Source organism: Cohnella nanjingensis (assembly GCF_014212125.1).
In the GTDB taxonomy this organism is placed as follows: Bacteria; Bacillota; Bacilli; order Paenibacillales; family Paenibacillaceae; genus Cohnella; species Cohnella nanjingensis.
This window is the reverse complement of sequence record NZ_JACJVP010000011.1, coordinates 1-349,301: the sequence shown is the minus strand read 5'-3', so window position 1 is coordinate 349,301 and position 349,301 is coordinate 1. Positions and strand designations below refer to the sequence as shown.

Annotated in this window: 254 protein-coding genes, 3 tRNA genes, 7 pseudogenes and 2 riboswitches; of the genes and pseudogenes, 53 read left to right on the top strand and 211 right to left on the bottom strand. The window is 55.8% G+C overall.

Going from position 1 to position 349,301, the window contains the following annotated elements:
* The 6 genes and pseudogenes from H7C19_RS09325 to H7C19_RS09300 all read right to left on the bottom strand — a co-directional run.
* Positions 1 to 402: pseudogene (locus H7C19_RS09325) on the bottom strand (alpha-mannosidase); the annotation flags it as partial.
* A 42-nt stretch (positions 403 to 444) separates the two neighbouring features.
* Positions 445 to 3,246, bottom strand: coding sequence for a glycoside hydrolase family 38 N-terminal domain-containing protein (locus tag H7C19_RS09320; RefSeq protein WP_185142360.1), 2,802 nt, complete (start codon positions 3,244 to 3,246; stop codon positions 445 to 447).
* 27 nt (positions 3,247 to 3,273) lie between these two features.
* Entirely contained in the window at positions 3,274 to 4,104 is an 831-nt protein-coding gene (locus H7C19_RS09315) for a carbohydrate ABC transporter permease (protein WP_185142359.1), read from the bottom strand.
* Between the two features lie 15 nt (positions 4,105 to 4,119).
* Positions 4,120 to 5,049, bottom strand: coding sequence for a carbohydrate ABC transporter permease (locus H7C19_RS09310; protein WP_185142358.1), 930 nt, complete (start codon positions 5,047 to 5,049; stop codon positions 4,120 to 4,122).
* A gap of 2 nt (positions 5,050 to 5,051) precedes the next feature.
* Entirely contained in the window at positions 5,052 to 6,317 is a 1,266-nt protein-coding gene (locus H7C19_RS09305) for an ABC transporter substrate-binding protein (RefSeq protein WP_221469131.1), read from the bottom strand.
* 370 nt (positions 6,318 to 6,687) lie between these two features.
* Positions 6,688 to 9,360 (bottom strand): alpha-mannosidase, encoded by a 2,673-nt coding sequence (locus H7C19_RS09300; RefSeq protein ID WP_185142356.1) that lies wholly within the window; start codon positions 9,358 to 9,360, stop codon positions 6,688 to 6,690.
* 186 nt (positions 9,361 to 9,546) lie between these two features.
* Between H7C19_RS09300 and H7C19_RS09295 the strand changes: the two genes are divergently transcribed.
* Entirely contained in the window at positions 9,547 to 10,719 is a 1,173-nt protein-coding gene (locus H7C19_RS09295) for a GntR family transcriptional regulator (protein ID WP_185142355.1), read from the top strand.
* 49 nt (positions 10,720 to 10,768) lie between these two features.
* Here the strand turns inward: H7C19_RS09295 and H7C19_RS09290 are convergent, their stop codons facing one another.
* From H7C19_RS09290 to H7C19_RS35445, 11 genes are all read right to left on the bottom strand, one after another.
* Positions 10,769 to 12,154, bottom strand: a complete 1,386-nt coding sequence (locus H7C19_RS09290) for an ABC transporter substrate-binding protein (RefSeq protein ID WP_185142354.1) — start codon at positions 12,152 to 12,154, stop codon at positions 10,769 to 10,771.
* A 147-nt stretch (positions 12,155 to 12,301) separates the two neighbouring features.
* Positions 12,302 to 13,288, bottom strand: coding sequence for a carbohydrate ABC transporter permease (locus H7C19_RS09285; RefSeq protein ID WP_185142353.1), 987 nt, complete (start codon positions 13,286 to 13,288; stop codon positions 12,302 to 12,304).
* Positions 13,285 to 14,181 (bottom strand): carbohydrate ABC transporter permease, encoded by an 897-nt coding sequence (locus H7C19_RS09280; RefSeq protein WP_185142352.1) that lies wholly within the window; start codon positions 14,179 to 14,181, stop codon positions 13,285 to 13,287. The genes H7C19_RS09285 and H7C19_RS09280 overlap by 4 nt, the downstream gene beginning before the upstream one ends.
* The gene (locus H7C19_RS09275) at positions 14,178 to 16,385 is read right to left on the bottom strand and encodes a DUF5696 domain-containing protein (RefSeq protein ID WP_185142351.1); all 2,208 of its coding nucleotides are present in this window, start codon (positions 16,383 to 16,385) and stop codon (positions 14,178 to 14,180) included. The genes H7C19_RS09280 and H7C19_RS09275 overlap by 4 nt, the downstream gene beginning before the upstream one ends.
* The gene (locus H7C19_RS09270; RefSeq protein ID WP_221469130.1) at positions 16,378 to 18,420 is read right to left on the bottom strand and encodes a YIP1 family protein; all 2,043 of its coding nucleotides are present in this window, start codon (positions 18,418 to 18,420) and stop codon (positions 16,378 to 16,380) included. Before H7C19_RS09270 ends, H7C19_RS09275 begins: the two co-directional genes overlap by 8 nt.
* Before the next feature lie 3 nt (positions 18,421 to 18,423).
* On the bottom strand, positions 18,424 to 19,287 hold the full coding sequence (locus H7C19_RS09265) for a carbohydrate ABC transporter permease (RefSeq protein ID WP_185142349.1): 864 nt from the start codon (positions 19,285 to 19,287) through the stop codon (positions 18,424 to 18,426).
* Entirely contained in the window at positions 19,287 to 20,264 is a 978-nt protein-coding gene (locus tag H7C19_RS09260; protein WP_246469384.1) for a carbohydrate ABC transporter permease, read from the bottom strand. Before H7C19_RS09260 ends, H7C19_RS09265 begins: the two co-directional genes overlap by 1 nt.
* A complete protein-coding gene (locus H7C19_RS09255; protein WP_185142348.1) occupies positions 20,261 to 23,212 on the bottom strand; it encodes an extracellular solute-binding protein in 2,952 nt (983 codons plus the stop codon). Before H7C19_RS09255 ends, H7C19_RS09260 begins: the two co-directional genes overlap by 4 nt.
* Complete coding sequence (locus H7C19_RS09250; RefSeq protein WP_185142347.1) at positions 23,209 to 24,342, bottom strand: ABC transporter ATP-binding protein; 1,134 nt, start codon at positions 24,340 to 24,342, stop codon at positions 23,209 to 23,211. Before H7C19_RS09250 ends, H7C19_RS09255 begins: the two co-directional genes overlap by 4 nt.
* A 140-nt stretch (positions 24,343 to 24,482) precedes the next feature.
* Positions 24,483 to 28,757: a glycosyl hydrolase family 28-related protein gene (locus tag H7C19_RS35450; protein ID WP_185142346.1), complete on the bottom strand. Its 4,275-nt coding sequence runs from the start codon at positions 28,755 to 28,757 to the stop codon at positions 24,483 to 24,485.
* Positions 28,758 to 29,146: 389 nt separating this feature from the next.
* The gene (locus H7C19_RS35445) at positions 29,147 to 30,991 is read right to left on the bottom strand and encodes a tail fiber domain-containing protein (RefSeq protein ID WP_185142345.1); all 1,845 of its coding nucleotides are present in this window, start codon (positions 30,989 to 30,991) and stop codon (positions 29,147 to 29,149) included.
* A 174-nt stretch (positions 30,992 to 31,165) separates the two neighbouring features.
* Between H7C19_RS35445 and H7C19_RS09235 the strand changes: the two genes are divergently transcribed.
* Entirely contained in the window at positions 31,166 to 32,350 is a 1,185-nt protein-coding gene (locus H7C19_RS09235; protein ID WP_185142344.1) for an ROK family transcriptional regulator, read from the top strand.
* Between the two features lie 87 nt (positions 32,351 to 32,437).
* On the opposite strand, the gene H7C19_RS09230 is transcribed toward H7C19_RS09235, so the two are convergent.
* The 7 genes from H7C19_RS09230 to H7C19_RS09200 form a co-directional block, all read right to left on the bottom strand.
* Complete coding sequence (locus H7C19_RS09230; RefSeq protein WP_313731504.1) at positions 32,438 to 33,466, bottom strand: HoxN/HupN/NixA family nickel/cobalt transporter; 1,029 nt, start codon at positions 33,464 to 33,466, stop codon at positions 32,438 to 32,440.
* Positions 33,463 to 33,957, bottom strand: a complete 495-nt coding sequence (gene larC2, locus H7C19_RS09225) for a nickel pincer cofactor biosynthesis protein LarC2 (protein ID WP_185142343.1) — start codon at positions 33,955 to 33,957, stop codon at positions 33,463 to 33,465. Before larC2 ends, H7C19_RS09230 begins: the two co-directional genes overlap by 4 nt.
* Positions 33,941 to 34,609 (bottom strand): D-sedoheptulose-7-phosphate isomerase, encoded by a 669-nt coding sequence (locus tag H7C19_RS09220; RefSeq protein ID WP_246469383.1) that lies wholly within the window; start codon positions 34,607 to 34,609, stop codon positions 33,941 to 33,943. The genes larC2 and H7C19_RS09220 overlap by 17 nt, the downstream gene beginning before the upstream one ends.
* 66 nt (positions 34,610 to 34,675) lie before the next feature.
* Positions 34,676 to 35,731, bottom strand: coding sequence for a bifunctional heptose 7-phosphate kinase/heptose 1-phosphate adenyltransferase (locus H7C19_RS09215; RefSeq protein ID WP_185142341.1), 1,056 nt, complete (start codon positions 35,729 to 35,731; stop codon positions 34,676 to 34,678).
* The gene (locus H7C19_RS09210; RefSeq protein ID WP_185142340.1) at positions 35,731 to 37,719 is read right to left on the bottom strand and encodes a GSU2086 family protein; all 1,989 of its coding nucleotides are present in this window, start codon (positions 37,717 to 37,719) and stop codon (positions 35,731 to 35,733) included. Before H7C19_RS09210 ends, H7C19_RS09215 begins: the two co-directional genes overlap by 1 nt.
* Positions 37,709 to 38,710, bottom strand: coding sequence for a DUF4432 family protein (locus tag H7C19_RS09205; RefSeq protein WP_221469129.1), 1,002 nt, complete (start codon positions 38,708 to 38,710; stop codon positions 37,709 to 37,711). The genes H7C19_RS09210 and H7C19_RS09205 overlap by 11 nt, the downstream gene beginning before the upstream one ends.
* Before the next feature lie 4 nt (positions 38,711 to 38,714).
* Positions 38,715 to 39,497: an HAD family hydrolase gene (locus tag H7C19_RS09200; protein WP_185142338.1), complete on the bottom strand. Its 783-nt coding sequence runs from the start codon at positions 39,495 to 39,497 to the stop codon at positions 38,715 to 38,717.
* A gap of 236 nt (positions 39,498 to 39,733) precedes the next feature.
* On the opposite strand from H7C19_RS09200, the gene larE reads away from it, so the two are divergent.
* Genes larE through larC form a run of 3 tightly spaced genes read left to right on the top strand, consistent with a single transcriptional unit; the run spans position 39,734 to position 42,202 of the window.
* Entirely contained in the window at positions 39,734 to 40,564 is an 831-nt protein-coding gene (larE, locus tag H7C19_RS09195) for an ATP-dependent sacrificial sulfur transferase LarE (protein WP_246469382.1), read from the top strand.
* On the top strand, positions 40,564 to 41,259 hold the full coding sequence (larB, locus tag H7C19_RS09190) for a nickel pincer cofactor biosynthesis protein LarB (protein WP_185142337.1): 696 nt from the start codon (positions 40,564 to 40,566) through the stop codon (positions 41,257 to 41,259). The genes larE and larB overlap by 1 nt, the downstream gene beginning before the upstream one ends.
* Positions 41,260 to 41,263: 4 nt before the next feature.
* Complete coding sequence (gene larC / locus H7C19_RS09185) at positions 41,264 to 42,202, top strand: nickel pincer cofactor biosynthesis protein LarC (protein WP_185142336.1); 939 nt, start codon at positions 41,264 to 41,266, stop codon at positions 42,200 to 42,202.
* A 132-nt stretch (positions 42,203 to 42,334) separates the two neighbouring features.
* Here larC and H7C19_RS09180 read toward each other — a convergent pair whose 3' ends face one another.
* From H7C19_RS09180 to H7C19_RS09140, 9 genes are all read right to left on the bottom strand, one after another.
* On the bottom strand, positions 42,335 to 45,031 hold the full coding sequence (locus H7C19_RS09180) for an alpha-mannosidase (RefSeq protein ID WP_185142335.1): 2,697 nt from the start codon (positions 45,029 to 45,031) through the stop codon (positions 42,335 to 42,337).
* A 28-nt stretch (positions 45,032 to 45,059) separates the two neighbouring features.
* Positions 45,060 to 46,001: a sugar phosphate isomerase/epimerase family protein gene (locus tag H7C19_RS09175; RefSeq protein WP_185142334.1), complete on the bottom strand. Its 942-nt coding sequence runs from the start codon at positions 45,999 to 46,001 to the stop codon at positions 45,060 to 45,062.
* The gene (locus H7C19_RS09170) at positions 45,988 to 47,592 is read right to left on the bottom strand and encodes a hypothetical protein (protein WP_221469127.1); all 1,605 of its coding nucleotides are present in this window, start codon (positions 47,590 to 47,592) and stop codon (positions 45,988 to 45,990) included. Before H7C19_RS09170 ends, H7C19_RS09175 begins: the two co-directional genes overlap by 14 nt.
* Positions 47,593 to 47,643: 51 nt before the next feature.
* Positions 47,644 to 49,530, bottom strand: coding sequence for a hypothetical protein (locus H7C19_RS09165; RefSeq protein ID WP_221469126.1), 1,887 nt, complete (start codon positions 49,528 to 49,530; stop codon positions 47,644 to 47,646).
* 103 nt (positions 49,531 to 49,633) lie between these two features.
* On the bottom strand, positions 49,634 to 52,216 hold the full coding sequence (locus H7C19_RS09160) for a glycosyl hydrolase 2 galactose-binding domain-containing protein (protein WP_185142331.1): 2,583 nt from the start codon (positions 52,214 to 52,216) through the stop codon (positions 49,634 to 49,636).
* A 13-nt stretch (positions 52,217 to 52,229) separates the two neighbouring features.
* Positions 52,230 to 54,989, bottom strand: a complete 2,760-nt coding sequence (locus H7C19_RS09155; RefSeq protein WP_185142330.1) for an alpha-mannosidase — start codon at positions 54,987 to 54,989, stop codon at positions 52,230 to 52,232.
* A gap of 79 nt (positions 54,990 to 55,068) precedes the next feature.
* On the bottom strand, positions 55,069 to 56,688 hold the full coding sequence (locus H7C19_RS09150; RefSeq protein ID WP_185142329.1) for a type 2 periplasmic-binding domain-containing protein: 1,620 nt from the start codon (positions 56,686 to 56,688) through the stop codon (positions 55,069 to 55,071).
* 62 nt (positions 56,689 to 56,750) lie between these two features.
* Positions 56,751 to 57,695 carry a carbohydrate ABC transporter permease gene (locus H7C19_RS09145; protein WP_246469381.1) on the bottom strand — a complete coding sequence of 315 codons (945 nt, stop codon included), beginning with the start codon at positions 57,693 to 57,695 and terminating at the stop codon, positions 56,751 to 56,753.
* A complete protein-coding gene (locus H7C19_RS09140; protein ID WP_313731500.1) occupies positions 57,689 to 58,633 on the bottom strand; it encodes an ABC transporter permease in 945 nt (314 codons plus the stop codon). The genes H7C19_RS09145 and H7C19_RS09140 overlap by 7 nt, the downstream gene beginning before the upstream one ends.
* Before the next feature lie 160 nt (positions 58,634 to 58,793).
* Between H7C19_RS09140 and H7C19_RS09135 the strand changes: the two genes are divergently transcribed.
* Positions 58,794 to 59,894, top strand: a complete 1,101-nt coding sequence (locus H7C19_RS09135) for a GntR family transcriptional regulator (RefSeq protein WP_185142327.1) — start codon at positions 58,794 to 58,796, stop codon at positions 59,892 to 59,894.
* 81 nt (positions 59,895 to 59,975) lie between these two features.
* On the opposite strand, the gene H7C19_RS09130 is transcribed toward H7C19_RS09135, so the two are convergent.
* Complete coding sequence (locus H7C19_RS09130; protein ID WP_185142326.1) at positions 59,976 to 65,246, bottom strand: S-layer homology domain-containing protein; 5,271 nt, start codon at positions 65,244 to 65,246, stop codon at positions 59,976 to 59,978.
* 189 nt (positions 65,247 to 65,435) lie between these two features.
* Positions 65,436 to 65,678: a hypothetical protein gene (locus tag H7C19_RS34230; RefSeq protein ID WP_221469139.1), complete on the bottom strand. Its 243-nt coding sequence runs from the start codon at positions 65,676 to 65,678 to the stop codon at positions 65,436 to 65,438.
* Between the two features lie 90 nt (positions 65,679 to 65,768).
* On the opposite strand from H7C19_RS34230, the gene H7C19_RS09120 reads away from it, so the two are divergent.
* A complete protein-coding gene (locus H7C19_RS09120; RefSeq protein ID WP_185142325.1) occupies positions 65,769 to 66,932 on the top strand; it encodes an alpha-hydroxy-acid oxidizing protein in 1,164 nt (387 codons plus the stop codon).
* A 24-nt stretch (positions 66,933 to 66,956) separates the two neighbouring features.
* Complete coding sequence (locus tag H7C19_RS09115) at positions 66,957 to 67,547, top strand: DUF421 domain-containing protein (RefSeq protein WP_185142324.1); 591 nt, start codon at positions 66,957 to 66,959, stop codon at positions 67,545 to 67,547.
* A gap of 115 nt (positions 67,548 to 67,662) precedes the next feature.
* On the opposite strand, the gene H7C19_RS09110 is transcribed toward H7C19_RS09115, so the two are convergent.
* From H7C19_RS09110 to H7C19_RS09085, 6 genes are all read right to left on the bottom strand, one after another.
* The gene (locus H7C19_RS09110) at positions 67,663 to 68,547 is read right to left on the bottom strand and encodes a class I SAM-dependent methyltransferase (RefSeq protein WP_185142375.1); all 885 of its coding nucleotides are present in this window, start codon (positions 68,545 to 68,547) and stop codon (positions 67,663 to 67,665) included.
* Between the two features lie 57 nt (positions 68,548 to 68,604).
* On the bottom strand, positions 68,605 to 70,047 hold the full coding sequence (locus H7C19_RS09105) for an MDR family MFS transporter (protein ID WP_185142323.1): 1,443 nt from the start codon (positions 70,045 to 70,047) through the stop codon (positions 68,605 to 68,607).
* Positions 70,044 to 70,961 carry an NAD(P)/FAD-dependent oxidoreductase gene (locus H7C19_RS09100; protein WP_185142322.1) on the bottom strand — a complete coding sequence of 306 codons (918 nt, stop codon included), beginning with the start codon at positions 70,959 to 70,961 and terminating at the stop codon, positions 70,044 to 70,046. The genes H7C19_RS09105 and H7C19_RS09100 overlap by 4 nt, the downstream gene beginning before the upstream one ends.
* Positions 70,962 to 71,017: 56 nt before the next feature.
* Positions 71,018 to 71,488, bottom strand: coding sequence for an RrF2 family transcriptional regulator (locus H7C19_RS09095; protein ID WP_185142321.1), 471 nt, complete (start codon positions 71,486 to 71,488; stop codon positions 71,018 to 71,020).
* 194 nt (positions 71,489 to 71,682) lie between these two features.
* On the bottom strand, positions 71,683 to 72,942 hold the full coding sequence (locus H7C19_RS09090) for a TraB/GumN family protein (RefSeq protein ID WP_185142320.1): 1,260 nt from the start codon (positions 72,940 to 72,942) through the stop codon (positions 71,683 to 71,685).
* A gap of 76 nt (positions 72,943 to 73,018) precedes the next feature.
* Positions 73,019 to 76,024, bottom strand: a complete 3,006-nt coding sequence (locus H7C19_RS09085; RefSeq protein ID WP_185142319.1) for an efflux RND transporter permease subunit — start codon at positions 76,022 to 76,024, stop codon at positions 73,019 to 73,021.
* Positions 76,025 to 76,180: 156 nt separating this feature from the next.
* Between H7C19_RS09085 and H7C19_RS09080 the strand changes: the two genes are divergently transcribed.
* Positions 76,181 to 76,915 carry a response regulator transcription factor gene (locus H7C19_RS09080; protein ID WP_185142318.1) on the top strand — a complete coding sequence of 245 codons (735 nt, stop codon included), beginning with the start codon at positions 76,181 to 76,183 and terminating at the stop codon, positions 76,913 to 76,915.
* On the top strand, positions 76,912 to 78,651 hold the full coding sequence (locus H7C19_RS09075; RefSeq protein WP_185142317.1) for a HAMP domain-containing sensor histidine kinase: 1,740 nt from the start codon (positions 76,912 to 76,914) through the stop codon (positions 78,649 to 78,651). Before H7C19_RS09080 ends, H7C19_RS09075 begins: the two co-directional genes overlap by 4 nt.
* A 90-nt stretch (positions 78,652 to 78,741) precedes the next feature.
* On the opposite strand, the gene H7C19_RS09070 is transcribed toward H7C19_RS09075, so the two are convergent.
* The 10 genes from H7C19_RS09070 to H7C19_RS09025 form a co-directional block, all read right to left on the bottom strand.
* Positions 78,742 to 79,053, bottom strand: coding sequence for a YbjQ family protein (locus H7C19_RS09070; protein ID WP_185142316.1), 312 nt, complete (start codon positions 79,051 to 79,053; stop codon positions 78,742 to 78,744).
* A 132-nt stretch (positions 79,054 to 79,185) separates the two neighbouring features.
* Positions 79,186 to 80,988, bottom strand: coding sequence for a sensor histidine kinase (locus H7C19_RS35440; protein WP_185142315.1), 1,803 nt, complete (start codon positions 80,986 to 80,988; stop codon positions 79,186 to 79,188).
* 17 nt (positions 80,989 to 81,005) lie between these two features.
* On the bottom strand, positions 81,006 to 82,436 hold the full coding sequence (locus H7C19_RS09060; protein ID WP_185142314.1) for a response regulator: 1,431 nt from the start codon (positions 82,434 to 82,436) through the stop codon (positions 81,006 to 81,008).
* A gap of 75 nt (positions 82,437 to 82,511) precedes the next feature.
* Positions 82,512 to 84,119 carry an extracellular solute-binding protein gene (locus H7C19_RS09055; RefSeq protein ID WP_185142313.1) on the bottom strand — a complete coding sequence of 536 codons (1,608 nt, stop codon included), beginning with the start codon at positions 84,117 to 84,119 and terminating at the stop codon, positions 82,512 to 82,514.
* 144 nt (positions 84,120 to 84,263) lie between these two features.
* Positions 84,264 to 85,136, bottom strand: coding sequence for a carbohydrate ABC transporter permease (locus tag H7C19_RS09050; RefSeq protein ID WP_376775340.1), 873 nt, complete (start codon positions 85,134 to 85,136; stop codon positions 84,264 to 84,266).
* Between the two features lie 14 nt (positions 85,137 to 85,150).
* On the bottom strand, positions 85,151 to 86,071 hold the full coding sequence (locus H7C19_RS09045) for an ABC transporter permease (RefSeq protein WP_185142373.1): 921 nt from the start codon (positions 86,069 to 86,071) through the stop codon (positions 85,151 to 85,153).
* 320 nt (positions 86,072 to 86,391) lie between these two features.
* Entirely contained in the window at positions 86,392 to 87,783 is a 1,392-nt protein-coding gene (locus H7C19_RS09040) for an ABC transporter substrate-binding protein (protein WP_185142312.1), read from the bottom strand.
* Positions 87,784 to 87,796: 13 nt separating this feature from the next.
* On the bottom strand, positions 87,797 to 88,942 hold the full coding sequence (locus tag H7C19_RS09035; RefSeq protein WP_185142311.1) for an efflux RND transporter periplasmic adaptor subunit: 1,146 nt from the start codon (positions 88,940 to 88,942) through the stop codon (positions 87,797 to 87,799).
* A gap of 19 nt (positions 88,943 to 88,961) precedes the next feature.
* Positions 88,962 to 89,774, bottom strand: coding sequence for a carbohydrate ABC transporter permease (locus H7C19_RS09030; RefSeq protein ID WP_246469403.1), 813 nt, complete (start codon positions 89,772 to 89,774; stop codon positions 88,962 to 88,964).
* 67 nt (positions 89,775 to 89,841) lie between these two features.
* Positions 89,842 to 90,708, bottom strand: coding sequence for a carbohydrate ABC transporter permease (locus H7C19_RS09025; protein WP_185142309.1), 867 nt, complete (start codon positions 90,706 to 90,708; stop codon positions 89,842 to 89,844).
* 180 nt (positions 90,709 to 90,888) lie between these two features.
* Between H7C19_RS09025 and H7C19_RS09020 the strand changes: the two genes are divergently transcribed.
* Complete coding sequence (locus H7C19_RS09020; RefSeq protein WP_185142308.1) at positions 90,889 to 91,602, top strand: response regulator transcription factor; 714 nt, start codon at positions 90,889 to 90,891, stop codon at positions 91,600 to 91,602.
* Position 91,603: 1 nt separating this feature from the next.
* The gene (locus tag H7C19_RS09015) at positions 91,604 to 92,992 is read left to right on the top strand and encodes a sensor histidine kinase (protein WP_185142307.1); all 1,389 of its coding nucleotides are present in this window, start codon (positions 91,604 to 91,606) and stop codon (positions 92,990 to 92,992) included.
* Between the two features lie 220 nt (positions 92,993 to 93,212).
* Here the strand turns inward: H7C19_RS09015 and H7C19_RS09010 are convergent, their stop codons facing one another.
* The 8 genes and pseudogenes from H7C19_RS09010 to H7C19_RS34680 form a co-directional block, all read right to left on the bottom strand.
* A complete protein-coding gene (locus H7C19_RS09010) occupies positions 93,213 to 94,184 on the bottom strand; it encodes an alpha/beta hydrolase (RefSeq protein WP_185142306.1) in 972 nt (323 codons plus the stop codon).
* 575 nt (positions 94,185 to 94,759) lie between these two features.
* Positions 94,760 to 95,431, bottom strand: coding sequence for a response regulator (locus H7C19_RS09005; RefSeq protein ID WP_185142305.1), 672 nt, complete (start codon positions 95,429 to 95,431; stop codon positions 94,760 to 94,762).
* Positions 95,432 to 95,549: 118 nt separating this feature from the next.
* On the bottom strand, positions 95,550 to 97,274 hold the full coding sequence (gene cydC / locus H7C19_RS09000) for a thiol reductant ABC exporter subunit CydC (protein ID WP_185142304.1): 1,725 nt from the start codon (positions 97,272 to 97,274) through the stop codon (positions 95,550 to 95,552).
* Positions 97,271 to 99,037: a thiol reductant ABC exporter subunit CydD gene (gene cydD, locus H7C19_RS08995; protein ID WP_185142303.1), complete on the bottom strand. Its 1,767-nt coding sequence runs from the start codon at positions 99,035 to 99,037 to the stop codon at positions 97,271 to 97,273. Before cydD ends, cydC begins: the two co-directional genes overlap by 4 nt.
* A 42-nt stretch (positions 99,038 to 99,079) precedes the next feature.
* Positions 99,080 to 100,093: a cytochrome d ubiquinol oxidase subunit II gene (locus tag H7C19_RS08990; RefSeq protein WP_185142302.1), complete on the bottom strand. Its 1,014-nt coding sequence runs from the start codon at positions 100,091 to 100,093 to the stop codon at positions 99,080 to 99,082.
* Positions 100,093 to 101,457: a cytochrome ubiquinol oxidase subunit I gene (locus H7C19_RS08985; protein WP_185142301.1), complete on the bottom strand. Its 1,365-nt coding sequence runs from the start codon at positions 101,455 to 101,457 to the stop codon at positions 100,093 to 100,095. The genes H7C19_RS08990 and H7C19_RS08985 overlap by 1 nt, the downstream gene beginning before the upstream one ends.
* Positions 101,458 to 102,155: 698 nt before the next feature.
* Positions 102,156 to 102,626, bottom strand: coding sequence for a DinB family protein (locus H7C19_RS08980; protein WP_185142300.1), 471 nt, complete (start codon positions 102,624 to 102,626; stop codon positions 102,156 to 102,158).
* Between the two features lie 72 nt (positions 102,627 to 102,698).
* Positions 102,699 to 102,803, bottom strand: a pseudogene (locus tag H7C19_RS34680) (transcriptional regulator); the annotation flags it as partial.
* A gap of 1,000 nt (positions 102,804 to 103,803) precedes the next feature.
* Between H7C19_RS34680 and H7C19_RS08970 the strand changes: the two are divergent.
* The 8 genes from H7C19_RS08970 to H7C19_RS08935 all read left to right on the top strand — a co-directional run bounded on the left by H7C19_RS08970 (position 103,804) and on the right by H7C19_RS08935 (position 117,958).
* Positions 103,804 to 105,627: a cache domain-containing sensor histidine kinase gene (locus H7C19_RS08970; protein WP_185142299.1), complete on the top strand. Its 1,824-nt coding sequence runs from the start codon at positions 103,804 to 103,806 to the stop codon at positions 105,625 to 105,627.
* Positions 105,602 to 107,212, top strand: coding sequence for a response regulator transcription factor (locus H7C19_RS08965; RefSeq protein WP_185142298.1), 1,611 nt, complete (start codon positions 105,602 to 105,604; stop codon positions 107,210 to 107,212). Before H7C19_RS08970 ends, H7C19_RS08965 begins: the two co-directional genes overlap by 26 nt.
* Positions 107,213 to 107,337: 125 nt before the next feature.
* Positions 107,338 to 108,852, top strand: coding sequence for an ABC transporter substrate-binding protein (locus H7C19_RS08960; protein ID WP_185142297.1), 1,515 nt, complete (start codon positions 107,338 to 107,340; stop codon positions 108,850 to 108,852).
* Between the two features lie 90 nt (positions 108,853 to 108,942).
* A complete protein-coding gene (locus tag H7C19_RS08955; RefSeq protein WP_221469124.1) occupies positions 108,943 to 109,824 on the top strand; it encodes a carbohydrate ABC transporter permease in 882 nt (293 codons plus the stop codon).
* Positions 109,825 to 109,842: 18 nt separating this feature from the next.
* On the top strand, positions 109,843 to 110,673 hold the full coding sequence (locus tag H7C19_RS08950) for a carbohydrate ABC transporter permease (protein WP_185142296.1): 831 nt from the start codon (positions 109,843 to 109,845) through the stop codon (positions 110,671 to 110,673).
* Positions 110,674 to 111,275: 602 nt separating this feature from the next.
* The gene (locus H7C19_RS08945) at positions 111,276 to 112,205 is read left to right on the top strand and encodes a dihydrodipicolinate synthase family protein (protein ID WP_185142295.1); all 930 of its coding nucleotides are present in this window, start codon (positions 111,276 to 111,278) and stop codon (positions 112,203 to 112,205) included.
* Between the two features lie 82 nt (positions 112,206 to 112,287).
* Positions 112,288 to 115,323 carry a GH36 C-terminal domain-containing protein gene (locus tag H7C19_RS35435; protein WP_185142294.1) on the top strand — a complete coding sequence of 1,012 codons (3,036 nt, stop codon included), beginning with the start codon at positions 112,288 to 112,290 and terminating at the stop codon, positions 115,321 to 115,323.
* Positions 115,324 to 115,372: 49 nt separating this feature from the next.
* Positions 115,373 to 117,958: a GH36 C-terminal domain-containing protein gene (locus H7C19_RS08935; RefSeq protein ID WP_185142293.1), complete on the top strand. Its 2,586-nt coding sequence runs from the start codon at positions 115,373 to 115,375 to the stop codon at positions 117,956 to 117,958.
* Positions 117,959 to 118,284: 326 nt separating this feature from the next.
* Here H7C19_RS08935 and H7C19_RS08930 read toward each other — a convergent pair whose 3' ends face one another.
* Together H7C19_RS08930 and H7C19_RS08925 are read right to left on the bottom strand one after the other, a co-directional pair.
* On the bottom strand, positions 118,285 to 119,130 hold the full coding sequence (locus H7C19_RS08930) for a carbohydrate ABC transporter permease (protein WP_185142292.1): 846 nt from the start codon (positions 119,128 to 119,130) through the stop codon (positions 118,285 to 118,287).
* Between the two features lie 18 nt (positions 119,131 to 119,148).
* Positions 119,149 to 120,024: a carbohydrate ABC transporter permease gene (locus H7C19_RS08925; RefSeq protein WP_185142291.1), complete on the bottom strand. Its 876-nt coding sequence runs from the start codon at positions 120,022 to 120,024 to the stop codon at positions 119,149 to 119,151.
* Positions 120,025 to 120,144: 120 nt separating this feature from the next.
* Between H7C19_RS08925 and H7C19_RS34225 the strand changes: the two genes are divergently transcribed.
* Entirely contained in the window at positions 120,145 to 120,321 is a 177-nt protein-coding gene (locus H7C19_RS34225) for a hypothetical protein (protein ID WP_221469123.1), read from the top strand.
* Between the two features lie 33 nt (positions 120,322 to 120,354).
* Here the strand turns inward: H7C19_RS34225 and H7C19_RS08920 are convergent, their stop codons facing one another.
* Both H7C19_RS08920 and H7C19_RS08915 read right to left on the bottom strand, forming a co-directional pair.
* Positions 120,355 to 121,770 carry an ABC transporter substrate-binding protein gene (locus H7C19_RS08920; protein WP_185142290.1) on the bottom strand — a complete coding sequence of 472 codons (1,416 nt, stop codon included), beginning with the start codon at positions 121,768 to 121,770 and terminating at the stop codon, positions 120,355 to 120,357.
* A gap of 352 nt (positions 121,771 to 122,122) precedes the next feature.
* On the bottom strand, positions 122,123 to 123,124 hold the full coding sequence (locus H7C19_RS08915) for an Ldh family oxidoreductase (protein WP_221469122.1): 1,002 nt from the start codon (positions 123,122 to 123,124) through the stop codon (positions 122,123 to 122,125).
* A gap of 388 nt (positions 123,125 to 123,512) precedes the next feature.
* Between H7C19_RS08915 and H7C19_RS08910 the strand changes: the two genes are divergently transcribed.
* Positions 123,513 to 124,217 carry a GntR family transcriptional regulator gene (locus H7C19_RS08910; RefSeq protein ID WP_313731497.1) on the top strand — a complete coding sequence of 235 codons (705 nt, stop codon included), beginning with the start codon at positions 123,513 to 123,515 and terminating at the stop codon, positions 124,215 to 124,217.
* A 66-nt stretch (positions 124,218 to 124,283) separates the two neighbouring features.
* On the opposite strand, the gene H7C19_RS08905 is transcribed toward H7C19_RS08910, so the two are convergent.
* The 6 genes from H7C19_RS08905 to H7C19_RS08885 form a co-directional block, all read right to left on the bottom strand.
* Positions 124,284 to 127,697: a glycoside hydrolase family 2 TIM barrel-domain containing protein gene (locus tag H7C19_RS08905; protein WP_185142287.1), complete on the bottom strand. Its 3,414-nt coding sequence runs from the start codon at positions 127,695 to 127,697 to the stop codon at positions 124,284 to 124,286.
* Between the two features lie 42 nt (positions 127,698 to 127,739).
* On the bottom strand, positions 127,740 to 130,664 hold the full coding sequence (locus H7C19_RS08900) for a glycoside hydrolase family 2 protein (RefSeq protein WP_185142286.1): 2,925 nt from the start codon (positions 130,662 to 130,664) through the stop codon (positions 127,740 to 127,742).
* A 196-nt stretch (positions 130,665 to 130,860) separates the two neighbouring features.
* A complete protein-coding gene (locus H7C19_RS34220) occupies positions 130,861 to 131,193 on the bottom strand; it encodes a hypothetical protein (protein ID WP_221469121.1) in 333 nt (110 codons plus the stop codon).
* Positions 131,190 to 131,723, bottom strand: a complete 534-nt coding sequence (locus tag H7C19_RS08895; RefSeq protein WP_185142285.1) for a D-lyxose/D-mannose family sugar isomerase — start codon at positions 131,721 to 131,723, stop codon at positions 131,190 to 131,192. Before H7C19_RS08895 ends, H7C19_RS34220 begins: the two co-directional genes overlap by 4 nt.
* A gap of 37 nt (positions 131,724 to 131,760) precedes the next feature.
* Positions 131,761 to 132,702 carry a carbohydrate kinase family protein gene (locus H7C19_RS08890; protein ID WP_185142284.1) on the bottom strand — a complete coding sequence of 314 codons (942 nt, stop codon included), beginning with the start codon at positions 132,700 to 132,702 and terminating at the stop codon, positions 131,761 to 131,763.
* A 70-nt stretch (positions 132,703 to 132,772) separates the two neighbouring features.
* Positions 132,773 to 133,846, bottom strand: a complete 1,074-nt coding sequence (locus H7C19_RS08885) for a Gfo/Idh/MocA family protein (RefSeq protein WP_185142283.1) — start codon at positions 133,844 to 133,846, stop codon at positions 132,773 to 132,775.
* Between the two features lie 189 nt (positions 133,847 to 134,035).
* Here H7C19_RS08885 and H7C19_RS08880 point away from each other — a divergent pair, with 189 nt between their 5' ends.
* Positions 134,036 to 135,001 carry a type I phosphomannose isomerase catalytic subunit gene (locus tag H7C19_RS08880; RefSeq protein WP_185142282.1) on the top strand — a complete coding sequence of 322 codons (966 nt, stop codon included), beginning with the start codon at positions 134,036 to 134,038 and terminating at the stop codon, positions 134,999 to 135,001.
* Between the two features lie 62 nt (positions 135,002 to 135,063).
* On the opposite strand, the gene H7C19_RS08875 is transcribed toward H7C19_RS08880, so the two are convergent.
* Positions 135,064 to 135,765 (bottom strand): ribulose-phosphate 3-epimerase, encoded by a 702-nt coding sequence (locus tag H7C19_RS08875; protein WP_185142281.1) that lies wholly within the window; start codon positions 135,763 to 135,765, stop codon positions 135,064 to 135,066.
* 149 nt (positions 135,766 to 135,914) lie between these two features.
* Here H7C19_RS08875 and H7C19_RS08870 point away from each other — a divergent pair, with 149 nt between their 5' ends.
* Positions 135,915 to 136,670 carry a DeoR/GlpR family DNA-binding transcription regulator gene (locus H7C19_RS08870; RefSeq protein WP_185142280.1) on the top strand — a complete coding sequence of 252 codons (756 nt, stop codon included), beginning with the start codon at positions 135,915 to 135,917 and terminating at the stop codon, positions 136,668 to 136,670.
* Here H7C19_RS08870 and H7C19_RS08865 read toward each other — a convergent pair.
* The 6 genes from H7C19_RS08865 to H7C19_RS08840 all read right to left on the bottom strand — a co-directional run bounded on the left by H7C19_RS08865 (position 136,651) and on the right by H7C19_RS08840 (position 142,514).
* A complete protein-coding gene (locus tag H7C19_RS08865) occupies positions 136,651 to 137,817 on the bottom strand; it encodes a mannitol-1-phosphate 5-dehydrogenase (RefSeq protein ID WP_185142279.1) in 1,167 nt (388 codons plus the stop codon). The genes H7C19_RS08870 and H7C19_RS08865 overlap by 20 nt on opposite strands.
* Positions 137,818 to 137,830: 13 nt before the next feature.
* Positions 137,831 to 138,868, bottom strand: coding sequence for a zinc-binding dehydrogenase (locus H7C19_RS08860; protein ID WP_185142278.1), 1,038 nt, complete (start codon positions 138,866 to 138,868; stop codon positions 137,831 to 137,833).
* Between the two features lie 4 nt (positions 138,869 to 138,872).
* Positions 138,873 to 139,751 carry an alpha/beta fold hydrolase gene (locus H7C19_RS08855; protein WP_246469398.1) on the bottom strand — a complete coding sequence of 293 codons (879 nt, stop codon included), beginning with the start codon at positions 139,749 to 139,751 and terminating at the stop codon, positions 138,873 to 138,875.
* Positions 139,717 to 140,586, bottom strand: a complete 870-nt coding sequence (locus tag H7C19_RS08850; RefSeq protein WP_185142276.1) for a sugar phosphate isomerase/epimerase family protein — start codon at positions 140,584 to 140,586, stop codon at positions 139,717 to 139,719. The genes H7C19_RS08855 and H7C19_RS08850 overlap by 35 nt, the downstream gene beginning before the upstream one ends.
* A gap of 268 nt (positions 140,587 to 140,854) precedes the next feature.
* Positions 140,855 to 141,667 (bottom strand): pyruvate, water dikinase regulatory protein, encoded by an 813-nt coding sequence (locus H7C19_RS08845; RefSeq protein ID WP_221469120.1) that lies wholly within the window; start codon positions 141,665 to 141,667, stop codon positions 140,855 to 140,857.
* A gap of 574 nt (positions 141,668 to 142,241) precedes the next feature.
* Complete coding sequence (locus H7C19_RS08840) at positions 142,242 to 142,514, bottom strand: transposase (protein ID WP_185142275.1); 273 nt, start codon at positions 142,512 to 142,514, stop codon at positions 142,242 to 142,244.
* A 607-nt stretch (positions 142,515 to 143,121) separates the two neighbouring features.
* On the opposite strand from H7C19_RS08840, the gene H7C19_RS08835 reads away from it, so the two are divergent.
* A complete protein-coding gene (locus H7C19_RS08835) occupies positions 143,122 to 146,148 on the top strand; it encodes a hypothetical protein (RefSeq protein ID WP_185142274.1) in 3,027 nt (1,008 codons plus the stop codon).
* A gap of 335 nt (positions 146,149 to 146,483) precedes the next feature.
* On the opposite strand, the gene H7C19_RS08830 is transcribed toward H7C19_RS08835, so the two are convergent.
* Positions 146,484 to 146,786, bottom strand: coding sequence for a hypothetical protein (locus H7C19_RS08830; RefSeq protein WP_185142273.1), 303 nt, complete (start codon positions 146,784 to 146,786; stop codon positions 146,484 to 146,486).
* A 57-nt stretch (positions 146,787 to 146,843) separates the two neighbouring features.
* Entirely contained in the window at positions 146,844 to 149,249 is a 2,406-nt protein-coding gene (locus H7C19_RS08825) for a GH36 C-terminal domain-containing protein (protein ID WP_185142272.1), read from the bottom strand.
* Between the two features lie 189 nt (positions 149,250 to 149,438).
* Between H7C19_RS08825 and H7C19_RS08820 the strand changes: the two genes are divergently transcribed.
* A complete protein-coding gene (locus H7C19_RS08820; RefSeq protein WP_185142271.1) occupies positions 149,439 to 150,128 on the top strand; it encodes a GntR family transcriptional regulator in 690 nt (229 codons plus the stop codon).
* A gap of 63 nt (positions 150,129 to 150,191) precedes the next feature.
* On the opposite strand, the gene H7C19_RS08815 is transcribed toward H7C19_RS08820, so the two are convergent.
* From H7C19_RS08815 to H7C19_RS08800, 4 genes are read right to left on the bottom strand one after another with little or no spacing between them, the layout of a single operon-like run.
* On the bottom strand, positions 150,192 to 150,986 hold the full coding sequence (locus H7C19_RS08815; protein WP_185142270.1) for an SDR family NAD(P)-dependent oxidoreductase: 795 nt from the start codon (positions 150,984 to 150,986) through the stop codon (positions 150,192 to 150,194).
* A gap of 27 nt (positions 150,987 to 151,013) precedes the next feature.
* Entirely contained in the window at positions 151,014 to 151,961 is a 948-nt protein-coding gene (locus H7C19_RS08810) for a hypothetical protein (RefSeq protein WP_185142269.1), read from the bottom strand.
* Positions 151,962 to 151,990: 29 nt separating this feature from the next.
* Positions 151,991 to 152,950, bottom strand: a complete 960-nt coding sequence (locus tag H7C19_RS08805) for an alpha/beta fold hydrolase (protein WP_185142268.1) — start codon at positions 152,948 to 152,950, stop codon at positions 151,991 to 151,993.
* Between the two features lie 40 nt (positions 152,951 to 152,990).
* Positions 152,991 to 153,842: a dihydrodipicolinate synthase family protein gene (locus tag H7C19_RS08800; RefSeq protein WP_185142267.1), complete on the bottom strand. Its 852-nt coding sequence runs from the start codon at positions 153,840 to 153,842 to the stop codon at positions 152,991 to 152,993.
* A 219-nt stretch (positions 153,843 to 154,061) separates the two neighbouring features.
* Between H7C19_RS08800 and H7C19_RS08795 the strand changes: the two genes are divergently transcribed.
* The gene (locus H7C19_RS08795; RefSeq protein WP_185142266.1) at positions 154,062 to 154,850 is read left to right on the top strand and encodes an MBL fold metallo-hydrolase; all 789 of its coding nucleotides are present in this window, start codon (positions 154,062 to 154,064) and stop codon (positions 154,848 to 154,850) included.
* Between the two features lie 69 nt (positions 154,851 to 154,919).
* Positions 154,920 to 155,681 (top strand): SDR family NAD(P)-dependent oxidoreductase, encoded by a 762-nt coding sequence (locus tag H7C19_RS08790; RefSeq protein ID WP_185142265.1) that lies wholly within the window; start codon positions 154,920 to 154,922, stop codon positions 155,679 to 155,681.
* Between the two features lie 201 nt (positions 155,682 to 155,882).
* Here the strand turns inward: H7C19_RS08790 and H7C19_RS08785 are convergent, their stop codons facing one another.
* The 8 genes and pseudogenes from H7C19_RS08785 to H7C19_RS08750 form a co-directional block, all read right to left on the bottom strand.
* On the bottom strand, positions 155,883 to 156,761 hold the full coding sequence (locus H7C19_RS08785; protein ID WP_185142264.1) for a fumarylacetoacetate hydrolase family protein: 879 nt from the start codon (positions 156,759 to 156,761) through the stop codon (positions 155,883 to 155,885).
* 40 nt (positions 156,762 to 156,801) lie between these two features.
* Positions 156,802 to 157,420 (bottom strand): annotated as a pseudogene (locus tag H7C19_RS08780) (Ldh family oxidoreductase).
* Between the two features lie 23 nt (positions 157,421 to 157,443).
* Complete coding sequence (gene lpdA, locus H7C19_RS08775; protein WP_185142263.1) at positions 157,444 to 158,865, bottom strand: dihydrolipoyl dehydrogenase; 1,422 nt, start codon at positions 158,863 to 158,865, stop codon at positions 157,444 to 157,446.
* Between the two features lie 3 nt (positions 158,866 to 158,868).
* Positions 158,869 to 159,840, bottom strand: coding sequence for a C-terminal binding protein (locus tag H7C19_RS08770; RefSeq protein ID WP_185142262.1), 972 nt, complete (start codon positions 159,838 to 159,840; stop codon positions 158,869 to 158,871).
* The gene (locus H7C19_RS08765) at positions 159,837 to 160,826 is read right to left on the bottom strand and encodes an alpha-ketoacid dehydrogenase subunit beta (RefSeq protein ID WP_185142261.1); all 990 of its coding nucleotides are present in this window, start codon (positions 160,824 to 160,826) and stop codon (positions 159,837 to 159,839) included. Before H7C19_RS08765 ends, H7C19_RS08770 begins: the two co-directional genes overlap by 4 nt.
* 1 nt (position 160,827) lies before the next feature.
* Positions 160,828 to 161,847 carry a thiamine pyrophosphate-dependent dehydrogenase E1 component subunit alpha gene (locus H7C19_RS08760; RefSeq protein WP_246469378.1) on the bottom strand — a complete coding sequence of 340 codons (1,020 nt, stop codon included), beginning with the start codon at positions 161,845 to 161,847 and terminating at the stop codon, positions 160,828 to 160,830.
* Between the two features lie 15 nt (positions 161,848 to 161,862).
* Complete coding sequence (locus H7C19_RS08755; protein WP_185142260.1) at positions 161,863 to 163,143, bottom strand: dihydrolipoamide acetyltransferase family protein; 1,281 nt, start codon at positions 163,141 to 163,143, stop codon at positions 161,863 to 161,865.
* Between the two features lie 20 nt (positions 163,144 to 163,163).
* A complete protein-coding gene (locus H7C19_RS08750; protein WP_185142259.1) occupies positions 163,164 to 163,958 on the bottom strand; it encodes an SDR family NAD(P)-dependent oxidoreductase in 795 nt (264 codons plus the stop codon).
* Between the two features lie 409 nt (positions 163,959 to 164,367).
* On the opposite strand from H7C19_RS08750, the gene H7C19_RS08745 reads away from it, so the two are divergent.
* From H7C19_RS08745 to H7C19_RS08730, 4 genes are all read left to right on the top strand, one after another.
* Positions 164,368 to 165,165, top strand: a complete 798-nt coding sequence (locus H7C19_RS08745; RefSeq protein ID WP_185142258.1) for a phytanoyl-CoA dioxygenase family protein — start codon at positions 164,368 to 164,370, stop codon at positions 165,163 to 165,165.
* Between the two features lie 84 nt (positions 165,166 to 165,249).
* On the top strand, positions 165,250 to 166,290 hold the full coding sequence (locus H7C19_RS08740) for a GntR family transcriptional regulator (RefSeq protein WP_185142257.1): 1,041 nt from the start codon (positions 165,250 to 165,252) through the stop codon (positions 166,288 to 166,290).
* 17 nt (positions 166,291 to 166,307) lie between these two features.
* On the top strand, positions 166,308 to 166,946 hold the full coding sequence (locus H7C19_RS08735) for a D-sedoheptulose-7-phosphate isomerase (protein WP_185142256.1): 639 nt from the start codon (positions 166,308 to 166,310) through the stop codon (positions 166,944 to 166,946).
* Complete coding sequence (locus H7C19_RS08730) at positions 166,937 to 167,923, top strand: ROK family protein (RefSeq protein WP_185142255.1); 987 nt, start codon at positions 166,937 to 166,939, stop codon at positions 167,921 to 167,923. The genes H7C19_RS08735 and H7C19_RS08730 overlap by 10 nt, the downstream gene beginning before the upstream one ends.
* Before the next feature lie 167 nt (positions 167,924 to 168,090).
* On the opposite strand, the gene H7C19_RS08725 is transcribed toward H7C19_RS08730, so the two are convergent.
* From H7C19_RS08725 to H7C19_RS08710, 4 genes and pseudogenes are all read right to left on the bottom strand, one after another.
* Positions 168,091 to 168,181 (bottom strand) — tRNA-Leu (locus H7C19_RS08725).
* Positions 168,182 to 169,285: a histidinol-phosphate transaminase gene (hisC, locus tag H7C19_RS08720; RefSeq protein ID WP_185142254.1), complete on the bottom strand. Its 1,104-nt coding sequence runs from the start codon at positions 169,283 to 169,285 to the stop codon at positions 168,182 to 168,184.
* 14 nt (positions 169,286 to 169,299) lie between these two features.
* Entirely contained in the window at positions 169,300 to 169,779 is a 480-nt protein-coding gene (locus H7C19_RS08715) for a GNAT family N-acetyltransferase (protein WP_185142253.1), read from the bottom strand.
* 33 nt (positions 169,780 to 169,812) lie between these two features.
* Positions 169,813 to 170,343, bottom strand: a pseudogene (locus tag H7C19_RS08710) (ATP-binding cassette domain-containing protein); the annotation flags it as partial.
* 34 nt (positions 170,344 to 170,377) lie between these two features.
* Between H7C19_RS08710 and H7C19_RS08705 the strand changes: the two are divergent.
* Positions 170,378 to 170,806, top strand: a complete 429-nt coding sequence (locus tag H7C19_RS08705) for a hypothetical protein (protein WP_221469118.1) — start codon at positions 170,378 to 170,380, stop codon at positions 170,804 to 170,806.
* A gap of 510 nt (positions 170,807 to 171,316) precedes the next feature.
* Here the strand turns inward: H7C19_RS08705 and H7C19_RS08700 are convergent.
* Both H7C19_RS08700 and H7C19_RS08695 read right to left on the bottom strand, forming a co-directional pair.
* Positions 171,317 to 172,549, bottom strand: a complete 1,233-nt coding sequence (locus H7C19_RS08700) for an ATP-binding protein (RefSeq protein WP_185142250.1) — start codon at positions 172,547 to 172,549, stop codon at positions 171,317 to 171,319.
* Between the two features lie 470 nt (positions 172,550 to 173,019).
* Entirely contained in the window at positions 173,020 to 173,619 is a 600-nt protein-coding gene (locus H7C19_RS08695; protein WP_185142249.1) for a TetR/AcrR family transcriptional regulator, read from the bottom strand.
* Between the two features lie 284 nt (positions 173,620 to 173,903).
* Between H7C19_RS08695 and gap the strand changes: the two genes are divergently transcribed.
* Positions 173,904 to 174,914: a type I glyceraldehyde-3-phosphate dehydrogenase gene (gene gap / locus H7C19_RS08690; RefSeq protein ID WP_185142248.1), complete on the top strand. Its 1,011-nt coding sequence runs from the start codon at positions 173,904 to 173,906 to the stop codon at positions 174,912 to 174,914.
* Between the two features lie 42 nt (positions 174,915 to 174,956).
* Complete coding sequence (locus H7C19_RS08685) at positions 174,957 to 176,330, top strand: MFS transporter (protein WP_185142247.1); 1,374 nt, start codon at positions 174,957 to 174,959, stop codon at positions 176,328 to 176,330.
* 126 nt (positions 176,331 to 176,456) lie between these two features.
* Here the strand turns inward: H7C19_RS08685 and H7C19_RS08680 are convergent.
* From H7C19_RS08680 to H7C19_RS08620, 13 genes are all read right to left on the bottom strand, one after another.
* Positions 176,457 to 176,543: transfer RNA gene (locus H7C19_RS08680), tRNA-Leu, on the bottom strand.
* Positions 176,544 to 176,753: 210 nt separating this feature from the next.
* On the bottom strand, positions 176,754 to 179,126 hold the full coding sequence (locus H7C19_RS08675) for an RICIN domain-containing protein (protein WP_185142246.1): 2,373 nt from the start codon (positions 179,124 to 179,126) through the stop codon (positions 176,754 to 176,756).
* Positions 179,127 to 179,215: 89 nt separating this feature from the next.
* Positions 179,216 to 180,763 (bottom strand): extracellular solute-binding protein, encoded by a 1,548-nt coding sequence (locus H7C19_RS08670; RefSeq protein WP_185142245.1) that lies wholly within the window; start codon positions 180,761 to 180,763, stop codon positions 179,216 to 179,218.
* A 62-nt stretch (positions 180,764 to 180,825) separates the two neighbouring features.
* On the bottom strand, positions 180,826 to 181,695 hold the full coding sequence (locus H7C19_RS08665) for a carbohydrate ABC transporter permease (protein ID WP_185142244.1): 870 nt from the start codon (positions 181,693 to 181,695) through the stop codon (positions 180,826 to 180,828).
* Between the two features lie 12 nt (positions 181,696 to 181,707).
* Positions 181,708 to 182,637 (bottom strand): ABC transporter permease, encoded by a 930-nt coding sequence (locus tag H7C19_RS08660; RefSeq protein WP_246469377.1) that lies wholly within the window; start codon positions 182,635 to 182,637, stop codon positions 181,708 to 181,710.
* A 240-nt stretch (positions 182,638 to 182,877) separates the two neighbouring features.
* Positions 182,878 to 185,199, bottom strand: a complete 2,322-nt coding sequence (locus H7C19_RS08655) for an AraC family transcriptional regulator (protein WP_185142242.1) — start codon at positions 185,197 to 185,199, stop codon at positions 182,878 to 182,880.
* 161 nt (positions 185,200 to 185,360) lie between these two features.
* A complete protein-coding gene (locus tag H7C19_RS08650) occupies positions 185,361 to 187,847 on the bottom strand; it encodes a glycoside hydrolase family 38 N-terminal domain-containing protein (protein ID WP_221469117.1) in 2,487 nt (828 codons plus the stop codon).
* Between the two features lie 43 nt (positions 187,848 to 187,890).
* Positions 187,891 to 190,419 (bottom strand): beta-mannosidase, encoded by a 2,529-nt coding sequence (locus H7C19_RS08645; protein ID WP_185142240.1) that lies wholly within the window; start codon positions 190,417 to 190,419, stop codon positions 187,891 to 187,893.
* Between the two features lie 70 nt (positions 190,420 to 190,489).
* Positions 190,490 to 191,755, bottom strand: coding sequence for an SGNH/GDSL hydrolase family protein (locus tag H7C19_RS08640; protein ID WP_185142239.1), 1,266 nt, complete (start codon positions 191,753 to 191,755; stop codon positions 190,490 to 190,492).
* Complete coding sequence (locus H7C19_RS08635; protein ID WP_221469116.1) at positions 191,752 to 192,606, bottom strand: carbohydrate ABC transporter permease; 855 nt, start codon at positions 192,604 to 192,606, stop codon at positions 191,752 to 191,754. The genes H7C19_RS08640 and H7C19_RS08635 overlap by 4 nt, the downstream gene beginning before the upstream one ends.
* 22 nt (positions 192,607 to 192,628) lie before the next feature.
* Positions 192,629 to 193,561: a carbohydrate ABC transporter permease gene (locus H7C19_RS08630; protein WP_185142237.1), complete on the bottom strand. Its 933-nt coding sequence runs from the start codon at positions 193,559 to 193,561 to the stop codon at positions 192,629 to 192,631.
* Between the two features lie 18 nt (positions 193,562 to 193,579).
* Positions 193,580 to 194,044 (bottom strand): hypothetical protein, encoded by a 465-nt coding sequence (locus H7C19_RS08625; protein ID WP_185142236.1) that lies wholly within the window; start codon positions 194,042 to 194,044, stop codon positions 193,580 to 193,582.
* Between the two features lie 18 nt (positions 194,045 to 194,062).
* Positions 194,063 to 195,457 (bottom strand): beta-galactosidase, encoded by a 1,395-nt coding sequence (locus tag H7C19_RS08620; RefSeq protein ID WP_185142235.1) that lies wholly within the window; start codon positions 195,455 to 195,457, stop codon positions 194,063 to 194,065.
* Between H7C19_RS08620 and H7C19_RS34215 the strand changes: the two genes are divergently transcribed.
* A complete protein-coding gene (locus tag H7C19_RS34215; RefSeq protein ID WP_221469115.1) occupies positions 195,456 to 195,638 on the top strand; it encodes a hypothetical protein in 183 nt (60 codons plus the stop codon). The genes H7C19_RS08620 and H7C19_RS34215 overlap by 2 nt on opposite strands.
* 94 nt (positions 195,639 to 195,732) lie before the next feature.
* Here the strand turns inward: H7C19_RS34215 and H7C19_RS08615 are convergent, their stop codons facing one another.
* From H7C19_RS08615 to H7C19_RS08530, 19 genes are all read right to left on the bottom strand, one after another.
* Positions 195,733 to 197,307 carry an ABC transporter substrate-binding protein gene (locus tag H7C19_RS08615; RefSeq protein ID WP_185142234.1) on the bottom strand — a complete coding sequence of 525 codons (1,575 nt, stop codon included), beginning with the start codon at positions 197,305 to 197,307 and terminating at the stop codon, positions 195,733 to 195,735.
* A gap of 261 nt (positions 197,308 to 197,568) precedes the next feature.
* The gene (locus tag H7C19_RS08610) at positions 197,569 to 198,786 is read right to left on the bottom strand and encodes a GntR family transcriptional regulator (RefSeq protein ID WP_185142233.1); all 1,218 of its coding nucleotides are present in this window, start codon (positions 198,784 to 198,786) and stop codon (positions 197,569 to 197,571) included.
* 383 nt (positions 198,787 to 199,169) lie between these two features.
* Complete coding sequence (locus H7C19_RS08605) at positions 199,170 to 199,904, bottom strand: ZIP family metal transporter (RefSeq protein WP_185142232.1); 735 nt, start codon at positions 199,902 to 199,904, stop codon at positions 199,170 to 199,172.
* Between the two features lie 102 nt (positions 199,905 to 200,006).
* Positions 200,007 to 201,089: a glycoside hydrolase family 88 protein gene (locus tag H7C19_RS08600; RefSeq protein ID WP_185142231.1), complete on the bottom strand. Its 1,083-nt coding sequence runs from the start codon at positions 201,087 to 201,089 to the stop codon at positions 200,007 to 200,009.
* A 33-nt stretch (positions 201,090 to 201,122) separates the two neighbouring features.
* Positions 201,123 to 201,929 (bottom strand): response regulator transcription factor, encoded by an 807-nt coding sequence (locus H7C19_RS08595; RefSeq protein WP_185142230.1) that lies wholly within the window; start codon positions 201,927 to 201,929, stop codon positions 201,123 to 201,125.
* On the bottom strand, positions 201,929 to 203,815 hold the full coding sequence (locus H7C19_RS08590) for a cache domain-containing sensor histidine kinase (protein ID WP_185142229.1): 1,887 nt from the start codon (positions 203,813 to 203,815) through the stop codon (positions 201,929 to 201,931). The genes H7C19_RS08595 and H7C19_RS08590 overlap by 1 nt, the downstream gene beginning before the upstream one ends.
* Before the next feature lie 74 nt (positions 203,816 to 203,889).
* Positions 203,890 to 209,739 (bottom strand): sugar-binding protein, encoded by a 5,850-nt coding sequence (locus H7C19_RS08585; protein ID WP_185142228.1) that lies wholly within the window; start codon positions 209,737 to 209,739, stop codon positions 203,890 to 203,892.
* Between the two features lie 86 nt (positions 209,740 to 209,825).
* Positions 209,826 to 211,490, bottom strand: a complete 1,665-nt coding sequence (locus H7C19_RS08580; protein WP_185142227.1) for an extracellular solute-binding protein — start codon at positions 211,488 to 211,490, stop codon at positions 209,826 to 209,828.
* A 28-nt stretch (positions 211,491 to 211,518) separates the two neighbouring features.
* Entirely contained in the window at positions 211,519 to 212,394 is an 876-nt protein-coding gene (locus tag H7C19_RS08575) for a carbohydrate ABC transporter permease (protein ID WP_185142226.1), read from the bottom strand.
* A gap of 18 nt (positions 212,395 to 212,412) precedes the next feature.
* Positions 212,413 to 213,363 carry an ABC transporter permease gene (locus H7C19_RS08570; RefSeq protein WP_185142225.1) on the bottom strand — a complete coding sequence of 317 codons (951 nt, stop codon included), beginning with the start codon at positions 213,361 to 213,363 and terminating at the stop codon, positions 212,413 to 212,415.
* Positions 213,364 to 213,414: 51 nt separating this feature from the next.
* Complete coding sequence (locus H7C19_RS34210) at positions 213,415 to 213,618, bottom strand: hypothetical protein (RefSeq protein WP_221469114.1); 204 nt, start codon at positions 213,616 to 213,618, stop codon at positions 213,415 to 213,417.
* Between the two features lie 258 nt (positions 213,619 to 213,876).
* Positions 213,877 to 217,782 carry a fibronectin type III domain-containing protein gene (locus tag H7C19_RS08565; protein WP_246469376.1) on the bottom strand — a complete coding sequence of 1,302 codons (3,906 nt, stop codon included), beginning with the start codon at positions 217,780 to 217,782 and terminating at the stop codon, positions 213,877 to 213,879.
* A gap of 196 nt (positions 217,783 to 217,978) precedes the next feature.
* Positions 217,979 to 219,127 carry an aldose epimerase family protein gene (locus tag H7C19_RS08560; RefSeq protein ID WP_185142224.1) on the bottom strand — a complete coding sequence of 383 codons (1,149 nt, stop codon included), beginning with the start codon at positions 219,125 to 219,127 and terminating at the stop codon, positions 217,979 to 217,981.
* Positions 219,124 to 221,202, bottom strand: coding sequence for a beta-galactosidase (locus H7C19_RS08555; RefSeq protein WP_185142223.1), 2,079 nt, complete (start codon positions 221,200 to 221,202; stop codon positions 219,124 to 219,126). The genes H7C19_RS08560 and H7C19_RS08555 overlap by 4 nt, the downstream gene beginning before the upstream one ends.
* A gap of 193 nt (positions 221,203 to 221,395) precedes the next feature.
* A complete protein-coding gene (locus tag H7C19_RS08550; RefSeq protein WP_185142222.1) occupies positions 221,396 to 222,976 on the bottom strand; it encodes an extracellular solute-binding protein in 1,581 nt (526 codons plus the stop codon).
* Positions 222,977 to 223,033: 57 nt separating this feature from the next.
* On the bottom strand, positions 223,034 to 223,969 hold the full coding sequence (locus H7C19_RS08545) for a carbohydrate ABC transporter permease (RefSeq protein WP_185142221.1): 936 nt from the start codon (positions 223,967 to 223,969) through the stop codon (positions 223,034 to 223,036).
* Between the two features lie 22 nt (positions 223,970 to 223,991).
* A complete protein-coding gene (locus H7C19_RS08540; RefSeq protein WP_185142368.1) occupies positions 223,992 to 224,897 on the bottom strand; it encodes an ABC transporter permease in 906 nt (301 codons plus the stop codon).
* 304 nt (positions 224,898 to 225,201) lie between these two features.
* Positions 225,202 to 225,564, bottom strand: coding sequence for a helix-turn-helix domain-containing protein (locus tag H7C19_RS08535; RefSeq protein WP_185142220.1), 363 nt, complete (start codon positions 225,562 to 225,564; stop codon positions 225,202 to 225,204).
* An 11-nt stretch (positions 225,565 to 225,575) separates the two neighbouring features.
* Entirely contained in the window at positions 225,576 to 225,941 is a 366-nt protein-coding gene (locus H7C19_RS08530; protein WP_313731492.1) for a DUF6597 domain-containing transcriptional factor, read from the bottom strand.
* Positions 225,942 to 226,129: 188 nt separating this feature from the next.
* On the opposite strand from H7C19_RS08530, the gene H7C19_RS08525 reads away from it, so the two are divergent.
* The gene (locus H7C19_RS08525) at positions 226,130 to 226,738 is read left to right on the top strand and encodes a PadR family transcriptional regulator (RefSeq protein ID WP_185142218.1); all 609 of its coding nucleotides are present in this window, start codon (positions 226,130 to 226,132) and stop codon (positions 226,736 to 226,738) included.
* A 2-nt stretch (positions 226,739 to 226,740) separates the two neighbouring features.
* Positions 226,741 to 227,448 carry a DUF998 domain-containing protein gene (locus tag H7C19_RS08520; protein ID WP_185142217.1) on the top strand — a complete coding sequence of 236 codons (708 nt, stop codon included), beginning with the start codon at positions 226,741 to 226,743 and terminating at the stop codon, positions 227,446 to 227,448.
* A gap of 116 nt (positions 227,449 to 227,564) precedes the next feature.
* Here the strand turns inward: H7C19_RS08520 and H7C19_RS35910 are convergent, their stop codons facing one another.
* Both H7C19_RS35910 and xynA read right to left on the bottom strand, forming a co-directional pair.
* Positions 227,565 to 227,756, bottom strand: a complete 192-nt coding sequence (locus tag H7C19_RS35910; RefSeq protein ID WP_512698973.1) for an SUMF1/EgtB/PvdO family nonheme iron enzyme — start codon at positions 227,754 to 227,756, stop codon at positions 227,565 to 227,567.
* Positions 227,757 to 227,853: 97 nt separating this feature from the next.
* Positions 227,854 to 228,630 (bottom strand): annotated as a pseudogene (gene xynA / locus H7C19_RS08510) (endo-1,4-beta-xylanase XynA); the annotation flags it as partial.
* A 284-nt stretch (positions 228,631 to 228,914) separates the two neighbouring features.
* On the opposite strand from xynA, the gene H7C19_RS08505 reads away from it, so the two are divergent.
* Positions 228,915 to 229,286 carry an iron chaperone gene (locus H7C19_RS08505; protein ID WP_185142216.1) on the top strand — a complete coding sequence of 124 codons (372 nt, stop codon included), beginning with the start codon at positions 228,915 to 228,917 and terminating at the stop codon, positions 229,284 to 229,286.
* 217 nt (positions 229,287 to 229,503) lie between these two features.
* Positions 229,504 to 230,157, top strand: a complete 654-nt coding sequence (locus H7C19_RS08500; RefSeq protein ID WP_185142367.1) for an FAD-dependent oxidoreductase — start codon at positions 229,504 to 229,506, stop codon at positions 230,155 to 230,157.
* Between the two features lie 88 nt (positions 230,158 to 230,245).
* Here the strand turns inward: H7C19_RS08500 and H7C19_RS08495 are convergent, their stop codons facing one another.
* The 11 genes from H7C19_RS08495 to H7C19_RS08445 all read right to left on the bottom strand — a co-directional run bounded on the left by H7C19_RS08495 (position 230,246) and on the right by H7C19_RS08445 (position 242,490).
* Positions 230,246 to 231,199: an EamA family transporter gene (locus H7C19_RS08495; RefSeq protein WP_185142215.1), complete on the bottom strand. Its 954-nt coding sequence runs from the start codon at positions 231,197 to 231,199 to the stop codon at positions 230,246 to 230,248.
* Positions 231,200 to 231,275: 76 nt separating this feature from the next.
* A riboswitch (purine riboswitch) is annotated at positions 231,276 to 231,373 on the bottom strand.
* A 130-nt stretch (positions 231,374 to 231,503) separates the two neighbouring features.
* Positions 231,504 to 233,795 carry a helix-turn-helix domain-containing protein gene (locus H7C19_RS08490; protein WP_185142214.1) on the bottom strand — a complete coding sequence of 764 codons (2,292 nt, stop codon included), beginning with the start codon at positions 233,793 to 233,795 and terminating at the stop codon, positions 231,504 to 231,506.
* An 18-nt stretch (positions 233,796 to 233,813) separates the two neighbouring features.
* Positions 233,814 to 234,389 (bottom strand): D-lyxose/D-mannose family sugar isomerase, encoded by a 576-nt coding sequence (locus H7C19_RS08485; protein ID WP_185142213.1) that lies wholly within the window; start codon positions 234,387 to 234,389, stop codon positions 233,814 to 233,816.
* Between the two features lie 272 nt (positions 234,390 to 234,661).
* The gene (locus tag H7C19_RS08480) at positions 234,662 to 235,483 is read right to left on the bottom strand and encodes an undecaprenyl-diphosphate phosphatase (RefSeq protein ID WP_185142212.1); all 822 of its coding nucleotides are present in this window, start codon (positions 235,481 to 235,483) and stop codon (positions 234,662 to 234,664) included.
* Positions 235,484 to 235,524: 41 nt separating this feature from the next.
* Positions 235,525 to 236,514 (bottom strand): LCP family protein, encoded by a 990-nt coding sequence (locus tag H7C19_RS08475; RefSeq protein ID WP_185142211.1) that lies wholly within the window; start codon positions 236,512 to 236,514, stop codon positions 235,525 to 235,527.
* Between the two features lie 83 nt (positions 236,515 to 236,597).
* Positions 236,598 to 237,719 carry an FtsW/RodA/SpoVE family cell cycle protein gene (locus tag H7C19_RS08470; protein WP_185142210.1) on the bottom strand — a complete coding sequence of 374 codons (1,122 nt, stop codon included), beginning with the start codon at positions 237,717 to 237,719 and terminating at the stop codon, positions 236,598 to 236,600.
* A 22-nt stretch (positions 237,720 to 237,741) separates the two neighbouring features.
* Positions 237,742 to 238,866, bottom strand: coding sequence for a putative lipid II flippase FtsW (gene ftsW / locus H7C19_RS08465; protein WP_185142209.1), 1,125 nt, complete (start codon positions 238,864 to 238,866; stop codon positions 237,742 to 237,744).
* 154 nt (positions 238,867 to 239,020) lie between these two features.
* On the bottom strand, positions 239,021 to 239,527 hold the full coding sequence (locus H7C19_RS08460) for a hypothetical protein (RefSeq protein ID WP_185142208.1): 507 nt from the start codon (positions 239,525 to 239,527) through the stop codon (positions 239,021 to 239,023).
* Positions 239,528 to 239,613: 86 nt separating this feature from the next.
* Positions 239,614 to 240,999, bottom strand: coding sequence for a sensor histidine kinase (locus H7C19_RS08455; RefSeq protein ID WP_185142207.1), 1,386 nt, complete (start codon positions 240,997 to 240,999; stop codon positions 239,614 to 239,616).
* A 3-nt stretch (positions 241,000 to 241,002) separates the two neighbouring features.
* Positions 241,003 to 241,707, bottom strand: coding sequence for a response regulator transcription factor (locus tag H7C19_RS08450; RefSeq protein ID WP_185142206.1), 705 nt, complete (start codon positions 241,705 to 241,707; stop codon positions 241,003 to 241,005).
* Between the two features lie 123 nt (positions 241,708 to 241,830).
* Positions 241,831 to 242,490 (bottom strand): helix-turn-helix domain-containing protein, encoded by a 660-nt coding sequence (locus H7C19_RS08445; RefSeq protein WP_221469112.1) that lies wholly within the window; start codon positions 242,488 to 242,490, stop codon positions 241,831 to 241,833.
* Positions 242,491 to 242,664: 174 nt separating this feature from the next.
* Between H7C19_RS08445 and ytaF the strand changes: the two genes are divergently transcribed.
* The 3 genes from ytaF (at position 242,665) to H7C19_RS08430 (ending at position 246,876) form a co-directional block, all read left to right on the top strand.
* On the top strand, positions 242,665 to 243,294 hold the full coding sequence (gene ytaF, locus H7C19_RS08440; protein ID WP_185142205.1) for a sporulation membrane protein YtaF: 630 nt from the start codon (positions 242,665 to 242,667) through the stop codon (positions 243,292 to 243,294).
* 85 nt (positions 243,295 to 243,379) lie between these two features.
* Positions 243,380 to 243,547: riboswitch (M-box (ykoK) riboswitch) on the top strand.
* Positions 243,548 to 243,862: 315 nt separating this feature from the next.
* Positions 243,863 to 245,587 carry an ABC transporter permease gene (locus tag H7C19_RS08435; RefSeq protein ID WP_185142204.1) on the top strand — a complete coding sequence of 575 codons (1,725 nt, stop codon included), beginning with the start codon at positions 243,863 to 243,865 and terminating at the stop codon, positions 245,585 to 245,587.
* Between the two features lie 26 nt (positions 245,588 to 245,613).
* A complete protein-coding gene (locus tag H7C19_RS08430; protein ID WP_246469375.1) occupies positions 245,614 to 246,876 on the top strand; it encodes an ABC transporter ATP-binding protein in 1,263 nt (420 codons plus the stop codon).
* Between the two features lie 6 nt (positions 246,877 to 246,882).
* On the opposite strand, the gene H7C19_RS08425 is transcribed toward H7C19_RS08430, so the two are convergent.
* From H7C19_RS08425 to H7C19_RS08380, 10 genes are all read right to left on the bottom strand, one after another.
* On the bottom strand, positions 246,883 to 247,443 hold the full coding sequence (locus H7C19_RS08425; protein WP_185142202.1) for a GNAT family N-acetyltransferase: 561 nt from the start codon (positions 247,441 to 247,443) through the stop codon (positions 246,883 to 246,885).
* Positions 247,440 to 248,648, bottom strand: coding sequence for a Gfo/Idh/MocA family oxidoreductase (locus H7C19_RS08420; RefSeq protein ID WP_185142201.1), 1,209 nt, complete (start codon positions 248,646 to 248,648; stop codon positions 247,440 to 247,442). Before H7C19_RS08420 ends, H7C19_RS08425 begins: the two co-directional genes overlap by 4 nt.
* Complete coding sequence (locus H7C19_RS08415) at positions 248,645 to 249,532, bottom strand: metallophosphoesterase family protein (protein WP_185142200.1); 888 nt, start codon at positions 249,530 to 249,532, stop codon at positions 248,645 to 248,647. The genes H7C19_RS08420 and H7C19_RS08415 overlap by 4 nt, the downstream gene beginning before the upstream one ends.
* 20 nt (positions 249,533 to 249,552) lie before the next feature.
* On the bottom strand, positions 249,553 to 250,341 hold the full coding sequence (locus H7C19_RS08410; protein ID WP_185142365.1) for a carbohydrate ABC transporter permease: 789 nt from the start codon (positions 250,339 to 250,341) through the stop codon (positions 249,553 to 249,555).
* Between the two features lie 140 nt (positions 250,342 to 250,481).
* Positions 250,482 to 251,372 (bottom strand): carbohydrate ABC transporter permease, encoded by an 891-nt coding sequence (locus H7C19_RS08405; protein ID WP_185142199.1) that lies wholly within the window; start codon positions 251,370 to 251,372, stop codon positions 250,482 to 250,484.
* Between the two features lie 91 nt (positions 251,373 to 251,463).
* Complete coding sequence (locus H7C19_RS08400; protein WP_185142198.1) at positions 251,464 to 252,846, bottom strand: ABC transporter substrate-binding protein; 1,383 nt, start codon at positions 252,844 to 252,846, stop codon at positions 251,464 to 251,466.
* Positions 252,847 to 252,878: 32 nt separating this feature from the next.
* Positions 252,879 to 253,724 carry a DUF6923 family protein gene (locus H7C19_RS08395; RefSeq protein WP_185142197.1) on the bottom strand — a complete coding sequence of 282 codons (846 nt, stop codon included), beginning with the start codon at positions 253,722 to 253,724 and terminating at the stop codon, positions 252,879 to 252,881.
* Positions 253,725 to 253,984: 260 nt separating this feature from the next.
* The gene (locus H7C19_RS08390) at positions 253,985 to 254,836 is read right to left on the bottom strand and encodes a helix-turn-helix domain-containing protein (protein ID WP_185142196.1); all 852 of its coding nucleotides are present in this window, start codon (positions 254,834 to 254,836) and stop codon (positions 253,985 to 253,987) included.
* Between the two features lie 180 nt (positions 254,837 to 255,016).
* Positions 255,017 to 255,472: a putative iron-sulfur cluster-binding metallochaperone gene (locus H7C19_RS08385; protein WP_185142195.1), complete on the bottom strand. Its 456-nt coding sequence runs from the start codon at positions 255,470 to 255,472 to the stop codon at positions 255,017 to 255,019.
* A gap of 326 nt (positions 255,473 to 255,798) precedes the next feature.
* Complete coding sequence (locus H7C19_RS08380; protein WP_185142194.1) at positions 255,799 to 256,542, bottom strand: phytanoyl-CoA dioxygenase family protein; 744 nt, start codon at positions 256,540 to 256,542, stop codon at positions 255,799 to 255,801.
* 150 nt (positions 256,543 to 256,692) lie between these two features.
* Between H7C19_RS08380 and H7C19_RS08375 the strand changes: the two genes are divergently transcribed.
* On the top strand, positions 256,693 to 257,508 hold the full coding sequence (locus H7C19_RS08375; protein WP_185142193.1) for an AraC family transcriptional regulator: 816 nt from the start codon (positions 256,693 to 256,695) through the stop codon (positions 257,506 to 257,508).
* A 113-nt stretch (positions 257,509 to 257,621) separates the two neighbouring features.
* On the opposite strand, the gene H7C19_RS08370 is transcribed toward H7C19_RS08375, so the two are convergent.
* The 6 genes and pseudogenes from H7C19_RS08370 to H7C19_RS35860 all read right to left on the bottom strand — a co-directional run.
* A complete protein-coding gene (locus H7C19_RS08370) occupies positions 257,622 to 258,536 on the bottom strand; it encodes a carbohydrate ABC transporter permease (RefSeq protein ID WP_185142192.1) in 915 nt (304 codons plus the stop codon).
* Positions 258,537 to 258,547: 11 nt separating this feature from the next.
* On the bottom strand, positions 258,548 to 259,537 hold the full coding sequence (locus H7C19_RS08365; protein WP_185142191.1) for an ABC transporter permease: 990 nt from the start codon (positions 259,535 to 259,537) through the stop codon (positions 258,548 to 258,550).
* An 8-nt stretch (positions 259,538 to 259,545) separates the two neighbouring features.
* On the bottom strand, positions 259,546 to 261,216 hold the full coding sequence (locus H7C19_RS08360) for an ABC transporter substrate-binding protein (protein WP_246469374.1): 1,671 nt from the start codon (positions 261,214 to 261,216) through the stop codon (positions 259,546 to 259,548).
* Positions 261,217 to 261,312: 96 nt separating this feature from the next.
* Complete coding sequence (locus tag H7C19_RS08355) at positions 261,313 to 263,064, bottom strand: sensor histidine kinase (RefSeq protein ID WP_185142190.1); 1,752 nt, start codon at positions 263,062 to 263,064, stop codon at positions 261,313 to 261,315.
* Positions 263,042 to 263,434: pseudogene (locus H7C19_RS35865) on the bottom strand (helix-turn-helix transcriptional regulator); the annotation flags it as partial. The pseudogene H7C19_RS35865 and the gene H7C19_RS08355, both read right to left, overlap by 23 nt.
* A 366-nt stretch (positions 263,435 to 263,800) precedes the next feature.
* Positions 263,801 to 264,121: pseudogene (locus tag H7C19_RS35860) on the bottom strand (response regulator); the annotation flags it as partial.
* Positions 264,122 to 264,511: 390 nt separating this feature from the next.
* On the opposite strand from H7C19_RS35860, the gene H7C19_RS08345 reads away from it, so the two are divergent.
* From H7C19_RS08345 to H7C19_RS08335, 3 genes are read left to right on the top strand one after another with little or no spacing between them, the layout of a single operon-like run.
* Positions 264,512 to 265,627 carry a fatty acid desaturase family protein gene (locus tag H7C19_RS08345; protein WP_313731488.1) on the top strand — a complete coding sequence of 372 codons (1,116 nt, stop codon included), beginning with the start codon at positions 264,512 to 264,514 and terminating at the stop codon, positions 265,625 to 265,627.
* Positions 265,628 to 265,638: 11 nt separating this feature from the next.
* Positions 265,639 to 265,959 (top strand): MocE family 2Fe-2S type ferredoxin, encoded by a 321-nt coding sequence (locus tag H7C19_RS08340; RefSeq protein ID WP_185142187.1) that lies wholly within the window; start codon positions 265,639 to 265,641, stop codon positions 265,957 to 265,959.
* A 13-nt stretch (positions 265,960 to 265,972) separates the two neighbouring features.
* Positions 265,973 to 267,238 (top strand): NAD(P)/FAD-dependent oxidoreductase, encoded by a 1,266-nt coding sequence (locus H7C19_RS08335; protein WP_221469111.1) that lies wholly within the window; start codon positions 265,973 to 265,975, stop codon positions 267,236 to 267,238.
* A 229-nt stretch (positions 267,239 to 267,467) separates the two neighbouring features.
* Here H7C19_RS08335 and H7C19_RS08330 read toward each other — a convergent pair whose 3' ends face one another.
* The 15 genes from H7C19_RS08330 to H7C19_RS08260 all read right to left on the bottom strand — a co-directional run bounded on the left by H7C19_RS08330 (position 267,468) and on the right by H7C19_RS08260 (position 284,400).
* Positions 267,468 to 268,364: an IolE/MocC family protein gene (locus tag H7C19_RS08330; RefSeq protein WP_185142186.1), complete on the bottom strand. Its 897-nt coding sequence runs from the start codon at positions 268,362 to 268,364 to the stop codon at positions 267,468 to 267,470.
* Positions 268,365 to 268,410: 46 nt separating this feature from the next.
* Positions 268,411 to 269,262 (bottom strand): sugar phosphate isomerase/epimerase family protein, encoded by an 852-nt coding sequence (locus tag H7C19_RS08325; protein WP_185142185.1) that lies wholly within the window; start codon positions 269,260 to 269,262, stop codon positions 268,411 to 268,413.
* The gene (locus tag H7C19_RS08320; RefSeq protein ID WP_185142184.1) at positions 269,259 to 270,362 is read right to left on the bottom strand and encodes a Gfo/Idh/MocA family protein; all 1,104 of its coding nucleotides are present in this window, start codon (positions 270,360 to 270,362) and stop codon (positions 269,259 to 269,261) included. Before H7C19_RS08320 ends, H7C19_RS08325 begins: the two co-directional genes overlap by 4 nt.
* 133 nt (positions 270,363 to 270,495) lie before the next feature.
* On the bottom strand, positions 270,496 to 271,371 hold the full coding sequence (locus H7C19_RS08315; protein ID WP_185142183.1) for an AraC family transcriptional regulator: 876 nt from the start codon (positions 271,369 to 271,371) through the stop codon (positions 270,496 to 270,498).
* A 136-nt stretch (positions 271,372 to 271,507) separates the two neighbouring features.
* On the bottom strand, positions 271,508 to 272,326 hold the full coding sequence (locus H7C19_RS08310; protein WP_185142182.1) for a sugar phosphate isomerase/epimerase family protein: 819 nt from the start codon (positions 272,324 to 272,326) through the stop codon (positions 271,508 to 271,510).
* A gap of 4 nt (positions 272,327 to 272,330) precedes the next feature.
* Entirely contained in the window at positions 272,331 to 273,227 is an 897-nt protein-coding gene (locus tag H7C19_RS08305) for a sugar phosphate isomerase/epimerase family protein (protein ID WP_185142181.1), read from the bottom strand.
* The gene (locus H7C19_RS08300) at positions 273,224 to 274,039 is read right to left on the bottom strand and encodes an alpha/beta fold hydrolase (protein WP_185142180.1); all 816 of its coding nucleotides are present in this window, start codon (positions 274,037 to 274,039) and stop codon (positions 273,224 to 273,226) included. The genes H7C19_RS08305 and H7C19_RS08300 overlap by 4 nt, the downstream gene beginning before the upstream one ends.
* Positions 274,040 to 274,056: 17 nt before the next feature.
* Entirely contained in the window at positions 274,057 to 274,908 is an 852-nt protein-coding gene (locus H7C19_RS08295) for a sugar phosphate isomerase/epimerase family protein (protein WP_185142179.1), read from the bottom strand.
* A 7-nt stretch (positions 274,909 to 274,915) separates the two neighbouring features.
* Positions 274,916 to 275,908, bottom strand: a complete 993-nt coding sequence (locus tag H7C19_RS08290; RefSeq protein ID WP_185142178.1) for a zinc-dependent alcohol dehydrogenase — start codon at positions 275,906 to 275,908, stop codon at positions 274,916 to 274,918.
* Positions 275,905 to 276,693 (bottom strand): ThuA domain-containing protein, encoded by a 789-nt coding sequence (locus H7C19_RS08285; RefSeq protein ID WP_185142177.1) that lies wholly within the window; start codon positions 276,691 to 276,693, stop codon positions 275,905 to 275,907. The genes H7C19_RS08290 and H7C19_RS08285 overlap by 4 nt, the downstream gene beginning before the upstream one ends.
* A 3-nt stretch (positions 276,694 to 276,696) precedes the next feature.
* Positions 276,697 to 278,313 (bottom strand): glycoside hydrolase family 43 protein, encoded by a 1,617-nt coding sequence (locus tag H7C19_RS08280; protein WP_185142362.1) that lies wholly within the window; start codon positions 278,311 to 278,313, stop codon positions 276,697 to 276,699.
* Between the two features lie 93 nt (positions 278,314 to 278,406).
* Positions 278,407 to 280,071, bottom strand: a complete 1,665-nt coding sequence (locus H7C19_RS08275; protein WP_185142176.1) for an ABC transporter substrate-binding protein — start codon at positions 280,069 to 280,071, stop codon at positions 278,407 to 278,409.
* A 67-nt stretch (positions 280,072 to 280,138) separates the two neighbouring features.
* On the bottom strand, positions 280,139 to 281,038 hold the full coding sequence (locus H7C19_RS08270; RefSeq protein WP_185142175.1) for a carbohydrate ABC transporter permease: 900 nt from the start codon (positions 281,036 to 281,038) through the stop codon (positions 280,139 to 280,141).
* Between the two features lie 3 nt (positions 281,039 to 281,041).
* A complete protein-coding gene (locus H7C19_RS08265) occupies positions 281,042 to 282,013 on the bottom strand; it encodes an ABC transporter permease (RefSeq protein WP_185142174.1) in 972 nt (323 codons plus the stop codon).
* Positions 282,014 to 282,168: 155 nt separating this feature from the next.
* A complete protein-coding gene (locus H7C19_RS08260; RefSeq protein ID WP_185142173.1) occupies positions 282,169 to 284,400 on the bottom strand; it encodes a helix-turn-helix transcriptional regulator in 2,232 nt (743 codons plus the stop codon).
* Between the two features lie 348 nt (positions 284,401 to 284,748).
* Between H7C19_RS08260 and H7C19_RS08255 the strand changes: the two genes are divergently transcribed.
* Complete coding sequence (locus H7C19_RS08255; RefSeq protein ID WP_313731487.1) at positions 284,749 to 285,567, top strand: helix-turn-helix domain-containing protein; 819 nt, start codon at positions 284,749 to 284,751, stop codon at positions 285,565 to 285,567.
* 98 nt (positions 285,568 to 285,665) lie between these two features.
* Here H7C19_RS08255 and H7C19_RS08250 read toward each other — a convergent pair whose 3' ends face one another.
* From H7C19_RS08250 to H7C19_RS35430, 3 genes are all read right to left on the bottom strand, one after another.
* The gene (locus tag H7C19_RS08250) at positions 285,666 to 286,823 is read right to left on the bottom strand and encodes a HupE/UreJ family protein (RefSeq protein WP_185142171.1); all 1,158 of its coding nucleotides are present in this window, start codon (positions 286,821 to 286,823) and stop codon (positions 285,666 to 285,668) included.
* Between the two features lie 85 nt (positions 286,824 to 286,908).
* Positions 286,909 to 289,599: an S-layer homology domain-containing protein gene (locus H7C19_RS08245; RefSeq protein WP_185142170.1), complete on the bottom strand. Its 2,691-nt coding sequence runs from the start codon at positions 289,597 to 289,599 to the stop codon at positions 286,909 to 286,911.
* A gap of 141 nt (positions 289,600 to 289,740) precedes the next feature.
* Entirely contained in the window at positions 289,741 to 290,826 is a 1,086-nt protein-coding gene (locus tag H7C19_RS35430; RefSeq protein WP_185142169.1) for a HupE/UreJ family protein, read from the bottom strand.
* Between the two features lie 169 nt (positions 290,827 to 290,995).
* Here H7C19_RS35430 and H7C19_RS08235 point away from each other — a divergent pair, with 169 nt between their 5' ends.
* On the top strand, positions 290,996 to 292,183 hold the full coding sequence (locus H7C19_RS08235; RefSeq protein WP_185142168.1) for a YibE/F family protein: 1,188 nt from the start codon (positions 290,996 to 290,998) through the stop codon (positions 292,181 to 292,183).
* Positions 292,184 to 292,398: 215 nt separating this feature from the next.
* Here H7C19_RS08235 and H7C19_RS08230 read toward each other — a convergent pair whose 3' ends face one another.
* The gene (locus H7C19_RS08230; RefSeq protein WP_246469388.1) at positions 292,399 to 292,554 is read right to left on the bottom strand and encodes a YHYH domain-containing protein; all 156 of its coding nucleotides are present in this window, start codon (positions 292,552 to 292,554) and stop codon (positions 292,399 to 292,401) included.
* A 220-nt stretch (positions 292,555 to 292,774) separates the two neighbouring features.
* Here H7C19_RS08230 and H7C19_RS08225 point away from each other — a divergent pair, with 220 nt between their 5' ends.
* Positions 292,775 to 293,203 carry a DoxX family protein gene (locus H7C19_RS08225; protein ID WP_185142166.1) on the top strand — a complete coding sequence of 143 codons (429 nt, stop codon included), beginning with the start codon at positions 292,775 to 292,777 and terminating at the stop codon, positions 293,201 to 293,203.
* A gap of 103 nt (positions 293,204 to 293,306) precedes the next feature.
* Here the strand turns inward: H7C19_RS08225 and H7C19_RS08220 are convergent, their stop codons facing one another.
* From H7C19_RS08220 to H7C19_RS08105, 24 genes are all read right to left on the bottom strand, one after another.
* Positions 293,307 to 293,780, bottom strand: coding sequence for a nuclear transport factor 2 family protein (locus tag H7C19_RS08220; protein WP_313731486.1), 474 nt, complete (start codon positions 293,778 to 293,780; stop codon positions 293,307 to 293,309).
* A 395-nt stretch (positions 293,781 to 294,175) separates the two neighbouring features.
* Positions 294,176 to 295,063: an aldose epimerase family protein gene (locus H7C19_RS08215; RefSeq protein ID WP_185142164.1), complete on the bottom strand. Its 888-nt coding sequence runs from the start codon at positions 295,061 to 295,063 to the stop codon at positions 294,176 to 294,178.
* On the bottom strand, positions 295,005 to 297,278 hold the full coding sequence (locus tag H7C19_RS08210) for a hypothetical protein (RefSeq protein WP_185142163.1): 2,274 nt from the start codon (positions 297,276 to 297,278) through the stop codon (positions 295,005 to 295,007). The genes H7C19_RS08215 and H7C19_RS08210 overlap by 59 nt, the downstream gene beginning before the upstream one ends.
* A 50-nt stretch (positions 297,279 to 297,328) precedes the next feature.
* On the bottom strand, positions 297,329 to 299,896 hold the full coding sequence (locus H7C19_RS08205) for a glycoside hydrolase family 2 protein (RefSeq protein WP_185142162.1): 2,568 nt from the start codon (positions 299,894 to 299,896) through the stop codon (positions 297,329 to 297,331).
* On the bottom strand, positions 299,893 to 304,605 hold the full coding sequence (locus tag H7C19_RS08200) for an S-layer homology domain-containing protein (RefSeq protein ID WP_185142161.1): 4,713 nt from the start codon (positions 304,603 to 304,605) through the stop codon (positions 299,893 to 299,895). Before H7C19_RS08200 ends, H7C19_RS08205 begins: the two co-directional genes overlap by 4 nt.
* A 97-nt stretch (positions 304,606 to 304,702) precedes the next feature.
* Positions 304,703 to 305,560 carry a carbohydrate ABC transporter permease gene (locus H7C19_RS08195; protein ID WP_185142160.1) on the bottom strand — a complete coding sequence of 286 codons (858 nt, stop codon included), beginning with the start codon at positions 305,558 to 305,560 and terminating at the stop codon, positions 304,703 to 304,705.
* Between the two features lie 16 nt (positions 305,561 to 305,576).
* Positions 305,577 to 306,467 (bottom strand): carbohydrate ABC transporter permease, encoded by an 891-nt coding sequence (locus tag H7C19_RS08190; RefSeq protein WP_185142159.1) that lies wholly within the window; start codon positions 306,465 to 306,467, stop codon positions 305,577 to 305,579.
* Between the two features lie 103 nt (positions 306,468 to 306,570).
* Positions 306,571 to 307,890: an ABC transporter substrate-binding protein gene (locus H7C19_RS08185; RefSeq protein ID WP_185142158.1), complete on the bottom strand. Its 1,320-nt coding sequence runs from the start codon at positions 307,888 to 307,890 to the stop codon at positions 306,571 to 306,573.
* Positions 307,891 to 308,001: 111 nt separating this feature from the next.
* Positions 308,002 to 309,000, bottom strand: coding sequence for a LacI family DNA-binding transcriptional regulator (locus tag H7C19_RS08180; protein WP_185142157.1), 999 nt, complete (start codon positions 308,998 to 309,000; stop codon positions 308,002 to 308,004).
* Positions 309,001 to 309,074: 74 nt separating this feature from the next.
* A complete protein-coding gene (locus tag H7C19_RS08175) occupies positions 309,075 to 309,407 on the bottom strand; it encodes a DUF3024 domain-containing protein (RefSeq protein ID WP_246469373.1) in 333 nt (110 codons plus the stop codon).
* 190 nt (positions 309,408 to 309,597) lie between these two features.
* Positions 309,598 to 314,514, bottom strand: coding sequence for a carbohydrate binding domain-containing protein (locus H7C19_RS08170; protein ID WP_185142155.1), 4,917 nt, complete (start codon positions 314,512 to 314,514; stop codon positions 309,598 to 309,600).
* A 181-nt stretch (positions 314,515 to 314,695) separates the two neighbouring features.
* Positions 314,696 to 316,051 (bottom strand): glycoside hydrolase family 64 protein, encoded by a 1,356-nt coding sequence (locus tag H7C19_RS08165; RefSeq protein WP_185142361.1) that lies wholly within the window; start codon positions 316,049 to 316,051, stop codon positions 314,696 to 314,698.
* A gap of 272 nt (positions 316,052 to 316,323) precedes the next feature.
* Complete coding sequence (locus tag H7C19_RS08160; RefSeq protein ID WP_185142154.1) at positions 316,324 to 317,376, bottom strand: LacI family DNA-binding transcriptional regulator; 1,053 nt, start codon at positions 317,374 to 317,376, stop codon at positions 316,324 to 316,326.
* A gap of 252 nt (positions 317,377 to 317,628) precedes the next feature.
* Entirely contained in the window at positions 317,629 to 319,878 is a 2,250-nt protein-coding gene (locus tag H7C19_RS08155; RefSeq protein ID WP_185142153.1) for a LamG-like jellyroll fold domain-containing protein, read from the bottom strand.
* Between the two features lie 137 nt (positions 319,879 to 320,015).
* Entirely contained in the window at positions 320,016 to 321,236 is a 1,221-nt protein-coding gene (locus H7C19_RS08150) for a sialidase family protein (RefSeq protein WP_185142152.1), read from the bottom strand.
* Positions 321,237 to 321,249: 13 nt separating this feature from the next.
* Positions 321,250 to 322,152 (bottom strand): carbohydrate ABC transporter permease, encoded by a 903-nt coding sequence (locus H7C19_RS08145; protein ID WP_185142151.1) that lies wholly within the window; start codon positions 322,150 to 322,152, stop codon positions 321,250 to 321,252.
* A 42-nt stretch (positions 322,153 to 322,194) separates the two neighbouring features.
* Positions 322,195 to 323,097: an ABC transporter permease gene (locus H7C19_RS08140; RefSeq protein WP_185142150.1), complete on the bottom strand. Its 903-nt coding sequence runs from the start codon at positions 323,095 to 323,097 to the stop codon at positions 322,195 to 322,197.
* A gap of 47 nt (positions 323,098 to 323,144) precedes the next feature.
* Positions 323,145 to 324,782, bottom strand: coding sequence for an extracellular solute-binding protein (locus H7C19_RS08135; protein ID WP_185142149.1), 1,638 nt, complete (start codon positions 324,780 to 324,782; stop codon positions 323,145 to 323,147).
* Positions 324,772 to 325,722 carry a dihydrodipicolinate synthase family protein gene (locus tag H7C19_RS08130; protein WP_185142148.1) on the bottom strand — a complete coding sequence of 317 codons (951 nt, stop codon included), beginning with the start codon at positions 325,720 to 325,722 and terminating at the stop codon, positions 324,772 to 324,774. Before H7C19_RS08130 ends, H7C19_RS08135 begins: the two co-directional genes overlap by 11 nt.
* A gap of 15 nt (positions 325,723 to 325,737) precedes the next feature.
* A complete protein-coding gene (locus H7C19_RS08125; RefSeq protein WP_246469372.1) occupies positions 325,738 to 327,240 on the bottom strand; it encodes an ABC transporter substrate-binding protein in 1,503 nt (500 codons plus the stop codon).
* A gap of 97 nt (positions 327,241 to 327,337) precedes the next feature.
* Positions 327,338 to 328,267 carry a carbohydrate ABC transporter permease gene (locus H7C19_RS08120; RefSeq protein WP_376775337.1) on the bottom strand — a complete coding sequence of 310 codons (930 nt, stop codon included), beginning with the start codon at positions 328,265 to 328,267 and terminating at the stop codon, positions 327,338 to 327,340.
* Positions 328,268 to 328,284: 17 nt separating this feature from the next.
* Positions 328,285 to 329,205 (bottom strand): ABC transporter permease, encoded by a 921-nt coding sequence (locus H7C19_RS08115; RefSeq protein WP_185142145.1) that lies wholly within the window; start codon positions 329,203 to 329,205, stop codon positions 328,285 to 328,287.
* A gap of 177 nt (positions 329,206 to 329,382) precedes the next feature.
* Entirely contained in the window at positions 329,383 to 330,942 is a 1,560-nt protein-coding gene (locus tag H7C19_RS08110; protein ID WP_246469385.1) for a response regulator, read from the bottom strand.
* A gap of 11 nt (positions 330,943 to 330,953) precedes the next feature.
* Positions 330,954 to 332,681 carry a sensor histidine kinase gene (locus H7C19_RS08105; RefSeq protein ID WP_185142143.1) on the bottom strand — a complete coding sequence of 576 codons (1,728 nt, stop codon included), beginning with the start codon at positions 332,679 to 332,681 and terminating at the stop codon, positions 330,954 to 330,956.
* A 123-nt stretch (positions 332,682 to 332,804) separates the two neighbouring features.
* On the opposite strand from H7C19_RS08105, the gene H7C19_RS35190 reads away from it, so the two are divergent.
* Positions 332,805 to 332,927, top strand: a complete 123-nt coding sequence (locus tag H7C19_RS35190; protein ID WP_281384837.1) for a hypothetical protein — start codon at positions 332,805 to 332,807, stop codon at positions 332,925 to 332,927.
* Positions 332,928 to 333,541: 614 nt separating this feature from the next.
* Here H7C19_RS35190 and H7C19_RS08095 read toward each other — a convergent pair.
* The 3 genes from H7C19_RS08095 to H7C19_RS08085 form a co-directional block, all read right to left on the bottom strand.
* Positions 333,542 to 334,240, bottom strand: a complete 699-nt coding sequence (locus H7C19_RS08095; protein WP_185142139.1) for a carbohydrate ABC transporter permease — start codon at positions 334,238 to 334,240, stop codon at positions 333,542 to 333,544.
* A 127-nt stretch (positions 334,241 to 334,367) separates the two neighbouring features.
* Positions 334,368 to 335,213: a carbohydrate ABC transporter permease gene (locus H7C19_RS08090; protein WP_185142137.1), complete on the bottom strand. Its 846-nt coding sequence runs from the start codon at positions 335,211 to 335,213 to the stop codon at positions 334,368 to 334,370.
* A 122-nt stretch (positions 335,214 to 335,335) separates the two neighbouring features.
* Positions 335,336 to 336,706, bottom strand: a complete 1,371-nt coding sequence (locus tag H7C19_RS08085) for an ABC transporter substrate-binding protein (RefSeq protein WP_185142135.1) — start codon at positions 336,704 to 336,706, stop codon at positions 335,336 to 335,338.
* A gap of 212 nt (positions 336,707 to 336,918) precedes the next feature.
* Here H7C19_RS08085 and H7C19_RS08080 point away from each other — a divergent pair, with 212 nt between their 5' ends.
* A complete protein-coding gene (locus tag H7C19_RS08080) occupies positions 336,919 to 338,727 on the top strand; it encodes a cache domain-containing sensor histidine kinase (protein WP_185142133.1) in 1,809 nt (602 codons plus the stop codon).
* On the top strand, positions 338,724 to 340,286 hold the full coding sequence (locus H7C19_RS08075; RefSeq protein WP_185142131.1) for a response regulator: 1,563 nt from the start codon (positions 338,724 to 338,726) through the stop codon (positions 340,284 to 340,286). The genes H7C19_RS08080 and H7C19_RS08075 overlap by 4 nt, the downstream gene beginning before the upstream one ends.
* Positions 340,287 to 340,446: 160 nt before the next feature.
* On the opposite strand, the gene H7C19_RS08070 is transcribed toward H7C19_RS08075, so the two are convergent.
* The 8 genes from H7C19_RS08070 to H7C19_RS08035 all read right to left on the bottom strand — a co-directional run.
* A tRNA-Leu gene (locus H7C19_RS08070) sits at positions 340,447 to 340,533 on the bottom strand.
* Between the two features lie 156 nt (positions 340,534 to 340,689).
* Positions 340,690 to 342,456 (bottom strand): glycoside hydrolase family 35 protein, encoded by a 1,767-nt coding sequence (locus tag H7C19_RS08065; protein ID WP_185142130.1) that lies wholly within the window; start codon positions 342,454 to 342,456, stop codon positions 340,690 to 340,692.
* 15 nt (positions 342,457 to 342,471) lie between these two features.
* The gene (locus H7C19_RS08060) at positions 342,472 to 343,254 is read right to left on the bottom strand and encodes a response regulator transcription factor (protein ID WP_185142128.1); all 783 of its coding nucleotides are present in this window, start codon (positions 343,252 to 343,254) and stop codon (positions 342,472 to 342,474) included.
* Positions 343,248 to 345,077 carry a sensor histidine kinase gene (locus H7C19_RS08055; RefSeq protein WP_185142127.1) on the bottom strand — a complete coding sequence of 610 codons (1,830 nt, stop codon included), beginning with the start codon at positions 345,075 to 345,077 and terminating at the stop codon, positions 343,248 to 343,250. Before H7C19_RS08055 ends, H7C19_RS08060 begins: the two co-directional genes overlap by 7 nt.
* A gap of 36 nt (positions 345,078 to 345,113) precedes the next feature.
* Complete coding sequence (locus H7C19_RS08050) at positions 345,114 to 345,944, bottom strand: carbohydrate ABC transporter permease (protein ID WP_185142126.1); 831 nt, start codon at positions 345,942 to 345,944, stop codon at positions 345,114 to 345,116.
* A complete protein-coding gene (locus tag H7C19_RS08045; protein ID WP_185142124.1) occupies positions 345,941 to 346,828 on the bottom strand; it encodes a carbohydrate ABC transporter permease in 888 nt (295 codons plus the stop codon). Before H7C19_RS08045 ends, H7C19_RS08050 begins: the two co-directional genes overlap by 4 nt.
* Before the next feature lie 143 nt (positions 346,829 to 346,971).
* The gene (locus H7C19_RS08040; protein WP_185142122.1) at positions 346,972 to 348,288 is read right to left on the bottom strand and encodes an ABC transporter substrate-binding protein; all 1,317 of its coding nucleotides are present in this window, start codon (positions 348,286 to 348,288) and stop codon (positions 346,972 to 346,974) included.
* Positions 348,289 to 348,605: 317 nt separating this feature from the next.
* Positions 348,606 to 349,301 (bottom strand): IS3 family transposase (locus H7C19_RS08035; protein WP_185142120.1); only part of this gene is annotated, 696 nt, incomplete at its 5' end.

Genomic DNA, 349,301 nt, shown 5'->3' with positions numbered 1-349,301 from the left:
TTGCCCGGCGGTTTCCGGCGGCAGCAACACCTCGTTATGGTTGCCGCCGACCCCCTGGTACGGTTTCCCGTTCAGAAACAAGAGCGATTCGAAGCCCGACGTGTGGCCGTACCCCGTTCTGCCGAAGTCGAACAGGCCGAGCATCCGCCTTCCCGCCCATTCGGCCGGAACGGTCACCTCCGCCTTCAGCCAGGCGGTCAGGTCCCAGCCGCGCCATCGGCCGCCCAGCCCGATCTCGGTCCACTGGGCGTCCTCGGGAGGCATCGCCCCGACTACCGCCTCTTGATCGACCCAAAACCGGAAGGGACCGGTTTGACGGTGGTCGGTATAGCGGTAACGCTCCAGTTCCCGGATGCGTGCCTCCAATTTGCGTGCCGTCAACAGCATGTTATCATGAAGCACTTGATTCCCTCCTACTCCTATAGGTTGCTGCTCCCAGCCAAGTCAGAACGTGACCCTGATGTTTGCAATCGTGTTGGCGGCCACCGGAACGGCGATCCGATCGTCGTCGATGCGGACGGCAGGTACATCCGGAAGCGATAACTCGTGCATATCGACGAGCCTCGCTTGCCGCGGAGCGCTTGGAAGCCGCACCCCCGCTTCCGTCTCCGCCCCTTCCGTCTCGTAAAGCCGCACGATCCAGTCCCCGCTCCCGTCTTCCGCCAGCTTGATCGCGGAGACGGCAACGTTGCCCGTTACCTGTCCGACCATGCCGTACGTCGCGGGCAGCCGTCCCTCGCGGGCGATGTCCGACAGCACGTGCAGCGGATGATGGTACAAACGGCCGAATTCGATGAGGTCGCGGTTCGACGTGCCCAAGGCCAGCGCGATGGCGAACCGGAAGCGGTGCACGCCCAGCTCCGGGTGCGGATCCGGATCGTACGAGCTGCGCAGCAGCGTGACGGAAAGCGAGTTGTCCGCACCGCGGAAGCCATGCTTGGCGCCGGCCAGCAGCATGAACGACCGGCCCCTTCCTTCCTTGCGGCGGCCGAACGCCCAACCGTTCGCGGGAACGTCCTGCTCCCTCGCCCCCCGGACAACGGTGCCGAACGGAATATCATACACATATTCGTCGCAATCGTAGGCGAACGGCAGATGGAAATGCATCTGCGGGATGCCTAGCCCTGCCTTGCCGATCTCCTGCCAGTCGCATTCGACTTCGAAGCCCAGCAGGCTGCTGCCCGCGTCGAGCGACACTTCGACCGCAAGCTTCGAGTCGCCGAACGACATTTCGTAGCGAATCGCTTGACGCACGCCGGCGCCGTCGTAACGCTTCGACAGCCTGACTTGCCCGTGAGCGCTTTGAATTTCCATATAACGGCCGACAATCCAGGCGGACATCCCTTTGTTGAAGTCTTCCTGCACGAACCGGAAAATGCCGGAGGGCCGTCCCGGGTCGATCAGCTCCTCTCCGCTCTCCTTGTCGACGAATGAGACAATCGAAGCGTCGACCGGATGGAACACCACCCGGATCCGTTCGTTTTCCAGAACGAACTCGTCTACCTTCTCTAGTCGGGGCTCGACCTGGAAGGGCAGCGGATCTTCCCGCGCTTCCGTTCTCATCACGTAGGTGCTGTAGCCCAACGCGGGAACGCTCACCTTGACGAGCGCACGCAAGAAATAATGGGACCAATAATGGTTGAACCCATGGTCGATGATCTGGTGCTCCGTCGCGCGGCCCTCGTCGTCTTCGAAGACGACGTGCGAAATGTTGCCGTTCCAATCCCATAGCACGAATTCGGCAACCTCTTCCCGGTCGACAGGCGTGGTGTTATAGATGTGGAAAATGCGCGTGCCGCCCCGTCCGCGTCCGACCTGCGAGACTTTGAAATCTTTGCTCCCGTAGCCCACGCCGGCCCCTTCCGAAATCGAATCGGCGATCGGCTCGTCGCTGATGAACTTCGACGTGTCGATCTCGTCGGATAGGGCCCGCAGCGCCCGGTGCCGAGCCGAATTGGTCGTCGCCATCGTGTTCTGGAACATGCCCAGCGCATGCTCCCGCGTCTCGGTGACGCCGGACCCCGGCAAAATATCGTGAAATTGAGCGAACAGCACGTTCCTCCAAGCTTCCTCGAACCGGTCTGCCCGGTAAGCCGCACCGGTGCGGAGATGGGCGATCGCGCCCAGCGCTTCGGCTTCGTATAGAGCTGCTTCGGCCGTGCGGTTGGCCAGCTTGATACGGCTCTGCGAAGTATAGCAGCCGCTGAACACGAAGTTCAGCTCGTTTTGCACAACCGGAAGCTGATCTGCGACCTGCTCGACCAAGGCGAAAAATTGCGCGTACGTGCCGAATTCGACTGTCGGATAAACCGGCCACGTCGCCATATCGAGCAGGCGTTCGATATCGCGCCGCGTCGGACCGCCGCCGTGATCGCCGATTCCATACACCTTCAGCATCGTCGTCATGTTGTGGTTCGCGCAGAACTCGGGCACATATAGCCCCGCTCCATATTCAATGTAGGCGTTGTACCAGATCGGCTCGCGATACGCGATCACGGACTTGCCGGACGGCGCGACCCAGCGGTAGATATGATGGCCTTCATAGCCGCGGCAATGATAATAATAGCGGACTCCGCCGTCGGCCAATATTTCCGGAACGTTCGCGCTATGTCCAAACGTATCCGGCTCGAAATCGATATTCAGCGACTCCGGCGGGATATCCAGCAGCTTGGACAAATAACGGCGCGTGTAGAGCAGGTGGCGCGACAAGCTTTCGCCGTTGGGCATGTTCTTGTCTGCTTCCACCCAATGCGACGCCGTCACCTCCCAGCGCCCTTCCTTGACTCTTTGTTTGATTTCCGGCAGCATCTCGGGAGCATATTCCTCGACGATGCGGTAAATCGCCGCCTGCGACTGGGAGAACGTGAAGGACGGATATTCCTCCATGAGATCCAGCACCGTCCGGAACGTATCGAGCGTAATTTGCACGGTCTCGTCCCAGCCCCACTGCCAGTTCATATCGATGTGGGCATGCGCCGTACACAGCAGCCTGAGCTTCTTGGCCTCCGCCGAGAGTCCGGCAATCATGCCCTCCGCCTGAACGGCGGCGCTTCGCGTGATGACGCCTTCTTCGGAAGCCCGGTCGGTCAAGTAATCGACAGCCTCTTCCAGTAGCGAATCAAATCGTCCGCCGTTCACTTTGGACAACCGGTACGCGTATTCGAGCTGCGTCAGGATTCTCTCCGGCCAATAGCCGGAAGCTTTGTGCCGATTCAGGCGCTGCAATTTGGGCACAAAGGCATGCATGGCGATCTCCCCTTTCCTTTTGCCCTTCTATGATTTAATCGCTCCTGCGGACAAGCCTTGGATGTAATACTTTTGAAAGAATAGAAACGCCAGCACGACCGGCACGATGGAGATAAGCGCCCCCGCCATCAATACGTTCCATTGCCGGAACACGCCGGAGTCCAGCAGCAGCACCGCCAGAGGCAAAGTGAACAATTTGGCGTCGTTCAGCATGACCATCGGCAGGACAAGCGAGTTCCACGATCCGAGGAAGTTCGTAATGGTAATGGTCGCCATAGCCGGCAGCGCAAGCGGAATGTAAATCCGGAACAGCGTCCGGAAAATGCCGGCTCCGTCCAGTCTGACGGACTCGTAAATCTCGTGGGGAATGGACCGGAAGTAATTGCGGAACAAAAACACGGCCAGAGGCGCGCTTCCGTTCACCAACGGCAGGATCAGTCCCAAGTGGGTATTGAGCAAATGCAATTCGTTCTCCGTCAAATACAGCGGAATCATGATCGTGATGCCCGGAACGAACATCATGGCAAGAAAGATATAGAACCAGAAGGCGCTGCCGGGAAATCTCAACTTGGCGAAGGCGAACCCTGCCATCGTATAGAAAAGGTTGATGCCGACAAGCGTCCAGAACGTCACATTGACGCTGTTCACGAAATAGCGAAAGAAATGCATGCGATCCCAAACATCGACATACGTGTGCCAATTCCACGCTCCCGTCGGAAATAGCGCATAACCCGCGAACACCTCGAAAGGCTCTTTGAAGGAAGCGCCGATCATCCACAGCAGGGGATAGACGCAGATAGCCGACCAGAGAAGCAGAATCGCATAGCTGATCATTTTCGCCGAATAACCGCGTTTCATCTCGCCTCTCCCCCCCTAGGTTTTCTCTTTGAGCGTTCTCATGCTGATCAAGGAGATGACGAACGTCAGCGCGAACATCGTCCATCCCATCGCGTTCGCCCTGCCCAAATCGCCTTTCATGTTGACGAATGCCTCTTGATAGATCACAACGCTAACCACCTCGGTGGAGCCGGCTGGTCCGCCCTTCGTCATGATCCAGATCGGATCGAAGATTTGAATCGCCCCGTTCAGACTCATAATGACGGCGATGACCGTAATCGGCTTTAACATCGGCCATGTGATGTGCAGCAGCTTCTGCCCGAAGCTGGCGCCGTCGATGTCCGCGGACTCGTACAAATGCGAGTCGATCGTCTGCAGACCGGCGAAGTAAAGAATCATCGTGCCGGGAATCATCCCCCACACGATTACCGCGATAATGGCAGGCAGCGACGTGTGCAGTTCTCCGAGCCAGCCGTTGGCGGCCACCGCGCTCTTCCATCCGATCGCTTGCAGCAGCCGGTTCAGCAAACCGGAAGGCTCGTAAATGCCGGTCCAAACGTAATAGATGGCAACCGAGGATGAAACCATCGGCAGAAGGAGAAGCGTCCGGAACAGACGGACGCCTCGCGCGATGTTCTGCAGCAGGACGGAAATGAGCAGCGACACCGGTATGACGAGCGCAACGACCGAAACGCAAATGACCAAGTTGTTGCGCAGTGCCCGCCAGAAGCTTTCCGACAAAAGCTGGTCGTCTCCGAGCAAAAAATCTTTAAAGTTGTCGAGCCCGGCGAACTTCGCGTTCGCGATCAGCGAACCGTGGCCCATATGGAAAAAAGACAGCCCGATCGAGAACAGCACCGTGAATAGACCGATGACGAGAAACAATAGGATGGCCGGAGCCATTAGCAAGTACGCCGACGCGGCTTCTCTCCGAGCCGCCTTGCTGTAGAAGCTGCCGCTTTTCATCCTTATTGTTCCTTCGCTTTCTCTGCTTCGGCCGCCTTGTCGAATTCGCGGGCCGCTTCCTCGGCCGTCGCAGAGCCCAGAATGATCTTCTGCTTCATCTCATGGAACTTGTTCCATTCGGCCCCGAACACTTTGTTGTAAGTATCCGCATTGTCCGCATACCAGTTCGCCTCCGAGCCGATGGAGCCGATCATGCTCTGCAAGATGGGGCTGAGCGAATCGCGGTTCTTCAATTGGACGGACGGAACGTCTAACGCGCCGGCCGCATACAGCGTCATGCCTTCCTCAGAAGTCAAATATTTGACGAAATCGATGGCTTCCTGCTTGTGCGGTCCATTATCCGTCACGATTGCCTGCACGAGCGGGAAAGAAGGCAATTTCGCGTCAGGCTCCTTCGAGCCTTCGTAGGCCGGTACCCGAAAGCTGACGATGTCTTCCGGTTTCATGCCGAGGGCGGTCAGACTAGACAACGTAAAGGTGCCGCCGAGCGTATAGGCCGCTTTGCCTTGCGCGAACGCCTGGTCCGACGGGTCGATGTCGAGCGATACCGCGCCCTTCAGCAGATTGCCCGACCGGGAGATGTCTTCGATGAATTTGGCGACCTGCAGATGAGCCGGATCCGACATTTTCGATTCCCGGTTCATGAACTTCGTAAATTCCTCAGGCCCGTTCTTCATGTAATCCTGGAAGTTCGCCATCCAGTTCTCGTACACCGAGAACGTCTTGGCGCTGAATACGAAGCCGGGAACGCCCGTCTTCGCTTTCACCGTATCCATGTCTTTCAGCCATTGCTCCACCGTCGGCGGCGCTTCGAGCGGTACGCCCGCTTCTTGGAGCAGCTTGGCATTTCCGTAGATCGTATAGAAGGAGCCGACATCGATCGGAATGCCGTAATATTGGCCGATTTGACGGCTCTTGAGCCAATCGCTCGCTTTCTTGTCTTTCGCGTAGGAATCTAGTTGGCTCTGCTTGATCACGGTGCCGGACAATGCGGAAGGGTAGAAGCTGTTCTTCCATGCCGGGTCCTTGTCCAGCTCGGCCGACCATTCCATCGCTCTTCCGTCGAAAGCCCCGTTCGTCGGACCGGACCAGTACAAGTAAATGTCAGGCAAATTATTGGCCGTAGCCGCGGCGGTCACTTTCTGCGTATAGGCGTCGTCCGGCGTCGTCACTTGCGTCTCGACCGTGATGCCAGTCTTTTTCTTATAGGCGTCGGCAACCGCTTTCAATCCGGGATCGAACCCCACCTTCCAGTGCCATAGCGTCAAGGTGACATCGCTTTTCGGCGCAGCGCTCCCTCCCGGTGACGCACCCGTTCCTGTATTCCCCGGTTCATTGCCCCCTCCGCACGCGGTTAGCGCGAGCATGAGAACAGCCGTAACGAAAACGATCATGTTCCGCTTTGCCCATACGTTCTTTTTCATGGTTACACCTCGTTAAATGATGATTGACATGCTGTGGCCTTCTGTTTTGATAGCGCTTTCCAGAATCGGCTTTGAACGATCATGATGACGCTTCCCGATTGCGCGATTACGGCCGCCCCCCTTTTATTTATTATATCTATATACAACTAAATTCAGTTGTATATAGATATAATTTAACGTATGGCATTTGATCTGTAAAGAACTATTTTCTTAATCATTGAATTAAACCTTTCGTCATCACCGTGGCGATTTTTTTAACGGGCAGCGTGAGACAAACAGCGTTATTTTCCCTATTCGCAGGTCCGATGATTTGCTCGCTTAGATTCGCCTCGGACGTGACGCGGCTTCGCTCAAACAGCTCGCCGGTCATTCGGACGTGCTGCTCCTCCGTGCTCAAGTTCACGAGCCGAAGCGTGAGCCCGTCGCCGAAATCGGCCTTTTTCAGCGCGGTCAGTTGAACGGAGGGATCGCCTTCGACGGTCGCCCACGACAGCTCGGGCGACAAGCTTCCGCCGTGAATGGATGTCGACACCGCGCGCATAGGAACGTTGAACGCTTGAGCTTCACGCAGCGCGAAACGATAGTCTCCACGGTGAGGCACAATGGCGAATCGAGCGGTGAAAGGCCCGATGCATTGCGCGCCTGGCGTCGGGAAGTAGTTCCAGTCGCCCAGCTCGCCGACACAGCGCAGCAGCGTCAGCGCCATCGTGTTCCGGCCGTCCCGCAGCACCTCGTATTCCGGCAAACCTTCCGCAGCAATCGCAAGCCCAACCGATCCGTCGGTTAATTCGAAGAACGATTGCATTCGTTCGCTCCGCGCCGGGTTCGTCCATCCGCTCCACGGTTCGATGATTCTCTCGACCACGTCGAACGGCGCGTCCGCGTAGACACTGTCCGCACGGAGATCGCTCGGGAACAGCACCCGCAGCCTATGGTCCTTGATTTGATTGTCGAGACGTACCTCAACGTCGAGCCTGCGAGCTTCCGCCTCCAGATGCAGTTCGATCTCGATCTTCTGCAGCTTCGTTTGTCCCGAGCGCTTCATCCCTTCGCGCTCTGCCGGGAGTTCGAGGGTATGGACCAGGCGGACGGATGCGGTGAAGCCGGTCGATATGTTTTCCAGCTGCGCCGGGCGGCCGGCCGTCGTGACAGTCTCCGCTTCCTGTGCTGCGACGTACATATATTCGTTGCCGATGTCTCCCGTGTCTTCCAAGATGAGCAAATCCTCGAACACCCGGCCCGTCTCTTTGTCCGTGAGGCGAACGCGGCCGTCTCCTCCCACTTCGATACGTAGAAAGGCATTTTCCAACAACGCCGAGCTGCCGGAAACCGTACAGGTTGGCCGCTTTTGTTGCGGCCATGCGGGAACCGGCGTCGTAGGCTTCTCCAACCAAATCAAAGATCGATGGCCTACAGCGGGGACGTTCCCGGTGGGAAAACGCAAGATGTACCGTCGTTTTTTCCACGGAATCCGGAACTTGTCATCGGGCAGCGTGAAACCATGCACCCATCCGCGATCCTCGGAGTCATACGGAACGGGATCCCCGGTGCTGTCGAGCAGCACCCATTGGTCAGTTTGTATTTCTTCCTCCACATCCACTTCCGCCGTCACCCATTCGCTTCGTTCCCAGCCGAGCGGATTGAACACGACGATCGGAAACGCGGCGCCTTTCGCACGCTCGGCTCCGGCTGAAGCAAGCATCGACGCGGTGTCTACGGCGGTCGCGAGCGACGCAAGCGCCTTGCCGCTGAGCGACTCGGCGATTTGCCAAGCCTTGCGGTAACGAGTCAACATTTCTTCATGCACTTCGTCCACGCTGCACCCGCAGATGGAGTCGTGCGGATGATTTTGCAGGAGCAGCTTCCAGGCATGACGGACGAAAGCTTCCGGATAGGTCCCGCCGAGCAAGCCGGCGATGGCCGTGAACGGTTCGACCCACCGTTCCATTTCCGTCTGAAGCCGGACGTTCCATTGCTTGAGGTGCATCCTCGCGGACGCCGTATTGACAAGCGTCCCCCACCCCGTCGTATATTCGCCGATCAGCTCGCCCGTTACCGTCGGCCATTCCGCAGGGGTGCTCCGAAGCGCTTCGAAATAATGCGGAAAATGACTGTGCACGAACGAATAGCCTGACCGGACCCGATTAAGCTCGTCGATCGCCTGGCCGACATTCGCTTGCACCGGCTGGTGGTCGCAGCCGTTCATCAGTAGCAAATGCCGCGTCGTCGCCACCCGCTCGACATTGGCAAGCATCACTTCCGCCCGTTCCCGCGCCTCTTCGGGATCCGTCGGCAGTTCCATTCCGTTATGGTACCAGTTTGCCAGAAAGACGGATAACACTTTGGAGCCGTCTGGGGCTTCCCACCATAATTCGGACGGATAGCGGTCGATCGCATCGGCGACGACCGTGTTGTTTTCCGCGATCGCATTAATCCCCCGCCCGAACACCGCCGCGTCGATCCCAAACCCGCGCAGCAGCTGCGCGGTCTGCGAGATATTGCCGAACGTGTCGGGGTAATAACCGATCTTTGCCACGCCTCCCAACTGCTCCGCCCGCCGCATCCCGATTTGCAGATTGCGAATTTGCGCCTCTCCGCTCGTCAGAAAGGCGTCTTGCAGCACATACCACGGGCCGACGAACAATTTGCCGGCTTCGACCAGCTTGCGAATCCGGGATTCCTGCTCGGGACGAATCTCCAAATAATCGTCAATGGGGAGCACGTGTCCGTCCATATGGAAATATTCGAACCCGTTGCCCCCGGTTTCCAGCAGTTCCATCACCCGGTCGATCAGCTGAACCAGTCGAATGCGAAACTTCTCGAATGGCATATACCACTCGCGATCCCAATGTGAATGCGAAATAATGTGAACTGTCTTGTTGTCCAACCGCTACCCTCTCCCATCATTCCCTTTAATAAATATTCAAGTTTATATCTTGTTGTCTCTTGGTTATATTAAATATTATAACTTTCATAAAATCAAGCAAATTAAGCTCACTAGCTATATACACTTGAACCGGAATGTTGTACATTTGATATAAACATTGATTTCGTTGCAGGAGTGAATTCCGACATGGCAAAATCTTCCCCCCGAATCCCGCTGTACACCCAGATTCGCCAATATATCCGAGATCAAATCGAGCGAAAAGCCTGGCTTCCCGGCGACCGCATTCCTTCCGAGAACGAACTGGCGGGACGCTTTAACGTAAGCCGGATAACGGTGAAGAACGCGCTCTCCAAGCTAAACGAAGAGGGCCTCATCTTCCGGGTACAGGGCAAAGGCTCATTCATCTCGCCCGATCCCTTCGGCGAACCGCTCATTTATGCTCCGGACGCGGCGCTCGGCGGCAAGAACAAAGGCTTGGTCGCCTATTTGATGCCTCGCCTGGTCAATTCATTCACCGCCCGGATGCTCGACGGCGTCGAAGCCGAACTGGCCAAGCACGGGTACCGGCTCATTTTTTGCAAGACGAAGGACTCCCAGGAAATCGAAAAAGAAGTGCTGCAGGAAGTCATCCAACTCGGGGTGAAGGGCATTATCATTTTCCCGGTGGATGGCGAAACGTACAGCGAAGACATCCTGCGACTGACGCTGATCGATTTCCCCCTTGTCGTCATTGACCGTTATTTGCGGGGAATCGAGACGAACTGCGTATACGCTGACAACGTGGAAGGCGCCCGAATGGCTACCGAGCATCTGATCTCCTTGAACCATACAAAGATCGGCTTCTTGTCCACCGTCTACCCCGGAACGACCAGCCTGGAGGACAGGCTGGTCGGCTACGAAAAGGCGTTGGCCGAGCATCATATTCCCGTCGAGCACAGGCTGCGCCTTACCCATTTCGCTCCGGAGCCGATGAACACCGTGTTGGACGAAGGAATCGCGGACGAAACGGCGAAGAAGGAAATGCAGCTGTATCTGAAAGAGAACCCGGACATGAGCGCGGTTTTCGCCGTCAACTCGGCGGTCGGCCTTACCCTGATCGAGGCCGCGGTCGATATGGGCATTCGGGTGCCCGAAGATTTGTCCGTCGTGTTCTTCGACAATTACGAGCTTGCCGCCCTGTCCGCCATCCCGCCGACGTGCGTCAGCCAGGACGAACTCGAGATCGGCAAGGAAGCGGTCAGGCTGCTCGTGTCCGTGATCGACAATCCGAAGAAGGAGCGGAGCAGAGTCGTGCTTCCGAACAAATTAATCGTCCGCAAGTCGACCGCTCCGTGCACGGTCAAACCGGGCACGAACTGAACTGCAATTAATAGGAGAGGCCTCCCCGGCCTCTCCTTTTTCCATTCACCTATTTCGCGGCTTCGCTGCGCAGCTGCAGCGTCTTCTTGTTCCACGCCTCGACCAGCGGGATGACGCTGTTCGGATCCTTGCCGTCCAAGATGACCTCCGACACCCAAGGCTGCCACCACATGTATTCGGAGAATGCCGGAATCGTCGGTCCGGGCGCGATGCTGCCCATGTCCTTGGTCAGTATCACCGCGCTCTTGTTCTTGCCTTTCCAGAGCGGCGATTGATCGATATAGGCGTTGAGTTCGTCGCTGATGACGGATGCGTTCGCGCCGTGGTCGATTTTCCACTTCTGCGCTTCCATCTCGAACTGGAAGCTGATCCATTTGTACGCCGCGTCCTTGTGCTTCGATCCCGCCAGCATCGCGATCGGTCCGTAGATGTGATAAGTCGACTGCTTCACTTTGCCCTTCGGGAACGGCAGCACGTCCCATTCAAATTTGGCCTCTTTGCTGAGCGATTCGAGCACCGCGTCGTAGCCGATACCGAACAACGTCTTCCCGGTGATAAATTTGCTCACGGAATCGCCCAGTTCAGCCGCTTTTTTGTTACCCGGAAGCGAGCCGTCCTTCGTCATCAGCTCCTGCATCCATTTCACGTCGGCCAGCACGGCGGGCGAATTCAGGACGCTCTGGGTCAAATCCGCGTTCATGTAAGCCAAATTCGGCGCGCTTCCGTTGGCAACCGCCATCGCGGTCGCGAAATGGCCGGCGAAGATCGGGTCGTTCGTCAGGCCGTATTCTCCGGCCGCCGGATCGGTCGCGGCTTTCGCCATGCTGCGGAAGTCGTCGTAGGTCCAATCGTTCGAAGGCATCTCCAGTCCATATTTGTCCAGAAGATCCTTGTTCACGAGAATCCACATCGGAACGTCGACGAATGGAATGGCGAACCGTTTGCCCCCGATTTCCATCGATTCGAAAAAGCCTTCGGGCAGCTTCACGTTTTTCATGTTCTCATCTTGATCCATGTACGGCTTCAAATCTTCCAGAAGCCCCCCTTTGAGGTACGGGGTGAAATCCATCAACCAGGTCAAATCGGCGGGCGTCCCCGCCGCTTCCAGGGCGGCGGTTTTTTCTACGATCCCGTTGTCGTCCGCTCCGCCGATCAGATCCGCTTCCACCGTGATCCACGGGTATTTGGCATGGAACTTGTCATAAAGCTCCTGGTACGTGTTATTCCACGTAATCAGCCTGAGCGTCACGGGGTCGTGCTTCTCTTCGGATGGCGGCGCCGAAGCCGAAGCCCCCGGCGTTCCCGCGCTCTCCGACCCCGGCGCGGGCGTGCCGCCGCTCTCGTTGTTTTTGCCGCTGCATGCCGACATGACGACGGAAAAGAGCAGCACGATACCGAGCAGTAAGGCCGTTTTCCAGTGTCCTCTTCTTTTCATCCGTTTTACCCTCCCGATTTTGGTTGATAACTGGTTTTCCTTCCGTACGATTACACCTGATGCTGCCGATCGCCCTTCATTCGGACATTCGAATGGACCCTGCTTCGGACCTTCGTCCGGCTTCACCTCCTCTCGAAATTTTCCCGGTTACTCGACCAGCCCCGTGCGTTCGATGCCTTCGACGAACCAGCGCTGCATGAACATGTAGAGGACGAGAGGCGGGAAAATGATGAGAAAAGCGGCCGCCATCTTAGGCGATTCCGAGATGGGATCGATTTTGCGCAACGCCTCTCCGCCGCCTCCGGCCGGCACGCCGGTCAGCACCTCCTGAAGCCTGTCGAGGCTGATGGACAGCGGCAAATAATGGTCCCGCAGAAACATCGACGGCTCGTAATACAGGTTCCAATACCAGATGAAAGAGAACAGGAACACGACCAAACAAGCGGAACGGGCCAGCGGGAGCATGATGCGGGAGAAGAGCCGGAATGCCGAAGCTCCGTCCAGTTTGGCCGCCTCCTCCAGCGTCGCCGGCAGCGTCCGGAAAAACTGCCGGAAAATGATGATGAAAAGCGCGCTGCGCACACCCTGGCCGAACAACGCCGGGACGATAAAAACGAACGGCGTATCGAGAAGCCCCAGCTTGCTGTAAATGACATAAAGCGGAATGATGGTGATTTGCGGCGGCACCAGGAACGTCAGGATCACAAGGAAGGTCACCAGTCCCCGTCCCGGAAACGTTAATCTGGCCAGCGCATAGCCGGTCATCGCGCATACCGCAACCTGGATCGCCGAGCAGACGAACGCGATCGTCAGCGTGTGGACGAACGCCTGGGGATAGTGCAGCCCCCGCCAAGCCGTTCTCAGATTGCTGAAATCGAGCTCGCGCGGAATCCATTTGACCGTCGGATCGAGCAAGTCGTTTAAGTTTTTGAACATCGTACTGATGATGTAGAAGAGCGGCTGGAGATACAAATAGGCGATGATCGAGAGCAGAAAGTAGATGATCAGCCGCGCGCCCCACCCTTCGTTCGCCTGCTGACCAAGCGCGAGCATCTTGACCCGCTGCACGGAGCTGCTCCACAGGAACCGGGATACGCCGGCCGATGCCGCACGGTAAGTCTCCGCGAGTTTCAAGCCCTTCCCCCCCTTCTTTTGGCGCTGCTGCTGAACAAACGCAATACGATCGCCAGCAGCACGAAAATAAACGCGAAGTAAATCCAGGCCAGCGCGCTCGAATATCCGTAACCGGTATCGGGCTTGAACATGTTTTTCCGGACATGCTCAAGCACCGGGTTCATCGGAAACGTGAACAAATCAACAATGGTGTACAGCGTGTTCAGGCTGATGAAGGGCAGCGTCGCGGGCAGCGTGATTTTCCAGAAACTGTCCCACGGCGTCGCTCCGTCGATGCGTACCGCCTCGTACACGGATTTCGGAATCGTCTGGTAGCCCGCGATATAAATCAAAATTTGCACGCCTGAATACCACAGAATGATGACGGTTTTGCCCAACACGCTCAGGACGGGCTGCGCCAGCCCCTCCCCGACGTACTTCTGCACGATCGGCTCGAGATTGTATTGGTCCATGAACGGAATTTCTCCCGCGTTCTGGGCGAACAGCTCGGTCAGCACTTGTCCCGTCGCGAAGATGACCGGCAGGAAGAACACCGCGCGGAACAGAAACCGGCCGGGAAAACGCTGATTGAGCAGCAGAGAAACAAGAAGCGAGAAAATGACGATAATCGGGATCATCAAAAGCATTTCCTGCACGTATTCGATCAACTGGATCGGGAACACGTTGTCCTTCACGAATGCATCCTTGAAGTTCTGCAGTCCGACGAAATCGTACGAGAAACCTCCCGTCGTCGCGACGACTTTGTGGAAGCTCATGAAGAACGACCAGCCGAGCGGAAAAGCGATCAGGGCGCCGAAGCCGATCGCCCATGGGAGAATGAACAGGTAGCCGACGCCGTACTGCTTCAGCCGGGAGCGGAGGAAGCCTTTATGCCGCTGCTTCGTCTCTTTCATCTGGATCCTCCATCCTGCACCGCAAAAGTGTTGCGGCCATAATCGACGGTCACCGTCGCACCATTCTCGTAGACCGTGACGAACACGTCATCCGCGATTTTCCGATGATCGACGATCGCTTGATCGTACAGCTTCGAGAGCCGGTCGAAATCCCGGTATTCCGTCCGGATGCGTTCTTTCCACTCATCGAACCGGCTGCTGTAAATGTAGGAGGACGGCGTGTTCTTCAGCTTCCGGGCCGGGTCGTGCGTCAGCACGAATGACGGGAGCGCGCCGTACTCGATCGCCTTGAGAAATTCCCTCTCGTAATCGTTGCGAACGTTGCCGGGCGCTCCGTAGTAAGGCACATAGCCGTGAAGCGCAATCGGATAGAAAGGCACCGATTCATCGACAATCAGGTTGTAGTTCGAGTAGAGCGGAAAGTCCGCGATGTAGTCGACCGCTCCGATCGTAAAGTCGTTACCCTGGTAGACACCCGCCTGCCCGAGCTCCTTTCGCGCATAATCCAGCAGCCCGCGGTAGAGACGCTCCGTCTCGGCGCGTTCGGTCGGCGCCCGTTCGTAGTCGCGGAACGTCGTCTCGCCTAGCCAATTGAAGTGAATGCCGTCGACTCCGATCTCTTTGAGCTTGCCGGCCGTCTCCAAGCCGTAACCGACCGTAAGCGAGGGTTTCAGGAGAAAATCGTTCCATGAGGTGAAGAACACGGTGCCGTCGATGCCGCGCGCTCCGTTGGATTTGGCGGATACGGCAGATCTGACATCGACATAGACGAAGTTGTCCTCGAACAGCACCGGGAAGCCGAGGCGGTGCATCTCGTCCACGAACGCTTGCGCGGCTTTCTTCCCGCCCAGCTTGCTTTCGATCGGAAACCGTTTCGTCGCATTGAAGTCGCCGCCGTCCTGCCAGCCCGAATAGATGATCCGGATGCGGTCCACGCCGCCGTTTTTAAGCTCCTTCACCATGTCCGCCGCCTGCGCGAACGTGGTCGCGGCCACGTAACGGTCGCGGCTGTAAGCTTCCTCCGAGTTGCCGCCGATGATGCCCAGATTGAGCGGAACGTGGTCAACCGGCGCCAGCTTGCTTCCCAGCCGTCCGTCCTCCTGAAGCCGGCTCCGGTAGCTTTCGGCCATGCCGACGTAGTCCGCCTTGCTCCCCGAAAGCAACCGGTATTCGACCGAGCGGTCGAGCTTCATCCGGTCGGTCTCCACCGCTTTCACCGGATTCTGCAGCCGGCCGGTTCTGCGCAAATATTCCTCCCGGTATTTGAAGCTGGCCCCGACGTTGTAGTAGCTCGATTTCAAACCGGCCGGCATCGCCTTGATGTCCGTTTCCTCTTTGCCGTTCTCCACGACGGCGACATAGGCGTGGTCCCCCCGCTTCACGCCGAACGCCGGAAAAGCGATGGGCTGCTGACCGCGCTCCTTCCTGGAGATCTCGGGGCCGTAGATTTGTTGCACGTAGCCTTGCGATAAGCTGGATCGACTCGCGTTGAAGTTGATCAGCCCGCCGGGGCCGTCCGGGACGAACAGGTAGCCGTCTTCGCCGGCCTTCGCCGCGCCGAAATACGGCAGCACGTCGAACGAGTACAAAGCGTATTCCCCGTCTTCCCGGATCCCTTGATCCGGCACGCGAACGAGAAGGCCGAGCTCCGTGAGCTCGTATTGGACGACGACGCGAATCCGTTTTTTCTCAAACGCGTACGTGACCTGGATGCCCCGATCGTAGCGGGTAAGCGTCGTCCGCAGCTCTTTGCTCGAGGCGTTCAGCTGATCCCGCCTCGACCTGTCGTCTCCTTGCGTTCCGACATATTCCAACACGATCGGTGACTTCAAGTTGGACAGCAGCAGCCCTTTCACCGTCTCGTCTTTCAGCGATGCCTCCGGCGGATTGCTGCGCCAATCGTAGCCGCCGGCCTTGTCGGCGACGATGATTTGTGTCGTCTGCGGGTGAATGCGGAGCGCGAATTTGCCGTTCTCGAGCGCCGGCACGAATCCTTCGGCGTCTGCCTCGGCAGCGCCCGGCTGCCAAGGTTGCCCCTCGTAGTCGGGCATCGCCGCCGTCCGTAACGGCGGCAGGTTCAGCTCCTTCGGTGTCGGCAGAGCTTCGCCGCCGGACAGGATAGAGACGAACCCCAGGACAACGAGAAGAGCGGCGAACAGAATCCCGATCGTTCTCGGGCGAATGGGAAGGGATCGTTCAGCCAAAGTAGATCGCCTCCCGGTACAATTGAATGAAGAAGTCATATAGATTAAAAGTCAACCCGGATACGATAAAGGCGAAAAACCAAATGATGCCGATCGCGAACGCCGTAATGAGCGAATTGCGGATCGTCTCGACGAACTCGAAGTTGTGAATGACCTGCATGCTGACAAAAAACAGGCAAAGCAGCCAGATGAGCATGGCCTGATGCAGGGCGTCGACGAGAACCCTCTCTTCCAGCACGACGATGTTGGAGAGCAGCAAGAGGGGCAGGGAGAAAACCAGGTAAGGCGCAAGCGCGTACGTGCTTGACTGTACGACTTCCCGAAACCGCCCTTCGCCGCCTCTGACGCTGCACACCAAATAATTGGCGATAATCCAAGTCAGCCATGGCACCGCAAAGAAGATCAGCTTGTTCGGCAAATTGATTTGCGACGTATCGACGGGATTGAACACGAACCCGGTAAAATAGATCGCCAGCACCTTGTAGCCGACGGCCGCTAGCAGAATCGCGACGATCACAGGCCATGAGACGGTCCGCTCCTTCAGCTTGTAAAACGCGTGGTATGGATGGATCAGCACGTATCCGATATCCTTCAGCTCCAGGAAGTACCGGACGAGCCGCGGTGGCCAGGCACGTGCCCGAACGCGGCGCCGCGCGGCCTTGTAACCGTATTTGATCCCGAGGCAAGCGGCGGCGACCACGGCAAACAGCGCGGCCAAATGGCGTTGAAGCCACGCGTAGCGGACTTCCCAGAACGCCTGCGAGTATCCGTCGACGTCATACGCGGTCTTGAAATTTTCGATCGCTTCCGCGTACTCCTTCTCTTCCAGGTCGACTTTGCCAAGCCCCTGGAACGTCATGTTGAACATTTCGTTCTGCGCGCTCACGCTTTCCCAATACGGCTTGCTTTTCTCGTAATCGCCTTTCGCAAACAGCATGATGGCGGTGAGCACGTTTTCGCCGAACGGGGTACGCTTGAACGTCTGGATGTTCTTCAGCTTGCTGTCCGCCACCCAGATCTCGAATGCGGAGTTCACCGCCAGTGAAGTCGGGAAACCGAACACGCCTTTGCGCACGGACTCGGAATCGATATCTCCAAAGGCGAACAGAGCATTTCCCAGCGGATCGTAGAGCGTCAAGGCCGCGTTATGCGAATCGATGCCATATAGGAAACCTTCCCGGTCGACGGCCACGTCGACGATCCCTTCCGTATTCTGCAAGGCTTTGTTCCGAAACGTATCGAAACCGCCGGGATTCAGCTTCCGGATGTTGCCGCTGCCCCTTCCGGCCGACGCGGTGTAAATAAATCCGTCCGAGCCGATGGTCGCGTTCGTGATCGCGCGGGGCCGGTTGGCGACCTCCTTCTCCAGCTGTTCCTTGTTCAAAATCAGATGCTTCAGCCAGTTGGAGTAAGACTGCTCCGCCTTGTTCGAACCGAATGCGCCCGTGAAGCGGCCGTCCGGGTCTACCCGGAGCAAGCCCAGTTCGGAGCCGCTGATGCCGATATACATCACGCCGCGCTTGTCGACGACGATTTTCGAGGGAACGAAATAGGTATCCGCGGGTAAGTAAGACGAATCGGGCTTTTTGTATTCGCGTATCCATCGGCCTTCCCGACTGTAGACGGCAATTCGTTCGTTGCCCGTGTCCGCGACGTATACCGTCCCATCGAAAGCGGCGAATACACCCTCCGGAGCCTTGAGCGCGCCGGGGCCTTCGGCATCGCCGATCGTCCGGCGAAGGGTGCCGTCGCGGCGGATGACGACGATCCGGTTGGCCGCACGGTCGACGACGTAAGCGTCGTCGTCGTCTCCGATGAATAAATCGACCGGCTCCTCCAAAGAGAGCGAAATCGTGCGATCCGGCACATAGACGGCTTGAATCCGGCTCCAATCGCCGGAATTGGCATCGTTAAAGTACGTGCGGTAGGGCAGCTCGGCCGACGCCGGCAACGGCGCCGATACGAAGAGGAACGCGGTGGCCAGCACGAGAACCGCCATTCTTTTCCACATGGTCATCTCTTCCTTTGCTTCCATGGGCTATTTCACGCCCGAATGAACCATCGTTGCCATGACCATTCTCTGGAACAGCAGAAACATGATCAGGTTCGGCAGAAAAACGAGCAAGCCGGCGGCGGCCGCCATGTTCTGTCCGGCGACGCTGTTCTGCAGCCCGCTCACCAGACTGTTGACGTAGAAGGCAAGCGTCCGCATCGTTTCGTCCTGCATGAACAGCGATGAAGTCTCCACGTCCGTCCATACGCCCTGGAACGTAAAGATCGAGATCGTCGCCAAAGCCGGCGCGGACAGCGGAAGGATGAGGCGGGTGAATATGCGCCCTTCCGACGCTCCGTCCAGCTTGATCGCTTCGATGAGCTCATTCGGGATTTGCGCGATGAATCCGATCAGCAGAAAGACGGCGACCGGCGAAGCGAGATACGGCAGCACATGCCCGAAATACGTATTGTTCGCGTGCAGTCCGCTTATGATCAGATACCGCGGAATTTGCACCGTTTCCGGGGCGAACATGAGCGAGATCATAATGAGCGACATCGCGAGCGACTTGAACGGAAAGCTCTTCTTCGCCAGCACATAAGCGGCCATTGCGCTGAAGAGGATGACCAGCGCCAACGTAATTCCGGCCACGAACACGCTGTTGAACAGGTAACGCGTGAAAGGCACGACATCGCTGCCCGCGTGCAGAAACAGCAGCTCGAAGCTGCGCAAGGTCGGGTGCTTGACGAAAAACGTAGGAGGAAACAAAAACAGCTCATTCTGCGGCTTAAACGCGTGATTGATGATGAACACGATCGGCAGCAGCATGAACAACGCAAGCGCGGTTAATCCGGCAACAAGGAAGACGTCGAACGCCTTGATTTTGCGGATCCGCTTGAAGAGGGCCATCAATCTCCCTCCTTCGGGGCGAACAGCCGGTAGGCGAACCGCATCACCAGGTAGGAAATAACGAGCAACACGACCGATACGGCCGACGCATACCCGAGCTGGAAGCGGATGAAGGCGTAATCGTCCACATGGTTGACGATCAGATGGCCGGCATATTGCGGCGTAATCGGCATGCCGGTCAGTTGGACGGAAATACCGCCCGCCTTCAGCGTCGTCACGATGGACATCACGGCGCTGAACAGCATTTGGGGCTTCATCGACGGAATGGTAATGTAGAAAATTTCCTGCAGCCGGTTCCGGATCCCGTCGATGCGGCCCGCCTCGTACAGCTCCGCGTTGACGTTCTGGAACCCGGCCAGCATGGCGAGGAAACCGACGCTGAAGCTGATCCAGAGGGAAACGAGAATCATGATGTCCATCAAGTAACGCGGATCCTGCAGCCATACCCGCGGCAGATCGATCCAGCCCATCTGGAGCAGGAAATGGTTCAGGTAGCCGACCCGGTCGCCGCTGAATGCGGCGATCCACACGACGGACAGCGCCACGCCTCCGGCCATGGAAGGCGCATAGAAAGCGAGCGTATAATAGTCCCGCCACTTCTTCGGCAGCTGATGGATGAGCCAGGCAAACAGAAACGCGAGCGCGTACCCGCCCGGACCGACGATAAGCGCGAATTTGAACGTGTGGGGCAGCGCGTAGCGCAAGAAGACGATATCTTGCGTGAGCAGCGCGATATAATTCTGAAACCCGACGAACTTCGGGAACGCGAAGCCGTCGAATGACGTGAAGCTTAAGAATGCCGCCATGAAAACCGGGATGACGATAAACAGCAGGAACACCGTCATGAACGGCGCGAGGAACAGGTAAGTCACCCGCGCGCTCCAGAATTCCCGGGCGAAACGCCGGAGTCGTCCCGCGACGACCGAGGGCCTGACGTTACGAACGGCATGGGCGGGGGTTGGCATCGGTCCGGTCATCGTTCAACGTTCCCCCAATCCAATGGTTGATCGACTTGCGGCACGCGAAGGTCGTCGCGTCCGGAGATGTCGAAATCCGCTTGCCTGCGCTGCATTTCGCGCTGCAAGGCGACGCTTGCCTTCTCCAGCGATTCTTTGGGCGGCTTGCCTTCCACGACCACGGCGTTCCATGCGAAATCCATTTCCCTTCCGAGCAAATAGTATCCCGGCACGTAGGGCATGTTTTTCACCCATCGCGTTTGTTCCTTGATCGTCCGGAAATCGCCCGCGGGCCACGAAAGCGAGGACATGGCCTTCAGATTGGCCGTATTCCACCTGTACTCCAGGCCGTAGAACGATTCCATGTCGTTGCCGTACCGGGTTTGCACGTCGTCCGACGTCCACCATTTCAGAAACTCCCATGCATCTTGCTGCTTGTCGCTCTTCTTCATGATCATGGCGCCGGATACGCCCTGCGCCGTCCAACGCGCGACTTGGCCATCCGTCTGCCGGATGCCCGGTACCGGCGCGATCTTCCAATGCCCGGTGATTTCCGGTGCCGCTACCTGCAGTTGAAGATACGTATTGAAATCGGCGATGCCGATCGGAATGTCGCCGTTCCGGAAATGATTGAAAAAAGCCGGCGCATCCAGCGGCAAGTAGTATTTGGTGTACAGCTCCGTCCACTGCCGGAACGCCGCCAGCGCGCCGTCGCTGCCGAGATTGTCGGATTTTCCGTCCGGAGCGTAGAATTCGACGCCGTTTTGGTAGAAGAACGGGACGAAGTCTTTCGGCGGCACGAACATCGTCATCCCGTTTTCCTGCAGCGTGGGCAGCATTTTGTAGACGTCGTCCCAGGTGTCCGGCACCTTTAGCTTGAGCCGCTCGAAAATATCGGTGCGGTAATAGAGCACAAGGAAGTTCTGCACCTCGGGCAGCGCGTAGGTCCCCCCGTCGTAAGCGAACGATCGCATCGCGCCGGGATGGAACCGGCGGGCGACATCCGGGAATCCCGGGAACGTCGACAGATCGGCAATGGCTCCCCGCATCGCATAATCGACGGGCATTTCCGTCCCGGCGCCGAGCACGACGTCCGGCCGGTCGCCGGCGGCGTTGCCCAGAATGAGCTGATTCGGGTTCGGCATCAGATTCACGTTGACCCGGATCCCGGTTCGCGGCGTAAAATCGGACTCGATCAGCTGGCGAAGCTCTTCCGCGTAATCCCTTCCGCGCTGTACCCACACCGTAAGCGCGCCCTTTCGGTTGAGCTTTCTCGTATCGTAGTCCATGTAGAACGTGCGGGCGAAATTGACCAGCGAGTACGGAATGCGGCTCAGCGACGTCGGCGCTTTCAGTCCGGTTGCCGTTTCCGGCGTTCGCGCGACGATGTAGTCGAGCAGCAGCGGCTGGTTGTCGAGCTGCGACAGCCAAGTGCCGATATTGTTCTGCATGGTGGAGAAATCGGTGAGCCGATTCGGGATTCCGTTCACGTTATCGGCCATCTGCCGCAGCATATCGATCGCCACGTCGATCGCGTCGGTAATGTCGGTTTTGCTTTGATTGATGCCGTCCAGATAAGCCGCAATCTGCCGCAGCCGTTCGATCATCTCCTCGATCTTCCCGCTTAATCCGGGATCGTACTTGGTCAAATTCCATGTTCGCAGCGTGTCGAGATTTTGCGCGGTGGCGCCCGAGCCGCTTCCGTAGTTGCCCATCATCATCCGGACCGATTGATCCAGGGCGCCGAGCTCGGCCAGCACGTCTTGGAGCGCCAGCAGCGCGGGGTGCAGCGGGGAAGCGTCGGCGATCATTCGCAGCGTGTGCTTGCCCTTGGTCAAATAAAAGCGATACGGCGTTCCGCTGCCATCCTTGACGGAATCGATCTCGAAGCCGCCATTCGGAGGAAAAGCGTAGTGCAGCATCTCGCGGAAAGGCACTTCGCCGTCGATCATGAACGTGCGGAAGGCTTTGAAGTCGCCGCGGTAGCCTTGGTAATATTTCAGGTCGAGGACGTACCACCCGTCTGCCGGCACCTCGGCCGTCCATTCCACCCAGTCGCCCGGGTTGCGCCAACGGTCCCCGCCGAGCGTGTTGTATACGATCCTGCCTTTTGGGTCCGGAGAAATATTCGGCTCCGACACAGGCATCGTCTGGATGGCCGCATTCGATTTCTGTTCGTACCGTTCAGCCTCGATGACCTGATACCACGATTTCCCCGCGCCTGCGGTGTCCGGATGCTTGCGCTTGTATTCGACATAATCGGGAATGTCCGGCTGCGGCATCCACCGCAGCTTGCGGATCGCAACGGGCTCCTTTTCGGCGACGAGCTTGATCGTATGGACACCTGGAGCCAGCGTGAACCGGAATGGCAAGGACGACACGGCATAATTGGCGGCGGCCGTCGTTTTCCAACCCTCGATTTCTTGCTGAACCGGACGGATCTCCTGGCCGATTTCGTTCCGGTCGTACGGAAATTTCGCATCCTTCCAATACCGCTCGAGCACGAGGCTCTCCGCCTCGGCGAACGGCGTTTCCCCGTCGATTTGCAAGCCGCGGACGATATTGGCATAGCTTCCCGGCAGCGGTGAATAGTCGAATTCCAGCTGATATACGCCCGCCTTGGGCACGTTCACCCGCCACTCCACCCAGCCCTCGTCGTTGTTCCAATACAGCGCCTCTTGTCCGTCCGCATCCGTCTTGACCGCAACTTGGGCATCGCGCGAGGCGGATGTATACCGGACCGCGTCGATCTCAATCGTCGGCAAAGCACCATTCTTCTCCTCCTGCGTGCCCGGCAGCATGGCATACGGGATCGAACCGGTCGATGGCTTGAAATCGAGCAGCTCGCCAGCCTCCACATCGGTAGCGAACACCTGCCGGTCATTCTGGCCGAATAGCTTGAACGACAATAGGATCAGGACGATGAGCAGCGCCGCGAACAGCAGCCGTTTCCGGTATCTTCCGCTCATTCGCTCACGTCCCCCGAAGTTCGGAGCGACAACCCGGATTCTTGATCGAAGAAATGGGCCTTGCCCATGTCGATCCGGATCCTGACAGGGTCGCCGACTTGCAGCGGCGTGTGGGCTTCCGTCCGTACGATCAGCGACTGCTCGCCCGACTTCACGTACGCATAGGCGTCGGCTCCGAGCATCTCGATCATCTCGACGACACCGGTAACCGTCCGCTCATCGTCATCCGCGGTCCCGGGCGGCAGAATCGCCGCATGCTCGGGCCTTATGCCCATCACGATTTGCCTCAGGTTCCGACCGCCGGCCCGCAGATCGGCCGCATGCCCGGGCGCGACCGGCAGCCGGAATCGCCGATTCGCGAAGTAATCCGTGCCGTCCCGCTGCTGAATGGTGCCTTCTAGGAAGTTCATTTGCGGCGAGCCGATGAATCCGGCCACGAACAAATTGGCCGGCGCGCCGTACAGCTCTCTCGGAGGAGCGACCTGCTGGATGACGCCGCCTTTCATAACGACGATGCGCGTCCCCATCGTCATCGCTTCCACTTGGTCGTGCGTGACGTAGACGGTCGTCGTTCGGATCGTGCCGTGCAGCTTGATGATTTCCGCCCGCATCTGGGCGCGCAGCTTGGCGTCCAGATTGGAGAGCGGTTCGTCCATGAGAAAGACTTTCGGCTCCCGGACGATCGCCCGGCCGAGCGCCACGCGCTGTTTCTGGCCGCCGGACAGCTGATTCGGCTTCTTCTCGAGCAGATGGGAGATTTCCAGAATGCGGGCGGCCCGATTGACGCGCTGTTCGATGTCGTGCCGGGGCGTCTTCCGCAGCTTGAGACCGAGCGCCATATTTTCATAAGCCGACAGATTCGGATACAAGGCGTAGTTTTGAAAGACCATGGCGATATCCCTGTTTTTCGGGGAGGTGTAGTTGACGAATTTGCCGTCGATGTACAACTCGCCCCTCGTAATATCCTCCAGACCTGCCAGCATGCGAAGCGTCGTCGATTTGCCGCAGCCGGACGGGCCGACCAGCACAAGGAACTCTCCGTCCTCGACTTGCAGATGAAAATCGCGGACGGCCGGCTGGTCCTCTCCTTTGTATTGCTTGAATATGTGCTTGAACACGATGTTCCCCACGGTACCACCTCGTAAGCCGTCGAATTTCTTAGAAATTACTTATTGATTAAATTAATTGACCGGAAGGCCGCCCTCCCCCAAGCGATACCGTAACCTCGCAGGGAAAGGGCCTGCCTCCGTCCGTTATTCAGCCGCTAGACTCATCTTCTGATGTTGTGAGCCGACGTTCCGCTTGCGCCGGGGGCGTAAGCGGCCGTAAACCCGCCGCCGCCGATGTTGCCCCAGAAATTCCCCGTTCCACCCGAGCCGACCGTTGCCTGCGTTCCGCCGTCCCGGAAATACGCGCCGTTTACGGTTAGACTGCCTCCGGTGACGTTCGCCGTATTATGGGCGAACGAAGTCCCCTGCACGACCGTCGTGCCTCCGGCCATGTTGAGCACGTAGTTGAAATCGTCCTTCGTATTCCAGTTGAATACCTTCACCGTTCCGCCGCCATTGTACAGGCCGTCCGACCCTCCGCTGCCGTCAATGAAGCTGCTGCTCAGGAAATTGACGATCTTGACGCCGCCGGCGCCCGTGCCCGTCACCCGGATCGCATTGCCGCGGTAGTCGGAGGCGCTGTTGAGCACGACCGCATTCGCCGTCGATTCGAAGGTGAAGGCGTTGCGGGAGTTGAACACGAACGTATTCAGCAAATGCTCGTTCTGCGCCCCTCCGCTTACCGTATACGCGCTTAGATTCGTGCTGACGTAGGCGCCCGCGACCGGGAACATCATCGAGCCTTCCTCCAAAGCCCCGGGTAATCCGTACGCTCTTCCCCAATACGTGATGTTGAACAAACAGTGCTCGACCCAGCCCTCCGTGCTGTTGCCGACGCGGATGCCATCCTTCAGCACAGTACCGCCGACATGGTTGATGTAGTGGCCGTTCGTGGCGTTGGTGGCGAAATCGATGCCTTTGTAAGCGTTGACGAAGCTGACATCCATCACGTATACGCTGCTGCCATCGCCGCGAATCGTCCATGGATAGGCGGCGATGTTGGACGCGCTGTCCGTCGCCTGCTCCGGATAATGAACGGACAGGCCCCTGACTCCGGCATTCGCGCCGTTTAGCAGAATGAAAGGAGTTGCCGTGTCGGGATTCGCCGTCCCTCTGCCCTCGTAAGCATAAAGGATGGTCCCCGTCGACGGGCCGTATACCGCCGCCCGATGCGGAACGTCGTCGCTCCCTCTCAGTTCCACACCGGCCGGTACGGTGAGATGACCGGAAACTTTGTAGATGCCTGCGGGCAAATAAACCGTGCCTCCGCCGGACGAACCCGCCGCGTCGAGAGCAGCTTGGATGGCGTTCGTATCGTCGGCCGTCGGATTGACGTTGGAGGGAATCCCGGCCGCGCCGTAATCCTTGACATTGTAGAACGCGCTGCTGGCCGGCTTCGGCCTCGCCGTCTTGTACGGATACGATCCGACATCGGATTTTTCCAGCGCGTAGCCGGTGTCCTGCCTATTGACGTCGCCGCTGCTGCTATTATCGAGCAGATAGCCGGCCGTTCCGGTGAACGTATTGCCGAGCAATACGGCCGACGATACGCTAGCCTGCAATTGCACGCCCTTCTTGGCCGACGACAGCGCGGGCGTGAAGGTTGAACCTTCGACCGCCAGCGTTCCCTTGCTTGCGACGAGCGCGTACGTGCCGGACCAATCGTCGAACGTGCAATTCTGGAAATTGACCATCGCATTCCCGGCGAGTTGAACCGCATTCGCCGCTCCGCCGCCGATCACGGTGTTGTTGAACTGGATCGCGGTCGCATTGTCGCTGTTGATGCGAACCGCGACGGGATTCGTTCCCTGATTCGCTTTGAAGGAAGAATTGGCGATCACCATGCCTAGCTGCTCCGGAATGTTGTCGATGCGAAGCCCGATATTGCTGCCCTCGACGGAGACGTCGAACAAATGTCCGTTAAACGACCGCCAGGAAGGGATCACGTCGACGCCGATTTTGAAGTCGGTCAGGCGGATGCGGTTGAAGCTGTCCCATTCCAGCCCGGACAGTTCCATGCCCGTCGCGTTCGCCCGCGTCCATGCGGCGATTTGCGCGCTTGTCGGTTTGCTCGAGGAGAGGGAAACGTCAAGGTTTGCCCAGTAAGACGTGTTGAACGCGACGTTCTCGACCTCGCTCACATCGGCGGAATCGTACAGGGCGAGCGCTTTCATGAGCGCGGTTCCTTTGACGTTGCGGATCGTATGCATCTCGTGCACTTTGGCGGTAATGCCCCGGTAGCTGTTGAGCAGCGTGGCATTCTGCACGGCGGCGGTCAAATATCCATCTTCTCCGACCGACCTGCCGACGATATCGAACGTATAAGGATAAGGCACGGGCGATGTTGCCGACTGCTCCGGGTAATACACGGTAAGACCGTTCGCGCCGGCGCTTCCCCAGATGCGGATCAGCCCCGGATCGGACTGCGTTCCGTTCTTGCCCGCATAGGCCAGGATAACGGTGCCGTAGCTTCCCGAACCGACGTCGGGATCCCTCCAGTCCCCGCGCAGCGTGACATGGTTCCGGACGTTGAGGGTATAGCTCACCTTGTATTTGCCGGCAGGCATCCATACGACGCCTCCGCCTGCCTGGTACACGTCGTCGATTGCGCTTTGAATCGCGGCGGACGCGTCGACCGCGCCGGTATTGTCGGCATTGTACGGCGCGCTCGTCACGGAAACGCCGGCGATGACGATATCTTCCGCCGCATGGACCGGCGCGACGACCGAAGGCGTCACCGCGCCCGCGACGTAGATACCGGCCGTGATCGAGCTGGACGCGATGCCGGCGCTGTTCATGTCGCCGGTTGCGTTCTGGTCCGCCGCATCTTTGTAGACCTTGAACTTCTCCATCCCGTAACCGTTCGTCACCACGATGTTGTCGTATTGCGCCCTGTAAACGACCAAGTCGGCATCGTGCTCCCCGGTTACGAACCATTGCGCCGCCGTCTTGCCGACCATGGCCGCGGGAACCGCCAACTTGCGATGCGTCCATTTGGCGAATGCGGTGTCCGAAAGATTTTCCGTCGGATGGCCTCGCTGCCCGTTCTGATCCTGCCATCCCGTCGTATCGCGGAAGTACGTGTTGTCGGAATTGTAAATCTCGATGCCGCCCGAACCGTCTATCGCGTTGTAAAGCTTCACGTCATATTCGATATAATCGCCGGATGCGAACGTATACGATGCCGCGGAAAACTTCTTGTACGCATATTTGTTCGCGGTGCCCGTTCCGTTCGTCACCGAAAAATCGAGCACATCGCCCGAAGGGCTTGCGGGCAGTACGCTGCCGAGATCGGCAAGCGCGACGGAAGCGGATGCGACGCCCGCGACAAGCACGTTGCCGGAAGCGTTGTAATCCGCAGCATCGCGGAAAATGACGGCTCTCGCGTTTCCGTTGCCGTCCGTAACCACGATGTTGTCGTATTGCGCTTTGTAGCTGATGGAAGCTGTATTGTTCTCTCCGACAATGTCCCAATGCGCCGACGTCTGCCCGATCATAGCAGCGGGCACGGCCAATTTGCGATGAAACCATTGTCTGAAAGCGTAGGAAGAAAGATCCCGCTCCGGATGGCCGACGATGCCGTTCTGGTCTCTCCAACCGGCTGCGTCGCGGAATGGCGTGCCCGCCGTCGTATAAATTTCGATGCCGCCCGCATCGCCGACGTTGCTGACCAGCTTCACGTCGTATTCGATGTAGTCTCCCGGCTGAAAGGTGTAGGCTTTGTTGGAAACTTTGCTGTACGCGTATTTATTGCCCGAGGAACCGTCATTCGTAACCGTCAGCTCGAGCACCGAGCCCGAAGCCCCGATCCGGTCGTTTCGCACCGTTGCGGAACTGCCGGTGACTCCAGCTTTCAGAACGTCGCCGCTTGCGATATAATCCGATCGGTTCTGAAAAATGACTTTTCTCGCGGTGCCGTTGCCATTCGTGACCGTAATATTGTCGTATTGCGCTTTGTACGACAGGGAAGCCGCATCGTTCTCGGCAGCCAGATCCCAATGGGCGGCGGTTTTGCCGATCATGGAAGACGGCACGGGCAGCTTCCGGTGAAACCAATGATTATAAGCGTAGGAAGACAAGTCGCTGTTCGGGTGGCCGCCGACCGCGTTCTGATCCGTCCAGCCGCTTTCCGCCCGGAATGAAGTCCCGAGTGTCGTGTAAATTTCGATGCCGCCCGAACCGGTCACGTTGTTCAGCAATTTGACGTCGTATTCGATATAATCGCCCGCCTGAAACGTATAGGCGGCATCCGAGAACTTTATATAAGCGTATCGGTTTGCGGTTGCCGAAGCGTCATTGACCACCGCGAATTCCAGATAATCGCCCGAAGCCCCCGTTGCCGCCGCAGCCTTGCCGGGCAGAACGCCGATACCGGCAAACAGGGTGATGACAAGGGATAAACATAAGAACTGAGCCATGCGCCGATGCTTGATCACAATACCCCTCCTCGTCCATTGCGCCCTTGCTCGACCCCAAAAAAGAGAACCGACCTTCCCCGCTTGAATACGCTTACAACTCATCCTCAAAAAATGGTCCCTCCCCTGCCGATCCCTCCTTTCATTTGCTTATCGCCATGCACCTATATCTTAATCATTAAGATATAAGACCTAAAAAAAACGACTTTGATGAACGCCAACTCGAATTCAGAAGGTTGTATAAACTCAATAAACAAGTATTAATGTTGTCTTTATTAATATAACCAATGTCTACTTGTTTGTAAAGTTCCTATTTTCAATGGTCGTCCCAAACAGAAAGGCACCCGCGATCCATGAAGAAAATGGACCGGGGTGCCTGAGGCAACCTTCCTTGTACTCGATTAACCCGCTCAGCCGCCTGAAGCGCGGTAATGCCGCTCCAATGCATCACGCAGCACGGCGATTTGCTCATAGCGCAAGCTTTGCCGGTAGACACCGGTCCCCACGCCGGTTTCGTCAACCACCTCATCCTTGCACCAAAGCCCGTATTTCGCCGGATCGGCGCCATGGCTGCGGATCGCCGCTTCGAGGTCCTGCGCCAAGTATCCGACGTGCCAGCGCGCGGCACTCCCTTTCGCGTCTTTCGCATCCTTCATCCTGAACTGCTTGGGCCGGATCGAAGCGAAAGCGTACAACAACACCTCATCAATCTCTTGCACATCGGCAACCTGGGCGGCGTCCGATGCCTGAATGGCGCCGTTCACCGTGTACACGGACGCCCAACGGTGATTCGCGCCTCCCAAAGTGGCAGATTGATCGATAACGGGATAAAAATGTCCTTCGTGATGAAATTTCCATCGCTCGACCAGTTCGCCCCCGTTCGACGCGGCGATCACGAGGTCGGCGGCTTCACGGCCCGGGTTCATGCTTGCGAGACTGGCGCGCAACCTCGCATACATCCCCGTCGACGATGCATAATTGCCCTTCAAGTCGAAACAAGGTCCCGTACCGACAACCGACGGCTGATCGTAGCTCCGCACTGACAGGTTTCCGTTGATTTGGTTGGCGTACGCATTGCTCACGTTATGCCCGCTCTTCGGCAGCAGCAGCTCGACGTTTTTCTCGGCTTCGGGATGGACGGTGACGGCCTGAGGGACGTTGTTCCAGTATGGACTCATGATCTTCGCGAAATGAGCGCCCGCCCCGATCACGTAACCGTAAGTACCGCTGTAAAACTTATCGTTCACAGACATCAGAAAACCGCCAACCAAGTCGACGCCGGTCACGCCGGGCGCGAACGAGCAATCCACCGTGCTCACTTCCGGCCACTTCGACATCGCGTTTAAATCGATGTAGAGCGCCGTTTCGAGCGAGTTGACCGTACATCCGATCAGCTTGGTCTTGTTTGCCTCGCCCGTAATGGAAAACCCGCGGGAGCCCGGCACCGTATCGGGTCCGTCTACATCGCATTCCAACAGCCGGATATTGGAGGTGCCGTCGCACGAGAAACCGATCGTATACCCGTATGCGAAGCATCGGGAAAGCTGCGACCAATCGTCGACGCGAGCCAGCGAAAATGCCGTGCCCGGCCTGCGGAGACTGGCGGGCGTGACGCCGGCGGCATGCACGGTGAGAAACGGCCAGCAGTGGACGTCGTGCAGCCGGGCAATGTCGTATTCGTTGCGGATGGCCACGCCGTTGTGGGCATCGATTTTCACGTTGTTCATCCGGGTCCGTCCGCCGCCTTGCGGACAATCGGAGGAGTACGCCAGCTCGTGGCCGAGAATCAGCGCGTCCTGGATCGCCGCCCCCGTATCGGCGGCAATGAACGCCGTGCCGGAGAACTGGCCGATGGCGATCGCCGCCTGCTCGTCGGTCGCCGCCGGCAGGGAGAGTCCTTCCCGGATTGCGACCGCCCGTTCGAACACGGACCCGCTGTTTAACGTAATCGTCGTTCCGATCCGCTGAATGAAGCTGGACGGCAGCGTGTAATAGCTCACGGTGGCCCCGTGCACTTGCTCGGGGTTCGCCAACTCGCCGCGAATCGTGACAGTTGCCGGTACGTTCAGGTTGCCTACCGCGTAACGCGCGCTCCCGATATCGAGCGTGCCGCCGCCGGACGATCCGAGCGCGTTCAAGGCGGCCTGGATCGCCTCCGTATCGTCGGTCGCCCCGTCACCGGCGGCGCCGAAGCGTTGTGGCGTCGTGCGGCCATGGGGCATGACTTGCCGCGATTGCTCCTGAATCTCTTCCACGTTGGTCCAACCTCCATTTTTGTCGATTTACCCGCATGGCGGCTTTGGATAATAGCTTAATGAGTAAGTTTATTTTGCGAACGACACTCTGAAAGCTATCTCCCATCCTTTTGCGCAGTGAATTCAAGTTCAGTATAATAATTTTAATAAATAAAGCAAATGGAGAACTGATCAATGACCACCCTGAAACCGGTTTATTTGCAGAAAGTCAAGCAGCACAACATGGCCGACATTTTGCAGAAGATATGGGAGCATGAATCGATCTCGCGCGTCGAATTGGTCGAGTTAACCGGACTGACTTCGGGAACGATCACCAACCTCACCCAGGAGTTGCTCCAGACGGGGCTCATCCGCGAATCGGAAACGTCCTCCGGTTCCGTCGGCCGCAAAAGGGTCATGCTGAAGCTGCGCACGGACCGCTATATGATTATCGGTCTCGATATCGGACGGACCTCGTTCGAAGTGGTGCTGGCCGATCTTGCGGGGCGCATGATCAAGTCGGTGGAAGGCAACACTGTCGGCATCCGCAATCCGGAGCAGGTGCTGGACTTGGTTGCGCCTCACCTGGAATCGCTCAAGACCGATGCCACCGACAAAAAGAGCCCCGTCATCGGGCTGGGCGTCAGCATTCCGGGCCCGATGGACAAAAAAACGGGCAAGCTGCTCAGCCCTCCGAATTTCCCCGGGTGGGAGGGATACCCGATCCAATCCGCGCTGGAACGCCGATTCGGGCTGAACGTCTTCATCGAGGATGACGCTCGCACGTCGGCGCTGGCGGAACGATGGTACGGACTCGGGCGCAAAGCGCAGGACCTGTTATTCGTCACGATGGGCATGGGCATCGGCGGCGGAGTGGTCGCCAAAGGCGAGCTCGTCGTCGGATCCAACGGCTTGTACGGGCAGGTCGGCCATATCACGCTTTTGCCCGGAGGCGAAATATGCGCGTGCGGCAACGAAGGCTGCTGGGAGACGGTCGGCTCGATCCCCGGCATCCTGCGCAGATGGTCGGGAGGCAACACCATCGACGGTTTCTTTCAGGCCGTGCGCGAGGGAGATCCGGCTGCGGTGCAATGCATGCAGGAGACGCTCTATTATCTCGAATGCGCCCTCACGACGTTGTTCAACACGTACGATCCGGATGTCATCGTACTAGGAGGCAAGCTTTATCCGTATTTGACGATGCACCTTTCCGAAATCCGCAGCCGCGTAAAGGCAAGGATGTACGCTTTCGTCAGGGATCGGCTGCATATCGAATCCGCCACTTTCGGCGCGTCCCAGAACGCGGTCGGTGCGGTAGCGCTCGTGTTCGGCGCCCTTCTGAACGAGCCGCTGCAGACGCTGGCCGGCACGAAGACGTAGGACGATGCGCAAATCAAATGAACCCCCTGGAACGACATTCATGTCCAGGGGGAGCTCGTCATGGATATCCGTCCCTTCGCTTTCGCGCTAAAGACGGAAAAACCGACCGGGGAATAATCGTCCTCCCCTTCTCCACCCAGCGTAACCTACGATCCATGCAACGGCAAAGAGGAGAACAAGACCGTAACCCCACCATCCTAGCTCGATATTCTCGATCCATTGCTGGATATTCCCGCTGCCGTCCCACTTGGCCAAGTACGTCTCCGTCAACTCGATCGCTCCGATCGAGAGAGCGGCGGCGACCGCGATGAACGTGACGGCGAGATTGTAATGGAGCTTCCGCAGCGGTTCCTGGAGCGCCCAGCGGTAGGCTTTGACCATCATGACGCCGTTCGCCGTGTCCATCAAGGTCATGCCCGCGGCAAACAGGAGCGGCAGCGCGAGAATGCCCGCGATCGGCAATGCTTGGTTCGCGGCCGTGCCGGACATCGCGAGCAGCGCGATTTCGCTGGCGGTATCGAAGCCGAGACCGAACAGGAAGCCAAGCGGATAGACATGCCAGCTGCGGCCGATCAGCTTGATGAGCGGCTTCGTCAGCCTGGCTAGGAATCCGTGACCGTGCAGCGATTTCTCGAGTTCGGATGCGGCAAGCGCACCTGCCCGGTATTTGCGGCGAACCCCGAGCAAGTTCATGAGAATGAACAGATTGACGACCCCTACGACGATGAGGAACATGCCGGAAACGGTCGCGCCCGCCACGCCTCCGATTTCCTGCAGCAACGGAAGCTTCCGCTGCGCCCAGCGCATGGAGACCGTTGTGGCGATTACCATGAGCAGGACGACGGAAGCGTGTCCGCACGCAAAGAAGAAGCCCACGCCCAGCGGATTCCGGTTTTGCTGCGTCAGCTTTCGGACCGTATTGTCGATCGCGGCGATATGATCCGCATCAAAGGCGTGCCGTAGTCCCAGCGTATACGCAATCAAGCCCATCCCCCATAATGCGGGATATGGGCCGGCCGTAACCCCGAGCATGGCGGCGCCGGCACCATGAAGAAGCAGTAGCGGAATGATGTATTTCCATAAGTCCCGAAACCCCGCGGAAAAATCGGCTTTCACTTCGCATCGCCCTCCTTATCCTGAACGAAGATCCGATACGCGTTCCTTGCAGCCTCGTATACCGTCTTCAAGGGAATGCCATGAGCTTTGGCCGCTGCCTCGCAATGGGCATATTCGGGGGCGAATTGCACGGTTTTCCCGCCCATGACGCCCACCTTGACGCCGATCGTCCCCCAAAGGGTTTCGACATCGACCGAATGGCGCTCAAGCCGTTTGCATTCCGTCCATATATACCTCATGCCCAGCGTCGTCGTCTCTTCGAAGACGATGGCCTCCATGAGATTCAGACGGTCGGCATTCGTCAAGACATTCAGCAAGAAACCCGGCCGTCCCTTCTTCATCAGGATCGGAATCCAGAAGACGTCGTGGGCACCCGCCGACAGCAGCCGTTCGCTCACGTACGGACAGAACTCCGGGTTCATGTCGTCCATGTTCGTCTGCAGCATGACCATTCCGTCTTCCCGATGCTCCCGCTTATGCTCCTCGAACATTTCGATCCTCCTCGATTGCGCCCTCGTGCCGGTCCCCGAAAAAGTCCTGTTCGACCATCATGCACAAGGTGTGGTAGATCGGAAGATGGCGTTCTTGGATGTCGGGCGTCGACGTCCAAGGCACCCGGATCGTCACGTCGCACAAATCGGCAAGCTTTCCTCCCCCGCTTCCGGCGAGTGCGATCGTCGCCACCCCCAGCGCATGCGCAACCTGAACCGCCCGAACGACATTGCCGGAGTTTCCGGACGTGCTGATCGCAATCAAGACGTCCTCCGGTTTCGCGAGGCCGTACACCTGCTGGGCGAACACCATGTCCGCCGCGACGTCGTTGGCATACGCCGTCATGAGGGCGGAATGGCTGACGAGCGAGATCGCCGGCAACGCCCCCTGCAGATGGTTGGCAAGATACGCGCCGTCCTCCCGAAATGCGGATTCCAGCAAGCCGCGCCGGTCCGAGGACAACGGCCGTTTGGACATGAACCCTTTCATCAGTTCGCCTACGATATGCTCGCTGTCGGCGGCGCTTCCGCCGTTTCCGCATACGAGCAGCTTGCCCCCTGCTTCGTACGCCCGCGATAAGCATCGGTAACCCGCCTCGATATCCTCCCGGCATGCCGACAAATCCGGGTATTTGGCCGTCAAGCTTGACAACCAGCGATCAATGATCGGATTGGAAAGCATTCTCGTTGCCCCTTTCGAATGACATTGGCGTGTGGTCTATCCGGCATGTACCGAGCGAATCTCGTCCGGCGAAGCGGTTCCGGTCGTGCCGATCTTCCGGATCACGACCGAAGATGCGCAATGGGCGAGCGCAGCCGCCTCCGGCCCCGTCCCTCCGGCGCCAAGCGCGCATAACGAAGCTGCGGCGAATGCGTCTCCTGCCCCGACGATATCGATGGGAGGCGGCACCGGCCGGGTCGGCACGAATACGCAGTTGTCCCCTTCCACCCAAATCGCGCCCTCGGAGCCAAGCGTCATGCAGCAGACGCCCTGTACTTCTCCCGACAAGCGGCGGGCCAAATCCGCCCATTCCTCCGGCGTCCTTGCCGTCGCCTCTTCGCGAAGCCAACCGCTGGCCTCCACCTCGTTCGGCTTCACGATCACGCCCCGGTACAATCCGATACGCTCGCGGCTGTCTACCATGACGATCTTCCCTTTCGCCGCCCATTCCGCCAGCTTGACGCGAATCCCGTCCCCGATGACGCCGAACGGCAGTTGGTCGGTCACGGCGATGATATCGCACTGCATAGCCATGGCATCCAGCATTTCGCCAAGCTTCTCGGCAAGCGCTTTGGGCAGCGGCCCGAAGTTTTGGAAGTCGAGCCTCGCATCCTCCTGCTGAACGTTCTGCAAGCCGGTGCGGATCGGTTTGCAATAGGCGGGCGTCATCCAATCGCGGTCGGTGATCAAATAAGACGTCTCGATGCCGCGGGCCGCCAGTAAGCCCTTTAACAGTTCGCCCCGCCAATCGTCGCCTACGACCGAGCAAACCATCACTTTGCCGCAGCCCAAATCTGCCAGATTGGCGGCAACGTTGCCTGCCGCGCCGGGCGAATACCGCTCGTCTACAATAGGCAGCGTATAGTGCGGCGTTTCGCGCGACAGCGTGCTGCGCGTAAGGTCCGCTACCCAGTAGGCGTCTAGGCACACGTCTCCGATCACCCCCGCGCGCAGCGAGCCGAAACCGTCCAGCAGTTGGCCCATACGCGCTTCGGTGATGCCGTCGGCGCGCCGAACCATCGGCTGCATCCGGCTTTTCTCCATGAGTTCCATTACTCTGCTCTCCCTCTGTCTCCGCGATTCGCCAAAGCTTGCCGTATGGCCGGAATGGTCTCCTGATGCAAGCCTTCAAAATGAAATCCGTCCCCGCCCAGGCTTGTCGGGCGGTGAATGATGTTCTTGCGCGGACGGTAGTAATAGTCCCAGTCCTCGTAACCGACCTTGCAATGATAATCCCCTAGCTTGACGATATCGAAGTTCGCCGTCGTGATCCGGCTGACGTTGTAGCCCAGATTGCGCGCGATCGACAGTGCTTTGAGCAGCACCTCCGGTCCCGTAACCGTCGAGCCGAAGTTCATATAGACGCCCCCGTCCAAACGGGTCACCGTGCCGGCGAAAATCCGGAAATCTCGGCCGCTCGCGCCTCCTTGCACGGAGAAATCGACGTCCGGATGTTGTTGAATGCTGTCCGTGCCTAGCGTGACGTGGACGGTGCAGGGGATGCCCGCACGGCTGCAAGCATGAAGCAAGCTGAATCGGGCATACGGATACAGCTCGGGATGACGGTTCATATGATCGATCAAGCTCTCTCCGTAACCGAGCCCTTTGCCGTACCCTTCCCGGAGCGCGCGATGAACGAGCGCGCCCGGTTCTTCCCACATGCCGAGCTTGCCGCTGCTCAGCGCTCCGGCATCCAGCTCCTCCGTCTGGCCGAATGCGGCGAGCTCCACGTCCTGAAAGGCTCCGGCGCCGTTCAGCGCCAGATGGGTGATCACCCCTTGCTCGATCAGCTCGATAAGGTCGGGCGATACGCCGTTGCCGATCACGTTGCCTCCAAGCGAGACGATCACCTCGCCTCCTTGATCGCGGGCTTCCCATATGCGCTGGGTTAAGATGCGGAAGGTCTCGTCCCGTTGGCCGGACCAGTCGGACTCCTTGCACGGCGACGGCCTCTCCAACACTTCGATGCGGAGAGACGCAAGCCGCTCCGCGATCGGATACAGCTTCCGGCGTTCGCGCGACAGACGTTCCACGCGCTCATAGCGGGGGAACGAAACGCCGAGCTCCCGCTTGCGCCGGAGCACACCGTGGAACAGATTCGGAATCGTCGCTTGATGAAGGCCGTGGAACAAATACCCCTGCCCGCCGATTTGCCCGAGACGGTCGATGAAATTGCGGCGCGGGCGATAGTAGAATTCGGAGGCGATTGCCGGCGGCACGTCATCCGCGTACACGGGCACGATATCGAAATTCGCCGCGACGACCGACGACATCGGAAGATCTTCATTCCGGCAAATGCTGACCGCCTTCAGGAAGATTTCCGGACCCGATATCGCGGAACCGAAGTTGAGGAAAACGCCGCCGTCCGCCATCTCCGCCACGGATTGGCACATCGTCTCGAAATCTTTCCCGCTCGTTCGACCCAGCGCCTCGAAGTCGGCGATCGGATGCTGATGGATGATATCCGTGCCGATCGAGATGTGGCACGTATAAGGCACGCCCGAACGTTGGCATTGGACAAAGACGCAATCGTCGTAATGAGGAAAACGTTCGGGGTGACGGTTCAAGTAGCGGTAAAGGCTCTCTCCGTATCCGAGGTTTTCCGAAGAGCCGAGCTGTATAGCTTCGTTCATGTAACGGCCGGTCTCTTCCCACATCCCGAAAGAGCCGTCCTCGATCGCGGTGGCGACGTCTTCGGACGTCTCTCCGAGGAACGCCAGCTCGAAGTCGTGAATGCTGGTCGCCCCGTTTCCCGATACATGGGTGACGATGCCTTGCCGCACCATTTCGATGACGTAGCGGGACATGCCGTTCTTGATGACGTGGGCGCCCATGGACCAAATGACCGGTTTTCCCGACGTTCTGGCGGCGACGACGGCTTCGATCAACCGCGCGAAAGCTTCCTGCTCTTTCCGCGCTTGCGGCCACGCTTCGGGCACGTCCGAATAAGGCTGAGCCATATTGCGGATCGTGACGAGATTGCGCCGGTCGAACACGGAATTCGTCTTGACCGCATCGAACGACAACCGCTCATGTCTCATCTTTTTCTCCCTCCTTGCTCAATTCAATCTCAAGCCAGGCGGACAAGCTGCCGTTCGGATCGAGCTTCAGGGCAGCCCCCCGCTCCGCCGCTTCGGCTAACGTCCACTTGGGCGGTACATTAAACGGCTCCAGTCCGATGTTGTACTCGTTTCCGAAGAAAGGAGCGTCCGAGTCGGCGGCGAAGTTCTGCCAGTACCAAACGTACGGCCATATGTCCGCGTCCCAACGAACGGTTAACGAAAGTCCGACACGATCGCCGGCGTCAAGTCGGTATTCCCCCGACCGGGATTCGACGGCTAGGAGCGGCCTTGGCGTCCCGGGCGACGCCATGACGGAGAGATCGACCTGTGAATTCGCCCCGGGCATCGCCGGCCAAACGCTTCTTTCCCCGGTTTCCATATTCACCACAACGGAACCGGGATGGAACCCGATGCGCGAATGTTCTTTCAGGAAAGGCGCCCCATAAGCCAGATGATGTCCCCAATTGAATTCGATCGGCACCGGCGACTCGTTGTACACCCTCTCTTCCATGCGCACCGCCGTGTCCCCATGCCTCAAAATGAACGTTTTTTCCACTTTCAGCGGCAACGAACGAAGGCGGTTGGTCAACTGCACGCGAAGCTCTTCCTCATCTTCGCGTATCAGCTCGTAATCCCAAGGCGTGATGGACGTTTCCCCCCGGTGCACCGTCGCGCCCCGGTACTCATGCGTCCGGCTCACCTCCGGCATCATCTCTTGCCAGCCGCCCAAGTAAGTCATCTGATAGTCGGGATACAGACCGTGTGCCGGAAGCAGCCCCGTGCGCGTATGCCAAATCAAGTCGGTATCCGTCGGCTTGTGCAGCCAGCGGACCGGTTCCCCTCCCCGATCCAGGAGTAAAATTACCTGTATAAGGTCGTTCTCCAGCATCAGGGTGCGGTATCCCTTATATTGCAAATCTTCCGTAAGCCGGCAGCCATGATTGCGATAACGTTTATAGTAGGATGGCATTCGGCTATAGCCCCAATCGAGACAGCCAGTCTTCGGGACGGCTGAAATCTCCCGCGATCCAGTCCGCCCCGGCCGCCTCGAGCCGCCGTTGCTTCACCGGATTCAGCCCTTCTCTTCGTTCCTCATCGCTCGCCAGCCCGAGCGCAATGCCGCCCGCCTCTTTGCCAAGCCGGATCTCAACCTTGCCGTCCCCGATCACCGCCAGTTCCGGTCCGCTGAACCCTTTGTCCCGGATCAAATCCTGCAGCACCTTCTCCTTGGAGCATTCCGCCTTGCCGACCGGAGCGCCGGCAATCCCGGTCAAGTACGAAGCGATGCCAAGCACTTCGGCTTCCCTCACGACATCGGGGTGATCCGTTCCGCTCGCCACATACATCTCGATTCCTCGGCCATGCAGTTCCCGGATGAAAGCGGCCGCTCCTTTGATCAGATAGTCTTCCGTCTGCAAATTGCCTTCGCCCAATTGCTTGACGCGTTCATTCACCCGCGCCAGCAGTCTTTCGTTATAGATGGCCTTGTATGCCCACGGGTCCAGAACGCGCTCGTTCCAGCCCTTCTCCTTCACCTGATCCGCCAGCCATTGCATCTGATAAATCGTCTGGATGCCGGTCGACTGATCGATATAATCGTCGATTTCGCGCTCCAGCTCCTTTTCCTGCGCTTCGGTCCATTCTTTGCCGCCTGCAATGGATTCTTTCATGAAAGGTCTCATGATTTCTTCCCAACCCGCGCGGAGGGTGGAGATCGTCCCGTCGAAATCGAACAATACTGCTCTCACGGATGCCATGCGAATACCGCCTTTCGCTTAATGATTAAGTTTTAAGGTGAATACAGGATCTTCTGGCACCTAGTTTATCAAGTCCCCGGTCAAATGAAAAGTATTTTCTTATTAAATAAATTATTTACTTGATTCCCTCTGTCTTTTATAATCAATATCGAACGCGGAAACCTGTTGAGTCCAGTTCGCAAGGTATTTTCTTAATGATTGACATAATACACTTTATGAACGGGAGGATCGCCATAATGAAAGACGTCGCAGCCTTATCCTTGGAAGTCAAAGACGCCCTGCTCGGATCGTTGCTTCGTTCGCTCGGCAGCGCGCTGGTTGCCTTCTCCGGCGGCGTAGACAGTACGTTTCTGCTTAAGCGGGCGCAGCAGGAGCTGGGCGACCGCGTCACCGCCGTTACGGCGGCTTCCGAAACGTTCCCGAGCCGCGAATTCGACGCCGCGGTGAAACTGGCATCCGATATGAAAGTCACTCATCTGTTGACGGAAATTTCCGAGCTGGACAATCGCGCGTTCGTCGCCAATGCGCCCGACCGCTGCTACCACTGCAAGAAAGGCCTGTACGCGCATCTGAAACGGCTGGCGGCGGAGCATGGCCTGCCGTATATGCTGGACGGCACCAACTTGGACGACCTCGGCGACTATCGTCCGGGCCTCATGGCCAAGACCGAAGAAGGCGTCCGCAGCCTGCTCCTGGAAGCAGGGATGACCAAAGACGACATTCGCGCGTTGTCCAAAGAGCTGAAATTGCCGACCTGGAACAAGCCATCCTTCGCCTGTCTCTCGTCCCGAATCCCGTATGGCACACCGATCGACCGCGAGAAGATCGATAGGCTGGACAAGTCAGAGCAATATTTGCTCGATCTCGGGTTTTACCAGGTCCGGGTCCGACATCACGGCGAAATTGCCCGCTTGGAATTGATGCCCCGGGACATGGCCAAGGCGATCGAGCATCATCATTCCATTGCCTCGGCCTTGCAAAGCTTCGGGTTCAAATACGTCACGCTCGACCTGCAAGGGTACCGAACCGGAAGCATGAACGAGATGCTCCCGAAAGGAGGTGCGTGATGAACGACCAACGGAACGGTGTGGACCCCGTAAACGATTATGCCCTTCTGGACATTGACCGAGAGAAGCGTCTCGGCTTTCCGGAAGTCGTCTTCGGCGAGAACAAAACCTCCGCGCAGTTGATCGGGATTGCCGAGCGCATGAGCGCGCACACCTCCAGGTTGCTCATGACTCGCGTGGACGCCGCGAAAGCGGTGCGGGTAACCGACTGCGTCTCCGGGCTCCAGTATCATGAGGACGCCCAGATGCTGACCGGCTTTAGGGCGATTCCGCAGCCGGAACGCGGCGGGTACATCGCGGTCGTCTGCGCGGGCACCTCCGATCTGCGCGTCGCCCAAGAAGCGGCGGTTACGCTGGAAATGATGGGCAGCCGGGTCGAGCGGATTACCGACGTCGGCGTGGCCGGGATTCACCGTCTGTTCGCTCGGCTCGAACTGATCCGCGGCGCGGACGTCGTCATCGCCATCGCCGGCATGGAAGGGGCGCTGCCGAGCGTGCTCGGAGGTTTGGTGGCGAAGCCGCTCATCGCCGTGCCCACTAGCGTCGGCTACGGTACCGGCCTGAACGGCTTGATCGCGCTGGGCGCGATGCTCAACGGCTGCGCCCCCGGGGTAACCGTCGTCAATATCGACAACGGCTTCGGCGCGGCATATGCGGCCGCCTCGATTCACAAGCAAATCCGAAGGGAGAACTAGCATCGTGAAAATCCTTTACTTGGACTGCATAGCCGGCATCAGCGGCGACATGACGTTGGGGGCGCTCGTCGACGCCGGCGCGGACCCCCGCTACATCGAGACGGAACTGTCCAAGATTGCCCTGCCCGCCTATTCCCTGCGGTGGAACCGCGTGGACAAACGGGGCATTTCCGCCCTCAAGGCGGACGTCGTTCTGGATCCAAACGTTCAACCCGCGCATCATGCGCATTACAGCGACATCGTCAAGATGATTCGCGCCGCCGGACTTCCCGAGCGGGCAACGGCCAGAAGTCTGGCCATTTTCGAAGCGATCGGCAAGGCGGAAGGGAAGATTCATGGCATTCCCTTGGAGAAAGTCCATTTCCATGAAGTGGGCGCGGTCGATTCAATCGTCGATACGGTCGGCGTCGCGCTCGCGCTCGAATCGCTGGAAATCGATGCAATCTGCTGCTCTCCCGTTCCGCTCGGCTATGGCACCGTCGTCTGCGCGCACGGCGTTTATCCAGTACCCGCGCCCGCGACGCTGGAGCTGATGAAGGGCAAGCCGCTGGCACCGTTGCCGATACCAAAAGAGTTGACCACGCCGACAGGAGCCGGAATCGTTTGCGCGCTCGCCGACGATTTCCACGTCACGCTGCCCGCCATGACCGTCCTGTCCGTCGGCTACGGCGCGGGAACTCGAGACTTGGACGAGCGTCCGAACGTGCTTCGCGCAGTCATCGGGAACCGGGTGATTGCACAGGCGGACCTGTATCCTTCCCATCTGGCGAATTCGCATCATACTCATCATGGCCACGACCACGATCATCATGAACATAAGCGCGAGCATCACGATCATCATCGTGATCATGAGCACCATCTTCATGAACATCACGACCATCACGACCATCACGATCATCATGACCAAGATGATAACGGCCATTTTCATCCTTCGTCCGAATAAACGGGCATCACTGTTCCGATGAAAAAAGCTCGTAAATTGCCATAAGAGCAAATTTACGAGCTTGTTCGTTGTTAAGTTGGTGCGGTCGAGAGACTCGAATCTCCACGGGGAGTTAGCCCACTGGAGGTAATATTAGTTCAGCTTGAACGTCGCGATTTTCTTCGCGCCGAGCCGCGTCGCGAACGCACTGCCTTCCGCGGCTACCGGTTGCTTCGGTTCCTCCAGCAGGTTCGTCTGCAGCACCGAACCGAGCGCTCCGCCGGCGGCATACGTCACGCGCACGTCTGACGCCTCCGTCTCTACGTTGTAGAGACGGATGATCGGACCGCTGCCATCCTGCGCCCACTTGAGCGCCGACAGCATCGCGTCGCCGGCCACTTTCAGCAGTACGCCGGTGCGCGGCAGCGCGGGCTTGCCGGCGTTCGGATCCGGCCTGCGGAACGTCGTCGTGATGCCGGTATCCTGCACCCAGGCGCGCCCGCGATCCCAGCGGTCATCGTCAACCGGCCATTGCTTCGTCAGCAAGCCGGAGGTGAAGCGCTCCGCTTCCTGGTACAGCGTTGTCGCATTCACGCCGGCGAACGGGCGGATCGCCAGCTCGAACCGGTACGAGCCGAGGCATTGGCCTTTTGGCTGAATGTCGTTCTCCATTCGGACAATTTCGCGTACGTTAATCGTTTCCGTCCCGCGCAACAGCGTCAGGGCAAGCGTCTCCCCGTTGCCCAGCGCTTCGTATTCGACCGTTCCTTTGGCATATACGGACAAGCCGGAAGAATCGCCCTCTAACGACGCGACCCATTTCCAGTAAGGATACGCGAATGCGCTGCGCTGATAGTCCCTGCCGATGTCCCACGGACGCCTGACAACGTCGTATTGCGCGCCGGCCCAGACATGCGACGCCGGGTTTACCGTTGGGAACAGCAGACGGATGCGGTGGTATTTGGCCTTGTTGTCGATGTCGACGGTCAGCTTCACTTGCGTCGAGTTGCGGTCAAGCCGCAGCGTCGCCTTAAAGCCGCATGTCGCCATTTCGTCGGTGCGGCCGCTGAGGTCGTCTTTCAATCCCGCCGGCACATCCCAGACAAACCGATACGTGACCGCTTCATACAACTCGTTCTTCGCCACGTCGACGACTTCGATCGGGCCGTCGAATCGCTGCGGCTCGCCTTGTTGCGTGAACACGTACAAATCGCCGCGATCGCCGCATTCCTCGAACGCGCCGAGTCCGGCACGAACGACGCCGGTCGCTTTATCCGTGATGTCGAAGGAACCGTTCGACCTCAGTTCGATGCGCAAATGCGTGTTCTCCAGCATGACCGGGCCTGCCGCAGCGTCGTCCGCATCGGCTGCCGGCTCAAAAGCCTCGCCCGCTATGATACGGTATGTCGTATAGCCAAGCGGCCCTGCCTGCGGCGCCCACTCGATATCGAACCGGTTTACGTCGATGACGCCCGGAAGGTTGATCGGGCTCAGCACGTAATATTTGCTCGGCGCTCGGCGAATGATCCGGTAAGGCACGGACTCTCCGTCCTCGTCCTCGATACGGAATGATTCGACGCCGTCCTCCAGCAAGAAGTACACCGAAGTGGCGATGACTTCCCGGTTCGCCGTCTGCGACGGGTTAAGCACCAGCAGCTTCTGATCGCCCCTTCGGAAGTCGGATTCGCTCACCTGCTTCGCGATGATATCCAATTTGCGCTGCAGCAGCTCACCGCCGATTTGCTTCAGGTTGGCGTACCGCTCCATCATTTGATCGTGAACCGCGTCTTGGCTGCAGCCGCAAATGCTGTCGTGCGGATGGTTCTGCATGTACAGCTTCCACATGTAGCGCATGTAATCCGTATCATACTTGTCCAGATCGAGAGACGCTGCGAACACGCTGACCGGCTCCAGCAGCTTCTCCAGCAGCTCGTGCCCTTCCTGATTCGCCTGCTTCAGATAGACGCGCGCCGACAGCGTTCCGCTTAGTATCGAATAATCGAATTGCTCGCGCAGCTCCCCTTCAACGACCGGGAACGGCTGGTCGGCGTTATTCTTCAAATTCTCGATCGCGGCACGGGCGTAGCTATCCAGACGGCCGTGTACGAACTCGTACTCGTCTCCGTACAGACGGCGAAGCTTGTCGAGTACCGCGGTCAGATCTTCCTGCGCTTCCAAATGGTCGACGCCGTTCATCATCAGGTAGTGCGGCACGTTGTGGATCCGTTCCTCGCGCCCTTGAATATTCGGGAACACGATTTTCAGCTCGTCTTCGTCGTTCGGCAGCCGCTGCGCATTGTTGTACCAGTGAGCCATCAGAATGCCGGTCACCTCCGAGCCGTCTGGCGCCGTCCAGCGAATGAACGAGCTGCCGTGCTTGGCGGCGTCATAGCCGCGGCCGAACACGCTGACGTCGAGCCCGACTTCGCGGAAGATTTGCGGCATCTGGCCGGCCAATCCGAAATGGTCCGGCAAATAGCCGACCTTCATTTCGCCGCCCAGCTCGCGGGCTGTCCCAATGCCTTCGATCAGGTTGCGCGTCGTCGATTCGGCGCTGGTCAAGAACAGATCGTTCTGTTCGTACCAGGGGCCGACAAGAATGCGGCCTTCGCGTATCCAGTGGAACAGGCGCTCCTTGCGTTCCGGCCTGATTTGCAAATAATCGTCGAGCACGATCGTTTGGCCGTCGAGGTGGAAGTAACGAAACGACGCGTCCTGCTCGACCAGATCGAGCACGTTGTCGATTAGGTTGACCAGCCGATAGCGAAATTGTTCGAACGTCAAATACCATTCTCGGTCCCAATGGGTATGGGAGATGAAATGAACTGTTTTTTTGCCCGACGTGGTCATGTTGGGAGAACTCCTCTCAAAATAGAATTTACGAATTCAAAAGAATATCTTCTCTTTCCCGGAAGTAAGAGGCGGTCTGGAACACAAGCCGATCAAGCGTTTCCTTGTCGGATTTGCCGTACATGGCAGGGTAGGGATCCCCGCCGGGTCCCAGCGGTTCGGCCGTAACATACCTGCCTTCACGGTTGTAGCCGAGCAAATAGAGCGCCATGATAACGATATCCAAATCCATGGAACCGCTGCCGAGCGCTCCGCGGCTGCTGTCCGCGATATGCAGATTGAGCAGTTGTTCCCCCGCCGCCAGCAAAGCTTCTCCAATATGCGATTCTTCGGATTGCATGTGGTAGACATCCGCGTTAATATGCTGAACCCCTGCATGAGATATTGCTTGGATGTAGGCTCGGGCGTCGGCAATCGTGTGGACGAAGCTGACCTCGGCCGAGCGGATGGGTTCGATTGCCGCTTTCACATTTGCTTTGACGAACCGATCGGCCACAATGCTTAAAGTTTCGACGCTGCGGTCGAACTCCATGTCGTCGTAAGGAATCGGTCTGCCTACCGCTCCGGGAACAACCAGGACATACGTCCCTCCTATTTCAGCTGTAAACTCGATTTCCCGTTTCAAGTAATCGATTGCGGCTTGCCGGTGAATGGCGCGGTTACTCGATAAGTCGTTATCCTTGGAAAACATGCCGCACACGCCGGCGACTTGGATGTCAAATGCATTCAGCACCTCTAAGGTTTCGTGTGGCTTATACCCGAGGTCTCGTCCGTAATGATTTCCATGCAATTCGATATACCGGATCCCCGCCTGATGCAATCGCTTTGCCGAATCTTGCAGAGGCTCGATCCCAAACCCCCAATTGCTCCAGGAAAGATTCAGACGCCTTTTCAACTTGTCCGGATGATTTTGTTTCAATGCCTCAAAGCCATTTCGAATTTGCTCATTTTTTTTCTCATAGTTTTGCATGCCCGTCGATCCCTTCATACATCGGATAGATTCCTTCAACCGGGCTGATGCCGATGACTTGCTCGCCATGCCACCGCACTTGGTACGATTTATGATAGATAAACTCGTCTTCCTCGCACGTCTCGGGAATGAACTTAACCTCATAAGACAGCCCCGCTTGCAAATTGCGAATGACGGCATAACGGTCCATCATCAGAAACGCTACAGGTTCGTTATCGACACAAATCTGCAAAGAGGATGGCTTTGTTCGCTCTGGTATGCGAACCAGAATATTCTTCGCCGCCTTGGGCGTGATGACGATTCGGCCTTCTTTGGGCAGATCGCTTCTCACTTCGGCCAGGTCGTTCTCCCAGGAGAACAATAAATTAACCATAATCCCCCATTCCGATTCGGTAATGATATGCTTGGTGAATTCGCAGATCGCCTGAACGGCCCCCTGGGTGATGTCTATCGTATTAATGGCAGAGTCTTCTTTCTGCAAATGGCTGCTGGGCGTCGGAAATCCGAATCCTCCGATCATCCTTTCCTTCATATCGCATTCATGGTCTCCTGCCGGATTGGGGACTTCCTCAACAAAGTCATTTTTCAACACCTGACTGGGCAATAAGGAGGAGCGCATGAAAGTCTCGGCATGCGAATAGTATTTCCGATCCGAATGAGCAGCCAACAGCAGCTGGATCTGGATCAAGTCGCCCACTTGATTGACTTCGCCTTGATCGGTTTCCAGCCAAGCTTGTTCCTTGCACCATCCATATGAGCTGTAAAATTCCCGAAGACCGATTTCATACACGTTTCGAATCTGTTCCGTCAGGATGGGATCCTTCGCGAGAATGGCATATTCCAATATGCCGCTTAGGCTCGAAGTTATGGAATGGATATGATTGGCGGCTTGATCTTGGATAAGGCCTTCCGGAGAAAAGCAATGCCGCATGGTGCTTCTGCTGTGCGCCGCGCAAAGCTTCAGGGCTTTCAGATTGCCGGTCTCCCGATAATACTTCAACATCGCGCCGACCAGCCTTCCCTGAACTAACGGATAAGCATACTGGATCGTGGCGAACTCTTTTTCCCTATCCATATTTTTCGCCAAATGATAGGAAAGGGCGCCGGTTGAAAAATCGGTGAGCCGGTATACGATATCCACGAATCCGTCAGCAATATTAGCGGCAGCTTCATGATTCCTCAATTTGATTAACCAGGTGAGGCCCTCCAAACCTTCCCGAAGGTTATGGAATTCCACGAATCTTTTGTTCTCCCGATCGGGATCATAGTAAGAAGGCAGGCAATCCTCATTGCTGCAGCAATCTATCAAATACCTCGTGTAGACATGCTCCCCATGCTCGGGAATCCGCTCTCCCGTAATTTCTTCCGTATAAAAAAGCGCGTCCAACGCTCTTCCCGTCACATGCGGAACACCGATCTGAACGGCATGGTTGGCGAAGGCCGTTCCTTCTTTGGTCCTGATGATGCCGAAGAAAGGTTCTTCATCCTTATCTTTGTCCAACATCCGGCATATGTAGGCTGTTGCCAATTGCAGCCTCTCCGTTAAGTCGGCATCATACCATTGAATTTGTTTCCAATCCCTTTGCATCATAAGATCTCCCTCGCTCAACATTTTTTTGACGAACCCAGGCAAGCGTAAAGCTTACCTGAGTTCGAATATTTTATATTGCCGCCCACCCGCCGTACCTGCACCGCCGTCATTCCCGGGCGCCGTCCAGGACAAGACCGCAGAACTCGAAGCGACCGAAGATACTTTCAAATCCGTTACCGCGCTCGGCGCAATCGTATCGATAGTCGATGTTTGCAAATACGTATCGTCGGCACGGTACGTCAGATTGTTGGTCCACATGTAATACTCGTATCGAATCGTTCGCGCCGCCGCTTGCAGTGCTACGGTTTGCCCGAACGACGCCCAACTGGTCGTCGTGCCGATCGGGAGATTATCCGTTTGGATGATCGTCCCGGTGCTGTCAAATTGGCGGATGACTAAAGACAACGAACCGTTGGCGCCTTCGGACATAAACTTCCCGCCGAAGCGCAATATGCCGCTCGTACCGCCAGCAATGGACACATCTTGATAGATGCTGTTCGTTCCAACGCAAGTTCCGCCGCAGTTGCTGGCCAGATACGGCGTTCCATCCGGCGAGTTGTTCGGCAAGCGGTAGACTGACCGATTCGTGCCCGGTCCCAAGCGGTACCAGTAATCCATGGTCGACATCCCAAAATCGCTGTTTTTCAGCAAATTGGCGGATTTCTCCAGACGATACCAATAAAGCCCGTCATCGTTCGCATCGTTCGAACGGCGGCCATAGGCCAGATAGATGAAGCCGTCGGTCGGATCCTTGTACATCCCCGCATACTGCACATTGCATGGAAGAATTCCGTTCGCGTCTTCCGAAGCCCTACTGGAGTAGATGACCGGATTACCGCGCGGAAACTGATCCCAGGTCGTGTTCGTAAGCGAGCTGCTGCGAAACAGCCCGTAATCCCAGTTTTGATTGGACGTACACGCCAGGTTGACATCGGCCGCTTCCACCAGGTGGTAATAGTAGCTCCCCTCCTGAATCATGCTTCCGGCTCCGCCGCCGACGGAGCCGCCGGTCGCCCAGCTCTCGCGCCATGTTGCCGAATCGTTGAGCGTCATCACCGCGTCCGCCGGAACGCCTTGCGCCGAATCCCCGGCGATCCAGTTCTGGAAATCGGCCGTCTTGGCAATGCCGCGATAGCCGTGGACGCCGTCGTAGCCGTGGAAACCGACCCAGTAGTACGTGCCGTCATACTTGAAAATATTAAACGTACCTTCGTCGTGCACTTTGCCCGGTCCGCCGGCAATCACGGAACATTTTTTCGTCGCCGTATTGCAAATCTGATTCCACAACTGCCCCCCGGTAAGAACAGGATTGCCTTTGGCCGGCGCTATGGTGAAAAGACCCATCGGATCAGCGCCGGAACGGGAGAGCATACAGCCTTTCCAGCTCGAATCGTCGGAACACTGAAACAGGAAGTGCCACTGATTCTCGGTTGCATTGTAAATCACGTCGCCGTCGGTAGCGTCGCAAGCGTACGGAGTACCGGCAACGTGAGGAAGGACTAGGACAGTCAAAGACCAGGTGACGCCTTTATTGGTCGACTTGCGCACCTGCATTTCCAGCGCGGTTCCTCCCAAACAAGTCGAGTCTGGCACATACTTGCGATTGAACAAGTACCAGGTGCCGTCACTCATCATCTTGACCTGAGCGCCGTCGAAATAGCTTTTGAACCCGGTGCTTGCCTGCGTATCTTTGCGCAGAAACACCCAATCGGCGTTGCCGTTCCAATAATCGGCCATCGTGCCGGGCGTGCTAGTGCCGATGGCCGCATGCGCCGTTGACGACAACGGCGAGGTGCGAGGTACGAAAGCAATAAACGACTGCATGATGAAAGCGACTCCAATAGCAATAAGCCAAACGTTCTTCACTCTGATCTTGGCAAGCATACGATCATCTCCCTGATCAAAAGAGATATCAAATGAGGCGACTTGATAAAGCATGCCTGTTACTTGCGTCGTTATTGGTATAAACATAGTTGTCGAGCTTATTTCGCGGTACACGAAAATTTCTTTCATTTGGAGTCTTGACATTTTACCGCTGCTCTCATTCGTAAGAAGTGTTCATGGCTTTTACGAGCCAGAGCCGGTCCTGAGGCAAAATGTCCTCGAAGTGCCGCTCAACGGTCTCGCCGGGAAAAATCAGAAATCCGTCTTCCAGCGGCCGGACAACCGGGCGACTACCGCTGTCTTCAGGCGCTGTGCCGCTTATCCTTACCCATAGCGCAACTGTGTCTCCCGTATTTCTAACCGAGACATTTGTTCCGCCGGCTTCTTCCTTCGTCTCCCATTCAATCGAAGTCATGGGCAGAGAAAGAAAGGCTTGCAGCGGCGGTTCCTCGTCCCGTTCCTTGACGGCGAAAACGTATTCGTTGTCCGCTAACACTTGCCGCTCCACAGAATCGACTACTTTGAGCGTGACGAAAAAAGCCGTAAGTCGGGGAACCTGAAATTCAACTGTGCCGGCACAAATTGTTGGTTTCCTTGTATCGCGCAGCGTATACAAGCCTTCCGAAATTTTGCAACCCGTTTCATTCCTTGCCGCCCATTCCACTGTCAGATCGTTTGCATTAATGCCATCATTCGTTAGGTAGATCGTTGCCCGAAAAGCATCGCCAGACCCAAAGGAAATTCCGTCATACTGCAACGAGACGTGCAAATTACGATTCGCTTTCGCCACCCAGCTATAGGCCAGCTTCGGGTTGCCGAAATAATCGATAGCGCTCGTACAGGATACGTTCGGATACGGTTCGTTGAGCTGCCATAGCAGACTTCCGCTGCAGCGAGGCGCTCTCCTGCGGTTCGCTTCGACGGCGTAGCGGATGCCTTCCGCTTGCAGCCACTGCGACGCCATAACCATCCGTTCGAACGTGCCGAATGAAGAGCCGAACAAGCTTTGCAATTGGTCGTCCATATTCCAATACTCATAGCCATGCAAAAGCCATTCAACCGATTCGGAATGCCCGGCTTCCATTCTATGCGCCGGAAGGAACCGTTCTATACTTTCTATAGAAGCAAAGCCGTCTCCGCCATATTCACTGTGCAGCAACGCATCGCTATTGTTATACAGCCGGTAATGCTCGGTCGCTCCCGCATATTTCCAAGGTCCGTGCACATCGTACATCATTCCTTTGCCGACGTTCTCCCCTTCGAGGAAAAAAGACGGGCCTGAGGGCGAAGTGGGCAGGAACAGCCTCGATTCGTCGAGATCGGATACCAGATCCCGAAGCAGGCGCAGGTTAGTCTGTCTGCCGGTAAGCGGCACCATTTGGCTATCCAGATGTCCTCCCTCAGTCAACTCGTTGCCGCCGCACCATATGGCCAAAGACGGGTGATTGCGTTTCTCCCGGATCACCTGCCGCATCGTATGCGAGACGGTATGGAGAAAGGCAGGGCTTACGGACGGTTCGTTATTGAAGCCCGAGCTGGATTGCATCATCTCTTGCCAGACGAGAATGCCCGCTTCGTCGCATAGCCTATAAAACAAAGCCTTCTCGATCAGTCCGCCTCCCCACACGCGGAGCATGTTGACATTGGCCCGTTTGGAAAGAGCAATCAGATGTTTAAGCTGGTCCTCGCGGTGCCTGCCGTACAGTTGATCGGCAGGCACCCAGTTCCAACCCTTGATATAAATCGGTTCTCCGTTCACTTCCACCGTGAAGGCCAGCGCATCGGAGGGGGCGCCGGGATTGGCGCGGAACGACAGCGTACGGAAGCCAATACGAGCTTCATGATCGTCGGAGCGGCAGTAACCGCGTTCCGAATCGGCTACCTCAAGCCGCAGCTTCAATCGATATAGCGGCTGCTCTCCGTAACCGTTAGGCCACCACAGCCGCACGTTCGGAACGGAAATCCGCTGCCTGATCGTTTGCAATCCGGGAACCGCATCGCCTTCATTACTTGCCGCTCCGGCGAGCTGACCGCCTGGTTCGTACAGTTCGGCCGTTAGTCGGTATCGACCCGACTGTCCGCTCTCGACCGCGGCGCTCACCACCGCTTCTCCGCTCCCGTCCGCTCCGGGAACCGCTTCGATCCTGACGTTGTCGAACCGGCTCCATTCCGATATTTTCAGGCTTACTCCCTTCCATAATCCGATATGCACAAGCTTCGGACAGAAATCCCATTTATAGCCGAACCTGCTTTTGAGATGATTCACCTGGTCGGTGTAACCAAGCTGCGCCACCCCGTCCGGCGATCGTTCCAGCACCACGAGAAGCGCATTATTCTCGCCATATCGCAGCGATTCCGACAGATCGAATTCACCCGGAATAAACATCCCCGTGTGGCGCCCTATCTCCTTGCCGTTTAGCAGCACTTTCGCCGAATAATCGACGCCCTCAAGCAATAGCGTAACTTTTTTGCCTCTCCACGACTCTTCGGCGGCAAAGGAGGTTCTATACAGCCAGTCTCGTTGGTTCACCCATTCGCAAGCTAGCGCGTTCGCGCCATAGTAGGGGTCGGGCAAATAGCCCGAACGGTGCAGATCCCAATGTACGCTTCCAGGTACTTCAGCCGGAATCCACGGGACTATCCCCTTTAGTTGCACGCCCACTTCCATGCTCCGTCCGAATGCCCAGAAGCCGGGATACGATCCCGTCAACTCCCAATTTTCCGTCAAATCGATGCGCATCGGTTAACTCCCCTTATGAAAACCATAGCTTCAAGGTTACGATTTCTTTGGGCTTAGCCGTAACGCTCAAGATGTTCCCTTGCTCTACTTGAGCCGTACCGATGGTCTGCTCATCCAAATTCGTCCACTCCGCCTTGATTACCGGATCAACCGGTTGAATGCTCCCGCTCGTCTCGATATTCGAGCAGTTCCACAATCGGATGATCCAAGCGTTGGCATCGTCTTCGGCCTGTTTGCAGGCACTGACAATCAGATCGGAACCCGTTAGGTTCAGATAAGAGTGCCGGGAGGGTAAATTGCTTTCTCGCCTGTGCAGCGTCTCGAAGGCTACCGGTCCCGGTTTCCGATTCACGGTCCGAATGCCAAGCGCGAATTGTTGCTGATCTGTAACCAAGTCGCCCCATGATATGCCGGCGGGATCGAAAGGCCGGAACGCATACTCGAATTCCAGTCGTCCCAGTAATTGTCCGCCGTCGCCTCCGTCGCTTAGCACCTCATCCCTTGTGCTCCGGTATAACGTAATCGCTGCCGTCCGCGTCCGGTCATCGCGTAGTTGCGCTTCATAAAGCCCCTTGCTGTATATGGCGAATCCATGCTGTTCGCTCCGGATGGCCAGCAACCCGTTCGAAGGTACGATGCCGCTGTCTTTCTCCATGTGACGGCTATAATCCGGTTGTTGGACGCTTCGCTCCACGACATCGAACGGGGTTCCCGTATAATAACGATTGCTGGCGACCCGCGTCGGGAACAGCAGCTTCAAACGGTGGTCGCGTACGCCGTTATCCACAATCGTGCGGCAGCGGATGATCGGGTCATCCTTGCGAAGCGTGATAAAGGTCGTGACCGGCAGACTTATCCGCTTGTCCGAGCGATTCGTTCTTTCCGGGGCAATCTCTTCCGGCACTTCCATCTGCAACGCAATGCGCAGACAGGTTTCCAGGGGCCCGTCATGCATGACGGACACAGACGCGCGGCCGACCGCAGTGCTTACCGTTTCGTTCCCAACCGGAGCAATATACTGCCAGCCGTCCCCAATATCGGCCTGATCCTCGAAAGTCAACAAGCCTTCCGTTTCATAGCCGGTCTCCAAATCGCGAAGCAGAAGCGTACCGTTCGCCGCAAACTCCAAGCGGATCTTGCCATTTTCCCACACATTCGGAGATACCTGCTGACTGCCGATATAACGTACGGGCTCCGTATTCCGGCGAAATCCATATTCTCCGTTGCCCGGCGGCTCGGATGCATTCATATCGACTGTATACGTCGTATAACCGAAAGCGGGAATGTCGCATTTAAACGCGACAGTGAACCTGTCTACCTGCTCCCCATGAGGAATATCGCGGTAGGGACGCCATCTTCTTACGCTCTTTTTCTTCACGCTTATGACCTGAAAAGGCACCTCGCGGCCTTCCGAATCCAGCAATCTGAAGTTCGAGCCGCCGATCTGCGGAGATACGGCCGGCACGGCCGAATTCGGCGGCAGCTCCAATTCAACTTGAACCACTCCATGAACAGGGCGCTGAGACGAATTGAACAACACAACGGCATGACGCCCTTCCAATGCCTTATCCGCGATATGCCCCGACACATAAGCGAACGCTTCGGTCAGCATTCCTTCCCCGAGGGAACGGCTCTGGGCAAAGCGATACAGCATATCTTCGTGAACCAGAGTGATCGAGCATCCGCATATCGAGTCGTGCGGATGATTCTCAAGCAAATGCTTCCAGGCTTGATCGAGAAATGCTTTCGGGTAAGGGCGGCCTTCTCGTGACGCAAACGAGTTCCACGGCTCCGCCCATCCGGTCAGCAAGTTCTCGCAGTTTTGGTTCTGCTGCTTGAGATGAACGCGAGACGAAAGAACGTTAGCCAGTACCATGTTATTGACGCCGTTATAGCCAGGTACGCGCTGTTCGCCTTTGAACACTTCAAGCTCGCCGATACGGGTTCGCAGCGCTGAAAGATAAGCTTCAATCGTACTATGCTCCCACTCCACGCCCGAGGTCCTGTCGTTTAACCGCTCAAGCATCCCGCCCAGATTCGGTTCGATCTCGATATGGTCGCATCCGTCGAGGCTGAGCGCGATGTTTGTTGTAGCGCGTTTATTTTTGTAGTCGAGCATAGCTTCGGCGCGTCGGATCAACTCTTCCTCCTCGTATTGAAACGCCCGATCCGCAAACGGCCAACGCAAGAAGAAGTAAAAGTCGCTGTACGATCTGTCTTCGTCCAGCTTCAGACCAAGCACCCTGCTTCCGTCGGCTCCTTCCCACCATATTTCCGCAGGATCCCCGTTGCCGTAAAAGCCGCGGAACAATACCGCATTATCGATCCCGAACCCTTGAAATATTTGCGGCATCTGACTGTTGTGTCCGAAAATATCGGTCACATATCCCGATTTCATCGGTTCGAACCCCATCTTTCTCGATTGCCGGAAGCCGGTCAGCAAATTACGGACAAGCGACTCTCCGCTCACCAGAAATTCGTCAGGCATCACATACCATGGGCCCGCAGCCAACCTGCCTTCCTGCAAATACTTCAACAGCTCATTTTCCCGTTCCGGGCGTATTTTCAGGTAATCCTCGATCACGATCGTCTGACCGTCCAGCATGAAATGACGGTAAGAAGAATCCTCGCGAAGACGATCCAGCAATTCATCCATCATATAGACGAGCCGCGTCCGAAAACTCTGAAAGTCCTGATACCACTCCCTGTCCCAGTGCGTATGAGAGACTACGAATATTTTGTTTAGTTGTTTGTTCTGTTGCTGTAGGGTCATTTCTCCGGATTCTCCTATCCTCTGTCGAAATAAGGGGCAGAAGCGGCTCTTCAGTTCCTCTTCTGCCCGATCGGGTTAATCAATACTTTGGTTTCGATTTATTTTTTTGAAGCTCGTTTACTTCATCGACGATTTTCTGTCCGCCAGCCTTCAGATATTTGTCGATGGCCGCATCCCATTCCTTCTCCGTCACTTTGTCGTTGATAATCGCGCCGTCGATCACCGATTGCAGGTAATCGGTGTACAGTTGCGCTCCTTGCTCCACTTCGAGTGGGGAAAAGATTGTGTAATTGCGGTAATCCGGATATTGAACGGCATTGTACTCCTTGAATTTGGCTTTTGCATCCGCGAAAGCTTCGCCAACCCCGGAACCTTCATATGTCGCTTCGATTGTGTCCCAATCAAGAGCTTCGGACATTGGCTGCAAGAATTTCAGCGGTTCGATTTGACCGATTTTATAATCCGCTTCCGTTCGATCATCTGCCAGAGGCATCTTCTTACCGTCTACCACTTCGTAGGTCTTTCCTTCGATACCATATCTCCTAAAATCGCTACCTTCCGTAAGCGTCCAGTTGAGGAAACGGAAGAATCCATCCGGATCGTCCATTTTAGCGTTAATATACATCCCTCTATCCCAAGCGCCGAACGGGCGCATGCCGCCCATCGCACCGTCGGGACCTTCCAGAGGAGGAAGAATGCCGATTTTGGCTTCCGGATGCGTTTTCTTCAGAGTCGAGTAAATTTCCGGACCGTAGCCCCAGTTGATGCCCAATACTGCCGCTTGACCGGAAGTAAACTTTTGCTTGGCATGATCCCAGTTTTTAGCCATTAGAAATTCCTTGTCCAATAATCCATTGGATCTTAGCTTTTTCAGATAAAAATAGTATTCCTTCATCCCTTTAGCTAAATAAAAAGGCACGATTGTGTTCGGATTATCTTTGTCCTCTCCAGTCGCCGGTCCCCAGCCGAATTGAGTGAATCCAAACGAGGTCGAAAGTGCGCCGAGTCCCCAAATCGTATCCTGGCCGGTCAACGGAATCATCTTGGAATCGCTTTGCTTGATTTTGACCAACGCATCCTCTAGCTCTTTAACGGTCTTCGGTTCGGGAATCCCGAGGTTTTCGAAGATGTCCTGACGATAATACATGAATATAGGAATGAGAGGATTGGATACATTGGGAATAAAATAAATATTGCCCTTGTCGTCCGTAAGCGTATCCCAGACCGATTGAGGTACGGCTTCTTTGATTGCCGGGTATTTATCCAAGTATTCATTAATTTTCAAAAAAGCGCCTTGGTCTTGCATGTCTTTGAACTTCTTGTCCGTCGGTCCGGCCGCCCAGAACACATCGGGAATATCGCCGGATGCGATGATGGTCATAATTTTCTGGTCATATTCGGTTACAGGTATGATCTGTACATCGATTTCCGCATTGGCTTGCTTGAACATCTCTTTCTCGTAAGCTCCCCCTTTCGTATAGGTAGCAGCTCCCCACACTGGGCGGACATAACTGAACTTGACCGTTTTCTCTTTACTATCCGTCTGCTGTTTTGCCGTCGCAGTCTCTCCGCCTTGAACCGTACTTGATTCACTTGCTTTCCCGTTTTCTTTGTTACTAGAGCAAGCCGCTAGCATTGTCGCAATCATCGCCAAGACGAGCAGAATAACCCCGCTCTTTTGAACCCTTTTCTTACGCATTTTGGACGACACCCCTTCGCTTTTGTTTTATATGAAAAATCCTTGCGGATCTCTCATCGCTCTCAACCTTTCACAGAACCTAGCATGATGCCTTTTACAAAATACTTTTGAAGAAACGGATAGACAAGCAAAATAGGTACGACCGAAAAAATGATTGTCGCCGCCTTGATATTTTCCGGCGTTAGCATAATCTTGGTCGCATCTTGACCGATCACGGCCGTTACACCCCGAGTATTGAGGGCATTCATATCGATGACGATGGAACGAAGCAGCACCTGAAGCGGCCATTTCGTATTATCGTTCAGAAAAAATAAACCGGTAAAAAAATCGTTCCAGTGGCCCACCGCGTAGAAAAGTCCAATCGTCGCGATTGCCGGCTTCGAGAGAGGAATGATCATCCGCCACAAAATTCCCATATCGGACGCCCCGTCAATCCGCATTGCTTCCTCCAGCTCCTCCGGAATGCTCCAGAAGAAATTGCGCATCAGAATCAAGTTAAAAGGAACGACCATGCCCGAGACAACCAGGACCCAGATGTTGTTGAGCAGGTGCAGTTCTTTCAGCAACATATAGGTCGGGATCAATCCAGCTCCAAACAACATGGGGAATATGCAAACCCATAGCAGAATTTTGTTTCCCGGCAGTGCGGTTTTTGAAAGCGAGTAAGCGCCGGTTATCGTTAAGGCTAAATTGAATAGCGTTCCTACGACCGTGGCGAAGACGGTTACGAAAAACGACTTCAGCAAGATAGAGGTTGAAAAAATATACTCGTAAGCCGCAATTGTAAAGTTGTAAGGAACCAACATCAGCGGATGCTTGAAAATGGCGTCCGCCTCACTGAACGACATGGCAAACACATTCAGGATCGGCAGCAAGGTTACAAGTGCCATCGCAATCAATACTAGATAGATTAAAGTCTGCACCCACGCCGGATTGCGGTCCAAACTCTTGGGGCGGTTTATCAGCGTTAATTCATTCGTTTCAGCTTGAGCCGGTGGATTTACCAAAGCGATTTCTCTCCTGTCCGTCGAATGATATGATTGGCCGACACAATTAATATCGCAGCAATAACCCCTTTAAAGAGACCTACTGCCGTGGCTAATCCATAATTCGCTTCAAGCAGTCCGACACGGTACACGTAGGTATCGATAATATCCCCAACACTGTAGACAACCGGGTTGGAAAGGATCAGAATTTGCTCGAATCCGGCATCCAGAACGCTTCCCAATTGCAGGATCAGAAGCATCGCAATCATCGGCCTAATCCCCGTCAGTGTAATATGCCAAATCTGCCTAAGCTTACTCGCTCCATCTATCTTTGCCGCTTCATACAGATGAGGATCGATGCCGGTCAGCGCAGCCAAGTAAATGATCGCCGCCCATCCGAATTCCTTCAAGATTCCGGTTGCGACGACTAGCGGGCGAAAGAGATCCGGATTGGCCGACAGATTGATCGTATCTATTCCGAATTTTTCCAACACCAGATTAATAATGCCGGACGGGCCGACGACATTATAGATAATGCCTCCAAAGATGACCCATGACAGAAAGTGCGGAAAATAGGCGATCGTTTGAATGCTTCGTTTGAACCACATGACTCGTACTTCATTCAGCAATAGCGCGAAGAGGATCGGAACGGGAAAACCGAATATGATCCGGTAAATACTGATCAATACCGTATTGCGGATCAATTCGGGGAATTTTACGGATGAAAACATCGTCTCGAAATTTTTCCAACCCACCCAAGGGCTATCCCATATTCCCAAAAACGGTTGAAAGTTCTTGAAGGCTATGACAACACCGTAAAAGGGAATATAGCTGAACACGATAAAATACAGCAAAGTCGGTGTTAGCAGCAAATAAAAGTATCGCCATCTCCAAATATTCCGCAAATTTCTTTTCCCCCAAACTAAAAATATGTATACGCTTTCTTTCAGTAACATCATAGATCACATATTGTCTTATGTCAATATTTTCTTTGTTATATTTATATTATGACTTTATTATCGAGTTGTTGGATGGAGTGAAATTAAGTGAACCTCGTTGCTTCGCTAATATTATAATGTTATAATACTTTATAATACCTTTTTGATGAGAGGAATTCCTATGTCCCTGACCTCTGATAATCAGCCGTTATACCTCCAAATAAGAGATATGCTTAAAGAAAAAATCGATCTGGGAGTATTGAAGCCCGGAGATCAAATTCCAACCGAGTCGGAACTCGTCCAACAACATGGCGTCAGCCGCATTACAATCAAAAGCGCACTGAAGATGCTTGTCGAAGACGGCCTGATCTATCGGATCGCCGGTAAAGGCACTTTTGTATCCGACCCCAATTCTTCCGAGCATCTCCATATAGATACAAACGCCGCATTCAAAAAAGTGGGCTTTCTCAGTCCGCTTGCCAACGACGAATTTTCGATGAAGCTCCTGATGGGCGTGCAAGAAGCATGCAAAGATCAAAACTTGATCCTTATCGTCCGATCTGCCACGACTCAACTCGAGGAACAAGAAGGAATTCAATTTTTGCGCACCGCAGGCGTGGATGGACTGCTCATTTTTCCGGTAGACGGAGAAGCATATAGTGAAGCCGTATTAAATTTAAAGACGGAGGGTTTTCCTTTTGTCCTCATAGACCGTTATCTGCCGGGCATCAAAACGAATGCCGTCTATTCTGACAATTTTCTCGGCGGAAGTATGGGAACCGAATTTTTGATTCATAAAGGGCATAAACAAATCGGGATTATATCGGGTACCAAATCGAAAACATCCAGCTCCGAAGACCGCTTCTCCGGTTATTTGGACATGGCCACCAAAGCCGGGCTAAAGATCGAACCGGCGCACTGGCTGACCCGGATTGACGAAATCACCTATTTGGACACAAAGATGAGTCGTGAAATGATTCGAAAGTGGCTCGAGTCCCAACCCGAGATTACAGCTGTTTTTGCTTTTTCCAACGCATTCGCTCTTTATGTAGCAGATGAAGCGATGAAAATCGGTAAAAAGGTACCCGAGGAGCTTGCCATTCTTTCATTCGACGCTCCCCCGATCCGTGACTTTCAAGGGTGCTTGTTCAGCTATATCGAGCAACAAGAAGAGAAAATGGGCGAGGAAGCTATTGGCTTGCTTCTAGCGGCAATAGAAGATCCTTCGCTTAACCGGCAAATTGTAATTCCCGTTAAATTGAATGAAGGAAGAACGACATAGATTGTTGAACTCGTAAGTAGCAATATAACAAACCACCCTGCTGCGAGAGTACATCAGGGTGGTTTGTACTTTGTTACCTATTTAATCCGTTAACAGTTTTGATAGGACTTGTGCGCCTTCTGCTCTGGTCAACATTTCTTTTGGAGCGAATCGATTCTTTCCGCGTCCGTCAATAAAGCCCAGTTCTTGCGCTCTATTCACTGCATCTTGCGCCCAATCGCTAATTAGAGCTTGGTCACTAAATGAATCCATCTTTGTGGTTGCACCCTTATTACCCTTCCGGTATTCATAAGCGCGAATCGATATAACCGCCATTTCTTCGCGTGTGATTGAATCGTTTGGCGCAAATAAATCCGTGCTGCGTCCAAGTACAATTCCAGCCTCCTCTACTGCGGCGACACTCTCCGCAAACCACTTCGTTGAGCCAACATCTTTGAATTTCGAGTTATTTACAGCCTTTAATTCCAATGCTCGTGCAATCATTGCCGCGAATTCTGCTCTCGTGATCATTCCTTGCGGTGCAAAACGAGTATCGGAAACGCCTTCTATAATATGCTTTGCAACCATATGCTTAATAACTTCACTAGTCCAGAAGCTCGAACTCACATCCAAAAACGTTTTGTCATATTCAAGCACTGCATATTGGGATAAATAATTCACTTTAACTGCCATAACTCCATCGCTTATTTTCCCGCCCACATACTTAATGGTTCCGTCTACTGCAATATCGTACACACCTAACAAGTTAGGATTAGCATCCGGATTTACCTTGAATGTAAGCGTCAACGGCTCCGTAAAGGTTGTTACCGGTACGACTGAACCGTCTCTGGTAACTACATTCAGTTTGAAATCCATCACGTCGCTGGCAGCCGTTAAATGAACCGACCCATTAATCGATCTTTTCATAAAATTCGTAACAGCCTCTTTTGGTGCAATAGCTGCAGAGAACGTGATTTGCGCGCCAACTGCTTGCGCTCCGGTTACGACTCCTTGGATCTGTTGCAGCTGTTCCTTGGAGAATTCGATTGTCATATTGTTCTGCGCAATTTGTAAACGATTAGATCCAATAAGGTCAGCTACATTGGATGGAAGTATGACCGACTCCTTATTTTTCAGAACTTCAATAGTTATAATACCTGCTTTTGCATTTTTTAGTTGTTCTTCTGTAACTACCTGTTGTTTCCCAGTGTCGACAGGTGTTGTTGGCGAGCCAGACGTTACATTCGGAGGCTTCGGAGCAGGCTTGCCAACCAACTTCATATCGGCCCAATTGGCTTGGTCATCGCCATTGCCCGCCCACATGAGCTGCCCCCATACATTGCCGCTTAACTTACGAGTCGAGAGCATACTCATCCCCATGATCCGATCATTACTCGGGCTAAAAGGCGTGATCTGCAAGTCACTCCATGGGATAGCCATCTCGAGTACATACTTGTTCGCCGCCGTATCTATATTAGATCGAATGACCGCATCGGTTAAAGTATATTCTTGAACCCCTCCGTCATCCCCCTGCCTCAAAAATACATGCGGCTGCGAATCCGGTCCACCCGCCGTAAACATCACTGCATAATCGCCTGACCGGTAGGCCGCTCCTTTCTTATTATGGTCGATATCAAGGAAGAGCATTGACGCCGTAGAGCTGAACATATTTGCACCCGCTTCTGTAAACAGGAACTCGCTATCTTCCCGCTGCTCAAGCACATACAAATTTTTGTCGTCCCATTTTAGCCGATATTTTGCATGAATATCCCCTGTATTCCCCCACAGCGTTCCATAGCGCAGCAGATTCGGATCGCTCTGACTAATGACGATGTCCGTCGCGTCATTCCATTCGCTTTCATTAGCGACACCGTCTATCGTGATCGGCGAAGAAGCCCATTTAGCTTGATAGACCGGTTTAACGAAGTTGATCTTAATCGGCAGCAAATATTCGATTCCGATAGTTCCTGTCGATAACCGAATAGGCTGTTGCGGTGATGATGACGTAATGTCCGTATTCGGCGTGACCTGGACATGAATCGTTCGCGTCTGATGCGGCAAAATCTCAATATGATTGTCAGGGAAAGCAATAGCCAGCTCCGGTTCGCTATCGCCAGATAGCGTTAACCTGTGGAGCATGCCGCCCCAGCCCTGCCTGTAACGATCGCCAATTTTGACATAGACCGATCCAGATTGATTTTGATAGTTGCTAATCGGATAGCTGCGCTCCCGATTGTTGGTTCCACCCGCTACAGAACTGTCTGCTTCATAATCCACAACGGTCCAATTCGTTCCGTCGGAAGACAATGAAACTTCAAAGCGATTGGACAGGGTCAATTTCAATACAGGGTTGCCCATATCCTGCGGCACGGGAAGCTTATACACGAAATAATTGGCCCCATCCGCATAACGACCGCCCCCGGACATAGCCGATCCTACATTCTCGACCAAGTAGTCCCCTTCTGCAGCGGATTCCGGAATGAAAGACAACGCATCCTTTACGTTAGGAAGAATAGACATCGCGACTTGGTGCGCTACCGTATCGCGATTCGTCACAGCCAGCTCTAAGGTTTTAGTCTCCCCCGGCTGAATATTCAAGATGTCATTCGTACGCACAGTAAATGGCGCAATGCGCTCTTCATAACTAAGGGTAAAGCTGTACATCACGGGGCCATTGCCTCTTGTAGGATCCGCATTTGTCATTTTCACATAAACTTCACCATCGGCATTCGCATATTGAGCCAAATTACCGATGCTTCGTATACCTTTATTAGCTCCTCCAACTACCGGATCTCCGTTTGCATCCAGGTCTGCTCGGAAAAGCTCTGTCCAGACTGCATCATCGCCGGAGACACTAATGAGGTAGTTGTTGGCTATCTCCAGCGCTAGACTTGCTTTAGGGTATTGATTGATATCAAATTTGTAAACAAGCTCCGCACTTTGGTCAGTAAATCTAAAATCTGGGTGTCGTCCGCCTGTATATCGGACTTTAAAGTCGGCGTCCCCCTCATTTTGATTCGTCTCCACACGCTTCTCTACAAAGTCGACTGGCGCCGTATCCGGAACTGGCGTACTCGACCACTGCACATGGACCGTCACGCCTTGTTTCCGGTGATCATGCCGGATCAACAACGTCCTCGAACTATTCTCCCATTCCGCTGATACGGTTACTGGTTCGTTCGCAGCATCCGTTGCTGTCACGGTTTCCGGATAGAGCCCCTCAGGCGCGCCCAGTCTGGCACTTGCACGGGAAATCGGCGTACCCGCCAGCTTATAGCTGGTTTCATCTGCGCCTTCCATAACATCTGTCAGCTCGCCGCTTGCGAACAGCACTTCAGGCTTATTCGCATCTCTGTGATTAATATCATACAGCATCGCATTGGTGCGAGGCTGCATCTCTGCCATCCCTGTAACAACCGGTAGCCGGTCATCGAACAGATCGATATATGAGCCTTGTAATTGCAATTGTTCCGGTTGGTCCATAACTTGAATCGTCGTATACGGTCCACGAACGGACTTCAACAGATTCGCTTCGGTGTACGTTTCCCCCGCTTGCTCCACCGCATATTTCGCAATATCACGGATCAACTGAGAAGCATCCGGACTGGAAGCAAAATAATCGGCAGATACGCCCATTACGATTACCTTGCCTTGCTCAACCGCTTGCTCGTATGCAATGGATTGACCATTCGCTTCATACAGCGAAGTCGCCCCGGCACCAAGCTCAGCGGAAGTCACAGTAAACCGCTTGGGTATGTTGATCGAAGAACGTCCGCCAAACACGCCGGCCCCGCTCGAAGATTGCAACACGATATCGTTCGTTCCCGTGGAAGTTCGCTCACTCGATACGTTTAATCCAAGCTTATTCCATAGGTCTTGCTTCGGCGAAGACAGGTTCGTTTCCGTCCACCACTCTTCCAATTGGTCCGTACTGCCGGAGCCCCCGGTATATACCAGCACGCCGCCGCCCTTCACCCAGTCGCGCAAGGCGTCATTAACCTTGGAGCCCGTGCCATTTCCGACACCGACATTGCCTTCTATGGCTTTCCACTCATCATAGCTAACGAGCAACACCTTCGTATTTGTCAACGCATTCGGTTTGGTTAATGTTTCTGCTGGAATAACCTGTAGCGGAATGCCTTTAGCCACTAAGGGAACCATCGGACCGTAGAATGATGTGACTGCACCCGCGGTTGACATTTGTGAAATCGTATCCGAGTACAAAATGCCGATCCCTTGCGTGCCTGCCTCGATCGTTGCCGATTTCTCATACATATCCTGCAGCGCCCGATACACATTGGTTTGAATCGTCTTATAAGAACCTGGCGCTTGCGCAAATCCGCGCTCTGACCACGGAACGACCTCGAACTGCTTGAATTGCGGCTGCATCAGCTGCGCGGCAATGGTTGTTTTATAAAACTGTTCGTACTCCGTCCAACTATACCCGGGTGTATCGGCTTTCGGGTCGGCTAGCGCATACAACTGCTTGCCATCATCACCCAGCTTCAAGTGAGCAAAACTAGAGTAATCAATGTATGCGGATTCAAAAACACGCCGTTCGCTGTTCCCGCTCGTTGGCACCGGCACTAACGCGGTATCGCTCCACACTTGTGCAATATAACCATCGATCGTCGGAATGTTGTAGTAATCATAGTTAGAAGTCGTAATTCCATACATTAAGTAGCTGATCGCAGTATGCGAGGCAACCAATACCTCGACGTTCGAATCGTACGCTTTAATACGTTCGGATATGTCTTTAAGTGCACGATAGCACAAATACACTTTAAGCTTTTGCGATTTGAATTCCGCTTCTTTCGATGAAGCAGGATCTACCCAATCTTCCCCATAGTAAGCCAACCACTCTCGTTTGAACGCGTCGGAATATCCGGATTTGATAAACACGTCCGGTTCCTCGAAAACAATGCGTCTAGCTCCGGCATCGATACTGGCCTTAGCCATTGAATAGATGTAATTATTCCAATTTTCAGTAGGCACCATATAAGGTACATCAACGCTGGTCGAATGGGTAAATAAATTCCCGTTCTTATCCTTCTGAATTTCATCAACGTGTTCTACGCCGTCATATAGTCCTCGCTTGTAATAATTCATATCCCGATTTAAAGCCATCATCACATCAACTTGGTATCCCTGATTGGTCCACGCAGAAATCTTTGATTCGATCGATGCAGGGTCGTTAACATAGACCATGACCGAATCTGCCAACACGTGAGTACTCTCATCGTCCCCACTCGCTCCCGTCTGGAACGTCGTACGAATGACCGAATCGCCATTCACATTGTCCACCTCCGCATAAACAGGTACAGATCCCGCCATTGTTAGCGCTACCAACAAACTCAAAACTTTCTTCCTCATCATCACACGCCTCCATAAGGATGAAATCACTACTAAGAATAACATATTATCTTATAACAAAATATATCTTTAGAATTTGTATTATGTCAATACGAAAAAGGTATTGAATTTGATTTGAGACATTTCTGCGAGCATGGTGCGGGCCGTGCGGCTTTGCAGCAGGTCGTCCACATATTGCGTAATCCCTGTTCAAAAAACGCCATACTTTCGGATTCGCTTCCAGAGCGTGAACAGAAAGTTGGCGCTGTATTTATGCTGGAACAGCGGATAATGTCGTCGTCGCTCACCAGGTTCGAGCATCTGGACGCCCGGACGCACATCGTTAAACCGGCGGCGCTTGCGCCCGTTCTCGCCAAGTATTTCACGGATTGAGACCAACCCCCTCTCTGCCGTGCCGATCGACACCCCGTCGAGCATGACATCTTTCGTCATCATTCCGTTTTTTCGAAAAACGTTTAAAAGGAATGCAGGAGGGGGAGAACTGTTTAGTGTTAGACATCTTCTTATGTATCTGGAGGTATTATGACGTTTCATAGTGAACAGATTCAGATGGATATGTATAAGTCCGGAGACGATGCGGCCAAACTGTTGCCGGTATCGTTTCAGGAATGGGAACAACGAGCCAAAGAACTTCTTGCCGCGGCGCCTTTCGGTTACGTTCATGGAGCGGCAGGAGCCGGAGACACGAATCGGGGCAACGTGGAAGCATTTCAATCTTACCGTCTTCGGCCAAGAGTCTGCTGCAATATTTCCAATTGTGACCTGTCGTCGAGCCTATTCGGCATCACAATTCCGGTTCCGCTCTTATTGGCGCCCATCGGCGTAAATACGATACTCCATCCCGAAGGCGAACGGGCTCCCGCCAAAGCGGCTGCGAAGCTCGGCGTGCCTTATATTCTTAGCAATGTATCCAGCATTCCATTGGAACAAGTGGCTGATGCAATGGGGGGCGGCATTCGGTGGTTTCAACTTTATCCCCCGAAAAATCATGATTTGACCGTTAGTTTGATTCGCCGCGCGGAAGCTGCGGGATTCTCGGCTATTGTTGTAACCGTGGATTCGACCTTGCTCGGTTGGCGCGAAACCGATTTGCACAACGCTTATTTACCCTTCCTTACGGGGCAAGGAATGGGAAATTACTTTACGGATCCTGTATTTCGCTCCATCCTCAAGGAGCCGCCGGATCAAAACATCAAAGCGGCTGTTTTAAAGGCCTTACAAGAAGGAAACAACACTTGTTTCACTTGGAAGGAACTCGACTTTATACGCCAGCAAACCAAGCTTCCTCTCCTAATAAAAGGAATTACGCATCCCGACGATGCCATTATGGCTTTATCGCATGGCGTAGACGGAATCGTCGTTTCGAATCATGGGGGCCGCCAACTCGATGGAGCCATCGCGACTTTAGACGCCTTGCCGTCGATCAGCGAAGCGGTGCACGGCAAAGTTCCCTTATTGCTGGACAGCGGTATTCGCAGGGGCGCCGATATTCTCAAAGCCATCGCCCTCGGAGCGTCGGCCGTTCTTGTCGGACGCCCTTATGCCTATGCTTTGGCCGTTGCAGGCGAAACCGGCGTAAAGGAAGTCCTGCAAAACTTGATCGCCGAGACAGAGTTGCAGTTGGCCATTTCCGGTCGAAGCTCCATTCAGGATGTCGACCCGACTCTTGTCGTCAAGGTAAAGTAGATACTGTAACTTAAAGGAGACATCATGGACTTCAAATTTATATGGGAAGCGGTAATCATCCTGTTCTTCGGATTCTGTCTGCTGCGGATTACCGGCAAAAAAACCATCGGGGAAATGACGGGGCTCGAAATTATTACCCTCCTGGCCATGGCCTCCGTGATCGGCCACGCCGTGGCGGAAGACGGGCTATGGGAGACGGCGATTACGTTAAGCGTTTTCGTAGCCCTTCTGCTCGCGGTTCAGTATCTGTCGATCAAGTTCGATTGGGTTGAACGATGGTTTATGGGGAAAGCGACAGTCGTGATTCAAAACGGGAAAATTGTCGAAGCGAACCTAAAGAAGCTGCGTTTGTCCGTCGATCAATTAGAAGCGAAATTAAGAGAAAACGGCATATCTTCCTTCCGCGATCTCAAGACCGCCACCATCGAAATAAGCGGCCAATTGGGCTATGAATGGGCGAAACACGCACAACCCGTAACGCTTGGAGATCTTGAAAAGTTATTCGCTTCCTTGCATTCGGTTCAGCCGCCAAAGCAACAAAAACAAGAGGAAAACCTCTTTAACGAAGTGATGCAGCATAAGCATCAACATCGTATCCCCCCGGAATTAGAGTGATTGGAAACAGCAAAATAGGACATTGAATCGAGGCAATCGTGGGCTTGGGATGGCACGCCATCCCTTGTCCACAATCGATAAGTTTACGCCCAATCGAACCGAGTCGGCCGGATCATCATCTCGTTAACGCCTGTAAGTCCTGCAATCGAATCAGGACTTTGCCAAAACGTCCGCCCTCTTGGATGACGACTTTGCCGGACGGATAGGCTTGCTCCAAATAGTCGGCGATGATATTCCGATTCCGCTCGTCAACAGGCAGTCGGTGATGGCCAAGCCAAGTCATCGCTTCCTGCAACGCCGCTTCTCTGGAGACTTCCGTCGTTTTCGCTTCCCGCGTGATCAGCGATTCGTATGCATAACCTTTCAGATACAGCAGATGCAGCAAATATCCCATTTCCGTAAGTTTCGAACGATAGGGTTGACCGGTGACGAGCGGCCAAATCTCGCTCACTAGGCTGTGCTCCGTAGGAACTACCGGCATGCTGATATAACAATACTTCCGAGCGCACTGGAGCACCTTCTCCACGCTCTCCCAATTGTGAATGACCGGGCTCATCGAGACAAAGACGAGATCGAAGGCCCGGTTCCAGCCCTTGGCCTCTACGTCAATTTCTTCAAACGGCACGGGTACAATCTTCACCTGGTCTTCGGCAAAGTTCGAGATGTTTTCTTCCAGCAATTCGATCAGCGGGGGAGAGGTTTCTACGGCCGTTACTCGGGACCCTCGCTCCGCAAACGGCACCGAGAACACGCCCGAGGCGGCGCCAATATCCAAAACGGAGGCGTTTTCGAATTCAATCCCTTGGCCTTCCAGCCAGTTCATGATTCGTTTGGTTCGTTTTCTTCCCTCTTCGCTGAACGATTGTTCGTTGAACGTCTTGGCCTTATGATCAAAAGATCGGGTAGGATCGATTCCATTCTTTTTCATCCTGTCGATTTTCAAATCGGACTCGTCTTTCCACGCTTTTTCCCATAGGGCTGCATTAAAAAAATCGTTCATGAGCATTCCCCACGCTTTCCTTATGGTTTTTGGATTCCCCTAAACGAACGGCCTGATTCATCCTGTCGCCTGTTCCACCTGTTCATGTTCCGGCGATTTCCCCTTACGGAGAAAGAGACCGAGTACGAGCGCAACGAGCGCGACGATGACGCCGAACCAGAACGCGTTGTTGATACCGGATGCGAGTCCTTTGACGATTTCCGCCGGAGCCTGCGGATCGCTCGCTCCGCTCAAGTACCGCTTCTGTCCGCCTGACATAATACTAATATACAGGGCAGTACCGATTGCGCCGGACACCTGCTGCAGCGTATTCAAGATCGCCGTCCCGTGCGGATGCAGATGGCTTGGCAGCTGGTTGAGCCCGGCTGTCTGTGCAGGCATCATGACTAGCGCGATGCCGATCATCAGCGCGATGTGAACGGCGACGAGGAAGCCGGTGCTCGTCGCTTCGTCGAATCGGGTGAATTGCCACAACGAGACGACGGCAACGGCCAGTCCCGGGATGACCAGAACGCGAGGCCCAAACTTGTCAAACAGCTTGCCTGAGACCGGGGCCATGAACCCGTTCACAATCCCGCCGGGAAGGAGGACCAAACCCGACTTGAAAGCCGTTATCATAAGCACGCCCTGCATAAACATCGGAAGCATGATCGCCGATGAGAAAAATGTCATCATAAGCACAAACAGCAACACCGCGACAAGCGCAAATGTCGGATACCGAAACGCCCGTAAATCCATGACAGGCTGCTTCAACAATAGCTGCCTCCAAACGAACAGCAACAAGGAAACCCCGCCCGCGGCAATCGTCCAGACGACTGCCGGTTCCGACCAACCGTGTTCGCCGGCACTGCTGAACCCATAGACGATTCCGCCGAAACCGATCGTCGACAACACGATAGATAAGAGGTCCACTCGCGGTTTGGTGACTTCCGACACGTTTTTCAAGACAACGGCGCCTATCATAATAGAGATCAGCGCAAACGGTGTTACAAGGTAAAACAGCCAGCGCCATGAAAGCCCGTCAACGATTAAACCCGATATCGTCGGACCAATCGCCGGCGCGAACATGACGACGAGCCCTAACATCCCCATTGCGCCTCCGCGCTTTTCCGGCGGATAAATGGTCATGATTACGTTCATGACAAGCGGCAGCAGCATGCCGGTTCCTATCGCCTGAATAATCCGCCCGACCAGCAGCACGCTGAATTCCGGCGACACCGCTGAAGTGACCGTACCGACGAAAAACAGACTCATCGCCGACAGAAAAATTTGCCGGGTCGTGAACCATTGCTGCAGAATGGCCGTCACCGGAACGAGCACGCCAACGACGAGCATGTAGGCGGTGGAAAGCCACTGGGCCGTCGCCGCAGACACGCCGAACGATTTCATCAATTCGGGAAGGGCATTGCCCATTAGCGTTTCGTTCAAAGCGGCGACGAACATGCCGATAATCAGAGCAAACATGATCGGACCGCGCTTGATATTGTTCAAATCGATCATCCGTTTCTCCCCCAAGCCTCTGTATTTAGCTCATTGTTGATGGCCGCGGCGGCCAACGCGCCCATAGAGGCGGCTGCAATAGCCTGATGCATTCGCGATGCCGCATCCCCGGCGCTATAGACGCCCGGAACGTTCGTTTTCCCCAAGTTATCGACGACGACCGCCCCCCATTCCGTGATCTCGCATCCGATCATTCGCAGCAATTCCGATCCCGTAACCAGCTCCGGTTTGAAAAAAATCCCCCTGCATGGAACGGTCGTCCCGTCTTCAAGAACGACTTGCCGCACGATCCCGTCGCTAGAGTCAATGTGCCGGATCGGCGAGTCGAACAGAGGCACTTGATGCTGCCGGAGCTCCTCGCGCTCGGCATCCGTGAGCTCATCGGGTCCGTTCGTGCAGACGGTAAAACGGTTCGTCCATCCGGATATGAGCGGAGCGAAATGCATAAGCTCAGCCCCCTTATTAATGATGACAAGCGGCTGATCCCTTAACTCCCAGCCGTCGCAATACGGACAGACAAAGGCGCTTTTCCCGTATACCTCCGCCAGTCCCGGAATGTCGAGCGGCCGATCCTTCATGCCGACGGCAAACAATACTTTTTTGCTTGCAAAAGTTTGTCCTTGCTCAGTCTCCATTTGAAACCGGCCGTCGGTTCCCACGATCGACACCGCCGTATCCGCCACGAATGATACGGAGGGATAGGCGCCGATCTCTTCCTTCGCCATTCGCCGAAACTCGCTCGGACTGATCCCGTCGCGGGTGAGAAATCCGTGGGTCTCGCGAGTCACCGCGTTGCGAGGACGGCCTTCATCGATGACCGCTACATTTTTCCTCGCCCTCCCCAGCACGAGGGCGGCGTTCAACCCGGCCGGTCCGCCGCCAATAATCACCACATCGAGAAGTTGTTTTGTCATTTTTATATCATCCTCCATAGATCTATAATATCCATAATTAAAGTACAAGAAGCGTATCACTTCTTGTTTGCCTCATGACCGCAACGCTTGAAAGCCTCATCCAGTACCGACTGGATCGTGTGATCCCGCAAGTATTGGTGCAGATGCCGCTCCGCCCCGTCCATCACCTTCTCAACCAAACATTCGCTTTTTCCTGGTCGCGCAGCCCCCTCTTCCGCTAACATCCCGTGCTGCCGTGAGTTCGAATTCGAGCATTCGAACAGCTGCTGTCTTCCTTCAATCACTTGAATCACATCAAGAAAAGTAATCTGTTCGGCCGGCCGCGCCAGCTCGTAGCCGCCGTTCACTCCCGGCACGGCACGTACGATTCCATCCTGCCTCAGCTTGGACATGATTTTGGATAAATAGCTTTCGGAAACGCCAAGTGTCGCAGATAATTCCTTGATTCCGACGTTGTGGCGACGCTCCGAGTGAGCCAGATGAATTAAGGCGTGCATGGCGTAATCTGTACTTTTGGAGAACTGCATGCTTCCCCCTCCCCTCCCAAGATTATTATTAATATAGACCCACAATGTCCATGATAAACGATTCGATGCTAATTTGCAATGACATGCTTGGTCCGAAATCGCAAATTCCGTACCGATCGCTCAGTGGCTAATAAAAAACAGGGCCAACCTAACGGTTAGCCCTGCCGTGTGATGAATGACGATGATCTTAGCGTCTACTGTCTTTCCACCGTAAAGCCTTCCTTCTCCAGCAATGAAACCACACCCTGGTCGCTTAGCATATGCAGCATGCCAACTACGACCATATACGTATCTTTTTTATCGCCGTTCAAATAGCCTTTGATCTTCTCGGCCATTCCGACATTGCGGTCGGACACCAGACCTTTGTAATATTCGGCATCCCAGCCGGTAGGCTTGGTGAATTCAAGCAAATCTTGATCATCGCCTTCGATCCATATTTGATTCAGATAATCGATCCCTACATCCGGGGAAGGAGGGGTCACCGATTTGGGATCCAGATTTTGAAGCATCAGCCTTTCCTGCAGAGCGTCGGAGAAGTTGTTGTTCATCTGCATCTGGGATTCCATGGTTTCCAGCGAAATGATCGGCTTCTTCGCTTTATTGGCCTTTTCGATCAGGTAATTGTCAATACCTGCTTCCGGATGATAGCCTTCTTGCGCCACTTGAAGGTTCATGATCTGTTGCGTGGCGAACCACGGCTTGAAGGGATCGAAGCTGTTTTCCGGCATCCCCTTTGCTTTCAGGAATGCTGTCGCTTTTTTGTACGTTTCTGCGGAGATATGATCCTTCAGCTTTGTTCCATCTTGATAAACGCCCAGCTCCAATACCTGTTTTTGCAATTGTTCGGGAGTGACCGTCGACATGTCGACTTCTACGCCCAGGTATTGTGCCGCTTGGAACGCATTCTCAATTTCCGGACGCAGCGGGTACATTCCTTCGGGTACATGATGGATGGAAGCAAGCAGATACACCGTATTCCCTTTATTCTCTACCTTCCACAGAAAGCCGCGGCTTCCTTCGGATTGCTGCTTGGAGGTTAGATGAACCTGGCGCAGCGACGGATTCCAGTCGACTTGATAGCCTGTCGTTTCAGAGACAAAGCGGAGCGGCACATACGTTACATTCCGGATTTGCTTTGGCGCAGCATCCAGCTTGACGGTTTTGCCGTTCGCAGTGGCCTTCGTGCTACCCATTTGAAGGGACAAAGAGAGACCTTCCTTGGCGCCGCTGACGGTACGAGTCGCTTGATTCCAGCTCACTTTGACGCCCAGCTTCTCCAGAAGCGAACGCATCGGGACGAGCGTCACCCCTTTTTCTACGATCGGCGCGGACTTGCCGAACTGGAGTTGCTCGCCGTTCAGCCATACGGACAAGGCTTTATCTGCTGCATGAACGGAAGAGAAAACCGACGTAAGCAAGAAAAGGGGAAGCAATAAAACGCTCATTTTTTTCATCTGCATATAACCTCCTGCTAGTGAAAGGATAACGGAGTAAGATCGAATATAGGTTCGGTTCTTGGGGCATTCCTGTTCAAGCCGCAGCCGCTTGCCGGGCGGCGGCTGCGCGCTGGCGGCGGGACTTGCGGAAGAACAGCAGCTCGTAGATGCATGGTACGATAACGAGCGTGAGCAGCGTGGCGACGACGAGGCCGCCGATGACGACGATGGCGAGGCTTTGCGAGACGATGCTGCCGCTTTCCGACGTGCCGAACACGAGCGGCAGCATGGCGCACACGGTCGCGATCCCGGTCATCAGAATCGGGCGCATCCGGGTGCCTGCCGCTTCCAGAAGCGCTTCGCGGATCGTCATCTTCTCCTCGTTCTGTATCACGCGGTCGATCAGCACGATCGCGTTCGTGACGACGATGCCGATGAGCATGACGACGCCGAAGATGGCGGTGAAATCCGGCGTCACGCCGGACACGATCAGTCCGAGCACCGCTCCGATCGGCACGAACAAAATCGAGGCAAGAATGGCGATCGGCGCCCGCAGCGTCTTGAACGTGAAGACCATGATCAAGTACACGATGCCGATGGAGACGAGCATCATGACGAACAGGCTGGAAAAGTCGGCGGACTGGTCGGCGGAAGCGCCGCCCACGTCAATGTTGACGCCGCTCGGCGGCTTAACGTCATTCATCGCTTGCGAAATCTTGCCGCCGACGACGGACAGCTGGCTCGGGTCGACCTTCGCCGTTACGCGAATGTAGCTCTTCCCGTCCTTATGGTAGGACTTCGTCGGCTTCTCTTCCTTGACCCACTTCGCGACGCTGGATACCGGCTTCGGACCGGCTTCGGTCAGGACGGTCAAGCCGTCCAGGTCGCGCTCGGACTTCGGAGCGAGCACCGGCTGGACGGAGACGTTCAGCGTGCGGCCTTCGGACCGCACCGTGCCGATCGGCACCGGATTGAGCATGCTCTGCAGCTGGGAGACGATGTCTCCGGCTTTGGCTTCGGACGGGTTCACTTGCAGCGTATACACCGTCTTCTTCTCTTCCTGGTTCGTTTCGACCTTGAGCACGTCCTGGATCGGCTTGATTTTGGCGACGACTTCGTCAGCCGTCTTCGCCAGCAGGGCCGGATCGTCTCCGGATACGTCGACGAACACGTTCGTGCCTCCTCCGCCTCCCAACGAGCCGGCGCTGGCGTTCAGCTCCGCTCCCGGATAGTTCGGGCGCTCCGCTTTAACGGCCTCGACGATCTTGTCGGCGTTCCCGCCTTTTTTCATCTGCAGCAAGTACGTCGCGAGCGTCGGCGATTGGACGCTTCCGTATTTGGCGGCGTCGGCGCTGTTGCCCATGCTCATGCTGACCCATTCCTGGCCTTCCTGCTTCATCAGGAACGCCTCGAGCTTTTTGCCGTTTTCGAACACTTGGTCCGTAGGGGTATCCGGCTTGTATTCGAGCGTCACGTTCAGATTCGTGGCATCGGAAGAGTCGATGGCGCCTTTCGGCAAATTGAAGTAGACGCCCACCGAACCGATCAGAAGCGCAAACGCGAGCAGGATCGGAACCCATTTGTGCCGCAAATTCCAATGCAGGAACGCGGTAAACCGCTTGGACGGCTTGTGCTCCTTGATCGACACGTTGCGAAGCACCCTGGCGCTCATGAACGGAATGACGGCCAGCGCGACGATCAGCGACGACAGCAGCGAGTAGGCGACGGTCAAGGCGAACGGCAACAGGAACGACTGCAGCGAGCCGCGCAAGAGCCCCATCGGCAGGAACACGGCGACCGTCGTCAGCGTCGAAGCGGTGATCGCCCTCGACACTTCCTTGGTGGCATCGATGACGACCGAAGCGGAGAACGATTCCTTCTGCAGCCGGCGGAAAATATTCTCGATGACGACGATGCTGTCGTCCACGAGCCGTCCGACCGCGACGGCGACGCCGCCCAACGTCAAAATGTTGAGGGTGATGTTCGACAGATCGAGCAGGTACAGCGTCAATGCCAGCGACAGCGGGATCGACACGATCGTGACGAGCGTCGCCCGGAAGCTGCGAATGAACAGGAGGATGACGATCGTGGCGAACAAAGCGCCCATCAGCACTTCCCGCATCATGCTGTTGACGGAATGGACGACCTGTTCGGACGTGCTCATCATCAGCTTCAGCTCGACGTCTTGGTTTTCCTCGTTCATCTGTTTGATCGTCTTCTCTACGCCTTTGCCCACGCTAACCGCGTTGGAGGCGGCCGCTTTGGAGACGACGATCATCAGCGAGTCCTTGCCGTCGAGACGGCTGATGCTTTCCTTGTCCTCGAGCAGTCTGACGTCGGCCACGTCGCCCAGGGCGACGCCGCCCGCGACCGGCAGCTTCTTCAGCGTCTCGATGTCGTTCAGGTCGGACGAGACGTTCAAGTTGACGACCGTTCCGTCCAGCGCCGTTTGGCCGACGGAAGATGAGACGCCGCGGCCCTGCAGCACGCCGTAAAGGGCTTGAAGCGGAATTCCTTTGGCCGCCAGCTTCTTCGCGTCCGGGAACACGCCGACGCCGGGCAGCGACTTGCCGGACAGCTGAACCTCGCCGGCTCCGCCGATCGAATGGAAGGCGTCGACCGCCTGCTGTTCCAGCTTCTCCTTCCGCGCTTCGGTCGTCCCGTCGGCGAACGTGAGCGAGACGAACGAGATCGGAATCATCGAAGTGTCGAATTGAACGACGTACGGAGGCGACATGCGCTCCGGCAGTTGCACCGCGTTCACCGCCCGCTCGACGTCCGATTTGGCTTGCTTCATGTTCGTTTTCGAACCGAAGTCTATGTTGATCTGGGAGAAGCCGTCTCCCGAAGTCGAGAACGCATTGGATTTTCCCTTTACGGCCGCCAATGCTTGCTCCAGCGGGTTCGTCACCTGGCTCTCCATCGTGGCGGCGTCGTATCCCGGGCCGATCACGCTGACCGTAATCTGCGGGCTGCCCGACTCCGGCATAAATTCCATAGGAAGCTTGAAATAGCTGAAAATTCCGAGACCAAGCACCATCACCACGAGAATCGAGATGGCCGCTTTGTTGCGGAACGCTCCTTGAATAAACCATTTCATCTGATATCTTTCCCCTTTCGAATAGGATCCTCATTTCCTATCCTAGCAACCTCATTGAAACAGAGCCTAAACGAATCGATGAACATCAGCTTAATTCAGCTCCCGCCGTTTAGGTTCTGTTAAAGTGCGTATGCTACTATGGAAAAGGGTGAAAACATGACAAATCTATCCGATATTAAAATCGCGATCGTCGACGACGAGCCTTCGATTGTCACGATGTTGCAAATGGTGCTTCGCAGGGAAGGATTCCATCAGCTGTACGCGGCGTCCACCTGCGCGGAAGCGCTCGAATTAGCGGCGAGGGTGGTCCCCGATATCGTCCTGCTCGACATTATGCTCCCCGACGGCAGCGGCCTGGAGATCTGCTCCAAGCTCCGCGAATTCGGGAATCCACATATCTTGTTTTTGACTGCCAAGGCTTCCGATCTCGATGTGCTGCGAGGCTTCGCTATGGGAGGGGACGATTATATCACGAAGCCCTTCAATCCCCTGGAGGTGGCCGCAAGAATTCAGGCGCGCATACGCCGTCTGGAGCCGGAAGCTCCCGCAGCCAGCCCGGCCAAGCGGCCCGAGCCGGGGATTTACCGGTTCAGCCGTTTCACCGTTAACGAGGCGGAGGGCGAGCTGATCGTGGAGGGACAACCGGTTCCTTGCCCCGCGCAAGTCTTCCAACTGCTGCTGCACTTCTGTAAGTTTCCCGGAATCGTATTTTCCAAAACGCAACTCTACGACAAGGTTTGGGGGATTAACGGACAGGGCGACGACTCGACCGTGATGGTGCATATCCGGCGCATACGGGAGCGGATCGAGATCGATCCCGGCAATCCGAAGCTGCTGGTTACCGTACGCGGACTCGGCTACAAGCTGGCGAAGGAGTCGCAGGAGCGATGAAGATCCAACAGCGCATGGCCTTCCACTTCACGTATCAATTGATCTTCTATGCCCTGCTGCTTGTGGCCGTTACTCTGGTTGCCTGCATCATGTACTTCCAGAACATGAATAATAATGAGATACGCCGGAACTTTCCGGTCGGCGCCCTGCAACTGATCGCACAAGAAGCTTCTTCCAAGGATGGGGCGGTTCGGATTTCCCCCAAGTGGAGCAAGCTCATCGAGGAGAAAGGAATGTGGCTGCAGGTTGTCAATGCCGAAGGAGAGGTGATCTACGGCGTCAATCCAACGCCGCATTATGTGCTGCCGGCCTCCTACTCGATCGCCCAACTGCTCGAAATTCATGAGACGCGGACACTTGGGACTTATATCGTGAACACGCAGCTGAATTTTGCTTTTAACGAACCGCTATTGTACATGCTAGGCTACCAAAGCCCCGACCTTGACCAGCTTGTGGCCCTGTTCGACGCCTACGGGAAGCAAGGGCTGGTGCGGAGCGCAGCGGTTCCCCTTCTGGACCAGCGGCTGCGCGAAATCGGCAGTTATTTGCAGGTGATCGACCCCGCGGGTTATACCGTACAAGACATGGGCGAAGAAGCCTATGCGCAAAAGGCGTATCGTCCGTTGGATATCCTGGCCATTCAGCAATCTCCAAGCAACTATGACACGACGATCGTCGCCCATCGGGACAAGCCAAGCGGAATGACCTGGGTCCTCTATTCGCCCAATGCGACGGGAGGTCCTCTCAAGCATCCTGCGCTGGATACGGCAACCCGCGGACTCGTCTGGTTTGCAGTTCTCACCCTGCTCTTGGCGGTGCCCCTCTCGATCTGGCATGGCTACCGTTACGGTCAACCGCTGATTCTGTTCGCAGGCTGGTTTGAACGGATGCGCCGGGGACAGTACGACCAGGTACTGACCGCCAAGGACATGCGCAAGGTATTCCGTCGCAACGGCACGATGCGAATCCGCTACAGGCTCTATAAGGAAGTGATCGAAGCCTTCTATCAGATGACGCATCAACTGGCTCGGACGGAGAAGGAACGGGTAAGGCTGGAGAATGCGCAAACGGAGTGGATGTCAGGAATCTCCCACGATCTGCGCACGCCTCTGGCCACGATTCAAGGTTATGGTTATATGCTGGAGAGCTTGCCCGAACAATGGAGCCGCGAGGAGATGCGAGCCATGGGCGCGACGATTCGGGAGAAAGGGGATTATATGCTGGAGCTGATCTCCGACTTTTCATTGATTCATCAGCTCAAACAGGGAAAATCGATCATGCAGCTTCGGGAGACGGATTTGGATGAGATGGTGCGCCGCTCCGTACTGAAGTACGTCAATGACGCCACGATGTCCGAGTATCAGTTTCACTACGTTGGAGATGAGCGTCCCCTCCTGATCCAGGCGGATGAGACCTGGCTGCAGAGGCTGATGGATAACTTGCTGTCCAACGCCGTGAAGCATAACCCGCCGGGCGTGGTCATCACCGTTTTTGTCGGCATGATGAACGACAAGGCCTGCATACGCGTCATTGATAATGGCAAAGGGATGGACGAGGAAACGCTGCATCACTTGTTCAATCGCTACTACCGGGGAACGAATACGGAAGAACCGACGGATGGCTCCGGGCTCGGAATGAGCATCGCCAAATCGATCGTGGAGGCGCACGGCGGCGAAATCAAGGTACTATCCAAAGTGTGGCAAGGCACGAAAATCGAGATCATGCTGCCCTTCTGAGCGCTAGCCTTATGACTACGAAACAAAAGCTGCGAGGTTCATCACCTCGCAGCTTTTGTTTGTATGCATGTCCTATTTTACCAAGGCTGCTTAGATAATGACTGCCGTTCCGCTGACCGCGACCATCAGCAGGCCTTGGCGGACAACTTCGTAATCGATATCGACACCGACAACGGCATTGGCTCCCATCTGCGAAGCTTGCTGCGTCATTTCTTTAAAGGCTAATTCTCTTGCCTCCCGTAGTTTGGTTTCGTAGGCTTTCGAACGCCCGCCTACAAGATCGGTGAATGAAGCAAGTAGGTCTCTCCCGACATGAGCCCCCACGATGACTTCGCCGGTTGCGACGCCGATATACTGCCTGACCGGGGAACCTTCAACGATTGCCGTTGTTGTAACAATCAAGTGCGTTCCTCCTCCAAATAGAGAAATGATTTGCGCGGAATCCACATTCCCTATCCTAACAGCCTCCTTGAAACGGAGCCTAAACGACTCGTTGAACATCAGATGAATTTAGCTCTCGCTGTTTAGGTTCTGTTAAAGGTAGGGGATCTTAACGAACACTGTCGTGCCATCACCCATCCGACTTTCGATCTTTACCCCATAACCTTCTCCAAACAGCAGCTTGATCCGATTATGGATATTGGACAGACCGATACTTTTTCCGGCAAGACTGATTTCCGCTCTCTCCGAATATTCCATGCTCAGTTTCGCTTTAATGGCTTCCAGCTCATCCTTGTCTATGCCTTTTCCGGTATCCGACACCTGGAAACATACGTCTCCATTCGCATCGATATTCCCGCTTACCCTAAGATTCCCTCCTGCGTCCATGCTTTCAAGCCCATGGTAGACTGAATTTTCAACAATGGGCTGCAATATCATTTTAGGCGTTTTCATTTCCAACAGCTTTTCATCAATATTTACTTCCATGGAAAACTTGTCTTCATAGCGAATGGAAATAATATTCATATAGGCCTTAATACATTGAATTTCTTCGCTTATCAAAACCAGATCGTCCTTTTTAATGCTATATCGAAAGATCTTGGACATACAGGAAGCGATCTGCGCGATTTCCTTGCTTCCGTATTCCAGTCCGATGCTGCTTATGCAATTTAATGTATTATAAAGGAAATGCGGATTGATTTGACTTTGCAAGGCGGAAAATTCAGCCTGCTTTTTGCTCAGCTCGGACTCATATAATCTCGCCTGCGTATTGAACATGTTTCGTGTCATCTCTTCCATTTTATCGACCATGCTATTGATCGCATAGGCCAAAACGCCGACTTCATTTGTCGAGCGTACCTTTACTCTAAAGCCCATGGCTCTTTCGCCGATTTTTCTCATATCTGCCACAAGACCCATGACAGGTCGTGTCAGATTATTCAAGAAAAAGTACCCCAAAATAATCAAGCTTAGAATGATACCAATTCCTGCTATAATACTTGTATTTTTAATCGCGTTCATGTCCGTCGTCAATTCTTGCACCGGAATGATGCTGACGATGCTCCACCCTTCCGCCTGCTCCAAGCCGATTTGCTGAACGAGTACGTCTTTCCCGTTTATTTTTGTTTTCAACCCGTTGGTTAAACTAGTTCGATCACCGGAAAGGATATCCTTGAATAAAACGTTGCGGAAATTTGCATTATTGGATGCAACGACCTCACTTCGGCTGTTCAATATATATAAAGTGGAATGAGGCGTCAATTCCGTATTCTCGACAAGTTCTTGCATTTTTTCCATATTCACCATTACCGAAAAGTAGCCTGTTTTTTGGGAAAAATGGACCCCGCCAATCGATTCGATAATGGGTGTAATATAAAAGAAATATTCTTTTCCCGTTTTATTTTCTTTTAATAGATGCGTAAACGTTCCTCTTTTAAAAGGGGCGCTATCATATTTATAGGCATAGATAAATTCATCATATTGATTTAGAAAGAAAACGTCTCCATTTGCGTTAGCTAAACTGCTAACCCGTCTTCCTTGTTTATCGTTAATCACTATTCCGTTCACATAGGAATTAAAGGACCTCATATATTCCATTAGATCAATGACATAGGTGCCTAATTCAAAATCCCTCTTATAATCGTCATCTTCAATGGTGAATTCTTGTATTTTTTTATTATTGACCGCAATGCTTGTACTGACTTTTATATCGTTGAACACGGAATCGATCTTTTGGCGCGTTTGTTCAATGATCGTATTTCCATAATTGGCGGCCCTTTTTTGCGTCAGGTTATAAAAACTGAAATAAAAAAAGAACTCCATGGTTGTAAAAATAATAATCGCAAATAAAAAGATAAGTAAGATCTGATGTTTAAGTTTCACTCTGCTAATCTGCACGTTCTCCACTCCGATGATCAACTTTTTCTGAATCTCGAAGGCGTTATCCCGCATTGTTTCTTAAATACTTTATTGAAATAATAGTAATCCACATATCCTACTTTTGCGGCAATCTCTTCAATGGACAGTTCTGTATTTTTCAATAACCCGCAAGCTTTTTTGATCCTCAAATCCGTTATATATTCCGAAAAGGTTTTGCCCAGATTTTTTTTAAACAGTTGGCAGCAATAGACTTGGTTGATAAAGAATTTTGCGGATAGATCTTTAAGATATAGCTTGCTCTGGTAATTCTGATCGATGTATTTGACCATCTGGATAAAATAAGAATTGATGTCGCCTTCATTGCTAAGCTGGTTGTTCAGCTCCTTTATATAGGTAAAAATATCATGCAAGAAACTGCCTAATGAATCGAAGTTCTCGAATCGCTCTTTCAGCTCGGCGTAATTCAGGAAATCAAGCTCCATGTCCTTCAGTTCTTCGTAAAAGGTGCCAAGCAACACGCTGACCACTTGATTCCATAAATAAACCACTTCTCCCATCCCTAGATTGTGATGCTTGAAGAAATACAGAAGTCCCATCATGACGTCATCCAATTCTTCAAACTTCTTCTCTTGGATCATAGAAGAGATTTCATCGATTAACGGCTTAACCCGATTGATCTTTAACTCATACCTAAATATCCCTTTTTCTTCCTGTAGAAATACTTTCGATGCTGCGAGATCCGATTCTTTGATAAGCTTCGGAATATTTTCGTAATGATTCGAAATGCTGCTGATTCCTACCGTTTTTATGTCTGAACCGGTGAACGCCGCCACATCCAATCGATCTTCCAAATCCGTTCGATTTTCGCTTTTGAGAATATACAGCGTCTTTCTTGATCCAAGTTCAACTTCCACTGTATGTTTCATATCGAAAAGCTTTCGTTCACCTGTTTTCTCGCTATTCGAATAAATAATCAGCACGCGAAAGTAATCGTTGGATGAACCGTCGAAAAGTTGCGTTAATTGCTTTCGTTCATTTTTATCCGTGGAAGTTAAAGCCTCTAAGATGAAGTTATTTCTAATACTTCTCTTTTTAGAAAAATGCGATGCCAGCTTTTCGATTAAGGGATCCGCCATTTCAATATCGATGGGCTTTAGGAAATAATCCAGCGCGCCATATCTTAAGGCCTCCTGCGCATAGGCAAATTCAGAGAAACCGCTTACAATTACAAACTCAACATCTAAACCCCTTTTTTTGGTCATCCCGATCAAGTCGAGACCGGAAATTTCAGGCATTCTGATATCCGTAAAAACCAGATCGGGACTCTCCTCGCATATAAACTCGAATGCCTGATGGGCGCTCGTAAATTGACCCGTTATTTCGAACCCGTACTTCTTCCAGTCAAATACATTCCGTATTCCTTTTATGGCCCAAGGTTCATCGTCTACAATAATAACGCTATACATAAGAACCCCCTTGATCGCTTATAAATTCATATAAGCCGCTGATCGGATCAACGGCCTATATGCCTATATCATTTTTTACTTTTTATTCGCTTGCATCGCTTTGTAAATTTTCACGCTTTCATCCGTAACGGCCTGCCCGCCTGCCGCCATATACTCCGCAACCATCTTATCATACAGATTGTCGAATTCAGAAGGCTTGCAGGAAATCAGCTTATCCGTCATTTGCTTGTTCAAATCGCCAAGCGTTTTACCAAACTTAATGTTGGCCTCGTTTGGCGTATCAAAGTAGAAACCTGTGTAAGTGTCCGTCGTATTGATTTTGTACGATTGTTCCGCAACCTCTTCCAACCCCGGAGCCGTTGCAGCCAAAGCTTTAATATTCTTCTCAGGATCGCCAAGCTCTACGCCATTTACAACCAAGGTATAATCAAGATTCAGATAGCTAGTTTGCATATTGTCCCCGGCTTGGTTGATCACCTCCGGAATCCCATTATCATCCATCTTGTGGTTAACCCCTTCCTCCCCGTATTGCAGGAAGAATAAGACGTCGGGGCTGGACATCCAGTTTAGATATTTAATGGCCAGTTCCGCATTTTTACTGCTCTTGGGGATGATGATATTGATTCCATTTTCGTTGTACGCGATTTTCTTATATTTCCCTTCATCATTCTTAAAAGTGTCGATCGGAACAAAGTTTGCATCAGGCACATTCGCTTTTAAGGGTTCGCTGATATTTTGCCTTAACGGATAATCCCAGTTGGCGCTGAAGAATCCGACTTTGCCGTTCGTAACGTCTGCATCCACTTGCTTGGCCGTTTTATCCAAGGCAAAATCAGGGCTAATTAATTTTTCGTTATAGAGCTTGTTGAGGAACTTCATCGCTTCCTTGTTTCCGGGTCTCAGCCAACCCGGAACTGTAACGAATTCTTCCTCCGACTGCGCCTCCCAGAAAGAGTCAACTAAATTTCCGGTGCCGTAGTTCATACCGGTTGCTGCCAATCCCCAGGGGATCACCCCATCGACGCCTCCGGGATTTTTATCTCTGAATGCAACTAAAGTATTATATAATTCATCTCGGGTTGTCGGGAGCGGCAACCCCAATTTGTCGAGCCAATCCTTTCTGATAAACATGCCACCCCAGGCCAGGGAAGTCCTTTTGGCGGGTATCGCCATCTGTTTCCCGTTATAAACGCCATAAGAAAGAACTTTCTCCCCCAAATAATTCGTTAATTCCTTACCGTGCTCCGCAATCAAATCATTCAATTGCATAATGCCGTTCATTTTTGCGTACCTGTAAACGGTCGTGTTGTCATAAGTAAACGAGATATCCGGTGCCTCGCCTGATGCCATCAATACATTGAGCTTGTCTACTTCCTGCGATCTGGGGACCGGAACGAATTTCACGACCGCATTGTTCGGCTTTCCGAAATGTTCATTGATGTATCTGGTCCAAGTATTGTTGTTCAAGTCCGGCTGCCCCTGTATGCCTCTGTCAAATATTTCTACCGTCAGGGTAGCCGGCGAACCCGAAGGCTTATTCTCTGTCGATGATGTTGACGTTGGCGTAGACGTTGAAGCGGGCCCGCTTTCTTTTGCATCGTGGTTTGAGTTCGAGCATGCTGCCAATACGCTTGTCAATAACGTCAAAGCCGACAATGGAACCAACACTTTTTTCATTTTCATGTTAACCCTTCCTTCATCACGTAGTCATTTTGAAACCCCGCTGCCATTCGTATGAGCGCCTCTCCGAAGCGAAGTCGCTTCTTTTTCTATTCCTGCCTGATCGGCAGCGTATTCACCCCCTTCCTGTAGGGATCACCCGGGGTATCACCCCTTAATGGCCCCCGTCATGACGCCATCAACAAAATATTTTTGAAGTTTAGGGTAAACAAGCAGGATCGGAACGGTTGCAAACATGACGCTTGCAGCTTTCAGCGACTCAGGAACAATATAAGCGCCGACGCTGCCCTCGCCTTGCTGGGTATCTAACTGTTGATTGGCCGAAATGATTTGGTAGAGCTTTAATTGCATCGGAAACAAGTGCTTATCGGTGATATAAAAAAGCGCATCCTGGAAACCGTTCCATCTGTCAACCGCGTAAAAGAGGCTTAAAGTTGCGATCGCAGGCAAAGATAACGGAAGAACAATTCGTACAAGGATCCCCAGGTCATTGCAGCCATCGATAGCTGCCGATTCTTCCAGGTTTTCCGGAAGCTCTGTAAAGAAGGTTTTGAGAATAATCATATTGAAAACGCTCATCGCACCAGGCAAAATCAAGCCCATCATCGTATTTGTCAATGCCAGGTTCTTTACCAGAATGTAGGTAGGTATTAAACCTCCGCCAAAATACATGGTAAAGATCATCAGGGTTAAGATCGTGTTTCTTCCTTTTAATCTTTTCTTTGTAAGCGGATACGCCGCGCATATCGTTAAAAACATGCAAGCGAATGTATATAAAACGGTAAGCACGATCGTGTAGCCCAATGTATAAATCATTTCGGTATCGCTTAAGATCGTTTTATAGGTTTCCAATGTGAATTCTACCGGCCAAAGGGTAACCTTCTGAGAAATAATCGCATTATTCGAGCTTAGAGAAAGAGCAATCATATATAGAAATGGAACCAGACAAGTAATAGCTACGCCGGTAAGAAAGAAGATCATCACGATATCTGCCACATTCATTTTTCGCTTGCTGCTCAACAGTCTCGCCCTCCTTACCAAATTCCCTGCTCGCCGACTTTCTTAGCGATGTAATTTGCTGTCACTAAAAATATCAACCCTACCACAGACTGAAATAGCCCGACTGCCGTTGCCTGCGAAAAATCCCCGGAGCCAATGCCTACCCGGTACACAAACGTACTGATTACATCGGAGTATTCGCTTACCAGTGAATTTCCCATCACGAACGGCCGATCAAACCCGATCGACACCATTCTTCCGATTTGGAGAATAAGCAAAATAATAATGGTATGCTTAATTCCAGGCAAAGTAATATGCCAGATCTTACGAAGTCTGCTGCATCCATCAATATCTGAAGCCTCGAATAGCTCCCTATTGATCCCCGTCATTGCAGCTAAATATAGGATTGTACCCCATCCCGCATTTTGCCAGATCCCGACAATGACATACATGATCAGCCAGTTCGTTTTTTGAGAAAGAAACTCGATGCTGCCCAAACCAAGGGCATTTAACAGGTTATTCGCCATGCCGTGCGAGGAAAAGATCAGATATACCATGCCTCCGATAATGATCCACGACAAGAAGTGCGGCAAGTACAGAACCGTTTGGGTTGCTTTTTTAAATTTCACATACCGGATTTCAAACAACAAAATGGCCAGTATGATCGGTGCCGGGAAACCCGCTACCAAATCCAGAAGGTTTAGAACAAGTGTGTTGGTAAGCGCGCGGTAAAAGCTATTTTGGTGAAAAATGAATTTGAAGACGTCAAGCCCAACCCACTCGCTCCCGCCGATTCCCTGAAAGATGTTGTAATCCTGAAATGCCATTAAAATGCCGTATATGGGAGCATATTTAAAGATGATCAAATACGCGATTGGCAATAGCAAGAGTCCATACAGCAGATAATCTCTTTTTAAGGCATGCAGGAAGCTATTTTTTCGGTTTTTTCGGCTCATTTGGACAAGGTCTTCGTTGTCTAAAACCGCTTTCAATTTGATCATCATCCCTTTTTTTATGTCATGTCATTAATGATACTCGCAACCCCAATCAATAAAATGGAATGGATTAAATGAATTTGGTACTAATTTTAATTCCGATGTGATGGGGAGAGTGCGGCTATGAAAGGAGATCAAGTGATCTTAGGATGAAAAGCGCATAAAAGAAAGAGCAGCCAGGAACGGTTCCCTGGATGCTCTTAATAACCTGCGGCAACTTATTTGCTCTTTTTCTTCTTGTCTGTTTTGGCCGGTGCTTTTTTGGCCGGTGCTCTTTTTCGTTACTCATTCAAATACGTCTTCACGCGGTTCTGGATCAGCTTGCTGACGTCTTCCGCGGATTTCTGCCCGCTCATGAAGCTATTGAACTCCTCCATCGCGATCGTTAGCACCTTCATATCGCTGAATCTGCGGAAATCCGACTTCGGGATCATCCGCTCGATCGCTTCAATCCGTTGTTTCACCGTTTCGACACTCGGCAGCATGTCTTTCGGCATCATCGTTTCCAGCGTTCCATTCTCGATTTTTTGCAAAATTTCCTGCAATCTTTTTTCGGCTACGGCTTTATTGATCGGCACTCCTATGAGATTCGGATCCTCTTGCATTTCGTCCGAAAGCAAGAACGAGATAAATTCCCATGCTTCCTGTTGAACTTCGGATTTGCTGTTGATCCCCAAGCTGTAACTGGCCTTGAACGGTGCACCTTTCTGATCTCCCGCCGCGCTCGGCTTCTGGTAATAGTCCATCCCCTCAGGCATCGTCAGCGCTTGCTCGAGGCCGTATATACCCGACATTCGAAATGCCGCTTTGTTGTCAGCGAACGTCATTCCTTCGCTGAGCAAGCCTTCGTCATACATCGACTTAATTTCCTTCAGCATATTGCGGAACAGATCCGAGTCGAAGTTCGGCTTGCCTTGGCCGACCAGCTCTACGTATTTGTCCTCCATAAAATCCAGGAGCAGCGACGTTGGGTCCAAGTCAGCGTAAGTTTCGGGATTGCTTTGTTTCAACTTTTGGGCAACATCCTTGAATTCGTTCCAGCTCCATGATTGATAATGGTCGACTGAAAGATTTGCCTTCTTCAACATCTCGGTATTTCCTAAAAACAGGTCTAGCGAAAAGGAAAGCGGCACGGCATACAGGCCATCTCCGTCCTTGGATGCCTCCAATATGTTAGCGTACAACGCCTTTCGATCGATCGAACTGATCTTGGAAAATAGATCGTTCAGATCAACCAGCAGTTTTTTGGCTACGAATTTGTCCTGCGGCAATTCACTCATGAGGATAAGATCGGGTCCTTTGCCGGAAAGAACCTGCGTTGTCACCGATTGAACGTACTTTTCCACGTCTGCAAGCGAGATGGCTTGCATGGACATACCGCCTCCCCCATCCTCAGACGCCTTGTATTCCTTGATTTCGATGTGAATATCCGGATGCTTGTTCTCAAATTTACGCGCTGCGGTTTCAAAGAAACGATTATTCATCATGACAGATAAGACGACGGTTTTTTTGCCGCTCTTCGTTTCGCCCTTCGTCTCCCCTTTCGTCTCGCCTGAGTGTTCACCGGCGGATTCGCCTTGGGGATTGCCTTTGGTCTCGCCTCCGTTGTTGCCGGTACAAGCGGATAATATCAGAACAATGGACAGCATCATGATGAACCCTATTTTTTTCATATCAATCATCCTCTCAATTTAATCGAACCCGATTGCCTGCCTGCAGCGGTTCGCTCGACTCCGTCACAATTTCTTCGTCCAGGTAAACGCCTCCGAGCACGACGATCTCCTCGTCGTTCCCGTTCCCTGTCTTCACGTAAGCCTTCTGGACCGTGTACGTGTTGCCGAGCGAGCTTCGCTTCTCGCGAACGACGAATACGTAGCTTCCGGACCCGTCTTTTTTAAGCCACTTTTTGCTGATGACGAGCCCCTGCTCTTTGAACGGCTTCTCCAAGTTAACGCTGGCTGACTCACCTCCTTGCAGACCGTCCCCCGACACGTAGACGACGATCGTTTTTTGAGCCTTGGCGCCTCCGTCCGGATTGCCGTTATCCATGCCCGGTTTGTTTTCAGACCCTCCGCCTCCGCCTCCCTGGGAGGCGTCCTTCATTTCGACGACTGTTCCTTCGATCTGCCGGGGCTTATCTCCATTCACGTTAACCGTCACCTTCTCGTTTTTTCTCATCAAATCAGCGGACTCTTTATCCAACGTGAAGGTGAATTGGAACCCCTCGCCGGTTTTCACCAGCGTCAGCACCGGCTGTCCTTGGGGAACGCTCATGCCTTCCTGGGCTTGCAGATTCGCCACTTTGCCGTTCACAGGCGCTGTCAACGTGCGTTTTTGCGCCAGATTTTTGCGCAGCGTTTCGATTCTCCGCATCGCGATGTCCCGGTCCAGCCGATCCAATTCCAAGTCGCGTTTCGCTTTGCGAATCATCTCCTCGTCTTCTGTTCGCTGGGCGGCCATGAACTGTTCTTGCAGCAGCTCCCGATTCAAATTCCGTTTCTTCAGCTCGTCTTCCGCATCGAGAAGCTGCTGCTGCGCCTCCGTTCCGTCGAACGTCACGAGCACCTGGCCCTTCTTGACTTGGTCCTCATTACGGACGTGCACTTTCGCCACTTTCCAGCCGCTGTCGCTGTTTAACTCGACTTGCTTGCGCGGCGCGATCAGGCCGCTGCCTTCGATGCGATGGGCCAACTTTTTATTTTCGGGCTTCGCCGTCGCCACTTTGGGCAGCAAGGCGGTTTGAAGCGTTTGGCTGAACAACGTCAACCCCGCCAATACGAGGAGGAACGCCACCAATGCCAGGCCGGCCATTCGTTGTCTTCGCAGTGCCATGTAGCCAATCTCCTTTCGCTCAGCCTTTCACGCCGGAAAGCTGGATTCCTTCGATAAAATACCGTTCGGCGCTTAAGAACAGGAGCACCATAGGCATCATATAGACAACCGAGACGGCAAACGAGACGCCGAACTCCTCTTTCTGGAGGCGGGAGAGGAAGACCGAAAGCGGCTGCATCGCGGCGTCCTGCAGAAAAATAAGCGGCTGCTCGACCATGTTCCAATAGTCGACGAACAAGAGCACTAGGAGTGCGGCGATGCCCGGCTTCACCATCGGCAGCGCAACCGATAGGAAGATGCGCAAGTATCCCGCCCCGTCCATTTTGGCCGCTTCGATATAAGCCGAATGGATGTGGAGCATGAATTGCCGCAGCAAAAACACGCCGAAGGCGCCGAACACGCCGGGCAAGATGATGGAGCCGGGGTGATTCAGGAGACCCAGCCGATCGGCCATCAAATAGTTGGGCACGAGCGTCACCTGGAACGGCATCAGCATCGTCATCAAGTAAAGGAAGAACAATCCTTCCCTGCCCGGAAAGACCAGCTTTCCGAACGCGAACGCGGCGAGCGTGGCTACCGACGCTTGTCCGATGATGATGGGAGCCACCAGATATACGGAATTCCAGAACAGGTACAGAAATTTCGGCGTCGCGATCAATACTTTGTTGTATTGCTGGAACGACACCCAGTCGGGAATCCATTTGAGATTGACGAATACGCTTGTGTCGGTTTTGCCTAGCATGCCGTAATTCGCCGCTATTTCCCGCTCCGTCATGAAGGAACTGACGACGGTCAAGACGACGGGCATCAGCAGCAGAACGGCGACGGCCATCAGCAGCAACGAGCGCAACAGCGGTGTGACCCATTCCTTTTTCACGTCATTCCCCTCTTTCTTGCGCTTACTCCATATAAGAGCGGAAAATCCGCTCCGTACGGAACAGGACGAGCACGAGCGCCGTAATGCAAAGCGCCATGAACACCGCCGCGGACGAAACTTTCTGGATATCGAGAGACAAAAACATATTGTTCATGTAATGCTGCATCATATAGATGCGGTCGTGCGGGTAAGCGCCGGCAACGAGATACGTCTCGCGGAACACCTTGAACGAATTCAGCACGGACATGAGCACGACCAGAAACGTCGTCGGCGTCAAATACGTGAGCGTAATTCCGAACAGCTTGCGAACGGAGCCGGCCCCTTCCAGATCGGCGATTTCATAATATGGATCCGGAATGTTCTGCAAGCCGGCCAGGAACAGGATGACGTTGTATCCGATGTTTTTCCATACATAGACCAGCACGATCACAAAGCCGGCCCATTCGGATTTCATCCAGTCGTGGCGGCTATGGCCGAAATGCTGCAAAACGGCGTTTAATGCGCCGTTCCAATCGAAGAGGATCTGCCAGACAAGCACGATGGAAGCGACCGGCACCACAAGCGGCAGGACATAAGCGGTGCGAAGCCAGTTCCGGATGAATACCCGCTGATTCAAGAGCAACGCCAGCATGAGCGATACGGCGACGAGGATCGGCACGCTGATCGCGGTGAACCAGAACGTGTTGGACGCCGCTTTCTGAAACGAGGAACTAAGGAGCAGTTCCTTGTAGTTGGACAACGTGAAGCTTCCGCCAAGACGATCCTGGAACGAGTTCAGGACGCTCTGGCCGAACGGAATGAGATAGAAGACGGAAAATCCGGCCAGGCTCGGAGCCAGAAAACCAAGGGCAGCCAGAAGCTCCCTGCGGGCCAGGCGGTGCAATTTCATGAAGAAACCTCCAATCGAGAGCCGGCAATCGATCTGCGCGGAACGGCTTTGCTTACGTCGAATAGTGTACAAACAAATTCGGGTAGTAAATTTGGAAGAGCTGTGTAAAAAGTGTGGAATCGGGCCGCAGCCGAATCTTTTGTGCTAAAATCGATCTCGTTAAGGTTAGGAGGTTGGAGCATGAAGTCCTATCAAATCGCCGTAGTCGACGACGATGCCCAGATCCGGGAAATCGTGGAGGCTTATTTGAATAAAGAAGGATACCGAACGATGGCGTTGTCGACGGGGGAATCCGCGTTGGAGCTGTGGAAGAACGATCCGCCCGACATGTGGATTCTCGACATCATGCTTCCGGGGATGAACGGCTTCGAGCTGTGCCGGTTATTCCGCAAAGAGGCGGAAGTGCCGATCGTCATGATCTCGGCGCGGGATGAAGAAGTCGACCGCATCCTCGGGATCGAGCTCGGCGGCGACGATTACTTGACGAAGCCGTTCAGCCCGAGGGAATTGGTCGCGCGCGTGAACCGCTTGTTCCATCGGGTCGGCTCGATTCGCCAAGCTATGGAGAATCCCGTCCCTTCGCAGCCCGGACATACGGCGATCGAAGCTGGCGACCTGCGGCTCGTCTTGGAGGAACGGCGCGTATTCTGGCGCGGGGAGGAAGTCGAAATGACGCTGAAGGAATTTAAACTGCTGCAGACGTTGTCCGAACAGCCGAATCGGGCGTTCACGCGGGACGAGCTGCTTACGTTGATTTGGGGAGACAATTATTACGGCAGCGACCGGGCGATCGACGATCTGGTGAAACGGCTGCGGAGAAAAATAAAGGAGCTTCCGGTCGATACCGTCTGGGGACACGGCTATCGGCTGCGAATGGAAAGGACGGGACCCTAAGATGAAAATGATTTATCGGCTTCATCTTTCTTTTGCCTTGCTGCTGCTATGTATTTTGGCGATTACGGCGGTTCTGATTTATCCGCTGCTGCTCGATAATTTGGTGGACAACCAACGGAAAGAGATGCGTGACCAAGCCAGCTTGCTGATGAATCTATCACCGGTCATGCCGTTGCTAGATACGGAGTCGCAGAAACCGGTGCAAGAATCGAATGTGCAGCCCGTCGCCAAGACGATCCCTGCTGCCGGGATCACGAACGCGGTACTGATCGCGCCCGGGGAGAAAGTCGTCTACAGTACCCTGTCCGGCGAAGCAACGACGGAACTGGTGGACTTATCAATGAAAGGCATCCCCAGCTCGGGAGGAATCTGGCAAGGAAAAGACGATCGATATATCGTCGAAACGTTAACGACAAGCCCAAGCATCGAACTGGACGGGCAGGCGGTCACGGCCGTCATGGCAACCCCGCTAAGCAAGATCAAAGCGATGCAGCTCGCCTTGTTTAAACGGTTGATGATCATCCTGTCCGTCGGCGGGATCGTCGCTTTTCTGCTGAGCATGCTCATCACGAGGAGACTCGTCAAACCCCTCGGGGATTTGAAGAAGGAATTGAACAAGGTGGAGAAACGCCGTTTCTCCGAAGTCCGGTTGATTGAAACGGGAGGCGAGATCGGAGATGTCGCGAAGGCCGTCTACGATCTCGCCGGCGAATTGGATAAATACCAGCACACGCAGAAGCAGTTTTTCCAAAATGCCTCACACGAGTTGAAGACGCCGCTCATGTCCATTCAAGGTTACGCCGAGGGCATCAAGGACGGCATCTTTACGGGGGATCATGCCGTTAAAGGTTTGGATACCATCGTCAAGGAATGCGAACGGTTGAAAAAAATCGTGACGGAAATGATTCTTCTCGCCAAGCTGGAAAGCGAAGAAGGCATCTTCCATATGGACCGCGTCCCGGTGCAGGAATTGATCGCGGAGACGTTGGAGCGCATCGATCCGCTGCTCGTCAAGAACGGCTTGCGGGTCGAGATGAACGGATTCGACAACGGCCAAGAGTGGTCGATCTATGCCGACCGCGAGAAAGTACTGCAAGCGCTCATCAACATCCTCGGCAACGCGGCTCGATATGCCAAGGAAACGATTACCATCCAAACTTCTGCCGACGCAGAAGGGATCGACATCGGAATCGCAGACGACGGCGAAGGGATTCCCGAACCGTTATTGCCCCAGCTTTTCCAGCGGTTTGCGAAAGGAAAGAACGGAGAGACGGGGCTCGGCCTCGCCATTTCCCGCGCCATCGTCGAGCGGTGCCGCGGCCGCATTTCGGCCCATAACGATCCGGGCGGCGGCGCGGCGTTCGTTTTGCGTTTTCCAACCCTTTCCTAGCTATACGTTGATAGCCGCGAAGACAACCGGATGCGCTTGCCGCTGAGTCAGCGGCAGCCGGCGGTTCGCGGGCCAGCATGGCCAACAGTAAGCGTATCGTTTCCAAATGAAGAACGGACAACGATGAAGCAAAAACAGCAATTCCCCGGATTAGCTATCTCGGGAATTGCTGTATTAATTTCTTATGTTTTACATGACTCGTATTGGCTCGAAATCCCAATTACTGTAACTCTAGAGCTTTCAGTAAGGCGTATTCGCTTGATTTAGCGCCTTCTTGAGAAAAATGCGCATTCGGAAACATGGGAGCCAAATGGTGATATCCAGGGTATACATGTAATTCAACCAAGACACCATCAAAGACCAGTTGTTTTGCAAATAACAAGGCTTCATCGATGAACAAATCAATGCTGCCTATACTTATATAAGTGGGTGGTAAACCGGCCAGTGATTTTGCACGCGCAGGCACGTAATACTCACTTACCTCTCCCTGACCAGGTTCATGCCCTAATACAGATTTCCAGCCGAAATAATTACTTCGTTTTGTCCAAACAAACTCACCGGCATAGGGATGGTCTGGCGAAATACTCGTACGGTCATCGAGCATTGGGCTACGCAGCCTTAGATGATGGATATCAAATTCCTTCTGATCACGAATGTATAGGGCTAGACCCGCTGCTAAACCACCACCGGCGCTGCTGCCCGCAAGAGCGACTTTCTGAGTATCTATCGCTAATTCCTCGGCATGTTCAATACACCATTTTAGGCCCGAATAACAATCCTGCAATTGACTTGGCTGAACATGTTCTGGCGCTAGGCGGTAATACACGGATACGCAACAAAAACCATGTTGTGCAGCCAGTGACGCATGACTTGAACGATCGCCGACTGGACTACCCAAAACCATTCCGCCACCATGAATCGAATAATATAACGGCATCTTATTATTCTTTGGCTGGCGGGGTTTAATAATTTCTATACGAATATCAGGACCGCCAAAATAACTTGGCACCGCCCTTTCTTCGAATGTGACGGGGAACATCTGCGTTACATCGATTTGTGGCAACATTTTTGATTGATTATTACGTGATTCCATTAGCGTAGCTTCGGAAAGATCGCTTGTTGGTATTAAATCAATTGCACTAATGATCTCCAGATCAATCAGATGTCTGCTTCTGCTTTTTTGTTCGCCCATCGTTACTGTTTCCTCGCTTTCTTGATATCCGCCATTCATTAGTTGTTCGAATGATGATGGATCTAGTATTCCCCGTTTTGAAATAACTTAGAATCATTTTTGACATAAAAAACACTGATGAAGAAATTTCATCAGTGCCGTTTTCTACTTATAATGTGAATAAACAATTCTCTTAATGGTTTCAATTGAGAGAAAATATTCCTTAGCAAGCTGCTCAATACTGCTATTATTGTTAAAAGCATGTCTAATAGCGGCATTTCGATGATCATGCCACCGCCTTCCGCCACTTAAAACTTGGCGATTACCTTGCCCCACTTAGCCTTGATCCGCTCGAACTCGGTTATGCTCGACATCAGATCGGCAATCGACTTTTTTGCGGCAAGAAATCCTGCGACCTCGCCTATCGCGGTTGCGGATCGTACCGCAGTAAAGCCGCGTGTAGGCGACGCATCCTATGACCGGGTTCGACGCCGGGCGGGCGCACCGCTCGATTTGATCCAAGCGCTCCTTCTGCAGGCTAGTAAATTAATTGCAAAGAGGTATTTTCGATCAATCAGTACGGACGAATTTGAAAGTTATTTCTTTTTTTTCGAGCTTACCTTAGACATAAAAATTCCATTATCGGCTGCATAAGTGACAAGCTGAGTACGATTCTTTAATTTCAACTTAAAAAGAATATCATTCAGTATAAGTTTCACTTTATTTTCCGGTATTACTAACCGATCGGCGATTTCTTCGATGTTGAATCCTCTGCACAGATTTCTTAATACTGCCGTTTCCATTACGCTAAGAATGGGTTGTTCTCCATGTGGAATATTCTCAGTAACAAACTGCTTTAAAATTTGATATCCAAGCTCTCTCGGCAGAGTCGCATCCTCGATCAAGAGCGATCTCAGATACTCGTGAAAGGAAGCAGGATGCAACGACTTGAGCAAGTAGCCTTGCGCCCCGCTTTTCAGAGCTTCAAAAAAATGCTCAACGTCAGCGTTTTCCGCTTGCAATACGATTAACATTTGGGGATTCATCTTTTTCATTTCTTGAATGGTCTGCGTACCCTTCATATCGTGCAACTCTATCGCAACAAGCGCAAGCTCCGGCTTTAATGAAGCGGCGAGTGATATCGCATCCCTTCCGCAGTCAGTTTCCGCTACGACCTCGAATAGCGGGTCCAGCTCCAGCAGGTATTTGATCCGCTCTCTATGCTCTTGCGATGATTCTGCAAGCAAAACTCTGTTTATTTGGCTCACCGCTCCACAACTCCTTTATGGAACTTAAACCCTATGCCTGTTGCTATTATCGCGTTTTATGTGTCTAGTCGAATGGCCCGAAGTGGTTATTTTCCTCGAAAAATATGACCATTCCGTGTCAATGGGCTTCGCCGATTAATTGTAACTCAATTTGTTTCATCTGATAAAAATAGCCGTTTTGCTCCATTAACTCTGAATACGATCCCGTTTCGATTACCCTTCCTTGCTCCATGACGACGATTCTGTCCATTCCTTCCAACCCGTTAAGCCGGTGGCAGATCAGTAGAAGCGTATCTTCGGATGCTTGTTCGTATAGGTGTGTCAAAACACGTTGCTCTGTCACATAGTCCAGCGAAGACGTCGGCTCATCCAGCAGCCATAGCTTTCCATTGCGAAGCATGGCCCGCGCCAGGGCCAAGCGCTGTTTTTCGCCATCCGATAAATTTTCTCCCTTTTCGTACACGGGGTCGGTTAATGAAGCGGTCGGCAATTGCACTTTAGCGAGGATATCCAACAGGTCGCCGTCAGAATGGTCCTCACTATCCATGAGCAAGTTTTCCCGGATCGTTCCCCGAAAAAAATGGCTTTGCTGCAGCACGACATTAGCCGTTTTCCAAATGCTCGACTCCTCCAGCTCTTGTACCGATATGCCGCTCAGTCGCAAATCCCCGGCCGTCGGCGTACGCAGCTTGAGCAACAACTCGATCAGCGTGGACTTTCCTGAACCGCTAGGTCCGACAATCGCCGTTTTGGATCCTGGTGGAATTTGCAACGATAAGCTCTTCAACGCTGGCCTCCACTCCCCTTCATATTGAAAGGAAACGCCGGATAGCTCAATAGAAACGGCATGGTCGGTATTCAACGTGCGACTTGGCTGCGCCGGCTGCATGGTGGGAATTAATACTTCTTCCGTCAGTCGCTTGGCTGCATGTTCGCTATCTTGCTTATACGCGGGCAACGTGGCCATCGACGCTGCTTCTTCAAATACGGTTAATGAGGCCATGACAAGCATAGCCAGATATACGCCGGCTAGCGTTCCGTCCGATATCAGATAAGCACCAAGCGCCAACACCCCCCAGGAAATCAGAAACGTGACAAAGGCATGCATCGATTGTCCACGTAGCAGCTGTCCGGCCTCTCGCTGCTGCTCGGCTGCCAATGCAGCAGAAGCTTGGCGAAGTTGCTGTTCCCGCTGCGCAAGCTGCCCATAAACTTTAAGATCCCGGAAACCATACAACACCTCTGTTACTTCCGTAGACAACAGCGCCCGCTGCTTGCGAACATGCCCATTGATTTTCCGATATCCTAGCAATACGATTCCCGGCACGACCAATACGGTTCCCAGCATACCGAGTAGCATCAAGCAAGCCATCCAGAAAGAAAAGGAGGCGGTAGCCAGCATTGTCGTCAAGAACACCATGACTACAATGATCGGCGGATACGCGACGCGTAAAAAATAGTGCTGCAAACTCTCTACATCCCCAACGATTCGAGCAAGCAGATCCCCGCTTCGGTTTTTATTTAAAATGCCTGGCGTTAAAGGAATGAGCTTGGCAAAGAAGGATGATCGCAAACGGCTAAGCATAGAGAATGTCGCTCGGTGGGAATATAAGCGCTCGCCATAACGACTCACCGCTCGAAGCAAACCAAGCAGCTTGACCAACGAAGTAAGTACGATCAGCGTATAAAGCGGAGGTTCAAACACCGTTTGCGAAATCAGATATCCGCTCGTAGAAAAGAGGACCACACCAGCGATGCCGGCGACAAATCCGCCTAAAATGGAAAGAATAATATCCTTGCGCTCCCGAATCATAGCTTGAGACAAAATAGCCAACTCGTTCATCCCGGCACCCCTTTGCGTTGGACATCGACCATCTCTGCATACGCAGGCAGGCGTTTCATAAGCTCGTCGTGATGTCCCGAGCCCGCTAGGACGCCATGGTCCATAAACAAAATGTTGTCCGCATGTCGAATGGTATACAATCGGTGAGCCACCGTAATCATGGTCGCCGATTTTGCCAAGGTTACAATCGAACGTTGCAGGATGCCCTCGGTGTGAAGATCGAGTCCGACGGTCGGCTCATCGAACAAAATAATGGAGGGTCGCTTCAAAAAAGCCCGCGCTAAGGCAAGTCGTTGCTTTTCCCCACCGGAAAGTCCTCTGCCGCCTTCACCGACGGGGGTATCAAATCCCTGCTCCAGTTGGGATACAACCTTCGAAAGGCCCGCGTCCGCAGCCGCCACCTCAATTTCAGCCCTGGAGACCTTCCGTCCGGCACCGATCGCGATATTATCGGCGAAGGTACCTGCAAAAATGTAAGGATGCTGCGTAATGTAGCTAATATGTTCGAACCATATCGTCTCATTCTGATGAGTAAGCGGGATTCCATTCGCCAAAATGGTCCCCGACGCCGGTTTTAGTAATCCAGCAATCAGATGGAGCAAGGTTGTTTTGCCGGATCCGCTATGACCAACAAGGGCAATATGTTCTCCTGGACCAATTGTGATCGAGCCTGCATTCAGCTCAAATGAGTCAGGTGCATACTGAAACCGGACATTGTCCAGTTCAATGGAGGGCGGCATTGGAAACAGCTTCTTCGGGAATGTCCGGAGCCCTACCGGCTGATCTTTCGGATCGTTTCTATCGTTCGTGTCCGCGAGCATGGTTTCAACCTTGCGAATCGCCCCCATACTGGTTCGCCCATTATGAAAAGCTGTGCCCGAACTCTTTAGTAAGCTGTAAAACTCGGGCACGAGCAACAAAACAAAAAAGGCCGTGTGAAACGACATCGATTTGAAGACAAGCAGCTGAATGGCCAGTTCGAGAGCAACAATCCCGATGCTCAGCATCACAATCGATTCCAGCATGAGGGTGTTCGTAAACGCAATCTTCAAAATATCCATTGTGGCATCACGGTATCTTAAGCTACTGCGTTCGATTTCTTGCTGCTGACGGCGGGCCCGTCCGAATATTTTTAACGTAACGAGCCCTTGAAGGGAATCCAGAAATGTACCGGCAAATTCGGCCAACTGCGCATACTTTTCTTCTGATTTATTTTTCGTTTTCAGCCCCACCAAAATCATAAAAATCGGGATAAACGGAGCCGTAACCAGCATGATGATCCCTGAATTGGCATGTTGGGTAAACGTAACGACTAAAATCAGAATGGGGATCATGACCGCTTCCACCATACGCGGCATGTATTGACTGAAATAACGATCCGCCTCATCCACAGCATCCAGCGCCATACTGACCTTTCCCCCCGTTTGCCCTCGAAGAGAGGAAGGCATGGAAGCATGCGTAAAATTCTGAAGCACGGCTGCTCGCATATTTTTTTTGGCGGTTTCCGCCATTTGCAAACCAACTGTCCCGTTCCCATATGACAACAGTGTACGTATCGCCATCACGACCAGTAGGATGCCGAGCAGTAGGGCAACCGATGAAAAAGATGCTCTCTCCACAAAGATCCGCTGGACGGCTTCAGCCAGCAATGCAGCCTGACTTACAATAGCGGCGCCTAGTGCGAGCGAGATGAATGCCAGGTAAATGAGACGTTTGCGTTGGGCGGTCATCTGTATAGCGATCAAGCTTCTTTTCCCCTTCACCCAACTCAACTCCTTTATGATAATAGCCTGCGAGTAATCGGCCTATTTTTTCCCTTTTACGTAATCCGCATCGAACAGGAACAGCTTGAAAACCAAAATAAGGGAAGGAATCAATAGACACATGCCCCCGATAAATACAACAACCAGAGCGAAGCCCATTGAGGATGAGGTGACGCTGCTCTGAATCGTAATGTAGGGATCAAGAATATAGGGATACTGCCCAATCCCGTAAGCGAAAAAGGCACAGAAAAATTGCAGCATGATGCAAACAAATGCTAACCCATAGCGGCGGCCGCGGTATAACAGCCACATCGCAATCATGAAAAAGGCAATAGAAAGCGCAAGTAGCCACCATAAATCCATCATGTTTTGATAATGCCGCTCATTGTGTTGCCCCAAATAGATAAAGGCCGTCAGGGCGATAATAATCGTCGGTGTGCTCCAGAACAGCGCATAGGTCCGCATAAGCTTTAGCGCAGCGTGATCTTCTGCCCGTGTAGCGTAAAACGCCAGAAAACAGGCGCTAATAAACAAGACAGACACAATCGCCAATCCAACGATGCTCCACGACAATGGATTGGTAAATAAAGCCCAGTAATCCAGTGAAACCGTCTGATCCTGCTTCAAGATAAAGCCGCCTTCAGACAGGGCCAGCGTCACGGACAACGAAGCCGGGATCAGCAAACCCGATGCGCCGTACAAAAACAGATAGACGATATTATTTTTGGAACCATAGTTTTCAAATGCATAGAACGACCCGCGAATCGCAAGCAGCACGATCGCAACACTCCCCGGAACAAGCAGCGCCGAGCCATAGTAATAGGCTGTATCCGGAAAAAATCCGATCATGCCGATGTAGAAAAAGACGAAAAATACATTTGTGATCTCCCATACGGGTGACAAATAACGAGAAATCAGACGATTGATGAGGGGGTCCTGCTTGGTCAGGCGGGCATAAAAGGCAAAGAAACCGGCTCCAAAGTCAATGGAGGCTATAATAAGATACCCGTACAAAAACAGCCAAAGTACCGAAATCCCAATCAAATGGTAACTCATCAGGCATGCGCTCCCTTCCCTGTCCTCTTGTCGCCCGCATGCTGCGCCCGCTTCTCCATCTCGGTTTCTGCCGGATTATTGTTGAATAAGCGCCGAAGTACAAGAACGCTAACCATGCCTAAAACGATGTAGAGAAGAAGGAAGAGGAAAAAAAGAATTCTCACGCTTGGCGATGTCGTCGCCGCTTCTTCTACACGCATATATCCTCGTAAAATCCACGGCTGCCGCCCCAACTCGGCGTAAAACCAGCCCAGCTCGACTCCCAAAAATGCGAGCGGCGCGCCTAAAGCAATAATGCGGAGTAGCCATTTGTTGTGCTCATTGCGTTTTTTCCATAATGCAAATAGGAAATACAGAACGGATATGCCCAATAACGCAAACCCGATGCCAGCCATCAAGTCAAAAAAATAATGCACAAGGAGCGGAGGTTGTTCATCCGAAGGAAATTCATTCAGACCTGTTACTTTCGCGTTAAAATTTCCAAAAGCCAGGAAGCTGAGAATCTTCGGCAGGTGAAGTGCGCCTATAATTTGATGCTCGGCATTAAGCCATCCTAATAGAATCAAATCCGCGCCGCTCTCGGTCTCAAAATGCCATTCCGCAGCAGCCAGCTTTTCCGGTTGATGCTCGGCCAAGAACTTGGCGGACACATCTCCTGCTACCGTGTTTAGCAGTCCGAACAACATGACAACGGCCATCATAAGCTTTAGCGCCTTTTTGTGATATCCAGTAACCCCTTTTCTAAGCATCGTAAAGGCCGCAATTCCTGCCAGCAGAGCCGCTCCTGTTAAGTAGGCCGAGCTTAATACATGGAACACTTTGGAGAACGTCGCCGTATTCAGCATCGCTTGCACCGGGTTAACGGCTGTAAATTGTCCGCCTTGCATGGTAAATCCCCCGGGCTGATTCATAAAACCATTCACAGTCGTGATAAAAACAGCGGACATGCCTGCCCCTGCGACAATGGGGATCGTGAGCAGCCAATGAATGTATGGGTTCTTGAACCGATCCCACGTATACAGATAAATGCCTAGAAAGATAGCTTCAAAAAAGAATGCAAACACCTCCATGAATAACGGAAGCGCAATAACGTTCCCCGCCAACTTCATAAAATTCGGCCACACCAATGCCAATTGCAGTGAGATCGCCGTGCCTGTTACGACACCGACCGCGACGGATATAACAAACCCCCGCGCCCACCTCTTAGCCATCAGTGCGTAGTGAGAATCTTGCTTGCGGATGCCAATGAACTCGGCAATCGCGATCATGAGAGGGATACCGACACCAATCGTCGCGAATATCGCATGGAACCCTAGTGTCATTCCTGTCACCAGCTTGCTCCACAGTACCGTATCAATTCCCATTCCTTACTACCTCCCTTCCAAAGCGATTTGTAATTTGAGTTGATTATATCTCTGTCCTTCAGCAGTTCAATCGCGGTCACATCTTCTCCCTTAATCGTTCAAGAATGGAACAATTCTTTCTGACAACTCGATGAATAATGCAATAAAAGCTCGATCGAGCTATTGATCGAGCCTGCTTATCATGATAACTTTATCCGTTTCTTTGTTTCTGCCTCTCTCCCTGTACGGCAGGACGATTGTACTGCCGGGGGATCGAAAGAATGTATCCGCGTCCAAAGATGGTCACCATGAACGTATCTTCCGTAGGCGGTTCAACAATGATGATTAGCCGCGGTCGTCATTAGATTACGAACCATCTTGATCATTCTCTATCGCTCCTTCGTTTTGGGCACAAAAAAGCGAACAAGAAAGCAGACGGATCCCGTCTGCTTCTTGTTCGCCAATTGATACCGATTTAAATCGCTGTGATAGCTTTCTCCTTCGGGTGGACTAATGACCGGCACTGTATGGAACATCAGCGGTAGTATGAGCGCTACGCCCGCAGCTTGAATGACCCGTGCAATCATGAGCAACTCAAATCCCGGGGCAACGGTCGCCACCGCGGCCGAAAAATTCTCTTCTGCCGATCCCCATTTCGTTTGAGTCGATAGCCGCCATTCACCCCCGTTATCGATTCAATCATGCCCGCCTTGAAATCACTAAGGTTTAACGAGGTTCATTTTCGGCGGGATATACCCGAGTTGACTGCCCATTTTTACAATTTGTCCTCTATGATGAAATTCGTGGGTGATGCTGTGCGTAAATAGCCATAATTCGGTTAACTCTGCGCTGCCGCTCTGCCAGGATGCTTGAATGGCAGGATCCCATTTGTTTTTAAATTCATTCAGAAATTCATGAACCAGGGCATCCGTTTTCTTAAAAACTTCACGCATTTCCTGTACATTGCCAACGGATTCTGGTTTTACTTTGGGAAGAAATTTACCAAGTGCACGACTCCCCAACCATACCCGATAACAATCGGCTACATGAGCATGCAGACTGCGAATAGAAACTCCGCCTAAGGTTTCAATTTCTTTAACATAATCTGTGGGGGACAAAGATTCGCAATAACGAAATAATGATTCTCTTGTGCGTTGGATCAAATCATACTGGTTTTCGAATACATCCATCTTCTCGCTCTCCTATTGGTAATATAGATTGTAAAGGTATTAGTTATCCTTAATTGACTTAAAAAAGAAGTGTTGCCGCTCCGCCAACTGCTGTACACCCATTGGCTTTTGGGGAGTCGCTGCAGTAAGAAAAAGCATCGTATGGAGGGCATAATCGGTAGCCTTAGAGAACTTCACTCATCATCACCTTAAACACAGATTTCATGAGTCTACAATAACTATTATATTTTATTGCGTCAAGTCTACAGCATACCTGCGCTAGATACTTTACTTTTCAAGCGTGGTGGAAATGAAGTTGTTACATTCATCGCAGCAAGAAGGAACAAGCTTCTACCCGAATTGGCAGGGGGCCGCTTATTCCTTCACCAGCAAGAAAGTTAAGCAGATCTGACGCTTTGAAAATCCTTTGACCCTATCCGTCTTTTCGGCGGGTCACTACTTTACCACTCGTTCCGGTCTTTCAGAGGCTCCTGCAACGAATTCAGCGGGAGCAGCAGAAAAAACGTGAACTTTACTTGCAAACATGAAATGCGTCGGATTCGTTTTCACGATCTTCGGCACAGTTGTGTTTTAATTTCGGGTACTATTAATATTGGATGATTATGTAAGAGGATCAACATATTTTTGAAGATGATTATAGAACTCATATCGAAGAGGAGGTATCAGTTCAGAGCTGGTCAGACTTATCCTTATCGCATATTCGTGCAGCAGTTCTTTTTGACGTCCTTCCATGAAAGTATGGAAGTCATACCTAGTGAGTTGGGCGAGAATCTGACAAATATATGGAAGAAAATGGCCAAATCTTCTCCATTCATCGCTAATTATAACGCAGCTCTTGAAATTGCAAACAAGAAACAATTCGGCAAAGATGAAATTAGTTTTAAGCAAGTGTATGCTTTAATTACACTTAGAAATAGTCTTGTTCATTATAAACCGTCTTGGATGGACTCTCCTAATAATACTGGTTATCAAAAGACCAATTATGAAGAGCTTTTTCCTGGTCATTTTTCTGGAAGCGCTCGCCGCTCGAAGGTCCGCCGCCGGCGGAGTACTACGACTTGCTGTCTTACGGCTTGCTTGCGCCTATCGAGATTTGGACGATTGCCCGTTAACATGCTAATATTGCGGGGCCGTCGCGGCGCCGAAGCGCCTATCGCATGGAAGGACGGGGAGCGCATTGAAGCGAATATTAGCGTTCAAGCAGAAGCTGGTGCTCACCTATGTCATCTTCATCGTGCTCCCCATGTCCGTGCTCGGCCTGGGCGCCTACCGCCTTTACAGCCAGGCCATGGAAAAAAAGGTAAGCGACTTCGTGCAGCAAGTCGCCGTGAGCACGTCGTCGAATATCGAGATGTACATCCGCGAGCTGGAGCAGTTCACGCTCATGCCCTATTACAATCGCGAGCTGCAGGACATGCTGACTGCCGGCGCGGCAACCGGGGAGCAGTCGGACGAAGATATCAAACTGACGCTGGAGAAAAACTTCAGCTTCTGGCAATCGCAGCGGGGCAGCATCGAAAATATCACTTACTTCAGCAAGCCGGGAGAAGGCGCGAGACGCATCTACAGTCTCAGCTATCTGCTGCCCGGCCTTTCCATCGAGCAAATGCCTTGGTACGACGCCTTCGACGACTCCGACGCGATTGTCGCCACCCTGAGCCTACATCTGCCCGAAGCCAATCAGCTCGTTCAAAACGGAGAGCCGCTTCAGGTTTTTTCCCTGATCCGCAAAATCTATTATTCCTCCACCCTGCTGAAAACCGCCGGTTACTTCCAGGTCGATTTTACGCTGGAGGATATCGAACGCATAATGAGCCGCGTCAACAGCGAAAAAAACGGCTCTTTTTTTGTTCTCGACGCGGACAGGCAGGTCGTCTACGCCGACGATCCGGTGAAGCCCGAGCTGCTGGCGTCCGTCGCCGGACTTCAAGCCGACAGCGCCGTTCCGCAGATGATCGACCTGGACAAACGGAAAACGATCGTCGTGCAGCATCCCGTAGGCAAGATGGGCTGGACCGTCGTGGGCTACGTTCCCGTATCCCGCATCGTGTCCGGCATCGCCTCGGTCCGCAACTCCATGCTGCTGATCGGCATCGTCTGCATCGCGATCGCTTTGGTGGTATCCACCGGCATTTCTTACAGCATGACCAAGCCCATCTATCGCCTGATCTCGCTCATCAAGCGGGTCGAGCGCGAAGATTTTCAGATCGAATACGACAATCCCCCGCGCAACGAGCTCGGACAGCTGATCCGCAGCTTCATCCGCATGAGCCGGCGGCTGGACGAGACGATCCGCCATCTGTACCAGGCGGAGATCGTCCGCAAGGAAAGCGAGCTGCAGGCGCTGCGATCGCAGATCAATCCGCATTTTTTATTCAACACGCTGGAAACGATCAAGATGAGGGCGGAGCTCGATGAAGCCGACGGCACCGTCGACATGATCACGGCGCTCGGCAAGCTTGTCCGATCGTCGCTTCAATCCGGCAGCGACTTCATTACGCTGCAAGAAGAGAAAGACTATTTGATGAATTACTTGTTGATTCAGGAGAATCGCTACGGCGGGCGCTTCGACATTACGGTTCGGGTCGAGGAAGCGCTCCTGTCGAATTATATTCCGAGGCTGCTCGTGCAGCCGCTGATCGAAAACGCGTTCTACCACGGGCTGGAAATGAAGCAGGGCAAAGGCAAGCTGACCGTCAGCATCACTTCGGAGCCCGACGCCGTCAAAGTGCTCGTCGCGGACGACGGCCTGGGCATCCCGATTGACCGCCTGCTGGAGTTGCGGCGCCAGACGGGCGTGGAGACGCTGAGGCCGCAGCACGACGGCGGCAGCATCGGACTGGTCAACGTAGTGGCCCGCATCCAGCTGTATTTCGGCCTTCCTTATGCGATGCGCATCGACAGCCGGCCCGGTCACGGGACGGAGGTCATTCTGCTGCTGCCCCTTATTGCGAGCGAAAGTGAGGTCGAACGCTATGTATCGCGTTATCATCGCGGATGACGAAACCTCGATTCGTCAAGGCATCCGCAAAATTTTGCAGCGCTTCGCGCCGCAGTGGGAGCTCGTTGGCGAAGCCGAGGACGGCGAAGCCGCGATGCGGGAGATCGTACGGCTGCAGCCCGACCTGGTCATCCTCGACTACAGGATGCCCGGACTGACCGGCATCGAATGCTGCGAACGGATTGCAGCGGAGACGCCTCAGATCCACCGGATTTTGCTGACCGCCTATCAGGAGTTTCAGCTCGCCAAGCAGGCGATCGACCATGGCGTTGCGGCGTTCATCACCAAACCGCTCGATCGCGGGGAGCTGCTGCAGACGCTGGACAAGATCGCGCAGGCGATCGACCACGAGCGCAGCGAGCGGGCCAGACTGGACGCCCTGCAGCAGTCGCTCAAAAAAGCCGCGCCGCTGGCCGAAAAGCTGTACTACCAGCATTTCCTCTTCGGCCAGGACGATCAGGAGCTGGCCCAGCTGCTCGTCGAGGCCGGCTATCCGCCGCTGCTCGACCGCGACGGCCACGATCTGATCGTCCTGGCCGTCAGTCCCGACTGGATCGAGCCGCAGCGCTTCCGCCCGTCCGACGAGGAGCTGTTCCGCTATGCGCTGACCAAGTTCGTACAGGAGTGGTGTGCCGACGACGAGCGCTGCTATGTACTGCAGGATCATATCGGCCAGGTCGTCGTCCTGATGAGCCGGACGGCCGGCGATGCCGCTTTTGTCTCCGAAGCCCGCGGCCGGGCCGCAGCGCTGAAGGAGGCGATCGGGCAAAGCTTCGGGCGCGCCGCGACGATCGGCATGAGCGGGCTTTATCCTTTCGCCGCCGCATCCGGCGCCTATCGGGACGCCTCGCTCGCCGTCACCTACCGGCTCGTCTGCGGCGGCGGACAGCTGCTGTCGCTGCCGGAGCTGCGCGCCGACAAACAAATGAATCTGTCATCGGGACCGACGGAGCAGATCGAGCTGTCCCTGGAGCAGCTGCTGCTCGGCAACGGCGAGGAAGCCCTGGCGATTCTCGAACGGCTGACGGGCGCCGACCGGATGATGCCGGTCGAGCTTCGGCGGATGACGACCCATTATTTGCTGCGGCTCGGCGCACAGCTAAGGCTGATGGATCTGGACTTGGCCGCGATCAGCGGCAAGTCGCTGGAGGATTGGCTGCAGGCGGTGGAGACGGCGGTGACGCGCGATTCGCTGATGGGCATGATCGGAACGCTGCTCCGCCAGCTCGCCCATACGATCGCCCAGGAGCAGAGCGAGCAGGACGCCCCGCTACTGCAGCGGGTTCAACAGTACGTCTCGGAATCGCTGGCCGACGGCGTCAGCCTGCAGTCGGTCGCCGACCGCTTCGGCATGAACGCCAGCTACTTCAGCCGCCGCTTCAAATACGAGACGGGTCGTAACTTTGTCGTCTTCCTCAAGGAATGCCGCATGGAGCGGGCCAAGACGCTGATCGAACAGAGCGAGCGCAGCCTCCAGGAGATCAGCGAGCTGATCGGCTATGCCGACCTCAAGCATTTCTACCGTGTCTTCAAGGAGTACACCTCTTACTCACCCACCGAGTACAAGCGGCGGCAGGGCTACTGAGGGCGGCGAGGTAAAAAAATTCATCCGAAAGTAAAATCTCTCCCACTATCGAGCGCGACAGGCCTGAACTAAGATTAAGACAGGAATGATTGCGCTTTCAAAAATAAGTCTCGAGGGGGATGGCCATGATGACGAACAAACTCGCCAAAAGCTCCGCAGCCTTGGTCGCACTGGGTCTCGTGCTCAGCGCATGCGGCGGCAACAACGCCGAGGAAGGACAATCCGCTTCGACGGCGCCGGCAGCGAGCGGCACGGCCGGCAGCGCGACCGGCGAAGCCGGCGGCTGGAAGGGCACGATCACGATGTACGCCCAATCCTACACGCCCAACTCCAAAAATATCGCCGGCCTGAAGCAGCAGACGGGGTTGCAGGACGTCGCCAACGAGTACGAAGCGGCGCACCCCGGCATCAAAATCGAATTCGTCGACGAAGAATTCAAGGACTATACGCAAACCGTGCGGGTAAAGGCCGCCGCCGGCGAGCTGTTCGACGTATTCTGGGGTCAATGGGCGGAATTGAACAATACGTTCCCCAAGGGCATCGCGGAGGACTTGACCCCCTACTTCAGCCAGCCGAACCCGTATATTCCCGGCAAAGCCACCTGGGGCGATGCGATGAACGCCACCGTCGTGAGCGAGACGAAGTCGCCCGAAGGCAAGAGCTACAACATCAACGGCGACTACGTCGCGACCGCGTTTTTCTACAACAAGGATCTGTTCGCGCAAGCGGGCATCTCCCAGCCGCCGAGCAGTTGGTCGGAACTGGTCGAGACGACCAAGAAGCTGAAGGACGCAGGCATCACGGCGATGTCGCAAGCACCGGACTACGACTGGTTCCAGAGGCACTTCCTGTCCGACTTCTACGCCAAGGAGTTCGAGCAGATCGCCGGCTTCGACCAGAGCCCGGGCGTCTCCTCGCTGGATCAGAGCGTCGCCATCGTCAAGGGCATGCTGAACACGTCCGATGAGCGCTTCATGGGCTGGTGGCCGATGTTCAAGACATTGACCGACAACTGGAAGCCGGATTACCTGTCGTCCGATCCCGGCGTCGTCGGCAGCAACGCCCGCAACGACTTCCTGGCCGGCAAAACCGCGATTTTCTACGACGGCAGCTGGCTACCGGAAAACGCCAAGGACGCCAACGTAAGCTTCGAGCTGGGCTCGTTCAACTTCCCGGTGCTGACGCAGGCGGATACGCCGTACACGACCGGCACCGACGTCTCCGGCGCGGTCGGCGGTCCCAACGCAGCCTTTCAGTTCGCCGTCGCGACCAAGCAAGCCAACTCCACGATGAAGGAAGCCGGCAAGCAAGCCGCCGTCATCGACTGGCTACAATTCGTCGGCACGCCGGCGAACGTCGAACGCATCGTCAACGAGCACGGCACCTTCGTACCGACCTGGCCGGATACGAAGCCTGCGGAGAGCATGACCGAGCTCGCCAACCAGGCGTCCAATGAATTGAAGGCGCTCGGCGTCGGCGGCTCCTCGCCGAACATGTCCAAAAATATGCAGCGCATTTTCGGCCTCTACCTGAGCGGCAATATCGATCTCGCCAAAGCCACCTCCGATGTGCAAAAAGAGCTGAACTCGGCGATCAAGGAATACCAATCCAAGAACAGCGTGGATCTGGGAAAATACTAAGGCGCTGAGAGGATGCAAGGAAAAGGGGGCCGCCGCTTCACAGCGCTCCCCTTTTTTCATCCCCGGAAGCCATGAAAGGACGAATGCCGCATGACCGGAAAAGCAAAGCTGAAAACCGCGCTGACCGGATACGCCTTTATACTGCCGACGTTTATCTTCCTGCTCTGGTTTATGTACTATCCGGTCTATCAGGCGCTGATCGGCGCCTTCACCGATTGGGACGGCTTCAATGCGCCGCGCTATATCGGACTGGACAACTTCGTCCGCCTGATCGGCGACGAGGTGCTGCGGCAATCCACGATCAACGCCTTGATCTGGGTCGTCCTGTCGATCGTGCTGGCCGTCGTACCGCCGTTTCTCGTCGCAGAGCTGATCTTCCAGTTGAAGCGCGAGCACGCGCAGTACGTGTACCGGACACTTTTCGTCGTGCCGATCGTCATTCCCGGCATCGTCACCATTCTGCTGTGGCGGTTTTTGTATCAAGGAGACGGCGCCATCAATCAGCTCCTGGAGGCGATCGGACTCGGTTCGCTGCAGCAGCTCTGGCTCGGCAATCCGAATATCGCGCTCTATTCGATCATTCTGATGGGATTCCCGTGGATAAGCGCCTTTAATCTGCTCATCTTCTACTCCGGTCTGCAGAGCATCTCCACCGAGGTGCTGGAGGCCGCCAAGCTGGAGGGCGCGACGGGCTGGAAGCGCGTATGGCGGATCGACATCCCTTCTTCCTTCCCGCAGCTGCGGCTGATCATCATCCTGACCTTGATCGGCAGCCTGCAGAACATTATCCCGCCGCTCATCATGACAAACGGCGGTCCCGGCTACTCCACCTATGTGCCGATTCTGCACATGTACAACGTCTCGACCGTCAACGGCGAGTTCGGGTACGGCATGTCGATCGCACTGATTATGTTTGTCATCATCCTGCTGTTGACCCTGGTCAACATGAAGCTGGTCAAATCCGAATCCTGAGGACAGGAGGTCCAACCGATGCGCGCTCTCCGCCTGCCAGGAGCGGGGCAATTGTTGCTGCTGCTGCTGCTGCTTGTGTTCAACCTGCTGCCCATTTACTTTATCCTCGAAAACTCCGTCAAGACGCCGCTCGAATTCGCATCCAGTACGCTGTCCTTTCCCCAGGCGCTGCAATGGAGCAATTACAGCGTCGCCTGGGAGAAAATCAGCATGTCGTTGTACAATACGTCCATCATCACCGTGGCCAGCGTCGTCGCCATCGTCGCCTTTTCCGCGATGAGCGCTTACTCGTTTTCCAAGCTTCGCTTCCCGCTTAAAAACACGCTGTTTCTGCTGGTATTCGGCCTTCTGCTGATTCCGGGCTTTCTAACGCTGATTCCGCTTTATTTGCAGATCAAAAAGCTGGGTTTAAGCGACAGCTACCTGGCGCTTATCCTTCCCTATATCGCCGGCGGACAGGCGTTCAGCATTTTCGTCCTCAAGACGTTTTTCGAGCAGCTGCCGGACGAGATCTTCGAGGCGGCCCGCATCGACGGCGCGGGTAATATCCGCATCTTCTCGACCATCGTACTGCCGCTCTCCATCCCGATCTGTACCACGGTCGCCATCATCAATATCACCAGTCTGTGGAACGACTACCTGCTGCCTTCGCTGCTGCTGAACCGAGGCCATCAGACGATCACGATGGCGCTCGTCGCGTTTGAAGCCGCCGCCGGCAACTACGGCCTCAGCGACTACGGCGGCATGATGGCCGCCTACCTGATCGCGGCCGTCCCGTTGCTGCTGCTGTTCTCGCTGCTGATGCGCAACTTCGTCGAAGGCATCTCCAGCGGTTCAATTAAGATGTAGCCAGATGCGGCGCCCGGCGGCCGTACCGCTTATCCGCTTATCCGCTTTTCCACTTGTCCGCCGTTTCCGACCGCACATCCGTACGAGCATCCGCCGCCCTGCCTCTAGGCCGGGCGGCGGTCGTTATGCGCGCAGCCTCATTACACAAATTGTGGCGGGAAAAATAAAAGTGCTCTGCAGAGACACGAGACCGCTGCAGAGCATTCGATTGTAAATATGGCGCGGTCGAGAGGACTCGAACCTCCACGGGGGGCTAGCCCACTGGAACCTGAATCGCGCACGCTCCGCTAAAATTTGTCGATGGTAGTGGAGCAGGGCTGATTTGAGTGTTCTCTCCGAGTTCTCTCAAACGTCCGATATTCGTTACTGTTTGCTGTTTACCCGTGAAGCAACGCTTTTGTGCACAAGTACTCCTCGTCGCCGATGAAGAGATTGTCGTTTGACAACCGGAATTGTAGTATGTTCTCATAAATATATCTTTGTTGACATCTATTTAATATTGGTATCATAATGGTTTTGGATAACGAATTTTTTCATGAGGGGAGGAAGACCGGAAGGGAAGAACTGCCGTAATCAAAGCCGAAAAGGAGGGCTGGATCGACATGAACCCGCAACAGTCGGAAGAAATCAGAGGCAACTGGGCGACATTGCTTCTGCCCGTCAACGAAGACGATTCGATCGATTTCGGCAGGTTGCAGGAAGAGATCGACTTCTTGACCGAAATCGGGGTTGACGGCATCTACTCGAACGGAACGGCCGGCGAGTTTTACGCCCAGAACGAAGAAGAGTTCGAGCACATTCAAGACATGCTGGCGAATGCTTGCGAGAAGCGGGGCGTCCCGTTCCAGATCGGGGCAAGCCATATGAGCCCCCAGCTCTCCTTGTCCCGCATCCGGAAAGCGGTTCAGTGGAATCCGAGCGCCATTCAGGTTATCCTGTCCGACTGGTATCCGCTTCGAGACGACGAGGTGATCTCCTGCCTGCAAGTCATGGCGGAAGCGGCAGCTCCGATCGGAATCGTGCTCTACAACCCGCCTCATGCGAAAAGAACGCTGAAACCCGAAATGTTCGCCAAGGTCAAAGCGGCCGTTCCGAACTTCGTCGGCATCAAAGTGCCGGGCGGAGACGAAGAATGGTACCGCGAGATGAGCATCCATGCCCGCGGGGTTTCGGTCTTCGTGCCGGGCCATACCCTTGCGACCGGATATTCGAGAGGCGCTCACGGGGCTTACTCCAACGTCGCCTGCATCCATCCCGGAGCCGCGCAGAAGTGGTACGACTCCATGAAGAATCGCCTGGAAGATGCGCTGGAGCTCGAAGCGCGCATCCAACGATTTTTAACTTCGTACGTCGCCCCGTTCATCACCGAGCACAAGTATTGCAACGCCGCTTGCGATAAGCTCCTGGCGGCGATCGGAGGCTGGGCGCCGGTCGGCACGCGGCTGCGGTGGCCTTATCGTTCCATTCCCGAGACGGAAGCCGAGCGATTGCGGCCGATCGCGAAGGAAATGATTCCCGAATTTTTCGTCTGATGCCGTTCGGCGGACGGAACACAGATCCGTTCGCAAACCTATCAAGCGGCGCCGAAAGCGCCAAACGAAAGGGGTCATTCATGTGACCATCAAAACGGAAGCGGCGAGAATCAATCTCCGGACGCCGCTGTTATCTTATGGTGGCATCGCGCTGGCCTGTTTTCTGGCGTTTCTTTTCCTTTTCGCGTCCCGAGCCTTTGCCTCCGGTCCTTATTCGGCATCGGCGGGATTCAGCAGTACGCAGGGACAGAATCAGTGGTATTACCAGCAGCGTCCCGTCGGCGGCGGACCCTTTACCGATTTGACCTACACCGGCGGAGCTTGGAGAGGAGGAAACGGCAACTGGCTCGGGGCCGGCTCGATGCATCCGGATAACAGTTATGACGTTGTCCTCAAGTGGACGGCGCCGGCGGCCGGGACGATCAGTATTACAGGAACGGTCCGCAAGAACGATACGGGCGGCGGCAACGGCGTCGTCGCTGCCGTGCAGAAGAACGGTACTGTCTTATGGTCGAAGACGATTGCCTTTAACGATAGCACGGGCTATAACACGAATGCCGACCTTAGCAGCGTAGCCGTAGCGGCGGGCGACGCCATCTACTTCATCGTTAACAATAATGGCGAATACACGTACGATGAAACGGACTGGGATCCGACCATAGCCTATGTCGACTCCTGGACAGCTTCGGCCGGCTTCAGCAATATCCAAGGGCAAAACCAATGGTATTATCAGCAGCGCCCGATCGGCGGCGGAGCGTTTACTAATCTGACATACAGCGGCGGCAGCGGCGTCTGGGTTGGCGGCAATGGCAACTGGCTCGGCGGCGGCGCCATTCATCCCGATAACACCAACGACGTCGCGCTGAAATGGGTGGCTCCGCGGTCGGGAACGATATGCATCTCCGGCAATGTGCATAAGAACGATACCGGCGGCGGCAACGGCGTCGTCGCTACCGTGCAAAAGAACGTCGCGGTCTTGTGGTCGAGAACGATTGCTTATAACGACAGTACGGGCTACAGCACGAACGCGGATCTTTGCAGCGTATACGTGTCTGCAGGCGATGCCATCTATTTCATCGTGAATAATAACGGAGACTATACACACGACGAAACCGGCTGGAATCCGACCATAGCCTATGTGGCGGGTACTATGCCCTCATGGCATTTAAACACGGACGACACGAACCTTACGTTAACGATCAGCGGTAACAGACCGGCCATTACCCAATTGAAAAATCCGTCGCAGAATTGGGATTGGACGCCTGTTACGTCCGTACTGCCGCTCTTGGACAGAATCTATATCGGCTCTACCGCCTATACGCCTAATTGGTCTTATCAAGGCGCATTGGTGGATACGTCCAGCGGCACCAAAGTGACTTTGACATTTGTCTGCACGACGCCTAACCTTACGCTCACCCAGGTCTGGTGGGCGCGTCCGGGAGCCGGTCCCGTAGAACAAACTATGGCGATTACGAATAATACAGGCGGAAATGTGACCTACCAATATTCCGATGTAGTCGCGGCCGATTTGACAGTGTCTGCGGATAACAATGCGACGCTTTGGCGGTTTGCGAGGCAGAGCATGGCCGGCGATCCCGGTTTTAATACGGGAGTATTCAAGCAGCTGATGGGAGCATCCACGACCGTTCCATCGGAAATAAGCAACAATTTCGACACGGGACCTTATGTGCTGCCGTTTACAATGCTCGATGTCAATGCCGTTCACGGATTGTATTTCGGTTATACATGGGATTTCGGCCGGTTCACCAACTGGACTTCCGGTAACGCCTACAGAATCCGCAACAAGTTTTATCTTGGCGACGCCGGAAGCGTTACAATTGTCAATGGCAAAGCGTTCAACGTGCCCGGTATGTTTTTCGGTACCTATAAAGGCGACACCGACGATGGCAGCAACAAGATGAAGAAATGGTTCTGGAATTACAAAATTACCCCGACGCTCAAAGCCAATGCCAATGAACCGCTGACCGAGTTCGGAATCGATTTGTACACGGAAGGGGAATTTTCCGACTTCCTTTCCAGAAATCCGCTCGCCAGTTGGGGAGTGGAGATGATTAAGGAGGACGCATACTACACGACCGACGGCGTGCCTCCGGGTTCCCCTTACGCTAACGGTCAGCCTCAGCCCAATTACGATCCCTTCTTTGGCTGGGCATGGACGCCGGCCCCCGTCAAATGGCCTAACGGGATGACGCTCGGCACGATTGCCCATAACAACGGCGTGAAGCTATCCCTCTACTTGGCAAACAGATATAATCATGCCAACCTGGCGACCCAGGCGGGCAGGGATTCTCAGAAGGCAGCGCTGCAGTCCCGTTTCGACAACTGGCAGTTCGATTATTGGCGGTCCGACATGGAATTCGAACCGACCGGCGATTACTTGAGCCATGAAGGATTTTTGGAAGTGCTGGACTATATGATCGCCAACAGGCCGGGATTCCGATGGGAGAACTGCAGTGCGGGCGGTTCGAAGAAATCGTTTGATCTGCTGCAAAGACAGACGGTGATGACCACGGAGGATTCCGGAGGAAATCCGGGCTCGATCCTGAATTACCGAAAAGCATTCTACGCCAATTCGTACATGATTAATCCGGTTCAATTGAAAGACGATAACGGCGAGGATTTACCCGGAATGAAATTATGGGAATACGAAATGAGAGGCGGCTTCCTGGGGGCCTGGATGTGGGCGGGCGACTACTCAAACACCGATCCAGTGACCGTAGATAAACTGAATAGCTACAAAGCACATCTTGATCTGTATAAAACCAAACAAAGGCCGATTCTGAGGGGAGCGGATGTTTACCATGTCCTTCCGATGCCGGACGGGACGCACTGGGACGGGATGCAGTTCTTTAACGCTTCCATGAATAAAGGCTCCGTCCTGCTGTTTAAGCCGAACTCCGGAGTCGGCAATTCTCCGACGATTTATCTGAAGGGGCTGGATCCGAATGCCAGGTATACGTTGACGTTCCAAGACCGGACAACGCTAAACGCCTCCTACTCCAATGTACTGGGAAGCCAATTGATGGCGGGCGGAACGGGCATCAGCGTCTCGGGCAATGCGGGCGACTACGACTCGGAGATTATTTGGATCAATTAACGGCGACTCCCGGTCGATCGGTTGATTATCGTTTAAAGGGGAGAACAGCATGTTGAGAAAGAGGCCATGGATAGCTGCCATTATTCTCTTCATTATCCTTTCCGCAGCATTGGCGCTTGTGTTAAGCAAGGACAAACGCGAGGCGGACGGCATTGGCGAATCGTACCAAGCGTCCGCAAGTTTCGGAGATACTCAGGGAAAAGGCCAATGGTTTTTCCAGCAACGTCCACCGGATGGCGGCGATTTCACCGACCTGACGTACGACGGCAAGACTTGGTCCGGATCTGAAGGAAACTGGATCGATAAAGACACTTTTAATCCTGCTAAACGTTACGACTCCGTCCGCAAATGGGTGGCCCCGCAGACGGGCACCGTGCGTATCACGGGCCGCGTTTTCAAAGCCGATGAAGGCGGCGACGGTGTCGTCGTCAGCGTGCAGAAGAATCATGAATCAATGTGGCACAGGATTTTACAGCCGGGCGACCAGACGGGCTATGCGACCGATGCCGATCTGAGCAGGGTGCCGGTCAATGCCGGGGACGCGATCTATTTTATCGCAAACAGCCTCCCGCCCCCTCCCGGAGACTGGGGCAGCGGGGACGACTCCAAGAATGCGACGCGTTGGGATCCCGTCGTTACTTACATTTCCGACGGCAGCTCCGGAACGCCGGCCAAGATGAATCAGGAATGGTCACTCAACACCGATGATACGAGCCTTACGCTGGCCGTGCGCGACAACAGGCCCATTGTGCTTGCGATTAAGAATGCGGAACAGGGATGGAACTGGATCGCCGAGCCGGTCGTCATGCCGCTCCTCGACAAGGTATACGTCGGAACGAAGGACTACAACCCCGACTGGAGCTTCAAGGGCGCGAAGGTTGACAAGAGCGACGGGACAAAAGTGACATTGCGGTTTGAAAGCACAAAACCGAAGCTCGAGCTCGAGTCGGTCTGGCAGGCGCGTCCGGGCGCGGGGCCGGTGGAGCAAAGCGCAACAATTCTAAACAAGACGGGCCGCGACATCACCTATCAACATTCCGATGTCGTTTCTGCCGATTTCTCGGTAAGGTCCGACAAGGCGGCGACCGTGACCCGGTTTAGTCGCTCCAGCATGCAAAGCAACACCGACCGGGTGGGCTTTAACACGGGCGTGTTCAAGGAGACGTTGTCAGAGTACAGCAACGTTCAGTCGATAGTCAGCAACGATTTTTTCCCGAATGAATATGTGCTGCCTTTCGAAATGCTCGACGTGAGCGGCGAGCACGGCCTGTATTTTGGCTATGTATGGGATTTCGGATTATACAGCAATCGCACCTACGGGGATCCGCTGCAAATCCACAATTTGTTCTTTTTAGGCCAGAAAGGCTCCATCACGGAAGCGGCAGGCAAGAAATTGAACGTACCCGGCATGTTCTTCGGCGCGTACAAAGGCGATATCGACGCGGGTAGCAACAAGATGAAGAAATGGTTCTGGAATTACAAAATTACCCCGACGCTCAAAGCCAATGCCAATGAACCGCTGACCGAGTTCGGAATCGATTTGTATACGGAAGGGGAACTTTCCGACTTCCTTTCCAGAAATTCGCTCGCCAGTTGGGGAGTGGAGTTGATTAAGGAGGATGCGTACTACACAACCGACGGCGTGCCTCCAGGTTCCCCTTATGCTAACGGTCAGCCTCAGCCAAACTACGATCCATTCTTTGGCTGGGCATGGACGCCGGATCCGGAAAAATGGCCGAACGGCATGACGCTTGGCAAGATGGCGCACGAGAATGGCGTTAAACTTTCGATCTATTTGGGCAACCGGTTCGAACACGCCGATCTGGCGACTCAAGCCGGCAGAGACAAACAGAAGAAAGCGCTGCTGGAGAGGTTCGACGACTGGCAATTCGATTATTGGCGTTCCGACATGGAGTACGAAGAACCGCTCAACTATTTGAGTCATGAAGGATTTCTCGAAGTGCTGGACGATATGATCGCGCAGCGCAAGGGCTTCCGTTGGGAGAATTGCAGCTCCGGCGGCTCGAAGAAATCGTTCGATCTGCTTCAGCGGCAAACGATTATGACAACGGAAGATTCCGGCGGCGGCCCAGATTCAGTCATCAACTACAGGAAAGCGTATTACGCCAACTCCTACATGATCAACCCTGTGCAGTTGAAAGACGACAACGGCGAAAATATATCGGGAGATGCCTGGTTGTTGTACCAAATGCGGACCGGCTTCCTAGGCGCCTGGATGTACGGCGGCGACTATTCCAGCAACGAGGCTGCGCATGTTCTGGAGTTGTACAAAAAGCACGTCGACCTCTATCGGACGAAACAGCGCCCCATCCTGCGCGGTGCGGATGTGTACCATATTTTGCCGATACCCGACGGAAAGAGTTGGGATGGCATGCAGTTTTTCAATGAGGGACTGAATAAAGGATCGGTATTGCTGTTCAAACCGGGAGAAGACGAGCCGGACAGCAAAGTGATCAAGCTGAAAGGATTGGACCGGGACGCCACGTATACGTTGACCTTTCAGGACCGTATCGAACAGAATACGTCAATGACCGGCGCTGAGTTGATGGATGAAGGCATCAACGTTACCAAGTTGACCGGGGCATACGCTTCGGAAATCATCTGGATTAATTGACGGACAGCAAAAATGTTCGAACCCCTGATTATGGAGAGATGAATACATAAATTTTTAGGTCGCTGTATACTTTCTGCCTCAACCCCCGTCTGCCCCGGAAAGCAGGTGGTTTTCGTAAAGACCACCTGCCTTCCGGCGAATCCATCCTGAATTGAGATTCGATTTTCACGGCAACACGGCGCTAATCGCGGAGATATCGGCGCGGATACGTATTAAAGCAACACCTCAACTTGAAAAACGGTCGTTCAGGGGATTATTCCTGAACGACCGTTTTCGTTTTTTGCATCCCTTATGGCGCGCTTAGGCATCCCCCTCTGCGAGTCGTATCAACCTTTTATTCCCTCCGTGACGACGCCGTCGATGATTCTCTTCTGAAAGATGATGAAGAAAAGGAGTTGAGGGATAAGAATCATAATGATCGCTCTCAACATCGAACCGTAGTCTCTCGAGAATTCGCTTTTGAAAAAGGCTAAGGCCAAGGGCAGCGTATAGTTATGATAATTGTTTAACAGCATGGAAGCGACGGGAAACTCATTCCATACCCCTAGCACGCTGAAGATGAACAAGGCGCTGATTACCGGCATGCATAACACGAAGTTAATCCTGAACATCACCCCGAATAAACTGCAGCCATCGATAATGGCCGCCTCCTCCATTTCGATCGGAATGGACCTCATGGCACTCACATATAGAAGTGTGCCAAACGGAATTCCGCCTGCCGCATAGATCGGAACCAGACTATACAGGCTGTCAAGGCCGAGAGGAGCAACGTTCTTCCCCGTATACATCGTGATAAAGTATAAGGATCGTAATATGATGATTATGTTCACGCACATGCCGGACAGGAATAAATAATAATAGAAGCTGGACATCCACTTGATCTTCTGATCCAATCGAGCGATGGAGAATGCGCTAAGAAACACGAAGAGCATTCCGAGCGGTACGGATAGGACGGTTACGATCAGGCTGTTCTTGAATAACAGGACAAGATGCGATTCCTTGTAGGTATCGATATAAAGGCGAAAATTAAAGGAACGGGGCAAACTGATCGGATCGGTGAATATTTCTATGCCGTCTTTGAAAGAAAGCAGAAAGCCCCAAACAAACGGAAAAGACATCAAAATGATGATCAAACCGGCAGGAATATAAATGAGCTTATTGACTTTTGGCATGGTTTCCTCCTGTGTCAGCTATTCATCCAATCGTTTCCTGGTCAGGTGTAAATACAAGATGGCAGCGCTCATAGACAAGATGAACATAACGAGCGCCATGGCCGACGTTTTGCCTATGTCTCCGCCCTTGCTTTGCATGATATAAAACATATAGCTTCCAAGCGTTTCCGATTTATGGTGAGGCCCTCCGCTTGTCAAGATATAGAAGGTTTGATAGGAACCTAGTCCCCCGATAATCGTTAATACCGTGATGAATTTGAAAGTTTCCTTAAGCATCGGAATGGTTATTTTCCAAAATTTCTGCATCGACGTCGCGCCATCGATAGTCGCTGCCTCGAACATGTCTTTAGGCATCATTTTTAATGCCGCGTAAAAAAAGACGCCGAGCCCCCCCAAGCCCTTCCAGGAATCGAGAACGGTAACCGTATATGGCGTTAACCTCTCCCCCCCGATCCATTTAAACGCAAGCGCATGTAAACCAATCTTATCGAGGAAGCCGTTTAGCACTCCAACTCCGGGATCGACGATAAAAAAGAAAACCAAGCCGGTCAAAAACGGGGACACGATGTTAGGAGCAAAAGAGATGACCTTGACCGCCGTTGCTCCTCTGAAGCTGACATTTAGCAATAGTCCGAGTAAAAGTCCTAAAGGAATCAACAGAACAGAACCTATAACGACGATCGTCGTGTTCCGAAGCGCAATGATGAAAACCGGATCATTAAATAGACCGTAAAAATTGTCTAACCCGACAAAATAAGGTTTTTTAAACGGCGGTTTGTGAGAGAACGCCAACATTAAGGAATCTATGATCGGATACAACGTGTAAATCAGGAATAAGATCAAGGTCGGTACAACCAGCAACTGTTTTATCCACCATTTTGCGAATATATGCATGCCCGTAAATCCTCCATTTCAAACAGTTACCCGTTATGAAAGCCGAAAAATACAGTGATATGATGGCGGAGAAATCCTCGCGAACAAAATGTATGGTCGACTCTCCGTTCGTTTTCGAAAATGATAGCAAGTAAAAACGACTTCATCGTCCTCATGAACGGAGATGTCGTTTTTATCGAAAACCCTACGGAAATGAATAATCGGGTTCAAAAAGAAGGTCTTGCTCAACGCTTTTACATAACCAGCAATCCCACAGAAGCTTTACAAAGCGCTGAGCAAGGCTCATACCGGATTTGACCTAATCTGTTCGAGCTGCTTGATACAGTTGCTTTATTGAGCCGGTTCCGTCCAACCCTTGGCGGCATCGTCAAGAATTTTATCCAGTCTCTCGATCTCTTTATCAATGTCGCTGCTCTTTAACGAACCATCGACTATGGCATTCAGAGCCGCATCTTTAGGTCCCCAGAAGTTGCCCAACGGCGTCCCGTCGGCAAGGTAGTAAGGAATCGTATATTGAATGTCCATGTTCAAAGCCTTGTAGTCATCGTTAAGCGCTTTCGCTTGTTCTTGGACAAGCGGGCTGTATTGGGACAAGTCGATACTATCCGTCTTGACGGGAAGAATAAAACCGGCTTTTAATGTCGCTTTAACTCCGTCATCGGAATAACGCCATTTGTTGAAATCGACGATCGCTTGTAATTTTTCCGGATCTTTGGCGGCATTCGAACCGATGGCATAACCGTTATTGACGGTTTTGACGGCTACGTGCTGATCGTATTTCGAATCCGTAAAGTCGGGGCCCCAGCTGAATTTCATGTCATTCTCGATGGGCTGGTTCTGGAATTTGCCCAATTGGTCGGAAGACAATTGAATGATGGCCGCTTTTCCGGCGGCAAACAGAGCCGTCATTTGGTCAAAGTTCATGGTGCTTGCGTTTTCCGGAAATGCGCCCGCATCGTGCAGCTCGCTAAGGCGATGGAACACTTTGGCGATTCCCGAATCTTTCAAGTGAAGGGTGCGAGTATGGAATAGCGATTCTTGCTCTTCGATATAGCCGTATTTTTCTTCCCACATGTACCAAGCCCAGATGGGCCACGGATCTTTCGTGCCTTGAGCGATCGGTATAATGCCGTTTTCTTTGAATACTTTCACGACATTCAACAGGTCCTCGAACGTTTTGGGGAATTCCAGGTTATATTTGTCGAATAAGGCTTTGTTGTACCAGAATCCTTGCACCTGCGCCTCGGAAGGGAACCCGGCGATTTTGCCGTTGGCTTTATTGAGGAAGTCGAATGCGTTCGGCAGGAATCTGCTTTTGAAGTCGTTATCGAAGTAAGAGGTCAAGTCGACAATCGCTTCGGGTTTATTCAGCATGGTGGTGGAAAGCTGCGATCCGTTCCACCAGAACAGATCGGGCAGCGTATTGGATTCTACCATCGTCGATACTTTTTGTTGATATGTATCGTGGTCCATGGTCTGGTGATTGACTTTGATATTCGGGTTTAGTTGCGTATAATCGATAGCGGCCGCACCAACTTGGTCCGTCGCGAAATCTCCGATAAACGTTGCGTAGTTAAAAGAGATGTTTTTCGCCGGAGGCGCACCGGTTTCCGTCGCGGTCGTTTCTTGCGAAGTTGCGGCAGGCGTGCTTGCGCTTGAATCATTGTTGCTCTTGCTGCATGCGGATGCGGCCATAATCACAAGAACAAGCGAAAAAGATAATGCGGCTAAACTTTTCTTTTTCATTTTTTACCCTCCCATTTTGTTCGTCAATTCTGAAAAATCAAAAAAACGAATCTCAACTAGCGCAAGTTGATCTGCAGGGACTGGTTTTCTCGGCTTTGCAAACAAATAGGCTGTCCCTGTGCGGGCAATTCCCTAGAGGTTTGCCTCACCTCCCTTATTCATTGTAAAACCCCTTTCTGTAAGCGTTCTCAGTCGTTCGCGATAACAAGATCTGGCAAGGAGTGAATCCAATTGTCGGTAACCCCCAACTATGATTCGTCTCTAAATTAAGTATACAATTTTATTTATTTGTTTTCAATAAGTACATTTGGATTTTAATTCATTGGTATTGTCAACTATTTTAAATCGCGTTTTATTCGTCGAAAAAGAGCCGAAAAATATTCAGCGGCAATGGAATCCCCTCTTTCCGGCGACGCTCTTCCTTCAAACGTTCCGGCTCGCCCGGCACCATGACCCGTTGGAAACCTTCCGCCGGGGGAATGGCGTGAATTTCGTCGATCATCATGTCCATTTGCTCGAGAAACCGATCCGTGTCCGTGAAATAAGCCGGATCGATCAGACAAAGGAATTGGCCGATATTGCTTTTCCCGGAGTCGTTGCCGATATATCGTTTAACATGCGAGGCGAAGCTACCGCTCGTCAGCAGCCCGGAGAACACATCCGCCACGAGCGCCAGCCCGAAGCCCTTGGCCCCGCCGAAATGCACGCCCCATTTCGCCTGAAGCGGATCCGTGACGCTGTTTCCCTCGTCGTCCACCGCCCATCCGTGCGGGATCGGCTCGCCCCGATTCGCGTAGTCGTGAACGATCTTCCCCATCGCGACCGCGCTTGTCGCCATGTCCAGAATAACGGGCGGATGCTTCTTCGCCGGAAATCCGTAAGCAAGCGGATTCGTGCCGAAGAACGGCTTCTTCCCACCGAAAGCCATGACACCGCTGTCGGCTTGCGTCGAAGCGATGCCGATCAGGCCATTGCGTGCAGCCATCTTCACGTAATACGACAAAGCGCCGCAATGGCTGCTGCCGTTCACGGCGACAACGGCGACCCCTGATCTTTTAGCGATTTCAATCGCGGCTTCCGTAGCCCGATAAGCCACGACGAGACCGAGACCGTCATCCCCGTCGACCGTCGCGGAAACCAGCCCCGTCGATCGTATCTTGATGTCGGGGGTCATGTTGATCGTACCTTCGGCGATGATCATGTCGTAGTAGGTCATTCTAGCGACCCCGTGCGAATCGACCCCGCGCAGGTTGGCGTGAATCAGAATATCGCTGGCGATTTTCGCGTCTTCCTCCGGCATTCCTCTGATTATAAAATGCCTCGTACATCTTTCCGCCAGCTCGGGTGCACTCACGATCATTTCTTCCATTAGACATCCCCTGCCTGATCTCCATACTAAACGGAATACTTGAGCAAAGACGGCCCGATTACAGATCGGCCATGCCCTTCACGATCAGCATCTCTCCCCGAATGCGGGGGTCCGGATGCTGGATAGCGCGGCATTCTCATTCAATTTTATTCTATCGCGGATCCCATTATTGTCAACAATTAATTTATATTTGTTTACAATTAATTTATCTGATCAACAAAGCATCCAGATCTATTCAGATAGATTGGCGTTTCAGTTAACATATGAATAAATAAAACTACAAATATTAAAATGTGTTGGCGATATTCGCTTAACTTCGATATACTTAATTAATGAAAAGAAACACACCTTCCGGAAAAGCGAGGATTCTGTAGTGCTGAAAAACACAACGCCCGATCAATTCGCCAGAACTCCGCAGACGAAAGACGTGCTTAGTAAAATAAGAATGGATATTATCATGGGCGAGCTCGCCCCGGAATCCTACATCGTCGAAAGCCAGATCGCCGCGGATCTCGGCGTCAGCCGCGGACCGATCCGGGCCGCCCTGCAAAACTTGCAGCAAGAAGGTCTTGTCCGGTCTTTGCCTAACGGGCGAACGGTCGTCGTTGGTTTCTCGCTGAAAGCGGCAGCGGACACGTTCGACTTTCGTTTGATGCTTGAGCATAAAGCGCTGGAACTCGTTATCGCCAATGATATGGTCGATTTCTTCCCGCTTTTCTCCGTTATCGAGCAAATTCGGGAGACCGACGCGAGATTCCGCGACGGCAAGGAGTCCATCGACGATTTGGTGCAAGAGATCTCGGCCGCCGACATTCAGTTTCACCGCAGCATCATGATCATGAGCGAGAACGTGCCCTTGCTCCAAGCCTGGAATCTGATCGCGAATACCATGCACACCGCCCTAAACATTTCAAACAGCACCCATTATCCCAGTTTTCATGATTATTTCAGGGAACACAAATCGTTCTCGGATTTGATCATTCAACGCAACCCGGAAGTGCTGGAAACAATCGTGGAGCATATCACCAAAGCGAAAACGCTGGTCATCGATCGATTGAAAATGCGCAAGCTGACATAACCGAAAAGCCAAATAGGCATGTTGTCGCCAAAGCGGACAACATGCCTGTTCTTTAGTTGGAGCAAGCTAATCATTCTTAATACCAAGCCTATCAAGCTCGGCTTCGTAATCCGCCGGCAGCGCGACCACCGTGTCCGACGCGTTCGATTTCGCGAAAGCGGCCATGTTCAGCAGCATGCGGTCTGCCGCCGGATCGCCTATATTCCCCGTCAAGTTGAAGGTCGTAACGGTGAATTTGCCGGCATGATGATTATAGGTGCCTGTCAATATACCGTCGGAATATGGCGCGCCGTACGTATTGTATATGGCGACCGCCGTCGTCTGCTCGGGAACCGTTCCTCCTTTAATGAAGTGAAGGCTGGATAACAAATTACGGTACACGCCCGGCGTCAGCAATTTGGCGGGCAGTCCGCTCATGATCGGATCCGCTTTGGCGATGCTCTCTTGATGATACAGCCAGCTCGGATTGTACGCCGGAGAGCCTTTCTCGGGAACGGCCAGCCATTTATACGCATTGTTCTTGCTTTTGAAGACTTTGTCGGACAAGAAGACGACGTGCGCCCCTTTCGCCGCTTTCTTATAGATGGAACGCCATAGTGCTGCGTCTCCTGTCACTAGATCGCCTACAATAACGGCTTCCTGCCCGATTTCTTCGTTGGCGTCGTATTCATGCAGAACGGCTCCGCCGCCAAGAAGCAAATCGTTCACTTCCTTACTCGTTCCAAGCACGGTGATCAGTCCGAGTCTGCCAGGATGACGGCTTCTGCTGAATACGTTGAAGTCGTATGTGCTTGCGCTGGCGTTCGGTATGCCTTCCAAAACCGCCGTTAGGGTATACTTTCCTTCCGTCAGCCCCGGCACCATGAGATCGGCATCGTAGACGCCATAAGCGAACGGCGGATTCGGACCTCCCTTTATACCAACGACGACCCGTTCCTTCCATACGTCCTTGCCCGACGAATCCTTGATGGACAATTTCGTCGGGTACTTCCCCTCCGTGAGCACATCCTCGTTCGCCAGCGAGACCTTGACATGGAACTTTGCGTCCGCGTAGACGCTCGTCGGATTAACGAACAGGTTCCATTTCAACTTGGCCCAAGCTTCCTTAAGCATGTTCTCATGGCCGGCCTTCCACCCCCGGAAATTGTCCATGATTCCTTCGCCGGAAGCGCCGTTGAACAAGCTGGTCAGACTGTGGCCGTTGATTTTTGGGTTGCTGCGAATGGCGCTTAAGAGCAGAGCCCGTTCGGACGCCTCCGACATTTCGCTGTCGATCATCGCGTCTTCGATATTCGGATACGTATCGTCCAACCCATATTTTTTCCAGGTCTCGTTCAACGCCGCGGACCTCTCTCTGGCAAACGTATAGATCCCCAGATTCGTAAGCGCGTTCGCCTGAATCGCTTTTTGCTCCTCCAGTACAGCATTGTATATACTGCCTGCGCCGGCCTCGGAGAGAAACATGTTTTTCGTCCGCTCGCCCAGTTTGGCAAAGGCCGTAAGAAAATTCCAGCTTGTCGGAAAGTTGTTGTATACGTGAATGTCCCCCGCGCCGTCGATGAATGCGCCGATTTCCTCTGGCAAATAGCCGGTCAATTCCGATTTGTCCTTATCCTCGCCGCCCAGATAGACGTTCCATTCTAAGGAGCCGGGATTTGATGCCGATCCCGTCTTCAAATCTTTGTCCCAACGGCCGCTGCCGAGCAGCACCAGTCTTGTCGGATCGAGTTTGCGCAAGTCGGTCAGGAAATCTTTGGCCGCGTCGAATACATAATTGGCTTTGTTTTCGTTCAAGAGGCCCCAGATGACGATGCTCGGATGATTTCTGTCCCGGAGCAGATTCCCGGTGATTTCCTGGCTGAACTTGGCAGGGTCGGGCAAATTCCAGGATCCTTCATGCTCCTCGTAAATCATGAGCCCCAATTCGTCGGCCAGATCCAGCTGCTCGGGCAGCGAAGCGCTCTGCAGCGTACGGAGCATGTTGAAGCCGGCATCCTTCAACATCTTGTACTGCTTGTTCATGATCGACATGTCGCGCGGCGTGCCCTGTGTAACGATCGGATCCCATCTGGCGGTGCCGTGCACGCTCTTGACGTAAATCCGTTTGTTGTTCAAATAAAAATAACCGTCTACGATTCTGAAATCCCGGAAGCCGAAATGGGTAATGTCGTATGCGTCCCGCTTGCCGTCGGCCTCCGCGGTCACCGCGATTCTGTACAGGAACGGATCGTCCGGGCTCCACAGATGGGGCGACGGAACGACAAGCTTCATGTTCTGCACGGATTTGCCTGCCGGAATACTGGTTGCAGACTTCTCCTGGCCGAGATCGCTTCCTTTGAATTCGCCATATAAGGCAGTCAAAGCGACATCGGCAGGCGCGCCCGTGTTGTTCTCCATTCCGATCTGCAGCGCGATTTCGCCGGTGCCGATGTCGGGAACGGCGAACACTTCCGTAATCCTGACGAGCGGCTGGGCGACTAGTGCGGCATGGTCGACGATGCCGCCGTCGCTGAAGACGTTCGGCAGCATTCCTGAGCCTGGCGGATTCTCCACCCGGATGGCAAGAAAGTTGTCTCCCCGAACGAGAGCGCGGGTCGCTTCCAGCTCGAAGGCCGTATCCGTGCCTTCGTGCGTGCCGAGGCTTGTTCCGTTCAGCCAGATTTCGCATTTGTACTGGATGGCGCCGAAGCGCAAGTAATATTTCATGTCTTGCTGCAACGTCATGGAAGTTCGGAAAGTACGGCTGTACCACGTCGTGCCGTTATACCCCGGGAACGCTTCGGAGATATTGCCCGGCACTTGAATGGACACCGCCTTGGCCGTCGGGTATTTGTCCTTCATGAACCATTGGCCGGACTCGCCGATATTTTCGGTATCCTGAACGATCCGCCAGCTTCCGTCGAGCGACTGCAAGTTCTGTACGTCGAGCGATTTCTGCATCGAACCGGGCACGAACTCGATGTCCACCATGAAGACCGAGCCGTCGTCAGGCGTATTGACGGGCCTTGCCCCGGCGAGCGAGGTGACTCTTCCCGAATGAGCCGGAAAGCTCAAATGTTTGCCGTTGGAACCTGCTTCCGGGTTTTGCGCCGTTGGATACGTCTTGCCCACTTCTCCCGCGGATACGGCTACCGTATAATCGGTTCGTTCGGCAATCTCGACTGGTTGCGGCAGGCGGTATGTGATCCATCCGGCTTTACCTTTGTTCGGTATGATGTAGGGGCCGCCGATCAAAGCGCTATCGTGGTTGCGCCATATCCGCGCCGTACGGTTTCCGGTCTCATCAGGCAGCGCATACACCCGTATGGCGGCAATCGTACCGGGAACGTCCGCTTGATACACTTGCCCCAGTTCAAGCGGTCCCGCCTCCGATTGGCGGTTATCCAGCTCTCTGTCTGCGAACAGATTTTCCATCCGGTCTTCCCCCTTGCCGTAGTGACGGGCAAGCCACACGGATGCCGCGACGATGATCAACAGCAAAACAAGGATGGCTCCCATTTTCCCTTTTGCGGTAAACAAAAGTTAACACCCACCTTGACGATTGCGGCTCGTTTCTCGATGTTTGTCGCCGATCATGTTCATCAACAGACGGTCGGCCGCCGGATGGCGATCCAAGTTCTCGAGAATCCGGAACGTATTGACGACGATCCGTCCGGCCCCATAACGGTAGGCGCCAAGCAGAATGCCGCCTGCATATCCGCCATCGACCGGGTAACCGGTAGCAAAGTAGGCCGCCATCACTTCATCCGGCGTATCCTGCCCTTCAAAGACAATTCGCGGGATGACCTGTCCGTAATAGTCCCAATCTATGACGCCCTGTTGCTGCAGCCCTGCGAACCAGGGGTGGCGCTTCGCCACGCATTCCTTGTGATACAGCCAGTCGTTGAATACATAACTGCGACCTTTGTTGGCGAATGGAAACCGGCCCATGCTGTCCTCGCCAAGGCGGAAGGCGGCCGGCGACAGGAACACGATCGTCGCGCCTTGATCAGCATAACCGTACAGCGTCTGCCAATCTGAGTCCGTCATTCCGGACTCGGACAAGTCGCCCGCCAGGATCACGCGGCAATCGTTCGGACCGCTGCGGTCATAGGCGTACCATTCCGCATTTCGGTCCGTCAGCCATTGTTCAGCGGCTGCATCAAGTCCAAGCGTCGCTATGCGTACACTGCTTCCATGCGAAGCATCCGCGGGTTCGGTCAGATGGAAAGAAAGCCGGCCGCCGGCAGGAGCGCCGCCTTGCTCCATATATGCGGTGAACAGGTAAGTTCCGGTTTCTTCCCGCAGCGTGACTTGACCTTCAAAGACGGGAACCGCAAGCGGTCCGTCGCCGTGCTCATCCGGCTCCGGAATGCGCACGGACAAGCGGTGTTCCCATACTTTCCCTCTCGGTCCGGTAATGCGCAGGCAAACCGGGTATTCCCCCGGCGGCAGCGCGTCTTCGTTGGCCAGCACCGCTTCAACGGTGAACGCCCGCCCCGCGTAAGCATGCTTCGGCCTAACGAAGAGGCACCAACGAAGCGGGGCCCAACCGTTTTGCAGCGTTTCGGCGATGCCGGGCTTCCATTCGCGGAACAACGTCCACAATCCTTCCGCGGTGTACCCGTGATCCAACATTCCCGTCAAATTGTAGCCGCAATATCGGGCGTTCGACCGAACGAGATCGAAAGCATGCGATCGTTGTACGGAATGCAGCCGTTCACTGTCGATCAGCATATCTTCTGGAAACGGATAGACGCCGTCCATGCCGTACCGTTCCCAATCGGCCTCCAGCCGCTCGGCGATCGAGCGGAACAGCGCCAGATCTTCCCAATCCGGATTCGCGCCCATCCGCTCGAAATGGCGGACGATCCGGATGACATTAAGGATGCTGCCAATGCCGAATTCGGACAGGAAGACAGGCTTGGAATCGGCGCCGATCGTTCGGATCAGCCGATCGATATTTTCCGTGCGCGGCTCGACCGGGTAAATGTGAATGTCTCCCATTCGCTCGAACAAGCCGACCGGATATCCTCTGCTCCAGGGATGCGAGGGCAATTCCTCCATCGGCTCCATGTCGGGCGCTTCGAACCCCCACTCGTACTGCCATTCGGTTGTGCCGGGATTGCTGAGCGATCCGGTATCGAGCTGGCGATCCCAGCGGCCGCTGCTGAGCAGCACAAGCCGAGTATCGTCAACGGCCCTTACCTTGGGAAGCAGCGAAGCAGCATGCCGATATAGACGGCCGTCGCCGGTTTCATTCAGCAGCCCCCAGATGACGACGCTCGGATGATTCCTGTCCCGTCTGATCATGCCGAGCGTCGAATCGTCGAATAACGCTTCCATCCGCGGTGATTCTCCCAAACACCAGGCAGCCATGCATTCCTCATAGACAAGCAGACCGATCTCGTCGCAGAAATCCAGCTGTTCCTGAAATGCGACGCCGGAGATGAACCGCACCATATTGAATCCTAGCGCTTTCGCATAGATCAGGTCCTGCCGCAGCCAATTGGGATCTACGGGAACGACCGCACCGGCCGCATAATGATTCCCGGTATGGGTGGAACGCACAAAGATTCGCTTACCGTTCAGCTGGAAATAGCCGCGTTCGACGCGGAAGTCGCGGAATCCGCACTGGACGATTCGTTCGTGCCGCAATGCCGATTCGCCCAGCGTTTCCAGAATGACATCGACGCGATAAAGGCTGGGGGTCTCCAGGCTCCATAACTGAGGGTTTTGGATCGTCACGTTAATCGCATGTTCGCTGTCGCCTGCCGCAAACACCGCTTGCCGCTCTTCTTCAGCCTGGATCATTCCCGTTTGTTTCGGCCCGACACGCACGGTCAGTTTGCCGGCTGCGCCCGCGGCGGCGGCATTGTGAACCGTCGCCTCTATCTTGATTTCTCCCGTTTTAACGTCGGGTCTTACAAAAATATTCTTGATGCGCACCGCCGGCTCGGCAAACAAAACAACCGGCGCGATAATGCCACCGTAATTAAAACCGTTTCCAGGGAAAATGCCTCTTGGCACTTTGTTGCGATGCGGAGTCTCCTTCAGCGCGATTCCGTCGATCGGATCGGCGGTCGGATTGAGCAAGCGGACTGCCAGCAGGTTCTGCCCGTCCGGCTTCAACATATCGGTCACGTCGAAATCGAAAGGCAGTTCTCCGCCTTCGTGGCTTCCGAGCCGGCATCCGTTCAGCCATATTTCGGAATAGTAGTCGATGAATTCAAACGCAAGCCGGTAACGCAATCCCGGGCCATGATCCACCTCGGGAACGAAATCATTCCAATACCAGACAACCCCATGATAATCAGAAAACGTCATTTGCAGAATGGCCGGAACCTCCGCCTGTTCGGCGATATCCCGCTTCGCTTCCGCGAACCACGCTTCATCCCTGCCCCGATTTTCGACGTCGCGAGCAATCAACCAGGCGGCGTCCAGCACCTGACTTCCGTTCTTGGTCATTTGTCCATATCAACTCCTTTACTTTGACTGGGTTAATCTAGAAAATCCATAGCGCCGTTAGTAACTTCATTATGAGAGCCGTTTTCATAACCGTCAACATTTATATAATTTTGTTTACATTATAATTTTGCTATCTCGCAGGCGCGTGCTGTAGGCTCTCGAAATATCCATCGCCGCGTCCGGATTCCGGTTACACTCAAGCTTTCAACGCTTTCAAGCCTAATGCCATGGCGCCAAACAGGCCTGCGTCGTCCCCAAGTCCCGGAGCTACGATGTATCGATCCACATGGGAATAATCCGGGGAGTATTTCCTTCGCGATTGGCCGTAGCCGGTCGCTTCGTATTGCGGAATCGAGGCGTAAGGCCATCTTAGACGCGTTCCGATCGGCGCCCATTCCGCGATCGCACCTAGAAGCTTGTCACATGCGGCATTACAGTAGCGATCAAAAAACGCATCAAACAAAAAATCAGAGGCCAAGGTACGATCCTGCCTCTGACGGTCAATGGTGAAGATGCCATCCGCGGTCACTTCGGAATTCGGATAATTCGGGGATCGATAAACACGTCTGTTTCGTCGTTGCACGCGCTGGAAAACTCGGTAATAATGGCCCCCTGGTCTCCCGCCTGGAACCAATGAAAAGTGTTGGGCGGAATATCGTATTGATCGCCGGGACGAAGCACGATCTCATGAAAAACCGTGTAATAGGGCTTGCTGCTTTCTGGAACGACAGCTTTGGGCTGATGCGCAGGATCGCCCTCCACGTACAAAAACACTTCTCCCCATCTGCAGCGGAAGGTTTCCATTTTGCCCGGATTGGATGGGCTTAACGGCGGGTGCTTGTGCTCGGGACACGTTTGCTTCGGCAGCAAAACCAACTCTTTGGCGCAGTAACGGTCGTTGTTGACATAGGTAAGGAGAGCGAGGCCAGTGGTTTCATATTCATCTAACCCCAACTCGGCGATTTCGATTTTACCCATTTCATGGGGGGTCAGTACGATCCCTCTCTCCGACAGAAATTGATCCACCTTTTGCTGCATCTCTTGCACATTAACACCCATTTTCGTTTTCCTCCTTCATTGGAATGAGATTAGTTAGTTAAATCTGGCGAAGGGTAACCGGATACCGATCAAGCCATTTCAGCACTTTCTCCAAGGACTCGATGGCCGTCGGCCCTCCCACCGCCTGCGTTGCCAGCGAACCGCATGCGGTCGCGAAAGCTGCCGTTTTCTCTAAATTCCAATCAAACAGCAACCCGTAAACAAACCCTGCACAAAACGCTTCGCCTGCCCCCGTAGTATCGATCGCTTTTATCTCTTCGGACGGAATGGCCATGAAGGCGCGGTCCGCGTCCGCAATCCATGCCCCCTCGCTTCCCAACTTCACCACCGCGATTCTCGCACCGGCCTGGAGCAAAAAATGGGCCTGGTCCGCAGGGTCCCTGTACCCCGTCAATAAGAACGCTTCTTCGTAGCTTGGCATGGCAATATCCGTGAACGGCAAAAGTCTGCGCGTTTGCTCCCACCCGGACTCATTCATAATGGTGTCGAAGCTTGTCGTTACCCCATGCAGACGCGCTCTTCTAAAGAGCGCCTCCCCTCGCGGACCGTCGTATTCCGGCAACAAGGGCGTCCCCCCCAAATGGAGGTGCCTGCATTTCGTTACATCGACAAGTTCCGGCGAGGCGATCTGAATGGAGGCTCCCGGCAGGTGAAGAAAGCTCCTTTCCCCATTGGAATTGATCAATACGACGCTGCCCCCAGTAGCGAGCCGTTCGTCATGTCGAATCTGCCTAAGGCGAACGCCATCCGACTTCAGTTCCCTGATCAACAACTCGCCTAACGGATCATTCCCGACGCTTGCCACCAATCCTGTGGCCAATCCCAATCTGGCACAATCGCGGGCAAACGTAGAAGCCACCCCGCCGGTTGCTACGCCGAATTGCGTGACCAGCTTCAAATCTCCGGGATCGGGAATTTGGTTTACTTGGCCAACCAGAATATCCACGAGTGCTGTTCCGACAGCCAATACGTCATCCACGCCCTTATGTCCCCCCAAAGCCGGTATTTTCAGATTTCATTATAGTAGTCTTTCATTTCCCAAAAATAACTCACACGCCGCCCGAAACTTCCGACAGCTTTACTTTTTGTCCCGTTTCCACGGATCGCGCGATGGCGACCATGGTCCGCATGTTACGGATGCCGTCGAATAGGGTCGCGCCGCGCATCGGCACGCCTTCGAGAATCGTTGCCGCAAAGCTTTCGACCTGAAGCCTGAAGAAATGTGCGTCTTCACCCAAAGGGCGACGGTACAACCCGTCCTTGATTGAGAACACTTCTACGTCGCTGGATTTCAGAAGCCAAGGATTATAAGTCTTGGCAAGCACGCTGCCGTATTCGCCGTAAACCTGGAACCCTTCATGCCAATCCATCCGGACCGCAACCGTCAAGTCCAATTGGCCTATGGCCCCGCTCTCGTATTCGATGGTGCTTAACCAGCAGTACGCTCCGAATTTCTGCGTGTGCCACGCCTGAACGCTGACAATCTCGCCGCCCAAGAACCTGGCGGTATCCACAAGATGGCTTCCGTGAGTCATCATATAATAACGCTGCTTGTCCTGCTTCGGATTTCCTTCCGGTTTTCTGGCATGATCGCTCATGACCGCGACCGGCATCACATTTTCGCAGACCGTATACCGACTCGTGGAATCGCAATACCATGCCTTAAGAGCCAACATCTCGCCCAATTCTCCGTTAATGAACTTTTTCGCATAAGCGATCCCCGGATCGAACCGCTTCATGTTTCCAACCTGCAAGATCCTGTCATGCCGACGAACTTCTTCCGCGAGTTCTTCACATTCTTCGATCGTTACTCCGAGTGGTTTTTCAACCAGGACATGCTTTCCCGCACGCACGGCTTTCAGGGCCATCGGGACATGGAATTTGTCCGCGATGCCGATAATGACCGCTTCCACTTGCGGATCCGCAAGCATCTGATCATAGTCGCTGTAGGCAACTTGAGGCCGATGGACGGCGTTCATTCTTTCGAGCAGGTCTTCAGCCACATCGCATATGGCGTACAAATCCGCATTGGATGCCCGAACCACAGCTTCCAAATGCGCTGCCTGCGAGATCAAGCCGCATCCAAGCACGCCAATCTTCAGTTTCGTGGACGAGCCACTCATCGTTTACCCTCCCCGCCATTCCCCATATCAATCATCCTTTTAAAGAAACGTGCAATAATGATAATTATAACGCAAAATAAAGCACTGTCAACGATAAAACATGCATAATTAATTGAATTTCATGCACGTTTATTATACAATCTTCTAAAACACGCAATACCAATTGCGTTCAGGAAGGTTGTGACCCCTATGAAACCTTATCCCCTACGTTTCAAAACTGTCGCCAAAGAAAGAATTTGGGGAGGACGCAAGCTGGAACGATTCGGAATGGAACTGCCGGAAGGAAACATCGGAGAAGTCTGGTTGATTGCCGACCACCCGAACGGAACGACAATTGTCGCTGACGGCCCCCTCGCCGGTTGGGGACTCGATCGGCTGCGGGAAAGTTTCGGTAAAGACTGGTTCGGAAATAAGGGATTGTCGCAAAAAAACGGGCGATTCCCGCTTTTGATCAAATTGCTGGACTGCCGGGATGACGTATCCGTGCAAGTGCATCCTAGCGACGATTACAAAGGATTGCCCGAAGGCGAACTGGGAAAAACAGAAATGTGGTATATCCTGGAGGCCCAACCGGGCGCGTCAATCGTATTCGGCTTGCACCCCGCCGTGGACAGCGCGGCATTAAAGAAAGCAATTGAAGAAAACCGCATCATGGATTGCTTAAGAAGAGTACCCGTATTTCCAGGCGACTCCTTCTATTTCCCCGCCGGTACCGTACATGCGATATTCGCCGGAACCGTTGCAGCGGAAATTCAACAGAACTCGGATACGACCTACCGTTTGTACGATTTTGACCGACTCGGCCTGGATGGAAACCGAAGGGAGCTTCATATCGAGGATTCCTTGAACGTGATCACTTACGGCGATTCGGGTGCCATGCAGGCGAGCGTGGAAAACAATATGATCAACGAATGGCTGCCGTTAACCAAATCCCCCTATTTCGTCGTTGAGAAAGGCATTGTTGAAAAGGAGTGGCATCTGACGACCGCTCCCGAAAGCTTTACGGTGATCATGATTTTGGAAGGGGAAGGAACATTGCGATGGGGCAGCGGCTCCAAATCCGTCAAGCTTGGGGATTGCTTCCTTCTCCCTGCCAACTTGGGCGAATATTCACTGTCCGGCAGTTTTAAGGCATTGCGAACGTATTTGCCGTAAATAATGAAAGGGCTGTTTTCAAAGATCTCTTTGAATGCAGCCCTTCCTGTATTCGGCGTATTTTATTGATCGGGTCCGGGCAATGAATGTAACCAAGCGAACGTTCGACCCAAATCGGGACTCCCGAACGCCAATGAACCCATCACGACCGTATCCGCGCCTGCCAGACGCAGATCCGGCACCGTGTGAGAGCGAATACCGCCATCTGCCGCGATCTTGATTCGATTCTGATAACCATGGTCGCGGATCAAAGTACGCAATTTCCGGATACGGGTGTACGCGTTTTCATCCAGATCTTGTCCCTTCACGCCGATCCGCGTCCCCATCAGGGTAATGAGCTGGATGTCGGGAAAGTAAGCGACCAACTCTTCCGGTTCTGTATCCAGCCCGATCGACAGTCCCGCCGCAACGTTCGCTTTATGAAGGGCATGCAGTGCATCAGGCACGATCTTGCCATTTTCGAGCCATAGCGTCAAGATGTCCGCTCCGGCACGGACGAATTGTTCGATTTGCTCCAAGAGGATCGAATTGCCGGCCATGAGATGGACGTGAAATAGCTTGCGGGTGTGGGGCCGGATTTGCGCCACCAGATCCGGAAAAAACAGAAGCTGCGGCGAGAAATGCCCATCTGATACGTCAAGATGGTAGAAGTCCGCGTATGCATCCGTCCGCGCGATTTCGTCAGCCAATCGAGACAAATCTGCAGACCACAAGGACAGCTCCGATATCACGCGATTTTGGGGTAAGGTTGCCCATATGCTCATAGTACTACCTGCTTTCAAGGAAGGATGGGAATCAAAATCAGTCATCATGACGTTGAAAATTGACCGCTATCATTCCCAGGCTTATAATTGGGAGTAATATAACAGGCATAATCGGTCAATAAAAAGAACAAACAAGGGGACATGACGGAATGCTGAAGGAAGAACGGCAGCAGTTAATCTTGAATTTACTGAACCAACAGGGTAAATTAGTAGCTACCGAACTTAGCCAAACCTTACACGTATCCGAGGATACCATCCGCAGAGATTTACGTGAAATGGATGCTGTGGGCATGATCCATCGCGTTCATGGAGGCGCGCTGCCTAAATCGCCGCCTGCCGTCCATTACGTGGATAGACAAAATCTTGCGGTAGAAACCAAGGAACGTTTGGCGAATCAAGCGGCGGCTCTCGTTCGGAACGGACAAGTCATCCTGATGGACGGCGGCACCACGACGCTAAAGCTGGCCGAGCGACTTCCCAAAAGCCTTATGGCGACGGTGGTTACGAACAGCCCACCCGTAGCGATCGCCCTTGCCGGGCATCCAAAGGTAGAGGTGATTCTAATTGGTGGACAACTGTACAAGGATTCATTGGTTAATATTGGCACCGCGGCCGTAGAGACGCTGAACCGCATTCGCGCGGACGTTTGTTTTCTCGGAATCTATTCGCTTCATCCCGAAATTGGGATCAGTGTCCCCTATATCGAAGAAACCTACGTCAAAAGACAAATGATCTCCATTTCCTCCGAAGTGGTCGCCCTGGCGACTTCCGACAAATTGGGAACCTCTTCATCCTTTATCGTTGCCCCTACCCATTCGCTTACCTATTTGGTTACGGAAAAGGACATTTCCGAAGAAATTCTCGCACCTTACAACCAACTCGGCATCACCGTGCTGCAGGCTTAATTCGGTTATCTGCACGAAAGGCCTTCAGCACGAGCTGATAAAGCCGAGCCGATCGATCCAGCCCGCATGTCTTTTGCAGCACCTCCTCTATACCGTCCTCTTCAAGCATGCGTTGCAGCATGATGGACTGTTGATCTGCCGGATTACGGTAGAAAAGGGCTGACAATATCCCTTTTATAATAAATACAGGTTCTATATTATGTTCGAGACAGTTACAAGCCGGTCCAATGAACCTCTCGTTCGCGCCCAATTTTCGAAGCGGCTCTTGGGCCACCCTCGAAATCGGGTCTTCTAGCCGCGGATCCGAAAATCTTCGCAGCATCGTTGCGACATAGAGAGCATATTCCTCCCGCGACATGCCGTATTCCGCGCACCACGCTTCGCCGCATTCGGTAAGCGCCATGAATACGGTTTGAAAAATTTCTTCATCGTATGCCGCTTCGAATACATAGCGGTATCCCTTCTCGAAGCCTAAGTAAGCCAACATGGCGTGTCCGGACAATGTGTACATTTTCCGCTTGATGTAGGCTTCCGGCCGGTTGGTGAGTTTGATCTCCCGGATTTTGCTCAAATCCCCTTTGACCTTCTCCCGATCCACAATCCACTCCATGTATTGTTCGACTTTAACCCCTAGCGGATTATCTGCGTCTTCGGAAATCGGCAATACCATCCTGGACACTTCTGCATCGGGAAATCCGATATATCGGTCGCAAAACTCGAGTTCATTTTCGGATAGCTTTTTCTTTACCTCCTGGAATAATACCGAGCTTCCAAACGCCATGTTCTCGCAAGCGATGATGGAGACCGGTTTCGTTATCCGTTCGGCATATCTTCGTTTGATCCCCTGAGCTATGAAGTCCGCCGTCTTCGGCAAGACTGCCGGACCTACCGCCGTAGTGACGATATCCGCTTGCGAGAAAGCCTGAATGCTTGCCGGATCATGCGGCAAGTGTCCCCGGATCCTCTCGATTAAAATCTCCTTTTGACTGGCGCCAAGAACAACAACAGTGTACTGTTTGAAGTCGTTGATTTGACGGATCAATGGTTCCGAAACGTCAACGAAAGTCAATTGATATCCCGCTTCGTATAAAACCTGACCGATAAAACCCCGCCCGATCTTTCCGCCACCAATGACAAGCGCATTCATTTTGCCGACTCACCTACCAGTTTCGAATATAAATTTTCAGTCCTTCGCCATTAATCGACATATTAATTCCATCAACGAGATTATCTAAGGGAAGCGTATGCGTAATAATCCCGGAGGTTCGAATGCCTCCGGTTGCCAATACGTTCAATGCTTGTTCGATCTGGTGTGCGGTGGATGAAGCGCATCCGAATACGCTCAGTTCTTTATAGTGAATCAAACGGTTGTCAAGCTTCAGGTCCGATTTTCCGACGCCGAGACTGCCGAACAAGCTTATTTTCCCTCTGTATGCCAATGTGTGCAATGCCTGTTCTTGGACGGATTGCACCGGAGCGGTTACGATGCATACATCGACGCCTCGGTTATGGGTTAATTTCATCGTCTCCTCGACCAGATCCCCGTTTTGCGTATCGATATATCCGCGGTAGCCGAATTGACGGGCGAGTTGAAGGCGCCGTTCCGACCGTTGGGCGACGATCACCTGCGCGCCTTTTAGCCGGGCAAGCTCAGCCTGGAGAATACCCGTGGGTCCCGCTCCGATCACGAGAACGGTTTGGCCGGGTTCGATGTTGAGGAAATTCTGGCTGTTAATAACGCAAGCCAATGGCTCGGCTAGACAGACTTCTTCATGGGTGAGATGATCCGGTACTTTAACGACGTTACCCAGCTCCACCGCTTTGGCGGGGATGGCGATATACTGGGCGAAAGTGCCGGGATGCTCCCAACTGATCGCCGTGATATTTTCGCATAGATTATATATGCCCCTTTTGCACATTCCGCAGCTTCCGCAAGGAATAGAAGTTTGGATAGTTACCCGGTCGCCAACCTTGAGCGGGCTGTCTCCGGCCTTGATCTCTACGATTTGCCCGCAGCTTTCGTGGCCGATTATTTGGGGAGGAACGATCTTGGGATGCCCGTTGCGATAGATTTTGGCATCCGATCCGCATATCGTGCTCCCGAATAATTTTACCAGTGCGCCACCCTCTGGACAGAGCGGAATATCTCTTGTTTCTATGGTCATTTTCCCGGGACCGTGGAATATGGCTGCTTTCATGATGCTAATCCTCCTTCGATTCCTTATTCGGATTCATTTGGTTCAACCGAGAAGAGAAATCCTGCAATTGACGGTAGAGGAAAACTTCCACATGTTTCTGGGTATCCGATTTGTACCGTTCCTCGCTAACGCTTTTGGAAGTGATCTCCTTCAATTCGGCATGCGGAAGGTAATTTGAATAATATTCACCATACGCATAAGCGTGAACCGGATCTTGGCGGTTAGCCAGGATCAAAGTAGGGACGCGAGTCTGCGAAGACCAAGTTTCCGGCGAAGGATTTGGGATATCCGCCGGCAAATAGAGATACTTGACGAAGGTATTTTTGGCGAATTCATGTTCAAAGCAGCCAAGGATCGATCGGGCGGCAGCCGGATAAGCTGCCGCTAACTGTTGGTAAACTCCCGATTGCTCGAAGACCTCCTTTCCCCATTTCGCACCGCATTCAGCAAGCAGCTTGGCGACATATAAGTACATTTGGCGATTTTCAGTCGGCATGGATCCGTCAAGCCATGCGGGCCGGGAAATAATCAGACCGCTCACGCGTTCGGGAAACCTTCTCGCAATATTCAGGGCTACAGCGGAGCCCATTGAGATTCCGCCAATTACGGCTTTCCCGATGTTCAGATGGTCCATAAGCGCGATTACGTCGCGGGCAAAAACACGAAAACGGATTTTACGCTTGACGCCAAGTGGTGTATCCCCGTGACCTCTGAAATCGATGGAGAGGAATCGGATTCCGGATGAACGCGGTAAAAGTTCTGCCGTTTGTTTCAGACTGCCTCCCAATCCGTGGAGAAAAACGAACGGGAGCCCTTCTCCTTGATCGAAATAGTGAAAAGCAATACCGTCATGGTTCAAATAAGGCAATTTCCTCACCGCCATTGCCACGAAATTCCATCTTCCGTTTCAGAAACCTGACGCTTTCCTCCACCTGATTTTCCTGCAATCCGTGTAAGATCATCGGCCCATGAAAATGGCAGGCCTTAAGAAGATCCAGATAATGATCGTAGTCGAGAAGGCCCTTACCGGCCGCGACGAACTCGGTGTCCGAAACTCCGCCGACGTCCTTGGCATGCGCAATGACGATCTGTTCCCCCAAAAGCAGAAATGCCTCTTCCAGCACGCGATTCATCGGTTTGCTATTTTCCGGGTCAAATAAATTGGCGGCGTCCATCACGATTCTGAGATGCTTGGATTGCATCTCTCGCAGCAGGGTGTTCGCCTTCGGGGCATCGCTCACGATATTGGAGCGTTCCGGTTCCAGAGCAAGCGTGATATCGAATTCCTCGGCGATTTTCAGCGCCTCGGCCATGGTGCCTGCCATATCTCTCCAAGCGTGATTCGAACGGTTATCCTGATGATAAAGCCACATGTTCTCGGTGTTCCGCGTCCCCGTGCAAAGCGTAATGATGGAAGTTCCGACAACCCGACACGCCGATGCCAACACCCTAAGACGTTTTAATCCCTCCGTTCGATGGCCTTCTTCCGGATGAGCCATGTTGAAGGTTCCGGAAATCGCGGCCATTGAGATATTTCTATCTTTCAATTTTCGGCCAATGGAAAGCGCAAGGTCGGGCTGCAACCGATCAGGCATGGAGGGCATTCCAGCGCATGCCAGATTGAATTGTACAATATGAATGCCATAACTCTTCACCGCATCCAGTACTTCATCAACAGATGGACGTGAGAAGGTTTTAGCGAATATGGCGAGCTGCATGATCATCCCCCTTAGTGCACGTATATGCATGTTTATTCGCCCATGATTCGATATTAAGATACTTTTCAAGGCATTGTCAAGAATAAAGATGCAATTACGATTATCAACAAGCATTTTGTAATCTTTACTCTCTCTGCTTCTATGTAAAATAAAAGCAGGCAACCCGATCGGGCTGCCTGAGAATTAAACTGAAATGGCCGAGTTAGTGCGGCGCAAAAAGTACATCCACGGATTGAATGTAAACTCGACCTTCTCCACTTCCGGATGCTTATTGCCTATTGAGATCCAGTGCCGCCAAAATCATACCGGCCGTCTCTTCGATGGCACGTTCCGTCACGTCGATGACTAGACAATCAAGTTGTCGGAATATTGTGTGTGCATATTCAAGTTCTTCCTCCACACGCATTAATGAAGAATAAATAACGTCAAAAGGTAGGCCCATCGCCTTCAAGCGCTCAGTTCGGATTTTAACCAAGCTCTCTGGCGTGATCGTCAATCCGATCAGTTTGCTGTCCATCATTTGAAATAAAGATTGCGGCGGTTTAACTTCGGGAACAAGCGGATAATTTGCTACTTTGTATCCTTTGTGGGCCAAAAAGATGCTCAGCGGTGTCTTGGATGATCTGGATACGCCGAGCAGAATCAGATCGGCTTTCTCCCAAGAAGCAGCATCTTGCCCATCGTCGCATTTTACAGTATACTCAATCGCTTCCATCCTTTTGAAGTATTTCCTGTCCATCGTGTGAAGAAGACCGGGTTGATGTTTAGGTGAAGAGTTAAAGGTGCTCACAAAAGCTTCCATAATAGGCCCAAGAATATCGACGGCAAATACATTTAGTCGAACTGCTTCTTGACGGATCATCTCTCTCAATTCGGGAAGCACCAGTGTATATACAACAAAGCTGCCAATTCGTGCGGCCTCTTCCATAATTGTTCGGATCTCTTCTTCTGATTTGATATGTGACCAACGCTTTATGTTCGTGTGATCGGCATCAAATTGGCGAACCGTCGCTCGAACGACAGTCTCTGCAGTTTCCCCCACCGAATCAGAACAAATAAAAATCGTGTTTTGTTCGTTCAAAATGAAATCATCTCCTGTACGTTCTACCAATTAGCAAATCAAAAAATATCGTGCACAATATATAGCCCCCTAACTAAAAAAGACCGATCTCGAACCGCCAAACCGATTCTGCCTATTATTCCATTACTTTTGATTATTCCGATAGGCGCTGCCGCCTCCTCCATGTTTCTCCGTGTCACCCTTTAGTTGGCCGGAACTGCCTAATGAAGATTAAGCCCGGCGTGACGGACGACTGGTTGACTGTGGTCGCGATCTTAAACTCTCCAAAACGGTTAGCGCTTTCAATATCCACAAAAAGCGGTGATTTCACTCAATTTCGTTTACTGTTTTGTTTATATTGTTAACTATTATGTCGTCAAGATTACAATTATGTACGATTCTTGTCAACTCGTTTTTTTCCTTCAATTCTCCCAGACGATTCGCCCCGTAAAATAAAAAAGAGGTCAGGAACGACAGAGGCCACTGAATTACTTGCGTTTTTTCAAATGTCAGAAGCTGCGGCATTAAAAATACGACACCTAAACCGGTTTTTCCGGTGAAGATGTCGTATTTTTTGTATTTTCTATCAGTTACTTTAATCAGCTATCTTCAATATTCGCTTAAGATTTACCGCGAATAACGCCATCGCTCCTTGAAGCTGCATGCCTAATAAGCCCGAGGATTCGGCTACGTCGTACCCGTACCTGTGCTTGAGTTCGCTATTCTTGGCTTCTATTTTGTAGCGCTCCTTTGCTTTCTCCTTGAAGGACTCGCTTTCTTGGAACGCCATTTGTTCGGCATGCTCTCCAGACTTGATGCTCACGGAATAGGTTTTCCTTCTTTGCAGCAACCTTCTTTGAGAGGGCACCGTTTGCAATCTTTTTAATGAGCAGGTCCGGCAAGTTCAAGTTTTTCAAACGCAGAGCCGTGTAGGGGCTAAACGCAAATGAGATCCCTGGGGCTGGAACATGGGACTTCAACCCTTTCACCATAATGCTCTTATTATACAAGAAAAAGGTACAGCCTCCTGAAAAAAAGAGGAACTGTACCTTCTTTGCTTTGTGAACTTTTTCAGTGGCCTCGGAACGACGGTCCCGGCCTTTAATCGGAGTTCATAGAACAATCGTCTATTTTAGGAAAAAGTCCTTTACTTCCTTCCAGTTATTCACCTAACGTACCCAGTATCGTACACATTATGCAGAGCCGAATACAAGTCTGATTGGAAAACTACCAAAGATTAACTCGAAGTGCATGGCCATGAAGTAAACATAATAATATTATTGTTTACAAATTACCCCATAAAGTATACACTGCTTTTGAGACGCAAAAATTGGGAAGGGAGGATAGAAAACTTTATTATCCATAATGAAAGCGCTTTAATGTGTGAGGGAAAGAAGAATACCGGATTCAATCTTCGCTTATTGTTCCAGGATAGGTTTAAGGTGAACATTCAAATGAAAAAGGAGATGCTAATAATGAAGAAGAAAGCCATTCAATTCACCGTGTTGTTATCCATTTTTTTCGCAATGTTATTTCTGTTCGCTCATGCCGGTGAAGTTTATGCGGCTCCTAGCCAAGTGAATGACACTAATGGAGCCATCACCTATTCGGGCTCGTGGACTTATGATAATACAGTAGCATCCGGGTATTACAACAATGACCAGCACTATTCCAATACAAACGGAAACTATGCCCAATTTACGTTTACAGGCACCTCTATCCAATGGATCGGCCCGAAAAATTTTGACTGCGGCATCTCGGATGTTTACATCGATGGAATCAAGGTTGCATCGGTAGACATGTATTCGAGCACATTGCTCAAACAGCAAGTGCTTTACAGTATTAACACGCTGACCAACGCCAGCCACACCATCAAAATCGTGGTGACCAATACCAAGAACTCGTCATCCTCGGGATACTATTCATCCATTGACTCGTTTTCCTATGTTACTCTTACCACTACGACAACCGGAAATGACACCAATGGAGCCATCGCCTACTCGGGCTTGTGGACTTACGATAATACGGGAGCATCCGGGTATTTCAACAATGACCAGCACTACTCCAATACCAACGGGAACTACGCCCAGTTTACGTTTACCGGGACCTCCATCCAATGGATTGGTCCGAGACATAATGACTGCGGCATCTCGGACGTATACATCGACGGGGTTAAGGTTGCTTCGGTAGACATGTATTCGAGTACATGGGACAAACAGCAGGTGCTCTACGGCAACAATACGCTTTCAAACGCCAGCCATACTATCAAAATCGTTGTAACCAATACCAAGAACGCGTCATCCATCGGATATTATTCTTCCATTGACGCCTTCAAGTACGATACCCCGACACCCGGCTCCTGGATGACATCCATGGATTATAGCAATATCCAGGGATTAAATCAGTGGTATTATCAACAACAACTTATTGCCAGCCCCTATACTTATTCTAATATGTCGTATGTAAGCGGGGCCTGGAGAGGCGGTGGTGGGAACTGGATCAGCACCAACAGCGCGCATCCGGATAACAGCAATAATGCCGTTAGAACATGGGTGGCTCCTGTTACTGGGACCGTAAAGATAACGGGGCGGGTGTTCAAGATCGACACCAGCGGCGGCGATGGCGTCGTTGTAACCGTTGATAAGAACAGCACGCCATTATGGACCAGGACGATCAGCGCCGGGGACTGGCTCGGAGCTTTCATGGACGGCGCTCTTGACAGCGTATCTGTAGCGGCGGGAGATTATATTCACTTCATCGTAAATCGAAATACTGATTATGGAGCGGACGCGACAGGCTGGGATCCCACGATTACTTATATTGGTACGGCGCCGACAAACACCACTTACTACATCTCCGCCGCTGGTGACGACAGAAATTCAGGCACAGATTCCGCGCATCCCTGGAAGACCGTTGCTCCGCTTAATAATATCAATACCTTTGGAGCTGGCGTCCAGATCTTGTTCCACGGAGGCGATACGTTTACCGGTGGATTGAACCTCAGCATGGTGGGGACATCCGGTTCCCGCGATATCATCGGCACCTACGGTACAGGAAAGGCTACCCTGACGGACACGGCCCAGTCCATCACGGACATCATTCAACTGGTAAACTCCGAGTACGTCACAGTTCAAAATTTGAATCTTATCGCAACGCCGGGTACGAATTACGGTACCACAAGCTTTGCGCCTGTCAATTTGAGCGTGGGCTTAAGGATCTATTCCACACGAACAAGCGGTAGCAAATGGCGCTCCATCTACGTGGATAATTGTGAATTCAAAAATTCGCAATCCGGCGTTTGGTTCGACAGCCACCAGGGTCCGACCGTGGACGGATTCGATGATGTGAAAGTAACGAACTCGCTCTTTGACAGCGTTTATCTGCTCGGCGTCATTGTACACGGATATGATTCGTTTGGTCCGAACGGTCCGCTTAATCAGCACAGCAATGTGTATATAGGCAGCAACCAATTCAAACACATTTATGGTTATCACGATGGAATTGCCGCCGAGTCGCAACCGATCGAGATTACCAATACAACGGGCCTCACAATAGAGAAGAATCTTCTTGCCGACAACTGCGGCTATGGCGGATATAACCCGCTAGGCGGCTCAACAGGGATAGGCATAAGCCATACGAGAGATTTCAAGATCCAATATAATGAAATCTACGGCACCAAATCTTCAACCAATTATGACGGCAGCGCAATCGACGCGGATGTGGATTCGAAGAATGGAGAAATTGCCTTCAATCTGACCTATAACAATTACGGGCCTTCCATTCAATTGGGATCAAGCGCAGCCATAGGCACAACTACGAGCGATATCGCCATTCATCATAATATCAGTTACAACGATGTAAGAGGAAACCTTAGCACTTCCGTGCAGGGCGCTGTGCGTATTTGGGGGAACACAAACAATATTCAGCTGTTTAACAACACCATTTATGTAGATAAATCAGGCTCCCAAGGCACACCTTCCGTTATCAGCTTAGAAGTGGGCAATAATAAAAACTTAAAAGTATGGAACAACATTTTCAAGACCACATCCGGTGTTGCTATGATACGGCCAAACGGATCAACCGGAATGGAGTGGGACTACTTCGGCACACACATCGACAGCAGCAATCAGTTTATCGCCAATCTCTATGATAGCAGCGGTGGCACGTTGATTATCTCAACGGATGACACCCATGGAAGCTACACCAATGTGACCTCATTGTCTTCATGGCAAGGCTACGGCCAGGAGAAAATAGACGCAACAACGTACGGCGTGGTCGGCAGTGCCGGATTGACCTCTCTTACCGCACCAAGCGGCTACCTTCCGTCCCAGCAGGTCAGTGTATTCACGAATTTTGACCTAACTGCAGGTTCAGCTGCCCTTGGACAAGCCCATACGAATCCATGGTCGATCGTAACGCTCTCGGGAAGTATGTCCGTTCAGCAGAAAGACTATCATGGGAATACGGCATCCATCGTAGATATTGGTGCAGATACGTATTGATTCGATTATCTCGGTTACTGCTTAGGCATCCCAATTGAAGAATGCTTAAGCAGTAACTTTTTTCTGTATTGAGGTAAGCAGATCTATCCATAGCCTGACCAAGTAAATATGTACAATGCATTTGTAATGTCCCACATTGCCAGTCCAAACTACATATGCTCGAGTTATAGTATAAGCATTCTTTGATTAAGGTTACCTATTTCAAACAGGCCGCCATCGCCTCTTCCGGCGTAGGATCACGCGGCAATCGTTCGGACCGCTGCGGTCATAGGCGTACCATTCCGCATTTCGGTCCGTCAGCCATTGTTCAGCGGCTGCATCAAGTCCAAGCGTCGCTATGCGTACGCCGCTTCCAAGCAAAGCATCCGCGGGTTCGGACAGATGGAAAGAAAGCCGGCCGCCGGCAGGAGCGTCGCCTTGCTCCATATATGCGATGAACAGGTATGTTCCGGCTTCTTCCCGACGCCGTCCATGCCGTACCGTTCCCAATCGGCCTCCTGCAGAATGGCCGGAACCTCCGCCTGTTCGGCGATATCCCGCTTCGCTTCCGCGAACCACGCTTCATCTCTGCCCCGATTTTCGACGTCACGAGCAATTGACCAAGCGGCGTCCAGTACCTGACTTCCGTTCTTGGTCATTGTCCGTCTCAATTCCTTGACTGTGTATGGTTATATCTAGATTTTTTGCCTCGCAATCTAGTTAATCCACACGATTTCCGAATCATAGTCGTTCGACGCGCCGCTAATCGAGATGCCTGCGCCGCCTGCCATCAGCTGGGCACCCGTCATCGTCTTATTCAGAGACGGACGGTCCTCGAATGTAAGCGTATAGGTGGCGGACGGATCGAGCCCTTTCAGATAAATCGTCGGCGAACCCGTCACGTTGGAATTCGGCTTGAACAGAACGACGGAGCCTTTGTTCAAGCTTGTGTTAAAGAATTCAAGGCCGTCCCAGTTTGTACCGTCCGGCATCGGCAGCACGTGATATACGTCCGCGCCGCGAAGAATTGGACGCTGCTTCGTCTTGTACAGCGCAACGTGCGATTGGTACTGGGATTGGTGCGGGACGTTGGACGGACCGTCACTGCCGTACATCCAGGCGCCGAGGAAGCCGCTGCGGAACATGTACTTCGCCCAAGCGTTCGTATTCGTCGAGAAGTAGCCGTTGTCGTCCTTCATCTGCACGGAATTGATCATATAGGAGTTCGCATAGACGGCTTTGCGGTAGTTCAGAACGGAATCGTTGGAGCCGGCGCCGGAATCCTCGAGCGTCATGACCGTTTGCCGCTGAAGCAGGTCGAACGATTTTTTTGAGCCGCCGGCACTGCAGTTCTCCCAACGGAAGCTGGGCCGGTTCGCAATCATATAGTCGAGCACCTCGAGGAACCCCTCGTGGCTCAAGTAATCGTTCGTAGGCTCGGTTTCCATATCCGACCGCCAATAGTCGTAGTGCCAGTCGTCGTAGCGCGTCAGCAGCGCATGCTTCTGGGCGTCCCGCCCGGCTTGGGTCGACAAGTCCGCATGGTCGTAGCGGTTACCCATATACAGCGAAAGCTGGAGGCCGTTGTTGTGGGCGATCGTCCCCAGCGTCATCCCGTTCGGCCATTGATTAGGCGCCGGCGACCACGCCCAGCCGAAGAACGGATCCGTGTTGACGTCGGACGTCCACCACGCGTCCTCCTTCAGCAGCTCGACCCCCCAAGTGGACAGCGGGAAAGAACTCAGGAAGCTGGTAATGCTCGCCTCGTCATAGGCGTCCACGCTGAATTCGACGAGCGGCTCGTTCTCGTTGCTGCGCAGACTGGACGGCACTTTGTAATTCCAGAACCATTTTTTCATCTTATTGCTGCCGTCGTCCGTATCGCCCTTGTACGTGCCGTAGAACATGCCGGGAATGTTGAGCGTCCCGCCGTTCGCCACGGAGAACGACCCGGAATCGCCGAGATAGAAGCGGTTACGGCTCGCCTTCGCATCGGAGCCGGTCGTGTTGGAGATTCGGCCGAAGTCCCAGACGTATCCCATGTATAGGCCGTGCGCGCCGTTCACGTCGAGCATTTCGAACGGTAGCTGGTAATTGCTAGGGTTATAATCGTTGCCGATCGTCGTCCGCATGTTCGCGTTCGTACCGAGCAAGTCCTTGAACACGCCGGTGTCGAAGTTAGGGTCCCGTCCGTTGTTATAGCTGGAACGGTTGAACCGCCATATCGTCGCCGGACTGTCCGACACGGCGTTCAGCTCCGCGGAGACGATGTCCTGATGGTTGTAGGTAACGCTGCCGCCCGTATTGTTCGTCACCGCCGTGCTCATCTCGACCGGGCCGACGCCGGGCCGCGCCCGCCAGACTTGCGTCAGCGTCAAGTTCGGCGTCGTGCTCTGGAACGCGAGCGTCACCTTCATGCCGGAAGTCGTATCGACCGTCGCTCCCGTATACGTCCAGTTCGGATGGTAAGCCGTTTCGCTGACAGTCACTTTATCGAGCAGCGGAACAAGGGAAGCCGAAGGCGTCCAGTTCCATCCCTGCTCCGGATTCGACAGCCCGATGATGGCCGGTCGGCTATCGCGAACCGTCAACGTCAATGACGTGTCGTCCGTGCTAAGGGCCCATTCCGGCGCCGTGCTCACATAAGTCACCGTCGGATCCCACCCTGTTTCGTCGTAAGCCCAATCTCCGTTATTCCCCACGATAAAATAAAGCGCGTCGCCTGCCGTCACCGGCACGTTGCCAAGCTCGGCGTCGGTCCAATAACCCGCGGCATCGTTGTAGGCGACCGTTTTCTCCCATAGCACGTTCGAATTGCGAAGCACGCTGGCGACGATACCGTTGCCGCCTCCAGTGTCGATCTTGCGCACATTGCCTTTGATGCTGACGACGCCGGATTGCGGAGCGACCCATTTGCGGACCGCGTCGTAGCTGTTATCCGGATGCATGCTGCTTGGCTTAATCCAGTTGCCCGATCCGCTCCGCCACGCCCCGCCGGCAAACGTCAGGTTCGTATAGGCACCGCCGCCGATCGGCCGCTGCTGGTAATACCACTCGTTCGCGCCTTGTGTCGTTGTACTGTAGCCCGCAGAGGCTGTCCAAGAGCTTTCGTAGGTTATCATCGGATCCCACCCGTTTCGTCATATGAATAGTCCAAATATGGTTCACGATTTCGAGAAGAATTGTATGAGGAGACGTATTATTGTTAACACAATTTCTTATGAAGTTTCATTATCGCATTTTTGTTGTCAAGATAACGGCCGTTGTCTTATAATTTAAGAAATCGTTCAATAAGGAGACGAGAACTATCGATGTTAAAGAAGCTCCCTACCGACCCTTTCGCCCGGACCCAGCATACGAAGGATGTCATTCATAAATTGCGCATGGACATTCTGCTCGGAGTGTTTGAACCCGACTCCTACCTCGTCGAGAACCAGCTCGCGCAGGACCTCGGCGTCAGCCGCGGGCCAATCCGCACCGCCTTGCAAAATCTTGAGCAGGAAGGACTCGTCAAGTCGCTGCCGAATGGGCGCACGATCGTGACGGGCTTCTCCGTCAAAGCAGCCGAAGACATCTTCGACTTGCGGCTCATGCTCGAGAAGAGAGCGCTTGAGCTCATCATCGCCAACGAGATGGTCGACTACTTCCCGATTCTGTCCGTCGTCGACCAAATCCGCGAAATAAATAACGCCAACAAAATTGAAGACTTGACCGCAACGTTCTCGACCGTAGACATCCAGTTCCATCGCAGCATCATGATCATGAGCGAGAACCAGGCGATTCTTCAGGCGTGGAACTTGATGGCCAATACGCTGTATGCGGTGTTGACGATTTCGAACAATACGTTCTACACCGATTTTTTCGAATATTTCAAGACGCACAAGGCGCTGTCCGATCTGATCATTCAACGCAATCCGGCGGTCATTCAGACGATTACCGATCATATCAACGACGCCAAAGAGCTCGTCATCAAGAAGCTGAAAGATCGGCTAAAGAGCTAAGCGCCGCGTCTAGAAGCGGAATGCCTCCTTTAAGGGATTCCGCTTCTTCGTTGGTTAGGGCGATTAAGCGTCGTGCGAGATGGACGTATGGATTTCCGGAGCGTGATAAGCCGAATACCCTCCATCGACGTAAACGGACGTTCCGGTAATGTACTTGGCTTTGTCGGAAACAAGGAACACGACCGCGTCCGCGACGTCCTCGGGTGTGCCGAGCCTCCCTTGCGGCGTTCTTCTCACCATGTCTTCCCGGTTCAGAATGCCGTGATTAAAGGCGTAGTCGAGACCTTCGGTCAAAATATAACCGGGTACGATCGCGTTCATCCGAACGCCGTCCGCCGCCCATTCGCAGCCGATCGTGCGCGTGAAGCTGTTGATAGCCGCCTTCGCCGTCGCATACGGGCTCCTTCTCGGGATGCCGCCCAATCCGTGAATGGAGGAAATGTTGACGATGGCGCCGGACTTGCGCTTCAGCATCATTTTGCCGGCGGCTTGGGAGCAGAGAAACGTGCTCTTCAGGTTGATGTCGATCACTTCGTCCCACTCGTCCTCGGTAAATTCGATCATCGGCTTCCGAATCGTTCCCCCGACGTTATTGACGAGAATGTCCAGCCTGCCGTAAGCAGCTGCCACAGCCTCGAGCATCCGGTCGATGTCGACTTTGCGGACGACGTTCGCTTCGATCGCCATTCCGTCGCTCCCATTCTGCCGTATGCGATCGGCGACGTTCTCCGCGGCGGTCATGTCGATGTCCGCGATAACGACGATTGCGCCTTCCTCGGCGAGCGCGAACGCAATCGCTCGGCCGATGCCGTTCCCGCCGCCGGTGACGAGCGCCACTCTGTCCTCCAGCATTCGCATCCGCTTTCCATCCTTTCTCTGTCTCGATTATAAGTGCGGGCGAGTCGCGCCGAATCCAAGCGTCAGCCCGCCGTCGATTTCCTCGCTCAGCCGCAGATGCCAACGGTATTCTCCGTTCGCGGGCAAGACGCTGCTTTGCCCCGCCGCGATCGCGGCGTCCGGCCGATCCATCGCCCCCGTGCACATCTCGAAGGCGACGTTGCGGTAGCCCTTGAAGCTGCCGTTGTTCACCCAGATGCCGAGATAAGGAACCGTACCCGCGGAATATTCCAGAACAAGCGCCTCTCCCGAAGGATACCGATACGCGCAACGTCCGACGGGCACCCGATCGCGAAAATAAAACTTGTACGCCGCGCCTTCGGTGTCGTCGAGCACCGCCGGCCAATCCGCGGTTTGCCCATGCTTCGCATCGGTCGAGAACATCATCGCGACGTCCCGCTCCCCCGTGAACGGCGTTTCGATCGTACCGCCCGGCTCGGCTGCGATCATCGGATGGGCCGCCCACAAGAAGTGCATGTCGAAGCCGCTCAAATTTACGGCACGGTAGTCGATGCCGAGCGTCCGCTCGCCGACGAAGGCGATTCTCTTCTCCAGCCGGTACGGAAACCGCACGCCATGCACGAACATGAGCAACGCCTCTCCGCCATTTTCGATCCGCTGCTCCCACTTCAGCCCGCATACTTCGCCGTGATCGGGAATGACGACGCCTCGCCACGGAACATCCGGATAAGGGCACCGGTCGATCGTCGGGAACATGTCGTCGAAACCGCTGCATTCCGATGCGACGTAATCGCCGTCGTATTCGAGCGCGCGATAGCGCTCGTTGCCGGCTTGCACGAGAAATTCGCGGCGTGTCGCCTTGCTCGCGAAGGAAGCCATCTTGCCTCCGTAGTCAGGCAGAAATTGCGCGCTAAGCGCATCGTTCTCGATCGTAACGGCGTCGATGTCTTTATAGCAGGAACGGTAGATTTGCAAGCCTAGCCTCCTTTCCGTTTTGGCCGCGATTACAGGTCTGCCATGAACCCCACGATCAGATCGTGCATGTCCGGCAATCTTTCGTGCGCGAAATCCGGGTAGACGACCGTACGTTTGGGCGCGGTAATTTTGTTATACGCCGCGAACTGCGTCGAAGGCGGACATACCGTGTCCATCAGGCCGACGCCAAGCAGCACTTCCGCGCTAATCCGGGGCGCGAGGAACTGTACGTCGATATAGCCGAGCTTGGCGAAAATCTCGTCCTCCCTCTCATGGCGCGGATCGTGGTTGCGAAAGTAGTTGCTAAGCTCCCTGTAGGCGTCCTTCGCAAGGTCCATCTCCCATACCCGGCGATAATCGCACAGAAACGGATAGACGGGAGCGGCTTTCTTCAGTCTCGGCTCGAGCGCCGCGCAGGCGAGCGTCAGCCCTCCGCCCTGCGACCAACCGGTGACGCCGACGCGGTCGGGGTCGACTTCGGGCATGCCCATGACGATGCCGGCCAGCTGCGCTGCGTCGAGGAAGATGTGGCGGAACAGCAAATGGCCCGGCTCATCGTCCAGTCCGCGAATAATGTGGCCGTGATGCGTCGTCCCTTTAACCCCGCCAGGATCCTCGGAGAGGCCGCCTTGCCCGCGGCAATCCATCGCGACGACCGAATAGCCCATCGAGGCGAATGCCAGCTTCTCGCTCCAATCGCCGGAATTTTGGGCATATCCGTGCAGCAGGACGACCGCCGGATGCGGCGCAGGCGCGGCTTTCGGCCGGAGATACTTGGCATGGATTCTCGCGTTGCGGACTCCGGTGTAATACAGGTCGAAGCAATCGACGGCCGGATGCTTGAAATCGCTTTCGATCAATTCGACGGCCGGTTCGACCGACCTCATCTCGGCAAGTGCGCGCTCCCAGTAGTCGTCGAAGTCGACGGGACGCGGGCTGATGCCTCCGTACGTCTGCAATTCGCTTAATGGCATATCGATTAACGGCATGATGGAATCCCTCCCAATTAGGACATCTGCAATATGGCAGTTAGACTAGTTTGAACCGGAACCCGACTCTTTCGAATTCACCCTCGAAATAGTTCATGAGGTTGGAGAACACCGCATGAGGCTGTTGACGTCCGTAGGCCAAGTAAGCTTCTACGATTCGGGCGATGTCCGCTTGCAGCTCGTCGACGCGCGGCCAATTGCCCGCTTTCGCCGCCGCGACGAATTCGGCGTACAGCTGCGGATTCAAGTTCGTGAACGACAGAACAAGTCCCGTCGCCCCTTCCTTGAACGCGTCGGCGAGCAGCATCTCCTTGCCGATCAGCACATCGAACGCCTTTCCCTTCGTCCGCCGCAGCACGTCCAGGTGGTGCGCGAGATCGCCCGTCGAGTCCTTATAGCCGGCCACGTTCGGATGTTCGGCCATCTCCTCCAGAAATTCCGGACGCAAGCCGTAGCGCACGAACTCGGGAATGTTGTAATAGACGACGGGAAGCGGGGAACGTTCGGCTACATGCCGCAGTACGTCTTCGCTCTCTGCCGTCGTGTAGGACAAGTAGTACGGCCCGGTGACCACCGCGATATCCGCTCCGGCCAGCTTCAGCGACTCTGCGTTGTCCAACATCCGGAACAGGCCGCTGTCGCAAGCGCCTCCGTAGATCGTCGCCCGATCGCCGACCGCTTCCTTGACAGCCGAGCACGCTTCCGCGTTCTGCCGCGGCGAGAAATGCGAGAACCTTCCCGTCGTGCCGGCCACGAACAAGCCGTCCGCCCCATTGTCGACGAGCCAGCGCGCCAGCTTAGCCACGCCGTCGCAGTCGATGTCTCCGTCCGCTTGAAGCGGCACGGCGAGCGGAACGATAACCCCTTCCAATTTGCGATGTTTATCGGTCATCCGCCAAACCCTCTTTCTCGGAATCTATCTTCATTTTAACAACAGCGTGATTATTGTCAACAAATATTAATTATATGTTTACATTTATTTTTCTTGATCAACAAAAATTCGAGCCCTTTCTAATTTGTTTACACATAATTAATTTTGTTGACAGTATTACCGACACATCTTACAATAAAAATTATCAATCGGTTGCAAGCGCTATTAAAGGAGGGTGCCATGAGAACATCGATCGTGGAGCAATTGCGAACGAAAGAGCTTGCGAGGGGGCAGATGGCCATCTGTTCGCTCGGTCAAGCCGGGTTTATTCTGAAAGCCGACGACGGAACCTTCGCGATTATCGACCCTTACTTCTCCGACTATTGCGAGCAAACGATCGGCTATTCGTTCAAGAGGCTTATGCCCTGCCTAGTCGAACCCGAGGAGGTCGACGAGATCGGCTTGTCCGCCTACCTGATCACACATCCGCACGAAGATCATTTCGATCCGATCGGCATTCGAGCGATGCGCGACACGGCGTTCCCGTTCTTCGCCCCGTCTTCGGTCGTCAATCAGCTCGGCGAGCTGGGCATCGGCGGAGATCGTTGCCATCCGTTGCGCATCGGAGACGAAGCGTCCGCCGGCGGCTGGCGGTTCGAAGCCATCTTCGCCGATCACGGAGAGCTGGCCCCGGACGCCGTCGGCTTCATCATTCGCGCGAGCGGCCGAACGATCTGCCATATGGGCGACACATGCTTCAACGCTGAGGAATGGGCGAAACTGAACCGCCGATTCGACATCAACCTGCTTATCCTTCCGATCAACGGCAAGTTCGGCAACATGAACGAAGCGGAAGCCGCCGATACCGTCGCGCTCGTCGCGCCGAAGAAGGCCATTCCGTGCCATTTCTGGATGCTTCCCGGCAATTCTGGCGGCGACGTGCTCGAATTTCTGCGTTTAGCCGAAACTCGGGCGCCGGAGACGGACGTACTGCTGCTGACGCAAGGGGAAATTTACGTTCTGGAGTAAGGCGGCGCGAATATCGGCATCCGTTCGACTGCGCTTGCTCCCATCCATTCATGCAAAGGGGATAGTTTCATGCACGACCTTAACGGCAAAGTCGCGATCGTCACGGGAAGCGGCCGCGGCATCGGCAAGCGGATCGCATACCGCCTGGCCGAATGCGGCGCAAACGTCGTCGTCAATTATGCGAACAGCGAGCAGGGCGCCAGCGACATCGTCCGGGAGATCGCGAAGCTCGGACGCCAAGCCGTCGCGGTCAAAGCGGACGTGTCGAGCGTCGGGCAGATCGAAGACATGGTCGCCAAGACGGTCGAGCTCTTCGGCCGCGTGGACATTCTGGTCAACAACGCGGCGATCGATCCGATGATCGACTTCTTCGACGTGACGGAATCGTTCTGGGATCGCGTGCTCGACACCAACCTGAAAGGCGCTTTCTTCTGCTCCCAAGCGTGCGCCAGGGAGATGTTGAAGCTCGGCCGAGGCAAGATCATTAACATCAGCTCCGTTCACGGCAGCCTGACGATGCCGCGATATGCAGCGTACGCTTCTACTAAGGGCGGCATGAACGCGATGACAAGGCAGCTTGCTCTCGATCTGGCCAAGTACAACATTACCGTCAACGCGGTCGCCCCGGGCGCGACGGAAGTCGAGAAGTTCACCGAAGACCCGAACCACGACAAGGACGCGGTTGGCCGCCAAATTCCTCTCGGCCGGATCGGCTACCCGGAGGACGTCGCGCCGGTCGTCTCCTTCTTCGCCAGCGCAGACGCCGACTTCGTCACCGGCCAGATTCTGACCGTCGACGGCGGCTCCAGCACGCGATTTTTCCTTCAATAAAATAAGGAATAGAAAAGACTTTCGCATCCCGGCGTTCGCCTGGCCGGGTTGCGAAAGTCTTTTTTTGGACGTTGCGGTTCGTTATGAGGATTGTTGTGCCTGGCCGGTCAGCCTCTCCCTCCTCCCCGGCGTCCCGAAACGCCTCCTGCTTGTCGGCCAAGGGGCGCGTGCTTCGCCAAGGCGTTCATCCCGGACGCCCCCTTAGACTAATGTATTGGTCAGCCGGCCAAGCTTCTCGATCTCGACGGTAACGGTGTCGCCGCTCTTGAGCCAGACGCGCTTCTCCGGCGGATAACCGACGATCACGCCTTCCGGCGTGCCGGTTAGGATCATGTCTCCCGGCTTTAGCGTCATATAGCGCGACACGTAACTTACGATCTTCTTGCAGTCGAAGATCATGTCCTGCGTGTTCGATTGCTGGCGGATTTCGCCGTTCACGCGAAGAGAGATACCGAGCCGGTTCGGATCCCCGACTTCGTCGGCGGTGACGAGGTACGGGCCGACGGGACAGAACCTGTCGCAGCTTTTGCCGACGAGCCACTGGGACGTCCGGCCCTGCAAATCCCGGGCCGACAGATCGTCCGCGACGCAGTAACCGGCGACGTATTCGAGCGCTTCGTCCTCGCCGACATCTTTAGCCGTGCGGCCGATGACCATCGCCAGCTCCGCCTCGTAGTCGACCATGTGAGATTGCGGCAGCGGTACGTCTTCATCATGGGCGGCGATTGTATTCTCGAATTTGCTGAACAGCACCGGATATTCCGGAATCGGCGAATTCGTCTCCTCGGCGTGCCTCCGGTAGTTCAGGCCGACGCAGACGATCTTGCCCGGCTGCGGATTGCACGGCCCATACAGAATGCCATCCTCCGGCACGTACGCCACGCGATGCTTGGGAGTCGCCTCCCATAGCCGCCGAACGGCGTCGATCGCCTCTCCGCCTTTCCGCAGCGCTTCGGACATCGTGACCGGCACCCCGCTTGCTCCCGCGGCGGCGGCCAGCTCGGAAACGACGGCGATGCCTTCCTCCGTTCTAATCCCCAGCGCGAATTCGTTCCGCCATTTAAAATTGATCAGTTGCATCGCGAGATTCTTCCTTTCGCTTCGTTATCGGCTCAGCGTCTTATCCGAACAAGTATCGGTGAACTTCCGCCGTGAGCGGGATGCCGGATTCGAGCCGGAGCTGCTGATGCCGCGTCTCCGGCTCTCCCGGAACGAGAACGCGTTCGAACCCTTCCGCCGGTTCCACGGCGTGCAGTTCGTCGATCAATTGATCCATCTGTTCGCAGAACCGTTCCCGATCAGTAAAATTAGCCGGGTTGATCGCGCAGAAAAACTGGCCGAGCTTGCGATGCTCCGCATCATCCCCGCCGTACATCACGCTCACATGGGGACCGAACGCCGCGCCCATCAGCAAAGAAGAGAACACGTCCACGACGAAGGCCATCCCGAACCCTTTGGCGCCGCCGAAATACGACGTGGCCGAGCCCGTCGTTCCCGTCGACGATCGCCGTGACGGGTCCCGTTTCCGTCGTACGCAACGACGGCTTGGCGTTGATGCCTCCCGCGTTGATCTTGTTGATGTAATGCTCCATGCGCATGGTGCCATGGGAATCTACGCCGCGCAGGTTGGCATGAACGAGCACGTCGGCCGCGATGCCCGCCTCCTCGGCCGGTACGCCGGCCGTTTCGAACTTGCGGATACAGCGCTCCTTCAACTCCTGATAGGATACGATTTTCATTTGCCGGGCCGCCTTCCTTTGCGTTAATAATGAATCGCTCTGCCCATGACCGCGAGGCCCGCTTCCTTGAACGCCTCCGCCAGCGTCGGGTGCGCGTGCGTCGCATGGACCAGCTCCGACAAGTTCATGCCGCCCGCCACGAGCAAGCCGGGTTCGGCGATCAAATCCGTCGCGTGCGGCCCGATCAGATGAGCGCCGAGCACCTTGCCGTCGCTCCGATCGACGACAAGCTTGGCGAACCCTTCGTATTCCCCGTAGATCAAGGATTTACCGATCGCGCGGAACGGGAACTTGCCCGCTTGCACGTCGAAGCCTGCTTCACGCGCCGCCTGCTCGGTCAAGCCGACGCTGGCGATCTCCGGCCGCGTGTACGTGCACTTCGGAATGACGTTCGAATCGTACGGTTTCGGCTCGAGTCCGGCGATCCGCTCCGCGGCGATGATGCCTTGCTCGGCCGCGACGTGCGCGAGCCCGCCGCCGCAGATGTCGCCGATGGCGTACAACCCGGGCACTCCCGTCTCCTGATAACCGTTCACCTTCAGATAAGGGCCGCTTCGCTCGATCGGCAGACCGTCGATGCCGATGTCCTCGACGTTCGGCAGCCGCCCGACGGACAGCAGCAACGCTTCTGCCATCAGCGTCGTCCGGCTGCCGTTCTCCTTGGTTACCGGAACGATGACGTTGCTGCGGGACCCCATGACGCCGGCGACATCCACCTTCGTCGATGTCAGCACCCGTATGCCTTTGCGGACGAACAACTTGCGGATTTCCTCGCTGACGTCCTCTTCTTCAAGCGCCATCAGCCTAGGCAGCGCTTCGACGATCGTCACCTCCGCGCCGCAATCCGCGTAGAGGGACGCCCACTCGAGACCGATGCTGCCGCCGCCGACGATCAGGACGGACTTCGGCAGCGCTGCTCGCTCGAGCGCCTGATCGGACGTCATGATCGTTCGTTCGTCCAGCGGCAAACCCATCGTTGCCGGACGGCTTCCCGTGGACAGCACCACATTCCTCGCCCGGACGGCGCGTCCCTCGGTCTCGACCGTCCAATAACAGCCGTGTTCGATGCTGCCGCCGCTAGGTTCCGCCAGCCTTCCGCTTCCTTCGACGACCGTCACCTTGTTTTTCCTCAGCAACCCCTGAACGCCTGCATGCAGCGTCTGAACAATATCGTCCTTTCGGGCAAGCGCCTTGGACCAACTGACGGACAGCCCGACGGTCTCGACGCCGAACTCATCCGCTCTCTTCGCCAGCGCGTATACTTCTGCCGTTCGCAGCAACGCCTTGCTCGGCATGCAGCCTTTGTGCAGGCAGGTCCCGCCCACCTTGTGCCGCTCCACAACGGCGACCTTGAGCCCAAGCTGGGCGGCGCGGATGGCGGACACGTACCCCCCGGTTCCGCCTCCCAGCAGAACGACGTCGTATAACGTCTCCTCCGTCGTCATGGCTTACCTGGCCCCGACCGCTTGCGGATTGACGATCGTAGGCACGCTGCGGCCCTCCAAGTAATCGATGACCCGCCGGATGCTCAGCTCGCGCATCCTCACCTGTGCTTCCTCGGAATACCAGGCGATATGGCTCGTGATCAGCGCATTCGGGTGGTCGAGCAGAGGATGGCTGGGCTCCGGCGGCTCCTGCTCGAGCACGTCGAGCGCCGCGTAACGAACTTGCCCGCTGTTCAGTCCTTCGAGCAAATCTTCCTCATGGATGATCGGACCGCGCGAGACATTGACGACGATCGGTTTCTTCTCCATCTTCGCGATGTTTTCCCGGTTGATGAGATAGCGGGTTTCAGGGGAGAGCGGGCAATGCACGCTAATCATATCCGACTCGGACAGCAGCTCCTCAAGGGAAACGAGCTTCACGCCGGGGGGCGCCTTGTCCGGCGTCAAATAAGGATCGTATACGGCGATTGCACCTACCATGGCGCGCATATACTCGATCACTTTGACGCCGATGCGGCCCATGCCGAGCAGGCCGAGCGTCAGCCCGGACAGCGCATGAATCGGGCGTATGCCGTCCATGCCCCAACGGCGTTCCGAGACGAGCTTGTTGGCGGGAACGACTTTGCGATGCGCGGCGAGCATCAGGCTGACCGCCTGCAGGGCGACCTCCTCGATGCAGTAGTCGGGGATGTTGATGATCGGGATGCCCCTGCGGGTTGCCGCCTCGATATCGAGGCTGTCGGTGCCGACGCCCATCCGGCCGATCACCTTCAGATTCGGAATCCGGCTCATCAAGTCGTCGGTAAACTTCTCCAGCGTTACGATAACGGCGTCGGCGTCCTTCACCTGCTGCGGAAGCTCCTTCGTATCCATGCCGTTGAAGTAGTCGATCCTCATCCCGGCTTCGGCGGCGATCCGATCTTCGATCAGCGTATCGAGAAAGCCTACGTTTACGTAAGCGATACGATAGGTCATACCCTCACGACTCCTTCCATGACGGATTGCACGGCGGCGACGACTTCGGCCTTGCCCGGCGTAATCTGCTCCTGGAGCACCGGAGATACCGGAATGGCCGCATGCTTGCTGCCGACGCGCACGATCGGCGCATCGAGGTAATCGAATACCGCTTCGCCGATCTGGGCGGCGATCTCCGCGCCCATACCGCCGAACTTGTATGCCTCGTGGGCGATGACGAGCCGCTTCGTCTTCTTGACCGATTCGGCGACCGTGTTTACGTCAAGAGGCACAATCGTGCGGAGGTCGACCACTTCGGCGGAGATGCCTTCCTTCTCTAGCTCCCGAGCCGCCTGAAGCGACTTGGGCACCATGATCGAATACGCCGCGATCGTCACGTCCGTCCCCGGCTTCACGATGTTCGCCTGGCCGAACGGCGTCGTGTAGTCCCCGTCCGGGACCGGGCCCTTCATATTGCCAAGCATTTTATGGAAGGAGAAAATCACCGGGTCCTCGCCTCGAAGCGCAGTCTTCAGCATGCCTTTGGCATCCTCCGCCGTCGACGGGGCGACGACGATCAGCCCGGGCACGTGCGCGAACCACGCTTCGAGCATCTGGGAATGCTGCGGCCCGGTCGCCCTCGCGGCGCCGCTGGACGCGCGGATGACAAGCGGACATTTGAATTGCCCGTTGAATTTGTAGCGGACTTTGGCGATCTGATTCACGACCTCGTCCATCGCGCCCAAATAGAAGTCCTCAAAGTTCAAGTCGCAGATCGGACGCAGACCGGTCATGGCCGCGCCGAGAGACAATCCGACCATCGCGGCTTCGGAAATCGGCGAGTCGACGACCCGCTTCGGCCCGAACGTCTGGCCGATATCCTTGAGCTGACCGAAGTGTCCCCCTCGGATGCGGATGTCCGTGCCCAACACGAAGATCGTCGGATCCCGATCCATCTCCTCGTGCACCGCTTCCGCGAACGCGCTGGCAAACGTGATTTCGCGCATGTCAGAACATCTCCTTCGCATAAACGTGGTGTAAAGCGGTCGCAGCGCTCGGAAGCGGGCTGTTCAACGCGAACTGGACGGCGGTCTCCACTTCCCGGTCGACTTCGGACTTGAGCTCGTTCCATTGTTGCTCGCTCAGCCACCCGGCTTCCTCGAGCCGATGCTTCAGCTTGAAGATCGGATCGCTCTTCATCCGCTCCTGTACTTCCTCTTTGGTCCGATAGTCCTCCTTGTCGCCGATGGAGTGTCCCTTGAATCGATACGTCTTCGCTTCGATAAGCGTCGGACGGCTGTCCTGCACCGCGCGCTGGCGGGCCTCCTTCGCTGCGACGTAGACGTCGAGCACATCCAGTCCGTCGACGATGATACCCGGCATCCGGTAGCTCGAGCCGCGTTCGGCGATGTTATCGACGCCCGTAGAATACGATACGGCCGTCTCGACTGCGAATTCGTTGTTCTCGCATACGTAGATGGCGGGCAAGTCGAGAATCGAAGCCATGTTCAAGCTTTCGTGAAACTGCCCCTTGTTCGAGCCCCCGTCCCCGAAGAAAGCGACCGCGACGCGGTCCTGGCCCAAATATTTCGCCGAGAACGCGGCGCCCGTCGCGATGACGATCGAAGCGCCTACGATGCCGTTGACGCCGAGCAGTCCCGTCTCGGCATCCGCCATATGCATGGAGCCGCCGCGCCCGCCCGAAATGCCGGTCGCCTTGCCTAACAACTCGGCCATGACGTTCTTCATGTCGGAGCCTTTGGCCAGCACGAGATGATGTCCCCGGTGCGGTCCCGTAACGTAATCTTCGCGGCGAAGCGCCTGCATGACACCGACGGCGACCGCTTCGTGACCTATCGCCAGATGAATGCCGCCCACGACGTTGCCCGCCAGCGTCTGCTCCTCGGCCCTCGACTCGAATTCCCGGATTCGCACCATCTCCTTCAAGAAACCCAGCACGAGCTCTCGGTCGAAGCTTGTGACCTCGTGTTTTCTAGGCGTTTGCAAATAATAGTTGGCCTTGGACATAACGCTCCCCCTCGATTAGTGTTCTAGGAACAGCCGATAGGGCCGCTCCACGATGGATTTGAACTCCGTCAAGAAAGCGGCCGCCGGCGCCCCGTCGGTTACCCGATGATCGAACGTCAGACTCAGCACGGCAACTCGGCCGATCGTCAAGGCGCCGTCGACTGCAATAGCCTTCTCTTGAACGCTGCCGATGCCGAGTATGCAGGCTTCCGGCAAATTTATGACCGGCGTGAAGCCTGTGACCGGATACATGCCGAGATTGGAAATCGTCACCGTACCGCCCCTCATGTCGTCCGGCTTCAGCTTGCCCGCCCGCGCCTCCAGCGCAAGCCGCGATATGTCGGCGGCGATCGCCATGAGCGAACGGCTGTCCGCATCTCGGACGACGGGCACGACGAGACCGTCAGGCAGCGACACCGCGACTCCGACGTGCACGCCTCCGGGGTAGATCAGCTTGTCATCGACCCATTGCGCCTGCATGTGCGGATGGTTCTTCATCGCAAGCGCAACCGTTTTCGCAAAAATCGCGTCGTACGTCAGCTTCAGGCTGCCGCCCTGCTCCCGCAAACCGTCGTTCAGCCGCTCGCGCAGGTTTATCGCTTCGTCCATTCTTGCCTCCATGAAGATCGTAACCGGTGCGGTCTCGAGCTTCGATTGCACCATTCTGCGGGCGATCGTCTTGCGCATCGCGGAAACGGCTTGCGGCTCGGCCCGAGGCGCTGCCGTCGGCGCGGCCACAGGGAACGCAGACTTCGGATGCGGCGGCGTTTCGTCCGTCGCCCCCTTCGCATGAAGGGCGACGTTCGACTCGAGTATCCGCCCTCCCGGCCCGGTGCCGGCGACATCCGCGAGCGGAATGCCCAGCTCCCCGGCCAGCTTCTTCGCGGCGGGCGACGCTTTGATCCGTACCTCACGCTCCGAAGGAGGGGCGGGCATCCGCGGCTCAAGCCGAATCGGATCGGCCGGCTGTTCAATCGCTGGAACCTCAGCAGCCGGCGTCTCTCCTTCCGTAGAGCCGCGGCTCGTCTCCGTATTGTGGTCAGCCTCGTACTCCTCATGAGTCGCATAGATGGTCGCCACTTTCACCCCGACTGGAAACGCCTCGCCGACTTGCGCCACGATGCCGCCGAGAATGCCGGTCGCCGGTGCGACGACTTCCGCCGTCGCTTTGTCCGTCTCGATGAGCAGGACGGCTTCTTCTTTTTCAACCCGTTCTCCGTCCTTTGCGAGCCACTCTACGATGATTCCCTCTTCCATCGTTAACCCGAGCGAAGGTATGACAATATTGGTAGCCATAGCTGCCTCCGATAATTCGATTAAATGTTGTGCGTCAACGAAGTCGCGATTTCCGGCGCATGGTAAGCGGAATACCCTCCGTCAACGTACAGCGTCGTTCCGGTAATGTACCTGGCCTTGTCGGATGCCAGGAATACGACGGCGTCCGCTATGTCCTGCGGGGTGCCGAGCTTGCCCTGCGGCGTTCTTCTCTCCATGTCCTGCCGGTTCAAGCTTCCCTCCTTGAAGGCGTAATCCAGCCCGTCCGTCAGGATATATCCGGGTACGACGGCATTCATCCTCACGCCGTCGGCCGCCCATTCGCAAGCGATCGTCCGGGTGAAGCTGTTGATGGCCGATTTGGCCGTCGCATACGGGCTTCGCCTCGGAATGCCGCCCAGGCTGTGGATGGATGAAATATTGATGACGACACCCGACTTCTGCTTCAGCATCACTTTGCCCGCGATTCTCGAGCACAGAAACGTGCTCTTCAGATTAATGTCTATGATGCTGTCCCATTCCTCCTCCGAGAACTCGATCATCGGCTTGCGGATCGTGCCACCTACGTTGTTGATCAGAATATCGATGGTGCCGTACTCGGTTATCATCTCCCCGATACACCGCTCGATTTCTTCCCGGTTCGTGACGTTCGCCTGAAAGACGAGGCACCTTCCGCCCTCTTCCCTAATTTCATCCCTGACGGATGCGGCGGAGGCGACGTCCAGATCGGCGATGCCGACAACCGCTCCTTCTCGGGCGAGAGCGACCGATATCGCTTTGCCGATTCCGTTCCCTCCACCAGTTACGAATGCGACTTTATTGGCAAGCAATTGCATGAATACACCCACTTTTTCGCAGAGATACGGAACGTTATTCGCCAGTTTGGAAGCCTATCTTTATTCGATTTTATAACCCCTCCTTAAATATGTCAACAATATATGGTTATTTGTTTTCATAACTTTATAAAAAGATTTCAAATTTAATTTTATGTATACAAAAAAGCGCCAGCCGAGGTCGCTGGTTTGAGATCCAGAGTATGTCCTACCAAAAATACAAACGCCTGTGACCTGCAACTCCATTATGGAGTACGCAGATTCACAGGTCTCGTACATTTTCATTCATGGTGGCGTCGCTAGGCAATGCCGGTTTGAGACAGCCCCTTTTGGGTTGACGTAATCCTTGAAATAGCATATTTTAAATTTGTATTATTTAATAATACAAATTTATTCAAAAGGGGTTGCCAGGATGAGAAACATTTTGACGGAAGAACAAAAAAGCTCGTACCACGAAAACGGGTACGTGATCGGACTTGCGCCGGTGTTCAGCGAGCCGGAAGTGGAACAGCTCAACGCTAATCTGAAGCAATTAGCCCAGTTGCTTGAGCCCGGCGAGAAAATGTCGGCCATCCGGGAATGGCATATGTCCAGCAAATGGTTGTACGACGTCTGTACGAACCCGAAAATTCTCGATTACGTCGAAGGCATTTTGGGGCCGAACTTTTACATGTGGGGCTCTCAATTTTTCGCTAAAGCCCCGGGTTCCAAAGATACGGTCGCATGGCACCAGGACGCTTATTACTGGCCGCTGCATCCGCACAACTCCGTGACGGTATGGCTCGCTTTCACGGACGTGGACGAAGAGAACGGAGCGATGCAGGTCATTCCGAAAAGCCACAAAGACGGACTGATCAAGCACAGAAGCGTGTCCGGAGACTCGGTTCTGACGCTGGAGCTTGAGGAGGGAACGTTTTACGAAACGGATGCGAAATCGCTCGTGCTCAAAGCGGGACAAATATCGCTTCATGACGATGCGATCGTTCACGGTTCCCCGGCGAACCATTCCACCCGCTGGCGAAACGGGGTGACCATTCGTTATTCCGGCACGAATGTAAGATGCGACCTGTCCAAAGCTCCGCAGTTCAAAGCGTATCTGGTTCGCGGGTCGGACGAGTTCAACTACAATCCGCAAGGAGCGATCCCGACGGAAAAGTTCGCCCGCCTACCGTCCGACCAGCATATCGCCAGCACGGACGAGGTGAAGTAGTAATACCCCTCGTTGCAAGCCATCCCGTTTTGTGCTCCAATGTTAGCTGTACGCTTAAATCGAGAAAGGCGGGGGCGAAGCGGGATGTCCTTGTACTTAACGCTTAAAGACGAGATCGTGAAACAGATTTTGAACGGGACCTACAAGAGCGGCGATGTCCTCCCGACGGAGCAGGCGCTGTGTCAAACATACGAGCTGAGCCGAGTCACCGTGCGCAAAGCGCTTGAGGAGATGAAGAAGGAAGGGCTGGTAACGAGCGTACAAGGGCAAGGAACGGTCGTCTCGTTTCGCAAGGGGGCCTTCACAAGTTCGCTTGAAATCATTGCCTTGGTGGCGGCCGTGCACAATCCTTTCTTCGCTTCGTTCATGGAGCATTTCGAAAGAGTGGCGGAAGAGAACGGTTCGCTTGTCTTGTTTAAGCAAGATTTTCAAGGACAGGCTTTCGCCTCGCATGAGCTTTATTACCGCTTCATTAAGAAAAACATCAGGAACGTCGTATTATGGCCGCAGACGGAGCATATCGATTTCGAACTGTTGAATCGGCTGCGTTCGATCGGCATGAACCTGGTGCTCTTCGATCAATTGTTCGAGACGAACGTTGCCGATTCGGTCGGACTGGACAACCGTCACGCGGTTACGGAGCTTTACGGGCAGCTTAGGTCCGGCTTCGAGGGCGAAATCATCTATATCGGTTATGAGGGCTTGAATCTGCCGAGCGAGCTGCAAAGAGACCAGGCTTTTCAGGAAGCTAGCGGCGGAAAAGGCCGGAGGTTCCGAATTCCTTGGGGCGGAGATGTCGAGCGGGAGACGACCGCGCTGCTGCTGCGGCTTCGGGAAGAAGGCGTGCTGCCCGCGAATCTATTGTGCTGCAACGGTCCCGTCGGACTGGCGGCTGCCCGGTGTTTGGAATCGTTCGGGTGGCAGGATATCGCTCTGACCGTCATCGACTTCCTTCCGGAAATGGCCAAGTATCCGATGATCGTCTATCAGCAGCCGATGAGAGAGATGGCGGAAAAAACGTACCAAAGGCTAATCGCGCAAAACAATCAAGGAGAGCTATGGCTGCCTGGCCGCTACCCGGTTCAGGGCGAGGTTCTCCACGTCAAAGGAAACGGACCGCAATAACGATCAGGGGGATAAGGATGGAAACAACACTGGAGCGTTTGATTCTCCGATATCCGGAACTGAAGGAATGCGAGGGTCAGATCCGTCAGGCATTCGAGACGTTGAAGCGCACCTACGGGAGCGGCGGCAAAGTGCTGCTCGCCGGCAACGGCGGCAGCGCGGCCGATTGCGAGCATGTCGTCGGAGAGCTGATGAAGGGGTTCATGTCGCAACGGCCGCTTCCGGCATCTGAACGGGAGAAATGGATGATCTTCGGCACCGAAGAGGGTACGTATTTGGCCGATCATCTGCAAGGAGCGCTGCCCGCCATTTCCTTGGTGAGCCATACGGCGCTCTCAACGGCATATAACAACGACGTGGCGGCCGATATGGTGTTCGCTCAGCAGGTGTACGGCTACGGAAGGCCAGAGGATGCGCTGGTCGTGTTCAGCACGTCGGGAAATTCGGCAAACGTCGTCCGTGCGGTTCAGGTCGCGAAGGCAATGGGGCTGGCGACCGTCGGTTTTACCGGGCGAAGCGGAGGAAAGCTGAAGGAACTTTGCGACACGGTCGTTCGCGTTCCATACGATTCCACCCCCGATATACAGGAACGGCATTTGCCCATTTACCACGCGCTTTGCATCCTTCTGGAGAAGGAGTTTTTCCCATGGGCGTAAGCGAGCTGTTCGGCGGTATCGACATCGGCGGAACGAAATGTGCGGCCTCCCTCGGGAGACCGACGGCGGATTCGATCGAAATAATCGGGAAAAAGACGTTCCCGACGCCGTCAACCCCGGAAGAAACGCTGGCGACTCTCTCTTTGGCGCTGGACGATTTGCTCCGCGAGCATGAAAGCGAAGGCCGAGGCGCTCTTCAATCCATCGGCGTAAGCTGCGGCGGCCCGCTTGACAGCGCGCGAGGGCTTGTGCTCTCGCCGCCCAATTTGCCGGGATGGGATCGGATCGATGTCGTCGCGCCGTGGCGCGAGCGCTACGGCGTTCCCGCCGCCTTGCAGAACGACGCCAACGCCTGCGCATTGGCCGAGTGGAAGTGGGGAGCGGGACGAGGGACGAGAAATATGGTGTTTCTCACCTTCGGCACGGGGATGGGGGCAGGCCTTATCCTGAACGGCCGACTGTACGCCGGTACGAACGATATGGCCGGTGAAGTCGGTCATATCCGCATGGAAGAGAGCGGACCTCTCGGTTATGGCAAAGAAGGGTCTTTCGAAGGCTTTTGCAGCGGCGGCGGCATCGCTCTGCTGGCTCGCTGCCGGTTGGACGAATGGCTGAAGCTGGGGTACAAGACGATGCTGCAGGACGGGGATCCGAAGGAAATCACGGCCAAGCGGGTAGGGGAAGCGGCGCAAGCCGGGGACGAGCTGGCGCTTGCCATAATAGGCACGGTCGCCCGGCAGCTCGGGCGCGGACTCGCGGTTCTCATCGACGTGCTCAATCCCGAGGTTATCGTCATCGGCAGCATCTACACCCGGCAGGAATCCCTCCTTGCCCCGCTTGTGCTTCGGGAGCTTCGCAAGGAGGCGCTGCCGCGATCGCTGAACGTTTGCCGCATCGTACCCGCAGGCTTGGGAGAAAAGATCGGGGATGCGGCCGGGTTGTCGGTTGCTCTGCTGGCTCTGGAACAGCAGGCTTGACGACCAAGGACGCCTCCTTCTCCACCACTGCCAACATTTATGCACGCCTGGACTCTAGTTCCAAGATTTCATCGGCCCAAGTGATGAGCAATAGCCTAAACCTGTTGAACAACAAAAGGCTTCTAATCTGCCTGAATGGGCAAATCAGAAACCTGTCGTTGATGATGTGGCGCGGTCGAGAGGACTCGAACCTCCACGGGGGGTTAGCCCACTGGAACCTGAATCCAGCGCGTCTGCCAATACCGCTCTGCGGACCGCTCACACTCTCGCCGCGAGAACTTCGTTAAGCTTCTCGATAACGAGCCGATTCTCTTCCGGCTTCCCGATCGTGATTCGAAGCCAGGTCGGCATGCCGAAGTCGCTGCCGGCGCGAACGAGCACCCCGCGTCTCAGCAGCTCTTGAAAGACCGGGGTGCTGTCCTGTGCGAGATCCACCATAATGAAGTTGGTCTCCGTCGGAAGATAGGCGAGGCCCATCTCGCGGAAGGACTCGTAGTAATAATGCTTGCCGGCCCGATTGTTGTCCAGGACGGCCGTTACGAATTCCGCGTCGTCGAGACTCGCGGCCGCCGCCGCTTCCGCCAGCACGTTCACGTTCGGAGGAATACGGATCCGGTTAATCGTCCGGATCGTTTCGGGCGCGGCGATCGCGTAGCCGATTCGCAAGCCGGCGAGACCGTACACTTTGGAGAAGGTTCGAAGCGCGATTAGATTCGGATAGCGGTCGAGCAGCTTGACGGTATCGGGATAGTCGGGCTGCTCCGCATACTCGTAATAGGCTTCGTCCACAACGACGGCGACATATGGCGCAAGGTCTGCGAGGAATTGTTCCAGCTCCTCCGTCCCGTAATACGTTCCCGTCGGGTTGTTCGGATTGCACAGCCAGATGAGGCGGGTGCGATCCGTGATCGCGCGCTTCAGATCGTCAAGTCCGATCTTGTGGTTACGAAGCGGCACCTCGACCGGCACCCCTCCGGCCGCTAGAGTGGCCACCTTGTACCAGCCGAACGACGGGACAGGAATGACGGCCTCGTCGCCTGCGCTCAGGTAGGCTAGCGCGGCCAGAGACAGCAGCTCGAACGAGCCGTTGCCGAAGAGTAGACGATCCGGACTGTAGCCTCGGCTTGCGGCGAGCTTGGAGCGCAGCCGGGTGGAGTAGCTGTCCGGATACAGGAATAGCGTGGCGGCCGCCTCGCGGATCGCCTGCTCCGCAAGCGGCGAGAAGCCGATCGTATTCTCGTTCGCCGCGAGCCGGACGACGGGAGCGGAATCCGCCGCTCCTCGCTTCGTCTCCTCGGTCGATTTGGCCGGAATGTAAACGTGAATGCTTCTAAGCGATTCCCGGATCGGAAGTGCGCACATGGAAGAACCTCCTTCTAGGGTCGGTTGATTTCGGCAGGGACCAGATCCTTCCGATAAGCATGGACGAGCTCCCAATCTCCCTCGAAGCGCGGAATCGGGTAATAACCGACGCGTTCGTACAGCTTGACGGCCTCCGGTTGGAGAGGGCCTGTCTGGAGCTTAAGACTCGCGTAACCGAATTCGAGCGCCAGACGCTCCAACTCCGCGATGATCGCCTGTCCGACGCCTTGCCGGCGATAATCGGAGCGGGTGTACATGCGTTTGATCTCGGCGGCGTTGTCGTCAAGAGGGCGAAGCGCCCCGCATCCGACCGGATAGCCGTTCAGACGGGCGACGACAAAGGCGGAACGCGGCTGCTCGACATCCTCCGGATGGAAGCCGGCTCCTCCGTCGGACACTTCGTACAGCGCGGCCAGCTCCGCGCTCAGCTCCTTGATCAATTGCTCCGAATCCGCGCTCCGGACATTCTCGGAGGAGGCAACAATAGTAGACATAGCTGCAATCTTTCCTTTCCGCGTGAAGTGGGGTTAGATGGAGTAGCTCAGCCTGCGGTCCTTCGTCGGATACGAGGCCGAATCGCTGCGGCCCAGCACGCGGTTCAGGATGATTTGCTCGTAGTGGGCGAAGCCGCTGTTCCTCTCCCGGGGCCGATCCAGGGCAATTCTCGTATCCATGGCCACGCGCTCCTGCTCGATGAGAAGAACACGGTCGGCGAGGGAGACCGCTTCGCTGACGTCATGCGTGACGAGAATGACCGTGAATCCTTCTTGAATCCACAGCTCCTCGATCAACTGCTGCATCTCGATGCGGGTCAGCGCATCGAGCGCCCCCAGCGGCTCGTCGAGCAGCAGCAGCCGGGGGCGGCTCGCCAGCGCGCGGGCAAGCGCGACGCGCTGCTTCTGTCCGCCGGACAGCACCGAGGGCCACTCCTTGCCCCGCTCGGCCAAACCGACCTGGCGAAGCGCTTCCTCTGCAAGCTTGCGGTCATTCTTGGCCCCGATTCTGACGTTGTCGAGGACGGACTTCCAAGGGAGCAGGCGGGATTCCTGGAACGAGAGTGCCGCCATGCAGCTTGTCAATGTTCTGTTTTCAGTGCCACAAATTTCCGTACGGCTCGACAAGATTGGAGCGGAATACGCGGAGATGCTCCAGTTCTGGCTCGGCTTCTTCCGGGAGCACCGCGACGTTCTGCTGCGGGGCGAGCTGGCGCCGCAGCAGCCCGAACTGAACTATCCTATCGTCGTCGCGCAGCGCGACGGCACGCAAATCGCGGCGGTGTACGCGAACATCGTCGTCCCAATGCGCGGCGCATGCGACCGCTTTATCGTCGCCAACGGAACGTACGGCGAACAGCTTGTCATCCGTTGCCATGATCTGCCGGACCATAACGACTACGAGATGACGGTCTACGATTGCCGCGGACGGGTCGCGTTGTCCCGCCGAATCAAGCTACTGAATGGCCTTCACGAGCTCCCAGCCGCCAAAGGTGGTCTTGTCGTGTTGCGACGGCTCGAACGTTAAAACAACAGCTCCGGATACAACGCGGGGCGCACGGAGCCGGGTATGGACGTTATCAATCGCTCGCCAGAAAAAGCTGCTTCAACGGAATCTGTTTGGCACGATCCAGCATCATTATGGACACAGCACTAGCTCCAATTTACGCGCGTTGCCTCCAGAAGAGAGTAGCTATCCATTCCAACATGCTGCATTACGTGCCAGCCTTAGCAAGCACCACTACAATTTTATATGCAATTGCACGGATCGACAGCCGCAGACAGATAGTTAGGGGTAGAACGGCTTGAGCTTTTTCGATATCCCTTATTCTTCTCATTTGCAATAAACATCTTTGTGTTGTCTAGATCGTTGCAACCGTGCTGCTAAAGATCAGATCTTGTCTGACGCTTATTCTGGTTGTCCAAAACAAGTAGGCCCATGCTAATGCGCATGGGCCTCTCCCAGTTCGTAAGCGTCAAATCCCGCACAGACCCTTTCTCATGTGAAGAAATACCTTTATAGAATTCAATTTGGTTTTCATCCGTTGACCGTCGGCAACATTACGACAGCATTTGTCCCCTTTCCTTTTTCGCTTTTATACTCCAAATGTCCGCCGGTTGCTTGAATAATCCTGAAGGCCACCATTAATCCAAGACCTGTACCATTATTTTTCGTTGAGTAGAACGGGGTTCCTAATCTCGTCAACTCTCCCGTTGTCATCCCCTCTCCTTCATCGCAAATTTGGATATGGATATTGTCGGATTCGCGATATGCTTTTAATAACACAGTTCCCCCCTTCGTTGATGCCTCTATGGCGTTTTTGAGAATATTGACAAGCGCCTGTTTTATTTTTAGCTGATCTGCCCGAATCCAAAGTTTTTCGTTAGCATCGATAACTACGTTTACATTGTGCAATGAGGCTAAAGAGGAAACGGTTTGGCTTATTTGATCTAACGTTTCAGTGACGGAGATGGTTTCCATTTTTTCTAATTGCGGCTTTGCATAATTGAGAAAATCGTTGATGACATATTCTGCTCGGGTCAGTTCAGTCAAGGAATTTTCAATGTAATCTTTATTTTTCCCTTCCAAGTTGCCCTTGGCCAGTTGTAAAAAGCCTTTAACCACCGTTAACGGAGAACGGATTTCATGAGCTACGGAGGAGGCCAACCGACTGGCTAAATTCATTTTTTCTGTAGACAAGATCTGCTCTTGCAACCTCTTCGTTTTGAGCGTTACCTCCATTATAAAAGTAATCATGCCCATGGCAACCAAATGAATGAGAGCAATTCTCCATAAGATAGATTCCAAGAACGGGTGATCGAGAGGCGAAAAATACCAGGAAATCATAAACGAAACTAACGTTAAACTTATCGCGATGAAAAACCGCCATCGGGGTAACCGCTTTGCAAAGCGAGGACGGAAAAATGAGGTGATCGTCAAAACCATCAGTGAAGCCAATATCGCCATCGCCAGCCCGTCAACTTCAATCAAGCACCGCACCGTCAGGAAGCAGAGAAAAGAAACAAGCCCAGCAGCATATCCTCCATACAACAAGGAGATGATGAGCGGGATGTTTCTTAAATCGCCGTTAAAATCATTTGTAATGAGGTCAGGCAATAGCATGGAAGAAATGATCGCTGTTCCGCATACGAACCCCAATCCTAATTGATCCTGCCAACCCTTGGATGGGATCGTTTTTGTCAGTGCAACGAATTGATAAAACAAAATCGGAAATAAAAGAGACAGTAAATCCAATAGAAGATCCTTCATCCAGTCGCACCTCCAAAATATCATTTTCCGACACCGATTACCTATATCATCCATTTTAGTCTATTCCAATCTTTTCGACCATTTCCACGCTTTTTCCTTTCGAAATCATATCTTAACGACAGTCTCGAACGAGTACGTTCCCGGTTTTTCTTAAAGCACGAAACGGAAAGCCGCATCAGCCATTTATCCTGACGATCGAAAGCATACATGACGCTTCTCCCTTCACATCACCATGGATGAGATGCTGCAAATACGCAACGAAATGGTCTTGAAGCAAATGGTACTGTCAGCAACCGTATTAGGCATCGTAGCCGGGATGGTTCAAGGATGGGTACTACTTCTCAATAACCAAAAAACCCACGAAAAGCCTTGTAGAATCAAGGCTTTTCGCGGGTTTTTTGGTCTTTCCCAAGCTCCGCAAGGCTTCCCGGAAAGTCATCAAAAAGCGGCCGATATGCCAGATCATCTGGTTAACTGGTCTGTAGGCAACATTGCTTCAAGTATGATGAGAAGTTCGCTATATTCATTTGAATATGCTTATTATCCCCATCCAACTTGCTCAATAAAATGCTTCCTTCCAACAAGGAAAATGCAAATGAAGCAAGAGCATCTGAATCCAGATCTTCCTTAAACTCCCCAGCTTTAATTCCGTCACGAATTATGCTCTTCATCATATCCAAGGCGGTATGCATCCCTTGTCTTGCTCGATCTCGAAGCTCCAAATGAGCGTCATCACTTTCAACAGCCGTATTCTGCATGGGACATCCGCCAATAAATGGCGGATTGTTGACAACATCCTCATAAACACGAAAAAAAGCAATCAACCGACCAGAAGCGGACTGCTCTTGATCGACCGCCTCAGAAAATTTATTGGTGACCATACTGGCAGCGTAATTGTAGGCTTCAAGCGCAATCTCGTCTTTACTAGCAAAATGTCGATAAATACCCCCTTTCTTAATCCCGGTTTCGGCAATAATATCGTTTAGGGATGTACCAGCATATCCTCTTTGATTAAAGATTGCGGCCGATCTCATAATGATGTGTTCTCGTGTCCGTTCTCCTTTTTTCATAAGCTCCTCCGAATTAACCATATTCTAATCAGACATTATATCAAATTATACAACTAATGCCTTGTCAATTACTTAATCGCTTTGAACCGCTGTAACTTGGCTGCCGATTTGGAAACAAATAATACGATTACGGACTTGCTAATGATTAGAATCCTGCTACAATAAAAGATGCCGATCGGTCTCTTTTTGTACAAGATGTTAATCCAATGGTCCAGATGGAAATAGTGATGACAGACATTCGCCTGTACTTGGAATAAATAAATCTTTTAGGGGGAGATTTTTCAATGACTGTAAAAGTAGGCATTAACGGATTTGGACGAATCGGACGGCTCGCTTATCGCCGTATTCAAAATGTGGAAGGCGTCGAGGTTGTAGCGATTAATGATCTTACTAACGCTAAAATGTTGGCTCATTTGCTCAAATATGATACTACGCAAGGTCCTTTTCAGGGTGATATCGAAGTTCATGACGGAGCCTTTCATGTTAACGGTAAAGAAGTTAAGGTTCTGGCTAACCGCAACCCTGATGAAATTCCGTGGGGTGAGCTTGGCGTAGACATTGTGCTCGAATGTACAGGTTTCTTCACTACGAAAGAAAAAGCTGAGCTTCACCTAAAAGGCGGGGCGAAGAAAGTTGTCATTTCCGCCCCTGCTACAGGCGACATGAAAACAATCGTGTACAACGTCAATCATGACACGCTGGACGGCACGGAAACCGTCATTTCCGGCGCTTCCTGCACAACGAACTGTTTGGCTCCTATGGCTAAAGCTCTGCACGATAAGTTCGGCATTCAATCTGGACTCATGACGACCATTCACGCCTATACGGGCAACCAGAATACACTTGATGCTCCGAATCCAAATGGAGACTTTCGAGCAGCACGCGCCGCTGCAGAGAACATTGTTCCCTATTCCACCGGTGCCGCAAAAGCCATAGGCCTCGTTCTTCCCGAACTGAAGGGTAAACTTGATGGCGCTTCTCAACGCGTACCTGTAGCAACAGGTTCCGTAACCGAGCTCGTTGCCGTATTGAACACTACGGTAACGGTCGAGGATATTAACGCCGCTATGAAAGAAGCGTCCGATCCGGAAACTTACGGATACACGGAAGACGAGATTGTATCTTCCGATGTTAAGGGGATGACATTCGGTTCACTTTTTGATGCCACTCAAACAAAAGTTCTGACGGTAGGGAACCAGCAACTGGTGAAAACCGTAGCTTGGTACGATAATGAAATGTCTTACACGGCTCAATTGGTTCGCACGCTGGAGCACTTCGCTAAGATCGCTAAGTAAATAACTTTCCAAGATCAAAAAGATGAAAAGAAGGAAAATTCCATGAAGGACGCACCCCACAACGCGAAGGTCGAGAAAAACGAAGTGCTCCTTCTTCCCCATGAAGGCGTCCTTATTACGTTGCTTTGCATTACCGTTGTGTTGGTCACTATGAATACGGCCATGTTTAACTTGGCATTAAACGATTTAAGCCATTATTTCAACTTGCCGTCATCCATCGTTTCGTTGACGGTCACTGGCTATTCTATCATGTTCGCCATCTCCTCGATCACATATAGCCGGTTGTCTGATATTGTCCCGTTGAAACGTTTGTTCGCCATTAGTCTGGTTTTGACGGGAGGCGCGTCGCTTGGGGCGATGCTCAGCAGCCATTTCTGGGTGCTGCTTGCGGCCCGCATTGTGCAAGCTGCCGGTGCCGGTGCAGCGCTCTCCCTATCGATCGTGCTTCTTACCCGTTACGTACCGTTGGCGCGTCGGGGAAAATCGATGACGTTTATCATGTCCTCCGTATCACTGGGGTTTGGGCTTGGTCCTGTTATTGGCGGCTTGGTGGTGCAATATCTTGGTTGGAAATATCTTTTTGCAATTACATCCTTGCTGTTGTGCATTGCCCCGCTTCTTGTGCGGCATATTCCAAAAGAGTCGCTCTCCAAACGCCCTTTCGATTTACTGGGGGCATTGACTTTGAGCGCGGGTACGGCGGGGTTGTTGCTATTTTTGACCAGCTATCATCCCATTGCCTTGTTGATCGGAATCTCGGGACTGCTCTTCTTTTCTCTGCGTATCCGCCGAGCGAAGCACCCGTTTGTACTTCCGTCGTTATTGGCTAACAGAACCTATCTTGTGCTTGCCTTAATCGGGGTTTTATCCTATTTATGCAACTTTGCCACGCTCTTTTTGTTACCGCAAATGCTATTGAAACAATTTGGTTTGAGCGCAAGTCATGCCGGTTTTGTTATTTTTCCCGGGGCTATTTTGTCCGTACTGTTATCAAGAACGATCGGGGCAGTGATCGATAAGCGGGGAAATAGCAGTATGTTGCGTATGACTCCTGTGCTCATTCTATTGGCGGCCGTATTGTTCGCAGGACTGGGTACCCAATATTGGATAGCGAATGTTTTTGTGTACATGCTAATGAACTTAGGCTTTGCTATCATCAGCAGTAGCGTTTCAAACGAAATTTCGCGCATATTGCCCTCCTCCCAAATGGGTTCAGGCACGGGGTTGTTTCAACTGATGCAGTTTATCAGTGGCGCATTCGGCCTTGCCGCGTTGTCTAGCGGATTAGAATGGCAACAGTTCCTTCCACTTAGCCATGCTTTTGCAAACCTATTCTGGGGACTGGCTGTGGTAGCGGTTTTGGCCAATTTATGTGCTTTTCTGTACGTGAGACGAAAAACTTCAAGTGTCACGTAGCTCTCTTCATATCGCAACTGGGGCAATGGATAAAACCAGGGTATAACTCAGCTTAAGGATATTGAATAACAAAAAAGGTCCCTTCTCTGCCGGAAAAAGCAGATCAGGGACCTGTCATGGATGAAGTGGTGCGGTCGAGAGGACTCGAACCTCCACGGTATTGCTACCACTGGAACCTGAATCCAGCGCGTCTGCCAATTCCGCCACGACCGCATGTTTCGTTACGTTCACGCCGTTTTATCGGCGTCAGCGGTTATTAATTTACCACGAAGAGACTTGTGGTGTCAACATGATTTTCTATTTATTTCGGGAAGTAAATTCGACCGTTCGCCGCCCCGCCGGAGCATGCGTTCACGGTTCATACGAGCCTCAGTCGCATGCCGCGTCGCGGGGCGCGATTCCTTCGTTCAGCCCTTACCAAGCCTAGCTTCCAGGCCGGACCAAGCTCCACTTCTGCTCGGGAAGATTCCAGCTTGTTGGCGTTAGAGCGACGATATGCGTACCGGGAATGTTATTGAAGGTGCCCCCGGCATCCTGCAGCTCGACGCTTGGATTCAGCTTGTTGACGATCGTGTAATGACCGGACCCGTCATTCGTAATGCGCCATAGTTGCTCGGGGAGATTCCAACTTGTCGGTGCAAGGGCGACGTTATGCGATCCGGTAACGTTATTAAAGACGCCCCCGACATCCTGCAATGCAACATACGGATGCAATTCGTTAACGATTCGATAATATCCTCCTCCGGCGTCCACGATGCTCCAGATCTGCTCGGGCAGATTCCAGCCAATTGGCGTATCGGCGACGTTCTCCGTACCCGCTATACCGTTATAAGTGCCTCCCGCATTCTGTAAAACCAGGTCCGGGTATAGCTGGTTAACGATTTTGTAACGCCCGGCCAGCGCGCTTCCCGATGTCACCGTCACGTATGAAGTTTTGAAATAAGTTCCATCATCCGCGACAAGGCGAAACTCGTAAGCGCCGCTTGCCGGAAGGTGAGCCGTCGTATTCACGGCATGCGCATCGTCAAAGGTCGCGACGCCGGGTCCGGACAGCTGTTCCCACAATACCGTCAGCACGCCTCCGTCATCGCTCGCATGCGCATCGGAGAAGCTTACGGCAGATCCGGAAACGGACTTGTCCTCTCCCGCATAAGCATCGGGCTCGTGATTGTAAGCGATATTGGCCGTCGCCGTATTGTTCCAAAGCGTCGTTCCCGTCTTGTCGCCCTCTCCCCCGAAAAACTTGACGCCGCTCGCGAGCGTATACTCGTTGTCATGGATCGTAACGTTCGTCGGTTTATTGGGGCTGGTCCAATCGTAGATTTGAATTTCCGAAGGGTCCGTATTCGTATGCGCCCAGTTGTTCCGGATAAACTTGGCGTTTTTGATTTCAATGCCGGAAGAAGCGGTTAACGTCGCTCCGCCTCTCAAAATTTCGATGGCGGGTCCGGCATTGTTGACGAAGACCGAATCCGTGATCGTAACGTTCTGATTGTCGTCTTCGAAGTCGATGCCGCCTTCGTCCGGGTTGCCGGCATGCGGCGTGTTCTTGACGATCACATGGTCCAGCGTAAGGCCGCGCGCATGCGATAAAATAATCGATGAAGTGCCGTACGTCGCGCTCCCCGCGGCATTGTCGAGCAGGATTCTGCTGAAGACCGCGCCCGGCCAGTAGCCTTGGTTGCTAAGACCCGCATAGGAAGTTCCCGGGTCGGACACATCGTGAATATAGGCCCTGTCGATATTGGCACCTACCATCTGGGCTCCCCAGCCTTCGCTATTCGTTATGGATCCGGGACTCGCCATGCCGACCGACCAAAGCGCGTAGCCGACATCGGATTGATAAGTGCCGTAGAGGCCTTTGATATTGATGGCGATACAATCGTCGATCGCGTTCGTGCCTTCATTCCATAAAATAATGCCCATTCCTGCATTGCGGACGGTCAGGCTTTGGACTTGCGCATACATCTCATGCTCCCACCATAGCGCTCTGTCTTCCTTCACGTCGTTACGCTTGATCATCGGCCTGGCGCCGGTTGCGTATGCCCCGACCTTGATCGGCGAAACGGCGGTTCCCGCGCCATGCATGTAAAGCGCCTCGTTCCACGCGTCTCCCCGTTTCAGGAGCACTTGATCACCCGGTTTGAAAACACGGGACGACACTTTCGCCAAAGTCCGCCATGGAGCGGAGGGTGAAGTGCCGCTGTTGCCGTCAGATCCGCCTGAGCTGCTCACATAATAGGTAATCGGGGCATCGCCGGTTCCGATCCGTATCTCGTCGATACTGAAAGCTCCCGACGGGGAGTCGACGATCGGATCGATCCGCAATTGCTTCAGCGTTCCCGTCCATTTGGCATTCGGCGACATATCGATGTAGTAATCGGTATAACCGGAATCGTTTCGGATCAGGCTGAAATCCCGCAGCTTGGAACCTTCGAAAGTGCCTTCCGCATTCGTAGTGAAGTAGATGCGCGCCATGTTGGTGCCGGTATTGTTTTTCATCCGGATGCGGATCACTTTGTTGTTCGTAATGTCGATGCCGAGATTGTCGCCCGACGTCATGAAGGCATTCTTCTGGGTTACGGTGCCGTTCAAGACGCCTCCGCTTGCTCCGAATCCGGTTATTCCGCTCTGGGCTGACCAGCCTTCGGTATTTCCGTCCGCATCGAACGTCCAGGCAATCGCAGTCGAAGCGGCAAGCGCTTTGCCCGGCACGGCCGGAAGAACGGCAAGCATCAAGCAAACCGCCATGCATGCTTTGAACCAGGCCAGAACGCGTATCCGATAACGATTCATTCGAAACACACTCCTTATTCGATGAATGGCAAATCAGGGAAGCTGCAAACTTAGCGCAATCTGGTTTGTCAGCTTCCCTGTCTGTTCGATCAGCCTTGCGCGATCTTCCATGCTTCGTATTGTTTTTTCACTTCGGCCACGACCTTGTCCAGACCCGCCTTGGCCGCCCGATCCTTCGCGCCTTGCAGGTACTTGTCGGTATCCGCTGCCGTTCCGGTCCATAATACCGGCGTAATTTCGTCTACGATGGCTTGAACTTGGCTGATTTCCCGCTTCACCGGTTCCGGATCGAAATTGAAGCCGAGCAGCGGGGAGATCGTCGATTCGTCATTGTCCCGTCTCATTTTGTCGAGTGCCGTTTGGCTGTTCCAGTTCGAAGGCCATTGATCGAACAGCGAACCGATCCACGGATGCCAGACCGCCCACGTCACTTCCGCGTTCGTTTCCACGGTCGGGTTGTCCGTTCCCTGCTCCGATACGACCTTGTAATCCTGCCCTTCGATTCCATAAGCCAACAAGTTGAAAAACTTCTTGTCCGAGTAGATGAGATCCAGCAGCATCATGGCTCTCTCGGGATTTTTCGAGCTTTTGCTGATGGCGGTTCCGACGCTTTGGACGCTGGCCGTGCTCACGATGTTTTTGGCATACAGCGATTCGTAGCACGGAAATCCGTATACCGACGTTGCTTTGGAGCCGTCTTCGGAATAGGCGCCCGGGCTCGGCATGACCGCATATTTCCCGGACTTCCCTTCCAATGTCCAGTCTTTCTTGGTAGCGGCGTCTTTGGCGATGTAACCTTTTTTGTAGAAATCGCTAAGCGTTTTGGCCAGCTCTTTTCCGACCGGATCGTCGAAGATGGTCAGGAATTCGCCGGTTTTCAGATCGTACTGGATGAAATTCGTAATCGAATCTCTTTGCGTATTCAGATCCGACATGCCCGGCGTTGCCAGATTCATGGCCAACAGCGGGGTGATCCCCGGCTCGCCTTTTTTCACCGCTTCCAAAAACGGCTCGATATCCTTCAGCGTATGGGCGTTCTTGTAATCGAAGTTGTATTTGTCTACCAGCTCTTTCTTGAAGGAAAAGGAGGATGTGGAAGCATAGGTCGTCGGATTCGGAATGGCGAACCGCTTGCCTTGGAACGTGACGGCCGGCCAATACTTGCTTTCGATCTTCTCCATTATGTGCGGCCCGTATTGCCGCAGCAGATCATCGAGCGGAACGAAAGCGCCTTTCGCGACATTCAGCGGCAATTTGTTGATCCAGTTCGTCGTAAAAACAAGGTCGTACGGATCTCCCGCCGCCGACATCACCTTCATCTTTTCCTCGTAGGAGCCCCAGTCGATGAATTTGATCGTTAAACTGGCATTGATTTTTTCCTTTACATATTTGTTGACCTCCGACATCACGTTGTCCATGTTTTTCTCCGGCGAGGTCGGCGGCGGCATGTACCAGGTGAGCTCGACGAAATCGATCGGTTGTTTGTTCGGCGCCTGCGAAGCTTCTGCGGCCGCACTGGACTGCGCCGGCGACGCGGAGTCCGAAGCCGCATTGCCCCCTTCCGATTTGCCGCACCCCGACAATGCCATCGCGATCGTGAAAACCGCGACGAAGATCGAGCTCGATGTTTTCCTCATGACGTTCCTCCTATTGGTTGTTTATGTTAACTTGTAACGCTGTCTGTGACGCAATACCTGGGTTAACCCTTGACGGAACCTACCGTCAGACCTTTCACGAAATACTTTTGAAAGAACGGGAACACGAACAGCATGGGGCCGGCGGCGAGAACGCTCATGGCCATGCGCGCCGACAGCGTCGGGATCTCTACTTGGGCCAAATTCAGGTACTTCCGGGCAAACTCCGTATTCAGGAATTCCAGGTTCCGCATGACCCGAATGAGCAGATATTGCAGCGTGTACAAATTTTCCTTGTCGATGAACAGCATGCTGAGCCACCAATCGTTCCAATACTGCAGCACCATGAACAGGCCCACCGTCGCGATGGCCGGCTTGGCAATCGGAAGAATGATTTTGACGAAGATTTTGAATTCGCCGGCGCCGTCGATCTTGGCCGATTCAACTAGGGAATGGGGGATGCTTTGCAAAAATCCTTTCATGAGCAGCACGAACCATGCATTGACCAGATACGGAACGAACAAAGCGAAAATCGTATTTTTCATGCCGAGCCAACGGGAAATGAGAATATAGCTGGGCACGAGTCCGCCATTAAACAACATGGTGAAAAAGACGTAAAAGGAAATCTTGTTTCTGTATTTGTAATCCTTTCTGGTCATCACATAGGCGATCGTAGCCGTAAGCCACAATCCGACCGCCGTGCCGATCAACGTGACGGCAATGGTTACGGCGTACGAGTTGATAAGCTGCTGCGGGTTTTTCAAAATCACTTCATAAGCCATCAACGTGAACCGTTTCGGGATAAAGGAGTAGCCGAAGAGCGCGATATCTTTCTCGTGCATGAGCGATGTGGACACGATCAGCACGAACGGCAGCAGACAGATTAGCGCAAAACCGGCTAAAATCAGGTGAATGACGATATTGTTACGCTTCATGCCGGCACCGCCTTAAAATAACGAATTTTCTGGATTTGCTTTTTTCACGACCCAATTGGAGAGGAGCACGAGCGCGAACCCTACGACAGCTTGGTACAAGCCTGCTGCCGAGGACATCCCGATGTCGCCCATGGATTTGAGCGTTCGATATACGAAGGTATCGATGACGTCCGTGGCCGGATACAGCTGCGTCGAGTCCAAAGTGACGTTATAGAACAGTCCGAAATCGCCGTAAAAGATTTTCCCGACCGCGAGAATCGTCATGATGGTGATCAGCGGCTTAAGCAGCGGAAGCGAAATATGCCAGGCCCGCTGCAGTCGGGTCGCCCCGTCGATCATGGCCGCCTCGTAATACTCGGTATCGGTGCCCAACAACCCCGTATAATAGATGACGGCTCCGTAACCGGCGCTTTTCCATACCGAAACGATGACGAGGATAAAAGGCCAGTAATGGGGGTTGCTGTACCACATGATCGGGTCTTTCCCGAAATGGATAAGCATGCGGTTGATGAATCCGTTCTCCATGTCCAGGAAAGCGAGAACGACGTAAGCCGCCACGACCCACGAAATGAAATAAGGAAAAAACATGGCCGTCTGATACACTTTGACATGCCGTTTCCCGACCTCGAAAATCAGGAGCGCAAACAGCAGGGAGAAGAGGGTGCCGAACAAAATGAACAACGCGTTCATGACCACCGTATTCGTTGTCACTCTGACCAAGGTGTCCGAAGTGAACAAATACTTGAAATTTTGCAAGCCCGCCCACGGGCTTCCGAAAAAGCCTTGCTCGAAGTTGTAATTTTTGAAAGGCAGAATCAATCCGTAAAGCGGGATGTAAGCGAAGACAAAGATAAATACGATTGCGGGCAGTGCAAGAAACGTAAGTTCGAAGTTGCGGATAAAGTCTTTTAATATGGAATTCTTGCGTCTTGAGGCATACAAGCTGTGTCGTCCTTTCTGCGTGTGATGGGGTAGTCGGCCGTCTATCGCCATTATGGATTTCAGTCTGCTCGCGGTAAACTGCAATGTCGGGCGGATGCTTCATAACGGCGCTTTAAAATGACGCTCCGGAGCGCGAATGCCGACTGCGATTTCGGTCGATTCCTCCGTTTTAGGCAAAAAAAAAGAGCAGAACGCCCGATGAGAAAGCATCCTGCTCTGCAAGGAATAAAGCCCTTTTACCTACACGCTTTTCAATTTCTTCTGCAACGTATACTCCTTCGGCGTCGTCCCGAACCGTTTCTTAAACAGGCTGTAAAAGTAGGATTCGTTTTCGATGCCGACTTTGGCGACGATTTCGTACACGCTCAAGTTCGAGCTTTCCAACCAATCCAAAGCTTTGTCGAGGCGCACCGCATGGATGTACTCCGGAATCGAGGTTTGGGCGCCGTCCTTGAAGATCCGGCTCAGCCTCCTCGAAGAGATGTTCAAGGCGGAAGCGATGCCGTCTTGGCAGAGCGCCGGGTCGGCGTATTCGTTCATCACGATGCCTCGGACGGCGTCGATGATCGCCGCGTTTCTCCGCTCCAGCTCTTCATCGCCATCCGTCTCCATCACCGGGCTGACGGCATCGACAAGGAGCGAATGGAATTCGTCGATCGTCTCCAATTCGAGCAGCTTGCGGGAAATGGCGGGAAAATGGAAATGGACCGGTCGAAGCTTCGATTTCATGAGCGCATCGACGGCTTTTTTCAGCGCGTCGGCGAGCCGGATGAGGGAAATCATGATATTGTCGTACTCGAGCTTGGACACTTCCGCGAAAATTCGGCGGAGCGTCTCCCCGAACGCTTCCGGACGACCGGATTTCAGCTGTTTTAACAACCGCTCTTCGAGATCGGCCGGATATCCGGACGCTTCGTTCTCGGTATTCGTTCTGATCCGATTCGGCGATATGACCGACATTCTTCCCAGCACGAAGCGATAGATGGAATCGTTTAAAGCCTCTCCGTATATTTTCGATATTTCCTTGAAGTCGTTCGTCTCTCTGCTGACGGAAGCGGTGACGGAAATTTTATAATACTGGAGGATATAGGCCTGGATTCGCGAGAGCAGGCGTGACATGGCTTCCCCATCGCGAAGCTTGTCCGGCCTAAGGCCGATCGCCAGCGCCACATGATCCTCGCTCATCTCGCAGCCGGCCGCCATATAGGACGCGGAGAGCATCTCGGTCGAAATATTGAGGACGGCAAATTTGATGAGTTCCTGCTGCTTTACGCTATACGTTTGCCCGAATTCGCGGGCGTCGTCGATTTTGAGGACGCAAACGATCAGATCCTGCTCCAGCACCCACTTTAGATGTTTTTCCTTGCCCAGTTCCGCAATCGCGGATTCGTCCATGGCGTGGCTTTCCTGAAACAGCTTCTTTAACAAATAAACCTTCATGAAATGGCGGTACCGGTTCTTCTCTTTATCCAACAAATCCAACTGCTCCGCGGATTGCTTGTAGACCTCGCCCAGATAGACGAATTCATCCCGGAAGGCCGAGACGTCGGCTTTGCGGCTGTTGACGGGGGCAACGCGTTTGATCAAATTGGATACGGGTCGGTAAATGGTGCCGGACAGCGTTAGGGCGATGAACAGCGTCAGCAATAAGAAGGCGAGCGTCACGCCGATCATGGTCGTTTTTAACGAATTCAAATATTTGTATACCTCGGCCCCGGGCTGCAGCTTCAACAGCGTAACGCCCAGACCTTCGACGCGCACATAGGTGACGAGATCATTTTTGCCGCCTACTTCGCTCTCATAGAAGCCTTCCGGCTGATCTTTGTTTCGCAAGAAGCCGTCTCTTATCGCGTTTCGCAAGCTTTCCGGGCTGTTCTCGTCGTTGATAAACCGCTGCTCTTCGTCAAGAATGAAGACGCGGTCTCCTTTTTTCTTGTCGACCATATTAATCGTTTGAATCTGATCCAGAAACCACTCGGACTTGACGTTGACGATCAAGGCGCCGTCCATGGCGTTCGTTCGGTCCGTATCGTACATGAAATAGGTGAAAACATTCTCAAATCGTTTGTCTATGTTTTCGATTTTTCTCGGAATCACCGTCAGCCTGGGAATGGAGGGAGCCGATTCGATCATTCGCTTTAACGATGGATCCTCGAAAAAAAGAGGCCTGCCTATGTATAAGGTTAAATCCCGGTATCTGTTATAGATGCATATCGAATCGACGTAAGGGTTGGAAGATAAGACGGAGCCGGCCAGCCGATTTATTTGCACGGTCAACTCCGCCATATCGTTGAAATCTTCCTTGCGGTACATGATGGACCGGATGTCGTTATTTTGAAACAAATAGGCGCTTAAATTTTTGATCCCGCTGTCCATTTGCGTAATATTGTACTTGACCTGATACAGAAACTGGCTGTCCGACTCGTATTCCTTCTTCTGCAAGATCGCTCTCGCATTCGAATAGACGACCGCCGAGAAGGCGACGATCGTCAGCATGATGGCGACCGAGATCGACAGGAAGATTTGACTGCGGTACTTTCCCGATGCGAACAGCTTCCCCATCTCCGCACCTCCAGCACGGGACTATTGTTCCGGTCATGTCATGCATTCTTATCCCATGAATCGATGCCATGGCGGCGGACGTCCCCGTGCGTTCGCCGCAGGACAACCCGGATCGGATTGTCCTGCGGCGAAGATGAGCTTCACGGCCCCTAGGATTCAGGCTAGCGCACGTTGCTGCGCGGCGTTTGCTCCATTAAATCGCATTCCTGGACGCTCTTCGTTTTGGTATCGATCAGCAGCGACTTGATTTCATAAGCCCCGAGCGCAATCGGGACAACCAGGCCAAGCGTCGGCAGCCTCAACGTAGTCTGACGGGATCGGCCTGTCGGCTCGAAGAGCCGGATCACGAACGCTTCCGATTTTTCGGCTTTTTTGAAAGCCGCGAGCTGCACCGTCTGGTCCTCCAATACCATGGCCGTCTCGGGCATCGTTCCGTCTCCATGGGGGAAGAACGATAGCGCGTAAGGCCGTTCATGGCGGACCAGCGCTTCGCGATCGACGCGGCCGATCCGTTCTTTGGCCGTACCCGCGTTCAGCCAGAAGGTGTAGCGTCGCTCCCCTTGGTCGGTCCTTGGAGAGAACCGGTCCTGCGGCAGGATCGGCCGATCGAGAATCGGATGCGCGCAGTAACCTGGACTGCGGATCAAGGTGGGCCTCATGACGCCGTCTTTGCTGTCGGATCCGTATATGCCGTCGTTAATCAGCGTCACGGCACGGTCATCGGCTTCGGAGATGAGCGCTGTCCATTTCTGTGACACGGCTTCCGTGCCGTCGGTCGGAAGCGGCTGCACGCCGTATGCCGTTTGGCCCAAATAGCGGGTCTCCGCGGCGTTGAAAGCGGCGGGAACCGAAAGCTTGACCATGCGGTCCTTCTCATTCCAGTACAGGCGGATTTGCACCTCGACTTCCGTGCCGCGTTTCGGCAGCTTATACGTCACGCACACAGCCGACTGCCTGTATTCGAGCAGCGCCTCCACCACGGTGCGAACTTCTCCGGCTTCGACGACTCTTACCGAAAGCAGCGTTTGCGACTTCACGCCGGAGAAAGCCGTGCCGGCATCCGGCGACATCAGCGTGAATCGCCCGACGACAGGTTCGAAGCGGTTCGCATCCATTCGCCACGAATCCTCGTTGTCTTCCACCACGAGCGGCAAAAACGCTTCCGGCTTCAGATAAGAAATTCCGTTTACGACGTAGGCATCCATTAGCCCCGTCTCCAGATTAATGGCCACGTCCAGGTCCGGATTTCGGAAACGAAACACGTTCTCTTCCGTCGTCATCCGAGGCTGCGGTTTATGCGCCAGCGTCTGAATGCGGCAGTCGAACCGATTCATCGACGACGGCGCCAGCTCGGCCTCGAATACCACTCTTTTGCGCCAATCCAAGTTCAGGTTGCTGTACTCTTTCTCCGGTTGCGAGGGCAGCCGTTCTCCTTCCCGGTAAACGACCGGTTGGGAGAACTCTTCCTTCCAGTTCTGGTCCGCCAGCATGAATTCGCAGGCAAACACGCCGCGGACGGGATACGGATGCGGATTGTAAACGAGAATCGGATACTCCCCTTCTGCCGCTTTCTCTTGTCCGGAGGCCAATGCGAAGAAGGCCCGCGCTTTCAGCCTCGATGCGGTTTCCAAACCGTGATCCAGCAGCCGGAGCGCCGCTTCCTCGGCGGGTTCGATCGAGGTACCGGGCAGAATGTCGTGGAATTGTCCCGTCAGCAAATCATGGAACGCCTCGCGAAGCTCCGCCTGAGGATAGTCCATCAGCCCTTGCAGGGCGGCGGCCGACGCCATTTTCTCCGTCATGAACAGCTCGTTCTCGAGCTGCCTGTGTTTCTGCTTGACGCGGATCATGGACGTGTAACAACCGACGAAACGCGGGTTTAAATCGCCGGCATGCACAGGGAGGGAGTCAGCCCGGCCGGCTAGCTCGGCAAAATACCGCTCCGGAGTCGAATGGCGGATCTCCACGTCCTGCGCGGATTCGATCAGCTCGCCGATGCGGTCGAGGTCGAGCCTCGACGGACCGCCGCCGTGGTTTCCCACGCCCCACAGCAGCAGTCCCGGATCCTTGTCCGCATGGCTTTCGATCCAGCGTTCGACTTTCTTGTGCGCTTCCCCCAAGAGCGTATTGTAGCCTTCATGGATCTGATGGACCAGCACCTCGGAGCCGTCGAACCCGACCCATACGAAATCTTGCGCCGGCGCTGCCGTCCGACCTTCAGGCCGCATGAAAATATACGAATCGTACCCGGACTTCGCCATGATCTGCACGAGACCGCGCGAATGCCCGAACGAATCGAAATTGATCGCCGTCGTGGGCGCCGCTTCGAACTTCTCCTGAAAATAGCGGCGTCCAAGCAAAATTTGCCTGACGATCGATTCTCCCGAAGGCATGTTGCAATCCGGCTGCAGGTACCAGCCGCCCATCATGTGCCAACGCCCTTGTCTGACCAGCGCTTGAATGCGCCGGAATAAAGCCGGCTCATATTCCTCTATCCAGCGGTACAGGATCGCTTCGTTATGGTTAAACACGAAGCCTTCGTACTCCTCGCAGAAGTCGGCGGCCGCCCGGAAGGTGGAAATCGCGGCTGCCGCGCCTTCCTCCCATTCCCATTGCCATACCGGATCCAGATGCGCATTGCAAAGCAAGTGAAGTTTCCTCATCTCGATCAAATCGCACCTTTCCCATGAATTAGCGGCTGCTCGAATTTGACAGACACCGCGCAACGATTTTCCGGTCGCCGAAAGCGGAATCGACGCCATATACGGTCACTTTCCTCTTCTCGCCGGGAAGCAGATCGAAATATTCGTCCGAAAGCCGTACATGATCGTCCAGATCAAAATGCACCGCATGCGCGAACGTGTCGGTACTCACCGTAAAATGCGCCTCATCTCCTTGCAGCTCTATGGCGGAGACCGTCAGTTTCGCTTCTCCCGTCCGTAAATTGCGGTACGCGTCCGACCTGAGGATGGCCGGCTGGACTGCAACCGACGACCCGATCGGCCTCACCGCATAAACGCCAAGGCGTTCCTCGTGCCCGTCTTTGGAGAAAGCGAACAGCGTGCTCCGCGAAAAAGGAGGCATTTCGAATTGTACGGATTCGGTATGGCCCGGTTTGCCGTCGAAAGGCACGTATCCGGCTTCCGCGCCGAACCGGATCGTTTCGGGCGTTTCATTGATCCCGACGACTTTCACTCGGTCCCCGTTCTGGCGCAAAATCAGCTTTACGGGAGCAAACGCCCGCTTCACGAAATAATAGGATATTTTGCGTTTCAGGTAATAATCGACGATCGACCAGCCTACCTCGCCCCAGCAATCGTTGAACATCCAGAACAGGCCGCCGGAACAGTGCTCTTTAAACCGCAGCGCCTCGAGCGAATAGCCGTACATGAGTCCCTGGCAGAGGCCGGCATACAGCAAGTATTCGTCGATCGTCAAATGCTCGGCATCCGCGTAATGTTTGGCGATGCCCGCGTTTACGGTTTGTTTCTCGTAGAAATTCGTATGATACTGCCAAATTTCCCCGGCCCGATCCGGTGGGACTTCTCCGTGGTAAGCTTCTATCGACGACTTCCGGCATGGCCCGACATAACCGTATTCCGAAATAAACTTGGCATCCGTGCGGTCGTACTCCTCCGGGGTGATCCGAATTTCCATGTCCGGGTTCATCATGCCTTCCCGCCAATGATGCCGGTCCCCCGCGTCGGTGCCGTTCGGATGCTCTCCGCCGTAGGGGGAGCCGTTCCAATACGGAATGTCCGGGCAATTGCGCCGGACGATGCGCGGAGCCAGCTCGTTGTAGCAGTAGCCTCCGGCGAAAAAAGGCGGCTTCTTGCCGTCCTCCGACCAGATCGCCATGGCCCAGTGGTCTTCGTTGTCCCCGCACCACAACGCTAGCGAAGGATGGTTGCGCAGTCGGCGCGTTTGATGCTCCATTTCCATTTCCGCTTCGCGGCGGAACCACGCCAGATGATCGGGGAACAATCCGCATCCGAACATGAAATCGTGCCAAAGCATAATGCCCATTTCATCGCATTTTTCATAGAAAACGTCCGGCTCGTACAGTCCGCCGCCCCATATCCGCAGCATATTGAAATTGGCTTCTTTTGCCTCGCGGACCAACGCCGTATATTTTTCTTCGGAAACCCGGGCATAGATCGAATCGGCGGGAATCCAATTCGCCCCCTTGCAGAAGGTGCGAACCCCGTTGATCTCAATGGCAAACCATCGTTCGCGTTCGTTGATTTTATCCTCGTCGATCCGAATGGTGCGGATGCCGAAACGAAAGCGCGGGTACTCGATACGATCTTGATCCGTCTCGACGGCAACCCGAATCTTGTACAGGTGCGGAGTCCCCATCCCGTTCGGCCACCAAAGCTTCGCTTCGTCGACGATGCCTTCAAAATCGAGGAAGTTGATGCCGGAACGAACGCTCACTTCCCTCTCAAATGCCAGCACGACGCGCTCCCCATCCATCACTTGAAGGGTCACCGCGGCTTCCGTTGTCGACCACGCGCGTAAGCCTTCCAGTTCCACTTCGAAAGCCACTTCCGCCCGGGTGCCGGCTTTTTTCGTCCACGCCCGCACCCCCCGGACCGCCAATCGATGGAAACCGGTCAGCGTCGCATCGCCCATGATGCCGCACGTAGGCACTCTCGGCCCCCAATCCCAGCCGAAAGCGTATTGCGGTTTTCTGGCGAACGTTCTGCGCTCGTCCCCTCTTCCGTACCTATCGCAATCGATGATGTTGTTTCTCAGGAAAGCGACGTCGTTCTCGCTGAAATGCTCTAGCCCCGAAGTGACCCGCACCAGCAAAACGTTGCTTCCTTCCGTCAACAGCTCCTTAACGTTTTTCGTAAAGGGATGGAAGGCGCTGCGATGATGTCCCAAATGCCTTCCATTCAGAAATATATCCGCTTCGGCATCCAGCGACGCGAGCGACAGCTCTACCGCTTCATGTTTCATCAACGCCCCATCCAAGGTAAATTCGTTCTTGAACCACCACGATTTGCGCTCCATCCATTCGCAGTCGAACGAATTCATGCCTTCCAGCGGTTCTTTGATGAGCCCTGCTTTCAGCAGCGGCATATGAATGTCGCAAGGGAGGTCGGCCGGGAGCCAGTCATCGGTTCTACGCAAAACGTCCGGCGCCTTCTCAGGCCCCCAATGCATCTCCTCGTAACGAACGAGCCAATGTCGAATCAACTTGCGTTGCAACATGCTTGGAAATCTCCCTCGATGATGGATTGGTCAACTTGCGCCAAGCGGTCTTCTGATGACGAGGCGCCTCTCAATAGGCAGCCAGAAGGGCGCAAATCTTGAATTGCTTCCCGGTGCTGTTCGGATCGTGCTCCGCCAGAAAAGTGATTTTCACCTTGTGGGTTCCTTTTTTCAACCCGCTCGCGACAAGTTCGCCAGCCGGATAGCCGCCCCATGAAGCCGGATAATGTCCTTCCAGCACGCTTGGAGGCAGATCGTCCACTTGCACTTCTGCACGGCCCATTTGATTGTTGTTTGACTTTTCGTAAACGATGCCGATATGGACCGCATCGATATCAAAAACGATTGATTGACCGGCTTGATCCGCCACCCAGCCGGGCGAGAATCTCATCGTCTTGCCTTTCGTCCAACCGCTGTTGGACACGGGGGCAATGTCGTCTCCGGTCAATAGCGCGGCATGCGCATAACCCTCCGACGTTTTGGGCTCCGGAAGCGCAACGATGGCATCGTCGGCTGTTCCCCGCTTATCTAGATCCGCGTAGATCTTCTCCAGGCGATCCGTAATGAATTTGGCAGCGAGACGATGTCCAGCATCGTTCGGATGTACTTCATCCGCGAACAATTGCTCCCATCCGATGCGCCCGGCCTTAATCTGCGGCCATACGGCATCCTTAAAGCTGATCATCGGCAAGTCGTAATAGGAACCGATCGCGCCGTGCACCCATTGCAGGTTCGTCCCGTCTTGATGCACCATGAACAGCAGCAGGACGCCCGGCTTGTTGTCGGACTGCAGGATTTTTCGGACTAGCCCTTCGTATTGGTTCATTAACTGAGGGCTATCGGAATCGTTGACGGCATAGTCGATTACGACGAAGTCCGGTTTCGCTTGCAGCAGATCGCGATCTACGCGGTGGACGCCGATATACGAATCCGTCGCTCCGATCCCGGCGTTCACCATTTCGATCGGCGTGTCCGGAAATTTGTCCTTCCACCATTGAAACGTCAGACTCGCGTAACGGTTGGCCTCGGCGCTTGCAGCCGCGCCTTCCGTAATCGAACCGCCGATGAAACCGATCGTGACTTTTTCCTTGCGGCGCGCTTTGCGCATCGCCTTGACAATGCGGGCTTCGTCGCCTGCGTTCACGATGGAACGCTTCGACATCGCATCGTTCGTATCCTGGATATCCACTTGCTCACCTTCCGACTGAATTGCCGCATCCGCGGAGCGGGTCTCGTCTTGCCCCTTGCGGTTTTGCGGCTCATGATTTTCCGTGCATCCGGCGATCAGAATGAGGAGCACGGCAAATATGCCGAGTTTGCGCAGGCGTCCGTTCATAGCTTCACGGACGATCCCGCCATGCCTTCGATATAGTATTTGTTGGCATAGACGAATAGGAGAATGAGAGGGACGGAAGCCATCATATAGCCGGCGAATTGGTTCTGGTAGTTGGAACCGACGAGCGTCGTAAACCGAACCAGCAGTCCTGCCGACACGGTCAGCAAGCTCTCGTCCTTGATCGTCACCATCGGCCACAGGATGTCGTTCCAGGTGTTCATGATGGTCATGATCGCGAGCGTGCCCAGGATGGGAATTGACATGGGCAAACACATCAGCCTGTAAATCTTGAATTCGGTGGCTCCGTCCATGCGGGCCGCTTCGAAGATCTCTTCCGGTATGCCCTCGAAAAAACCCCGCAGCAGAAACGTGCCGAAGATCGGTCCCGAGACGATGATCGGCAATATCAATACCGCGTACGTGTCGAATACGCCAAGCCCCTTGTACAGCATAAAAGTAGGGACAAGCGACAGAACGCCCGGGATCATCATCAACGCGATAACGGCCGTATAAATGAATTCCTTCAGCGGGAACTTCATTCTGGCGAAGGTGAATGCCGACAGGGAAGAAATGATCAAATTGCCCGTCGTGCCGACGAAGGCGACGAAAACCGTGTTGACGATATATCGCCACACCATCGGAAAAACCGTCTTATAATTGCCCCATGCAAGAGGCAACGTCGGGTACCATCGGCTGTATTGAAACCCAAGCTCCGATTTGAAGGAGCCCCAAATCGTCATGCCAAGCGGGTACAGCAGCATAAAGAGCAGCCATACGATAACCAGGTGCAGCAGCGTTCTTCTGAGCGTTATTCTCTTCCACGCCGCGCCGCCGATTGCCATTGTTCTCATCATTGCGCCGTCGGCCCCTCCTTTACGTTTTATTGTTTTTCAAAAATTTATGGGCCGCCAGCGAAAGCGCGAAAATGAAAACGAACATGACGACGCCGATCGCGCTCGCATAACCCATCCGCCCCGACTGGAATGCCATCATGTACAGATGATAGGCCGGCACGTAAGTCGAATAACCCGGACCTCCGTTCGTAATGATGAGTTGAAGCCCGAAATCCTGGATCAATCCGATCAGCCCGGTAATGACGAAGAAACGGATCTGTCCCATGAGCAGCGGCAAATCGATTTTCCAGATTCTGCGGAACACCCCGCATCCGTCGATCACGGACGATTCGATGACCTCGCCCGAGATGGTAAGCAGCCCCGCCATATAGATCAGCACCGCCGTGCCGCCGATCCACGGAAAGCCCATGAAGATCACGCTCGGGATAACCGTATCCGGATTGCCGAGCCAATCGATCACCCGATTGTCCCCGATCGCTCCGACCATGCGCGCCAGGTTCGTGATCAGCCCCTGGCTCGGATCGAATACGAATTTCCAGATCAAAGTTCCCACGACGCCCGGAATGACCATCGGGAGCAGAATCAGCACCCGATACCCGTACTTCAGCCTGCTGCTTTTGACGGCAAAGATCATTTCCGCCATGATGAGCGGTACGATCACGCCGATGAGCAGTCTTGGAATCGTGAGGATGACAAGCGTAGGGATCGAATCGAGAAACACCTGGTCCCGGAAAATTTCCCGGAAGTTCGCCAGTCCGATAAATTCCTCCTTGCCGCTGAGGTTCCAATCGAAGAAAGCATGATACATGCCGCTAACCGGCGGATAATAATTGAATACGACGATCGAAATGAGCAGCGGCAAAAGAAACAGGTACGCTTGCCTTGCTCTCCACGCCTGCTGCAGCAGGCTGCCCGATGAACCGTCTTTTAAGGCTTGTACTCTCGTTCTCAACCGCAACAAGCTCCTTTTTTACTCGTCTCCGAATATATCGTCCATCGTATAATCGCTCTTCTTCCCTGCGGGATCCGGATCGGTCAGCTTCACGTGAACCGAAGTGCGCGCTTCAATCTGGATCAATACGGAATTCGATTGGTCCGAGAATTGGAGCTGAACGTCCTTGGCTTTGCGGATCGCGTTGGCGACATACGGATGGTAAGCGAATACCGCTTCGCCCGCTTCGTCCGTCTTCACCCGGTAGGCTTCGAAGCCGCCTCCGTCGGGCGCAAGCCCGAAGATGTCATGCCCTTCCACGGGAGCGTTGTTCTTCGTTACCTTAACCTTGACGGTCACCGTGCTCTGCCCGTCGGCGACGGCAGGCTGCGGGTCGATCGAGGTAACCTGGACTTTGTACTGCAGCGATCTCCAATAGTCGTAACCGGCCGCCAGTGCCACGATCAGCAGAACGATCAGACTGACCATCATTTTTTTCTTCATTTGTTCCACTCCGCCGCTTCAATTGTAGACGGGTTCGAAATCGACCCGGACTTTCCGTTTCAGCAGATCCATCACTTGATCGAACATCGCTTTCTGGGCATCGTAATCGGTGTACAGGCTTCTCATATCCAGCTTGACGGTTTGCTCCCCGGCGATGCGCGGTTTCAGAAGCTCGCTCTGCGCCAATTGACCGAACGTCCTTCCCCATTCCTTCAAGCGGCCGTCCTTATCGAACAAACCTCCGAATTTACTGATATCCGTTGAAGACGGCGTGTCGTATACCGGCCAAGTCGCCCACGCGGCGCTGTTCCCGATGGAGGCTTCGACCAGCGCCTTGCCCCATGCCGCCTGTTCCTCCTCGCTTCTCACCGCTTCGTTCGTATCGACCGAACCTCCGCCGTACCAGCCGTATTCGCCGATCATGATCGGCTGCTCCGCGTAACCATATCGAAGCCACATCATCATCCGGTTCAGTTCGAGCTCCATATTGCCGGGCGCCGCCCACGGGTCCCTTTTTAACGGATAGTAATGGATGCTCGTAAAGTCGAGGTAGTCCCGCAGCTTGTGCGGATTAAATCCGACGAAGGAGATAGCGGGATCCGCCACGTCCTCGAACGGAATCGGGTTCACCAACCCGATCGTCACGAGGTGGTTGCGGTCGCCGGAGCGGATCGCCTTGACCATCCGCGCGGTCCAATCGGCCGCCAGTTGCTCGCGGAACAGCTGATAGTCATAGAGCTTGCCGTCGTCCTTCTTGTACGATCGGTCCGGCACTTCCACGAATTCGAAATCCTGCACGGACGCCGCGGCTTCCCCCCAAGCTTCCTTGAGCTTTTCCAGCGTGACGTATTTCTTCTTCACCCATTGCCGCCATTTCCGGTCGCTGTCCATATCCCCTCCCCAGCCGATCTGGGGCTCATTGTACAAATCCCAGGCGAAGATCGCCGTCTCGCCCGCATACTTCTCTCCGATGGTGCGCCAAAAATGCTCATAGGCCTCCATGACGTATTCCGAAGCGAAAAGATGGCCGCTGTACCAGGACGGCTGCCCTTCCCAGAAATCGGGACCGGACATCAGCAGCTTGATATGATGCTTATCGGCAAGCGAAATGAGCTTGTCGAACTTCGCGAGCGCTTCCTCCGACACGGTATCGCGAGTCGGCATAAACGACTGCAACGTAAAAAACACCCGGGCGACGTTGACATGGATCGACGCCATCTGCTCGAAATGCTTGTCGACCGTCCGCTCGTCGAACTGCTCCCACAGCTTCGGCGCCCAGCCGGTATGGGGGTCGTAATAATTCGCCCCGAAAGGCACGAAAGCGTTTCCGGTGGAGAGCTCGACAAAACGCCAGTTATCGGCACCTACGCCGATCAACCCGGCAAGGCTTTTATCGGGATTCGCTTTATACATGGCCGCTGCGCTTGCTCCTTTTTTCTCTGGTTGGTCGGTATTCCTCCCGCCGGTCGCCGAATCGCACGAAGCCGACAGGATGGCGACGACGATCATAAGCAGCGTAAATAAAACGATAGAAGGAGACCGCTTCAAACAATGGCGAACATTCAACGAGGATCACAACCGTTCCGGTTATTGATAGAATTATATAGGGACCGCATCAAACCGGACAACGATGTCAAGGGCGCGTTCGTCCCTTGACATCATGGCCTGGTCCGCGAAAGAGATACCGATCAATACCCCTTCTGCCAGCCCTCGGTATTGACCTTGTTATCCTTGATGTAGCTGCTGATGTCTTTCTTTAGGGCAGCGTCGAAATTGCCGTAGAACGTTTTGTCGTCGATCATTCCTTTGAACCACATATCCAGCTGCCGGTTCAAGTCCGCCCTTCCGTTCGTCGTAGGCGCGCTGAGCCAGCTCGTCCCGTCGATGATCGGGAAGCTGTTTTTAAACCAGTCGTTCAATTCGGGAGGAACCTGCGTGCCTTTGACGGCGCCAAGAGCGGAACCTTTCTTCTCCAGCACCATCATCGATACGTTCTCCGGAGCCGTCAGGAATTTCAGAAACTCGACGGCCGCCTGACGGACGCCTTCTCCTCCGTGCGCCTTGATAGACGGCTCGATTATGTTGAACGTATGCTGGGCGGCAGGTTGGTAAGGGCCCTTTTCCGTATATTCGATTTTGGCAGCGAACGGCGAAGTCTTATCCGTAACGGCCGGCGGCGGGAACATGCCGAATTCGAACTTGCGCTGGGTATCGCTGAGCTCCTGCGGCAATCTCCACAGGCCATCCTCGATCATGGCCAGCTTTCCTTTCACCCATTCGTCCTGATAATCGATTTTGGCATACCCTTCGTTCAGCACCTCGGTGTACTTTTTCTTGATCTGGCCCCAGAACTGTTGAACGTTCTCGTTGCTTGCGAAATAGACGCCTTCGTAAGCTGCTCTGATCTGTTCGGGCAAATCGATTTTGCCATCCTTGTTATAGTCCACCCGATCCTTGATCTTCATGGAAAATGCCGGACCTACGCTGAACTGAACATCCCAGTTGTCTACGATGCTAGTTTTATTCCCGGACCAAGGTCCGATCGCATCGTAACCGGCGGCCTTGATTTTCTTCGAAACGTCCATCAGTTCTTCCCAGTCCTTCGGAATATCGACGCCGACCTTCGCGAATATATCCTTGTTGTAGTAGTAAGCAGTCGGGGGCCCCGGAAATACCGTCAACGGAATCGCGACGGCATGTCCGTTGAAATCCTTGAGCGGATCGAACACGTAGGACGGGAACAGGTCCGACCATTTCTCGTTTCCTTCGACATAGCTGTTGGGAGTCTTGAGCGCGTCGTCCATATTCATAAACCAGTTCTTGTCGGCCATCGTCGAACCGAAGGCGAACATAATGTCCGGCGCGGAATCGCTGGCGATCGCCGAAGTCATATATTGAACCAGCTGTTCGGCCGAATTGACGGGTGGGATATTTCGGACCCACTCGATCTTGACGTTCGGATATTTCTCCATGAACGCTTGCGCGATCAGATTCGTGGAAGTGAACACTTGCGGATTTTCGGCTGTCGGCTTGTCGCTGATGGAAGGCGTCAAGTTGTTCAGATCGACGAGCAGCCTGACCGGCTTGCCTTCATTAATGACGATTTTGTCGTCGGGGCTGGCCGATGGAGCAGGTTGGGTCGCCGTCGGCGACGCCGAAGGCGACGGATTGGCGTCGCCGTCTTTATTGCCGCCGCTGCATGCGGTAAAAGAAAAGATCATGGCGAGCGCCAGCGTGGGCATAAAGAATCGCATTTTCCTCATCGTTTCATATCTTCCCTTCTCGTTATTCAACGTTATAGAAAATGGTTGATTGCGCTTTCATAATTCCAGCCTAGGAAAAGCTTGCAACCCTTCGGGAAAACATGTCAAAATAAGATTTGAATCTTCGTCCTTTTTGGGACGAGCTTCAAGAACGGGTGGAAGAAGAAGATCATCAGCTTGCCGGCGAGTGACTTCTATCTTTTCGCCCGTTTTTTTTGCGTGCCACCCCCTGTAAATAGCCTTATCGAGACTGAGCAACCGTTATCGGCTTTCCGGTCCACCACCTCCCTTCATGGCCTCTACGACGGCTTTCCCGCAGGAAGCTCTTTCAATCAGCTTGACCGGCTGGATGATCTTGTGGCAATCGTGCGCCTCGGCCTCGATCCCTTTTACGACAATTTCCGCGGCAATGCGGCCGATTTCGTACGAATTTTGCTCGATGGTCGTCAGAGGAATTTCGATATGCGTCGACAGCTCAATGTTGTCGAAGCCGATGACCGACAGCTCTTCCGGCACTTTGATCCCCAATTCCAGCGCCGCCGATATCGCTTCGACCGCAATGTAATCGTCATCGGTCTGGATCGCCGTCACCCGTTGGTCGATCAGTCTCCGCAGCAATTCTTTCATGAACTGCTTATAATGGGGTTCCATAACCGGTTTGGGCAGCCCGCCGTCGATTCTCCGTTCTCTTAGCCATTCCTCTCGCAAACGCCGTACGCCCATCACGACGATCGCCGGGTCGATCGGTAGCCCGGCCTCCTTCAAAGCGCGGCAGTAACCGAAGTAGCGGTTGCGAATGGACGTGGCGCTTTCGATTCCTTCGGAGCAGATGAACGCGATCCGTTCATGCCCAAGCCGCAGCAAATGCCCGGCAGCCTGATATCCTCCGTCCAGATTGTCCGATACGACGTAACTGATCGGCACGCTCTCGAAATATTTATCGATGGTCACGATCGGGTAACGGGCCATATGCAAATCGTATAACAACTGCAGGTTGTCTCTGTCGGAGAAGGGGTAGAAGATGATCCCTTTGACCCCCTTGGCCACCAAATCCTCGATGACATTCTTCTCGTCCTCCAAATTCATGCCCGTGTCGCGGACGGTCAGGAAGTAGTTTTTATTCTCCAGGTAATTGTTGGCCCCTTGGATATAATCCGATAATTTCCCGACCGTTGCTTCGCAAGGGAGGACAAGCGCGATCATTTCCGGCCTATCGGTCGCTTCCGCCGCGTGCGCGGCTTTGGATGCCGCGCGCTTGGGGGAGACAAAGCTTCCTCCGCCGCGTTTCCTGTAAATCAGTCCTTGGTGCCTGAGCTCCTCAAGCGCCCTCCTGGAAGTAATTCGGCTGACTTCGAACCGCTCGGCCAGCTCGGCTTCCGTTGGCACCTGCTCGTCTTCCGTGAGCTCTCCGCTCTCGATGATGTCGATCAAGTAATTCATGATTTTTCGGTACAAAGGTTCTTTCACCGAATCGGCCATGCGCTATTCCCACCTAATTTGTTATAGTTTTCGTTCGTTAATGTCGCGGTTTCTCCATATTAATGCCGAATTTGTTATATATATTTCATACATTCACCTGCAACTGCTTGTAAGTTGATATAACAATATTAATGAAACCGCTTCAACGTGTCAACCCTCAAAATACGCTGCGAACGGCGCCTCTTCCAGGCAGTCAATCCCTTCGAACCGAATGTCCCTGCATCGGCCCCGCCTGTCGGACAAGTTGTAGATATACACCTCTGTTCATTTTTCCGGCATTCAATAACGGAATAAAACAAAAAGAAGCCTTGAATCACCAGGCTTCCGGAATTTGTATGGTTGAAGAATAAGTCTTGGGTCAGCGAGCCTCCCCTTGACGCAGCTCATTGCAAATAATGCGTCATTCCGATCATCGCCAGCAATCCGAGAATGAAGGAGAAGGTGGACGCCCGCTCGTTGCCGTCGCCGTGACTCTCGGGGATCAGCTCCTTGTACACGACGAACAGCATCGCCCCGGCCGCGAATGCGAGGCCGTAAGGCACGATTCCCGCAAAGCTGCCGGCGAACCCGTAGCCGAGCGCGCAGAAGACGAGCTCCACCAGGCCCGTCATGACCGTCCAACCGAGCGCTTCCCTTCTGCGCATGCCATGCGTGAGGAGGAATAGCGAGATCAGAAAGCCTTCCGGGACGTTCTGCAATCCGATGCTCAAGGCGACGATCGCGCCGAGGCTTTGGTCGTCGCTCCCGTAGCTTACGCCGACCGAAAGCCCTTCGGGCAAATTGTGCAGCGTCATCGCGGCCAGGAACAGGTAGGTGCTTCCGATTCCGCGCTCAGACGGATCCGCGGCATGTCGGGGCTCCTCGTGCGGCACGAAGCGCTCCATCAGCGTCAATATGGCGGTGCCCAGCAGGATCCCCGCCGTCAGCACGTACAGATTGGACAGCTTGAGGGCGGAGGGGATGAGGCCGTACGTGGACGCCGAGACCATGATGCCGGCCGTGAACGCCAGCAGCACATCCCGGCCGCGGTGCGTCACCCGCGTGAACAGCATCGCCGGGAAGGCGCCGATCGCCGTGCTCAGCGAAGCGGCGAGACATCCCGTCAGCAGCATATTCATCCACGCGCCTCCCTTCGATCGGACAAGTTGGTTGTGCCATCTTATGCGGATCGAAGAGAGAAAAGACCGGAATGTCCCGCCGGGGACGCCAAATGAGCCGGCCTAAACCCGCTGCCGCAGCGCTTCGGTCAGCAGCAGCAGGACGAGGCCTTGACCGTACAGCGTCGGGAAGACCGGCACTTCGCCGTAGGCTTCGACGGAGTCCAGCACCGGCGTGCCGCCGGAGACGCCGGCGACCGCGCCGTCCGCGCCGATGCAGTCCAGCACGGCGGACAAAGCCCGCTCGGCATGATCGGCAAGCGCGGCAGGGACGAGCCCCATGGCGGCCGCCTTGAACAGGCCGCAGGCGATGCCGGCGGAGCCCGACGTCTCCGCATAGTAGCCGGGCCGATCGAGCACGGTCGGCCACAGGCCCCCGTCGCTCTGCCTCGCCGCCAGCGCCTCCGCCAACCGGAGATACCGCCGCTTGATCTCCCGAAGCGTCTCTGCGTCCCCGGCCAGTCCCTCGACCTCCTCCAGGATCATCGGAATCCCGACGGCGTTCCAGGCGTTCGCCCGGTTCCACTTGGCGGCCGACATCCAGTCCCCGGCTTCGCAGTTCCGACCGTGATAGAGCAAGCCGCTCTCCTCGTCCTGCAGCGCTTGGAGATGGAGCAGCGCCTGTCGCAGCGCCTCGTCGGCCATGCGCCCGTTCGCCAGCAACCGCGCGGTGCGGGCCAGGAACAGGACGGCCATGAAGACGGTATCCGCCCAGATCTGCTCGCTGAACGAAGCCTGCTCCGTGACGGTATGCTCGTAGGCGCCGCTGCGCGTACGCGGCGCTTCGTCCATCAGCCACCGCGCGATCGCTTCGGCCCTCTCCGCGTAGTACCGCTCGCCCGTCTCCCGATACAGCCGGGGGAAGACGGCGAACGGCGCGATCGCGTTGATCACCTTCACCGTCTCGGACTGCCCGAGATTCCGTCTCGTCCAAGTCTCCACGTCTCGCAGCACTTCCCCGCGGGCAGACGGCTCCCCGTAAGCTTCCGCCGCGATGAGGCCGACGCCCGGATTCCAGTCCCAACGGTCGATATTCATCGCCCAGTCGGCCCATTTATGGTCGCCCCATTCCTCGGGCTTGCTGTGCATCATGTACCGGTACACGCGGCTTGCCGCTTCCTCCAGCCGCTTCTCGTTCTCTTTCATCTTCTGGCTCTCTCCTTTTCTCTTCGGACGGTGCTAGAGATATTCATTGCGGTATTCGGTCGGCGTCAGGCCGAACTGTTTTTTGAACGTCTCGCGGAAATAGTCCTGGTCGGTGTAGCCGATCCGATCGCAAATCTCGTATATGCGGATGGCGGGGTCCTTCAGCAGCCGCGCCGCTTCCTCCAGGCGCAGCCGGACGATCAATTGGTTGATCGTCATCCCCGTCACCTCCTTCACGAGCGAATTCAAATATTTGTCGCTGAGCCCGACCGAGGCGGCCACCTCGGACAGCGCCAGCTCCTTGCGCGCATAGGCTTCCTTCAAATATCGGAGCGCTTGCTCGACGAGCTTCTTCTTCTTGAAATCGCCGGGACCCGCGCCCGCGGACAGCGTCTCCGTCAAGCGCGGCAGCTCCTCCCGCAGCCGCTGCGCCGCGTCGGCGCTGCCTTGTCTAGCGGCCCGCTCTTCGCGCAGCTCGCGGACGACTTGCTCGAATACGCGGACGATCTCGCCCGGATCGATCGGCTTCAGGATATATTCCTGAACCTGCAGCTTGATCGCCTGCCGGGCATGCTCGAATTCGTTCAGGCCGGACAGGATGATGCACCGGATGTCCGGCTTGCGGGCCTTGAACGCCTCGATCAGCTGGAGGCCGTTCATCTTCGGCATGCCGATATCGGTGAGCAGCAGATCCGGCGCTTCGCGATCGAGCCAAGCCAGCGCTTCTTCCCCGTTCTCGGCGGCGCCGATCAGCGCGATCCCGAGCCGCTCCCACGGGATGGAGCGCGCCAGCGTCTCCCTCACGGTCTTCACGTCCTCCGCGATCAGCAGCTTGAACATCAGGCTTCCGCTCCTTTCTCCCTTTGGGAACGATTCGTTTGGTACGGCAGGACGGCTTCGACGCAGGCGCCCGCGTCCGTCTGCACATAGCGCAGGCCGTACGCTTCCCCGCAGTGCAGTTGAATCCGCCGGTGCACGTTCATCGTGCCGTAGCCCGAACCCCCGCCCTCCGCCGCGCCCCCGGCCGGTTCCGGTTCGCCTGCGGATGCTCCCGGTCCGCCTGCGGGCGGATGCCGGAGCGCGCGGTTCATCGCCTCCGCGTCGCAGCCCCGGCCGTTGTCGGCCACGCGCAGCACGAGCGACTCGCCGTCGACGCGGGCCGAGATCGCGATCCGGCAGTCGTCCGTCCGGCCGGCGAAGCCGTGGACGATGGCGTTCTCCGCCAGCGGCTGCAAGCAGAAGTGCGGGATCTGAACGGCCAGGAGATCTTCAGGAACCTGGATGTCCACGCGCAGGTCCTCCATCATCATCCGCTGAATATGCAGATACGCTTCGACCTGCTTGATCTCGCCCGCCAGCGAGATCCAGGTCTGCCCCCGGTTCAGGCCGTACCGGAACACGTTGGCCAACGACCGCACGATCGCGCCCGTCTCCTCATCTCCCGAGAGGATCGCCCGGCAATTGATCAAGTCCAGCGTGTTGTACAGGAAATGCGGGTTGATCTGCGCGTTCAACAGCTCCAGCTGGAGCTGGCGGCGCTCGATCTCTTCGGCGAACGACTTCTCGATCAGCCCGTGCAAGGTGACGAGCATGGAGGCGAACTTCTGGTTCAGCGCGTCCACCTCGTAGATGCCGGAATGCGGCGCCGGCAGCGGCTCCTCGAAGGCCAGCACTTCCGGACGCTGAACGGCGCCGACCAGACGCGTGATCGGCACGGTGACCCGGACGACGATTCGGCGGAGCCAGTAACCGGCGATCAACAGCGCGGCCGCGGCCGTGACGGCGCCGATGGCCGAGATGGCCCACGTATACCGGTTGAAGTGGCTCTCCGGCACGACCGTCAGCAGCTTCCAGCCGTTGTCCATCGTCTCCTGCATCACGCGATGGCTCTCTCCGTCGATCCGCGCCACGAACGAGCCTCCGGCGCCCGCCGCCGCGCGGACGTAAGGTAGCTCGCCGACCGGCTCCAGGAATCGGTAGCGTTCGCTGAAGATGACCCGGCCGGCTTCGTCCATCAGCAGATGATATCCCTGCTTCAGCGCGGCGTTGTCGAAGGCGCTCCGAATGCTGCCGGTATCCGCCCCGATGATGACCGTGCCGATGGCCCGGCCGTCCTTGATGCTCGTCTTGCGCGTCGCCGAGTAGATCATCGCGGCGCTCGCGCGTCCCGCCTTTTGCCCCCACCAGGCGTTCTGCCGCTCCCCGCCGCTCAATGCCTTGTACCACGGCTGATCCTTCAGGTCGTCGTCCTTGTAGATGCCCGTGACCGGATCGTAATGATCGGTGGCGAGCGCATAGAGCCCGCTTCCCGGTCCCAGCGCGACGGATACCGCGTAGGATTGCTGGACGACGCTGCCGGAGCCCGAATCGTTCAGGAGCGACAGCAGAGACAGGTTCTCCAGATTGGCCTGCAGCGCGAAAAAGTCTTCGACCGCTTCGAACGGCGCCGGATGGTCGCTCTCCAGCAGGTTCTCGATCGACTGATTCGTCAGCAGGAAGGCCGCCATGTTGTTCATCGTATCGAACTGGTACTCCAGGTTCCGGCGGACGAACGACGTCGACTGTTCGGCCAACTGCCGGGTGTGGTCGTTCTGCACCCGAATGAGGATGTAACTCGCCGACACGGCGAACAGCGCGATGAACGTCACGATCAGCGCATAGATTGGGAGACTGAGCCGGTGCATCAGACTCGACTGGCGATGGCGTTTCTCTCGGTTGGCGGCCATGGTCTCCCTCCCCTCCTCGACTGTCGCCGGATTCCGAACCCGCCGTTCGCGGGAGATCCGTTTTCCCTACAAGTCTATGGCCGCTGCAAATATTCGATATCTTGACGCAAGCTTGCCGCGAAGGCGGCAGCGATCTTTTTGCCGCTCTGCGCTTGAATCTCCTGCAGCAGCGGCTGGTAGTTCGTTTTCTTGCCTTCCGCCGCATCCTTCTGGATCTTCTTGGCCATGGCCAAGAGGCTTTGCCATACGTCCTTCTCCTTGATCCAGCCCTGCGCGTAACCGTAATTCAGCATGTCGTCCAGCTCTTCGACGTCGAAGGTGACACGCAGCGTCGCTTCGAACGTCGACCGATTGCCGGCCTTATCCGTAGCTTCGGCGGACAGCGGATGATCCCCTGCTGCCAGGGACAACGGAGCGACGGCGTAGCCGCCCGGGATCGGACGGCCGTTCAAGGTGAAGACCGCGCTCGCGACTCCGCTCAGCGCATCTTGGACTTCGAAGGTCAACTTCCCCCGTCCCAGCCTGGATAGGGTCGCCGGACCGGTATAGCGAATCGTCGGCGCGGTGCCGTCCACCGTCACGGCGGCCGCCGCGCGGAACCTCCCGCCCGCCGCCGTCGCGGTCAGCTCGGCCTTGCCTTCGGCTCCCGCCCGGAAGCGCCCGTCGCCGGACTGTTGGACGACCCGCTCGTCGCTGCTCGACCAAGTCACGCTGCGATCGGCGGCATCCGCGGGCGCAACGGTCGCCGTGACGGCCGCTTCCTCGCCGGGGCGAAGGAGGAGCTTCTCCGGCGCGACGGCGATGCCCGTCACCGCGACGGGCGGATCGATGAACCGGAACGCGTCGTACTGCGACGTATTCTTGGCGTCGGCCGTGCCGGGCGTCCATTGGATGAAGTCGTCCCGGCCGTTCTGGAGATCCGCGTCGTTGACGGCCACGTTCAAGCCGATTCGGCCGCCTGCCGCGGGCCGAAGATCCTTGACGTACGCGGAGGGAATCAACAGCTCGTAGATCGTCCGGTGCGCCGCCTCGTCGCGGACGGCGGCGAACGGGACCTGCCCGCTGACTTCGCCGTTCGGATTGGGCGCCGTCGCTTGGAAGATCTGCACGAGCTTCGCCCCCGTATCCGTGAGGGCGAAGCCCCACTCGACGTCATCCGGCCCGTAGGGCGACTCCCGGTTCAGCAGCGGATCTAGGCTGATCTGGATCGAGTCGTTCTTCCACAGATTCGCCGCGTTCTCGGACTGCTTGTGAATGTCGTCCTGAACCGAAACCGCCATATACAAGCCGTTCTCCGACCATTTGGCGTAAGCCGTCGCTTCCAGATTGTCCGGATCGTGGTACCCGCTCGCCTGCTGGAACTTGCTGCGCAGATGGAACGGATACGCGTCCTGCCAATCGGACAAGTCCGCGTCGACCGTCACGCCGCGCGCGCGCTGCACCAGATTGAAGTCGAGCGGCATCGCCGCGTCGCGGAAGATCGTCTTGCCGCCGGCCGCCTCTTCGATACGGAGATCGACGGGATATTCGTTGAACGGCGTGGCGGCATGATCCGTCCACTGGAAGTCCAGACGCAGCTTGTCGCCCTTCTTCAGCGCGCTGAAGGCGTTCGTCGTCACCGGCGCCAGCAGGGCGCCGTCCGGACCGCGCATCGTCACGGTGCCCGACTTGTCGGCGGTGGACGTGCCCGTAAGCTCCACGGTGACGACGTTCAGCTCTCCGATCGCCTGTTGAACGGGCAGCAGCCGGGCGCCGATGCCGTCCTCCACCGTCAATTGGGCTTTGACGGTATCGATGACGGCGCCGCCGTAGCGGATCTCGAACGCGATCTCGTATTTCCCTTTACCCGCGTCGTCCGGTACGAGCACCGAGTAAGGCAGGTCAAGCGAGCCGTGCGCGGGAACGGTCACCGCCTCGGCTTCCGGTGCCGTCTGCGTCGCCGACCAGCCTTCCGGCAGCTTCAGCACGGCCTCGACTTGCCGGGACGCGTCGGTATCGTTGACCAGCGAGAGCGTATAGGCTTGGGTGTGCCCGGCCTCGCCGTTGGCCTGGATCGGCGTGACGCCGGCCCGGACGCCGATGAAGCGGATCGGCTCGGAACCGACGATCGCCTGCGCGGCTCCTGCGAATTCTCGCGCCAGCAAGTTGTAGGCGTAGCTCTCCGCATAGGCGCCGCGCGCATGGGCGGCTTCCGCCAACCGGCCGTACCGGTTCATCCGGAGCACCGCCGCGGCGGAGACGGGCAGGATGCCGGCGTCGCCCTGCTTGGCCGCGAAAGCCGCTTCCGCCGCCTGCGTCGCCGCTCCGTAATCCAGAACGTTCGGTGCAGCGCCGCGCCGGGCGGCGGCCAGCGAGACGGAGGCGCGCTCGGCCAGATTGTAGACGGCCTCCATCGCCACGTTGCCGGGCGCGCGGGCGATCGAGCCGTTCGCGATCTGTCCGGCCAGCGCAATCATGAGCCCGTAGCCGTTCTTTATCCCCTGCTCGAGTCCGGCCGCTCCCGCCGGATCGCCGGCAGCCGTCTTCAGCGCGGAGACGATCCGCTCAAGCTCCGCCAGATCGCCGTCGACGACGGTCCCGTTGCCCCCCGCGCGCAGCTTCTCCAGCTTGGCGGAGACCTCGCCGCCCTTGGCCACAAGCAACTGGGCCGCGGCTTGTCGGACGAAGTCGGCCGGCACGCCGGTCAAGTAGACGGGGGCGCTCCCGACGGTCAGCGGCGTTACGCCGTTCGCCGAAGCGAGCGGCAGCGGGACGCCGTTGATATCCTTGGCCGTCACGCCCGCCGCGTCGAACGGCAGCGAGATGACCCCGGTCGCCGGCTTGACGGCCGGATCGTCCTTGGCGTCGACCTTCCGCCAGGCGACGACGACAGGCTCGCCGTCGTTCAGGAATACCTGCACCGATACGTCCGGATCTCCCGCATCCCAGGTGCCGGAGTACCTCGCGCGATCCAGCTCCGTCATGAGCTGGTTCACGGCCGCGTAGGCCAGCTTGGGCCGTCCGTCGTTGTCCGTGATGCCCCAGAAGATGTCGTAGTAACGATCGTCCGTGCCGTCGTTTTTATAGTTGTAATATTCGTAGGCTTTGACCTGATCCATCGTCATGTAGTTCAGGAACGCGCGGACGATATAGTCCCGCTGCGTCTCCTCCGAGACGGAAGGATAACCGGCCTTCGCCGTCGGCCAGCCGCCCTCCGTCAAATAGTAGTCCTTCCAGCCCCCGTAGGCGTCGACCAGATCCTTGACGCCGCCGATCAGATTCGCGAGATGGTCGTCCGGCATCGAATTGTAGACGTAGGGATGGAACGAATAGGCATCGGCATAATCGTATGAGCCGAGCGCCAGCTCCTTCGGCAGCACGCTGAGCACGCTGGAGGTATGATCGCCGGCCAGCAGCATCGCATTCGGGTCCGCCTTTTTCATATTCAGATAGGCGACCTTCTGGAGCTGCACGAACTCCTCCGGGATGTACGGCTTGGAGAAGATCTCCGGCTCGTTGGGCATCTCCCACTGCCGGATCTTCCCCTTGTACCGGTCGACCGTCCGGTAGACGAAGTCTCCCATTGCCTGCAGGGCGGCGGTCGTATTCGCGATACCGCTCTGGTAGTACGCGTTCTTGTCGATGCCGAGCACGGTGATCTGGTTGAACCCGTAGCCGTAGAGCTTGTTCAGCAGGGCATCCGAGTCCCGATAATCGTAGATCTTGGCGCCGGAGGCATCCTTCGCGTTCCGGTCCACCGCCTCCCAGACGATGCCGGACCGGTGATGCCGCGCGCCCAGCTTGCGGGCGCCGTCGATGATGTCGTCCTTCCAGTTCAGCGCGTAGTGCGTGTTCAGGCCGAAGACGCTCTCGTTGTCGAGATCGGGCGCCCGGACCGGCGCGGCGCGGTTCGCGATCGCGATGCGCATAACCTTCGACAGACCGGGCTCCGCGACGTCGTCGACCGTGAAGTCCGCCGACACTTCGTACGTCCCGATCGCGCTCAGTCCGGGGGCGAAGGATAGCGTATCGGCGATTCGCTCATCCGCCCCAAGCGCGTACGTCTTGCTGCCGGAGACGACGAGCGACTTGTCCCCGTCCGCCCGGCGGACGGCGTAGTCGATCCGGAAATCGTGCGCCGCCGCGCCGGCGTCCAGCGCCAAGCGCAGACCGGGCGCGTCCTCCGGCGTATAGATGCCCGTGTAGTTGCCGGACGGCTGCAGATCGACCACGTAGGGCAGCGCGATCGGCGCAATCTCGAAGTCGTCGACCATCAGGTCGATGCCGCCGACCACGTTCCATTGGAAATAGCCCTTGGTCAGCGCCAGCGGATCGGAGTCCTCGCCGCTTGCCGTCTCGATGCCGTCGATGAACAGTTGGTGCTTGATGCCGCTCACGCGCAGCTCGTAAGTATGCCAATCTCCTAGCAGCGACTGCACGTAATTGGCGATGTAGTAATTGCCGCCCAGCGTCGTCTTGCGCATGAGGAAATACTTCGAATTGTGGGTCGCCCACTCCATGGCGTTGTTGTTCGCGTCGTCCGTCGCGCGGTACCGCAGCCGCCAAGTGTTCTGAACCGCGTCGCTCGTGCGCTCGTACTTTGCCTTGAACTTCACGATGAAGTTGTCCGCGTTCTGGTACATGGGCAGGTTCAGCTTGGCGCTGCCAGACCCGTTCAGGCGCAGCACCTGATTGCCGTCCGGAAGCTTCGCGATCCGGGCGCTCCCCCCCGTCGTCCAGCCGGCCGGCGCACCGTTCGGCGCGTCCGCTTCGAAGTCGTTCGAATACGGCAGGAGCGCGCCGATCGGCACGACGATCTCGCCCGTCGCCGGGTACCGCGCCGTCCGTCCCGCGTCATCCCGCACGGCGATGAAGTAGCGGATCGATCCGGCGCGGTTCGTGCCCGGGATCACGGCCGAATAGGTGGCGCTCCCGACGGAGGCGGCCTGCAGCGCCTGCGTCGGTATCTGATCGCCATAACCGTAATAGACGCTGGCCACGACCGAGGAAGCGCCTTCATCCGCAACCGTGAAAAGGACGGGCAGGTCCGTATAGTACGGCACCTCCGCCGCCGGCGTATGCTGAATGGCCAAAGCGCCCGCCGGCCCGGAGATTTTCCGCACCTCTACTTGATCGAAGGTAGCCGACACCGCCGGCCCGACGCTCTTCAGGGCGAAGCCGACGCCGCCCGCCACGAGCGACGCATCGGCGAAGGCGGCGACCCGGACCCCGTCGACGTCGAGCGCGAAATTGCTCCCTTGCGCCTCGATCCGGTATTGATGGGCATCCGTCAACCGGAAGCCGGGCAGCGCCGAGGCGATGTCGACGGTCGACCCGACCTGCACGCTGGCCGCGGCGTTCGGATATTTCCACAATTCGACCCGGCTCGTATTTTTGAACTCGAGAAAATAATAGCTGGTGCCGGAGCTGTAGCGGAATAGCGCCCGGAAGCGGTCGCCTTGCGCAAGGAAGGAGAAGCTGTAGTCCGCGTTGCTATAGGCGAACTTCGACGCCTTCACGACCGCGCGCTGCGGGGACGTCTCGGCCGTCGCGCCCGACAGCGCCGCCTCCGTCCCGCTCCCCTGGACCTGCCAGGCCGCGCTGCCGAACGTGTCCCAGTTGACGAGACCGCCTTCGAAGCCGTCCGCGAAGAGAAGGTCCGACGGCGATGCCTGCGCTTGCGGACTTTCCTGTGTTTGCAGACCTTCCGGCGTTTGCAGACCTTCCGGCGCTTGCGGATCTTCCTGCGCTTGCGGATCTTCCTGCGGTTGCGGATCTTCCTGCGCTTGCAGACCCCCAGTCGTTTGCTGGCCGGCCGAAGTTTGCTTCACGATCGGAGCTTCCTGGACTTCCGGAGCTTGCTGCGCTGCCGCCGCGAGCGGATAGCCTTGCAGCATCAGTGCCGTTGCGAGGAGCAGAACTAGCATTTTGAACCGCTTGCCCATTTCGGAATCGCCTCCGCAAATGGCAAAGCAGCCCCCGCCGATCCGGGGCTGCCGGAATCTGCGGGTGGCCGTCCTGCCAAGCTTATTTACTTGCCGGCTTTCTTTTGGAACGACTCTTCCAGCTCTTTCAAGATCTGATCGCCGCCCTGGGACTTCCACTTGGTCACGAAGTCGTCGAACTTCTTGATGTCGGCGCCCATGATGATCTGCGTGAAGACCGAATCCCGCATCGTGTTCAGCTCGACGAGCTTGGCGATCTTCGTCGGCGAATCCAGGTAATTGGAAGCGTCCGTGATCTGATACTTGTTGTTGATCGCGACGTCGAGCGACTGCGAGAACCGCAGCGGGAGCGATTCGAGATAGCGCGGCCAGCCCTTCAGGCCCGGCGCGAACAGATAGCTCTGCGTGCCGCGGAAGTTGCCGTTCTTGTCCTGCTGCGTCTGAGGATCGACCAGGTCGGTGACGGTCTTCAGCTTGCCGTCCACGATATTGTAGTCTTCGCCTTCGATGCCCCAGACGGTCAGCATCTGATTCTCGGGCGAGAGCGAATCCTCGATGATCGACAATACTTTCTTCGGATCCTTCGTCTTCGTGCTGATCGCGTTCATCTGGGAGAACGGAGCGCCCATCGGCGCGACCGCGGTGCCGTCCTTGCCGACCAGCGAACCGAGCAGCGTCAAATACTTGAAGGGCTCTTCGGCTTGGTTCGGCAGCTTGCCGTCCGCCGCCAGCTTGCCGCTCTTGATCAGCTCGTTCGTCTCTACCTGCGTGTCGTAGTCGTTGGCGGTCGACCACCAGCCCATCCACGAGAACAGCTTGCCGCTATAGAGCTTCGCGCGAAGCTGCTCTTCCTTGATCGTCGCGAACTCCTTGTCGATCAGGCCTTCCCCGTACATCTTCTGCAGGAACAGCAGCGCCTCTCTCATGCGCGGATCGATGTCGAAGTTGCTGAACTTGCCGTCCTGCTCCGTGAAGAAGCCGGGCGTGACGCCGAACGCGCCGAAGACGTTGTCGAAGGAGTTGTTCGCGTACTTCGTCTGGCCGATCTGCGCCGTATAGCCGCCGAGCGGAATGACGTCCGGCTTCGCCGCCTTGATCTTCTTCAGCAGCTCGTAGTATTCGTCGAGCGTCTTCGGCGCTTCTGCGCCGACCGACGACATATAGTCCTTGCGCAGCACGAGATTCCAGCGGTATCCGGCGCCCGGGCCCCCTTGGTAGGGAATGCCGTAGATCTTGCCGTTCACCTTCGCCTGCTCGAACACTTCAGGCGGCACTTCCTTCATGATGTTCGGCGTGTCCTTCTCGTTGACGAGATCGGTCAAGTCGACGAAGGCGCCTTGCTGCGCGTACTTCTGGAAGTCGTCGGCGAAGTCGATTCTCGCCACGTCCGGAATGTCGTTGCTGGACATTTTCAGGTTCAGCTTGGTCTTGTACTGCTGGACGTCCACCATCTCGGGGACGATCTGGATGCCGAGCTTCTTCTCGATCGCCTGCTTGACGACGTCCTTCGTCGGGTCGTACGGCAGGGAGATATCCTGCGCCTTCAGCCATTTGAGCGTATACGGCTGCGCATCCGACGCCGACGGAGAAGCCGATGCAGATGCCGATGCCGAAGACGAGCCTTCCGGCGACGGAGAGGACGAACCTCCCGCTTCCTCTTTGTTGCCGTTGCCGCATCCCGCCAGCGTAAGCGTGCCGACGAGCAGCACCGATAATGCGCCGTACCCCCAGCTTTTGAATCCTTTTGTCATGTCTCGCAATCCCCCTAAGATTGTGTTCCTATCCTTTAACCGAGCCGATCATCATGCCCTGTTCGAAATACTTTTGGATGAACGGGTAGAGGATCAGCATGGGCAAAGCCACGATGACGATGGCAGCCATCTGGATGCCGATCGTGGGCGGAGGCGTCCGCCCCGCCGCTTCTAGCAGCTCCGGCGGCAAGCTGGAGCTCGCGACGATGGTGCGCAGGACGAGCTGGACCGGCGCTTTGTGCCAATCCGTCACGTACAGCAAGGCGTTGAAGAAGTCGTTCCAGTACGTCACCATGTAGAGCAGGCCGACCGAAGCGATCGCCGGCATCGAGATGGGGATGACGATCGAGCGGAGAATCCGCAGCTCGGACGCGCCGTCGATGGCGGCTGACTCCCGCAGACTCTCGGGGATGCCTTCGAAGAACGTCTTCATGATGATCATGTTGAACGCGCTGAAGGCCATGACCAGAATGAGGACGTAATCGGTATTCAGCAGCCCCAGCTGCTTGATCGTGATATAAGTCGGAATCATGCCGCCCTTGAACAGCATGGTGAACACGAAGATCAGCAGCAGGAACCGCCGGCCGGGCAATCTCTTCTCCGCGAGGGCGTAGGCCGCCATCGCGGTGAGGAGCAGCGCCAGCAGGACGCCTCCCGCCGTGTTGCGGAGCGTAACGCCGTAAGCGCCGTAGATCAGCGAGCCCTTCTTCAGCAGGTAGGCATAATAATCGAAGCTGAAGGAGGTCGGGAACAGCACCATGCCGTTCTTGGCGCTGAAGACGGAGTACGGCGTGACCGATACGCTGATCACATACCAGAACGGGATGACGATCACGACGGTCAGGAGGGTCAGCAGAATGTAGTTGGCGGCGCCGAACGCCTTCTCGCCTCTCGTTAGCTTCATGGATCCGGTTCCCCCTTGTCAGAAAATGCCCGAATCATTGATCCGTTTGGCGAGATGGTTGGCGAGCAGCACCATGGCGAAGCCGATGATCCCTTTGATGACGTCGGCGGCCGCCGCCAGGCTAAGACTGAATTGCTCGATCCCGATCCGATAGATATAGGTGTCGAGGATATCCCCCACTTCGAATACCATCGGGTTGTACAGGTTGATGACTTGATCGAGGCCCGCGCTCATGAGATAGCCGACTCTCAGAATGAAGATGACGATGATGGTGCTGGTGATGCCCGGCAGCGTCACGTGGCGGATTCTACGCAGCCGCGATGCCCCGTCCACGATCGCCGCTTCGTACACTTCCGGATTCAGTCCGGCGATGGCGGCCATATAGATGATGGCGGCCCAGCCCATCTCCTTCATCGCGTCGGTCACGACCAGGATCGTCCGGAAGTAGGCAGGCTCGACGAGCAGGTACGCCGGCTTGCCGCCGAACCATTCGATGACCTTGTTCACGATGCCGGTCTCCGGGGAGAGCAGCAGCGCGATGATCCCGCCGTACACGACCCAGGATACGAATCTCGGCAGATAGACGGCGGTCTGCAGCGTCTTCTTGAACCAGACGACCCGAATCTCGTTCAATGCAAGCGCTAACAGGATCGGGCAGAGAAAACCGCTGATGAGCTTGTACAGGCTGATGATCAGCGTGTTCTTGAAGGCGTTCACGAACATCTCCGACTCGAATAGCGTGCGGAAGTACGTCAGTCCCGCCCAATGGCTGCCGGAGAACCCTTGAATGACGTTATAGTCCATGAACGCGATGCTGATCCCGTAGAGCGGGAGATAATCGAACAGGATCACCCAGGCCAGCGCGGGAAGCAGCATCGCGTACAGCCACTTGTATTTCCATACCCTCCTTAGCTGCCGGCTGAGCGGCTGTTCTCGTTGTTCGGCCCTGCTGACAGTAACGAGTTCCATCTGTCCTCCTCCGATTCTTCTCTCTAGCTTTCTTGTAAGTGCTTACAGGTATTAGATTAACGGAAGCCCGAGCGTCCGAAAACCGGAGGGAAGGACGATATTACCCGGTAAAAGTCGCATGCCGGCCTTGGCGTCTAAAGGAGATAAAGCGCTCGGAACGGTGCGTTCGTTCGGAATGGCACTTTCGATCGAAAGGCACGGTTGCTCGATAAGACTCATTCGTTCGTTAAGGCTCGATTGTTCGATAAAGCTCATTCGTTCGATTAGGCTCATTCGTTCGGAATAGCTCAATTAAACGGGTTAACGCCTCGTCTCGAGCAGGGTTTTGGCCTGAGATAACCGTCGAAACGGGTTAACGCCTCGTCTTGAGCAGGGGTTTGGCCCGAGATAACCGTCAAAACGGGTTAACGCCTCGCCTCGCTCATTCGTTCTATGGCTCGATGGTTCGGAACGACGCGATCGTTCAGGAAGGGACCGGCGCGTCGCCGATCCCTTCCGAAAGTAGAGCGGACGTCAGTTCAGCGGCCTGACCGTCACCTGGTCGACGCTCATCGTCACCGCCGTCCCCGCGCTCTTCAACGCGAAGCCGATGCCCCCTGCAGAGAGGGAAGCGTCCGTGAAGACAGCGACGGGCGTGCCGTCCAAGATCAGCTTGAAGGTATTGCCGTTGACCTCTACTTCATAGGCATGCCAATCCGCCAGAGAGAATCCGGGCAAGACGGCGCCGATATCGACCGGCGTCCCGACCTGGACGCTCGCGGATGAATTCGGATATTTCCACAGCTCCGCGACGTGCCCGTTCTTGAACTCCAGGAAGTAATAGCTGGTGCTCGAAGCGTACCGGAACATCGCGCGGAAGCGGTCTCCCTTGGCGTTGAACGCCAGCTTGTAATTCTGCGTCTCATAGGGCAGTTGGGACGGCTTGACGACCGCGCGCTGCGGGAACGTCTGCGTCGTGGTGCCGGTCAGCGCGGCCGAAGCTCCGCTGCCTTGGACCTGCCAGTCCGTGCTGCCGAACAGATCCCACTTCGCGAGCCCCCCGTCGAAGCCGTCCGCGAACAGCGGCTCGGCCTCCGCCGGTCCCTGGGAGATCGTCCAATTCGCGAAGTTGTAGGTCAGCCGCTCCGCGCCCAGCGTCGCCGTGAAGGTGCTGCCGTTCGGGTCCTGCCGCAGCCAAGGCGTGTCGAACAGCTTGAACGCGTTGTAGTCGATCGGCGTACCGTTGATTTTGTGCGTGCCCGCATACGCCGCCGCGGCCTCGTCGAAAGTGATGTCCATCGTGTCCCCGCGCAGGCTGCGGTAGATCAGGCGCGGGTTGGTTTCGTCGATATGGCTCGCGTCGACCGTCGTATTCGCGAGCACGGCGCTCTTGAAGCCGGCGAAGTCGGCGTATTCCGAAGCGTCGGCTGTCTCCAGCACCCAGCCGTTCTTGTCGGCCTGGCTGCGGAGGATGTCGTAGCTGTACAGCAATTGCGCCGTCGGATGCAGCTGCGCCGTCGTCTTCACTTTGTTCGCCGGGTCGGTTGACGTCTGATGGTACCAGGCGTAAGGCTTGATCATCTTGAACGCGAAGTACATCGTCCCGGTATCGGCGAACACCCATCCCGACTGTTCCTGCCGGGCGACGATCGAGCCCGTGTCCGGGAACATCGCGTTCAAATAATTGGACGTCGGGCTGTTCAACAGCTTGTAGACGCCCACGGCCGCCGGGCCGTCCTGCATGATCCGCTGGTTGGCGGGCTGGCTGTAGTTTCCGATCGGACTGTTGCCTTGATCCGCCGACAGCCGGAACAGCGGATTCGGCGCGTCGGAGTGCCAGCGAAGGACGATCGGCAGATCCTCGATCCAGTTGTCCACGCGGCTGTACTGCACCTCGGTCGCCAGCCCCCACGCCGGCTTTACGTACGCTTGCCGGTAGATCTTCATGCCGCGTCCGCTCGAATTCTGCAGGTTCGTCTTGCGGGACGCGTAGTCCTTGGCTGCGTTCTGCCCGATCTGGATCGCCATCGCGGGCGGCTCGTAGGTCATGCCACGATAGACGACGAGTCCCAGGTATTCCAGGAAAGGCCGGTACATCGAAGGCGCCGTGCTGTCCGACTCGCCCACGGCCTGCTGCGCGCGGTGCGCGCCGAAGTACGACCAGGCCAAGGAGGTATGGTCCGCGCCTCGCCAGGCCGGATCGTTCGCCGAGACCGAATCGCCCTTCGCCCGGCTGATGGAGGAGATGCTGTAGCCGTCGATCCAGTCGTTCGCCCACTCGAACCATATGACGTCCATCGCCATCTTCGCCTTCTGCCGCAGGTCCGCTTCGTCCGAATATTGGTAGAGGGCGTTGAGGCAGAAGTAGGTCATGAACGTGTATTCCGGGCTTTCGTATTCGGCCCAGCCCTTGCGCACGCCGGCTTCGATCATCGCTTCGATATTCGCTTTGTTCAAGCTCTTCAGCGCCGCGCCGGCATTGCCGTTCAGATCGGCCAAGTCCGGGAAGTATTGCCCGACCAGGTACCCCGTCGCGTAGTTGCTCATCCGCAGATTCTCCGTCTGCGGGAGCGCGGCATAGGCGTACGAGGCGAAGTACTGCCTCACGTGATCCATCATCGTCGCGTCGAACTTGTCGCCGACCATCAGATAGGCGTACATCTTGGCCATCGTCTTGTACTGCTCCCAGTCGTAGGTCTTGAACAGGTTGTCCAGCTTCGTCAGATTGTTCGCGACGTTCTGTCCGTCCGCGATCTGGGCGACATACTGCGCCGTGTTGATCGGTCCGCTCTCTTCCTGCATCGTCTTGGTCTTGTTCCATAGCCAAGCTTTGCGGGTCTCGATCGTGCCGGGGAATGGCGCGTACGCCGCTTCGGGCGGCGGCGCTTCGCCGATCGCGACCTGGTCGAATTCGGCCGTGGCAAGCCGCGTGTTCGTATGGCTCGTCACCGCAAGTCCGACGTAGACGGTGTCCGGTAGATTCACAGCGTCCTTCTTGATCAGCGTCCAGTTCTCGCCGTCGCTCGAATCGTAGGCGCTGATCCCGCCGGCATCCCGCACCAGCTTCACCCAGTAAGGCGCCTGTGCGCTCGTCCCGTTCGTCAGCGTCGACGCGCCGCCCGCCTGCAGCCGGTCCTGGAATACCACGCCATGCGTAGGCGTCATCGCCATCATCGCGTAGGGCGACTGTTTGTCCAAGCTCCCGCGGATCATGACGCCCGCCTTCGTCCACTCGGCCGCGTTCTGGACGCTGGCGACGCGCGCCACGATCTGGCCGTAGCCCGTCCATGGCCGGTAGACGAAGCGGAACGCGTCCTCAGTACCCCAGATGTCGCCCCCGGACGCCCGAACCGTGAACTTGCCGGTAGTCGCATCGTAGACGGCGCTGCCCGCGATCCCTACGCTGCCGATGTCCCGGTCTCCGAACGGCGCCGGCAGGCCGCCCGCCGACGGATTCGTCGTCACCGACAATTCGTTGCTGGGGACCGAGACGTTCCCCGCGCCGTCCTTCGCCTTCACGGTGAAGAGATAGGTCGTGTTCGGCGACAGGCCGAGCACTTCGGCCGACGTCGCCGGGCTGCCGACCGACTGCGCCAACGCGCCGTCGCGGTAGATGTCGTACACGCTGACGCCGACATTGTCCGTCGCGGCGGTCCAGCTCAGCGTGGCGCTCGTATCCGTCTTGCTCGCGAGCGTCAGCCCGGCCGGCGCCGTCGGCGGCTCGTTGTCCTGTACCGAGCCGACCTCGTAGATCGCGAGATCGTCGATGATATAGGCTTCGTCCGTGCCGCCGGTATCGACGCGCACCGAGAAGCCCAGTTCCACCGTGGAGATCGTGCGCTGGCCGCCGTTGGGCGTCACGGTGAATCGGTAGCCGGCAATGTCGCCGTCGTTCACCGTCATTAGGCCGCCCGAAGTGTTCTGATAGGCCGCCGTGCCCATAATGCTAGTCGCGGCTACCGGGAAGCGCGGCACGAGGACGTTGTCGAAGTTGCCGAACTGAATCTGGGCGTAGATATCTTTGGCGACGGGTTTGTCGCTCGCCGCGCTGCGCTTCAGCTTGTATTCGAGCACGAATTCGACGGGCTGGCTCCCGACCGGCTGATTGTAGATCTGATTAATTCGGTTCTTCAACGTGCCGCTGGACCATCGTTGGTAGAAATAGCTGGACAAGTTCGACCCTTGCGAGGCGTCCCGCAGCTCGAGCGCGTTGCCGCCGTCCGCCTGCACGATCTGCTGTGAGCCGCCGGACGCGCTGTTGGCCAGGATGAACGGGCTCGTACCTCCGTCGAACCGCACGTCCATATCCGCCGCCAGCAGATTCACCATGGCCTGCGAGGAAGCTTCCTCCGCCCGGGCATGCGGACCGGCCAAGCCGGACAGGCCGCCGAGCGCAAGCGTCAGGGCGAGCAGCCCGCCCGCGAACTTCTTCTTCATCATTCAGATCAACCTCCATCATGGATTAGAACCTCAAGAAAGCGCTTGCGAAAATGCTTATCCCTTTCGCTTCCCTTTCCGTCGCGGACGTTTGGTCCTCACCCCCTCTCCAACTCCAAACGGCTTCGCCTTCTTCCCGGAAGAAGGCGGCACGTTAGGAAAGGTCGTAACGAAATGAATCGGCTTGAACCTCATTTCTCTAGGCTTCGGGCGGCGGCGAGCTGCCGAACCGGTCGAGCCGGATGCGCAGCCACGTCTCGCGACGCTCCTCCGGCTGGAGCGTGATGGAATTGCCGTGCCGCAGGCAGTCGTCCAGATCCGAGAACCAGGAGCTCGAAGGCTCCAGCGCGACCGTATGGAGTTCGTCGTCGCTCCGGGACCAATAGCGCAGGCAGCCGAATGTCTCCGCATCCCACCGCAGCCGCAGCGACAGGCCCAGCTCCGGGTTGTCGATCCCCGCTTCGCCGATCTCGAATCCCTTGAGCGGCACGTAGCAGCCCTCGCCGCCGGACGACCGGGCTTCGACGCGGTGCAGATCCTTGCTTCGGCCGCTAGGCAGCGTAACGGCGCGCGGATCTTCCTCATAGCGGCTTAACGGCAGCGTCCGGTCCTGCTCGTACCGCAGCAGGTTGAAGGCCGTGCTCCCGGCCGGGAGCACAACGCGGGCGGACGCGTCCACGAGCGGACCGCCGAAGGCCGGATGGTGCGCCCAGATGAAGCTGACGGGCTCCCGGCCGACGTTGACGACGCGTTCCTCGAGATGGAGATCCGGCGCTTCCGCCGTTAGGCGGAACGTCTTCTCGATCGCCAAGGGCGTCCGGGACAGCGTGACCCGGCAGCGCAGCACGACCGCTCTCTCCTCCCGCCGAATCTCGAAGCGCCAGGGTAGGCCCGCGGACTCGCCTTCGCGATCCCGGCCGATGTCCTCTGCGCCGTAACGGGCGCGGTTCGGGAGGAGCTCCTGCCATCCGCCCGGATAAGGCTCCGCGTAGTGGAGCAGAGGCGACTGCCGCAGATCCCGTCCGCGCAGCGGCGCCAGCCCTGCGGCCGTCTTCAGCAGAACGTCCGCGTTCAGCGGCTTGTAGGTCAGCTCCCAAATATCCGTCCCCTTGCCGACGAGAATGACGGCGCGGAGCCAGGCGTTCTCCAGCCGGACCGCGGGAATGCCTTCGACCGCCTCTTCCACGGCGATACAAATGCCCTTCTCGCTTATGCCCCTCTCGTGCATGCCCTTCTCGATCATGTCCTTCTCGCTTATGCCCCTCTCGTGCATGCCCTTCTCGCTTATGCCCCTCTCGTGCATGCCCTTCTCGTTCATGCCCTTCTCGCTCATATCCCGCTCGCTCATGCCGGCCCCGCTCCCCCTTGCCGGAAGACGATGGCCCCGTAGCCCTCCAGCGCGATGCGGCCGTCCGACAGATGTCGTTGCCCCAGGAGATCGTAGCCGCCCGCGGCCGCCGGCATCTCCCATGCAACCGGGTCCGGACGATGGTTCAGCACGAACCAGTAGCGGGCGTTGCCCCGCTCGCGAACGGACACTTCCACGCCCGCAGGCGCACCCGTACCGGCGGATGCCGGGCCGTTCGCGCGGCAGATCCCGAGCAGCAGCTCGCGCAGGAACGCGTCCTCCGGATGCGTCGCCACGTAGTACGCTTCGCCCCGGCCGTAGCGGTGACGGGTGACCGCCGGCGCGCCGGCATGGTAGTCCTCCTCGAAGACGGCCAGCGCTTCGGCGCCCCGAAGATGAACGACCTCCGCCCACTTCTCAGCAAGATAGGACACGACGGGCGAGACCGCGGCTTCGACCGTTCCAGCTTCGTCGGACGATTCTGCCGCGACTCCCCTCTTGTCCGCCGGCAGCCAGCGGATCCGGTTGGACATCTCCGGCTCGAACGCGTCCCATTCCTCGACGCAGATGCCGAACACGTCGTCGATCGGACGCAGGAAGCCGCCGTGTTCGACCACGTCGCAGCCGTTCACCATTCCGCTCAGATAACCCATGACCAGCTTGCCGCCCCGCTGGACGTATTCCCGCAGGCGCTCCGGCACGCCGTCCTCGAACATGTACAGCATCGGAGCGACGACGACCTCGTAGCGGCTCAAATCCGCCAGCGGATGAACGACGTCGACGGCTACGTTCCCTTCATACAGCGGACGGTAGAACGCCGTCACGGCATCGCGGTAGGACACGTCGCGGCTGCCTTTGTTCCAGTCGACCAGCCAGGCGAGCGTCGCATCGAACAGCACGGCGACCTGGGCTTCCGTGCGGCCGCGCCCGAGTTCGTCCAGCGAGGCCAGCTCGGCGCCCAGCTGCCGGACTTCGCGGAAGATGCGATTGTCCGTCTCCGTCCCGTGGCTGACCAGCGCGCTGTGGAACTTCTCCACCCCGCCTCGGCTCTGCCGGATCTGGAAGAACAGGATCGCCTCCGCCCCTCTCGCCAGCGCCTGATAGCTCTGCAGGCGCATCATCCCCGGACGCTTGGCCGGGTTGTACGGCTTCCAGTTGACGCTGCTCGTCGCCTGCTCCATCAGGAGGAACGGCTGTTGTTTCAAGCTTCGGAAGTAATCGTGCTGGAAAGCCGCCCAGACGGCGTGATCCCGGTGCGGCGGATACGAATCCCACGAGATCACGTCGAGATGAGGCGCCCATTGATGATGGATCTGCCCCCGGAAGTCCAACGCGTAGAAGTTGGTGGTGACGGGAATGTCCGGCGTGATCCGAACGATCTCCGCCTTCTCGGCCAGGAAAGTGCGCAGATTGCTGTCCGAGAGGAAGCGCTGATAATCCAGGCTGACGCTCGTATGGGCCATGCCGCCGATCGGGGGCGAGATCTGCGCCCAGTCCGTGCGCTGCAAGCTCCACTGGCTCAGCTGCCAGGCTTCGTTCAGCCGCTCCAGCGAGCCGTACTTGTCCTGCAGCCAAGATCGGAAGGCTGCCGCGCAGCGATCGCAGTAGCAATGAACGATATACTCGTTGTTGATATGCCAGAGGACGAGATTCCGCCGCTTGCCGTACCGCTCGGCCAGGACGCCGGCGATCCTGCGGATCTCCCGGTCGTACAGCGGATGGTTGGGACAGTAGCCCTGTCGGCTCCAATGCGGCACCCGCAGTCCGTGCTCGTCCACCTTCCGCAGCGTCGGGTCCTGCTCGAACATCCAGGCGGGCGGAGCCGCCGTCGGCGTGGCGAGAATGACGTCGATGCCGCTCCGCTCGAGCGCGTCGAACAGCCGGTCGAGCCGGTCGAAGTCGTACCGGTCCGGGGCCGGCTGAATCGCCCCCCAGCCGAACACGTTCAAGGTCACCGTATTGACGTCCGCGGCCGTCATCAGGGCGATATCCCGTTCGACCGTCTCCTCCGGCCATTGCTCCGGGTTGTAGTCTCCGCCGTATCGCAGGCGGGATTTGCGTTCTTCTGCGCTCATTTTCAATCCCCTTTTCACAAGTAAAAACGGCTTTGCCGTCTTCTTGGACGGCAAAACGTTTTTATCGTAGACGGATCAACATCGGATAGGTAAAACTTATCCTTTCTGATCCGTTAGAAAAGCGAGCATCCGGTGCCGCTAGACTCCGAATGCCCGCCGTTGATGCGTATCCGCGATCGCCTCCTAGGCCGGCTTATTTGCTCGCCAGGAAGGCGTCGATTTGCTTCTGCAGCTCGATCTGGATTTTCTTGGCGTTGGCTTCGCCTTCTTTCTTGAACTTCGCCCACGTCTCGTCCGGATCGACCACGCCGTCGAAGAGCGCGTTGTAGTATTTGTCTTCGGTCGCGTTGTACAAGGAGATCTCGTTCATGACGGGACCCGGATCGAACGAGAAGCCGGTCAGAATGCTCGACGTCAGATTGTTCGCGTCCTTATTGAACTGGTAGTGCTTGATCGTCTCCGGATCGAATCCGGCGTTCAGCCGGTCGGTCGTCGGATTCCAGATCCAAGCGTACGGGAAGTAGGAATAGTTCGAGCCGATCTGCTTGTATTGGTCGTCGCCGACTTTCTCGTAGTTCGTGCCTTCGATGCCGTAAGCCAGCAGGTCGTAGTTGTCCTTCTGGGCCGCCCAGTTCAGGAACATCATGGCGCGTTCCTTGTTTTTGCTGACCTTCGGGATGGACTGGAAGTTCGCCTGCTTGAAGTTCGTGATGTTCTTGCCCTTCTCCATCTGAATGAAGGTGACGGGCTCGAGCTCGGCGCCCGGCGCGTTCTGGGCGACGGCGGCGTTCATGCTGGACGGCACGCCGAATTCGTTGTAGACGGCGACGGCGACTTTGCCGGAGTTGATGACGGAGTCGATGTCCTTCAGCGCGAGAATGTCCGGGTGGATCAGGCCGTCCTTGTACAGCTTGCGGGCGTCTTGGATCCAGGACCAGACGCGCGGCTCCATCTCGTCGAACAGGTTATAGACTTTGCCGTCGTTGTTCTTGTAGTACAGCACGAGACTCTGGCCGAGCGCGTCGGAGCGCAGAATCTGCGGATCGTATTCCATGAACGCCCGGAAGGCGCCCCAAGAGACGTCTTTCTGGCCGGCTTGACCGTAAGCGAGCAGCGGGATGACGCCTTTCTCGTTCTCTTTGACCTTGTAGGCGAACTTGATCAAGTCGTCGTAGGATTGGATCGGCGGCAGGCCGTATTTCTCCCGGAGATCCTTGCGGACCAGATAGGTCCGTCCCGCCAGGTGGGTGTTGCCCATCGGCAAACCGTAGATGTGGCCCTGGAACTTGTTGGCGTCGAACATCTGCTGCGAGCGGACCTTCACCGCGTCCTGCCCGTATTGGCTTAGCAAGTCTTCGAGCGGCTCATAGTAGCCCGCGCTCACCATCTGCTCCATATGCAGCCAAGGGGCGTCGAAGATGAGATCGACGTTCTCGCCGGAAGCGAGCATGACTTGCGTTTTCTGCGCCAAATCGGACCAAGGCACGAAGACGAGATCCAGCTTGACGTTGATCGTGTCGGCCATCCGCTTCTCGGCTTCCTTGATCACTTTGTCCATGTCGGCCGGCCGGTCGCCCGGCAGAATGATCTTCAGCGTGACCGGATCCAGCTTCGTACCCGCGGCCGCCTTCGACGGCGACGCCGCCCCGGCGGAGCCGCTCGGCGTGTTGCTCGCGGAGCCGCCCGTCTCGTTCGATTTGGAACTGCACCCGATGACAGACGTCAGCAGCAACGCCGCGCCCAGCAGGGCCGCCCCTTTTTTTGTCCCTTTCATGGTTGGACCTCCTCATGTAGTTGTATCTATGCTTAGCCGGATGTCTCCGGTTCAAGCCTAACCTTTTAGCGCGCCGATGGTAATCCCCTTGACGAAATATTTCTGAATCATCGGATACAGCAGGAAGACCGGCCCGATCGTCACGCATACCGTCGCCAGCTGCACGCCGTACGTCGGCAGCGGCTGGGAATAGGTCGTCTGGCTCCCGCCGACGTAGGCGCCGATGTTGATGTTGGAGATGAGCTGGCGGATCATCATCTGCAGCGGATGAAGCTTGTAGTCGTCGATGAACAGCAGCGCCAGGAAAAAGTCGTTCCAGTACTGCAGCGCGTAGAACAAGCCTACCGTCGCGATGACCGGCTTCGAGATCGGGATGATGATGCGGAAGAAGATCGACAGGTCGTTAGCGCCGTCTACCGTCGCGGCTTCGTTGATCTCGTAAGGCAGCGTACGGAAGAACGAGACCATGATGAAAGCGAAGAACGGGTTCAGCAGGTACGGCAGAATAAGCGCGCCGAGCGAGTCCTTCAGATGCAGCCAGTTCGCGATCAAGATATAGAAGCCGACCAGCCCCGCGCCGAAGATCATCGTGAAGTAGGTGAGGAACGACATGACGTTCCGGTACTTCACCTTGGGATGGGCCAGTACGTACGCGTACATCGCCGTGATGAGCACGGCCAGCACGGTGCCGGCGACGGTGACGGTCGTGGAGACGAGATAGCTGCTGGCGATCTGTTTGCCGTGCGCGAGATACTGGTAGGCATTCAGAGAGAAAGCCTTCGGGATGAGCTGATAGCCGTGCTGCTTGATGCTGGACTCGGCCGCGAACGAATTGATGAGCACGAGCCAGAACGGAAGGACGCAGATTAAGGCGAACAAGCCGGTAAAGGCGTAGATGAAGAGGACGAACGTTTTTTCGGAGAGCGAGCGGTCCGTTTTGACCTTGACCGCCTTCGTCCGGACGGATCGAGCCTGTTGCAGTGAACGTTCCATGTATGCACCTACCTGTTATCGTTTAGAACAAGCTGGAATCTTTGTCGATTTTCTTGGCGATGGCGTTGAAGATCACGATCGTCACCAGCCCCATCACGGACTGATAGAGGATGACGGCGGAAGACTTGCTGAAGTCGCCCAGCTGGCGAAGCGCCCGGTACGAGTACGTATCGATGACGTCGGTCGTCGGATAGAGCGGCGCGGTATCGCCGACGATGCCGTAGATCATGCCGAAGTCGCCGTAGAAGATCCGTCCCACCCCAAGCAGCGCCAAGACGATGAGCACGTTGCGGATCAAGGGAATCGTAATATGGATGATCTGCTGGAACCGGGTCGCTCCGTCGATCCGCGCGCTCTCGTAATATTCGCCGGAGATGCCCGTGATGGCGGCGAGGAAGATGATGGAGTAGTAGCCGGCGAACTTCCAGACGTAGATGATCGTCAGGATCGCGGGCCAGACGCCGGGCATCAGGTACCAGTTCTGCGTATCCAGGCCGTTGGCCGCCAGCGTCCGGTTCAGGATGCCGTCCGTCGTGTTCAGGAAGGCGAACACCATCATGCTGACGACGAGCCACGAGATGAAGTAAGGCATGAAGATGAAGGACTGGGCGATCTTCTTAAAGACCAGTTGCGTGATCTCGTTCAGGAAGATGGCCAGCGCCAACGCGATCCCGAGGCCGCAGACGATGAACAGGCCGTTCAGGAAAATGGTGTTGAAGGTGACCTTGTACCAGTCGCTGCTCATAAAGAAAAATTTGAAGTTCGCGAACCCGACCCACTGGCTGCCCCAGATGCCGTCGGCGAGCCGGTACTTCTTGAAGGCGATCAGGTGGCCTGCCATGGGCACGTAGGCGAACACGATCAGGAACAATAGACCGGGCAATGCCAGCAAGTACAAATATTTGTTTTTTACGATCTCTCTGACCATCGTCACTTGAATTTCTGCTCCTCTCCTGCCGAACGATGAAGTGTTGTCTGTCTACGTCCTACATTAGGTTCGCCGGGTTCGGTCTGTATAGTTCTCATATCGGAACTCGGGTCCGAAGCCTCAGAATGGCGGTAAATCGGCGGTAAAAAGAGGGCGGTTCTCGATCCGGAAGACGGTTCGCAAAACGGAAATGACGCCCGCGAAGCCTATAATGGCGCGGTTTTCGGCCGTCCCGAAAAAAGGTAAAGAGGCTCCGGCCGGTGGCTGGAGCCTCTTGCATGGCGTTCGTCGAAAGGAGGGATTGTCACGACAGGGGAACATGGTTCTCGATCCGATCCTCCCTGCGAAACAGTTCGGCCGGGGTCCTATTGGCATACTTGCGGAACTCCCGGTACAAATGGGATTGATCGTAATAGCCGCCGGATAGCGCCATGTCGATATTCGGAATTTCCCGACTTTCTCTGATCATGCGAAGGGATAGCTGGAATCGCGCGATGCTTCCGTATTTTTTGGGCGTCAGTCCTACCTCTTCCTTGAAGACGCGGATCAATCGTTCCGTGCTCAGATTCGCCATGTCTGCGATTTCGGCAATGAAAGGCGCGTTCGCGGGAGAATGCTCGAACATTCGCAGCGCATAAGCGATGGCCGGATGTCCTCTCGGAACCATCCTTTTCTTCGTCAGGCAGCGCAGCAAGTACTGCTCGATCCGTTGAACCGCTGTTCCGCCCCGGAAGTCTCCTGCAGCCTTTCCCGCAGCTCGTTCACGCGCGAATGTCGGCCCAGCCCTTCCTCGAGAGGCAGGTCGATATCCTTTAATTCTCCTACCAAAGGACCGAGAAACGGAAGCGCTCCTCCCGGTTTGAATCGAATGCCCATGCAGCATTCTTGGCATACCGTGTCCAGGTAGTAGCAGGAGGACTTCGGACCCGCGATGATGCTGCCGGGCAGGAGGATCCGGCGATCCGTCCGGCGGCCCTCGAACAATCGAAACCGATCCTCCTTGAGGTTGATAATCCAAGTCAATGAAGCGTCGGGAAGTTTCATTTCGAGCTCATGGCTCGGATGAAAATATGTTCTTTTTCCGCGCTGTGCGCGGCTTTTTTGTTTTATGTATGGTCTGTCTTTTCACAAGGACTATGGACGGGCTCCAAGGAACTTACTTGATATCTATTACTTGACATCAAGTAATTATTTTATTTATAATCGGAGCAAATGAAACTGGAGGGGGATTTATGGCAAAAAGGCGCAAGGTGTCTAACCCGCTCGCGCTAGCCGTGCTGACTTATCTACTGGTTCGACCGATGCATCCCTATGAGCTGGGGCGGATGCTTACAGAGCACGGTAAAGACCGCAACATTAAGTACAACCAAGGTTCCCTTTATATGGTGATGGAGCAACTGCGCAAGTCGGGTTTCGTTTCCGAACAGGAAACGATTCGGGATACGCAGCGTCCGGAACGTACGATCTATGGGATAACCGAAAGCGGAAGGACGGAACTATTCGACTGGATGCGAGAGATTGTAGTCGAGCCGCGTAAGGAGTACCCGCACTTCGGTGTCGCCTTATCGCTCATGATCATACTCACGCCAGTCGAACTGACTGAACTTCTAGGAAAGCGGCTTGAGGCATTGACCAAACAAACCGAGGAGAGCCAAGACCTGATTCGCAAGTCAACAGATGACGGCGTGCAATGGGTTTTTCTGGCCGAGGAGGAGTACAGTCTCGCGTTAATGAAAGCCGAAATCAGCTTCATCGCGAAACTCATCGAATCCCTTCAAGATCCGTCCTATGATCGAGCACGGCAAGAAATCTGGGAGAAACAATCATCGGAAGAAGGATGACTATGGTAAAGCATCATAGTACGAATAATTCGAAGGGCGTTTCTAGTTTTTCCCGCCGCGCCGCAAGGGTGTCATTTATCGTCACCCTCGCTTTTGTGGTGATCCTTTTTGCCCTTCATGCATTGGAGCCGGAATTTGCCCCTTCCTGGAGAATGATTAGCGAATATGAGCTTGGCGACTATGGCTGGGTGATGCAACTTGCTTTTTTTTGCTTGGGGCTTGGCTGCCTGAGCTTGATAGCAGCTATTGAGCCGAGCATAAGATCGATCGGCGGGTATGTCGGGCTATTTTTCATGTTGGTAGCCGCGGTGGGATTATTTATTGCCGGTTTGTTTCAAACGGATCCGATAACGATCAGCAGAGAGCACTGGTCGACGCATGGCGCATGGCATGCCTGGGGATCCGTGATGGTTATTCCCGTTGCCCCGATCACATCTTCTTTGATCAGTTTGTCGTTTAGCCGCCGCAGGCAATTCAGCCTTCAGGCTCGGCGCCTGCTTTGGGCAGCAACGGCTGTAATTTGGCTTAGCCTGATCGCTTTTATAGCGGGGGGCGGAACGAAATTTGAAGGAACCCGAGGGCCAGGCGATTGGACGGGGTGGGCGAACCGAGTTTTTATCGTGGGATTCAGTATATGGATGATGATTGTTGCCTGGAATAGGATTAAAACTGTTAAGGTGAAGTCAACCACTTCCCATCATCGAGCTTAAACTGGTTATTACAAGCTGCAACGAGAACGTGAAAGGCTGCCTTCGCGCCAAGCGCGAGGCAGCTTTCCCTGCGAATATGTTCGCGACCCTATGATAGCAACTCGTCTGGTTCCCGTTTACTCGCCGCGACTCACGCGAATCCCTTGATCGGGGCCGAAGCCGCTCGCCTCGAACTTGCCCCGAAAGGAGATCTCGGCGTTGCTGACGTCGCCGATCCATCCCCCGCCCTTCACGACCCGGAAGGAACCGCTCTGGACGTCCGCGCCTTCGTACCAGTCCCAGCACCATTCCCTTACATTTCCCGACATATCGTAAAGTCCGAGCTCGTCGGGCTTCTTGAAAGCCGATCGGTCTGGTTTTGTTATGGTTGTTTTCGATGACCGGCCAGTTCCATTCCCCGGACAAGTATCGGTCTCCCGCGTTCCTCCAATACCAGGCGACCGTATCCGCGTGATCGCTTCCGCTGTAGGCGTAGCCCTTGCTCAACTGGCCGCCGCTCGCGGCGTATTCCCACTCCGCTTCCGTCGGCAGCCGGTACCCGTTCGCGCCTTCTTGGATCGTCACCGAGCTCCCGCTGCTTTGATATCCTTCCGTTGCGAGCACCTGGTAAGCCCAACTGCTTCCAAGGTTCATTCCCTTGCTCTTCCAGGCGTTAACGTGGTTGCTGAACGTGATCGCGACGTTGCTCCCGGTCGCTCTCTTCGACTGGCGGACGCTCCAGAACTGGGTGAACGTTTGGGTGCCGTCGATGGACGGCGCGTTGTTCGCGTAGACGTATAAATGTCATAAGTGCCCCCGTCGCTGGTCACGGTGCCCTTGTACGTGTCGGTAGGCCGATAGGTGCCCCAGCTGTCCACGACGTAATATTCGATGAGCGAGTTTCTCGTCCACCCGTAAAGCGTCAAATACCCGTTGCCTGAAGGCGCCCAGACGCCTGCATTGTAATTGATGGTCCTGGTGGGCGACCCGGTCGTCCAACCCTTGCCGACGACGAAATTCCCGCTGTTCGACCATGTCACGCTGTAATTGCCGCCGGATCCGTTGACGGCATTGACCGTCCCGCCGCCGTCGGTCCTATTTTGCCAATAAATCCGTCGCCGCGCTGGAGGTACCCGCAAGCGCGCCAAAGCTCATGAGCGCCGCTGCAACGACCGTCAGCATTTTCTTGTTCCGCTTCATCATCCTCAACCTCCTACATTTTTTTTGGTGATTGCTTCCAAACTGCTTGGATTGTTGCGCTTTGCGGGAGCTGCATGGTCCCGGATCTGCGAACGCTCTCTGTAACTTTCTTCCAGGTAAATTATAGAAAGTAAGCGCATTCATTACACTTCACAAATTAATGATGACACCCTGTCATTTTAAAGAACTCGCCGAGCCGATGCCGTTCCGATGAACCGCGAAATCCCTCCGCTATCCGTGATATAATCCATGAATATACCAGAACATCATTTCAGGAGGAGGAAGCGATGGCCTTTTTCGATGATTATTTATCCCGGATCGATGAGCCTGAGCACCGGGAACAAATGAAAGAAGTTTTGGCGTGGGTAACAAATAAATTTCCGCACCTGCAGCCCAAAATAGCCTGGAACCAGCCGATGTTTACCGATCACGATACATATATCATCGGCTTCAGCGCGTCCAAGCAGCATTTGGCTATTGCTCCCGAACAGGCGGGGATGGAGCCATTTTGGGATGAAATCATTCGGGAAAAGCTCGATCATACCAAGGGACTGGTACGGTTTAAGTGGGGACGTTCGCTGGATTACTCCTTGCTGGAACGAATGATTCAGTTCAATATTCAGGATAAATCCGACTGTTCGACGTTTTGGCGGAAATAGCCCCATTGAACGGTCATGAAATCCCCTTGATTAGGGGGTTTTTTTATTCGTTTGGGCAAAATGGGTTGACATGACTCCATATCGTGTCCTAAAATCAAATCGAACCGACACCTTTTGGTGTCCTATGTTCGAGCGTGGGACGCTAACGAAGGGATGGACCGCACCCCGGACCACCTGGGGACAGAAGGATTTCATTATGGGAAAGGATGTTGATGAATTGGGCTTCTTTAAAGATTTAGCTGCCGTGTTCAAAAAAAGAGAAATGACTTTTATAGAGAGTTTCAAGGAATCCGAGAGCGTCTATTCGTTTCTATTCGAGAAAAATCAAGATTTGCATTGGGAACCAGGGCAATACGGCTTGGTCAGCATCACTCATAAACCAATAAAAAATGCGACAAAGCCATTCAGCCTATCGTCGGCTCCCTCAGAAAATGTGATCAGGATTACCACTCGAATCGGCGATCAGCCAAGCGAGTTTAAAAAAGCGCTGTTGGAATTGAAACCCGGCATGAAAGTAAAAATGAGCGGAGCCATCGGATCTTTTTCCCTGAAGGACAACAACCCTACCCTCCTGATCGCCGGCGGAATCGGCATTACACCTTTTCGATCGATGCTTAAGCAACTTGCTGCTGCAGGGAATGGAGAGAACAGACAAATTCATCTCCTCTACACGGATAGCAAAAAATCTTATCTATTTAAAGATGAAATAGATGCTTTGGCCGACCGTTCCGTCGTCGACGTAACTTATGTGGATTCAAGAGAAAATCTGGAGAAGGAGATCGAATCGTTTATCGCCCGGTTTAAGGACAACGGAACATACTTTGTTGCGGGACCGAACTCGCTTGTAGCGTCCGTTTCTGCTTTCCTTTAAGGGAAAAATATAGCCAAGCAGAACATGAAAAAGGATTCCTTCAGGGGGTATTAGTTCTCCCTGGTCCATCGCGTATCATCGGCGACGTCTAGGAGGAGACGCCGGTCGAACGGGGAGCGCCGCGGGACATTCGCCTGAACAGCTCGGGCAGCGCCACGCCCAGCAGCACGAGCACCACCCCGGCCCACTGCAGCTCGCTCACCCGCTCGTGCAGCACGACCGACGACAGCAGCACCGCCACGGGCAGCTCGGCGGCGCCGAGGATGCCCGTCAGCCCTTCCCCGATGTGCGGGACGCCGATGGCGTACAGCAGCGGCGGCAGGAACGCGCCGAACAAGCCGAGCATGAAGCCGAACGGCAGCAGTCCGCCGAGCAGCGTCCCGTCGATCAGGAAAGCGGGAGGGAACAGGATGAACACGAACAGCATCGCGCCCGTGATCATCCAGGCGCTGCGTCTCGCCGGGTGTATCGCGGGCACCGCTTTGCCGCTGATCAGGATAAACGCCGTATAGCTCACGGCGGACAAAAAGCCGAACAGGACGCCGAGGCCCCGGAACGCGTCCAGCCCGCGATCGAGGATGCCCGCCGCGAGCAGCGTCCCGCCGAACAGGACCGCCAGCGTCAGCAGCAGCGCGGCGTTCGGGCGCCGCTTCCTGGATACCGCGTCAATCAGGACGCCCATCCAGGTAAACTGGAACAGCAAAAGGATTGCGAGCGAATTGGGAATGTAGCGAAGCGATTCGTAGTACAGAAGCCCCGTCAGCCCGGTCGGCATACCCGCCGCCATTAGCAGGACGGCCTGCTTCCACGACGTGCGCGGAGCCGTCTGGTCCGCCGCGGGACGCGTCTCCCCTCTCTTGCTCCTCTTCCGCCTCACGACCGCCATGGCCAGCACGAGCGCCCACGCCAACAGGCAGCCCGTGGCGAGCTGGCTGCCGACCACCTCGCCGAGCGTGAAGCCTTTGCCGTACGCCTTGGTTACGATCGTCGACAGAATGCCGTAGCAGATCGCGCCGAGCAATACCGCCATTCTGTATTTCATCTGGATGAAGTCCTCCTTCTTATGCGCGCACCGGGGGAAAACAAAAAACTTCCTTGCCCGGAATATGCGTTTCGCCGTTTGGCGAAACGATATTCGTAGCAAGGAAGTATCGGCTTCCCGTAGAGACCCCCGCCCCTATCGCGGAGTTATACGAATGATGATGACGTTTATGAAATGGCAACAGCGTTAATCATAAAGCGCGCGCTGTCGGTTGTCAATAGTCCACAATCCCGTATGGCAGGAAGCCGGAGCGGTTCGAGAGCCAGCCGCATGTTCTGAACGTCTCTCTACTCGTCCGTACCCGTCATCCCCGATCCCGGTATTGGCTCGGCGTCATTCCCGTCGCCTTCTTGAAGATCGTGAAAAAGTGGCTCTTCGTCTGGAAGCCCGCCCGCTCGCCGATGTCCGTCACCGTCCAGTCGGTCGAGACGAGCAGTTCCTTCACCTTCGCGATGCGTTCCTGCAGGATGTAGTCCGAAAGCGTCACGTCCAGCGCTTCCTTGAACAGCTGCCGCACGTGGCGCGTCGACAGGGACACCTGCTCCGAGATCTCCTCGATCGTGAGCATCGGATCGTGCAGATGGTCCTTCACGTACTCGACGATCTCCGTCACGATCTCGTCCCTGCGGCTCGCGCCCTTGCGGTTGCTCAGCTCGTCCATGATGCCGGACAGCTCCCGCTCCAGCCAGCCTCTGACCCCGCTCAGCGTATCGAACGACGCCAGGATGTGCTCGATGCCTTGCGCGGAATCGAGGGACGGAAGCTTGTTGAACGTCTTGAACAGCGTATACAGCATGAGCGACAGCTGGAACTTGCTCTGCGCGTAGTGCATCGCCTGCATATGCGCGAAGAGACGGTCCAGGCTGGCCGACACTTCCTCGGGCTTGGCCATCCGCACCTGCTTGATCAGCTCGTCCAGCAGGTTGTCGTCGGGGAGCGGCTGTACGCTCCGCATGTACGCTTCGAAGTCCCGCTCCAGGAACACCTTGTCCTCGCCGGAGACGAACTGCAGCATCGTCAGCTCGTGGATATGCTGGTAGACGGAGCGGATATCGTCGCGGACGTGCTTCGGCTCGCTGACGGCCACCGTGATGCGGATCTGCGTCCACTGGCGGATCTGCGTCTTGACTTCCTCCAACAGGGCCGTGAGCCGATCGACGGGGAGCGCATTCCCCGCGAAGAGCACGACGAGATGGTCTCCGCCCAGATCCGCCGACTCCGCGTGTCCGCCGCGCTGCAGGATCTCCTCCGCGATGTTGCCCATCGCGTACTTGATGAGCTTGCGGGAGGCGAAGCCGTACTGCTCCTTGAACGCGCCGTATCCGTTCATCCGGAAGACGCTGACGTAGAGATCCTCGTACTCGAACAGTTTCGAATGCTGGCGGAGATACTGCTCGACCGGCGCGATCAGCTTGCCCTGCAGAACCCACTGCCGCAAGTACTCGGCTTGGATCACGTTGCGGTGCTCCCGCATGGACGCGTCGAGCTGACCCATACGGTCCTCCATCAGTTCGATGCCGTCGCGGATGACGCTGTATTCGTCCCTGGCGGCTTCGCCGGGCTTCAGGCGCCCGCTTAGCCCGAACTTCCGGTCCAGCTGTTCCGCCAGCTGGGAGATCGGCCTGTACGTCCGTCTGGAATTCCAGAACAGGACGGCCAGGAGCAGCGCCACCATGCCCGCGAGGACGATCGTCAGCTTCGTCCGGAATGAATGGAAGTCGGCTTGGATGCCCTCCAGCTTGGCCATCTGATAGAACACCCAGCCCTGCGGCTCGATCGACGCGTGCTGAACCGACCATGAATCGCCCTTGTAGTGCAAGGTGAAGCTGCCCATGCCTTCGTTCGACCGGGCGGCCAGTTCGGCATCCAGGTCCGGGGCGTCCTCGTCGCCCAGCATGACCGCGCCATCGCGGTCGAGAATGAAGGACATGAGTCCCGATTGATCGTTCCCCTTCAGCAAGTACTGCTTCACCAAGGCGTCGTTCAGCAGCAGAACCAGATAACCGTAAGACGGCTGCCCGGAAGGTACCGTCGGGATCATCAGAGTCAGCATCGGCACGCCGTTCAGCCGATGCACGAAGAAGCGCTGATACGCGCTCTGCGGCGTCCGCGCCGACGCCAGAATCTCGCGATCCTGAAAGGAGGCGAACGTCGAGATGCCGTACTTCAGATCGATGACGTGCTCGGTGCGCATATTGATCAGATACGCATTGTCCAGGAACGGCTCGGTCGTCCGGTACTTGGCCGCCGCCGCCAGCGCCTCGACCTGCGACTCCTGCGATTCCTCGCCGGCCATCATCCAAGCCTGGATGCTCTTGTCGGCGTACATCGTGAAGCCGTAGGCCATCATCTTGTCGAAGATGAATTCCGCGTTGTCGCGCGAGTGCGCGATCTCCGTCCGGTTCACCTTGTCGATCTGCTTCATCGCATACTTCGAGAATTGGTCCGTCAAGAGGAAGACGAACGGGACGGCGACGAGCACCAGCAGCAAGCTCAAGCCCAGAAAAATCCGGATATATGTCTGTCTCGGCCGAAGCCGGTTCAATCGCCGAAGCTCCGCGATCGACCGCAACCTTTGCATGATGGGTTGCCGCATGCAGCGTCAAACCTCCCGTTAGTGTGGCTGCTCCTCTCCGGATGCCTCGTCCTCCACGACCGTCGGCGCGCGGACGATGCCCGGATCGGTGAAGATGTCGAACTCGTCCCGGCTCGTGCTGGAGAATTCCGAGACGACCGCGCCTTCCGGCCCTCCCTGGAACCAATGCTTCGTTCCCGGGGGGATCGTATATTGCTCGCCCGGCTGGAGGACGATCTCATGGAAGACCGTATAGTGCGACTCGCTCCCTGCGGGGATGACCGCCCGGATGTCCGGGGCCGCGTCACCTTCGACGTAGAGGTAGACGGTCCCCCAGCGGCAGCGGAACGTCTCCATCTTGCCGGGTTCTTCTCCTACCGGGGGATGCAGATGCTCGGGACAGGTCTGTCCGGGGAAAAGGACGAGTTCCTTCGCGCAGTAACGGTCCGTATTGCTATAAGTGATCAGTTCCAGTCCTTGCGCTTCCAATTGCCCGAGGCCGAAGCCCGCGACTTCGATGCGCTCGCGCTCCTCCGCGGTCAATACGATGCCGGCGCGGGCGAACAGCTCCATCGTCCGCTCCTGCGCTCTTCTCACTTCACTCCGCAAGATCATTTGGAGACCCCTTTCGTTAATAACATCTGATGTTTGTTTATAACATTATCACAGGTATAAACCACATCACAATGCCTTTTTTGGCGCGGTCGCCCGGGAGACGGAGAGCGTCGGGAACGCAAAAAACGCCAGATCGCTCTGGCGTTCGCGTTCATCGATTCTAGCCGCATGCTTCTCGCCGCAAAGTTGACTCTCTCAACTCGCTTTTCAATGGAACCCGTTTACGATTTTTGGCTTGCCCGCCAGGCGTCGACCTGCTTCTGCAGCTCGACCTAGAGCCACACCGTGAGCAGGATGATCGCCCCGATCGCCCAGCAGTAATAGGCGAACGGCCTCATCGCTTCGATGTCGTGCTTCTTGAACCACTTCATCATCAGCCAGACGGTGAGATAGGCGATCACGGCTGCCGCCGCCCCGCCCAGGAGCGAGATGCGGAAGAGTCCGTCCATCCCCGACCGGGCCAGCTTGGGAATCTCCAGCACGCCGGCGCCGACGATGATCGGCGTGGCCAGCAGCATGGAGAAGCGGGCGGCGGATTCATGCTTCAGACCGGCCCAGAAGCCCGCGATCATGCTGGACCCGGACCGCGAGAAGCCGGGAATCAAGGCGAGCGACTGGAACAACCCGACGATGAACGCTTGTCCGAAGCTCAATTCGAGGATGTCTTTATGGCCGCGGGAACGCACCTTCTCCCCGAAATAGAGGAAGAACCCGTTGACGATCAAAAAGATGGAAGCGCTGGTCACGCTGCTGAACAGATGGCGGAGATGCTTTTCCATCGTGACGCCGATCAGCGCGGCCGGAATGGTGGCCACGACGATCAGCGCGAGCAGTCTTCTCGATTCCTTGTCTCTCACGTTGAAGAGCGAACGTACGATCGCGATCCATTCCCGCCTGAAAAAAACGAGCAGCGCCAGCGCGGTGCCTACGTGCAGCATCACCACATACGGCAGGAAGTGCTCTTGCAAAAAGGCCGGGCTCAGATTCCAGCGAAAAACATAGGGCGTAAGTACGCCGTGCGCCACGCTGCTGATGGGAAACAATTCGGTGATTCCCTGAATGATGGCGAAAATGAGCGATTTGATCTCATCCATGGTCAGCCTCTCCTCTTCCGATGCGCTCTGAATGATCTATATTAATTCGCCACGCCGACGACATTGCCGATATCCCGGCGATGAACCGAACTCACCCCGGCCTCTTCCTGGAGCGCAGCCAGCGCCTGCATCAAGTCTTCTTTCTCGATGTAGACGTAAGGGCTCTTCCATACGGCGTTCAGATTCAAGGAATGGATCTGCGCCGGCTTGACGGTATTGAAGTGGAAAAGCCATTGGCGTTGCACCGTCTCGGGCACGTCGGTCTTCACGTTGTCGCCGATGATGTCCAGAATCCGGCTCCACTGGGACATCCCTTGGAACGCCCCCAGCTTCTCGACGATCTGCTTGATCACTTGCTGCTGCCGATCGTTGCGCGCGAAATCCGACGACTCCTGGGTTCCCTGGTTGGACTTGCGATAGCGGACGAAGTCCAGCACCTGCTGTCCGTTCAACTTCTGCAACCCCTTCCGCAGATCGATCCGGGTCCCGTCGGCGTTGTCCACGTACTTCATGTCCATGTCGACGTCGATCTCCAGACCCCCGACCGCTTCGACGACCTGGCGCAGCGCGTCGAAGTCGACGACGGCCATATAATCGATCGGCAGCTGAAACAAGTCGCTGAAGAACCGCTTCGTATTGGGAATAGCGGAAGCTTTGTCCTTGGCGGAATAATAAGCGTAATAAAAATTGGCTTTGCGGTCCGGCAAGTGCGGCGGCTTCAGCAGCAGATCGCGCGGCAGCGACACCATGCTGGCCGAATGGTTCTGCGGGTTCACGCTCACCAGCATGAGGACGTCCGTATTCAGCGTCCCTCCGCTTCCCGCCCGGCTGTCCAAGCCGGCCAGCAGCAGCAGGAACGGCTTGATGTCGGTCGGGTCTTCGTCCGGCGCGCCGCGATTCGCGGCGCCTTCGGTGCCGGTCGGCGCCGGCGCCGCAATCCGATGAAGCGTCGAGTTCGCCTTCCAGTAAATGTGGCCGGCATAGGCCGCCGCGGCGAGGAACAGCGTACCGGCCGCCAAACCGACGATCACATAAATAGGTTCGCAACGTCTTCGATCTGCGTTTCTTGGTCATGTCGTCCTCCAATCCGTTTCCGCCCTCTTCGGCGAACGCGCTATTCGACAGGCTCGCCTTTGTGCATCTTCACGCTGAGCGCCAACCCGACGGCGATCATATTGGTCAGCTGCGAACTCCCGCCGTAGCTGATGAACGGCAGGGAGATGCCCGTAAGCGGAAGCAGGCCGATATGCATCCCGATATTCACGAAGATCTGGAAAACCATCATGCTGATCAAGCCTACGATCAGGTAAGCGCCCCTCAAATCCCGCCCCTCCCAGATGATGATCACCATCCGATAGATCAGCCCGTAATACAGCAGCAGCAAAATGGCGGAGCCGACAAAGCCGTATTTTTCCCCGATCACCACGTAGACGGAATCCGAATACGCGTAAGGAATATAGCCCTGCTTCAAATAAAAGCCGTCGTCCCCGTACAGCTGGCCGGAACCGACCGCGCTGATCGCGTTGCGGACGTGCCAGGACTTGTCGGGATCGCTGGCGGGATCGAGAAACGTCTGAATTCTGGCCATTTGATGCGGCTTGACGAACTTCGCCAGCAGCTCGTAATTCGAATGATACAGATATACGATCGAGGAGATCAGAGCGGTAAGGATACCGATAAAAAGCAGCAAATACAGGGTTCGGATATTGCCCATCCACAGCATTCCTAGCAAGATCCCGACAAAGACAAGCGACGTTCCCAGGTCCGGCTGCTTCATGATGAGCAGGACGGGGACGGCGACGACCGCGCATATGGGAACGACGTCCCGCCACAGGCGGAGCTTCTCCCCTTGCCGCCGCTGCAGCAGATGGCAGATGAGGAGGATCGTGAACAGCTTGACCATCTCGGAAGGCTGGATCTGAAGCTGCCCGAACCGCAGCCACCGCACCGCGCCGTTGATGTTCTCTCCGGACGTCTGCACGATGACGAGCATGCCGATTCCGATCGCGTACAAGAGGTAGGTGATCTTGCCGGTCAGCAGCCGGTAGTCGATCATCGCCACCAACAGCATCGGCACGCAGAACGCGCCCAGCAGAATCAGGTTGCTGACATGCAGCCCGTCCAGCCTGGTGTTCGAGGTCGCTTGATAGACGGCGAACGTCCCGACGGCGGACAGACCGGCCAAGATGATCAAGGTCCACCCGTCCAATTTTTTCAAAGGGAGAAACAGATTCATGCGATACCTCTGCCATAATTCGTTAGGATTCCGGATGGCGACCCTGCAGCCTGCGGTTGTTGTCTCGCGCAATGCCGAGGAGAATGCCCGTGCACGCCATGCACAACAGCAGCGATGTGCCGCCGTAACTGATGAAGGGCAGGGGAACGCCGGTCACGGGAAGCGAACCGGTGACCGCCCCGACGTTCATCAGAAACTGAATGGCGATCATCGTCGCGATCCCCATCCCCAGCATCGCCGCGAACGGTTCGCTGCTTCGATACGCGGCGAGGAAGGCCCGCCAGAGAAACAAAAAATAGACCAAAAAGAAACCCGAAACGCCGATAAAACCGAGTTCCTCGCCGACGACGGCGAAAATAAAATCCGTATGCGCTTCGGGCAAATAAAAATACTTCTGAATGCTTCGGCCCAGCCCGGCGCCCGTGAAGCCGCCGTGTCCCAGCGCCGTCAGCGATTGGACGAGTTGATAACCGGAATCCGACGCATCGTGAAAAGGATCCACGAACGCGTTCATCCGCTTCAGGCGGTAACTCTTGCTGACCGACAGGTAGACAAGCAGCGGGATGAATCCGAGGCCGAGCGCGATCAGATGTCCCAATCTCGCTCCGCTGATCAAGACGATCGCGCCGGAGATCAGGAACAGGATCAAGACGGTTCCGAAGTCCGGCTGCAGCATGATCATCGCCAGATTCGCGCCGACCATGATCAGCATCGGGAGCAAGCCGCGAAGGAAAGAGCGGATCCGCTCGCCCTTCTTGCCGATCATCGCGGACAAATACACGATGATGGCGAACTTGGCGAATTCCGAAGGCTGAAAGTTAAATCCCGCCACGATAAACCATCTGCGGGCGCCGTTGATCTTCGTTCCGAAGACCAGCACCAGGCCCAGCAGCAACAAGGAGACCAAGATGAGGAACGGCGCGGCTTTCTTCCAGAACGATACCGGGATGCGCATGAACGAGAACATCAACGCCAGTCCGGCCACCGCGAACAGCGCCTGTCTGTGCACGAAGAACCAGAAGCTGCCGTATTTCTGCATCGCGATAGGCGTGCTGGCGCTGAAGATCATGGTCAGACCGAAACCGACGAGCATGCAAGTGAGCAGCAAAAGCAGAAAGTCGGGTCGCCCGCGGTTTGCGTCTCTCAAAATCGTGAGCACCTCCTGCGCCCAAGTAAAAACGGCTTTGCAAAATACGAATGACCAAAATAAAAAGCTCTCCGCGCAAAGAGAGAGCTTCACAGAATGGTCTCCGTACGGGTCGAACGGCCGCAACCGCGTCTGGAACGATATCGCCTGCCGATTAGAGCGCGAGCGGGGATCCGAGAGGGCCGTCGTACGGCCGGGTGTCCTTCAGCATCCATTGCTGGTTCGTCCATTCGTAGATGTCGAGACCGTTGCCGCCGGCGCCGAACGACCACCCGAGCAGAATCTCGGGCTGACCGTCCCCGTTCGTATCGTGAATGCCGGCATAATCCAGCCCGTATCCGAACCCGTTCGTCGCCCAAACGATTTTCCACGCCTCTTGCTGTTTTTTGACCAGCGCGGCTTTCATCGCTTTTTTGCTGTGCACGTTCTCTTCGTAGACGATGACGGCTTCGTTCATCCCGTCTCCGTCCACGTCTCCGTAGCGGACCGGATGGAGCAGCCGGGCGCCTTCGGGCAATAGCGCCAGGAACGTAAGGTCCGCGGCGTCGTTCTCCTGCGCCGGCGGACCCAGCAATTCGACCGGCGTCACAGGAACGCCGCAGCCGCCGACCGCGAATAAAGCCAGGACAAGGATGCCTGTCCCCATCAAGCGTTTGATCATCCGGATCCCGCTCCTCGTTCGTCCCTATCCTCCATTCTAGCGGCGCTCGCCGGAGAAAGGGTTATGAAATCGTTAAAATTCGACCTTCAACCCGGAAGGCGGATCCACACTTTGGTTCCCTTTCCGAGCTCGCTGTCGATATGCATCCGTCCATTGTGCAGCTTGATCATCTGCTCCGAGATCGCGAGACCCAAGCCGCTTCCGCCGGTTTTGCCCTCGCCTTTGTAGAACTTCTGAAAGACGCTAGCCAAGTCCCGCTCCGCGATGCCCGATCCCGTATCCGCCACCGCGATGACGACTTCTCCTTGATCCGGGAAGGCTTCGATCCGGATGGACCCGTCCGGCGGCGTGAACTTCAGCGAATTGTCGACGAGATTGATCAATACTTGCTTCAGTCGATTCTCGTCCGCTTGGATGACCGGAAGCGCATCGCTCGCATGCACGCGCAGCGATACGCGCTGCCGTTCCGCCCTGGGAGTCAGTTGCTTGGCGATCCGGTCCAGCAGCTCGGGAAGATGGACCGGCGCGGGCTGCAGCACGATGCGGCCGCTCTCCCGCTTGGAGAAGTCCAGCAGCTCGTCGACGAGCCGCGCCAAACGGTCGCTCTCCGACTCGATGATCTCGAGTCCGTCTCGAAGCAGCCCCTCTTCGCTTTCCTTGTCCGCGGTTCGCAAGGTGACGGTCCAACCTTTGATCGCCGTCAACGGGGTGCGAAGCTCGTGGGAGACCGAGGAGATAAAGTCGTTTTTGAGCTGCTCCGTCTGTCCGATTTTGGCCGCCATCAGATTCAGCGTATCCGCGAGCGTGCCGAGCTCGTCGTCCGCCCGTTTGGCGACGCGAATCGAGAAGTCGCCTTCCCCCATTTTCTCCGCCGCCCGCTTCAATTCCTGGATGGACCGGGTGATCGACCGCGACAGGAACACGCCCAATATCGCGACGATGGCGACCACGATGCAGCCGACGGCGATCAAGACGGCGGACACTTGCTTGATCGTGCGGTACGTCTCCGTCAACGACGTGACGAAGCGAACGGCGCCTACCGTCCGTCCGCTCCCCTGCAGCGGGTACGATACCGACAAGACCGGCTCGTTCGTGACGGGCTCGCGGCCCTGCCAAGTGCCGACGAATCCGCCGATGGCCTTCTTCACGTCCGGCATCGCCATGACGTTCTCGCGGCCCGATAAGCCGTTGGAGTCTTGGAGAAGACGGCCGGATGCGTCGACGATCTGCACCTGTGCGGCGGAATTCTCCGAGAAGCCGCTTAGCAGCCGGCCGGACTGTTCCTCGAGATCCCGGCCCTCGAAGTACTGGCGGAAAAAAGAAGCGGAGATCTCCGCTTGGTTGGTGAGGATGCGTTCCACGTTGTGGAGGTAGTAATATTTCACGGATACGATCAGGAACAATTCGAGGATGATGACCGTCGTCAGGATGACGGCCAGATAGCTTCCTGCCACTCTCTGCCGAATGCCCACTGCTTATTCCTCTCCCCGCCACAGGTAGCCTACGCCCCATACGGTTTCGATCCGCTTCGGCCGCGATGCGTCGTCTTCGATCTTCTCTCTCAGCTTGCGGACATGTACGTCGACCGTCTTGGTGTCGCCTACGTAGTCTTCTCCCCAGATCAGGTTCAGCAGCTCGTCGCGGGACAGCGCCCGGTCCGGATATGTCATGAACGTCCGCAGCATCTGAAATTCCTTGGGCGTCAACTCGATGCAGCGGTCGTGCTTGAATAGCTTGGTGGACGCGAGATCGAGCCGGATGGCGCCGTTCGCGAGCACCTTTTTGGGCGGCGCGGCGGTCTGGCTTGTCCTGCGCAGGATGTTGCGGATTCGGGCCACGAGCTCCAACGGGTTGAACGGCTTCACGATATAGTCGTCGGCGCCGAGCTCCAGTCCCTTGATCTTGTCCGTATCTTGGCCGAGCGCGGTCAGGAACACGATGACGACGTCCGGCTCGATGTTCCGAAACTTGGCGCACAGTTCGAGTCCATCCGTATCGGGCAGCATGATGTCGAGCAGCGCGACGTCGGGAGCGCTCTCCCGGAAGCTGCGCAGCGCTTCCTCCCCGGTGGCCGCCTCCGTCGTCGCATAGCCGGCTCTGCCCAAATTAATCGCGATAAAACGGCGAATATGCTTGTCGTCTTCCACGATCAGTATCCGGTTGCGGTTCGGCTGCTCCATCTTCTCTCTCCGATCGTCTGCGTCGTCTCGGAATGCCCCTGAAGCGCATCCCGTTGCAAGGAGAGTGTAAACAATGGCCGTCGCGAAAGTCAAACCCGACCGCTTCCCGCGGAGCGACGCGCCTCAGGCCGATCCCTTCCGATTCAGCCGGTCCAGCACCAGATGGACGGCGATCGCATCGTCCAGATAACCGATCGGAAAGAGATAGTCGGGAATGATGTCCGCGGACAAAATAAAATAGAGCAGCCCGCTGCCGAGGACGGCTCGGACCGAGTCGGGCGTATCTTCGTCGCGGTAACGCGCGTGCATCTCCTTCAAGTGCTCGATGAACGGCCCGACCCCGTTCACCTGGCTGACTTTGGCGTCGAATTCCAAGCAGATCATGCGATGGCCTTCCTCCGTCCGCGCATACTGCTCGTACTTGAGCAGCTCTTGCTCGATCAGCGCGGTCGTCGCCTCCGGATCGAACAATCGGGAATCCCCGAGCGTGCCTCTGATGGCGTCCAGCGAATCCATAACCTTTGCGCCGCGATCGTTTCTATCGTCCTCGTCGGCGGAGCCGGACGCCCGGATCAATTGTTCCAACGGAACGTGCAGATGCTCGGCGAAGAGCCGCAGATGGCTCAGCTTCGGCTGCTGCTTGCCGTTCACGATCCGCGAGATGGTAGCCGCGTCCATCCCGCACAGATTGCCGAGCTTGCGCATGGAGAGCGAATGCTTCTTGAGCAGCAGCTTGATCAGATCCCCGATACGGCTGTCCTCCGATTGACCGATCGCTTCCATCCCGCATCCCCTTCCCCTTGCGTTATGTTATAAGTATATGTGGACCGTTGAGATATTTGACCTTCCGCGGACCGCCGCATGGCGAAACGCCGTTGAGATTTTCGCATGTACTGGCACTTTTTTCTCAACGTCACATAGCTTAGTATCAAATTTGACAACATGAGGTGGCTTCAAATGACTTGGCTGTTAATCCTTGGCTTTACCGTGTCGTCCAGTCTCGACAATCTGGGCGTCGGCATCTCTTACGGCATCCGGAAGATCCGGATCGGGTTCGTATCGAACCTGCTGATCGCCGCCGTGTGCTTCGCTTTCAGCTACGCGGGCATCTGGTTCGGCAAGTGGATCTCCGCCGTGCTTCCCGGCATCCTGCCCGTGCTGTTGGGCACGTTCATCCTGTTCGTGATCGGAATTCGCATCATCCTGCTGGCGATGCCCAGGAGACGGCAGGCGGTCTCGGCGCCGGAGCCGGAGCCGGATGCCAAAGGGCTGAGCGGCATCCTGCGCCATCCCGAACGCGCCGACCGGGACCGCTCGAATCATATCGGGATCGCCGAATCGCTCATCCTCGGCGTAGCTCTGTCGGCCAATGCGCTGACGAACGGACTAAGCGCCGGACTGCTCGGCTTGTCCCCGTTCATGATCTCGCTGATGGCCGCGGTCGGCAGCTTCCTCACGGTGTGGCTGGGCGTCTGGCTCGGCGCCAAGGTGGCGAACGTGCGCATCGGATCGTTCACGCTCGGGCAATTCGGCACGCTCGTCAGCGGCATCATTCTGATGCTGATCGCGGCCAACAATTTTCTCTGAGCGGCATTTCGTCTCCCGGCCGATTCTCAAAAAAAAAGGATTGACAGATCCGAAGACATCAAGCTAACATGCAGAAGGAACTGAATCATATCCTCGTTAGGCGAGGCTCCTATACGAACATAGGCCACTGCCCGGAAATATCGAAAGATGCCAATGGGTAGAACAGGAATTGTCGGATTAAGGCTCTTCTTAAGGTGGCTAAGGGATTTCCCTTTACGTCGTATAGTGCCAAAACTGGACTAGGGGGACTGATAGCGTTTGTTTAGCGCTGCCCGTACGCCCCCTGGGACCCTCCCCGGGGGTTTTTCATATGCTGAGAGAAAGGGGGGACGCCCTATGGACAGTCATAGTCGAATATGCAATCGGCCGTTGTATCCGATGGGTCTGTCAGGCAGGAAGCATGCCGTTCCTTCAGCATGGGCGGAGGCTTGTTTACGTTCGGTCGTCTCCGGTCATCCCGGCGGCTGAACGCGGCCTTCCGTTCGCGGCTTCTCATGAAGGAAATGCGGAACTCTCCCTGTCCGACGGCGGAGAGTTCTTTTTATTTTCTTCAATGGGAGTTGTTGACATGCAATGGAATCTGTTCAGTCATGCAAAGCGAAAAAACAGGTTCGGCTTTGCCGACATTCTGGTTATTCTCCTGCTCTTAGCGGTTCTCTACGCGGCGGCAAAGCTGGGCTCGGGCATGAACGTGCCGTTCTCGCCGGATCGGCAATCGTCCTTAAGTCTGGATCCCAAGTGGCTCCCGTACTATGCGGGCCGTTCGTTGCTGCGCATGTTTATCGCTTTTGCCGCGTCCTTGATCTTTACATTCGTTTACGGCCGAATCGCGGCTTACAACCGGACGGCCGAGAAGATCATGATTCCGGCGCTCGATATTTTGCAATCCGTACCAGTGCTCGGCTTTTTGTCGGCGACGGTGATGGCTTTCATGGCTTTGTTTCCGGGCAGTCTGCTGGGCGTGGAATGCGCCTCGATCTTCGCCATCTTTACCGGCCAGGTCTGGAATATGACTTTCGGCTTCTACCATTCCCTCACGACCATTCCCCGCGATCTGAACGAAGCCGCCCAGATGAACCGATTGGGCGCTTGGCACCGCTTCGTCAAGCTAGAAGTGCCCTTCTCCATGATCGGATTGGTATGGAACAGCATGATGTCCTTCGGAGGCGGCTGGTTTTTCCTCGCCGCCAGCGAATCCATCAGCGTCCTGAATCAGGACATCCATCTGCCCGGGATCGGGTCCTACATGGCAATGGCGGCAGATGCAGGGGACACTCGGGCGATCGCGTACGCCATCTTGACGATGATCGCGCTCATCGTCCTCGTGGATCAATTCTTTTGGCGGCCGATCGTAGCCTGGAGCCAGAAGTTCAAGGTCGAGCAGACGGAGGCTAGCGAAGTTCCCGATTCCTGGGTATTCGACATCCTGCGGAAGGCGCGGTTCGTTCGGGACGTCAACCGATCCGTCCGGACGCTGCTGCGCGACGGTCTTGCCGGAATCGCGGCCAGCGCTCCCCGCGCGCGGCGTTCGCGGATCTCGCCGCGTCTCGGGTATGCGTTGAAATGGGGACTCGCGGCTTTGGCCCTGGCTTTTGCGCTGCGCTATGTGTACGAAGGCATCCTGGAGATCGCCAAGCTAAGCGCGAGCGAGCTCGTTCGTGTCGTCATCCTGGGCTTGTGGACGGCTATCCGCGTGTTCGTCTCTACGCTTCTCGCGGTCGTCTGGACGCTCCCGGCCGGGGTGTACATCGGCACGAATCCGCGCCTGGCCCGCATCGCGCAGCCCGTCGTCCAAGTTTTCGCTTCCTTTCCCGCCAACATGGCGTTTCCCGTGATCACGATTCTGTACTTGAAGCTCGGACTCTCGCTGGAGATCGGCGCCATCCCGCTGATGATGCTGGGAACGCAATGGTACGTGCTCTTTAACGTCATCGCGGGCGCGATGGCCATCCCATCCGATCTCAAGGAAGCTTCCACGATGCTCAAGCTGACGCGAAGACAGACATGGCGCAAGCTTATTCTGCCCGCCGTCTTCCCCTTTCTCGTGACGGGCTGCATCACCGCGAGCGGCGGGGCGTGGAACGCCAGCATCGTCTCCGAGCTCGTCTCCTGGAAGAATGACGAGCTGCAGGCGTCCGGCTTGGGCGCCTATATCGCCCGGGCGACCACCCTAGGACGCTGGCCGGAGATCATCTGGGGCATTATCGTGATGTGCTTGATGGTCGTGATCGTGAATCGCCTGATATGGCGGAGGCTCTATAAGCTGGCCGAGAAGAAATATCATCTGGATTAGAGGTGTTGAACATGAAAAAAACGCTGATGGCATTGGAGCAAATCGGCAAGCGGTACAATCAACCGGATCAAGCGAACGGAAGCATCCTGGAGGATATCAACCTGCAGATCAGGGAGGGAGAACTGGTCTCCGTACTCGGTCCTTCGGGTTCCGGAAAGTCGACGCTGCTGCGCATCATGGCCGGTCTCGTGGCCCCCTCCCAAGGATCCGTCCTCTATGACGGCAAACGGATTGCCGGCACGAACCCGGGGGTGGGCATGGTGTTCCAATCGTTCGCTTTGTTCCCGTGGCTGACGGTGCTGGAGAACGTGAAGCTGGGGCTGGAGAACCGGCCGATGCGGGAGGAGGAGAAGCTGCGCAAAGCGCTGTCCGTGATCGATATGATCGGGCTGGACGGCTTCGAGGGCGCCTATCCCAAAGAACTGTCGGGCGGCATGCGCCAGCGCGTCGGGATCGGCCGGGCCCTGGTCATGGAACCGGATGTGCTGCTGATGGATGAGCCGTTCTCGGCGCTCGACGTCCTGACGGCGGAGAACTTGAAGCGCGATCTGCTGGAGCTGTGGACGGAGCGCAAAATTCCGACCAAGAGCATCATTCTCGTCACGCACAGCATCGAAGAAGCCGTCTACCTGTCGGATCGGGCGATCGTGCTGTCCAGAGACCCGGCCCGCGTCATCTCCGACATTCCGATCCGCCTGCCGCATTGGCGCGACAAGCAGGATCCGCTCTTCACGTCGCTCGTGGACCGCCTCTACGCCATCCTGACGAAGCGCGAAGCGAAGACGCCCGAAGCGGCGGAAGAGCAAAAGAAGAAAATCGAAAAAGTGCCGGCGGTGCCCGCAGGCGCGCTCACCGGCTTTATCGAGCTGATCGACGATCTGGGCCATCAAGTGGATCTCTACAAATTGGCCGATCAACTGAGTCTCGACCTGGAAGACTTCCTGCCTATCGTCGAGACGGCCCAGACGCTCGGATTTGCCGCCATTCAGCACGGCGACATCGCGTTAACCGATATCGGACGCCGGTTCGCCGACGCCAGCGTCCTGGACCGCAAAGAGATCTTCAGAGCCCAGGTCCAGCAGCACGTGCCGATGATGGAGAGGATTATCTGGATCTTGCACTCCAAGTCGAACAACAAGATGGAACGGGCGTTTTTTGAGGAGATTTTCGAAAAGCATTTCGGGGCGGAAGAAGCGTCCCGCCAATTGGATATTCTGATCGATTGGGGCCGGTATGCGGAGCTGTTCACTTATAATGAACAGACGCGCGTGCTCTTCCTGGAATCTTGACCTTGGTCAGCCCAGGCGCGGCAGCCTTTCCCCTTCCCGGATGACCCGAAGCATAATGGCATCCCACCGCATCGGATGGTCGGCCTCGCGATAATCGGGCATGAAGCCAAGTTTCAAGTACGTCCGAATCGCGGGCAGCCGGTCATCGTCGGTCTTCAGCAGCGCGCGGCGCTTCCCGTCCTCCTTCATCTTCCGCAGCGCGGCCAGCGTGACCGCATAGCCGATACCGAGACCGGCGCACGCCGGCAGCGCCCCGACCATGTGCAGATAGCCCGCATCCGTCTCTCCCGTCTCCGGCTCGTCCGGTTCGAGCGCGGAAGCCGTGGCGACGGGCTCGCTCCCCCGGCAGACGAAGAAGACGCGGTCCGGCCGGTAGGAGGGCCGTTCCGCTACTTTGCCCGCGAAGGAGATCGGCTCGCCGAAGGAGGCGGCGATGATCCGCTCCCAGGCCGGCGCGTCCCCCGCCTCGTACGTGCGAATAAACCAGCCTTCCGGACAGACGGGTTCCGCCAATCCCTCCAAGTCGTCCCGCCGCATCCACAGCTTCGAGCGCTTCGCCTCCGTCACGGCGTCCGCACCCCCCCTCGATAATCCGGGATCGCGACGGGCGCGCTGTCCGCTGCGACGGACTCCATCGACAAGAAGAAGACGGAGCTCCATGCGACGGCATCGTAGACGTCGACGAGCGGCGCGCGATCCTCTTGGATCGCCGAGATGAATTCCTCCAGCACTAGGAAGTCCCCTCCGCCGTGCTTCGTCTGAGATGCGAACTTGCCCCATGTCTGCCACTTCGGATGGTCGAACTCCGGCTGATAGCGGGAGAGCGGCTCCCACATGTCCGAACCGTCCGCCTCGTTCTTGGGCGACAAGCCGCGGAACCAGACGAGATCCTCCTCCCCCGCATGGCGGCCGGAGATATAAGCGCCCTTCGTGCCTTGCAGGACGAAGTGGGTCTTGTTATGCGGACGCACGGACGTCCAATCGACGCGGAGCGTAATCAGCGCGCCGCGGTCGGTGCGGATCGCGGCCACGGCCGAATCGCCTTGCCGCCAGTAGCCTTCTCTGGCCGCCGGGTGTTCGCTGCCGAACGACTCCGTGAAGTGAAGCAGCAGCGAACGTGACTTCGACACGAAGCCCGACACCGATCGAAGCCGGTCCCCGCCCGGCTTGCCGGCGCCGATCCATTGCGCGACGGGGCCGAGCGAATGCGTCGGATAGTTGACCCCGTTCAACTCATGATGCAGCTTGCCCCGCCAGGTCAGCGAGCCGTCGGGATCGTGGATCAGGTGACGAAGCTCGTGAATGTAGCCGCCCTCCAGATAGGTGATCTCCCCGAACATGCCCAGCTCCGCCATATGCTTGACGGCCAGATTCGATCGCGAGAAGCAATAGTTCTCCGACATCATGTATTTGAGCCCGGTCGACTCCACCGTCTCGATCAAGGCCCGGGCTTCTTCCCGGGACTGCACGGCGATCACCTCGCTGAGCACGTGCTTGCCCGCCTTCAGCGCGGCGATCGACTGCCGGGCATGCAGGTGCATCGGACTCAGAATGAACACGGCGTCGATGGAAGGATCCTTCAGCATCTCGTCGTAATCCCGGTACGTGCGAATGCGCGGGAACTTCTCTTTCCACTGCTTCAGCACCCATTCGTTCAGATCGCAGGTCGCGGTCAGCTCGATGCGATTCGACAACGAATAGAGGGCGTTCAGAAAGCTCGCGCCCCGATTGCCTCCGACGATCGCCAGCCTTACGGGCGCCCGGTTCGTCATCGCGCGCCTCCTTCCGCGACTGCGGCCGCATCCGTCTCGGCCCAAGCCACGCGCCATTCGGCCGGGAAGCCGCCGCCCTCCGCGTGCGGATGCCGCAAGTAATCGTCCATGCTGCGGCTGATGACCGCCGTCCATGCCCGCACCCGCTCCGCCGGATGCTCCGGCAGCAGCGGAACGGATTCGGCCAGCAGGCCGTCGGCATCCACGGTCAGCAGCCAAGCGACCGGCACGTCGAGCACGCTGGCCGCCTGAAAGAAATGCAGCCGGCCGCGCCGGACGAGGGATTGAACGTGATTGTGGCCGTTCATATAGACGGCGGGGCCGGGCCGGCGCTCCAGCAAGGACAGCAGCGCGCGGCCGGGCTCCGCATCCAATCCCAACATCTCCTCCCCGGAGCGCGCCGTCGTTCCCGGCACCGGATGATGCGCGAAGATCAGGAGCGGCTTCCGGTCGTCCCCCGACAACCGCAGGCTAAGCCAATCCAGCTGTTCGCCGTCCAGCGTGCCGCCCCAGTTGCCGCGATCGGCGTCGCGGGCGGTATCGAGGAACAGCAGGCGGGCCTCCTCCGCCTCGATCGCCTCATAGCGAGGCATCCCCGTCCGACTCCGAATGTCGGACTTCGGCAGAGAGAACGTATCGTGGTTGCCCAGCACGTGACGCAGCCTGCGCCCCGGGTGACGCCTTCGCGCGAAGGAGAACACGGCCTCGAACGCCTCCGCCTCTCCTTCGTGCGTCAGATCGCCCAAGGAGATATGGTAGTCGGCTTCGATCGATAGGAAGGCGGCTAGCGCGGCTTCGTAGAACGAATCCCGGGCCTCCTCCGCCTCCGCCCGGTCGAATAGACGGTATGGATAATGCAAATCGCCGATGAGCGCAAGCTTCATCTGTATGTTCTCCTCCCCTCTTAGCCTTTAAGGCCGGCATGCATAAAGCTATCGATAAACTTCCGCTGAAACGCGAGAAAACCGACGAGCAGCGGCGCGGCGACGAGCAGCGTGGCCGCGCAAACGTAGGACCACTGCGCCCCCGATTCCGTCGACTTGGCGAAGAGCGCCAGTCCCACGGTGAGCGGCCGGTTCGTATCGGAATTGGCGACGATCAGCGGCCACAGGAAGTCGTTCCAGTGGAAGCTGACGGAGACGATCGCGAACGACAGATATACCGGGCGGCAGAGCGGCGCGTAGATTCTCGCCACGATGCCGAGGCGCGAGCAGCCCTCCATGCGAGCCGCTTCCTCCAACTCGTAAGGCAGCTGCCGGAACGCTTGGCGGAGCAGGAAGACGCCGAACGACGAAGCGAAATAGGGCAGCATGATGCCGATCTTCGTATCGAGCAGGCCCATCTGATTCAGCACTTGATAATTGGAGAAGACGAGCGCGTCCGGGGGGACCATGATCTGCGCCAGGAACAGCGCGAACAGCATCCCTCTGCCGGCGAATCGAACCCGGGCGAACGCGTAGGCGGCGAGCGTGACGGTCAACAGCTGCACGATCAGAATGCCGAACGTGATCAGCGCCGTGTTCGCGTAATAGCGGCCGAACGGCGCGCCTTCCCACACATGCGCGAAGTTCGCCAGCGTCCAGGACGTCCAAGCGCCGAACCCGCCGCTTCCCGCCGCTTCGGACGAGGGCTGGAAGGCGGTGCGGACGACCCAAGCGAACGGGACGAGCCAGATCGCCCCGAATGCGAGCATCAGGGCGTGCCATGCCGCGGACGGCCAGCCGCCCCGCGTCAGGAGCGCCCGGCGCAGCCGCCGAACGGCCGACCTTCTGCGAGCGCGCTTCGACGATCCCCAAGTCAGTACCGGGTTGTTCATCCTTCATTCTCCTCGGCTTAGTCGTAATGAATGCTGCGGTCCCATCCGAACACCTGCAGCGCGGAGAGGAGCAGCAGCAGCGCGATCATCGCGACGGTCATCGCCGCGGCCATTCCTTGATCGTAGAATTGGAACGAAGTCTCGTAGATGTGATACAAGAGCAAGCTGCTCGCATGATTGGGACCGCCCTTCGTCATGATCCACAGATGGTCGACCAGCTTGAACGCGTTCGTCATGGCGATGACCGCCACGAACAACGTCGTGGGCATCGTCAGCGGGATCGTGATGCGCCGCAGCGCCGTCCATTTGCGGGCGCCGTCGGCGGACGCGGCTTCGAACAGATCCTTCGGAATCTGCTGCATCGCCGCCAGATAGAAGATCATGAAGTAGCCGGCTTCCTTCCAGATCGCCATCGCGATCATGGCGCCCAGCACGGTATGCGGGTCGCCCAGCAGACTGACGTTTTGGCCGGACAGCCAGGAAGCGAGCCTTGCCAGCAAGCCGAAATGAGGCGTATATAGGAACAGCCAGATGTTCGCGACGGCGATCATCGGGATCATGTTCGGGTAGAAAAAAGCGACGCGCGCGAACGTCCGGCCTCGGACGGCCTTGTCCGCGAACAGCGCCATAGCGAACGCAAGCGCGATGGATGCGGGGACGGTGCCGACCGCATACCACGCGTTGTTGCCGAGCACTTTCAGAAACACAGGGTCCTTCAACAGCGCGGCAAAGTTGCCAAGCCCGACGAACAGCGGCTTGGGCGTCGCCAAATCCTGCTCAAAGAGGCTAAGTCTCGCCGTTCTGAGCATCGGATAATACGTGAATAGTCCGAGAAAGAGCAGCGAGGGGAGCACAAGTCCCCATCCGAACGCGTTTCTTCTCGCTCTTTCGATCCAACCGGCGCTCATCCGTTTCTGCCTCCTCGCGGGCCTTGGACGGACGCGAACGGGCAGGACGAACGAAGGACGTTCATCCTGCCGCCGCGACCGCCGAATGCCGTTACTTGTTGAACGGAGCGAGCGCTTGCTCCGCTTCTTGCTGGGCTTGCTTCAGCGCGGTTGCCGCGTCGGTCTGGCCCGACAGCGCCGCCTGGATCTGGTTCGTGAGCGCCGAAGACACTTTGCCGTGATTGTGCGTCGAGAGCTCCCGGAACGCGTAGTCCAGTTGATCGCGGGCCACGAGCGCCTGCGGGAAGCCGGCCGTGTACGTCTTCATCGCGTCCGTATCGTACGCCGACTTCCGGACGCCGACGTAGCCGGAGGAGGAGCTGAACAGCGCGGCCTGTTCCGGCGCGGTCATATACTGGACGAACGTCCATGCGGCCGCTTGCTTCTCGGGGGACGCGTCCTTGAAGATGTACAGGTTGCCGCCGCCCGTCGGCGATCCGAATTGCTTGTTGGCCGGCGGGAAAGCGACGCCGAAGTCGAACTTGGCATTGTTCTTGACGTTCGTGAGATTGCCGCTCGTGTGAACCATCATCGCCGTCTTGCCCGCGATAAAGTCGGTCGGCACCGCGGCCCAGTCGATGATCCCTTCCGGCATCGCCTTGTACTTGCGCGACAGATCGATCCAGAACTGCAGCGCCGCGACGTTCTCCGGCGTATCGAACATCGCCTTCTTGCCGTCGGCGGACATGATGTTCGTCTTCGGATCGCTCGCCGCCTGGCGCGCGAACATCTGGAACATCCAATAGGAATCGTCGTTGCCCGGAATTTCAAGCCCGTTGTGGCCGTCCCGGTTCAGCTTCTTCGCGTAGGCGACCAGCTCGTCCCATGTCTGCGGCGGCTTCTCCGGATCGAGCCCCGCGGCCTTGAACATCTCTTTGTTGTAGTAGAGCAGAATCGTGCTCCGTTGGAACGGCACGCTGTACGTCTTGCCTTCGGTCTGCGTGTCCTCCAGGAAGGCCGGATAGAAATCGGCCATATCGAAGTCCGCGTCCTTCGCGATGAAGTCGTCGAGCGGAACGATGGCGTCCGTATCCAGCATGCTGTACAGCTCCGTCGACATCATGACGGCGACGTCCGGCGGCTGCTTCGCCTGAATGCCCGCTTGGATCTTGACGGTGTTGTCTCCGTAGTTGCCCGTGTAGACAGGCTTGACCTTGATATCCGGATGCTTCGACGTGAAGTCCGCGGCCATGCCGTCGATCACTTTGGTCAACGGTCCGCCGACATTGACGGGATAGTAGAAGGTAATCTCCACCGGCGCTTGGGTCGGTTCTGCCGAGGGCGATGATGAGGGCGAAGCGGCAGGCTGGTCCGCATCGCTCGCGGATGCCGAGGGCGGAGCGCCATCCGCGTTGCCGCCGCCGGATTGTCCGCAGCCGGCCAGCGTCAGCGCGCCGGCCAGCAGAAGCAGGGTCGTTTTGCCGTAATTCCACATGAACGAAGTCTCTCCCCGTAAGCTCTATTTCGTTATTGCGCGTACCCTCTGAAGTTGATCGTGACCCGCGACGTGCCGACGTCGAGAATGTGCAGGATCGCGCCGTCCGCGGTCGGGAGCACCGCGATGCCCTGCGCCTCCGTTCCGCTCGGAAGGTTGCGGTCGAACGCCGTGGCGACCGCGCCCGTATCCGGATCGATCGAATAGACCGTCTGCGTATCGTTGTCCGAAGAGGCGTAGAGCAGGCCGTTATACATCTCCGCTCCCTGGATCCGGTCGACGCTTTGGGTGAGCGGCACCGTCTTGATCAGATGCATGTCGCTCAAGCTGAAGACGTTCAGGACGGTCGCGTTGCTCCAGGCAGCCGTGTACACTTGGCCGCGGGCCGCGTCGACGGCGACCCACGGCACGCCGCCCGGGTGCAGGCTGAGCGGAAGCTCGTAGGATTTGCCCGTATACTTCAGCGTCTTGGCGTCATAGATCGCGATGTAGGGATGCTGATAGTTTTTGCCGTCTTCGATCGGCGCGTAGATTTTGCCGTCGTAGTAGGACACGTCGCCGATATGATCCCCGCCTTTGAGCGCGATCGCGAGCGGAATGGCAGCCGCGTTCCGGACGAGTACGGTCTGGCCGTCCAGCGCCGTACGAAGTAGACCGAGCGTCGAGTTGAAGATCCATGCCGTCCCGTCCGTCGTTACGCCTTGTCCCCGCTCGAATGCGTCCAAGAGCGAGAAGGTTTGAACCGAGACCTCCTGCCACGCGGCCAGCGCGGCGGACGATGCGGCTGCGGAAGATGGCGTTCCGGACTCCGCGTACGACATCGAACCGAACGTTAGCATCCCGGCGAGCAGCAAACCCGATACTTTACCCCATTTCAAGCTTTTCTCCTCCTATCGGATGATGGAATGAATGGCCCGGCCGATGGCCCGGCTCTACTCTCATCCTATCGTCCGCCCCCCACCCGCCTATTGAACAAAATGCGCCTATCGTTGAACAAAAATGCCAATCGGACAAAAGGATCAGGCAGCCGTCAAGACGAGAAAGGTCTTTCTCGCCCATGAAAAAAAGCCCGCGGCGTTCGCTTGCGGAACCGCTCAAGCTTCTGTCGCCGGGCCTTGGGTAGGTGTAGGAGATGACGTTAGCGGGTCCCGGAGCGGCGGTCGCCGGATATCCCCGAAGCGTACTGCATGGGCGTGAGTCCGGTGATTCGCTTGAACGATCGGGTGAAGTGCCCTTGATCGGCGAAGCCGATCTGGACGGCGATCTCCTTCAATCCCGCTTGGCCCGACCGGATGAGCAGCTTCGAGCGCTCGATCCGGAGCCGGATCAGAAAATGATGAGGCGGATATCCCGTCTGCTGCTTGAAGAGCCGGATGAAGTGGGACAAGCTCAAGTTGGCGGCTCCGGCCAGCTCGACGAGGGAGATATCCCGCTCCAGATTCGCGCGCATGTATTGAATCGATTGATCGATCTCGCGGCTCCCCGCGCCCGTGGCGCCGCCGGCATCGCCCTCGCCGGGAGCCGCGTAATGGTGGAGCAGATGGAGGACGAGCATGCGGACCAGCGACTCGGCATAGACGGTTCCTTTGGCGCCGCCGCCCCGCAACTCCTCGAACATCCATAGTCCTAACTGAAGGAGCTTCGGATCGCGCACATGGTACTGCCTGGTCAGCCGGACAGGCCCCCCGCCGGACGCGCAGGCCAGCTCGTCCGCCAAAGCGGGCTCGATCTCGATCTTCAGGAAATAAAGGGAGGCTCTCTCCCAGGGGCATAGAACCGCTTCGTGGGAAGGGATGACGTGGATCGTGTAGTAATTCTCGTAGTAGGAGGTGCAGTGGATGCAAACGAGATGTTTGGAGGCCTCGGAGCCGGAAGTGACGAACGCTTGTTGAGGGCTGTACCATTGCGACATCCGTATTCGATCCCAGCCGAGCGAATCGCTGGCGAGGACGGGGTGCGACACGGCGTACGCTTCGCCGGATTGCTGCATCAGTATCCCTCCTAGAGATAGGTCCTTGCCTCCAGGATACCAGCCGTGCGTCAATCCGATATCAACAAGCTGTTAAATAGGTATTAAAAGGATAAACCGCGATAACATTTTGATCATCTCCTGAATGAGGGCTATACCTGCGAAAGCGACACCATCCGCATGCTGCTTCGAATAGGAGGATTAACCTTTGTTGAGATCGCGCGCAAAAGCATTCACGTTCCCTAAGCAGCAAGCCCCTTGCGGGTTGTTTACCTCGCACCCACAACGGCCCGCCTGAACATGTGCTTTAATTTGGTCAGCCGGTTGTTGGGCGGTTCCTGCCGCTTTCATGAGGCGTTCTCTCGTCCAATCGAAACAATAACACACAGGTACATCCATGCTCGGGTTCTTTTGGTACACAGGCACCTTAAGGTCGTCCTCGGCAAATGTTTGTGAATGGTTTCCATTAAAGTAAACGGTAGTGCAAGCAGAGTTCGAACAAAATTCGTACGAGTTATCGGGTTTTATGGTTTCTAAAGCTAAAGCTTTAAGCAGGGACTTAAGCGTTATGAGCTGCACGTTCTTGCCCTTGTTACCGCAGGAAGGGCACTCCGATTTTGAAACTCCTACATTATTGGATGGCGTACAGCAATCCATTGTAAACCAACTCCTTACCATGAATGAGCTTATGGGGTGAGAATACGTTTGTTTAACTCTTCCCACATATCTTGCCCCCTGTAGTCTACAACTTTATTTTCTTAGTCTAAGACTTTACTTTTCAGTCTACAACTTTATTTTCATCAAACATTACAAGTTCCGATTTCATTTTGTGGAAACTTCGCTGAGCTTTTTCAGGGCAAGAGCGAGAGCGCGAACGGACTTTAACATGGACGCCTATTGCGGCATACAGCGCAAGCCCAAGCATCCGAGGATGCTTGGGCTTCGCGCAGAGCTGTTCAGTCTCCGCCGCATACAAGAAGACTTCAGTAGAGCATATACTTTTGCCTGAGATCTTCCCGATGCATGACGTTCGAATCCTCCCGAATGTAATGGCACACGTACGATCGTCTCCAGCGGTCTTGGCTCCGGTTTTTGTTCGAGGAATGGATCAGCAGTTCGCTGAAGAATAAGATGTCGCCCTTCTCCATGACGACCGGAATTTGGCGGCTCGTATCCACGCCCTCGGTTTCCTCCGTCCAGCTTTCGTGCTCCTCCAGGTTTTTGACGGCGCCGTGGGGGAGGAGGCCCCAATGATGCGTGCCGGGCATGACCCAGAGACAGCCGTTCTCCTCGTCGATGCGCTCCTCCATCGCCGTCCAGGCGGCGATCATCGTCATCGGATCGTTCTTGATATAGTAATAGTCCTGATGAGAGGCTTGACCTGGAGAGCCCGGTTCCTTGTAGAAGTACATGCTCTGCACGCAAGCTGCTTCCCGCCCCATCAACTGGTTTAGCGCCCCCCGCACGACGGCATGCCTCATGAGCTGCCGCGAGAAGCTGTCGTGCTTATGCGGGTTAAACAACCGGAGCGCGTATTTCTTGGCGGGCTCGCAGGCCGCCCAATCCGGCACCTCCGTCTGGTCACGAATATCAAAGATGTGTCTGTTAAAGGCATCGATCAAATCTTCGCTCATGCCCTTCTTGAAGAGGAAGTACCCCTGCTCCCGAAAAAAATCAACCTGCTCCTCCGTTAGCGGAGCAATTGGCGGCGTAAAAGCAACGTTCACCTCAACATCTCTCCCTTTTTTGCATATCTTCTTGCTGTCCCAAGAATAACTCGCTGCCGCTATTCGAACAATGGCTACCGTTTGCGAATATGTACATGAAATTGATATAATTGATCGAACACACGCGAATACGATCTATGGAGGCACCTTATGGATTCCCAACCGCCCCTTCTCTCGATCGGCGACATCGAGCATGCCGTCGCCGGCTCCATCGTCTATCCGCCCGGCGGCCGCCTCGGTCCCCGTATCCAGCAGGACATCCAGCTGGTTATGCTGTATACCGGCCGGATGGACGTCTCTATAGACGGCAGATGGCTGAACGTGTCGCCGGGCCACGTGGTGATGCTGAAGCCCGGGCGAGAGGAGACGTTCGCCTTCTCGAAGACCGAGCAAACTTGGCATCGCTGGATCGCCGTTCATCTGCGCGAGATGGACGCCGCCGCGCGTCTCGCGTTGGACGAGCTGCCGGAATGTCTGCCGCTCTCGGAGGAGATGAACCGGCTGCTCGACCTGATGCTGAACGTGCAGCGGTTCTCTTCGTTCGAGGATCCCGTCGTCGCCTGCCTCGGTCTCGCCGCGCTCCATCTGTATCCGACCGAATCCCGCACAGCGCTCCTCCAGCGAGAGAAGCATCCCGCCGTCTACGAAGTGCTGACCCGCATCCGGGAGCGATATATGGAAGATTTGTCTTTATCGGACTTGGCGGCCGTCGCGGGACTGTCCTCCGAACATCTCGTCCGCCTGTTCCGGCAGCACGAGCAGACGACCCCGATCGCCTATCTGTGGAGATATCGGATCGATAGGGCAGTGGAGCTCCTGATCAGCACCGGTCTTAACGTGACCGAGATCGCCCAGCGCTGCGGCTTCAAGACGTCGCACCATTTCGCCCGCATGGTCAAGCAGGAGACGGGACGAACCGCCTCCGACATCCGCCGCTTATCGTGGAGCGGGATGCGCAAATCTTAATGCATACGTCCCCAATGCCGCATCCGAATTACAGCCGAACCAAGTTCGAATCGCGCGCAGAACGGCCCCCGGGCGCGAACCGTCCCGGAAGCCGTTCTTTCCTCCGTTTCTCTTTATCCCTTGACGCCTCCGAGCGTCATCCCTTTCACGAAATACTTCTGCAGAAACGGATACACGACAATAATCGGCACGCTGGCGATGATCGTCATCGTCGCCCGGATGGACGCCGGCGTCACTTGGTTGAGCGCTTGCCCGCGCGCATTGGCGAACGCGTCTCCCGCCGTCTTCTGCGTCATGGCCGCGCCTGAGCTTTGCAAGATTTTCATCAACTCGTACTGGAGCGTGCTCAGCTTTATATGGGAAGAGTTGTAGAGAAATACGTCAAACCAGGAATTCCACTGCCAGACGGCCACGAATAGCGAGACGGTCGCCAGAACCGGCAAGCAGAGCGGCAGCACGATGCGCATGAACGTGCCGAAATCGCCCGCGCCGTCGATCTTTGCCGATTCGACAATCCCTTCCGGAACGCCTTCGATGAACGAGCGGATGATGACCACGTTAAATGCGCCCACGATGCCCGGGACGATATAGACCCAGAAGCTGCCGATCAGATGCAGCTCTTTGTGCAGCAAGTACGTGGGGATCAGCCCTCCGCTGAAATACATCGTCAAGATGAACGACACGTTCACCAGCTTGCGCAGGACGAACTCCGGCCTGCTCACGGTGTAGGCGACCATGGCCGAGCAGAACACCGTCACTACGGTACCGACGAGCGTTCGCAGCACGGAGATGAGCATCGAATGATAGATGGCAGCTTCGCGCAGCGTGTATTCATAATTGTACCAAGTGAAAATTCTCGGCTTGAGAAAGATGCCGCCCCTGGAGGCGTCCATCGCGTCGTTCAAGGAGATCGCAAGCATGTTCAGGAACGGGTACAACGTGACGGCCATCAGCATGAGCATGCAGACGACGTTGAACATATCGAACAGCCGGTCGCCCGTCGTACGATATCGGGCCGAAGTTTTCATAGAGGTTCCCCCTAGAACAGTCTGGGCTGGCCGAGCTTTCTGGCGATATGGTTAGCGCCGAACAGCAATACGACGCTGATGACCGTCTTGAACATGCCGGCGGCCGTCGCGAACGAGAAGTTGCCCATGGCGATGCCGTACTTTAGGACGAATAGATCCAGATTTTCGGAATAGTCGGCGGTAAGGCCGTTGCCGAGCAGGTATTGGGGCTCGAATCCCGACTCCAGCAGATTGCCGAGGTTCAGAATCAGCAGAATGACGATGACCGGCTTGAGTCCGGGCAACGTGACGTACAGCATGCGCTGCCAGCGGTTCGCTCCGTCGATCTCCGCGGCTTCGTACTGGGCCGGATCGATCGTCGTGATCGCGGCCAAGTAGATGATCGTGTTCCACCCGAGGTTTTTCCACACTTCGGAGATCCCCAATATGCCCCAGAAGTATTTGCCTTCGGCCAGCCACAAGATCGGCTCGCGGATGAGGCCGACCTTTAGAAGCAGCCCGTTGACGATGCCGGACGTATCGGTGGAGAGCGCGTTAACGATCATGCTGGAAGCGACGACCCACGAGATGAAATGCGGCAAATAGCTGATCGTTTGCACCGTTCTCTTGAAGAAGGCGCTGCGCAGCTCGTTCAGCATGATCGCCAGCATGATGGCGGTCGCGAAGCCGAGCGTCAGATTGATGAGACTCATCGCCAGCGTATTGCGCATCACCAGATAGAACGATTCATCCTGGAACAAAAACTTAAAATGATCAAAACCGACCCATTCTTGTTGCAACAAACGCTTCCCCGGCCGATAGTGTTGAAACGCGATCAGCCAGCCCCATAACGGGACGTAGCGGAACACGATCAGCCACAAGACGAACGGCACGGACATCAGCAGCAGCGTTCTCTGTTCCAGAAGTTTGCCCCATCGCGTTTTTCTCGCCAACGCTCTGCCTCCCCGCCGAACCGGGGAAGGCCGAAGCTCCCTTCGCCCTCCGCTGTCCGGTTCGTTCATTCATTTCATTATCTTTTCTTGCCGTCCAACCGATCCTGCACGACGCCGTTCGCCCAATTCTCATAGGATTTAACGTTAAGCTTGTTGAAGGCGGCAACGTATTCGTCCCACATGGCGTCGAATTGGTCGGGCGAGGCGAGGATCAGCCTTGGAAAGGCCTTCCTTTGAAGATCCGTTTTCTTCTGTTCGAAAACTTGCTCCGGCGATCCTTGCTGCTTGTTCGCGGACCAGACCGGGTACCATTTGCGCGTCTCCGGGGGGCTGTAGACATCGGTAAATACTTTCAGTCCGTAAGCTTCGAGTATCGTCTTATCCCCTTCGGTATAGCTTTGCTCCACGACCTCGGGCTGGCGGTCCGGGAAGTAGGCGTTGCCGTCCTCATACAGTCCCGCTCCCATCGGCCAGTAGTAGCTGTAATATGCGAATCCGTAAGATTGCAGGAATTCGGGAGAAGCCGCCTGCTTGATTTGCGCTTCCGTACGGAAGAAGCGGCCGTTCTCTCCGACTTCGTACGTCTTGCCCTTCTCGCCCCAGAACAGCAGCTTCTGGTTTTCTTCCTTAACCATGTTGTCGAAATACTGGATGATCCGGACCGGATCCTTCGCGCTGGTCGTGATGCCGATGCCGCGGTTCGTCGCAAAGGTCGGCGGATCCAGGTATTGGTCCTTCGTCCCTTGGTCGAAGACAAGCGGGAAGCCGATGAACTGTCGGTCGTCGTTGCCGGCTTGCGCCAGATTCTGCATGGCGGGGATGATCTGCCAACCGTAATCGAAAAATCCGAGCACGCGTCCGGTAGACAGCTTGGCGATGTATTGGTCGTACTTGGCGACCAGCGATTCTTTATCCAGCAATCCCTGGCTGTTGACTTCGTTCAGCTTCCGGATCCAGCGCTTCATGAATGGCTTGTCTCCGGTCGCATACGCCAGATGCGTGTCCTTGTCGACGTACACCTCGCCCTCATTGGGGAGACCGTTCAGGTTCGGCGCCGGATTCGTCAACGTGAAGAAGCGCCAGTCGTCCGTGAGCGTCTCGAAGCCGATCGTATCGCCGCCGTTGATCTGCGGGTGCTTCTCTTTGTAACGCTTGATCAAGTCGAAGTATTCGTCCAGCGTCTTCACCTTCGGATATCCGAACTCCTTGAGCACGCCTCGCTGAATGTAGAATGCGCCCGGCTGGTACATGTCGGGAACGAAGCCATGACTTGCCGCAAAAGGAATGATGTAAATGTTGCCGTCCTCCGAGGGCATCTGATCCCAATAAGGCGCGTACAGCTTCTTGAGGTTGGGCGCATAGCGGTCGATCAGGTCGTTCAACGGGATGAACGCTTTGGCGTCCAGCATCTTGTCGATCCCGCTGTCCGGCACGACGACGTCGGGATACTCGCCGCTCGCGACCATGACGCCCAGCTTCGTGTTCAGATCGCCGACCAGATGCTCGATCTTGAAGTTGACGCCGGTCTGCTCTTCCAGCAGCTTGCCCAGCACCGTCTCGTTCGTGTTGCCGTCCTTGCCTGCTACCGCCGCGTTGAAATACGTGAACGTGACGGGCTTGCTCGCTTCCGCTTGCGCCGAATCGGATGCCGGCGCAGAGTCGCCGCCGTCTTTTGCGCAGCCGGCCAGCAGCGAGGCAAGGACAAGGGCCATGGCAAACGGCATGTAACTCCTGGTTCTGATTTTCATTGCCGGACAGATCCCCTTTTCGCGTTGGATGAAAGCACTTACAAAAAACATCATAAACAATCCTCCCTGCGGAAATCAGCCCACAAACTTTAGCTTTTATTGGGGAAAGTTTATCGGATGCGGATGCGGAAGCCGAAGCAGGACGGTCGTGCCTATGCCCGGCTCGCTCTCGATCTGAAGACTGGCTTCCTTGCCGTAATAGAGATGCAGTCTCGCGGCCACGTTGCGAATGCCGACGCGCTCTTCGGCTCCTTCTTCCGGCCGCTTGTCCGACAGCAGTTCTCCCAGCTTGCGCGCGTCCATCCCCTTCCCGTTGTCCCGCAACAGGAACGTAAGCTCGCCGCCTGAGGCCGCAAGCTCAAGCTCGATCAGGCCCTGGGCTTCGATCGACTCGATGCCGTGTATGCTTGCGTTCTCCACGAAGGGCAGCAATATCATTTTCGGGATACGATAGCTCTCCGCCCCCTCGCCGACCTGTATCCGATAGGCGAGTTTGTCCCCGAACCGGTACTTCTGAATGTCCAGAAACGATTCGATCAACTCCAGCTCCTGTCGGACCGGGATCCAGTCGCTGCCCCAAGACAGCGATCGCCGGAAAATCTTGGAGAGCCGGCCGATGATTCTGGCCGTTTCTTCCTCTCCCTTGATTAGGCTGCGCATCCGCAGCGTCTCCAAGGTGTTGAACAGAAAGTGGGGGTTGATCTGGCTCTGGAGCGCGTGAAGCTGCGCCCGCCTGCGCTGCAGCTCCAGGTCCTTCTTCTGGATATCCGCCAAGTAGACGTCGTCGATCAGCGTCTTGATCTGCCGGGTCATCCGATTGAATTCGGTTGCGAGCTGCCCGATTTCGTCCGCGCATTCGGCTAGCGGGATCGGCTCGAAGTTCCGGTTTTTGACTTTTTTGATCTGCTTGACGATGCGCAGGAGCCTGTCGTGCAGCGACTTGGAGATCCAAGCGATGACGAACGTCGGCAGCAGCAGGTTCGCGCAGGCCAGATAGACGACAAAAACCCGTGACTTGCGCACCTCGGACAGCATCTCGGCTTCCGGGACGAGACCCGCGACGGTCCATCCGCTTAAGCAGCCGACGTTGTCGTAACGTTTCTCTACCGCAAGCGCGCCTTTGGGGAGGATCGCGGAATCGTAACCGTGACGGCCGACGGCGGTTGAATCGGTCGCGTATTCGACGACGCCGGACGGGCTTACCAGGTACAGCTCGCTTGGCATTCCCCGGTTGTCGAGCGTCTGACGAACCATATCCGGGGATAGGTCGATTTTGAGAATCTTGACATAGCTTGCGGGGCCGTCGAAGACGTTCAGCCTGCGGACGATGCTGAAGGCGCTGCCCGCCGGCGTTCGGGAATGGACGAGCGCGGGGACCCCGGACGGAGCGGCCATCGCTCTCTCGTACCATTCCTCGCGCCGGACCGGATCGGTGATCCGATCGACGCCCCCCGCTCCGAGCACGGTCGGATTGTCGGTGTAGAGGGTCAATTCCTGGATCGAACGGTATACCGGCGCATATTTACGGAGATTCGGACGCAAGTAGTCCTCGTACACTTCCAAATAATCAACCGTCGCCGCATAGTCCGTATCCAGCGCGTCGTTCATCGAACCGTCCATATAGAACACGGAAGAAATGCCGACGGCGTCCTCGATCCGGGAACGGAACGCCGCCTGAACACGGTCCAGCGCCAGATGCATGTCCCGTTCCTTCTGGCTTCGGACGTTGTGGGCCGTCACGCTGTAGAACAGCGCGTTCGTGACCACGATCGGGAAGAAAACGGACAGGAAATAAAGCAGCAGCAGCTTGTTCCGCAGCCTGACGTTATTCAAGCTCGGTCTTGTCATGGGCGCCTCCGGCCGTGCCTTGCCGGCGGAGCAGCCGGCCGCGGTATTCCGCAGGCGTCATCCCTTCCAGCTTCTCGAACTGCGTGATGAAATAGTCCGTTCGGCCGAAGCCGACCCGTTCGGCAACCTCGTACACGCGCAGCTCCGTCAAGCGAAGCAGTCTCTTCGCCTCGCGGACGCGCAGACCGAGCACGAATTCGTTGAAGTAGACGCCGTACGTCTTTCGGAATAGCTGCCCGACGTAGACGGGGTTCATATAAAAATGCGCGGCAATGCGCTTCAAGCTGACTTCTTCCCGGTAATGCCGTTCGATATGGGCCTTGATCCGGTGAATGCCGCCGTGCAGCCGCTCTCTCCGCAGCCGGTCGATCAGCGCCGCGCCTTCGAGCGCGAAGTCCAGCAGCCCCGGCTTCCAGCTTTCCGTTGCGCGCGGGAGATGCAGTCCGCCCTCCAGCCGGTCCAGCGTACGCAGCGACTTCACGCTGCCGTCCATGCCTTCGATCGTAGCGGCGACGGCAGACACGAGAAGTCCGACCGTCCGTCGGATCGTTTCTTCCGAGGCATGCCGGGCATCGAGTTCGTCGGCCAGACGTTCGACCGCTTGGCGGATCGCTTCCCGGTCGTTCTCCTCCATCCGTTCCGCCACCACGGACGCCGCGCTGCCCGCCGCCATGGATCGGATCCCTTTCGACTCGCGCGCGCGCCAGTGGTTCGTCAGCTTCCGCAGCGCGGCTTGAAGCTCGTCTTCGTCGACCGGCTTGAGCAGATAGTCGCTCACGCCGTAACGCACGGCCATTTGGGCATATTTGAAGTCCTCGTGGCCGCTCATGATCAGGAACGCGACGGATGGCCGGCCAGCTTCCGCCGAACGGCGAATCAGTTCCAGTCCATCCAGCACCGGCATGCGGATATCCGTAATGACGAGGTCGGGCCGATGCGTCAAGATCATCTCCATGGCAGCCGCTCCGTTACCCGCTTCGCCGCAGATTTCATAGCCGATCTCCTTCCAGGGGATCAACCTTCGCAGCCCCGTTCGGACATAGACTTCATCGTCCACCAATAGCACTTTGTACACGGCGCCCTCCCCTTTTCTCGCGAACGTTCCGCCATGGCCGCAAGCGGTCGGCCTCCGCTAGATTCCGTTTCCGTTTCCGTTTCCTCGGAGTGAAGCCACTATACGCAATCGAAGGGAATTCGACAATTTACCTTTTTCCCGCGGTATACATTAATCTCCAACGGACACGATCCACCATTCCGCCAATCTGGCTTAATCCGCATGCAAACCTAGTCAGGGCAACGATTCAGAGCATTTCCCCCTCAACAAAACGTTTTTCTTGTAAATTCCCATATCAATCACAGACAAAAACGCGTCAATCTCGCGCATTGTGCGGTGTATTCGGATTGTGTACGCTCCTCTTGAACGATCCCGCCCGAGGAGGAGAAAATGGTGCCGACCGCTACCCGCAAGAGAGACTATCGCTTGACCGGACCGGAGAATGCCCTGGCGCGGCAGAAGGGGCTGGCCGCTGCCGAATGGTACGTCTGTCCGGTCCCCCGGCCGAAATTGAAACAACTGATGAAAAGAAAGGACGGCCCGGCCATACGCGACACGCTCCTCTGGTTCGGCGCGCTGGCGGCGGCCGGATACGCTGCGTACTTGTCCTGGGGAACCTGGTGGGCGATTCCGGCCTTCGCGGTTTACGGCGTATTGTATGCCTCGCCTGCCGATTCCCGTTGGCACGAATGCGGCCACGGAACGGCGTTCAAGACGCCGTGGATGAACGAAGCGGTCTATCAGATCGCGTCGTTCATGATTCTGAGGCCGGCTACGCCATGGCGATGGAGCCATGCCAGGCACCACACGGATACGATCATCGTCGGCCGCGATCCGGAGATCGTCGCGCCGCGTCCGCCCGTATGGCGCGTCATCCTGATGGAGTCGTTCAAGCTGTACGGCGGCCCCCGCGACTTGAAGCGCATGCTTCTTCACTGCTTCGGCAAGCTCGACGCGGAGGAGCGCGAATACATCCCGGCGTCGGAGATTCCGAAGACCTGCTGGGAATCGCGAGTGTACGTCCTGATATTCGCCGCCGTCGTTATCGCCTGTCTCTATGGGGGAACGGTTCTGCCGGCCCTGTTCATCGTCCTGCCTTCGTTCTACGGCAGCTTTCTCGTGCTGTTGACCGGCATGTCGCAGCACTTGGGATTGTACGAGGACGTGCTGGATCACCGCCTGAACACCCGTACGACTTATATGAATCCGATCTTGCGGTTTCTGTATTGGAACATGAATTATCACACCGAGCACCACATGTTCCCGATGGTGCCGTACCATGCGCTTCCGAAGCTGCACGAGGAGATCAGGCACGACTGTCCCGCGCCATCGCCGAGCCTGGCCGCCGCGCTTCGGGAGGTATTCCAAGCGCTCGCGCGGCAGCGCAAGGACCCGACGTACACCATCGTGCGTCCGCTGCCCGAGACGGCTCGCCCTTACCGGTATGGGCCGGCCGAGGAGACGGGCGCCGCTCAAGCGCGGCAAACGAACGAATCACTTGCGAAATGAGGTGCCAGACCATGGCGAACGAACAATGGATCGCGGCATGCGAGGCCGAGGAGATCGAGGAAGAGGACGTGATCCGGTTCGATCACGGGGACCGGACGTTCGCTTTGTACCGTTCGGCGGACGATCAATACTACGCGACCGACGGCTACTGCACGCACGAGAGGTTCCATCTGGCCGACGGGCTCGTCATCGGCCGTCAGATCGAATGTCCGAAGCATAACGGCAGATTCGACTATGCGACCGGCGAAGCCAAGCGCGCTCCGGTATGCGTCGCGCTTCGAACCTATCCGGTCAAGAACGACGCGGGAACGATCTGGATCAAAATCGATTGAGGAGGCGGTTGCGTTGACGGAATGCGGCATGTTGATCATCGGAGCGGGGGAGACGGGCGCCCGCGCGGCGGGGGAGCTGCGCGACCGGGGATGGACGGGGAACATCACCCTGGTCGGCGAAGAAGCGTTGGCGCCCTACGAGCGCCCTCCCCTGTCCAAACGCGCCCTCCTGGAGGCTGGCGATCCAGAGCCCGCCTTCATCCAGGGCCGCGAGCGGCTGGAGGCCCTGAATATTCGGTTCATGAAGGAGCGCAGAGCGATCGCCATTGAACGGGACGAGCATGCCGTGCGGCTGGAGGACGGAACCTTGCTGCGATATGAACGGCTGCTGCTCGCGACGGGTGCGCGCCCCCGCCGCTTGCCATCCGAGCGGCTGGCGTCGGACGGCGCGGGCGTGCTGTATCTGCGCTCGTTCGCCGATGCGCTGACGCTTCGCGGGCGGCTGCGGCCCGGACGGCGGATCGCGATCGTCGGAGGCGGCTTCATCGGTCTCGAGGTCGCCGCCAGCGCCAGGGAGCTCGGCTGCGAAGTCGCCGTCATCGAAGCGGGCCCGCGCATTCTAATGCGGGGCGTGCCGGAAGCGCTCGCCGCCGTCGTCGATGCCCGCCATCGGGCCGCGGGCGTATCGTTCAAGCTGGGCGCCGGCATTGGCGGTATGACGCGGGAGGGCGGCGGGTTCCGCGTCCGCCTGACGGACGGCGAGGTCCTGACCTGCGACGCGGTCGTCGCCGGCATCGGCGCCATGCCGGCGACGGAGCTGGCCGCCGATGCCGGTCTCGCCTTAGACAACGGCATCTGCACGGACGAGAGACTGGCGACGTCGGACCCCGACATCTTCGCGGCGGGAGATTGCTGCTCGTTCCCTCATCCGCTCTATGACGGGAAGAGGCTGCGGCTTGAAGCTTGGCGCAACGCGCAGGATCAAGGCGCGCACGTCGCGGGCAGCATGCTTGGCGCCGGAGAAGCCTACGGCTCCGTCCCATGGTTCTGGTCGGATCAGTACGATCTGACGCTGCAGGTCGCGGGCTTGCCGGATGCCGGGACGACAACGGTACGCCGCAGCCTCGGGGAGAAGGGAAGTCTATTCTTCCATCTCGCGGGCGACGGCCGGCTCGTCGCGGCGAGCGGCATCGGCCATCCGGCCGTAGCCAAGGAGATTCGGCTCGCGGAGATGCTGATCGAACGGCGTGCCGTCCCCGACCCTCTAGCACTCTCCAATCCGGAGCTCTCTTTAAGATCGCTGCTCAAAAACGAAACGCGTGAAACGCCCCGGCTTTGACGAACGGCTTCGGCATCGACGTTCATCGGAATCTCGCATCGCCCGTCCGGGCGACGATCCTCGTTGAACGTCGATTTATCCGCTATAACGTATGGAATGGAGGACAGCATGCCATGCGAGGAAAACCGGCTTGGCCGACTTTCCGGAAGCAGGCGTGAACCTTTGTAGCTCTCCAAAAAACGCCCCAAACCCGATCGGCACTCGGGTCTGGGGCGTCTCGTTTTGTACTTCATGGACGGTCGGAGAGCGCTTGCCGCCATTGCTCCTCGGCGATTCGCTTGAGCAACAGAGCTTGCTGCCAGCGGTCCGAGATCTCGCGCTCGCGGCCGCCGGCGTCCCTCTGCGTGATCGCGTAGTAACCCGGCGGGCCGAGTTCGGTTACGAACGGGAGGACATCGCCCGGCTGGGCCTGCTCGAGCCAGCAGGCCATTCCCTTGCGCCACCAGCGCGCGAAGCGCTCCAGCATCGGATGGTCGCCTTCCGCGCCGATGTCCACCTGGACCTGCTCGCCGTTCGACACTCTGCCGTGAATGACGGAAGTTCGCGCCAACAGCTCGTCGAAGCGGCTCTCCGCCTTGTCCGGCGGCCCGTTCAGTTCGCCGGCGACGACGTAATGCGACAGATCGATCGTCAGTCTGAGTTCCCGCAGCGCCCGGGTGTAACGAACGGTCCGGATCAGGTCCTGCGTGACCGTTCCCCGATGCTTCTCGACGAACGTCGGGATGGCGGCTTCGTCCGCCGCCCTCAGCAAGCCGGACAGCAGCCCGGTCGCCGCGTCTCCGCAGACGAAGCTGTCCATGACCTGCAGATTCACATACTGTACGCATCCCATTCGGGCTGCGGCCGCCAAGGTTTCCCGATACGCGTTCACGCTGGACGGGAATGCCATGGCGCTGAAGCCGAGCTTGTACCGCTCCAGCAGCCGCAGCCAGTTTTCCTCCTCCTCCGGGGCGGGAATGGAAGCGCTGATGGCGGAGAAGCCCGCTTCCGCGATCTTCTCGAACTTCCGCTCCATGTCCCATTCCTTGCCGTTCTCCCCCAATCCGATCATGGCCCACCACGATTGCTGCAGCTCCAGCCTCGGGGCGCGGGCAGCGCCGTCGTTGATCGCATTTCTCGCGGCCATCTTGTCGCCTCCCATCGTCTCTGTTCATTCCGATAGATTCCGTCCTCTATCGCGAATCGTTCCACCCGGATGCCGCCCAGTCCGGGAATCGATCCAGCAGGCCCGTCATTCGCGTATAGGTCTGCCGATTCCGCTCCAAATTCCCGTATGCGTCTCCGCCCATGCCGTAGCCTTGGAATCCGACCATGCCGTCGTAGCCGGTCGCCTTCAACGCGCCGAGCAAATAAAACACGTCCAGCTCCCCCCGGTCGATGGTCTCGATGGACGCGGGCAGACCCGAGCCCGGCGGCAGCTTGCGGCTCCCGCATAGATTGACGGCGTGAAGGCGAGGCGCGCAAGCGGTCAACGCTTCCTTCAAGTTCCGCCCGTCAACCGCGAACCAGTGGAACGAGCCGAATGCGATGCCCAGCAGCGGATGATCCAGCCGATTCGTGAGTCGGAGCGCGTCCTCCCACCGCTCGAGCCAGAAAAACACATGCGGATAAAGTGAGATTCGAATCCGGTTGCGCTCTGCGATAGACAGCAGACGGGAGAGCCATTCGATCGCCAGCCGGTCGCCTTCCGGATCCGATGGCGCCAGCCCGGAATCCCCCATCGTCAGCGCCAATTCCACTCGGCCGCACCCTTGCAGTCGCTCCAACATCGCCGTAATTCTCGCTGCCTCCGGGGCATCGGGGGACTGGGTCAGATCCAGCACGGCATAGACGGCCGCAACCTCCAGCCCGTACGTCTCTCTTGCGGAAGACAGCCGGTCCAGATCGCGCCAAGCCTGCTCGTCCCACAAGGTCAGGTAGGTCGCGTCGTAGCCGAGCTCGCGCAGCATGGCGCAGCGCGCCTCGAACGGATAGGAACCGAGCCCGTGGTAGAAAAACGTGTCCATCGCATATAGTTGTCTCAATACGCTCCCTCCCTCGCGACCGTCTGGGGCTCGCCGGTTCGAATGCAGTCGTAGATGGCGCATAGAATGCCAAAGTTGAACGCGGCCCGATCGCCCACGATCGCCGGAGACGTTCGGCCGGCGACCGCATCCAGGAAGTAGACGATCGGCTTGTCCATCAGGCCCGGCGAGTCGTCCGTCACGCGGATGACATCCGTGACAGGCTCCCCGAGCGTATCGTCATGACGGACGATATCTCCCTGCCCGTCCCAGCAAAGCCAATCCCAACCGACCGCGCCGGCCGTGCCTTCGATCTCGGTCAGGCTGCGCTCCCCGCCGTGGCAGCAGGCGGCGCGCTCGTAATGAACCGGGACCGCGCCGCCGTCCGTCAGATGAAACCGGAGCGTCGCGCCGACATGCTGCTCCACTTCGGACGGGACTTCGGCCTGCAACGGGTGTCCGGTCAAGGGGTCCGCCATCCACGCGTCCAGCACGTCGACCCGTACCGGATCCAATGCTTCGGTCAGGCCCGCGATGTCATAAGGCCCCCAATCCATCAAAGTGCCGCCGCCGCTGATCGCCGGTTGAAGAAACCACCGGCTGGACGGCTGGTATTCGATGCCGGTCCGCGCCCTTTGCCGCCGCTGAATCCAGTTGACTCGATACGGCCGGCCGAGCTTCCCCTCCGCGAGCAGCGTCTTGACGGCGGCGGTCGTTCGCAAGCCGGCGAACCGGGAGCTGCAGCAGCCGAGCAGCTTGCCCGCTTCCCGCGCCGCGCCCAGCATCCTATCCGCTTCCGCCTTGTTCATCGCCAGCGGCTTCTCGCACAGCACGTGCCGGCCGGAGCGGAACGCGAGGCACGACAGCTCCGCGTGGGCGACCGGGGGCGTCGCGACGATGACGACGTCGTCCGCCTGCGCCGGCTCGTTCAGCATGGATGCCGTGTCCGGGTACGTCTTGACCCAAGGAAATCGCTCCGCGAACGCCGCCAACGCGGCCGGGTGCGCATCCGTGATGGATAGTTCGGGGCGCTCTTCTCCGGTTGTCGATAGGCGGGCGATCGCTTCCGCATGGTGGCCGGCGATCGCGCCCGCGCCTATGATATAAATGCGCTGTGTCATGGTTCACGCTCCTTGATCGGAATCATTCCGTCTTCATTATAAAAAGGAGGAGCATCGCTCCTCCATCCGAAAAGGGGACTTCTTCTTGTCGTTTCGGAACCTTCGCGCGTCCGCCCGCATGCCGCAATCCCTCTCACGAATCGTTCTCATCCGACGATGGTCCCGGATGCCGGGACGCGAAGCTCTCTTTGGTTCGGAATAGGCCCCGGCGATAGTCGCCCGGCGTCATGCCCATGCTCTCCTTGAACGCCTTGCTGAGATAAGCCGCGTCCCCATAGCCGCATGCGGACGCGATGCCCTCCAACGTCGACGCCGGATCTTCCAGCATCCGCATGGCCTTGCGAAGGCGAAGCCCTCTCAGCATCTGCGCCGGCGACATGCCGTAGACGGTCTTGAACTGCCGGTTGAAGTAGCTCGGATGCAGATGCAGCCGCCGCGCCAGATCTTCCCGCGTCAGCTTCCGGTTCAGGTTCTCCTCCATATAACGTACGACCGGGAGAAACCGGTCCTCGGCTCTCCGCCCGAACGCCGGTCGGCTCGGGCTGCCGGATGCCATCCAGCTCTCCAGAATATCGCCGAGCAGTCCGATCGCGATCGACATGGCCCGATATTCCCGCAGCGGCGTATGCGGCCCGTCCCACGCGTCGAGCAGCGATTCGAACGCCGCCGCATAGGCGTCCCGGTCCGTTAGCCGCACGACGCGGCTAACGGGGTGCCGCTGAAAAAAATGAAGCCCCGGGAGCAGCTTAACGTCCACGAGCATCCACAGATGGACGCCCGGTCCGGCCGCGGTCTCCGTGAACGGCAGGTTCGGCGGATGGATCATGACGTCGCCGCTTAAGGCCACGTCATCGAAGCCGGGCGATCGAGTCTCGACGGTGCCATCCAGTACGAACGACACCGTCCAATAAGGCTTGACTATATCGAGATGCAACGATTCGTAGCGAGCTTTCTCGACATGAAACAGCGAGAATTCCACGCTCTCCCGAATGCTAAGCTGCCGATGCATCGGTACTCCCCCAGACCTTGTTTCCGGCTTTGCTGCTCTCTATTGCCTATTGTTCATTTTGCAGCTAGGCGCAAATCGCCGGCTCATGCAGGACCCGACGGCCGCGAACCTTGCCGCCTTGCTCGAACGCCATGCGCTAGCCTCCCAAAGGCGCCAGCGTCTCGCGGATGAAGCGTCCGTTCCGGACGGTCACTTCGTCAGGGGCCGCCTCGGCCTCCGCCGACTCCTCCTCCACCATGATCCAGCCGTCGTAGGCCGTCTCCCGCAGGTAGCGGACGATTGCCGCATGATCGATGGACCCTTCGCCCAGCGCGGTCCAACGTCCGGTCGCCGCATCCCGGTCCTTGAAGTGAACGTGGCGGATGAGCGAACGGTAGTCGCGGAAGATCGCGCCGGCATCCATGCCGCCGTTGGCGATGTGCCCGGTGTCCGGCGCGTAGCCGCAGCAGCGGGCATCCAACCCTTCGAGCAGGATGCGGTAGTCGGCTTCGGTGCGGAAGATGGAGCCGGCGGGAGAATTCGGGTGGAAGGCGCAGACGATGCCCCGCTCGGCGGCGCGGCGGGCGACGGCGTTGACGTTCGCCAGCGCGCGAGCCTGCCGCTGCGCCAGGTCCTTCAGGTCGCGGCCCGGCAGCTGGACGAGGGTCAGCAACGTGCCTGGAAATGCCCCCATATACCGGATGACGCGGTCCGCCTCGGCTCGCTCCTCGTCCGTCTCGCGGTCGTGCTTCCAATCGAGCGCCAGACAGAGCGCGGCGAGCTGCAGTTCCCGGGATGCCAGCGCCTCCTGAAACGCCTCCGGCTCGTTCGTATACGTTCCGAGCATGCAGACCTCCGGCTCGACGCCGACTCCTCCCGCCCGTCTGACCGTGTCCAAGATGTGGTTCGGCCGGTTGCGGTACTTCTCGTAGGACATCTGCCACGTATAGGTCTGAAAGCCGTATCGAACCGTCATAAGCCTACTCCGCCTCCTTTATCGCTTCTCGTATAAAGGGAATCGCTTCGCGGCCCCATGCCTCCGCCTCCGCGTTGAAGCAGAAGTCGACGCACCACCAGGGCAGGACGGTCAAGTTCGGCTTCACCGCCCGCAGAAAAGCCGCGAAATCGATCTTCCCGGCGCCGAAGGCGGCATGCGTGCTCGTCTCCTCGTCATGCAGCGATCCGTCGGAGTCGATCAGATGAAAATGGACGATCCGGCCTTCCAGCAGCTTCGCGAACGCGACGATGCCGCCAGCGAGCGTCTCCGGCTCTCCCGTCTGACGGGCGCCGACGACTCCGCACATGTACGCGTGGCTCGTGTCGAACAGCACCCCGAAGGCGGGGTGGCCGACCGCATCGACGAGCCTTCTCACTTCGCTCGGCTTGTTCAGCCAGAAGCCCGGTTCGAACTCCCATGCGATACGGATGCCCATCGCCGCCGCCAGCTCGGCGGAAGCGCGCCAGGTTCCCGCCAGCCGGGCGAAGTTCGCTTCGTACTCCGCCTCGGGCAGCTCGGCGGGCGGGCTGACGGTGTCGACGCGCAGCGTGCCGATGCCGAGGTCGGCGGCGAAGGCGAGATACCGGCGAAATAACGCCAAGTAGCGTTCCGGCTCGCAGCGGTCCGGAGGAGCGGCCGTGAAGTCGGGCGCATAGCCGGAGATGCCGAGCCCGTGAGACCGGATCTCCTCCAGCAGCGCGACCCGGCTCTCGCGCGAGGGGTAGCTGTCCGGCGTCGGGTGCGGAGAGAAACCGTTGATCTCCACGCCGTCATAGCCCGCCTCTGCCGCATATGCTAATATGCGTTCAAAGGACCAAGGGGACGCCGCGAACGGGCCGAACGCGAACGCCCAAGAGCCTATCGATAGCTTCGGATTCATCTTGATGATCCCTCCTTATGGCGCAGCAGAAACGCCAACGTTCGATTGTTGAAGTCGTCCAAACGGTCCCAATGATGGGTATGCCCGCTGCCTTCGAATACCGCGAGCTCCGCGTGCCCGATCTCCTCCGCGATCGCCTGCGACAGCGCCAGCGGCGTAAAGATGTCGCGGTCGCCCGCCGTAATGAGCGTCGGGACGCCGATCGCGCCGAGTCTTCCCTGCGTACGATGGGAGACGCAGGCGTCGCATTGCGCGCGAAAAGCGTGAGCCGGCATCGGCGAAGCCGACGACGAAGCCTGCCGCCGGGCAGCTTCCAGCAAGTCGTCGTGGTGCTCGTGGTAGGCGGGCGTGTAGATGATCAATTGCAGCAGCTTCTGAAATTCGTCGGCCGCAAGCGCCGCGTACCCGGCGGCCAGCGTCTCGAATATCGCGCGGGTATAGACGTCGCATGAAGCCCAGGAACAGTTCAGCGTCAGGCTGAGCATCCGTTCCGGCGCGGCCAGCGCAACCTCCTGGGCAATCGCGCCGCCCATGGAGATGCCGGAGAAGTGGGCCCGCCGGATGCCGAGCGCGTCAAGCAGGCCCAGCGCGTCGGCAGCCATCATCTTCGTCGTATAAGGTCCTTCGGGCTTGTCCGATTCGCCGGTGCCGCGATTGTCGATTCGAATGCAGCGGAAATGCGGCTCGTAAGCCCGCGCGTTCTCCTCCCACGCGCTCCCGTCCGCCCCGAGCCCCATCAGCAGCACCAACGGCTCTCCTTCGCCTTTTTCCGTATAATGCAGCCGGATTCCGTTCGTTCGCGCGAATGGCATGGTCCTTCCTCCTTCGATTAAGCCGGAGGCAGGTGCGAGCGGATATACTGCACGCCCTGCACCGCCGCGTCGTCCGGATGCGCCGAGTAATCGCGCCACAGATGAAGGCGGGCGTTCAGCCCCGCGACCTGTCGCCCGAACGCTTCGATCGTCAGCCAGCCGTCGTAGCCGATCTCCTGCAGCACCTCGAACACTTCCTTCGGCACGGCGTGGCCGCTGCCCGGCACTCCTCGATGATTCTCCGAGATATGGACGTGGAACAGGCAGTCCGCCGCCTGCCGCCAGGCGTCCGGCACGCTTGATTCCTCGATGTTGCCGTGATGCGTGTCCGCGAGCAGGCCGACATTCGGCAGCCCGACCTCCCGGACGAATCTCGCCCCGTCCGCCAGCGTGTTCACCAGGTACATCTCGAACCGGTTGATCGGCTCGAGCGCGAGGCGAACGCCGCGCAGCGCGGCGTATTCGCCCGCCTCTCGCAGCGTCTCCACCGCATAGCGCCATTCGTCCGGCTGCGGCCCCTGGCCGCTGAACCGGCCGAGCCCCTGGAAGAGCGGTCCGCACAGCAAGTCCGCCCCAAGCGCGCGCGTATTGTCGATCGCCAGCTTCAGCGTCCGGAGCGCGCCCCGTCGCAACGCCGGGTCCCGGCTGGCCGGATCGGCGGCCGCTGCATCCAGCGCGGCGATGGTCGTGCAGCCAAGCCCCAATTCCCGCAAAATCAGGCCGAAGGCGCGGGCATCCGCCGGGTCCATGTTGTCGGCGGCGAGCTCTACGCCGTCGAAGCCCCAATCCCGGATGGCGCGCAGCAGCTCGAGATGCCGGGACGGATCGGGGCGATCCGTCCACAGCAGCAGATTCATTCCGACCTTCATCGCGTATTCACTCCCATGGCTTCAAGATGATTTTGCCGCTCATCTGCGAGGCGGACGTCTCGAACGCTTCCTGAATCCGGCTCATCGGATACGTATGCGTGATGAGCAGGTCGACCTGCGGCGACAGCCGAATGACGTCCATCAGGCTCCGGAACGCTTGCAGATTGTAATGCCAGGAACCGATCAACTGGATCCCCTTGCGCAGCAGATCGTCGCTCACCCGGATCGGCGTCTCCGCGAAGCATTCGCCGACGAAGGCGATCTTGCCCAGCCGCTTGACGGTATCGATCTGCAGCCGATGAGCGGATACGACGCCGGAGCATTCCAGACCGCAGTCCGGCCCCTTGCCGCCGGTCAGCGCCTTGATGACCCCTGCCGCATCGGGATCGCGGGGATCGATCACGTGGTCCGCGCCCATCCGGCGCGCCAGCTCCGCGCGATACGGATTCATCTCCACCGCGATGACCTTCGCCCCGCGGAACTTCGCGTTCACGACCGCGCCCAAACCGACGGGGCCGAGGCCGGTGATGAGCACGGTCGTAAAGGCGTCTACCTCCATCTTCGTGAATGCGCCGTGCGAAGGTCCCAGTCCGCAGCAAGCCAGGGACGCCTTCTCGTACGATACGCCGTCCGGGATCGTCGGCAGGAGCCACGACGGCTTCGATAAATATTGCGTCATCGTCGGTTCGGCATAGTCCAGGTTATGCTCGCAATGGATAAAATCGCCCGCTAGACACAGCTCGCATGTTCCGCACGGGTATTGGGGCATCACGACGACGCGGTCCCCGACCTTCACCTTGCTGCCGGGCGCCGTCTCGACGACTTCTCCCGCCGCCTCGTGTCCGAGGCAGTCGGAGGCGTGACCGTGCACGAACCCTTTGTATTCGGCGCACATCGGCGCCGCATGAACTTTGACGAGCGCCCAGCCTTCCTTCAGAACCGGCTTCTCCCGCTCGATCAGTTCGGCTTTCTTCTCGCCGGTAATGGCGGCTACCTTCATCGCGTCTCTCCTCCTTCTATCCCATGCTCCGCGCCGACGGCCCAATGCATGCCGTTCAGCAGCAGCCGGCGAAACGCCGGCAGCGCAAAATCGTCCGGATGCCCCATCGTCGTCGCGAAGACGCGTCCTCCCCAAGCATGCGCGCGCGTCCAGGCGACCGGATGTACGCGCGGCGTCTCGCTCGTGTGCGACCAGCCGTTGTCTTCCGGGTTGATCGCCGTGCCGTTCAGCAGCACGGTCGCCCCGGCCGGCGGATAGGGAAGCACTTGATAGAGCCATGATCGGCATTCGAAGTGCGTCGGGACGCCCCGGACGATCGGATGACCCTCCGCGCCCCAAGCGATCGAGACGCCGGTGGACGAGGAATGGCCGAAGTGGCGGATCCACGGCGCGCCGAGGACGTCGATGCCGAAGCCGTCGTTCCAGCGCGCGAGCGGATGGTTATCCGGGTATCGGAAGGCGTGCGTGCTCGTCCGCAGGCCGACGACCGGCTTGCCGGCTTCCAGGTAGGCTTGAATATAGCGGAATTGATCTTCCGGCAGCTGCCGGAAGCGGACGTAGAACACGGCCAGATCGGCCGTCCGCAGCGCTTCGAGGCCGGGAATGTCGGCCGGCGCGGCCGGATCGGGATACGCCTTCAGCACCGTTATCGACGCCCCGTGTTTCCGCATGGCTTCTTCCGCTAGCAGGGGCATCGTTTTCTCCGATTCGTATTCGTCTTCGCCGCAGATGAACACCAGATGGCGTCCGCGCAACGACGGTACGGAACGGCTGCTCTCTTTCACGGCTTATTCCCCCTTCTCCCGGTAGATGAAGTAATCGAAGTCCGCGGACTTCCTGCCGCCGGTCAGATCGTGCGCGCATAAGCCGATAAACGCGCCGGTAAATCCCCAGTCGGTGAAGTAGCCGTCCACGAGATGGGTCGCGTACTCGTCCGAGATGCGTCCCGCGTCCAGCGTCGGCCCTACGGATGTCCACGCCAGTCCGTCCGGAGCGTAATGGAACTGTAACGCTCCGTAGTCCAGCGTCAGCTTCAAATAGACGGGGCGTCCCTCCGGAATCGGAATCGGCGGCTCGCTATAATCGCGATAGACGCCGTGATCCCCCGCGACAACGGACAGCGAGACGCCGGCTTCTTCGTCTCTGCCGATGCGAAGATAGTAATAGTTCTGCGAATTGTAATAGTAGATCAGGCCCGCCATCTGCTGGTAGGTCTCCGGGGTGAAATCGACCAGCGTCTCCGCCTCGCAGCGGAAAGCCTGCTGCCGCCTGCCGATCAGGCTGTGCCGAAACCTGGAATTGGGCGACTCCATTCCCTTCAGCCGCAGCCAGCCGGGACGCGCGGCGAGCGAGATCCAATCCTCGGACATCGGCTGGCGCAGCGACTGCCATTGCAGGTCCAAGGTCTCCCCGTTAAAATCATCCTTCTCCGGCGACTGTGCCCATGGAGCCGCCTGCAACGCAGGTGCCGTCACGTCGTCCCTCGGATCGCTGCCTCCGTCGGCCAGACGCGGCCAGCCATCGTCGGTCCAGACGCAGCGCTGGATCGCCGTCTCGCGGCCCAGGTTGCAGCGGAGATCGTCGGATGCCAGCGGCCGGCCGCACAGATGAACGAGGTACCATTCATCCGTCTGCGTATGCACCAGGCTGCCGTGCCCCGCCTTCTGCAGCCTCAGCTCCGGCTTGCCGTACGAAGTCAGCATCGGCGTCCGGGGATCCGCCTCGTACGGCCCTTCGATCCGTCTCGCGCGCGCAACCGTCACCGCATGCTCGTAGCCGGTTCCGCCTTCGGCTGTCATCAGATAATAATAGCCGTCCTTTTTATACAGGTGAGGCCCTTCGGTCAAACCCAGCGGGGACCCATCGTAGATTCGGAGAGATGGGCCGATCAGCCGCCGCTCCTCGGCGGAATATTCGCGCAGGTAAATGCCGTTGAACGGATTGCGGTCCTTGCGAAAATCCCACTGCATCTGGACAAGCCACCGCCGGCCGTCGTCATCGCGGAACAGCGAGGGATCGAAGCCGTTGCTGTTCAGATAAACCGGCTCCGACCACGGGCCCATGATGTCCGGCGCGGTGACCACGTAATTGTGCGTGTCCTTGAACGCGCCGGCGTGGCTCTTCACATCGGTATAGACGAGGTAGAACCGATGGTCGCTCCAAGTCAGGCAAGGCGCCCATACGCCGCCCGAATCCGGATTCCCGATCAGATCGAGCTGGCTTGGCCGGTCGAGCGGTCTGACCAGCAGCCGCCAATGAACGAGATCGCGGGAATGATGAATCTGCACGCCCGGATACCACTGAAAAGTGGAAGTCGCGATATAATAGTCCTCCCCTACCCGAAGGATCGAAGGGTCGGGGTTGAATCCCCGCAAGATGGGATTGCGAATGCGGCTCGCGGTCATTTGGTTCATCTGATCTTCACATCCTTGCCGGTTTGGTGAAACGGCCTGCGGCGATTGGCCGCAGGCCGCGTTCGCGGAAATCCCGATTATGCGTTACTTGGTTTTGTTCAAGTCGGCGTCGTACGCTTTCTGCAGAATTTGCAGGTAGGGATCGAGCTTTAAGTTGCCGAAGCCTTGGACATAGGCGTCCCAATCTTTGGAGATGTCCTTGTGGCCGGTAATAAACTGCAGCATGTTCGACTTGACGTAATCTTCGATCGTGGCCTTGTATTGGGCCGCTTTCTCCCCATCCTCGGCGCTGATGAAAATATCGTTCGGGAAGATCTCATTCGCTTTGGGCTCCAACCCGTCGTACTTTTTCGTTTCTTGAACCAGTCGGAGTTCGTAGCCTTCCGGCGAAGCTACGTCTTGGGAGACGGCTTCCGACTCGAAGCGGTCGCGCGGCCGGAAGTCGGGTCCCGCCTGATCCCAGCCGTCCGAATGGATGGTCTCGGCACGGTACGAAGGATCGACCTGGTAAGTCGCCTGCACGCCGTTTACGGTCAACTGGCCTTCAGCCGCCTTGCTCCATGATTTCCCCTCTACGCCGAACACTTGGCCGAGCGTTCCTTCCTGCGTCCACAAGTAATCAAGCAATTGAATCGCGGCGATTTGTTTCTCCTCGCTAGCTTTATCCGTGATGACAAACCGGCCTTGGTTGCCGACCGACTTGTAGAAGCCGGAGAGCTGCACGCCCCCGGGTCCCTTCAAAGGAGGTACGGCCGCATAGTCCTGGTTGCGCGGGTCCGTCCCCGCCACCCCCATCTGAACGTGGCCGATGGCGAACGCGCCGAGCACCGTGTCTCCCGGATTGTTGCCGAGCTGCTGCAGGCCTTCTTGATTCTGGGTAAATGCCTGCGGATCGATCAGCCCGTCTTTATACAACGAGGCCATGTAGGCGAGACCGTCCTTCCATTCGGGTTGGTTCGCGGACAGCTCTACTTTGCCGTTCTTCACGCGGATATAGGAGTAGGACTGGCCGTCGCCCGTGTTGTAAATAAACGCATTCATGAGGAAGCCGGTAATATCGCCGTGCCACGTATTCTGCGCGCCGCTCAGCGGAACCTCATCCGGTTTGCCGTTGCCGTTCGGGTCCTTCGTCTTGAAGGCCTTCAGCACGTTTGCGAATTCCTCGGTGGTCGTAGGCATCTCGAGCCCCAGTTTGTCCAGCCACTTCTGATTGATCCACATCTTCTGCGCGTACCAGCAGTGATAGCATTCGTTCACTTCGGGCATGGCGTAGATGTTGCCGTCCGAAGCGGTAACCGCGGTCTTGATGTCCGGACGGTCCGCGAATATTTGCTTGATATTCGGCGCGTACTTGTCGATCAGATCGTTCAGCGGGAGAAACACGCCCTGCTTGCCGTATTTCATCTGTTCGGCCGGCGTAAAGTTCCCGCTCAGAAACACTTCCGGGTAATCGCCGCTCGCGAGCAGCACGTTGCGCTTATCGTTATTGTCGTTAGGCGGACCCACGACGAAGTCGAGCTTGACGCCGGTTTTCTCCTCCACCTGCTTGGTGAACGGATTGGCCAGCGTCGTCAGGTTCGGCGTTTGGTTGATGAAGGCGCTTAACTTGACCGTCTGCTTCGTCGCCCCGCCGGATGCGCTTCCTTCCGGCGAGGACTCTCCCCCCGTATTGCCGTTGTTGGAGCAGGCGCTCAGCAGCAGCATGGCGGCCAGCGCGATTCCCGCGGTCATTCTCCCTATTTTTCTCATTTGGACACCCCTCCGAATTTATTGTAGTTGCGCGGTCTGGGCTTGTTTTCGCCCCGTTCGGTGTAAGCTAGCCCTTTAACGAACCGATCATGACCCCCTTCACAAAGTACTTCTGAACGAATGGATATATCAGAAGGACCGGCAGACTGGAGACGACGATCAGCGAGAACTTCAGCAGATCCTTCATCCCTTGTCTGGCTTCCATCGTTCGCACGTCGACCATCATCGAGTTGTCCACGGAGTTCTGGATTAGAATCTCCCGCAGAATAAGCTGAAGCGGATACAAGTTCGCGCTCTTGAGGAAAATCAGGGCGTCGAAGTAAGCGTTCCAGGCCGCGATGGCGTACATGAGCGCCAACACCGCAACGATCGGCTTGGACAGCGGGATCACGACCGACCACAGGAAGCGAAGATCGCTGCAGCCGTCGATGTCGGCCGCCTCGTTCAATTCCTCGGGGATGGTCTCCTGGAAAAACGTTTTGGCGACGAATACTTGCCACACGGCGATCGCCTGCGGAAGCAGCAGCGCCCAGCGGGTATCGATGAGACCGAGACTTTTGACCGTCATGTAATAGGGAATGAGGCCCCCGCTGAAAATCATCGTCACGATCAGGAGGTACATCAGCACCGTTCGGCCGTGGAACGAACGCTTCGACAGCGGATAAGCGATCGCGATCGTCAGCAAGACGCTGATGAAGGTGCCGGCGGCCATATAGAACAGCGAATTGCCGTATCCCGACCAGACGCGAGGGTTGTTCAATACGGCCGTATAGCCCTTGAGCGACGGTTCCACCGGCAGCAGCCACACCCGACCCGCCACGACCGCCTGCGGGGAGCTGAACGAGGAGCTGACGATATAGACGAGGGGATAGAGCACGATCACGAGAATGGCAAACAGGATGACGTAAATGCAAGCCAGGAATACCCGGTCCGACAGCGGTTCGCGGATCTTCTTCATCGTCTTCATCCGTTAGAACAACCCCGATCCCGTGATCCGTCTCGCGCCGAAGTTGGCCAGCAGGATCAACGCCAGATTGATGAGCGAATTGAACAGGCCGACGGCGGCCGAGAAGCTATAGTTGGCTTGAATGAGACCGACCTTGTATACGTAGGTGGAGATGATCTCCGAGGCGCTTACGTTCAGCGGATTTTGCATCAGGTACACCTTCTCGAAGCCGATGTTCAACAGCTGGCCCATATTGAGGACGAGCAGCAGCACCATGATCGGCATGATGCTGGGCAGGTCGATGCGGATGATCTTCTGCAAACGGCTCGCCCCGTCCAGCTTGGCCGCCTCGTAGAGCTGCGGATTGACCCCCGCCAAGGCGGCAATGTAGATAATGGCGCTGTAGCCCATATACTGCCACACGTCGGATAGCACGAAGATGGAGGAGAACATGGACGCTTGGCCGATATAGTTGATCGAGCCGAAGCCGAACGCGGTCCGGATATGGTCGATCACCCCCGTTCTAGGCGCCAGGAACAGCAGAATCATCGATACCATGACGACGGTGGAGATGAAGTAAGGCGCGTAAGTGATCATCTGGACCGCCCGCTTGAACAAGCCGTTCTTCAGCTCGTTCAGCATGAGCGCGAGCAGGATCGGCGCGGGAAACCCGACCGCCAGCGAATACAAGCTCAGGAAAACGGTGTTTTTGATGAGCGTCCAGAAGCTCGGGTGGTGGAAGAACGCCTCGAAGTGTTTGAATCCCGCCCACGGGCTGCCCCATATGCCTTGCTTCGCGTTCAGATCTTTGAAGGCGATCTGGATGCCGAGAATCGGGACGTACTTGAATAGTAGAAAATAGAGCAGCGGCAGCGCGATGACGATGTAGAGCTGCCAGTGACGCCGCATCTTCCGCAGCGTTCCGCTCCGGATGGCCCGGCCGGGGGATGCAATCCGGATACCTGCCGCGGTCGGCGCATTCGAACGATCGGACATGGGTGTGACCTCCCTGTGGCTGACTGTGTGGTGCGATGGGGCCACTATACCGCACGGCCTTCGAGCCGGGCAATTGACAAGATTCCGGCGCTTAACAAAAATCGGATCGAGCCTTCAAGGCGCGATCCGACTGTGCCGTTTACTTTTTTCCGTCCTTAACCGAGCTGCTCCTTGCGGTAATCGCCGGGCGGCATCCCGACGACCCTCTTGAAGACCCGGTTGAAGGAGACCGAGTTCAAGTAGCCGACCCGCTGACCGACATCCTGGACGCTGAGATCGGTTTCCATCAGCATTTTTTTGGCCAGTTCGACCCGCCGGTGAATCAGAAAATCAATAAACTTGATGTCGAACTGTTCTTTGAACAGAGAGCTCACGTTTCTGGACGGAATGTCGAACAACTGGCTGAGGTGCACAAGCGACAGGTCCGGATTCGAGACATGCTCGTCGATATATTGCCGCATTCGAATCGCGATTTCCGCCGCGCCGCCTTTGCCCGCCTTCTCCATGAGCGCGTATTCGAGCTTCTCCAGGATGCCGAGAATCTCTTCTTGCACGTCCTCGAGCGTTTCGAACTGGTCGATGACGTCCTTCATGATCGCCTTGTTCGTCTCGATCATCTCGTCGTTCAGCACATTCCCTCGGATGTGCTCGAACAGATGGAACGCGAAATAGTTGAGCAGGTTGACGATCTCGTCCCGCTTCGGACGGTTCAGCTTGAGCTGTTCGCACAGCGCGGCATACTTCGCCCGCCACTCCGGCTCCATCATGCGGAAAGCGTAGACGAGCCTGCGGATCTGTTCGAGGAAATGGTACAGCTCGACCGAATCCGCCGCCGTCTCCCAGTAGCCGATTATCCGGTTGTTGCCCAGCACGACGCGGTCGTTCACCGCGCCCACGGCCGCCTTGTAGGAAGATTTGAGCAGCGGAACGGAATCGATCGCCGGACCGATGCCGAACGTGATCGTGAACGGCAGATGCGCCCGAATCCAAGCCAGGGCGCTGTCGGCGAGCTCCTGGATGCACGGGATCAGCTCGCCCGGATTGTCTTCCTGAACGTACACGAAGCCGCACATCTCCTTGTCGTTCATCCACTCGCTCCAGCTTCGCAGCCCGAACTTCTGCACCAGCTCCACGTACATGTTCTGAATGATGAAGCGGAACAGAATCATGTCCTGCTCTTTGTACCGGGACAGAACGTCCGAATACTTGTCGATCGAGACGACGACAACCGCCGCTTGCCGGAAACCGCCCGAGAAGCCGTGCCGCTCCATCTCCGCGTTCCATTCTGCGGCCGCCATCGATCGCGAGCCGCTCATCGCCTCGAGGAAGATCGACTTTTTGCGATATCCGATGTTGAGGTCCGATTGGGATTTGAACAGATTGAACCGCTCGACCAGCGAATCGAACGTCGATTCGATGTAATGAAATTCGTTGTTGCGTTCCTCCCCGCCCACGCTCTCCGGCGGGACGCTGGAGATCCGGTCCAGCTTCGAGATGAGCGAACGGAGCGGTCTGTAGTTGCGATGCGTCATATAGACGATGGACAGCAACCCCAGAATCGCGACTCCGATGGCCATCGCCACCCAGATGTTGGACAGCGTCCGCAGAGTCGAAAACCCGCTGCCTTTGGCGAGCCCGCTCTCGTACGTCCACCCCGTGTAATCCGACACGATCGTCGAGATCGCCGTCCCCTCCGAACCCTGTTCGTTCGCTTGGAGCAGCGGGAGACCGTCTTTGCCCTTAATCGTGACGTAGCTGGACGTCCGATCGATCCGCTGCGAGACGAGCTGCTCCAGCGCGCTGACCTGCACGTTGACGATCATGAGCCCGCTCTCGCCGCGGTTGGTCAAATATTTGCGGGCCAACGAGACGACGGGCTCCTCCCGCGAAGTCGCAAATTCCTTAAATGACCGTTCGTCCGTCCAGTGGTAAGAGCCTCCCTTCTTCAGTTCCGCGATAAAGGTCCGGTCCGGAAATTGCTCGAGCGGCGATACCCGATTCGAACTGAGCACATACCCGTCCCGGTCGCGCACCAAATAGATCGAGTGAATCATCGTGCCGAGCTGCTTCATGTTGTTGAATTCCTGCGTCGCCTGGTGCGTAAAGAAGACGGACGGCTGTCCCTCCTGGTCGAAATAATCGAGCAGGTTAAAGTCGGCCGACCCATTGTTGCGCGTCTGCATCGTCACCATCAGGTGATCGATCGATTTGAGCGTCTGCTCGACGCTCTGAACGATCTGATTGTTCACGCTGGCATAGATCCGGGACGTGTCCTGCTGCGCACGGTCGGATAAGATCTGGAAGAAGATGAAAAACAAAAAAGAGATCATCAGGAAAAAGACCGGCATATAGGAAAACAGAAGGCGGTAGTACCAAGTTTTTTTCAATGGCGTCCACTCCATTCATTGACGCTGCCGCACCCGGTCTCGCGATGTAAGCGTTTACGAATATGGCGACTTGCTCGCGCCTGCTTATTTTATCAATTCGATTCGGCCGCTTACAATGGGAAAACCGACCTTTCTTTTGCGGTTTCGAAAAGAAAATCGCATGGCAACTCCAGTTATCGGATGTATTTCCATTTTGGTTGAAGTTCGATCCCCTTCGCCCAGCCGATGCCGTACGCTCCCGAACGTTCGCTAGCGTCTTCTCTTCCCGTAGAAGCCTCGGCTATAATGAAAGCGAACGAGAGTGCTTGGGTCTCCCGGGCATTCGTACCGGAAAGGAGTCCGTCCTTGGTGACTTACGACAGCGTGCATCATTACGCCTCGCCGGCTTACGGTACGATCTTCGCCGGCCACTTCAACGAAGCCGACCGCTATGTCACGAACCGTCCGGAAGGGATGGCCGACTGGCTCCTCGTATATACACTGGAGGGGGAAGGCTACTTTCGCACGCCTTCCGGCGAGACGCGCTGCACGGCAGGCGATGTCTGCCTGCTCCGCGGCGGGGTGCCCCATCAATACGGAACGGCGCCGGAGTGCCGGTGGAACCTCATCTGGTCGCATTTCCCGTATCTGACCGAGACGAAGTATGTGCCGGATGCCGATCTCCTGCGGATCTCCCTGGGCGATGAGCACTCTCGGAATCGGGTCTACCGCGCGCTGCGGAACGTGCTGCAGGATTCGCGGGAACGGCGCTCGCTCTGGGAGCAGCTCTGCGAGAACGAGATTCGCGGCGTCCTGCTGCTGATGGCGGAGCAGAGCCGCAAAAAAGCGGACCCGCGGGTCGAGGAGACGCTGCATTATTTATCGAGGCATATGGGGGATACGCTGCGGGTCGAGGAGATCGCCCGGGCGATCGGACTGTCCGCCTCCAGGCTGTCCCATCTGTTCAAACAAGAGACGGGGTCGACGCTGATGGATACGCTGAACGAGATGCGGATTCGTCAGGCCGCCTTGCTGATGAAGCTATCCGGACGAACGGCGACGGAGGCCGCGACGGACGTCGGCTTCCGGAATTACAACCACTTCGCGTCCGTGTTCCGCCGGCAGATGGGCGTCAATCCCGGCGAGTACCGGCGGCTTCATCATCCCGCCTCGTTCTTCCACGCCTAATCCTGGACTGCGTTATCCGATCATGCCGATCGCTGCGCAGCTATAAACGCAGAAGAGCCAGCCGGATGATCCGGCTGGCCTTCCTCATATCCTATCCGTTAAAAAGCTACGCGTTCCACCAGCCAAATGCCGCCGAGGAGAAAGGCCAAGGACGATCCCGCCACGATCGCGCGCCTCGAGAAGCGCCAACGGTGAATCAGCATCAGCAGCGGCAGGATGGCGGCGACCAGCGTCACCTGAACGGCTTCGATGCCGAGGTTGAAGCTGATGAGGTCCGCCGCCAGTTCGCTGCGCGGAATGTTCATCTCCTGCAGAATGTCGGCGAAGCCCATGCCGTGGATCAAGCCGAACAGAAAGGTCAGCACCCATCGGTGGCTCACCTGCTTGCGCACGACGTTGTCCACCGCGACGAAGCAGATGCTGAGCGCAATCATCGGTTCGACGATTCTGGGAGAGACATGGATGATGCCCAGCACGGTCAGCGTGAGCGTCATGCTGTGCGCGATCGTAAACGCGGTGATCATGCCGGCGTATTGCTTGAACTTCTGCCTGGCGATGAGCAGCGAGAATAGAAACAGCAGATGGTCGTACCCCGTCAAAATGTGGTTCATGCCGAGGACGAAGAAGGAATACCAGCCCGAGCCGGCCGCGGACGCGCCATCATGCGGCTGACCGTCCGATTGCGCGTCTGAAGGCAAGCCGGCGTAGGCGTCCGCGCTCATCTGCATCGCCCACTCCCGATACTTGCCGGACAAAGCCGAAGTGCTCTTGTGGCTGCCGTACTGAATCGTAACCAGGTTGACGTAGTTGGTGACCGTATCGTTCTGATACAGCTGATCCGTCAGCGATACGGTTTGGGAGGCGGAAACCGGCGGATAATTCGCCTTCAGCACCGCCTTGGCGGCGTTCCCTTGCCGCTCCAGCGTCAAGCTGACCGCTCCGGTCGCCTCCTGATCTTTCCGATCGATGGCGAGCCGAATCTGTTGCTTCAGCAGCGCCTTAACCGAATCTTCCGCCGCGGCGAATTCTTCCGGTTCGAGCATGCCGTTCTTGTCGGCGTCGGCCCCGGTCAACTCGATCACGGACAGCTCGTCCAGCGTATACGTCATCTCGACGCCCGACTTCGTGAATTGAAGCGTCGTATAGCCCGCGCTGTAGGCATGGGCGTCCGCTTGCCGTCCCGGCGGGATCAGCAGCAGCGCCAGCACGGCCGACAGGCAGAAGGCATAGCGCCATGCGACTTGACTGCGAAGCATGAAGGTTCCTCCCGCAAATACGGCAGGGACGCCATTCGCGAAAATGGCATCCCCGCCTGCTAATTGAAGCCGATATCGAATCCGGTTAGTTCGTCAACAGATTATAGACGACTTGCGCAGCTTCCGCGCGCGTAGCTTTGCCGAGCGGATTAAACGTATTCGGCGCGGTGCCGCCGATCAGGCCAAGCGCGGAGGCCGACTTCACGGACGCGGCCGCCCACTTGGAGATTTTGGCATCGTCCTTGAACTTGACGCTCGTACCCACCTCTGGCTTGCCGTTCTGATGTTCGTACGCGCGCATCAGCATCGTGACCATCTCTTCGCGCGTAATCGGGGCTTGGGAGCCGAAGGTCGAAGCGTTCTGCCCCTTGACGATGCCCGCTTCTACGGCGGCGGCAACGGCGTCGGCATACCAGGCGCCGGCCTTGACATCTTGGAAGGACACGCTGCCTTTATTCGTCAGGTCCAGCGCTCGGACCAGCATCGCGGTAAATTCGGCGCGCGTGACCGTACGACCCGGCTCGAATTTGGAATCGCTCGTTCCGTTCAAGATTTGTTTCGAGACGAGCAATTGAATGGCATCGGCAGCCCAATAGCCGGCCGGAACGTCAACGAACGATTTGGCCGTACCGCCTCCGTTGCCGGATGCCGGCGGTTGGGTTGGCGCCGGCGTCGGGCTCGGCGTCGGGCTCGGTGTCGCACTAGGGGTTGGCGTCGGTGTCGGTGTCGGGGTTGGGGTAGGCGTAGGACCCGAAGGCGAACCGCCACCGCCCGATGTGACCGTAACCTTGGCAGTCGCCTGCAGGCCGCCGGCGGTCGCTTCGATCGTCGCGGTCCCCGCCGCCTTGGCGGTCACGACGCCGTTCGCGTCTACCGTCGCGACCGTTGCATCGCTTGACTTCCACGTTACGGCGCGGTTGGTGGCTTCCGCCGGCGCGACGGTCGCCACGAGCGTAGTCGTTTGTCCAACTTGCAGTGATACGTCGGACTTGTTCAGCGTCACGCCGGTTACCGGCACGCCTACCGTAATCTCGGCCTTCTCGGCCGTCACTTGGGAAGCGACTTCACTGTGCTTGTTCAGCGTCGTCAAAGCGGACTTGCCGAGACGCACGTCGGCGACGGCGGCGCTGTTCTTGTCCACCAACTCGAACGTCAGTTTGACGACATCCGTGTACGCGCCGTAATTTTCGGAGCGGATCGGCTGATTCAGCTCCGCCTGGATGCTGACCGTACCGTTGGCATCATTAGCCACGAAGGTACCGGAATCCGGGGTGACCAATTCAGCCTTCTTAAATTTCAGCTTCGTGGTGTCATAGTTAAACCCAGTATTAAACTTCTTCACCGCGTTGGCATTGCCGATTGCATAGTAATAGTCCAGCTCGGCGTTCGGATCGGACTGCTGCGTCGTTTTGGCGTATACTTTGGCGTTTTCGGCTTCCTTCACCAAGCCGTACGTATCGACCCGCTCCAGCGTGTCCGAGCGGTACGTATCGACCGTGAGGCTGCTCGGCGTCACGTGAATGGCCGAGAACGTCGGCGTCTTCAGCTGGGTGCGGACTTCCGAATACACCTCCGGCGTCGTCATCAGCTCGTAGTATTTGCTGCCGCTCGCGGAGTTGGCGGTCACGTACGTCGAGCCGGTCGGATTGACGTCTCTGCCTTGGGTGTCCACGAGCTGCCTGCCTTGGACTTGGTCACCGTTCATGACATAAGTCCGGACGAACGAGTGGTCGTGACCCATGAAGATCATGTCCACGTCGAGCTTGTCAAATGCCGGGAACAGCGCTTGTCGCAGCCCCGTAATGACAGCCTCCGTCGAGTGTGGTCCGGCGCCGTAAATGTCGTGGTGGAACGTCACGATCCGCCATTTCGTGTTCGGCACGTCCTTTACCGTTTGTTCCATGAACTGTACATGCACGGCTCCATCCGTATTATTCGTGTTCAGCACCATGAACAGCGTGTCGCCGTAAGTGTAGTAATAGTCGCCGCCGCTGTTCTTGGTATCGCCAAGACCTGATAAGTTCGGCACGTTGAAGTGATACTGGTAGTTGGCGCTCGTATCGTGGTTGCCGACGACCGAAGCGATCGGCAGGTTGCGCATCAGGTCGGGGCTTAGGAAAGCGTCGTACTCCGACTCGTTGGTGCTGTGCTCGACCTGGTCGCCCGCCGACATGATGTAGCTGATGTTCGGGAACTTGCTGAACGCCTGGTTTAGCGTATTGGTCCAGCCTTCAGTATCCTTCGCCACGCTGCCGGAAGCGCCGATCTGCGGGTCGCCGACGAACATGAGCGTGTAATTATGCGGGTCCTGGGTCGCAAAGTCGTAGACCGGACTCCAGTTGCCGTCCGTCCCGTCGCCGACGCGATAGACGTACTGCGTCTGCGGAGCGAGGCCTGTGGCCGTTGCCTTGTTCGAAAAGTACACCGTCGAGGCGACGCTGGCCGCCTGGGAAGCCGATCCGACGAACGTCATCGCCTGTTCGGCTGGGAAGTCGGCTCCTTTCATTTCCGCTTTTCTCGCCATTTGAACGACGGTCCTCGCCGGTTGGTCGGGCGAGTACCAGGTAAAGTTCAACTCGGACTCGTTCGCGCCGGGATTCAGCGCGATGTCACTGACCGCGTACGGAACGGCCGCATGCGCAACGTTCGGCGCGACGATCTTGGCGTCGTGCCCGCCGAACTGGAACGGCAGCGCCGAGACGATCAGCATCGCGGACAGCACCACGGCGCCAAGCTTCGCCCATCGCTGCTTTTGGGGGTCTAGACTTTTCCACATGAAACTCACTCACCTCTTCTAGTAATATTTAACTTCTCTCTAGCATTAAGAATATAGCTTTTAACTATTAACAAAGATGCGAGTCCCAATTAACTTTGTGTAAATGTTGCGGCGCTATGCTAGCAGATAGGAAATCATGTCTTACCGATAGGCGACCGACAAGAAGCCGGCCAGGCCAACTAGCGCAATCGCCGAGAGAAGCGTCGGATCGAAGCGTTTGAGGCGCGACGCATAGCGAAAGGTCGGATACAGGACGAGCGCTAAGAGCGCCAGCCCGGCAGCGAGTCCGAGGCCATAGGAGGTCAGGGATGCTGCGGCCAGCTCGGCGTCCGCCCGCATGCCGGATAAGGTCTGCGCGAAGAAGAGGCCGTGGACGAGACCGCACCCGCACGCCAGCCAGATCCGGCTCCTCGGGCCGGCGGAGAGCAGTCCATGCAGCGCGGCGCAGCAGACGCTCAGCGCGCAGACGGCGCCGACGAAGCGCTCGGGCAGGACAATGGCTTGCAACCCGGCAGTCAGGGCCAACGCAATTGTACCGGCACCGGCGAACGCGGCGACGGCGGTCATGGCCTGCCGCAAGGGACGGCCTGTCAAGAGCAACACCGCCGCGAACAAGAGCGAGGCATAACCGGTAAGCCACGACTTCAAGCCGAGGAGGCTGTATCGCTCGAAGGCTTCCGCCAGACTCATCCGGCCGAGCTGAAGCTCCCGGAGCTGGCTCACGAGGACGCCTGTCCCTTGCAATCGGCCGAGCGATACGTTCACGTAGTTGACGTGCCATTGATCGTTGTCGAAGACGAAGTCGTAATCCAGCGCGAACTGCGCGGGCGGACGGTTCGCCGGATACGACAGCACGGCTTCGGCGAACGTCTGGGTTTCGCCCTCCTTCGCGATGCCGCGCAGCGCGACCAGCTTGCCGCGTAGCGGCAGCCCGTCCGCATAGAGCCGCAAATGAGGGAGAAGCGCCTCTTCGACTTGCGGTCCGGCGATCGCGAAGAACCGGTCCAACACCTCCGGCGCCTCGCTCTCGATGTCCGGATCGTCCGGCGTAACGATCGTTCGCAGGTCGTAGAGGTCGATCTGCAGCGTATAGCGGATCGCGCCGTCTTCGTAGACGAGATCCGAATAGGCCAAGCTGTTGTTGCCGTGGGCCGACGCGGCCGGCGTCCAGCCGAGCAGCGCAAGTCCCAATAGGGCAATGACGCATGCGATTCGTCCGATTTTCACTTTTCGTCCTCCCGAGCTGATAGGCATGTCCGTTTCTGCGACCGATCATAGCACGTTCGTCTTTTCGTACGAGACGAGATTTGTAAAAGCGGTATTAAAATTCAATCGCGCGCCCGGCGCGGACGAGCGCAAGCCGCCGTTGCCCCGGTGCCTCCAGCGGAGGTCTATCATGTTCCCATCGGCTCCCAAAACGAGAGTCATCCTGTTCGCCGTCGTCCTGCTGCTCCTGACCGTCGCCATGGTTCTGTTCAGCCGGGCGCCCGAGCCCAAGTACAACGAGCAGAGCGGTACGGGTGGCAGAGAATACGTAAAAGCCAAAGTGCTGCGCGTATTGAAGGAGGAATTGGAGAAAGATTCGGAGCGGGGGAATACGTATCACGGCTATCAGGAGATCGAGGTACGGATCTTGTCCGGAGAACACAAGGGCGAGGTCCACACCGTCACGAACAACGTGAGCGTCTACCTGAATGTCATCGCGAAGCAGGGGCAGACGCTCATCGCCAACATCGACTCGGCGGGCAAGGACTTTTATTTGGTGACGGTCTACAGCTATTACCGAGCGCCGATCCTGCTGGCGATGTTCCTGATCTTCTTCGGCTTGCTCTGGTGGATCGGGGGCAAAAAGGGGCTGAAATCCGTTCTTGGCATTCTCTTTACGCTCGGCTGCATCGTCTGGCTGTTCATCCCGATGCTGTACCGAGGCTACTCGCCGCTGCTCGCCTCCCTGCTGATCGTCGTCCTGACCACCTGCGTCACGCTGCTGCTGCTGAACGGCTGGACGCCCAAGTCGCTGGCCGCCATCCTAGGCACGATCAGCGGGGTGGCGCTGTCGGGCATTCTCGCCTACGCGTTCGGCCAATGGGCGCATATTACCGGCTACAATACGGCGGAGGTCGAGGTGCTCGTCGTGGTAGCCGACCAGACGGGCCTTCAGCTCGGCGGTTTGCTGTTCGCGGGGATCCTGCTCTCCTCCCTCGGCGCGATCATCGACGTCGGCATCTCGATCGCCGCGGCCGTCCAGGAGGTATACGAGACGAACCCGAATCTGAGCCGCCGCGAGCTGTACCGCTCCGGCCTTAACGTCGGACGCGATATGATGGGGACGATGGCGAACACGCTCATCCTGGCGTTGACAGGCACGACGCTCGCCTCACTCATGATCCTGTATGCGGTCAAGGTGCCGTTCTCGCAGCTGACCAACATGAATATGATGACCGTCGAGATCGTCCAGGGTCTCACCGGCTGCATCGGCGTCGTGCTGACCGTGCCGATCGTCGCCTTCATCTCCGCCCGCGTCATTCCCGACTCCGGGAAAACGGCATCGACCGCCTCGGAGCTGCAGAGCAAAAGCGCATAACCCGCAATCGGCTTTGTTCGACAGAACGATCAAAGGTCCGCTTCCCTCTCCCGGGGAGCGAATGAATCGTCTCCTCATAGCGGAACAAATCAAAACCCGCACAACAGCCTTGTACAATCAAGGTTATTGTGCGGGTTTATTCGTTTAGGATTGCGCTTATTCTTTGACTGCGCCGATCGTAATTTCTTTGGCTACGCTTAAGTTCTCTTTTCTCATCATTTCTTTTTATGGTAATGATACCCGGTACAGAGCCCTTTTTGTTTTGATTTTGCTGAGCAATTGTGTCCGCCATTTTTATCCGTTCTTCCTGAATGTGCGTAAGCAGAAGAGGAGACTCCCACGAATACGGATAACGCAACGATCAATACCATTATTTTTTTCATTGGTCACCTTGTAAATACCCTATGCTTTAGGGCGTGATCGCATTCTTTACCATTTTATAATAAAACCCATATTTAGGATATAGATTTTTTGTATCGGGGACTGATTCGCGTGCTTTCAAAAAATCATAAATATTCCTTGACAGGTATATTCCTTTTGAAGTATATTCAGGTCAAGGAAAACAAAACCCAATCCAAGGAGAGATGAATCATGAAAAAAATCCAAATCGCTTACTGGATCTGCACCATTCTGTTCTCGCTGGCGATGTTATTCTCGGCGATCCCGGCCGTCCTGGGGGAAAAGGAAACCGTGCAATTCATCACCGACCTGCTGGGGTACCCACTCTATTTCGTCTTCTACAGCGGTATCGTAAAGGTACTCGGCATCGCGGCGATCCTGATTCCCGGCTTCCCCCGCTTGAAAGAATGGGCCTATGCCGGATTGGCCTTCGACTTGATCAGCGTTTGTTATTCGAGCATCGCAGTCGGCGGCTCCGTTGTCTCAAGCTCGCCGATGATCGTATACTTCCTCTTGCTCGCCGGATCGTATTTGCTCTATCACAAGAAGAAGGCTTCCATCGGTTCGCCCGCTACGGATCGGAGAGGTTCGAAACAAGCGTTGACCGGAGCCGGGGTTTAACCCCGGCTTTTTTCACGCTATCGGCAGTAACCTATTCCAATTCTCGAATAGAGGTCCCTTTACGCTGTGGCGCCACACTGACTTTCCAGCTTCAGAGCGAAAACTAAAGGCCTAGCTCGGAGAGGCCGGGATAATGATCCGGGCGCCGCCCCAATGGCCAGCGATATTTTCGCTCAGCTTCGCTAATAGGCATATCATTGATTGAGGCGTAACGGCGCTTATTCAAGCCATTAGCGCTAAACTCCCAATTCTCATTCCCGTAGGATCGAAACCATTGGCCGCTATCGTCATGCCACTCATATGCAAAGCGTACCGCGATGCGGTTGCCGTTGAATGACCAGAGCTCCTTGATTAGACGATAATTCAGTTCTTTATTCCACTTTCTTGTAAGAAACGCTATGATTTCCGCTCTGCCCACCGGGAATTCGATTCGGTTCCGCCAGCGGCTGTCTTCGGTGTAGTCCAATGCAACCAGTTGTGGATTGCGGGTGTTCCAGTCATCCTCCGCCTTGCGGACTTTTGCAGTTGCCGTTTCCAATGAAAAGGGCGGCAAAGAAAATTTCATCAAATATTTCACCTTTCTATTGTTGTTGCCTGTTGCGCATGGTCCCATCGCATTTGCGTTCTACAATCATAGCGTAAAACATCCTACGCCCCCTTTTCGCAATGGTCATTTGTACCATTGTATGGAGTTGCGGATTTTGTGTGAGGCAAATCATGAAGGACACACAACTCAAATCGCATCAAGTGCTTATTTCTCGGCTGACCCAAATGCTTGAGCACTTTTTATGAAACGAATATGACTCACTATATCTTCTGAAAACTCTCTGTATCCCGAATTCCTGGGCGGAGCTGGTTTGAGCTTGAAGGTAGCGAGAAGCGGACGGAAAAGCTCGTCTGGCCCCCCTCAAGTAACTTTCAAACCGCAAAAAGCCCCTCCCTTTGCCACAGTGGAAAGAGAGGGGCAAAACTCTAATGGGCGTCCCACAAAACCTTAAAGTCCAAAAAGGAATCCAACGTTTCGTAGGGCATGATCTTGGTCGGGAAGCTGTCGCCCGCGCCGTTCTCCGGAGGCGACGAGAACAACTCCAATCCGACGTTGTAATGCATGCCGAAGTAAGGCGGCTCCTTCTCCCCGCCGAAATCCCTCCAGAACCACAGGTACGGCCAACGCTCGCCCGCCCACTCCACCTGGGCGCCGATCCCGTCGGGGCGCATCAGTCTGTATGCCGGTCGGGCCGCTTTCAGCACCTCGAAACCTCCGGGGCTCCCGGGCTCGGGCACGGAGAACGGCTGATCCCGGGAAGGCAAATCAATCAAGGTGCCCGGCTGCAAGAAGGGCTCGCCGAAGGTGATATGATGACCCCAACGGTAGTCGACGGCGCAAGGGGATTCGTTAACAAGCTTCTCTTCCACCCGGAATCCGGCATCGCCGGTTCGCAGGATCACCGTTTTCTCCAGTCGCAGCGGAACCGTCCGTAGCCTATTCGCGAATCGGACCCGGATTTCTTCGGGATCGTCCTTCACGACCTCGTACTCCCACTGAACCAAACTCACCTCTCCGTAAGCCATGGCCGCGCTTTCCGCCGTTGATCCGCCTTCGATATAAGGGAGAATTTCCTGCCAGCCTCCCTCGTATTGGTGCTGAAAGCCGCTGAACAGCGGTTCCCGCCTGCGCAGGCCGGACCGGGTGAACCAACAGAAGTCCGTATCCGTCGGCTTGTGCAGCAGCTCGACGACGTCCGTTCCCTTGCCGGGCAAGAGCGTCATCCGGAACTTCTCGTTCTCCATAACGAGCGTATCATAACCTTTGTAGACGATATCCCGCTTGATCCTGCAGCGGGAGTTGCGTTCCGTCATGGCCGTTCACCCCATCGATTTCGATCGTTACCGTTTCCCCGGGCAGCAGGTCGACGAACAGCCGGCCTTCGACGATTTGCACCGGTTTCGCTTCGGCCGGCGCATTCCCGGAGTAGCAGCGGGCGGCTCTGAAGGAAGTTGCGATATCCATGCTGCAGACCTGCCCTTTTTCTCCCGAATAATGAACCAGGAAAGATTTCGTTCCCGATGCGACCGCTTCATCCTCCCATTCATATACGTCCAGACTCATGAGGCAGACATTCGGATCTTCACTGCGCAGAATCCCGTCCCACAGCAGCGCGGCGCGGAATGTCTGGCCCGCCCCGTAAATTTCCTGACCGGCGTAACCGGTCTTGTCGTCTTCCAGCGTTCCGAGGTTTTCCAGCGGTATATAGGCCAGGTCGGACAACCGGTATCGCTCGGGCAAACATTGCGGGAAGCAATACAGGTTATTGATTCTCGCCTGGTTCAAAATCCGCAGCAGGCCGGCATGCGCCTTGCGCCCCTTCAGCGTCGAGGCGATCCGGGCCGCGCATTCCACGTTCTCGAAAAAAGCGGGGTACAGCATCGGCGTGCAAGCCTGAAACATGCCCCAAATCCGGTAATCCGGAAAGCTCGGGTCGTTGTACCAATAAACCATCCGTAGATTTTGCGCTAACAAATAACGGTAGATCTCCTCGTAGACCGTATCGCCCGTTTCCCTCTGCAGGCAATCGGCGGCCTGCACCGCCATCGCCAACAAATGGGATTCCTGATGCAGGGAGTTGACCGGAGCATGCATGAGCACGCGAATCGCGTGTTCCGCTTCTTCCAAGTAAACGGCGTCTCCCTTGGCTTTGTACAGAAGGTACATAAAGTATGCATAGGCCCCAGCTATCGGATACGCATCGCCGTTGCCGTGCTTCTTCAATTCCGGTACGCGGAAAGAAAGCGGGAACAGATACCCGCAGTTTCGGGCCAGCGGAATGATCACGCGTTCGACTTCTTCTTCGATCCGACTGCACGAGGCGCGGTCCTGATCAAGCCGGGCCGCTCTCCACCATTCTTCGAGCAAATAAATATACTGCCACGTGCCCCAGACCCGATCGTTCTGATTCAAAAGCATATCCTCGCCGGCATGACGGATGAACGTCCACACTTTATCGCGAAGACGCGCATTCGCCGAAGTCGGAAACGCTCGGGCGATTTGCGCAAGCGGATGGATCATCATGAGCGCGGCATCCAATCCGGGATGATTGCGGAAATCGACGGTTAATCCTTTGGCCGCGAACGATTCCTCCCAAGCCGGCGAGACGCCGTTGACATATGGAATCAGCATGTCGTATGCGCCGTTGTTGTTCCAGCAAGCTTCTTCGTTCATCAGCTCTTCCGCGCAACGGTCGGCGAACACGCTCCATCGGCCGGCATTGGCAGGCGGCTCGACGGCGCCCGGCACCCAGTCCAGACAGGCTTCCACCAAGTCGACGACCGCACTCTGCTCCGTCGGCGGAGTCTCCTGGGTGAAGCTACGGATTCCATAAGAGAAGCGGGTGCCTTCAACGGGAAATTCCGTTTGGAACGGCCCATCGGCTACCAAGCCGAGGGACAACCGTCCGGGCGGGCGGGCGTATTCCCGCCGGAGGCCGCATCGGTACTGCAGGAATCTCGGTATGCCCGCCTTGGCCATCCACCCCATCGAACTCATGTCGAAGAACATCATTACGCCGAATTTCTGATAGGAATCGTAATAATAACAGGCCGGAAAATCGTTTCCCCTCGCCTCGTTGTTCCATTCCGTCGGATTGTCGATATTCGTCTTGAACCAGACGTGATCGCCGCGCTCATACGGCGGGAGGGTTCCTAGGTTCACCGTAATCTCCGGTTCCGTTCGGTTGGAATCCAGCGTGAACGCCGACGCTCCGGACAACGTGATGTCAAAGCGAATCCAGCCTGTGGCAGAATCGGCGCTTACGGTGCCTTGCCAATCGTACAGAAAGCCGTCCGCATCGTTTTTCGTTCCCGATACTTCCAGATCGCCGCACGCGGATAACGCGATTTTTTCCGGATAGAGACCGAAATATTTCCCTTGGACCAAGGGTTGGAATGGCTCGGTCAGCCTATGCCAGCGATCTTCCCCGGCTTTTTCCAAATGATAGCCGTAGCTTTTCTCGCGCTCATCGTATTCGAATACAAGCCTGGTTTTCTCCCCGCTCTGCAGGACGTAACGACGCTCCATCTCCGCTCTCTCCTCTTCGTATCCCTCTCTGTTTTTGTGCCGGAAAATCTTCACCGACTTTTGTCCGGAATGCCGCGGCTTCCCACGTTAAAACCGTCAACGGCAACCCCATCCAACAACTCCGCCGGTCCGATCCACGAAGTCGACGATGATTCGCCGGGCAGCAGCAACCATCCGTTGTGCTCGAACAAGCCGCTGCCCTCATGTCCCGGAATGGATAGCCACACTTCGACCGCGCATACGGTTGAGACGTTTCTCAACGACACACGGCCGGTCCTCCGATCGGTATCCAGCACCACTTCCGCCTGGGGAAGCATTCTAAGCGGCTCGTAGTCGCAAGTCTGGCCAACTGTGAAAATATAATCGTTGGAAGCGAGCAGTCGTTCCGCTTCGTCTCTGGCGGTCAATCGGAGGAAAAACACTTGGTAAGGCAAATCCGCGACCGCGAATTCCGCTTCTCCCCAGACTGCCGCAGTTTCGCCTGAAGGAACCTCTGCCGCTTGGCGCGCTAGAAGTGTACCGGTCATGTCGTAGATCTCATAGCAACATTCGGCCGGTCCGCCGGAATGAACTTCCCGATGCAAATAAAGCCGGGCCCGGAAACGCTCTCCTGACGGATAAGACACTCTCTCGTAACGGGCGGAAACATGAACCGGTGAAAATGACGCTTTTAACGCGTAGTAGGCCGGCTTGGGGGCGGAGTCGTACTCCAACACCGACGTATTCGCGTTGTTCGGATAAGGCTCGTTCCCCATCCAAACGATGAAGCCCGACGCTTCCGGCTCCCTTCGCCTCGTCGATTCGGCTGCATAGCGCAACGATTCCTTCTGCAGAAACCGGCTGCATTGCACGAAAGACTCCAATTGATCGTCCGCTTCCGCCGCTACGTCCCAAGGCCCGAATGCCTGGCTGATCGTTTCCCAGGGTATCCACCAGCTTCCGCGGTGTACCCAGTAGGCATTGTCGGCTGTGGGAGGCCACGGTCTGCAGCTCCCCCGCATGGAACGGATCAGCGAAGCCCGGGAAGCGCCCGCCGTTCCGGTTTCGGAACGCAGCAGGGCATCATCCCGATTGAAGAAGGCATAATGGGCGACCGCTCCCAGATACGTCCAAGGACCGTGGACATCGTGATGTACCTGCTGGCCGAATCCCTCCTCCGAAGCGCAGAAGGTAGGTCCGGAGGCGCTCGCCGGCAAAAACCTTCTCCCGGGATCCAACTGGCGGACGAGTCGACCGAGCATGGCCATATTGGCGTGCCTCTCGTCCACGGGACGGAAGCCCTCCCACATCAGCTCGTTGCCCCCGCACCAGAGCAGCAGGCTCGGGTGCGCCCGCTTCTCGAGAATGGCTTGCTTTGCTGCTTCCGATAAGACGGTCAGCAGTTCGGGGTCGTCGGGCGGGCAGTTGTCCAGCCCGCTGGAGGATTGCAGCAGCTCCTGCCAGACAAGCAGGCCGTTGCGGTTGCAGTAATCATAGAAAGCTTCCCGCTCGATGATGCCTCCGCCCCAAACACGCACCAGATTAACATTCATGTGAACCCACTTACTCAGATGCTTCGCATACTGTTCAGGTGTCACGGAGCCGTAATAGGGAGAGATCGGAACCCAGTTGACCCCTTTCAGAAACAAGCGCTGTCCGTTGACGACAGCGGTATATGGAAGCGCCTCGGCAGGGGCTCCTGGATTGGCAAGCCATTCGATCGTGCGGAATCCGACCGTTTTCCTGACCGTCCCGCAGTCGCAGCCGCCGCTGTCGCGAAGCTCCCAATCGACTTCATAAAGCGGCTGCGCCCCCATTCCGTTCGGCCACCACCATTCGACGCCGGCCAACCTCGCGGTGCCATTGATTCGGCATTTGCCCGCCTTCAGCAATACCGGTTCGGTGTTCTCCCACGCTACGGCGCCGCCCGGATCAATGACCCTGCAGGTCCATTCATACAATCCGGAATGAAATACCTCGAGTTCAGCCTGCAAGTCTATCGTTCCGGCGTCATGGGGTTCAGGGACCGCCCTCGGGTAGAAATCGCGGATCGCCGCGCCGCGATATCCTTGCAGAAAGGCATCGCGCCAAATGCCGGTCGCGATCATCCGCGGGCACCAATCCCAGGCGTAATTAAAGCGCGATTTCAGCTTGCGGATTCTGGAGGAATATCCGACCTGCCCGTCGATCTCGGGCGGGAGATAGAAGACCACCTTTAACGAGTTGGGCCGATTCGTATAAAGCCGATCCGTGACGTCCAGCCTGACCGGCGTGAACATGCCTTCGAATTCAGCCGCAAGCTCTCCATTCACCTGTATGCAGCCCGCATAGTCCAACCCTTCGAAGACAAGCTCGCTCCGTTCGTAAGACCAGTCTTCCGGCAATTCGAACGCCGTCTCGTAGCACCATTCCCGCCCAGCGGTCCATTCGCAATGCTGGCTGTTCAATCCGACGAATGGATCCGGAAGCAGCCCTGCGGCCAGCAAATCCGTCTGCACGGAGCCCGGCACGGTCGCGGGGATCGGCTGTACCGCCGGCGGAATCCGCACGCCCAGTTCCATGGAAAGCTCGGGCCGCCACTGATTGGGGTACCACCCCGTCAGCGTCCACTTCGTCCCGCTTAAGCGAAGTAGGCTCATTTTTGATTCCTCCAAAACTCGTACAAGGCTTGCGCGGCTTCTCCTCGCGTGACGAAGCGGCCATTCCCGTTGTCCGGCACCGTTGGCGCAGCCGCCCCCGCACGCGCGGCGAGCCTTTCGCTTAATATCCTTAACTCCTTCATCGTAAGAACCCCGTCAGGGTCGAACCGACCGGCTGACTTCCCCCGGAAGATCCCTGCTTCGGTCAACGCGGCGATCGCAGGCGCATACCAGGCTTGCGGCGAGATATCCCGGAATACAGTTGCGCTTCCGTTCGGTCCCGGAGACAGTCCGTACGCTCTGGCCATCATGGAGGCATACTCGGCCCTCGTCAACGCCCGATCCGGCTTGAACCGGTCCCCGCCGGTTCCCGTCAGCACATGCCGCGCCGACAGTACGGTGACAGCGCGGTACGCCGGATGCTCGGTCGGCAGATCCGCATAAGATTTCTTGTAGAATAAAATGCCGTAGGAGCCGAAATGCTTCAGATCGGCGATCAGTTTATTACCGCTAACGGTTCCGCCTGCATACTCCAGCGTGCTATTCTCGTTCAGTCCGTAGACGCCTGCAAGCTCAAAATCCGCTTCCGGCCCCATTCCGAACTCGGCGCGGATCGGAATCCGGAACGAATGCACCGCCCTTGAATCACCGGTTGCGTTGCCGGAGGTTACGCTTAATTCGAGCCGATACAGAACGCCGGCGAAGCTGTATCCGGCGCCCGCCTTTCTAAGATAGGGCTGGATAAATGCTGCGGCTTCTTCTTCGTTCGCTTCGATCATCTGCACGGTGACGGCTGCATCCCGAATCGAAGCGGCCGGAAGTTTGGTCAGTTCTTCCTTCAACAAGCCCGCCGGCAGACGCAGCGTCAAGTTTCCTTTGACGATGGTAAGCGTCTGGAACCCAAGCGCGCTTAAGTCTCCTTGCAGAACAAGCGTATCCTGGCCATCCGCCAGCTCGATCTTGGCGTTGCCGGATGCATCTGCGTTCAGATCGGCCGCCTGAACGATCGCTCGGCTTCCTTTGGTCGGATCCTCTACGGGTTGGCCACCGGATGATGGCGGATAAGGTACCGGGTCCGGGGGATCGGATTCCTTCCCGATCTCGACCAGCGAAGTTCCGCTTCCCGCAGCAGTCGACGCTTCTACGCGATAGCGCCCTGCCGGCCACTGCCGCGGCAGCACCAGCGACGCGGCGAAAGTCCCGTCGGCGGCCGTTCGAACTTCTGCCGCCAAATTTCCGATGCTTACGGTCACAGCCGTACCGGAGACGGAACCCCCTTCTTGGCCGGGGATCACGATTCCGTTCACCTCGACCGTTCTCGGGCTGCTTCCTTTAACCGCCGCTTGGTTGATTCTCACCCGCTGGCGGGAAGCTTCCTCGCCGATCCGCGCGACATCCAGGCTTCCGCTCCAGCTATCGCGCGTGATCCGCCACTCCGAGCCGTCCGCCTTCCGGTAGACGGAATAGGCCTGAACGGGATTGAACAGGAGCGCGTCGACGTCCGCTGGGAACTTTGCGCTCTCATTCGTCAAATCGATTTGGAAGGAGCCGCCTTCCAGGTGGGCGGTGCCCAGATAGAAGATGCGGATCGCCCCTTCTTCTCCCGCCAACGATTGCCTGTAAACCGATGTGCGATTTAGGCCGACGGCCAGTGTCGCCGCCCGATCCGCGCTTCTCGTCACCGCGCTCAGGTAAACGTCGTATTCGCCGGATCGATCCACTGAAGCGGAGAACGCGCGCGAGCTGCCCGCAGGCATCTCCACGTAGCTGCTTCCGGACAGTCCGGAGTTTCCGTATCGGATTTCCGGAACGCCCATCTTGAACAACTTGACTTGCGTAATCGAAACGTACCCCTCATGCGGGTTCGGATTGTCGGATGAATTGGAGAAACGGATCCTCAGGCTTACCGTACCTTCCGGTATGGCCGCAACGGGCGTCGTTTTGACCGAGGTTTGGCCCGAATACCAGAAACGGTTCAAGTAGTTCATCGTGCTGTCGTCCGCGACTAAGGTTTCCCGGCCTTGGGCGTCAATGGCCAACACCTTGGCATCGAAATGCGTCAGAAACTCCAGTCTCGCCGCGAAATCCAATTTGACCGAATCCCCGGCTTGAAATTGCCCGAGACCCCCGACCGGCACGTCCTGATAGAGATAGCCGCCGTCGAAAATGCGTACGTTGTTGTAGCCCGGAGCTTCTACGAACAGCGCGTTTTTCCCTTGCCAGTCCGCATAGATGGCCTGCTCTTCCCCGACCTGAAGAGAATCTTCGTAGATAGCGGCTTCATTCGTCGCGCCGGAGCCGCTCTGCTTGCGGATCGCGAAGACGGGATCCTTCAAGCCCCCGTTAGGCAAATTCATTTGCTGATCTTCCGGTGCATTCTGCCGGTAAAGCGCCTCGGCCTCCACGATTGCCTGTCCACGGTTCTCTACCTGCTTGCCGACCATCATTTCCGCCGAAGCCGGAATCCGTTTCAAACGGAGAATCGCGCGCAAGGCCTCGTCGACCGATTCGGCGCCGCTGTTCGTATTCACCCCGTTTTCCATAATCCCGTCGTAGGCGTAACCATACCGCTGATTGAACATTTCGATGCCCTGCTTGTTGTTTCCGGTCCACCAGGTGGCAGCCGCACCAGCGAGAACGGCGTATTTCTCCTTGCCCGTCACTTGGTACAATGCCAGGAGATTGTCCACGTAGCTGGCCGTGCCATAATTGATTTGCGGATATTCTTGCTTGTTCGGGGAAAGTTGGAAAGCCCTGCCGGAAATCAGCATATGGCTCAGGAAGCTGTCGGCCGCCTGCTCCGCCGCTTGTACCCAATCGTTACGGCCGGTCCGCTTACCGGCCAGAGCCATCGCCTTCACCTGCACGCTGCCCCATTCATACCAGGTCGTCCCGCTGTGCAGAAAAGCGGAGTAGGGAAACTCCTTGAAATCTCCCGTCTGCGCCGCGGCGAGCGCCTCTCCCAGCTTGGCGAGCAGACCGATCGCGGCGTTTCTCTGCGGTCCGTCTTGCAAAACTTCGGCGTGCTTGGCCAACGCGGAGATCGCGCCGGAGGTGAGCCATCTGTCTCCGCCGAGCAGCCAGCCTGGTAATTTCTTGCCGCCTTGCTCGACATATTGGCCGTACTTCGGATCGATCTTCTCGCCGAGACGCCGCAAACAGAGATCCAGACGTGCCGATACGCGCGCTGCGAGTTCCTCGTCTTTAAGCTTGAGGATCGGAAGCGAAGCCGCCATCGCCTCGTAGGCGCGAACGGCCCAGTAGCTGAAATCCGTGTATGAGGATTGGCTATGTTTTTTGTACAATCGCCCATGCTCGTCTTCGGCCACGAAGTTATCGAAATCTCCTTCCGGCGACTGCATCCACATGGCAAACTCCAACCCGCGTTTGATCCTCTCCAGACTGTAGGCATCATGATACGTGTTGTAATGTTCGACGTATACGATGACGGCCCGAGCTACGTCATCCAATGCGGAGATGCCTTCTTGAGGATCTCCGACCCACGCATAACCGCGACTAGGGTCGTCTCTGTCGACCGGCTCCGCATACAGATGCGTAATCATCATTTCCTTGCCGTCCAGCGTGACGTCTTCGTTCAGGAAATTCAAATGGCTCAGGTTCGCGTAAATTTCATTCGGGTCCCGAAGCGCGAATTTTTTGAAATAGGAGACGTCCTTGTCCGTCAGTTCCCCGTCATGATCGAAATCGAGCGAAGCGGAGTAGACGCCTGAGCGGACCTGCTCGCGCAAATATTCCAAATCCCTCATGTCGATCTCGCCATCTCCGTTAAGATCGAACGAATTGTCTTTTCTCTCTCCTGCTATTTGAATCCGAGTGATCCGGATCGGCGCCTGCGTGTCGTTATGAAGCTCAAGCCATAGCCGATCAGTTCCTTCCGGAACCGCGCCTTCTCCTGTCGGAATGCCGACCGCGTCCGTCCATACTCCCTTCATTCTTCCAGCCAATTCTTTTATTTCGACTAGCGGGTTCGCCCCGTCATTGACTCGAACGACCACCGAAGCATCCGCCGAGACTCCCGGATCCAGGAACACCTTCGCCTGCACCTTCAGCTTATCCCCGGCGTGTGGGGCATCCTCGCCCGCGCTTACCGGCAAACTCCGCCAGGCGGCAGAGCCGGGCTGCATGAGAAGCGCAGATTGCCGCTCGACGTTGCCGTGGCTCCAATTCGTCGCTCCGTCCAGCGGAGCCGAGAACCCGGCGTTGGCCAACGGATAATCGATCGTCGTGCCGTCGGCTCGGATGCCCCATACTTTCACCTGATGAATTTCGATCGTCCCGGGAGTGTCATTATGAAGCTCTACCGTAATCGAAGCTTTTCCCGCACCGATCGTTCCGCTCAGGTCCCGCGTCTGCGTTGTCAGCTCCAGCATCTGCCCTCTGCCCAAACCGGTCAAATCGTTGATTTCGGCCAATGCCGCCGCGCCGTCATTGATTCGGACAAGAACGTTGGACTGCACGGTCACGTCGGAATCTATCGTCACTTGAACCGAAGCATACACCGTATCTCCGACCGACGGCCCTTGGTCCGAGTTTGTCACGGGAATGCTCTGCCAGACGACGCCTCCTGGAGCCATCGACAAATAATCCTGCCGCTCGACGGTGCCGTTATGATCCCAGCTCCCGCTCAGGTCCGTCGCGAAATCCCCGTTCTCCATCGTGTATTTCACGACCTCCGCGGTTGAAGCCAAAGCCGTCTTCCCCAAAACGGGGCAAAAATTCATAAGCATAAATAAGCATAGGAGACCTGCCATGCTCTTGCGCAGCATTGATGATCCTCCTTCAACGTCAGGATTTGATTCCGGTCATGGCGATTCCTTCGACAAATTGCTTCTGAGCGAAAAAGAACACCAACACGGACGGTAGCGTGACGACGATCATCGCCGCGGAGGTCAATTGCCAAGGAATTAAGCCGGCCGGACCCGCCTCCCGGGACTGGGACAGCGTCAGAATCGTCAACCCCTGGCTAAGGGTGAACTTCTCGATCGACTGCAAGTACAGGACCGGGTTGAACAGGTCATTCCAAGTCCATAGAAAAACGAATACAGCCAAGGAAGTCAGCGCCGGGGCTACGAGCGGGATGACGATCGAGCGGAAAATCCGAAACTCCCCGCAGCCGTCCAGCCGGGCCGCCTCGGTCAATTCGTTCGGAATCGTCATGAAAAACTGCCGCAGCAAAAAAACGCCGAAGCTGGTCGTCGCGAAAAACAGCGGCACGATCAAAGGATAATAAGTATCGATCCATCCGAACTTCTGGTATTGAATGTACAGCGGAATCGAAGTAATCTGCCCGGGAATCATCATGGTCGCGAGCACGATGCCGAAAATCATGTTTTTGCCGGGAAACCGATATTTGGCGAAGGCGTAAGCCGTAACGCTGCAAGACAAGACGGTGCCGACGATGGAGAGAATCGTAATGAAAACGGTATTCCCCATGAACTTGAAGAATGACATTTGGTTAAGCGCCTGCGCATAGTTATCCCAGTGCAAGGAATGAGGCAAGATTCGAATCGGAATTTGGTTGACCTCTTCGAACGTTTTGAAGGAAGTCAACAGCATCCATGCGAAGGGCAGGAAAGCGATCGCGGCGCCCAGCAGCAATAACGCATAGACGGCCCCGGAGCCCCATGATATGCGTCTAGTCATATTCGAAGCTCCCCTCTTAGTTGTCGTAATGGACGTATTTTTTGCCGATAACGAAGTTCAGCAGGGTGACGATACCGACGATGACGAATAAGATCCAAGCCAATGCGGAACCGTAGCCGAAACGGAACGGGGATTGGAACGCCACCGCGTACAGATACACGACGTAGAACAGCGTGGAGCCGCCGGGCGAGCCCATGGCTCCGCCTGCCGTGAACGACTGCGTGAACGTCTGGATGCTACCGATGCAGCCCGTGACCAGATTGAAAAAGAAAACCGGGGAAATCATCGGAAACGTGACGTTGCGGAACATTTGCCACTTGCTGGCGCCGTCGATGTTGGCTGCGTCATAGAGGCTGGCAGGCACGCTCTGCAAGCCTGCCAAGAAGATGATCATCGCCGGGCCGAACCCCCATAGGCTGTTGATCACGAGCGTCTGCAGCGCCCAATCGCTCACCGTCATCCAGCCGGGACCTTGGATGCCGAACCAACCGAGCGCGGTGTTGATGAAGCCGTGCTGCGGCTCGAACAGGGATTTCGCCAGGACGACGGAAGCCGCCGCCGGAATGAGGGAGGGCAGGAAATAAAGCGTCCGAAAGATGCTCTTCCCCTTTACTTTTCGGTTCAGTAAGAGAGCGCCGATCAGACCGACAAACAAGACGAGCGGGACGGAGAAGACCGAAAACCACAGCGAATTCACGAGCGCCCGACCGAAATTCACGTCGTGCAGCAGCGCCGTCCTATAGTTCTTAAAGCCGACTCCGTGCTCCATGCCCATCTTCAGAAACGAGGCATCGGTAAAACTCAAGTAAAGCGAATGGATGATCGGATATCCCACGAATACGACGATTCCGATTAACCACGGTGCAAGGAACGCCAGAAAATAGCGCGCTTCCTTCATTCTGCTCATGCGGTTGCCTCCTTGGCGGATCCCCGTTTCTTCCGGGTGCGGGACCCTGGTGCGTTTAAACAAAAGGAGAGGGAGTCCCCTCTCCTTGCCTCCATGCCGTTCCCTAACGCGTCGCGATATAAGAATTAGCTTGCTCGGTGATGCGTTTGGCCGCTTCCTCCGGCGACTGCTTGCCTTCCAGCATCAGATCGATCTCCGGCTGCGCGATATTGATCGCCATATGAACGAAATCGGCATCCGCAGGCAAGATCATGCCTTCCTTGGCGGCCGTCACGATGTTCTCCAGGCTTGCGGGATTGCTCCTTTGCTCCGCCGGAACCGCGAGCGCCCGCTCCATCGCCGATTTCAAGACGACCGGCGCGCCGTTCTTGCTCAGATCGCCGACCATCCCCTGCTCGGAAGTCAGGAACTTCAGAACCTCCCACGCCTTATCCTTATGCTTGCTCGAACTCGACAGGCCGAAGGCGTCGACGGCCAGCTCCGCGCCGCGGCTGCCCCCGGGTCCTCTCGGCAGCGCGACGACGTCCCACTGTAAACCAGCTACTTTGTTATAGGTCGCGAAATTTCCGGTGTGACCGCTGTACACCATGGCCACTTTGCCGCCGGCGAAGCCTCCCAAATCCGATTCTCCCGGCTGAGGACCGGATTTGTCCTCCCCCCTCGTTTTGCGCAGGAACCCATTCAAACCTACGATGGCCTCTGGCGTGTCCATGACGACCTTGCCGTCCTTCATGAAATCCCCGCCCGCTTCGCGAACCCAGGTGAGCCATTCTCCCCACCAGCCGAACGTCGTTTCCGAGCCCCATTGCGTCGCCGCGTGTTTGGAGTCGTACTTGGTCAACCTTTTGGAAGCTTCATAATACTGATCCCAGGTCCAATCATTGGTCGGGTAATCCAGTCCTTCCTGATCGAACAGCTTCTTGTTGTAATAAAGAAGTCCGATATTATAATTCAGCGGCAGCCAAACCGTCTGATCCTTGTACTTCAGATTCTTCATGATAGCGCCTTCATACGCGTTCATCCCTTCCGGAATCTTCTCGAGATAACTGTCGAGCGGTTCCAGAAAATCGCCGTATTGCGTCGTGTAGACGTCTCCCCCGCGGATAAGGTCCGGCGGAGTATGCGCGGCTATCAGCTGATTCTGTTTATTCGTCGTGCTGTCGGTGGCCCATACGATCTTGATTTTGACTCCCGGCACATTCTGTTCCACGCGATCCCAGATCGGATCCCTCGTCTCCGTACCGTCCGGTCCCACTTGCGAAACGACGACAATCTCCACGGGCTCTTTCGCGGAAGCCGAAGCCGTTCCGGAAGGAATTGGAGTCGCGGAAGTCGTGCCAGCGCTTTCATGATTGCCGGAACCGCACGCCGCAAGCAGCGCAACCGCCAGGACCGCGATCATCGCAGTCAGCCTTTTTTTCATCGTCCGTTCATCCCCTAAGTGTTTTGATTTATTTCTGTAAGTGTTACAATTTATCTTACATTAATGATTATATGTTCGTTTCGAACATTCTGTCAATCCATTCGCCCAAAATTAATCTGGCAGCTTCCTGGTTGAGGCTCTAACGATCAACTGAACGTCGAAAATTTCCTGCATCGGCTGCTCTGCCGCTTTCAGACCATGGATCATATCGCTCAAATATTGCGCGGCCTTGATGCTCATTTGCTTAACGGGCTGCCTGACGGTCGTAAGCGGCGGGTATAAATCCGCGCTCCCGGGGACATCGTCGGCTCCGATAATCGAGAAGTCGTCCGGAACCCGAATGCCCTTCGTGCGGAAATGGCGGTAAAGCGTCGGCACGAAGTTATCGTTGGCTACGAACAGCGCCGTCGTCTCCGGATAACGCTCCAGATAATAGTCGATCTGCAGGCACATATCGATCTCGTTCAAGTGCGTCACGTTGATCAGGTGGTTCTCGTCGAATCCTTCAAGCTTATTAGTCGCAATGGCTTCCATGGCTCCGCGAAGCCGATCGCGATGATCGGGTGACCGGAATTCGTCCACGATGGCAATGCGGGTATGGTTCATCTGCAGCAAATGGTCGATCGCCATATAGCCTGCCTTATAATGATCCGCGCGGATATAATTCACCGAGTGCTCGTTAATTTGATTGAACAGAAGAACGCAAGGAACCGCTTTGGTGATGTCGCGATAGTGTTCTTCCGTGTACGGAACCGTCGTGAAAATCGCACCGCCGATCCCTTTATCGGCGAAATAGGAGGCCAGGTCCGCGGATTTTCTCGGCAAATCGTCGATGGAGCATAGCTTGATGCTCAATTTCTCGAAGAACGCGACCTCCGCGATTCCGGCGATGATGCTGTTTTCGACCTGAATGGAAGAGGATGACGTAAAAAAGGCCAAATCCTTGGATTTGCCCTGATTCGTACCAAGCTTGGGCGTAAAATTGGCCTGGTTCATGATCGCGGTCACTTTCTCCCGCGTCTTCGCGCTGACCGCGGCGGGATTATTCAGCACGCGGGATACCGTCGCGATGGACACTCCCGCCTCTTTCGCAATATCGTAAATGTTCACTTTTCTGCTCCTTCAACGTCCATTTTCACAAGTATAGCATTTTTAATGAAAGACTTACAATTAGTAATCAATCTTCAGCCCCAAAACATTCCACTTCTATCTTGATCTACCGCCCTTAATTGTTTTTCAAAAACTTCGTCCGGCTCATAATCCTCTACGAAATGCCATTTATCCTTGCTATCTTGCCAATAAATCTTCCATTTACTTTGGTCTAACCGAAATTGAGCGATATGATATTGCACCCACCCATCCCCCCTATAGGCGGGTCTTTCTTCCATCAGCGTAACGCTATTGCCTCTGATCTTATAACTTAACTTCATTTGGTCTCGAACATGCTTTGGAACTTTCCTCTCCGTATATTCATCCATGATCTTCTCGATTCTTCTTTTCGTAAATACATCCAGCATAGACTTCACCTCGTTTGTTTTCCTAGATCGCAATGATATTGATAATCTTCTCATGAACCGATGCGGTTAATATATTCATACTACATTGAAGCCTTAAGTTCCACCTAATCGGTTAAACAGGAAATAAAAAAGGTTTCCAAACTGCCCGCAAAAGCAGTTCGGAAACCCATTTTGGATACCTTGAAGCGCGTTAAGGCTTCTCGATCAGCACGATATCGTCCAGACTGATCGTGTGGGAAACGGGATGGTTGCCTCCCATCTGGAAGACGAGCTTGCCGTTCGAGACGGCTTCCGCCCCGATGACCAAATCGAACGAGACGGTCTGGAAGTCTGCGCCTCCGATCAGATGAACCGATTGGGCCGGCAAGTACTGAATGCCGGAGTTCGCGCCATTCTCGAGCGAGACGAAAATATCCTTGTCGTTCGACGATTTGATCTTCAGAGAGAGGGTATACGACTTGCCTGCCTTCATCGCCAGATTGTCCTGATACACCTGCGTAGCCCAGATCTCGTAGCCGTCATCATTCGTCCATCGGACGTTCAGAACCCCGTCCTCCACCTCCATCGAAGCATCGGATTCGCCCGCTTTCTTGAACAGGCTCCAGTGCTCGATGCCGCCGTCGAACGTGCCGTTCAGCAGCTCATGGCCTGTAGGGACAGGCGCCTCGACTTCCTTGACCGAGATGTCGTCCAAGCGAATCGTATGGACGCCGTCCGGCGTGATCGCATCTCCGACCGTGACATTCCCGAGCAGGAAGTTCAGCTTGAGCGGAGCTCCGGTTGCCACGGTAAAGGTCTTGGTAAAGGTGGTCATCTGAGACGTCAGGATGAACGATTGCGCGCCCGCCGTCGTATTGGTGAACTCCACCGTAATCGGCCGATCCACCGTAGAGGCGGCTTCGAAGCGGAGCTCGTACGTCTTGCCCGCCGACATCGGAATACCCTCTTGGTACAGCTGATTCGCCCAAGTCGGACCGCCCTTGGCCGTTACGGCTACCGAACCGACGCCGTTCGCGACCGTCAGTTCGGCCGCTCCGCCTTCGCCGGACCAAGTTAGCCAACGGCTGGTGCCGCCCGCAAAATCCCCGTTGACGACGAGATTGCCGTCATCGGACAGAATCGATTGCGCAACGGTAGTCTCGGCGTAGCCCGCAGCCGCAACCGAAACGATATGGCTGCCTGGCGCGGTAAAGCAGTCGGCGCGAAGCTTGAGCAGCCCCGCCGAGAGCTCGTATTGATCGCCGCTTAAGGCGATTCCGTCAATGGCGACCTTCGTTACCTTCGACCGCCAATCCTCCCGATCCGCAAACGCGATCTCGATGTCGCGTCCCAGCACGTTGTCGGAAGCGTCCTTCCGCAAGGACGGCGGCTGTGCCACGGGCGCGTTTTTCACCTTCAAGGCGATGTTGCCGAGATAGACGTCGTGCGAGGCGAGCTTCGGATCGCCTTCATGGATGAGGCCCAGCAAAAACTTCAGGCCGACGTTCTCGCTCTTGCCCGGCTTGAATTCAAACGCGTAAACGGTCTTCTCGTTCGTCAGCTGGACGGTCTGGTCAAGCTGCCTCGGGCCGGCGTTCTCCACCACCACTTCCATCGGCCGATCGACCGTGGAGCGGGCTTCGAAGCTGAGCTCGTACGGAACGTTTGCCTTCACCGGAATTCCGCTCTGGAACAGGAGCGCGTTCCACGGCTTGCCGCCCTGGTTGTCTACGGTGATCTTGGCTCCCTCTGCCGCCGTCGCCAAGCGAATCGCGCCGGCACCGGCCGCGCCGGACTGGTCATCGTTGCCCGAAGTTTCCCAGGCGTCGAGACCGTCGCCGAAATCCCCGTTGCGAAGCGGATAGAAGACGGTGTCCGGATCGAAGTGCACGCTTGTGCGCAGCAGCTTCACATTGTCGATCTGCAGGCTGCCCGGCGTGCCGCCCAAGAGAAAGACGAGCTGAGCTTCCGGATCCGTCTCTCCCTCCAGATGCTCGAACGAGGCCGTAACCGTTCCCGTGGACGAGGGGATCTGTACGTCGCGAACGGCCATCGGCGAGCCGTCTTTGCGGTACAAGCCGACCTGGACGGTTCTGGCGGTCGAGGCCATGGCATCGAAGCTGAGCGCGTAATCGTTGTCCTGCAGCAGGAGCAGCCCTTTCTGCAGCAGCTTCACGTCTCCCGCGGCGGTGCCGCCGCCTGTGATCGATAAGTTCAGCTTGCGCTCCGATGCCGGGTTGCTCGGAACGGAGGCGGTTGCGGAAGCGCCCTCGGAGGTCTCCAGATGCCAGTAGCTCATCCGGTTCGGCTCGCCCTGATCGAACGTGCCGTTGTACGCGTGATTGCCGTCCTCCTGCGGCTGCTTCGCGGAATCGTGGTCGAACGGAATGCCGTCGATCTCGACCAGCTTCGCATTGCCGAACCAGACGGGATGCGCGTCCGTCCCCATGTTGAACTCGATGCGCGCGGCCGCGTCCGATGCCTCCTTCATCTGGAACATCATCTCATAGGAACGGAAGTCCGAGGTCAAGGCGGCGTTCAGCGATTGCGAGTAAGCCGCGAACCCCCGCGATGCGCCGCCGGTCAACCGAACCGTCATATTCCGGGTCGTGTCGGTCTTGGCGTCGAACGTCAGCTTGTAAGACCGTCCTTTGGCGAGCGCGACGATGGCCTGCGGCTGAATCGAATAGGAATTGCCGCCTGCGCTCGCAATCGAGACGTGCGCGTAGTTGGTTCCTCCGATATTGTCGATCGTCACCGAGCCGGAGGCGCCGGGATCCTTGTAGAATGCCCAGTACGCCGTGCCCGGCGTGCCCATGCCTGCATCTCCGTCGACGTTATCCTTGAACCCTCCGTTGTACACCAGATCTTGGTCCGGCCCCTGCGGCAGACGGGATCCGGGCGCATACGCTTCCTTGGCATAGACGGGCGGAGTCGCCGGACCGTACCGGTCTTTGGCATAGACTCGTACGTAATCGACTTCCATCCGGGCCGGGAACGACGTCTCCTCCGTCGGGTTGCCGTCGAAGTTGCCGCCTACGGCCAGATTGAGCAGCAAATGGAACGGTTGATCGAACGGAGCCGGATAAGCGTAATTGTCATGCTGGCCGACGCCTTTGCTGTACCAGTCGTTCTTGGTGGAATATAGCTTCCCGTCCACGTACCACCGCATCTCGTTCGGCTCCCATTCCAACGCGTACGTGTGGAAATCCGCGATCGTGCCGTTGTTCGGCAGATCGTAGCTGTTGCCGGAATAGACGTTGCCCGGCCATTGCTCGCCGTAATGAATGGTGCCCGCGATCGTGCCCGGCTTGCTTCCCCAGCCTTCCATGATGTCGATCTCGCCGGAAGCGGCCCATGTGCCGTATTCGTAGTTCTCCGGGAGCATCCAGATGGCGGGCCAGAGGCCTTTGCCCGTCGGCGCTTTGGCGCGGATCTCGAATTTCCCGTAGGCTTGGCTGAACAGCCCGCGCGTCTTCAACCGGGCGGACGTATAAGGCATGCCTCCGTACGATTCTTTCCGCGCCGTGATGACCAGTTGGCCATCCTCCACCTTCGCGTTGTCGGGGCGGTCGGTGTAATACTCCAACTCGTTGTTCCCCCAGCCCGGATTGCCGACGGACGATCCGTTGGTCGTATCGTATGTCCACTTTGACGAATCGATGGTTCCGCCACTGAACTCGTCGCTCCAGACCAGCTGCCAATCGCTCGTGCCGGGGGATGGCGTTGGGGTCGGCGTCGGCGTTGGGGTCGGTATTGGCGTCGGTGTTGGCGTTGGGGTTGGCGTTGGCGTTGATGTTGGTGTCGGCGTAGACGTCGGCGTTGATGTTGGTGTCGGCGTAGACGTCGGCGTCGTTCCGCTCCCTCCGCCGCTGCCGACCTCCAGACGATTGGCGAACGAACCCGAGAGGTCCTCGACTTTCCCGACCCGTCCCTTGCCTTCGATCCAGGAACCGGCTGCGCTCTTGGAGACCCGCAGCTTGTCGATTACGGCGCCGTCTGCCAGTCGAATCCGAACGCTGCCGTCCAGGACCAGTTCGGCCGCATGTCCCGAGAGGACGAGCAGCACCTGTTCCGTACCATGCGGCACCGTCGCGACACGGGCGAATTTCCCCTTTAAGTGAACCTCTTTGGCGCCGGAGGAGATCTCTACGCCGGAGATGCCGTCCGACGCCGCGTCGTCCGCTTCCAGCGTTCCGCCTCGATCGAACCGGACGTTCCCGATCGTGGTTCGGCCTGCCGCGTGCAGCCGTACCTGATCGTTGTCCTTCTCGACCGCGACATCGCCCAGCTTGGCATCCGTAAGCTCGATGCCGTGAACGCCGCCTCCCCGGACGAAGGTCGTCCCCGTTACCGCGGTCCGATTCAGCGACGTCCGTCCTTCGCCAATGCCGGGCGTCAGATAAAGATTGCCGGAGATGTCGGCATCGTTCAAGACGGCTCCGTCGGCGTTGACGACGGCATTGCCGGTCACGGCGCCCGGTTGAACCGTTCCCTTGTCCCGGACCAGCAGCGCGATCAGCCGATCGGCGATCGTCGCCAGCTCCGCGCGGGTCAGGATGCGGTTCGGTCCAAACGTACCGCCTGGCAAGCCCTGGATGTACCCGTTCGCCGTCAGTCCACGGATGGCGCCGACGGTCTCTTCGTTCAGCCCGTTCAGGTCGGGCCAGCCGGCATCGTCAGCATTCGCCGGCGCTTGCAGCTCGAACAGCCGGTTCAGCGCCAACGAAGCTTCGGCGCGCGTCATCGCCCGTCCCGGGTCGGCTCTCCCCGCGCTATCCGGCGACAAGTAGCCAGCGGCGAACGCCTTCGCCATCTCGGCGGCCGCCCAAGCGCTAGGCGCATCGGGAATCGCCGCGTCCGAGCGGGCCGTGAAGGCGAACAGCCGATTGACGACAGCCGCGAATTCCGCGCGCGTGATCGGCCGTTCCGGCTTCAGCGTGCCGTCCGGATAGCCTTGCAAGATGCCGGCCTGCGTCCATCTCTCCAAGGAACGATCCGCCCAGTGAGAGACGGGCGCTTTGACGGCACTAGCGGCCTGAGCGCTGCCGCTTGCTGCCGGGCCAAAAGCCAATACGGCCGCCAGTGCAGCCGATGCGGCTCTAGTAGAAAAACGGTGCAGCTTCATGGTTCTCCTCCTCTATGAAATCGCTTGCAAAATGAGATTCAAAAATGTATCACGTGGGACATTTTGGATATATAGCTCCCTCTTCGCAGGATTGTCAATGGATTAGGTTCGGCGGCGGAATACCCGGATGCCTTCCTTAGCCTCCGGGTATCCCGTTATCGAAGCAGGACCTGCCGTACCGCTACCAGCCGACCCGAACGATCAGCCCCTTCGGATCTCCGACCTCAAGATACGATGCTTGCCCGTTCACATCGTCATAGGCGAACCCGTAAGCAAGACGGTCGATGCCGTGATCGTGCCAGAACTTCGCGTAATAGTTGGCCGGCGCCGCTTGGTAGTAAGTCGCGACGTTGTTCCAGTTCGAGCTCGTGTAGACGTGGCGATTGATCGCCGCGCAGACGGACGCATCGGTGACGCTGTTGTCGCAGCGCAAAATATCTTGGGTGTTGTAGCCGGAATAACCGGCGAAGTAGTTGGCGTTGGCGCCCCCCGCGGCGAACGACCCGTGGATCGGCGCTACGATCCGATAAGGCGCTTGCAACGTGCCTAGCGATTTGAACGCCGCCGGCACTTCGTTCGAATATGCCGTGAACAAGCCGGCGCGCGTCTCGGTCTCGGGCTCGCCGACCGTCCGGTCGTAATTGCCGGCGCGATTGACGAGCCGGTGCTGAATCGGAAAGCCGAACGCGTCGACGCGGGTCGTATTTCCGTGGTAACCGGCAGCGTCCACCGTAAATTCAACGAAATCGAAATAGACGTTCTGATTCGGATCGGTCGGATTGTTGATGTCCGGACCGGCGAAGCCGTCGTTGAACGTCTTGATGTAACACGGCGTCCCGACGCAGAGGAACAGCCGGCCTGCGGTGATCTTCGGCAAGTTGACCCAGCTCGCGTCGCTGACTTTGTGGTAGATGTTCGCGTAGTTCTGGCCGTTCTTCGTCAAATGCCCGGCTGCGTCGTTCAGCGCCGTCGAGATCGCGATCAGATTGCCGTTCAGATCGAGGTAGCTCCAGGCGTTGTTCGCCGGATTGATGCCGAGTACGCCCCAGTAGATCTGCGCGTCGCCATAGGCGCCGTTCGTGCCGTTCATGACTTTGAGCGACACGGCCCCGCTGCCGGTTGGCGTCGGAATCGAGGAAGCGGGAATCGAACCGATTCCCGTGCCCGGATTGCCCCCGCCGCCGTTGCCGCTCCCGATCGTATAAGAGAAGGTGGGCGTGTCGTAAGCGGGCGTCCCGTTGTTATAAGTAAAGGAATACGTCAATACGTTGCCGGAAGCGACGACCGTGACCTGCTTCTCATAGCGGGCAAGTCCCGAATTGTAGGTCATGCGGAAGTTCTGCTGGGTACCGCCGTTCACCTGATAGTGCACGTCGACCCAAGACGTGTTGACGGAGGACGAGAACCAGATCGTCGCCGTGGAGCCCGAGACGGACATGCCTTGCGTGTAATCGGCCGCGGCGACGCGGGAAGCGTACATCGGAAAACCAATGGCCATAAGCAGGGTTAACAGCAGCCATAACGTTTTTCTCCTCATCATTCGCACCTTCCTTAGAATGATCGATTCGTCACGCAGCATGCTTGTAGGATCGTCTACGCCCTCACTTTGCCATTCCTCGTTCTTCCCATGAACCACCCTCTTCCTCGTGCGCCTCGGACAGCCCTCCCGCGGATGGACGGGATGCGGCGATATCCGTCTGCGGCGATTTGATGACGCGCAAAGGGTCAAATCCATCTGTCGGTCCATTATGTCTCACGTGGGACATTTTCAACTAGAATATAAGCCGCCGACCTCTGCCCTGTCAACGGCTAACCTTGACGAATGCTGTCGCTTCGTCGTGCCGGCGCGCATGACGATCTCTCGACGAGCTCCGCCCTAAAGACTTCCTTCGCCAGCGATTCTTCGTCCCGCCCCTCCAGCCTCGCGATCAACCGGTCGGCCGTTTGCACCGCCATTTCCACCCTGGGAGCTTTCATCGTCGTGAGCGGCGGATGCATGTACGCCGAGACGAGCAGATCGTCGAAGCCGACGACGGATATCGCTTCGGGCACGGGAATCCGGTGCCGGGCAAGCGCCTTGAGCGCGCCGTAGGCCATCAGATCGTTGCTGCAGAACACGGCCTCCGGCAACCGGTCCTCGCTCAGCCATCGCTCCACCGCCCGTTCGCCGTCCGCTTCCGTGAAGGCGCCGTAGTGAACGCTGTCTTCATGTATAGGCAACTCTAATTCGCGCAGCGCGTCCGTGAAGCCGCGGAACCGTTCCCTGGCGGTGTGGTTGTCCATGTCGCCGGTGACGATGCCGATCCGCCGATGGCCGAGCCCCGCCAAATACCTCGCGACCTCGCCCGCGCCGCGGTAGTTGTCGAGGCGCGGGATGGGCACGCCCTGCGGCGCGTCGCGAAAGAAACCTTCTTCGAATACCCCGACTTCATAGCGGGCTTCCCGCATCCGGCCGACGATCTCCCGCAAGTCCGACCAGCTGACGATAAAGCCTCCGTCGATGCTCTTCTGCCGATACAGGCTGAACAGCGGCTCGGGATCGGCGATATCCAGCATCATGACCAGCGTATTGTAGCCGAGCGTCGCAGCGCGGCTGATGATAGCGCCGATCACCGCGCCGAAGAAGAGATCGTCCGTATGCAGCGTATATTTGGTGGCATCCTGCACGATAAACAAGCCGACCGTATGCGACTTGCGCGCGGACAGCTTGCGGGCGGCCGCGTTCGGCTCGTACCGGTGCGTCTCCATGACGCGCAGCACCTTCTCGCGCGTCTCCGGCTTGACGTTGGCGGCATGATTCAGCACGCGCTGAACCGTTTTTCTGGATACGCCGGCCAGTCTGGCGATATCGAAGCTATCCATTGCATACATCCCGTTCATCAAAGTTTGACAATTAAATCAAGTCTAGCGGAACCCGAAAGGACGGTCAAGATTCAGCCGGTGCCGCTTCCGTGATTTGATGCAGGGACAATACACGAAATCCCTTGATGGGCACGCGTGGTCTCCCCGCCTTCCCTTAAACACATAAATTCAATCATAGCAAAGAAGCCTGCCGCATCATGGCAGGCTCCGGCGCTCTTCCTTAGGATGCGCTTACCCATTACATTTCGATCATCACCCGCCGGACGTGACTTGCACCGTCATCATATCGCCGGACGTCGTTCCCGCATAGTTGCTCAATTCACAGCGATACGTATAGGTGCCGTTCTGCCTTCCCCGGATCGCGGTCACGGCCGATTGCGCATTCGGCGTTTGCGCGGTCAGCTCCTTCGTATCGATCAATACGTCATTCTCATATAGACGATAGGTTGTCCCATTGGTCCCCCACCACATGTTCATCGTGACGTTGAAATTGCCGCCCCCGTCCCAGTTGTCTTGGGCGAGCACCGGTTTGGCCGGCGCCGCATCCGTGACCGTGACGGTCAGAACGTCGCTTCTCGTCGTGCCGTACGCGTTGGTGAGCTCGGCATAATAACGATAGGTGCCGTTCATGCGGTAGGTAACGGAAGTAACCGTCGATTGGGCATTCGGCGAATGATCCGATAGCGTTTTGGTGTCGATCAAGACGTCATTCTCATACAGCTTATAGGTTTTGCCGTTATTTCCCCACCAGAGGTTCATATGGATGTTGTAATTTCCGTCTTCAATTCCCGTGTCATCCCCATTGTCATCGGACAACACCGCTTTTCCCGGTACTCCCTGGCTTCCTGCGTTCACATGATCGTACAAGCTGTCGATTTCCGATTCCGTCAACGCTTTGCGATAGATCTTCAATTCGTCCAGCCTGCCTACGAAGTTGCTGCCCCCGCCGGGATTGCCCCCGATGCGGTCCTCCTGAGTCGGGGAATAACGCCGGTAATCATTCCGGCTAAAAGAGAATGTTCCGCCAGGAGACTGCTCCACTTTGTCCAGATACAACTTGATGGATTTATTCTTATAATCCACGACTCCTACGACATGATGCCATTCGTTCGGGCTGTTAAAGGCAACGCTCTTGCTCTGGTAAGCATCCGCCTTATCGCTTCGCGCGCCTAGCCGAACCGCATTGGAGTCGATGCTGAGTTCAAGGCCCTCCTGCGCGCCGTCAATACGCGTACCGAGGATATCATAGCGGGTCCCCGCCGCCGGCATTTGGCTCGGATTAATCCAGACGCTGACCGATACGGCATCGGCATTGGCGATTTCGTTGCCGATCATGTAATGCATATCGAGGTAATCCGTCCCGTCCATCACGATCGCCTGCCCGGACTTGCCGTCCGCGTATCCGCTTGTTCCGACGCGGATCGGATGATTCCCCTGGGCCGAATCGTCTTCCGTGCGGCCGTTAAAGGAGTAGTCGCCGACTAATGAGGCCGGCTGCAGCGCGTTGCGGAAATCGTCAAGACGATGGAAGGTCATGCGGTTGGCGTTGTGCTTGGAGTTCGCGCCGTTGTAGGAGGTACGGGAGACATAGATCAGATCGTCGCCGTCGAATTGCCAATCGACGTATTGGAAGCCGACTTTCGCGACGGAATCCGCCCAGCTCAAATTCTCGTCCTCTTGGATAAGCAGCTTACCGCGAGTCCAATGGACAAGGTCCGTGGAATAGATCAGCGACAGCACGTTGCGCTGGTTATTCTGGGTGACGTTGTAGTCGGTATGCTCATTGACAAGCGCGATATACTTGCCGGACACGGAATCGTAGCGGATGGTGAATTTCACGTCTCCGCCGGGCATGTCGAACTCCCCGTATTTGGTGAACGTCTTGTTGTCCGCTCCGAGCTTGTATATGCCTGCGCGATTGATGACCGAGCGCCGGAGTACGTCCCACACTTGCCCGTCCGGTCCGATTACGGCATTCCCTTCAATATATAGATTTACATCCGATTGATTGGATTTGGTCCAATTCGCGGGGTCCATCAGATCGGCCGTCTCCGGCACGGAAACGACGAAGGCCCACATTCCCCACTGATTCAGTTCTTCGAATCCTTTGTACAACCGCCCGTTCACGTTCAACACCGGCGTAGGCGCGCAGTGATATTGCTTTCCGCTGGTCTCTTGGTAGAGTACGGAGGCAGCGCTCCATGTCAGACCGCCGTCCGTGCTTTTGCGGATGACGATCGAGCCGAGGCCTGTGTCGGTACCGAGCAAATATACGGCCCCGTTATGCTCGAACAGCGTACTCCAATATTGTCCTTCGAGCGTTGCCGTTTGCGACCAGGTTGCTCCCTGATCCGTGGAACGGAACACCCGCGTCGTTCCGATATCCGGATGCAGCGGGCCGTAATCGTCGCTCGCTAGCAGCGTGCCGTCGGAGAGCTTCACAAGGCTCGGACTTGCCACGTAATTGCCTGTGCCGGGATCGGAATAATCGATCTGAGACAAGAGTGCGTCCTGGTAATTATTAGCGAATGCGGCAGGGATACCAGCAAACATAACGAGAATCGCTGTGAACAAGACCGTTAAAGCTCGGCTTTTCCATGGTGCCTGCCGTTTCATTAAAAATTCCTCCTTTGATCGATTTAATAAACGAGCTCACGAAAATTCGCGACGGTGTGAAAAGAAATGAAATTGCCGTTATGGGCGCTATAGGCCCGCTCATCGCCCGATCGGCTGAGGATATGCAGATCCTCGCCGTCGATGGCCATCGAAGCGTAATGACGGGAATGCCGGGCTGACGGTCCTTCCGCGACAAGGCCGGCAAAGCACCAATCGATGCAGTTGCGCGAATAATGAAGCTGCAGCCGGGACCGCTCGTTGTTCGGCAGGTTGTAACGGTCTGCGGGCAGCCGTTCCGCCCGGGTCATGCTGTCCGTTGCTTGCGTGCTGAGCAGCCAGTACAACCGGGTCACTTCGTCATAGAGCATGTGGAATTTCATTTGTCCGCCCGGGCAAGGAACGAATACGACCTGTTTGCCGGAAGGAACGTGCTCGAGCATCGTTATCATGGAACCGTCATCCTGTTCGACGACCTTGGCGATTGCGGCATAGCCGCTTCCGCCCGTATGCGCCCGCATCCACAGATGGAACGTACGTCCGCTCGGATCGTGCCAATAATGATCGGGATCGGTGAATTGAACGACATTCGTCTCCAGCCATCCTGCCGCGGCGCAGCCTCTGCCCGGCGCAACGTCGATATACCGCTTCGGATCGTCATGAAAGAACGGAACGCCGAAGTAATCCAACGTCTCTGCAGGGACCGCATCGCAGAAGGCCAGCTCCGAAGCGAATGTCCAGTTCTCGGCGCGGGTCAGATCCGCGTCCGTCTTGCCGCGCATCAGCACCGGCGCCAATTCGCCGACCGCCCACACTTCGATCTTGCCATGAAGACGTTTCTCCATGACCAAGTACACCGAGCCGTTCGCATAATGAACGTTGCACGGCGCTTGATGCCACTGTTCGCCTCCGCTCGTTAGGGCGGCCGGTTCCGTCCAGCTCTCTCCGTCATCGTCGGAGCGGATGACCATCAGGTCGCCACTGTGGCCTAACACGTATAAGGAGCGGCCGGCGACGAATGGCCGGGCATGGACGAACGGATAGTCTCCCCGGTGTGTCCATGATTTCCCCCGATCGTCGGAAGTGAATATTTTCCCGTAAGGCGCCTGCACGCCCGGGCCGCCAAGATCCATGGTCGCCACCAGCCGACCCGAGGGAAGGCGGGCAATGCCCGGGCTGTAGCAGTAGACGGATGACGGATCGCTGGATTCATAGATTTTAACAAGATCATTCGCAAGCGTTTTCATTCCGTTCGGCCTCCTAACCTTTCAGTGAACCGATCATGACGCCTTTGACGAAATACTTCTGGGCAAACGGATAAATACAGAGAACGGGAAGACTCGAGACGATGATGATGCCGTATTTGACGGATTCGGCCAAGAACGTTTTCTCCGCCATATCCTGATCCCCGATACCGAGTTCGAGCTGTTGCATCATCTGCGTTTGGCTGGTCAGAATCTCCCTGAGCACCAATTGCAGCGGAATCAAATTTCTGTCATTCAAGTAAATCAAGGCATTGAAGAACGAGTTCCATTGCCCGACCGCCGAGAACACGACGAGCACGGCGATGATGGCCTTGGAAAGCGGCAGCACGACTTTCGTGAAATAACCGATGTTGCCGCACCCGTCGATCTTCGCGGCTTCGAACAACTCTTGCGGAATCGTCGTTTGGAAGAACGTGCGGGTGATAATAATGTTCCACATGCTGACGCAGCCGAGAATCATCACGATGAGCGGATTGTCGATCATATGCATTTCCCGTACAAGCAGATAGGTTGGAATGAGGCCTCCGTGAATAAACATCGGAATGATGAACAGCGTCACGATAAACCCCCGCCCGGCCATATCCTTGCGCGAGAACGCATAAGCGGTCATCAGGGTCAGGGAGACGCTGAGCGCCGTCCCCCCGATCGTATAGATTACCGTGTTCCGGTAACCGACCCATAATTGATCGTATTTGAAAATCAAGTCGTACCCGTTGAAATTAAACCCCTTGGGAAATAAAATCACTTTGCCCGTTCCGACAGCGGAAGGGTCGCTGAATGACGCGATCACGACGAAATATAACGGGTACAGCACGATTATCAGCAGCAGAGCCAAAAATGCAACGTTTACGGTATCGTATACGACATCCGCCCTGCTTCTGCGCACTTCGGCGTTCACAGTTCCCCCTCCTCCAGGTTGTTGCAGAGCGGAAGCATCCGTTTAGAAGATCCCGCTCTGACCGAATTTCTTGGCCAATTTGTTGACAGTCAGCAAGAGGGTCAAATTGATCGCCGAATTAAACAGTCCGACCGCCGCGGAGAAGCTGTATTGGGATTGCAGCAATCCGCTCTTGTACACATAAGTCGATATCACTTCGGAGGCGCTCAGATTCAGGGAGTTCTGCATCAGAAACGCTTTCTCGAACCCGATGCCCAATATGCCTCCGCAGCTGAGAATCAATAAAGTGACAATCGTCGGCCTGATCGAAGGCAAATCAACATGCCAGGCGAGATGAAACTTGTTCGCTCCGTCGACCTTCGCCGCCTCGTGCAGAGAAGGATCGACCCCCGACAGAGCCGCCAGGTAGATAATGCTTCCCCAACCCACTCCCTGCCATATGCCCGACCAGACGTACAGATGGCTGAAGGCATCCGGATTCGTCAAGATCATGAGCGGCCCGTTCATCATGCCGGCCGAGTTGAGCAGTTGACTGACAACGCCCAACCTGGGAGAAAGAAACACGTTCAGCATCCCGACCAGAATCACCGTCGAAATGAAATGGGGCGCATACGTAACGGTCTGCACGACTTTCTTGAATCTCTCGCTCCGAACGCTGTTCAGCGCCAAAGCAAGGATGATGGGAATCGGAAAGCCCGCAAGGAGCGAGTAAACGCTTAAAGATAACGTATTTTTGATCAGTACCCAGAATATATCCAAGTGCATGAATCGTTCGAAATGATACAATCCGATCCAGTCGCTGCCCCATATCCCCTTGATCGGCTTAAAGTTCTCGAATGCAATCAGTACGCCGTATAAGGGCATGTAATCGAACAGGATGACATAGAGCAATGCGGGAAGCACCAAGATGTAAAGGCCGATATTCTCTTTCACTCGATCGATCATTTTCTCCCTCCTTGCCTAACGCGGGAACATTCGGTCCATTTGCCGTCTCACCCCCCTAACTTGCTTGCGGCATCCAGTTGTTTCTGATTCAATTCGATATATTCATCCAAGCCCAACTGCTGCAATTTCTTCGTATAGGCATCCCAATCAGCGTCGACGTCGCCTTTGCCGGAAATCCAGTTGGCAATCGTCGTCTTGATGTAGTCGTTCAGAGATTGGCCCAAATCGGTCATTCTCTGCTTTTCCATGTCGCTTAACAAACCGCTGGGCAATGGAGGATAGTTCAAATCTTTGGCGGGCAAATATTTCTTGTAAATATGGACGTATGCCCATTCACGCGTTCCTTCTTTGGTAAAATTGTCATTGACGATTTTGTCGTTGAACATCTCTTCATCGAGAAGCGCGATTCCATAATTGCTAAGCGGTTTATCGGCATCCGCCACCTCGCTGGTCGGATTCAGCAATTCGTACTTGCCGTCGGCGTTTTTCTTCCACCATATGCCCTCGCTGCCGAAGTTCTCCGTTAAAGACCATTCCGGATCCGCCAGCAGCTCCGCCAATCTTGCCGATGCCACGGGATACTTGTTGTTCTTGAAGATGACGAAGTTCCTCGGCCAGATGCTCTTGGTCTGACGACGGATGAGGGGATCCTTGCCGTTTGGAGACTTAAGCGGCGCCATGGGCGTCCACCACTTTCCGTCCTTGAAATTTTGTCCTTGATCGACGAAAGAGGTCATCGAACCGACCAAAGGTGGAGTGGAGGAAATGGCAGCCGTATATCGTCCCCAATCATCCGTAAACGCTTCCGGAACGATCAAGCCGTTCTTGTACAAATCGGCCATAAACTTGATCGGTTCTTTGAGATCGGGATTCGTCGCCTGCGACTTGTACTTTCCGTCCTCTACGATATAGTAGCTGCCGGGTGCATACACGCCGAACGTCCCGTACATGTCGAATTGGCCGCCTATGTTATTGCCATATAAAATGTAGTAAGGGATGACGTTCTGGGGAATCGAGCCCTTGCCCGCATTTTGTTTGAATGCCATCAGTACGTTCTTGAATTCCTCCGTGGTCGTCGGGATTTGGAGGCCCAATTCATCCAACCATTTCTGATTGATAAACCATTGATCCCGCAGGTTATAGGAGGTTTCGTTCAATACCGCATAAGGAAAACCGTACAATTTGCCATCCGGCATGATCGCCTGCTTCTTCAGCTCCGGATTCGTCTCGAAAAACTTCTTCCAGGTCGGCGCATATTGCAGAAGATCATCCATGCTCACGATATCTCCCGCATCGATCGCATCCGACATCGCCTGTCCGGAAGCGTCCATTCTGAACCCGATATCCGGGTAATCCCGGCTGCTGAACATCAAGTTCGCTTTTTCCGCATCGCTGTACACTTTCAGGTTGATTTTAATGTTCGTTTTCTCTTCGATTTTCTTCCAGATGTTATTTTTCGTGATATCGCCCATATGGGCCCCGTAAGCAATGCCCACCGTTAACGTGATCGGCTCTTTCGTGATCGGGAAACCTGTCGCGTTCGTGATGCCGCCGTCAAGCAATGGGCTGTCGGCCGCCGGCTTGTTGCCTTCGTCTTGCTTCGTGCCGGTGCAGCCGATCAATGCGCCGCCGATGATGGCGATACTCAAGACGCCTGCGATCCATCTGGCCCCCTTACTTCTCATGCGATACTCCCCCTATCATAGGATGAGATGGATGAAACATGGCTCGTACTTGCTGCTCCATTCCTCTAAGCTGCTCGATCTCCAGCTGCATGGACGCACTCAGGCCGATATTGCCGCCGGAACGTCCTTGCAGACCGATTGGAAGCCCTTCCAAAAGTAGATGATACTTGGCATTCAGCGGATAAGGCTGCCGTTCGAGCGCGGATGCCAGACCGAGGAAGTCCTGCAGCCGGGCCGCTGAATCCGGATCGCTCCGCTGCAATTCGAGCAGTCGGACGTACAAATCGGGATGGAAATTGGCCATGACGCCGCTGTATCCGGACGCTCCCAGGTCCAGCGATTTCAACAGCGTAGCCGCGTTGGCGTTGAACAGCTTTAAGGGTGTACCCCTCACCGCGTTCAGCTTCGCCTCGAGCTGCTCCGGTTCGCAGCAGGTATCCTTCAGGAAGAGAAACCGCCCCGTCTCCGCGCACCACTTCAATAAATCGGGAGAAAGCAACCGCTTGTAAGGGTAGGGACACTCGTAAATGCCAAAAGCGACGTCAGGTACCGACGATAAAATCTTTTCGGCATTTCGTTTCCACACGTCGTCCGACTCTTCGGCGGCAGCCAGACGGTTGCTGACCAACACGAACGCGTCGATGCCGGTGGAAGAGATCCGCCGGATCTCCTCCACCTGATTCGCAGCCCCATCCGATATGTGGCCCGAAGCGATGACCTGAACGCGTCCTGCCGCCCTCTCCGCCACGAACCTCGCCAGCTGCACGCGTTCCTCCAGGGACAAAGCGAACATTTCGCTAGACTGGCATACCGCGAACAGTCCTTGCACGCCATGAACGATGAGCCATTCCACGAACTGCTCTAATGCGGAGTAATCGATCTCCTTATTGTCGTTAAAAGGGGTAATCATGGTCGGATAAACCCCGCTCTTGATACTCATATGGCTTGCTCCCCCTTACTGTTTCGCCAGGAAAGCATCGATTTGCGATTGCATTTCCTTTTGAATTTTGTCGATCCCGGCGGCTTTCATCTGTTTGTTCAGCTCGGCCAAACCTTTGTCGATATCCGGGATGACTCCGTATTCCAGCGGAACCGCATACCGGAGCATCACGTTGCTCACATTCGCCACTTCGGTTTTCACATTGGCATTGTTGAAGACAAACGTTTCTAGCGGATAGTGGAGCACTTTTCCTTCCCATATTTTCGCCATATCGGTGGCTTCCTGCGGGAACGATACATTTACCCGGTTTAACGGCGAGTCGAAGCCCCATTTGGAATAACCCGAATAGTTCGCATTCTGGCTGGTCGATTCGAATTTATCATCGCCTACGGGCTTGTAATGCGTATCGGCAATCCCGTGCATGATCAGATCGTGCAGTTCTTTGTCGTTCTGCATCAGGTCGATAAATAGGAGTGCGCGTTCCGGATTTTTGGACGTCGCATGGATCGAGGTCCCGTTCTGCGTAGAGATCGATACCGACTTCTTGTTGTTCGGCGTAAGATCCGCCAATGCCGCTTCATACTCCGGTTTGTCCCTGCGGATTTCGGCCATTTTGGCGCCAAGCGTGTCCAAATTTTGCGTCACGGCTGCCGTTTTTCCATCTTTAAAGTCCTGCATATAATCGTTTTTATTGTTCAACACGTTCTTCGACCATGCATGATGGTCCGAGAGGTCTTTGTAATAGGTTAAGAGGTCCTTGAACTCCTGTCTTTCGTAAACGTTGAAAACTTGCCCTTTGCTATCCGCCAATGTAAAGGCTAGCGGCAGATCGAGATCCGGCATGCTCCAGTCATTCTTTTGCTTGAGCATGATCCGATCCAGATTGTGCAGTTTCCAATCCCCGGCTTCCGGAGTGAACGGCATCATGCCCGGTTCGTTCTTGGCGATCCCCTTCAAATATTCGGCGAATGTTTCCGGGCTATTGATTTCGGGCAAGCCATATTTCTTGCGCAAATCTTCGCGGTACAAAATCAGCTTTTCCACATATCCCGGTTTATTGGAAGGAACCATATAGATCTTGCCGTTCACTTTGGCTTGCTCCCAGCTGATCTTCGGCATCGCTTTCCACGTCATGGGCGCATAAGTCGAAAGCATCTCGTCCGTTAATTCAAGAAATCCCCCCTTCAATGCCTGATCGCTGTATCCGGCCCAGTTGGCGGAATAGATCAGGTCGAAATTTTCGTCGGCCGCCAGCTTGAGCGGATATTTCTGCGCCCAATCGGACCAATCCAGAAACTCGGCTTCAATCGTCGCGTTGATTTTCGGCTTGAGCTTGTCGTTGACGGCCGCAAACACCTTATCGTAATCGACCGGCTTCGGACCAAGGAAGACCATCTTCAGCTTCACTTCCTTGGAAGAATCCGCTTTCCCGCCTTGCTCGGCCGTCTGCGGATGATCTGCCGTTTTTGCGGGTTCCTCGGCTCCCTTGTCACTGCCGCCGCAAGCGCTTAGAATCATGACCAACGTTAAAACAAGTGCGAGCAAAATCTGTTTCCTCTTCTGCATGACCGCGATTCCCCTTCGTTGTATTTTGATAAACCGGGTCTCCCCGGAATCATCCTTTTACGGCGCCAATCGTCAGACCTTGCACGAAATATTTCTGAATGAACGGGTAGGCGATCAAAATGGGACCGCACGCCACGATCGTCATCGCCATCTTCAAGCTTTCCGTCGGCATGTTCGTCGTCATCACGGCTCCCGACTCCGCCATGGCCTTCCGCATCCCATCCAAGTTGCCGAGCATTTTATACAGGTAGTATTGCAGGGGCATCAACTTCTCATCGGATACGAACAGCAAGGCATGGTACCAATCATTCCAATATCCCAGCGCCAGAAACAAACCGATGGTGGCGAGCGCGGGCTTGGACAGCGGAACGATCAAACGAATGAAGATCAGAAAGTCGCCTGCTCCGTCCAATTTCGCCGATTCGACGATCGCTTCGGGTACCTGGCTCATAAAAGATTTCATCACCACGATATAGAAAACGTTGAACAGCATGGGCATGATTAAAGCGAGCATCGTATCTTTCAAATGCAGGTAATTCACCATGAGCAAATACCAAGGAACAAGTCCCCCGTTAAACAAGGTCGTAAAGAAAAAGTAGAAGGAAAACGCATTCCGCCATTTGAAGTCTTTTCTGGAAAGACAATAAGCGGTCATCGCCGTCAGCAACAGACCCGTTATCGTGCCGAGCAGGGTGACGGATATCGTCACCGCATAAGCTCTGATCATCTGTTCGGGATATTGAAACAGAATGCCGTAAGCCTCCAAAGAGAACGCAGTCGGGAATAGCTGAAATCCCTCTATCGCAATTACGCTTTCCTTCGTCAGGGAAGAGGAGATGATCAGCAGAAAAGGAAACAGACACACAATCGCTAGAATGGCAAGGACGACATAGCCGATGGCAGCGAATAAACGGCGGTCCGTTTGTTGTCCGACGGCTTTGGTTAGGTTCTGATCCAAGCGAATCTCGGAAGCGCTCACCGGGGTGACCTCCATGTTCAGAATAAAGCGCGGTCTTTGTCATGTCTGCGAACCGCATAATTGACCAGCAGAATCGTTACGAATCCGAGGACGGACTGATACGCGCCAACGGCAGCCGACATGCCGATTTCGTTCGTCATTAGCAGCGACCGGAACACAAAGGTGTCGATCACGTCCGTTGCAGCGAACAATACCCCGTTATTGCCGACCAGGTTATAGAACATCCCGAAGTCGCCTCGGAAAATATTCCCTATCGCCAGCAGTACCAAAATGATGATCGTCGGATACAGGTTGGGAAGGGTCACCTTCATCACGCGCTGGAATATGTTGGCTCCGTCGATCTCCGCCGCTTCATACATTTCGGTATCGATGCCCGTTATCGCGGCCAGGTACATGACCGTTCCGTATCCCAACACCTTCCAAGCGGCGATCAGAACAAGAATGAACGGCCAGTAAGAAGGCGTATTATAGATGTCGACCGGTTCGAACCCCATCCCTTTGAGCCAGACGTTGACGGTGCCGATGTTGTAATTCAGCAAATTGTAAGCGATCGAGCCTACCACGACCCAGGAAATGAAATAAGGGAGGAACAAAGCGGATTGCATCAGTTTGCGGAACCACTTGCCCCCGACCTCGAACAAGAAGATGGCCGCCATGATTTGCAGAGCGTTATTGACCACGATAAATGCGGCATTATAGAGCACCGTGTTCCTTGTGACTCTCCATGCATCCCCGGATTCAAAGAAGAAACGGATGTTATCCAGTCCGTTCCAAGGGCTTCCGAAGACGCCGCCCGCGTAATCGTAATGTTTGAATGCCAGTATAATCCCGCCCATCGGCACGTAAGCAAAAAGCAGATAATACAAAACAGCCGGTGCCAGCATCAGCAGTATGATTCTGTATCGGACAACATCGCCCCAGAATCCGCGTCGATTCATCCGCACTCTCCTCTCTCTTCTCTGTCGTTATTATAAAGAGGATTCGTTCGAAATCGCATTGAGGGGAACAACGAAAACCAATACGATTTCAACGATCCGGCTGCAAAAGGCAATAAAATAGGGCCCGGATCCGCCTGGGATCCGAGCCATGCTTGCAAACATCCGCCATCTGAACCACTAAACCTTCATCTTTTTCCGGTATTCTCCCGGGGACATCCCCGCCCACTGCTTGAACTGTCTATTGAAATAAATGATATTCTTATAGCCTGCGCGATCCGCAATCTCATAAATTTTCAGGGTAGGGTCCAGCAGCAGCTCGCTGACGCGCTTCATGCGCATATCCATCAGAAAATCGCTGAACAGCACGTTCGTTTCGGCTTTGAACAGCTGGCCGAGATAATTCGGCGTAAAGTCGAAATGTGCGGCAACTTCGTTTAACGTGACCTTCTGGTCCATTCTGCTTTCGACGTAGCGCGTAATTTCATCGATCAGCTTGCGCTTCTGTCTTTGCCTCTTCACATACAGCAGCTCGGACAACTCGAAGAACCTTCTTCTCAGCCAAGACAGAATATCGTGTACCGTTTCGAATTGGAAGAGAATCTGAGGTTGATGCGAATCCCATTCCAGAAGCTCATATAAGTTCTCGTTCATTTGCTGTAAATCCGCATGCAGCTTCGAGGTCATCCGGATGATGAGGTCGTAGACTTCGTTTTTTCGGGATAACGGCTCGTCTCCTTGGAAAAGCGCAAGCAGACAGTCGTCAATTGTCATCAGATCATATTCCAGCATCGCCCGCAGCATCCGATCCATGATTTCTTCAGACTTGGAAGCCATCTTTTCTTTAGGCGACCACTCGGAAGCATCGCGGATCAACCGTTTTTTACCCAATATCCATTTGATGCTCAGCGCTGCCTGTGCCTGGCGGTAGGAATCATGCAGCTGATCCATCTTCGTCGTATACATCCCCATGCCAATCGTCAGGGTAAACGGAAACGCATCGCTGAATGCTTGAATCAGCTCGCCCAGGAGCGCGGTGAGGTGCTCTTCCTGTAAGGCGGAAAGGAGGACAAAACGAAAATCATAGCCCATGATCACGTTTCCTAAATTTCTCTCATCCGCGAACTGCCGGATAAAATTCGTCATCCGGTCGGAAAGCAGTCGCCTGTCCTCTTCCGCCATCGTCCCGATCTTCCACGCCGAATCATCGATCTCGATCATGGAAACGACGGCTCCGCCGTGAAGCAGCGGGTCAAGAAAGGCTCTGATATGCGCTTCGATCGGACCCGGCGTCGTTTCGTTAAACCACCGAAGCAAGAGCTCCTGATGGACCAGCGCCAACGTCTCCGTCAGGGAAAGATCGTGCTCCCGCTCTTTCTCGATTTTGGCGCAAAGCCCGGTCAACGTTTCCTGCAGCTCGTCGTCGTCCACGGGCTTGAGCAGATAACCGGAGGCATTTAACTGTATCGCTTCTTTCGCATATTGGAAATCTTGATGGCCGCTAATGAAGATGATGCGGACAAGCGGATTGATCGCTATCGCCTTCCGCGTAAATTCCAAGCCCGACATGATCGGCATGCGGATATCCGAGAGAATCATATCGATCCGTTCCCGCTCCATGATCTCCAGAGCGGCGAACCCGTTCTTGGCCGTCCCGGCAATATGCAAGGATGGAAGCGGAATCGCCGCCACTCTGCGCCTCAACCATTCCAAATCGACATCTTCGTCATCCACCAGCATCATGTTAATATTCAAGTCTCATTCTCCTCTGCGCGATCGATGGGAAGAAGAATCCGTACCGTTGTTCCCGCCCCGTATATGCTGGCGATATGGATGCCGAAATCGTTTCCGTATCTCAGCTTGATCCGATCCTCGACATTTTTCAGGCCATACCCGTTTGCATGATTACGGGCAGAACGCATTCGCTGCAAGGTTTCGGGTTTCATTCCGATTCCGTTATCGATGATCTTGAGCTCGATGCTGTCCTTTACTCGTTGTCCGGTTATCCGGATGGCAATCGTTTCCCCGAACCAAGCATGCTTAAAAATATTTTCCACGAACGGCTGCAAAATTAATTTCATCACCCGAATCTGTTTGATCTCCGGATCGATATCCATATAAACCGTAAAGTTATCCGCATATTTCACCCGCTGAATCTCCAGGTACGTCTCCACCTGCTCCAATTCCCGTTCAAGCGGCACATAAACATTTCCTCCATTCAGCGTCAGCCTGTAAAATCTGGCAAGTCCTTTGACCATTTCCGTAACCTTCCGGGTTTCGCCCAAGTTCGCCAGACTCCCGATCGTCGATAACGTATTATAGAGAAAATGCGGATTAATTTGGGATTGGAGGGCGTCCAGCTCGGCCTGCTTTTTCTCGATACCTTGAATGTACACGTTCCGGATCAGATCTTGGATGCTCCGTGCCATCACGTTGAATGAATCGGCGATATGTACGAATTCATCGTTTCCGGAAAATTCGATCCGCTTATGGAAATTGCCTTCCTGGAACGATCTGACCAACATGACGATTCGTTTCATCTTCTTGCCGGAAAGCCGGGCCACAACGAGTCCGATGCAAGCCATCACCAGGAAACTGATCGAACAAACGGTGCCGATGGCCCGCTGCATCCTGCCGGCATCCTTGTTCAGGTAAGCATGCGGCACCAAGGTTTCGATGACAAAGCTTGTACCGGGAATCACCTCTTGTATCGTTAAGTCAGATCCTTCGCGGATGCGCTCGTCCGCGTACCCTCGTCGATACATCGTCGTCCCTGAAGCTGCGTCAATCAGACGAAGGCTAATTCCTTCTTCAATCGGGAAGGTCTCGAAGCCGCCCAGAAGATCTTCCAGCCGGACGATCGCACGCACATAGCCGATGACGGAGGAATAACCGGTGGATGAAATCAATTTGCGGAAATGCGAAATGTGGTTCAATTCCCGATCCGAATCTATCTGAACCCATGCGTTGTCTTTCTTTGAAGATTGCAAAGAATGGAACCATCCGCTGTTTTCAATACTTCGGGCGGAAAGAACATAATAGTCCCGCCTTTGGAGCGGAGTCGACATATCATCGCCGGAAACTTCATACATCTCTTCGTTTGCGGAATAGAGCACCAGACGGATATTGTTCCCGAACAAGAGAAGCGGCGCTTTCATCTGGGGGACGATCTCATCTCTCATTTTCAGCATGACGTCCAAAGGTTCTCCCGTCATCTGAAGGGCGTTCTGGAACGAAATGCTGGTGAACAACGTGTCGGACATCCGTTGTATTTCTTCCATTTGGTATTTCATGTTGATCTTCGTTTGTTCCAGGGCGGTCCGTATATTGGTTTCCGCCATTTCCGTTCTCGATTCAATGAGCAAGGTATAGGAAATATAGCCGATCACCACATCCGTCAGCAAAACGAGAATCAGATAAGGGATCAGCATCTTGTATGTGTATGGGGTATACTGCTTACCTAATCTTCCTTTCTTCATTTGCCCGACCTCACTTTAAGGTAAAGTCTTTCGACAAGTGAAAATGGATTCCTGCTATATTCGTGAAAATTACAAATAACGCTTCAGAAGATTGAGGTTCTGGTCTTGTTCCTCCTCGAGCATATGCAGACGGACCAGCAGGCGCTTAAGATTACGAAAGCGGCCGATTACATTCGCGAGAACTTGCAGGAGGGCGTGCACATTTCGGATTCGGCCGAACTGGCCGGTCTGAGCGGAGCCCGTTAATCCCCAGTCTCACTTTCCACAAAGAAGGAGCCAACATCTCGGGATGTTGGCTCCTTCGGTCTAGTAAACTTCCAATTTCCAGATGGAATAGCCGTACGTTGTGACTCTTTGCATGCCATATACCCTTACGTATCTGGCGGCAACAGGATTGAAGCTGATTTCATCGAGTCCGCCTCTTCCCGACACAGTTGCATATACATCGGTCCAGTTGCTTGCGTCGGCGATATTGCACATTCGCCGAAAAGCACAGCCATACCTTGCATCCCGCCACTGCCGGCTGTTTACCGGGTTGGCCGAATATGCGCTGAAACACCCTAACAATCTGAGAATGGATCGGTATACGCCTGTTTGCATGATGAATGAATCTCATTGGGGAGTAATTCTCCGAACCATGTTGGAACGATTGGAATCATTTCGTTGGCCTAAAGCCGTCAAAACGCACAAAACCGTAAATCAAACAATCGTGGCGGCTGGCGAAGACCCATTATGGTATCGAAGTTAGCCGCTGCGATATCGGCCCAATTCGCATTGGTGTTGAAATCGCCGCCGACAACGTTCGGAGGTTGCCAGAAGCCCCCGATTTCAAAGTTTGGAATGATATTGGCTGAAGGCGGCTAGCTTTTGACGGCTCCCGCCGTTAACCCGGAAACGATAAATCTCTGGGCGAATATATAAACGATAATGACCGGAATGGAAACGACGATCAAATCCGCAAAAATGAGATTCCATTGGCTCGATTTCTCTCCCGCGAAAAAAAATACGGTCAACCCAAGCGTATATTTGCTTGCCTGGTTCAGAAAATAAAGCGCTAGGCCGAAGTCGTTCCACACCGTCACGAAACCGAGCACGAGCGCCGTAGCGTTAATCGGTTTGAGCAGCGGGAATATGACCCGGAAAAACAACCCGTATCCCTTCGTTCCGTCGATAATCGCCGCTTCGTCGATTTCTCGGGACACGCCGTTATAGAATCCGATGTACAAAAAAGCAATGACGGGATACATCGTCGCTACGTATAACAAGATGACGGCCAGAAAGCTACCCGTCAAATGCAGGTTATATAGAAGGATGTAAGTAATGATGATCGATAACGGAAGAATCATGCCGCCTAGCAGCAAAACTTGAAGGAGCTTAGTAAACTTGCTGTTTCTCCTTTGGATCACGAATGCTGAAGTGCTGCATAGAACGATGAGAAGGATAACGCTGGAACCCGTGATGAGAATCGAGTTCCAGAACGCCGTCGAAATCCGTCCGATCCTGAACACTTCGGAATAATTGTCGACGAAGTTCCAATCCTTCGGCCATGCGATGCTCATATCGGAAGCTTCGCCTTCGGTCTTAAAAGAGTTGATCAGAACGATAATAGAGGGAAGCACAACGAGTCCGCTCAAACAAACGCCCATTATTTCCAGCCACCACTTTTTTAGTTTGAGGTTCATCGCGCTACAACTCCACTTCTTTTCTGCTAATGAACAAATTCAATATCGCCACAGTTACAAGAATGAGCAAGAACAATAATAAGCTTGCGGCTGTGCCTTCCCCGTAAAAATGTTTAGAAAAGTCCTCGTAGACCATGTAGTTAAGCGTCGTCGAAGCTTTTCCCGGTCCCCCGTTCGTTAGCGCGATAACGATATCGAACACTTTTAATCCGCCGATCATCGACAGGAAAAATACCGATTTAATGGAGGGAAGCAGCAAGGGCAGCGTAATGGAACGGAATTGCTGCCATGCGTTCGCTCCGTCGATCGTTGCGGACTCGTAAGCGTCTTGAGGGATCGACTGCAATCCGGCCAGAAACAACACCATTCCGATGCCGGTCCACTTCCAGACTTCCACCGCGCTGATCGAATACATGACAAGCCCTCTGTCCGTTATCCAGTTTTGGGCTAGAAAGTCCAGACCGAGCAACCGCAAAAACTGATTCAACAGCCCTGTCGTCGGATGGTAGATTGCCGAGAATGCGAGCGCGACGGCAACCGTACTGAGGATGACGGGAAAGAAAAAAACGGTTCTCAAATATAGCGTCGTGCGCAATTTCATATTAAGCAGCACAGCCAGACCAAGACCGATCGTTATTTTGAAAACCGTCGTTACGACTGTGAAAATAATCGTATTTTTCAAAGCGAGCATGCTTCCGTCCGTGTCGAAGAGCGTCTTGAAATTTTCCCAGCCTACGTATTTGGCGGAAAAGAAATTGAAATCGGTCAAGTCTGTAAACGCATAATAGAAGGCGCCCATTGAAGGGGTGATGAATAACACCAAAAACAGGAGCAACCCGGGAACCAGCATCCCGTACGTGTAATTCTTGCGCATAAGCTTGTTCATTGATGCACCTCTTCATCTCTTGCATATATGGAGAGCTGCACGGCTCAACCTCTCCGTGCAGTTCCCCACGCATGAATGCATCTAAATCACTGGAAGTTCGGGTCTTTTTTCGTTTTGGCGTCTTTGGCGAAATCTTTATCCATCGCGGCCAATACTTGATCCGGCGTTTTGTTTCCTACCAACGCGTCTTGCAAGTACACGCCGAAATTGCTCAGGTCATAATCGAAACCGTATTGCCAGTTCGCGAATTTGCGGCCTGCGTCGACCAGCGTCTTCGCGTCCAACTCCGCGGGCGTCAGCTTCGTCTTCGTTACGCCGTTCAAAGCCGGAATGCCGCCCTCGTTTTCGAAATAGAGGTTTTGCGTTTCAATCGATTCGAAGTAATTCACGAACTTCTGCGCGGCATCCTGATTTTTTCCTTTGGGCACGAACATGCCGTAAGGAGCGAATACCGGGAGAATATCGGTGTCGTCGCCGTCGAACGGCATAATGAAGGCGCCGATATCGTTCACGTTGTCCTGGAACTTCGTCACGATGTCGCTCATCATCCAGGTGCCCATATGATACATGCCGGCCTCGCCGGTCGCGAGCGCTTTCTCGGCATTGTCGTACGTATCGGACAAGAACGTTTTGTTGATGAATCCTTTGTTTTTCAGATCGACCAGTGTTTCAATGCCCTTCTTCATGTTGTCGTATTGCGTAAATTTAGCCTGATTTTTATTGATTTTGTCCGCCAGCTCGCCATAGCCTTTCTTGGAGGCCGCGTCGAACGGAAGCAGTTGAAGCGTCCAACTATCCTTGCCCGAATAATACACGGGGATCTTGCCCGCTTTCTTGATCGCTTCGCAAACGGCCAGGAAGTCGGCATACGTTTTCGGAATTTGCAAGTTAAGACTCTCGAACACTTTTTTGTTATACAAGACGGCGGAGACGTTGGAGCCCCAATAAGGTGCCGCATAGAAACCGCGATCTCCGTTTACGTTTTCTTTCTCGTCCAACGCTCTGACCCAAGCGGATTTATCGAAATTGTCCATCCAAGGCTGGTCTTCTTGTTTCACGAAGTAGTCCGCTGGCGGTCCCATATTTGAAAAAATGCTTCCAGGGAAAAAGAGTAGGATGTCTGGCGTATCCTTCGTTGCGAACCTGGTTTTGATCAAATCGTTCCCCGCATCCGTATCGGGCACTTTCTCGACTTCAAGATCGAAGCCGTGAGCCGCCGCATCCTTGGCGACGGCGTCCCAGCCGGATTTGAACCAGGAGGCGTGGCCGAGCACTTTCAGCTTGACTCTCTCGGCAGGCTGATTCGATGCGGATGCCGTAGACGATGCGGTTGGCTTGGCCGAATCCGACGTGCTTGGCGACGCCGCGTTGTTGTTGCCTCCGCAGGCGGCCAAGATAAGCATCATTGCGACGATCGCCGACATCAGACCGACCCTCTTTGACAGTAAACCCCTCATCCTGTACTCCTCCTAAATACGCATTAATGAAACTGCTTACATTCGTTAGAATATACTACCTGATATAAGCAAGAAATAGAGAATCGTTCACGACGAAGTGGATAATCGTACATCTTGGCCGTTATTCCAATTTCAGGTCGTTTTCCTTTCGCGTTCATGTTAATCTTGAGACGTCGAGGTGATCATTGATGTTCTCGTTCAGGACGTTCCAAATGAAATTGTTCATGAGCTATTCCGCGTTTCTGGTCATTTTCGCGCTGGCGATCAGCATTCCTATGTATTTATATTTAAAGAATACGACGGAAAAAAACATTATTTTCAGCGTCCAGCAGTCGTTAAGCAGCATAGCCGAAAGCTTCGAGCTGTTCTCCAATCAATATGAGAACATGACGATCCAGCTCTATTTGAAAAACGAGGACGACTCCCATAACTATCTGATGCAATCTCTCCTGACGCTGACCTCGTCGCCGAACGAAGCGGAGATGCTCAAAGCGTCCAGCTATATCGACGCGAATATCGCCTTGCTGGCGGAAATTTATAAAAGCGTTTACAGAATCAGCATCTATAACGATCAGGGCGTTTTTTTCTCCAACAAGCCTTACGATCAATCGATAGCCGACATGGCGCGGAAGGACAACGATTGGCTCAAAAAGCCGGTGAATGCCGATGGGGCAGCCGTGCTCGCCTATTCTGATCGCGACCCTTGGCTCGGCGAGGACCGGACGCCCGTTTTTTCCTATATCCGTCTGCTTAAGCTGGGAAGCCTTCATGTCGGATACTTGGAAATACAAATGAGAGCCGATCAATTGATCGCGCCGGACAAGCTGACGGACATCTCCGGCGCGGCCCTTTCGATTTTCAACAACACGGACACTTTGTACTCCGATTTGTCGCCTCAGCATGACGGGGCAAGCCAGCCGATCCTTAAGTTCAGCTCGATCGCGGCGAATTCGAATGCCGGAATGGCAAGCTTCAATCTGGACGGAGAGAAGCAATCCGCCATCTTCCGGCATTCCGACCGCACCGGCTACACCCTGCTATACGCCATTCCCGACCATCGATTGTTCGCTCCCTTACGCTTATTCCGCAACGTTTCTTTGCTCTCCGTCTTCGTTTTGATCGCTTTGTCCATTTTCGTGTTTTACGTTTTATCTCGAACGTTGACTTATCCGATTAAAAAGCTAAGAGCCATGATCGATACAGTGGATTTGGACGATAAAAACGTAGAAATCCGCAATGCGTTCAAAATAGACGAGATCGAGCTGCTTAACCGCTCCTTTCGCAAAATGAACCAGCGTCTGAAGGGCTCGCTGGAGGAAATCGTGCAATTTCGCACCTTGCAGCTGCAATCCCATTTCGAAGTGCTGCAGGCGCAAATCAACCCTCATTTTTTATTCAACATGCTTGGCGTCATCACCATCTTAGCCGAAGAAGACGGAAATGCCGGAGCCGCCAACGTTTGCAGGAAGCTGGCGAGCTTTTTGCGGTATACGATCATCCAGACCGATCCGATCACGACGATCGAGAACGAAATCCATTTTGCGGAAAACTATTTGGAATTGATGAAAACGAGGTATTCGCATCGTTTGCAGTATCAGGTCGTTCTGCCAGAGGAAATGAAGCCGATATCCATTCCGAAGCTGACTTTGCAGCCATTGGTAGAAAACGCTGTCAATCATGGATTTGAAGGCATTTCAGGAGCGCTTGTCGTCACGATTCGGGGGCAGATCGAGGCTAACCGTTGGTCGATCGCCATCGCGGATAACGGCAGCGGCTTCGATCCCGTTCGTATGGCGTCCCTCCGTCAAAAAATGGAGACGTTCGAAGAGCATTTGGATTCCTTCCAGAACAAAGAACGGCTTTCGCTCGGCGGGATGGGCATGATCAGCACGTTCGCAAGACTGAAACTGTATTACAAAAACCGCATCGAATTCAAAATCGGCAATCATCCGGATCATGGCGCGTCGATCGTCATTTCCGGGTGGATGCCAGACAACCGAAACGTGGAGGAAATCGTATGAACATCCTGCTGGTAGACGACGAACCGATTTTTATGGATAAAATCAAACGGATTATCGCCGATTTTAGCCTCGAGAGCGGGATTGAAGCCCATGTTACGACAGAAGCCTACAACGGCCAAGAAGCTTTGCGCGCCATCGCCCATCAACCTCCCGACATCGTGTTCACCGATATTCGGATGTCCAACATGGACGGAATCGAGCTTTCCAAAGCTCTGCACAAAGAGTGGCCCGGAATTGCCGTCGTCATCATTAGCGGATATCCCTCGTTCGACTACGCCAGGGAAGCCATGCGCGCCAACGTGGTCGATTATTTGCTGAAACCGATCGATCCGGAGCTCGTAAAAGCAATTCTGTACCAAGTACAGCCGAAAATCCGCAGCAGCAAATATTTGCACGGCAAGAAGCTCATCCAAAGCTTGATCGAGTCCGACGTTCCGAATGGCGTTGAAGATCCCTTCGATTTTCGGGAGATGAACGCTTACGCCTCCTATTGCGCGTTCGTCGTTCAAAATCCCGAAACGTTATACGGCAAAGACGGGCTGTTCCTGCAGCCGTCCGATCACCTGCACGAAGGGTTTGCCGAACAATTGCCGCGGCTTGCGAGTGAGCTCGGAAGCCACTGGATCTTCAACTCGAAAGACGGGCGCTCGTTCATCGTAGTGGCCGGGCTTCACCGTTACGAAAAAAAATCCGTCCGGCTAATCGCGGAAGCAACTCGCGATTATTTTTCATTAAGCGGCATTTCGGTATCCGTTGCTTGCAGCCTGGAAGTCAAAAGCCTGACCGAAATGAGGGAAGTCGTAGGGCGGCTTCACCAGTTGCTCGACAACAAAATCGTGATCGGCCGATCCCAGATCCTCATGATGCAGGAAGAAATAAGCGAAACGAAGCCAGCCTATTTTCAAATGACGAGCTTGCTAGAATCGAAAATGCGATCCTGGGTAACCAAAAAAGACTGGCTTTCCTTGAAAAAAGAATATTACCGGCTGTTCCAGGTATGGGAAGCCGAGCAATGTCCGAGCATTGAGATCGAAACGAATCTCAAAAGGATCATTCATCTGATGGAGCGCCATTTGCAAACTTTCGACGCGATGGCAAGCAAGAAGCTTGAGAAAAGAATCGAAGAAATCATATTCACTGCCGCTTCCTACGAAGAGGCCGCCGGATTTTGCTGGGAGGTAATGGGGGAACTTCTGCGCTTTGAATCGAGAGAAATCTATCTGGATCATTCCGAATCGACGTATAAACGCATACAGGCCTACATGATCGCCCATCTTAGCGATCCAATCAGCCTTAGCCAGCTGGGCGATCTATTTAACGTGTCCCGCACTTACTTATGCAACCTCTTTCGAAACTACGCCGACGCTTCATTCGTGGAGTACTTTACCGAGCTCCGCATGGAGAGAGCCAAAGAGCTCATGCGCAGTCATCCAGACATCATCCTGAAGGACATCGCCGAGCTTGTCGGGTATGCGGATCATCATTATTTCAGCAGAGTATTCAAGACGAGCTGCGGCATTACGCCGAGCGAATATAAGCAATCTTTGCTGAATAAGTAAGGGAGAAATCTACATGGTAGACGGCACTGTCAATGGTAGGAAGTTTGGGGCTTCTAACCAAGGAGGGGTAGGATTTATTGTAGCGGGCTACCTTTCGAAAAATAAAAAAAGGCCCTAACCTGCAAAATGATGCAGATCAGAAACCTTTCGTTTAATGAGGTGGTGCGGTCGAGAGGACTCGAACCTCCACGGTATTGCTACCACTGGAACCTGAATCCAGCGCGTCTGCCAATTCCGCCACGACCGCATGCCGCAAGCCACGAACGATCCGTGTCTTTTAACGACGACAAGAAATACTATATCCGACCGGGCGAAAGATGTAAAGCATTTCGCTTGTTTCCTTAGGAATGTGCAAATCCCTCGCGCTTCCGAGCCTCGGCCGGCTCTTTCCCCCGCAGACGCGCTAACCGAGCTCCGGCTTATCCTGCAGCGTCACGACCGGTTGATCCATGCCGTGCAGCTCGAAGACGACGAGCTCGTTGAGACCCTTGCGCAGCAGAGGAGCCGGTACGTACAGCGTTCGCTGCGGTCCTTTCTCCCAATAGCGTCCGAGGTTGAAGCCGTTGATATAAGCGACGCCTTTGGTCCATCCCGTAAGCTTCAGGAAGGTGTCTGCCGGTTCCTCTGCAACGAACGTCCCCCGGTAGAAAGCTGGCGTCTCCTCGCGGATCGCGTCGGGATCGTACGGCTCGTAGACGAGACCGGCCAGATCGTCGAGCGGCAGCGTGCGGATCGTCCAGCCGAACAGGAACTGATTGTACTGCCGGACGCCCGCTTTGACGCCCTCCGTGATGCCTTTGACGTCGCGCAGTTGGGAGCCGTAGTTGATGCGTCCCATATTCTCTACCAGAATGCCGAGCTTGACCCCGGACGGCGGGATGTCCGCGACGACGGAGTCGGCGCCCGCGCGCTCCGCGACGCCGCGGAACGCGCCGTCGATGTAGATCGAAGCCCGGTCGCGGACATGCTGGAGCATAATCTCGCAGTTCGTCTGCGGTCCGGACAGCTCCGTCTCGTACCAGACGAACCCGTAATCCTGTCCGAGCCGCTCCATCGTCTCGGGCGCGACGGACGCTACCGGTTCTCCCCCGATCCGATCGAACGAATCGAACAAGGCGGCGCGTTCCGTCATCCGCACTTCCCCGTAGCCGCGCTTCGCCGAAGCCGCGGGCACCGGTTCGTCCGGCAGCTCGGCATAGCGGCCGATCACCTCGCGGATCGCCCAATACTTGTCGGTCGGATCGCCCGCTTCGGACAGCAGCGCGTTGTAGTCGTAGCTGGTCACCGTCGGCTCGTAGTGATCGATGTGGTTGGCGCCGTTGTAGAAGCCGAAGTTCGTCCCGCCGTGGAACATGTAGAAGTTGACCGAGGCGCCTATCGCGAGAATCCGGTCGAGCACGTCGACGACGTCCGCGTAGCCTCGCACGTGATGCTCGTCGCCCCAATGGTCGAACCAGCCGTTCCAATATTCCATGCAGAAAAGCGGCTTGTCAGGTTGATGGACCAGCAGCTTCGCGAACGCCCGCTCCGGGTTCGAGCCGAAGTTCAGCGTCGCGAGGACGTCCGGCAGCGTGCCCCCTTGAAGCATATAGTCCTCGGAGCCGTCGGACGTGAACAGCAGCACGTCCATGCCGCCGGCGATCATCGTCTCTCTGAGAAAGTTCAAATACGCCTTGTCGTTCCCATAGCTGCCGTATTCGTTCTCGATCTGCATGGCGACGATCGGTCCGCCCGACGTGCACAGCAGCGGCTTCAGCCTCGGCAGCAGTTCGTCATAGTAGGCTTTGACCTTCTCCAGGAAGGGAGGATCGCTGCACCGCAGGCGCATGGCGGGGTCGGCGAGCAGCCACGACGGCAAGCCGCCGAACTCCCATTCCGCGCATATATAAGGACTTGGGCGCAGGATGACGTGAAGTCCCAGTTCCCCCGCCAGACGGACGAACCGCTCCACGTCCGCCATCCCGTCGAAGACGAAGCGGCCTTCCTTCGGCTCGTGGACGTTCCAGGCGACGTACGTCTCGACCGCGTTGAACCCGCAGGCGCGCAGCTTGCGGAGACGGTCCTCCCAGTAGTCCGGCACGATCCGGAAGTAATGCATCGCTCCGCTAATGAGGCGGATCGGCTTGCCGTCCAGGACGAAGCCGTTGCCTTCGATCTCGAATGTAGCCATGCTCATGCTCCCCTGCTAGTCGGACGCGCCCGTGCGGTACTCCAACGGCGTCACGCCGACCGTTCGTTTGAACAGCTTTTGAAAGTAGATCTTGTCGCCATAGCCGACGAGATGGGCGATCTCGTACACCTTCAACCCGGGATGGTCTCTGAGGAACTGCTTCGCCTTGTCGATGCGCACCCGGTTCAAATAGTCCGTGATCGTCTCGCCCATCTCCCGGCTGAACAGCTTGCTGACGTAGCTCGCGTTGAAGCCGACCGCGTCGGCGATATACTTCAAGTCGATGTCGCGATTGTACGATTGTTCGATCAGCTTGCAGATCCGCTCGGCCGTCGACGCGATCTGGCCGCTGGTCGTCGCCGCCAACGGGGCGGCCGCGACCTCGTCCGGCCCGTCTCCGGCTTTGCCCGCCGCGGCGTTCTTGGCTTCCATACGGCGGTCGAGCAGCCGGAACACCTCCACCTTGTCCATCGGCTTAAGCAGGTAGTCGGCCGCGCCCGCGCGCATCGCCCGTCTGGCGTACTCGAAGTCGTTGTAGCCGCTGAGCATGATGATCCACAGCTCCGGCAGCTTGGCCTTCGCCTGCTCGATGAATTGGAGGCCGTTCATCATCGGCATCTCGATATCCGTGATGACGACGTCCAGATCGTTCGCCCGCATGCCCGAGATCTGCAGCATCGCCTCCAAGCCGTTGGCATGCTGCCCGACGATCGTAAGCCCGCCCGGGTAGCGGGATAGAATCTTCGCGATGCCTAGCCGGATATGCGCCTCGTCGTCGATGACCATCACCTTCAGCATAGCTCCGCCTCCTCGATCTGCTTGCGCGCGGGCAGCCGGATCGCGATCTCGGTGCCCGCTCCCTCCCGGCTCTCGATCTGCAGCCCGTACGCTTCTCCGTATTGAAGCTTGATTCGCTCATGCACGTTCCGCAGGCCGATGCCGCGTCCCGAGGAGGCCAGCGCGCGTTGGCCCGCGACATGCTCCCGCAGCGCCTTCAACCGCTCCTCGTCCATGCCGGCGCCGTCGTCCGCGATGGTGAAGACGGCGTCCGTCCCTTCGTGCCGAACGTCGATGCGCAGCGTTCCCCCGTCCAACCGGTCTTTGAAGGCGTGATGGATCGCATTCTCGACGATCGGCTGGAACATCAGCTTGATGCACGACATCTCGCGGTCTCGCTGCGGGACGTCGACGATCAGCCGGTATCGGTTCGAGAATCGCATGTTCTGCAGCGCGATATAGTTGCTCAAGTGGTCGAGCTCCTGGCCCACCGTCACGCGCTGTTCTTCGTGATTGACGCCATAGCGCAGCAGCTTGCCCAGCGTGAACGTCATATCGGCCACTTCTTCGTCGTCGTTCAGCTCGGCCCGCATCCGGATCATCTCGAGCGTATTGTAGATGAAGTGAGGGTTGATCTGGCTCTGCAGCGCCGCGTATTCCGCCTCTTTCTTGCGCGTCTGGGTCAGCTTCACTTCCTCCAGCAGGTCGCGGACGCGGGTGACCATGATGTTGAAGTGCCGGCCGAGCATCCCGACCTCGTCCCGGTACTTCTGGTTGAAGCTGACGTTCAGATTGCCGGTCTGCACTTCCTGCATCAGCGTCTTGATCTTGCTGAGCGGGCGGGTGAGCGCGTAGGAGATCGCGATGGCGATGATCAAGGCGATCGTGACGAACGCCCCCGAGGTGAGCAGCGTCAAGTTGCGGGTCACCGCGGCTTGGCGGGTCGACTCCTTGAGCGGGATGTAGACGAACATCTTCCAGTGGGTCAAGGACGACTTGGCGTAGGTGCTGATGTAGTCCTTGCCGTCGATCGTGATCGGGAAAGCGCCCCGGTCCCCCGTGGCTCTCCGTATCGATTCGTCGCCGGACAGATCGTGTGTCGTTAACGCGCCGTCGCTGTCGTAGACGACCTTGTTGTTCTCGTCCACGAGGATCGTCTTGCCCTTGGTGACGGCGTCCACGTCCCGGATCTGCCGGCTGATAGCGGTAACGTTCGTGTCGAAGACGATGAAGCCGATCGGGCTAAGGTCGGTCCTCACACTCTTCAGCTGACGGATGACGGAGAAGGCGTAGTAGGCTTCCTTGTCCGTCGTCACCTCCTGCGTGCTGACGAGCATCGGCTTTCCGTCGCCTTCGGCCGCGATCTTCCCCCATTCGCCCGCGACCTGGGCCAGATTGTTGCGCTTCCCCCCGGACTTGATGTTGGAGTCGATATGCCCGTAGTTGTCGAACACGTAGACCGACACGGTATCCGGCTTGATCTTGTTCAAGTTCGTAATATAGAGGTCCATACCTTGCGACTTGACGAGCGAGTTGTCCGGGTCGGCCAGCCATTTGAGGAATTCCTTGTTGTACAGCGGCATCGCGGACATGTTGTACAAATCGGTCACGTAGTCGTCGAGCTGGATCAGCATCTTGGACGTGATCTCGGTCGCGTAGGCGGTCGTATTCGCCTTGAGCGAGCGCGTATAGTAGTACGAAGAAGCGTAGCTGATCATCACCAGCGGAAGACAGACCAGCGCCAGGAACACGATCAGCAGCTTCTGCTGCATGTTCAAATTGGCGAAGGCGATCCACAGTCCTTCGACGGACCGCTTGACTATCCGCTGCGCGCTTCTCCGCATACCCGTTCCCCCTGTTGTCTGCCAGTCAAAGTACAGTTATTTTACTGCACCGCTCGCAATTCCGGCAAACACGTACTTCTGGAAAAACAGGTAGACGAGGACGATGGGCACCATAATGAGCAGAATCGCCGCCGACATCATCTCCCATTCGGTACTGCGCTCCGACGAGAAGTTCATCAGGCTGGTCGAGACGACGGTCAGCTTCTGCGACGGCATGTACAGATACGGGATGAACATGTCGTTGTAGATGTCGATCGTCTTGATGATGACGATCGTCGCCGTAGCCGGCGTCAGCAGCGGGAAGATGATCGTCCGGTAGATCCGGAATAGCGAAGCGCCTTCCATCATCGCCGCTTCGTCCAGCTCCTTCGGAATGTTGTGCAAGAATTGCAGGTAGATGAAGATCTGCAGGACGTTCGTACCTAGATGGAGCACGATGGAGGCCCACAGCGTATTGTACAGGTGGAGATGATGGATGACGGTGAACGTCGCGACCTGCGTCGTGATCGTCGGCACGAACGAGACCGCGATATAGGCGCCCATTACGGCCTTCTTCAGCTTGAAGTCGAAGCGGCCGAGGATATAGGCGACCATCGTGCCGAGCGCCACGTTGCCGATAACGGCGACTACGATAATGATCAGCGTATTCCGGTAGGCGCGGTCCAGATGGGCCCGGCCGACGACGGATACGAAGTTGTCGAAGTTAAAGAGATTCTCGGGCAGCTTGAAAACGCTCGTCTGCGCGAATTCCTGCTTGCTTTTCAGCGCGTTCAGCACGAGGATATACGGCGGAAATACGATTACCGCGACGGCGACCCACAAGATGGCGTGCTTCAGCAGCGACAGCGGTTGAAAGCGTCTGCTCAATTTCCCCACCTCCGCGTCACCATTCTCTGGATGCTAAGGATCACGATTACGGCTGCGATCAGCGTCAAGCTCATCGCGGACGCCATGCCGAAGTTGTTGAAGTGGAAGGCGGTGTCGACCGTCTTCGTCAGGAACGTATCGCTCGCGCCGAGCGGTCCGCCCTTGGTTAGGATAAACGGCAAATCGAAGATCTCCAGCGTCCCGATAATCGTCAGGAACAGGTTCAGCTCGATGACTTTGGTGATGTTCGGCAGGATGACGTGGATGATCGTCTGCCAGCGATTCGCGCCGTCGATGCGGGAAGCCTCGACGATCTCCGACGATACCGATTGGAGCGCGGCCAGGTAGATGACCATGTTCAGCCCCATGAATTTCCACAACGTGATGAAGCCGAGCACGTGGTTGACCGCCCCCGGCGAGCCGAACCAGCTGATGGCCAGCGAATCCAGTCCGAGGCTGCGCAGCATCGTATTGAGCGAGCCGTATTCCGAGTTGAAGACGTAGTTGAACATATAAGCCACGGCCACGCCGTTCATAATATAAGGCATGAACAGCATCACCCGGTATGCGTTGCGGCCTCTCAGCCGGGAGTTGAGCAGCAGCGCGAAGCACAAGCCGAGCGCGTTCTGAATGATTCCCCACAGCAGGTAGACCAAGTTGTGCAGGAACGTCTGCCAGATCTCCTTGTTGGAGAACACTTCCTTATAGTTGCTTAGCCCCGCCCACGTCTTCTCCGGGCTGAAGCCGTCCCAGGTCATGAAGCTCAGGTAAACCAGGTAGACGGCGGGATAGAGGGCGAACACCGCCAGCAGCGCCAGCGGGACGAGCAAAAACAAGATGATCAGAATCCGTTTCTGCAGGCCGTAGGACAAGTTGTTGATCATCTCTTCCACTCCTTTCTTGCCGCATGGATAAAGACGACAAAATGGACGATCCGTGGGACCGGTCATCCATTTTGTCGGTCTGATTCGAGTCCGCGTTCAGTTCGGACTTATCGCCCTCTTCTGAAAAGACGTCATATCCGTTTTTACTTGCCCAGCGCCGTCTTGGCGTTTTTCCACTTCTTGTTGTAGCCGTCGAAGACGTCCTGCATTTTGCCGACCGTTACTTCCTGGATGAACTTGAACGGATCGAACTGCATCTTGTTCTCGACCGCGGTGACGTCCTCGCTGACGGACTGCGCTTCGAGCATCGTCGGCTTGTAGCTCATGAAGTCGGTGATTTGGGGCAGGCTTTGCTGTTGGTCCTTGAGCGGCGAGATGATCTTGTGATCGGCATAGTCGCCGGACTCTTCGATCATGAACTTGACGAACGCCTTGGCGAGCGCTTTGTTCTTGCTCGTCGAGCTGACCGCGTACGCCCAGTCGTTCCGCATCATGCCTTTATAGGTGCCGCTGTTGTCGTAAGGGAGCGGTACGAAACCGATGTCATCCAGCGCCAATCCGTTGCTCTCCAGGTTGGAGATGGCCCAGTTGCCGATGTACATCATCGCCGTCTTGCCGGAAGCCAGGTCCTTCTGCGTCTGATCCCAAGCGGCGGAGAAGACGTCCTTCTCCAGATCGCCCTTGTCGAACAGCTGCTTCAGAATGCCGAGCCCTTGACCGTAGGCGTTGTCGACCATGAACGGCGTGTCGGTCTTGATCTTGTCGTTGCGCAGGTTCGTGCTGCCGTAGATGAATTCGGCCGGATCGGTCCAGTATTGCAGCGTCCAGGCGTCCTTGAAGGCGGTCGCCATCGGCGTGATGCCGGCCGCTTTCAGCTTGTCGGCGTCCGCGAACAGTTCGTCCAGCGTCTTCGGCGGCGCGGCGATGCCGGCTTTCTCGAACGCTTTCTTGTTGTAGAGCAAGCCGTTGATCGCCACCTGCTGCGTGATGCCGTACAGCTTGCCTTCGTAGGAGTTGTAATCCTTGAAGTAGATGTTGTCGTTCAGACCCATATCGTCCAGCGGCTCGTAGAACTTCGGCAGGTCCGGCTTCGTCGTCTCGACCAGTGAGAGGACGTCGGGCAGTTCATTGGCAGCCATCCGTACGCGAATCGTCTGCTCGTAATCCTTCAGCCCTTCGATCTTGACCTCGGTGCCCGGGTATTTGGCTTGGAACGCGTCCACGTATTTCTTCAGATCGGTATCGACCAGCTCTGTGCGGTGCGTCGCCCAGGTGATCGAGCCTTTGAGCTCCGAGCCGCCTTCGGCTCCGCCGCTGGCGCTCGCCGAAGAGCTCGCCGACGGCGAGGCGGTTGCCGAGGGAGAGCCTTGGGCGTTGTCGTCCTTCCCGCCGCACCCGGCCAGCAAGCCCGTTCCCAATGTCAAGACCATTCCCATCGCTGCTGCATTCTTTTTGTTCATCTCTCTTTTCCTCCCCATGAAGTTCGATGAATGACTTAAAGCAATCATATGTAAAATAAAATCACATTCAAATGGCCGCATTTTGTTTTTGTTAGCTATTTTTTGTCTCTTGGCTCCAATGAATGCGGAATCATTTTCGAATGGCTTCGCTTTCAATTTTTCTGAAAATTTTGCAACCGGATACACGCGATGATGCATGTCACTATTTATCACCTCGCGGGAGAGCATCATGCCAGAGGTTCAGCTAAACAAATAAAAAGAAGCCTCCGGGATATTGAAGTTACCCCTGTCAAGTAGACAGTAATAAAAGAAGCCCCTTAAGCAACCTTAGTTCGGTATTCCACCGGACTAAGGTTGCTTAATTTCTTCTGGAATCGTTGGTGGTTATAGAAGTGAATGTAGCGGTGAACTTCGTCCACGAGCTGCTTCTGGCTGGTGAAACGGTGGAGCCGAAGAGATTCACTTTTGAGATGACCGAAAAAGCTTTCCATACAGGCATTATCGTGACAATTGCCTTTGCGCGACATGCTGGCTTGAATGCCATGACGTTTGAGCAGCTGGTTATACGGCTTGGATGTATACTGGAAACCACGGTCGCTATGCAGGAGAATCCCGCGTGTCTTTCGCTTGCGCATAGCCTTTTTCACGGTATCAAGCACAAGGCGAATGTCGTTGCGTGTGCTGATCTTGTAGGCAATTACTTCGTTATTATAGAGATCGTAAATCGTCGAGAGATACAAGAACGATTGACCGAAGGGAAGATAGGTAATATCCGTAACCCACTTCTCAAGCGGACGTGTCGCCTGGAACTCTCGGTTAAGGACATTGTCGGAGATAACATAGGCCTCTTTCGTGCCGAAATACGGTTTCTTACGTCGAATCACCGAGCGTATACCCAGTTCTTTCATGAGCCTGTAAACCCGCTTGTGATTGATCTTAAGGCCGTGAAATTTCTCAAGCCATGTACGCGTACGTAAGTAGCCATAGATCCCCCGCGTTCGCTTTCGGCATTC

What these genes read in the sequence shown, in the direction of transcription:
- H7C19_RS09320 (WP_185142360.1), bottom strand. Translation starts at nt 3,246, where the DNA reads ATGCATGCCTTTGTGCCCAAATTGCAGCGCCTGAATCGGCACAAAGCT.
- H7C19_RS09315 (WP_185142359.1), bottom strand. Translation starts at nt 4,104, where the DNA reads ATGAAACGCGGTTATTCGGCGAAAATGATCAGCTATGCGATTCTGCTT.
- H7C19_RS09310 (WP_185142358.1), bottom strand. Translation starts at nt 5,049, where the DNA reads ATGAAAAGCGGCAGCTTCTACAGCAAGGCGGCTCGGAGAGAAGCCGCG.
- H7C19_RS09295 (WP_185142355.1), top strand. Translation starts at nt 9,547, where the DNA reads ATGGCAAAATCTTCCCCCCGAATCCCGCTGTACACCCAGATTCGCCAA.
- H7C19_RS09290 (WP_185142354.1), bottom strand. Translation starts at nt 12,154, where the DNA reads ATGAAAAGAAGAGGACACTGGAAAACGGCCTTACTGCTCGGTATCGTG.
- H7C19_RS09280 (WP_185142352.1), bottom strand. Translation starts at nt 14,181, where the DNA reads ATGAAAGAGACGAAGCAGCGGCATAAAGGCTTCCTCCGCTCCCGGCTG.
- H7C19_RS09270 (WP_221469130.1), bottom strand. Translation starts at nt 18,420, where the DNA reads ATGGAAGCAAAGGAAGAGATGACCATGTGGAAAAGAATGGCGGTTCTC.
- H7C19_RS09265 (WP_185142349.1), bottom strand. Translation starts at nt 19,287, where the DNA reads ATGGCCCTCTTCAAGCGGATCCGCAAAATCAAGGCGTTCGACGTCTTC.
- H7C19_RS09260 (WP_246469384.1), bottom strand. Translation starts at nt 20,264, where the DNA reads ATGACCGGACCGATGCCAACCCCCGCCCATGCCGTTCGTAACGTCAGG.
- H7C19_RS09255 (WP_185142348.1), bottom strand. Translation starts at nt 23,212, where the DNA reads ATGAGCGGAAGATACCGGAAACGGCTGCTGTTCGCGGCGCTGCTCATC.
- H7C19_RS09235 (WP_185142344.1), top strand. Translation starts at nt 31,166, where the DNA reads ATGACCACCCTGAAACCGGTTTATTTGCAGAAAGTCAAGCAGCACAAC.
- larC2 (WP_185142343.1), bottom strand. Translation starts at nt 33,957, where the DNA reads ATGTTCGAGGAGCATAAGCGGGAGCATCGGGAAGACGGAATGGTCATG.
- H7C19_RS09215 (WP_185142341.1), bottom strand. Translation starts at nt 35,731, where the DNA reads ATGGAACTCATGGAGAAAAGCCGGATGCAGCCGATGGTTCGGCGCGCC.
- H7C19_RS09210 (WP_185142340.1), bottom strand. Translation starts at nt 37,719, where the DNA reads ATGAGACATGAGCGGTTGTCGTTCGATGCGGTCAAGACGAATTCCGTG.
- H7C19_RS09205 (WP_221469129.1), bottom strand. Translation starts at nt 38,710, where the DNA reads ATGCCATCCTACTATAAACGTTATCGCAATCATGGCTGCCGGCTTACG.
- H7C19_RS09200 (WP_185142338.1), bottom strand. Translation starts at nt 39,497, where the DNA reads ATGGCATCCGTGAGAGCAGTATTGTTCGATTTCGACGGGACGATCTCC.
- larE (WP_246469382.1), top strand. Translation starts at nt 39,734, where the DNA reads ATGAAAGACGTCGCAGCCTTATCCTTGGAAGTCAAAGACGCCCTGCTC.
- larB (WP_185142337.1), top strand. Translation starts at nt 40,564, where the DNA reads ATGAACGACCAACGGAACGGTGTGGACCCCGTAAACGATTATGCCCTT.
- H7C19_RS09180 (WP_185142335.1), bottom strand. Translation starts at nt 45,031, where the DNA reads ATGACCACGTCGGGCAAAAAAACAGTTCATTTCATCTCCCATACCCAT.
- H7C19_RS09175 (WP_185142334.1), bottom strand. Translation starts at nt 46,001, where the DNA reads ATGCAAAACTATGAGAAAAAAAATGAGCAAATTCGAAATGGCTTTGAG.
- H7C19_RS09170 (WP_221469127.1), bottom strand. Translation starts at nt 47,592, where the DNA reads ATGATGCAAAGGGATTGGAAACAAATTCAATGGTATGATGCCGACTTA.
- H7C19_RS09165 (WP_221469126.1), bottom strand. Translation starts at nt 49,530, where the DNA reads ATGCTTTATCAAGTCGCCTCATTTGATATCTCTTTTGATCAGGGAGAT.
- H7C19_RS09160 (WP_185142331.1), bottom strand. Translation starts at nt 52,216, where the DNA reads ATGCGCATCGATTTGACGGAAAATTGGGAGTTGACGGGATCGTATCCC.
- H7C19_RS09155 (WP_185142330.1), bottom strand. Translation starts at nt 54,989, where the DNA reads ATGACCCTACAGCAACAGAACAAACAACTAAACAAAATATTCGTAGTC.
- H7C19_RS09150 (WP_185142329.1), bottom strand. Translation starts at nt 56,688, where the DNA reads ATGCGTAAGAAAAGGGTTCAAAAGAGCGGGGTTATTCTGCTCGTCTTG.
- H7C19_RS09140 (WP_313731500.1), bottom strand. Translation starts at nt 58,633, where the DNA reads ATGATGTTACTGAAAGAAAGCGTATACATATTTTTAGTTTGGGGGAAA.
- H7C19_RS09135 (WP_185142327.1), top strand. Translation starts at nt 58,794, where the DNA reads ATGTCCCTGACCTCTGATAATCAGCCGTTATACCTCCAAATAAGAGAT.
- H7C19_RS09130 (WP_185142326.1), bottom strand. Translation starts at nt 65,246, where the DNA reads ATGAGGAAGAAAGTTTTGAGTTTGTTGGTAGCGCTAACAATGGCGGGA.
- H7C19_RS34230 (WP_221469139.1), bottom strand. Translation starts at nt 65,678, where the DNA reads ATGACGAAAGATGTCATGCTCGACGGGGTGTCGATCGGCACGGCAGAG.
- H7C19_RS09120 (WP_185142325.1), top strand. Translation starts at nt 65,769, where the DNA reads ATGACGTTTCATAGTGAACAGATTCAGATGGATATGTATAAGTCCGGA.
- H7C19_RS09115 (WP_185142324.1), top strand. Translation starts at nt 66,957, where the DNA reads ATGGACTTCAAATTTATATGGGAAGCGGTAATCATCCTGTTCTTCGGA.
- H7C19_RS09110 (WP_185142375.1), bottom strand. Translation starts at nt 68,547, where the DNA reads ATGAACGATTTTTTTAATGCAGCCCTATGGGAAAAAGCGTGGAAAGAC.
- H7C19_RS09105 (WP_185142323.1), bottom strand. Translation starts at nt 70,047, where the DNA reads ATGATCGATTTGAACAATATCAAGCGCGGTCCGATCATGTTTGCTCTG.
- H7C19_RS09100 (WP_185142322.1), bottom strand. Translation starts at nt 70,961, where the DNA reads ATGACAAAACAACTTCTCGATGTGGTGATTATTGGCGGCGGACCGGCC.
- H7C19_RS09095 (WP_185142321.1), bottom strand. Translation starts at nt 71,488, where the DNA reads ATGCAGTTCTCCAAAAGTACAGATTACGCCATGCACGCCTTAATTCAT.
- H7C19_RS09090 (WP_185142320.1), bottom strand. Translation starts at nt 72,942, where the DNA reads ATGAAAAAAATGAGCGTTTTATTGCTTCCCCTTTTCTTGCTTACGTCG.
- H7C19_RS09085 (WP_185142319.1), bottom strand. Translation starts at nt 76,024, where the DNA reads ATGAAATGGTTTATTCAAGGAGCGTTCCGCAACAAAGCGGCCATCTCG.
- H7C19_RS09080 (WP_185142318.1), top strand. Translation starts at nt 76,181, where the DNA reads ATGACAAATCTATCCGATATTAAAATCGCGATCGTCGACGACGAGCCT.
- H7C19_RS09075 (WP_185142317.1), top strand. Translation starts at nt 76,912, where the DNA reads ATGAAGATCCAACAGCGCATGGCCTTCCACTTCACGTATCAATTGATC.
- H7C19_RS09060 (WP_185142314.1), bottom strand. Translation starts at nt 82,436, where the DNA reads ATGTATAGCGTTATTATTGTAGACGATGAACCTTGGGCCATAAAAGGA.
- H7C19_RS09055 (WP_185142313.1), bottom strand. Translation starts at nt 84,119, where the DNA reads ATGAAAATGAAAAAAGTGTTGGTTCCATTGTCGGCTTTGACGTTATTG.
- H7C19_RS09045 (WP_185142373.1), bottom strand. Translation starts at nt 86,071, where the DNA reads ATGAGCCGAAAAAACCGAAAAAATAGCTTCCTGCATGCCTTAAAAAGA.
- H7C19_RS09040 (WP_185142312.1), bottom strand. Translation starts at nt 87,783, where the DNA reads ATGAAAAAAATAGGGTTCATCATGATGCTGTCCATTGTTCTGATATTA.
- H7C19_RS09035 (WP_185142311.1), bottom strand. Translation starts at nt 88,942, where the DNA reads ATGGCACTGCGAAGACAACGAATGGCCGGCCTGGCATTGGTGGCGTTC.
- H7C19_RS09030 (WP_246469403.1), bottom strand. Translation starts at nt 89,774, where the DNA reads ATGGCCGTCGCCGTTCTGCTGCTGATGCCCGTCGTCTTGACCGTCGTC.
- H7C19_RS09025 (WP_185142309.1), bottom strand. Translation starts at nt 90,708, where the DNA reads ATGAAATTGCACCGCCTGGCCCGCAGGGAGCTTCTGGCTGCCCTTGGT.
- H7C19_RS09020 (WP_185142308.1), top strand. Translation starts at nt 90,889, where the DNA reads ATGAAGTCCTATCAAATCGCCGTAGTCGACGACGATGCCCAGATCCGG.
- H7C19_RS09015 (WP_185142307.1), top strand. Translation starts at nt 91,604, where the DNA reads ATGAAAATGATTTATCGGCTTCATCTTTCTTTTGCCTTGCTGCTGCTA.
- H7C19_RS09010 (WP_185142306.1), bottom strand. Translation starts at nt 94,184, where the DNA reads ATGGGCGAACAAAAAAGCAGAAGCAGACATCTGATTGATCTGGAGATC.
- cydC (WP_185142304.1), bottom strand. Translation starts at nt 97,274, where the DNA reads ATGAACGAGTTGGCTATTTTGTCTCAAGCTATGATTCGGGAGCGCAAG.
- H7C19_RS08990 (WP_185142302.1), bottom strand. Translation starts at nt 100,093, where the DNA reads ATGAGTTACCATTTGATTGGGATTTCGGTACTTTGGCTGTTTTTGTAC.
- H7C19_RS08985 (WP_185142301.1), bottom strand. Translation starts at nt 101,457, where the DNA reads ATGGGAATTGATACGGTACTGTGGAGCAAGCTGGTGACAGGAATGACA.
- H7C19_RS08980 (WP_185142300.1), bottom strand. Translation starts at nt 102,626, where the DNA reads ATGGATGTATTCGAAAACCAGTATGATTTGATCCAACGCACAAGAGAA.
- H7C19_RS08965 (WP_185142298.1), top strand. Translation starts at nt 105,602, where the DNA reads ATGTATCGCGTTATCATCGCGGATGACGAAACCTCGATTCGTCAAGGC.
- H7C19_RS08960 (WP_185142297.1), top strand. Translation starts at nt 107,338, where the DNA reads ATGATGACGAACAAACTCGCCAAAAGCTCCGCAGCCTTGGTCGCACTG.
- H7C19_RS08955 (WP_221469124.1), top strand. Translation starts at nt 108,943, where the DNA reads ATGACCGGAAAAGCAAAGCTGAAAACCGCGCTGACCGGATACGCCTTT.
- H7C19_RS08950 (WP_185142296.1), top strand. Translation starts at nt 109,843, where the DNA reads ATGCGCGCTCTCCGCCTGCCAGGAGCGGGGCAATTGTTGCTGCTGCTG.
- H7C19_RS08945 (WP_185142295.1), top strand. Translation starts at nt 111,276, where the DNA reads ATGAACCCGCAACAGTCGGAAGAAATCAGAGGCAACTGGGCGACATTG.
- H7C19_RS08935 (WP_185142293.1), top strand. Translation starts at nt 115,373, where the DNA reads ATGTTGAGAAAGAGGCCATGGATAGCTGCCATTATTCTCTTCATTATC.
- H7C19_RS08930 (WP_185142292.1), bottom strand. Translation starts at nt 119,130, where the DNA reads ATGCCAAAAGTCAATAAGCTCATTTATATTCCTGCCGGTTTGATCATC.
- H7C19_RS08925 (WP_185142291.1), bottom strand. Translation starts at nt 120,024, where the DNA reads ATGCATATATTCGCAAAATGGTGGATAAAACAGTTGCTGGTTGTACCG.
- H7C19_RS34225 (WP_221469123.1), top strand. Translation starts at nt 120,145, where the DNA reads ATGATAGCAAGTAAAAACGACTTCATCGTCCTCATGAACGGAGATGTC.
- H7C19_RS08920 (WP_185142290.1), bottom strand. Translation starts at nt 121,770, where the DNA reads ATGAAAAAGAAAAGTTTAGCCGCATTATCTTTTTCGCTTGTTCTTGTG.
- H7C19_RS08900 (WP_185142286.1), bottom strand. Translation starts at nt 130,664, where the DNA reads ATGACCAAGAACGGAAGTCAGGTGCTGGACGCCGCCTGGTTGATTGCT.
- H7C19_RS08895 (WP_185142285.1), bottom strand. Translation starts at nt 131,723, where the DNA reads ATGGGTGTTAATGTGCAAGAGATGCAGCAAAAGGTGGATCAATTTCTG.
- H7C19_RS08885 (WP_185142283.1), bottom strand. Translation starts at nt 133,846, where the DNA reads ATGAGTGGCTCGTCCACGAAACTGAAGATTGGCGTGCTTGGATGCGGC.
- H7C19_RS08880 (WP_185142282.1), top strand. Translation starts at nt 134,036, where the DNA reads ATGAAACCTTATCCCCTACGTTTCAAAACTGTCGCCAAAGAAAGAATT.
- H7C19_RS08875 (WP_185142281.1), bottom strand. Translation starts at nt 135,765, where the DNA reads ATGAGCATATGGGCAACCTTACCCCAAAATCGCGTGATATCGGAGCTG.
- H7C19_RS08870 (WP_185142280.1), top strand. Translation starts at nt 135,915, where the DNA reads ATGCTGAAGGAAGAACGGCAGCAGTTAATCTTGAATTTACTGAACCAA.
- H7C19_RS08865 (WP_185142279.1), bottom strand. Translation starts at nt 137,817, where the DNA reads ATGAATGCGCTTGTCATTGGTGGCGGAAAGATCGGGCGGGGTTTTATC.
- H7C19_RS08860 (WP_185142278.1), bottom strand. Translation starts at nt 138,868, where the DNA reads ATGAAAGCAGCCATATTCCACGGTCCCGGGAAAATGACCATAGAAACA.
- H7C19_RS08855 (WP_246469398.1), bottom strand. Translation starts at nt 139,751, where the DNA reads ATGGCGGTGAGGAAATTGCCTTATTTGAACCATGACGGTATTGCTTTT.
- H7C19_RS08850 (WP_185142276.1), bottom strand. Translation starts at nt 140,586, where the DNA reads ATGCAGCTCGCCATATTCGCTAAAACCTTCTCACGTCCATCTGTTGAT.
- H7C19_RS08835 (WP_185142274.1), top strand. Translation starts at nt 143,122, where the DNA reads ATGAAGAAGAAAGCCATTCAATTCACCGTGTTGTTATCCATTTTTTTC.
- H7C19_RS08830 (WP_185142273.1), bottom strand. Translation starts at nt 146,786, where the DNA reads ATGACCAAGAACGGAAGTCAGGTACTGGACGCCGCTTGGTCAATTGCT.
- H7C19_RS08825 (WP_185142272.1), bottom strand. Translation starts at nt 149,249, where the DNA reads ATGATAACCTACGAAAGCTCTTGGACAGCCTCTGCGGGCTACAGTACA.
- H7C19_RS08820 (WP_185142271.1), top strand. Translation starts at nt 149,439, where the DNA reads ATGTTAAAGAAGCTCCCTACCGACCCTTTCGCCCGGACCCAGCATACG.
- H7C19_RS08815 (WP_185142270.1), bottom strand. Translation starts at nt 150,986, where the DNA reads ATGCGAATGCTGGAGGACAGAGTGGCGCTCGTCACCGGCGGCGGGAAC.
- H7C19_RS08805 (WP_185142268.1), bottom strand. Translation starts at nt 152,950, where the DNA reads ATGCCGTTAATCGATATGCCATTAAGCGAATTGCAGACGTACGGAGGC.
- H7C19_RS08800 (WP_185142267.1), bottom strand. Translation starts at nt 153,842, where the DNA reads ATGACCGATAAACATCGCAAATTGGAAGGGGTTATCGTTCCGCTCGCC.
- H7C19_RS08795 (WP_185142266.1), top strand. Translation starts at nt 154,062, where the DNA reads ATGAGAACATCGATCGTGGAGCAATTGCGAACGAAAGAGCTTGCGAGG.
- H7C19_RS08790 (WP_185142265.1), top strand. Translation starts at nt 154,920, where the DNA reads ATGCACGACCTTAACGGCAAAGTCGCGATCGTCACGGGAAGCGGCCGC.
- H7C19_RS08785 (WP_185142264.1), bottom strand. Translation starts at nt 156,761, where the DNA reads ATGCAACTGATCAATTTTAAATGGCGGAACGAATTCGCGCTGGGGATT.
- lpdA (WP_185142263.1), bottom strand. Translation starts at nt 158,865, where the DNA reads ATGACGACGGAGGAGACGTTATACGACGTCGTTCTGCTGGGAGGCGGA.
- H7C19_RS08770 (WP_185142262.1), bottom strand. Translation starts at nt 159,840, where the DNA reads ATGACCTATCGTATCGCTTACGTAAACGTAGGCTTTCTCGATACGCTG.
- H7C19_RS08765 (WP_185142261.1), bottom strand. Translation starts at nt 160,826, where the DNA reads ATGCGCGAAATCACGTTTGCCAGCGCGTTCGCGGAAGCGGTGCACGAG.
- H7C19_RS08760 (WP_246469378.1), bottom strand. Translation starts at nt 161,847, where the DNA reads ATGTCCAAGGCCAACTATTATTTGCAAACGCCTAGAAAACACGAGGTC.
- H7C19_RS08755 (WP_185142260.1), bottom strand. Translation starts at nt 163,143, where the DNA reads ATGGCTACCAATATTGTCATACCTTCGCTCGGGTTAACGATGGAAGAG.
- H7C19_RS08750 (WP_185142259.1), bottom strand. Translation starts at nt 163,958, where the DNA reads ATGCAATTGCTTGCCAATAAAGTCGCATTCGTAACTGGTGGAGGGAAC.
- H7C19_RS08745 (WP_185142258.1), top strand. Translation starts at nt 164,368, where the DNA reads ATGAGAAACATTTTGACGGAAGAACAAAAAAGCTCGTACCACGAAAAC.
- H7C19_RS08740 (WP_185142257.1), top strand. Translation starts at nt 165,250, where the DNA reads ATGTCCTTGTACTTAACGCTTAAAGACGAGATCGTGAAACAGATTTTG.
- H7C19_RS08735 (WP_185142256.1), top strand. Translation starts at nt 166,308, where the DNA reads ATGGAAACAACACTGGAGCGTTTGATTCTCCGATATCCGGAACTGAAG.
- H7C19_RS08730 (WP_185142255.1), top strand. Translation starts at nt 166,937, where the DNA reads ATGGGCGTAAGCGAGCTGTTCGGCGGTATCGACATCGGCGGAACGAAA.
- hisC (WP_185142254.1), bottom strand. Translation starts at nt 169,285, where the DNA reads ATGTGCGCACTTCCGATCCGGGAATCGCTTAGAAGCATTCACGTTTAC.
- H7C19_RS08715 (WP_185142253.1), bottom strand. Translation starts at nt 169,779, where the DNA reads ATGTCTACTATTGTTGCCTCCTCCGAGAATGTCCGGAGCGCGGATTCG.
- H7C19_RS08700 (WP_185142250.1), bottom strand. Translation starts at nt 172,549, where the DNA reads ATGAAGGATCTTCTATTGGATTTACTGTCTCTTTTATTTCCGATTTTG.
- H7C19_RS08695 (WP_185142249.1), bottom strand. Translation starts at nt 173,619, where the DNA reads ATGAAAAAAGGAGAACGGACACGAGAACACATCATTATGAGATCGGCC.
- gap (WP_185142248.1), top strand. Translation starts at nt 173,904, where the DNA reads ATGACTGTAAAAGTAGGCATTAACGGATTTGGACGAATCGGACGGCTC.
- H7C19_RS08685 (WP_185142247.1), top strand. Translation starts at nt 174,957, where the DNA reads ATGAAGGACGCACCCCACAACGCGAAGGTCGAGAAAAACGAAGTGCTC.
- H7C19_RS08675 (WP_185142246.1), bottom strand. Translation starts at nt 179,126, where the DNA reads ATGAATCGTTATCGGATACGCGTTCTGGCCTGGTTCAAAGCATGCATG.
- H7C19_RS08670 (WP_185142245.1), bottom strand. Translation starts at nt 180,763, where the DNA reads ATGAGGAAAACATCGAGCTCGATCTTCGTCGCGGTTTTCACGATCGCG.
- H7C19_RS08665 (WP_185142244.1), bottom strand. Translation starts at nt 181,695, where the DNA reads ATGAAGCGTAACAATATCGTCATTCACCTGATTTTAGCCGGTTTTGCG.
- H7C19_RS08655 (WP_185142242.1), bottom strand. Translation starts at nt 185,199, where the DNA reads ATGGGGAAGCTGTTCGCATCGGGAAAGTACCGCAGTCAAATCTTCCTG.
- H7C19_RS08645 (WP_185142240.1), bottom strand. Translation starts at nt 190,419, where the DNA reads ATGTTGCAACGCAAGTTGATTCGACATTGGCTCGTTCGTTACGAGGAG.
- H7C19_RS08640 (WP_185142239.1), bottom strand. Translation starts at nt 191,755, where the DNA reads ATGAACGGACGCCTGCGCAAACTCGGCATATTTGCCGTGCTCCTCATT.
- H7C19_RS08635 (WP_221469116.1), bottom strand. Translation starts at nt 192,606, where the DNA reads ATGAGAACAATGGCAATCGGCGGCGCGGCGTGGAAGAGAATAACGCTC.
- H7C19_RS08625 (WP_185142236.1), bottom strand. Translation starts at nt 194,044, where the DNA reads ATGAAGAAAAAAATGATGGTCAGTCTGATCGTTCTGCTGATCGTGGCA.
- H7C19_RS34215 (WP_221469115.1), top strand. Translation starts at nt 195,456, where the DNA reads ATGGCCGCTGCGCTTGCTCCTTTTTTCTCTGGTTGGTCGGTATTCCTC.
- H7C19_RS08620 (WP_185142235.1), bottom strand. Translation starts at nt 195,457, where the DNA reads ATGTATAAAGCGAATCCCGATAAAAGCCTTGCCGGGTTGATCGGCGTA.
- H7C19_RS08615 (WP_185142234.1), bottom strand. Translation starts at nt 197,307, where the DNA reads ATGAGGAAAATGCGATTCTTTATGCCCACGCTGGCGCTCGCCATGATC.
- H7C19_RS08610 (WP_185142233.1), bottom strand. Translation starts at nt 198,786, where the DNA reads ATGGCCGATTCGGTGAAAGAACCTTTGTACCGAAAAATCATGAATTAC.
- H7C19_RS08605 (WP_185142232.1), bottom strand. Translation starts at nt 199,904, where the DNA reads ATGAATATGCTGCTGACGGGATGTCTCGCCGCTTCGCTGAGCACGGCG.
- H7C19_RS08600 (WP_185142231.1), bottom strand. Translation starts at nt 201,089, where the DNA reads ATGAAAGAGAACGAGAAGCGGCTGGAGGAAGCGGCAAGCCGCGTGTAC.
- H7C19_RS08595 (WP_185142230.1), bottom strand. Translation starts at nt 201,929, where the DNA reads ATGTTCAAGCTGCTGATCGCGGAGGACGTGAAGACCGTGAGGGAGACG.
- H7C19_RS08590 (WP_185142229.1), bottom strand. Translation starts at nt 203,815, where the DNA reads ATGGCCGCCAACCGAGAGAAACGCCATCGCCAGTCGAGTCTGATGCAC.
- H7C19_RS08585 (WP_185142228.1), bottom strand. Translation starts at nt 209,739, where the DNA reads ATGGGCAAGCGGTTCAAAATGCTAGTTCTGCTCCTCGCAACGGCACTG.
- H7C19_RS08580 (WP_185142227.1), bottom strand. Translation starts at nt 211,490, where the DNA reads ATGACAAAAGGATTCAAAAGCTGGGGGTACGGCGCATTATCGGTGCTG.
- H7C19_RS08575 (WP_185142226.1), bottom strand. Translation starts at nt 212,394, where the DNA reads ATGAAGCTAACGAGAGGCGAGAAGGCGTTCGGCGCCGCCAACTACATT.
- H7C19_RS08570 (WP_185142225.1), bottom strand. Translation starts at nt 213,363, where the DNA reads ATGGAACTCGTTACTGTCAGCAGGGCCGAACAACGAGAACAGCCGCTC.
- H7C19_RS34210 (WP_221469114.1), bottom strand. Translation starts at nt 213,618, where the DNA reads ATGAGCTTTATCGAACAATCGAGCCTTAACGAACGAATGAGTCTTATC.
- H7C19_RS08565 (WP_246469376.1), bottom strand. Translation starts at nt 217,782, where the DNA reads ATGATGAAGAAGAAGTTCGCGGGCGGGCTGCTCGCCCTGACGCTTGCG.
- H7C19_RS08560 (WP_185142224.1), bottom strand. Translation starts at nt 219,127, where the DNA reads ATGAGCGAGCGGGATATGAGCGAGAAGGGCATGAACGAGAAGGGCATG.
- H7C19_RS08555 (WP_185142223.1), bottom strand. Translation starts at nt 221,202, where the DNA reads ATGAGCGCAGAAGAACGCAAATCCCGCCTGCGATACGGCGGAGACTAC.
- H7C19_RS08550 (WP_185142222.1), bottom strand. Translation starts at nt 222,976, where the DNA reads ATGAAAGGGACAAAAAAAGGGGCGGCCCTGCTGGGCGCGGCGTTGCTG.
- H7C19_RS08545 (WP_185142221.1), bottom strand. Translation starts at nt 223,969, where the DNA reads ATGGAACGTTCACTGCAACAGGCTCGATCCGTCCGGACGAAGGCGGTC.
- H7C19_RS08540 (WP_185142368.1), bottom strand. Translation starts at nt 224,897, where the DNA reads ATGGTCAGAGAGATCGTAAAAAACAAATATTTGTACTTGCTGGCATTG.
- H7C19_RS08535 (WP_185142220.1), bottom strand. Translation starts at nt 225,564, where the DNA reads ATGGTTCCGAGAGGACATCCGGCCATCGCTTATGCGCTGCGAATGTTC.
- H7C19_RS08530 (WP_313731492.1), bottom strand. Translation starts at nt 225,941, where the DNA reads ATGAAACTTCCCGACGCTTCATTGACTTGGATTATCAACCTCAAGGAG.
- H7C19_RS08525 (WP_185142218.1), top strand. Translation starts at nt 226,130, where the DNA reads ATGGCAAAAAGGCGCAAGGTGTCTAACCCGCTCGCGCTAGCCGTGCTG.
- H7C19_RS08520 (WP_185142217.1), top strand. Translation starts at nt 226,741, where the DNA reads ATGGTAAAGCATCATAGTACGAATAATTCGAAGGGCGTTTCTAGTTTT.
- H7C19_RS35910 (WP_512698973.1), bottom strand. Translation starts at nt 227,756, where the DNA reads ATGTCGGGAAATGTAAGGGAATGGTGCTGGGACTGGTACGAAGGCGCG.
- H7C19_RS08505 (WP_185142216.1), top strand. Translation starts at nt 228,915, where the DNA reads ATGGCCTTTTTCGATGATTATTTATCCCGGATCGATGAGCCTGAGCAC.
- H7C19_RS08495 (WP_185142215.1), bottom strand. Translation starts at nt 231,199, where the DNA reads ATGAAATACAGAATGGCGGTATTGCTCGGCGCGATCTGCTACGGCATT.
- H7C19_RS08490 (WP_185142214.1), bottom strand. Translation starts at nt 233,795, where the DNA reads ATGCGGCAACCCATCATGCAAAGGTTGCGGTCGATCGCGGAGCTTCGG.
- H7C19_RS08485 (WP_185142213.1), bottom strand. Translation starts at nt 234,389, where the DNA reads ATGATCTTGCGGAGTGAAGTGAGAAGAGCGCAGGAGCGGACGATGGAG.
- H7C19_RS08480 (WP_185142212.1), bottom strand. Translation starts at nt 235,483, where the DNA reads ATGGATGAGATCAAATCGCTCATTTTCGCCATCATTCAGGGAATCACC.
- H7C19_RS08470 (WP_185142210.1), bottom strand. Translation starts at nt 237,719, where the DNA reads ATGAATCTGTTTCTCCCTTTGAAAAAATTGGACGGGTGGACCTTGATC.
- H7C19_RS08460 (WP_185142208.1), bottom strand. Translation starts at nt 239,527, where the DNA reads ATGATCAAACGCTTGATGGGGACAGGCATCCTTGTCCTGGCTTTATTC.
- H7C19_RS08450 (WP_185142206.1), bottom strand. Translation starts at nt 241,707, where the DNA reads ATGGAGCAGCCGAACCGCAACCGGATACTGATCGTGGAAGACGACAAG.
- H7C19_RS08445 (WP_221469112.1), bottom strand. Translation starts at nt 242,490, where the DNA reads ATGGAAGCGATCGGTCAATCGGAGGACAGCCGTATCGGGGATCTGATC.
- ytaF (WP_185142205.1), top strand. Translation starts at nt 242,665, where the DNA reads ATGACTTGGCTGTTAATCCTTGGCTTTACCGTGTCGTCCAGTCTCGAC.
- H7C19_RS08435 (WP_185142204.1), top strand. Translation starts at nt 243,863, where the DNA reads ATGCAATGGAATCTGTTCAGTCATGCAAAGCGAAAAAACAGGTTCGGC.
- H7C19_RS08430 (WP_246469375.1), top strand. Translation starts at nt 245,614, where the DNA reads ATGGCATTGGAGCAAATCGGCAAGCGGTACAATCAACCGGATCAAGCG.
- H7C19_RS08420 (WP_185142201.1), bottom strand. Translation starts at nt 248,648, where the DNA reads ATGACGAACCGGGCGCCCGTAAGGCTGGCGATCGTCGGAGGCAATCGG.
- H7C19_RS08415 (WP_185142200.1), bottom strand. Translation starts at nt 249,532, where the DNA reads ATGAAGCTTGCGCTCATCGGCGATTTGCATTATCCATACCGTCTATTC.
- H7C19_RS08410 (WP_185142365.1), bottom strand. Translation starts at nt 250,341, where the DNA reads ATGCTCGCATTCGGGGCGATCTGGCTCGTCCCGTTCGCTTGGGTCGTC.
- H7C19_RS08405 (WP_185142199.1), bottom strand. Translation starts at nt 251,372, where the DNA reads ATGAGCGCCGGTTGGATCGAAAGAGCGAGAAGAAACGCGTTCGGATGG.
- H7C19_RS08400 (WP_185142198.1), bottom strand. Translation starts at nt 252,846, where the DNA reads ATGTGGAATTACGGCAAAACGACCCTGCTTCTGCTGGCCGGCGCGCTG.
- H7C19_RS08390 (WP_185142196.1), bottom strand. Translation starts at nt 254,836, where the DNA reads ATGCAGCAATCCGGCGAAGCGTACGCCGTGTCGCACCCCGTCCTCGCC.
- H7C19_RS08385 (WP_185142195.1), bottom strand. Translation starts at nt 255,472, where the DNA reads ATGGATTGCTGTACGCCATCCAATAATGTAGGAGTTTCAAAATCGGAG.
- H7C19_RS08375 (WP_185142193.1), top strand. Translation starts at nt 256,693, where the DNA reads ATGGATTCCCAACCGCCCCTTCTCTCGATCGGCGACATCGAGCATGCC.
- H7C19_RS08370 (WP_185142192.1), bottom strand. Translation starts at nt 258,536, where the DNA reads ATGAAAACTTCGGCCCGATATCGTACGACGGGCGACCGGCTGTTCGAT.
- H7C19_RS08365 (WP_185142191.1), bottom strand. Translation starts at nt 259,537, where the DNA reads ATGAACGAACCGGACAGCGGAGGGCGAAGGGAGCTTCGGCCTTCCCCG.
- H7C19_RS08360 (WP_246469374.1), bottom strand. Translation starts at nt 261,216, where the DNA reads ATGAAAATCAGAACCAGGAGTTACATGCCGTTTGCCATGGCCCTTGTC.
- H7C19_RS08355 (WP_185142190.1), bottom strand. Translation starts at nt 263,064, where the DNA reads ATGACAAGACCGAGCTTGAATAACGTCAGGCTGCGGAACAAGCTGCTG.
- H7C19_RS08340 (WP_185142187.1), top strand. Translation starts at nt 265,639, where the DNA reads ATGGCGAACGAACAATGGATCGCGGCATGCGAGGCCGAGGAGATCGAG.
- H7C19_RS08330 (WP_185142186.1), bottom strand. Translation starts at nt 268,364, where the DNA reads ATGGCCGCGAGAAATGCGATCAACGACGGCGCTGCCCGCGCCCCGAGG.
- H7C19_RS08320 (WP_185142184.1), bottom strand. Translation starts at nt 270,362, where the DNA reads ATGACACAGCGCATTTATATCATAGGCGCGGGCGCGATCGCCGGCCAC.
- H7C19_RS08315 (WP_185142183.1), bottom strand. Translation starts at nt 271,371, where the DNA reads ATGCATCGGCAGCTTAGCATTCGGGAGAGCGTGGAATTCTCGCTGTTT.
- H7C19_RS08310 (WP_185142182.1), bottom strand. Translation starts at nt 272,326, where the DNA reads ATGACGGTTCGATACGGCTTTCAGACCTATACGTGGCAGATGTCCTAC.
- H7C19_RS08305 (WP_185142181.1), bottom strand. Translation starts at nt 273,227, where the DNA reads ATGAATCCGAAGCTATCGATAGGCTCTTGGGCGTTCGCGTTCGGCCCG.
- H7C19_RS08300 (WP_185142180.1), bottom strand. Translation starts at nt 274,039, where the DNA reads ATGCCATTCGCGCGAACGAACGGAATCCGGCTGCATTATACGGAAAAA.
- H7C19_RS08295 (WP_185142179.1), bottom strand. Translation starts at nt 274,908, where the DNA reads ATGAAGGTCGGAATGAATCTGCTGCTGTGGACGGATCGCCCCGATCCG.
- H7C19_RS08290 (WP_185142178.1), bottom strand. Translation starts at nt 275,908, where the DNA reads ATGAAGGTAGCCGCCATTACCGGCGAGAAGAAAGCCGAACTGATCGAG.
- H7C19_RS08280 (WP_185142362.1), bottom strand. Translation starts at nt 278,313, where the DNA reads ATGACCGCGAGCCGCATTCGCAATCCCATCTTGCGGGGATTCAACCCC.
- H7C19_RS08275 (WP_185142176.1), bottom strand. Translation starts at nt 280,071, where the DNA reads ATGAGAAAAATAGGGAGAATGACCGCGGGAATCGCGCTGGCCGCCATG.
- H7C19_RS08270 (WP_185142175.1), bottom strand. Translation starts at nt 281,038, where the DNA reads ATGAAGACGATGAAGAAGATCCGCGAACCGCTGTCGGACCGGGTATTC.
- H7C19_RS08265 (WP_185142174.1), bottom strand. Translation starts at nt 282,013, where the DNA reads ATGTCCGATCGTTCGAATGCGCCGACCGCGGCAGGTATCCGGATTGCA.
- H7C19_RS08250 (WP_185142171.1), bottom strand. Translation starts at nt 286,823, where the DNA reads ATGCTTCGCAGTCAAGTCGCATGGCGCTATGCCTTCTGCCTGTCGGCC.
- H7C19_RS08245 (WP_185142170.1), bottom strand. Translation starts at nt 289,599, where the DNA reads ATGTGGAAAAGTCTAGACCCCCAAAAGCAGCGATGGGCGAAGCTTGGC.
- H7C19_RS08235 (WP_185142168.1), top strand. Translation starts at nt 290,996, where the DNA reads ATGTTCCCATCGGCTCCCAAAACGAGAGTCATCCTGTTCGCCGTCGTC.
- H7C19_RS08230 (WP_246469388.1), bottom strand. Translation starts at nt 292,554, where the DNA reads ATGGTATTGATCGTTGCGTTATCCGTATTCGTGGGAGTCTCCTCTTCT.
- H7C19_RS08225 (WP_185142166.1), top strand. Translation starts at nt 292,775, where the DNA reads ATGAAAAAAATCCAAATCGCTTACTGGATCTGCACCATTCTGTTCTCG.
- H7C19_RS08215 (WP_185142164.1), bottom strand. Translation starts at nt 295,063, where the DNA reads ATGACGGAACGCAACTCCCGCTGCAGGATCAAGCGGGATATCGTCTAC.
- H7C19_RS08210 (WP_185142163.1), bottom strand. Translation starts at nt 297,278, where the DNA reads ATGGAGCGTCGTTACGTCCTGCAGAGCGGGGAGAAAACCAGGCTTGTA.
- H7C19_RS08205 (WP_185142162.1), bottom strand. Translation starts at nt 299,896, where the DNA reads ATGAGCCTACTTCGCTTAAGCGGGACGAAGTGGACGCTGACGGGGTGG.
- H7C19_RS08195 (WP_185142160.1), bottom strand. Translation starts at nt 305,560, where the DNA reads ATGACTAGACGCATATCATGGGGCTCCGGGGCCGTCTATGCGTTATTG.
- H7C19_RS08190 (WP_185142159.1), bottom strand. Translation starts at nt 306,467, where the DNA reads ATGAGCAGAATGAAGGAAGCGCGCTATTTTCTGGCGTTCCTTGCACCG.
- H7C19_RS08185 (WP_185142158.1), bottom strand. Translation starts at nt 307,890, where the DNA reads ATGAAAAAAAGGCTGACTGCGATGATCGCGGTCCTGGCGGTTGCGCTG.
- H7C19_RS08175 (WP_246469373.1), bottom strand. Translation starts at nt 309,407, where the DNA reads ATGCTGGATGTATTTACGAAAAGAAGAATCGAGAAGATCATGGATGAA.
- H7C19_RS08170 (WP_185142155.1), bottom strand. Translation starts at nt 314,514, where the DNA reads ATGAAGCTGCACCGTTTTTCTACTAGAGCCGCATCGGCTGCACTGGCG.
- H7C19_RS08165 (WP_185142361.1), bottom strand. Translation starts at nt 316,051, where the DNA reads ATGAGGAGAAAAACGTTATGGCTGCTGTTAACCCTGCTTATGGCCATT.
- H7C19_RS08160 (WP_185142154.1), bottom strand. Translation starts at nt 317,376, where the DNA reads ATGGATAGCTTCGATATCGCCAGACTGGCCGGCGTATCCAGAAAAACG.
- H7C19_RS08150 (WP_185142152.1), bottom strand. Translation starts at nt 321,236, where the DNA reads ATGAAAACGCTTGCGAATGATCTTGTTAAAATCTATGAATCCAGCGAT.
- H7C19_RS08140 (WP_185142150.1), bottom strand. Translation starts at nt 323,097, where the DNA reads ATGATCGATCGAGTGAAAGAGAATATCGGCCTTTACATCTTGGTGCTT.
- H7C19_RS08135 (WP_185142149.1), bottom strand. Translation starts at nt 324,782, where the DNA reads ATGAGAAGTAAGGGGGCCAGATGGATCGCAGGCGTCTTGAGTATCGCC.
- H7C19_RS08130 (WP_185142148.1), bottom strand. Translation starts at nt 325,722, where the DNA reads ATGAGTATCAAGAGCGGGGTTTATCCGACCATGATTACCCCTTTTAAC.
- H7C19_RS08125 (WP_246469372.1), bottom strand. Translation starts at nt 327,240, where the DNA reads ATGATTCTAAGCGCTTGCGGCGGCAGTGACAAGGGAGCCGAGGAACCC.
- H7C19_RS08115 (WP_185142145.1), bottom strand. Translation starts at nt 329,205, where the DNA reads ATGAATCGACGCGGATTCTGGGGCGATGTTGTCCGATACAGAATCATA.
- H7C19_RS08110 (WP_246469385.1), bottom strand. Translation starts at nt 330,942, where the DNA reads ATGCTGGTGGATGACGAAGATGTCGATTTGGAATGGTTGAGGCGCAGA.
- H7C19_RS08105 (WP_185142143.1), bottom strand. Translation starts at nt 332,681, where the DNA reads ATGAAGAAAGGAAGATTAGGTAAGCAGTATACCCCATACACATACAAG.
- H7C19_RS35190 (WP_281384837.1), top strand. Translation starts at nt 332,805, where the DNA reads ATGCAGACGGACCAGCAGGCGCTTAAGATTACGAAAGCGGCCGATTAC.
- H7C19_RS08095 (WP_185142139.1), bottom strand. Translation starts at nt 334,240, where the DNA reads ATGAGCATCGCATGGCCGAAGGATTGGAACTTCGTCGACAATTATTCC.
- H7C19_RS08090 (WP_185142137.1), bottom strand. Translation starts at nt 335,213, where the DNA reads ATGCTGGTTCCCGGGTTGCTCCTGTTTTTGGTGTTATTCATCACCCCT.
- H7C19_RS08085 (WP_185142135.1), bottom strand. Translation starts at nt 336,706, where the DNA reads ATGAGGGGTTTACTGTCAAAGAGGGTCGGTCTGATGTCGGCGATCGTC.
- H7C19_RS08080 (WP_185142133.1), top strand. Translation starts at nt 336,919, where the DNA reads ATGAAATTGTTCATGAGCTATTCCGCGTTTCTGGTCATTTTCGCGCTG.
- H7C19_RS08075 (WP_185142131.1), top strand. Translation starts at nt 338,724, where the DNA reads ATGAACATCCTGCTGGTAGACGACGAACCGATTTTTATGGATAAAATC.
- H7C19_RS08065 (WP_185142130.1), bottom strand. Translation starts at nt 342,456, where the DNA reads ATGGCTACATTCGAGATCGAAGGCAACGGCTTCGTCCTGGACGGCAAG.
- H7C19_RS08060 (WP_185142128.1), bottom strand. Translation starts at nt 343,254, where the DNA reads ATGCTGAAGGTGATGGTCATCGACGACGAGGCGCATATCCGGCTAGGC.
- H7C19_RS08055 (WP_185142127.1), bottom strand. Translation starts at nt 345,077, where the DNA reads ATGCGGAGAAGCGCGCAGCGGATAGTCAAGCGGTCCGTCGAAGGACTG.
- H7C19_RS08045 (WP_185142124.1), bottom strand. Translation starts at nt 346,828, where the DNA reads ATGATCAACAACTTGTCCTACGGCCTGCAGAAACGGATTCTGATCATC.
- H7C19_RS08040 (WP_185142122.1), bottom strand. Translation starts at nt 348,288, where the DNA reads ATGAACAAAAAGAATGCAGCAGCGATGGGAATGGTCTTGACATTGGGA.